Raw genomic sequence first — 461,373 nt, 5'->3', positions numbered from 1 at the left:
GTCGGCGGCCTCGCCGGGAAACTTCCCCCTGGGGAGGGAACCCCACGTTCCTGTTACCGCCGAGCCCTGACCGGCCTCACCCACTCACGCCTCACCTGTTGCGCTCCGCTGACGCCTCACCAGTCGCCGCGCGAGGAGGAGCCCGCCGTGAACTTCTTGACGACGTAGATCAGTCCGCCGACCAGCGCCACGAAGACCAGCAGCTTGAAAAGCAGGCCGACCACGATCTGGACGACGCTGACTATCAGCCCTCCGAACACCAGCAGGGCGATGACCGGCACCGCGATCCACTTCACCCACCACGGCATCCCCGCGAAGATCTCCCGCATCGCCCCTGCTCCTTGTGTCTCCACCCGTCGCCCCGCCACCGGGGCACTCGTTCCGGGCCTTCTGCTGTCCTGACGTCGATGCTAGGGCCACGCGGGGCTCGTCCGGGGGCTTCGCACCCCTTGTCCGTCCCTGATCGTCCCCCTAGGGAACACCGTCGCGGACGTCAGCCCTCCGGCGGAGAGAACACCACCATGACCCTCAGGTCCTCGGTGATGTGGTGGAACTTGTGGGCGACCCCGGCCGGCACGTACACGACACTGCCGCGCGCGACCTGGGTGGTCTCCAGGCCCACCGTGATCGACGCTCGGCCGCTCACCACGAGGTACACCTCGTCCTGGCCGTGCGGCTTCTGCGGATCGAGCGCGCCGGCATCGAGCGCGTACAGACCGACCGACATGTTCCGTTCGCGCAGGAACTGCAGATAGGCGCCGTCATTGGCGGCACGTTCCGCCTCCAGCTCGTCCAACCGGAATGCCTTCATCGAGTTAGTCGCCCCTGCCCGGTGCTCGTACCGATCGCTTCTGCCACGATCAGACACATGATGAATTTCCTAGTCAAGACGATCGCCAACGCGGGCGCCCTGGCGGTCGCCGTCTGGCTGCTCGACAAGATCACGCTGACCGGTGACAGCACGGGCAAGGAGGTCGCCACCCTGCTGCTGGTCGCGCTGGTGTTCGGCCTGGTCAACGCCGTGGTCAAGCCGCTCGTGCAGGTGCTGACCCTTCCGTTGTTCATAGTGACGCTCGGGCTCTTCACCCTGGTGGTGAACGCCCTGATGCTGCTGCTCACCTCCTGGCTGGCCGACGTCCTCGACCTGAGCTTCCACGTGGAGGGCTTCTGGACCGCCGTCCTCGGTGGGCTGATCATCTCGATCGTCTCCTGGGCACTCTCGCTCGTCCTGCCCGACGGGGACTGAGGTCGGCATGACCTATCGAGTCTGTTTCGTCTGCACCGGCAACATCTGCCGCTCCCCGATGGCCGAGTCCGTCTTCCGCGCCCGGCTGGAGGAGGCCGGGCTGGACGGCCTGGTCGAGGCCGACAGCGCGGGCACCGGAGGCTGGCACGAGGGCGACGCCGCCGATCCACGCACCGTCGCCGTCCTGGAGGCGAACGGATACGCGGGTGCCCACACGGCACGGCAGTTCCACGTCTCCTGGTTCTCCCGCCTCGACCTCGTCATCGCCCTCGACGAAGGCCATCTCAAGGCGCTGCGGCGCCTCGCGCCGACCGCGGCGGACGCGGACAAGGTCAGGCTGCTGCGTTCCTACGACCCCGCCGCCGGCGACGACCTCGACGTCCCGGATCCCTACTACGGGGGCACGGACGGCTTCGAGGAGTGCCTGGAACTGGTGGAGGCGGCGAGCCCCGGGCTGCTGGCCGCCGTACGCGATGCGATGGAGGGACGGGCCGCATGAACGCGGAGAACCCCGCCGAGGGCCCCGGAGACGGCACCCGCGCGGTGCGGGCGGGTCTGCCCGAGCCCGTCAAGCACGAACCGACCCTGCCGGGGCCGGTCTTCGCCGCCCACTACCACCTGCCGGGCGAACCCACCGGCCCATACGCCTACGGGCGCGACCAGAACCCCACCTGGACGCTCCTGGAACGGGCCGTCGGAGAACTGGAGGCACCCGGACAGGACGACGCCGAGACGCTCACCTTCTCCTCCGGCATGGCCGCCATCTCGGCGGTCCTCTTCTCCCAACTGCGCTCCGGAGACGTCCTCGTCCTGCCGAGCGACGGCTACAACGTGCTGCCGCTGGCAGGTGAGCAGCTGCGGTCGTACGGCATCGAGGTGCGCAGCGCGCCGACGGGCGGCGACGCCCAGCTCGACGCGCTAGACGGTGCCGGGCTGCTCTGGCTGGAGACGCCGTCGAACCCGGGGCTGGACGTCTGCGACGTACGGCGGCTCACCGAGGCGGCACACGCGCGTGGCTGCCTCGTGGCCGTCGACAACACCCTGGCGACCCCGCTCGGGCAGCGGCCTCTGGAGCTGGGCGCCGACTTCGCCGTGGCCAGCGGCACCAAACAGCTGACCGGGCACGGGGATGTCCTCCTCGGGTACGTCGTCGGGCGGGACGCCTCGCTGATGGCCTCGGTGCGGCGCTGGCGCAAGATCGTCGGCGCGATCCCGGGTCCGATGGAGGCATGGCTCGCGCATCGCTCGCTGGCCACGCTCCAGTTGCGTGCCGACCGGCAGAGCGCCAACGCCCTCGCCGTGGCCGAGGCGCTCGGGGAACGGCCGGAGGTGACCGGGCTGCGTTACCCCGGGCTCCCCGACGATCCCTCGCACAAGATCGCCTCGCAGCAGATGAGGCGCTACGGCTGCGTGGTGTCGTTCACCCTGCCCACACGCGCGTATGCCGATCGTTTCCTCGACGCGCTCCGCCTGGTGGACGACGCCACGAGTTTCGGAGGAGTGCGTTCCACCGCCGAACGGCGCGGCCGTTGGGGAGGTGACGCGGTTCCGGAGGGTTTCATCCGCCTGTCGGCCGGGGCGGAGGACACGGCCGATCTGGTGGCCGACGTCCTGCGCGCGCTGTCGGTGGCCGCCGGCTAGCGCGTCGCTCCGCACGACGGACGGTCCGAGCCTCCCCCCTCGTGGCTCGGACCGTCCCCGGTTCCGCGCACGAAGAACCGCGCGACCAAGGCTAGTTGACTCTGTGTCAGTGTCCAATCACAGTAGGGACAGGGGGCTATCGGCTTATTTATGGTTGGTCACTCCGGGCGGCGAGGGGACGACAAGCATGGATCTGGCCTTACTGCGCACGTTCGTGACCGTGCACCGGGCCGGTTCCTTCACCCGTGCCGCCGCGCTGCTCGGCCTCTCGCAGCCGGCCGTCACCTCGCAGATACGCACGCTGGAACGGCAGCTGGGCCGCCCTCTCTTCCTGCGCCAGGCCCGCGGTGTGACCCCGACGACCATCGGCGACGAGCTGGCCCACAAGGCGGCTCCGCATCTCGACGCGCTGGTGGAGATCGCCGAGACCGGCCTCGACGACGACTCCTCCTTACGGACCCTGCACCTCGCCGGACCACCGGAGTTCACCGCCGAGCGGGCCCTGCCCGCCCTCGCCGAGCTGACCGGGGACGACGGCCAGGGCTTCGCACTGCGCGTGTCCTTCGCCGACTCCGACAAGGCGCTGGAGGGCCTCGCCGCCGGCCACCACGACCTGGCGATCACGACGGCCCAGCCCCGCGGCGCGCTGCTCACCGCCACCCCTCTCTGCGACGAGGAGCACGTCCTGATCGCCGCCCCGCGCTGGGCGGACGAGATCGGACCCGAGAAGCTGCGCCGCGCAGGGACCCATGCGCTGCGGGGCCTTCCCGTCGTCGAGGTACACGAGTCAATGCCGTTCGTCGCCCGGTACTGGGCGACCGTCTTCGACACCCGGCCCGCCGCCTCCGGCACCGTCGTCGTCCCCGACCTGCGGGCGGTTCTCGCCTGTGCCGTCTCGGGCGCCGGTCTCGCCGTACTGCCGCGCTATCTGTGCGCCGCCGCGCTGGACCGCGGTGACCTCGTCGCGCTCCTCGACCCAGCGGTGCCCCCGCTGCGCACCTACTTCCTGGTCATCCGGACCGGAACCCTGGCCATGCCGCACATCGCGCGGGCGCACGAGTGGCTGCTGGCGGCCGCTGCGAGCTGGTCCTGAGACAGCGGCGCGGGACTGGGTCTGCACGAGCCGCCCACCCACGGCCCGCCCGTCGGCTCAGGGAGCCACTCTTCCCCGCCGGCGATGTTTCACGTGGAACATGCAGGGCCACATTTCTCCCATGACCGTACGACCCGTGGTCAAGCGCACCGCGCGCGCCGTTCTGCTCGACGGCGACGACCTGATCCTGATCAAGCGGACCAAGCCGGGCGTGGATCCCTACTGGCTCACGCCCGGTGGCGGTGTCGAGCCGGAGGACACCACCGTCGTCGACGCGCTCCACCGCGAGGTGCACGAGGAACTCGGCGCGAAGATCACCGATGTGGTGCCCTGTTTCGTGGACACCGTCGAGCACATCGGGGAGGACGGCGGCGCCACCGGTGTGAAGGTCCAGCACTTCTTCGTCTGCCGTCTGGAGTCCATGGACCCGTCCAAGCGGCACGGCCCGGAGATGGACGAGCCGCTGGGCGAGTACGAGATCGTGCGCATCCCCTTCACCCGGGTCGGCATCGCCTCCGTGCACCTCGTCCCGCTCTCCCTGCGGCACTACCTGGACGGGAACATCGAGGGCGTGCGGGCGATGCACGCGCCGGACCTGGGCTGAGGGGGCGCCCGCAGGGGCATTCGGCACGGCGCCCCGGCGGTCAGTCGCCGGCCGCCACCAGTTCCTCGACCGAGTCGTGCCGTATGCGGTCCGGGGGGATGCCCGCGTCCCTCAACGCGTCGACGCCGCTGCGGATCATGCCGGGCGGACCGGACAGATAGGCGTCGTACCCGCTCCAGGGCCCGTGGTCACGTATCGCGTCGGGCAGCTGCAGCAGCCCGTGCCGGTCGACGACCGGGCGGACCTCCAGCCACGAGTTGCTCTGCTGCAGCCGCAGCAGGGTGTCGAGATCGTAGAGGTCCTGGCCGGTGCGGGCCCCGTAGAAGACCTCCACCGGACGGTTCCGTCCATGCTCGGCGACGTCCTCCACCATGGCCTTGATGGGTGCGATTCCGGTGCCGCCGCCCAGACAGAGCAGCCCGCTGTCGGTGGTGTGGTCGACCGTCATCGCGCCGGCCGGCGGCCCCAGTCGCAGAACATCGCCGGGCCGGGCCCGGTGCACGAGCGCGTTGGAGACCCAGCCGGCGGAGATCGCCTTCACATGGAAGGTCAGCAGCCCGTCCGAGCGGGGAGCCGAGGCGAACGAGTAGTGCCGCCAGATCCGCGGCCACCAGGGAGTCTCCAGGCTCGTGTACTGCCCTGCGAGGAAGGGGTACGGCTGATGGGGACGGACGGTGATCACCGCTATGTCCGGGGTCCTCGGCTCGTGCGAGACGACCTCGGCCAGCCACCAGGGCGGGGCCCGCAGTTCGTCCGCCGCCGCCGCGTCGATCATCACCTGGGAGATGGTCGTGTACGTCCGGACCCAGGCCGCCTCGGTCTCGTCGTTCCAGCTCTCCTTGGCGTACCGGCTCAGCGCGCCGATCAGGCACTCGCCGACGGCCGGATAGTGATCGGCCTGAGTGCCGTACTTGCGGTGACCGCGACCGAGATTCTGCAGGTAGTCGACGAGGACCGGGGTGTTGTCGATGTGCTCGGCGGCGGTCAGCAGCGCCTTGAGCAGCCGGTCGCGCTGGGCGTCCATCGCCGGAGGGAACATCGAGCGCAGATCCGGGTGCTGGACGAAGAGCAGCGCGTAGAAGTACGAGGTGACCTTGTCCGCGACGGGCCCGACCTCGGCCATCGTCCGCCGGATGAGAACGGCGTCGGGGGAGGCCGTGGGGCCGCCCGGCGGGGCGGGCACCCGGGTGCCGAAGACGGAACGCTCGGCGGCCTGCTCCTCGGCGGGCCGGGCGGACGGGGAGGGTGGTGGGACAAAGGAGGGAAGGTCCGCGGAGCTCTGTATTCGCTCTCGCACCGCGCCTGCCCGGCCCTGTTCGGCGCCGCTCGGCGGCTCCGGGGAACGGCCCACGGGCCGCAGACCGGCGAGGCGGTACCCCTCGGGCTCCTGGTCCTCACCGGGGGACGGCGGAGAGGTGCGCGCTGTGAACCAGCCGCCTCCGTCGCTGCCCCCCGAAGTACCGTTGCCGGCCGACGCGGTGGTCGGAGCGTCCATGGTCTGCCTCGCCTCGAACATCTTTCGGTCGATCTACGTACGCCCCCCGCTAGGAAGTCGCACGCTTTCCCCCGCGGACGGCCTTGCTTTTCCCCGTTCGTTCCCTGTCGGCCGATGCGGCCACGTTCAATCCGGTCCCACTCCGTACAGACACGCAGGCGAGAGTGTGACGTATGCCGCAGCACTCACCGCAGCGTTCCACAGCGCGCGAACGCCCTCGGCTCGTAGCGGCAAACGCGGGTCCCCGATCTCTCTGTCCGGTTAGGCTGCATTGAGCTGCGTTCGTACCCCCGTGATGAGACGGCCGCATCTCGCTTCGGACACGAACCGGACTCGACCCTACCGGCAGGGCCGCCACACACAAGTCCCCCCATCGCGTGCCGGGAATTCCACGGGGGCGAATCAGCGATTCCTTCAATTGGCGGGCACGGCAAACCAATTGACAGATATCCCATACATCCCGCCTGCACACGAGTGGGTGTCCGGCCTCAGTCCCGGCGCTCGTGTCCCAAATGATTCGCGGACACGGCAAGCCGGTCCCCCTTGCCCGGAGACGGGATGTTTCACGTGAAACATCGGCCCGCTCGCTGTCCGGCGGCGCACCGCATGGCCAAAAGGGTGTGCGTCCGCCCGCAAACCGGTGGACGCCGAGGGCCCCTGTCGGACAGCCTGACCTGCGTGCCGACACCTTCCCCCGCCGCTCTGCCCATCCGCCGTCTGACGCCTCGTGACCGCGCCGCCTGCGCCGATCTGTCCGAGGACCGGGACTGGCCCCGGGAGGAGCACAAATGGGGGCTCCTCCTCGCAGCCGGCACCGGCTATGGCATCGACGCTCCCGAAGGCGGCCTCGTCACCGCGTGCGTGGTGACCGAGTACGGCCCGCCGGGGCGCCCTGAACTCGGGGCGATCGGCATGGTTCTGGTCGCCGAGCGATACGCCCGCCAGGGCGTCGGCCGCCGATTGATGCGCCATGTGCTCGCGGAGATGGGAACGACTCCCCTGACCCTGCACGCGACCCCGTACGGACGCCCGCTCTACGAGGAGCTGGGCTTCAAGGTCACCGGGCAGGCCGAGATGATTCGCGGGCACTTCACCCCCGCAGAAGCTGGTCCCGGGGTCCACACGCGTCCGGCCACGGCCGAGGACCTCGGCACCATCCTGGGACTCGACGGCGAAGTCTTCGGCACGGACCGCACCCATATCCTCACCCGGCTTCCCGCCTTCGCCGATCAGCTGCGTGTGGCCGAGGAGAACGACAGGATCATCGGATACGCGGCCGCCTGGCCCAACATGGACGACCACGTCGTCGGCCCCTTGATTGCCCGTGACACTCGCACGGCGAAGGCGCTCATCGCCTCCCTCGCCGCCCACACCGATCGCCGGCTGCGCACCGACATCGACGTACGCCACGAGGAACTGCTGGGGTGGGCCAAGGAACATGGCCTGGCATCGATCGCCTTCAACTCGGTGATGACCTACGGGCTCTCCGAACTGCCGGGTGACTGGACCCGGCGGTACGCCCCGCTGACCGTGGCTGCGGGCTGAGGCACGGCCCCGGCGGTCCTGCCGGCGGTCAGTGGTGGAGGGCAGCCCGCCGTGCGCTCGCTCCGGCGCCCTCGACTGCGGTGCCGGTGGCGTTTCCCCCGCGCTCCAGCATCGACGCGATGAGCGCCAGAACGAGCGCGCTTCCGGCCAGGGCCGCGCCGACCCAGTTGGGTGCCGTGTAGCCGAGCCCGGCATCGATGACGAGCCCGCCGAGCCAGGCGGCGAGGGCGTTGCCGAGGTTGAAGGCACCGATGTTCACGGCCGAGGCCAGCGTGGGGGCGCCGTGCGCCTGGTCGAGGACCCGCTTCTGCAGCGGCGGCACGGTCGCGAAGCCCAGGGCGCCGACCAGCGTGACGGTCACCGCCGCGGCGGTCTTGTCGTGGGCGGTGAACGAGAACAGGGCGAGAACGACGGCCAGGGCGCCCAGTGAGACGTACAGCATGGGCATCAGCGCGCGGTCGGCGTACTTGCCGCCCAGGAGGTTCCCGCCGACCATCCCCACGCCGAAAAGGACGAGAAGCCCGGTGACGGAGGAGTCGGCGAAGCCGGCGACGTGCGTCATCATCGGCGCGATGTAGGTGATGGCCGCGAAGACGCCTCCGAAACCCAGCACCGTCATCGCCATGGCCAGCAGAACCTGGACGTTCCTGAAGGCGGCCAGTTCGTCTCGGAGGCGGACGTCCTGCGGCCTCGGCAGGTCGGGGACCAGCCGGGCGATGCCCAGCAGGCCGACCACACCGAGCGCGGCGACCCCGGCGAACGTGACCCGCCAGCCCACGGACTGCCCGATCAGGGTGCCCAGCGGCACTCCGACGACGTTCGCGACGGTCAGTCCGCTGAACATGGTCGCGAGGGCCCCGGCCTTCCGGTCCGGGGCGACGAGTTCGGCCGCGACCACCGCGCCGATGCCGAAGAAGGCACCGTGCGCCAGTGAGGCGACGACACGGCCGAGCAGCATGACGGAGAAGGTCGGGGCGAGCGTCGAGAGCAGGTTGCCCACGATGAAGAGCCCCATCAGGAGCATGAGCATCCGTTTGCGGGACACCCTGGTCCCCAGTGCGGTCATGAGGGGCGCTCCGAACACGACGCCGAGTGCGTAGCCGGTCACGAGGAACCCTGCGGCGGGGATGGACACCCCGAACTCGCCCGCGACCTCGGGCAGCACTCCCATGATCACGAACTCTGTCGTACCGATGCCGAAGGCGCCGATCGCCAGTGCCAGGAGGGCGAGAGACATGAGGACAGGAACCTTCCAGAAGGGTGCAGGTGCGCTTATCCAGCGTACACAATACTTGCAGACGCTCTATATCTGCGTCTGCTCACTATTGCGCGAGTGACCTATCCTGAGAGTGTGCGGCTCCGAACGGAGGAACACCGATGACAGCGACTGATCCCGCGCTCACCGCCCTCGCCCAGGGCTGGTGCGCCCTCTCCCTGTTGCACGGGCGGATCGAGACCCGTATCGAGCGCGCGCTGCAGTCCGGGCACGGCCTGAGCGTGCGGGAGTACTCCCTGCTCGACGTGCTGAGCCGCCAGCACGACGGCGAGGGCGGACACCTGCAGATGAAACAGGTCGCCGACGCGGTCGTCCTCAGCCAGAGCGCCACCACCCGCCTGGTCACCCGCCTGGAGGACCGTGGTCTGCTCGCGCGCTATCTGTGCCCGACCGACCGCCGGGGCATCTACACCGACGTCTCCGAGGCGGGCCTGGTGCTCCTCGCCGAGGCACGTCCCACCAATGACGCGGCCCTGCGCGAAGCCTTGGACGAGGCGGCCGAGGATCCCGAACTGGCCCCCCTGGTCCGCGCCGTGGAGTCGGTGAGCGTGTCCGCCTAGGGTGTGCGCATGGGAGATCTCGACATCCGTCCGGCGACCGAAGACGACATCCCGGAGATCGTCGCGATGCTGGCCGACGACCCCTTGGGCGCCCAGCGTGAATCGCCGGACGACCTCACCCCGTATCTCTCGGCGCTGAAGCGCCTCAGCGGGGACCCCCATCAGCATGTGGTGGTCGCCGTCCGCGAGCAACGCGTCGTCGGCACGCTCCAGCTGACGATCATCCCCGGCCTGTCCCGGCGCGGCTCCACGCGTTCGGTCATCGAAGGAGTGCGGGTGCATGCCGACGAGCGCGGCAGCGGTCTCGGCACGCAGCTCATCGAGTGGGCCGTCGACTCCTCGCGGCGTCTGGGCTGCCAGTTGGTGCAGTTGACGTCCGACGCCACACGCGCCGACGCCCACCGCTTCTACGAACGGCTCGGCTTCGAAGCGACCCACGTGGGCTTCAAACTGCCGCTCTGAGCAGTGAGCTGAGCGAGGGCGGGCTCACGTTTCACGTGAAACATCGTGAGCGTGCCCCTGGCCCCTCGCCCGAGCATCGCCTACGAGATGCCGCGCCATCCCTCGGGATCCACTCCGCCGGGCACCGGAGCCCCTTCCTCGTACGGCTGACGCGTGAACACGAACGACCCGAGGTCCAGGTGGCTCACGGTCCCGTCCGGCCTTCGTACGGCCCGCAGGAGCTCTCCGGCGAAGTAGCCGTTGAGTCCGATCCAGCTGCCGTCGTCATGGGCGCGGAAGCGAGCACCGCGCAGCGTGGCGGAGAGAGGGTCCAGCGAGAGCCCGCCGTCGCCCGCGAGACGCAGGACGAAGCTGTAGGTCCCCCAGTACCAGGGCCCGGCCAGCTCCAGGACCGAGGCGTCCACGGCGGGCAACGGCCGCCACGGTTCGGGGATCCGCGGCTCGGCTTCCGCCACGATGCGTACGAGGTCGGCAGCCACCTCCGACACCACGGGCCCCGAGGTGCAGTTGGTCAGCACCACGGCTGCCACGTCGTCCTCGACACTGAGGGTGAGCTGCGCGAGGAAGCCGGGCACCGAACCGCCATGGCCGACGAGGAACCGGCCGCCCCGGTGCTGCAGCTGCATGCCGAGCCCGTACGCCACACCGGCCGACACATCGGCGGCCTCCCCCGGCGCGGCCGGCGTGCGCATCTCCCGGACGGATGCGGCACACAGCACCCGGTCGTCCCCCCTGGCCAGGAAGGCCGCGAAACGCGCCAGGTCGGACGTGGTGGACCAGAGCTGGCCGGCAGGCCCCATACGGCCCAGGTCCTCGACCTTCTCCGGCAGCATCACGTCCGCCCAGGGATGGACGGCCCAGCCGCCGGCGTGCGGTGCCTCCGGATGCCACGACGTACGGCGCAGCCCGAGCGGTTCGAGCACCTCTCGTCGCAGGACGTCCTCCCAGGCCGCGCCCCGCACCTGCTCGACCAGCGCGCCGAGGAGGGTGAAGCCCGGGTTGGAGTAGTGGAAGCGGCGGCCGACGGGGTGCCGGTGGGGCTGCTCTCCGAGCACGTCGGCGAGTTCCGGCCGCAGGGCGCCCGGGGTGCGTTCCCACCAGGGCGAGGGCGACTCGGCGGCCAGTCCGCCCGTGTGCGCGAGCAGTTCGGCGACGGTCGCCTCTCCCGCGCCGGTGCCCGGAAGGTGCTTCTCCAGCGGATCGCCGAGGTCCAGCAGACCCTCGTCGCGCAGCCGCAGGACCAGGACCGCGGTGAAGGTCTTGGTGATCGAGCCGATCCTGTACTGCACGTTCTCGTCCGGCGCGTGACCCTCCATCGAGGTCCGCGCCCCGTTCCACACCGTCTCCCCGCCCCTGACCACCGCCGCGACCAGCGACGGCATGCGCCCCTCGGCCTGGGCGACGGCGATGCGGTGCAGCAGGGCCCGGCGTGTGGCGGGGAGCAGCTCTTCCTGAGGTGTTGTCATGCGCCCAGTCCATCGGGCCGGAGACCGTGCGTCGAGCTCATTTCCCCGCGTCAGGTCTGTGCCATGTCCACGAAACGCGAGTAGTGGCCCTGGAAGGCGACCGTGATGGTCGCCGTCGGGCCGTTACGGTGCTTGCCCACGATGATGTCGGCCTCGCCCGCGCGCGGCGATTCCTTCTCGTAGGCGTCCTCGCGGTGCAGCAGGATCACCATGTCCGCGTCCTGCTCGATCGATCCCGACTCACGCAGGTCGGACACCATGGGCTTCTTGTCCGTACGCTGCTCAGGTCCGCGGTTGAGCTGCGAGAGCGCGATCACGGGCAGCTCCAGCTCCTTGGCCAGCAGCTTCAGGTTTCGCGACATGTCGGAGACCTCCTGCTGGCGGCTCTCGGACCGTTTACCACCGGACTGCATGAGCTGCAGATAGTCGATGATGACGAGCTTCAGGTCGTTGCGCTGCTTCAGGCGCCGGCACTTGGCTCGGATCTCCATCATCGACAGGTTCGGGGAGTCGTCGATGTAGAGCGGCGCGGCCGAGACGTCGGGCATCCGGCGGGCCAGGCGCGTCCAGTCCTCGTCCGTCATCGTGCCGGAGCGCATGTGGTGCAGGGCGACACGCGCCTCGGCCGACAGCAGGCGCATCGCGATCTCGTTGCGGCCCATTTCGAGCGAGAAGATCACGCTCGGCATGTTGTGCTTGATCGAACAGGCGCGCGCGAAGTCCAGCGCCAGGGTCGACTTACCCATGGCGGGACGGGCCGCGATGATGATCATCTGGCCGGGATGCAGACCGTTCGTGAGCTGGTCGAGGTCGGTGAAGCCGGTCGGCACGCCGGTCATCTCGCCCGACCGCGAACCGATCGCCTCGATCTCGTCGAGCGCGCCCTCCATGATGTCCCCGAGCGGCAGGTAGTCCTCGGTGGTGCGTTGCTCGGTGACCGCGAAGATCTCGGCCTGCGCCCTGTTGACGATCTCGTCGACGTCGTCGTCGGCCGCGTATCCCATCTGGGTGATGCGGGTGCCGGCCTCGACCAGGCGGCGCAGGACGGCGCGCTCGTGGACGATCTCCGCGTAGTACTCGGCGTTCGCCGCCGTCGGCACCGTCTGGACGAGGGTGTGCAGATAGGAGGCGCCTCCGACCTTGGTGATCTCGCCGCGTTTGGTCAGCTCGGCGGCGATGGTGATGGGGTCGGCCGGCTCACCCTTGGCGTAGATGTCGAGAATCGCCTGGTAGATGGTCTCGTGAGCCGGCTTGTAGAAGTCGGGGCCCTTGAGGATCTCGACCACGTCGGCGATGGCGTCCTTGGACAGCAGCATGCCGCCGAGGACGGACTGTTCGGCGTCGAGGTCCTGCGGGGGGACGCGCTCGAAGGCCGAACCCCCGCCGTCCCATTCCCCGTTGTCCCTGCCGCGGTCGTGCCGCTCCTCCCTGCCGCGGCCTCCGTCGTCCGGACGTCGTCGGGAAGGCGGCAGACGATCACCGGGCCCGCTGTCGGCCCACGGGTCGTCCAAGGGCTCGGAAATGCTCACCGAGCGACCTCCTCCCGTCCGCCGAGCGGACCTCGCCGTGCTTCTCATTTCTACGGCACGACACTGACAAATGAGAGGCCCAACTCCGGTTCTGGCGCGTCGGTTTTGCGAGGTTTTCGTGATCTGCCGAGGAGCGGGCGCCGCACCACCGTAGGCCCGTCGGCACCGTCAGCCAATCTGGTTATCCACAGGCCATGTGGACGACGGCCCAGATGCTGTGGAGAACCCCGCGAAACCTGTGCACGACTCGGTGGACAGCCCTGTGAACAAGACCTCGCTTCCCCCAAAGAGAACGCCCTGAGCTGCACCTTTACCGTCCACTGGCTGTGCAGGAGAAAAACTTTCCCGACCGGATCAAGATCGTCGCGATCTTCGAGCGAGACCGCGTCCGACCATGCGGATAGTAATAGTCACTAGCGCATTGCATCTCTTACCTGTGGAAGATTAGATTGGTGCTCATGACACAGGCTTCCGCGCCGCCCAAGGCCACCCGGCGCCGGCACGATCGCGAGATCATCACGCTGGCCGTCCCGGCCTTCGGCGCGCTCGTCGCCGAGCCGCTCTTCCTGATGGTCGACACCGCCGTCGTCGGCCATCTCGGCACCGCACAACTGGCCGGTCTCGGTGTCGCTTCGGCCCTGCTCGTCACCGCGGTGAGCGTCTTCGTCTTTCTCGCGTACGCCACCACGGCCGCCGTCGCCCGACGTGTCGGAGCCGGAGATCTCCGGGCCGCCATCCGGCAAGGCATCGACGGCATCTGGCTCTCCCTGCTGCTGGGCATCGCGGTCGTGGCCGTCGTCATGCCCACGGCGCCCACGCTCGTCGCTCTCTTCGGTTCCTCGGACACTGCGGCTCCCTATGCCACGACCTACCTGCGGATCTCGGCGCTCGGCATCCCCGCCATGCTCGTCGTGCTCGCCGCCACCGGTGTGCTGCGCGGCCTCCAGGACACGAAGACCCCTCTGTACGTCGCCGTGGCGGGCTTCGTGGCCAACGGCGCGCTGAACGCGTTCCTCGTCTACGGCGTCGATCTCGGCATCGCAGGGTCGGCCTGGGGAACCGTCATCGCCCAACTCGGTATGGCGGTCGCCTACCTCTGGGTCGTGATCCGCGGCGCCCGCAGACACGGCGCCTCCCTACGGCCGGACGCCGACGGAATACGCGCCTCGGCTCAGGCCGGGATGCCCTTGCTCGTCCGCACGCTCTCCCTCCGCGCCGTCCTCATCATCGCCACCGCCGTTGCCGCCCGGCTCGGGGACGAGGACATCGCCGCGCACCAGATCATCCTCTCGCTCTGGAGCCTGCTCGCCTTCGCCCTGGACGCGATCGCCATCGCCGGACAGGCCATCATCGGCCGCTACCTCGGTGCGGGCGACGCCCAGGGAGCCCGCGAAGCCTGCCGCCGGATGGTGCAGTGGGGGATCGCCACGGGCTTTGTGCTCGGCTTGCTGGTGCTGCTCGCCCGACCCCTGTTCATCCCTCTCTTCACGGACGACCCGGCCGTACAGAAGGCCGCGCTCCCCGCTCTGATCGTGGTGGCGCTGGCACAGCCGGTCTCCGGCATCGTCTTCGTGCTGGACGGCGTACTCATGGGCGCGGGAGACGGCCCCTACCTCGCCCGGGCCATGCTGCTGACCCTGGCGGTCTTCGTCCCAGCCGCTCTGCTCGTCCCCGCCCTCGGCGCGGGCCTGACCGCTCTCTGGGGCGCCATGACGCTGATGATGGCGACGCGCATGCTGACCCTCTGGCTCCGCTCCCGCTCCGGCCTCTGGATCGTCACAGGAGCGACCCGCTGACGGAGCAGGACGTGAGCGAGGCGATGTTTCACGTGAAACATAGGGCAACTTCGCTCCGTGCCTCGTGAAACGGCCACTCCGCCGACAGCCCTGGACCCACAGGCGGACCGACAGACCGACGGACCGACAGACCGATGGACGCCGGGCTCCGGGCGCCAGCGGCCGGGCGGGCGGGCGGGCGGGCAGCAGAACGTCCGGGCACGCGTATGGGGCCGCACCCTTCGCAGGATGCGGCCCCATACGTCGCTTGAGCGAGGACGGCCCTTAGGCCGCGATGACCTCGATGTTGACCTTGGCGGCAACCTCGGGGTGCAGACGCACGGACGTCTCGTGGGCGCCCAGCGTCTTGATCGGAGAGGTCAGCTCGATGCGGCGCTTGTCGACCTCGGGGCCACCGGAAGCCTTGATCGCGGAAGCGATGTCGGCCGGGGTGACGGAACCGAAGAGCCGACCGGCGTCGCCGGAGCGGACAGCCAGACGAACCTTGACGGCCTCGAGCTGGCCCTTGACCTGGTTGGCCTGCTCGATGGTCTGGATCTCGTGGATCTTGCGAGCACGACGGATCTGCTCGACGTCCTTCTCGCCGCCCTTGGTCCAGCGGATCGCGAACTTCCGCGGGATCAGGTAGTTGCGAGCGTAGCCGTCCTTGACGTCGACGACGTCGCCGGCAGCGCCGAGGCCGGAGACCTCGTGGGTAAGGATGATCTTCATTGGTCGGTCACCCTTTCCTTAGCGCGCGGTGGACGTGTAGGGCAGCAGCGCCATCTCACGGCTGTTCTTGACGGCCGTGGCGACGTCACGCTGGTGCTGCGTGCAGTTGCCGGTCACGCGGCGGGCACGGATCTTGCCGCGGTCGGAAATGAACTTCCGCAGCATGTTCGTGTCCTTGTAGTCCACGTACGTGACCTTGTCCTTGCAGAATGCGCAGACCTTCTTCTTAGGCTTGCGCACAGGCGGCTTCGCCATGGTGTTTCTCCTGTGTGATCAAGAAGTTTGGGGGTGCGCCCCCGTCTTCGCCCTCCGAGGCCGGTGATCCGGCCCGGGAGGTCTTAGAAGGGGGGCTCGTCCGAGTAGCCGCCACCGCCGCCGGAGCTGCCGCCCCAGCCGCCACCGCCGCCGCCCTGGTTGCCACCGGCGGGTGCGCCGCTGGCCCACGGGTCGTCGGCGGGAGCGCCGCCGCCCTGCTGACCGCCGCCGGAGCCTCCGCCCCAGCCGCCGCCACCCTGGCCGCCGCCGCCGTTACCGCCGCCACCGCCGTAACCACCCTGGCCACCGCGGCCACCGCCGGCGGTCTTGGTGACCTTGGCCGTGGCACTGCGCAGGCTGGCGCCGACTTCCTCGACGTCCAGCTCGTAGACCGTGCGCTTGACGCCCTCACGGTCCTCGTAGGACCGCTGCTTCAGCCGGCCCTGCACGATGACGCGCATGCCTCGCTGGAGCGACTCGGCGACGTTCTCCGCCGCCTGACGCCAGACCGAGCAGGTCAGGAACAGGCTCTCGCCGTCCTTCCACTCGTTGGTCTGACGGTCGAAGGTGCGGGGGGTGGACGCGACACGGAACTTCGCGACCGCCGCACCGGAAGGGGTGAAGCGCAGCTCGGGGTCATCGACAAGATTGCCGACGACCGTGATGACGGTCTCGCCTGCCATGGGGGTACCTCTCGGCGGGTTTGCTGCTGGCTGCTTGTGCTGCTACTCGAATCCCGGGATCAGCTGAGCGGAAGCTCAGTGGGTCTCGGGGCGGAGGACCTTGGTCCGGAGGACCGACTCGTTCAGGTTCATCTGGCGGTCGAGCTCCTTGACGACCGCAGGCTCGGCCTGCAGGTCGATGACCGAGTAGATGCCCTCGGGCTTCTTCTTGATCTCGTACGAGAGACGACGACGGCCCCAGGTGTCGACCTTCTCGACCTTTCCGTTGCCCTCACGGACGACGGAGAGGAAGTTCTCGATCAGGGGGGCGACAGCGCGCTCCTCCAGATCGGGGTCGAGGATGACCATCACCTCGTAGTGACGCATGTGGAACCCACCTCCTTCGGACTCAGCGGCCACGGTCGTTCCGTGGCAGGAGGGTTGTGATGCGTACGCAACGGTATCGGCCACCACTGACAATCGAGTTCCCGCGAGGGGCTCTGTCATGGCCTGGGCAGACACCGGTGCAGACGGTACAGACTACCTGCACCCCCGCTTCCGGTTGAAATTGGGGGGCGGTGACCGTCAATCTGTACACATCGGGTGTGTATGGCGCTACGATGCGCCGCCTTCCGCAGGAGGTGCCCTATGGCACAGACATTGCGACCCAACATCGCCGGCTCCCTGTTCGCCACCGACGACAAGCCCCACCCCGTGCAGGACACCCTGCTCGCCGTGACGCTCGTACTCGGGGCGGTCTCCTTCGTCACGGCGATGTTCCACCATCTGCATCTGCTCAGCTCCTGGACGGGGCTGGTGGGCATTCTGACCGGCGCGTACGGGCAGTTCATCTCGGAGACGACCCGTGAGCGCTTCGGCCTGATCGTGGGTCTCGGTGCCTCGGCTGTCGGTTTCTTCCTCGGTATGGCCCACGGAGGCCTCTTCGGTGGAGTGATCGGCTGACTTCGCGCACCCGGCCGCTCGGGCGGCGGGCCGTGTTCCTCGCTGTCCGCCGCCTTACATCGGACCAAGCGGCCGAATGACACCACCTGACGTCCCGGCCGCGTCCCGGCCGGGCCCCAGGTCCCATACGGCCATTCGAGGCGCCCGCAGGGCGCAGTAGGCTTCGGCGCGAGAGCCGGAGCCCCTGTACCCATGGGGACACACCAGCCCGAGGAGCGCCCTGAATGAGCCTGACCCTGAGGACGATCAGCCGTGAGCAGCATCTGGCATACATCCAGAGCCTGCCCTCGGCTAGCCACATGCAGGTCCCGGCCTGGGCCGACGTGAAGGCCGAGTGGCGCTCCGAGAACCTCGGGTGGTTCGACGACAGGACCGGTGAGATGGTCGGCGCCGGCCTGGTGCTGTACCGCCAGCTGCCCAAGATCAAGCGCTACCTCGCCTACCTGCCCGAGGGCCCGGTCATCAACTGGTTCGCTCCGAACCTCACCGACTGGCTGGAGCCGATGCTCGCCCATCTGAAGCAGCAGGGCGCCTTCTCGGTGAAGATGGGCCCGCCGGTGATCATCCGGCGCTGGGAGGCCACGTCCATCAAGGCCGGTATCCAGAATCCGGACGTCAAGCGCCTGCGCGACATCGAGGCCGACTTCATCGAGCCGCGGGCCTTCGAGGTCGCCGACAAACTGCGCCGTATGGGCTGGCAGCAGGGCGAGGACGGCGGGGCCGGCTTCGGTGACGTGCAGCCCCGCTACGTCTACCAGGTGCCGCTGGCCAACCGCTCCCTGGAAGAGGTCCACAAGAACTTCAACCAGCTGTGGCGCCGCAACATCAAGAAGGCCGAGAAGGCCGGGGTCGAGGTCGTCCAGGGCGGTTACCAGGACCTGGAGGAGTGGCAGCGGCTGTACGAGATCACTGCCGTGCGCGACCGTTTCCGGCCGCGCCCGCTGTCGTACTTCCAGCGCATGTGGACGGCCCTCAACACCGAGGATCCCAACCGCATGCGGCTCTACTTCGCCCGCCACAACGGCGTGAACCTGTCCGCCGCCACCATGCTGGTCGTCGGCGGGCACGTCTGGTACTCCTACGGCGCCTCGGACAACATCGGCCGTGAGGTCCGGCCCTCGAACGCGATGCAGTGGCGCATGCTGCGGGACTCCTACGCGCTCGGCGCGACCGTCTACGACCTGCGCGGCATCTCCGACTCGCTGGACGAGACGGATCACCTGTTCGGCCTGATCCAGTTCAAGGTGGGTACGGGCGGACAGGCCGCCGAGTACCTCGGGGAATGGGACTTCCCGCTGAACAAGCTGCTCCACAAGGCGCTCGACATCTACATGTCGCGCCGCTGACGCCCCCGTTTTTGTTTCCATACCTCTGATACACCGCAGCCACCAGAAAGGTTCCGGGACCGTCCATGGCGCTCACGCTGTACGTCGACACCGCGCGCTGGCGGGCACACCACAAGCATGTTCAGGAGCAGTTCCCGGGACTCGTGCCCGTCTGCAAGGGCAACGGCTACGGCTTCGGTCACGAGAAGCTGGCGGAAGAGGCCACGCGCCTCGGGTCGGACATCCTCGCCGTCGGAACCACGTACGAGGCCGCCCGGATCAAGGACTGGTTCAGCGGCGACCTGCTGGTGCTGACGCCCTACAGACGCGCTGAGGAGCCCGTCCCCCTGCCCGACCGCGTCATCCGCTCCGTGTCGTCGGTCGACGGCGTGTACGGCCTCGTGGGCGCCCGTGTCGTCATCGAGGTCATGTCCTCGATGAAGCGGCACGGAGTCAGCGAGCAGGAGCTGCCCCAGCTCCACGCGGCCATAGAGAACGTGCGCCTGGAGGGCTTCGCCATCCACCTGCCGCTGGACCGCACCGACGGCTCCGACGCCGTCGAGGAGGTCATCGGCTGGATGGACCGTCTGCGCGCTGCCCGACTGCCGCTGCACACCATGTTCGTGAGCCACCTCAAGTCCGAGGACCTCATCCGTCTGCAGCAGCAGTTCCCGCAGACCCGTTTCCGGGCCCGTATCGGCACGCGGCTGTGGCTGGGCGACCACGAGGCGACCGAGTACCGCGGAGCGGTGCTGGACGTCACCCGCGTCGCCAAGGGAGACCGCTTCGGTTACCGGCAGCAGAAGGCCGCCTCCGACGGCTTCCTGGTGGTGGTGGCCGGCGGTACCTCGCACGGGGTGGGGCTGGAGGCGCCGAAGGCGCTGCACGGCGTCATGCCGCGCGCCAAGGGAGTGGCCCGGGCAGGGCTCGCCACGGTCAACCGGAACCTTTCTCCCTTCGTCTGGGCCGGCAAGCAGCGCTGGTTCGCCGAACCGCCGCACATGCAGGTCTCGATCCTCTTCGTCCCGTCGGACGCCCCCGAACCGAAGGTCGGCGAGGAACTGGTGGCCCATCTGCGGCACACCACCACGCAGTTCGACCGGTCGGTCGACCGCTGAGGGCTCTGCCCTCGGGGACAGCCCCTCAGGGGCAGGAGCCTCAGGGCAGGGCGAACGAACCGCCGAACGGATCACCCACGGCATCAAGCGGAGGGCCGTACACGACACCTCGTGTACGGCCCTCCGCGTCACTCACCCACACTCTGTTCGCTCAGAGCGAACTGTCCTGTTGGTCGCGGTTGCCCCAGTCCACCGGTGGCCCTTCGAAGTGCATCGCGTGCCGCGGAGGCCGGGCCGCCGCGCCGTACACGTGAACGTCCTCCGCGCCGTCGAGCACTCCACCGGAGGGGTCGTCGTCACCCGCCCGGCGCACCGGGTCCCGATCGGGCATCAGGATGTCCCGGACGACGATGGCGCACAGGTACAGCGTCCCCAGCAGGTGGGCCATGATCGCGAGATGGTAGCCCTCGGCGGGCAGGCCCTTGTGGGCGTCTCCACTGGTCGTGTAGGCGAGGTACATCCAGATGCCCAGGAAATACGCCACCTCACACGCCTGCCAGATGAGGAAGTCCCGCCAGCGGGGCCGCGCCAGCGCGGCGAGGGGGACCAGCCAGAGCACGTACTGCGGTGAGTAGACCTTGTTGGTGAGAATGAAGGCCGCGACGATCAGGAAGGCGAGCTGCGCGAAGCGCGGGCGGCGCGGTGCGGTCAGCGCGAGCACGGCGATACCCGCGCAGACGAGCACCATCGAGACCATCGCGTACGCGTTCGCCGTCTCGGCCGTGATCTGAATGTTCAGCCGCTGCGAGATGACGAGGAAGAAGGACCCGAAGTCGACGCCGCGTTCCTGACTGAAGCGGTAGAACTTCGCCCATCCGTCGGGGGCCAGGAGCATCACCGGCAGGTTGACCGCGAGCCAGGCTCCGACGGCTCCGAGCAGCGCGGTCACGAACGCACGCCACTTGCCCGCCCGCCAGCACAGCACGAAGAGCGGTCCGAGCAGCAGGAACGGATAGAACTTGGCGGCCGTGGCGAGTCCGAGCAGCACACCGAAGGCGAGCGGCCGACCACGCGACCACATCAGCGTGGCGGCGGCCAGCATGGCCACGGCGAGCAGATCCCAGTTGATGGTGGCCGTCAGCGCGAAGGCCGGCGCCAGCGCCATCAGAAGGCCGTCCCAGGGACGCCGGCGGTGGATACGGGCGCAGCAGACGGCGATGACGGCCGCGCACACCATCAGCATCCCGGCATTGACCATCCAGTACCACTGTTCTTGGTGCTGGATGGTGCCGCTGCCCGGGGTGAGCCAGGCGGCGACCTCCATGAACACCCCTGTCAGCACCGGGTACTCGAGGTACTCCATGTCGCCGGGGATCTTGTCGAAGTACGGTACGAGCCCGTCGGCGAAGCCACGCCCCTGGTAGAGGTGCGGGATGTCCGAGTAGCAGGCATGGGTGTACTGGGAGCTGGCACCGAAGAACCAGGCGCCGTCGTAGCAGGGCAGCTTCTGCACCATGCCCAGCGCGAACATGCCGATCGCCACGAGCGCGACGACTCGTACCGGCGTCCACCAGGACGTGCCGAGCAGCGCCCGCCGCCCGATCGGGCCGCCGATCAGCTCACTGCCGGTCGCGGCGACCTCGTCCTCCTTGGTCGGCCGTACGGGCTCCGGCTCGTCCACGCTCACTCGCGTCGTCTCTGCACTGGGCATGCCGCACATCCTGCCGTACGCGCCTGGGAATCCGCCCAGGGCCGCCGCGTCCCGTCACGGGCCGGGGTCGATGTTTCACGTGAAACACAGCCCGTCACCGCTCTCCGGATCCCCGAAACGCTCAAGGGCCACCGCACCTGATCGGTGCGATGGCCCTTGTTTCACGTGAAACACCTTCTGCCGGTCGAGACGCTACCCGTTGGGGCCTCCGAAGAGTCCTCCCCCGTTCTGGTTGCCTCTCGTATCGTCCTGCGACTCCGTCGGTGTAGGAGTCACCCCGCCATCGGCTCCCCCGACATCCGTACCGCCCGCGTCGGTATCACCCGGGTCCTCACAGGTGGGATCGAACGGGTTGTCGCAAACGTCGCTGGGCGTCGGCGACGGCTCGGGGTCGCTCTCGGAAGGCGTCGGGCTCGGCTCGGGAGTCTCCTCCTCCGACTCGGTCGGGGTCGGGGTCGGAGTCGGGTCCGGATCGTCGTTCACGATCACACCGATCGGCTGGGGCTCCGGGAAGTCCACAGCCGGCTGGCCCTGGAGGGCGTCCTCCATGTAGTCGTGCCAGATCTCGGCCGGGAACGAGGCACCGTGGATCGTCTCCTGGCCACCCGTGCCGTACATCTCCAGGAACTTCCGGTTCTTGTTGGACTCGTCGTCGTCCATGCGGTACATGCTGATCGCGGTCGACAACTGCGGGGTGTATCCGACGAACCAGGCCGACTTGTTGCCGTCGGTGGTACCGGTCTTGCCCGCCACCTCACGGCCGGTCAGCCGGGCCGACGTACCGGTTCCCTCGTCCACGACGGTCTTGAGCACGTCGGTGACGTTGTCGGCGACCTCGGCCGTGAAGGCCCGCTTGGGCTCGGCGATGTCATCGTGGTCGAACATGGTCAGACCCTCGTGCTCCACCGTCTTCACGGAGAACGGGTCGTTCTGCTTGCCACTGGCGGCGAACGTCGCGTACGAGCCCGCCATACGGATCGCACTGGGATCGGAGATACCGATCGAGAAGGACGGGAAGCTGGTGCCGGTCAGGCTGTTCTCCTTGAGGCCTGCCGCGATGGCGGCCTCCTTCACCCGATCCAGACCGACGTCCATGCCCAGCTGCACGAAGGCCGAGTTCGCCGAGACCCGCATCGCCTCGCGGAGGTCGATCTGGTACTTCGGCGCGCGGCCGTACGACGCGTCATCGTCGTTGGCCTGCAGCCACTCCTCACCCTTCTCGTTGGCCCAGACCTGTCCGTCGTAGTCCTTGATCTTGAGGTTGTTCTTGCCGCTGTAGAGGCTCTTCGGCGAGACGATGGTGCGCTCGTCCTGCGCCTGGTCCCCGTCGAGGTCGGGATCGCGCTTGCCCCAGGTCATGGCTGCCGCGAGCACGTACGTCTTGAACGTCGAACCGACCTGCGCACCGGTGACGTCGGCGTTGTTGGTGAAGTGCTTGGTGGCGTCCTCACCGCCGTAGATCGCCTCGATGGCGCCCGACTTCGGATTCACGGACGCGCCGCCGAACTGGACATGGGTGTCGGTGTCCGGGCGCTGGCCGGGCTTGATGTTCTCCTTGCGGACCTTGACCACGGCCTTCTCGAGTTCCTTGACCTTCTTCTTGTCGAAGGTCGTGTGGATCTCGTAACCACCCTGCTCCAGCTGCTTCTGGGTGATGTCCGTGTTGTTGAGGATGTAGCCCTTGGCGGTGTCGACGAGGTAGCCGATCTGACCGCCCAGCTGGGCGTTGGACCGAGGGCTCTGGATCTTGGGGAAATCGTTGTACTGGTTCCGCTCGGCCGCGGCCAGGTGCTTGTCCTTGACCATCTCGTTGAGGATCCAGCGCCAGCGGTACGTGGCCCGCTTCCGGTTGTTCTCCGGCGAGGCCTCCGGGTCGATCGACGGCGCGCCGGCCGGGTCGTAGTACGTCGCACCCTTGAGGACCGCGGCCAGGAAGGCGCACTGGCTCGGGTTGAGCTTCTCGGCGTCCTTGCCGAAGTACGTGCGGGCGGCCGCCTGGATGCCGTACGCACCGCGTCCGTAGTACGCGGTGTTCAGGTACCCCGACATGATCTCTTCCTTCTCGACCGAGGTTCCCACCTTGACCGAGATGAAGAGCTCCTTGACCTTCCGCGACAGGGTCTGCGACTGGTCGTCCAGCATGGCGTTCTTCACGTACTGCTGGGTGATGGTCGAGCCACCCTGCGTCTGACCACCCTTGGCCATGTTGACGACGGCTCGCGCGATACCCATCGGGTCGACACCGCTGTCGGTCTCGAACGTCTTGTTCTCGGCCGACATGACGGCGTAGCGCATCGCCTTGGGGATCTTCTCGTACGCGATGATCTGGCGGTTGACCTCACCACCCGTCGCGACCATCTGCGAGCCGTCCGACCAGTAGTAAACGTTGTTCTGTGCCGTCGCGGCCTGGGCCGGGTCCGGTACCGCCACGACCGCGTATCCGATGCCGGCCGCCGCCACCAGGCTCCCGAAGAAACCGATGAGCAGGCCGGTCACCTGACGCCACGACGGCACCCAGCGCATCACCCCGTACTTGCCGGCACGCGGGTAGTCGATGAAGCGCTGCTTGCCGGGCGGAGCCGCGCGCCCGCGGCCGCGCCCCGGTCCACGCCCGGCGGGCTCGGCGGCTCTGCGACGGCTCCCGACGATGCCACTGTCGGCGCTTCTCTGCGACGCCCGACGCGTGGCGGCACGGCCCTCGTACTGGTTCTCCTCACCTCCCGGGCCATAGGTCTCGGAAAGTGACCCGGTGGCGCCCCGCGGTGCCGCGCGGCGGCCGGAGGACGCCGACTGGCCGCGTCGGGCCGCGGCACGTCCGCCTCCCTGCGGCTGCGGCGGTTTGCGACGGTGCTCGCTCATCGAACGACTACTCCTCGGGCAGGCGCACCCGTGCGCGCCTGGAAACGGCGGCTGGTTTCCGGTCCCCCCGAAGTACGGATGCGGTCGTGCTGGCATTCATCCGTACCGCACTCAGGACGGCGACGTGCTCAAACGTCACTCGGTTCCCGGTGGTGTGCATGCCGCACAGACTACGCACCGCCAAAACCCACTGAGCACCGAACTTCACCCCAAATCAGGCAACTTGCTTCCTACTAATCGGTGATGTGACCCCGTTCACCGAATCCCCACTTGTCGCATCCGTAGGGGCGTTCTATCGTCTGGATGTATCGAGTCGATACATCAGCTCGGCATAAATCGTGTCGGCGGGGCCAGCGGGAGAGAGGAGACGACGATGAGCCGGCGCTCCGGGATACTCGAGTTCGCCGTCCTCGGTCTGCTCCGCGAAGCCCCGATGCACGGCTACGAGCTGCGCAAACGACTCAACACGTCGTTGGGTGTGTTCCGTGCGTTCAGCTACGGGACCTTGTACCCCTGCCTCAAGACGCTGGTCGCGAACGGCTGGTTGATCGAGGAACCGGGTGGTACCCCGGAAGATGCTGCCGCCGTCCCGCTCACGGGCCGCCGCGCCAAGATCGTCTACCGGTTGACGGCGGAAGGTAAGGAGCACTTCGAGGAGCTGCTCTCGCAGACGGGTCCCGATGCCTACGAGGACGAGCACTTCGCTGCTCGCTTCGCGTTCTTCGGGCAGACCTCCCGTGATGTGCGTATGCGCGTCCTGGAGGGCCGTCGCAGCCGTTTGGAGGAACGGCTGGAGAAGATGCGGGCCTCGCTGGCGCGCACCCGAGAACGCCTCGACGACTACACGCTCGAGCTCCAGCGCCACGGGATGGAGTCCGTGGAGCGCGAAGTGCGCTGGCTGAACGAGCTCATCGAGAGCGAGCGGGCAGGCCGGGACCTGAAGGGCCCCGGCGACGCAGAGCCCGCTCGCGACACCACAGAGGGAGCGCCGGGCGCCCTGCCCCGGCCCGGGGAGACCCCCGGGCCGGATGCGCCCGGCGACACCACCACGTGAGGTCCCTGCCAGGACCTCACTCGTACACACAGGGAGCAGCCGGAATGGGTTCGGTTCGCGTAGCCGTCGTCGGTGTGGGCAACTGCGCCGCGTCGCTGGTGCAGGGAGTCGAGTACTACAAGGACGCCGACCCGGCGTCGAAGGTCCCGGGCCTCATGCACGTGCAGTTCGGTGACTACCACGTGCGTGACGTGGAGTTCGTCGCCGCCTTCGACGTCGACGCCAAGAAGGTCGGCCTCGACCTCGCCGACGCCATCGGCGCCTCCGAGAACAACACGATCAAGATCTGTGACGTGCCCGCCACCGGTGTGACCGTGCAGCGCGGCCACACCCTCGACGGTCTCGGTAAGTACTACCGCGAGACCATCGAGGAGTCCGCCGAGGCCCCGGTGGACGTGGTCCAGGTGCTGAAGGACAAGCAGGTCGACGTTCTCGTCTGCTACCTGCCCGTCGGTTCCGAGGCCGCGGCGAAGTTCTACGCCCAGTGCGCCATCGACGCCAAGGTCGCCTTCGTCAACGCCCTTCCGGTCTTCATCGCCGGTACCAAGGAGTGGGCGGACAAGTTCGTCGAGGCGGGCGTCCCGATCGTCGGTGACGACATCAAGTCGCAGGTGGGTGCCACCATCACGCACCGCGTCATGGCGAAGCTGTTCGAGGACCGGGGTGTCGTCCTGGACCGCACGATGCAGCTGAACGTCGGCGGCAACATGGACTTCAAGAACATGCTCGAGCGTGAGCGGCTGGAGTCCAAGAAGATCTCCAAGACCCAGGCCGTCACCTCGCAGATCCCCGACCGGGAGCTCGGCGAGAAGAACGTCCACATCGGCCCGTCGGACTACGTCGCGTGGCTCGACGACCGCAAGTGGGCGTACGTCCGCCTCGAGGGCCGTGCGTTCGGAGACGTCCCGCTGAACCTGGAGTACAAGCTCGAGGTCTGGGACTCCCCGAACTCCGCCGGCGTCATCATCGACGCCCTGCGCGCCGCGAAGATCGCCAAGGACCGCGGCATCGGCGGCCCGATCCTGTCGGCGTCCTCGTACTTCATGAAGTCCCCGCCGGTGCAGTACTTCGACGACGAGGCCCGCGAGAACGTCGAGAAGTTCATCAAGGGCGAGGTCGAGCGCTGATCCGAGCGCTCGTAGTGGGCTGTTGAGGGTCTCCGGGTCATGCGCCCGGGGGCCCTCCCCTATAGGTGAGGTTGGGCCCCATGTCCGTCGTGCGCGACCTGCGCGTCCTGCTCCGCCTCCGCGACTTCCGGCGCCTGCTGGCCGTGCGTCTGCTGTCCCAGGGAGCCGACGGGGTCTTCCAGGTCGCCCTCGCCACCTATGTCGTCTTCTCTCCCGAGAAGCAGACGTCAGCGGCCGCCATCGCCTCCGCCATGGCGGTTCTGCTCCTTCCGTACTCCCTCGTCGGCCCTTTCGCGGGCGTGCTGCTGGATCGCTGGCGCCGCCGCCAGGTCCTGCTGTACGGAAACCTGCTGCGAGCCCTGCTGGCATCCGTGACGGCCCTCCTGATCCTGAGCCATGTACCCGACTGGCTCTTCTACGTATCCGCCCTGAGCGTCACCGCGGTCAATCGCTTCGTACTGGCGGGGCTCTCCGCCGCGCTGCCCCGGGTGGTGGACGCCGACCGCCTGGTGGTCGCCAACTCGCTCTCCCCGACAGCCGGAACGCTGGCCGCGACCGCCGGCGGCGGACTCGCCTTCGTCGTCCGGCTCGTGGGCCCGGACTCCGACGCGACGGTGGTGCTGTTCGGCTCGGCCCTCTACCTGTGTGCGGCCCTCGCCTCGGTGCGTATGGCCCGCGACCTGCTGGGCCCGGAACCGGATTCGGTGCAGCTCCAGTTGCGTTCCGCGCTCGCCGGGACCGCGCGGGGCCTGGCAGCGGGGCTGCGGCATCTCACCGAGCCCGGGCGACGGACGGCGGCCTGGGCACTGGCGTCGATGACGCTGATGCGCTTCTGCTACGGCGCCCTGACGGTCATGGTCCTCATGCTCTGCCGGTACGCCTGGCCGTCCGGCAGTTCCGACGCATCCGGCTCCGAGGAGGGCCTTGCCCTGCTGGGGCTCGCCGTGGGGATCTCGGGAGCGGGATTCTTCACCGCGGCGGTGATCACGCCCTGGGCTGCCGGAAGGCTGGGACCGAGCCGCTGGATCGTCAGCTGCTCCGTCGCCGCGGCCCTGCTCGCTCCGCCCCTCAGCCTGCCGTTCGCGCAGGCGCCCCTGTTGATCGCGGCGTTCGTTCTGGGACTGGTCACCCAGGGAGCCAAGATCGCCACGGACACGATCGTGCAGTCCTCCGTCGAGGACGGCTACCGAGGGCGGATCTTCTCGCTCTACGACGTCCTGTTCAACGTCGCCTTCGTCGGTGCCGCCGCCGTGGCCGCCCTGATGCTCCCTCCGGATGGCCGCTCGGCCCCTCTGGTGATCTCCGTGGCCGTGCTCTACGCACTGATCGCTGCCGCCATGGTCCGCTTCGGCATGACCGAGCAACGGCGAGCCGAAGGCGTCGATGTTTCACGTGAAACATCGCCCCCTCAGTGACGGCGGTCCCGTCGGCGCAGAAACAGCGGCGCGGTGCGATGTTTCACGTGAAACATCGCACCGCGCCGTTGCCCGCACTCTGATCACGGACAAGCCGTCGTCAGGAAACCTCTGCTGTCCGAGCCCACCACTCCTTGAGCGCCGTCACGGCCTCGTCGTGCGGCATCGGTCCGTTCTCCAGGCGCAGCTCCAGCAGGAACTTGTAGGCCTGCCCGATCGCCGGTCCGGGCCCGACACCCAGGATCTCCATGATCTGGTTGCCGTCGAGGTCCGGGCGGATGGCGTCCAGTTCCTCCTGCTCCTGGAGCTGGGCGATCCGCTCCTCCAGACCGTCGTACGCGCGGGACAGAGCGTTCGCCTTGCGCTTGTTCCGTGTCGTGCAGTCGGAACGGGTCAGCTTGTGGAGCCGGTCCAGCAGCGGGCCGGCGTCGCGTACATAGCGACGGACGGCGGAGTCCGTCCATTCACCCATGCCGTACCCGTGGAAGCGCAGGTGGAGTTCGACCAGACGCGAGACGTCCCTGACGAGTTCGTTGGAGTACTTGAGGGCGGTCATGCGCTTCTTGGTCATCTTGGCGCCGACCACCTCGTGGTGGTGGAAGGAGACCCGGCCGTCCTGCTCGAACCGGCGGGTACGGGGTTTGCCGATGTCGTGCAGCAGGGCGGCGAGCCGCAGAGTGAGGTCCGGTCCGGCGTCCTCGAGCGCGATCGCCTGCTCCAGGACGATCAGCGTGTGGTCGTAGACGTCCTTGTGCCGATGGTGCTCGTCCCGTTCCAGTCGCAGCGCCGGCAGCTCGGGCAGCACATGCTCGGCGAGGCCCGTCTCGACCAGCAGGCTCAGGCCCTCACGGGGGTGAGCGGAGAGGATCAGTTTGTTCAGCTCGTCCCGCACCCGTTCCGTCGAGACGATCTCGAGACGCCCGGCCATGGCCGTCATGGCCGAGACGACCTCGGGGGCTACCTCGAAGCCCAGCTGGGCGGCGAAACGCGCGGCCCGCATCATGCGCAGCGGGTCGTCGGAGAAGGAGTCCTCGGGGGTGCCGGGAGTACGCAGCACGCGTGCCGAGAGGTCCTCGAGCCCGCCATGGGGGTCGATGAACTCCTTCTCGGGAAGAGCCACCGCCATCGCGTTCACGGTGAAGTCCCGGCGCACGAGGTCTTCCTCGATCGAGTCGCCGTAGGACACCTCGGGCTTGCGCGAGGTCCGGTCGTACGCCTCGGAGCGGTACGTGGTGACCTCGATCTGGTAGCCGTCCTTCTGCGCGCCCACCGTGCCGAAGGCGATCCCGACCTCCCAGAGGGCGTCCGCCCAGGGACGCACGATCTTCAGCACGTCCTCGGGGCGAGCGTCCGTGGTGAAGTCCAGGTCGTTGCCGAGGCGGCCGAGCAGCGCGTCCCTGACCGAGCCCCCGACCAGGGCGAGCGAGAATCCCGCCTGTTGGAAACGGCGTGCGAGGTCGTCGGCGACGGGGGACACCCGCAGCAGTTCACTCACCGCGCGGCGCTGCACCTGGCTCAGGGCACTGATGTCTTCGTTGGCGTTCGGCACAACAGAAAAGGGTACGTGGCGCCGGTGGCCGCGGTCGCCTCCATTGAACGTGCGCAAGGCAACGCTCAGGTGCACCGTGCACCGACCCGACCGATACGTGCACATACACGGACAGCCCGGCCTTGGGCACGATCTTGTGGAGCGGACCGCGGCACTTCCCCTCAGCGCGCATCGTTACCATGCGTGGACGCACATTCCGACGACCACTGACGACGACGAGGGACGGGCGAGCGCGTGGCCGAGGCGGCAGACTTCCAGGGGACCAGTCCCTCACCTGCCCGCCGGTGGCTGCTGCGCACCGGAGCGCTGTTCGCCGGGGCGCCCCTGCTCGCCGGCCTGTTCCAGGTGCCCGCGGCCCCGTCCGCGCAGGCGTCGCCGAAGGTCTCCCTGACGGAGGCCACGGGATCGAGAACCGTCGAGGTCTCCGTCGACTCGCTCAGCCCCAGTGTGCCCACCGACGGCGACACCGTCACCGTCTCCGGCACGGTCACCAACAAGGGCAAGCAGACGGTCACGGACGCCCACGTGGGCCTGCGGGTGGCACCGGAGGCCGTGACGGGCCGCTCGGCCATCGACGACGCGGCCAGGCGCAGTGGCTTCGACCAGTTCACCGACGGCACGGAGGTCGGCGGGAAGTACGAGGAGAAGTTCCCCGCACTCGCCTCCGGTGTGGCCCAGCCCTTCACCCTCTCGGTGCCCGTCAAGGAACTCGATCTCGGTGCGGACGGCGTCTATCAGCTGGGCGTCTCGGTCTCGGGCCGGACCGCGTCCGCTCAGTACGACCAGGTTCTCGGCATCCAGCGCACGTTCCTGCCGTGGCAGCCGGACGAGGCCGGCACCAGGACGAAGACGACGTACCTCTGGCCGCTGATCTCCACCACCCATCTGACGGCCGAGACGGGCCCCGGTGAGCAGCAGACGCCCGTCTTCCTGAACGACGACCTCGCCAAGGAGATCTCGGCGGGCGGACGCCTGGAGCAGATGCTGACGCTGGGCAAGGACCTGGACATCACCTGGGTGATCGATCCGGATCTCCTGGCGTCGGTGGTGGCGATGACGGGGAACTACCGGGTCCGGAGCGAAGGCACCACCGTCGCCGGCAGGAACCAGGCCGCCGCCAAGGCCTGGCTGGCGGAGCTGGAGACCGCGGTCCAGGGCGAGGAGGTGGTCGCTCTCCCCTTCGCCGATCCCGATCTGGCCGCGCTGGCCCACAACGGCAGGACGGTCGCCGGCTCCCTGAGCCGACTGAAGGGCGCCACCGATGTGGCCGCGGACACAGTCGAGAACATCCTCCGGGTGGTGCCGGAGACGGACTTCGCCTGGCCGGTCAACGGCGCGGTCGACCCGTCGATCGTCAAGGTCGCCATCTCCGGCGGTGCCGACAAGGTGATCGCCCGCAGCGACAGCCTCCAGGAGAGCAGCGGCCTCTCCTACACGCCCAACGCGGCCCGGCCCATCGGTGGCGGCACCACGGCGGTGGTCGCGGACGCCCGGCTGTCGACAGCCTTCCAGGGCGACATGACGAAGGCCGAGAGTTCGACGCTGGCGGTGCAGAGGTTCCTGGCCCAGAGCCTGGTGACCGACCTCCAGAACAACAAGCAGCGCAGCATCGTGATCACCCCCCAGCGGATGCCGTCGGCGAGCCAGGCCCAGACGATGGCCCAGGCTCTGACGGCACTCCAAGGGGGCAACTGGTCACAGCCCCAGGAACTGTCCGAGGCCGCCGCGGCGAAGCCCGACCCGCGCGCCAGCACCAGGATTCCGTCCGCCTCGGCCTACCCCCGGTCGCTGCGGAAGCAGGCCCTGCCCAAGTCGGCGTTCGAGGAGATCCAGGGCACTCAGGCCGACCTCGACCGCTTCAAGGTGATCCTCACCGACCAGTCCCGTGTGGTGACGCCGTTCGGCAGGACCATGGACCGGGAGATGTCCACGTCCTGGCGGGGCCGCTCCATGGACGCGGCCGTCTACCGCAACGACGTGCAGTCCTACCTCAACTCGCTCACCGGCCAGGTCCGGCTGATCGAGAAGTCGGAGACGAAGCTCTCCGGCCGCAGCGCCACGATCCCCGTGACCGTGCAGAACAACCTCGTGCAAAGCGTCGACCTGACACTGCGCCTCGAGTCGTTGGCACCGAAGCGCCTGAAGATCGGTGACAAGGCCTCCGGGGAGCAGTCGGTCGACATCTCCGGCGGCCACAGCGAGTCCGTGAAGTTCACCACCAACGCCGAGGTCAACGGCAAGGCCGACGTCGTGGCCCAGCTCTACACGGCGGACGGCGAGAAGTATGGTGACGAGGTCAGATTCACGGTGAACGTCACCGAGATCACGCCCGCGGTCATGCTGGTCATCGCCGGTGGTGTCCTGCTCCTGGTCCTCGCCGGCTTCCGGATGTACACACAGCGCAAGCGTGCGGCCGCCCGGCTGGAGGGGGAGGAAGCCCCGACGGACGACGAGGCGCCCGAAGAGGCTCCGACGGACGAGGAAGCGAACACCGAAGCGACCTCAGTCGTACACACTGCCGAGGAGGATTCCCCGGCGAAGTCCGGGACGGATGAGCCGGAGCACGCGAGTGACCCGGCACCGGACACCGCTCCGGAAAGCGCCGACCCGTCCGGCACGGGTGAGAGAGTGGACCGTTGAGCGATTGTCGTGGCCGGTTGGCCCGGGGACGATGAGGTGGGGTAAGCATGAACGCGCCGTACGACGGTGACCGCGGCCAGGGCGCGGCCGATTCGGGGTATCCCGACGGCCCGCTGCCCGGGCCGGGCCAGGTGCCGCCGCAGCCTCCCGCGGACATGTACCTCAAGGACGCCTACGACCAGGACCCCTACCGCGCGCGTGATCTCTCCGCCCAGGATCCGGTGGCCGAGGCGCTCTACGACCGTGCCGCACACCCCCCGCCCGCTCCCGGTACGTATCAGCCGCAGCAGCCTCTCTACGCGCAGCCGTCGTCACCGCAGTACGCGCCCGACCCGCGCGTGTGGGCCCAGACACCGGCTCCCGAGCCCGAAGGACCGACCCGGCATCTGCCGTACGGCGACGATGCCCGTACGACGCAGTTCGTCGGCGTGGACGACCTGGTGAGCCAGGCCGGCGAGGAGCGCCACGAGCCGGACGCGTTCGCGCATCTCTTCCGCGACCAGCAGCAGAGCGGCCCCACGCCCGTGGGCCAGCCTTCCGTGCCCGGACCGGCCCCCGCCCCCTCGCCCGGCCCGGGCCCGGGCCCCGGCCGTCCTGCGTACCAGGAGCCCGCTCCGACGCCCACGCCCGCATCTGCACCGGCGCCTGCGCCGAAGAAGGGCGGGCGGGCGTCGGGCCTGCTGAAGTCGAGCGCCGTGATGGCGGCGGGCACCATGGTGTCGCGCCTCACCGGGTTCATCCGGTCGGCGATGATCGTCTCGGCCCTCGGTCTGTCTCTTCTCGGTGAGTCGTTCCAGGTCGCCTACCAGCTGCCGACGATGATCTACATCCTGACCGTCGGCGGTGGCCTCAACTCCGTCTTCGTACCTCAGCTCGTCCGAGCCATGAAGGACGACGAGGACGGCGGTGAGGCGTACGCCAACAGGCTGCTGACCCTGGTCATGGTGATCCTGGGCCTCCTCACCGCACTCGCCATGCTCGGCGCACCCCTGCTCGTACGCGCGCTGTCGACCCCCCTCGCCACCGACCCCGCAGCCAATGACGTGGCTGTCACCTTCACCCGGTACTTCCTGCCCTCGATCTTCTTCATGGGCATCCACGTGGTGATGGGGCAGATCCTCAACGCGCGCGGCCGCTTCGGCGCGATGATGTGGACCCCGGTCCTCAACAACATCGTCATCATCGTCACCCTCGCCGCGTTCCTCTGGGTCTACGGCAGCGCGAAGAATTCCCACATGGCGGTCGAGAACATCCCGCCAGAGGGCGAGCGCCTGCTCGGTATCGGCATCCTCCTGGGCCTCGTGGTCCAAGCCCTGGCGATGATCCCGTACCTGCGGGAGACGGGGTTCCGGATGCGGCTGCGCTTCGACTGGAAGGGCCACGGCCTCGGCAAGGCCGCGATGCTCGCCAAGTGGACGATCCTGTTCGTCCTGGCGAACCAGGCGGGCGCCCTCGTGGTCACCCAGTTGGCGACCGCGGCAGTCAGCGAGACGAAGATCGCCGGAACCGGTTTCAGCGCCTACGCCAACGCCCAGCTCATCTGGGGCCTGCCCCAGGCCATCATCACCGTCTCGCTCATGGCCGCCCTCCTGCCGCGCATCTCCCGCTCGGCCGCCGAGGACGACACGGGCGCCGTCCGGGACGACATCTCGCAGGGCCTGCGAACCACCGCGGTCGCCATCGTGCCGATCGCCTTCGGCTTCCTCGCACTCGGCATCCCGATGTGCACGCTGATCTTCGGCCCCTCCGGCACCGGCGCGGCCACGAACATGGGCTTCATGCTGATGGCCTTCGGGCTCGGCCTGATCCCGTACTCCGTGCAATACGTGGTCCTGCGCGCCTTCTACGCGTACGAGGACACCCGGACCCCGTTCTACAACACGGTCATCGTGGCAGCCGTCAACGCGAGCGCCTCCGCGGTCTGCTTCTTCGTGATCCCGGCGCGTTGGGCCGTGGTCGGTATGGCGGCCTCGTACGGTCTGGCCTACATGATCGGTGTCGGAATCGCCTGGCGTCGGCTCAAGAAGCGGCTGGGTGGCGATCTGGACGGATCCAGGGTCATGCGGACGTACGCGCGGCTGTCCATCGCCTCGCTGCCCGCGGCACTGCTCAGTGGAGCCGCCTGCTACGGCATCAGCCGGACCCTGGGACAGGGCGTCGGCGGCTCGATGCTCGCGCTCGCAGGGGGAGGAATCGTCTTGCTCGGCGTCTTCTACGTGGCCGCGCGACGCATGCGCATCGAAGAGCTCAACTCGATGGTCGGCATGGTCCGCGGACGGCTGGGGCGCTGAGGTCGGGGTACGCGCACAACCATCGTCCGCCGCCGCGTGTCGCTCATAGCGGCGGACTGTGGGCACAATTGGCTTTGGCGTGTCAGAGCGCTCAACGGATGGGGAGGCAGGAACGACGGTGGCGGAACGGAGCACGGCTGCCGTCGACGTGGCAGACAACAGCGGCGACGAGCCGCTGACCGCACAAGCGGACCAGTCCACGGCCGACGGGGAGGCCCAGAACCGGGAGCGGGACACGGAGAGCTCGGCGAGCGAAGAGGCACAGGGACACGGCGATACCGGCAACCCTTCGCAGACGACACCGCCCGAACTGCACAGCGGCCACAAACTCGCCAGGCGATACCGCCTGGAGGAGTGCGTCACCCGTCTGGACGGTTTCAGCAGTTGGCGTGCCGTGGACGAGAAACTGCGTCGCGCGGTAGGCGTGCACGTACTGCCCGCCGACCACACGCGCGCCCGCTCGGTGCTGGCGGCGGCCCGGTCCTCGGCGTTGCTGGGAGACCCCCGCTTCGTCCAGGTCCTCGACGCCGTCGAGGAGAACGACCTCGTCTACGTGGTGCACGAATGGCTGCCCGACGCCACGGAGTTGACGGCGCTGCTGGCTTCCGGGCCGCTGGAGCCGCACGACGCGTACCAGATGGTCACGCAGGTCTCGCACGCCATGGCCGCCGCACACCGCGAGGGCCTCGCACACCTGCGGCTCAACCCGAGCGCCGTGCTGCGTTCCGCCTCCGGGCAGTGGCGCATCCGCGGTCTCGCGGTGAACGCCGCGCTGCGCGGCATCAGCTCGGACACCCCGCAGCGGACGGACACGGAGGCGATCGGCGCGCTGCTGTACGCCGCCCTCACCCAGCGCTGGCCGTACGAGAACGACGCGCACGGCCTCTCCGGGCTCCCCAAGGGCGTCGGGCTCATCGCGCCCGACCAGGTCCGTGCGGGCGTCCACAGGGGGCTGTCGGAGCTTTCCATGCGCGCCCTCGTCAACGACGGCGCCACCGCCTCCCGTCACGAGACTCCGTGCACGACGCCGGAGGAACTGGTGAAGGCGGTCGGGGAGATGCCGCGCATCCGCCCGCCGGAGCCCGCGTTCACCGCGCCGCCCGACTACCAGCACACGACGTACCAGCAGGGGAGCTACGGCCGGCCGGCCCCGCACCCGGGTCTCACCCAGCCGATCCAGACCCCGCCGCCGCCGTTGCAGAGCCGAACCGGCAAGGCTCTGAAGTGGGCCGTCTCGGCGCTGCTGATCGCCGCGCTCGGACTCGGCAGCTGGCAGCTGGCCGACGCCCTCATGAACAGGAGCGGCCAGTCCGGCGAACCGGACACCAGCCAGACGACCGACGGCAACGACAAGGGCACCGACAAGGCCAAGCCCGTCACCACGCTCAGCATCAAGGGCGCCGCGGAGTACTACCCGGACGGCAAGCCGCAGCACGCAAACGACGCGAGGCTGACGTACGACAACAGCTCGTCGACGTACTGGCGGACGTACTCCTACAACGACGGCCCCACGCTGGCGCCGTTCAAGCAGGGCGTCGGCATCGTCTACGACCTGGGCTCGGTCAAGGAGGTGTCAGCCGCCTCGATAGGGCTGTACTACACCGGCGACCACACGACGGCCACGCTGTACGCGGCCGACTCCCTGTCGTCGTCCGCCCCCCTCAGCTCCATGACGAAGATCGCCACGAACAGGACCAGTGGCACGGACCTGAAGATCTCCGCCAAGAAGGCGGTGAAGACCCGGTACGTTCTCGTCTGGCTCACGGATGTGCCCTACGCGAACCGTGACCAGTTCAGCGGGTCCGGTTACAAGCAGGCGATCACCGACGTGAAGTTCACGGGCTGAGAGCTCACTGAGGGAGGGGGTCCGATGGCGCACAGCGCTGATCACAGCGACGTAAGCGATCAGGATCTCCTGGCCCGGCACGTGGAGGGCGACCCCGACGCCTTCGGTGAGCTCGTGCGACGGCACCGGGACCGGTTGTGGGCGGTGGCCCTGCGGACGCTGGGCGACCGTGAGGAGGCCGCCGACGCCGTCCAGGACGCGCTGGTGTCCGCCTATCGGGCCGCCCACACCTATCGTGGCCAGGCGGCCGTCACGACCTGGCTGCACCGCATCACGGTGAACGCCTGCCTGGACCGGGCCCGCAAGGCCGCCTCGCGCAAGACGTCGCCCGTCGACGACACCGAGCGCCTGGAGCAGCTCCTGGAGCCGCACGAGTCCGCTTCCGCCCCGGCCGAGCGCAATGATCTGCACCGCCAGCTGCTGGAAGCTCTGGGCACCCTGCCGCAGGATCAGCGGGCGGCGCTCGTGCTGGTGGACATGCAGGGCTACCCGGTCGCTGAGGCCGCGCGCATCCTCGACGTGCCCACCGGCACGGTGAAGAGCCGTTGCGCCCGAGGCAGAGCCAGACTCCTGCCGCTGCTGACCCATCTGCGTGCGGATGGTGAGAGCGGCGGCAAAAAGTCGGGGCGCGGAAGGAACCGGACGCAGGGGACATCCGTCCCACCCGCAGCAGGACCACATGATGCAGGGCCAAGCGATTCAGCTGCTGTGAAGGGCGGAGGTGGGCGAGCGTGACATCCACGACCGACACGGCCGGACATCCCGATGTCGCGGAGATCTCCGACCTCAGCGAAGGTCTGCTCCCCGCGTCACGGACGACTCACCTACGGCAGCATCTGGACGAGTGCTCCCTCTGCGCCGATGTCTATGACTCGCTGGAAGAGATCCGTGGTCTCCTCGGCACCCTGCCGGGTCCTCCCCGTATGCCTGACGACGTGGCGGGGCGGATCGACGCGGCCCTGGCCGCCGAGGCTCTTCTGAACGCCGGGGCCCAGGGGGAGGAGACAGCCACGGAGCCTGCTTCCATCGAGGTCCCCCGCACGACACGGGAGGAGGACACCGCGCATGTTTCACGTGAAACATCGTCGGCGGTGGATCGGCCTGCCGGTCGTCCACGCGCGTCCACCGGCCCCGGACGCACCGGCAAGAGGCGCTCCAAGCGTCGTACGACCGTCATCGGCGCTGTCTTCGCGATCGCGGCCCTGGGCTTCGGGGCAGTCCTCGTCCAGTCGGGCGGTGAGAACGAGGGTCCCGGGCCGGAGACTGCGACAGCGGCCTCCACGACCTTCTCCGGCGTGAAGCTGGAGAAGCGGGTCCAGGCGCTCCTGGGTGAGAACAGCAACGGGACCAAGCGCTCGCCCAGCAAGGAGTCCTTCGGAACCGCGACGGCGCCCGACAGGAGCAGGAACACCGTCCTCAAGGCCGAGGTCCCCGGCTGTATCGCCCAAGGCATCGGTGACGTCACCGGTGTGATCGCCACCGAGCCCGGTACCTACCGGGGAGACGACGCCTATCTGGTGCTGCTGCCCGACCGTACCGACGACTCACGCGTCACCGCCTATGTCGTCGACGCCTCCTGTGTCGACAAGGCCACGGAATCCGCCGGTGACGTTCTCTTGAAGCAGTCCTACCCTCGCTCCTGAGGACTGCCTCGGGCGTTGTGTCTCTTCAGGCTCCCTGTGCGGTGCGCTGTCTCCGTGTGCCCGGACACAGTGGGAATGCGCGCCCCTTAGGATCCGTTGGGTGGGGTGAGAGTTCCGAGAGCAGCTCCCACCGGCAGGTACGCAGCAGTCTCCAGAGACGAGGAATCAAGCCGTGAGCGACGTCCGTAACGTGATCATCATCGGCTCCGGGCCCGCCGGCTACACGGCGGCGCTCTACACCGCGCGCGCGTCGCTGAAGCCGCTGGTGTTCGAGGGCGCCGTCACCGCAGGCGGCGCGCTGATGAACACCACCGAGGTGGAGAACTTCCCCGGCTTCCGGGACGGCATCATGGGTCCCGACCTCATGGACAACATGCGTGGCCAGGCCGAACGATTCGGTGCCGAGCTCATTCCGGACGACATCGTGGCCGTGGACCTCAGCGGCGAGATCAAGACCGTCACGGACACGGGCGGCACCGTGCACCGCGCCAAGGCCGTCATCGTCACCACGGGCTCCCAGCACCGCAAGCTCGGGCTGCCCAACGAGGACGCGCTCTCCGGCCGCGGTGTCTCCTGGTGTGCCACCTGTGACGGGTTCTTCTTCAAGGACCAGGACATCGCCGTGATCGGCGGCGGGGACACGGCGATGGAAGAGGCCACCTTCCTCTCCCGGTTCGCCAAGTCCGTGACCGTCGTGCACCGCCGGGACACGCTCCGCGCCTCCAAGGCGATGCAGGATCGCGCGATCGCCGACCCGAAGATCTCCTTCGTGTGGGACAGCGAGGTCGCCGAGATCCAGGGCGGCCAGAAGCTCGCCGGGCTGAAGCTGCGCAACCTCAAGACGGGCGAGACGTCCGAGCTGCCGGTGACGGGCCTGTTCATCGCGATCGGCCACGACCCGCGCACGGAACTCTTCAAGGGTCAGCTCGATCTGGACGACGAGGGCTATCTCAAGGTGGCCTCCCCGTCCACCCGGACGAACCTGACCGGCGTCTTCGGCGCTGGTGACGTCGTCGACCACACGTACCGCCAGGCGATCACCGCGGCCGGCACCGGCTGTGCCGCGGCCCTCGACGCCGAGCGGTACCTCGCGGCCCTCGCAGACGGCGACCAGGCCGCCGAGCCCGAGAAGACCACCGTCTGACCCCCGTCCGCCCCACCGCACCAACCAGTTAGGAGCCCTCAGTGGCCGGCACTCTGAAGAACGTGACCGACGACTCCTTCGAGCAGGATGTCCTCAAGAGCGACAAGCCCGTCCTGGTGGACTTCTGGGCCGCCTGGTGCGGCCCGTGCCGCCAGATCGCGCCCTCCCTCGAAGCGATCGCCCAGGAGTACGGCGACAAGATCGAGATCGTCAAGCTCAACATCGACGAGAACCCGGCCACGGCTGCCAAGTACGGCGTCATGTCCATCCCGACGCTGAACGTCTACCAGGCCGGCGAGGTCGCCAAGACGATCGTCGGTGCCAAGCCCAAGGCAGCGATCGTGCGCGATCTCGAGGACTTCATCGCCGAGTGATGTTTCACGTGAAACATGAAGAGGCCGACCCGAGCGGGTCGGCCTCTTCGTTTTACAGCGGTCGCAACGCCGGCTCCTTCTGCACGGCACCCAGAAGCCGGTCCAGGGCCAGCTCGACGTCCTCCTTCCAGGAGAGCGTCGTCCTCAGCTCCAGCCGCAGGCGCGGATAAGTGGGGTGCGGGCGAACCGTCTTGAAGCCGACCGCCGTCAGGTGATCAGCGGGGAGGACACACGCGGGCTCCTTCCAACGGGCGTCTCCGAAGGCCTCGATCGCCTTGAAGCCCCGCCGCAGGAGATCCTTGGCGACCGTCTGCACCATCACACGGCCGAGCCCCTGGCCCTGATAGCCCTGTGTGATGGAGGCGGTCATCAACTGAACCGCGTCCGGTGACACCGGACTTGTGGGGAACGCCAGCGCTCGGGGCACATAGGCCGGAGGCGCGTACAGCACGAACCCCACCGGTACCTCGTCCACGTAGACGACCCGGCCGCACGATCCCCAGTCCAGCAGGACGGCGGAGATCCACGCCTCTTTCTCCAGAGCGGGAGTGCCTGCTCTTACCGCGGCCTCGCCGCTGACTGGGTCGAGTTCCCAGAAGACACACGAGCGACAGCGCTTGGGAATGTCCTGAAGGTTGTCCAGCGTGAGCGGTACGAGCCGACGCCCCATGAAGGCTGTTCCTCGCTTCCTTCGCCCGCAGCGCCGCGAGCGGCTGTCAGAGCGCTCCGCTCCCGGAGCAGACTGCCGATGAATCCGCCGACCGCCCCCAGTCCCAGACCTGCCGTCACCAGCCCGGAACGGCTCACGGTTCGCATGGCTCCGCCTCTCCACAGAAGACCCGCCAGTCGATGCGCCCTACCCGAACGCATCGTATCCACGATGTGATTGCCTCGATACCGCCTCAAAGCAAAGAGCGGGCTGTGTCCGGTATACATCGGACGCAGCCCGCTCAGGCGGTCGACGGGCCGAAGGCGGGCCCATCCCTCAGGAGACTCAGGCCTCCGTCTCCTCCGTGTCGTCGTCCAGCAGGCTCTTCTGCAGTGCCAGCTTCTCGCCCGGGGCGAGCGTGCTCAGAATCCGCTCAAGGTCCTCCGTGGAGGCGAACTCCACAGTGATCTTGCCCTTCTTCTGGCCAAGGTCGATCTTCACCCGGGTCTCGAAACGATCCGAGAGGCGGGTCGCGAGTTCACCCAGCGCCGGAGAGGGCACCGAGCCGGCACGAGGGCCCTTGGACCGCGTGGATGCCTTCGGATGCGATCCCATGAGGGTGACGATCTCTTCCACGGCTCGGACCGAGAGTCCCTCGGCCACGATCCGGTGAGCCAGCTTGTCCTGCTCCTCCGAGTCCTCGACAGAGAGCAGTGCCCGGGCGTGCCCCGCGGAGAGAACACCGGCGGCCACGCGACGCTGGACCGCCGGCGAGAGCTTCAGCAGACGCAGCGTGTTGGAGACCTGCGGGCGGGACCGCCCGATACGGTCCGCCAGCTGATCGTGCGTGCAGTTGAAGTCCTTCAGCAACTGGTCGTAGGCGAACGCTTCTTCCAGCGGGTTCAGCTGGGCACGGTGGAGGTTCTCCAGAAGCGCGTCCAGAAGCAGCTTCTCGTCGTCCGTCGCCCGCACGATCGCCGGAATCGCTTCCAGCTGTGCCTCATGGCAGGCACGCCAGCGCCGTTCGCCCATGATCAGCTCGTAGCGGGCCGGACCCACCTGACGAACCACGATGGGCTGGAGAAGACCGACCTCCTTGATGGAGGTGACGAGCTCCTGAAGAAGGTCCTCGTCGAACACCTCGCGTGGCTGACGCGGGTTCGGGGTGATGGAGTCGAGAGGCAGCTCGGCGAAGTAGGCGCCGACGGGAGCGGCCGGCAGCTCCGTCGCACCGTTCGAAGACGCTTCCTCTGTTTCACGTGAAACAGGCGGGAGGGTGGCCACCTTCGAGGCCCCCACCCCACGCTCCGGGGTGAAGACAGATGGCACCGCCGATGGCGCGGGTGCGGACGCTCCCGCCGCGGGAGAATCCTTCTCTCCTGTCGCCGCCGCTGGGATCAGTGCGGCGAGACCACGGCCCAACCCCCTCCGTCGATCACTCACTGGACGCCCTCCACCACACTCGGATTGTTCTGAGCACCGATATGGACCTGCGTCGGGTCGTACCCCACGCCCACGCCCTTCAGTGCGATTTCTCGTGCCGCCTCAAGATAGGAGAGGGCACCGCTCGATCCTGGATCGTAGGTCAGCACCGTCTGCCCGTAGCTCGGCGCCTCGGAGATACGGACCGAGCGGGGAATGCTCGTCCGCAGCACCTCCTCGCCGAAGTGGGTGCGCACCTCGTCGGCGACCTGGGACGCCAGTCGCGTCCGGCCGTCGTACATGGTGAGCAGGATGGTCGACACATGAAGAATGGGGTTGAGGTGCCCCCGTACCAGGTCGACGTTGCGGAGCAGCTGGCCCAGGCCCTCCAGCGCGTAGTACTCGCACTGGATCGGGATGAGTACCTCCTGGCCGGCGACCATCGCGTTCACCGTCAGCAGGCCGAGCGAGGGCGGGCAGTCGATGAGGATGTAGTCCAAGGGCTGCTCGTACGCCTGAATCGCTCGTTGCAGCCGACTCTCTCGTGCCACGAGGGACACCAGCTCGATCTCCGCACCGGCGAGATCGATCGTGGCGGGAGCGCAGAAGAGACCCTCTACGTCGGCAACGGGCTGGACGACTTCCGCCAGGGGCTTGCTGTCGATCAGCACGTCGTAGATGGAGGGCACCTCGGCGTGATGGTCGATCCCCAGCGCGGTGGACGCGTTGCCCTGTGGGTCGAGGTCGATCACCAGGACACGGGCGCCGTGCAGAGCCAGCGAAGCGGCGAGGTTGACCGTCGTCGTGGTCTTGCCCACCCCGCCCTTCTGGTTGGCGACGACCATGACCCTGGTCTGCTCGGGCCGGGGCAGACCTTCGCCGGCCCGGCCCAGAGCCTCTACCGCCAGCTGGGCAGCACGACCGATGGGAGTGTCGTCCATCGGGGGCGGTGTTTCACGTGAAACATCGTCCCCCATCGACTCGGTACGGGGACCGGGGACCGGATCGGTCATCGGTCCCGCGATGTTGGCGTCGGACCGCAAGGATTCACTCTCCTCGACTTCAGGCTCGCAATGAACAGAGCCTCCCATGCCTTCGGGGTCGTGAACCAGTGAGGCCTGGTCTTCTGTGGAGAATTCCACCTCTGTGGAAAACTCCGTTACCTCTCCGAGTGACCCGAGAGGCTTCCGGTCGCGCGGTTCGGCCGCGGCGCGGCCACGGCTGATGATGCCGTGCAGCAATGAGCGACGTTTCACGTGAAACACGATGCCCAGCGACACAGGCCACGCTGACGCGACACTCCGGAACGCGGGGGTTTGGCAGCTTGTGTGGAGTAGGGGCGCGTCGCCAGGACGGATCAGCGACGGCCCGGGGCCAGCATCTAGCGGCGTCGGCGGGCGCGACCCGTCCGGGCCGCCTTGGCCCTCTTCGCGGCAAAGCGCACGCCACCCGGGCTCTCCCCGACCTCGACCCGGACGACCGTGGACAGGGGATCGACCACGCCCTCGCCGACGTGAAGGACCGAGGTCTCCACCGCGCCGAGCTTGCTGAGAGCCGAGGCCGCGCTCTTCAGCTCCTCCTCAGCGGTGTCTCCCTTGAGGGCGAGCATCTCTCCATAGGGGCGCAGCAGAGGAATGCCCCAGGCGGCCAGTCGGTCCAGCGGGGCCACTGCCCGGGCCGTCACCACGTGGACGGGCTGCAGGGTCCCGAGGACCTCCTCGGCCCGGCCGCGGACGACGGTCACATGGTCGAGGCCCAGGAGCTCGACGACCTCGGTCAGGAAGTTCGTGCGCCTCAGCAGCGGCTCCAGCAGCGTGATCTTCAGGTCCTGCCGGACGAGGGCCAGCGGAATACCGGGAAGACCGGCGCCGGACCCGACATCGCACACCGTGACGCCCTCGGGGACGACCTCGGAGAGCACCGCGCAGTTCAGCAGATGCCTCTCCCACAGGCGGGGCACCTCACGCGGGCCGATGAGCCCTCGCTGCACGCCCGCCTCGGCCAGCAGCTCGGCGTACCGGACCGCGTCCGCGTAGCGATCACCGAATACGTCGCGTGCCTGCTCGGGCGCAGGGGGGAGCTCCGCTGACTCCGTCACGGGGACCGTCCTTCCGTACAGCAAGAGCGCACTGGGCGCTGACATCAGAACAACAGGCTGACAAAGTTCGGCCCCGCCTGCGGGCAGACGGGGCCGGAGAAACTACGTACCGAATCAGGCGGGCAGCACGACGACGAAGCGCTGCGGCTCCTCGCCCTCGGACTCGCTGCGCAGGCCGGCCGACTTGACCGCGTCGTGCACGACCTTGCGCTCGAACGGCGTCATCGGCTTCAGCTTCACGGGCTCGCCGCTGCTCTTGGCCTCGGCGGCCGCCTTGGCGCCCAGCTCGGAGAGCTCGGCGCGCTTCTGGGCGCGGTAACCCGCGATGTCCAGCATCAGGCGGCTGCGGTCACCGGTCTCGCGGTGCACGGCCAGGCGCGTCAGCTCCTGGAGCGCCTCGAGCACCTCACCCTCGCGGCCGACGAGCTTGTTCAGGTCGCGGCCACCGGAGTCGCTGATGATCGAGACAGAGGCACGGTCGGCCTCGACGTCCATGTCGATGTCGCCGTCGAGGTCTGCGATGTCCAGCAGACCTTCCAGGTAGTCCGCCGCGATCTCACCCTCCTGCTCCAGGCGGGTCAGGGTGTCGCCACCCTCGGAGGCGGTGGAGGTGGTGCCTTCCGTCACGGGAGGAACTCCTTCTTACTTCTTGGACGGGGACTTGGGGCGCTGCTGACCCTTGCGCTGACCGGACTGGGCCTTGCTGCGCCCACCGGTGCCGGGCTTGGCCGCGGCCTTGCCGGCCGCAGCCGTCGGCTTGGCGTCCTCCGGCTGGTCGGACTTGCTCAGCGACGTGGGCTCGTTCTTCGGCTCGTCGTCGTCGACGCTCCTCGCGCCGCCGGACTGACGCTGTGCCTTGCTCTGGCGCTTGGGCTGCTGGCGCTTGGGCGTACCGGGGGTCGGCGTGCCGTCCTCGGCCGTGGCGACGGCGACCTCGCTCTTGATCACCGTGCCGTCGCTCTGGGCCGCGAGGCCCTCCTTGCCCAGGCCGGTGATGAACTTCCGCTCGTGCTCGTTGCGGTCGCGGCCCTTGACGACAATGGCCTTGACGATGGCGCGCTCGCGGCGGTTGCGGGTCTTGCCGTGCCGCGTGACGTGCTTGAAGAGACGCTCCAGGTAGGCGGCCTGCGCCTTGGAACCCGGGGTCGGGTTGTTGTGGATGACGTACATCTGCTGGCCCATGGTCCACACGTTGGTGGTCAGCCAGTAGACGAGGACACCGACCGGGAAGTTGATGCCGAAGACCGCGAACATGACGGGGAAGACGTACATCAGCATCTTCTGCTGCTGCATGAACGGCGTCTTCACCGTGGTGTCGACGTTCTTCGTCATCAGCTGACGCTGCGTGTAGAACTGCGACGCGGACATCAGGACGATCATGACCGCGGTGACGATACGGACCGTGGTCAGCGAGGCGTCGAGCGCGACGACGTCGGCGGTGCTGTCGGTGAACTTCGCCGCGAGCGGGGCTCCGAAGATGTGCGCCTTCTGCGCGCTCTCCAGCAGGCTCTGGTTGATGACACCGATGGTGTCGTTGTTCGCGATGCTGTTGAGCACGTGGTACAGGGCGAAGAAGAACGGGGACTGCGCCAGGATGGGAAGGCACGAGGAGAGCGGGTTGGTACCCGTCTCCTTGTACAGCTTCATCATCTCTTCGGACTGGCGCTGCTTGTCGTTCTTGTAGCGCTCCTGGATCTTCTTCATCTCGGGCTGCAGCGTCTGCATCGCCCGGGTCGCCTTGATCTGCTTCACGAAGAGCGGGATCAGGCAGATACGGATGAGGATCACCAGGGACACGATGGACAGGCCCCAGGCCCATCCGGTGTCCGGGCCGAAGACGGCGCCGTACACCTTGTGGAACTGGACGATGACCCAGGAGACAGGTGTCGTGATGAAGCTGAAGAGGCTGGCAATCGTGTCCACTAATCATGCTCCTTGGGCATGGGACGGGCTCTCGGCGGCCGGGCTCGAAGGAACGTGCCCTTCGGTGGCCGGTTCGGCGGCGGAGGACCCGCCCTTGCGTGCACGCCACGTGCCACGCACCATCTCGTGCCACCGTGGGCGCTTGCGCGGCGGGACATGGTCCACACCGCCGAGCGACCACGGATTGCACCGCAGGATGCGCCAGGCGGTGAGTGCCGTTCCCTTGATCGCACCGTGCCGGTCGATGGCCGTGTAGCCGTAGTGGGAGCACGACGGGTAGTACTTGCACACCGGCCCGAGCAGCGGACTGATCGTCCACTGGTACAGCTTGATCAGCGCCAGCAGCGGGTACTTCATCGTGCGCCCCCTCCCAGCAGCCGCCCCAGGGCGGCATCCAGGTCTTGGGCCAGTTGTACGTGGTCGGCGTCACCCGCTCCGGGCAGCGCTCGTACTACTACCAGGCTACCGGGGGGCAACAGGGCGACTCGATCGCGCATCAGATGGCGAAGCCTGCGCTTCACCTTGTTACGGACGACCGAGCCACCGACGGCTTTGCTCACGACGAAACCCGCACGCGTCGGGGGAGCGCTCTCCCCAGGCGCGTGCGGGTCCGTGGCACCGCTACGTAGGTGAACGACGAGGAGTGGGCGGCCTGCGCGGCGTCCTCGTCGTACCGCGGTCGCGAAGTCCTCGCGCCGCCTCAGCCGATGCTCGGTAGGCAGCACGACGTCATGACCTGATCAGGATCAGGCGGACAGGCTGGCGCGACCCTTGCTGCGACGGTTCGCGAGAATCGCGCGACCGGCACGGGTACGCATCCGCAGGCGGAAGCCGTGGGTCTTCGCGCGACGACGGTTGTTCGGCTGGAAGGTGCGCTTGCTCACTCGGGGGCTCCAGAAAGAAATCGGTGTTTGGCGGGTGCCGTCCTGGCTGTCACCGTGCGCCCACGAGTAGCTCGTATAAACGCCCGAGTGCACCGCTGTCCGATCACCTGACGCGATCTGTGCCCATCGGAGGCAGGCGGCAGCAGCCATCGACAACTCGACCTGGTTACGGTACGCGCGGCTACGCCATCCGGTCAAACCGGAGGTCACAGAGAGACACTGTCCACAGCCTGGGGACAACAACTTGAACCGTACCCGTCGCCGTGACTACCGTGACTGAACTCCGATTCGTTCCTTTTCCTTTGGCTGCCGGGGCCCGACCCGCCCACCAGCCCGCGTTCCGAGTGCCCCACCCGAGTTCCGAAACCGACCTGTCCCAGAACCACACGTTCGTGGGACCTGTGAGAGAGCGTGCCCTGTGGCTGACGTACCTGCCGATCTTGCCGCAGTGTGGCCACGCGTACTGGAGAAGCTCCTCGGTGAGGGCCACGGTCAAGGCGTCGAGGTGAAGGACGAGCGCTGGATCAAGCGCTGCCAGCCTCTGGCACTGGTCGCGGACACGGCTCTGCTCGCCGTTCCGAACGAGTTCGCCAAGGGCGTACTGGAGGGTCGTCTCGCGCCGATCGTCAGCGAGACCCTGAGCCGGGAGTGCGGCCGCCCGATCCGTATCGCGATCACCGTGGACAGCTCCGTCGGCGAGCCGCCGCCCCCGCCGGTCCAGCACCGTTTCGAGGAGCCGGAGCTGCCCTCCGTCCCGGCCCAGAGCCGGGACGGCTACGACGGCAGAGCCCCGTACGACGGGCAGGGACGCGACGCGCGCGGTGGGTACGAGAACCAGAACGCCTACGAGAACAACAACACGTACGAGCCCCAGAACGGATACGACGGCCAGGCCCGCGACCCCTACGACGGATACGGCCGTCACCGGGCCGAGGACCGCGGCCCGGGACGCGGCGAGCAGCTGGGCGGCGGGGCCGGTGAGCAGTTGCCGCCGCCTCGCTCGGAACACCCCGCCGGCCGCTCGGACCAGCTTCCGACCGCGCGCCCCGCGTATCCGTCCGAGTACCAGCGGCCCGAACCGGGCGCCTGGCCGCGGCCCTCGCAGGACGACTACGGCTGGCAGCAGCAGCGGCTCGGTTTCCCGGAGCGGGATCCCTACGCCTCGCCGTCGTCGGACTACCGCTCGCAGTCGAGGGACCGGTCGCCCTACGACCAGCAGCGTTCCGAGTACGACCAGCACCGCGGCGACTACGACCGGCCGGGTGCCGACTCCGACTATCCGCGCCAGGACCGGCGCGAGCTTCCCGAGCCGCCGCCGGGCTCCGGACACGTGCACCGGGGCGGGCCGGCGAGCAGCGCGCCCGGCCCGCTGGCGGCGCAGCCGGCGCCGGCGTCCGGCCCGGGTGAGCCGACGGCACGCCTGAACCCGAAGTACCTCTTCGACACCTTCGTCATCGGCGCCTCGAACCGTTTCGCGCACGCGGCCGCGGTGGCCGTCGCCGAGGCTCCCGCCAAGGCGTACAACCCCCTCTTCATCTACGGGGAGTCCGGACTCGGCAAGACGCACCTGCTGCACGCGATCGGGCACTACGCGCGCAGCCTCTATCCGGGCACGCGCGTGCGGTACGTCAGCTCGGAGGAGTTCACCAACGAGTTCATCAACTCCATCCGCGACGGCAAGGGCGACAGCTTCCGCAAGCGGTACCGGGAGATGGACATCCTGCTCGTGGACGACATCCAGTTCCTGGCGGACAAGGAGTCGACGCAGGAGGAGTTCTTCCACACCTTCAACACGCTCCACAACGCGAACAAGCAGATCGTGCTCTCCAGCGACCGGCCGCCGAAGCAGCTGGTGACGCTGGAGGACCGGCTGCGGAACCGTTTCGAGTGGGGCCTGATCACCGACGTCCAGCCGCCCGAGCTGGAGACGCGGATCGCGATCCTGCGCAAGAAGGCGGTGCAGGAGCAGCTCAACGCCCCGCCGGAGGTCCTGGAGTTCATCGCCTCCCGCATCTCGCGCAACATCCGCGAGCTGGAGGGCGCGCTGATCCGGGTGACGGCGTTCGCGTCGCTCAACCGGCAGCCGGTGGACCTCGGTCTGACCGAGATCGTCCTCAAGGACCTGATCCCCGGCGGCGAGAACGCGTCCCCCGAGATCACGGCCACCGCGATCATGGGTGCGACGGCCGACTACTTCGGCCTCACGGTCGAGGACCTCTGCGGCACCTCGCGCGGTCGCGCCCTGGTGACCGCCCGGCAGATCGCCATGTACCTGTGCCGGGAGCTGACCGACCTGTCGCTGCCCAAGATCGGCGCGCAGTTCGGCAACCGTGACCACACCACCGTCATGCACGCCGACCGCAAGATCCGCGCGCTCATGGCCGAGCGGCGCTCCATCTACAACCAGGTGACGGAGCTGACGAACCGCATCAAGAACGGCTGACGAAGGGCCGTCGTACGCCGCCGAAGGCGCCCCGGGACGTGTTCCCGAGGGCGCCTTCGGCGTTCTCGAGCCGGCCTTCGGGCGTCGTCGGGCCTGCTTCGGTCGCCGTCGCGCCGGCCTTCGGACGCCGTCGAGGCGGCTTCAGACGTCGTCGCGCCGGCCTTCGGACGCCGTGGAGCCGGCTTCGGGCGTCGCCAAGCCGACATCAGGTGTTCGAATACCAGCCGGGTTACGGCCTCCCTCCACAGATTCGGGGACTTTCTTCCGTCCACACCCTGGGGACCGGGAAGTTATGCAGATCGTGTCCACAGGGACGCTTGCTGAGGGATCATCAGGCCAGGTCAGTCCCCTGTGGATTCGTGGACGAAAGATCTCCACAGGCTGTGGACGAAGCGGTGATCCACAGACTGTGGACGAGGTTGTCCACCGACGGCCCACAGGTCACGCCCGGTTGTCCCCAGTGATCGACGGCTTCTCCACATGCCTGTCCACTGTTCGGCAAGCCAACGCGCCTCCTCACTGTGTCGAGTGAAAGGCGTCACACGAAGTTGCCTGGTTGGGCTGTGGGAAAGACGGGTAAACCTGGGGACGCCGCTGGGGAGAAGTAGCCCCGGGCTGTGCACGGTGTGTGCAGAACTTTCCGTTCTCCACAGAGACCCCCGGTTGTCCACCGCCTCCGCCCACAGGCCCGGTGGACAAAATTTGCCTCCTGAGCTGCGAAAACGGGGTTATCCACGGTTTCCACAGGCCCTACTACTACTCCCAACTAGAGAGAGCTGGGAATCCGTTTCGAAGTGGGTCCTGTGCACAACTCGCTCCTGGCTGCCCGACCGCGCCTCGTCACGACTTGACCCCGAGAGGCTCCGAGTGTCAGTGGTGTGCGTCAGACTGGTCCCCGGTGTCCTTCCCGTCACAGGGACCACCGACACCGAGACAGACGACGAAGCCAGGCAGGGCGAGAAGCGCCGGCAGCAGCAGGAGGCGGCAACAGTGAAGATCCGGGTGGAACGCGACGTACTCGCGGAGGCCGTGGCCTGGGCGGCGCGCAGCCTCCCGGCACGGCCGCCGGCGCCTGTCCTCGCCGGCCTCCTTCTGAAGGCCGAGGAAGGCCAGCTGAGCCTCTCCAGCTTCGACTACGAGGTCTCCGCCCGGGTCTCCGTGGAGGCGGAGGTCGACGAGGAAGGCACGGTGCTCGTCTCCGGCCGGCTGCTCGCCGACATCTGCCGCGCCCTGCCCAACCGGCCGGTGGAGATCTCCACAGACGGTGTACGGGCCACGGTGGTCTGCGGCTCCTCGCGGTTCACCCTCCACACACTGCCTGTGGAGGAGTACCCGTCCCTGCCGCAGATGCCGAACGCCACGGGCACCGTCCCCGGCGAGGTCTTCGCCTCCGCCGCCGCCCAGGTTGCCATCGCCGCCGGGCGCGACGACACGCTGCCCGTCCTCACCGGTGTGCGCATCGAGATCGAGGGCGACACGGTCACGCTGGCCTCCACCGACCGCTACCGCTTCGCGGTCCGCGAGTTCCTGTGGAAGCCGGAGAACCCCGAGGCGTCCGCGGTCGCCCTGGTGCCCGCCAAGACGCTCCTGGACACCGCCAAGGCCCTCACGAGCGGCGACAGCGTCATCCTGGCGCTCTCCGGATCGGGCTCGGGCGAAGGGCTGATCGGTTTCGAGGGCGCGGGCCGCCGTACGACCACGCGGCTGCTGGAGGGCGACCTCCCGAAGTACCGCACCCTGTTCCCGACCGAGTTCAACAGCGTGGCCGTCATCGAGACCGCGCCCTTCGTCGAGGCCGTCAAGCGCGTGGCCCTGGTCGCCGAGCGGAACACCCCGGTGCGGCTCAGCTTCGAGCAGGGCGTGCTGATCCTGGAGGCCGGCTCCAGCGACGACGCACAGGCTGTGGAAAGGGTCGACGCGCAGCTGGAGGGCGACGACATCTCGATCGCCTTCAACCCCACGTTCCTGCTGGACGGCCTGAGCGCCATCGACTCCCCGGTGGCCCAGCTGTCGTTCACCACGTCCACCAAGCCCGCGCTGCTCAGCGGCAAGCCGGCTCTGGACGCCGAGGCGGACGAGGCCTACAAGTACCTGATCATGCCGGTGCGGCTCAGCGGCTGACCGGCCGGACACCGCCGCGGCTCGGCCGCGGCGGTGTCCACAGGGTTGTGGGTTCCGGTGGATCACCGGGCCCTCGGTACGAAGCCGCAGGTCGGGGGCTACTTATGAGCGGGTATGCCCACAGGTGTGCGTGAGCGTCCGGGTCTAGGCTCGTAGGTGGGTACGTACGTGCCCGCACGCAGACGTCGCAACCTAAGGAACCACTGATGGAGCTCGGTCTCGTCGGCCTCGGCAAGATGGGCGGGAACATGCGCGAGCGCATCCGCCGCGCAGGCCACACCGTCATCGGATACGACCGGAACCCGGATCTCGCCGATGTCCACAGCCTGGAAGAGCTGGTGGGCAAGCTCCACGGCCCGCGGGTCGTGTGGGTGATGGTCCCGGCGGGTGCCGCCACCCAGTCGACCGTCGACGAGCTGGCCGAACTGCTGCAGCCCGGGGACGTCGTCGTCGACGGCGGGAACTCCCGGTGGACGGACGACGAGAAGCACGCCGAGCAGCTGGCCGCCAAGGGCATAGGCTTCGTCGACTGCGGTGTCTCCGGCGGCGTCTGGGGACTGGAGAACGGCTACGCGCTGATGTACGGCGGTGACGCGGAGAACGTCGCCAAGGTGCAGCCGGTGTTCGACGCGCTGAAGCCCGAGGGCGACCTCGGGGCGGTGCACGCCGGCAAGGTCGGTGCCGGGCACTTCGCGAAGATGGTCCACAACGGCATCGAGTACGCGATGATGCAGGCGTACGCCGAGGGCTGGGAGCTCCTGGAGAAGGCCGACTCGGTGACGGACGTCCGCGAGGTCTTCCGTTCCTGGCAGGACGGCACGGTCATCCGCTCCTGGCTGCTCGACCTGGCGGTGAACGCACTCGACGAGGACGAGCATCTGGACCGGCTGAAGGGGTACGCGCAGGACTCCGGCGAGGGCCGGTGGACCGTGGAGGCCGCCATCGACCACGCCGTGCCGCTGCCCGCGATCACGGCCTCGCTCTTCGCGCGGTTCGCGTCGCGCCAGGAGGACTCTCCACAGATGAAGATGATCGCGGCGCTGCGGAACCAGTTCGGCGGCCACGCGGTCGAGACGAAGTAGCCCGCGCGACCGGCGCGACCGACGGCGGGACGAACACGCCGAGGTCGACACACAGTCGTCCACAGGGCCGCACGGCGGTCCACAACCCTGGGGGAGGTCGGCACCCGACCATGCACGTCACGCATCTGTCGCTGGCCGACTTCCGCTCGTACGCCCGGGTCGAGGTCCCGCTCGACCCGGGCGTCACCGCGTTCGTGGGGCCCAACGGACAGGGCAAGACGAACCTGGTGGAGGCGGTCGGCTACCTCGCGACCCTCGGCAGCCACCGGGTCTCGTCGGACGCTCCCCTGGTCCGCATGGGCGCCGACCGCGCGATCGTCCGGGCGCAGGTGCGGCAGGGCGAGCGGCAGCAACTGGTCGAGCTGGAGCTGAACCCCGGCAAGGCGAACCGCGCCCGCATCAACAGGTCGTCGCAGGTCAGACCGCGTGACGTACTCGGCATCGTGCGAACGGTGCTGTTCGCGCCGGAGGACCTCGCCCTGGTCAAGGGCGACCCCGGCGAACGGCGGCGCTTCCTCGACGAGCTGATCACCGCGCGGTCCCCGCGCATGGCGGGTGTGCGCTCCGACTACGAGCGGGTCCTCAAGCAGCGCAACACGCTCCTGAAGTCGGCCGCGCTGGCCCGTCGGCACGGCGGCCGCACCATGGACCTGTCCACGCTCGACGTGTGGGACCAGCACCTCGCGCGCGTGGGCGCCGAACTGCTCGCCCAGCGCCTGGACCTGGTCGCCGCGATCCAGCCGCTCGCCGACAAGGCGTACGAGCAACTGGCACCCGGGGGCGGCCCGGTGGGCCTGGAGTACAGACCCTCGTCCCCCGGGCTGGTCGGGCACGCGCGCGAGGAGCTGTACGAGCAGCTGACGGCGGCCCTCACGGAGAGCCGCAAGCAGGAGATCGAGCGGGGCGTCACCCTGGTGGGACCCCACCGCGACGATGTGACGCTCAAGCTGGGCCAGCTGCCCGCCAAGGGCTACGCCTCCCACGGCGAGTCCTGGTCCTACGCCCTGGCCCTCAGGCTGGCCTCCTACGACCTGCTGCGGGCCGAGGGGAACGAGCCGGTGCTGATCCTCGACGACGTCTTCGCCGAACTGGACAGCCGCCGGCGGGAGCGGCTGGCGGAACTGGTCGCGCCCGGCGAGCAGGTCCTGGTGACCGCCGCGGTCGACGACGACGTACCGGACGTACTGACAGGGGCGCGCTACGTCGTGTCCGACGGGACGGTGGAGCGCGTATGAGCGGATCCGGAACGACCCCGACACCTCCCGAGCCCTCCGGCGTGGACCTCGCGCGCGTGGCGCTGCGCGCGGCGAAGGAGGCCGCACGCGCGCGTGGTGAGGCCACACAGCAGAAGAAGCAGGCCAGGCGCGGTGGCGGGCTGCGGTCCGGTGCCCGTGCCGACGGCCGCGATCCCATGCCGCTGGGCCCCGCGATCAACCGCCTGATCACCGAGCGGGGCTGGGAGACCCCGGCGGCCGTCGGCGGCGTCATGGGCCGGTGGCCGCAGATCGTCGGCGACGACCTGGCCAGACGGTGCGTGCCGGAGCGGTACGACGAGGACGAGCGGGTTCTGCACGTGCGGTGCGACTCGACGGCGTGGGCGACGAATGTACGGCTGCTGGCTCCGCAACTGGTCGCCCGGCTCAACGAGGATCTGGGGCACGGCACCGTACGGCTGCTGAAGGTGCACGGTCCCGCGGGGTCCGCCCGTCGCTACGGGCCCCTGCGGGCCCCGGGAAGCACGGGTCCCGGCGATACCTACGGGTGACCGTAGTCACATTTCCGGGTGCCGTCGCGCCCGTCACCGGGGGGTCCGCGCGGCCCCGTCCACAGGCGTGCGCTCAACCGCACGCCACGGCGTGCGGTTGCGAACACGGACGTGACCCGGGAGTAGCAAAGGGTTGACACCCGGAAGCGCTGAGTGCCGCTGTGAGCCTCTTGGAGCCCCGCTCCCCATATGGGGAGTCGGGAGAGACCGGTTCAGGGCGGCACATGCGGACTCAGGTACCGGCAAACCCCCATCACTGTCGGCGCTACCGGTAGACTGGAGAAGAATCCCGCCCCCTTCGCGGGGATCGCTTCGGAAACACCGTTCACCCCAGACAAAGGCTTCCACCGCAACGCCGCAGCCGGCCCGGCAAACCCGCCGGGAGCCTGGCTTGTGCTGTGCCAGAAAGGGCGCTTCGTGGCCGATTCCGGCAACCCCAACGAGAACATCCTGTCCACCGAGGCCCCGGCCGGAGTCGCCGAGGCCTCGGCCACGGCGTACGACGCCAGCGCCATCACCGTCCTCGAAGGCCTGGACGCGGTCCGCAAGCGGCCCGGTATGTACATCGGTTCCACCGGTGAGCGCGGACTTCACCACCTGGTGCAAGAGGTCGTCGACAACTCGGTCGACGAGGCACTGGCCGGCCACGCGGACACCATCGACGTCACGATCCTCGCCGACGGCGGTGTGCGGGTCGTCGACAACGGCCGTGGCATCCCGGTCGGCATCGTCCCCTCCGAGGGCAAGCCGGCCGTCGAGGTCGTGCTGACGGTCCTGCACGCGGGCGGCAAGTTCGGGGGCGGCGGCTACGCGGTCTCCGGCGGTCTGCACGGCGTGGGTGTCTCCGTCGTGAACGCCCTGTCGACCAGGGTGTCCGTCGAGATCAAGACCGACGGCCACCGCTGGACCCAGGACTACAAGTTGGGCGTCCCGACGGCCCCGCTCGCCCAGCACGAGGCCACGGACGAGCACGGAACCACGGTCACCTTCTGGGCCGACCCGGACATCTTCGAGACCACGGAGTACTCCTTCGAGACGCTCTCGCGGCGTTTCCAGGAGATGGCGTTCCTCAACAAGGGTCTGCGGATCAACCTCGCCGACGAGCGGGAGTCGGCGAAGGCCACGGCCGGGGCGGACGAGGCGGGCGAGGACGAGAAGCACGAGGTCAAGAGCGTCTCGTACCACTACGAGGGCGGCATCGTCGACTTCGTGAAGTACCTCAACTCCCGCAAGGGGGACGTGGTGCACCCCACCGTGATCGACCTGGAGGCCGAGGACAAGGACAGGAGCCTGTCCCTCGAACTCGCGATGCAGTGGAACAGCGGTTACAGCGAGGGTGTCTACTCCTTCGCGAACATCATCCACACGCACGAGGGCGGTACGCACGAAGAGGGCTTCCGCGCGGCGCTGACGAACCTGGTCAACAAGTACGCGCGCGAGAAGAAGCTCCTGCGGGAGAAGGACGACAACCTCACGGGCGACGACATCCGCGAGGGCCTGACGGCGATCATCTCGGTGAAGCTGAGCGAGCCGCAGTTCGAGGGCCAGACCAAGACCAAGCTGGGCAACACCGAGGTGAAGACCTTCGTCCAGAAGGTCGTCTACGAGCACCTGAACGACTGGCTGGACCGCAACCCGGTCGAGGCGGCGGACATCGTCCGCAAGGGCATCCAGGCGGCCACCGCGCGCGTGGCGGCCCGCAAGGCCCGGGACCTCACCCGCCGCAAGGGCCTCCTGGAGACGGCGTCGCTGCCGGGCAAGCTCTCCGACTGCCAGTCGAACGACCCCACCAAGTGCGAGATCTTCATCGTCGAGGGTGACTCCGCCGGTGGTTCGGCCAAGTCCGGCCGGAACCCCGAGTACCAGGCGATCCTCCCGATCCGCGGCAAGATCCTCAACGTGGAGAAGGCCAGGATCGACAAGATCCTGCAGAACCAGGAGATCCAGGCGCTGATCTCGGCCTTCGGCACCGGAGTCCACGAGGACTTCGACATCGAGAAGCTGCGCTATCACAAGATCATCCTGATGGCGGACGCCGACGTCGACGGCCAGCACATCAACACCCTGCTGCTGACCTTCCTGTTCCGCTTCATGCGGCCGCTGGTCGAGGCCGGGCACGTGTTCCTGTCCCGCCCGCCGCTCTACAAGATCAAGTGGGGACGCGAGGACATCGAGTACGCGTACTCCGACCGCGAGCGCGACGCGCTGATCGAGATGGGCCGGCAGCGCGGCAAGCGCATCCGGGAGGACTCGATCCAGCGCTTCAAGGGCCTCGGCGAGATGAACGCCGAGGAACTGCGCATCACGACGATGGACCAGGAGCACCGCGTCCTCGGCCAGGTCACGCTCGACGACGCAGCCCAGGCCGACGACCTGTTCTCGGTCCTGATGGGTGAGGACGTCGAGGCCCGTCGCGCGTTCATCCAGCGCAACGCCAAGGACGTCCGCTTCCTCGACATCTGAGTCGGTCTCAGCTGACCGCACAGGGAAGGATCTTCACCGGCCATGGCCGACCAGAACACTCCAGTGACGCCCGAAGAGGGCGGCGAGACCGTCATGCGCGTCGAGCCCGTCGGGCTCGAGACCGAGATGCAGCGCTCGTACCTCGACTACGCGATGTCCGTCATCGTGTCCCGCGCGCTGCCCGACGTACGCGACGGTCTCAAGCCCGTCCACCGCCGCGTCCTGTACGCGATGTACGACGGCGGCTACCGGCCCGAGAAGGGCTTCTACAAGTGTGCCCGTGTCGTCGGCGACGTCATGGGCAACTACCACCCGCACGGCGACTCCTCGATCTACGACGCGCTGGTCCGCCTCGCGCAGCCGTGGTCGATGCGGATGCCGCTGGTGGACTCCAACGGCAACTTCGGCTCGCCGGGCAACGACCCGGCGGCGGCCATGCGCTACACCGAGTGCAAGATGGCGCCGCTGTCGATGGAGATGGTCCGTGACATCGACGAGGACACCGTCGACTTCACGGACAACTACGACGGCCGCTCCCAGGAGCCGACCGTCCTGCCCGCCCGCTTCCCGAACCTGCTGATCAACGGCTCGGCCGGCATCGCTGTCGGCATGGCGACCAACATCCCGCCGCACAACCTCCGCGAGGTCGCGGCCGGCGCCCAGTGGTACCTGGAGAACCCCGACGCCTCCCACGAGGACCTCCTGGACGCGCTGATCGAGCGCATCAAGGGCCCCGACTTCCCGACCGGCGCCCTGGTGGTCGGCCGCAAGGGCATCGAGGAGGCGTACCGCACGGGCCGTGGCTCCATCACGATGCGCGCGGTCGTCGAGGTCGAGGAGATCCAGAACCGCCAGTGCCTGGTGGTCACGGAGCTTCCCTACCAGGTCAACCCGGACAACCTCGCGCAGAAGATCGCCGACCTCGTGAAGGACGGCAAGATCGGCGGTATCGCGGACGTCCGTGACGAGACGTCGTCCCGTACGGGCCAGCGCCTGGTCATCGTCCTGAAGCGCGACGCGGTCGCCAAGGTCGTGCTGAACAACCTGTACAAGCACACGGACCTGCAGACGAACTTCGGCGCCAACATGCTGGCGCTGGTCGACGGCGTGCCCCGCACCCTCTCGCTCGACGCGTTCATCCGCCACTGGGTGACGCACCAGATCGAGGTCATCGTCCGCCGTACGAAGTTCCGGCTGCGCAAGGCCGAGGAGCGGGCGCACATCCTGCGCGGCCTGCTGAAGGCCCTGGACGCCATCGACGAGGTCATCGCGCTGATCCGGCGCAGCGACACCGTCGACATCGCGCGTACGGGCCTGATGGAGCTCCTGGAGATCGACGAGATCCAGGCGAACGCCATCCTCGAGATGCAGCTGCGCCGCCTCGCCGCCCTGGAGCGCCAGAAGATCATCCAGGAGCACGACGAACTTCAGGCCAAGATCCGCGAGTACAACGAGATCCTCGCCTCCCCGGTCCGCCAGCGCGGCATCGTCAGCGCGGAACTCGCCGCGATCGTGGAGAAGTTCGGCGACGACCGCAAGACGATGCTGGTGCCCTACGACGGTGACATGTCCATCGAGGACCTCATCGCCGAGGAGGACATCGTCGTCACCGTCTCGCGCGGCGGTTACGTCAAGCGGACCAAGACGGTGGACTACCGCGCGCAGAAGCGCGGCGGCAAGGGCGTGCGCGGTACGAAGCTCAAGGAAGACGACATCGTCGACCACTTCTTCGTCTCCACGACCCACCACTGGCTGCTGTTCTTCACCAACAAGGGCCGTGTCTACCGGGCCAAGGCCTACGAGCTGCCGGACGCCGGACGTGACGCGCGTGGACAGCACGTCGCCAACCTGCTGGCCTTCCAGCCGGACGAGGCGATCGCCGAGATCCTCGCGATCCGCGACTACGAGGCCGCGCCCTATCTGGTGCTCGCCACCAAGGGCGGTCTTGTGAAGAAGACGCCTCTGAAGGATTACGATTCGCCCCGTTCCGGCGGTGTCATCGCGATCAACCTCCGTGAGAAGGAGGACGGTTCCGATGACGAACTGATCGGAGCCGAACTCGTATCGTCGGATAGTGACATCCTTCTGATCAGCAAGAAGGCACAATCGATCCGCTTCACCGCGACGGACGAGGCATTGCGGCCCATGGGCCGTGCCACCTCGGGTGTCAAGGGCATGAGTTTCCGTGAGGGCGACGAGCTGCTCTCGATGAATGTTGTTCGACCCGGTACGTTCGTGTTCACTGCCACAGACGGCGGGTACGCGAAGCGGACCAACGTCGACGAGTACCGCGTCCAAGGTCGCGGCGGCCTCGGTATCAAGGCCGCCAAGATCGTCGAGGACCGCGGCTCGCTCGTCGGTGCGCTGGTGGTCGAGGAGACCGACGAGATCCTCGCCATCACGCTGTCGGGCGGTGTGATTCGTACGCGAGTCAACGAGATCAGGGAAACCGGCCGTGACACCATGGGCGTCCAACTGATCAACCTGGGCAAGCGCGATGCCGTCGTCGGCATCGCTCGTAACGCCGAGGCGGGGCGGGAGGCGGAGGAGGTCGACGGCGACGAGGCCGTGGACGAGACCGCCGAGGGTGCCGCGACGACCGGTACGGACGAGGGTGAGGCGCCCTCGTCCGAGTAGCACGAGGAGTGAGTCAGCGTGAGCGGAGCCACGGGCGCGGGATCGTCCGGTACTTCGGCCGGCACTTCGACCGGGTCGGAGGCGGACGGCGGCGGCCGTGGCTCCGCCGCGCGTGCGATGGACACGCACACGACCCAACTGAAAGCGATCAAGGGCGCGACCGACTCGGCTCCGCCCGCGCCGTCGCTCGACAAGGCCGGACCCCAGGGGGGAACCGTGACGGAGCCCCGTGGTGCGCAGGCCCAGCAGCCCGCGCCGGGCGGCACGGCCGCGGCCGCGGGCGGGTCCACCCGCCCGGCTCCCCCGCAGGCCACCGCCCAGGCGCAGGCCGGTGGCTCGGCGCTGCCCGGTGAGCGGCAGTCGCAGCAGCAGGCCGGCCCGTACCACCCGCCGCAGGCGTACCCGTCGGCTCCGGACGGTTCGCGCCAGCCGCGCCCGGCAGCGCGCACGACGCCGCGGACGCGCAAGGCGCGGCTGAGAGTGGCCAAGGCCGACCCGTGGTCCGTGATGAAGGTCAGCTTCCTGCTCTCCATCGCCCTCGGTATCTGCACGGTCGTCGCGGCCGCGGTGCTGTGGATGGTCATGAACGCGATGGGCGTGTTCTCCACGGTCGGCGCCACCATCTCCGAGGCCACCGGCTCGAACGAGTCCAACGGCTTCGACCTGCAGTCGTTCCTGTCCCTGCCCAACGTGCTCGTGTTCACCACGATCATCGCGGTCATCGACGTCGTCCTCGCGACCGCCCTCGCCACGCTCGGCGCCTTCATCTACAACATCTCCGCGGCCTTCGTCGGCGGCATCGAGCTGACGCTCGCCGAGGACGAGTGAGCACGGCGACCACTTAGGAACGGCCCCGGGGACGGCGTCGAACGCCGTCCCCGTCAGGCTGCCCGACCGCCCCGCGGCTCCCCTCCGGGTATCGATTTTGGGACTCCCCACGTCGTGCGCTAATCTTCAGGAGTCAGCGCGCGGGACACACACCGCACAGCGCGGCGGGGCTATAGCTCAGTTGGTTAGAGCGCATCCCTGATAAGGATGAGGCCACAGGTTCAAATCCTGTTAGCCCCACCAGCATGAAGACCCTCAACCGATGACGGTTGGGGGTCTTCGTCGTTCCTGGGCTCGACTGGTGATCAGTGATCAGTGATCGGTGATCGGTATGTGGTGAGTGGTGACACAGGAACCCCCGGCCATTCCGGCCGGGGGTTCCTGGTGTTCCGCGTTTGTTCCGCGGGGCGTTCGTACGCAAGATCGCCACGGGGGTCGTGCGGGTCTGGTGCCTGGGGTGGATCAGCGCTGGAGGGGTGGGGCGGGCCGTTCGGCCTGCGGGAGGGAGGACCGTAGGGCGGTGGTGTTCGTGGCGTTCACGGCGTCCGTGACATTCCTGGATTCCGAATTCCTGGATTCCGATTCCAGGAGCGCGCGGTGGCGGCAGGAGGGCGAGGAGCCGTGTGCCTCGGCGCGGATGCGTTGCTTCATCGTGGGGGGCAGGGCGCGATCGTGGGGCCGGACCGGCAAGGCCGTGGCCGGCAGCGTCGTGGGGGCCGCGCAGTTGCGGGTGGTGCCGGTCTGGGGTACCGCGGCCGATGCCGTGGTCGTGATCAGTCCGAGTGCCGTGCACAGCGCCAGGACGGCGGTGACGACGGCGGTCCACAGCTTCATGACCTTGTTCTGGGCCATGGCCCCTCACTTTCGGGTTGGGCGATTTGCGTACTTTCCTCATGATGTGTATGTGGGCTCTGGAATCGTGTACCGACGCTCGTGGCGTGTGGATCGTCGGATCAACACCACTCGGATGGCCGCAAGGGGCTCGGAAAGCTCCAGGAAGCCCGTGCGGGGGCGTAGGGGCCGTGCGGGCCCGGGCCCCGGGCGCCGTGGTGGCCGCGAGAGCGGGCGGGGCCGGGGTGTGGGCGACGGGGATGCGGCGGAGGTGTGGCGGAGGCGGTTGTCCTGTGCGTTCGCGCCGCGTGTGGGAGAGGTGGGGGACCTGTGTGATGACCCTGCGATCGGAACAGTTGCATCCGGTTCTACTGCGGCCTTCCTGGCGGCAGTTGAGGGGCGGGACGCAGGTCACCGATCGGTATCGGTCGGTGTGTATAGTCGGGCGCCAGAGGTCCCCTACGTCAAGGAAAGACGAGGTCGCGCGGTGAAGAAGCTTCTCCTGGTCGCACTGGCCGCCATCGGCGGGCTCCTCGTGTACCGCCAGATCCAGGCGGATCGCGCCGAGCAGGACCTGTGGACGGAGGCTACTGACTCCGTGCCCACGGGTTCGTGAACATCGACATCAGTCTCAGAGCAGACCCCGGCCGCGCTCGCGGTCGGGGTTTTGTGTTGCCGCCCGGGCACCTCGCCCGCGTTCCCTCGGGCATCCACGAGTGTCTTGCCGACATCGGATTCGCCTTGGCGAACGATGTGATTGCCGAAGCAAAGCGAGGGGTCTGGTAGCGGCTGTTTTCGGCCGCTCCTTGCCCGGAACGAGGGCACCGGCGGGCACGGCCCGGCAGGATGGGCGCATTCACTCCGGGCTTTCTTCCACGCTTTCTGCCGGGCGGTTCTTCCGGACGGCTCTTCTGCGCGGTTCTTTCGGGCTTTCCCGCGGGCTTCGACTCCGGAGCCGCGAACTTCGGACTACGACGAGGGGTGGCGCTAGATGGGGCGGCGCACGGTCGGGTGGCGAACTGTGGCGGCCGTGGGAGCGGCCCTGTGCGCGGCGATCACGGCGGCCGGGCCCGCGACGGCCGCCGACGACCCCACGCCGTACGCCTATGCCGAAGGCGCGAGGACCATCGAGGGCGCCGCGAGCAGCACGGGTGCCGCGCGGCTGGCGGCCGGCGGGACCTACCGCAGCTCCATCGGTCCGGGCGGCAAGCTCTACTACCGCCTCGACCTGGACGCCGCCGCGAACGCGTACGTCTCGGCCACCGTCGTACCCGCCGCCGGAGCGACGGTCGCCTCGGCGGACGGCATCAGGGTCTCCCTGCAGGACGCCGACGCGCATCGCTGCGCTTACGAGACCGCCCGTTTCGGTCCCACCCGCAGCGCGCACCCCGTGACCGCCTGGGCCTCGCGCGAGATCGGCAGCGACGAGTACATGTGTCAGGAGGCGGGGACCTACTACGTCGTCGTGGAACGAGTCGGCGCCGGAGGGGGCGCGGGAGCGGTTTCCGGGACGGCTGCCGGATCGGGGTCGGGCTCGTCCTCGGAGGGCTCGTCGGAGAAGTGGGGGCTGGAGCTCGGCTTCGTGTCTGAACCCGCTGTGACGAAGGGGGGTCCGACGAGTGCTCCCGAGAGTTTTGACTCCGCACCGCCGGAGGATCTGTCCGGCGACCCCGAGCCCCGGCACGGCGGGAGCGGTTTCGCCACGGCGAGTCCTGTGGGGCAGGGCGTCTGGCGGGACGAGTCCGGGATCAGGGCCGGGGAGACGCTGTTCTACAAGGTGCCCGTGGGCTGGGGACAGCAGCTCCACGTCACGGCCGATCTGGGCAGCGCGACGGGTGGCGACGGGTACGTGGGCAACGCGTTCGCCATGTCGCTCTACAACCCCGTACGCGGCCTCGTGGACGACGGGACCGCCAACTACAGGGGTGAACAGCGGTCCACCTCCCTCGACCCGCTCCCGCCCGTCGCGTACGAGAACCGTTTCTCCCTCGACGGCGAAGTGAGCAGCATGCGGTTCGCGGGCTGGTACTACCTGGCCCTGCATCTCGGGACATCGGTCGCGGACCGGTACGGCGAGGAGCCTCTCGGACTGACCCTGAGGGTGCGGCTGGAGGGCCGGGCCGGCGCCGGGCCGGGATACCTCGGTACGTCCGAGCCGCGCGGAGTCTTCGAGGTCACCGCGTACGACCAGGAGGCCGCGGAGAAGGGGACCACGGGGGAGACGCTGGACGGAGCGGGTGCCGGTGGCGGTGGCGACGACGGGGACGCTTCCGGCGGCGGCAAGGATTCCGGCGACTCCTCCGGCGACTCCTCCGGCGGGGACCGGCGTCTTGCCATGACGGTCGTCGCGGCGAGTGGCATCGGTACGGGGAGCCTGCTGGTGTTCGGACTCGTGGTGTGGACCCTCGTGGCGCGCAGGCGGGCATCCGCCGAGGTGAGGGGGAGGGCACGGCTGACGGCGGGGGCGGACGCCCAGGCCGGGCGGCCCGAGGCGGGCGAGGCGTCTGGGGGGCGACACGGGGCATCCCGGGGGCGGTGAGGCGGGGCCTGGCTCTTCGAACGGTGCCGGTCAGGGGTGAGGTCAGAGTTGGCCCAGAGCCCAGAACCCCACAGCGAAGCAGGCCAGCGCCAGCAGCAGGACCGGGAGAGCCACCTTGAGAGAAGGGCCCGTGCGGCGTCGGGGAAGCGCTCTCGATCGCCGTGGAACCTCGGAGGGTCGAGCGGTGTATGAACCAGTAGAGGCGTAAGCGTGCTGCTGCACCGCCGCGATCGGGGCCTGAGCCAGGCCCAGAGGCGAGTGGACCTGGGGGGAGGGGACATGCGTGGGTTCGGCGTACTGCGCCGGGACGGCTTGTACGGGCGTCGCGCCGGGGGGAGTGGCCTGATGCTCGGTTTGGTGCTCCGGGTGGCCCGGGTCGTGGCCGCGCTGCTGTTCCGTCCGGAGCGCGGAGGTGCGGGCGGCGAGTACCTGGGGCGGCGGCAGATGGAAGCTGCCGGTGTCCGACATCGTGGACGGCTGCACGGGCGCGGGGTCGCGCTCGGGCCGCGGAGGTACGGGGGTGGGGGGCACCCCGGGGGCTATGTGACTGGGGTGCGGCGAAGACGCCGGCCTTGCCGCCGACGAGGAGGCTTCGTCGTGCGGCCGATGTCCGGTGCTGGTGCTGCTGCCGGCATCGGGGCCGGGAGCGGACGTGGTGGGCCCGGCCGGGGGCGGAGCGGTCGTGGGCATGGGAGGGGGCGTGGGCGGGGGCGGTATGAGGCCCATGTGCTGGGGCTGCGGTCCGGAAGCTGCGGACGGCGTGGGTGGTGCGGTGCCCGTGCCGGGCCGGGGTGGCGGGCCCTGGAAGGCCGGGTTGTGGACGGGCGGGTGGTGAGGTGGCGGAGGTGTCGCTTCCGCACCCGACGGTGAGGCACCTCCCATGACCGGTCCCGAGCGCGAGGAGGCGGAGGCGGTCGAGGGCGACGACGGAGATGAGGCCGAGAACGGCAGCGAGGACGGAGACGAAGCCGCGGAGGGAGGCCCGGAAGAAGGCCCGGACAGAGGGGGTGGTGTGGCAGCCGGGGGGAAGTGGCCCGGAACCTGCGAGGACATGCCACTGTCCGTCCCCGTGCCGCCGGTGTGGGCGCCTGTTCCGGTCTTGTCCAGACCGGACGCTCTCTGCAGGGGGCCTTGGGGGGCGAACCCCGACGGCAGCGGGCCGAGTTGGTCGAAGACCTCCACCAACTCGTCGTCGGGTCCGGGTTCGGGGAGGAGCTCCGTGGCGGCGGCGAGGGCCTTTCGGGCGCCCGTGGCGGTGCGGAAGCGGGAGTCGGGGTCTGGCTGGAGCAGCGTGGCGATGACCTGCCACAGCGGCTCGGGGATGCCTCGCGGGGCCTTCGGAGTGCCGTGGGCGGCGAAGTGCTCGATGAGGGCCTTGGAGTCGGGTTTCGCGCCTTCCAGGAGGTACAGGGCGACGAGACCCACCGCGAAGAGGTCGGCCGGGAAGTCCGGGTCGGCTCCCAGCATCTGCTCGGGAGCGAAGTAACCCGGCGTTCCCACCACGTAGTTGGTCTCGGTCAGACGTGGCTCGCCCAGGCGCATGGCGATGCCGAAGTCGGACAGGCGCAGACGGGGCCGGGCCGTGCCGGTGGCCTCCAGCAGCACGTTGGCGGGCTTGATGTCGCGGTGGATGATGCCCTCGGCGTGCACGGCGGCGAGGCCGGACAGCAGCTGATCGAGCAGGCCGCACACGTAGACGGGCGGGAGGGGGCCGTAGTCGTTGATGAGGTTGACCAGGGAGCCTCCGGCCACCAGGTCCATGGTGAACAGGACCTTGTCGTCGTCGGCGGCCCAGCTGGCGGGCGCGAGCACATGGGGATGGTCGATCCGCACGGCCTGCTCGCGGACGAAGCGCAGCAGGGCGTGCGCGTCGCGCTGCTGCAGGACCTTGGCGGCCACATAGCGGCGGCGGCGGTGGTCCCAGGTGCGCCAGACCGCGCCGACTCCCCCGCGTCCGATCGGGTCGACCAGTTCGTACCGGCCGGCGAAGACCTCACCCATGGCTGTGCGTCGTTCCCCCTTCGGCTCCCCCGCGGCTGCCCGCCGGCGGAGGACACGGCGTTCCTGCCGCCCCTTGCGGAGCCGGCTCGCACGTGCCCGGCCTCCCCGCAGCTCGATGTCCCGCCTCTGTACCCCTTGTCTCCCCGCTGCCTTCCGCTTGCTTGTGTCCACCGGCTTGCCTGGAGTGGAGCCTACGTCCACGTCTCCAGGGCTCAAGAGGGGCCTACAGAACCCTCGTTCCCATTTCGGCCTCGGCCCGGCCGCCGAACCCCCTTCCGGGGACCGGGCCTTGGGCTCAGCTCTGGTGGGACTGGTAGTGCGCCACCGCGTCCGAGGTGCGGCCCGCGCCGTACACCCGGAGGAACTCTGCCAGTTCCGGGTGGGTCGGGGCGAGGGTGTCCGCCGCCTCGATGATGTCGCCCGCGGCCGCCACCGAGCGAAGCAGTGACTGGATCTCGCGGACCACCCGCTTGACCGTGGGCGCCCCCGAACTCGTCGTCGACTGCGTGGTGTTGCTGAGCACCGATCCCCCCTGTGACTTCTTGATCTCGTCCATGCGCTCGGTCGCCTCGGCGGCGCTCACGCTGCCGTCCGCGACCTGACCCGCCAGATCCTGCAGCAGCTGCACCCGCTGGACCACTGCCGGATTGCCGATCTTGGCACGCTGACCGCTCATCAGCTGCGACAGCATCGGTGCGGACAGGCCCAGCACCCCCGCGAGACGAGCCTGGTTGAGCCCCAGGTCCTCGATGAGCCTACGGAAGAGCGCCCCCAGCGGCTCTCCGTACCAGTTCCGCTGCAGCTCCCGGGCTCTTGCGGTCGCTTCCTGCTGTGCGGCGTCCATTGCGTCTCCCCATCGCTTCCCCAAATACCGTGGTTCGCTGTAGCGAACCACGACGAGCATCTTACGGAGAGTGGTCGTCCACGGGGACCCCCAATCTTTTTGCGAGATCCCGGGGGTGACCCGGTACTCTGGTCTGCGAAGCCCCCCGGTGGTCGGTTCTTCCGGGTGGTTGCTTCGCCTCCGGGGCCTTAGCTCAGTTGGTAGAGCGCTGTCTTTGCATGGCAGATGTCAGGGGTTCGACTCCCCTAGGCTCCACAGCGGATCGGCCGGGCCGGATGTCGTAGGACATCCGGCCCGGCCTTTTTCGTGTTCCCGGCACCGATTCGCGGGCGCGGCTGCGGACGGGGTTCGTCGCGATCGCTACGTGTGCACTCCGCGGTGAAGGGGCCATTGGAACGGGGTGACGTGCCTCGGCGTCCGTCGGTGTGCGCATATGCGAAAACGGTGTTCTGCGTCACAGGCGAGGGTGGCGGAATGGGTGCCTCACTCTTCGCAACCGGACCAGTACATTCCGGCCTGCCCGTGGACCGCGCCCGAAGCCGGCCGCCGTTTCACGTGAAACAGCCCGGTGGGGCAGAAGACCAGCAAGTCCTCTGCCCCACCGGGCTGTTGGAGAATGTCCCGTCGGACGGGCTCTCGGGCACGGCCGAGCCGCTCAGCCGAGCCGCAGACGACCCTGACCGGGCCGCAGACGACATCTTCCGCCGGCCGACTGCAGCCGGGCGGAAACGGGGCCGGGCCCAGATCCTCAGCGGTGGTTGTCGCGGTCGGCGGCTTCCTCCTCCGCCTGCTTGGCCTCGACCTCCGGATCGAGGACGGACTGACCGCTGCCGTCCACGGAGGACAGCCGGCCGGAGTCGGAGACCTCGGTGGCGGCGGGCGGCTCGACCAGCCAGTCGGGATTGGCCTGCTTGTCCCACCACTTCCAGGCGGCGAACGCGCCTCCGGCCAGGACGCCGATCACGGCCAGTCCCTTGACGGCGCGCCCGAGCTTCGCGCGGCGCTGCTGCCTGCGGACCAGCCTCTGGATCTGCTGCGGTGAGACCTGTCCACGCAGTGCGGCCAGTGCCGCGACGCTGCGGGCGGTGGCCTCTTCGCGCACCGGGCCGGCGGCGGCCACGGCCTGCTCGATGCGGGGGCGGGAGTAGTCGGCGGCCTGACGGGCCGCCTTGCGGGTGCGGACGGCGGCTTCATGGGCCGCGTGGTCGACCTTGGGCGGCACATGCGTGCGGGCCTGCTCCAGGCGCGGGACGACGAGGGCGCCGTACTGGACGCGGGCCTGCTCCGCGGCCTGCGACACCTTCGGCGCGATCAGCACGCGTGCCTCGTGCGCGTAGTGCGAAGCCTTGTCCTTGGCCGTGTCGGCGTAGGGCGCCACCACTTCCGCGGCGTGCAGCACGCTGTCCTTTGCCGAGCCGGTCGCGGCGCGCACGCTCTCGATGCGGGTCACGGGATCCTCCTCCTCGGTGGCGTACGTAATTCGACTTTCCACCCTTTTGGGGATCATGCCTCTCGGAGCGATCCGGGGCATGTGCGGGCGGGCATCCGGGTCATGGGCGCCGGCTCCGGCCGATCGTCCAGCAGGAGCCGTGCCGGACCGGCCCATGCGATGGTCCGTGCGTTGGTCCGGGCGATTGGGTCCGTGCAATAGAGGATGAATACGGGACAACGGGAACTTGTCCGCGACAGTGCCGACAATGCCACGGATCGTCGCGAAGCGCGCCGCTACCGGGGGTACTAGGCCGGTTTTTGCGTGCTCTCCCGGGACGAGAGGGCGGGCGTCGCGGGACGCACGGCGTCGGCCGTGCGAGGATCGGGGGAGTCACAGAGGACAACGGAAGGCAGATCGTGGCAGAGCAGCTGTACGCCACCCTGAAGACCAACCATGGCGACATCGAGGTGCGGCTGCTGCCGAACCACGCGCCCAAGACGGTCCGTAACTTCGTCGAGCTCGCCCAGGGCGAGCGTGAGTGGACCAATCCGGCCACCGGCCAGAAGTCCACGGACAAGCTCTACGACGGCACGGTCTTCCACCGGGTGATCAGTGGATTCATGATCCAGGGCGGTGACCCGCTGGGCAACGGCACCGGCGGCCCCGGCTACCAGTTCGAGGACGAGTTCCACCCGGACCTCGCCTTCGACAAGCCCTACCTGCTGGCCATGGCCAACGCGGGTCCGGGCACCAACGGCTCGCAGTTCTTCATCACCGTCTCCCCGACGGCGTGGCTGACCCGCAAGCACACCATCTTCGGTGAGGTGGTCGACGCGTCCAGCCAGAAGATCGTGGACGCCATCGCCGGGACCCAGACGAACCCGCGCACCGACCGCCCGGTCAACGACGTCGTCATCGAGTCGGTCGTCGTGGAGACCCGCCAGGGCTGACCCTCGTCGGCATGCGCCGCCAGGGCCGAGGACGCAGGGCTCCCCGCGAGGCCGGAACCGAAAGGTCACAAGGCCCTGAAGGGAACCAATCGCCCCGCTCATCCGTAGGGATGGGCGGGGCGTCGCGCTCCACACACGACACGGAGGGGACCCGATGGACCAGGTGCCGAGCAGCCCGCAGGACGCGCAGAGCCTGCCCACCTGCTACCGGCACCCGGATCGCGAGACGGGCATCCGCTGCACCCGCTGTGAGCGCCCCATCTGCCCGGAGTGCATGGTGAGCGCGTCCGTGGGCTTCCAGTGCCCCGAATGCGTCCGCGGCGGCTCCGGCACGGGCCACGCACCCTCCGCCTCCGTCCCGCGCACCCTCGCGGGCGGCACGATCGCCGCCGATCCCCGGCTCCTCACCAAGATCCTGATCGGCGTGAACCTGCTGCTCTTCCTGGTGCAGCAGGTTCTGGGCGATGCCTTCACCGACCGGTTCGACCTCATCGGGCGGGCCTGGGTCCCGGAACTGGGCACCTCGCTCCAGGGCGTCGCCGAAGGGCAGTGGTACCGGCTGGTGACGTCGATGTTTCTGCACGGCAGCGTCACCCACATCCTGTTCAACATGCTCAGCCTGTGGTGGATCGGCGGCCCCCTGGAGGCGGCTCTCGGCCGGGCCCGCTATCTGACCCTCTACTTCGCCTCGGGCCTCGCGGGCAGCGCGCTCACCTATCTGCTCGCGGCGCCGAACCAGCCGTCGCTCGGTGCGTCCGGCGCCATCTTCGGCCTCTTCGGTGCGACAGGCGTGCTGATGCGCCGCCTCCGGTACGACATGCGGCCGTTGATCATCCTGCTGGTGATCAACCTGATCTTCACCTTCAGCCCGATGTTCAACATCGCCTGGGAGGCCCACGTGGGCGGCCTCGTGGGCGGTGTGCTGATCGGCTACGCGATGGTGCACGCACCGCGCGAGCGGCGCGCCCTGATCCAGTACGGCATGTGCGCCCTGGTCCTCGCCGCCGTGGTGATCATGACGGTGATCCGGACGGCACAGCTGACCTGAGGTGATGGCACACCGTCACCGTTTCGGGGCCTCTTCGGCACTGTCCGGCACCGTTGTCCACAGAACGTGGCGGATCTTGTGCATAGGGTGCGGACACAGGTGCGCCCCCTGCTGCTCACCTGCGTTCTCGCAGGTCAGGCAAGGTGCGAACGCGCTTGCGGATGCCGGTAGGTCAGTCATACCGGCGTCAACGTCCAGTGAGTTATCCACAGATCGTCGTTCTTTTTCCCCACTGTGGAAAACGCCTGTGGATAACTCGGTGGATAGCTCTGGGGAGAGCTACTTCCGCCGGGCGGAGACCGCTACTTCCACTGGGTGGAGACGCCGAATCCCGCGGCGATGAAGCCGAAGCCGACCACGATGTTCCAGTTGCCGAGAGCGTCGATCGGCAACGAGCCGTCGGTCACGTAGAAGACCACGATCCAGGCCAGCCCGATGAGGAACATGGCCAGCATGACCGGAGCCACCCAGCCCCGGCTGTTCAGCTTGATGTTCGTGGCCTGCTTGGACGGCGGCGGCGTGTAGTCGGCCTTCTTGCGGATACGTGACTTCGGCACGAGGGTCTCTCCTGTCGATGCGCTGCGTGGCCGCGCAGGGAACTGTGGCGGGCTCCGGGGCAGAGTACAAGGGGACGCGGAATGCTCCCCCGGGCGTCCGTTAGCGTAGTGCTTCCGTGGCGCCTAAGGAGATAAGGGTACGTTGAGCAATTCGGCCGACTCCCCCGAGGCCGGTTCCGGCACCTCCCCGGAGGCCGGTTCCGGCACCTCCCCGGAGGCCGGCTCCGGCGGCTCCACCGGGACGGGCCCCGCCCCCGCCGACCGGAGCGAGGACAGCTCGTCCCGCGGAGGCATCCGCCCCGTGCGGGTGCTCACCGTGGGCGTCTTCGCCCTCGCCGGGCTGATCTTCTTCACCAGCTTCGACACCGCCAAGGGCACCAACATCCGCACCGACGCCTCGTTGCTGAAACTCTCCGACCTGATCCAGGAGCGCAGCCACAAGAACGGGCAGCTCGACGAGACCAACGCGGTGCTCCGGGACGACGTCGAGGCCCTCGCCGAGCGGGACGACGGCAGCACCGAGGCCGAGGACGCCCGGCTCAAGGCCCTGGAGAAGAACGCCGGCACCCAGAAGCTCAGGGGCGAGGCCCTCACGGTCACCCTGAACGACGCCCCGCCGAACGCCACCGCCAAGCTCCCCGGCTATCCCGAGCCGCAGCCCGACTATCTGGTCATCCACCAGCAGGACCTGCAGGCCGTGGTGAACGCCCTGTGGCTCGGCGGCGCCGAGGGCATCAAGGTCATGGACCAGCGGCTGATCTCCACCAGCGCCGTCCGCTGCGTCGGCAACACCCTGATCCTCCAGGGCCGCGTCTACTCACCGCCGTACAAGATCCAGGCGGTCGGTGACCCGGAGAAGCTGCGGAAGGCACTCGCCGAGAGCAAGGCGATCCAGAACTACATGGTGTACGTCAACGTCTACGGGCTGGGCTGGAAAGTCACCGACAACGGGCCGGTGACTCTGCCCGGGTACTCGGGCACAGTGGATCTGAAGTACGCGAAGCCCGTGGAGTGACGGCAGCCGGGGGGCCTGTATCGGTGCGCGTGATCGTGAGGACCGTCAGCGAACTCTGCATCACCGTCGGCACCCTGATCGTGCTGTTCGTCGTCTACGTGCTCTTCTGGACGGGCGTGAAGGCCGATACCGAGATGGACCACCAGGTCGACCTGCTCCGGGACAGATGGGCCAAGCAGCCCGCGGGGCCGGCGTCCGGCCAGGGCGCCCCGACCGCTCCGCAGCGGCCCGCCCCGTACCGGGACGCCGAGCCCTTCGCCCTCATGTACATCCCCCGCCTCGGTTCCACGTGGAACAAGCCCGTCCTGGAGGGCACGAAGACGGACACTCTCAAGAAAGGGCTCGGGCACTACGCGAACACCACGCAGCTGGGACAGAAGGGGAACTTCGCGGTCGCCGGCCATCGCCGCACCTACGGTGATCCCTTCAAAGATTTTCCCAAGCTGCGCCCCGGCGACGCGGTCGTCCTGTCCGACGGCGCCGACTGGTTCACGTACGTCATCGACAAGGGGCCCTATCGGACATTGCCCACGGATGTCCAGGTCATCGACCCCCTGCCGCGGAAGTCCGGGTACACGCGCGCGGGGCGCTATCTGACACTGACGACGTGCGACCCGGAGTGGGGGCACAGCCACCGGCTCGTCGTCTGGGGCCATCTGGAATCCATCCAGCCCGTGGAGTCAGGGAAACCGGAGGCTCTCCGCCGTTAGTCTGGTGGCGGTACGGCGTGATTCCGGTGCCGTGGTGTGAAGGAAGGGACGGCATGTACGGCTGGATCTGGCGGCATCTGCCGGGCAACGCGTGGCTGAAGGCCCTGATCTCCCTCGTACTGACCCTGGCCGTCGTCTATGTCCTCTTCCAGTACGTCTTTCCCTGGGCGGAGCCCCTGCTCCCCTTCAACGATGTGACGGTGAACGACCAGTGACTGCCGCCCGACCCGCCCGGGTCCTCGTCGTCGACAACTACGACAGCTTCGTCTTCAACCTGGTCCAGTACCTCTACCAGCTCGGCGCCCAGTGCGAGGTGCTGCGCAACGACGAGGTGGCGACCGCCCACGCCCAGGACGGCTTCGACGGCGTCCTGCTGTCCCCCGGGCCGGGCACCCCCGAGGAAGCCGGCGTCTGCGTCGACATGGTCCGTCACTGCGCGGCGACCGGCGTCCCGGTCTTCGGCGTCTGCCTCGGCATGCAGTCCATGCAGGTGGCGTACGGCGGCGTCGTGAACCGTGCTCCCGAACTGCTGCACGGCAAGACCTCGCTGGTGGAGCACGAGGGCGAGGGCGTCTTCGCGGGCCTGCCCACCCCCTTCACGGCGACCCGGTACCACTCCCTGGCCGCCGAGCCGACGACCGTACCGGCCGAGCTGCGGGTCACGGCGCGCACCCACGACGGGATCATCATGGGCCTCAGGCACCGCGAGCTGCCCGTCGAGGGCGTGCAGTTCCACCCCGAATCGGTGCTCACCGAGCACGGCCACCGCATGCTCGCCAACTGGCTGGCGGAGTGCGGCGACCAAGGGGCCGTGGCGCGGTCGACGGGGCTCGCCCCCGTGGTGGGCAGGGCCACGGCGTGACGGCACTGCGCCCCGAGCGCGAGAGTGCCCCCTACGGCGGCGAGGCCGCGTACGGGGGCGCCGAGGCGTTCGAGGCGGAGACCTTCGAGCCCGGGACGCCCTTCCGCGACCCGGCCGAGCCCCAGCAGTGGGCCGCCCCGCAGGCATCTCCCTACGCCCAGGGCGACTGGCACGGACAGCAGCCCTACACCGAGCCCGCGTTCGGGTCCTACGAGACCTACGGGCAACGCCCCCAGGCCCCGTACGAGGGCCGTCCCCCGGCCTCGTACGACCTCTACGCGGCGGCGGGCGTCCAGGCGGGCCTGCCCGCGGACACGGCCCAGGAACACCCTCCGATCGACGAGGAGACCGTGGCGCTCCGGGTGGAGGAAGCGCGACGGGCGGCGGCGCTGGCCGAGTCCATACCCCCCTCCGCCGTCATGGCGGGCCGTGCGGCCCGCCGTAAGGCCGCCAGACGGCACGGGAGGCACGGAGGCTCCCCGGCGGCCCACGCGGCCTCCAGGGCCGCTCAGGGGCCCGATCAGCCCTTAGGTGCGGCCCCGCCGGCGTCGGCGCCGCTGTCCCGGATCGAGGCGCGGCGGGCGGCGCGGGCGCAGAAGCCCAGCGTGGGGGTGATCGCGAGCCGCGTGATCGGCGAGGTGTTCATCACCACCGGTGTGGTGATGCTGCTCTTCGTCACCTACCAGTTGTGGTGGTCGAACATCCGGGCCCACCAGCAGGCGGGCCGGGAGGCGACGAGCCTCCAGGAGGAGTGGAAGAGCGGGAAGCGCGCGCCGGGAGCGTTCGAGCCGGGGCAGGGCTTCGCCATCCTGCACATCCCGAAGCTGGACGTCGTCGTGCCGATCGCCGAGGGCATCAGCAAGTCGAAGGTCCTGGACCGCGGGATGGTCGGCCACTACGACGCCAACAGCATCAAGACGGCCATGCCCGAGGACAAGACGGGCAACTTCGGCGTCGCCGGCCACCGCAACACCCATGGTGAACCGTTCCGCTACATCAACCGGCTGAAGCCGGGCGACCCGATCGTCGTGGAGACGCAGGACACGTACTACGTCTACGACATGTCCTCGATCCTGCCGGTGACACCACCGTCGAACGTCAGTGTCCTCAACGCCGTGCCCCCGGGCTCCGGTTTCACGAAGCCCGGCCGCTACATCACCCTGACCACGTGCACGCCGGAGTTCACGAGCAAGTACCGCATGATCGTGTGGGGCAAGATGGTGGAGGAACGGCCGCGCAGCGAGGGGAAGCCCGACGCGCTCGTCCAGTAGGGGCTCGACCGAGGGCGGAAGAAGAACTGTGGCAGTGACCACCGACGGCACCGAAGAGAAGACGAGCGACACCGAAAAGAAGACGGGCGCGCCCGAGGTCGCTGCACGGCGCCGCCGGATGAGCCGGCTCGCCATGGCGGTCAGTGTCTTCGGTGAACTCCTCATCACGGCGGGCCTGGTGCTCGGGCTGTTCGTCGTCTACTCGCTGTGGTGGACGAACGTCCTCGCCGATCGCGAGGCGGACAAGGAAGCGGGCAAGGTCCGCGACAACTGGGCCGCCGACAGCGGTCCGGGTGCCCTGGACACCAAGGACGGCATCGGCTTCCTGCACGTGCCCGCCATGAACAACGGCGAGGTCCTGGTGAAGAAGGGCACCTCCGCCAAGATCCTCAACGGTGGCGTCGCCGGCTACTACACCGACCCGGTCAAGGCGACCCTTCCCAGCTCGGACAAGGACGGCAACTTCACCCTCGCCGCCCACCGGGACGGCCACGGCGCGAAGTTCCACAACATCGACAAGCTCGGCAAGGGCGACTCGATCGTCTTCGAGACCCGCGACAACTGGTACGTCTACAAGGTCTACGACACCCTCACCGAGACCTCGAAGTACAACGTCAAGGTGCTGTCGAACATCCCCAAGGAGTCCGGCAGGAAGAAGGCCGGCAAGTACATCACCCTCACCACCTGCACGCCCGTCTACACGTCCCGGTACCGGTACATCGTCTGGGGCGAGCTGGAGCGCGTGGAGCGGGTGAACGCGGAGCGCACGCTGCCGAAGGAACTGCGGTAGCCGTCGCGCCCCCTGGCTGGGTGCCGTCGCGTCCCTGGCTGCGGGGTGGATGTTTCACGTGAAACATCCGGTTTCACGTGAAACATCGCGACAACGACAGAGTCCCGGAACAACGACAGAGTCCCGGTCCCCTCTCGGGGGACCGGGACTCTGTCGTTGCAGGAGCCGGTGGCGCTATCCGAAGAAGCCGCCGCCGTCGCCCCCGCCATTGTTGTTGTTGCCGTTGTTCCCGCCGAAGCCGACCGACGCCAGGGTGATCGTCGTCTGCGTCGGGTCGGCGTCGTTGCCGCCGTCCGGATCCTGGTCGGTGACCAGTGCGGTGTCGCTCTGGTCGCTGCCGTTCGCGAACTGGATATTGGTGAAGCCGGCCGCCTGCAGGATCTGCTTGGCCTGGCCCACGGTCCGTCCCACGACGTTCGGGACCTTGGACTCCGGCTTCTCCTCCTCGGCCTTCTTGCCGATCTGGATGGTGACCGTGTCGCCCTTGTTCAGCTCGGAACCCGCCTCGGGGCTGGTGGCGACGACCTTGCCGACGAGACCGTCGTCGTCGGTCTCGACCTCGGTGCAGGTGCCGACGAGGTTGTTGGCCGCCATCTGGTTCTTGGCGGCTTCACAGCTCTGCCGGGCCACGTCCGGGACGGTTTCCTTGTCCGGGGCCTTGGCCACCGTCAGCGTGACCGTGGAGCCCTTCTCGATCTTCCCGTCTTCCGGGTCCTGCTTGATGACGATGCCGGCCGTGCGGTCGGACTCCTCGGTCTCCTTCTCGACCTTGAAGCCCTTGCGCTCGAGTTCGGACTTGGCCTCGTTGAACGGCACGCCCTTGACGTCGGGGACCGCGACCTTCGGGGCACCCGTCGAGATCGTCAGGGCGATGGTGTCGCCCTTCTTGACCTTGACGTCGGCCTTCGGGTTCTGGGCGCAGACGTTTCCGGTCTTCTCCGTCTCGCACTCGGCCTTGGTGGTCGTCACGTTGAGGTCGACGTTCTCGGCCGACGCTCTCGCCTCCGCCTCCGTCTGTCCGACGAAGTTCGGTGCCTTGAGGGTGTCGTTGCCCGCGTCGTTCCCGGAGAACATCCACTGCCCGATGAGGACCGCGCCGATCAGCACCAGGACACCCGCGACGACCAGGAGGATCGTCGAGGTGTTGTTCTTCTTCTGCTGGCGGCGGCGGCCCTGGCGGTCGTCGTAACCGCCGTAGCCGTCGTCCGGACCGACCGGGGGCAGCATCGTCGTGGCGCCGGCGTCGGAGCGCAGAGCGGTGGTCGGCTGGTCGTCGGGGTAGCCGCCGTAGCCGACCGAGCCCATCGCCGCCGTGGCCGCGACGGGCTGGCCGTCGAGGCAGGCCTCGATGTCGGCGCGCATCTCGTCGGCGGACTGGTAGCGGTAGTCCGGGTCCTTGACCAGGGCACGCAGAACGATGGCGTCCATCTCCGGCGTGATCTCCGGGTCGAAGACGCTCGGCGGCTGGGGCTCCTCCCGCACGTGCTGATAGGCGACCGCCACGGGGGAGTCACCGATGAACGGCGGGCGGACCGTCAGCAGCTCGTAGAGCAGACAGCCCGTCGAGTACAGGTCGGAGCGGGCGTCCACCTGCTCGCCCTTGGCCTGCTCGGGGGAGAGGTACTGGGCGGTGCCGATGACGGCGGACGTCTGCGTCATCGTCATGCCGGAGTCGCCCATGGCACGGGCGATGCCGAAGTCCATGACCTTGACCTGGCCGTTGCGCGTCAGCATGACGTTGGCCGGCTTGATGTCGCGGTGGACGATCTGGTTGCGGTGGGCGTACTCCAGGCCCTGGAGGATGCCGATGGTCATCTCCATGGCCCGCTCCGGCAGCAGCTTGCGGCCGCTGTGGAGAAGCTCACGGAGAGTGGAACCCTCGACGTACTCCATGACGATGTACGGGATCGAGACCCCGTCGATGTAGTCCTCGCCCGTGTCGTAGACCGCCACGATCGCGGGGTGGTTGAGCGAGGCGGCCGACTGGGCCTCCCGGCGGAACCTGGCCTGGAAGGTGGGGTCGCGCGCGAGGTCCGCTCGCAGCGTCTTCACCGCCACGGTGCGGCCGAGGCGGGTGTCCATCGCGAGGTAGACCTCCGCCATGCCACCACGGCCGAGCACCTGGCCCAGCTCGTACCGGCCGCCGAGGCGACGCGGCTCTTCCATAGCTTCCTACCAGCCCTCTCCGTCGGATCCCGACCGCACCGATGTGTGGTCCGGCGGCTGTGCTCCGGGCATACGGTACCCGGCTCGCCTTCTGTGACCTGGCCAACCGCGTCACCCGATACAGGACCGGTATCGCAACGTGCACCGATGTGAAGGTGACGTGAGCGGGGTCACTTCTTGCTGTTGATCACTGCCTGCATCACGCTCTTCGCGATCGGGGCGGCCAGACCGCCACCGGAGATGTCACCGCGATCGGCCGCGCCGTCCTCGACGACCACGGCCACGGCGACCGGCGAGCTGCCGTCGCTGAGCTTGGCGTAGGAGATGAACCAGGCGTACGGCTTCTCCTTGTTGTTCACGCCGTGCTGCGCGGTTCCGGTCTTGCCGCCGACGGTGACGCCGCCGCCGATCTTCGCCTTGCCGCCGGTGCCCTGCGGGTCGTTGACGACGGTCTCCATCATGTCCTGGAGCTTCTGGGCGGTCTCCGAGGAGATCGGCTGGGACAGCGTCTCGGGGTCGTGCGTCTCGATGACGTCGAGGTTGGAGGCGCGCAGCTGGTCGACCATGTACGGCTTCATCAGCTCGCCGTCGTTGGCGACGGCGGAGGCGACCATGGCCATCTGCAGCGGGGTGGCGCGGTTGGAGGCCTGTCCGATGCCGTCCATGGCGTTCTGCGGCTCGTTGTCCTCGGGGTAGACGCTCTCGGCGGCGCGCACCGGGACGTCCAGTTCGGCCTCGTTGAAGCCGAACTTGGAGGCCTGCTCCCGCATGCCCTCGTTGCCGACGTTGTCCGACATCTTCGCGAAGACGGTGTTGCAGGAGACCATCAGCGCATAGCGCAGGCTGGCGTTCTTGCACTCGCCGTGCTCGTTGGTGAGGTCGGTGCTCGTACCAGGCAGCTGGTACGGGTCGGGGGTCTTCGTCTTGTCGTCGATACCCGAGACGATGCCCTTCTCCAGCGCCGCGGCGGCCGTGACGACCTTGAACGTGGAGCCCGGCGGGTAGGTCTCGCGCAGCGCGCGGTTCAGCATCGGCTTGTCGGCGTCCTTCTCCAGCTTCGAGAAGGTCTCGCCGTCCTTGTTGCTGATGCCGGCGAAGCTCGACGGGTCGTACGACGGCGTGGAGGCCAGGGCGAGGATCGCGCCGGTCTTGGGGTCGAGTGCGACGACCGCACCCTTCTTGTCGCCGAGGCCGTTGAAAGCGGCTTTCTGCGCGGCGGCATTCAGCGTGGTGACGACGCTGCCGCCCTCCTTCTTCCTGCCGGTGATCATGTCCAGCGTGTTCCGGAAGAACAGCCGGTCGTCGTTGCCGGTGAGGATGCCGTCCTCGAGGCTCTCCAGCTGGTTCGCGCCGACGATCTGTGAGGAGTAGCCGGTGACCGGCGCCCACATCTCGCCGTTCTTCCAGGTGCGCTTGTACTTGTAGTCCGTCCCCTTGGTGGTCGCCGATCCGGTGATGGCTTTGCCGTCGACGATGATGTTGCCCCGCGGGGTGGCATAGCGTTCGATGGCCACCCGCCGGTTCTTGGTGTCCGTCTTCAAGGAGTCGGCCTTGACGTACTGGATCCAGTTGTCGCGGATGAGCAGGGCGAGCACGAGGAGCCCGCAGAAGATCGCGATCCGGCGCAGGGGTTTATTCACGGTCGGACCACCTGGGTCATCTCGGCGTCGGGGTTCGGGGCGGGGGCTGGCGCGGGGCGGCGCGCGGTGTCACTGATACGCAGCAGGATGCCGATCAGCGCCCAGTTGGCGATGACGGAGGAACCGCCGTAGGCCAGGAAGGGCAGGGTCATACCGGTCAGCGGGATCAGGCCCATGACGCCGCCTGCAACGACGAAGACCTGCAGACCGAAGGCGCCGGACAGGCCGATGGCGAGCAGCTTGCCGAAGGGGTCGCGAGCGGCGAGGGCGGTGCGGATGCCGCGTTCGATGATCAGCCCGTAGAGCAGCAGGATCGCCATGACCCCGGCCAGGCCCAGTTCCTCGCCGAAGGTGGCGAGGATGAAGTCGGAGTTGGCCGCGAAGCCGATGAGGTCTGAGTTGCCCTGGCCGAGGCCGGTACCGAGGGTGCCGCCGGAGCCGAATGCCCACAGGGCCTGCATGGCCTGCTCGGAGTGGATTCCCTCCGCACCGGATTGGCTCAGGGTGTATTCGCGCATGGGGTCGAGCCAGGCCTGCACGCGCTGCTGGACGTGTGACTCGAACGAGGCCACACCCACCGCGCCGACCGCGGACATCAGCAGACCGAAGACGATCCAGCTGGTGCGCTCGGTGGCGACGTACAGCATGATCACGAACATGCCGAAGAACAGCAGAGATGTACCGAGGTCGGTCTCGAAGACCAGGATCAGGATGGAAATGACCCACACGACGATGATCGGGCCGAGGTCGCGTCCGCGCGGGAGATAGAGGCCCATGAAGCGGCGGCTGGCGAGGGCCAGCGCGTCACGCTTCACCATGAGATAGCCGGCGAAGAAGATCGCGAGGATGATCTTCGCGAACTCGCCGGGCTGGATGGTGCCGAGGCCGGGGATCGAGATCCAGATCTTGGCGCCGAACGTCTCGGCCCCGAGACCAGGTACGAGCGGCAGCATCAGAAGCACGAGGGCCGCTGCCATGGAGATGTACGTGTAGCGCTGCAGGACGCGGTGGTCCTTGAGAAGGATCAGCACGGCGATGAACAGGGCGACACCGATCGCGGAGTTCAGCAGCTGCCGGGGCGAGGCCTCGAAGTACTCGCTGCGCAGTTGCAGTCGCGCTGACTGGTCCAGGCGCCAGATCACCACCAGCCCCAGCCCGTTCAGCAGCGTGGCCAGCGGCAGCAGCAGCGGGTCCGCGTAGGCGGCAAACTTGCGTACGACGAGATGGCCGATGCTGGCCAGCACGCCGAGACCAAGGCCGTAGCCCAGCAGGCCGGTGGGTACCTGGTCGTTGATCGCCAGACCCGCGTTGGCGTAGGCGAACACCGGGATGACGACCGCGAACGCCAGCAGGGCCAGCTCGGTGTTGCGTCGGCTGGGGGTGCCGATCGCGCCGATCGTGGACGTGTGCTGCGTCGACGGGTTGGTAGTACTGCTCATCGTGTGACTGGGCCCCTCGCGGCTTGCCTACTGCTCACCGCACCGTGAGACCAGTTCCTGCTCCTCCTCCGAGAGGCTGGGGCCGGTCGACGGTGTGGGTGCGGTCTGGGACGGGGTCGGGGACGCCGAGCCTGTCGGCGTCGGGGTCGGTGTGGCCTTGGACGTGAGAGAGGTCTTCGTGGTTCCCGTGACCCCGCCGGCCTCGCCCTCGCCGGTCTTGGCGTTGTTGTCCGCCGCCTCGCGGCGCTCGGCGTTCTTCTTGCACGCCGACGCCTGGGTGGACAGCTCCGTGATCTTCTTCTCGGCGTCTCCCAGACCACCCTCGGCGATCGTGGCCTCGACCAGCTTCTGCTGGTAGGGCGGGAGGTACTTGAGTTCGATCTCGGGGTGGTCCTTCTGCACCTTCGAGAGCGAGATCCAGGCCAGGTCCTGGCTGATGCCCCGGTACAGCGCCACGTGGTCGTCGTTGGCGCCGACGTAGTACTGCGTCTGGGTCCAGCGGTAACCGCCGTACATCCCCCCGCCGACGACGGCGAGGGCGAGGACGCCGAAGAAGGATCTCTTCAGCCACCTGCGCTTCTTGCGGGGCTTGACGAAGTCGTCGTCCGAGTAGTCGTCGAAGCTGCCCGCGGCCGGCATGTACCCGGTGGCGTCGCCGGAGCCGGGCGGGCCGAACTCGCCGCCGCCCTGTCCGTGGCCCTGGCGGCCGAGGCCGGAGGCGCGGCCGGCCGGGGTCTGCATGATGCCGTTGTCCTGCAGGTGGAGCTGGTTCTCGGCGACCGCGCCGACCACGACCGGGGTGTCGGAGAGCTGCCCGGCGAGGGTGTCCCCGGTGTCGAGGTCGAGGACGTCGGCGATGATGACCGTGATGTTGTCCGGGCCGCCGCCGCGCAGCGCGAGCTGGATCAGCTCCTGCACGGTCTCCTGCGGGCCCTGGTAGCTGGCGAGGGTGTCCTCCATCGTCTGGTGGGACACGACGCCGGACAGTCCGTCGGAGCAGATCAGGTACCGGTCCCCGGCGCGGACCTCACGGATGGAGAGGTCGGGCTCGACGTGGTCGCCGCTGCCCAGGGCGCGCATCAGCAGAGAGCGCTGCGGGTGGGTGGTGGCCTCCTCCTCGGTGATGCGGCCCTCGTCGACCAGACGCTGCACCCAGGTGTGGTCCTGGGTGATCTGGGTGAGGACGCCGTCCCTGAGGAGGTAGGCGCGGGAGTCGCCGACATGCACGAGGCCGAGTCGCTGACCGGTCCACAGCAGGGCGGTGAGCGTGGTGCCCATGCCCTCCAGCTGGGGGTCCTCCTCGACCATGGCGCGCAGCTGGTCGTTGGCGCGCTGCACGGCGGTGCCGAGCGAGGTGAGGATGTCGGAGCCCGGGATGTCGTCGTCGAGCGTGACGAGGGTGGAGATCACCTCGGAGGAGGCGACCTCACCGGCCGCCTGGCCGCCCATGCCGTCGGCGATCGCGAGCAGCCGGGGACCGGCGTAGCCCGAGTCCTCGTTGCCCTCGCGGATCATGCCTTTGTGCGATCCGGCGGCGAAGCGCAGTGACAGACTCATGCGCACCTCGCCCGTCGGCTCCGGGTACATCCGCACGGTGCCCACCCTCCGGTCGGGAGCGCGCCGGGGCCCCTGGTGGGGGACTCCGCTGCGTGCTCGCTCCGCTCGCGCCTATTCATGATGTAGCACTACTTCCGCAGCTCGATGACGGTCTTGCCGATGCGGATCGGCGCGCCGAGCGGAATCGGCGTGGGGGTCGTCAGTCGGTTCCGGTCGAGATACGTGCCGTTGGTGGACCCCAGGTCCTCGACGATCCACTGGCCGTCGCGGTCCGGGTAGATCCGGGCGTGCCGGCTGGAGGCGTAGTCGTCGTCCAGCACGATCGTGGAGTCGTGCGCGCGGCCCAGGGTGATGGTCTGGCCCTGCAGCGCCACGGTGGTGCCCGTCAGCGTGCCCTCGCTGACGACGAGTTTGGTCGGGGCGTTGCGCCCGCGGCGGCCGCCGCCGCCGGTAGCGGCCGCGGGCTGCTGGCCGCGCTGCTGCGGAGGCGCGGCCTGACGGGCGGCCGCCTGCGGCCGCTCCCGGCGCGACCCCCGCTGGGTGACGCGCGTACCGAACAGGTCGCTGCGGATGACCTGCACGGCCACGATCACGAACAGCCACAGTACGGCCAGGAAACCCAGCCGCATGACCGTGAGGGTCAGCTCTGACATTGCCCCCGCTTCACCCTTCGGCTTGCCGGTAAATGATGGTGCTGCTGCCCACGACGATCCGCGAGCCGTCGCGGAGCGTAGCGCGGGTGGTGTGCTGCCCGTCCACCACGATGCCGTTGGTGGATCCGAGATCCTGGATCGTCGAGGGCGTTCCGGTCCGGATCTCGCAGTGCCGGCGGGAGACGCCGGGGTCGTCGATCCGCACGTCGGCTTCGGTGCTGCGTCCCAGCACCAGCGTCGGGCGGGAGATCTGATGGCGGGTGCCGTTGATCTCGATCCAGTAGCGCGTGCGTCCGCCGGCCGCCGGAGCGCCGGGCGGTCGCTGGCCGAACGGGGCACCGCCGGGGCGGCCACCGCCCGGGGGCGGCGCGGCCGGCATGGGCGGGGCGCCCGCGGGAGCCGCGGCGGGCGGGTAGCCGTAGCCGCCGGGGCGGCCGGCGGCCGGGCTGGCCGGGGCGCCGGAGGGCGCCTGCTGGTCCGTGGATCCGGCGAGCGTACGGCTGCGCACCCGGTACAGACCGGTGTCGAGATCGTCGGCCTTCTCCAGATGGACCTTGATGGGGCCCATGAAGGTGTAGCGCTGCTGCTTGGCGTAGTCGCGCACCATGCCGGCGAGCTCGTCGCCGAGCTGGCCGGAGTAGGGGCTGAGGCGCTCGAAGTCGGGTGTGCTCAGCTCCACGATGAAGTCGTTGGGGACGACCGTGCGGTCGCGGTTCCAGATGGTCGCGTTGTTGTCGCACTCCCGCTGGAGCGCTCCCGCGATCTCCACGGGCTGGACCTCGGACTTGAACACCTTGGCGAAGGTGCCGTTGACCAGACCTTCGAGACGTTGCTCGAACTTCTTCAGGACTCCCATGGGGCACCTCCTCCGTCGTCACCGCTCTGCGTACCGTGTCGGTACTGCTTACTGATCGTATCCACGCGCCGGGAAATCGGCTGGTTCCCCCGGTCGGCCCGGTCGACCGGTGTCATCCGGTGCCGGTGCCCACTGAGGTCCCCCTGCCGGATTCCCGCCGGAGCTCCTCTTCGAACTACCTCGTCCGAACTCTGCCAAGGATCGTAGAGGCGGTGCGGGACCAGTGTCCCGCACCGGACTGTGCGCCCCGTCCCTCTCCTGTGGAGATGGCCGGGACCGGTACGAGGTTGATACGTGAACCAGCACTCGTTGATACGTGGCCCGAGGGCCCGTGTGTTCGGTCCGTGCTGGTGGTTCCCGTCGCGTCGCCGTGCGGCGGGGCCGGCGGTGAACAAGTGATGTGAAGCCACCCTCTCCAGCGTGCTAATCTTCTGCATGTCGGAAGGCGCCGACACCGCAAGGAACGGGGCCTGAGGACACACCCAATGCGCGGGTGGCGGAATAGGCAGACGCGCTGGATTCAGGTTCCAGTGCCCGCAAGGGCGTGGGGGTTCAACTCCCCCCTCGCGCACAGCGAAGCGGTCCCATCGTAGTCACGATGGGACCGCTTCTTTTTGTGTGCCCGCGACCTGCTCGACGGTGTCGAATGAACCGAGCCGCGGCCCTGAAGTGTGAGGAGTCTCTCAGGGGCGCTGGGTAAGGGCTTTCGTCTTTTGGGGGCGCGGAACGTCGTGGGGGCGTGCCGGGCCCTCTGTGCGCGGTGCGGGTGGCGTCCGAGTCAGCCTCATGTGAATCGTCGTACATGGGGACACGAGCGATGTTTCACGTGAAACGGCGCAACGGGGCCGGAGGGCCGCGTCGGCGGCGGCGACCTCCGGGTGGCGACTCCGGGCGGCGGTCCTGCGAAACCCGTCACCACCGTTGACGCCCGTCGGTCACCCACCTATCTTCTGGTCGGCAATTCGCACAACGTTCGTATTTTCGAACGGATTTCGCTTTCTCTGACCCCCCGCATCTGCCAGAGACGAGGCGCACATGGCACCGCCGCTCTCCCGCCGTTTCCTCCTCCAGTCCGCGTTGCTCACCGCGGCCGCACCCGCGGTCTCCTTCGCGGCGGGGAGCGGCGGTGCGGTCGCCGCCACGGTCCCGACACCTTCCGCCTGGTCGGTGCGGCCGTTCGAACTGAAGGACGTGTCGCTCGGCCCGGGCCTGTTCGCCGAGAAGCGCCGGCTGATGCTCGACCACGGCCGCGGCTATGACGTCGACCGTCTGTTGCAGGTGTTCCGGGCGAACGCGGGCCTGTCCACCAAGGGCGCGGTCGCGCCGGGCGGCTGGGAGGGACTGGACGGCGAGGCCAACGGCAACCTCCGCGGCCACTACACCGGGCACTTCCTGACGATGCTCGCCCAGGCCTATGCCGGCACCGGGGACACGGTCTACTCCGACAGGATCCGCTACATGATCGGAGCCCTGGCCGAGGTGCGCGAGGCGCTGCGCACCGGTCCGCGCATGCTCGCCGTGACCGGCAGGTTCGGCACCGCGCAGGAGAACGTCCGGGGCTCCTACCAGTACGTCGACCTGCCGAACAGCGTGCTCGGCGGTGCCTCCGCGATCACTGTGTCGGCCTGGGTGAAGCCCACGCACCACGGCGACTGGGCGCGGATCTTCGACTTCGGTGACAACACCACCCGTTATCTGTATCTGGCGGCGCGCAACGCGAGCGGTGTCCCCCGCTTCGCCGTCACGACCAACGGGCCGGGCGGGGAGCAGGGGCTCAACGGCACCGCCGCCCTGCCGCTCGACCGGTGGAGCCACCTCGCGGTGACGATCGGCGGCGGCACCGGCACGCTCTACGTCGACGGCACGGCCGTCGCGCGGAACACCTCGATGTCCCTCACCCCGGCGGCCCTCGGCGCCCTGGCGAACAACTGGCTCGGCCGGTCCAACTTCCGGACCGATCCGGTCTTCGTGGGGGCGTTCGACGAGTTCAACGTCTGGTCCCGGGTGCTGACGGCCGCCGAGATCACCTCGCTCCAGGGCAGCCGGGCCCCGGACTCGGCGGCGGGCCGGGGCGACCTGGCCTCGTACGACTTCTCCGAGACCGGCGGCGGTACCTTCGCGGACGGGTCCGGGCGTGGCCTGACCGCCACCCTGCGCCGCACCTGGGGCGCGCCCAGCCACGACGGGTTCCTGGCGGCGTACCCGGAGACGCAGTTCATCGAGCTGGAGTCGATGACCAGCGGCGACTACACGCGCGTGTGGGCGCCGTACTACACCGCGCACAAGATCCTGCGGGGTCTGCTGGACGCCTACCTCCACGTCGATGACGCGCGGGCGCTCGACCTGGCGTCGGGCCTGTGCGACTGGATGTACTCCAGGCTGTCGAAACTGCCGGACGCCACTCTGCAGCGCATGTGGGGCATCTTCTCCAGCGGGGAGTACGGGGGCCTGGTCGAGGCGATCGTCGACCTGTACGCGATCACCGGCAAGGCGGACCATCTCGCCCTGGCCAGGCTGTTCGACCTGGACAAGCTCATCGACGCCTGCGCCGCGAACACGGACACGCTCGACGGTCTGCACGCCAACCAGCACATCCCGATCTTCACCGGTCTCGTCCGGCTGTACGACGTCACGGGCGAGGCCCGCTACCTGAGCGCCGCGAAGAACTTCTGGGACATGGTGATCCCCCAGCGGATGTACGGGATCGGCGGCACCAGCACGGCGGAGTTCTGGAAGGCGCGCGGGGCCGTCGCCGGGACGATCAGCGACACCAACGCCGAGACCTGCTGCGCCTACAACCTGCTCAAGCTGAGCCGGAGCCTGTTCTTCCACGAGCAGGACCCCAAGTACATGGACTACTACGAGCGGGCGCTGCTCAACCAGGTCCTCGGGTCCAAGCAGGACAAGGCCGACGCCGAGAAGCCCCTGGTCACGTACTTCATCGGGCTGAAGCCCGGGCACGTGCGCGACTACACCCCCAAGCAGGGCACCACCTGCTGCGAGGGCACGGGCATGGAGAGCGCGACCAAGTACCAGGACTCCGTGTACTTCGCCCGGGCCGACGGCAGCGCGCTGTACGTCAATCTGTACAGCGCCGCGACGCTGGACTGGTCCGTGAAGGGGGTGACCATCGCCCAGAGCACGGACTACCCCCGGGAGCAGGGCACCACGATCACCGTCGGAGGCGGCGGCGCGGCCTTCGCGATGCGGCTGCGGGTGCCGTCCTGGGCGACCGCGGGCTTCCGGGTGACCGTCAATGGCAGTGTGGTGGACGGCACGCCGGACCCGGGGAGCTACTTCACGATCCCCTCCCGCACCTGGGACGACGGGGACGTCGTACGGGTGTCGATCCCGTTCCGCCTGCGGACGGAGAAGGCCCTCGACGACCCGTCGCTCCAGACGCTGTTCTACGGGCCGGTCAACCTGGTCGGCAGGAACAGCGCCACGAGCCATCTGCAGGTCGGGCTGTACCGCAACGCCGGGCTCTCCGGGGACCTGCTGCCCTCCCTCACCGCGGTGAGGGAGAAGCCGCTGCACTACACACTGGACGGCACCGAGTTCGCCCCCTTCCACGAAGGGAGCGAGGACCCGACCCACGCCTACGTCAGGCGGGCGGAACCCAAGGTGGTCCTCGGCGGCACGGACTCGGGCGTCGCCAACCCGGCGAAGCCCGACGGCACGACCCTGCTCGACGAGATCTGGGCCGGTGCGCCGTTCGCCGACAAGGGCGCGCTGGTGGCGCGGGTGCAGTCGACCGTCACCTCCTTGGTGTCGGCCGGGCTGCTGAGCCAGGCCGACGGGCAGCGGGTGGTGACCACCGCGCGGAACGCGACCTACGCGGCCTGACGGCACGGGCGGCCGCTCCCGGGGACGGGGGCGGCCGCCCCGCGCGTGCCGGCGCGCGTGTACTACGCGGCGAGCCGCGCGGCCAGGTTCTTGGCCTTGACGACCGCGTCGTCGAAGGCCTTCGCGCGGGACGCCTCCGCGAGGGGGATCAGCTCGCTCATCGCGGGGTTGTGCGGGGCCATCGTGAGCTCCGGGACGATGAAGTCGACCTCCAGCCCGAGGGTTTCGGACAGGACCGCCGTCAGGTAGTTCTGCACGTACTCCAGGGGTTCGCGCGGGGTGCCCGGAGCGTAGGAACCGCCACGGCTGGCGACGACCGTGACCGGGGTGCCCTTGGTCTTCGAGTCCTCGGTCATGGCGGTGCGGCCGATGAGGACGACGTTGTCCAGCCACGCCTTGAGGGTCGACGGGATCGAGAAGTTGTACATGGGGGCGCCGATCAGGACCGCGTCCGCCTGCTCCAGCTCCTCGATGAGCTTCTCCCGCTCGGCGAAGGCCGCGGCCTGCTCGGGGGTGTGTGTGGCCGGGTCGGCGAAACCGGCGGTGTGCGCGGCGGCGCCGATGTGCGGAACGGGATCGGCGTGCAGGTCGCGATAGACGACCGTGCCGTCCGGATGCTGGTCCTGCCATGCCGTGCGGAAGGCCTCCGTCACCGCACGCGATGACGAGGCGCCGACGGGAAACACGGACGAGTCCAGGTGCAGCAGCGTGGCCATGGGGAACTCCAGAAGAAGTGGCTTCGTTTTCGTCCTCAGCTATGGATAACACAGTCACTTACTTTTTTTCATCCTCGAACTCCGGACCAGTACTCTTGTTCTCATGGCGGAGCAGCAGGGCATCCATGGCGCCGGGCCGTGCCAGCAGGTCGACGAAGGCATCACCCGTGTGTTCGCCCTGCTCGGAAAACGCTGGACGGGGCTGATCGTGGCCGTCCTGATGCCGCACCCCGCGCACTTCGTCGACCTGCGCAGGGCCATTCCCGGCATCAGCGAGCGGATGCTCTCCGACCGGCTCACCGAACTCGGCGCGGCCGGGCTGGTGGTGCGCGAGGTCGACGACGGCCCGCCCCTGCGTGTCACGTACCGGCTGACCGAGGCCGGGGCGGCCCTGGATCCGGCGCTGCGGGAACTCAGGAACTGGTCCCAGAGCCATCTGTCCCCGAGCTGGCCCTGCGCGGGGGCGGAACGGACCTAGGCCGGACCGCCCGGGCAGCGGGCCAGACCTGGGCCGGACCGCCCGGCAGCGGGTGGGGCACTCGGGTTTCCGCTGGTGCGGGCGGGTGGGACGCCGAGTTTTCCACAGGCTCTGACGCGTTTCGGCCACCGGCTGTAACGTCAGCACGAGTTGATGTTCGCGTGTGGACGTGTACGGGGGAGGCGGTCGTGATGACCGAGGCCGGGACGACGGCAGGGGCAGTGCCGGGGGCCGACGCGGGGGCGGCGTCGCCGTCGGCCGCCGCACGGGTGCCGGGAGTGGCGGGGTTCGCCCGGTGGCCCTCGGTGGGGTCGCCCAAGGACGAGGGCAAGGCGCTGCGCACGCGGGTGCCCCGCAGCGCGCACGCCGACCTGACGCTCACCACCGACCGGCCGGACGCGGTGTCCGCGGTGGAGGAGTCCAACCGCGGCCGGATCGCCGGTCTCACCCCGATAAGGGTGGGCAGGATGGCGGCCACCCCCTTCGCGTTCCTGCGCGGCTCCGCGGGCCTCATGGCGTACGACCTCGCCCGCACGCCCATGACCGGCATCGGCGCCCAGCTCTGCGGCGACGCCCACGCGGCCAACTTCGGTCTGTACGGGGACGCCCGCGGCGGTCTGGTCATGGACCTCAACGACTTCGACGAGACCGTGCACGGCCCCTGGGAGTGGGACCTCAAGCGCCTCGCCGCCTCCCTGGTGCTCGCCGGCCGTGAGGCGGGCGCCGACGAGGACACCTGCCGCAAGGCGGCGTACGACGCGACGGGTGCCTACCGGCGCACGATGCGGCTGCTCGCCAAGCTCCCGGCGCTCGACGCGTGGAATGCCATCGCCGACGAGGAACTGGTCTCGCACACCGACGCGCATGACCTGCTGGGCACGCTGGAGCGGGTCTCGGAGAAGGCGCGCGCCAACACCAGCGGACGCTTCGCGGCCAAGGCGACCCGGGCGGTGGAGGGCGGCGGCCGCCACTTCGTGGACGCCCCGCCGGTGCTGCGCCGCGTGCAGGACGAGGAGGCGGTCGCCGTGGCCACGTCCTTGGAGCAGTACCTGACCACGCTGTCGGAGGACCGCCATCCGCTGCTGGCCCGGTACGCGGTGCACGACGTGGCGTTCCGGGTGGTCGGCACCGGCAGTGTGGGCACCCGCTCGTACGTCGTGCTGCTCCTGGACCACCGGGGGGAGCCGCTCGTCCTCCAGGTGAAGGAGGCCCGCCCCTCGGCGCTGGAGCCGCACCTGGCCACGGCCGGTTTCGAGGTGCCGGAGGTGGACCACGAGGGCCGTCGGGTGGTCTGCGGCCAGAAGCGCATGCAGGTCGTCAGCGACATGCTGCTGGGCTGGACGACGGTCGACGGACTGCCCTTCCAGGTGCGCCAGTTCCGCAACCGCAAGGGCAGTGTCGACCCCGCCGCCCTGGCCGCCGACCAGGTCGACGACTACGGCCGTATGACCGGCGCCCTTCTCGCCCGCGCCCACGCCCACAGCGCCGACCCCCGCCTCATCTCCGGCTACTGCGGCAAGAAGGACGAACTGGACGAGGCCGTGGCCACGTTCGCCGTGACCTACGCGGACAGAACGGAGGCGGACCACGCGGACCTGGTGACGGCGGTGCGGGCGGGACGGGTCGCGGCCGAGATGGGGGTCTGAGGGGCGGCCGACGAGGGGTCTTCGGGCACCCCGGGCCACGGAGACCGAGCGGCTGGACGGCCTGGGGCCGTCCCTCCGCCACCGGTCTCCGGCGGCTTTCGCCAGGGGTCGGAACCGTGGCCTAGGCTGGGCCGGGTGACGACCCCGGAAGCCGAGCAGACACCGTCCGAGCGCCCCACCGAGCCCGGGCGGCCCGATGAGGCCACCGAGCCCGTCGAGGGCGCGGCACCGACCGAGGGCACCGAGGCAACGGCGTCCGCCGGGAGCGTGCCCTCCGCCGGGGACGAGGCGTCCGCCGGGAGCGGTGGCTCGGGGCGGCCCGAGGAGCGGCTGGAGCGGGCCGTGCGGGCGGCCGAGCAGGCGCTGATCGAGTACGAGATCGCCGTCGAGACCTTCCGGGTCGAGGTGGAGAACTTCTCCCGGCTGCACCACCAGAAGCTCGGCCCCGTGTACGCGCGGCTCGACGAGCTGGACGCCCGGATCGCGGAGGCGAAGGCCGCGCGTACCGGCGACCCCGAGGACCTGCGCAAGGCCCAGGAGGCCCGGGCCCGGGTCATGCCCATGCCGGGTGTGGAGGAGCTGTTCCACGGCTGGATGGACTCGGAGGGCATCTTCCCCGAGGCCGCGGCCATGCTCACCGATCAGCCCGTACGCTCCCCGGAGCGGGTGCGCCCGAGCGACGAGGCTCGCCGGCTCTACCGGGAGCTGGTCCGCAAGGCCCACCCGGATCTGGCCCAGGACGACAAGGAGCGGGCGCGGCGGGACGAGTTCATCGCCCGTGTGAACGCGGCGTACGGGCGCGGTGACGAGGTGCTGTTGCGGGAGCTGTCCGAGGAGTGGGCGGCCGGGCCCGTGCCGGAGGAGCGCAGGCCGAGCCGGGCCGAGGAGCTGTACGCCCGGCTCGAATGGCTCGCCCAGCGCAAGGAGATGCTCTCCCTCGTCGCCCGGGAGCTGGAGGAGGGGGCCATCGGGTCGATGCTCCGCCTCGCGCCGCAGGACCCCGACCGGCTGCTCGACGAGATCGCCGACCAGTTGCTGGCGGAGGTCGAACAGCGGGAGAGCGAGCTGGCGGGGCTGCTCGCCCGGGACGAGTAACCCGGGGCCGGGCCTGGTCGGGTAGCGTCGTACGCATGCATCTCGGAGCTGGTGTGCCCACGGTCGAGGTCGGAGACCTCAAGGACGACGACTTCCTGCTGGACGTGCGGGAGGACGACGAATGGCAGGCGGGTCACGCCGAAGGGGCACTGCACGTCCCCATCAGTGAGTTCGTGGCGCGCTACGGCGAGGTGACCGAGGCGGCTCCGCAGGACGGCAGGGTCCATGTGATCTGCCGCTCGGGCGGTCGTTCGGCGCAGGTCACCATGTATCTCGTCCAGCAGGGCATCGACGCCGTGAACGTGGACGGCGGTATGCAGCTCTGGGCGGCCGCGGGCCGTCCGGTGGTGGACGGCAAGGGCGGGGCGGGGTTCGTTCTGTAGGGAACCCGTTCCCCCGGATGCCGGCGCCGGGGAAGGCGGCGGCGCCGTGTGCGGATGGGGCGCGCGGAGGAGTGTGCGCGCCCCGGGGCGTGGCATGAGCGGTACTCAGCCCAGCGGATGCGCCGCCAGAAGGTCGCCCAGCGCCTCTTCGTGGGCCGCCGCGGGACCGAGCGAGAGCTCCAGGTGCTTGGCCCAGGCGTGGTAGCGGTGCAGGGGGTAATCGACGTCCGCGCCGAAGCCCCCGTGCAGATGCTGCGCGGTCTGCACGACCCGTCGTACGCCCTCCGCGGCCCAGATCTTGGCCACCGCGACGTCCCCGGCGGCGGGCAGCGCGCCTGATGCTCCGGAGGTGATCCGCCAGGCGGCCTGCCACAGCGTCGCCTCCATCGCGCGCAGGTCGATGAAGCGGTCGGCTGCCTGCACGGCGACGGCTTGGAACGTGGCGATCGGGAAGCCGAACTGTTCGCGTTTTCCGGCGTATTCGCCGGTCATGCCGAGGACGGCCTCGCCCAGGCCGAGCGCCAGCGCGCACGTCCCGGTGGTCAGCAGCTCCCGCAGCCGTTCCCACGCCCCCTCCGCGTCGATGACGTCCCGCGCGGGGATCCGGACGGACTCCAGGCGCAGTTCCGCCAGCCGTTCGCCGTGGGTGGCGATCTGCTCGGCGAGCGTCACCCCCGCGTGGGCGCGGGGGACGAGGGCGAGCACGGTGCGGCCGCCGACGGCGGACGGGCCTTTGCCGGTCTCGTGGGCGGTCCTGTCGGAGACCTCGTCCGGGGTCTCGCCCGAGGTTCCGTCCGAGGTCCCGTCGGCGGAGAGGCCGATGAGCGACTCCGGCGAGGGCGTCGCCGGGACGACGACGAAGTCCGCCTGCTGCGCCCAGGGCACCGCCGTCTGCACGCCGTCCAGGATCCAGGAGCCATCGGGGTCCCGCCGTGCGGTCACGGCGAGCTCGGCGGGGTCGTGACCGGTCAGGCCGTGCGCGGCGACGGTGAGGACGGCCTCGCCGCGGCCGACGCGGGCGAGCAGATCCGCCTTCAGCTCCTCGCTCCCGTGTGCCTGCACGGTGACGGCGGCGGCACTGCTCTCCAGCAGCGGCCCCCTGGCCAGCACCTTCGCCGACTCGCGGAGCACCAGGCAGAGCGCGACGGGATCGAGACCCGACCCGCCGTACGCGGGGTCGAGCAACAGGCTGAGGAGATCGGCGTCGGCGAGCTTCGCCCACAGGGCCCGGTCGAAGTCGTCGGCCACGGCTCCCGGTACGAGCGACGGACTCGGCACGCCGTCCGGTGCGACCCCGGCGAACACCGCCCTCGCCGCCTCGGCCGCCGCCTGCTGCTCCTCGGTGAAGGTGAAGTCCACGGTTCCGCCCTTCCGTGTCGCCGATGACAGGGCGTCAAGATAGAACAGGTTCTAGAAGAGGGGAATGGCATGGGGCCGGGGGATGGTCACGCCTCGGGCGCGGTACGCACCGCGCCGTAAGGTGTCCCCCGCTGTGGATAACCTCGGGGTGCCGTGCGAGCGGTGTGACGATGTGACTGTTGTGACCATCGGGGTGTGCCGGACGGGTGCGGCTGAGTAAGTTCCGGTGGGGAAGTGGACCGGGTCGTGGAATCGGGGAGCGGGGCGCAATGGACGCGAACGACGAGGTCTCGAACGCCCGGCGGGGGCCGGACGAGCCCGAGGGCTCCGACTCCGCGAGCGACAAGGGGCCGCGTGTCCCGCGGGATACGCGGGAGGCTCCGGACCCTGAGCCGTCCAGCGCCGCGGAGCCTGCCCCGCGGCCGGCCGCGGACCCTGCCCCACCGTCGGCCGCGGACCCTGCCCCACCGTCGGCCGCGGACCCTGCCTCGACGGCGGACCACACGCCGCTCATGGCCGCGCATGACACCTCGGCCCTGACCTCGGACCCTGTCGTGCCCGAGAGCGCGGATCTTGCCCCGCCCGTGACCGCAGACCCCGGGCGGGCCTCTTCTTCGGGTTCGACCGCGTCGCCGGACGCGACGACCGACCTGGCGACCCCCCTGACCGAGGACCCGGCGCACGGCTCGGCGGCGGGCTCCTCGCCGGGCGCGTCGCCGGACCCCGCGGGGGTGTCCTCGCCCTGGCCGCGCTCCGAGCGGACGGGAGGGCCGGTGCGGCCGGCGGCCGGTATCGCCGCGCTGACCCTGCCGTACCAGATAGCCGTGGCGCTGGTGCTCGCGGTCGTGGGGGTGGTGACCTGCGTCCATCTCGGGCTGGTGTTCCTCCATATCGCGCCCTCGAACACGTTGACGAAGCAGCACGGTCGGGCGGTGGACGAGTGGGTGTATCCGGAGTTCGAGCAGAACTGGAAGCTGTTCGCGCCGAACCCGCTGCAGCAGAACATCGCCGTGCAGGCGCGCGCGGAGGTCCGTACCGCCGACGGTGAGCGGCGTCAGACCGGCTGGTACGACCTGTCCGCGCTGGACGGCGCCGCGATCGACGGGAACCCGGTGCCGAGTCACACCCAGCAGAACGAACTGCGCCGGGCCTGGGACTTCTACGTGTCCACGCACGACGCCGAGAACCGCGCCACCACCTCGCGCGGCGATCTGTCCCAGCGCTATGTACGCCGGATCGTGGTGATGCGCCTCGACCGCGAGGGGGCCGGCGAGCCCGGCGCCGTGATCGAGCGGATCCAGCTCCGGTCCCGTACCACCAACGTGCCGGCGCCCGAGTGGAGCGAGGAAAAGGTGTCCGACAAGCCAGTCGTCCGCGAGCTGCCCTGGTGGCAGGTGACCGACGACGACCGGGCGGACGCCGCCGCGAACGCGGGGGGCGCCGGCCGGGCCGCCACCGGCCGGACGGAGGCGAGCGCCGGATGAGCGGCTCCGTGCGTCCGACCACCGGCCCGGTCCGTCAGGGGAGTCCTCTGGTGCGGCTCACCGCCCCGATAGGCAACGGGATCACCCGTGTCACGGATCGCGCGCTGGGCCCGTACCAGAGCGCGATCATCCGTATCGGCTTCTCCGCGACCTGGCTGCTGTTCCTGCTGCGCGAGTTCCCGCACCGGCGCGAGCTCTACGGCCCGAACGGGCCCTGGAGCTGGGAGCTGGCCCAGCAGCTGACCGCGAGCAACGAAGCGTTCACGGTGCTGATGTGGTCCGACAGCATGGTGTGGTTCGAGATCGTCTACGCCGTCGCCCTCCTGTCCGGCCTCCTTCTGCTGCTCGGCTGGCACACCCGTGCCATGAGCGTGCTCTTCATGGTCGGCGTGCTCTCGCTGCAGAACCGCAGCGTCTTCATGGGCGACGGCGGCGACAACGTCCTCCACCTCATGGCGATCTATCTCGTCTTCGTCCGCTGCGCCCAGGTCTGGTCGCTGGACGCGCGGCGCGCCCGGCGTGGGCGTGAGCGCCTGGAGCTGGACGGCGAGGCACCGGAGGACCGGGGCGGTGTCGCGCTGTGGTGCGTGCTCGGGTTCGGGTTGCTGCTGGCGACCTTCGGCGGTCTGGTGCCCGGCGGTCTGCTGGGCGGCTGGCTGACGTTCTTCTGGGGGTTGTGGGCGGTGCAGGCCCTGTGGTGGGCCGCCGGGCGCATCGAGTCGGACACCAAGCCGCGTGCGCTGCTCGACATCGTGGGCAACCTCGCGCACAACGCCGCGCTCGTCGTGATCATGGCCGAGGCGTGTCTGATCTACGCGGCGGCCGGCTGGTACAAGATCCAGGGCGGGCGGTGGCAGGACGGCACGGCGGCCTACTACCCGTTCCACCTGGACTACTTCTCGCCCTGGGCCTCGCTCTCCGACCTGCTGTCGTCGAGCGGCACGATGGTGATGCTGGTGACGTACGGGACGGTGATCGTGCAGGTCGCCTTCCCGTTCACGCTCTTCAACCGGCGCGTCAAGAACGTGCTGCTGGCGGTCATGATGACCGAGCACGCCGTGATCGCCGTCGTGCTCGGCCTGCCGTTCTTCTCGCTCGCGATGATCGCCGCCGACGCGGTCTTCCTGCCCACGCCCTTCCTGAAGCGTCTGGGCGGGCTGGCGGGGCGCGTGCGCGACCGCGTCGTGCGCCGGCTCCTGCCGGGGCGCACCCTCAAGATCCCCGGCCCGCGCCGCCCCGGCGCCCCCGACGAGGGGGAGGGGGCCGAGCAGCCCCGCGTAGGCTTCACCGCATGAACGATCCGCTGAGCGAACCCGGGGGCGTCCCGACGGTGGGGCCCACGGAGGCTCAGGTGCCGGGACGTCCTGTCGCTTCGGTGCCGGGACCCGCGGGGTCTGCTGGTGCGGCGGCGGGATCCGTGGGCGTGGAGGCGGCCGGCTTCCCGGCCGGTTCGACGGTGGGGCCTGTCGTCGGGTCCGTAGCCGAGGCCCTCGGCCGTCCGGCGGCGGCATCCACGAGCGGACCGGCGGGAGGACCCGCGGGCGGCCCGGCGTCGGCATCCGGTCCGGCGTCGGCATCCGCAGGTGGTCCGGTGGCAGGGCCCGCGGGTGAGTCGGCAGGTTCGGCCGGAGACTGCGGTCCGGGGGTGGTCGTTTCGGGCGCGTCGGGCCGGCGGCCGGAAGGAGACCCGTTGCGTGTCTGGCGGCGTCTCGTCGACACCGCCGTCCTGCTCGACGGTTTCCACGCGCTCAAGCACGCCGTCCGCTTCGGCGCCGAGGTGTCGGTGGCCGTGACCGCCGACCGAGCGGCGGCCCTCGCCCTCGCCGACGAGCTGGCCCCGGACGTACGGGACCGGCTCGCGGACCTCCTTCAGGAGGTCCCGGAGGAGACGTACCGGGCGCTCGTGGCGCGCCCGCACCCCACCGCCGTCGCCGCGCTGGCCGTACGCCCCTCGCGCGCGGACCATCTGGCGGCGCTCGCCCGCACCCCGCGCGCCGCCCCCGTCGTCGTCCTCGACAACCCGCGCAACCTGGGCAACGCGGGCGCGGTGATCCGGCTGGCGGCCGGGTTCGGGGCGACCGGCGTGGTCACCACGGGCACCCTGGACCCCTGGCACCCCACGGTCGTGCGGGGCGGGGCGGGGCTGCACTTCGCCACCGCCGTCGAGCGTCTGGAGGTGGCCGACCTGCCTCCCGGCCCGCTCTTCGCGCTGGACCCCGAGGGCGACGACATCCGGGGGCTGAAGCTCCCGGACGACGCCGTCCTCGCGTTCGGCTCCGAGCGCAGCGGCCTGTCGGCCGGGCTGCGCGCCCGTGCCGACCACCTGCTGTCGCTCCCGATGCGCCCCCAGGTCTCCAGCTACAACCTGGCGACCAGTGTGGCGATGACGCTGTACCACTGGAGCGCGGGCTCCTTCTGAGGAGTACGCGCTCCGGCCGGACGTTGAAGATCGAGCTAGCGGAGCGTCTCGCTGCGGACCTCGACCACCCGGAACCGGTTGGCGACGAAGGCTCCGTCGCACAGGGCCGCGTTCGCCGCCGGGTTGCCGCCGGACCCGTGGAAGTCCGAGAAGGCCGCCGTCTGGTTCACGTACACCCCGCCCGTGAGGTTGAGCGACAGCTGCGCGCACTCCTCCAGGCAGACCTCCTCGACGGCCCGGGCCACCTCCTCGGAGGTCGTGTACGCGCCGACGGTCATCGCCCCCTTCTCGCCGATGGTCCGGCGCAGCAGCTCCAGCCCTTCCGCGGCCGAGTCGACGGCGACGGCGAACGACACCGGCCCGAAGCACTCGCTGAGGTAGGCGGCCTCGTCCTCCGCGCCCTCCCAGTACTTCCGCGCGCCGTCGAGCTTGACGATCACCGGAGTCCGGACGACCGCGTTCGGGAACTCGGGGTTGGTGATCTCCCGTGAGGGGAGCGCGACCTCGCCGAGCGAGGCGGCCGCTTCGAGGCGGGCCTTGACGTCGGGGTTCACGATCGCGCCGAGCAGAGCGTTCGCGCGCGCGTCGTCGCCCAGCAGACCGCCGACCGACCGGGCGAGGTCGGCCGCGACCTCGTCGTAGGACTTGGGGCCCTGGTCGGTGGTGATGCCGTCGCGCGGGATGAGCAGGTTCTGCGGGGTGGTGCACATCTGGCCGCTGTACAGGGACAAGGAGAAGGCCAGGTTGGAGAGCATGCCCTTGTAGTCGGCGGTGGAGTCGACCAGCACGGTGTTGACGCCGGCTTTCTCCGTGTAGACCTCCGCCTGGCGGGCGTTGGCCTCCAGCCAGTCGCCGAAGGACGTCGAGCCGGTGTAGTCGATGATGCGGATCTCGGGGCGGGTGGCCAGGTCCTTGGCGATGCCCTCGCCGGGACGCTCGGCGGCGAGCGCGACCAGGTTGGGGTCGAAGCCCGTCTCGGCGAGCACCTCGCGGGCGGCCTGGACGGTGAGGGCGAGCGGCAGCACCGCGCGCGGGTGGGGCTTCACCAGGACGGCGTTGCCGGTGGCGAGGGAGGCGAACAGGCCCGGGTAGCCGTTCCAGGTCGGGAAGGTGTTGCAGCCGATGACGAGGGCGGTGCCGCGCGGCACCGGCTTGAACTTCTTGGTGAGCGCGAGCGGCTCCCGCTTGCCCTGGGGCTTGCTCCACTCGGCCGTGTCGGGGGTGCGGACCTGCTCCGCGTACGCGTACGCCACCGCCTCCAGACCCCGGTCCTGGGCGTGCGGCCCGCCCGCCTGGAAGGCCATCATGAAGGCCTGGCCGCTGGTGTGCATGACGGCGTGGGCGAACTCGTGGGTGCGGTCGCTGATCCGCTTCAGGATCTCCAGGCACACCGCCGCGCGCGCCTCGGCGCCCGCGTCGCGCCACGCGCGCTGCCCGGCCCTCATGGCCGGCAGCAGCGTGTCGAGGTCGGCGTGCGGATAGGTGACGCCCAGCTCGATGCCGTACGGGGAGACCTCGCCGCCCACCCAGTCGTCGGTGCCGGGCTGGCCGAGGTCGAGCCGGGTGCCGAGGAGGGCGTCGAAGGCCGCCTTGCCCTCGGCCATGCCCAGGCTGCCGTTCTCGCCGTACGCCTTGGGATGCTCGGGGTGGGGCGACCAGTACGCGCGGGTGCGGATCGCTTCCAGCGCCTGGTCGAGGACGGGCCGGTGCTTGGCGATCAGGGCGTGCGCGGACGGTTCGGCGGCCATGCTGGACCAACTCCTCACGTCGAGGACTCTTCTCAGAGCTCTGACCTGGGCAGGAATGGATTCGAGGGGTGTGCGGGGGGTGTTTCGGGGGATGGGGCGAAGTGCCTTGTCCCACGGAGTACTGGGCGTCGGGTGGGCGGACAGAGTTAGAGTAACCGAACGATCGGTCGGGACAAGGGGGTCCGCCGTATCTGTGGACAACCCCGTGCGGGAGGATCGCGCACATGACAGGACTCGACCCCGGCAGCCCCGTGGCCGTCGTAGGGACCGGCACCATGGGCCAGGGCATCGCCCAGGTCGCACTGACCGCGGGCCACTCCGTACTGCTGTTCGATACAGCGCCCGGGCGGGCGCGGGAGGCCGCCGAGGCGATCGGCGCCCGGCTCGACCGGCTCGTCGCGAAGGACCGCATGAGCGGCGCCGACCGGGACGCCGCGCGTGCCCGGCTGCACGCCGCCGAACGGCTCGCCGACCTCGCGGACTGCGGTCTGGTCGTCGAGGCCGTCCTGGAGCGGCTGGACGTCAAGCAGGAACTGTTCCGCGCCTTGGAGGACGTCGTCGGCGAGGACTGCCTGCTCGCCACCAACACCTCGTCCCTGTCCGTCACGGCCATCGGCGGCGCGCTGCGCAACCCGGGCCGTTTCGTGGGCCTGCACTTCTTCAACCCCGCGCCGCTGCTGCCCCTCGTGGAGGTCGTCTCCGGCTTCGCCACCGACGTCACCTCGGCCACGCGCGCGTACGAGACGGCCCGCGCCTGGGGCAAGACGCCGGTGGCCTGCGCCGACACCCCCGGATTCATCGTCAACCGCATCGCACGGCCGTTCTACGCCGAAGCGTTCGCGGTGTACGAGTCGCAGGCCGCCGAACCCGTCACCATCGACGCGATCCTGCGCGAGTGCGGCGGGTTCAGGATGGGCGCCTTCGAACTGACCGACCTGATCGGGCAGGACGTCAACGAGTCGGTCACCCACTCCGTGTGGCGGGCCTTCTTCCAGGACGTGCGCTTCACGCCCTCGCTGGCCCAGCGCCGGCTCGTCGAGTCCGGCCGGCTGGGCCGCAAGACGGGCCAGGGCTGGTACGACCACGGCGAGGACGCCGAGCCTCCCGAGCCGCACACCGCGGACCCGGTCCCCGCGCCCGCGTACGTGGTCGTCGAGGGCGACCTCGGCCCCGCCGCGGACCTGCTCACGCTGATCCGGGAGGCGGGCATCTCCGTCCGCGAGGACGAGGAGGACCACGGCACCCGGCTCGTCCTGCCGAGCGGCGGCCAGCTGGCCCTCGCCGACGGCCAGACCTCCGTGGAGTTCCGGGACGTCGTCTACTTCGACCTCGCGCTCGACTACCGCAGGGCCACCCGGATCGCCCTGTCCGCCTCCCAGGACACCTCGCCGCAGACCCTCGCGGAGGCCACGGGCCTCTTCCAGGCGCTCGGCAAGGACGTCAGTGTCATCGGGGACGCCCCCGGCATGATCGTCGCGCGCACGGTGGCGCGGATCATCGACCTCGCGCACGACGCCGTCGCCAAGGGCGTGGCCACCCAGGAGGACATCGACACGGCGATGCGGCTGGGCGTCAACTACCCGCTGGGTCCCTTCGAGTGGAGCCGCAGACTGGGCCGGAACTGGGCGTACGCCCTCCTGGACGACCTGCACCTGCGCGACCCCTCCGGGCGCTACGCGCCCTCGCTGGCGCTCTACCGCCACGCCTACGCCTCGGACAAGCGGGAGGGCACCTCCTCATGACGACCGCCAAGCGCGACACGTACACCCCGGAGACGCTGCTGTCCGTCGCGGTCCGGGTCTTCAACGAACGCGGTTACGACGGGACCTCCATGGAGCATCTCTCCAAGGCGGCCGGTATCTCCAAATCGTCGATATACCACCACGTCACGGGCAAGGAGGAGCTGCTGCGCCGGGCCGTGAGCCGGGCGCTGGACGGTCTCTTCGGCATCCTCGACGAGGAGCCTGCGCGCGGGGGGCGTGCGGTGGAGCGCCTGGAGCACGTCGTGCGGCGCATGGTCGAGGTGCTCATGGCCGAGCTGCCCTATGTGACCCTGCTGCTGCGGGTGCGCGGCAACACCGGCACCGAGCGCTGGGCGCTGGAGCGGCGCCGCGACTTCGACCACCGGGTCGCCGACCTGCTGAAGGCCGCGGCCGCCGAGGGCGACGTGCGGCGCGACGTGGAGGTGCGGCTCGCGACCCGGCTGGTGTTCGGGATGATCAACTCGATCGTGGAGTGGTACCGGCCGGACGGGCGGGGCATGGGCGAGCGGGAAGTGTCCGAAGCGGTGACGCACCTGGTCTTCACGGGGTTGCGCGCCCCGGAGTGAGCGCGCGCCCGGAGTGAGCGCGTGCGGGGAGGCCGCGCGCCGTCGGCGGGCCCCACGCGCCCGCCGGGAGCCCCGGGCGCCGGGGGCGGGTCACCCCTCCGGCTCCACGTCCTCCTCCTCGAACACCAGCAGGGTCCGGGTGCTGAGCACCTCCGGGATGGCCTGGAGCTTGGTGAGGACGACCTCGCGCAGGGCTCGGTTGTCCGAGGTGTGCACCAGGAGCAGGACGTCGTAGTCGCCGCCGACGAGGGCGATGTGGGCGGCGCCCGAGAGCTGGCGCAGCTGGTCGCGGACGGTGCGCCAGGAGTTCTGCACGATCTTGAGGGTGATGTAGGCCGAGGTGCCCTTTCCGGCGCGCTCGTGGTTCACGCGCGCCCCGAAGCCACGGATCACGCCGTCCTCGATGAGGCGGTTGATGCGGGCGTAGGCGTTGGCGCGGGAGACGTGGACGCGTTCGGCGACGGACCGTATCGAGGCACGGCCGTCGGCCTGCAGCATGCGCAGGATGTCCTGGTCTATGGCGTCCAGCGGTCGAGGGGGCGGCAGGGCCGGGCCGTGCTCCGGCGGCTCGGCCATTTGTTCAGGTGCCATGTGCCCCTGCCTCCCTGCCATGGACGGACTGCGTTCATTGCAGGCTGTGCAGAACCGTTTGTCCACAGCCTGTGGGTGCATGTAGCCAAAATGCGTCAGCGACCGAACAATCGGTAGGTGAGACGCGTCACAACCGTGCCGCGTCCCTGAGCCACTCCCACGAGGAGGTGCCGTATGACGGTCATGGAGCAGCGGGGCGCGTACCGCCCGACACCGCCGCCCGCCTGGCAGCCCCGCACGGACCCCGCGCCGCTGCTGCCCGACGCCCTGCCCCACCGCGTGCTCGGCACGGACGCGGCGGCCGACGCCGACCCCGCGCTGCTGCGCCGGCTCTACGCCGAGCTGGTGCGCGGCCGCCGCTACAACACGCAGGCGACCGCCCTGACCAAGCAGGGCAGGCTCGCCGTCTACCCCTCCAGCACCGGCCAGGAGGCGTGCGAGGTCGCCGCCGCGCTCGTCCTTCAGGAGCGGGACTGGCTCTTCCCCAGCTACCGCGACACGCTCGCCGCCGTCGCCCGCGGCCTCGACCCCGTGCAGGCGCTCACCCTGCTGCGCGGCGACTGGCACACCGGCTACGACCCGCACGAGCACCGGGTCGCGCCGCTGTGCACCCCCCTCGCCACCCAGCTCCCGCACGCCGTGGGCCTCGCGCACGCCGCCCGCCTCAAGGGCGACGACGTGGTGGCGCTGGCCCTGGTCGGCGACGGCGGCACCAGCGAGGGCGACTTCCACGAGGCGCTCAACTTCGCCGCCGTCTGGCAGGCGCCGGTGGTCTTCCTCGTCCAGAACAACGGCTTCGCGATCTCCGTCCCGCTCGCCAAGCAGACCGCCGCCCCGTCGCTGGCCCACAAGGCCGTCGGCTACGGGATGCCGGGCCGCCTGGTCGACGGCAACGACGCGGCGGCCGTGCACCAGGTGCTCGCCGAAGCGGTGGCCCACGCGCGCGCGGGCGGCGGTCCCACGCTGGTCGAGGCGGTGACGTACCGCATCGACGCCCACACCAACGCCGACGACGCGACCCGCTACCGGGGCGACGCCGAGGTCGAGACCTGGCGGGCGCACGACCCGATCGCGCTCCTGGAGCACGAGCTGACCGAGCGCGGCCTCCTCGACGAGGACGGCATCCGGGCCGCCCGTGACGCCGCCGAGGCGATGGCGGCCGACCTGCGCGACCGCATGAACCAGGACCCGGTGCTCGACCCCATGGACCTCTTCGCCCACGTCTACGCCGAGCCCACCCCGCAACTGCGCGAACAGCAGGCCCTGCTCCGGGCCGAGCTGGCGGCGGAGAACGAAGGGGCGCAGCCGTGACCACCGTCGCCCTCAAGCCCGCCACCATGGCGCAGGCGCTCAACCGCGCGCTGCGCGACGCCATGACCGCCGACCCCACCGTGCACGTCATGGGCGAGGACGTCGGCGCTCTCGGCGGTGTCTTCCGTGTCACCGACGGGCTCGCCGAGGAGTTCGGCGAGGACCGGGTCACCGACACCCCGCTCGCCGAGGCGGGCATCCTCGGCACCGCCGTCGGCATGGCCATGTACGGCCTGCGACCGGTCGTCGAGATGCAGTTCGACGCGTTCGCCTACCCGGCGTTCGAGCAGCTCATCAGCCATGTCGCCCGCATGCGCAACCGCACGCGCGGAGCGATGCCCCTGCCGATCACCATCCGTGTCCCCTACGGCGGCGGCATCGGCGGCGTCGAACACCACAGCGACTCCTCCGAGGCGTACTACATGGCGACTCCGGGTCTCCATGTCGTCACCCCCGCCACCGTCGCCGACGCCTACGGCCTGCTGCGCGCCGCCATCGCCTCCGACGACCCGGTCGTCCTCCTGGAGCCCAAGCGCCTGTACTGGTCGAAGGACGCCTGGAACCCCGAGGATCCGCCGGCCGTCGAGCCGATCGGCCGCGCGGTCGTGCGCCGGGCCGGCCGCAGTGCCACCCTCATCACCTACGGCCCGTCGGTGCCCGTCTGTCTGGAGGCCGCCGAGGCGGCCACGGCCGAGGGCTGGGACCTCGAAGTCGTCGACCTGCGCTCCCTGGTCCCCTTCGACGACGAGACGGTCGCCGCCTCGGTGCGCCGCACCGGCCGCGCGGTCGTCGTGCACGAGTCCGGCTCCTACGGCGGTCCGGGCGGCGAGATCGCGGCCCGTGTCACCGAGCGCTGCTTCCACCACCTGGAGGCGCCCGTGCTGCGCGTCGCCGGGTTCGACATCCCGTACCCGCCGCCCATGCTGGAGCGGCACCACCTCCCCGGTGTCGACCGGATCCTGGACGCCGTGGGCCGTCTGCAGTGGGAGGCGGGGAACTGATGGCCCAGGTGCTGGAGTTCAAGCTGCCCGACCTCGGGGAGGGGCTGACCGAGGCCGAGATCGTGCGTTGGCTGGTCCAGGTCGGGGACGTCGTCGCGATCGACCAGCCGGTCGTCGAGGTCGAGACGGCCAAGGCCATGGTCGAGGTCCCCTGCCCCTACGGCGGTGTCGTCACCGCCCGCTTCGGCGAGGAGGGCACGGAACTGCCCGTCGGCGCGCCCCTGCTGACGGTGGCGGTGGGGGCACCCGCCGCGGACGCCACCGCCGGTGAGGGCTCCGGCAACGTGCTGGTCGGCTACGGCACCGGTGCCCCGCCGGCGCGCCGCAGGCGGGTGCGGCCCGGGGAACCGGTCCGGTCCGCCTCGCCGGCCGAGCCGGTGGCCCGGCGCACCGTCGTCGACACGGCACCCGTTCCGGTCGCCGCTCCCGCGTGCCCGGACGGACCCGTGCCGGTGATCTCCCCGCTCGTCCGCCGACTCGCCCGCGAGAACGGTCTGGACCTGCGGACCTTGCACGGCTCGGGCCCCGAGGGGCTGATCCTGCGGGCGGACGTGGAGCACGCGCTGCGGGCCGCCACGGCCCCCGCCACCGCTCCCGCTCCGGAGCCGAGTGCCGTCGTCGCGCCGCCCGCGCCCGCCGAGGCGCCCTCCGCCACCCGCGTCCCCCTGCGGGGCGTCCGGGGCGCCGTCGCCGACAAGCTCTCCCGCAGCCGGCGCGAGATCCCCGACGCCACCTGCTGGGTGGACGCCGACGCGACGGAACTGATGCGCGCCCGTACGGCGATGAACGCGGCCGGCGGTCCGAAGATCTCCGTCCTCGCGCTGCTCGCCCGGATCTGCACGGCCGCGCTGGCCCGTTTCCCGGAGCTGAACTCGACGGTCGACATGGAGGCCCGGGAGGTCGTCCGGCTCGACCGGGTGCACCTCGGGTTCGCCGCGCAGACCGAGCGAGGGCTGGTCGTGCCCGTCGTCCGGGACGCGCACACCAGGAACACGGAATCGCTCACCGCCGAGTTCGCCGGGCTGACCGAGGCGGCCCGGACCGGGACCCTGACCCCCGGCCAACTGACCGGGGGGACCTTCACCCTGAACAACTACGGCGTGTTCGGTGTCGACGGTTCCACACCGATCATCAACCACCCCGAGGCCGCCATGCTCGGCGTCGGCCGTATCGTCCCCAAGCCGTGGGTGCACGAGGGCGAGCTGGCGGTACGGCAGGTCGTGCAGCTCTCGCTCACCTTCGACCACCGGGTGTGCGACGGCGGCACGGCGGGCGGCTTCCTGCGCTTCGTGGCCGACTGCGTCGAACAGCCGGCGATGCTGCTGCGCACGCTCTGAGCAGCTGATCCACCCGGCCGGGACCGATCGCCCGTCGCATCGGACCCGGCCGGACCCTGATCACGCGCTCTCCCCCACGTTCCCTGTGATCGTCGGGGCCCGCATACTCGGAGGGTGACCGCGTACGAGCCCCCGGGCGCCCCCGGTACCGAGCCGTTCGACGCCGTCGTGCTCGCCGGAGGCGCCGCCCGGCGGCTCGGCGGCGCCGACAAGCCCGCCGTGCGCGTAGGGGGCCGGGCGCTGCTCGACCGGGTGCTGACCGCCTGCGCCGGGGCCGGGACGACCGTCGTCGTCGCCGAACCCCGGCCCACCGCGCGGCCCGTGCGGTGGGCCCGCGAGGAACCCCCGGGCGGCGGCCCGCTCGCCGCGCTGGGCGCCGGGCTCCGGCACACCACCGCGCCACGGGTCCTGCTGCTCTCCGCCGACCTGCCGTTCCTGGGGGAGGAAACGGCGGGGCGTCTGCTCCGCGCCCTCTCGGACAGCGCGGGCTCCGCCGACGGCGTGCTGGTCACCGACGCCGACGGCCGTGACCAGCCCCTCGTCGCCGTCTACCGGGCCGAGGCCCTGCGCCGGGAGCTGGCCCGGCTCGCCGCCGAGCACGACGGCCTCACCGGGCTTCCCCTGCGGCGGCTGACCGCCGCGTTGCGCCTCACCCGCATCACCGACCCGGTCGCGTCCTTCGACTGCGACACCTGGGACGACATCGCCGCCGCCCGCGCACGGATCAGGGAGCATGGCCACGTGTTGGATGAATGGATTTCCGCAGTCAAGGACGAGCTGGGGATCGACCTCGATGTCGACGTCACCGAGCTGCTCGACCTCGCCCGTGACGCCGCCCACAGCGTGGCCCGGCCCGCCGCCCCGCTGACCACCTTCCTGATCGGCTACGCCGCCGCCCGGGCCGGGGGTGGCCCTGAGGCGGTCACCGAGGCCGCCCGTAAGGCGTCCGCCCTGGCCCTGCGCTGGGCCGAGGAGGACTCACCCGGCGCCGGACCGGACGCCGGATGACCGCCCAGGACGCCGAAGAGTTCGACGTGGAGGAGGCGCTGGCCGTGGCCAACGACAGGGCCGTCCAGGGGCCGAAGGAGCCCCTCCCCTCCCGCGACACCCCCGGGCCGGGACGGTCCGACGCGCACCGGACCAAGGGTGAATCCGCCCACCGGGCCACCTCCTGGCCCGAGGCCCGGGCCGTCGCCGAACGTGCCGCCCGCACGGCCGGACGCCGGGCCCCCGTGTCGGTCCCCGTCGACCGGGCGCTCGGACTCGTGCTCGCCGCGCCCCTGACCGCCCTCACCGACCTGCCCTCCTTCGACACCTCCGCCATGGACGGCTGGGCGGTGGCGGGCCCCGGACCCTGGGCCGTGCGGGAGGAGGGCGTGCTCGCGGGGCACGCCGACCCCGGACGGCTCACGGACGGCGAGGCGGTCCGGATCGCCACCGGCGCCCGTATCCCACCCGACACCACCGCCGTCCTGCGCAGCGAGCACGGCCGCACCGACGACAAGGGACGGCTGCATCCGACCCGGGACCTCGTCCACGGGCAGGACATCCGCCCCCGGGGCCAGGAGTGCCGCCACGGCGACCAACTGCTGCCCCTCGGCACCCAGATCACCCCGGCCGCGCTCGGGCTCGCGGCCGCCGCGGGGTACGACACGGTGAGCGTGCTCCCCCGCCCGCGCGTCGAACTGCTCGTCCTGGGCGACGAACTGCTCACCGACGGGCTTCCGCGCGAGGGCCTCATCCGCGATGCCCTCGGCCCCATGCTGCCGTCCTGGCTGCGGGCGCTCGGCGCCGAGGTCACCGCCGTGCGCCGCCTGGGCGACGACGCCGACGCCCTGCACCGGGCCGTGAAGAAATCCTCCGCCGACCTCGTCGTCACCACGGGGGGCACGGCCGCCGGGCCCGTCGACCACGTCCACCCCATCCTGCGCCGTGTGGGGGCCGAACTCCTCGTCGACGGCGTGAAGGTGCGCCCCGGGCACCCCATGCTGCTGGCCCGCACCCGGCAGGACCAGCATCTCGTCGGGCTGCCCGGAAACCCGCTGGCCGCCGTCTCGGGGCTGTTCACCCTCGCCGAGCCGCTGCTGCGGACTCTCGCCGGCCGCCCGGCCCCGGAGCCGTACACGGTGCCGCTGCGCGAGGGGGTGCACGGGCATCCGTACGACACCCGGCTCGTTCCCGTCGGTCTGCGCGGGGACGACGCCGTGCCGTTGCACTACAACGGCCCCGCTATGCTCCGCGGAATCGCCACCGCCGATGCCCTTGCCGTCGTACCACCCGGCGGCGCCCGCCCGGGTCAGGAGCTGGAACTGCTCGACCTGCCCTGGGCGACAGCGGGGATCCAGGTGTGTTTCACGTGAAACGTCGGTACGGCCGACCGGCCGTAGGACCAACGGTGTTTCACGTGAAACAACGGGCTGCCGGGGGCGACGCACAGCCAGGGGACGTACGTCGAAACGGGGAGTGTTTCACGTGAAACTGCCGGGCCAGGACGCGATCGCCCGCAACGCGGACGAGCGTCACGTGACCCACCAGGTGAGACTGCCGAAACGAGAGATCGAGCGGCCGATCCGTCAGGTCGGCAAGCGGCTGGCGATGGCCCTGTTGCTGCTGGTTGCCACCGCCCTGATCGTCTACGCCGATCACGAGGGGTACAACGACAACTCCGACGGTTCGGTGGATCTGCTCGACGCGTTCTACTACGCCACGGTCACCCTCTCCACCACCGGATACGGCGACATCACCCCGGTCAGCGATGCCGCGCGGTTCACCAACATCTTCGTGATCACGCCGCTGCGTGTGCTGTTCCTGATCATCCTGGTCGGGACCACGCTGGAGGTCCTCACGGAACGCACCCGTGAGGAATGGCGACACAACCGCTGGAGGGCGGCCTTGAGGGAGCACACCGTTGTCGTCGGCTGGGGGACGAAGGGACGGTCGGCGATCCAGACCGTCTGCGCGACCGGGCTGAAGAAGGAGCAGGTCGTCGTCGTGGACCCCAGCTCCAAGGTCATCGAGGCCGCGAACGCCGAGGGGTACACGGGGGTCGTCGGTGACGCGACCCGCAGCGATGTACTGCTGCGGGCAGAGGCGCAGAAGGCCCGGCAGATCATCATCTCCACCGCGCGGGACGACACCGCCGTCCTGGTCACGCTGACGGCCCGCCAGCTCAACCGCCAGGCGAAGATCGTGGCCGCCGTGCGCGAGGAGGAGAACGCGCCGCTGCTGAAGCAGTCCGGGGCGGACGTCGTCATCACCAGTGCCAGCGCGGCCGGTCGGCTCCTCGGGCTCTCCGTGCTCAGCCCGGCGGCCGGCATGGTGATGGAGGACCTCATCCAGCAGGGCAGCGGGCTCGACATCGCCGAACGGCCGGTCATAAAAGCGGAGGTGGGACGAGGGGTTCGGGAGACGGAGGACCTGGTCGTCAGCGTGCTGCGCGGACATCGGGTGCTCGGCTACGACGATCCGTCCATCGGCCCCCTTCAGTTGACGGACCGGCTTATCACCATCGTCCGTGCCACGCCGAGCACGAAGATCACCCCCGAGACCAAGCACCTGCCGTAGCGGAGAACCAGAGGGTGGCCCCGGGGTGCGGAACCCCGGGGCCACCCTCTTGGTGTGCACGCCTACTTGCGGTTGTACAGCCGCATCGTGATCGGCCCGAAGACGAGCACGAACAGGGCGGACCAGCCCAGCGTCCAGGCGATCTCCGCGGCGGGCCACTCGCCCGCCATCAACGCGCGGACCGCCGAGGCGAGATGGGTGACCGGGCTGTTGTTGACGAACGCCTGGAGCCAGCCCGGCATCGTGCTCGGGTCGACGAAGACGTTGGACAGGAAGGTCAGCGGGAAGATCACCATCATGCTGACGCCCATCACGGACTTCTCGGTGCGCAGCAGCAGGCCGAACATCGTCCAGATCCACGAGAACGCGAACGAGAAGACGATGAGCAGTGCGACCCCGGCGACCACGCCCAGCACCCCGCCGTCCGGGCGGTAGCCGAGGATCATGCCGACGGTGAGCATCACCACGGACGCGATCGCGTAGCGCAGGGCGTCGCCCAGCAGATAGCCGACCATCGTCGACGGCCGCCAGATCGGCAGCGAGCGGAAGCGGTCGAAGACGCCCTTCTCGATGTCGGTGTTGACGGAGACCCCGGTGTACATCGTGATCATCACGACCGACATCACCAGGATGCCCGGCAGCAGGAACTGGATGTACTGCTCCGGCGAGCCGGCCAGCGCACCGCCGAAGAGGTACGTGTACATCAGCACCATCATGATCGGGAAGGCGGTGACGTCGAAGAGCTGCTCCGGCACGTGCTTGATCTTGAGCATGGCTCGCCAGCCGAAGGTCAGCGAGGCCGACAGCGCGCCGGGCCGCGGCGGCCGGTCCTTGGAGATCAGCAGCGCGGCGAGCGACTCGGCGCTGACGGGGGCGAGTTCCTTGTTCTCGGTGGTGGTCGTGGTGCTCATACCGCCGCCTCGTCCTTCGTCTCGGGGGCGTCGTCGGCCTGCGTGGCCGCCGCCTGGGTGTCGTGTCCGGTCAGGGCGAGGAAGACCTCGTCCAGGCTGGGCTGTCCCAGCGAGAAGTTGTCGACGGTGATGCCGGTGCGGGCCAGTTCGGCCAGTGCCCGGGCGGCCGCCTCGGCGGCCCCCTGTCCGTTGGCCGATCCCGCGCCGACGCGGGCGGTCAGCGCCACCGGGTCCGGTTCCCGCTGCACATCGGCGTCGAGGGCCAGCCGCAGCACCTCCTCCGCCTGCGGCCGCTGGGCTGCGTCGCGCAGCCGCAGATGGACGGAACCGGCGCCCACGGACGCCTTCAGCTCGCCCTTCGTGCCCTCCGCGATCACCTTGCCCTGGTCGATGACCGCGATCCGGGACGCCAACTGGTCCGCCTCGTCCAGATACTGCGTGGTGAGCAGCACGGTCGTGCCCTGGGCGACCACCGCGCGCACGATGTCCCACACCTGGTTGCGGCTGCGCGGGTCGAGTCCGGTGGTGGGCTCGTCGAGGAAGAGCAGGTCGGGTGTGTTCAGGATGGACGCGGCGATGTCGATACGGCGCCGCATGCCGCCCGAGTAGTGCTTGACCTGCTTCGCGGCGGCCTCGCTCAGCCCGAACGCCTCCAGCAGCTGCCCGGCGCGCAGCCGTGCGGCCGGTTTGCCGTGGCCGAGGAGCCGGGCCAGCAGCACCAGGTTCTCGGTGCCGGTCAGGTCCTCGTCCACGGAGGCGTACTGCCCGGTCAGGCTCACCCGGCCGCGGACCTCGTCGGCCTCCCGGACCACGTCGTGACCGAAGACGTGCGCCTCGCCCCCGTCGGGGCGCAGCAGGGTGGCGAGCATCTTCACCGTGGTCGTCTTGCCGGCGCCGTTCGGGCCGAGGACGCCGTAGACCGTGCCGGCCGGCACGGCCAGGTCGACGCCGTCGACGGCCCGGGTCTCGCCGAAGGTCTTCACCAGACCCGCGGTCTCGATCGCGAGGCCGGACGTCTGTGCGCTCATGTCGGAGATCCTTCCGCGTACGGGGCCCGTGTCCTGGGCTACGCAAAGGGAGACCACGGGGACCGCCGAAACTCATCGGTCGCCGCGCGAAAAGTCGGGACCGTGTTCCGCACTCGGTGTCGAAGCGGTCCTCGTGTCGCGTCCGCGCGGCACTGCACCCTTCACGGTCTCGCCGATCGGCCGGGGACGCATCCCTGTTTCCGACGGCGGGCCCCGGAGGCCGGGGCCAGGGCCAGGGCCGGAGCCGGGACCGGGACCGGGGGGCCAGGTCGACGGTACGGGCGCGGGTGCGGGCCGCGCGAGATCGGCTGGGTGGGAGGCGCGAGTCGGCGGGGCGGACGGCGTCGGCCGGGCCGGCGGTGGCCCCGGGCCGTCGGCCGACCGGCCGGCGAGGGACGGGCCGGGGCGGAGGTGTGAAGGTGTGGGTGCCGGGGGCGTGACGCGGTGGTCGGGGAGTAGCGTCCCCTCCATGCATGCGATCACGATTCCCGAACCCGGTGGACCCGAGGCCCTGGTGTGGGACGAGGTCCCCGACCCCGTACCCGGCGAGGGCGAAGTGCTCATCGAGGTGGCGGCGAGCGCGGTGAACCGTGCCGATCTGCTCCAGCGACAGGGCTTCTACGACCCCCCGCCCGGCGCCTCCCCCCACCCCGGCCTGGAGTGTTCCGGGCGGGTCGCGGAGATCGGGCCCGGGGTGGCCGGATGGAACGTCGGCGACGAGGTGTGCGCGCTGCTCTCCGGCGGCGGTTACGCGGAGAAGGTCGTCGCCCCGACCGCCCAGCTGCTGCCCGTGCCCGCCGGTGTCGGCCTGACCGCGGCGGCCGCCCTGCCCGAGGTGACCTGCACGGTCTGGTCGAACGTCTTCATGATCGCCCACCTGCGGCCGGGCGAGACCCTTCTCGTGCACGGCGGCTCCAGCGGCATCGGCACCATGGCCGTCCAGCTCGCCAAGGCCGTCGGCGCGAAGGTCGCGGTCACGGCGGGCACCGAGGAGAAGCTGGCCCGGTGCGCCGCCCTGGGGGCGGACATCCTGATCAACTACCGCGAGCAGGACTTCGTCGAGGAGGTCCGCAAGGCCACGGACGGCAAGGGCGCGGATGTGGTCCTGGACAACATGGGCGCCAAGTACCTCGACCGCAACGTCCGCGTGCTCGCCGTCAACGGCCGCCTCGCGATCATCGGCATGCAGGGCGGCGTCAAGGGCGAACTGAACATCGGCGCCCTGCTCGCCAAGCGCGCCGCGATCAGCGCGACCTCGCTGCGCGCCCGCCCCCGGGAGGAGAAGGCCGCGATCGTCGCCGCCGTGCGCGAGCACGTGTGGCCGCTGCTCGACGGAGGCCATGTGCGTCCCGTCGTCGACCGCGAGATCCCCATGGACGACGCGGCCACGGCCCACCGGGTGCTGGAGGACAGCGGCCACGTCGGCAAGGTGCTCCTGGTCGTGCCGTAACCGGCGGAAACGACCGAGCCGCCCACAGACCGGCTCGAGCCGCCTGCAGACCGGATCGACCTCGCTCGCAGACCCGATCGAGCCGCCCACAGACCCGACCGAGCCGCCCGCAGACCCGACCGAGCCGCCCGCAGACCCGACCGAGCCGCCCGCAGACCCGACCGACCCTCGCTCGCCGCCCCCGCACGCCGCCCCCTCAGTACCGCCGTATCCGCAGCCCGACGAAGGCCAGACCGAGGCCCGCGCCCATCAGGATGAGGCCGCTGCCGAGGGCCATGACCCGCAGGACGGGTTCCTCGACGGTCGCGTTGTCGGCTCCGGGCGGGGCGGCCGGCGGGGGTGGCGCGGTGTCCGGGCCCGCCGAGGTACCGGTTCCCGGGCCGTCCGGTTCGGGATCCGGATCCTCCGAGGGCGCGTACGTGTCGTCCGGGGCCAAGGGCCAGACCTCCTGCCGCCCGGGCCGCTCCCGCCCCTCGCCCGCGCGGCTGCCGGCCCGGGAGTCCGCGGGGCCGGGCTCGGCCGCGTGGACGGACGGTACGGCCCCCGCCACCAGGACCACGAGCAGTCCCGTGACGGGGACGAGTCCCGTCAGGCGCGTCGAGCGAAGCCAAGGAGCCACGCCCTCAGGCTCACACGCCCCCCGCCCCCCGGCATCTCGGCCCGGAGCGCGGGATCCACGCCCGACCCGCGCCGGACGGCTCCCGCGTGCACGGTGGATCACCCTGAGTGGGGGGCACCAGCCCGGTGGGGTGGGGGCGTGGGAGAGAATGAACGGCATGGAGATGCCGAGGAACGAACGGTCGCCCGAACAGCCCCAGATCCTGGTCGTGGGCCAGGACGGAATGGCGGTGGGCGGCGGAGGAGACGAGGACTCCCGAGAGGTCCCGGTGACGGAGATGGTGGAACAGCCGGCCAAGGTCATGCGCATCGGCAGCATGATCAAGCAGCTGCTCGAAGAGGTTCGGGTCGCCCCTCTCGACGAGGCCAGCCGGGCGCGGCTGAAGGAGATCCACGCCAGCTCGGTCAAGGAACTGGAGGACGGCCTCGCGCCCGAGCTGGTCGAGGAGCTGGAGCGGATCTCCCTGCCCTTCACGGACGAGGCGATCCCGAGCGACGCGGAGCTGCGGATCGCGCAGGCCCAGCTGGTCGGCTGGCTCGAAGGTCTCTTCCACGGGATCCAGACGACGCTGTTCGCCCAGCAGATGGCCGCCCGGGCCCAGCTGGAGCAGATGCGCCGCGCGCTGCCGCCCGGCGTCGGCGGCCACGAGGGCGACGACGACCCGCGGACGATCGGCCGCTCGGGAGGCCCGTACCTCTAGGGCCCGTCGGGCGGTACCCCGTCCGGCACTCCCGCACACACTCCCGCCCCCACGCACGCACAGGGCCCGGCACACGAGGTGCCGGGCCCTTCCACATGCCGGGGTGCACGGGGCGTCAGGACGGGTTGCCCGTGGAGACCTTGAGGATGATCGAGGGCATGTCCTTGGGGTCGACGTCCTCGTCGGCCGACGGGTACTGCTCCATCACCGTGCCCTCGCCGTACGTGTTCTCGTCGACCTTCTGCACGTCGTACTCCCAGCCCGCGGCCTGGAAGCACTTCTTCACCGAGTCGATGTTCTTGAAGGTGAAGTCCGGCAGTTCGATCTTGTCCGGGTCGTTGTACGACTCCACGGGCTCCGTGCACGCGGTCGTGTCGATGACCTTCGAGGTGTCCGGTCCCTTGTGCCCCTCGACCACGGTCGGAGAGGGGGACTTGCTCGGACCGCTGTCGCCGCCCTCGCCCTCCGTCCCCTTGCTCAGGGTCAGCGCCACGATCAGACCGCCGACCGCGAGGACCGACACGGCGACCGCCCCCAGGATCACGCCCTTGTTGCTCTTCCCGCCCCCGGAGCCCCCCGCCGACGGCGAGGACTGCTGGGGCGAGATGGTGTACGGCGGCGGGGTGGCCGACCCCTGCTGCGGCGCGTACTGGGCGGTCTGCGGCGGGGTCGGGTAACCGCCCTGCTGCGGGTAGCCGTAGGACGGGGCGGGCGCGGGCGTCGGCGGACCGTATCCGCCCGTCGGGTGCGGCTGGTACGGCGTCTGGACGCTGCCCGGCTGCGGCGCCCCCGTATGGTCGATCGGGGGGAAGACGGCGGAGGAGACGCCGGCGCCGCTGGGTGTCTGCGCGCCCGGCACGATGCTCGGTGCCACGGGCTGGAGGGACGCGGCGACCCGCATGCACTCGTCCCGCATGGCCTCCGCGCTGGGGAACCGCTCGTTCGGGTTCTTCTTCAGCGCGCGGGCGATGATCGCGTCGACGGCCGGCGGCAGGGAACGGTTGATCGAGGAGGGAGCGACCGGCTCCTCCTGGACGTGGGCGTACGCGATGGCCAGCGGGGAGTCCGCCTCGAAGGGCAGCCGCCCGGTGGTCAGCTGGAACAGCATGATGCCGACCGAGTACAGGTCGGAGCGGGCGTCCACGCCTCGGCCGAGGGCCTGCTCGGGCGACAGGTACTGCGGGGTGCCGACGACCATGCCGGTCTGCGTCATCGACGTCACACCCGACTGCATGGCGCGGGCGATGCCGAAGTCCATGACCTTGACGACGTCGCGCTTGGTCATCATCACGTTGCCCGGCTTGATGTCCCGGTGGACCAGGCCCATCTCGTGGCTGATCTCCAGCGCCGCCAGCACGTCCGCGGTGATCTTCAGTGCCTTGTCGGCGGGCATCGCGCCGAGCCGGGCGACGTCGGCGTCGAGCACCGAACCGAGCGGCTTGCCCTCGATGTACTCCATGACGATGTACGGCGTCGTCATGCCGTCCATCTCGTCCTCGCCGGTGTCGAAGACGGAGACGATGTTGGTGTGGGTGAGCTTCGCCACGGCCTGCGCCTCGCGGCGGAAACGCTCGCGGAAAGCCTGTTCGCGGCCGAGTTCGGTGTGGAGTGTCTTGATCGCGACCTGCCGGTCGAGCACCGAGTCGTACGCGAGGTGGACGGAGGCCATACCGCCCTCGCCGAGCAGGTCACGCAGCTGATAGCGGCCACCGGCTAGCGACCGCCCCGCGTACCGGCCCTGTGCGGCATCCTGGCTCATCTTCCTGCGTCCCCCATCGGCGCGCGAAAGCTGCTGGCGTTGCTCCCGCGATTCGGTGATCCCTGATGCTGCTGGTGATCCTTTGAGCTATTCCCGGCCAAGTCTGCCCCAGGGCACCGGCACGTCAAGCGCGGTGCCCGATCCGTGACCGTACGCGAAAGAAGCGTCGCGGAAGCGTTACAGGGGGCGTACGCCCGGTACACAGAACTTGCACGAGTGCGCGCGCTGCGGGTTTCATGGCCGACTCGACCTATGGATCCACCGTGAACCCGTCGTGAACCCCGTCGCGCATCCAACCCGGACCGGCCCCTTGCGTGAAGGCTGTAGCGTGGCCGACGGAGACCGTAACAAGTACCGCGCGGACCGCGGGCAGAAACGACGGCGAGGACTGATGGCACAGCAGCAGCGCTCTCAGGGCCCGTCCGACCCCGAGGCGGCTGGTGGCGGCATGTCGGACGCGCCGGAGTTGTGGGGCAACGGCGGGCTGGTCGGTGACGGTCGGTACCGGATGACCCACCGGCTCGGCCGGGGCGGCATGGCCGAGGTGTTCGCGGCGGAGGACGTGCGCCTCGGACGTACGGTGGCGGTCAAACTGCTCCGTTCCGACCTGGCCGAAGACCCCATCTCCAAGGCCAGATTCACGCGTGAGGCCCAGGCCGTGGCCGGTCTCAACCACCATTCGATCGTGGCGGTCTACGACTCCGGCGAGGACGTCGTGAACGGCACGCCCGTGCCGTACATCGTCATGGAGCTGGTCGAGGGCCGCACCATCCGCGATCTGCTGATCAACGCGGAGGCGCCCGGCCCCGAGCAGGCGCTGATCATCGTCTCCGGTGTGCTGGAGGCGCTCGCCTACTCCCACCAGCACGGCATCGTGCACCGCGACATCAAGCCGGCGAACGTCATCATCACCGACAACGGTGCCGTGAAGGTGATGGACTTCGGCATCGCGCGCGCCCTGCACGGGGCGTCGACGACGATGACGCAGACCGGCATGGTGATGGGCACGCCCCAGTACCTCTCCCCGGAGCAGGCGCTCGGCAAGGCCGTCGACCACCGCTCCGACCTGTACGCCACCGGCTGCCTGCTCTACGAACTCCTCGCACTGAGGCCGCCGTTCATCGGCGAGACCCCGCTGTCGGTGGTCTACCAGCACGTCCAGGACATCCCGGTACCGCCCTCCGAGTCCTCGGACGGGGCGGCGCCGCCGGAGCTCGACGGCCTCGTCATGCGCTCCCTCGCCAAGGAGCCGGACGACCGGTTCCAGACGGCCGAGGAGATGCGCGGCCTCGTGCAGTACGGCCTGCAGATGCTGTACGACCAGGGCGGCCACACCGGCACCTGGAACACCGGGCCCGTCGCGATGCACGACGGCCGGCACACCCCGCCGGGCGGTATGTCCGGTACGACGGTCATGCCCCACCCCGGGGACGGCACCTCGCAGATCCCGCAGCCGATCCTGCCCGGATACGGCGGCGGCCGGGACGACGGCGGCTTCGAGGGCCGGGGCAACCGGGGCAGCGGCCGCGGCAAGCTGTGGATCCTCGCCGTGCTCGCGGTGATCGCCATCTCCGCGGGTGTCGCACTGGCGCTGAACAGCAAGGACAACGCCAACGACAGCGGCGGCACCGGGACCACGAAGTCCCCGACGGCGACGTCCTCCAGCAAGGACAAGGACACCAAGGAGACCCCCACCGACGAGGTGACCGAGGAGGAGACGGAGGACAACACCGGCTCCGGGAACAACCCCGACTACACGCCGTCGTACACCCGGTCCCCGTCCTTCAGCCAGTCGCCCACGGACGAGCCGACGGACGAACCGACCTCCGAGGAGCCGACGACCTCCGAGGAGCCGACGACCTCGGAGGAGCCGGAGCCGCCGGTGAGCGAGAGCCCCGACGAGGGCAGCAGCGGCGACACCGCCGGTCTGCCCGGCGGCATCGGCGACGACGAGGGGTGACTCGAATGTGCGCGCGGTGACCCTTGTGTCACCGCGCGCACACCTCGCCCACCGTCGCGACTCCACAGGGCCCACGGAACCGAACCGTGGCCCGAAGCGCAGACATCCGGCCGCACGGATGGAGCAACTTCCACAGCCGATCTCGACGCCCGCCTCCGGTGAAGTCTTCCCGTGGCCGGGGTGGCCGGGATAACGTGCCCGTGTTCCGGCCCCCTGCCAGGCTGTTAACCAGTGCTGTGACCAGCAACTGTTCCCGACGGACACGATCCACGGGGACCCCCTCCGACCGATTTACTTGGAAATCCAAGGAAAATCGCAGGTCAGTAGGGGTTTCACAGGAATGTGGAGCACTGGGTAACGTGCCTCGTGCAGGGCGCTCGCCGGGGCACCTGTCACGTCTGTTCCCGGCCAAGGGCACCCACCCCGTGCACGGGCACCGGGATCAGGCGAGCCGCTCCCCCAGGCTCTTAAGGAGCTGGGGGGACCCCCAGTCACCCGGCAACCCCGGGGGCCGGACCGACGGAGGAGCACACGTGACCGTGGAGAGCACTGCCGCGCGCAAGCCGCGACGCAGCGCCGCAGGCAAGACCGGCACCACCGGCAGCAAGGCGGCCGGCACCACCGGCACCAGGCGCGCCGCCACTGCCAAGAAGCCGACGAACGCCCAGCCCGAACTCGTCCAGCTGCTGACGCCCGAGGGCAAGCGGGTCAGGAACGCCGAGTACGACCCGTTCGTCGCGGACATCACCGCCGACGAGCTGCGGGGCCTGTACCGCGACATGGTGCTGACCCGGCGCTTCGACGCCGAGGCCACCTCCCTGCAGCGCCAGGGCGAGCTGGGCCTGTGGGCCTCGCTGCTCGGCCAGGAGGCCGCCCAGATCGGTTCCGGGCGGGCCACCCGCGACGACGACTACGTCTTCCCGACCTATCGCGAGCACGGTGTCGCCTGGTGCCGCGGTGTCGACCCGACCAACCTGCTCGGCATGTTCCGCGGCGTGAACAACGGCGGCTGGGACCCGAACAGCAACAACTTCCACCTCTACACGATCGTCATCGGCTCCCAGACGCTGCACGCGACCGGGTACGCCATGGGCATCGCCAAGGACGGCGCCGACTCGGCGGTCGTCGCCTACTTCGGTGACGGCGCCTCCAGCCAGGGGGACGTCGCCGAGGCGTTCACCTTCTCCGCGGTCTACAACGCGCCGGTCGTGTTCTTCTGCCAGAACAACCAGTGGGCCATCTCGGAACCGACCGAGAAGCAGACCCGCGTGCCGCTGTACCAGCGCGCCCAGGGCTTCGGCTTCCCGGGCGTCCGCGTCGACGGCAACGACGTCCTCGGCTGCCTCGCCGTCACCAAGTGGGCGCTGGAGCGCGCCCGCCGGGGCGAGGGCCCCACCCTGGTGGAGGCGTACACCTACCGCATGGGCGCCCACACCACCTCCGACGACCCCACCCGCTACCGCCACGACGACGAGCGGGTGGCCTGGGAGGCCAAGGACCCGATCGCGCGCCTGCGTGCCCACCTGGAGTCCGAAACCGACACGAACGAGGGATTCTTCGCGGAACTCGAAGCGGAGAGCGAGGCGTTGGGAAGGCGAGTGCGCGAAGTGGTGCGGGCCATGCCCGACCCGGACCACTTCGCCATCTTCGAGAACGCGTACGCGGACGGACACGCGCTCGTGGACGAGGAGCGCGCCCAGTTCGCCGCGTACCAGGCGTCGTTCGCCGATGTGGACGAAGAGGAGGGCAAGTAGCGATGAGCACGCAGACAGCCGCGCAGACGGCGGGGCAGAGCGCCGGGCAATCCGCCGTGAAGAGCATGGCGATCGCCAAGGCGATCAACGAATCGCTGCGCAGGGCCCTCGAAGCCGACCCCAAGGTCCTCGTCATGGGCGAGGACGTCGGCAAGCTCGGCGGGGTGTTCCGGGTGACGGACGGCCTGCAGAAGGACTTCGGCGAGGACCGGGTGATCGACACCCCGCTCGCCGAGTCGGGCATCGTCGGCACCGCCATCGGCCTCGCCCTGCGCGGGTACCGCCCGGTGGTCGAGATCCAGTTCGACGGCTTCGTCTTCCCCGCGTACGACCAGATCGTCACCCAGCTCGCCAAGATGCACGCGCGTTCGCTGGGCAAGGTCAAGCTCCCCGTCGTCGTCCGGATCCCCTACGGCGGCGGCATCGGCGCGGTCGAGCACCATTCCGAGTCCCCGGAGGCGCTGTTCGCGCACGTGGCGGGCCTGAAGGTGGTCTCGCCGTCGAACGCCTCGGACGCCTACTGGATGATGCAGCAGGCCATCCAGAGCGACGACCCGGTGATCTTCTTCGAGCCCAAGCGGCGCTACTGGGACAAGGCCGAGGTCAACCCCGACGCCATCCCCGGTCCGCTGCACAAGGCCCGGGTCGTCCGCGAGGGCACCGACCTCACGCTCGCCGCCTACGGCCCGATGGTGAAGCTCTGCCAGGAGGTCGCCGACGCGGCGGCCGAGGAGGGCCGCGCCCTGGAGGTCCTGGACCTGCGGTCGGTGTCCCCGCTGGACTTCGACTCGGTCCAGGCGTCCGTGGAGCGGACCGGCCGCCTGATCGTGGTGCACGAGGCCCCGGTGTTCTTCGGCTCGGGCGCGGAGATCGCCGCCCGCATCACCGAGCGGTGCTTCTACCACCTGGAGGCGCCCGTCCTCCGTGTCGGCGGGTACCACTCCCCCTATCCGCCGGCCCGGCTGGAGGAGGAGTACCTGCCGAATCTGGACCGGGTGCTCGACGCCGTCGACCGCTCGCTGGCGTACTGAGGGAGAGGTCCGTGACGACGATGACAGACACGTCTCCGCGCGAGTTCAAGATGCCCGACGTGGGCGAGGGACTCACCGAGGCCGAGATCCTCAAGTGGTACGTCCAGCCCGGTGACACCGTCACCGACGGCCAGGTCGTCTGCGAGGTCGAGACGGCCAAGGCCGCCGTCGAACTGCCCATCCCGTACGACGGTGTCGTACGCGCCCTGCACTTCCCCGAGGGCACCACGGTCGACGTCGGCACGTCGATCATCGCCGTGGACGTGGCGGGCGGGACGGCCCCGGCCGAGCCGGAGCCCCCCGCGGCCAGGCCGGAGCCCGCGGCGAAGCCCGCGCCGGCGGCCCGCAAGCCCGAGGGCCGCAAGCCGGTCCTCGTCGGCTACGGCGTCGCCGAGTCGTCCACCAAGCGCCGCCCCCGCAAGGGCGTGCCGCCGGTGGCGGCGCCCTCCGAGGGCACCCTGTACGCGGCCACCGCGATCCAGGGCGTCCAGGGCGAGCTGAACGGACACGGTCACAGCGTCGGCGGTCCGCGGCCGCTGGCGAAGCCGCCGGTCCGCAAGCTGGCCAAGGACCTCGGTGTGGACCTGGCGACGATCACGCCGTCCGGTCCGGACGGCGTGATCACCCGTGAGGACGTCCACGCGGCCGTCGCCCCGCCGAAGGCTCCCGAACCGGTGACTCCGTCTCCCGCGACCCCGGCCGCCGCCTCCGTCGCGGCTCCGGCCCCCGCGCCGGTGGCGTCGTACGACGGCGCGCGCGAGACCCGGATCCCGGTCAAGGGGGTCCGCAAGGCGACCGCGGCGGCCATGGTCGGCTCGGCCTTCACCGCGCCGCACGTCACGGAGTTCGTGACGGTCGACGTGACGCGCACGATGAAGCTGGTCGAGGAGCTGAAGCAGGACAAGGACCTCGCCGGTCTCCGCGTCAACCCGCTGCTGCTGATCGCCAAGGCACTGCTCGTGGCGATCCGGCGCAACCCGGAGATCAACGCCTCCTGGGACGAGGCCGCCCAGGAGATCGTGGTCAAGCACTACGTGAACCTGGGGATCGCGGCGGCCACCCCGCGCGGTCTGATCGTGCCGAACATCAAGGACGCCCACGCCAAGACGCTGCCCCAGCTGGCGGAGTCGCTGGGCGAACTGGTCTCGACGGCGAAGGAGGGCCGCACCAGCCCCGCAGCGATGCAGGGCGGCACGCTCACCATCACCAATGTCGGGGTCTTCGGCATCGACACCGGCACGCCGATCCTCAACCCCGGCGAGTCCGCGATCCTCGCGGTCGGCTCGATCAAGCCGCAGCCTTGGGTCCACAAGGGCAAGGTGAAGCCTCGTCAGGTCACCACCCTGGCGCTCTCCTTCGACCACCGGCTGGTCGACGGGGAGCTGGGTTCCAAGGTGCTGGCGGACGTGGCGGCGATTCTGGAGCAGCCGAAGAGGCTGATCACGTGGGCGTGAGGCCCTCGACTGAGTAGGCTGATGGGTAAGGGCCGGTCGCAAGTTGCTGTTGCGACCGGCCCTTTTCCGCGTCTCGGCTCAGGAGCCGTCAGCGGCGGCTGAGCACATACACCGGCGCCCCGTCCTCCGCCGCGCCCATGGGGTGGATGCAGGCGTGCTTGCGCAGCAGCCGCAGACATTCGTTGACGCGGTGCACGGACAGCCCCGTACGGGCCGCGATCGCCTCCAACGGCTGCCGCAGCTCACCCTTCTCGACCAGCACCGGGGCGATCACGACGGCCACCGTCCACACGTCCTCCGTCACCGACAACCGCTCCCGCCAGTCGGCCAGCACGGTCTCCGTGGTGGGCTGCGCCGAGAAGGCGGCGGCATCCGGCGCCGACCGTTCGGGGACCAGGGCGTCGAGCCGGTTCGCGATGCGTTCCATGGCCTGGGCGATGACGGTGAGGGTGGTGCGCTGGGTCTCGACCATCTCCTGCTGTGTCGCCGCGATCTGCTCCTGCAGGGCGAGCGCCCTGTGCTGGGTGGCGGCGAACTGTTCGTCCAGTTGCAGGTTGCGCTCCTCCAGCCGGACGATGGCCTCGGCGACCTGCTCGGGCATGGCGTAGGCGATGGGACCGTCCGGCCCCGAGGGCTGTACCTCGGCCGGTGCGAGGGAGTACGAGCCGTTCCTCTGAACGGCCTCGATCACTTCGGCGACCCACTGCTTGAAAGGCAGACAGGCGGGTTTCGTACAGGCGTTGACCAGAAGGATCAGACCCTGGAGAGAGATCACGTTCATGTCTCGACGCCACTCCCGACCTGCGGGAACGCTGAGACTGTAACCTCCAGTTAGGATCTCGAGACTCTCTCGTTGTTCTTCCGGGACATGGTCGGAGAGCGCCTTCTGCGTGTTGGTGTGTCCCAACTCCTTGCACACGTCCACGGCCGGGAACCAATGAGCTCCGTCCGGCATCGTGAGCCGACGGACCCGGGCTCCGGTAGCTGCGTAGACGAAGTCGCTGATGTTGATCGCCTCGTGCCGGGGTCCGGGCTCGGGCTGGTGCTTGCTGGGTTCGATCATGTGAACCACCTCCGCTGCGGAACGTAGGGCGGAGGAAATCGAATATGCCAGTTGAACTAACCATATTCACCCGTGCGAGGTAGAAAGCCCGGTTCGGCTTGCGGTTCGGAGCCTCACTGGGTGGGTCGTTCACCGGGCGGCATCAACGGTCCCCGGGTGGTCGTGGGTGCTGGGACGGCCGGACGGTACGGAGGTCGACGACGGTGCCGGCACGGGTGCGTCGTCCGTCTTCTTCTCGTCCGCACCCAGCAGGAAGGCGAGAGCGAGAATGACGGCCGTGCCGGCGGTGATCGCCGCAGGGACGTCCCCCGGCCCTTGGGTGCCCGGCGGGGAGAGTGGCGGCGACGACCTGGTGTGCTTGTGGACGAAGTACGTCACCAGGCAACCAGCCGTGAAAATGCACGCGTTCAGCTCACTGATCTCCAGCGTCATGAGACGGCCTCTCGGCTCATGGGGCCAACCTGCTTTCACCCGCCGTGACTTCGGCGCGCGGCCCCCTGCATCGGGGTGGTCGGGACACGTTCCGCGTCCGTACTCCATGGTCAGCCGGACCCCACGCACTATTTGTGCCACATGTGCTCCTGTTCCGGTGGGCCGCCGTTATGGCATCGACGGTGCCGATTCATGCAACAAGTGGCACTGTGCGGAGCCGGATCGAGTGGTCGACTGGCCGACGGCCACAAGGCCGAACGACCGGACCCGCCCTGGAGAAGCTGATGAAGCCGTGGCATCTCGCGCACCGTATGTGGACGCTCCTGCACGACCCGAAACTACGCAAGCCCTCGACGTACCGCATCGCGCGGCGCAACACGACAGCCATCGGACGAGCCACCTCGGTCATCCGCCTGATGTGTTCCGTGATCGTCGCCGGGATCACCTGGAGTGTTCTGGGACCTCAGGAGTCGGCCTGGTGGCCTGCCGTCACCGCGCTGTCGTTCGTAGGCTCGGTCCTGGCCATCATCCACACCCGCGAGGACATCATCGGGGACATGACCCAGTCCCGGTTCCTCCCGGTGCGCCTGCTCGGTGTCGAACTCGACCGGGGCGGCTGGCAGCGCCTCAACCTGCCGGCCGTCCTGGAGACGCTCGGCCCGCTCGCGATGGCCTGGATGATCGGCGCCCCCTCGGGGCCCTTCACGGACGATCCCGCTGCCCAACTGCTCGCCGCGGCGGCCACCCTCCTCTACAGCGGGTCGGGCACTCTGCACTGGATCATCGAATCCGTCTTCTATCAGCCCAATCCCTCGGAAGCATGGCCGGTGGGTTTCGCGCGGTCCGCCCGGGCTGCCGTCCCCGTCGTGCTCGCCGTGACGTACGCGGTGCTGCTGTCGGGGAACAGCGGGGAGACCACCGCCACACTGCCGTGGCTGGCCGTCGGCTTTCTGCTGCTCCACCCCGTCACGGTCGTCTACGAGAAGATGCTCAGGAGCGCGGTCACGGAGATCATGCCGGCGGTGGTCGAGCAGCGGTTGAAGGACGCCACGGTCGTCCATTCCAGCATCAGCAACCCTCTGCACTACGTGCTCCGGGCCGCACGCAACCACCCGGCGGGGGACGCCGAGGACCTCATCATCTACCTGCGTGGTGAACTGGGGCGCTGCCTGGACGAACTCGACCACCAGCATCCTGCGGCCACGGTGGGCGAGATCATCGACGGCGTCCGTGGCAGCCTTCTGCCCGGGGACCGCGCCCGCCTGGTCCCGGACCCGCGGCAGGCGCCCACGCGTCTCGGCGCGATCGACGCCTCGCTCGCCCGCAGTGTGCTGGCCGACCTGTGCTGTAACGCCCTCAAGGCCGAGGGCGACGGGAATCTTCCCCATGCCACCGTCGCGACCGTGTACGACGACGGAATGCTGACCGTGCGGGTGACCGACGACGGTCCGGGGATGGAGGACGGATGGCGCCCGGGTGGGTCGTTGCGCCGTCTCGGACAGTTGCTGACACAACTTGGAGGCGGACTTGAGTTCGATACCAGCCCATCGGCGGGGACGACCGTGACCGCGAGTTGGGCCCTGGAAAGGGTGGAGGCGGCGTGATGACCGGTCCTCTCAACGTGTTGGTGCTGGACGACAGCCCGAAGCCGGTCCTGGGCACACTGAATCTCTATCTGGAGGAATCCCCTGGCGACCCCGGGCGCTTCAAGCTGGAGGCCCTGTCCGACCCCGCTCGTCTGGACGGCTTCCTGGACGCTCATCCCGGCAAGTTCGACGTGGTGCTCGTCGATGTCGACTTCGAACTCGCCCGCACCACCCACACGTGTCTGACCGCGTTCCAGACGCTGATCAGGCGCAACGGACCGCAGGCCGTCGGGCTGTCCACGTCCCACCACGGCAGGACGCTCTTTCCCTTCGCGGTCTGCCAGTTGCTCCCGCCTCCGTCCGGCCGGACCGTGGTGGGGTGGGCGTACAAGGACGACGAGGGTGACCGCGGGTATCCCGAGTTACTGCGTATCCTCGACGCGATCGCCGCGCGGCGCCCTCTGACCAAGCCCCGGACGCTCATCCCCTGCATGCCGGACGCCGACCCGGCTACCGGTCAATTCATGGACACGATCCTGCCCACGCTGGGTGACGCCCGGCTGTGGGCGCTCATGTCCTCCACCTACTACGACACGGCTCAGCTGGCGGAGGGTACGTCGTTCGTCACGTCCACGATCACCAAGCGCTTCAGGACGTACGCCACGGCGATCAAGGAGTTCGACCAGGCGTTGAGGAAGAGTTCGGTTCACCCGCGGTGGCCCGGCAGCCGTCCCCTGGACGAGGTTCACACGGGGAAGACCGACCCGAACCAGCGCATCGTGGCCGCCTTCGCCCAGACACACCGCATCTTCTTCCAGGCGCCCGAGCTGGAGGAGATCGTGAAGGCGCGAACAGCGCGTCGCAGCAAGCTGGCGGGCAGACGTGCGCGCCGGCGCACGCCGGAACCATGGTGGAAGCCGCATACCGCCTAGAAACTTCTAGCCAGGCGCGAGAAAACCGGAAGGGGGCCACCGCGGTGAGCGGTGGCCCCCTTCCCGTGCGTCCGGCGGGGCGGGCCTACAGGGCCGCGAAGCCGTAGTTCAGGAGCTTCTTCGCGTCCGCCAGACGGTTGTCGGCGGAGGAGGCGGTGAGGACCGTGCCGTAGATCGTCTTGCCGTTGCGCGTGGCGGCGAAGACGAGGCAGTACTTGGCCTCGGTGCCGGAGCCGGTCTTGATGCCGATGGTGCCGTTGTAGGTGGTCAGCAGCGGCTTGTTGGTGTTCGTCCAGGTGTAGTAGCGGTAGCCGCCGTTCTTGGTCGTCACCTTCTGCTTGGTGGTGACCGTCTTCACGATCGTCTTGAACGTGGAGTTCTTCATCACGTTGCGGGCGAGCGTGGTGAGGTCCTTCGGCGAGGACTGGTTGGTGCCGTTGCTGATGCCGTCGAACGAGTCGAACTTCGTGTTCGTCATGCCGAGGCTCTTGGCGGTGGAGTTCATCTTGCCGATGAACGACTTCACGCGCGCCGCACGCGTCGAGCCCGTGCCGAACTTGTCGGCGAGCGCGTACGCGGCGTCGCAGCCCGACGGCAGCATCAGCCCGTAGAGGAGCTGACGGACGGTGACCTTGTCGCCGACGAACAGACCGGCCGAGGAGGCGCCGTTCCTGACGATGTAGTCGCTGTACGCGCCGGCGACGGTGACCTTGGCGTCCAGGTTCAGGTTCTTCTGCGCCAGCACGACCTTGGCGGTCATGATCTTGGTGGTGGAGCCGGTGGCACGCGGCGTGGTCGCCGTCTTGCCGAAGCTCTTGCCGGTCGCCGGGTTGATCACGAAAGCGCCCTTGGCGTTGAGCGTGGGCTTGGCGACCGCGGCCTGTGCGGGCGCGGAGCCGACGACTCCGGTCGCGATCATCGCGCCGGAGGTCACGACGACTGCAGCGGCTCTGCGGACACGTACGCCCTTTATGGCGGTAATCAAGTTAAATACCCCGATTGCGTCAAATGTCTGTGGAGCGCGGCCACTTGGGCTCCGGGTTTCGGGCAAGCAGGGCCGCTTCTCGTGTGACAAGTGAGTAGCACAAAAGGTTGCGCTCCGGGTGGTGCGGAGGGTAATTCAGGCCCACCTCACACCCCTTCGACAGCCTTACGGCGGTTTTTCGTCCGGATCGTGGACCGCGACGGCGATGCGTACGTGTTGTATCTATGCTGTGGACATGGCCTCCGCCCCCGCTCCCTCCGCCACCGGCACCCTCACCACCCCTGCCCCCGTCGTGAAGCAGCCCCCCGCCGCCGACCGCGTCTACACCCACGTCAAACAAGGCGTCCTGGAGCGGCGCTACGAGGGCGGCACGCTGCTCACCGAGGGCGAGCTGGCCGAGGCGGTCGGCGTGTCCCGGACACCGGTGCGGGAGGCGCTGCTGCGGCTGGAGGTCGAGGGGCTGCTCAAGCTCTACCCGAAGAAGGGCGCCCTCGTGCTGCCCGTCTCCGCACAGGAGATCGCGGACGTCGTCGAGACCCGGCAGCTGGTCGAGGAGCACGCCGTCCGCAAGGCGGTGCCCGCCCCGCCCCGGCTCCTGGCCCGGCTGGAGGAGCTGCTCGACCAGCAGAAGGCCCAGGCCGCCGCCGGGGACCTGGCCGCGGCCGCCGTGACCGACCGCTGTTTCCACGCCGAGATCGTCCGCAGCGGAGGGAACGAGATCCTCTCCCGCCTCTACGACCAACTCCGCGACCGGCAGCTGCGGATGGGCGTCGCCGTGATGCACGCCCACCCCGACCGCATCACCAAGGCGCTCCACGAGCACGAGGAGATCCTCGGGGCCCTGCGCGCCGGTGACGCGGAGGCGGCCGTGGCGCTCGTGCACGGGCACGTCAACTGGTTCTCCAACCTGGCGCGGGGGGAACTGCGTTGAGCCGCCCCGCCATATCCTCGTCCGCCGGGTCCCTGCCCGGGGACCCGCCCGGCGGCCGCCGCGCCCTCGCCGTCTGGGGCGTGGGCGTCTCCGTCTACTTCGTCGCCGTCATCTTCCGTACCTCGCTGGGCGTGGCCGGCCTCGACGCCGCCGACCGCTTCCGGGTGGGCGCCTCCGCCCTGTCGACCTTCTCGATCCTGCAACTCCTGGTCTACGCGGGCATGCAGATCCCCGTCGGCCTGCTGGTCGACCGGCTCGGCACCAAGAAGGTGCTGACCCTGGGCGTCCTGCTGTTCACGGCCGGCCAGATCGGCTTCGCGCTGTCGCCGTCGTACGGCACGGCGCTGGCGTCGCGGGCGCTGCTGGGCTGCGGTGACGCGATGACGTTCATCAGCGTGCTGCGGCTGGGCAGCCGCTGGTTCCCGGCCCGGCGCGGACCGATGATCGCGCAGATGGCGGGCCTGGCCGGTATGGCGGGCAACCTGGTCTCGACGCTGCTGCTGGCCCGTCTGCTGCACGGGGTGGGCTGGACGGCGGCGTTCGCGGGCAGTTCGGTCGCCGGCCTCGTCGTCCTCGTCCTGACCCTGCTGTTCCTGAAGGACCACCCCGAGGGACACGAGCCGGAGCCCTTCCCGCACCACGGGGCCGCGTACGTGCGGCGGCAGATCGCGGCGTCCTGGCGGGAGCCCGGCACCCGGCTCGGGATGTGGGTGCACTTCACCACCCAGTTCCCGGCGATGGTGTTCCTGCTGCTGTGGGGGCTGCCGTTCCTGGTCCGGGCGCAGGGCCTCGACCGGGGCACCGCCGGTGAACTGCTCACCCTCGTCGTCCTGTCCAACATGGTCGTCGGACTCGTCTACGGCCAGATCGTCGCCCGGCACCACAGGGCGCGGCTGCCGCTGGCGCTCGGCACGGTCCTCGCCACGGCGACGGTGTGGGCGGCCACGATCCTGTACCCCGGTGGCCACGCCCCGATGTGGCTCCTCGTCGTCCTGTGCGCGGTGCTCGGCGCCTGTGGTCCGGCGTCGATGCTGGGCTTCGACTTCGCCCGCCCGGCGAACCCGCCGGAGCGTCAGGGCACCGCCTCCGGGATCACCAACATGGGTGGTTTCGTGGCCTCCATGACCACCCTGTTCGCGGTCGGCGCCCTGCTGGACCTGACCGGCGACGACTACCGTGTCGCGTTCTCCGCCGTGTTCGTTCTCCAGGCGCTCGGCCTCGCGCAGATCCTCCGGCTGCGCGGCCGAGCCGCCCGCCGCGAGAGGGAACGCCTGGTGGCGAGCCGGGTGGAGACGGTGCACGTCCCGGTCTGAGGGCCGGCCGACGGCGGGCCCCCGGAGCGCGGCGGCTAGACGGTCACCGCGAACGCGCGCAGGATCGCCGCGATCAGATGGGGATCGCCCTCGGCCTTGATGCGGTCGGCGACGAGGTCGGCGGTGACCCGGCCGCAGGCCAGGCGGACGTAGGTCTCCCAGTCGAGGGTGATGGCGGCGGCGGGGCCCAGGGCCGGGGAGGTCTCCAGGGTGCCGCGGCCCTGCATGTCGACGCGGACGGTGCGGATGAACTCCACCGGGCCGTGCACGTCGAAGACGACCGCCGAACTGCGGGGCGCCTGCGCGTCCTCGGCGACGACCTTCGGCAGGACGGAGAGCAGTTCGTCCCGGACGACGTACGCGCCCGGCGAGTCCAGGTTCCCCGGCTGCCCCAGCGCGGCGCGCAGGTCCTGTTCGTGGACCCAGACGTCGAACGCGCGGTTGCGCATGGCCTGTTCGAGGGTGATCTCCGTGCCGAGCGGGCCGCGGACCTTGTGGCCGGGGTCCCGTGACTCGTTGCGCAGCTGACGGTTGCGCCGGATGATCGTGTACTCCAGCTCGGAGGTCATCTCCGGCGCCGTGTGGTGGCGGCGGGCGTCGACCTGCATCTCCATGTACCGCTGGTGCTCGGTCCGTACGTGGTACAGGTCGCGCGGGAGGGTGTGGATCGGCCGCGGGTCGCCGAGCATCTCGCAGTCCAGGCCGATGACATGGGAGACCACATCGCGCACCGACCAGGCGGGGCACGGCGTCCGCCGGTTCCACTCGCCCTCCACGAGCGGTGACACCAGCTCGGATATCGCGTCCACGGAGTGGGTCCAGGCGTCGGCGTAGGGCTGAAGAGTGGGATGCAGACTCACGGAAACGGGACCCCTCGGGCGGTCGGTACCTGTCAGTACGGTCGGTGCGTGTGGGTATGTGGGTGGCGGTTTCGGTGGGGGCGTCGGCGTTGACGGCGGTGAGTGGGCGTCGGCGGCTGTCGGTGGGTGTTCTGAAACGTTAAGTTACGCTGCTGTGAGGCACCCCGGCAGTGCTTTGGTGTGACGATCGTAGGCCGGTGTGGACGGCTCGAATGCCAGGACGGTGGTAGTGTGCGCGCCTCGCTCATCCAGATCGGCGTGGAAGAGGACGAATCGACCGATTCGCGCAGGCTGCGCGTGGCCTCGCTGGTGCGGGACCAGGCCGGTGCCGATCTCGTCGTCCTGCCGGAGCTGTGGACCGTCGGCGCCTTCGCGTTCGAATCCTTCACCACGGCGGCCGAGCCGCTGGAGGGGCCGACGTACGAGGCGATGGCCAAGGCGGCGAGCGACGCGGGCGTCTGGCTGCACGCGGGCTCGATCCCGGAACGGGACCCTGACGGGCCTCTCTACAACACCTCCCTGGTCTTCTCACCGTCCGGAGATCTCGCCGCCGCCTACCGGAAGATCCACCGCTTCGGCTTCGACCAGGGCGAGGCCGTGCTGATGGGCGCGGGCTCGGACCTGGTGACGCTGCGCCTGCCCGGGACGACCCTCGGCATCGCCACCTGCTACGACCTCCGCTTCCCCGAACTGTTCCGCGGGCTCGTGGACGCGGGCGCCGAGACCTTCGTGCTGTCGGCGGGCTGGCCTGAGCGGCGGCGCGCGCACTGGACCCTGCTGGCGCGGGCGCGGGCCGTGGAGAACCAGGCGTACGTCCTCGCCTGCGGAACGGCCGGTACGCACGCGGGAGTCGTCCAGGCGGGCCACTCGATCGTGGTCGACCCCTGGGGCGAGGTGCTGGCGGAGGCGGGCCCCGACGAGGAGGTCCTCACGGTGGAGTTCGACCCGGCGAAGGTGGCCGCCACCCGCGAGCAGTTCCCGGCCCTGAAGGACAGGCTGCTGGGGCTGGAGCGACCGCGCCGCTGAGCCCCGCCGCGAGCGGCCCGATCGTGTCGCCGGCCGTCAGTCGTCCCTCTCCCGCTCCGCCAGGTTGATCACGCACACCGTGACGGCGATGAGCAGTGCCGGGTCCGCGTCGTCGCGGACGACGTCGAGGCCGTAGGTCTCGCGGACCCGCAGCCATCTGCGGGAGATGTGCGCGAGGAGTTCGCCGTCGTACTCGACCACGAACTCACGGTCGAGGATCTTGCCGCTGACGTCGAGTTCGGTGCCGTCGGCGAGGGAGACGCGGTAGTGGTTGCGCAGCAGGGAGAGGCGTTTGCGGCGGACGGTGGCCAGCGGCTCGCCGTCGCGTTCGACGACCATCGTGTCGCGCAGGGCGAACATCTTGCGGCGGATGTCGATCAGGACCCGCCCCTGGGTGTCCTTCAGCTCGAAGGTGTCCCGCAGTCGCAGGGCCTTGCCGTCGACGAGGAACCGCTTCGTGCCGTGCTCGTCCTCGATCCAGTAGTCGTCACCGATGCCGAGGAGCCGGTCGCGTACGAGGAATCTCATGCCTTCAGGCGTTCCCCGCGACCGGCTCCGAAACATCGGCGGTAGGCCGAAGGGGGTTGCCCCCGTGACCCGTGGCCCCGGTTCCGGAGCCCCTCGGCACTCGCGGGGTCAGTAGCCCTGGTACCCGCCCCGCTGCTGCCGGTCGTCCTCGATCACCGGTGTCGTGGGCGGCACCACCACCCGCCGGCGCCGGGCGATGCTGCTGAAGGTGGCGACACCGATCAGCCCGACGATCATGAAGATGACACCGACCAGGTCGAGGTTGACCCCCTGCATGTCCCAGTCGGTGGCGAACGTGAGGATGGCCCCCACGGCGATCAGGATGATGCACCCGCCCAGGCCCATGAGTGTTCCCTCCAGTGTCCGGTCGGGTCGGCCGGTCGTTCCGGTCGTTCGGTCCTACCGGTTGACATCGGGTACCCGGACAGGCCGCCGAGTAACAGCGGCGGGGGAACTGACCCGGCGTCAGCCCTCCAGGAAGGCCGCCAGCGCGTTCGCCAGCAGGTAGGGGTCCTTCGCGCCGCACAGTTCGCGGACGCTGTGCATCGAGAGGATGGCGACGCCGATGTCGACGGTGCGGATGCCGTGGCGGGCGGCCGTGATGGGGCCGATGGTGGTGCCGCAGGGCATGGAGTTGTTGGAGACGAACGTCTGGAACGGCACGCCGGCCTTCTCGCAGGCGGCGGCGAAGACGGCCCGGCCCGAACCGTCGGTGGCGTAGCGGTTGTTGACGTTGACCTTCAGGATCGGGCCCTCGTCCGCGCGGGGGTGGTGCGTCGGGTCGTGGCGCTCGGCGTAGTTGGGGTGGACGGCGTGCCCGGTGTCGGAGGAGAGACAGACCGTGCCGGCGAAGGCGCGCGCCCGGTCCTCGTAGGAGCCGCCGCGGGCGAAGACCGAGCGCTCCAGCACCCCGCCGAGCAGCGGGCCGTCCGCACCGGTGTCGGACTGGGAGCCGTTCTCCTCGTGGTCGAAGGCGGCGAGCACGGGGATGTACGGCAGCCCGTCGCCGGAACCGGCGACCGACGCGAGGGCGGCCGTACCGGCGTGCACGGAGAGGAGGTTGTCCATCCGGGGACCGGCGAGCAGGTCCTCGTCACGGCCCAGGTACGCGGGGGGCTCGACGGAGTGGGTCATCAGGTCCCAGCCGGTGACCTCGCCGGCGGGGATGCCCGACTCCTCCTCCAGGAAGGCGATCAGGTCGCCGTCGTGGACGTCGTCCCCGAGACCCCAGACGGGCTGCAGATGACGCTGCTTGTCGAGCTTCAGGCCGTCGGAGGTGACGTTGCGGTCGAGGTGGATGGCGAGCTGGGGGACGCGCAGGAGCGGTCTGTCGACGTTGACGAGGCGGGTGGTTCCGTCGCGCAGGGAGAGCCGGCCCGCGAGGCCGAGGTCGCGGTCGAGCCAGGAGTTGAGCAGCGGGCCGCCGTAGATCTCCACGGCGATCTGGCGCCAGCCGTGCGCGCCGCTGTCGGGGCGGGGCTTGACCCGCAGGTTGGGGGAGTCGGTGTGCGCGCCGATGATGCGGAACGGGGTGTGGGGGGCGGCGCCCTCCGGCACGTACCAGGCGATGATCGCGCCGCCGCGCAGCACGTACCTGCCGCCGAGCGAGCCGTCCCACGCGTCGGTCTCCGCGACCTGCCGGAAGCCGGCCTTCTCCAGCCGCTCCGCGGCGCTCGCCACCGCGTGGTACGGGGTCGGGCTGCTCGCCAGGAAGGTCATGAGGTCGTCGGTGTGGCCGCGATCGAAGCGTGGGGGTGTGCGCATGGGGTTCACCTTAACGACGTACGAGGGCCCGCTCCCGGGGGACGGGAGCGGGCCCTCGTGGTGAGCGTGCGGAGGAGGGGGCGCCGGACGGACGGGCAGGGTCCGTCCGGCGCCACGACCGGGACGCGGCCGGGGCGGGGCAGGCTGGAAAGCCGCCTTGATCGCCGGCTAGAACGCCGACTCGTCCAGCTCCATCAGGTCCAGCTCGACACCCTCGGAGATCTTGCGGGCGAGGGTGACGCCCGGCAGGACGTTGGCCGCGAAGAACTTCGCCGCGGCGATCTTGCCGGTGTAGAAGGGCTTGTCCTTGGCGGAGGCGGTCGGGAGCTTCTCGGCGGCGACCGCGGCGCCCTTGAGCAGCAGGTAGCCGACGACCACGTCACCGGAGGCCATGAGCAGGCGGGTGGTGTTGAGGCCCACCTTGTAGATGTTCTTGACGTCCTGCTCGGTGGCGGCGAGGTCGGTGAGGAGGAGGCCGACGATGGCCTCCAGCTCGACGGCGGCCTTCGCGAGGTGCTCGCGGGCGGTGTCCAGCTGCTCGCCGCCCTCGCCGAGCGCCAGGAACTTCTTGATCTCCTCGGCGAGGGTGTTCAGCGCCGCGCCCTGGTTGCGGACGATCTTCCGGAAGAAGAAGTCCTGCCCCTGGATCGCGGTGGTGCCCTCGTACAGGGTGTCGATCTTGGCGTCGCGGATGTACTGCTCGATCGGGTACTCCTGCAGGAAGCCGGAGCCGCCGAAGGTCTGCAGGGACTGGGCGAGCTGCTCGTAGCCCTTCTCGGAGCCGTAGCCCTTGACGATGGGCAGGAGCAGGTCGTTCAGGGCCTCCAGGGCGGAGACGTCCTCGCCCGCCGCCTCCTTGACCTGGATCTCGTCCTGGATGGAGGCCGTGTAGAGGACGAGGGCGCGCATGCCCTCCGCGTACGCCTTCTGCGTCATCAGCGAGCGGCGGACGTCGGGGTGGTGGGTGATCGTGACCTTGGGCGCGGTCTTGTCCATGAAGTCCGCCAGGTCGGTGCCCTGGACGCGCTCCTTGGCGTACTCCAGCGCGTTCAGGTAGCCCGTCGACAGCGTGGAGATCGCCTTCGTGCCGACCATCATGCGGGCGAACTCGATGATGCGGAACATCTGGCGGATGCCGTCGTGCTTGTCGCCGATCAGCCAGCCCTTGGCCGGGTGACGGTCGCCGAAGGTCATCTCGCAGGTGTTGGAGGCCTTCAGGCCCATCTTGTGCTCGACGTTCGTCGCGTACACGCCGTTGCGCTCGCCCAGCTCGCCGGTCTCGAAGTCGAAGAGGTACTTCGGGACGAGGAAGAGAGACAGGCCCTTGGTGCCGGGGCCGTGGCCCTCGGGGCGGGCGAGGACGTAGTGGAGGATGTTCTCCTCCATGTCGTGCTCACCGGAGGTGATGAAGCGCTTCACGCCCTCGATGTGCCAGGAGCCGTCCTCCTGCTGGACCGCCTTGGTGCGGCCGGCGCCGACGTCGGAGCCCGCGTCGGGCTCGGTGAGGACCATCGTGGAGCCCCACCGCTTCTCCACGGCGACCTGGGCGATGTGCTTCTGGACCTCGTTGCCCTCCTCGAAGAGGATGCCGGCGAAAGCGGGGCCCGAGGAGTACATCCAGACGGCCGGGTTGGCGCCCAGGATCAGCTCGGCGAAGGCCCAGATCAGGGAGCGGGGCGAGGTGGTGCCGCCGATCTCCTCGGGCAGGCCGAGCCGCCAGTACTCGGAGTCCATGAAGGCCTTGTAGCTCTTCTTGAAGGAGGCCGGTACCGGCGCGGTGTTCGTCTCCGGGTCGAAGACCGGCGGGTTGCGGTCGGCGTCCGTGAAGGACTCCGCCAGCTCGTTCTCCGAGAGCCGGGTCAGCTCCTCCAGGATGCTCTTCGCGGTGTCCGTGTCCATCTCCGCGAACGGGCCGGTGCCGTACAGCTTGTCGCGCCCGAGCACCTCGAAGAGGTTGAACTCGATGTCGCGGAGATTCGACTTGTAGTGCCCCATGGCGACGGCTCCGTAAGAGAGATCGGCGAGGCACTGGATCCTCGCGCTTGTTCACATACCGACGAGTAGCTTCTCTGTCGATGATGCTACCCATCGGTAATAAGAAGCAACCCCGAGCCGTCCATCTGTGACTCGTTACGCTTTGCCGCATGTACGGCTACGACCAGAGCGCCGGTTCCCAGCAGCAGTACGCCCCGCCGCCGCAGCAGCAGATGCCCGGGCAGCAGATGCCCGGCGGCCAGATGGGGGGCGGGTACGGGCAGCAGCCACCGCTGTACCCGGAGCCGTCCCCGCCCTCCCTCGCGGACGCGGTCCGTGCCTTCACCACCGGCCAGCTGGCCGCGGAGGACTTCCAGCAGGTCTTCGCGACCTCCAAGGTGTACTGCCCGCGCGGCGACAACCCCGGGTTCCTCGCGCTGCACAACACCCAGCAGCCGGTGATCCCGATGTTCACCTCGCTCAAGGAGCTGCGCCGGTACGCCGGCAAGGAGTCCAAGTACTTCGTGATCACCGGAGCCGAGGTGATCGACCTGCTGCCGACCGGGTACGGCTTCGTCCTCGACATGGAGGGGGAGCACCGGATGGTGTTCGACGCGAAGGCCGTGGAGCAGATGGTGGAGTTCGCGATGCGGCGGATGTATGGCTAGACGCCATTGCTTCGCAGACGGGTGACGCGGTGCGCACGGCTTCCCGCGCTCCCCGGGTGGGCCGCGGGTGCGCCGTGCCGCTCCGCTGAACCCCTTCCTCGCCGGTGACCGGGATGGTCGTCCCGCCGTTGGTCCTCCGGGACCAACGGCGTTCTGCTGTCCGGGGCCGGGCGGGAATGGGATGCGGCTCGTGCGCTGTTGGGGGTAGCAGAAAGTTCAACAGTCAACTAAACTGAGCGCACAAGGAGGTACCGACATGCCCGCAGTGACCGTCGAGAACCCGCTGACCCTGCCCCGTGTCGCCGCGCCGACCGACGCGGTGGCCCGGCCGGTGCTCACCGTGACGACCGCGCCCAGTGGTTTCGAGGGCGAGGGATTCCCGGTCCGCCGTGCGTTCGCCGGGATCAACTACCGCCACCTCGACCCGTTCATCATGATGGACCAGATGGGTGAGGTGGACTACGCGCCGGGAGAGCCGAAGGGCACCCCCTGGCACCCGCACCGCGGCTTCGAGACCGTCACCTACATCATCGACGGGATCTTCGACCACCAGGACAGCCAGGGCGGTGGCGGCACCATCACCAACGGCGACACCCAGTGGATGACGGCCGGCTCCGGCCTGCTCCACATCGAGGCGCCGCCGGAGTCGCTGGTCATGTCCGGCGGTCTCTTCCACGGCATCCAGCTGTGGGTGAACCTCCCGGCCAAGGACAAGATGATGGCCCCGAGGTACCAGGACATCCGCGGCGGCCAGGTCCAGCTGCTCACCACCCCGGACGGCGGCGCGCTCCTGCGTGTCATCGCCGGTGAGCTGGACGGTCACCAGGGGCCGGGCATCACCCACACCCCGATCACCCTGCTCCACGCGACGGTGGCGCCGGGCGCGGAGATCACCCTGCCGTGGCGGGAGGACTTCAACGCCCTCGCGTACGTCCTCGCCGGACGGGGCACGGTCGGTGCGGACCGGCGGCCGATCCGTCTCGGCCAGACGGCCGTGTTCGGCGCGGGCTCCTCGATCACCTTCCGCGCGGACGAGCAGCAGGACGCGCACACGCCCGACCTGGAGATCGTTCTCCTCGGCGGACAGCCGATCCGTGAGCCCATGGCCCACTACGGCCCGTTCGTCATGAACACCCGTGACGAGCTGCAGCAGGCGGTCGACGACTTCCAGAAGGGCCGGCTGGGGACGATCCCGGCGGTTCACGGGATGACTCCCGAAGGGCTGTAGGGCCGCAGGTCTGCCGGCTGAAGGCCGCCGACCGCCGGTCCGCTCAGGGGGAAGCCCCGTCCACACGTGGACGGGGCTTCCCCTCTTCAGGTTCACTGCGGTCCGGGTGATCATGCCCACTCGGAAAACCGCTGGATCAGCCTTCCTCCCCCTGCGTAGGTTTTGGCATGTCCACCCGGTCGGCTGACCTCCGGGACGGGTGGCACTCAGGGGGAGATCAGCACGCCTGACCGCCCCGGCCCACAGGCCGGGGCGTCGTCAGGCGTGCCCGCTGCCCTCGCCGCAAGGACAGGGGAACGGGGAGAGACCATGGACAGAGTGCTCGACGACCAGGGAGTTCGCCGCCGGGACGCATCGCGTCCGCCGGTCGCTTGAGCACTGAGGCCCCGCTGCTCCTGCGCTGCCGCGCCGCCGTCGCGGCGGTCCCGACCGTCTGCTCGGCGGCCGCGACCCCGGCCCTGGCCCTCGTGCGGCGTCTGCCGCTCTGGTCGGTCCCGGTGGTGTGGACCCTGGCCCTCGGCCTGTGGGGGCTGTCCCGGCAGCACACGGTGTGGCGGGACGAGGCCGCGACCTGGCAGGTGGCACGACGGTCGGCCCCCGAGATCTGGCACATGCTGGGGCAGGTCGACGTCGTCCACGGGCTCTACTACCTGCTGATGCACGGTCTCTTCGCGTGCTTCGGCCCCGGTACGACGACCCTGCGGCTTCCCTCGGTGCTGGCCATGGCGGTGGCGGCCGCCTGTGTGACGGTCATCGGCCGCCGGCTGGCCGGGGTCCGGGCGGGCCTGGGCGGCGGGCTGGCGTTCGCGCTGCTGCCGGCGGTGCAGTTCCACCTCCAGGAGGGCCGCCCGTACGCGATCGTCACGGCCGGCGCGGGACTCTCGACCCTGCTGCTGGTGACCCTGCTCCACCGGGAGCGGGACGGCGGCCGCGGCGCGCGCGGGGTGGCCCTCTGGGCGGCGTACGGGGGTGCGCTCCTGGTGTGCGGGCTGCTGAACTGGCTGTCGCTGCTGATCGTGCCCGCGCACGCGGCGACCCTGGTGTGGACGCGGGCGGCGCGGCCGGTCTGGGCGCGCTGGGCGGCGGCCTCGGCGGTCGCGACGGCGGGTGTCCTGCCGTTGATCCTCTTCAGCCGCGGGCAGTCCGGCCAGGTGTCCTGGATACCGCCGCTGACCTGGCACATGATGATCGGGCCCGCCGTCCTGCTGACGATCGGGGGTCTCGGGGCCCTGCTGGACCGGCCGCGGGCGGGGCGGCTGTCGGTCTCGGCCGTCGCGCTGCCGTTGCTTGCGGTGCCGCAGCTCGGCCTGCTCGGCCTCTCCCTGATCCGGCCCCTGTTCCTGGAGCGCTATGTCCTGTCCGCCATGCTGGGTCTGGCGCTCCTGATCGGGGCTGCCCTCGGCGCGGCGGTCCAGGCCGTCCCGCCGCGGTTCCCGCAGGCGGCGTCCTGGCTCGTCCCGGTGGTGGTCGCCCTCGCGATGGTGGCGCTGCTGCCGCAGTCGCTCGCCGAACGGTCCCCCGCCAGCCGCGTGGACGACGTCCTCGCGACCGCCGAGGACGTACGACGCCTGAAGCGGCCCGGCGACGCGGTGGTCTTCGCGCCGTCGGCCCGGCGCGACACCGCGGTGGTCTCCCCCGGCGACTTCGCGGGCGTACGGGACATCGCGCTGGCCCGGAGCCCCGAGCGGTCCGGGACGCTGAAGGGAGTCGAGGCGGACCCGGCCCGGATCCGGGCCGCGATGCTCGCGCAGCGACGGATCCTGCTGGTCACCGACAGCCCCGACGTGGCGAAACCCCTGACGGCGCGACGGGACAGGACCAAGGCCGCCGTACTGGAGCGCTACTTCACCGTGGTGGCGGACGAGCGGTCCCACGGGCGGCGGCTGCTGGTGTACGAGCGGGACTGAGCGGGGGCGGGCCGCCGGGCGATCGCGTCCTGGCGCCGCGATGATCCGGAGCCGGACCGTGCAGACGCATCCGGCCGTCGTGACGCTCGCGATCACGGCGGGGGCGTCGGTGGCCGGGGTGCTCGGCATGCTGCTCGCGGTGCCGTCGACCGCGGCCGTCCTGCCGTACGCGGTGGAGGGGGCCGGGCGGTGAGTCCCGACGGGGCGGGTGGTCCCCGGCCCCGCGTGCGCGGTTCCTAGGCCGCCGGTCTCCCGTTCGGGCCGTCCGGTGGTGGCGTCTCGTGCAGCTCGAACCAGGTGCTCTTGCCGTCGCCGCGGGGGTCCACGCCCCAGGCGTCCGCGAGCATGTCCATGAGGACGAGGCCGCGGCCGGAGGAGGCGAGTTCGCCGGGGTGGCGTTTGTGGGGGAGGGCGTCGCTGGCGTCGGTGACCTCGACGCGTATCCGGCGCTTGCCGCTGTCGCCGGTCACCTCGGCGACGAGGAGGGCGTCGGCGTCCGTGTGGACGAGGACGTTGGTGAGCGTCTCGGAGACGAGGAGCACGGCGGAGTCGACCTGGTCGCGGCAGTTCCAGTCGTGGAGCAGTTCGCGCACCTGCTGGCGGGCGCCGGCGATGCGTTCGGGCTCCGCCTGGGCGACGGTGAGCGCGGTGCGGCGTACGGGCGGGCGCAGGGCGTCGTCGGGGCCGTGCCCCTCGCTCTTGCGGCACAGCAGCAGCATCGCTATGTCGTCCTCCCGCCGGTCGGCGAGCGGGCCGGGCGTGTGGTGCGAGGAGGGGCCGTGCACCCCTTGCACCAGCGCGTCCGCCAGTGCCTCCAGCCGTCCCGGCGCCAGACCCGCCGGCCCCGGGTCGGCGGTGGCTAAGGCGTTGGTCCCGGGCCCCTCACCCTGCGGCTCCTCGGCGGGCCCGTCCCCGGGTGGGGCCGGGTCGAAGGATTCCAGGATGGTGCGGATGCGGCGCCAGCCGGTGTCGAGGTCGTGGCCGCCCGTCTCGATGAGGCCGTCGGTGCACAGCAGCATGGTCTCGCCGGGTTCGAGGACGAGCCGGGTGGTGGGGTAGTCGGCGTCGGGGTCGATGCCGAGGGGGAGCCCGCCCGGCGTCGGGCGGACCAGGACCGTGCCGTCGGCCATGCGGACCACCGGGTCGGGATGCCCGGCGCGGGCGATGTCGAGCACGCCGGACGCCGGGTCGACCTCGACGTACAGGCAGGTCGCGAAGCGCAGGTCGGCGAAGTGGGCGGCGGAGTCGTTGGTGACGCCGTGCAGGAAGCGGGAGGCGCGGGAGAGGACGGCGTCCGGGGGATGCCCCTCGGAGGCGTAGGCGCGCAGGGCGATGCGGAGCTGGCCCATGAGCCCGGCGGCCCGTACGTCATGGCCCTGGACGTCCCCGATCACCAGGGCGAAGCGCCCGCTCGGCAGGGCGATCATGTCGTACCAGTCGCCGCCGACCTGCAGCCCGCCGCCGGTGGGCACATAGCGCGCGGCGACGCTCATGCCCGGTATCTCCGGGCCCAGCGTGGGGAGCATCGTGCGCTGGAGGCCGTCGGTCAGCTCGCGCTCGGTCTCGGCGGCCCCCGCGCGGGAGAGCGCCTGGGCGAGCATGCGGGCGACGGTGGTCAGCACCGAGCGTTCGTCGGGGGTGAAGGTGACGGGGTGGGTGAAGCCCGCCATCCACGCGCCCATCGTGCGCCCGGCGACGGTCAGCGGCAGGAACGCCCACGACTGCCGGGCGAACTGTTCGGCGAGCGGCCAGGCGGTGGGGTAGCGGGCCTTGTAGTCCTCGGGGGAGGAGAGATAGACGGCGCGGCCGGTGCGGGCCACCTCGGCGGCCGGGTAGTCCGTCTCCAGCGGCATATGGGTGAAGGGGCCCTCGGCGCCCCGGCTGTGGCCGTGGTGGCCGATGACGGTGAGACGGTCGGCCTCCACGCCGAAGACGGCGAGCCCGTCCGGGGAGAAGCCCGGCATCGCCAGGCCCGCCGCGACCCGCAGCACCTCCTCCGTGGACCGCGCCTCGGCCAGCGCGCGCCCGGCGTCCAGCAGGAACGCCTCGCGCGAGCGGCGCCAGTCGCCGGTGACGGACGGCGCGCGGACGGCGGTCGCCGGCGAGGGTTCGGTGACCTCCTGGAGGGTGCCGATCAGCTCGAAGGACCTGCGCACCGGGTCGAACGTCGGCTTGGAACGGCTGCGGACCGTGCGGAGCACCCGGCCGTGTTCGTCCATGACCCGGATCCGCACCTCGGCGAGGGTGTCCTCGGCGACGGCGAGCTGCACGACCGACACGATCTCGTTCCAGTCGACGGGGTGCAGACGGGACCGCGCACCGGCCTGGGTGAGGGTCGTGGGCTCCGCGGCCAGCCCCAGGAGCCGGGCGGCTTCGGCGTCCACCGTGACGGTTTCGGCAGCGCTGTCCCAGGTCCACAGTCCCGTCGCGAGGGCGGACAGGACGTCCCCCACAGTGGGCGGGGGCTCACCAGTGCGCATTGACCCACTCTAAGAACAGCTGATCGGACCGTGCCACCGGCGCTGTACCGGGTACCGATCGGGACCGGAGGCACGACAAGGGAACACGACCGGTGGCGACGGAGGTGACGGCAATCGACGCTAGCGACAGTAACCGCTTGCGGTCCTGCCCATGGCTATGACCGTGTGTATCCGGTCAGGGTTGAGCCCCTCGTGCGAGAGGGCTCTCGTCCGTCGGCGGTAAATGGTGGGGAGGTGATCTCGGGGTGGCCGGTACCCTTGGGCTTGTTTCACGTGAAACATCGGCCGTGAGACACCGGCCGTGAGACACCCGCCAGATCCCCGATCAGCGAAGGCTGGATGAACGACGATGCATCGGTACAGGTCCCACACCTGCGGCGAGCTCCGCGCCTCTGACGTCGGCACCGACGTCCGGCTGAGCGGCTGGCTGCACAATCGGCGCGACCTGGGCGGCATCCTCTTCATCGATCTCCGCGATCACTACGGCATCACGCAGCTGGTGGCCCGTCCGGGCACCCCGGCCTACGAGGCGCTGGACAGGATCTCCAAGGAGTCGACCGTCCGCGTCGACGGCAAGGTCGTCTCGCGCGGCTCCGAGAACGTCAACCCGGACCTGCCCACCGGCGAGATCGAGGTCGAGGTCGGCGAGGTCGAGCTGCTCGGCGCGGCCGCCCCGCTCCCCTTCACGATCAACGCCGAGGACGGGGTCAACGAGGAGCGGCGCCTGGAGTACCGCTTCCTCGACCTGCGCCGCGAGCGCATGCACCGCAACATCATGCTGCGTACGGCCGTGATCAGCGCCATCCGGCACAAGATGACGGCCCTCGGCTTCAACGAGATGGCGACCCCGATCCTGTCCGCCACCTCCCCCGAGGGCGCCCGCGACTTCGTCGTGCCCTCGCGCCTCAACCCGGGCAGGTTCTACGCCCTCCCGCAGGCCCCGCAGCAGTTCAAGCAGCTGCTGATGATCTCGGGCTTCGACCGGTACTTCCAGATCGCGCCCTGCTTCCGTGACGAGGACGCGCGCGCGGACCGTTCGCCGGGCGAGTTCTACCAGCTCGACGTGGAGATGTCCTTCGTCGAGCAGGAGGACGTGTTCCAGCCCATCGAGAAGCTCATGACCGAGCTGTTCGAGGAGTTCGGCAACGGCCGGCACGTCACCTCCCCGTTCCCGCGCATCCCGTTCCGCGAGTCGATGCTCAAGTACGGCTCCGACAAGCCGGACCTGCGGGCCCAGCTGGAGCTGGTGGACATCACCGACGTCTTCGAGGGCTCGGAGTTCAAGGCGTTCGCCGGCAAGCACGTACGCGCGCTCGCCGTGCCGGACGTCTCCGCCCAGCCGCGCAAGTTCTTCGACCAGCTCGGCGAGTACGCGATCGAGCAGGGCGCCAAGGGTCTCGCCTGGGTGCGGGTGGCCGAGGACGGTTCGCTGTCCGGCCCGATCGCCAAGTTCCTCACCGAGGAGAACGTCGCCGAGCTGACCAAGCGGCTCTCGCTGGCCGCCGGTCACGCCGTGTTCTTCGGCGCGGGCGAGTTCGAGGAAGTCTCGAAGATCATGGGCGCGGTGCGGGTCGAGGCCGCCAAGCGTGCCGGGCACTTCGAGGAGGGCGTCTTCCGGTTCTGCTGGATCGTCGACTTCCCCATGTACGAGAAGGACGAGGAGACCGGGAAGATCGACTTCTCGCACAACCCGTTCTCGATGCCGCAGGGCGGTCTGGAGGCCCTGGAGACCCAGGACCCGCTGGACATCCTCGGCTGGCAGTACGACATCGTCTGCAACGGCGTCGAGCTGTCCTCCGGCGCGATCCGGAACCACGAGCCCGACATCATGCTCAAGGCCTTCGAGATCGCGGGCTACGACCGTGACACCGTCGAGGAGCAGTTCGCGGGCATGCTGCGCGCGTTCCGCTTCGGCGCCCCGCCGCACGGCGGCATCGCGCCCGGCGTCGACCGCATCGTCATGCTCCTCGCGGACGAGCCCAACATCCGCGAGACCATCGCCTTCCCGCTCAACGGCAACGCCCAGGACCTGATGATGGGTGCGCCGACGGAGCTGGAGGAGGCGCGGCTGCGCGAGCTGCACCTGTCGGTGCGCAAGCCCCAGCCGAAGTAGGGCCTGCCTTTTTCGCCAGGCTTTTCCGTGGAGGGACCGGAAATCGTTCGTCGATTTCCGGTCCCTTTCGCGTGCGCGCGCCGGAAAGGCCGGTGAACCGTCCGGTGTGACGCGCCGCCCGGCCGGACCGGCGGGAGTGCACCGCCGCCCCGATGCCGGTGCCTGCCTTGACCTGGGCCTCCGCGTGCGCTTCGGTGTCGTTGGCGGAGTGTCACAGGGTATGCGGCAGATCACGCCCGCCCGTATTCCTGCCGGAAAGGGACGGCGATTTCGAGCCGCCCTCTCCTTCCGGAACGGAATCCGCGCACGCATGCGAGGTGAACCACAGCTCCTTCCCATGCCTTTGACAGCCTGCCTCCCTAATTTCCTCGCCATGACGGGAAACCAGACCGGAAACGAGAAGGCCCAAGGGCCGAAGCACAAGCGGGACCTGACGCGCCGCAGGGTCGTCGTGGCGGGCGCGGGCGCCGTGGCCGCCGTGGGCGTGGGCGGAGCGGTCGTCGCGACCGCGAGCGCGAGCACCAACGGCGAGGCGGGCAAGAAGACCCTCGCCACCGCGAGCGCGAGCGCCGGCGAGGAGTGCTACCAGCTCACCTCGGAGACCACCGAAGGCCCGTACTACATCGACGCGGACAAACTCCGCCAGGACATCACCGAGGACAAGGAGGGCATCCCCCTCACCCTCCGGCTGAAGGTGATCGACGCCGAGACCTGCAAGCCGGTCCGCAACGCGGCCGTCGACATCTGGCACTGCGACGCGCTCGGTCTCTACTCGGGCTACGAGAGCTTCTCCGAGGGCGGCGGCACCCCGCCGACCGACGCCCCCACGGGCACCCCCACGGACGTGCCGACGGGTGAGCCGCCGGCCGGAGGCGGCGGGGGCGGCGGAGGCGGTCACGAGGAGCCCACCAGCGACACCCGCTATCTGCGCGGCACCTGGAAGACCGACCGGCAGGGCCTCGTCACCTTCGAGACGGTCTTCCCGGGCTGGTACCGGGGCCGCTGTGTGCACATCCACACGAAGGTGCACGTCGACGGCGAGTGGATGGACGCCGGTTACGAGGGCGGCACCACCTGCCACACCGGACAGTTCTTCTTCGCCGAGGAGGCCGTGCTCGACTCCGCCGAGGTCGAGCCGTACTCGACCTCCACGACCGAGCGCACCACCCTCGACGACGACACGATCTACGACGGCAGCGGCGTCCAGGGCGGGCTGCTCAAGCTGAAGTACCGGAAGAAGAACGACATCTCCCGAGGTGTCGTCGGCTCCATCACGGTCGGTGTCGACCCCGAGGCCACACACACCGGCACCTGACCCCGCCGGCGTACCCCCGGGCCCGGAACCCCCTGTGGTTCCGGGCCTTCGGCGTGTGCCGGAGCCGCCCCGGGTACCCGCTGGGGAGGTCATCAGGTGACGCACAGGTTTCCCGACGGAGGAACACAGCGGGAGGAGGTGGGATGGGACGTACAGGGTGAGGGAACCCGTAGGAACTGGAGGAGGCCATGGAACCGGTCGTGCTGGTGGCGGTGTTGCTGTTCGTCGGGGCGGTGGTCGCGATCGTCGCCCGGCGGCGGTCCGTGGACGACCCCGGTCCGGCGTCCGGCCTGGACGCGGAGGCCGACGCCAATCGCCGGGTCGTACGGCTGGGCGGCAGCCTGGCCGGCATCGACGTACGCGCCCAGGCCGGGGCGGGCGGGGCCGCGGCCGAGTCCCTGACCGACGCCACCGAACGCCTGCGCACCGCCCGCGCCCAGCTCGCCCGGGCCCGCACGCCCGACGACTACGCGCGGGTCTCCCGCACGGCGGTCGAGGGGCTGGACCATGTGCGGGCGGCCCGTGCGGCGCTGGGCATGGAGACGGGCCGGGCACCGGCCACCGCGAGCGGCTCGGTCACCGCCGGCCGCTGACCCTCCGGCCGGCGGTCGGGGATGCCCCGGGCGGCACGTGTCGTCCGCTCACTCGGGGTCCTCCTCCGGCGGGGATGCCAGCGCCTCCTCCTCCAGCAGGCGTTCGGCGATGTCGTCGGCCCAGGTCTGGGCCCAGCGGCGGAGTCCCAGGACCGCCTCCGCGTCCAGCCCGTGGCGGGCGAACTCCCGGTCGTCGAGCCACTCGGTGCCCTCCAGACGGGACTGCAGGTCGGTGAGGTCGAAGGTGCTGGACGTGGCGGAGGTGTGGCGCCGGGCCAGTTCCTCCAGTTCGGTGACGGTCCGCTGGGCGGTGGCCGCGTGCACGGCGATCAGGTCGCGGGCGGCGCCCCGGTCGGCCACGGCCCGGACCTTGGCGCCGAGCACGTCCTCCAGGGAGAGGGCCGGGCCCCACGCCGTGCGGACCGGCGGATGCCAGAGGGTCTCCTTCAGCAGGTCGAGGGTGCGTTCCTCCGCCGTGACGGGATCGGTGACGAGGAGACGGGCGGAGAGCGGGGACGTCTCCACCGCGTGCGCCGCCCAGCCACGTTCCGTCAGGCCCGCCCGGACCGCCGCGGCGATCTCCGCCATCGGGGCCGCGTGCTCCGTCGCCACCTCCAGCTCCCGGCCGGGCGGCCGCGCCTCGACGAGCCCGTGTGCCTGCGCCGCGAGATCGCCGGTGAGGGCGAGGGCGTACGGGGCACCGGTTTCCAGCACGTCGTCCAGGAGCCGGCGGAGCCCGTCGGGGACGCCGTTCACGGGTGCGCCCCGAGGACGGCGGGGCGCTGCGGTGCCGGGTCTCTGCGGTGCCGGGAGGGGGCCATGCGGGAATTATCACGGCCCCGCCGGCCGGACCGGTCGGTACGGCTCAGTACGGCCGGCGGCCCAGCCAGTTCCCCGGCGGGTCGAAGTTGGCCACCACGAAGGTCCAGCCGTTCCCGCACCGGGCGCCGGCCGCGCCGACCCGGGTCGAGGTGCGCCAGACCAACTGGGTGTAGTGCAGGCACTCCCGGTCGTTCACGCAGGCGTTGGAGGGGCGGTCGTAGTCGTCCCGCTCGTCCAGCCAGAGGCGGGCCGCGTCCGCGAGGGAGTAGCGCGGGTTCGACCCCTTCGCCAGGTTCTCGCCGTACCGGCTGTTCGAGTGGATCAGCTCGCAGTCGGCGACCCGCACGCGCGCCCACCGTCGGGCGTGCGCGGCGACGGACTCGTCCCAGACCAGTGGGGGTACGCCTACGTCGGCTCGCGCCTCGTTGACGACCGTCAGGAAGTCGCCGATCTGCGGGGGCCGTGCCGCGGGCGCCACCGCGCCGGGGGCGCCCGCGCCGTTCGCCGCCGTCTGCGCCGTGGCCGTCGTCGCCGTGATCGTCTCCACGGCCGTGGGCCAGGGGCCGGCCGCCCGGGCCGTCACCGGCGCGAGGGTCAGCAGGGCCGCCGCCGCGGCCGTCGTCGCGCGCAACCTGCCCCGGCCGGGCGCCGGACCTCGTCCCACCACTGCTTCCGTTCCCCTCGTCGTGCCAACTTCCCTGCCACCGCCGACACTTGTACGGCAGGTGCCGGAGCGCGCGAGGGCTCAAGGAGCGCTCTGCCACCCCATCGGGGGAAACGGGGGCGGCGGGGGTTTGGGCCGGACGTCCCGGCCGGTCCCGCCTCCGACGGTACGGTCGCCCGGGACGGTGCGCGCGTTCGGTGCGCGGCAGAGGGGTGGGGGGTGCGTTGTCGGGTGTGGGTCCGGTGGGGGTTGCTCGCGCAGTTCCCCGCGCCCATGAAAAGCAGGGGCTGCGCCCCGTGCTTTTCAGGGGCGCACACCGCCCCCCACCCCCTTCCGCGCCCCGGGAGCCGGTGGCTACGGGGTGATCGTCAGCGGGGTGCGCCCCACGGTCGCGGACCCGTCGCCGAACTCGACGACACCGACGTACCGCTCACCGCGCACCGCGTCCGGCCACGCCACCGTGACCTTCGGGTGGTCGCCCGCCGAGACGGTCTGCCCGGCCGGGGTGACGGCGGGGGTGACCGCCGGGGCGCCCTGCCCGACCTTCCAGCTCCACAGGGTGTACCGCTGGCTGGTGGTACCGGCCGGCAGGTCGTACTGCACCACGTAGACGTCGTAGTCGCCGGGCGGCAGATCGACGTGCTCGTCGGAACCGGCGTCGGCCCAAGCGCCGACGTGGTTCCCCTTGGTGTCGAAGGCGTACAGGTCGAGGTCGCTGCCGGGGACGTGGTCCGCCGAGGTGAGGGCGAACCGGGTGAAGGCGGCGCCCTCGGGGACGTGGACGCGGTGCTTCACCGCGGCGTCGCCGGTGTGCTGACTCTCCCAGAAGGCGGACTGGTCCGTTCCGGTGAGCGTGCCGGTCGTCTTCTCGCCGGTGTAGAGGGACGCCTTCGCGGTCAGCTCGCCCCGCCAGCCGACGCCGGCCGTCAGCGTCGCGGTGTCACCGCCGGTGACGGTGACCTCGTCCGGCGCCGCGAACAGCGCGGCGCGCAGCGTGATCGGGCTGGTGACCTCGTGGTGGCTGTGCGCGTCGCTCAGGGTCAGGGAGCCGAAGGCCCAGGTGTCGAGGGCGGCGCTCGTCCGCTCGAACCGGACCTGGTACGACGCCGATCCGCCCGCGGCGACCGTCAGCCGCTTCGGGGTGACCTCGGCGCGGTATCCCGCCGGGGTCCGGAGCTTCAGCCGGTAGGTGGCGGTGTGCGCCGAGACGTTGGTGACCGTACGCGTCACAGTCTGGACGCCCAGCAGGTCACCTACGGCGATGGACGGGTAGTTGAGGTCGCTGGGGTCCGTCTTCGCGGCCGCGGGGCAGGCGTCGTCACCCGTCTCCGTGACCGGCTTCTGGCCGATCGCGCAGAGGTACGCGGTCCAGTCGGCGGACGTGGAGTCGTAGACCAGGCCGGGATCGGCCGCCCGGGTGACCCGGGGCAGGCCCGCGCCGAGGTCGAAGGGCGAGGCGGAGCCGGCCGGGGCGCGGCCGACGGGGTCGCCGTTCTCGTCGGTGGCCGTGGCCGTGGTCATCAGTGCCGACTTGATCGCCATGGGCGACCAGCCGGGGTGCAGCTGCCGCAGCAGGGCGGCCAGGCCCGCGATGTGCGGGGACGCCATCGAGGTGCCGTCGGCGAAGCCGAACTGCCCGGTGAACCCGCCGCTGCCGCCGGGCACCACACCCGCCGGGACGGTCATGCCGAAGGAGGCGATGTCCGGCTTGAGCAGGTCGCCCTCGCTGAAGTGGTCCGGGCCGCCGGAGGAGAAGGAGGTGATCTCCCGGCCGGCCACGTGGCCGCTGCGCGAGGGGGTGAACTCGGCGGTCGCGCCGGCCTCGGAGGCGTACGCGTGGACCGCCTTCGCGTCCTCGGTGGCGACCTGGACGACGGGCACCGCGAAGACGTACGCGAAGAAGTCCTGGCCGCTGGTCGGGGTGTGGGTGAGCACGAGCCCCTCGCCGCCGGCCGCCGCCACCTCGTTCGCCTTGGTCTCGACGAAGACGCCGTCACCGCCCCGGTCGCAGACGACCAGCCTGCCCCTGACCCGCTCGGGGTCGAGTGTGCCCGGCGCGCACAGTGCGGCCCGGGCGTCGTCCACGCCGTCCTTCTTCACGGCGGTGGCCTCGACCAGGGGCGTGGAGCCGACGCCCGGGTTCAGGCCGGGCGCCGTGTAGCGGCGGCCGTCGCCGAGGACCAAGGAGGCGGTGTACTGGGTGTCGTGCGTCGCCGCGGCGACCGTGGTGACCCAGGGGCCGGTGTGCGCGACCGTGTCGGGGCCGCCGTTGCCGGCCGACGCGGCGACGAAGACACCCGCCTTGGCCGCGTTGAACATGGCCTCCATGTCGGGCTGGCCGGGGAGGTCCCCGCCGATGGAGTAGTTGATGACGTCGACGCCGTCCGCCACCGCCTTGTCGATCGCGGCGGTGGTGTCCACGGTCGGGCAGCCGGTGCTCCAGCACGCCTTGTAGTAGGCGAGGCGGGCCGCCGGGGCGACGCCGCTGAGCCTGCCCCCGGCGTTGCTGCCGGGGACCGACGCGGCGACGCCGTGGTTGCCGGCGGCCGTGGTGCCGGTGTGGGTGCCGTGGCTGTCGGTGTCCATCGCCGAGGGGATGTCCACGCCGTCCGGGTCGGGCCGGGCCGCGCCGAACCACTGGGCGCCGATCACCTTGTTGTTGCAGGTCACCTTGTGCGCCGGGTCGTCGCCGGGGACGCATTCGCCGTGCCACTTCGCGGCGATGGCGGCGGCGTCGGGGCGCGGCTCCGGGAGGGCGGCGAGCAGCGGGTTCGACGGGGAGACGCCGGTGTCGACGATCCCGACGATGACGCCCTCGCCGGCGTGCGCGGGGCCGCCGGCCTTCGCCCAGAGGCCCTTGGCGCCGGAGAGGCCGAGGAGGCGGGGGGTGTCGGGGAAGTCGGCGGCGGTCGTGGTCGCGGACGTGGTGGAGCCGGGTGCCTTGGAGCGCGGGGCCCGCGGGCTGCCGGTGGTCACGCCCTTGTCCCCGGTCGCCGCCGCGGGCTCGGTGATCGCCGACCGCTGGGCCTCCGGTACGAGGGGGAGAGCGGGCGCGGGCGCGGGCCCGGGAGCGGGGGCCGGGGCCGGGGCCGGGACCCTGCCCCCGCCGTCCCCGGTCCTGTCCCCGGCCTCGACGCGTACGTACGTCTCCGCCCGGCCGTCGGCGTCCGTGCCGGGCCCGTGGTCCGGGCGGGTGTCCGTGAGCCGGGCGACCGTGTTGCGGGTCACCGAGACGACTCCCGGTGTCGCGGCCAGCTTCGCGGCCTGTCTGCCGGTGAGTTCGGCGGCGAATCCGTTGAACGTGTAGGCGTAGTCGTAGAGCGACTCCACCCCGGGCACGGTGTCGAGGACCCGCTCCCGGCGGTCGTCCAGATGCGCCACGTATCTCCGGACGGTGGCGGAGTCCGCGTCGAGCCGTCCGCCCGCGGGGGGCGCCGTCCGCTTGAGCCGGGGCAGTCCGCCCTCGTACGCGGCGACGGGTGCGTCCGCGAGTTTCACGATGTAGGTACCGGCGCCGGGACTTCCGCCGTCCGGGGCGGAGCCGGCGTCGGCGGCGAAGGTGGGAGCGATGACCGCGGAGACGGTCATGGCTCCGGCGAGCAGCGGTGCCAGCAGGGTGACCGCGGCTCTCGGGCGTATGTGATGGTTCGTCAACTGTGGTCCATGTCGATCGATTTGAGAAATCTCGATCCCCCGAGGACCCCAATGTCACAGACGACTCACCGGTAATAATCTTGAAAGCTCACGTACTGGCGGGTCTCCACAGTCGTTTCACAACACGCGCCGCAAGCCGGCGCTGTGTGATCCAGCCTCGGGTGCCGCAGTCGAAGGAGGAGCCTCCCAGGAGAGGGGAGGCCGAGCACCTGGAAGGCAGGCGTGAGCGGCGAGACGTTCACGCCGTTCTGTGTGCGGCCCGGCGGGCGTCGCTACGCGGGGGTGCCGAAGTTCTGGGTCCAGTAGTTGCCGGGGCCTGCCAGGCCGATGCCTATTTCCTTGAAGCCGCAGTTGAGGATGTTGGCCTTGTGGCCGGGGCTGTTCATCCAGCCGTCCATGACGCTGTCGGCGGTGCCGTACCCGGCGGCGACGTTCTCGCCCGCCGAGCGGTACGCGTAGCCGACGCGGCCGAGGCGGTCGGTCATGGAGGAGCCGTCGGAACCGGTGTGGGACATGTTCGCGTGGTCGGCCATGTCCTGGCTGTGGTTCTGCGCGGCTTTGGTGAGCTTCGCGTCCACCGTCACCGGCGAGCAACCCGCCTTCGCGCGCTCGGCGTTGACCAGTCGCAGGACACGGTCCGTGGGGCCGGAGTCCGCGCTGGTCGGGGCGGGGGCGGGCGTGACCTTCGCCTTCGCGGGGTTCGGGGTGCTCGCGGGCCTCGTCGGCTCGTCGGCGGTGTCCGCCGGCTTCTCGGCGGGCCGGTCGGGCTTCTTCGAGGGGGACGCGCTCGGCGTGGGGCTCGACCGGCGCTTGCCCGGCGTACGGGACGGGGTGGGGGAGGCCGGGGCGTCCGCGACGGAGATCCGCTCCCGCTCGGAGGGCGTGCTCGACGGGGTGGGATCGGGCGCGGGGTCCGACTTCTGTCCGCCCCACCAGGAGGCGGCCGTGTCGCGCCAGCCGCCGGGCCCGTCACCGCTCACGACGAGGGTGGTGCCGCCCACGGCACCCACGGTCACCACGACCGCCGCGGCTATGACAGCCCTCCGGCGTCCGGCACCCCGGCGCTTCGCCTTCGCGGCGTTGCGGGCGGAGGCCCTGGGGGCGCCCTTCTTCCGGCGGTGACTGCTCATGCATGGCCTCACAGACTGGTCCGACTTCGGTCCGACGGCGTCGCGACCTCGGCGGCCGTGGCCGTGGCCCTGGCGAGCCCGGTCATTATGGGGATCGTCGAGCACCCCAGGCAACGAACACGTGTGCTACTCCAGGTGTGATGTCGGTGACGCTCCGTGCGGGCTCCGCCGGCGACGGGGCGTGCGCCCGCCGCATCCGCCCCCGCGTCAACACCCGTCCGGGACCAGGCAGAAAGCCGTTGCGCGCCGGCGGTCGGAGCCGACGCCATGGATCTCGGCCACAGGTTCGATTCGGTATCCGGTGGCTGAAATGGCCGATAGATGCAAGGAAGAGTGTGTTGTCGCCCTGGAAAAGTGGGGCGATCGACTCCATCGCGGCGCATTTCGGTCGTGACGCATGTCACCCCGATTCGAGGCGGGTGAAGGACGGCCGCAGACTGGAAGGACGTGGCGGGGCTCCCGAGAGAGCGGATCCTCGTACGGAGATTCCCGAGGCCCCGCGACGGATCGGCCGTGGAGGAATCATGACGGCAGTCACGCGGGCGCAAGCCCCGGTCGAGATCGAGGGCGACGGCCTCGAAGTGCGCATCCAGGACCTGGGCGACGGGATGAGCGTCGCGTTCCTCAAGCTGCCCCAGGGCATCGACATGACCCCGGCCCTCAAGGGCCTCCCCGACGATCTGTGCCAGTGCCCGCACTGGGGCTTCGTGGTCCGCGGCCGGCTGCGGATGCGCACCAAGGAGGGCGAGGAGTTCTACGAGGCCGGACAGGCCTACTACTGGTCTCCCGGCCACTCGCCGGAGGCCCTGGAGGACGTCGAACTGGTGGAGTTCTCCCCGACGAAGGAGTTCCGGGAGGTGCTGGACCACATCAAGTGACCCACACCTGCTGACCGGCCCCTCCGCCGGCCCGCGCCCGCGCGCACGGACCCGCGCGCACGGACCCGCGCGCACGGACCCGCGCGCACGGACCCGCGCGCACGGACCCGCGCCCACGCGCACCGACCCGCGCCCCCGCGCACCGCGTCCGCCCGCCCCCGTCGGCCCTCCTCAAGTGGCCCTCGGAAAAGTTCAGTTCGGCGGCAACCTATCCGTGAGCCGTGACCACACATGAGTCGGAACCTCCTTCACAGGGGCTCCACACGAACCACGTGTTCCCCCGCACCACGTACGTTACGTAAGGACTCATCCGTGGCCTCTGCCTCCCCGCGCCCGTCCCACCGCCGGTCCCTCCGCAAGCGCCGGACCCTCGTGGTCTCCGCCGCCGCCGTGGCCGCCGCGGTCGGCGCCGGCGTCCTCGTGATGAACGCCAGTGCCAGTCCCACCGACCTGTACCACCAGGTGCTGCCCGCCAAGGACGGCTGGGCGGCGTCCGGCTCCGGTACGACCGGCGGCGCGAAGGCCGACGCGGCGCACACCTTCACGGTGTCGACGCGGGCGCAGCTCGTGAAGGCGCTGGGCTCCGCCACCGACACCACCCCCCGGATCATCAAGATCAAGGGCACGATCGACGCCAACACGAACGACGCCGGCAAGAAGCTGACCTGCACGGACTACGCCTCCGGCACGGGGTACTCGCTCTCCGCCTACCTGAAGGCGTTCGACCCGTCGACCTACGGCAAGAAGGCGCCGAAGGGCGCGCAGGAGACCGCGCGCGAAGCCGCCGAGACCAAGCAGAAGAAGAACATCGTCTTCAAGGTGCCCGCCAACACCACCCTCGTGGGCGTCCCCGGCACCAAGGCCGGCATTCTCGGCGGCAGCCTGACGGTCCAGAACGTCAAGAACGTCATCATCCGCAACCTCACCTTCGCGGACACCCAGGACTGCTTCCCGGCCTGGGACCCGACCGACGGCTCGTCCGGCGAGTGGAACTCCAACTACGACTCGGTCACGCTGCGCGGCGCGACCAACGTCTGGGCGGACCACAACACGTTCACCGACGCGCCGACCTTCGACAAGACCGAGGCGACCCACTACGGCCGCAAGTACCAGGTCCACGACGGCGCCCTCGACATCACCAACGGCTCGGACCTGGTGACCGTCGAGCGCAACCAGTTCCTGAACCACGACAAGACGATGCTGATCGGCTCCAGCGACACCGACTCCACCGGCAAGCTGCGCGTGACGATCCACCACAACCTGTGGAAGGGGATCGTGCAGCGGGCGCCCCTGGCCCGCATCGGCCAGGTCCACCTCTACAACAACGTGTACGACACGACCACGGTCAACGGCTACGCCCCCAAGTACAGCATCGACTCCCGCGCCAAGGCCCAGGTCGTCGCGGAGCGCAACGTCTGGAGGATCCCGGCCGACGCGAAGGTCGCGAAGCTGCTGAGCGGCGACGGCACGGGCTCGCTGGCCGGCACCGGCAACATCGTGAACGGCAAGGCCACCGACCTCGTCGCCGCGTACAACGCCGCGAGCTCCAAGAAGCTGAAGACCACGGTCAACTGGACCCCGGCCCTCACCGCCGGCCTCCAGAACACGGTCACGGACCTGCTGACCGACCTGACGGGTACGGGTACGCCGGCCGCGGGCGCCGGCCTGCTGCCGTAGCCCTCCCGAACTCCTGGCCGGGGGCGCCACCTTGAGGCCGGGAAGGTGTCCCGGACCCGATCAGGAAGGGGTCCGGGACACCCGCGAAGAGGGGCCCGGGGCGCGAGCACGCTCCCCGGGCCCCGTGGGCTGCGGGGCCGTCCCGCCGATCGGGTGGTCTACGAGTGGCTCGACCGTGGAGGGGTCGAGCAGCACCACAGATCTCAGAATCCCAGACAGGTGATCTGGACGACGTAGACCCGCTCGCTGCGTACGACGACCTGATACGTGAACATGCCGCCAGGGACGATCATGTTCCCGCCCTTCGGGTCGAACCCGGCAGGGGCGCCTCCCTGTACGTGGAGTGCCTCCGCAGCCCTGACCAGTTCGTTCGCCTTCTTCTCCAGACCCGAGAGGAAGCCGGGTGGAGCAGTGCGGGCGGCCTCCTCCGCGCCGAAGGCGTACTCCCACTTCCAGCTCACCCGCGCACAGCCTTCATGGCATCGTCCAGTACGGCGCTCAGCTCTCGTAGCGCTTCCTGTGCGACGACGGGATCCTCGTGCTCCAGGTCGCTCTTCGCGCGAGCCTGGCGGGCGGACAGCTCGGGGCGGCGGGCGATCTCGATGTCCCTGGCCCAGGCGAGCACCCAGCTCTGTACGGGACTCAGGGACTGCCATTCGACGGCCTTGGCGAAGGCTTCGTCCTTCGTCCTCTGCATCTCTTCCAGACGGCCCGGGTCCACGACGGCGAGGGCTGCGCGCAGGGCGTCAGGAGTCTGTTCGGGACGGGGGATCAGCTCATGCCCGTGATCGGCCTGGGTGCTCATGGTGTCCTCCAGAGGGTGCCCCGGCCAGAGTATCCGGCGAGCCGCGAGCAGGCGCTCGCCGCTCACCGCCCCACCTCCGGGTGTCCGTGCACCAGGCCGGGATCCCCGGCGGGGCGCTCCCGGCAGTCGCGGCACCGTGCGCCGGGACCGGGCGAGTAGAAGCCACGGTCACAGCCGTCGCAGTTCCGGACCTTTGGGAAGAGCGCCTGTGGCACCGATGTTCAGGTTTCGGGGCTTCGATGGGAGGCCGGTCTACCGAGCTGCCACGGCGGCGGGCAGCGGCTCGATGAACGAACCGCATTGAATCTGCGGTGTTTGACGAGCAGCGACATCCAACCGAGCTGTGGATAAAGCAGCCCTAAAATCACATACGGTCCTCGGCACTGAAAAGTGTCGAGGACCGTACATGTGACATATGGTCATCGGTGCGAGGGGCTGAAAGGTGTAGCCATTACACCGACTTTTTCGTCCTCAGGTCGACCTCGCAGTCGAGTGTCTGAGCGTACTGCTTACCGCCCTGGACGTATTGAAACTTGCAGTATCGAACGGCTTGATCCGGCGGAGCCGTGATCTTCAGGTGGGCGAGATAGTAGATGTCGCTCTCCTGGCGCGGGGGAACCACGACCGGCTCTTCGATGTGATTCTCGAGTCGATCGAGATCCGGCATATGCGGCTCTCCCTCGAGCACCAGCAGCGCCAGCCCTTCTGTGTCATCTCTGCTGAAGGCACCATATTCAACCACCTTGATTCCCCTTGGGACATCCACCAAGGAAACTTCAGTGATCTCTATTTCTTTGGATGACTTATTGACGGGAACCGGGAGCGCGAACCACCAGTCCTGCCCTACCTCGGCCTGGTCGCTGCCCACTACGCCTTGGGACTGCAACCCTCCGTAAAGAGCATCGCCGCGTACCGGAGCTGATTTTTCACCCGTACACGCAACCAGTAGAACTGATGCAAGGGCCATGACGCCGGCGACTCTAAAACGCACCGTACTGGTGCCGCCCCGGCGCACGATCTGCTGCAGCTTCTGTCCCTCCTGGTCGGTCAGGCTGCGCATACGGACAGGCTCGGCCACCACACCCCCAGCGATCGGATCGGACGTCACCGCACATCCAACCGCCCCGATCATCGCCCCGCCGAACGTTGCATGTCAGAGGACGATACGTCGCGCTGGGCCTCGATTTCGGCGGCCAGAGCAGCCATGTCGCGCACGTGCGTGTAGTACCTGGTCGCGTACTCGTCGTCGATCACCGGAAGGACCCGCTCGACCACAGTCATCAGCCGCGTCAGGTCCGCGCGGCGCTGTTCGTTGAGCGGACCTTTGACGACGCCGAGGGCATAGCCATAGGCGTCCGCGTCGAGCATCACCATGTCCTGGCCCTTGACGTCGACGCCGCGAAAGCCGGGTGGGAACGGCATGGCCATGTGCTCGGCCATCCTCTGCGTGAGGGCGTCGACCTTCTCTTCGGACATGCGGAGATCTTGCCAGGAACTCACCCGCGTCGAGGTTCAGTTCGCGGGCCCGCCCCGGTGAACCAATGCGGTCAGAGCACTAGCGGGCCACGAACTGCGTGAGGATCGCCTGGACCTCGTAGATGTCCACGCCCTTGGTGAACGTCTTCTCGATCGGTGCATGCGTGCCCGACAGCCAGATCTTCAGCTCGGCGTCGAGGTCGAAGTGCCCGGCCGTCTCCACCGAGAAGTGCGTGATGCTGCGGTACGGGACGGAGTGGTACTCCACCTTCTTGCCGGTGAGCCCCTGCTTGTCGATCAGGATGAGCCTGCGGTCGGTGAACAGCATGGTGTCGCGGATCAGCAGGAACGCGGCCTGTACCTGCTCCCCACGCCCCAGCAGGCGCGCGTAGTCCTGCTGGGCCTTGCCGGTGTCCACGGTGTGCGCGTTTCCGAACAGTGCCATGCACGGGGAGACGCGCACCCGGGTGTACGGGTTGCTCGCCGGATACGCCGCGCGCCTTACGGCTCGAACGGCAGTGATCCCTGTTCGGCGGCCTGACCGAGGTACGTGTACTCGACGGACCGCGCGATGCCCATGGAATCCAGCTGCTGCCGGAAGCGGACCCGGAAGTGGACGTTGTCTCCGAGGCCGGGGCGCATGCGCAGCAGCTCCCCGGGCTCCTCGAAGCGTACGTCGTAGGCGGGGGCGTTCTTGGCTGTGCCCGTCTTGACCTTCACCAGGCCGCTTTCGCGTAGTTCTGTGATACGGCCCGAGATGGTGATCTCCTGGTCGCGGTCCTTGGTCTCCCGGAGTCGCTTCACATAGCGCCTGCCCCGCTCCGTCAGCCGGGCGCGGCGCATCCGTCCGTCGGCGTCGTACCAGGTCACACCCAGGTCCAGCTCATAACGGCTCAGCGCACGCGATACCGCTTCGACCGCGTCGAAGATCCGGGCCCATTCGCGGATGTCACGCTCGGCCTCCAGGGCGTCGAGCAGTGTGGTGAGGGTGCCGAGCCCCGTTGAGGCGGCGGATGTGGCGGGTGCGGCCATGGCAAGCGGATCCGCGGACTCGGTGCGGGTGGTGACGGGCCGGGCGTGCACGATGGTGCTGCCGGTCGAGATCCCGGTGAGTTCCAGCTGCACAGGGGTACCCGCCGCGGCGGAGACCAAGTGCTCCACGGGTTCGAGCAACGCGTCCCCCCATTGGAAGCGGAGCGCACCACCGTCGGCCTCCGGCCCGGTCAGCCGGAGTTGGAGTTCCTCGTCCAACCGGGCGTCGGGCGCGTACTCGCGTGCTGCGGCCAGATGGCTCGCCCGGTGTTCCGCCTCGATCTCCTCGTCGTCCCGGTCGTCGGTGCCGAGCGCGTCGAGGAGCCGTGCGGTGCGCTCGGCCTCTGCCGGGCCGTCCCCCAGGAGCGCGCGCCTGCGCTCGCGCCAGCTGTCGCCGGTCACAGTCGCACCTCCAGGTAGCCGCGTGCCGGGGCGGCACTCTCTTCGGAGGGTGAGCGGTCGTCATGGTCAGGCAGTCTGCAGCGTTGCCACCAGTCGTCCCACACACCCCGTTGCGTGAAGTATGTCCGTTCCTCGAGGGTGAAGCGTTCCGGCTCGAAGATATGGGCAACGGGCTGGTACCCGATGCGGAGGGGTGAGACGCCGTACTTCTCCCTCATCCTGGCGCGACTCTGAAAAGCAGTGGTCAGCCACTTGGCCCCCCGTTTCCCGCGTACGGCACGCTCGGCGCGCGTGTCGATCAGAAGCGTGGCGTCGATGTTCTCGGGATCGAGCTTGGTGCTCACGAAGCTGCCGCCCAGCCACAACCTGTGGATGAGCGGAAGCCCGCCGAGCATCCCCGCGTAGGTGTCCTCCAGGGTGAGGAAGGGATCGAGATAGGTGTGGAGGCCGTCCCACAGCTCCGTGCGGGTTGAGGAGTCCGCGAACTTCGGTGCGCTGACCAGTATCTTCTCCGCCTCGTCGAGGGAGACGGAGTACCGGCCCAGCGGAAGGAATCCGTTCGCGGCGAGGGAGGGCAGCACATGAGGTCCTGTCGGGTGAAAGCGGGATTCACCGTGCCGGATCGGCTTCGGGGCTGTCGGTGATGTCGGGTAGGGGGCCCGTCACCGGGTCCGCTCTGCCGTCGGCCGAGCATGCGTCGCAGCGGAGGGGATCGGGGCCGCGGTAGCCGCGGTCGCAGCCGCGGCAGTTCCTGACCGGGTACAGCACCTCCGGTGGTGACGGCGGGGCGTGGAACGGTGGCGGGGGCGGGAGCCGGTCGGTGAGGCGGTGGGCCAGGAGGGCGGCCGGGCGGTGCAGGGGCTCGGCGGGCAGGTCGCTGGTCAGGGCGTCGCGTACGGCGGTGGGGGTGAGGTCGCGCTCCAGCCAGGCGGCGACGCCGGGAGCGAGGTGCTGGGCGTCGGTCTCGGAGAGGAGGAGGCGGGGGTCGTGGCGGCGGAGGCCGGAGAGGAGGTCGGTGGCCGTGCGCAGGAGGGTGGGTGAGGTGGAGGAGGGCTGGGGGACGGCGGGCAGGAGTCTGCGGGCCGGGCGCTCCTCCGGGGCGGTGCGGTGACCCGGCCTCCGGGGTGTGTCGGACGCCGTCGTGTCGTGGTGTCCGGGCTTGTTGCAGGAGACGGTGCGGGTGACGATCCGGCCGCCGGGGACGCGTTCGCGGGTGCGGCGGAGGTAGCCGTGGGCTTCGAGTTCGCGCAGGGCGGCGGCGATACGGTCCGGCCCCTCGGGGAAGCGTGCGGCGAGGCTCTTGATGTCGGCGGGCGCCCCGGTGGGGAGCGACTGGATGTGTGTGGCGAGCCCGATGGCCAGCAGCGACAGGTCCGGGTGCTGGGCCAGGTGGTTGCCGATCACCGTGAAGCGGGCGGTGTGGCGGGCGTTGTCGTGGATGACACCGCCGGGGCGGGGCTTCCCGTCGGTGGCGGGGTCCCGGTCCCGGCGCGGGTGGTTTTTGCCCGCTGTACGGGACTGGGCGTGCGGGGGCGCGCTAGGGTCGTACGTGTCCATCGGGAAGCTCTCTTCTTCCTCGGTGGTCAGGCCCTCGCCCTTGGGATTGCCGTCCCGGCGGGGGCCGTCGCATGTCTGCGGTTGTGGGTTCGGATGTCCGCCGCGGATACGTGCTCCCGGCACTCGCTGCGGATGTCCGTGGCTGTGTGTGTCGCGCTGAGCGTAGGCCAGACAACCCGTTCCGAATCCAGCTGAGTTGGCGATGTTCACTCGCGGGAGTGAGTTTCCGCTGCGGACGGGAGGGAGGGGTGGGGCTTGGTGGGGTTCTTTCTCTCCCGTGGTCCTTGGGAAAGACCGCCGACGGCACCGAAGCATGGAGCGCCGGGTCGCGGTGCCACCTGCGGATGGGCCGGGAGGGGGTGGTCTCGGCTCGCACGGGCGTGCGGGGGTCGGGAGTGAGTTCGAATCCGGCGGTGGGCATGCGTCTTTACGAGCCGACGCCCCTCACCACGACACAAAGGGACCGGTGACGCCGAACTGCGTCACCGGTCCCTGTGCTGCGAAGTCGGGAGCTACGCCGGCGTGCCGCCGAAGCGCTCCTTGTACGTCTCCAGGTCCTCGTCGGTGAGCTTCGCGAAGAGGACCGGGGGGACGGTGAAGGGGGTGCCGGCTGGGACGAAGGTGAGGGTCTTGGCCTCCTCCGCCGTCACCCAGGCCGCCGTGTCGTCCTTCAGGGCGAAGGCGGCGCGCATGGCGGCCGAGGACGCCGGGATGAAGGGCTCGGAGACCACCGAGTAGAGGTGGATGAGGTTCATGGCGGTGCGCAGGGTGAGGGCCGCGGCGTCCTGGTCGGTCTTGATCTCCAGCCAGGGGGCCTTCTCCTCCAGGTAGGAGTTGCCCGCCGACCACAGGGCGCGCAGCGCGGCCGCCGCCTTGCGGAACTGCAGGGCCTCCATCTGCGCCTCGTACTCGGCGAGCAGACGGGCGATCTCCTCGCCGAGACGGGTCTCCGCCTCGCCCGCCGCCGCGCCCGCCGGGACCTCGTCGCCGAAGCGCTTCCTGGAGAAGGACAGCACGCGGTTGACGAAGTTGCCGAGCGTGTCGGCGAGGTCCTTGTTGACCGTGGCGGTGAAGTGCTCCCAGGTGAAGGAGGAGTCGTCCGACTCGGGGGCGTTGGCGATGAGGAAGTAGCGCCAGTAGTCCGCCGGGAGGATCTCCAGGGCCTGGTCGGTGAAGACGCCGCGCTTCTGCGAGGTGGAGAACTTGCCGCCGTAGTACGTCAGCCAGTTGAAGGACTTGACGTAGTCGACCTTCTTCCACGGCTCGCGGATGCCCAGCTCGGTGGCCGGGAACATCACCGTGTGGAACGGGACGTTGTCCTTCGCCATGAACTGCGTGTACCGGACGGGGTGTTCGCCGCCGTCGGCCTCGTACCACCAGGACTTCCAGTCGCGCTTCTCGCCGTCCGGGGCGGCGTCCGACCACTCCTTCGTCGCGCCGATGTACTCGATCGGGGCGTCGAACCAGACGTAGAAGACCTTGCCCTCCGCCGCCAGCTCCGGCCAGGTGTCGGCCGGCACCGGGACGCCCCAGTCCAGGTCACGGGTGATGGCGCGGTCGTGCAGGCCCTCGTTCAGCCACTTGCGGGCGATGGAGGACGACAGGTGCGGCCACTCCTCCTCGTGGGCCGCGACCCACGCCTCGACCTCGTGCTGCAGCTTGGACTGCAGGAGGAAGAGGTGTTTGGTCTCGCGGACCTCCAGGTCGGTGGAGCCGGAGATGGCGCTGCGCGGGTCGATCAGGTCGGTCGGGTCGAGGACGCGGGTGCAGTTCTCGCACTGGTCGCCGCGGGCCTTGTCGTAGCCGCAGTGCGGGCAGGTGCCCTCCACGTAGCGGTCCGGGAGGAAGCGGCCGTCGGCGGGCGAGTACACCTGGCGGATGGCCCGCTCCTCGATGAATCCGTTCTCCTTGAGGCGGCGAGCGAAGTGCTGGGTGATCTCGACGTTCTGCGCGGAGGAGCTCCGGCCGAAGTAGTCGAAGGCCAGCGCGAAGCCGTCGTAGACCGCCTTCTGCGCGTCGTGCGCCTGGGCGCAGAACTCGTCGACCGGCAGGCCCCGCTCCTTGGCGGCCAGCTCGGCGGGGGTGCCGTGTTCGTCCGTCGCGCAGATGTACAGGACGTCGTGGCCGCGCTGGCGGAGGTACCGGGAGTACACGTCCGCCGGGAGCATGGACCCCACCATGTTGCCCAGGTGCTTGATCCCGTTGATGTACGGAAGGGCGCTGGTGATGAGGTGTCGAGCCATCGGGGGATGCTCCCAGGTCGGTCGTTTTCGTGAGTCTTGAAATCCTAGCCGACATGGGTGTGCCGCCCGCCTCCCGTTTTGACGGGTGGGAAGCGGGCGGCACGGGGTGGTGCGGGGGTGTCGTGCGGGTTGTGGTGCGGGGTGCGGTGCTACGGGCGCCAGGTGGCCAGGATGCCCTCGTAGACCTCGGCGTCCGTCAGTTCGCGCGGGGTCTCGCCGGCCAGGAAGTGGGACGTCGTGGCCGTCTTCAGCTTGCGGAGGTAGTCGAAGGCCTTGTTCTCCGGGTCGCCGAACGCGACGAACGCGAAGTGGACGCCGGGGTGGTTCTCGGCCGCGTCCGCGAGGGCCTGGTTGGCCGGGGTCTTGGCGTCCGGGGCGCCGTCCGTCTGGAAGACGACGAGGGCGGGGGTGCCGGCCGCCGCCTTGCGGTGCTGGGCGAGGACCTCCTCGACGGCCACGTGGTAGCTGGTACGGCCCATGCGGCCGAGGCCGGCGTGCAGGTCGTCGACCTTGTTGTCGTACGCGTCGAGGGTCAGCTCGCCGGTGCCGTCCAGTTCCGTGGAGAAGAAGACGACCGGGACCGTGGTCTTCTCGGGGTCGAGGTGGGCGGCGAGGGCGAGGGTCTGCTCGCCGAGGGCCTGGGCGGAGCCGTCCTTGTAGTAGCCGCGCATCGACGCGGAGCGGTCCAGGACGAGGTACACCTTGGCGCGTACGTCGGTGAGGTCCCGCTTGGCGAGTACGGCGCCGGCGGCGTCGTACGCGGTGCGCAGGCCGGCCGGCAGGGGGGTGGCTCCGCCTTCGGTGTCTGCAACGGCCTCGGCCTCGGCTTCGCCCTCGGCCCGATCGGCGCCCCCACCCGCACCACCCGTGCGGGTTTCGTCGTCGGCCTCGGGTGCCACCTGTGGGGCTGCCCCGCCGTCGGCGTCCGCGGCTTCGGGGGTGGCCGCATCGGCCACGACGACGAGGTCGGCGGCTTCGGACGGTTCGGCGGCCTCCGGTTCGGGGGTGGTGGCCTCCGGTTCGGCGGCGACGGCCGGTTCGGGGGTGGCGGCTTCGGGTTCCGGGGTGGCTTCCGGTTCGGCGGCAGCCGCCGGTTCCGGAGTGACCTCGGGCTCAGGAGCGCTCTCGGGCTCCGGTGCGGCCTCGGCGACGGCCTTCGGTTCTTCGGCGGCTCCCGTGGCGTCTCCGGCGTCTTCGGCCTCAGCGGCCGACGGCTCCGGCTCGGCCGACGCCTCGGCCTCGGTGACGGACGCGGGGGCCGCCTCCGCCGCGGGCTCATCGGCAGTCACCTCGGCGGCGGGCTCCGGCTCGGCTTCCCGCACCGCCACCGGCTCGGCATCCGCGGCGGCCTCCGGCTCCACCTCGGTGGCCGGGGCCACGGGCTCGGCGTCCTCCTCCGGCTCCGTGGCGGTGTCCGCCGCCGCGGGCTCGGCCACGGCGACCTGCTCGGCGGGCGCCTCGTCAGCGGCACCCTTCACATCAGCCTCGGCCGACACCTCGGGCTCGGCCTTCTCGGCAACCTCCTCCACGTCCGCCTCGGCGGCAGCGGTGACCTCCGGCTCGGCGGGCTCGGCGACGGGCTCCGGCTCGGCGGCGGCAACGGGCTCCGGCTCGGTGTCGACGGCCGGCTTCGGCTCGGCCTTCTCGGCGGGCTCCACCTCGGGCTCAACGGCAGCGGCGGGTTCGGCGACGATCTCCGGCTCGGCGGCGGCAACGGGCTTCGGCTCGGTGTCGACGGCCGGCTTCGGCTCGGCCTTCTCGGCGGGCTCCACCTCGGGCTCAACGGCAGCGGCGGGTTCGGCGACGATCTCCGGCTCGGCGGCAGCGGCGGGCTCGGCCTCGGTGACCGGCTCCGCCTCGGCCTTCGGCCTGGCCTCAACCACGGCGTTCGTCTCCGGGGCCGCCGCGTCCGCCTTCGGGGCCGCCGCGTTCGCCTTCGGAGCCTCCGGCTCCGGCTCCGGCGCCGTCGCGTCCGGCTCCGGTGTTCTCTCGGTCGGCTCGCCGCCCCGCGGCTTCGGGACCGTCACGTTGTCGAAGGCCGCCGAGACGAGGTCGTCGGCCACGGACGAGGTCGCGGGCTCGGTCGCCGGGGCCGGGACCCTCGGCTCGGCGGCCGGCGGTGTCGCGGCCCCCTCGGCCGCCGCCGCGGAGGTGTCCTCCGGGGCGGAATCCCGCTCCGCCTCCTGCGAAGGAACCGTGTCGCGCCCCTTGCGTGAGCGGCTGAACGCATTCCGCAGGAGAGAGAGAATGCCCATGTGCGCAACCCTTCGGGTGAGTTGAAGCCGTCAATCCCTGGCCAGGACGGACACGTAAGGTTAGCGGCCAGGCGTGGTGATCTTGGGGTGGGGCGGGGGCTTTCACTATCTCCGCCACCCCGCGCTGTCAACACCGCCTGAAGCGCCGCAGGTTCACCCCTTGTTCACCTCGCGTCCCCGCGCTCGCACGCGCGTCCCCCTAGCGTCGCGCTCACACCAAGAATGTACAAAGAGCATCGAGGAGCGCGCTGTGCGCAAGCTGCTGCCCATGATCGGCTCGCATCCCGGCGGCCGTTCCGCCCTGACCTGCCGGTTCCGCTGTGGTGACGCCTGCTTCCACGAGGTACCGAACACCAGTCCCAACGCCTACGTCGGCGATGTCATCGCGAGCGCGCTCAGCCGCCGCTCGGTGATGAGGGCCGCCGCCGTCGTCACCGTGGCCGGCGCGGCCGGCTCGGCCGTCACGCTGGGTTCCGCCGCCCCCGCCGCCGCGGCCACCACGGCGGAGTCCGCCGAGGCCGCCAGGACCGCCGCGGCCAAGGGTGGCAGGAACAAGGCCGCCCGCGGTCTGCGGTTCACGGCCGTCGCGCCGAACACCGCCGACACCGTGACCGTCCCCGAGGGCTACCGGCAGAACGTGGTCATCCGCTGGGGTGAGCCCATCCTGCGCGGCGCCCCGGCCTTCGACCCCGAGAACCAGACGGCCAAGGCCCAGGCCGGGCAGTTCGGCTACAACAACGACTTCCTCGCGCTGCTCCCGCTCCAGGGCGAGCGCGACCGCAAGCTGCTCGTCGCGAACCACGAGTACACCGACGAGATCCTGATGTTCCGCGGCTACGACGCCGCCAACCCGACCCGTAACCAGGTCGAGGTCGCCTGGGCGGCCCACGGCCTGTCCGCCGTCGTGGTCGAGGAGGACCGGCGCACCGGCAGGCTCACCGCCGTGCCCCGGCACCAGCTCAACCGGCGCGTCACCGCCACCACCGAGTTCCGGCTGACCGGCCCCGCCGCCGGGTCGGCGCTGCTGAAGACCTCCGCCGACCCGACCGGCACCAAGGTCCTCGGCACGCTCAACAACTGCTCCGGCGGCACCACCCCCTGGGGCACCACGCTGCACGGCGAGGAGAACTTCAACCAGTACTTCGCCAACAGCAGCCGTACCACCGACAAGCGATACGGCATCGGCACCGGCGCCAGCGAGCGCAAGTGGGAGCGGTTCGACAAGCGGTTCGACGTCGCCCAGGAGCCGAACGAGGTGCACCGCTTCGGGTACGTCGTCGAGTTCGACCCGTACGACCCGTCCTCCACCCCGCGCAAGCACACCGCGCTCGGGCGGTTCAAGCACGAGGCCGCCACCATCCGGCTGACCTCGGACGGGCGTCCGGTCGTCTACTCCGGCGACGACGAGCGCTTCGACTACTTCTACAAGTTCGTCAGCAGCAAGACGATGAAGAAGGGGTCGGGCCGTTCCGTCCGCGAGCACAACCTCTCGCTGCTGGACGAGGGCACGCTCTACGTCGCCAGGCTGACCGGCGACTCCCCGGCGATCGAGATCGACGGCACGGGCAAGCTGCCGGCGGACGGGGAGTTCGACGGCGCCGGCGAGTGGATCCCGCTGGCGACCGCCACGGCCGGGGGTGCCGTCTCGCACGTGGACGGGATGACCGCCGAGGAGGTCTTCGTCTTCACGCGGCTCGCCGGCGACAAGGTCGGCGCCACGAAGATGGACCGCCCCGAGGACATCGAGCCCAACCCGGTCACCGGCAAGGTCTACGTCGCCCTCACCAACAACTCCAACCGCGGTGTCGGCGCCAACCCCAAGGCGGACGAGGCCAACCCGCGCAACGCCAACAAGCACGGCCAGGTCCTCGAACTCACCGAGCACCGCAACCGGCCCGAGAGCACGACGTTCGGCTGGCTGCTGTTCCTCGTCGCGGGCGACCCCGAGGACCCGGCGACCTACTTCGCCGGCTTCCCGAAGGACCACGTCAGCCCGATCTCCTGCCCGGACAACGTGGCCTTCGACCCGCACGGCAACCTGTGGATCTCCACCGACGGCTCGCAGCTCGGCTCGCACGACGGTCTGTTCGGTGTCGCCACGCGCGGGAAGCGGCGCGGTGAGCTGAAGCAGTTCCTCACGGTCCCGAGCGGCGCCGAGACCTGCGGCCCGATCATCCAGGACCGCCGCGTCCTGGTCGCCGTCCAGCACCCGGGAGAGATCGACGGAGCCACCGTGGAGAAGCCCAAGAGCACCTGGCCCGACGGTCCGGGCAGCTACGTCCGCCCGGCGGTCGTCGCGGTGTGGCGCGCGGACGGCGACGACATCGGCGTCTGATCCCGTCCGCACACGCGCGTGCGGGCCGTCCTCCTGTCGGGGAGGACGGCCCGCACGTCGTCGGGTTGCCGCGCGGTTCAGGGGGCCAGGCAGCTGACGCCCGGGAGGCCTGCCGGGTCCACGAGGGCGGCCGGGTCGGCGAGCGCGGCCGGGCTGACCAGTTCGGTCACGCCGGCCGGGGTCTCGGCGACACAGGTGACGGTGGTGACCGGGTCCGGGATCGCCACGGCGGCGGGGGCCGCGGTGGCGGCGAGGGCGAGGGTTCCGAGCAGGACGGTCGCGGTGCGACGCATGAAAAATCCCCTTATAGGTAGGGCGGTTGAACAGGATTGATCATGACTGCTCCTCGGCCGCGTATTCGCCCCCCGTCACCCGCGCGGGGCTGACGTAACGATTCGGCGCCTGCGTCGGGTTGACCCGGGGAACCTGGAAGGTCACTTGGGCGTGGTGATCGCCCGTGCCGCCGCCACCTCCTGGCGCAGCGGCTCCAGCACGCTCCCGGGCGGCCCGCTGAGGTCGGAGCGCACCTCGTAGAGGTTCTCCGTCCTGCGCAGCCCGTCCGACAGCTCCCGCAGCTGCAGCGCGACCTGGTCGACCTCGGCCGTGGACGGCGGCTCCGCGCCCTGCTTGACCCTGACCCGCGCGGCCGTCGTCGCGTCGACGATCCGTTCGACCGCCACGACCAGCGGCCACCAGGCGGCGGCCCGCCGGCCGATCGGCGGCGGTTCGGTCAGGGCCCGCTGGAACTCCGTACGGATGGCGGACAGGTCCCGGTAGAGGCGGCGGCGCATCCGGACCCGGTCGGCGGGGGCGGCCGCACCCCTGCCGAAGGTCTGTTCGACGTAGGCGGCCGTGTCGGCGACGGCGTCCGCGAGCCGGGCGCCGACCCGGGCGTGCCAGCTCTCCGGCCAGAGCAGATATCCGGCGACCAGGGCGATCGCGCAGCCCATGAGGGAGTCGACGAGACGCGGTACCAGCAGGCCGGTGCCCTGGTGGTTGAGGATGTCGGACAGCAACAGGATCACGGGGGTGATGGCGGCCGTCTGATACCCGTAGCCCCGGGGGGTGAACACCGGGATGAGCGGCGCGAGCAGCAGCATCACGGGTACGTCCCACCAGCCGCGCGGCACCTCCGCGAGGATGCCGGCCGCGACCACGAGCCCCACGACCGTGCCGAGCGCCCGCAGCAGGGCCCGCGAGAACACCGACCCGAAGTCCGGCTTCAGGACGAACGTGATGGTCAGCGCCACCCAGTACGAGCGCGGCACGGGCACGAGCGACACCAGGGCCTGCGCGATGCCGATGCACAGGGCGAGGCGCAGGCCGTAGCGCCAGGAGGCGCCGGAGAGGGCGACGTTGCGCGCGACCCGGGCGGCGCGCACCCCCAGCGGGGCGGGACCCCCGGACCGGTCGCCGGCCTTCCGCAGCGCGTCCGGCGACTTCTCGGTGGCGACGTCGGCGGCGTGCCGCAGCGCCTGGTCGACCGCCCGCCCGATCCCGCTCCGGGGCTCCGGCAGCCGCAGGCCGAGCGGCCCCGAATACCCCGTCTCGACGGCCTCCGCGAGATGCCGTACGGCCACCGGGATCTCGGCGGGCAGCGGTCTGCCCGACAGCCGGACCGCGGGGGCGGCCTCCACCAGCGGGGTGATGGCGTTCAACTGGGCCAGCAGCCGCACCAGTTCGGGGCTGCGGCCGTGATGGCGGGCGCGGCGGGCGAGCACCAGGTCGTAGGACTGGTTGAGGGACTGGGTGACGATGTGCCGGGCCGCGTCGTAGGCGTCCGCCTGGCCTGCGGGGTCGTCGCCGGTCGTGGTCGCGAGCAGGTCGGCGACCTTGCGGTAGGTGTCCGCGACGGAGTCCCGTTCCGGGACGCCCGCCCTGAGGGGCCAGGCGAGCAGGGCCAGGACGAGGACCAGGAGGCCGCCGCCGGTCATCAGGACCGGGGCGAGCCACCACGGCCCCGGCATCGGCAGGCCCGCGCCCACCACCGAGTTGAGGAGCAGGAGCAGCCCCGACACGGAGGCCACCGCGCCGATCGACGAGATCATCCCGGAGACCAGGGCGGCCAGGGTGAGCGCTCCGACGGTGACCCAGCCCTGCCCGTACACCAGCGAGCCGAGCGTGATGCCGACGGCGGCGAACATCTGCGGGATCGCGATGTTGATCAGCCGCATCCGGTACGCCGCCGCCGTGTCGCTGATGACCCCCGACAGGGCGCCCATGGAGGCGAGCGCGCCGTACTCGGGCCGGCCGGCGGCGAGGCCGAGCGCCAGCGGCAGCGTCAGCGCGATCGCCGCGCGGGCGACGGCCGGCCGGTTGACCGGGGTCGGCTGCGGCTGGAGGTTCCGCACGAGCCAGTCGGGCGGGGCGAGGCCGATGGGGAACGGGCGGGACATGCGCCCATTATGACGGGGGGATTCCGGGGGTTCCGGGGGGTGTTTGTGACCTTTTGGTTCACCCGCGCCGGTGCAGGGCGAGGTCCACGGTGACGGCTTCGTGGTCGGTGCCGGACAGCTTGAGGAAGCGGATCGCGCGTGCGGAGAAGTCCTCGTGGGAGACCAGGACGTGATCGATCTGGGCGCCGAACCTCGGGGTCGTCCGGGACGGCCAGGTGGGCCTGCGGTCCTGTCCGGTCAGCCGGGCCGCGTCGCTCAGGCCGGTGTCGAGGACGGCACGGAAGGCGGCGTGGTCCTGGGTGGCGTTGAAGTCGCCGGCCAGGATGGCCGGCGTCTTGGTGTCCTTCGCCGCCCAGGCCCGCAGCGCGTCGAGTTCCCGGCGCCAGGTGTCCAGTTCTCCCGGCAGCGGGGGCATGGGGTGGGCCAGCTGCAGCCGTACGGGCCGGCCCTCGATGTCGGCGATCGCGCCGGGCATGCCCATCGAGCCGGGGACCGGGGCGGCGGACGTCAGGGGGTAGCGGCTGAGGATGACGGAGCCGGTGGAGCCGTAGCCCTCGATGGACTGGCGGTGCGGGTAGGCCGGGGTCTTCCCGCTCAGGTCGCCGAGCGTGTCACGGAGCTTGGCCGAGCAGGTGACCTCGCACTCCTCGACGAAGACGATGTCGGGGCGGTCGCGGAGTACGGCCCTGACGAGGGCGTCGGTGGCCTGGCCGAACTGCACGTTCGACGTCATGACCCGTACCTCGGCGAGCACCGGGCCGGTCGGTTCGGTCGCCTTCCCGTAGGGCTCGATGTACCAGGCGAGCGCGGCGAGGACGATGACGCCCCAGGCCAGGCCGGTCCACCAGCGGGCGACGAGGGAGAGGAGCAGGGCGAGGGCGGTGGGGGCGAGGAGCCACGGCAGGAACGCGAGGAGTTGGGGGACCGGGGTGAAGGCGTCCGCGTCGACGGTGCGGGAGAGGACCACGAGGGTGACGCCGAGGAGGAGCAGGGCGGCGAGGGTGGCCTTGCCGCGGTGGCGCTTGCGCTTGCTCGGGGGTGGGGTGGCTTCCGGTGCCGGGTCGGGTGTCGGGTCCGGCCGCTCTATGGTCGCGCTCTCCACGGGCCGGGGCCTCTCGTTCTCGGTGCGGGGTCTTTGTTAGGACGGGTGGGGTGGGGAGAAGGTTGCGTGGTGGGTGGGGCGTGTTGTGGGTGCGGGTGCGGGTGCGGGTGCGGGTGCGGGTGCGGGTTGGGGTGAGGGGTGCGTTGTCGGGTGCGGGTTGGGGGGTGTGAGGGGTGCGTTGTCGGGTGCGGGTTCGGTGGGGCTTCTCGCGCAGTTCCCCGCGCCCCTAAAAGCAACAGGCCCTGCGGGCCTGAAAGCCGGGGCCCCGCCCCTGGAAGCTTGGGCGTGGCATGCCTGAAAAGCACGGGTGGGCCGTGCTTTTCAGGGTGGGGGTGTTGGCCGGGCCGGTTCGGTCGGGGGTGTCACATGCGGGTGCGGGACTCCGGGGCCGTTGCCAGGGACCAGATCACGAAGACCGCCACGCCGATGCAGATCACGGACCAGACCGGGGCGTACGGCAGGAACATGAAGTACTCGATGGCGAACAGGGACGTCAGGGCGATGCCCACCGCACGGGCCCAGTCGCGGCCCTGTATGACGCCGTAGCCGGCGGCCAGGACGGCGACTCCGAGCACCAGGTGGATCCAGCCCCACGCGGTGAGGCTGAACTCGAACACGTAGTTCCCGATGTTCGCGTACACGTCGTCCGTGGCGATCGCCGCGATGCCGTTGAGGATGCTCATGACGCCGATGACCATCATCAGGACACCGGCGAAGACCATCCCGCCGTGGGCCCACTCCGAGCGGGCCTCCCGGTGGCGCGAGGGCGTCTCCTGCGACGTGGGGTTCGAGCGCGGTGCGGTGCTGTGCTGGGCCATGAGGGCCTCCTCCGACGGATGGACAGCTCACCCGCATGCTCACGCGCGGCGCGGGGCGCCGCATGCGGTGTAGGCCGAACGGGTGAATCGCCTCCGTCACGCGGCCGGGGGCCGCGCCCCGTCCACCCGTGCCAGGAAGCCCTCCAGCGCCTTGTTGAACTCGTCCGGGCGCTCCAGGTTCGGCAGGTGGGCGGCCCTGTCGACGACGTGGAGGACGGAGTCGGGGAGGGCGGCGTGCATGGCCTCGGCGTCGGAGACGGGGGTGTACGTGTCGTCGGCGCCCACGACGACCAGGGCCGGGACGGTGACCCGGGTGAGCAGCTCGCGGTAGTCGGGGCGCTCGGCGCGGCCGCGCAGGGCCGCCGCCGCGCCCACCGGGTCGGTCGCCGTCATCATGCGGCGCACCTGGGCCACGGCCTCCGCGTCCGCGTACGGCGCGACCATGTGGAACAGCACCTCCTCGGCGTACCCCGCCATGCCCTCGCGCAGCAGCCGGTCGGCCATGGCGTTGCGGTGGTGCCGGCCCTCGGGGGTCTCGGCGGCGGGGAAGGTGTCGGCGAGGAGGAGTCCGCGGACGCGGTGCGGGAAGAGGCGGTAGCACTCCATCGCGATCTGGCCGCCCATGGACAGGCCCCCGAGGACGAAGTCGCCGATCCCGAGGCGGTCGAGCAGGGCTTCGATGTCGCCGGCGAAGGCGGACAGCGGGGTGACGCCCGGGACCACGGGGGAGGCGCCGTAGCCGCGCAGATCGGGGGCGACGACGCGACGGGAGGCGGCGAACGCGGTGATCTGGGGGTGCCACATCGTGCGGTCGAAGGGATGGCCGTGGACGAGGACCAGAGGGAGGGGGCGGGACGGGCCCGCATCCCCTTCGTCCTCGTATGCGAGGAAGGCGGCGGTCATGATCCGACCCTAGGGTCGCCCCGTCGGTCGGTGCAATAAGATCTTTGCTCTCGGTGCAATGTGGTGAGGGCCGGGAGAAGGCGGGGAACGGTCGTGGCCGACTACCGGCGTATCGCCGATCGCATCGCGGACGACATCGCCGCCGGGCGGCTGCGGCCCGGCGACCGGCTGCCGCCGCAGCGGATGTTCGCGCGCCGGCGGGGGATCGCCGGCTCGACCGCCGGGCGGGTCTACGCGGAGCTGGTGCGGCGCGGTCTGGTGGTGGGGGAGGTCGGCCGGGGGACGTTCGTCCGGGCGGCGCCGCCCGGTCCTGCCGGGAGGGCGCTCGCGGAGCCGGCCGGCGCCGCGCCCGTGAACCTGGAGCTCAACTACCCCTCCGCGCCGGGCCAGTCGGAGCTGCTGGCCGCCGGGCTCGCGCCGCTGCTGCGGCCCGACGTGCTGGCGGACGCGCTGCGCACGGCCCCGGCGGCCGGAACGCCCGCCGCGCGGGAGGCCGCCGCCGGACTGCTCGCCACGGAGGGCTGGCGCCCGGCCCCGGACCGGTTCCTCTTCACCGGCAACGCCCGCCAGGCCATCGCCGCCGCCCTCGCCCACCTCGTACGGCCCGGGGGCCGCGTCGGCGTCGAGGCGCTCACGTATCCGCTGGTCAAGGAGATCGCCGCGCGGCTGGGCGTGACGCTCGTGCCGCTCGCCACGGACGGGGAGGGGGTGCGGCCGGAGGCGGTGGCCGCCGCGCACCGGGCGGCGCCGCTGTCCGCGGTGTACGCGCAGCCGACCCTGCACAACCCGACGTCCGTCACGACGGGCGACGGGCGCCGGAGCCAACTCGCTCGTGTGGTACGGGAGTTGGACTTGCCGGTGATCGAGGACCGGATCTGGTCGTTCCTGGGGGACAGGGGCTCCGGGGCGGAGGCTCCGCCGCCGCTGGCCGCGTACGCGCCGGAGCGGGTGTTCGTCGTCGACGGGCTGTCCAAGCGGGTGGCGCCGGGGCTGACGGTCGGGTTCCTGGTGGTGCCGCGGGGGCGGGCCGAGCCGGCGGCGGACGCGGTGCGTTCGGGCGGCTGGGCGGCGGGGCGGTTCGCGCTGGAGGCGGGGGTGCGGTGGATCGGCGACGGGACCGTCGGACGGCTGGTCGCGGCGAAGCGGGCGGACGCGGCGGCGCGGCAGCGGCTGGTCGCCGAGGAGCTGGCGGGGTTCGCCGTACGGGGGGATCCGCGGGCGTACTACGCCTGGTGGGAGCTGCCGGAACCGTGGCGGGCCGACACGTTCTGCGCGGCGGCGGCGGAGCGAGGGGTGGCGGTGACCCCCGGGTCCGCGTTCGCCGTTCCCGCGGTGGGGACGGGGGCCGGCCGGGCGGAGCGGGAGGCGGGGGCCCCGGCCGCCGCTTCCGCGTCGGACTGCGTCAGGCTCGGACTCGCGTCGGTTCCTCCGCCGGTACTGGCGGGGGCGTTGCGGACGCTCGCCGACGTCGCACGAGGCGGTCCGTGAGCCAGGCGATCGCGGCCACGGTGATGCCGAGGCCCAGCAGACCCCAGGTCACACTGCGCAGGGTGGCGGTGAGCGCGTCGTAGACGGCGCCTGCGGCGGCCGGCGAGACGTCGGGCGGCAGGTCGGCCAGCGTGAGGTGGCGGCCGAGGGCCACGGCGACGCCGAGCAGCGCACCGCCCAGAGCCGTGCCGAGGCCCGTCGCGCAGACGGCCCGACGGCGTTGTGTCGCGACGAGAATGCCACCGGCGGCCAGCGCGAGGGCGCCGACCGGGAGCCAGAACGCGGCGATTTCGAGCACGCGGTAACCCTTTCGAAGCTGGACCAGTTCCGTGGCCGACAGCACCTCGACCTCGGTGTGCGCGACCGGGATGCGATGGGCGAACGGCACGTGGTCGCGGACGAGTTGACGTTTGACGAGTTCGCCGATCGGCGCGAGGTCGAGCGTCACCGGGCGGACCGCACCGGCGTACGCGCCCCCACCGTGCGCGCCTCCACGGCCTGCGCCCGCGCCCCCGCCATCCGCGCCCCCGCCCTCCGCGCCCCCGTCGCCCGCGCCGCTCCCGTCGTACGCGCCCTCCTCCCGCACCGCCGTCAGCACCGCGTCGTGCGCCGCCCGGTTCGTCAGGTGCCAGGCCGTGCGGAACGCCTCGGTGCGGGTGAAGGAGTGGGCCGCGTCGTACGTGAACTCCTCGACCGGCCGCCGCAGTCGCGGCCCCACCCGCACCTCGCGCAGGATCCCGGCGGCGACCGCGTCCGCGAGCGCCTCCCGGACGGCGGGGTCGGTGGCCAGCGGTGCCATGACGGCCTCGTAGCGCGTGCGGTCCGCGATCTCGTACGTCGCCCACGCGGCCAGCGCGCCCACCGGTAGGAGCAGGCAGGCGAGCACGGTCAGCGCGGCCGACAGGGTGCCGCGGGCACGGGAGGACACCCCTCCAGGCAAGACCCCGGCCCGGCACCGCGCGAGCGCTCCGGCCCCGGGTGACTGCGAATGGCCCCCCAGGACAAGCCGAACGGGGAGGACCGGGCGGGACGGCCGGCCTCGCCGTCCGCCCGGGGGCAGGGGCCGTATGGGGCAGGGGCCGTGCGGGGCGCCTCCGGTGGAGCACTCACCCGAACGGGTGTTACCTGGAGGGGAGGTGACAGGGAGTGGCGAGGGGGTGGTGAGGAGGCCGAACATGCGTGGTCATTCAGGTGCCCCGGTCCTGCGGGGCCTCGTCGCGGCCGGGATCATGGGCGGTGTGCTGACGGTGACGGCGCTCGGGACGGCGTCCGCGGCGGTGGACCGCCCGGCGGTCCGCTCCCACGCCGGCCACGAGGGGTCCGTGCGCGGCACGGTCGTCGCCCGCGGTGATCTGAACCTCCGTGAGCAGCCGACCACGCACTCCCGCGTCGTCGGCCGCCTCGCCCCCGGCAGCCATGCGCGCGTCGACTGCGTGGTGCGTGGCCAGAAGGTCTTCGGCGACCGGCACTGGTACTGGCTCGCGGACGTCCGCGGCTGGGCGAGCGCCGTGTACGTCGACACCCACGGCCGGTCCGTCCCCGCGTGCACGGACCCGTGCCCGCGCTGGAAGGACTGTGATCCCTGCCAGGACGGGCACGGGCACGGCGACGGGAACGGGACCGTCTCGTTCACCTGGACCTTCACGGCCTCCGGTACCTGGGAGCGGACGGAGGACTGAGGCGGGAACGGAGGACTGAGGACTGAGGACTGAGGACCGAGGCGGGAGGAGAGCGGCCGCCGGCTCACCGCAGCCGGTGGCCCTCCGCGTCCTCGTGCGTGTAGTAGCGGTAGAAGTTGACCACGAGGAACCCCGCCGCGACGGCGAGGGACATGGCCACGGAACGCAGCACGGAGTGCTGGGACGCCTGGCTGTAGAGGAACCCGAACGCGCAGCCCGCGAAGGCGGCCCAGAGCGCCGCGTGCAGTTCGCGGCGCAGGCGCGGGGCCACGGTCAGCACGGCGATGTGCAGCGCCGCGAACACGAACGCGGTCACGAGGCCGAACAGGACGTTCCAGCCGGTGATCGGGCCGGCGTCGCGGTTCATGGCCGCCGCCCAGTAGCCGTAGACGAGGCCGAGGGCCACGGGCACGATCCGGTTCGCGAGCGCGTGGGTGCGCTCGCTGAAGACGTCGGGTGTGGCCGGCACCACCGGCCTGCCCGGAGTGGGTGCCATCTGCGCCATGGGAGCACTCCTCTCTTCCCGCCCCCGCGACTTGCCGCCCCGACTACCAGAGCACACCTGGGAGGACCCCCTGGCAAGTCGGACGACGAACCCCGTGACGAAAGTGCCGGGGTCGGGGCCGGGACTGGGGCCGGGGGCCGGGGGCCGGGGGCCGGGAGTGCGGATGCGCGGGGCGTGGCGGCGTGCTTCGCTGAGGGACATGCGGATTCCGATGCCGGGGCCGCGTGCGCGTCGGGAGCCCGACCCCGTCGAGCGGCACCCGCCGCTGCGGGTCCGGGGGCATGACATCACCTGGCTCCCGCCGCTGGTGGTGCTGCTCGCGGTGCCCGTGATCGACTGGTACACGGGCGGCGACTTCCGGATCATCTCCTGGCTGGTGCTCGTGCCGGGTCTGGCCGCCGCCGTGTGCGGGGTGTGGACGACGGCGCTGTTCGCGGTGCTCTCGATGCTCATGTACTTCGTGGGCGACAACTCCTGGCCGCACGAGTACCGCACCGGTCTGCCCGACTTCGTGCTCGTCGCCCTCGGCGGAATCCTCTCCGTGCTCGCGTGCGCGGTCCGGCTGCGCGGGCAGGAGCGGATGCTGCACATGCGGGCCGTCGTCGACACCACCCGCCGCATCCTGCTGCGCCAGCTCCCGCCGGACGTCGGCGGCCTGGACCACGCCGAGATCTACCTCGCCGCCGACAGCCAGGCCCGGGTGGGCGGCGACTTCTACGACATCCAGCCCAGCCCGCACGGCACGCGCGTCGTCGTCGGTGACGTCCAGGGCAAGGGGCTCGCGGCGGTGGAGGCGGCGTCCGTGCTGCTCGGCACGTTCCGTGAGGCCGCCTACTGCGAGGCCGACCCGGTGACCGTGGCCGAGCGGCTGGAGACCCGGATGGTGCGGCACGTGCGGTACTGCGCGCACGTCGGCCGCGACGACTCCGAACGCTTCGCCACCGCCGTCCTCCTCGACTTCCCCGAACTCCGCAGCGAACGGACGGACTGGGGACCGGACCTCACCGGCCTCGACGTCCTGACCGTCGACATCGTCAACTTCGGCCACGAGCCCCCGCTCCTGGTCCGTCCCGACGGCGTGCGCTTCCTGCCGATGCGTGACGGCCTCCCGCTGGGCCTCGGTGAGCTGGACCCGCGAACCCGCCGGACGGCCACGGTCCGGCTCGCCCCCGACGAGACGCTGCTGCTGGTCACGGACGGGGTGACGGAGGCCCGCGACGGCGAGGGCGTCTTCTTCCCCCTGCGCGAGTACCTCACCCGCGCCCTGGCCGCCGGGCCGCCCGCCCTCGACCCCGCCTCCCTGGTGCGTCTCGTCCGCGACGGCGTCCTCGCCCACACCGGCGGCGGCCTCGACGACGACACGACGATCTTCGCGGTGCGCCGGGCGTCGGAGCCGATGCGCAGGGCGCCCGGGACCCCTCGGTGAGCCGCCCCCGCCGCGCTCCCTCCCCGCCTCTTTCCCCGTTCGCACGTGCAGCGGTTACCGTGCTGGCAGGCGTACGTGATCGGCGGGGAGCCGACGGGGAGTCGACGAGGAACGGCGGGGAGACAACGATGCCCGGAACAGTGCTGCTGCTCGCGGCCTCGCCCATGGGCAGGGGCTGCCTGGTGGACGCGGCCTCCGTGCTCCCCGTGCTGGCGGCCGTCACCCCCGAGGTGCTGTCCGGCACGGGCACGGCGAACGTCGTCGAGCTGGCCGATCCGCTGGAGCCGCAGGCCGTCCTCACCCGGCTGCGCGCGGCGGCCACCGCGCCGGGGCCGCTCACCGTCTACCTCACCGGACAGCTCCAACTCGACCGCAGACAACGGCTCGTGCATCTGGCGCTGGCGCGGACGACGCCGGCGACCGTGCGGTACACGGCGTTCCCGTGGCACTGGATCGTGGAGGAACTGCGGCTGCGCGCCCCCGGATCCACGACCCTCTTCGTCGACCTGCACGCCGACGCGGAGGTGTGGCGGCAGTTGGCGGAGCAGCCGCTCTCGGCCGGGCCCGGGGTGAGCCTGTACGGGCGGGTCGCGCCGACGGCGGGCGGGGTGCGCCGGGCGGTGGCCCTGCCCGGGTACATGAAGGCGCTGGCGACCATACTGCGCAGCGGGCAGCGGCCGTCGGCCGCGATCCTCCACGAGCAGGTGGTCGCGCGGGCCGGGGGCCACGGTGACCTGGTGCTGGCCCGGGACGCCACCGCGCCCCCGGCCACGCCCCCGCACGGTACGGCCGTTCCCGTGGCCGCCGCCCCCGTGGCCGCCGCCCCCGCGAACCCGGGCCCTGCGGACCCCGCCCCCGCGGACCCGGCCCCCGCGGACCCGGCCCCCCTGCCCGCCGACCCCCACAGCGCCATCGCGGGGGCCGTCGAGGCCGGGCGGCACGCCGAGGCCGCCGGGCTCGCCGCCCGCTGGGAGCAGGGGGCGCTGCGGGAGTTCGGGGACGGGTCGGAGGAGGTGCTGCACTGGCGGGAGGTGCGGGCGGACCTGGCGATGTTCGCGGGGGACGCGGCCGGGAGCTGCGAGACCTGGCTGGGGGTCGCGGCGGCGCGGCTCGCGGCGGGGCGGCCCGCCCGGGACCCTGCGGTCGAGGCGGCGGTCGACCGGGCGCACCACCAGTGGGGGCTGGTCACGGACACGGGACGCGCCCTCGAACTCGGTTCCGTGCTGGTGGAGTTGCGCGGCCGGGTACCGGGCCGCCGGGCCGGGGCCCTGGCGCACGCCCGGCAGCGTCTGGCCGAACTCGGGATCCAGGAAGGTGAGGTGAGGTCGGCCCAGCACGTACCCGGTCAGCCGAGCCGGTCGATGAGCCGTCGTCCGTTCGTCGTAGATCGATGAGCCGTCGATCAGGGCGAATGCGGGGCCGACCTCGGAGGGGAGTCGTACGGGGCCGCACCGGGACTGCACAAGGTGGACACCGTACGTTGATCACTTAAGCGGTCACCCCTCCGGAACGGATCGGAGCCGGATCAGAGAATGATCAGAAACTCCTCTGCCGTTCGCAAAGTCCACCCCCGGTCACAACCCGTGGGCTACGGGCGGGTCGCTCAGGACGAGGCCGGGATCAGCACCCTGAACCACGCCCCCCGGTGCGACGCGTGGGACGGTTCCAGCGTGATCGTCCCGCCGTGGGCCGTCGCGATCGCCGCGACGATGCTGAGGCCGAGCCCGCTTCCGGCGGCCCGCGTCTCCTCACCGCGCACGAAGGGGTCGAACAGCCGGGCGCGCAGTTCGTCCGGGATGCCGGGGCCGTCGTCCAGGATCTCGATCACCCGGTGGCCGTCCTCCGTGCCGAGCCCCAGGGTCGTCGTCGTCCCCGGCGGGGTGTGGACCCGCGCGTTGGCCAGCAGGTTGGCGACCAGCTGGTGCAGCCGCAACGGGTCGCCGGTGACCGTGTGGTCCCCGGGGGCGAGCAGCAGCCGCACGGGGTGGCCGGGGTGGCAGTCGCGGGCGGCGGAGACCGCGTCGCGGCAGAGCTGGGCCAGGTCCACGCAGGTCAGTTGCAGGGGCTGACCGAGGTCGAGGCGGGTCAGCAGCACGAGTTCGTCGATGAGGGTGCTCATCCGGCCGACCTCGGTGGCGATCCGGCCGAGCGCCTCCTGCCGCATGGGCTCGTACGCGGGGTCGCCGACCCGGGCGAGTTCGGCGTAACCGGAGATCGTGGTCAGCGGGTTGCGCAGTTCGTGCCCGGCGGCCGCCATGAACTCCCGCAGCCGACGCTCGGTGTCCTCCCGCTCCCTGACCTCACGGCGGCCGAGCCGGCGTGCGCCGAACAGGACGGTGGCGAGGAGGGGGAGTGCGGCGGCCGTCTCGACCTGGAGGAGGCGTTCGACCGCCCGCCGGTCCTCCGCCGTCGACCGCGCGGTGACGACGTAGCCGCCCGCGTGGTTCCGGTCCGTCCGCGGCACCCGTACCACCAGGGCCCGGTAACTCCCCCCGAACGCCGAGGGGTTGGTCCGCGCCGCGTACGTCCTCAGTCGGGCGGGGGTGAGCGCCGGGAAGGCGGGGAGCCCCCGGGACCCCGAGTGGCGTTCCACGACCCTGCCCTCGGCGTCGAGGACGAGGACCAGGTCGTTCCGGCCGAGGGACGGGGCCGGACCGCCGAAACCGCCGAACGCGCTCGCCCGCGCTATCTCCTGGTCGGTGCGGGCGGTGAGCTGCTGGGCGAGGGTGTGGGCCGAGAGGGCGGCGACCGCGCCCAGCGTGGCGAGGGTGGCGACCAGCCAGAAACCGACGGTGCGCCGGCCCGCGCGATGGGGGCGGATCGGCTGTTCCACGGGCGACAGGGGGCGGCCGGGCTGCGGCCGGAGGCACGTGTCACTCGGCGCGAGCAGCCCGGCCGCCCTGATGTTCTCGCCCAGTCCGGCGAACCCGCTCATCCGACCAGCCCGTTCACGCCGTCCAGTCCTCCGTGGCCCTCGCCGTCGTCGCCCGCCCCTCCCCCGGCGGCTCCCTCTCTCAGTTCGTGCACAGTTGGTAGCCCACGCCCCGGACCGTCCGTATCAGCGACTGGCCCGGCTCGCCCAGTTTGCGGCGCAGGTAGTAGATGTACGTGTCGACGACGCCCGACCCCTCGTCGCGGTGGTTCCACACGCGTTCCTGGATCTGGCCGCGGGACAGGACGCGGCCGGGGTTCTCCATGAGGTAGCGCAGCAGGGCGAATTCGGTGGTGGTGAGGTCGACCGGCCGGTCGGCGGCCCAGACCTGGTGGGCGTCGGCGTCGAGCTGGATCGCCCCGGCGCGCAGCCGGTTGCGGTCGGGGGCCGGCCGTCCGCCGCCGGACCGGCGCAGCAGGGCGCGGACGCGGGCGGCGACCTCCTTCAGCTCGAACGGCTTGGTGACGAAATCGTCGCCGCCCATGTCCAGGCCGCGCACCCGGTCGTCGACACCGCCGAGCCCGGTGAGGAACAGCACCGGCACCGCGTTGCCCCGGTCGCGCAGGGTCCGGCACACCTCGAAGCCGCCCAGGTCGGGGAGGTTGACGTCGAGGAGGATCAGGTCGGGGTCGTGGCGTGTGACGGCCTGCAGTGCCTGACGCCCGGTCGCCGCCGCGCTCACCTGGTATCCGAGGAACTCCAGCGCCATCGTCAGCATGGACCTGATCCCCTCCTCGTCGTCGACGACGAGGAGGCGCCCGGTGGGTCCGGCGGTGCCAGCCGACGGGGGCTGCGCGGCGGAAGTGGCTGGTGGGACTGCTGATGGGGCGGAGGGCACAGGGGTGGTCATGTCCTGTTCCTTTGCGGCCGTGATCTCAAATTGAGATCTCAAGTTTCGGCAGAGTCCGTATCGTCACACGTACCGGCAGGTAACGGAGAGCGGTTCCGGATTCATCCGGAACAACCGGTTCCCCGCCTTCGTCCCCCTCCGCCCGCCCCGGCCGGGACAGCGGCGAGCGCCGCCGGGGGACCCGTGGATCCGCCCGTCGGCGCTCGCCGTGCTGCCGCGACCTGCGTCTAGTCGGTGAAGATGAAGTACTTCCAGGCCCCGTACGTCGTGGTGTTGACGTTGTCGCCCGAGGCCGTGTCGTGGTACTCGGAGCGGAAACGGAGGCGGACGTTCGTGGTCGGGGTGCCGGTGAGGGTGATGTTCGACCCGCCGGAGGTGCCCAGCTCGAAGTACTGGGTGCCCCAGTCCCGCCACGCGCCGTCGTAGTAGTACTCCAGCTGGAGGCGCTGCTGACGGTTCGGGTAGTACGTCATCACCGTCTTCAGGACGGGGTCCTTGGACTTGCGGATGAAGTGGTACTTGTGGCCCCAGGCCGTCTGCGTCTTGTAGTAACCCGAGATCGACGACGAGATCTTGACCTTGGTGTAGACGGTGTTGGTGACCGTCCTCGCCTTGTAGCGCGAGTCGCCCGCGAACTTCACCGAGACCTTGGTGTCACGCTTCAGGTCGACGGTGGCCGACAGGTTCCCCTGCGAGTTCACCGTCCCCGACTTCACCAGCTTGTTCGGCCGGTCGGAGCCGTACGGGTCGGCCCAGATCTCGACCTTGCGGTTCTTGTACGTCGTGCCGAGGTGCGCGGTGAACTTCACGTCCGCGCCGTAGGAGTAGGTCCTGCGGTTCTTGTCCAGGGTCAGCGTGGGCGTCGCCCGCGAGACCTCGACCGTGTCGGAGGCGGACGCGGCGGTGTGGTCCGCGTCCCCCGCGTACTTCACGGTGTACTTGACCTTGCCGCCGGCCGGCGGGGTGTCGGAGAAGCTGTAGCTGCCGTCGGCGGCCACGGTCACCGCGGCGAGGGCCTTGCCGGACGTGGACTCCAGGTCGGTGCGGGTCACCGTCAGCTTCACCCCGGCCGGGAACGCCGCCTTCGAGGTGATCTTGCCCTTGACCGTGAGCTTCTTGGCGCGGGTGGCCGTGGCGGGGGCGTTGACGGTGAGTGTGGTGAGCGCCCTGGTGGGGGCGTCCAGCGTGCGCAGCGAGTACACGCCCTCGTCGTTGTACGTCACCGCGAACAGGCGGGAGCCGTCCGGCGCCCAGGCCAGGCCGGAGTCGGGCAGCTCGTCGCCGCCGCTGCTGCCGCCGGTGTTGGGGAAGTCGTACTCCCGGATCGAGGTGGTGGAGCCCGGCTCGTAGATGTAGATGTCGGGCTCGTAGATGCCGTCGATGCCCGCCGCGACCGTGCCGTCGGGCGCGATGGCGACCGAGTTGGGGTAGGTGTCGCTGGCGTAGGTGCCGTCCGCCGTCAGGTCGGAGGTCTTGAAGACCTGGTGGTGGTACGGGGAACCGCTGGCCACCACGACGCGCTGCCCGTCCGGGGTGACCGCGAGGTCGCCCATGTTCCCGCCGCCGGTGTCCACGGCGGCCGTACGGGAGGCGGCGCCCGAGGAGACGTCGTACACGGCCAGCTTGCTGCCGCCGGGCTCGCCCGCCACCACGGTGCCGGAGCCGGGGACCACGTCCAGGATGGGCGCGGAGTACCAGAGGCGGGTGGTGTCCTGGTCGAGGGCGACCACGGGCTCCGCGCCGGACAGGTCCAGCGAGCCGATGTTGCCCTCGGCCGCCGCGCCGTAGCCGAACCAGACCTTGCCGCCGGCCACGGCGACACCCACCGGGGCGTCGCCCACCGGGTAGCGGGCGGACTCGGTCTCCGTCGCCGTGTCGACGGCCACGATCGTGTCGGCGTCGCGCACGGCCCCGTACAGGGTGCCGGAGTCGGCGGACAGCTCCAGGCCCTGGACGCCCGGCAGGTTGGTGAACTGCTTGCGGACGATGCCGTAGTAGTCGGTGACGACGATCTTGCCGTTCGTCGGGTCGCTGATGAAGACCCGCTGGTGGACGCCGTCCACCACGATGTCGGCGCTCGACGCGACCGGCAGGACCTTCGTGCTGTCGGCGGACGCCGCCGGCGCGACCGTGAGCGCGGCGGAGCTGAAGAGGACTGCCAGTGCGGTGGCAGCCGGAAGAGTGCGCATACGCACGGTGTCGAACCCCCCGGTACGAAGAAGTGGGTGCGTCGTCGCGCGGGGCCGGTGTGTTCGACCTGTGCGGCGCGTGTGACGCATGTGAAGCGTGTGCGAAGACTAAGTCATGCCACTGACAAGAGGGTCACAGGGGGTGGTGGGGAACTCAAAGCATTTACGGGACGGACGTCCACTCCGGCGCACGCGCCGTCCGCGCACCCCGCGCGCGGTCACCCGAACGGCCCTGAACTGCGCCGTCACCCGGTCGGCCCACTGCTATCCACAAGGGGAGGGGACGTACCCGACGTACCCGCGAAGGGAAGAACCACCCATGGTCAGCCTGTCCGTCGACCTGTCCGTCGACTTCGCCCGGGGCCTGAACGACGCCTGGTCCAAGGTCGCGCAGTTCGTTCCGCAACTCGCCGCCTTCCTCGTCGTCCTGGCCGTCGGCTGGTTCGTCTCGAAACTGATCGCCCGCGTCCTCGACCGCCTCCTGCGCAAGGCCGGCTCGGAGCGCCTCTCGGAGCGTGCCGGAACGTCCCGTCTGCTCCAGGACTCCTCCTACGACCTGACCGGCATCCTGCGCCGGATCGTGTACTACGCGCTGATGCTGCTCACCCTGCAGCTCGCGCTCGGGGCGTTCGGCACCAACCCCGTCAGCGCGATGATCAACGACATCGTGGCCTGGCTGCCGCGCGCGGCCGTCGCCGTCGTGCTCGTCGTGGTGGCGATGGCCATCGCCAACGCGGTGCGCGGCATCGTCGGGGGCGCGCTCGCCTCCGTCTCCTATGGCCGGAGCCTGGCGACCATGGTCTGGGCCTGCGTCGTCGGCCTCGGCGTCATCGCCGCGCTCGGCCAGGCCGGCATCGCCCAGGATGTCACCCGCCCGGTCCTCTACGCCGCGCTCGCCACGGTCGCCGGGATCCTGGTCGTCGGGGTGGGCGGCGGCCTGATCGGGCCGATGCGGCAGCGGTGGGAGCGGGCGCTGACGACGGTGGAGCGGGAGACCGTGCACGCGCGGGGGAGCGTGGCGGCGTACCGGGAGGCGCGCACGAGCGTCCCGGCCAGCCGGCCGACCGCCGACGCCTGTCGGTCGACGGCCGATGTCTGACGGCTGACGCTTGTCGGTCGTCGGCCGATGTCTGACGGCTGACGCCTGTCGGTCGTCGGCCGATGTCTGACGGCTGACGCTTGCCGGTCGTCGGTCGATGTCTGACGGCTGACGCTTGCCGGTCGACGGCCGACGCCTGACCGCCGATGCCTGACCGCCGACGCCTGCCGGTCGACGGCCGATGTCTGACGGCTGACGCCTGTCGGTCGACGGCCGATGCCTGACCGCCGATGCCTGACCGCTGACGCCTGCCGGTCGACGGCCGACGTCCGACCGCTGACGCTTGCCGGTCGACGGCCGACGCCTGCCGGCCGACCTCCGACGCCTGACCGCCGACCGCCGACGCCTGACCGCCGACCGCCTACCGCCGACGCCTGCCGGTCGACCGCCCACCCCTGTCGGCCGACCTCCGACGTCTGATGGCTGCGACGGCCGGTATCCGGCCCCCCTGCGCGTCGTCCGCTTCCGTACCCGGGTCCCCGTATCCCCTCGTCAGGGGTGCGGGGGCCCGTGCGTTCGGCGGTCGCCTCCCCCTCTTCCCGGGGCGGACGGACAATCTCCCTCCGAGAGGGATAGCCGTGCGCGGCCCGGCACGTCGTGAGGGGTGCCGAGAAGGGGGAGGGCCGATGAAGGCATCGGGTCACGACGAGTTCCGTGAATTCGTGGCGATGCGCTCCACCGCGCTGCTGCGGCTCGCGGTGCTGCTCACGGGCGGGGACCGGCACGGAGCCGAGGATCTGCTGCAGATCGCGTTGATGAAGGTCTACGGGCGCTGGTCGAGCATCGAGCAGCCCGAGGCGTACGTGCGCCAGGTCATGTACCGCCAGCAGGTCAACCGCTGGCGGCTGCGCGGACACCGCGCGGAGACGACGGTGCCCGTCCTGCCCGAGTCGGCCACCGACGCCGACGCCGGGGCCGAGTCGGAGCTGCGGATCGCGCTGTGGGCGGCGCTCGGCCGGCTCTCGAAGCGCCAGCGGGCCGTGGTCGTGCTGCGCTACTTCGAGGACCTGCCGGAGGCCGAGGTCGCGGCGCTGCTGAGGTGCCCGGTCGGCACCGTGCGCAGCACGGCCCACAGATCGCTCGCCAAGCTCCGGGCCCTCGTACCGGAACTGGGACCCGCCGGGCCCGCGGAGGACCAGGCACAGCAGCTCACGTTCAGGCCGAAGGGGGTCCAGGGATGACGACGGAGCAGGTGGAACGGAAGATCCGGGAGACGCTGCACGCCGTCGACCTGGACCGTGTACGGGCGCCCGGCGACCTGGTGGACAAGGTGGTACGCCGGCGCGCCCGGCGCCGCTTCTCGCAGGTGGCGGGGACGGTGGCGGCCGTGGCCGGGATCACCGTGGGAGCGGTGTTCGGGTTCGGGGGCGGCGGGGGCGGCGAGCAGGACCGGCCGGCGCGGCCGGCGGCGCAGACGCCGGAGGGCTGGCATCCCTGGCGGATCGACGCCCGGGGCGCCCTGGACCGGGGCTGCCTGGTGGACGGCGCCGCGCTGTACTGCTCCGGCTACAAGTTCGACGCCGCGAAGTTCGACGCGAACACCGGCGAACGGCTGTGGACGCGCAAGGCGATCGGCGACGGCTCCGGGACCTCGTCCGGCCGGCCGGTCGCCGTGCGCGACGGCGTGCTCTACACCTACGGCGCCCACACCGCGGAGAAGGACCCGAACGGGAACTACGCCCCCGGCACCGACCTCATGGCGGTGGACACCGGCAGCGGCAAGGTGCTGTGGAGGGTGGAGCTGGCGAGCGACAACCGCGACGACCAGGCCGTCCTGCTCATCGACGGCGCGGTGCTGGCCAACACCCCGAGGGACCGGACGCTGTCGGCCGTCGACCCGCGCACCGGCAAGGTGAAGTGGCGCCACAGCTGGGGCAAGGGCATCTGGTGCGACCGGGTGGTGCTGAGCGGCGTCCCCTACCTGCTGTGCGCGCCGGAGACCAAGAAGCCCGGCCCGACCGAAGTCCTCCGTCTCGACCCGGCCACCGGACGGACCACCAAGGTCACGACCCTCTCCGGCAGGCAGCAGATCGTCGGGACCTGGGGGGACCGGATCGTCCTGACCGGAATGCCGGCACGGTCGAGCGTGGTCTTCGAGACGGAGGAACAGAAGGCGAGGACCGAGAGGCTGACCGTCGTCGACAGGACGGGCCGGAAGACCTCGCTGTCCTACCCGGTCCGGGGGACGCACGTCGCCAGGGCCCTCGTCGGGGACCGGTTGATCTCCGTGTCCCGTACGGGCCAGGCGTCTTCCTACTCGCTCAGCACGGGGAAGACCCTGTGGACCGCCCCGGTCGGCATCAAGGTGCCCGGCAGCGAGGCGAACTGGCCCGATCTGGCGGAACCGGTGGTGTCGTCGCACCGGAACGTCGTGTACTTCCTCGGCCCGGACGGTGATCTGTCCGGCCTCGACGCGGACACGGGCGAGCGGATCTGGCGCGGGCACGTCGACGCCGGCAAGTACGGGGGCATGCCCCAGACCCTGCTCCACGGGGACGTCCTGATCGCCCGGACCGGCAGCCGCATGGTCTCCCTCCTGCCCGGTCTGGACGGCTGACCCCACAGCCCCGGCCGGGACGGCTGACCCCGGCTCCCGGCCGGGACGGCACTCTCCGTCCCGGCCGGGAGCGCGAGTTGCGGTAAAGCGGCCGGTGTAAGCGGGGTTACTGGCATGCTTACGTCATGGCAGGTACGGCCGAGCGTGACGATCCCGAGGTCATCGGGCGCAGGGTGCAGCAACTGCGGACGGAACAGGGCCTCACACAGCGTCAGTTGGCCGAACCGGCGTACACCCCGGCGTACATCTCGACCCTGGAGGCGGGCCGTGTCCGCGCCTCCGAACCGGCCCTGCGGCACATCGCCGAACGGCTCGGCGTGGACTACGAGGAGCTGGCCACCGGCCGCCCCGTCGGCTTCGCCACCGAGCTGCGGCTGCGGCTGACCGGCGCCCAGCGCACCCTCGCCGGTGGCGCCACGGAGGCCGCGGCCGAGGAGTTCGCGGCCGTCCTCGCCGAGGCGGAGGAGCACGCACTGGTCGCCGAGCACGCCGACGCGCTGCTCGGGCTCGGTGAATGCGCCCTGGAGACGGGGGACCTGGAAAGCGCCCGGCTGCGGTTCGAGCAGGTCGAGCAGTGTCTCGGCGACGCCCCGCTGCCGGCCCGTGTCCCCGCCCTGCGCGGTCGCGCCACCGCCCACTACCTCGCCGGTGAACTCCGCTACTCCTGCTACCTCTACGAGTCCACCCTCGACGAGCTGAACCGCAACGGTCTGCACGACCCGGACGCTTTACTGCTCCTCTACACCGGCGTCATCGCCCCCTACATGGACATGGGCGCCCACGCCCGCGCCGCCCAGGCCGCCGAACTGGCCCTCGCCCTCGCGCCGCGGTCCGGCGATCCCGCCCTGGTCGCCCGGATGCACCGCTCGGTCGCCCGCACGATGATCGCCGAGGGCCGGATCGCCGAGGCCGACGCCTCGCTCGCCAAGGCGTCCGAGCTGTACCGGCAGCTCCAGATCCGCACCGAGCTGGCCAACTGCCACTGGATGCGCGGCTATCTGCACGCCCAGAACGGCGAATACGCCCGCGCCGAGGAGGAGCTGCGCGAGGCCCGCCGCATGCTCTCCGCCAAGCGCGCCGCCCTCTACACCAGCCAGGTCGCCGTCGAACTCGCCGACGTCCTGCACCGCCGCGGCAAGTCCGAGGAGGCCGGCGAGCTGCTCCGCGAGGTCCTCAGCGACCTCAGCTCCGAACGCGGCGCCCTGCACTCGGCCGCGGCCCACCGCCTCCTCGGCATCATCGCCGAGGACGCCCGGGACGCGGACACCGCCGAGGAACACTACGTACGGGCGCTGAGCCTGCTGGAACGCGCGGGCGCCGCGGGTGACCTGGCCGACCTGTGCCGTCTGCTCGGGGACCTGTACCGCCGTTCCGGCCGTGTCGAGGCCGCCCTCGACGCCTATCGCACCGGCCTCGGCCACCGCACCGCCCCGGGCACCACCACCCTCGGCCCGGCCCCCGCGCAGCCCCCTCTGTGACGGGGGCTCAGTCGTCGAAGGTCCGGGACACGAGGACGGTGCCCTCCTTGTCGTACACCGTGACCCTCTCGGTCAGGCTCCGCAGGCGCTCGGCGTGCGGGGTCCCCGCCTCGCGGTGCGTGAGCACGTACCAGGCCCCCCAGTCCTTCTTCCCGGACAGCCGCAGGACCGTGCCGTCGAGGGTGCGGCCGTCGCGGAGTTCGAGCCGTACGCCGGCCGCCGGGGTCCGGGTGCCGAAGTAGAGGCCGGACAGGAGGGCGTAGTCGGTGCCCGACACCGCCTCCTGCATCGCCGCTCCCGGGCGGCTCCTGTCGATGTCCTCGTCGAGCAGGTTCTGGAACTCGACCAGCTCGGACATCAACGGCTCGTACGCGTGCTTGCCCTTGTCGGTGAGCCAGACCTGGGTGCCCTTGCCGACGTCCACGCGCTCGCCCGGCTCGACCACGCGCGTCTGCCCGGCGTACGGTCCGGCGATCCGGGCGGGCGTGGGCGAGGCGCTCGCGGTCGGCGCCGGTGGCGCCATGGGCCGGACGGTGGGGGGCGGGCCGCCGGGCCGGAGCGTCAGCACCAGGGCGAACGGGAGCAGCAGCAGGGCGCAGCCCGTGCCCAGCGCGGCGGCCCGGCGCCGCCGCCGGACGGCCCGGCCGTCGTGCTCGATGGCCCGCAACGGCACGGCCTGCGGGGTGATGTCGTACGCGGCGTCGGCGAGGGCCTCGCGCAGCAGCCGCCCGGTGCCGGAGTCGTGTGCGCCGTCCTCGGCCGTACCCACGTCGGTTCCGCCTCCTTTCCCTGTCCCTCGTGCTGCGGTGGTGTCCGGGCCGGTCCCGGGGGTGGGCTGGTTCATGGGCGGGCTCCGGAGACGGGCGACGGGGCGGCGTGGGCGGCGCCGGCGAACTCGGGGTGCGCGCGCAGGGCCTGCAGGCCCCGGCGGAGGTGGGTCTTGACGGTGCCGAGGGAGCAGCCGAGCAGCTGGGCGATCTCCGTCTCGCCGAGGTCCTCCCAGAAACGGAGCACCAGCACGGACCGCTGCCGGGCCGACAGCGCGGCCAGCGCCTGGAGGACGGCGGCGCGCTGGGCGATCGACTCGGCGTGCCCGGCGTGCCGCTCGTGCACCCGCTCGGGCAGGAACGGCGTCAGCAGATGGGCCACGCGTCTCTTGCGTACGCGGCTGATGTTGTTGTTGACCAGCGAGCGCCGTACGTAGAAGTCGACGTCGTCGCGCGGTATGCGCCGCCAGCGGGCGTACACCTTCGCCAGGGTGGTCTGCACGAGATCCTCGGCCTCGTGGAAGTCTCCGGTCAGCATGTGCGCGGTGCGCACCAGACGGGGCCAGGCGGCGGTGGCGTACGCGGCGAAGTCGGCGGCCTCCGGTGATCCGGGTTTCTCCTGCGGCACGGGCTGCGGTCCTCGGGGCTCGGGAACGGGGGAGCATGCCGCGCGGGAGCGGGGTGGTCAAGTCCCGCTCCCGCACGGCCGTTTCGGCGCGGCCGTCGCGGCAGGGCGACCGCCGCGCCGAACAGGGCGGTCAGCGCAGCCGCAGCCGGGAGTAGACGCCGCCCTCGGTGTCGTGGACGGTCACCGCGCGCAGGAACTCCTGTCCGTCGTCCACCGTGGGCAGCTCCGCGACGGCGTACCAGACGCCCCAGCCCGGCTTCCCGGGCAGCTCGATCAGCTTGCCGTGGACCGGGCCCGTGCTCGTGCGGACCGTCACGCGGGAGGCGGTTCCCTTGCCTCCGTAGTAGAGGCCGGAGAGGTAGTAGCGCCCCTCGAAGGCGGACGCGTGGAGGGACACCCCCGGCCGGGACAGGTCGACGTTGCCGTCGACGGCACTGCGGAACTGCGGGAAGTCCGGCAGGTCGGGCTCCAGCCAGTGCTTGCCCTCGGCCGTCATCCAGAACTCGAATCCCGGCGCGGCGACGACGTGCTCACCGGGCTGGAGGATGCGCGGAGTCGGCGCCTTCCGGGCCGCCGTCGCGGCCTGCGCGACGGCCACCGCCGTGCGGGCGCCGTGCGCCGCCTCCCCCCGCGAGGCGGCGTACGACGCCGTCGACGCCCCCGCCAGCAGCGTGGTCAGCGCTGCGACGGCGACGAGTGTGTGCATCCGTGTCATGGTCATGAACGGACGACCCCCAAAGGTGTGTTGTTTCAGGTGCGTTGGTCTGACACTCCTGAAACCCGGGAGGCGTACGGCACGGATGACACGGCCGGGACGATTTTTTCCGCGGCTTCCCCGCCGCCCCGTCCCCCTGCGCGTCACCTCACCGCAGAGCGCTGCCCCCCTTCCACTCCGCCCAGCCCAGGTTCCAGTCGCCGTAGCCGTTCCCGACGGCCACGGTCTCCTTCGAGCCGGTCACCTTCACCACGTCCCCGGGGATGACCTGGTCGTAGAACCGCTTCGCCGTGCCGTCGTCCGCGAGACCCACACAGCCGTGGGTGACGTTCTGGCGGCCGGCGTACGTATTCGCCTTCGGGTTCTCGTGCAGATACGTTCCGGAGGTGGTGAGGTGGACCGCGTTGGCGTACCAGCCCGCGTACGAGTCGCCGTAGCCGACCGTGCGGGAGTCCATGAACACCCGGCTCTGCTTGTCGGAGACGACCATCGTGCCGTTCCAGGTGTCCATGCCGGGCGCGCCCGCGGTGACGGGGATGTGCTCGGTCGAGCCGTCCTTCTCGACGGTCATGACGTGGCGGCGCACGTCCACCGTGGCGACGAGCGAGCGGCCGATCGTGAAGTGCCGGGCCGGACCTGCCCCCACCTCGACGGTGACCTTCGTGCCGGGCTTCCAGTAGACGCGGGGCCGGTAGTCGACGCGCTGCCCGTCCGCGAGGTCGTGGTCCTTGACCCAGCTCCAGGACCCCTCCGTGCCGTTGTCCGTGCCGACCTTCAACTCCTTCTCCACCCGCGCGCGTTCGTCCGGCGCGACGGGCCGGCCGAAGGTGACGGATATCGGCATGCCGACCCCCACGGTCTGCCCGTCGGCGATGTTCACGCGCGCCCCCTCCAGGGCCTTCGGCGGGGCGGGGACCGGCGTCGCCCGCCCGGCCCCGGTCTTCCCCTCGCCCGCCGAGTCCGCCCGGGCGTGCGCCTTCGGTATCGCGCTCGGCCCCTCGACCCGTACTCCCTCGCCGACCCCCGCACAGCCCGTGAGCGTCAGCGCGAGCGCGCACGCGGCCGTCGCCGCGAGCGCGTGGACGAGACGCCTGGCCCGCCCCGCCCCCGTCGTCCCGCCTTCCGCGGCTCTCTTCCCCGAGCCGCCGTTCCCCGTGGTCATGGTCCCCCCAGTGGTCTTACGACCGGATGTCCGACGCGGTGTGACACCGCGATGTGTTTCGATGTGTGGCGTACGTACGGGACCTGTACGCACGGCGGGGTCGGCCGGGTTGCACGGCGATGCGAGGAACTTCGGGAAAACCGGCGGGGGGCATGACCGAGGAAGAGTTCGACACGTTCTACGCGACCGCGTTCCCCCGGCTGACCGGCCAGCTCTTCGCCTTCACCGGGGACCACGGGGAGGCGCAGGACGTGGTGCAGGAGGCTTTCGTACGGGCCTGGGACCGGCGGCGGGACTTCCTCGCCGACGGGGCGCCCGAGGCATGGATCCGGACCGTGGCCATGCGGCTCGCGGTGAGCCGGTGGCGCCGGGCCCGCCGCTGGCTGGACCTGGTGCGCCGCACTCCTCCCCCGGACCACGTGCCGGGGCCCGATCCCGAGCGGGCGGTACTGGTCGACGCGTTGCGCAGGATTCCGGAGGCACAGCGGATGGCGGTGGTTCTGCACCATCTGTGCGACTTGAGTGTGGAACAGGTAGCCTCCGAGACCGGCGCCCCCGTGGGCACGGTCAAGGCCCGGCTGTCCCGGGGCCGGGCGGCGCTGGCACGCGAACTGGCCCCCGGCGAGGGCGAGAAGGAGGACGGCCGTGTCCGATGACCTCACCGTCCGGCTGCGCGAACTGGCCGAGACCGCCGAGGCCCCGCCGCCCGGCTCCGGTGCCGAGGTCCGCGCAGTCGCGGGCCGTCGGCGCCGCCGGCGCCGTACGTCCGTCGCCGTCGCGGGCGGCTGCGCGGCGGCCGGCCTCGCCGCCGTGCTCACCCTGAACGCCGCCTCCCACGGCACGGAGCAGCGGCCGGCCACGGCCGCCAGCGGTTCGGCCAGCGCCGTGGCCGCTCCCCAGGTCACGGTGGACCTCTCCCGCCGCGTCCTCGTCTACGACGGCCGTGAACTGCCCATCACTGCCGGGAAGGACGACACACCGACGCCGACCGGCCTGATGCACGTCACGCGCAAGGAAGACGCCGTGCGGTTCTCCGGCGTGACAGCCGGCTTCGGTGACGAGTACGTGATGAACCTGCAGTGGGTCATGGAGCTGACGCCCGTCGCGAAGGGGGCCACGCCCGGGGGCGAGGAACCCGGCGCGGTCGACGCGCGCGGCACGACGGGAGCGGGGGACACCGGCGACTCCGGCGGCGACACCGGAACGGGCGGGAGGACGAGCGCGACGCCGACGCCGACGCCGACGCCGACCGGGCGCCCGTGGACGCTCTGGATCGCCGCCATCGCCCACAACGAGAAGGCCCCCGGCACCCTCGACGTCACCAGCGGCTGGATCGGCCTGCGCACGGCCGACGCCCGATGGCTTTTCGAACGCCTGCCCGAGGATGCGGTCGTGGACATCCGGAACCCGCGCTCGACCCCGACCCCGACCCCGTCCACCGGCCCTTCCTCGGGCTAGGGCCTGTCTGACGCCACTGGTCCGGGTGGCGGGGAGCCGTACGGGGGAGTGGCTCACCCGTACGCCCTCGTGCGCTGGTGGGAGGGCCCGGGTGGTGTTGGCGTGGGAGCGGAAACATCGTGCTCCCGGGAGGCTCCGCCATGCGTCGTCCGTACCGTGTTCTCGCCCGGGTCGTGGTCCTCGGGATGCTCGCGGGCGCGGCGGGCTGCTTCGTGGACGATCCGGGGCACCCGCGCGGCTTCCCCGAGGCGGCCGTCGACGACACGGCCTCCCCCTCGCCCTCCGCGCCGTCCGCCTCCGCCCTCACCGACGCCCGGGCCCGCAGCGCCCTGCTCCGCCAGGGCGACCTCGGCGACACCTGGGCCGGCACCCAGGGCGCGGCGACCTGGCGGGACGGCCTCCTCAAGGGCCGCACCGACCGCCCCGAGTGCCAGGAACTCCTCGACGCGGTCTACGCCGAGGACGTCCTCGGCAAGCCCCGGGGCGGGACGGCCGTCGCGGGGTTCGACGACTTCGAGTACGGCGCCCAGCTGCGCTACCAGGTGGGCGCGTACGACCGGGCCGACGTGGATGCCCGGCTCGGACACCTCCGTCAACTCATCGACGACTGCGGGGAGTTCACCATCACCGGCTCCCAGGGCCGGGAACACGGCGCCCAGGTCACCCCCGTGGACCTGCCCGGCGACCTGGGCGATGCCCGGCAGGGCCTGCGGCTGGTCGTCAGCGGTGACGTCGAGGGCGAGGACAGCGCCCTCACCTTCGACCTCGCGACCGTCCGCGTGGGCGACACCGCCGCCCTCGTCACCCACGGCGGCCTCTACGGCATCGACGACACCGCCACCCGCGACGCCGCCCGCGCGGGGGCGAAGCGGCTCCGGGACGTCCTGGAGAAGGAACGGCAGGGCGCGACGAAGGGCGGGAAGACTCCGAAGGAGGACCCGAAGAAGGACCCGAAGAAGACCGGTGAGGCGAGCCCGGGGACGAGCCCCGAGGACGACCGGACGCCGACCGGGCCGTCCGAGGAGGACCCCACCGATCAGGACACCTCCGAGGAGCAGTCCCCGGACGAGACGTCCGCCGACGAGGACGACTCCTCCGACGTGGCCGGGCGGCCCGCCCGTGTCACCGGCCCGCCCCCTTCCCCTCCTTCAGCAACGGCGTGACAATCGCCGCCAACTCCTTCTCGTCCAGGCGGGCTTGGACGGCTCCCGCGATCCTGCCCGCCCGGTCGACGAACAGGGTGAAGGGCAGGAGCTGCGGGTTCACCATGCCGCGCGGCAGTTCCAGGAACTGCCGGCCGCCCGGGTCGTGCAGGCTCGGGTAGGAGAGGCCGAACTCCTTCTGGAAGGCCCGCGCGTTCCGTCGTTCGACGTCGGTGCTGATCCCCAGGACCCGCACGCCCCGGTCCTCGAACGTCCGGTACGTGCGCTCCAGGGCGGGCGCCTCGGCCCGGCAGGGACCGCACGAGGTGGCCCAGGCGTTCACCACGACGACCTCGCCCCGGTAGTCGGAGAGGCGGACCGGCTTCCCGTCGACCGTACGGCCGGAGAACGCGGGAGCGTCCGCGCGCTCGGCCACCGGAACGCGCTCGAACGGCTGGGACATGCCCGACTGCGCCGAGTCCGTGTCGAGCACCAGCGGTTCGCTCGTCGAGCAGCCGGCCAGCACGACCACGAGCGCGCACAGGGCCGCCGGCCGGGCCGTCCTCCTCGTGGCCATCGGGTACTCCAGCTCCGTCAGTGGGTGTGGTGCGGCGGTGTCGTGGGAGCCGTGACATCGGAGGGAGCGAGGCACTCGTTGTCCTGCTCCAGATGTCTCACGACGGGGGTGAGGCCCACGAGGACGGCGTCGGGGGCCGCCTCGCCGACGGTGAGCTGCACCTCGACGGACGGCTCCCGGCCGTAGGTCACCAGCACCTCCCGGCCGTCGTCGTCCGTGCTCGTACGCCAGGCCCAGTCCACCCCGTCGACCTGGGTGCACGCGTCGTCGGTGGCCCCGAGCCGGGGGAAGCCGCAGCGCGCGACGACGGCCCCGTCGCCCCAGACCGCGGCCCCCTCCGTCGTGGTGGCCGACCTCTCCAGCCCGGCCAGCCGGTCGGGGTAGCGCTCGCCGACCCGGGCGCAGGCGGGATCGCCGGCCAGGGGAGCGGCGGCGAAGCTGTAGGTGGGTGCGCTCAGCAGGTGCACCGTCACCGCGGCGGCGAGGGCGAGGGCGCCGACGGTCGACACGGCGATCCAGGTGCGGCGGGACATGCCGAGATCGTACGGGGTGCGCGTCGGCGTCCGCCGCTCAACCCCGTTCGGAGGAGGGCCGCAGCGACCGTCCCGTGCCCGGCTTCACGCCCCACACGTACACCGCGTCGTCCTCGTGCATGATGTTCCAGAGCCGTTCGGCGTCCGCGTAGCGCAGGTTCACACAGCCGTGGGAGCCGCCCCGGAACAGGTCGTCGAGGACGCCGTGGAAGGCCTGCCCGTTGTCGAAGAACTGGGCGAACGGCATGGGGGCGTCGTCGTACAGGTCGGAGTGGTGGTCGCGGTTCTTCCAGTAGACCGTGTGCCAGCCGGTACGGGTCTCCTGGCCGTCCCTGCCGGTGCGCACGGGCACCGGCGCGTAGATCACCCGCTCGTCCTCCTGCACCCACATCAGCTGACGGTCGAGGTCCACGCACGTCACCTGGTACGTCCGCACCGGGCACTTGCCGGCCGCGTTCGGGTCGGGGCGGGCCTGCACGACCAGCATGGTGCGGTAGGTGGCGAGGCCCGCGTAACCGTCGGCCGGCCGCACCCCCGTGCGCTGCTGGAACGCGCGGATCGCCACGCAGTCGGCGGGGGACTGACGGCCGTCGGCGGGAAGCCGGAGATGGCGTTCCAGGTCCCACTGGTAGGGGCCGGTGCGCGTGACGCACTCCGGCGCGGGCGCCGCGGTGGCCGCGGGGACCACCGTCCAGCCCAGCAGGGCGGAGGTCACCGCCGCGACCGTACGTATCCGGGTCTTGCGTGTCCTTCGTCGGGTCGTCAACGCGGCCTCCGGTACTCACACACTCGCTCGCCGAACCCCCTCCCAGAGATACGGCATTCCGCGCGCCGCGGAGACGTCCTGCTGGGCCGAACGGGAACCGGCCTCGGGCCGCCCACCGGGGTCTGTGCCGGGGGACGGCCCGTCCGGAGCCGCGCGGGGGTCAACCGTCGGCCGTCAGCACTTCTTGCCCTTGCACGCCTCTCCCCGCTGGTTGCGCAGCTTCACCGGCAGCCCGCTCCCGGACGAGGCGTTCGCCGGGGTGAGCACGTACGGCCCGGTGACCGGCTGCTTCGGCCTGAGGTAGCCCTCGGGGACGTCGGTCTCCACCAGGTGGTACGTGCCGGGCAGCAGCGAGCCGAACGAGCAGGTGCCGGTGCGGGAGGTGGCGCAGTCGTTGACGAAGCGGTCCTTGCGCATACCGCCGCGCTGCAGGCCGGGGACGCCGTTGGTGTCCTGCCACAGCTCGAACACCGCCCCGCTCAGCGGCTTGTCGGTCTTCCTGTCCAGCTTCAGGAGCGTCAGCCGCACCGACTTGGTGAGGCCGGCGTCGACCGTGTGGTTCACATGACCGGGGTCGCCGACGCGGACGACGGTCCGGCCGTGCAGGTCGGCGTCCGAGTCGATCGCGCGGTTCGAACCGGCGTCCTTCACCGTCCACTTGAGGGAGGCGAGACTCGGCCGCCCCGGCAGCGCGGTGGTGTCGACGCCGCGGTGGTCGAAGGAGACCCGGTAGGTGGTGTTGGGCCGCAGGCCCTGGGCGCCGCCGATGTAGTACTCGCCGTTGGCGTCCGTGCGGGCCGTGAGGTCGGGGCCGGGCGACAGCGGGTCGAGCGTCACCTTCACGTTCCTGACCGGCGGCTCGGAGGGGTCCTGGATCCCGTTGCCGTTGACGTCGTACCAGACCCGGTTGCCGATCTGGACGGGCGCGCGGTCGCAGACCATCTCCAGGTCGGCGAGGCCGTTGCCCTTGCCGAAGAGCAGCGCACGCCGCGCGGCGTCGGCGCTCCAGGTGTTCTGGACCGTCAGGTTGCCCTCGGTCCGGCCCTTGCCGGTGTTCCAGCGGCGGACGCCCTGCTCCCAGGGGTGGTTGTCGAAGGGGTCGAAGACCGTGCTCCACAGCCTGTTCCGGAACGGCTGGAGCGCCGTGCCGCCCTGGGTGACCTGGTCCTCGTGGGCGTCGGTGAGGGCGGTCGAGTCGTCGTAGAACTCGCCGTGGCCCGGCCCCTCGTCGTTGTTGGGCCGCGCGCCGTAGAGCGCGTCGCACCGTGCGTTGTTCTCCAGCGTGTACGTGGTCCCGGTGGCGCACACGCGCAGCACGTCACCGGCGGCGACGGCCCGGACCAGGCCCCTGTTCCGGGCGTTGAAGGGGTACGTCGCCGTCCCCTGCATGTCGGCGAAGCGGTCGCGGAAGCCCAGCACCAGGTCACCGTTGTCGGCGATCTCGATGTTGGACAGGATCGGCTGCGGCGCGGAGACGAAGGAGAGGTGCCCGGGCACGGGGACGCGCTGGTTCCACGCCTCCCACATGGCGCTCAGCGGCTGGCCGACGGTGGCGGGCTTGGTGCAGCGGGCGATGCTCGCGGGCAGTCCGGTGAACCGGTAGGCGCAGCCGCGCGGGTAGTTCATCGCCGTGTGGAACAGATGACGGAACGAGCCCTGCCGGAACTCGTAGACGTGCGCGGTGACCTCGGACGGGTCGCCCCACGGGGTGCCGCGCGTGACCGTGTTCTCCGCGCCGCACACCCCGCCGACGAGCACCCGGCCGCCGCGCACCCCGATGCCGTACGGGTGCCAGCGGCCGGCGCAGTCCTCCGGCTCGGGGATGACGTGCGAGCGGTACCTGCCCGGGTACACCCCGTCGCCGCTGCCGCGGATCGGCACGGTGTACAGCCGGGAGTCGTTGAGGCTGACCGCGTACAGGGTCCGGCCGTCGCCGGAGACGTCGACGTCGCCGATGCCCTCCCGGCCGACCCGGCTGTAGACGGGGTAGTCCCGGAGCCAGTCGTCGGACTCGTCGTGCTCGGTCAGCAGGCCCGGGAGGGTGACGAAGGTGCTCACCCCGGAGGCGCTGTTGCGGCGGTAGACCGTGTTGGTCGCGCCCGCCGGCCCGTACGCCGCGTGCCGCTTGACCAGTGTGCCCATGTAGGTGTTGCCGGTGCGGTCGTTGCCGATGCCGAACACCGCGCCCTGCTGGGTGTTGTTGGTCAGCCGCTCGACCGTGCCGCCGGGGTGGGTGTCGGAGAAGTTCCCGGTGAACCGCACCAGCCCCTGGTGGGTGTCGGGGGCGTCGCCCTTGGTCAGGTTGCAGGTCACCAGGTCGGGGTTCTCCTGGCAGTAGACCCCGGGCTCCCAGAAGCCGGTCGTGTACGTCACGCTGCGGTTCCGGGAGACGTCCACGAAGCCGACGCCGCTGCGCATGACGTTCGGACCGTCACCGAGTCCCGCGATCGCCGGCTGCAGGGTGCGCGGGTCGGGGTTGTGGACCTGCACCCGGTACCGGCCGCCCAGCAGAGGGGTGGCCGACGGCTGGAACCAGGCGACGCCATAGGTGTTGGTGGTCTTGGTCACCACCGTCCCCCGGTCGTCGGTGAGGGTGACCCGCACGCCCTCGCGGCCCTTCTCCAGACCGCTGTCGTACGTCCCGTCGGCGTCCACCTCGTTGAAGACGCGGACGGTCACGTTGCCGTCGCCGGGTGCCCGGCCGGCGACCGGGCCGGCGGAGCCGGGGCCGGCCGGGACCGCCTCGCCGGCCGGACCGAGCACCAGCGCCGCCGAGACGGCCAGGACCAGACCCACGCCCCCCGGAGTTCTTCGCTTCACGCCACGTCCTCTTCTCCTGATGTCCTGCCGAGGCGACGGAACCCGGTGCCCGAAGCCGACGCCTGCATTCATATGAAGTGCCAACCGCGACTAATCAGGCCGAACGGGGCACGGGAGGGGAGGGAGGCGGCGGCGCGATGCCGGGAATGTGGAGATTCGGGGGAGGCGGAGGGGGCGAGGGGTGCGGGGACGCGGACGGCGGCCGGGTGATGTTCACCCGGCCGGGCCAGTGACGGCGTCCCCGCATGGCGTACCGCGGGGAATGGGGGTAGGCCCGGGCGGACGGGTCAGGCCGGGAAACCCGCCCACGGGTTCGCCGTGGGTTCCGCCAGGGACTGTTCCGCCCAGATCACCTTGCCCTCGGGCAGGAAGCGGGTGCCCCAGCGCTGGGTGAACTGGGAGATGAGGAAGAGGCCGCGGCCGCCCTCGTCGGTGGTGCGCGGGTGGCGCAGATGGGGCGCGGTGGCGCCGCCGTCGAACACCTCGCAGATCAGGGTGCGTTCGAGGACGAGCCGGAGCCGGATGGGTCCGGCCGCGTGCCGGATCGCGTTGGTGACCAGCTCGCTGACGACCAGTTCGGTGGTGAACGCCAGCTCGTCCAGCCCCCACACCCCGAGCTGCCGCGCGGTCGTCTTGCGGGCCTCCGCGACGAGCGCCGGGTCGGCCGGCAGCTCCCAGGAGGCGACCCGGTGCGCGGGCAGCCGCCGGGTGCGGGCCAGCAGGAGGGCGACGTCGTCGGTGGGGCGGGCCGGGGCGAGGGCGTCGAGGACACGCTGGGCGTGCCGTTCGAGGGAGGGCTCGGGCCGGGCCAGCGCCCGGCACAGCGCCTCGCGGGAGGACCCGGCGAGCAGGCCGTCGGTGTGCAGGGCGATGACGGTGCCCTCGGGGAGGTCCAGCTCCAGCGCCTCGAAGGGCTGCTGGTCGACGCCGAGCGCCGGCCCCTGGGGCAGTGCGGGGAAGGTGACCGTGCCGTCGGGGGCGACCAGGGCCGGGGCCGCGTGTCCGGCGGCGGCCATGGCGCAGGTGCCCGACACCGGGTCGTGGACCACGTACAGACAGCGGGCCCCGACCGTCGGGCCGCTGCCCCCGCCCGGCTCGGCGCCCTCCTGCCGCGCCGACTTGGCCACCATGTCGTCGAGGTGGGCGAGCACCTCGTCCGGCGGCAGATCGAGGTCGGCGAGGGTGCGGACGGCCGTACGGAGGCGGCCCATGGCGGCGGCGCCGTCGATGCCGTGGCCCGCGACCTCGCCGATGACCAGGGCGACGCGGGCGCCGGAGAGCGGGATGACGTCGTACCAGTCGCCGCCGAGGCCGGTGAGTTCGTCGGCGGGCCGGTAGCGGGCCGCGACCTCGGCCGCGTCCTGCTCGGGCAGCCGGCGCGGCAGCAGGCTGCGCTGGAGGACGAGGGCGGCGTCGCGCTCGCGCGTGTACCGGCGGGCGTTGTCGACGCAGACGGCGGCCCGGCCGACCAGCTCCTCGGCGAGGCCCAGGTCGACCGCGTCGAAGGGATCCAGCCGGTCGCGCCGGAAGAACGTGGTGATGCCGAGCGTGATGCCGCGCGCCCGCACCGGCACGATCATCACACTGTGCAGCCGGAGCGCCTCCACGGGCAGCGCCCGGCCCCCCGGCACGGCCTTGGCCCACTCCGCCGACAGCGGGTCCAGCCGCGGCTCCGACCACGACCGGCCCTCGACGAGCACCCGCACCGGCGGCGAACCGGCCGCGTACGAGGCGAACGCGCCGACCTCCAGGACGGCCTCCGGCACCCCGTCGTGCACGGACTGCTGGGCGACCCGCCGCAGCGGGACGGAATCGTCGTCCAGGGGGCCCGGCTCGGCGCCCCGCAGCACCGAGTCGAGCAGGTCCACGGTCACGAAGTCGGCGAGCGTCGGCACGACCACGTCCGCCAGCTCCTGCGCGGTGCGGCCCACGTCGAGGGTCCGGCCGATCTGCTCACCGGCCCGGTCGAGCAGGGCCAGCCGGATACGGGCGCGGTGCTGCTCCGAGACGTCGACCACCGTGTAGTACACGCCGATCGGGCGCCCGTGGTCGTCCTCCAGCCGGGTGAACGACATGGCGTGCGCGGTCTCGCGGTGCGGTGCCGACCGCAGCCGGCCCACGTGCTCGTAGTCGAGCACCGGGACGCCCGTCTCCAGCACCTTGCGCATCTGCGCCTCGATGCGCTCGGCGTCGAGGCCCGGCTGCACCTCGGCGAGCCGCAGCCCCACGCGCTCGTGCGCACGGCCGCCGCCGAACCGCTCCAGCGCCGCGTTCGACCACACGAACCGCAGCTCCGTGTCCACCATCGCTATGCCCACGGGCGACCACGCGGTCATCCGCTCCAGCACCGTCCGGCTCATGTCCCAGCCGGGAGCGTCCGAGGCATCGGAGACGAGGGCCATCCAGTGGGCCGCCCTGAGCGGATCGGGGCCGGAGGGCGCCGGGGACGGGGAGAAGGGCAGGCGGGCGGACGGGGAGCCGGGTCCGGACACGGTCTGCCGGACCGCGGACCTGCCCTGGGCGGCCGCCCGGGCGCCGGGCCCCGGAGCCGGGCGCGCGCCGCCTCCGGCTGCCGTCTGTGGCGCGCCCGAAGCGGCGGAGTGTGACGACTCGGGCCGTGGTGGGGCGGGCTTGGGCGAGGGCGCCGGTGCCCCCTGGGCCGGAGACGGCGGGGCGGGCCGGTCCGTGTAGGGACGGCCGGGACGGGGGGCGGGCCGGCCGCCGAGGGTGGTGGCACCGGGCGGTGAGGCGGGCCCCCCGGAGCCGGCGGATCCGGCCCCCGACACCCCACCGGCGGGGGAGACCGCACCCCCGGTGGCGCCGGGGGCGCCGGGGGCGCCGGTGGCGCCGGTGGCGCCAGTGGCCCCGGTGGCCCCGGTGGAGCCGGTCGATGTGGCGGATCCGGCGGGCCCGGCAGACGTGGCGGGGCCGGCAGACGTGGCGGGGCCGGTACGGCCGAGCGTCCCGCCCGCGCCGGTTCGACCGGCGGTGGGCCGGACGGTCGGATCCCCCGAGCCGGGTCCGGCCGCCCCACCGGGCCGCCGGCCCGGACCGGACGCCCCGGCGGAGCCGGCCGGGCCCGAGCCGTACGCCGGGCGGGCCGCGCCGCTCGCCGGGTGCGAGCCGGGGGCCGGGGCCGCCGGGTCACCCGTCGTGCCTGAGCTGGGCGGCGGGCCGTCGGCTGTGCCCGAGCTGTTGCCCGGGGCCGCGGCCCTGCCTGCCGGGCCCGAGCCGTACGCCGGGCGGGCCGCGCCGCTCGCCGGGTGCGAGCCGGGGGCCGGGGCCGCCGGGTCACCCGTCGTGCCTGAGCTGGGCGGCGGGCCGTCGGCCGTGCCCGAGCTGTTGCCCGGGGCCGCGGCCGCCCTGCCCGCCGGGCCCTGTTCGTACGCCGGGCGTGCCGAGCCGCCCACCGGCTCCGTGTGGGCCGACGCGCCGCTCGCCGGGTGCGAGCCGGGGGCCGGGGCCGCCGGGCCACCCGTCGTGCCTGAGCCGGGCGGCGAGCCGCCGGCCGTGCCCGAGCTGTTGCCCGGGGCCGCGGCCCTGCCCGCCGGGCCCTGTTCGTACGCCGGGCGTGCCGAGCCGCCCACCGGCTCCGTGTGAGCCGACGCGCCGCCCGTAGGGCGGGTGACCGCCGCCGAGGCCGGACGGCTCGTCGCTCCCGGGCCACCCGTCGGCGCTGAGCCACCCGTGTGACCCGCCGAGGCCGCCTCGTGCGTGGGGACGACGCGGACCATGACCTTGAGGGGGTGGCCGTCGCGGTGGCGTGCGGTGAGGATGCCGGACCAGCCGCCGAGGGCCCGATGCGTTTCGGCCAGGAGGCCGATGCGTTCGTCGTCCTCGTCGAGCAGGAGCGTGCGGACGCTGCGGCCGAGGATCTCGGCCGCCGGATACCCGAAGAGCAGCTCCGCGTCCCGGGTCCAGCTCGTCACGAACCCGTCCGCGTCGATCAACAACGGCGCGGCATCGGCCACGTCGAAGCGCTGACGGGAAACGGCACTGTCCCTGTCGGTCCCCACGGCGACCCTCTCTGTCGCTGAGACGCCCTCAGGCCCCATTATTCACCTTGTGTGATCGCAGGTGGGCCAACTCGTGACGGCGCAAATCGCACGGTCGCACGCCGTGGCGCACGGACCGGGCGCGCCGCGAGCGTTCACCGGCCACCCGGCCACCGCGCACGAGCCCCACAAGCGCGGGCGGGATCGTGCCGGATCGGTCGCCATCGGGACGAAGTCGCCCGCCCCCACACCCCCGCTCCGCGCACGCGGACGCCCCCGCCCTCTGTCAACCATGCAGCTGTACGCCGGTAGTGCGCCCCCGTACGCCCCCCACGCTCCCACGTGCAGAAACAACCGCCCCGGCTGACGGAGTGCAGTCGTTGCGCCGGGTGAGCGAGTTTCGAGACGCCGTTCGAAGACGCGCTCCGGCGCAGCGATAGATCAGGGGAGAGCCCTCACGACGTGAGGGCTCTCCCCTGAAACTCGAGCGAAATGGGCATCCCTTGTTGAAGAAGTGTCTCGTAGGCGCCGCGGCCGTGGCGATGGTCCTGGGTTCGGCCCCGCTGGCGCAGGCCGACGACATCGTGCGTGTCGTGGAGAACGAGGTGACCATCCCCGTGGCATCCGGCGAGTACCCCGGCACCGCCGCGGTCGTCGCCCAGTGCCCGCCCGGAGAAACCCGGACCGGCGGTGGGGCCACCGTGGTCGCGGGCAACTCGCACGCCGACCGGTACCAGCTGTCCGCGTCCCAGCCGCTCAGCGGAGAGCGCTGGTGGGCCTTCGCGACGAACATGGACAAGACCAACTCGGGCAAGCTGCGGGTCTACGCCATCTGCGCGAAGGTGGTCAACACCCCGACCCTGACCACTCCCATCAACGGCTGACCCGGGTAGTCACCCCGTGGTCACCCTGACGTCGAGCTGAGAAGCCCGCGCAGGAGCTCGGCCGGGCCTTCCCGGCCGAGCGTCGCGGGGGCGGTCCGTGTTCCGCTCAGAGCGAGACGGCGGAGAGGGCGTCGGCCCCGGCGGCGGCCGGTGCCTGCGGCCCGTGCCGGAACTCGGGGTCCACCTGGGCGGCCAGATCGTGCCCGGTGGCGGCATCGGCCCACGCGGCGGCGTTGCGGAGGTGGAACTCGACGGCCTGGCGCTGGAACGTGACCCAGTCCTTCGTACGGGCGTCGACGGCGGCCCTCAGCTGCGTCAGCGTGTGCAGGTTGTGCGCCTCCAGCTCACCCTGGGGCCGCCCCTGTTCCTGCGCGCGGACGTACGACGACTGCACGCAGTACGCCAGCAGGTCGTCACCGACGTGCTCCTTGAGGAAGAGCAGGTCGTCCTCGCCGGTGACCTTGTTGCCGACGACGGCGACCGGGATGCCGAACTCGGCGGCGTGCTCCCGGTACTGCCGGTACACGGACACGCTCTTCCGGGTCGGCTCGGCGACCAGGAAGGTCATGTCGAACCGGGTGAAGAGGCCGGAGGCGAAGGCGTCCGCGCCGGCGGTCATGTCGACGACGACGTACTCGCCGGGCCCGTCGACGAGATGGTTGAGGTACAGCTCCACCGCGCCCAGCTTGGAGTGGTAGCAGGCCACGCCGAGATCGCTCTCGTCGAAGGCGCCGGTGACCATCAGCGGCACACCGTCCACACGGGCGACGTGCCGGCCGTGCACCTCGTCGTCCCCGAGCAGCCGCAGCAGCCGCGAACCCCGCCCCGGCGGGGTCGTCTTCACCATGGCCTCGCGCGAGACGATCCGCGGGTTCGTGCCGCGCAGATGGTCCTTGATCTCACCGGTGCGCGAACTGAGCGCCGGCGCACCGAAGTTCTCGTTCTCGTCGAGGCCGAGCGCGTGCGCGAGATGCTGGTTGATGTCCCCGTCGATCGCCACGAGCGGTGCTCCCGAGCGGGCGAGATGCCGGGCGAAGAGGGCGGAGAGCGTCGTCTTGCCGCTGCCGCCCTTGCCTACGAAGGCCACGCGCATGGACCGTCACCCCGCTCGCCGTCGGCGGCACCGTTGACGCCGATAATGAAAATGGATGTCATGAACGTAGCGTCCGGAGCGGGGGACGGGGTTGTCAAATCCGCCCGTATCAACTCACCCGCGCGGCCCGGTGGGTTGGCGAGCCCTTTACGGTTCCCCGACTCGCCGTTGGGGCACTCGTGAGGTCGCCGTGAGAACTCGGAGGGGTTGCTTCCCCTTGTGCCCCAAATGTGCGGCACCGAGGGCGTGGTCGTCCCCGCGGGGGAGCCGGAGCCGGGTGCCGAGGCGTCGTTTCCCGAGGTTGACAGCCCCTACCCAGTGGTAAACGATGTGCAGACTCTGTGGCTCAAGTGACCCTTGGGCCCAGTGTTTTCTTCGACCACTCACACCCTGGCGCGGCCCCGGACGGGCATGGCCTCGTGCTGCCGTCCTGCCGCCACGCCCCGGGTCGGGTCTCGTACATTCGAGTTCGAGAATGGGATCTGCATGTCCAAAGTGAGACGTGTCATCGTGAGCCGCCTGGTGGGAACGGGCATCGCGGCTCTCGCGCTGAGCGCGGCCGTGTCGGGTCCGGCCTTCGCCACCGACACGCCCGGCGGCGACGGCTGGGGCAAGAAGAGCTACGCCCCCGGCCAGGGTGCGGGCACCCCCACCGAGACCGACCGCTGCGAGTTCTCGCTGGACGGCGTGAAGTTCGCCGACTGGGTCAAGCTCGACGAGCAGAACCTCAAGCCCACCGAGGACGGCAAGGTCCACATCAAGGTCCGCGCCGCCTCCGACGCCACGACCTGCACGGTCTCCCTCGCGTCCTACCTCGCCCACGGCCCGACCTTCGCCACCTCCGGCGAGCAGGTCCTCGTCGACTTCGACACGGTGACGGTCAAGCAGGGCGGCACGGACTCCCTCGACATCGCGGTCCCCGACGCGGGCTGCTTCGGCCAGGTGGACCTGTACCGGGGCAAGGTGAAGTTCGACGGCAAGTTCGACGCGAACGACGGCTTCGAGCACGGTGACGCCCCCAAGGGTCCCGACCGTCCGGTCATCAAGGACAAGCTGATCGCGGCCTGGAACGGCGGCACGAAGGACTGCACGACCGAGCAGCCTCCGGGCGAGGAGAACCCCCCGGCCGAGGAGCAGCCGCCGGCCGACGAGCAGCCGCCCGCCGAGGAGCAGCCGCCGGCGGACGAGCAGCCGCCCGCCGACGAGCAGCCCCCGGCGGACGAGCAGCCCCCGGCCGACGAGAAGCCTCCGGCCGACGACACCCCGAAGACCGAGCCCTCTCCCTCCGACTCCGCCCCGGCGGCCCCCACCCCCAACGGCGGTGAGCCCGGCGACCTCGCCGAGACGGGCGGCGGCAACGCCATCCCGATCGCCATCGGCGCGGCGGGCCTCGTGGCCGCGGGCGGCGCCATCTTCGTGGTCACCCGCCGCAAGAGCGCGAACCGCACGGCTTCGTGACGCGACGCGTGAGTGCGTGAACCTCCGTGGCGCCCGGACCTCTCAAGAGGTCCGGGCGCCGCGTCGTACGGCGGTGTGACGGTGGCTCAGCGCACGTCGACGTAGTCCCCCTTGGCCTTGGCCGCCGAGGTGGTGCTGTTGCCGGCGAAAGTCCAGCGCCAGTAGCCGTCGGCGGTGGCCCTGACCGTGGCCTTGAGCGCGCCGCCGCTGCCGCTGGTGACCGTCTTCACGGTGCGGTACGCGGAGGTGCCGCTCCCGCGGAACTGCAGCTTCACCGACCGTCCCGCGTAGCCCGCGTTCTTGTGGGTCTTCCAGTCGGCCCGGGTCAGCCTGCCGGTCACGGTGAGCCGGGCGCCCTTGGCCACCGGCTCCGGGGCGGCGTTCACGGTCAGCCCGGCGAGCCGCCGTACGGTGAAGGTGCCGGCCCGGTCCGTGTCGATGCGGTCGCCGTCCTCGGCTTTCACCGAGGCCACGACGTACCAGGGGTCGTCGGCGGGACCGTTGCCGTAGAAGCTCCTCGTGTCGATCGTCCAGGACCCGGTGCAGGTCGAGGTCGTGGCGCTCTTCACGGTGCAGGTGAGCCCACGGTCCGAGGCCAGGTAGAGGTAACCGGGCAGTGTCACCTGCAGGTTCATGGCATCGACACCCGAGTCGTCCCGCGCCGTGACGCTCACCTTGAACGTCCTGGGCGCCGAGGGGCCCAGCGCGACCTCGGCCCCGCCGTTCACGGTGACGTCGGTGATCGTCGTGTCACCGTCGGCCCGGGCGGCCGGGACGGAGAACGCCGAGAGGGCGAGGGCCCCGCTCAGCACGCCGGCCAGGGAACGCACACGCACGCGACCACCTCCACGACAACACGGATCACCGCTCACCATCGGTCCTGCGAACCGGACCCATCCTCCCGGCCGCCGCCCGCGCACGTGATCGGTGAGATTACGGAATCGGCTACGTAGCCGCGCTGCGAAAGCGGGCCAGGAGAGCACGGGCCTGCTCGGCGCCGGCGTCGAAGAACTGCGTGGCCAGGCCGGGCGGCACGGCGGCCCCTCGCATCCGGACCTCATCGCAGGTGAAGCAGAACGCCGCCTCGAACAGCGGCAGGTCGAGGGTGGAGTCGTACGCCCGGACACCCCATCCAGGCGAGAACCCACAGCGGTGCTGCACGCTGCCGGGCAGGCTCCCCATCAGCGCCAGAACCTCGGCGGCCTCCTCCCCGGCCCAGTGGGCGACCACCTCACCGGGGTACGGGACGTCCCGCGTGCCGGGCAGCCTGGAGATCCTGACGACCTCGATCAGCGCGGTGGCCGCGACGGCCGGCACGGGAAGCTGCATGGCTACAGTCTGCCCGCCCCGCGACCCGGCCACGGTTACGCGGCTAACGGCTGTCCCGTGAAAGTGCCAGTGAATGTCCGTCCCCGCGCGGCGAAGTCCGACGTGCCGCAGTCGCCCGCTCACGCCAGGGCGTACTCCGCCGCGCACGCGGTCCTCAACCCGTGACCGACCCGGCGCCGTCGCCCGAGCCTCGTCGCAGCCGTTGCCCCCGACTCTCGGCCACCCGAAGCGCGTCCGCGAGCGCCTCACTCAACCGCGCGGCCAGAAACCGGAATTCACCACCGGACGGATCGCCCGCCCACACATCCTCCGCCAACATCTCCCCCGCGTGAGCGAGCAGCTCCCGTCCCATCCCGAGCTGAACCCCCTCGGCGACATCAGCCAGCCGGGACACGGCCCCGCCCTCCCTGTCGGTGACCAGATAACAGGCCTTGCCTCCCTCCCCGCCCCACGGCAACAACCGCACCTCACCAGCCGATTCGCCCCTCATCAGGCGACCTCCACCCCATGGATCCAGCACGGCCCGGGCATGTCCATCCCCATCGCCGCCATGGCCAACTCCCGCCGCCGGAGCCGTTGCTCGTGGGCGGCGAGGTAGGGGCGTACGGCGACGGTGGCGGCACCGTCGAACCGCTCGTCGAGGCCGTACGGGGAGCGGTGCGCCGGGAGGGGGGTCGAGGGTGCCGCGGTCCACCGGGCGAGGGGTGACCCGACGACGAGCCGATCTCCCGCTCGCCGCCTGCCGGTGCCGGAAATGAACAGAAGCCGCAGCCGCCGGGCGGCACGGCGGATAAGGTCGAGCATGTCGATGCTCCTCACACAGCATTGGCCATGCCCCGGGAGGTCTTGCCACCTCGCCGGGGTCTTGCATGGCATCAGACAGTAGCGACTCTCTGTGCACCTGTCTACACCTAGGTGCACCGGCAGTCCTCTATGTTCGAATCTCCGTCGCTGTGTACGGTTCTGCTGTGATCGACTTCGACCCCACCCGGCCCAAGTGGGTCCAGATCGCCGATGTGCTCCGGACGCGGATCGCCAGCGGCCAGTACCCGCCCCGCACGATGATCTCCGAGGTGCGGCTTGAGCAGGAGTTCGGTGTGGCGCGAACGACTGTCCGCAAGGTGACCGCGGCCCTGCGCGCGGAGGGCCTGATCACGACGACCCCGGGCATGGGCTCCTTCGTCGCTGAGCCCCCTCCTGCCACGGATGAGGTCGGTTGAGGACCGACTCGCTGCACGGACGTCAGATGAGTGCCGCGCGGACCTCGTCGAGGGTGGGCCGGTCTTCGGGGGCGTGGTTGAGCATGGCGTCGATCAGTTCGCCCAGCTCACCGGGCGCCTTTACGGGGCGGCGACGACCGTCCGCCACGGCTTGTCTCTGCACGGGTCGAGGAGCGTCGTCCGGGTATTCGACCGCTCGCCAGCCGGTGGCGGAGATGAGCAGGGACGCGCCGAGGGCGTAGATATCGGCTTCCGGTGTCGGCTCGGCTTCGCCGGTGGCGAGCACGCTGCGGGAGATCTCGGGGGCTTCGTAGTGGACGAGGCAGCCGCGGAACGGGAAGTCGTATCCCTCGGGCACGCTTCCGCCACGGGCGAGGGCGAGGTCGATCAGGTGTGTCCGCTCGGGCCCGATGATGAAGTGGGCGGGCTGCACATCACCGTGCGCCCAGCCCTTCGCGTGCAGTTCGGCCAGTGCCTCGACGCAGCCCAGGGCAACCTCGTTGTGGGGCGCGATGGCCGAGTCCGGTCGGCGGCAGGGTTCCCATTGCCGGTACAGGTCGGGTCCTTCGTGCCACGGCTGGAAGTTCCAGGTGCCGCGTTCCCACTCGCCGTAGGCGATCTCGTTGAGGCCGAGACGATGCAGTACGGCGCCCTCGCGTGCCGGCGCGAGTGCGGTCCAGGGCTGGGCGGCCCAGTCGGCCGTGGCCTCGATGGGGTGGCCGAGCTTCACGGCGTAGTGACCCCGTGGGCTCTCCACCTCCCAGACCGTGGAGCCCCGGCGGTTGATGACCAGGTGGTGAGCCGTGGGCATGAGCGCGTCGAGCACCACGATCGGCAGTTCAGGGGTTGGGCCGGACAACGTCTCTTCTCCTTCCGGGCGGACGCGACCGGCCACGGGTTGTGGCCGGTCGCGTCGCTGTGGGGTGGGTCAGTCCTGACCGTAGGGTCGGCCGCAGTCCGAGTCGCACTGCGCGAGGTTCGTGCCGTCCACGGTCCACAGGTCGTCGAAGACCATGAACCCGGCCGCCTTCATGGCGCGAGCCGAGGCAGCGACCCGCTCAGGGTCACGCGCCCCGCCGCCCGGCTTCGGGTTGTGGTGCAAGAAGCGCCCCGCGTACCGCTCGCACAGCTGGGCGTACTCCTTCGTGTGCAGGATGAGCGCGTGGAGGCCGAGGTCCACGTCGTCCGACGGGACCATGGGGACCGTGGCGGTGGCCGCCGTGACGACGAAGGCGAGCGCCTGGTCCGCGATCCGCTCGGCCCGCTCGGGCGACCGGTCGTTGTGGGTGATCACGAAGTGGGCGAGGCTCTGGAACAGTTCCTCACCCGCCACCGCGCGGCCGGTCCTCTGATCGTTCGCTGTTGCCGTCATCTGCCATCTCCTGGTGTGAGGTGGTGCAGGGCACTTACCTGCCGCCCTGATCGCCGAGCACGGCTCGAAGACGATCGGGAGCGGGCTTGGAGGCCAGCCCCGAACGGGGGCGGGGAGCCGTAACGGCACCCGTCCGGGGCGGCCGGTCTACTGGCCGGGGCCGAGGGCCACACCGATCACCAAGCCGCACGAACCGCTGACGCAGATGATGAACAGAACCCCGGTGTACCGACCGACGGCGCGCATCACAGCCCAGCCCGACTGTTGCCGTTCTTCATGGCCAGACGTGCGCTCAGTTCTTCCCGAGCGCTGAGCGCCACGACGTTGCCCGGCATGGCATCCCACTCCCGGCCACCACAGACCGGCCGTATCTGCACGCGACCGCCGATCTGACCCATGACGACGCCGATGCGTCCGTTGGCACGGTCCTTCGCCAGTTCGCCGATGCCTGGCCTGGTCTGCTGATTGCTCGCCATGCCGACGAGCTTCCCGCCGCCCGGCAGGACGTAGGAACCACCGACAAACCCCATTTTGGGACGTCCCTCGTGCGGTAGAACGTCCCTGGTGCCGTCCCCGGATGTTGGGAGAGATTGAGATGCCGAACGAGAGATTACGTGCTGCCATGGCGGCCGGCGGCTGGACGTACAACGCCCTCGCGGACAAGGTCGAAGTCGATCCCAAGTCCGTCGAACGTTGGGTCAATCTGGGGCGTACGCCGCGTCGAGCCACGGCCATGGTGGCAGCAGAAACGCTAGGAGAAGATGTGCATGCTCTATGGCCATCGCTCAGGCAGGCACGCCCCGCCCGCGCCATCAGCCCGGAACTTGTGGCTCTCTACGACAAGCGGGCGGACGTACCCGTTTCCACCTTTGTGGACTTGCTGAGCCAGGCGCGCGAGCAGATCGACGTGTTGGTCTATGCCGCCGTCTTCCTGCACGAGGCGTATCCGAGACTCAACGAGCTCTTGGAGGAGCGAGCGGCCGAAGGGTGCACGATCCGTATCGCACTTGGCGATGCGGACAGCTCCAACGTTTTGGAACGTGGTGAGGAAGAGAAGTTCGGCCACGGGATTCAGTCCCGCTGCCGCCTCGCGCTGATGCACTATCGCCCCCTCGTGGGGGTACCTGGCATCGAGGTGCGGACCCATGCCACGACGCTCTACAACTCGATCTACCGGGCCGACGATCAGACCCTGGTCAACGCCCACGTCTGGGGCGTGAACGCCTACGCTGCGCCGGTCTGGCACCTGCGCCGAATTGGTGCAGGCGGCACGTTCGACACCTACGCGGACAGCTTCGAAGCTGTGTGGGTGACTGCGACGCCAGTCCGAGAAGGGTGACCATGGCACGGACCGAGTACTACGACGACGCAGACGCCCCCAAGCCCAACAGTTTGGTCGTCGCGGCGTCCGCGGTGGTTACCGACGACGAAGGGCGCATTCTTCTCCAGCGCCGACTGGACAACGATCTTTGGGCGCTGCCGGGCGGTGCCATGGAGATGGCCGACTCGCTCCCGGGAACCGCCATCCGCGAGGTGAAAGAGGAAACCGGCCTGGACGTGGAGATCACCGGCCTCGTCGGGACCTACACCGACCCGCGCCATGTCATCGCGTACACGGACGGTGAAGTGCGTCGACAGTTCAATGTCTGCTTCACCGCCCGAGCGGTCGGCGGGCAACTTGCGATCTCCGACGAGTCCACGGAACTGCGATTCATCCCGGCAGAGGCGCTTGACGAGTTGCCCATGCACCACACTCAGCGGCTACGCCTTCGTCACTTTCTGGAACATCGTGAGCAGCCGTACCTCGGCTGACCTCCATCCTTCTTTCTCGACCCAGTGGGGGTCGACATCATTGCTCAGACACAAGTGGCTGCTCTGCACTGTGACCGATGGGGTGTTGTCCAAGACGTCCTGGGTCTTCCGGTTCACCGCCACGGACTGAGATCAACCCGTGGCATTCACCAAGTCCGTCAACGCGGCTTCCGTCGTCCCGGCCCGCAGACGGACGGCGAAGGTGTAACCCTCATCGCAGAACACCAGGTCGAGACCCAGAGGTGTCAGCCTGCGGAAGACGATCGCCAACCAGATGGCGTCTTCCTGCCAGACGTCCATGTACAGGCAGTTACCGTGCTCGTGCAGATACGCCTCACCGGCACCGTTCTCGGTCTCGAACTGCCATATGAGACTGCGTACTTCGCTGCGTTGCGTCGAGTCGATCTCGACCCCGGACCACCGGGCACGGATCGCGTCTGTCAGCGCATCCCGGTCGATGCGCCATCCGCCCGCATCACCCTCTATCACCGCCAGGAACGTCATAGCCAGGATCTACCAGACGTCCGTGGGAGAGCAATGTTGTCTTCGGGATTGGTTGCGGCTCGGGGAACGGGTGCTCAGGCCCAGCCCTCCCGAGCCACCCGAGATTGAGCAATCCCCCCGTCCCCGCACGTACCCGTACCCGAGTGCACTCGGGTTTCGGAACGCGGACGGAGATCAGGGCATGGTGAGGAAGCTGTCGCGTGGTGGGGTCGCGTTGGCCGCGGGCCTGGTGGCCCTGCCCCTGGTGGCGGCTTGCGGGGGTGGTGGGGACGAGGCGACGGGGAAGGCCAGTGCCGTTGCCGCGGTGGTCGCGCCGGCCAAGGTCGAGGTGATCGCCGAGCTGACGGGGTGCGAGGTGAAGATCCGGACCGAGGCGGAGGAGCTGCGTGAGGGCGTCTGCCAGACCTCGGTGGGGGACTACCTCATCACCACTTTCCCCAAGGAGAAGCTGAAGGAGGTCTGGCTGGAGTCGGCCTCCATCTACGGCGGGAAGTACCTGGTCGGTCCGCAGTGGGCCATCTCCGCCAAGCCTCCCGTGCTCAAGAAGCTGAAGGCCAAGGTGGGCGGCACGATCCGGGACCTGAGTCAGCCGAGCGCCTCGTAGCCGCTGAGGGTGTACGCCTCCTCGTCGTCGATCGCGTCCTCGTCCCAGTCGATGGAGAGGGCGGTCGGACGGCCGTTCCGGGCGTGCTCGACGTCGACCGCGTCGGCGCCGTCACGCCGGGCCGCCTCCGCCTGCCGCAACAGTTCCGCGATCGTGGGCACCAGGGACAGGTCGTGGTCCACCACCCGGCGGGCGCTGTCGTCGAGGCCGGTGGCCTTGACGACCTTTCCGTCCCGGACCGTCACCTCGAACGTGCCGATCAGTGCCCGTTCGCCCTCGGTCGAGGTGAGGGTGTACCGGTACGCGGACGGTTCCGTCCATGCGGGCGCCGGTGTCGCCACCTCCTTCGGCTCCTCCCCGCACGCGGAGAGCGTCGACAGCAGCGTGCCGGCCAACGCGGCGGCGGCCAGGGCGCGGTGGCGTACTCGTACGGTGGCGGGTGTCGGCATGGTGATGGCCTCCTAGACCTCCTGGTGGGACGGGCGCCACTGAGACGCGGGACGCGCCGAGAACGTTCGGCGGGGACGCCTTCGGCACCACTTTCCGCCGCGGCCGGGGTGGAGGGCTCTGTTCCGGGGAGTGAGGGGGCAGCATGGCCTCATGACGAAGCTGTCCGCACCTTCGGCCCCTTCCGCCTCCCCGTCCACCTCGTCCCCGTGCGCATCGTCCCGGCCCTGTTCCTCGCTGCTGTCGCTGTGGTCCCAGGACTCCGTGCTGTCGATCGGATCGGTCGGATCCGTGCTCTCCGTGGGATCCGTGGGCTCGGTGCTGTCCATCGGCTCGATCGGGAGCGCCCTCTCGGTCGGCTCGATCGGTTCCTCCTTGTCGCTGATCTCGACCGGGTCATGGCTGAGCACGGGGTCCCTGTTCTCCGCCCAGTCACGGTGGTCGGTGCTGTCGTGGCGTTCCCGCGGAGGCTTTATGGCCGTAGGGGCAGTGGGAGCGGTGGGAGCGGTGGGCGTGGCGGCCGGGGGCGCTCTGCTGCTGAGCCGGCTGCTGAACAGGGCGGACAGCGCCGGCCGGTGACGTCACCTCTTCACGGCACCGCCCGCCGGCCGGCCCTCGCTCACGTCCTGCGCCAGGCGCCGAACAGCTCGTCCGGACCGTAGGCCGCACGGAGGCCGGCACAGCCGACCCCGCTGCGGGAGACCGCCACCAGGGGGACGGGCCGATCGGTGAGCGAAGCCCGGTGCTTCTGCAGCGCGGCCAGATCATGGTCGTCGAACGCGGAGTTCTCCAGCCACTTGACCGAGCCGAGGAAGAACAGCTCCCTGGCCACGGGCTGCCGGCGGGCGCGATCGGCGGCCTCGCGCAAACGCGAGAGCCCCGCTTCGCTTGCGCGAAACGGGGCTCTCGGAGTGGAGCGCCGGGCAGGCCTTGCACCTGCATTTCCCCGCAGGAAGCGGGGCGTCTTTCCTTGGACCACCAACGCATCGAGTGCTACCGGGCGTTTCCATTTCCGGTGAGCGGCTCGTGATCAACTATAGCGGATCTTCGGGGGTGTTGCATCCTCGAAGATCCGCCGGTCAGAGCAAGTGCGCCTGGGGGGCGTACTCGACGACCAGGTACTTGGCGTTGTGCTCGCCGAAGGCCGCCCGGAGGATCGGTTCGGCCGTGGCGGGGTCGTCGACGCCGATGACGATGCGGCCGGTGCCGTCGAGGCCGACCTCGCGCAGGTCGAAGGTGCCGTCCCAGCGGGTCATGTCCTCGCTGATCCGGTCGAGGAGGACGGTGAGGTCCCGTTCGTTGATGTCGTGGTCGTGGATGCGGAGGGTCACGCCCCGCTCGGCCGCGTCGCAGGCGGCCTCGTCGAACGCGGCGGAGGGGATGCGGTAGAGGTCCGCGCTCGCCGTGTCCTCGTCGACGACCAGACCGGCGTAGACGTCGGCGTGGCTGCCGGTCGTCAGCTTGTCCAGGCGGGTGAGGGTCCGCTGCAGTGGGGTGTCGTCCACGGTGTCGGCCCCGGCCGGCTCGGTGAAGCCGCCCTCCGGGCGGGTGCCGTGGCAGGTCGTCGTGGCGGCCGGTACGGCTGCCACGGTCTGCGCGCCGGCCGTCGAGCCCTGGAGCCCGCCGAGGGCCAGGACGGCGATGGCCACGGCCGCGATCGTGCCGGGCCTGACGGGTGTGCGCTCGGCCATGTGTCCCTCCGGTGTCCGCCGATGTGCGGCCGCCCGGGTGGGCGCGGCCGCGGTCGTTCCTGAGACGCCGGAGGGGGGCGCGGCGTTCGGCCCCTGGCCCGGAGATGTCACGCCCTCGTTGTTCTCACCCCCTCGCCGTTCTCTCTCCCCCCGCCGTTCTCACCCCTTCCGTCGCGTCCTCAGCGTCGCGCGGGGGTTGCGCTTCCTGAGCTTCGCCCGTCGCTGTGGGCCGCGGGCGGCCGGGGTCAGGCGCCAGTAGCCGTACGGGTTGTGGAAGAAGTCGTCGTCCTCGAACCGTTCGCACTCCAGGCGGTTCATGATCCAGCGCGGGGCGTCCTCGGCGATGCGGAAGCCCTCGCCGTCCTGGACGCCGTGCTCCGGCTGGTCCGTCAGCAGGTAGTACGACGCGATCTCCATGGTGGCGATCCAGTCGAGCATCAGCGTCGGCTCGGGCACCCCGGTGGTGCCGGGGGCCAGCTCCACGTCGGCCTCGCCCAGGAGGTGCATGCCGCAGCTGTAGTAGACCTCCCCGTCGTAGATCACCGGCGCGACCCAGGCCCGGACGAGGGCGCGCGCCAGGTCGTCCACGGTCTCGGCGGCCGCCGCCTCGCTCGCCAGGGCCAGCCACCGCTCGCGCCCGCAGGCCACCCCGCTGGACTCGTTCTTCACCGCGGTGACCCCGTGGGCCAGCAGGGCCGCGGTGACGGCCAGCGTGCGGCGGGACACGTCGAGGCCGGTGGCCTGGGAGATCGGCGGCGACAGGACGTAGACGACCGAGTCGTGTGCGTCCACCGCGGCCCAGTCGCTCTCGCCGAACCCGTCCTCGTCGGTGACCTGGCGGGATTCGAGCGCGGCGTCGAAGCACTCCCGCATCCGGGGGTCCGGCTCCCGCTGGAACTCGTCGAGTTCGAAGTCCCCGCCGCCGGCCTCCTCGACCACGCGGCCGAGGGCGTCGAGATCCAGGCCCACGCCGATCGCACACAGCACGTGCCGGGGCGTCACACCGGACGCCGGGACCACGAAACGCGTGCCCTCGATGACGTGTCCTTGCCATGCTTTGCTCATCCGCACAGCATCGCAGATGCCCGCACGAGATCCGGACCGCCTGGGCGCCAACACCCTTGCCGGACAAGCCCGTTCGCGCGCCTCCCCGCGCCCCGGGGAACGGGGCGCGGGGAGACGGGGCACGGGGAAACGGGACGCGGGGAGACGGCCGGTCACACCGAGCGGGCGGGTCGGCTCAGTAACCGACCCGGAACGTCGCGTCCGCCCTCTCCGTCGCCGTGGAGACCGGGTCGATGCGGAGCACGTAGTTGCTGTGGCGGAGGTAGCGGGTCGGGAAGTTGTACGAGCGGAAGGACGACCACGTGGAGTCCGCGAGGCCCGCGACCCGGGTGAAGGTGGCGTCGGCGGCGAAGGCCGGCGTGCCGTCGTTCACGTCCAGGCGGAGGGCGTAGTCGTAGTGCCGGAGGTAGCGGGTGGGGTGGCTGACCGACTGGAAGGAGACCCCGGAGGAGTCCGCCAGGCCCGGGACCAGCTTCCACTGGGAGTCGGTGAACGGGTCGAAGGGGTACTCGTCGATGCGGCCCACGTAGTTGCTGTGGCGGACGTAGCGGGACGGGAAGTTGTACGACTTGAGGCGGTTCCAGGCCGGCGCGCCCCACTTGGCCAGCAGGTTGGTGTACTCGGTCGAGGTGATCGGGTGGATGCCGCAGTGCTTGGAGTTGAGCGGCTGGGTGTAGAGCCTCTGGTCGAGGGCGGTCCAGGTGCCGGCGGCGAGGTCGCTCGACTGCCAGGCGTAGAACACGCCGTTGGGGGTGTACGTGTCTCCCCAGAGGTACCAGGTGGTGGAGGTCAGGGACTTGACCACCGTGGGGGCCTCGGTGCCGCCGTGGGAGGCCGCCGTGCTGAACGGGGTGAAGCTGCCGGGGTTCAGGGTCGTCGAGCGGGCACCCACGAGGGTCTGGTTGACCTTGTAGTAGAGGTAGTTGACGCCGTTCACGCCGACCGTGAGGTTGCCGTCGATGATGTCGTAGCCGGGGTCGAAGAAGACCTGGGGGCTGGACGTCGTGACGAAGTCGGTGGTGTAGCTGACCATGATGACGTTGTGGCCGCTGCTGTTCACCGAGGAGTAGAGGATGCCGTACCGGCCGCGCGCCGCGTCCCAGTAGGCCTCCGGGGCCCAGCTGTGGGTGGTGGTCATGTCGTGCAGCTTCACGCGCCGGTAGCCGGTGAAGGTGCGCAGGTCGGCCGAGTCCCAGACGTGGATGTAGGTGCTGTTGTAGTTCCAGTCGGTGCCCTTGAGGTCCGTCGCCAGGACGACGAACGTGCCGTCCTGCTTGCGCAGCAGGAACGGGTCGCGCAGCCCGCCGGCGCCCTGGGTGGGGGTGACCAGGGGCGCGTTCTGGTTCAGCGGCGTCCAGTTGAGCCCGTCCTGGCTGACGGCCAGGTGGAGGCCGTAGTCGGCCTCCAGCATGGTGGTGGACTCGGTGAAGTAGACCATCGCGTACGCCGAGTCGGCGGCGTGGGCGGTGCCGGCGCCGAGGGTGAGCACCCCGGTCGCGGCCAGCGGCACGGTCGCCGCCGTGCCGAGGAACATGCGGCGGGAGAGGCCGCGCCCGCTGGTCATGTCGCTCATGTCCGGCTCCACTTCTGGTTGTTCTGGCCGTTGCAGGACCACAGGACGAGCTTGGTGCCGTTGGTCGTCGCGGCGTTGTAGGCGTCCAGGCAGAGGCCGGAGTTGACGTTGACGATCGTGCCGTCGGCGTTCACGTTCCACTGCTGGTTGGTGCCGCCGTGGCAGTCCCAGATCACCACGCGGGTGCCGTTGGAGGTGCCGCGGTCCCAGGCGTCCAGGCACTTGTCGCCGTACACCACGAGTTCCTTGCGGGAGGTGTACTGCCAGACCTGGTTCTGCCCGCCGGAGCAGTCCCACAGCTGGGCGTCGGTGCCGTTGGTGATCGTGTTGTTGTCGATGTCCGCGCAGCGGCCGGAGCCCGTGCCGGTGATCAGCGTGCCGTTGGTGCCGGGCAGCGGCCGTACGACGATGCCTTCGAGGGTGGGGGCGCCGGAGAACGTGATCGTGTTGGCGCTGCCCTTCGTCAGTGACATGGCCACGGAGACGGTGCCGGGGGAGGAGCCGGTCGGCGGGAAGGAGACCTTCGTGGAGGTCTGGCCGTTGACGGTCAGCGTGCCGACGCGGGCCGCGGACCCGGTGTTGGTGTAGGAGACGTCGACGGTCTTCAGGCCGGTGTTCCCGGCGACCACGCCCGAGAAGCCCGCGGTGCCGGTGTACGTGCTCGACGGCTGCTCGGTGCCGCCCTTGACCGTGAGCATCACGGAGGAGCCCGCCGGGACGCTGGTGGTGTGGCTCGTGCCGGGTGTGCCGACGTCGCTGCGGCTCCACAGGTCACGGACGGTCGCGGGGGCGTTCGTCAGGCCCAGGTCGGACCAGCGGACGGTCATGTTCTGCGGGGTGGAGGTGCGGTTGAGCAGGACGACCGCGCGGTTGCCGGTGCCGGAGAGGACCTTGCCGTAGACCTGGAGACCGGTGGTGTCCTCGGCGACCTTGACGCCCTGCTGCCCGCGGGGGTCCTGGTCGACGGCGATGACCTCGGGGTTCTTGAGAATGTTCGCCGTGGCGGTGGTCATGGTGGAGAGGTCGTTGCCCGCGAGCAGCGGGGCGCCGGAGATCGCCCACAGGTTCATGTGGGTGCGGTCCTGGGCGGCGGTGAGGCCCATGCCGATCATCAGCATGTCGGGGTCGTTGTAGTACCCGGTGTGCTGGGCGGTGGGGTGCACGTTCCGGTCGTAGTTGGTCAGCATGCCCGCGTACGTCAGGCCCTGGCCGTGGTAGAAGATGTCCGTGTTCGTCCGCCACATGGGGCCCATGCCCGGTGCCCAGTTCCAGGGGTTGGAGTAGCCCCAGTTGCACAGGGAGAGGGTGAGGGGGCGGCCGGTGGTGGCGGTCGCGGTGGCCACGGCGTCGCTGATCGCCTGGTAGGTCGTCTTCGGGTCGAGGCGCTCGGCGTCGCCGCCGCACCAGTCGACCTTCACGAAGTCGAAGCCCCACTTCGAGAACTGCGTCATGTCCTGGACGTAGTGGCCCTCGCTGCCGCTGCCGGGCGCGGCGGGGCGGCCGGTGGGGAAGTAGTAGCCGCAGCCGTCCTTGCCGGCGTCGGTGTAGATGCCCGCCTTCAGGCCCTTGCCGTGGATGTAGTCGGCGATGGCCTTCATGCCGCCGGGCCACTCGGCCTCGTCGACGGTGATGTTGCCCGCGCTGTCGCGGGTGCCCTGCCACCAGCCCTCGTCGATGTTGATGTACTCGTAGCCGGCCTCGGGCAGCCCGGCCGCGACGAACGCGTCGACCTGCCGCTTGATGACGTTGTAGTCGACCTTCGCGGCGAAGGCGTTCCAGGAGGCCCAGCCCATCGGGGCTTCTGGGACGGCGATCTGACGGTCGGTCACTGCCACCGGCTCGGCGTGCAGTTCGGCTGCGGGGGCGGCCGTCGAGGCCGCTCCGGTGGGCGGCTGGGCGAAGAGGAGTGCGGCCGCCGCGGTGGTGGCCAGGGCGAGGGACCGTATGAGCGTGGATCTGCAACGGCGCCTGAAAGCAGGGGAGTTGGTGCGGTGAGGGGGGCGCATTCGGCTCCTTCGATGGATATCCGGGGGTCGATATCTCGAACAAGGATCGGCTCGCCGAACATTTCGGCTGGCCGAAAGTAGGGCCGGGAGAGACGGAAGTCAACGGGTGTGGCACAGGCGATTTTTGAACCGGTCACAAAATTCCGGCGCCCCTGGCCCCGGAAGGTCCGCGGGGGGTACGCGAAGGTCCCGCCTCGCGGAGAGACGGGACCTTCGGGGTGTCCGGGTCGGCGGTGCCGGACGGGCCGGCGGGTTCGATCACCGGCCTGTGCGGGTCACTTGGTCGCCGTCGGCCTCCTCGATGCCGCCGTCGCCCCCGCCACGTCCGTCAGCGGGCGCAGCCGGTACGTGTACGTGTAGTCGCGGTTGGCGAAGAGCTTGTACTCGTCGTGGGTGTGGGCGCCCCAGCTGTTGTCGCCGCCGACTCCCATCTGACGGTGGTTGACGCGCAGGACCGGGGTGTCGCGGGGGGTGAGGTGGTAGTCGTGGCGCAGGCCCGTCGACAGGTCCTCCGGGGTGAAGTACGAGGCGTTGATCTCGATCAGGCCGTCGCCCGAGACCAGCAGGCCCTCACCGTTGCGGTCCGTGACGGCGGCCCAGCGGACGTCGGTCTTGTTGCCGTTCTCCTGGGGGCGGATGTAGCCGGACCACTGGTCGGCGATGTCACCGGAGTAGAGACCCACGTCGGTGCCGTTGTTGCGGTCCCAGTGGTTCTCCTCGGGGCCGCGGCCGTAGTAGTGCAGGCGCTCCAGGCGGCGGTTGAGCAGGAACAGCGTGCCCACCTCGGGGATGTACGGGAGGGAGGAGGCACCCGGGTGCAGGGTGTTGTCGACCTTGATCTCGGCGTTGCCGAACACCGTGTAGGTGGTCGTGTAGGTGGACTCGGTGGTCGTCGGGAGTGTGCCGCTGACCTTGATCTCCACGGCCCGCTCCCCGAGCGCGCGCACGGTCACACCCGTGACCTTGCGGTTCGTGCCCGCGTCCCGCCAGGTCTGGTTCCGGGTGTGCTGTCCGTTGCCGTGGTCGTTGTCGGTGGGGGCCCGCCAGAAGTTGGGCACCGGTCCGTCGGAGATCAGCCGGTTGCCGCCCGCCTTGTACGAGGTGATCGTGCCGCTCGCCTTGTCGACGGTGACGGAGAAGCGGCCCGGGTAGCCCTTGCCGGTCACCGTGACGGCCTCGTCGCTCTCCTCGTACGTCAGCTCCGGGACGTCCGCCAGCGGGACGGGTGTCACCGCCGGGCTGCCCGCGTCCACGGGCAGCTGCTCCCGGGCCACCTCGAAGCCGGCCTCGGCCCACGGGGCGGCGTCCTTGGTGGTGAAGGAGAGTTCGAGGAAGTACTCGGTGCCGGGGGCCGGGGAGGCGGGGAGGTCGAAGGGGACGGTGATGTCCTTGGTGGACAGGGGACCGACGTCCAGCTGGTCGCGGGTGAGGCGGCCCTCCTGGATCTTCCTGCCGTCGGCCACCAGGGTCCAACCGCCGTCCAGCTCGCGGAGGTTGGTGAAGAGGTACTCGTTGGTGAGCGTGACCTTCTTCGAGGTCAGGGTGGTGCCGGTGGCCGGCTTCGCGTGCACGGCCTGGTAGATGCGCTTGACCTCGGCCGCCTTGCCGGTGTGGCCCCGGTCGGCCTTGATGATGCCGTCCGCGACGAAGGCGCCGTCGTTGGGGTTGTCGCCCCAGTCACCGCCGTACGCGAGGAACGAACGGTCCTTCGCCCGGCTCTCCTTCACCTCGACCGTCGCCGCGTCGAACCAGAAACGCACCCCCTCGTCCCCGGCGCCACGCCCCGTGGAGGCCAGCTCGGAGGCGCTCAGGGCGCGGGCGTACACGCGCGCCCGCCGGATCGTGCCGCTGAGTTCGCGCGTCGGATTGTCCGTGTCGGTGCCGAGCGCGAGCGGGGCCACGTTCACGCCGGGCCGCCGGGTCGTGGTGCGGGTGGCCTTCACCTCGCCGTCGACGTAGAGGGTGAGGGACCCGGAACCGGCGTCGAAGACACCGGCGACATGGTGCTCGCGGCCGGTCCAGCCCTCGGCCGGGAGCCCCCAGCTGACGCTGACCCACTGGCCGCCGCCGTAGATGAAGAACTCGATGCTCCTGTCGCTCTGCTTCAGCGCGTACTGGGTGTCGCCCTTGGCGATGATCGGCTGGTGGCCGCCGGTGACGTGCGGGGTGAACCACGCCTCCAGCGTCAGGGAGCCGGTGAGGTCCAGGGCCGGGTCGCGGGTGAAGCCGGTGGCGCCGGACAGGCCCTTGTCGCGGCTGAACGTTCCTGCGGCGGTGAGCAGTTGGCCCTGCAGCTTGTTCGGGCCGGCGTCGGTGAAGACCTTCAGCCGAGGGATCGGCCAGGTCAGCGACTGGTCGACGAAGTCCCAGATCCAGCCGCCCTGGAGGACGGGGTAGCGCCGGACGAGGTCCCAGTACTTCTTGAAGTTGCCGGTCGAGTTCCCCATGGAGTGCGAGTACTCGATCATCACGTACGGCCGGGTGTCGGAGGTGTCCTTCGCCCGCTGCTCGACGCGCTGCGGGCTGTCGTACATCTCCGACCGTATCTGGCTGATGGCCGGCCGGTCGTCGCCCTCGTACTGGATGACACGGGTCTTGTCGTACGACTCGATCCAGTCGCGCATGGCGACGAAGGTGGAGCCGCCGCCGGCCTCGTTGCCGAGGGACCAGATGACGACGGAGGCGTGGTTCTTGTCGCGGTGGACCATGTTCCGGGCGCGGGCCACGCACGCCTTGGTCCAGTCGGGGTCGTTGCCGGGGAAGCGGTCCCGGATGCCGTGCGTCTCCAGGTTCGTCTCGTCGACGAGGTAGAGGCCGTACTCGTCCGCCAGCTCGTACCAGAGCGGGTTGTTGGGGTAGTGCGAGGTGCGGACGGAGTTGATGTTGAGCCGCTTGATGATGCCCATGTCCTGGACCAGGTCGGCGCGGGTGAGCGCCATCCCTCGGTCGGGGTGCATCTCGTGGCGGTTGGTGCCCCGCAGGGAGACCGGCTTGCCGTTGATCCGCATCAGCCCGTTCCTGAGCGCGAACTCGCGCAGGCCGACGCGGTGGGAGAGGGTCTCGACGACCTTGCCGGCCGGGTCGCGCAACTGCAGGACGGCCGTGTAGAGGGTCGGGTGCTCGGCGGACCACAGCTCGGGGGACGGCACGGCCCGGGCGGCCTGGACGGTCACGTCCTCAACCGTGGCGGAGGCGCCGACGGTGACGGACTGGACGAGGGGGCGGGACCAGACGGCGTGTCCGCCGGCGTCGTAGAGCTGCGTCTCCACGGAGTACGCGCCCTCGTGCCCGGCCTCGTAGGCGCGCACGCTCGCCGTGACGGACAGCTCGGCGGTGGTGTAGTCGTCGGCGAGCGGGGTGTCCAGCTTGAAGTCGCGCAGGTGCACGGCCGGGCTGGACCAGAGGTAGACCGAGCGGAAGATGCCGCTCAGCCGGATCATGTCCTGGTCCTCCAGCCAGTCGCCGTCCGAGTACCGGTAGACCTCGACGGCGATCTGGTTCGACCCCGGCTTCAGGTGCGGGGTGATGTCGTACTCGGCCGGGTCGTAGGAGTCCTCGTGGTAGCCGACGAGTTCGCCGTTGATCCACACGTAGTGGGCCGACTTGACGCCCTCGAAGTGCAGGAAGGTGCGGCGGTCGCCGGCCGTCCAGTCCTTGGGCAGCTGGAAGGAACGGCGGTACTGGCCCACGGGGTTGTAGCGGGTCGGCGCGTTCGGCGGCTGCGCCTCCTCGCCGCGGCCGTTGGGGCCCCACCAGGGGTAGGTGATGTTGATGTAGATGGGGAAGTCGTAGCCGTGCAGCTGCCAGTTGGACGGCACCGGGATGGTGTCCCAGTCGCTGTCGTCGACGTCGGTCCGGTAGAAGTCCTCGTCCCGGTCGCCGGGCCGTTCGACGTACGCGAACCGCCACTTGCCGTCGAGGCTGAGCCGGTACGGGGAGCGGGTGCGGTCGGCGGCCAGTGCCTGTCTGACGTCCGCGTACGGCATGAGGGTGGTGTGCGGCGGTTCGGCGCCGACCTGGAAGAGGGCCATGTTGCCGGACCACTCGGGGGTGCCGTCGGCCTTCGACGCGAGGAGCGGGGCCGCGTGGGCGGCGCCACCGGAGAGGGCCACGGCGCCGAGGACGGCGGCGCCGCCCTCCAGCAGGCGGCGGCGGCTCATGACGGGGCGGGCGGCGGGGGTGCCTGTGTGCGGGTGCGGGTGGGGCATGTACCGGGGCCTTCCTCGACGACATTGGGGAGTGCACGTGCGGAGGAGCGTCGGATGGTGTCCGAAGTTGTTGAAAAACCGGGCCCACCCTAGGACTTCGACCAGAACGGGAGCAATGAATCTGTCGCACTTTGTGCGATCGTGAGGGCGTGGGAGCCGGTGCGGCCGGGAGAGCGCGAGGGTGACGGCCACGTGGGTGCGTGCGCGGGTGTTGCCCGCCGCGGGCCCGTCCCGCCGCTTACGGTGCCCCCATGGTGGTGGGTGTGGTGTTCGCGCTGTGCGCGGCGGTGTGCATGGGGACGGCGACCGTGCTGCAGGCGCTGGGCGCGCGGCGGGCGACGCCGAGGGACCCCGGCCGCGGCCGGGGCCGGACCGTGGTGGAGGTGCTGCGCGGCTGGCCCTTCCTCGCTGGGGCGGGCCTCGACACGGCGGGTTTCGCGGCCCAGGTGGTGGCCTTGCGGCTGGTGCCGTTGTTCCTGGTGGAGGCGGCGGTGGCCGCGTCGCTGGCGGTCACGGCGGTGGGCGGCACGGCCGTGCTGGGGCTGCGGCTGCGGCGGGCCGAGTGGGGGGCCGTGGCCCTGGTGTGTCTGGGCCTCGCCACGCTCGCGGTGTCCGCCGGGCGCACGGGCGACGGGCACGGTGACACCGCGCTGCGGGTCGCGGTGCTGGTGGCGTCGGTGCTGGTGGTGGCGGGCGGGTGGGCGCTGGGCGGCCGGCTGCGGCGGGGCCGGGCGGTCGTGCTGGGAGCGGCGGCGGGGCTGAGCTTCGGCCTCACCGCGATCGCCGTACGTCTGCTGCCGGACGCGACCGTCCCCGCGATTCTGGCGCAGCCGGCCGCGTACGCCGTCGTCGTCTCCGGTCTCGGCGGCTACCTCCTCCTCGTCCAGGCCCTCCAGTCGGGCTCGGTCACGGCGGCCACGGCGGCGATGGTCATCTGCGAGACCGTCTGGCCGGGCGTCTTCGGGGTGGTCTGCCTCGGCGACTCGACGCGGGCCGGGTACGGGTGGCTCGCCGTGACCGGGTTCGTGGCGTGTGTGGGGGGCGGGGTGGCACTGGCGCGGTTCGGGGAGGCGGGGGAGTCGGGAGGGTCGGGAGAGGCCGGGGAGGCGGGCGAGGCAGCGGGGTCGGGGGAAACGGCGTGCGGGCGGTGACCCGTGCCCGGCGGTGACCCGTGCCCGGCGGTGACCCGTGCCCGGCGGTGACCCGTGCCCGGTGGTGACCCGTGCCCGGTGTGACTCGTGCCCGGTGTGACTCGTGCCCGGTGGGCGGCAACCTTCGCGGGGGCCGCGGCGACCACCTCGTGCAGTGAAGGCACGTGAAATCCCGCCCCCCACCGAGGGAGTTCACCATGCGCACCCCCCACACCCGCGTCGCGAGACTGCTCACCGTGCTCGCCGCCGTCCTGGCCGTGCTGCTCGCGCCCGGTCTGACGACGCCGTCCGTCGCGCAGGCGGCCAACGACCGGGCCGCCGTCCAGGACCGGGCCGAGGCGGCGGCCGTCTGGAACCCGCCCTCGAACCTGGTCCAGCCCCTCGGCGAGGTCTGGAACCACGTCGAGTCGACCTACGGGAATCTGTACGGCTTCCGCAACTACGGCTGGGACCAGATCATGGCCAACCGCGGGAGCGTCAACTACTGCGTCCGCTGGGAGTCGGACCAGCCGGTCAGCGCCGCCCTGCGCGACCAGATCCACGCCGCGCTGAAGAAGCAGTTCGGCAAGTGGATGGCGGCCATGGTCGACAACGGCCAGGGACACAACGCCTGGCCGTACACCACCGTCCCCGTCAACATCGTCGGCTGGGCGGTGAAGAACCGCTCCACCCTCCAGTGGACCGACAACTCCGTCGACGTCTACACCAACATCCTGGACGGCGCCGGAGCCCCGCAGTGCGCTCCCGACTGCGGCCGCTTCTTCCACCAGGACGGCAACTACTCGCGCTGTCCCGGCGGCGCCGCCCGCCACTACGACCAGTCCCTCTGGCTCACCGAGGGCTTCGGCGGCGGCGCCGGCGGTGACTGGGGGCAGCGCATGGGCCGCTCCTACTTCACCGGTGCCCTCGGCCAGGAGAACATCCACATCTATCTGCACGAGGTCGGCCACACCTTCGGCCTCGACGACTTCTACGACTGGTCCCCGACCGGCCAGTGCTGCTTCCTGATGAAGGCCGGCAGCGCCACCCGGATCACCGAGTTCGACACGTGGATGTTCCGCGACTTCTGGCGTCATATGAAGTCCCGTTACGGCCTCTGACCCCCTCCCGTCACCGACGTGCGCGGGGCCGTGACAGATGTCATGGCCCCGCTGTGAAGGCGCTCGTCCGCGGGAACGATGCGGCGCGGACCGGCTGTTCGTGACAATCGCTGTACAGGGCAAGGGAGTTGACCACCCGGGCCCTGAGAAAGCCGGACGTGCCCGGGGCGGGCACGTCGGCGTCGTCACGAACGCCGGAAACGAGGGACCAGCCGTGCGCATCACCCATCTCGCCGGGACAGCTCTGGGCACCACACTCCTGCTTCTCACGGCGGTACCGGCCGCCTCGGCCGTACCCGCGGCGGGCAGCACCGCCGGGAGCAAGGCTCCCGGGTCGGGCAGACTGGACCGGGCCGAACTGCGCGGCACGCTCGCCGCGATCCACGAGGCCGGGATGTACGGCACGTACTCCTCGGTGCGCGACGGCCGCGAGCGCTGGACCGGCGCGGCGGGGCTGGCCGACGTGGACACCGGCCGCAAGGTCACCCCGAACATGCGGCACCGCGTCGGCAGCATCAGCAAGACGTTCACGGCCGTGGCGGTCATGCAGCAGGTGGAGCGGGGCCGGATCCGCCTCGACGCCCCCGTCACGCGTTACGTCCCCGAGCTGTTCCGGGGGACCGGCACCGACGCGAACGCCCGGGAGCGCGGCGACGCCATCACCGTACGCATGCTGCTCAACCACACCAGCCACATCGGCGACTACGTCCTCGGCGCGTTCCCCTCCCTCAGGCAGAACTCCACCTCCAGCCTCGACGAGAACCGTTTCCGCTCGATCAGCCCCCGAGAACTGGTCCGGCTGGGCCTCGCCGCCGACGCCACCGGCACGCCCGGCGCGCGGCCCGGCTCGTACTCCAACACCAACTACGTCCTCGCCGGCCTGATCCTGGAGAAGGTCACCGGCCAGAAGGCGTCGACGTACATCACCCGGCAGGTCATCGACCGGGCCGGGCTGCACCACACCTCGTTCCCGCGCACCCCGTACATCAAGGGTCCGCACGCCCGGATGTACGAGTCGTTCTACGGGCTGATCGACCCGCCCCGCGACTACAGCGTCTACGACATGTCCTGGGCCTCCACCGCGGGCGCGATCATCTCCACGACCGACGACCTCAACCGTTTCTACCGTGAGCTGCTGACGGGCGGCCTCGTCGGCCGGGCGTCCCTCGCGGAGATGCGGCGCACGGTCCCGGTCCTGGTCGGCCCGGACGCCACCATCGACTACGGCCTCGGCATCTACGCCCTCGACCTCCCCGGCTGCGGGCGTTTCTGGGGCCACGACGGCGGTGTCTTCGGCGCCGGCACCATCAGCTTCACCGGCGCGGACGGCAAGCGGCAGCTCTCCATGGGCTACAACCTGATGAAGTACCAGCGCCTCAACGAGGAGGGTACGGAGCTGGAGCCGAGCCCGATCGACGACGCGGTCATCATCCACCTGGTGAAGGGACTGTGCCCGTCCCTGGACACGGGCCCGGGCTCCGGGGCGGCGCTGAAGTCCGGGATCGCGGCGGCGGACGCCCGGCGGCTCCTGCCGAGCGGCCTGCCGGACGTGGGCCTGTCCACCGGCACCGGCCCGCTGGCCCCGAACCGTCCGGTGGCCCCGAAGCCCTGATCGTCGGCCGCGGTGGGCAGGACGCTTCCGTCACCGCCCGCACGGCCTGGGGAGAGCAGCGACCTTGTCCACCTTCGTCATCTTCGACCTGGAGTTCACCACCTGGCCGGGGGCCATGGAACAGCACTGGTCGGCCCCCGGCCAGCTGCGGGAGATCGTGCAGATCGGCGCGCTGCGGCTGAACGCGGAGTACGCGGTCGTCGACACGTACGACACGCTGGTCCGGCCGGTGGTGAACCCGGTCCTCTCCCCGTACTTCACGACCCTCACCGGTATCGGGCAGCAGGCGGTCGACCGGGACGGTCTCGCGCCGGCCCGGGCCCTGAGTGACTTCCTCGCCTTCTGCCAGGGACAGTCCGTCCTCTCCTACGGCAATGACATGGTCGTCGTCGGCGAGAACATCGGCTGGGCGCGGGCCCGGGGCGAGGAGATCGGGCCCAGCGTGCTCACCCCCGGCTTCGTCAATCTCCGCCCCTGGCTGAACGCCGTCGCCCCGGCGACGGCGGGCATCAACTCGGGCCGCCTGTGGAAGGCCCTGGGCCTCCCCCGGCCCAGCGTCCCGGGCGACGAACACGCGGCCCTCTTCGACTGCCACTCCATCGCGCTGGCACTGCGGCACCTGGCGGGGCAGGGGGTCGTGCTGCCGGACGGTCTCCTCGCAGGGCGCTGATCAGCTTCGGGCGCGGCCGGCGAGGCGGTCCAGCTCCTCGCCGATCGCCTCGCGCAGCCCGTCGTGGCGCGGCCCGAGCGCGTACCGCGCGTGGCTCCACCGCTCCCGCGGGTACAGCCACACCGGCCTGCCGACCAGCTCCGGCGGCTCCCACGCGTAGCGCGGCCACACATGCGCGTGCAGGAACGGGTCCGTGTTCCCGAGGATCTCCAGGTTGACCCGCCGGAACGCCGGATCCAGCCGGGCGCAGGCCCGCTCGACGGCCTCGCCCAGCCGGTCCATGTCGGCCAGGAACGCGGTCCGCCGGTGCGCCGGCAGCTCCGACAGCCGCCCTACCGCCGGGTCGTCCACGAGCAGTACGCAGTACCCGGGCAGGAACTGCGTGTCCCCGATCACCGCGAACCCGGCCGTGAGCCTGCGCAGCACGGTCGGGTTGGCACCCCGGAGCGCACTGCCGATCCGCTCGTCGCGCCACTCCTCGGTCATGGTCCGTGACTCTACAATCACCGCCTCGCCGTCCAACCCTTGAGCATCCGGGAGCTGTTGTGTCCGACGAACCCACCGTCCGTGAACTGCGTCTGGTCGTCACGGCCGCCGACTACGACGCCGCGCTGCACTTCTACCGGGATGTGCTGGGGCTTCCCGAGCGGGCCGCGTTCTCGTCGGACGGGGGGCGGGTGTCGATCCTCGAAGCGGGACGGGCGACGCTGGAGATCACCGATCCGCGGCACGCGGAGTTCATCGACGAGGTGGAGGTCGGCCGTCGCGTGGCCGGGCACGTGCGGGTGGCCTTCCAAGTGGACGACTCGACCGTGGTGACCGCGAGGCTGGCGGCGGCCGGCGCCGAGGTGCTCGCCGAGCCGACCCGCACGCCGTGGAACTCCCTGAACGCCCGCCTCGAAGCGCCGGGCGCCCTGCAGCTGACGCTGTTCACCGAACTCGGCGACGGTGAGGGCGGAGAGGGGGACGGCGGAGAGGGGGACGGCGGGGAGGGAGACGGCGGCGGCGATGGGAGCTGAATCACCATGACCAACTTTGCATGATCATGCGTTAGCGTGCATAATCTTCCTATGTCCAAGGTCCTCACCTCTCTTCCGGCCGGCGAGCGCGTCGGCATCGCCTTCTCGGGCGGGCTCGACACCTCGGTCGCCGTCGCGTGGATGCGCGACAAGGGTGCTGTCCCCTGCACCTACACGGCTGACATCGGCCAGTACGACGAGCCCGACATCGCCTCGGTGCCCGGCCGCGCGAAGACCTACGGTGCCGAGATCGCGCGCCTGGTCGACTGCCGCGCCGCGCTGGTCGAGGAGGGCCTGGCCGCGCTGACCTGCGGCGCGTTCCACATCCGTTCCGGCGGGCGGGCGTACTTCAACACCACCCCGCTCGGCCGTGCCGTCACCGGCACGCTGCTGGTCCGGGCGATGCTGGAGGACGACGTCCAGATCTGGGGCGACGGCTCGACCTTCAAGGGCAACGACATCGAGCGGTTCTACCGCTACGGTCTGCTGGCCAACCCGCACCTGCGGATCTACAAGCCCTGGCTGGACGCCGACTTCGTCACCGAGCTGGGCGGCCGCAAGGAGATGTCCGAGTGGCTGGTCGCGCACCAGCTGCCGTACCGGGACTCCACGGAGAAGGCGTACTCCACCGACGCCAACATCTGGGGCGCCACCCACGAGGCCAAGACCCTGGAGCACCTGGACACCGGCGTCGAGACCGTCGAGCCGATCATGGGCGTCCGGTTCTGGGACCCGTCGGTCGAGATCGCCACCGAGGACGTGACGATCGGCTTCGACCAGGGCCGCCCGGTCACGATCAACGGCAAGGAGTTCGCCTCCGCCGTCGACCTGGTGATGGAGGCCAACGCCATCGGCGGCCGCCACGGCCTCGGCATGTCCGACCAGATCGAGAACCGCATCATCGAGGCCAAGAGCCGCGGCATCTACGAGGCCCCCGGCATGGCCCTGCTGCACGCCGCGTACGAGCGCCTCGTCAACGCCATCCACAACGAGGACACCCTCGCGCAGTACCACTCCGAGGGCCGTCGCCTCGGCCGGCTGATGTACGAGGGCCGGTGGCTGGACCCGCAGGCCCTGATGATCCGGGAGTCCCTGCAGCGCTGGGTCGGCGCGGCCGTCACCGGTGAGGTCACCCTGCGGCTGCGGCGCGGCGAGGACTACTCGATCCTCGACACCACCGGCCCGGCGTTCAGCTACCACCCGGACAAGCTGTCCATGGAACGCACCGAGGACTCGGCCTTCGGCCCGGTCGACCGGATCGGCCAGCTCACCATGCGCAACCTCGACATCGCCGACTCGCGCGCCAAGCTGGAGCAGTACGCCGGTCTCGGCCTGATCGGCACCGGCAGCCCCACCGTCGGCGCCTCCCAGGCCGCCGCCACCGGCCTGATCGGCACCATGCCGGAGCTGCCCCAGGGCGGCGCGGAGGCCATCGCCTCGCGCGGCGAGGTCTCCGAGGAGGACGCGCTGCTCGACCGCGCGGCGATGGAGTCCGGCACGGACTGACCGCCGGGCGGTACCGGTTCACACCACGGCCGAGGCCGGTTCGACGCCCACCCGCGTCGGGCCGGCCTCGCGTCGTCTCCCGGAGGGATCGGGCCGCCTCCCGGAGGGATCAGGCGCTGCCGTGCTTCCGCAGCGCGTCGAGGATGCGGCCCGCCGTCAGCCGGATGTTGAACGCGGTGACGGAGGAGCGGGGAGAACGGGGGGAACGGGGGGTGTGCGCGAGCGCCGTGATCTCGCCGAGCAGGCCGTGTGCGTCGCGCGGCAGCTCGCCGTGCCCGTTCACGTACCGGCTGATTCCCCACAGGGCCTCGTACCGCACGAGTTCCGACGGATCGTGGAGGTGGCCGAGCAGGAGGCGCACGTCGCCGTCCTCGTCCTCGTCGAGCAGGGAGACGACGGCCGCCCTGACCTTGTCGGACGGGTGGCCGATCAGCCGCCGTACGGCGGGAAGTGCCTCGGGGTACTCGCCGAGCGCGTTCCGGGTGTGGCGCAGGACCGTCTCGTCGGCCGTCAGGAGGGCGAGCAGCGCCTCGACCGCCGCGCGCCGCTCCCGGCGGGGCCGCCCGTGCCGCCCCAGCCCCGCCAGCCCCCGCAGTGCTCCCACCCGAATCCGCTCGTCGGGATCGCGCAGGAGCGGCAGCAGCAGCGCGGTGGTCCGCGGGTCGCCCCGCTCGCCCAGCGCCACGGCGGCGGCCGCCCGGACCTCGGGACGGCCACGACCGGGCACCGGCTCGCTCCCGGTCCCGGGCCCGGAGACGGCCACCGTTCTGATCCACTCCCAGGACTCCGACGTGTCGAGGCGGGCCAGCGTCCAGACCGCGGTGGACCCCGCGTCCGGGTGGTCCAGCCAGCGCACGGCGAGCGGCAGGGCCCGCTCCTCGCCCCGCCACCCGAGGGTGTGGAGCATCTGCCGGGCGGCCTCCGGGTGGGTCTCGGCCGCCAGCGCGGAGAGGATCGCGTCGACCGCGCGGGTCCCGTTCTCGTCGGACAGCTTGGACGCGGAGATGCCCCGGACCTCCGGGCACTCGTCGCGCAGGCCCGCGAGGAGTGAGTCGCGCAGCCCGGCCAGGTCCTTCGACGGCAGCATGTCCAGGGCCCGCACCCGCGACAGCCCCCGGCCCTGCCGGGCGGTGCGCAGCAGCAGCTCCCGTACGGGCCGGTCCCGAAGCAACGGGTACAGGGCCGTGCGCGCGTGCCCCCACACCAGGGGCTCGGGGTCGCCCAACAGCCGTACGAGCAGCTCCGGTTCGGGCGTCTCGTCCCGGACGCGCAGGCCCAGCAGCGCGTTGATCCGCAGGTGCCGGTCCGTGTCCTGCGACAGCCGCCGCAGCGCCGCCACGACCTCCGGCCCGGTCAGCGCCAGCCGCTCGGCGGCGAGCGAGGCCCGGCGCCGTACGGCCGGATCCGCGTCCCCCATCAGCGCGACGACCACCGCGCCCGCGTCGTCGCCGTCGCCGTCAGTCGGCCCCAGTCGGCCGAGCGCGTCCGCCGCCGCGGCCCGCACCACGGCCGCGGGGTCCTGCGCGGCCCGTACGACGGCGTCCCGCACCTCGGCGGCCACTTCCCCGGACGGGGCGGCCCGCCGTCCCACCCGCCCGAGCCCTTGGGCGGCGGCGGCCCTCCGCCCGGGTTCCTCGGCCGCCGACTCCCGCAGGAAGAAGGCGATCTGATGCGCCGCGCCGTCGGCCCCGCCACCCCTGACACCCTTCACGCGTCCCCTCCGATCCCCCTGCGCCGCCCTAGTCGTCCCCGTTGTTGCGGGAGGTGGAGCCCTTGTTCGCCTTGAGGACGATCTCGCTCAGCACGTCGGTCGCCATGGCCACGCCGCGGGCCCAGCGGGGGGCGTCGCCCCGGGCCGTCCAGTAGACGCAGACGACGCCGCCGACGGCGAACAGCACGATGACGGACAGGACGAGTACGAGCACGGTGGCCATCGCTCTCTGTGGTGAGGGGTGGGGTCGTGGTGGCGGCGATCCCGTAGGTCTCGGCCAGTTGTACGACAGGGAGACGCGCGGGGGCGGGGGGCAGGTTCCGCCCGGGCCGCCCCCGGGCGGGGTTGGTCGCGCCCGGGGTGTCAGTGGGGCGCGGTACGTTCCGGGCATGGGCATCTACGTGGTCAGCGTCGGCAGGCAGGAGTGGTTCGAGGAGGGGGAGGAGCCCGAGGACGGCCTGGGGCGGGTCGCTCGCGCGCTCGACGACGAGCTGCGGCGCCGAGGGCTGCCGGCCTTCGAGTCGATGCCCGAGGCGACGGACCTGGTCCGGGGCTCGGGGCTGACGTTCGAGGAGAAACTGGTCCCGCCGATGGACGGGTTCGTGCGGCTGTGCGAGGCGCTTCTCACGCGTGCGGAGACCGAGACGCTCTGCGGCTGGACGGTGCTGGTGCCGATGCCGCTGGAGGAGGACATCCGGCTGGACGGCGTCGAGTCCGCCTACACGGACTCGACCGTGGTCGCCGGGGCTCCCCGGGTGCTGGCGCTCGCCGAGCGATTGGCGGCGGCCGTCGAACTGCCGCCCGAGACACCGGCGATGTGCGACAACCTCGACCTGACGATGTGGTTCCTCGACGGCCCGGCGAAGGAACTGGCCGCGCGCCGGCCGGGCCCGTGGGCCGACGATCTCGACACCGCCTTCTACGTGGCCCTGTACCTGCGCGCGGCCCAGCACGTGCTGCGACGCGGCTGCCCCCTCGTCTACACCTGAGTCACCCTCCCCAGGAACGCGGCCAGCGTGTGCGTGGCCGTGTTGTGGGCCGTGGCCGCGAACAGCGGGTCGAGGTGGTTCATGCCCTCGTCGGACTCGTAGACGGCGTACGGGATGCGGGACCCGGCGACGACGCGGCGGGCGCTCTCCACGGCGGTGCCCCGGTAGGCGCTGGTCTGGAAGGCGTAGAGGGGTATGCCGAGGCCGGAGGCGTGGCGCAGGCGCAGGCCGAGCGAGCGGGCGAGGTCGGTGTCGGCGTAGGCGTCGCTCACGTCCAGGTCGACGGAGAGCCGCGCCGGCCAGTACCACTCCCACACACCGGGCACGGGGCCCGCGTACGCCTCGGCGACCCGCCCGATCGGTGTGATCCCCGTGTCGACCCACCCCCGTACGCCGTCGGCGTCGGCCTCCGCGGCCAGGTGGCCGGAGTGGACGCTGATGTCGTTCGGCCAGCCGAAGCCGGCGTCCACGAACGTGCCGAGCAGCGCGGCGTTGGTCACCGGGAACGGCACCCGCAGCGCCTCGGGCACGCGGTCCTGGAGGACGGAGCGTCCCTCGGGGTCGTGCCGGGCGTACCAGCCGGCGAGCTGGTACCAGATCTGGGTGCTCTCCGCCCGGTCGCCGACGCCGACCGCGCTGAGCGTCATGTCGAAGACCTGCCCGCCGGCGATCTTCGCGAGCCGCTCGCGCACCTCCTCCGGCGAGTCGTGCACGGGCGCCCCGCCCCCCTCGAACGCGCCGCGCACGCCCCCGTCGAGGACCGCGAGCGCGGTCAGATCCCGGTGGCCGGGCCGCCCGCCGAAGTCCCAGGCCGCGTACGCCATCGCGGTGGTCGCGCCCCAGGAGTGGCCGCCGAGCACGACCCGGCGCCGCCCGCCCGCGCGCGCGGCGCGCACGACGCACCGCAGGTCGTCGAGGGTGCGCGCCAGCCCCCACCGGCCGACGTACCCGGCGGCGGAGGGCTCCAGCGTCCGGTACCGTCCGCCGAGGTAGTAGCCGGCCGGGTCCGCGCCGCCCGTGAAGCCGGTCCGGTCGGCGAGGCTCTCCTCGCGCCGGTCGACGGCCCACACCTGGATCCCGGGCACCGCGGCCACCAGATCCCGGGCCATCAGCCGGAAGTCGTTCGCCGCACCGAACATCCCCGGCACCAGCACCACCACGGTCCCCGCGTCCCGCGGCCCCACCCTCAGCACATGCACCCGGTCGCTCCCGGCGGGCCCGCCCCCGGCCCCGACCGCGATCGGCACGTACACCTCACCGCCCCGGCCCCCGGCGGCCGAGGCGGCCCCGCCCCCGGCCCCGACCCCGGCGAGCACCAGCCCACCGCCCAGCCCACCACGCAACACCGCTCTACGCGCCAGACGCTTCGTCATCTCCGGTCGTCTCCTTGAAAGTTGGGGGGCAACGACACCGGTCCCAGCTTCCTCCTGGGTGCGCGGAGGTTGATCACCGGGTCACCGGATCGGACGGTTTCCGGCGGATCGGCGTATGTCGGCGCGTGGCGCACTAGAGTTTCGCCTGCGTCGAATGTGCGGCATGTCACACGGGAAGTGGGTGGCGGGCGCAGGGGGTCCGGCATGCCCGTGTGCGGGGATTGGGGGCTTTCATGCACGAGATGACCAAGGGTGCCAACGTGGGGTTGGCGGGGCTGAGCGACAACGTCGACTCGGTGAGCGTGACGCTGGGGTGGGCCAGTTCGACCGGCGAGGGCGACGCGGACGTCTCGGTCATGCTGCTCGGCGAGCACGGGAAGGTGCGCGGCGACGGCGACTTCTACTTCTACAACAACCCGGTGGCCGCCGACGGCAGTGTGCAGCTCCTGGGCAAGAAGCCCGCCGGGGAGGGCAGCGAGGACCAGATCGTCTTCGACCTGACGGCGATCCCGGACGACGTCGAGCGCATCGTCGTCGCCGCGAGCCGCTACGAGGACGCGCGCTTCGGCGAACTCGACGACCTGCGGGTGACGTTGGCGGACGGTTCCGGCGAGGGGCTGCTGCGGTTCGCGATCGACGACGCCGGGTCGGTGAGCGCGTTCATCTTCGGCGAGCTGTACCGCCGGGCGGGCGAGTGGAAGTTCCGGGCCGTCGGCCAGGGCTACGACACCGGACTGGCGGGACTCGCGACCGACTTCGGCGTCGACATCGACGACGACGCCGGAGACGACGACGCGGGTGAGGCCGACGCGGGTGAGGCCGAGGCAGGCGCCGCGGCCCCGGCGGACGACCGGGCCGACGCCCGGGCCGACGGGACGGACGTGCGCGCGGAGGCGGGCGGCGCGGTGCCCCTCGCCGCCGCCGTGAACGAGGCCGTGGCGGCCGGAGCCGCAGCCCCTGCCGTCGAGCAGGCGTCCCCCGTGGCGGCGGGCCTTCCCGCGGTGCCCGCGCCCCGGCAGCCCCGGCAGCCCGACGAGGATCCGGAGCCGGGCGGGCCCAGGAAGGCGGCCGCGCGTCCCCGTACCGCCAAGAAGAAGGTCACGCTGCCCAAGGCGGTGAGGAAGTCCCTGGCGGAGAACGACTCCTGGCGGGAGGCCCGGCTCTTCCCGGTCTCCGCGCTGAAGAGCGACCGTGACCGTGAGATGCGGGCCACCTCGGTGCTGCTGTCGGTGATGGCGCAGGTGCCGGAGTTCGGCAGGAGGCTCACCGCCGCGTTCGGGGCGCCGGCGGGCCGGACGGAGACGTTCACCGAGGTGTCCCTGCCGCACGGCGAGACGCCGAGGCGCCCGGACGGGGTGATCCGGGTCGAGCGGGCCGGCAAGCTGTGGACGGCGCTGGTGGAGACCAAGACCAACGGCAACCCCCTCAAGGCCGAACAGGTGCAGGCGTACATGGACATCGCCGCGCGCCGCGGCTACGAGGCCGTGATCACGCTGTCCAACGACGTCGCACTGGAAGGCAGCCCACTTGTCGAGGTCAAGATCGACGGCCGTCGCAAGCACAAGGTGGCCCTCTGGCACCTGTCCTGGGCCGAGGTCACCCACCAGGCCCAGATGCTCATCCGGCACGAGGGCGTCGGCAACAGCGCGCACGCCTGGCTGCTCCAGGAGCTCCTGCACTACCTCCAGCACGAGAACTCCGGCTGCCACGGCTTCCAGAACATGGGCGCGGCCTGGGTACCCGTCCGCAACGGCATCGACGACGAGACCCTCTGCCAGGGCGACCCGCGCACGCTGGAGGTCGTCGAGAGCTGGGAGCGGCTCATCCGCCAGGTCTGTCTGGGGCTCGGCGGCGAACTGGGCCAGAAGGTGCTCCCGGTCCGCCGTGCCCGGCGCGGCACCGATCCCGGAGCCCGGCGCGCACGGATGGCCGACGAGCTGTGCCTGCGGGGGACACTGCAGTCGGAGGTGCGCATCGAGGGCACCCCGGGGGTCCTCGCGCTCAGCGCCGATCTGCGGACCGGCAAGCTGCGGACGTCCATCGAGGTTCCGGCGCCCGAGCAGGGCTATCCGCTCAACTGGGCCAAGCGCCTGGTGAAACGGCTGGCCGAGGCGCCTGCGGACCTGCATGTCGAGACCCTCGTCGAGGGGGAGACCGGTGGGCCCCGGGGCACCCTGGAACGGCTGCGCCCCGAACCGGCGGACCTGCTCCCGGCGAACGGGGCGCAGATCACCGGCTTCCGGCTCTCCCTGTTCAAGGGCATGGGCAGTACCCGGGGCAACGCCGAGTCCGGTTTCATCCGCAGTGTCGACGACGCCGTGCACCGGTTCTACGCCTCGGTCGTCACCCACCTCGACCGTCCGTCCGGCCGCCGGTCCGTCGCCGAGGAGCGAGCCGCCACCGCCGGCGGCTGACCCGGGCACGGGCCGTGTCCGGAAGGGCCCTACGTCCCCTCGTCGAGGGTGATCGCCGCCGTCGGGCAGACGGTTGCCGCCTCGCGGACGGACGGGTGGTGCGGTGGGGGTGGGGGCGGGGGTGAGGAGGACGCCGATGCCGTCCTCGTTCGCGGACCTTCGTCACCGGCCTCACCGGTGTCATCGCCGACTGGCCCGCCGAACGTCTCCGGCGCTTCGTCGCCGATCTGGAGCGGTTCAACACCGACATCGAACGCGTCAGCGGACGTTCCTGGCCCCGTCCGGTCCCGATGGCCGACGAGCACTGAGGGGCACGGACCGGCGCCGACCGGCCGACGGGCACCGGCAGGCAGGTTCCGGGGCCGCCCGACACCGCCGGACGGCGACCGACCCCGGCGCGCCGGACATGGCCCCGCGCGCGCCGGACATGGCCCCGCGCGCGCCGGACCAGGTCCTATCGCCGCGCGCCGTACGTCAGTTCACGCACACGATCCCGAGCAGGCACAGCCCCGAGGGTGATGTCGTCGCCGTGTCGGAGCCCGAACCGTCGGCCGCGCCGGTGCCGTTGCCGCCGCCCGTGCCCGAGCCGTTGCCGTTCGCCGAGCCGGTGTCGCCGCCGCTTCCGGTGTCCGCGCCGGTTCCCGTGTCCGCGCCCGAACCCGAACTCGTACCGGTGTCCGCCGAGGAGCCGGGGGCGTCGGTGGGCGGGGGCGTGGTCGCCCCGTCCGCGGGGGTGTCGGTCGCCGTCCCGCCCGTGCCGGAGTCACCGGTCCGGGCGCGCTCGGCGGACGGCGTGGCGGGCGCGGTCCGCGGGGCGTCGGGCCGGCTCGCGCGGGAGGCGGAGCGGTTCGCGGCGGAGCGGTCGCGCGAGGTGTCGCCCGACGGGGTCCATCGGGTGGGGGCGTCCGCGGTGCGCCGGGCTTCGTCGGTCTCCGTGCCCGTTCCCGTCCCCGTGTCCGGTGTACGGCCGCGCTGCGAGCCCTGTTCCTCCAGGGCGCCCAGGCTGTCGGCGTCCGGCGCCGTGGCCGCCTGGGTGCGGTCGGTGGACTGCCGGTCCATCCCCAGCACGGTCAGACCGCCGCCGACCAGCGCGACCGTGGTCGCGACCACGGCCCGGCGCTGGTTCTTCTTCCACCGCGCCAGCTGACGCCGCCGCGCGGCCCGCCCGCGCGGCGGCTCGGGGACGCCTTCCAGGTCGACGTCGACATCGGCATCGGCGCCCGCGGGGACGTCACCCGTGCCGGGCGCGGCCGTGTCCGCCGGGAACCCCTCCACGGGGCCGCCGTGCGCGCCGCCGTCCACCGCTCCGTAGTCCCAGGTGACCGCCGGGACTCTCGACGCCCCGGTCGACGGGCCGGCCGGGGCGACACGGCTGTCGATCGCGGCCGGCGCGATGTCGGGCGCGTAGGCGCCGCAGCCGGGGCACACGAGGGCACCGTTGAGATGCCGGCGACATGAGGAGCAGTAGTCCATCGAGGTCTTCCTGTGTTGACACGCCGTCGACCCGCCGGGCCGCGGCCCGGCCACGTCACGTTCGCACGTGGGATCGAGCGGATCGAGCGGTCAGCAACGCTAACGAGGCATTCTCAGAGCTGTGTGCAGGCTGTGTGACGCTCCTGAGGGGATTCGCCACGGACTTGGAGCCGGTTCCGCAGGGACGCACCGGCATGTGTGCGACGCGTGCTCACCGCGCTTTTCGTCGAAATCCGCGACAACAGGCAACCCGCACACCGCATTTACCGGTCTCACAGGTTGCTCACAGGGCGGAGGGTTCGAGTCCGGTCGGCCGGGACGTGTTGGGGTGCGTCCGGGCGGTTCCGGCCGTCGTCCGTGGGTTGTCCAGTCCGATGCCACCGACCATGGCACTCGCAGACGAGGAACCGATGACCAGCCAGATGACCAGTCCGACGAACAGCCCGAACAGCCCGAACAGCCCGGGGAGCGACGGCGCCGCCCAGGACCGTCGCGGCCGCCTGAAGCGCCCCGGCCTCGCGGCCCTCGCGTCCCTCACCGTGGTGGCGGCCGTGGCCGGTGCCGCGCCCGGCGCCGGGGCCGCGCCCGCCGCGAAGCCCGGGACGCCGCAGATCAAGCTGATCGCCGCGTCGAAGTCCGTGACCCTCACCCGCTACGAGTGGTCCAACGGCGTCAACCTCCAGCTCGGCACGTACCTGTCGGTCGACAACGCGCCCCTGGAGTTCCAGGTGACGCGGAAGTCGTACAAGGACCCGATCGTCGCCAAGCAGATCCTCCGCGACGGCAAGACCGTGAAGACGCGCACCCTGCCCGCCGGCACGGTCGACGACTTCTCCGGGCTGACCGGCTTCCTGGAGATCTCCGTCAAGGACGCGACCGGCAAGCAGGTCGTGAAGACCAAGGGGAACTTCTGCCCGAACAACGCCTCGGGCCGCATCCGCCCGGACGCCCCCTCGACCAACCACTATCCGCAGAGCTGCTCCACCAACCCGTGGACGCTGGGCTCGGTGTGGGGTGTGGAGAAGGGCTGGGCCACCAACACCACCGGCTACGACTACGACAAGTCGGTGGACCTGCCCGTCGGTGAGTACACCGCCCAGGTGCGGGTCGCGAAGAAGTACCGCGACCTGTTCGGCATCCCCGACAGCAAGCCGACCGTCAAGGTGACGGTCCGCGAGGACGAGGAGGAGGGAGGCGAGGGACTCACCGCGTCGAAGTCCTCGTCGTCCCACCACGGCGGTCACGGCGGTCACGGCGGCCACTCCGCGCAGTCGGCCCCGGCCGGAGCACCGGCCCTGGACGGCCACCACTACGGCCCGCGCGGCGCCGACGCCCCCACCCCGCCCCAGCTTCCGTTCGCCCTCGTCGACCGGGGTATCGCCAAGCACCTGGGCGACGGAGCCGGCCACACGGACGGCTCCCGCATCGCGCCCGCGCTGAAGGCCAACGCCAAGCGGCCCACCGGCAAGGCGGGCGTCGCCAAGAGCGTTCCCAAGCCGGACCTGCGGTCGCTGCCCGCCTGGGACATCGCCATCACCGACGGCGAGGACGGCGACGTGGCGGGCAAGGACTACCTCGCCTTCAGCGCCAACGTCTGGAACGCGGGCCCCGCGCCCCTCGTCGTCGACGGCTTCCGCAAGCCCGGCGCCGACAAGATGGACGCCTACCAGTACTTCTACGACGCCAAGGGCAAGCAGATCGGCTACACGCCCACCGGCACCATGGAGTGGGACCCGCGCGAGGGCCACGAGCACTGGCACTTCACGGACTTCGCCAGCTACCGCCTGCTCAGCGCGGACCAGTCCAAGCAGGTGCGCTCCGGCAAGGAGGCGTTCTGCCTGGCCAACACCGACGCCATCAACTACACGGTGAAGAACGCCAACTGGCACCCGGAGAACACCGACCTGTCCACCGCGTGCGGCTCGGAGGACGCCATCTCCGTGCGTGAGGTGCTCGACGTCGGCTCCGGCGACACGTACACCCAGTACCGTCCCGGCCAGTCCTTCGACATCACCGACCTGCCGAACGGCACGTACTACATCCAGGTCATCGCCAACCCGGAGAACCGTCTCCAGGAGACCAACCACAAGAACAACATCGCCCTGCGCAAGGTGATCCTGGGTGGCACCCCGGGCGCCCGCACGGTGAAGGTCCCGCCGCACCACCTGATCAACGCCCGCTGACCCGCGTGTCGTAGCGACACGGGTTCCGCCGCGCACAGTGACGCCCCCCGGCCCTCGGGCCCGGGGGGCGTCGTCGTGGGGAGGAGCGGGCCGGGTCAGGCCCGGCCCGCTCCGGCGGCCCGCGCGCGCTCCTCGGCGGGGTCCGCGCCGGCCGGGGCGGGGGCGGCCGGGCGGCGTCCGGGGATGAAGGACGCGAGGACGAAGGCGAGGAGGGCGGCGCCCGCGCCGATGGCCATGACGACCTTGAAGCCGCTCTCGGAGGGCAGGGCGTGGCCGCCGAAGTCGGTGGTCATCTGGGCGAGGATGACGCCGGCGAGGGCACCGGCGAACGAGGTGCCGAGCGAACGCATCAGCGAGTTCAGGCTGTTGGCGGCGGCCGTCTCGGACGCCGGCACCGCGCCCATGATGAGGGCGGGCATCGCGCCGTAGGTGAAGCCGACCCCGCCGCCGATGACGCAGGAGACCAGGACGAGGTGCCAGACCTCGCTCATCAGGACGATGTTGAGGCCGTACCCGGCGGCGACGATCAGCGCGCCGAACATCAGGGTCACCTTCGGGCCCTTGGCCCTGGTGAGCCCGGCGGACACGGCGGACATCGCCATCATCACCAGGCCCTGCGGGGCCAGCACCAGACCGACGGTCATCATCGACCTGCCGAGGCCGTACCCGGTCTGCTCCGGCAGCTGGAGCAGCTGCGGCAGGACCAGCGACATCGCGAACATCGAGAAGCCGAGCGCCACCGAGGCCAGGTTGGTGAACAGCACCTGGGGGCGGGCGGTGGTCCGCAGGTCGACCAGCGGCTGCTTCGCCCGCAGCTCGTAGAGGCCCCAGGAGGTGAGGACCACGACGGCCGCGGCGAACAGCCCGAGCGTCGCCGCGCCGGTCCAGCCCCAGTCGGCGCCCTTGGAGACGGCCAGCAGCAGGCAGACCAGTCCGGCGGAGAGTCCGAGCGACCCGATCAGGTCGAACCGGCCGCCGGTGCGCACCTCCGACTCCGGTACGACGGCCAGGACCAGCAGGAAGGACAGGGCGCCGAGGGCGGCGGAGGTCCAGAAGAGCAGGTGCCAGTCCCAGTTGTCCGCGATGAACGCGGCGGCGGGCAGCCCGAGCGCGCCGCCGACGCCCAGCGAGGCGCTCATCAGCGCCGTCGACCCGGCGAGGCGCTCGGCGGGCAGCACGTCCCGCATGACGCTGATGCCGAGCGGGATCACGGCCGCCGCCAGCCCCTGAAGGCCCCGGCCGACGATCATCGGGACGAGGGAGTCGGCCAGGGCGCAGACGACCGAGCCGGAGACCAGCAGCACGATGCTGAGCAGCAGCATCCGCCGCTTCCCGAACATGTCGCCGAGCCGGCCCACGACCGGTGTCGCCACCGCCGCCGCCAGCAGGGTCGCGGTCACCGCCCACGCGGTGTCGGACGCCGGCGCGTCCAGCAGTCTCGGCAGCTCCGGCACGATCGGGATGACCAGCGTCTGCATCAGCGCGACGACGATCCCGGCCAGCGCCAGCACCGCCACCACGGCGTCGGGCCGTGCCGGGGCGGCGGCCCCCGCGTCGGCGGGTCGGGCAGGGGAGTGGGACATGGCGGGGCCTCCGTGCGGAGCGAGGGGCGGGGGGCGAGGGGTGAGGGGCGGGGGCGGGGGGAGCCGGGGAAGAGGTCGTCGGGGCGCGCTCTTTGATTGACTCAGTCAACCGTAAGTCCATTGCTTGACTTACGCAAGTTAAATCCCTGCGGCCCTGTCCCTGTGGTTCCCCCTACGGTCCTCTCCCTGCGGCCCTCTCCCTGCGGCTCCCTCCCCTGCGGCCTCCTCCTTGCCGCCCCACCCCTGGGCTCCCCGGGGTTCAGCCGATCGGGACCGCCTGGCCCGTCACCCGCGAGCGGGGGTCCCCGGGGGAGACGTCGAGGCGCAGGTCGCTGGGGCGGCCCATGTCCTCCCCCTGCCGGATCGTGACCGTGGCCGGGGCGTTGACCAGGCCGAGGGTGCGGAGGTAGCCGCCGAAGGCCGCCGCCGCCGCGCCCGTGGCCGGGTCCTCCACGACCCCGCCCACGGGGAACGGGTCCCGGGCGTGGAAGCGGTCCGGCGACTCGCGCCACACCAGGTGCACGGTCGTCCAGTCGTGCCGCCGCATGACGTCCGCGAGGGCGTCGAAGTCGTAGGCGAGGTCCGCGAGGCGGGCGCGGGAGCCGGCGGCCAGGACCAGGTGCCGGACGCCGCCGAAGGCCACGTGCGGCGGCAGCGCCGGGTCGAGGTCGCCGTCGGACCAGCCGAGGGCCTCCAGGGCCGCGTCCCGTTCGGCGGCCGTGGCGGGGCGGGAGTCGGCCGGCACGCTGGTGAGGGTGGCGCGGGCCGTGCCGTCGGAGGCGTCGACCGAGGTGGCGACCGGGATCTCGCCCGCGAGGGTGTCGAACAGGACCTCGCCGGGGCCCAGCCGCTCGGCGAGGGCCACGGCCAGGGCGACGGTCGCGTGCCCGCAGAACGCCACCTCGGCGAGCGGACTGAAGTACCGCACCCGGAACCTCCGCGCGGCCTCGTCGGCGGCGGTGACGAAGGCCGTCTCCGAGTACCCCACCTCGGCGGCGATCGCGAGCATCGCCGCGTCGTCCAGTCCGGAGGCGTCGAGCACCACCCCGGCCGGGTTGCCGCCCGCCGGGTCGTCGGTGAAGGCCGCGTAGCGCAGGACCGTGGGCAGCGGATTCCCGGGCGGCCGGTTTCCGGGCAGCGGGTCCCCGGAGCGCGGCGCACCGGCCGACGGCTCGGGGCGGGACAGCGGGCTCGTCACGTTCGTGTCGTGGGTCATGGCTCCACGCTGTCACCGGACCGGGATCGCGTCCAACGATCGATTTCGATCCATCTCATCGGGAATGCCGATGGGCGGCCTAGGCTGGCCGCGTGGACACCAGACTGCTGCACACCTTCACCACCCTCGCCCGGACCGGCGGCTTCACCTCGGCCGCCGCCGAACTGCACCTCGCCCAGTCCACCGTCACCGTGCACATCCGCACCCTGGAACGGGAACTGGGCACCCGGCTCTTCGACCGCCTGCCCACCGGCACGCTGCTCACCGAGTCGGGCCGGCGTCTGCTGGAAGGGGCGGAGGAGGTCCTCGACGCCGTGGCACGGCTGCGGGCCGGCGGCCGGGAGGGCGACGGCGCCGTACGGGGGCGGGTGCGGGTCGGCACCCCGGAGTCCCTGTGCGCGACCCGGCTGCCGGGGGTGATCGCGGCCCTGCGCACCCGCCACCCCGAGGTGGACGTCGACCTGCACGCGGCCGGAACGGCGGAGTGCGTCGCGGGGCTGCGGGGCGGACGGCTGGATCTGGCGCTGCTGCTGGAGGACGAGGCCGACTTCCCGGAGATCACCGCCGAGCCGGTCGCGCACGAACCGCTCGCCCTCGTGTGCGCGCCCGGTCACCCGCTCGCGGCGCGCAAGCGCCCGGCCGGCTGGGCGCGGCTGGCGAGGGAGAGCTTCTTCCTGCTGGAGCAGGGCTGTTCGTACAGCGACGCGCTGGAGCGGCGGCTGCTCGCGCTGCCCGGGACCGGCCCCCGGCTCACCCGGTTCGGCAGCGTGGACGCGGCACGGTCCTGCGCCGCCGCCGGACTGGGGCTGACCCTGCTGCCGCTGACGACCGTCGCGGAGTATCTGGAACAGGGGCGGCTGACCAGGGTGCCGGGCCCCGGCTTCGCCGATGTCCCCGTACGGCTGGCCCGGCACCGCAGACGCTGGACGGCACCGGCGACGGAGGCGTTCGCCACCGAACTGGTACGGCAGTTGGGCACCTGACCGGGCGCCCCGGGGCGGCGGCGCGCGGGGTGCGCCGCGTGCGCCTCACCGCGTCCGCCGGGGCGGGGCCGAGGGCGGGGGCAGGGCGCTCAGGGCCTCCGGCGGGACGGTGTGGCCGAGGAGGTGGAGGGGGGCCGCGCGGACGCCGGCGGCCTCGGCGGCGTCCCAGTGGGCGAGGGCGCGGGGCAGGTCGACCAGGCCGTGCACCAGGGGCAGCCGCGTACCGGAGGACGGGTCGGCGAGGTGGGCGTGGAGCAGGGACTCCAGGCGGCAGGACGCGAGGGTGCCGGGAAGGTGGAGTGCGAGGTGCTGCCCCGTCCGGCCGGTGGCCCCGGTGAGGGCGGTGAGGACGGCGGCCGGGAGGTCCGGTGCCGGGTGGGTCTCGGTGGAGTCCAGGGCGAGCAGGCCGCCCCCGACGACCAGGACGTCCCGCTCGTCACGCATGCGTCGCAGGGCCCGCGCGGTGTCGAAGCAGTGCGGGAAGGAGTCGTCCACGACGATCGTGCCGGGGCGCAGCCGGTCGATGTCCAGCAGGGTCGTCGGGCCGCCGCCGACGGCCGTGACGACGACGTCGGCCGTCCCGTAGACCTCGGCGGGGAGGGCGGTCCGGTCGGCCGGCTCGACGACCTGGACGGACAGGGCGGGGTGGTCGGCGAGGAGTTCGGCGGCGAGCCGCCGCAGGCGGGGGGCGCTGCCCGGCACGTCGCAGAGCAGGAGCCGGGCCGGCGGACGGGGGCTCAGGGTGAGGAGCAGCCGCAGGGACGAGGTGCCGATGGAGCCGCAGCCGACGACGGCGAGGGTGAGCCCGGCCAGGTCACGTCCGGTCGCGGCGAGCGCGGCCCGCACGGTCCTGACGACGGCGACGGTCGTGGTGGCGTGGCCTGTGGTGAGGACGGTCCCGGCGGCCGGGGAGGTCTCGCGCAGGACGTCGTAGCCGTAGCCGGTGAGGGCCGGGATCATGCCGGCCAGGGAGACACCGCGGGCGCCGAGGGAGACGGCGTGGTCCACCGCGCGCGCGGTCAGGGCGGCGAGGGTGGCCGGGCCGCCGACGGGCGGCGGGCCCGTCAGTTCGTCGGCGAAGAGGGGGAGCGCGACGAAGCCGGACCTGCCGAGGGGCGTGGTGACGCTCTCCAGCAGCCTGGCCCGGCCGTCCGGGAAGAGCAGGGCGCGGATCGCCTCACGGCCGGGCGCGGTGTCCGGGGAGAGCCCGGCGTAGGCGGCGAGCTGCCGCGGGGCGGGGAGGTAGCCGACGAGGGCCGCGTCGAGGGGCGGGGCGGCGACGGTGGTTCCGGTGGCCGTGGTGGTCTTCGTACGCGCTGCCTGCTCCAGCCGACGGCGCAACTCCTCCATGAACGCGGTCAGTTGCTCGGGCGAGAGGGCGGTCGCCGGCACCCGAGCCGTGATCCGCAGGCCGTTGCCGTCGCTGTCACCGCCGCCGCCGGCGGGGTCGCCGGTGGGTGCGGGGCGGACGGCGAGGAAGACGTCGGTGCCCACGGGCGGCGGCGCGAGTGCGGTGTCGGTGTCGTCGGCCCGGAGCGTCAGGGCGGTGTCGGGCGGCGCGCCGAGGGCGGTGAAGTCGAGGAAGGTGAAGAAGAACTGGGCAGTACGGGGCAGCCCTTGGGGCGTACGGAGATCCAGCGGGCCCGCGGTACGGGCCGCGACCGACTCCGCGGCGACCCGGCGGAGGTCCTCGTCGAAGCCGTCGAAGCCGTCGGCGGCGGAGCAGCCGTCGGGCGAGCGGCCGTCGGACGGGGGCGCCGGGCGCACGGCCACCGCCTCGGCGAACGGGCCGAAGACGCGGTGCGCGTCCCGAGTGCCCTCGTCCCGGCCGGTGACGGCCAGGCCGAGGACCAGGTCGCGGCGGCCGGTGAGGGCGGCGAGGGCGCGGTAATACCCGGTGAGGACCGGGGCGTGGAGGGTCGTGCCCGCGGCCCCGGCGAGGCGGCGCAGGGCGTGGGTGCGGGCGGCGTCGAGAGTGAAGGCGGCGGTGTGGACGGCGGGGGCGGTGCCGTCCCGGTGGGGCGCGCGCAGGACCGGCGGGGTGTAGGGGGCGAGATGGCGGGCGCGGTACGCCTCCCCTTCCGGGGTCAGCGGCGGCCGTGCGGCCGTGCGGTGCAGCACGTGGTCGCGGAAGGTGGACTCCAGGGGCTCCAGGCCGTGGGGGAGGCCGCGCGCGAAACGGTCGTACACGGTGAGGAGTTCGCGGGTCAGGAGGGCCGCGCTGTAGCCGTCGCCGATGAGGTGGTGGGCGTGGACGAGGAGTACGTGGTCGTCCGGGGCGACGGTGAGCAGGCGCAGCCGCAGCAGGGGCCAGGCCCAGGGCTCGAACCGGCGGCGGGCCTCCTCGGCGGCGCGTTCCTCCAGGAGGCCCGGGTGGGCCAGGGTCTCCGTCTGGACGGGGAGCCGTAGCGAGGACGGGAGTTCCTGCTGCACGGGCGGGCGGGCGCCGGCCGGGAAGACCGTGCGGAGCATGGGGTGGCGGGCCACGAGCACGTCGACGCACCGCTGGAGGAGATCGGGGTCCAGGGGCCCGCGGACCCGGAAGCGGGCCAGCCAGGCGGGGTCGGCGTCCGGTGTCCCGGACGTGAGGGTGTCGGCGAGGAGGAAGCCCTGTTGGGAGGGGGTGAGCGGGTAGGGGGTGAGGTCGTGCGCGGGCCGCCGGTCCTGCGGGGTGTCGGGGGTGCGGGCGTCTTGGGCCGTGGCGTCGACGGCCGCCGCCAGGGCCGTCAGGGTGCGATGGGTGTAGACGGCGGTCGGGCGGGGCAGTTCGGGACGTTCCCGGCGCAGGCGGGAGAACAGTTCCAGCACGGTGAGGGAGTCACCGCCGAGCGCGAAGAAGTCGTCCTGCCGGGATATCAGGGACTCCGGCACGTCCAGCAGCGCGGACCAGGTGCGCGCCAGCAGGCGTTCGGTGGGGGTCCACAGGGCTGTGGGCGCCGTGGGCGTCAACTCGGCCGCCGTGCGCGGGAGTTCGGTGGCTGCCGCGTCGCGTGGAGCGAGGCGGTGGCGGTCGATCTTGCCCGTGCCGGTCAGGGGGAGGGCGGGGAGGGAGTGGACGCGGGCGGGGAGCATGTACGGGGGCAGGGTGCGGGCGAGGAAGGCACGCACCTCGCGGGGGTCGAGCGGGGAGGTGCCGGTCCTCGGCTCGACGTACGCCTCCAGCCGTCCCTCCCGCAGCAGCACGGCCGCGCGGGCCGTGCCCGGGTGGGTGAGCAGGGCGGCCTCGATCTCGCCGAGTTCGACCCGGTGGCCGCGTACCTTGACCTGGTCGTCGAGCCGGCCCAGGAACTCCAGCACCCCGTCGGTCCGGCGGCGCACCCGGTCGCCGCTGCGGTACCAGCGGCGGCCGTCCCGTTCGGTGAAGGCGGCGGCCGTCAGGTCGGGGTCGCCCAGGTAGCCGGGGGTGAGGCCGACGCCGGCGATGAGCAGTTCGCCGGGCTCGCCGGGGGCGCATGCGTGTCCGTCCTCGCCGATCACCGCGAGTTCGGTGCCGGCGACCGGGCGGCCGATGGGGAGGTGGCGTACGTCGTCGCCGGGGCGGGTGTCGATGAGGTGGCAGGTGGCGTTGACGGTGGCCTCGGTGGGCCCGTACAGGTTGGCGATCCGGTGGGCGTGCGCGGGACGCGGGGCGTCGCCGACGGGGGCGCCGAGGAGGTCGAACCAGCGGCGCACATGGGCCGCGGGCAGTGCCTCCCCGCCCACGTGGACCCAGCGCAGGGCGGAGAGGTCGGGGGCCGTGCCGTCCCGCCGGAGGCGGTCCTCGGCGGCGGTCAGCAGGCGTTCCCACAGGGTGGGGACCGAACTCCACACCGTGATCCGGTCCGCGACGACGCGGTCGAGGAGGGCCTCGGGGTCGCGCAGCAGGTCGTGGGAGAGGGTGTGCACGGTGGCGCCGGCCAGCAACGGGGCCAGCAACTGCCGTACGGAGGCGTCGAAACAGACCGACGCCGTCTGCGCGAGCCGGTCGCCGGGGCCGTAGCCGAACGTGGCCAGGGACCAGTCGAGGTAGTTCGTCATCGACCGGTGGGTGATGGGGACGGCCTTGGGGCGGCCCGTCGAACCGGAGGTGAAGATGACGTACGCGATGGCATCGGGGGAGGGGGAGGGGAAGGGCGAGGGGCAGGGGGCGAGCGCGGGGGCGTCCGCCGCCGGGGCGGTGGCGCCGGGCGGCGACGGCTCGGGTGCGTCGGGTGCGTCGGGCACCACCGGCACCGCCGTGACGCCGTCCAGGGCGGCGGCGGTCTCCCGGGCCGCCCGGTCGTGGACCAGGACGCGCACGCCGGTACGGGACAGCTGGTCCCGGTGCCGGGCGCTCGGGTGGGTCGCGTCCAGCGGTACCCAGCCGGCGCCCGCGCGCAGGATGCCGACGACCGCGGTGACCGTGTCCGTGCCGCCCGGTTCGGTGAGGAGTCCGACCAGGTCGCCGGGGCGCACGCCGTGGGCGCGCAGCCGGGCGGCGAGGGCGGCGGAGGCGGTGTCGAGGGCCGCGTAGGTGAGCGTGGTGCCGTCGCCGGCGTCCACGGCGACCGACAGGGGGGTGGCGCGGAACCGGGCACGCAGGCGCTCCACGAGGCCGTCGCCCGCCACCGCGGCCGGGGCGATGGCCGGGCCCGTGAGGGTGGCCGGCGCGGTGGCCGGGCCCGTGACGGCGGCGCGCAGTTCGGCGACGTACTCGTCGGCGAGGCGGCGTACGGTCTCGGGGCGGAAGAGGCGGGCCGGGTGGTTCCACGACAGACGCAGGGCCGCGTCGGCCTCCCAGCACAGCAGGCCGAGCCGGGTGGCGGCGGAGGCGGTGGCCGCGGCCGTCGGGGTGACGGTGACGGGCCAGTCGGCGCCGTGGACCACCGGGAAGCGGGCGAAGCTGAAGCCCGCCTCGGCCGCCGTGCGCGGTGCCGGGCCCGTGGCGGGCCGCAGCCCGGACAGCAGCCGGGCCAGGTCGGTGCTGCCGGGGGTCGCGTGCGCCTCGGCCTCGGCCCAGATCCGCCGCAGCCGGTCGGCGAGCGCGGTGACCGGCTCGTCGGGGTCGACGTCCACGAACACCGGCAGGGTGTCGGCCAGCGGCCCCACCAGCGTGTCGATGCCGGTGACCGGCAGCTCCCGCCGGGCCCGCGCCACGTTCACCGCGACGGCCCGTCGCCCGCTCCACCGCGCCAGACAGCGCCCGTACACGGCCAGCAGCAGATGGAACAACGAGACCCCGTGCCGTGCCGCGGTCTCGCGGAGCGCGGCGGTCAATTCCTCGTCGATGCCGGTGCGGTGATGGGTGAGGGGCGGTGCGGGGGGCGCCTCGGGGTCGCCGTCGTACGGGAGGGCGGGGGAGGGGACGGTGTGCGCGGCCAGGCGGTCGCGCCAGTACCGCTGGTCCTCCGCGTACGCCGGCGACCGGCGCTCGGCGTCCACGGCGGCCGCGTAGTCGGCGAACCGGCCCTGCGGCGAAGGGAGTCGGGAGGGGTCGTCCCCGCGCTCCAGGGCCGCGTGGAGCGACCAGAGCTCCTCGGCCAGCAGCTTGAGGCTGTAGCCGTCGGCGGCGGCGTGGTGGACGACCAGCAGCAGATGGGCGAGGTGCGCGTCGGCGCGGTCGGGCACGAGGACGGCCCGGACCGGGTCCTGTGCGGTCAGGTCGAACGGGCGGTTGCACAGGTCGTGTTCCAGCCGCCGCAGGTCGGGCGTTTCCCGTACCTCGAACCAGCCGGGGGCCGTGTCCACCGGCCCGGCGGGGGCGGCGTACTGGCGGGGGACCGGGCCGTCGTCTCCGGTGAACCGCAGCCGCAGCATGGGATGGCGGGCGGCGAGGTGGGCGAACGCCCGGCCGAGGAGCGCGGGGTCGAGCGGGCCGCGGACGCTCTGGCGGAGGTAGCCGTAGGCGGTGAGGCCCTCGTGCAGGGTCTCGGTGGTGTGGAAGGCGAGTTGGAGCGGTGTGAGGGAGTGGGGGGCGTACGGACCGGGGCTCGGCGCCGGGTCGTGAGGTGGCGCGGACACCGGGGTCGGTGTGTGCGGCGGTGGCGTGGCGGCCAGATGGGCGGCCAGTTCGCCGAGGGTGCGGTGCTCGAAGAGGAGGGTGGCCGGGAGGGGGCGACCGAGTTCGCGTTCCAGGCGGCGGGCGAGGTCGACGGCGCTGAGGGAGTCCAGGCCGAGGGTGAGGAACTGGGCGTCGTCGCCGATCTCCTGCGGGGGGCGGTGCAGGGCCTCCGCGAGGAGACGGCGGACGAGGGCGGCGACCTCGGGGGTCGCGGGCGTGCCGGTGCCATTGCCGGTGCTTGTGGGCGCGTGGGGGCTCGGCAGGGGCCGTTCGCCGGCGGCCGCGGGTGCCGCCACCAGGACGTGGGCCGCGTCCAGGGCGACCGCCGAGCGGAGACCGGCCAGGGCGGCCCGCACGGTCATCGGCGCGGGTCCGTGGTGCGGGAGCCCGGCGTGCGAGGGCGGGCCGCTCGCCAGGCCCGTGTCGGCGACGGGGCCGAGGGCGACGCTCCGCCAGGGGCGGCCCGCGGCGCGTTCGGCGCCGGCGAAGGCGTCGAGGAAGGCGTTGGCGGCGGCGTAGTCGCCGAGGGCGCCCGCGAGTCCGGGCAGCACGGCGGAGACGGACGAGAGGACCACGCACACGGCGTCCTCCCGGCCGTGCCGGCGCAGTGCCCCGGCGAGGAGGACCGTACCGCGGACCTTCGCGGCGAGGACGGCCTCGATCTCGTCGTCGGGTTTGCCGCGCAGGCTGCCGGGACGGGCCGTGCCCGCCGCGTGGAACACCGCGTCCAGGGACGGCAGTCCGGCGACGAGCGCGTCGACGGCGGCCGCGTCGGTGATGTCGGCGGCCCGGTAGCGGGCGTCGGCGCCGAGGGCGCGCAGGTCGGCGAGCAGGGCGTGCGGCGGGGTGGTCGTGCGGCCGGTGAGGACCAGGGTGGGCGTGCCGCGTTCCGCCAGGTCACGGGCGAGCGCGGAGCCGAGACCGCCCGCGCCGCCGGTGATCAGGTAGGTGCCGTCCGGGGGAAGCGGTGCCGGGGACGCCGGGACGGCCGGGGCGACGGCCGTACGGGCGAGTCGGCGGCCCGCGCGCCGGGCGACGGTACCGCCCGCGCCGGGGGTGGCGGTGGCGCTCAACTCCTCCTCCAGCGCGGAGAGTCGGGAGTCGAGAGAGTCCCCGGCGCAGAGGTCGACGCCCAGGGAGGAGAGCCCGCGATGTTCCTCGGGCAGGGCCAGGGCGAAGCCGTGCAGCAGGGCCTGTGCGGGGCGGGTGCCGGGGCGGCGGTGGGTGCCGGAAGCGGTGTCGGCGTCGGCGTCGGCGTCGGCGCCGGTTTCGGTTTCGGTGTCGGTGTCGTCGGTCGGGTACGCGTTCTCCGTGATCAGCAGCAGGCGGGCCGGGCCCGTGCCGAGCGAGGACAGTGTCTCGCGCAGGGCGGGCACGGCGGTGCCCGCCTCGTCCGCCGCCCCCTCGGCGGCGGCGAACCACAGCACGGTCTCCGGGACGGCGGCCGTCTCCGGGGCGACGGCCGTCCCCGCGCCCTCCGGCGACCCCGGCACGAGCGCTCCGCGCGCGGCGAGCCGGGCGGTGAGGGCCCGGCGGAGCGGGGTGTCGGCGCCGGTCAGGCGGACCCGGGGGGCGGGGCCGGGTCCGGTGCCGAGCGGGGCGTCCCGCCACAGCAGGGGCCGGACCAGGGGCTCCGTCACGGGGGTGGCCGTACCGGAGGTGGCCGTACCGGAGGTGGCCGTACCGGGCCCGGCGGGCGGTGTGGCGAGGCGCTGCGGCCAGTACCGGTCGCGCTGGAAGGGGTACGTGGGCACGGGCACCCGGCGTGCCGTGCGCCGGGCCGGGGACGCCGGCGCCGCCGGGTCCAGCGGAGCCCCACGGGTCCAGAGCCGGCCGGCCGTCTCCAGCAGGGCGCTCGCCCCCGCCCCCGCCGTAGCGGGCAGCGCGGTCAGGACCGTCACGTCGGAGGGTGTGACACCGGGCCGCCCGGCGGCGGTCGCGCGGACCGGCGCGCCGAGGGTCGCACCGGCGCCGAGTTCGACGAACGTGTCGTAGCCCTCGTCGAGGAGCCGGCCGATCGCGTCGCCGAAGCGGACGGGGCGGATCGCGTGCTCGCGCCAGTAGCCGGAACCCGTGGCGGAGTCGGTGCCGGTGCCGGTGCCGGAGCCGGAGCCGGAGCCGTGGGTGAGGTCGGGGTTCCAGTGGCCGGTGACCGTGCTCAGCAGCGGGACGCCGGTCCGGTGGACGGTCAGGGCCTTCGCCGCGCTGTGGAGCGGGTCGAGCACGGGCGTCAGCAGCGGCGAGTGGAAGGCGTGCGAGACGCGCAGCCGGCGGGCGGCCACGCCACGGGCCGTGAGGGCCGCCACCGCCCGGTCGACGGCGTCGGCGGCGCCCGACAGCACCACCTGCGTCGGTGAGTTGACGGCGGCCACGCAGAGCGCGCCGTCCGACTCGGCGAGCACGGCGGCGACGGTCTCCTCGTCCCCCCGTACGGCCGCCATGGCGCCCGGTGCGGACAGCAGGCCCATCAGACGCCCGCGTTCGGCGGCGAAGCCCACGGCCTCGGCCGGGGACAGGGCCCCGGCGACGCACGCGGCGGTGATCTCGCCGACGCTGTGCCCCACGACCGCGTCCGGCGTCACCCCCCACGCGGCCAGCTGCCCGGCCAGCGCCACCCCGAACGCGACCAGCAGCGGCTGCGCCACCTCGGTGCGGGCCAGGTCGGCGGGGTCGGCGTCCTCGTCCAGGCACCAGGCGGCCGGCGAGCGGCCGAGCACCGGCCCGGTGAGCGAGGAGACCTCGTCCAGGATGTCCCGGAACACGGGTGCCGTGCGGTACAACTCCCTTCCGAGTCCGGCCTGTTGGGCGCCCTGACCCGGAAGGACGAACACCGTGCGGGGCCGGGCCGCGCCCGCCGTGCCCGTCATGCCGGCCGTGTCCGCCGTGCCCGGCTCCCCGGCCGCCGCCAGCCGCTCGGCGAGGTCACCGCCCTCCGTCACCACGGCCAGCCGGTACGGTCCCTCGTCCCGGGCCGTGTTGACGCTGCGGCACACCTCGCCCTCGTCGGCCTCGGGGTGGGCCCGCAGATACGCCGCCAACTCGGCGGCGGCGGCGCGCAGTCCGGCGGCGGAGCGGGCGGAGAGGGTCAGCAGACGCGGGCCCTCGTCGGCCCCGGCGGACACCGCGTCGGCGACCTGCCCCGGCGCCTCCTCCAGCACCGCGTGCGCGTTGGTGCCGCCGAAGCCGAAGGAGTTCACGCCGGCGAGCAGCGGGCGGCCCTCCGCGCTGCCGGGGCCGGTCCATTCCTCGGCACCCCCGGCGTCCCCGGTGACCAGCCGGAAGCCGGGAGCGGCGTCGGCGAGGAAGGGGGCCGGCGGGGTGGCGTGGGGAGAGGGCGGGAGGCGGCGGTGGGAGAGGGCGAGGACGACCTTGACGAGCGCGGGCATCCCGGCCGCGTTGAGGAGGTGCCCGAGGTTCGCCTTGACCGAGCCGAGCCCGCGCGGGACGCCGTCGGCGCGGGGCGGGAACGCCTGGCCGAGCGACCGCGCCTCGACGGGGTCGCCGATCGGCGTCCCCGTACCGTGCGCCTCCACGTACGACACGTCGGCCGGATCGGCGCCGCACCCCTCGTACGCGCGGCCGATCACCTCGCGCTGGCCGCGCGGGGCGGGGGCGAGCAGGCCGAGCGAGCGGCCGTCGTTGTTGACCGCCGTACCGCGTACGAGGGCGAGCACCGTGTCGCCGGCGGCGCGGGCGTCGGCCGGGCGGGCGAGGACGAGCGTGGCGCCGCCCTCGCCGGGGACGAAGCCGTCCGCGTCGGCGGCGAACGCGCGGCACCGGCCGCTCGGCGACAGCGCGCCCGTCGCTTCGAGGAGGCGGTGGCCGGTCGGGGTCAGGCCCAGGTTGACGCCGCCGACGACGGCGAGGTCGCACTCGCCGGCCAGCAGGCTGCGCCGGGCGAGGTGCAGGGCGACCAGCGCGGAGGAGCAGGCCGTGTCCACGGCGAGGGCGGGGCCGTTCAGGTCCAGCACCTGCGAGACGCGGGCGGCGACCAGGTTGGGGAGGTTGCCGGTGAGGGCGGCCGGGTGGCGGGCGAGGTCCCCGTCGGCGGCCTCGGCCAGGATCTCGCGGTACCCGCTGTCACCGGCCGCCGCGAACACCCCGATCCGGCGGCCCGCCCGGCGGGGGCCCGCGTACCCGGCGCGTTCCAGTGCCTCGTGGGCCAGTTCCAGGAAGATCCGTGCCTGGGGGTCGGTGGCCCGGGCCTCCGCGTCGTCCATGCCGAAGAAACCGGCGTCGAAGGCGGCGGGGTCGGTGAGGAAGGAGCCCGTGCGGGGCCCGTCCTCCGGCCTGCCCTCGGGCAGGCCGCCGACCGAGTCGCCGCCGCGCGCGAGCAGGTCCCAGAAGGCTTCCGGCGTCCCGGCCCCGGGAAAGCGGCAGGCGACGGAGAGAACAGCAACCGCACCGACGGGTCCGGCACCGGGGGTCCCGGAAGCGCTGGGAGTGCCGGGAGTGCCGGAAGCGCCGGAGGCGCCGGGAGTGCCGGGAGTGCCGGGTGCGCCGGGTGCGCCGGGTGCGCCGGGTGCGCCGGAAGCCCTGGAAGCGCCGGAAGCGTCGGGAGCGTCGTGGGTGCCGGAAGCGTCGGAAGCGTCGGGAGCCCCGGAAGGCCCGAGGATGCCGGGAGTGCCGGGAGCCCTGGAAGCGCCGGAAGCCTCGGGAGTGCCGGAAGCCTCGGGAGTACCGGAAGCCTCGGGAGTACCGGAAGCCCTGGGAGCGCCGGAAGCGCCAGAAGCCCCGGGAGTGCCGAGAGCCCCGGGAGCGCCGAGAGCCCCGGAAGCCCCGGAAGCCCCGGGTGCGCCAGGAGCCCCGGAAGCCCCGGGAGTGCCGGAAGCCCTGGGAGCGCCGGAAGCGCCGGAAGCGCCGGAAGCGCCGGAAGCGCCGGAAGCGCCGGAAGCGCCGGAAGCGCCGGAAGCGCCAGAAGCCCCGGGTGCGCCGAGAGCCCCGAGAGCCCCGGAAGCGCCCAGAGCGCCGGGGCCCGCCTCGCCCGACGGCTTCCGTCCGGCCGTCGGGAGCCCCTTCGCGTGCTCCTCCTCCAGCAGGCACAGCACATGGCCGGAGAGCCCCGCCACCGTGTCGTGCTCGCGCAGCGCGCCGGGTTCCACCGTCACCCCGAACACGTCCTCCAGCCCGGCCAGTACGGTCATCGCGCGCAGCGAGGACCCCCCGAGGTCGAAGAACCGCTCGCGCGGCCCCACGGCGGACACGGGCACCTCCAGCGCCCGTGCCCACACCTCCCGTACCGCCTCCCGGACCTCCCGCGGCGACCGGGGAGCGCCCCCTGCGGGCCCGTCCGTCCGGCTCGTCGCCCCGGTCCTCCCGCGCTCCGCCGGGGTCGGCCCCGCCGCCGGGTGCGCGGTGTCCCCCGCCGCCTCCGCCCAGCGCGCCTCCACCTCCGCGTAGGCGCCGGCCTCGTAGCGCGTCCTCAGCACCCCGCGGCGCAGTTTCCCGCTGGTGGTCCGGGCGAACGCCCCCGGCGGCAGCGGCAGTACCCGGACGTCGTCGTGGCCGAGGGTCTCCCGCAGCCGGGCGGCCGCGGCGCGGAGCACCGGTGCGGCGGCCGAGGAGGCGGGCCGGGCCCACTGCACGAAGGCGACGGCCCGCTCGCCGCCGCCGGCCGGGTCGGTGGACCCCACGACGGCCACGGCACCCGGCGGCAGCCCCGGCGTCGCGGCGACCTTCTCCTCCAGGTCGGAGGCGTGGAACGTACGGCCGTTGACGAACACCACGTCCTTGTGGCGCCCGGTGACGCACAGCCGCCCGTCCCGCAGGAAGCCGAGGTCCCCGGTGCGCAGCCAGCCGTCGTCCCCGAACGCCTCCGCGCTCGCCTCGGGCGCCCGGTGGTATCCGCGCCCCAGCTGCGGCCCCCGCACCTCCACCTGCCCGACCCGCAGTTCGCCCAGCGGGCTCCCGGAAGCACCGGTGATCCGCAGCTCGCAGCCCTCCACCGGCCGCCCCAGGTCCATCAACTCCACCGCGTGCGGCCCGGGTTCGGTCTGCGTCACCCGGCCCCGGGCGAGCGCGGCCCGGTCCAGCACCAGCGGCTCCGCGCTCTCGCCGAGCGGCGGTACGGTCACCGCGAGGGTCGCCTCGGCCAGGCCGTACACCGGCAGCGGGGCGCGCTGGTCCAGTCCCGCCGGGGCGGTGAGGGCGGTGAACTCCCGCCAGACGCGGGGCGCGATGGGTTCGGCGCCGACGAGCAGCAGCCGTACGCAGCCGAGGTCGAGGCCGTCGAGCGCGGTGGCGGGGACCCGGCGCACCGCGAGCGCCAGGGCGAAGTTCGCGGCCGACAGCAGGGTCGCGCGGTGGCGGTCGGCGGCCTCGAACCACAGGGCGGGCCGCTTCGCGAAGGACAGCGGCTCGATGCGTATCTGCTTCAGGCGCGCGGCCATGGGCACGAGGTGGGTGCCGATGAGACCCATGTCGTGGAAGTACGGCATCCAGGTCGCGAGCACGTCGTCCGGGCCGATCGCCATCGCGGCGCGGATCTGGCGGATGTTGGCGAGGACGCCGGCGTGCGTCAGCTCCACGCCCTTGGGGGCGCCGGTGCTGCCGGAGGAGAACTGGAGAAAGGCGACATCGCCGGGGGCCGGCCGGTGCAGGTGCCGCGGCGGACGGCCGCGCCGGAGCGTGTCGAGCCGCAACATCCTGATGGGGGACGGGACCTGGGCCCCGGGAGCCTCGCTCTCGTCGCCCGTCGCCGCCACGACGGCGGCCGTGGTCTCGTCCACCAGGACGGGCGGCCTGCCGAGGAGGTCCCACACCGGGCCGATCCGGCGCGGCTCCGGGGCGAGCGGCACGGGCACGGCCCCCGCCGCCAGCGCGCCCCAGAACAGCGGCTGGAAGGTGTCGCCCCGGTCGGCGACCAGCGGCAGCGGGGTGCCGGGCGTGACGCCCGCCGCCCTGAGCCCGCCCGCCACGCGCAGGGCGTCGTCGCGGAGGCCGGCGAAGGTGACCGTGTGCTCGCGGCCGTCCCCCCGGACGTGAACGACGGTCTGTCCGGGGGTCTCCCGAGCGGCCCCGAGCAGCACGTCCAGCAGCGTCGACGCGGCTCCGTCGTTCACATGCTCGTTCGATCTCTCCACGTCCGGACCCTACAAGTCGTCCCGTCAGGAGCGATGCCGCCGCCGGGCCGCGCGTGTCCCGGCGGAACTCCTCGCGTGCCCAGGGGCCCTAGGTCCAGCTGTGGGCCACGTCCACCACCAGGCGGCCCGGGAGCCGCAGCACCCGGAACGGCAGGCGGGCGCGGACGCCGAGGCCGATCTGGGTCTCGCCCTCGAAGCTGCCGGCGAAGCGGGTGTCGCGGAAGGTGCGGTAGCCGGAGAGGTCCACGCCGGGCAGGGGCTCGGCGACCTCACCGGGGTAGACCACCGCGCCGGTCCCGGGGTCGTGACTGGGGGCGGCGACCCGGATCTCCAGGATGGCACCCCCGTCCACGGGGATGACGTCGCCGGAGGCGGTCTGGTGGAGCCGGTCGACGTACTGGACCCAGTGGCCGAGGCGGTCGCCGCCCTCGGGGACGTCGAAGACGATGCGGTCGTAGCAGTCGTGGCGGCCGGTCCTGATGTCCGCCAGCGGCACCGTGCCGCTGTCCGGGACGCCCTTGAGGCCGCTGCCCCAGCCCGTCGGGCAGGCGGCGGAGCCCCGCCCGGCGCCCCCCGGCGCGGCACTGGCGGTGACCGCGGCCGTCGCGATCGCGGCCCCCGCGAGCGCGAGTGCCATGACCATGGTTCCGATGCGTCGCATGCCGCCCCCTGTCTGCCCTGCCGTGGCGCGGCGCCGGGACGGCGCCGTCGTCGGAGGGGACGACCGGATGCGGCGGAAGGTTGTACTCCGGGACCGCGGAAGTGTCCCAGGAACGTAACAGGAACGCGCGCGCCGCTGCGGGCGTCGGCGCCGGTGCCCGGATTTCCCTGGTTCGGGTGTCCGGTTGTGCCGCTTTGTTTCCCGTTCCTCCTGGGCGTTTGACAGGTGAAGCGCCGGAAATCGATAGTGTACTTACTCGCGGGTAAGAAGTAATTCGACAATCCCGCCCCGAACCCCGAGAAGAGTGAACACCTCAGTGACGGAAAAATCGACGCTGTCCCGTTCCGGATTCCTTTCCCGTTTTCGGGTGCGGAGGGCCGCGGCCGCCGGCGCGGCACTGCTCGGCGCCATGGCGGGCCTGCTCGCGACCCAGCCCGCGCACGCGGCCGGTCCGAACGGCGCCGTGAACATCCGGGGCCAGGAGCCCTGGAACACCGACGAGATGCTGGCGCGCGTCTGCGGCGCCGACGGCGGGACCGGCTACGAGGACTGGTACGTCAACATCGCGACCGGCGAGCTGCGCGACAGCTCCGCCTGGCGCGAGGCCCCCGTGTGGCACAAGGACGACGGCAAGTGGACACTCCAGCCCGGCTGGGAACGCTTCGAGGGGCACTGCGAATACCCCGTCGCCTCCAGCTGGACCTACCGCGCCGCCTGGCGCCCCATCAGCGAGACGCGCACCAACTGCACGGACAGTGGCTACAACCTGGAACTGGCCCGTGAGTACGCCACCTCCCGGTCGTACTCCCACACCGTCGGCGGCTCCACCGGCGTCGAGGCGTCCATCGGCAGCTGGTTCGGCGTCTCGGCCGAGGCCTCCTACAGCTACTCCTGGGCCATCGAGAACTCCGTCTCCGTGACCAACAACGACGTCATCGACATCGGCCCCCAGAAAACCGCCTGGATCGAGGCGAGCCCCACCAAACGGGTCGTCCGCGTGAATCCGGTATTCGCAGTGGAGTCGTACACCTGGAATCTGACCGGAAAGCGTGACGATGTCGTCGTCGTCGATTCCTGGCGTGGCCGCGGATACGACCGAATTTACTCGTACGGCAATTACATCGACGGTGTCGCCGACGAACTCAAGAGCGACGGAACTCCGCGGATGACGTTCCGCAAGAAGGACCGCCCGGCCGGAGACGAGTGCGCCTGACCCCCGCCTGACCCCCGCCTGACCCCCGCCCGGCCCCCTCCCGCTCCCGACGCCTACGTCCGCGCCACGGGGGAGCCGTCGCGCTCCGGACGGCGGCGGGCCGCCGGGGCGGGGGAGGGGACCTTGTGGAGGAGGGGCGCGGCGGTGGGGCGCCCGGTGCCGGGCGGACGGCTCACGTACTGGCCGTGCAGACTGTCGTCGATCCGCCAGAGGATGCCCGTGGTGCGGCCCGTGGGCGCCGCCGGGTCGAGTTTGGCGGTGAACGAGGCCAGCCGGTCGTAGAGCGTCCTGGCGCGGGCCCCGGTGGCGGTGAGGTCCGAGGCCGTGGCCGCGCGCAGGGCGTCGAGGACCAGCACCAGGTTGTGGCCGGAGAGCTGGACGTCCTGCATCCCGCCCTCCGCCTTGGTGATCCGGCCCGGCGGCAGGTTGGGGTCGGTGCTGAGACGGGCCGCCCCGGTCGCGGTCGGCCCGACGCGGTCGTACGGGTCGCGCGTGCTCTGCGTCCAGCCGGGCTCCCAGGCGCCGAACGCCGTCCGCGCCAGGAAGGTCCAGGTGTCCTCGTGGCAGCGCAGGGTGAGGTACGAGACGCCGGCCGCCTGCCGGAGCGTGGCGTTGTGCTGTTCCAGGGCGACCCGGTTCGCGGCGAGGGCGGCCCGCAGGACCACCCGGTCCTCCTCCCGCCAGCGCCGCTCCTGCTCACCGCGCTGCGCCCGCAGCTCCCGTTCGAGCTGCTGGTTCCGCGCGTACTGCTCGACGAACGTCGTGACCAACGTCTTCAATGCCTTGAACATGCCGCCTGCTGAGGTCGGGCCGGAGATCCGGGTGACGCCACATCCTGTGTCGCAGCGGCCAACGACCGTCGGCGGATCATGGTCACGCCCGGCGGCCTGCCGACCCGTCAACTCGCCCCGCCACACGCCCTGTTGGCGCGCGGCCCGGACCGGGGGGGGTCGTTGTGGAATTCCTGTGGCGGGCTGCCCTACGTGCGGGTAGAGCACTAGGGTCTGCCGTATGAACGCACGGCTGGCCCTGCTCAGCACGGTGGACCCCGGCGTCGCGGAGAGCGAGGTCTTCCGGCTGGCGCTCCAGCACGCGATCGGGGAACTCGACGCGCTCGGGGGCATGGTCCATCTGCGGGGGCCGATGTCGGCCCTGCGTCTGGTGTCGGCCTCCGGCCTGCCGCCCGCGCTCACCCGCCCCTGGGAGATCATCGACCAGGAGGGCCCGCTGCCCCCGGCCCGCGCGCTGCACCAGGGCGGCGGAGTGTGGTCGCCGCTGGGTTCCACGGCCCCCGCCTGGCCCGGCACCGGCCTCGCCGCGTTACCCGTCTCGAGCTGTGACCGCACCATAGGCGCGCTCACCGTCCTGACCGGAGACCGGGGCGAACCCACCGGTCTGGAATGGGACTTCCTGCGGGCGGTCGTCGACTGGACCGAGGACCGCATGGCGCAGGCGCCCCCGCCGACGGGCCCCGCGCAGCCCGAGCCGGGCGCCGACCGGCTGCGGCAGGCGCTCAGGGAGGTCAGCCTCGGCTCCTGGGACTGGGACATCCGCACCGGCGACCTGATCTGGGACGAGGCGGCCCTGGAGCTCTACGGCACCAGGCCGGCCGAGTTCACCGGCCAGATAGAGAACTGGATGCGGATCGTCCACCCGGACGACCTCGCCCCGACCCTCGCCGCGGCGGAACGGGCGATCCGCGAACACGGCGTCTACGAGGCGGAGTACCGCGTACGGCGCCTCGACGGCACCTGGGGCTGGACACGGGCCCGCGGCCGGGCGACCTACGACGAGCACGGGCGGCCGCACCGGATGATCGGCGTCGGCTGGGAGAGCGACGAGTCGCGGTCCGCGCGGGACGCCCTCGGCCGGGCCCTGCGGCACATGAGCGACGGCTTCCTCGCCGTCGACGACGGCTGGCGGATCACCTTCGCCAACCTGGAGGCGGAACGCACCCTCGGCCTCTCCGCGGAGGAACTGTGCGGACGGCTGCTGTGGGACCTGCCCTCCGTGCGGGAGACCCCCTGCCTGGAGAGCCGCTGCCGGGAGGCCGCCGCCGAGGAGAAGCCCGCCGGGTTCGACGTCCACGTACCGGACACCGGCCTCGTCCACCATGTGCGGCTGGTTCCCGGCCCCGACGGCCGCACCATCTACTTCAGCGACGTCACCGAGAAGCGACGGCACGAGCAGGAGCGCCGCGAGACCGAGCGCGCCGCCGCCGAACGGGCCCACCGCATCGCCGCGTTGACCACCGCCCTCGCCAAGGCGACCACCTCGCAGGACGTCGTCGACGCGGTCGCGCTCCGGGTCCTGCCGCCGTTCGCCGCGGCCGGCCTGCTCGTCCAGACCGTGGAGAACGGCCGCCTGCACAACGTGGGTGCCGTCGGCTACACGGACGACTTCATCCACCTCGTCAACCGCCGCCCCAGAACGCCGTACGGCCCGGTCTGGGACGCCATCGACACCGGCACCCCGGTCTTCATCTCCTCAGCGCGGGAGTTCGCCGAGTACGTCCCCCAGCACGCCGACCTGCCCGCCCGCTCGGGCAAACAGGCGTGGGCCTTCCTGCCGTTGACCGCCTCCGACCACACCTTCGGCATCTGCGTCGTCTCCTTCGACCGGCCGCGCCGCCTCACCGACGAGGAACGCACCCTGCTGACCGCGATCAGCGCGCTCCTCGCCCAGGCCCTGGAACGCGCCCGCCTCTACGACCTCGAACACACCCGGTCCCGCGAACTCCAGCGCGCCCTGCTCCCCCAGGACCTGCCGGCCCTCGCCGCCTGCGAGTCGGCCGCCCGCTACCTGCCGGCCGGACAGGGCATGGACGTGGGCGGCGACTGGTACGACGTCATCCCGCTCTCCAGCGGCCAGGTCGCCCTCGTCGTCGGCGACGTCATGGGCCACGGCCTGTCCGAGGCAGCCACCATGGGCCGCCTGCGCACGGCCGTGCACACGCTCGCCGACCTCGAACTGCCCCCCGACGAGATCATGAGCCACCTCAACGACATCGTCGGCACCATGGGCGAGGAGTCGTACGTCACCTGTCTGTACGCCCTCTACGACTCCACCACCCAGGTCTGCTCGATGGTCCGCGCCGGGCATCCGCCGCCGGCGCTGGTGTGTCCCGACGGGACCGTGCGCTTCCCGGAGTGGACCGCCGATCCGCCGCTCGGCGCGGCCGAACCGCCCTTCGAGACGGTGGAGTTGAGCGTGCCCGAGGGCAGCCTGCTCGTGCTCTACACCGACGGCCTGGTCGAGTCGGCGAAACGCGGCATCGACGAGGGCATGGCCGACCTGGCCGGTCTTCTGCGCACCGCCCACGAGGACGGCACCGCCGCCGACCTGGAACGCCTCTGCGACACCCTCACGCACGGCCTGCTGCCCGCCGAGCACGCGGCGGCGGACGACGCGGCCCTCCTCGTCGCCCGCCTGCACGCCCTGACCGGTGACCGGATGGCCTCCTGGTCCCTGCTGGACGACCCCAAGGCCGCAGGACAGGCCCGCCGCCACGTCCGCGACCAGCTCGCGGCCTGGGGCCTGGACGACCTGGCCCCGACCACCGAACTCCTCGCCAGCGAACTCGTCGGCAACGTCGTACGCCACGCCAAGGGCCCCGTCCGGCTGCGCCTGCTGCACGGCTCCGCGCTGGTCTGCGAGGTCTTCGACGGCAGTCTCACCATGCCCCGCATCCGCAGGGCCGGCGACACCGACGAGGGCGGCCGGGGCCTGCAGCTGATCACCGCGCTCTCCCAGCGCTGGGGCACCCGCTACACGCCCACCGGCAAGTGCATCTGGACCGAACAGTCCCTCACCGGCCCCGACCGCACCTCACCGCCCGCCTCGCCGGACCTGCCGCCGCTGGTCCCGGAGGACTTCGACGGCGACCTGGACGCGCTGTCCTTCGGGAACCTGGACCCAGGGCCCTTCTGACGGATCTCCGCGGCGCCGCCCGACGGCTCAGGGGCAGGACGGGGAGGCGTCCGGCAGCGGGTCGGTCTCGCTGTAGATGTCCGTGTCCTTCATCCAGCCCCAGGCGCCGTTGTCGGCCTTGGTCCAGACCCAGCGGTTGGGGTGCGGGCCGCCCACGGTGGCGCCGAAGTCGTAACTGCACTTGAACCAGCTGGGGTTGCTGTACATGTATCCCACCACCTGGAACGTGTACGGGTCCCGGTAGACGGGCGCCCCGGACACGTTGTTGCACCACCAGTTGCCGCCGCTCTGCCAGCAGGGGTTCGCGGCGGACGCGGTGGGCGCGGTGAGGAGGGCGGCGCCGGTGGCGAGCACCGTGCCGGCCAGCACGACGCCGAGTCGATTCGCGATGCGCATGATGTCCTGTCCCTGGTTCGGCGGTCGAGGACCTGACGGCCCCGTCTCCCCATGCTCAGCGTCGGCTCCCGGCCCGCACCACGGCTTTCGAGCCTGGTCGAATGCCGCAGGTCGGGCCGCCTTCGAGGAGGTCGGCGCCCAGGGCGGTGAGGGTGTGCAGGACGATACCGCCGAGCCGCCTGCTGGTGAGGAGCCCGGACTCGCGGAGCACGGCCACATGGTGGCTGACGGTCGCCGGGCTGAGCCCGACGCGGGCCGCCACCTCGCTCGTGGTGCGGCCGTCGGCCAGCTCCTCCAGGACGGCCGCGCGGGCCCGGCCGAGCAGCGCGGCGAGGGCCTGGTGCGTGCCGGCGGTGGCGGGCGGCGGGGGCGCCAGCCAGCGGGGGTCGTGCGTCACGGGGTGGACGAGCACCGGGGGCAGGGAGCCGTCCTTCAGCACGATCGGGCCGGGCCAGCAGAAGAAGGACGGGATGATCCGCAGGCCCCGCCCGTCGAGGTGGAGATCGCCCCGCAGATGGGCGCCGGCGATGTGCAGGACCGGCGCGGACCAGCGCACGCTGGGGTGCAGCCCCTGCGCCAGCCCCGCGAAGCCGGACCGCAGCAGGGCCCTGGCCGCGGCGGAACGGGCCTCGTCGAAGCAGGCGCGGACCTGGGTCCAGTACGGGGCGACGAACCGTTCGTGATGACGGCGGACCAGACCGCCGAGCCCGCGCAGTGCCTGGGGGTCGCCGTCGGCGAGCGGCCGCGACCAGCCCGGCAGCGACCGGGGGAGGGACAGTTCCGTGAGGTCGGTCCGCAGCCGGGCCCGGGGCGTGGCGAGCAGTGCGTCCAGGCCCGCCTCGAAGCCGTCGGCGGCCCCGGCCGGGGTCAGGAAGTCCGCCGAGTAGCCGCGTGGCGGGGCGAGCTGGCGCAGCCGGGACAGCTCGGGGTCGAAGGGGCCGCGGGAGGCCCGGCGCCAGCGGCCGAACACCAGGGGGCCGTCCCGGTTCTGCAGCAGATGCAGGCTGAGCAGCCCCTCCCACAGCGGGTCGGGCTCCTCCGCGAGGACCACCCGGGCCAGGTCGTCGTACGTGAAATGGATGCGCAGGGCCATCGGGCCCGCTCCCCCCAGATCTGGTTGTGCCGCGGACGTGCGAGACCCCGGGGCGCTCGCCGTGGAGGGGCGGGCGCCCCGGGGTCGGGGCCGGCCGGTCGGATCACCGGCCGGCCGGGTCAGCGAACGGGCCGGCCGGTCAGCCGACCTTGCCGAGGCTGTCGACGCGCTCGTTGACGCCGTTGCGGAGTTCGCCGAGCGTCGTGCCGGGCGGGGCCGTCTTCGGGGTGGAGGACGGCGGCTGGGTCTCGTCCGCGCAGGTGGTGCCGGCGGCGGGGACCGTCAGGTCGACGAGGTAGTCGATCACCGCGGTGGTCGCGCAGGCGCTGCGGCCGAACGCGGTGTGGCCCTCGGCCTCGAACGTGACCAGCGCCGCGTTGTCGAGCTGGTGCGACAGCGCGACCGCGTGCTCGTAGGGGGTGTCGGGGTCACCGGTGGTGCCGAGGACCAGGATCGGTGCCGAGCCCTTGGCGCGGAAGGAGCCGTCGTAGCGGCTGGGCGTCTCGGCGGGCCACTGGACGCACGCGGTGGCGTGCTGGTGGTCGTAGGTCGGCGGACCGAACGCCATGGCCGGGCCCAGCAGCGGCGCCGCCGCCGCGTTGGACTCGACGTTCCACTCCAGCTTGTGCAGGCTCTTGGGGTAGTCCTTGTCGACGCACTCGACGACCACGTTCGGGCCGAGGAAGTCGAAGCTGGCCGGGGACGGCGGGCGCAGCAGGAACGAGGTGTTGTCCCGCGCCTGCGCCTTCTTCAGCGCCGCGCCGAGCGAGGGCCAGATGACCTTGCCCTCGTTGATGTTGAACATCAGCCGGTAGACCAGGGTGTAGCCGTTGGCCTTGCCGCCGCTCGCGGTGGTCACCGGGTTGGCGTCGAGGTCCTTCTTCAGCTGCTCGAACGCGCCGCGCGGGTCGCCGTCGCCGAAGCCGCAGATGGCCTGGTCGGAGGCGCACCAGTCGAGGAAGCGGCTCATCGAGCCGTCCAGCGCCAGGTACTGGTCGCGGTCGTAGGCGTAGGGCCGATAGGCGTACTTGTACGGGTCGTACGCGCCGTCGAGCGTCAGCGCCCGCACCCGCTTCGGGAACATGGCGGCGTAGACGGTGCCGATGTACGAGCCGAACGACCGCCCGTAGTACGTCAGTTGCTCCTCGCCGAGCGCCTGGCGCAGCAGGTCGATGTCACGGGCGACGTACTCGGTGCCGACATACGGCAGCAGCGAGCCCGAGTTGGTCTGGCAGGCGGCGTCGAACTCGGCGGCCTCGGTCAGCGCGGGACCGAAGGCGTCCGGGCCGGGGACGCCCTTGGCGTCGGTGACGGCCTTGGTGTAGCGGGCGTCGTCGAAGCAGGTGAGCGCCGAACTGCGGCCGACACCGCGGACGTCGTAGCCGAAGACGTCGAACGACTCGCGGAGCTTGGCCGGCAGGCCCGCGTAGTTGTTGCGGACGTAGTCCACACCGGAGTTGCCCGGACCGCCGGGCTGCATGAACAGCGTGCCCTTGCGCTTGGTCTGGTCGGCCGCCTTCTTGCGGACCACCGCGAGGGTGATCTTGGTGCCCTGCGGCTGCCGGTAGTCCAGCGGCACGTCCGCGTTGGCGCACTCGAAGCCGCCCTGGCAGTCGGACCAGGCCAGCGTGGGGACGGGCGGCGGGGTGTAGGCCGACCGCGGCTTCTGCGCGGTGTCCTGCGCGGCCATCGCCTGGGTCGCCGTCCCCGTGCCGGCGAGGACGAGGGCGGTCAGCGCGGCGCCGACGATTCTGAGACGTGAGAAACGTCTGGGTGCATGGTGATACGTGGTCATGGGTGTGTTCCCCCTGAGCGGTAGAGACCCCTGAGAACCCACTGGTCAATGTGAGTTCGGAGAATGTCTAGCCGAAGAGACGGTAAAAAGGCCAGAGCGGTGCCGTCATGGCCGACTTTCCACTCAAACTCTCCACTACCCCACGGTAGTTACCGTTCGCGGCCATCCCTTCGTAACCTGGGCCCGACCCCGGCCGGCTTCCCGTACGGGCCTTGCCGGCACCCCCCACCAGCACGAAGGATCCACGCACGTGTCATCCAGCACCAGCCGTCTCAGGATCGCCCTCCTCGCCGTGGCCGTGGCCACCGCCGGTCTCGCCCTCGCGGGCCCCGCCGCGGCGGCCGCGCCGCGGGCCGGCTCCACCGTGGCCACGTCCCCGCAGGCGCCCGCCATACCCGTCGGCTTCGCCGACCTCGCCACCGTCCCGCTCACCGCGGACGGGCGCGGCCACGAGGTCACCCTGGCCTACCGCAACGACTCGGGCGCGGCCCGGACCGTCGCCCCGCAGCTCCTGCTGGAGTCCCCGGACTCCGGCCCGTTCCTCGACCCGGCGGACGTCAAGGTCGAGCACCGCACCGCCGGAGGCTGCTGGGAGACCGTCGCCCTCGGCAGCCAGACCGGCACCCTCTTCACCGACCTGAGCACGGCGCAGCGCACCCTGCGGGCCGGCGCGACCCTCGCGGAGCTGTACCGCGTCACCGTCACCGACCCGGCGGCCGTGGGCACGGTCCATCCGAGGATCGCCCTCTACTGACCGCCGCGCAGCTGCGAGAAGGCGCGTGACGGGGGTCACATCCCGTCATGTCACATCGCACCCGGTCCGGCCCGTCCTCGTGTTGTCACCGCATACGACGACACGAGGAGCCCGCCATGGAAGCACGTCTGAACCTGCTCGCCAGCCCCGTCGCCGGAAAGCTCGTCAAGCACCTCGTCGCGGCGAGCAAGGCCGTCGACGAGACGGGGCTGCCGGTCACCACCCAGGAGCTGGTGAGGATCCGCGCCAGCCAGATCAACGGCTGCGGGTACTGCCTCGACATGCACACCAAGGAGGCCGCGCACGCCGGGGAGACCGCCCAGCGGCTGCACCTGGTCGCCACCTGGCGGGAGGCCACGGTCTTCACCGAGGCCGAGCGTGCCGCGCTGGAGCTGGCCGAGCAGGGCACCCGCATCGCCGACGCGGCCGGCGGCGTCCCCGACGAGGTCTGGGAGAACGCGGCCAAGCACTTCGAGGAGGACCAGCTCATCGCCCTGGTGGCGCTCATCGCCCTCATCAACACCTTCAACCGGCTGAACGTCATGCTGCGCCAGCCGGCGGGCGACTACCAGGTCGGCATGTTCGGCTGACCCGGCGGGGGCGGCCGCGTCACGCCCCGTCGCGGTGGGCGAACTGCAGGGAGAGGGCCTGCAGGACGTCCGCGGCCGTGGTGTCGGTCCGCCCCTGGTCGTGCACCTCGGCGAGGTGCACGAAGGCGTAGGAGAAGCAGTTGACGAGGCCCACGATCGCGGGCCCCAGGGCGTCGGTGATGATGCCGGTCGCCTCCTGGGCGCTCGCGTCGGCGGGCAGCCTGATCACGGGCAGCGTCTCCGTGAGCAACGCGGAGACGGCGCCCGTCAGCGCCACCTCGTCCCCGGGATGCTCACGGACCTGCCGCCGCATCTCGATCGCCTCGGTGAGGATGCCCACGACTCGCCGCATGATCTCGGATTGCTCCACGGGGGGAGCCTTGCCCAACTCGCCCCTGTGTAACCGACCTGGGGCGGGATGGGCTGACGCCGAAGGGGCAGCGCGGGACGCGCGGCCCCTTCAGACGTTCGGTTCACCTTCTTCGGGCGCTTCGCCGACCGGCTGCTCGACGACGAAGGAGCCTTTGCCTCGCACGGTGACGATCAGGGCGCGCTCGCGGAGTTCCTGTGCGGTGCGCCGCGCGGTGAGACGCGCAACGCCGTACTCCTCGGCGAGGTGGTTCTCGGAGGGGATGGGCCGGTCTGGCGCCAGCTCCCCCGACGCGATCTTCCCCGCGAAATCGCCAGAGAAGGTGACCGCTGAACTGCTGAGCGAGGGCGTGAAGAACCTCGTGAAGATCGCGGTCGAAGACGAACAGGGTGTCCAGCGCACGGTCACCGCTACGGACAACCACCCCTTCTGGGTCCCCGACCTGCGCATGTGGGTTCCTGCCGGGGAGCTCGCGACAGGTCAGTGGCTGCACACCTCCGCCGGCGCCCTGGTCCAGATCAAGGAAATCAAGCGCTGGACCCAGACCGCCCGAGTGCACAACCTAAGCGTGTCTGATCTGCACACGTACTATTGGCTGCAGGCAGCACGCCGATTCTCGTGCATAACGCATGCGGCGATGCTGCGCATGCGGATGATTGTTATTGCAATTGGGGGCAGTCAGTCATTCCGCGTCCCAATGCTGCCGCTAAGGCTGATGAATTAACGATTCACGCTACGCAGCGCCTGGAGCGGCGCGGAGTTTCGGCAGAGGATGCTCAGGCCGTTCTCAAGAAGGAGCCCTTCTCTTATAACCACGATGATCAGTGGAAGCTCGGCTACTATGATCCCCGGTCCAAGGTATTTGTCGCCAAGACCGTCGACGGGAACGTAAATACTGTTATGACCAATGTGGAGCAGGCGTACATCAACCGCCTCCAGGGAGGGCGCTAACCGTGGCAGACATTAGAGTTACATATGATCGGAAGGCGAATTCGGCGTATGTCTACTTCGTCGACCCGCAAGCGCGCACGCAGGTGGCTCGCATGTATCCCTGTGACCCTGTCGAGGTAGGAGGCATGATCAATCTCGACTTCGACGAAAGTGGGTGCCTTGTTGGTGTCGAGGTGCTAGGGGCCAAGTCAAAACTCCCGCAGTACTTGCTCGATATGGCGGAGCGGCTCGATATGGACGGATCTTAAAGGCCGTCAACGAGCTTCCGGATCGAGTTTCTCGAATTTGTGACAACTTCCTGATTTGGCTCGCTAGTTTTTCCGGGCGCCGTGCCTATCATTGCGAGATGATGGTGCGTTTTTCAGGAAAGTAATGCATTTCCGGTTCGTGAGTCGACGCCATTGAATTAGTCGAGTATTGGCGTGTTGTGGCTCGCGCAACAGTGTCAATCGGCTCTATGGGGTGGGTCGGGCGAATTGTTCGGACTTCGGACGAGGATTTCTTTGGGCCCTGCCTGGCGTCTTCGGGAGTGAGTAAGCCAGCCCCATCGGAGATCGATCCGGTAGGGTCGGCTGCTGCGCTCTTGGGTGTCTGACGGCAGTAGTTGAGGGCAATAGCAGCGGACGGGCGCGGCGCGAAGGGGCGGTTCGGCGCTGTTGCCGGGTCCGTCGGTGATTTCGGCAGGGTTGCGGGGGCGTTACCAGGAATTTCGATGACGTCGCGCTTGAGGCGGATTCGGACATGCGCGTAGACCCCGATTTGGGCGTGGCCGAGCAGCTCCTTGATGACGACGAGTTCGACGCCATAGTTCCAGGAGGTGGATCGCCGCCGAGTGGCGGAGGTAGTGGAACCGGATGCGGCGGAGCCCGGCCCGGTCAGGGAAGCGGCGGGTGAGGTTGGCCGGGGCGAGAGGCCGTCCGGTCGACGTGGTGAGGACGAGCCCGCTGTCGCTGCAGTCCGATCCTGCTGTTTCTCGCCCTCTGTCCCGCCGAGCCGCCGCTTCTTGACCAGCATCGGCTCGAACGTGCCCGCCCGGTCCTGTGGAACCTCCAAGATCCCGCCAGCACCTACGAGGACCGGTGCACGCACGTTCGGTGCTCGGCTCCGGAGGGTGAAGCCCGGTGATGGCGCGGGGCAGCCCCCGTATGCTGGCCTCGGTAGCCTTACCCCGTCCCGTGGAGGTCCCGATGAGCACACCCGACGCGGAGTACTCCGGCTACCCACTGCTCCGGCCCCGTGTTTCGGCCGAGGAGCTGCTGGCCGCGAAGAACACCCAGCCGATCCGGTCCCTGGACGACCTGGCCGCCGACACCTTCGAGTCGGACGAGGAACTGGAGGAGTTCCTGGCCTTCACGTACGCCGAGCGTCACCGCGACGTCGCCTGAGCCGCCGCCGTGCAACCCGTCATCCTCGACACCGACGTCGCCTCGCTGTCCCACAAGCGCAAGCTCACCGGCCCGGTCGCACCAGGCTGATCGGGACCGAGATCCGCCACTGGGGCACCCGCAGCCGCCAGGAACTCGCCGACTGGCTCTCCGGTATCCCGATCCTGCCCGGCGACGAAGCCGTCGCCGCAACCTGGGGCCGCCTGTCAGCCGCGGGCATTCAGCGCGGACGCCCACGTCCGATCAACGACATGTGGATCGCGGCCTGTGCCCTCACCTACGACCTGCCGTTGGCCACGCTCAACCTCAAGGACTACGAGGACTTCCGAGCCCACCACGGTCTGCGCATCCTCGGCGCGGAGTAGCCGCTCGCCGGGCAGCGTCTCCGTGAGCAACGCGGAGACGGCGCCCGTCAGCGCCACCTCGTCCCCGGGATGCTCACGGACCTGCCGCCGCATCTCGATCGCCTCGGTGAGGATGCCCACGACTCGCCGCATGATCTCGGATTGCTCCACGGGGGGAGCCTTGCCCAACTCGCCCCTGTGTAACCGACCTGGGGCGGACCCGCATGGGGGCCACTCCCCACCATGCGAAGGAAAAGCCCCGGGTGCGGTTCGAAGAACTCACCGTGCGGTACCCACAGGGGTGACCGGGCGGCGGGGAATGCCTACTCCCTGGCCTGCTTCGGGTCGATCGGAATCTCGCGTGCCGTGTTCTCGGCGCGTTCCTCTGCGCCCAGCTTCAGAGTCGCGGTCCCGCAGCAGCGGTCGTACTGGTTCTGCCAGTCCGTCATGAACGCGTCGTAGCTGGACTGGCCGACCAGCTTCAGGTCCGACTCGTCGTTGTGCCAGACGCCGTTGCTCGTCCAGTTCGCGGAGCCGACGAACACGATCCTGGAGTTGACCGTACCCGCGTAGCCGCCGCTGACCATCATGTACTTGTCGTGCGTGTAGTGCAGGGCGTGGCCGTTCGCGTCGGTTCCGCGGCTGGTGTCGTACACGGAGATGTTCGGCCGGTCCTTCAGGTGGTTCTGCACGCTGCCGTCGACCTGACCGGCGGTGAGGAGTATGCGGATCTTGACGCCGGTCCGGGCCAGGCTCACCAGCTTCTTCGGCAGTTCGAGATAGTTCCGGTCGCCCGGCTGCCCGTGAGAGGTCCACTGGAACATGGCTATGTTGATCGTGGCCGGCGCCTTGACGTTGTTCAGGAAGTCGACCCAGGTGTCGCTCTTGGAGCGTGCCTTGGGCCACTGGTAGGAGGGCGGGGACAGTGTCCTGGCGGCCTGGCCGTCGCTGGAGCTGTAGTAGTCGGGCATCAGCGGGCCCGGACCGTTGAGCGCCCCCCTGGCCATGGCGGTGAAGTAGCGGACGTAGAGGTTGTACAGGTCGACGTTGCCCTTGACGGTGGCGCTGCTGTTCCACGCGGTATTGGCCTGGGCGGACGTGGGGTTGGCGCTGCTGACGGTCACCGTCCTGTTCGCGCCGCTCCCGCCGCTGAACATGTAGTACTTCGCGTGCAGGGAGGAGCCGGAATAGTGGGTCAGGCAGCCGCCCGGGCACAGCGCGGCGAAGCTGGAGGCTCGCGGATCGTTGCCGAGCTCGGTGACCAACGACTGCCAGACCGCGTTGTCGCTGTGCACGTCCATCAGCGCCTTGACGATGACGCCGCGCTGGTGCGCGGCGATCAGGGCGTTGGCGAAGTCCGGGCCCGGCTGCGTGCTGCCGATCGAGTACATGGCGACGCGTATGGTCTGCCCGCAACCGGCGCTGTTGATCGATTCGATGATCGGGGCCATGACGTTCATCCGGGCGCCGGGGTCCTCCGGGTCGTTGAAGCGAGGACCCGGTGTCGAGGTGAACGTCCGGGACTCGCAACTGAGGGGAGGCTTGGCCTTCTTGACCGCAGCGTGCGCCGTGGTCGGCGACAGCGCGGTGACGGCCAGCGCACTGATCAAGGTGAACGTTCGCTTCATGTACGGCCCTTTCGCTGGTCTGTTGCCGATGACGAGTCGGGTGTTGCCGTGCTGATCGCCCCAGGGTGGCCACCGAGGCGAGCCCGGCAGCCGGCATTCACCCAAAACGTCGCACAGTCCTCACAATCGACCTCCGCCGTGCGGTCGTGGCGGAATGGGCCGCGTCGGCCGAGCCGCCGACGCGGCGAGGAGGCCGCCGATCAGGGGCGCTGCCGCGATGTTCGCCGTAAGGACGTGGAGGCGTGTCGGGAGCGGGGCCGGGCATGCGCCTGTGCTCGGCCCCGCGTTGAGATCCTGTGAGGGAGCGGGACATCCGGCGGACATCCCGGTCGACGAAGTGCTGGTCCGTTAGTTTCTGCCCGAAGTTGTTCCATGTATGACTAATTGATCCACTGTTCGGCAATCAGGAGACTTGCGAAGGCGGCGAAGGGTTGCACGAGGAGGCAGGAAAGCCCCGCTCGTGCGGTGGTGGCCCACTGGGTGACGAGGCTTGCCCGGCGACGAAGCCGTCGCCGGGCAAGCCTGGGGTCGCCTGTCAGTCGCGGTATCCAGCGCGGACGCCCACGTCCGATCGAGCTTCCCCCAAGACTCCCCTTGAACCCCGGGAACCCTCGCCTCCCACCTGTCCCCAGGGGGCCGGACGCCAAGGGCGGCAGGAGTCGAGTCAGCGGTCGACCAGCCGTGGACGCGGGGTCCGACCCGTGGACTCCGCGTCGGTGTCGTCGGTGTCGCCGGTGCCGACCGGGCCCCGGGGAAGCATCCGGTCCAGCCACTTCGGCAGCCACCAGTTGGCCCGGCCGAGGAGGGTCATGGTCGCCGGTACCAGCACCATGCGGACGACCGTGGCGTCGATGAGGATCGCGGTGGCCAGGCCGAGTCCGAACATCTTGGTGGAGGGGTCGTCGGCGACGGCGAAGGACAGGAAGACCGCCACCATGATGAGGGCGGCCGAGGTGATGATCCGGGCGGTGCGCGAGACGCCCTCGACGATCGCCGTGCCGTTGTCGCCGGTGCGCAGGTACTCCTCGCGTACGCGGGACAGGAGGAACACCTCGTAGTCCATCGACAGGCCGAACAGGATGGCGAAGAGGAACATGGGGATGAACGACACGATCGGAACCGTCGCCTCCAGCCCGATGAGTGCGCCTCCCCAGCCCCACTGGAAGACCGCGACCATGATGCCGTAGGCCGCGCCGATGCTCAGCAGGTTCAGCAGGACCGCCTTGAGCGGTACGAGCACCGAGCGGAAGACCAGCATCAGCAGCAGGAACGACATCGCCAGCACGGCGGCGACGAACAGCGGCAGGCGGTCGCTGGTGCGTCGGCCCACGTCGGACAGGCTCGCGGCGGCGCCGCCGACGTGGGCCCTGGCCGGGCCGTCCCCGATCGCCGTGGGCAGCACGTCGCTGCGCAGCCGGGCGACGGTGTCGGCCGTGGCCCTGTCCTGAGGGCCGGTGGTCGGGAACACCACGAGGGTCGCGATGCCGGTGGCCCGGTCGATGTGCGTCGGCGCGACGGACGCGATCCCCGGGTCCGCCGAGACCGCCCCGACGAGTCGGTCCAGCACTGCCGGATCACCGGCGGGGTCCGCGGCGACGACGAGGGGACCGTTGGTGCCCGGGCCGAACCCCTCGGCGACGAGGTCGTAGGCCCGGCGCTCGGTACGGCCGGGGGGAAGTGAGCCGTCGTCGGGCAGGCCGACGCGCAGGCCGAGCACGGGCAGGGTCGCGGTCAGCAGCAACCCCGCCGCGCCGACCGCGTACGGCACCGGGTGCCGGCCGACGTGCCCGATCCAGCGACGCCAGCCGGTGGCGGGAGCGGCGCCCGCCACCATGTCCCGCCGCCACCCGGCCCGCAGTGCCCGGCCGATCCGGCCGATCCGGCCGATCCGGGCCAGGCGCGGGCCCGCCGCGCCGAGGAAGGCCGGCAGCAGCGTCACCGACGCGACCACCATGATCAGGACGACGATCGAGACGGCGACCCCGCCCACCGTCATGAACGGCACGTTCGCGACCGCCAGGCCGAGGATCGACACGACGACGGTGCCGCCGGCGAAGACCACCGGCCGCCCCGCCGTCGCCACCGCCCGTCCGGCGGCCGTCTGCGGATCGAGCCCGCCCGCGAGGTACTCCCGGTGCCTGGCGAGCACGAACAGCGCGTAGTCGATGCCCACTCCGAGCCCGACCATGCTGCCCAGGACCGGTGCGAAGGTGGGAACGTCCGTGACCCCCGCCAGGAGCGTCATCGTGGCGACCCCGACGGTCAGTCCGAAGACCGCCATGCCGATCGGCAGCGCGGCGGCGACGAGCGAACCGAACGCCAGGAACAGGATCGCGGCCGCGGCGAGGAGGCCGATCAGCTCGCTCGCGCCGCCGTCGGGGTCGGAGAAGGCGTAGAAGAGGTTCCCGCCCATCTCGATGCGCAGGGGCAGTTCGGCGCGCAGCCGGTCGCCCAGGCCGACGAGGGCGTCGAGGTCCTCGGCCGACAGCCGGCTCTGGTCGGGGTACTGCACCCGCACGACCGCGATCCGTCCGTCGGCCGAGACGAGGCCGCCGCGCACGGCGGTGTCCGCGCGTGCGTCGAGCGCCCCCGCCGGGTCGCTCGTGCCGAGCACGTGCGGCAGCCGCCCCACCTCGGCCTGCAGCCGCGTGAGAGCGGTGCGCGCGCTGCCGCGGTCGAAGAACGTCGCAGAGCCGTCGAGGGGGGTGACGACCACTTGGGCGGTCATCCCCTCCTGGCCGGTGCGGGCCCGCTCGATCAGTTCCGCGGCCCTTTGCGAGTCCAGTCCCGGAGCGGTCATCGAGTCCGCGGTCCGCCCGCCGAAGGCGACGGCGGCGAGGACGGCGAGCGTGGTGGCGACCAGCCATGCCGCGATCACCCGCCAGGGATGGCGGGCGGCGCCTGCGCCCAGGCGCAACAGGGCTTTCGAGAGCATCGGGTCCTCCAACCACCTCGTCGGCCGTCCTTGTACGGCCGCCGATGCCGAGGCTCGCCGCCAGGGCGCTGCGCGGCATCGGCCCGCGGGCCGCGGATCCGTCGGCCCCGGGGCGGAGTGACAACCCGTCCTTTCGGCCGATGCGCGGCACGCCGCGGTCCCTAGGCTGGGAAGCGTGCTCCGAGACGACCTGCGAACCCTGTGGACCGAACCCCGGCCGCCCGACGCGCCCGCCCGGGTGCGGCGGGACTGGGCGCTGCTCGCCGCGGGCCTTGCCGGTGCGGTGCTGGAGGCCACCCTGCGCGAGGACGTCGTGTGGCGGCCGGTGGCGGTGGTGTTCACCGTCTGGCTGTGGCTGCTGCCCCTGTGGCGCCGGACCCGCCCGCTGGCGATGGTGACGCTGGCGTTCGGCTCGGTGGCCCTGCTCCAGGTGGCCTCGCTCGTCGCCGCACCGCGCGAACCCGTCGGCCTGTACACCGGCATCGTCGTGCTCGTGCTGGTGTACGCGCTGCCCCGGTGGGGATCGGGACGCGAGACCGTGCTGGGCGGCGCGGTGATCCTCGCGGTCGGCACGCTGTGTGTTCTCGCGGACGACACCCCGGTCGTCGAGAAGGTCGTGGGCCTCGTCTTCCTGATGCTGCCCGGCGTGGTCGGCGCCGCCGTGCGGTTCCGGGTGACCGCTCGCGAGCGGCAGGTCGAACAGGTGCGCTCCCGCGAGCGCGAGCAGCTCGCCCGGGAACTGCACGACACGGTGGCCCACCACGTGTCGGCCATGGTGATCATCGCTCAGGCGGGCCGGGTGCTCGCGGGCACCGACCCGTCCGCCGCCGTCGAGGCGCTGGAGGGGGTCGAGGAGGAAGGCGCGCGCACGCTGGAGGAGATGCGCGCCATGGTCGCCGCGCTGCGCGACCGCGAGGTCGGCGCCGAGCTGGCGCCGCCTGCCGGAGTCGCGGATCTGGAGCGCCTGGTGCGCACCCCGGGCGGCCGCCTCAGGGTCGACCTGGGGCTCGACGGCGAACTGGACGCGCTGTCCCCCACCGTGGACGCGGCCGTCTACCGGATCGTGCAGGAGTCGGTGACCAACGCGCTGCGCCATGCGGTCGACGCGACGGATCTCGTCGTCCGGGTCGCCGCGGAACGGCACACGGTACGGGTGAGCGTGCGCGACAACGGCCGGCGCACCGGCCGGGGTCGCGACGGATACGGACTCACCGGACTGCGCGAGCGTGCGACCCTGCTCGGCGGCACCCTGCGAGCCGGCCCGGGTACCGACCGAGGCTGGCACGTCGAAGCCGAACTGCCGAGAGCGAGGAGCGAGAGCGGTGTCCATTCGCGTCCTCGTCGCTGACGACCAGGCGATCATCCGCTACGGGTTGCGGATCATGCTGAACGCCCAGCCCGGCATCGAGGTGGTCGGAGAGGCCGCCGACGGCCGGGAGGCGGTGCGCCTCGCCCGCGAACTGCGCCCCGACGTCTGCCTGTTCGACATCCGCATGCCCGAACTCGACGGCCTGGAGGCCACCCGGCTGGTCGCCGGCCCGGGCGTCGCCGACCCGCTGGCCGTGGTCGTCATCACCACGTTCGACCTCGACGAGTACGTCTACGGCGCACTGCGTGCCGGCGCCCGCGGATTCCTCCTCAAGGACACGGGACCGGACCTTCTGGCACAGGCCGTACGGTCGGCGTCCGACGGTGAGGCGCTCATCGCGCCCAGCGTCACCGTCCGCCTGCTCCAGGCATTCGCGGACGTGCCCGCCGGCCGGCCCGTGGCCCAGCCCGTCTCCCCCGTCACCGCCCGCGAGGAGCAGGTGCTCCTCGCCGTCGCCCGCGGGCTGACCAACACCGAGATCGCCGACGCGCTGCACATCAGCCTCAGCACGGTGAAGACCCATCTGGCCAGCCTGATGGCCAAACTCGGCGCCCGCAACCGGGTCGAGATCGCGATGTGGGCCTACGAGACGCGCCGTATCCTCCCGGCAACCTGAGCCGGGGCGCGGGGCCATGTCCCGGACCGGCCCCAAGTGTGTCGACCTGCGGCGTTGTTGTGATCGATACACCTAGGCCGCTTCCCGCGACGCGCCTTCCGCCGGGCCCTCGGCGCTGCCCCCGGCCGGGTGGTCGACCGGACTCCCGCCCGTGCCGTCCGCCGGTCCGACCGTCGTGCCCCTGGGTGACCCGGCGGGCGTGTCACCGTCCGTTCCGCCCGTCGCGTGCTCGGCCGAGCCCTCGGCCGAACCCTGCCCCGGACCCCCGATCGCACCCTCCCCGGAGCCTGTGACCGCCCCTTCCCCCTGCCCCGGATAGAACTGCGCGTACCACCGCCGCAGCGCCCTGATCCCCTTCTCGTGCGGCAGCAGGACCGGGCGGGGCTGGTGGATCTTGTGGTCCCAGATCCGGACCTCCTCCCGTACCTCGCCCAGCGCCTCGGCCCGGAAGACCAGCTTGAACAGCGGGGTGAGGAAGGGGAGCCAGGCCGGTTTGCGCAGGTAGTACAGCATCCGCAGCTCGCTCGTGCGGTCGTCGACGGGTGTGGTGAGCGCGACCGCCGTCACCGACAGCACCGGCCCGTGGACCCGCACGACCATCACCCCCGGCCCGTACATGGACGAGTCGAACGTGTTGTTGATGTCCCAGCCGAACACCCGCCTGCTGATCGTGCCCCGCGCCTCGGCGAACGGCCCGTCCTCCCGCCACTGCTGGACCGGCGGCTCGCTCTGCCCGTGGATGAAGTGGAAGTGGGACTCGTCGACGATGTTCTCGCGCATCTCCTGGATGTGGATCCGCGCCCGGCAGACGTCGTCGATCGGCGAGGCGAAGTCCCGTGCCCCCGTCTCCGCGATCTCCGGCACCTCCCACGCCGGCTCGCCCGGCCCGGCGTACACGAACACGAGCCCGCTGTGCTCCCGCACCGGGAAGCCGCCGATCGACACCTTGGGCGTCCGCGTGGCGAACGGCGCCTGCACGCACCGCCCGTCCGTCCCGAACCGCCACCCGTGGAACGGGCACTGCACCGTCCCGTCCACGACCTTCCCGCCGACGCCCAGATGGGCGCCGTAGTGCGGACAGTGGGCGTCGCGCACGGCCGCCCGCCCGTCCGACCCGCGGAACGCGATCAGCGCCCGCCCGAAGTAGTGCAGGCTGACGACCCTCCCCGCCCGCAACTCCCCACTGCGCAGCACCGCGTACCACCCGTGGGGCACGCTCGGCATCGGATACTCGTCGGCCCGCGGATCACGGGGCAGGGCGGCCGGATCGAGGATGCTTTTGTCATGGCTCCGACGAAGTCGCATGACGGCGATGCTAGTGGCGGTCGTGATCTCCGGCCCAGAACTGGTCCTGTATTCAAGGAAGTTGGCGCATACGGATCGGGGCGGCGGGTGCGGCGGGGGCGGTGGGTCGATGGGTCGGTGGGTCGGTCACGACGGCGGCCCGTAGGCCGCGACCATCACACCGAGGGCCACCCGGCTCACGTCCTGGCCCTTGGCATCCGTGGAGTTGACGCTGTAGACGAGGGTGCGGGAGCCGTCCCGGGTGGAGGCGATGGCCGCGTTGTAGCCCCAGCGCCCGCCCGTCTTGCCCCACACCTCCCGCCCGCCGAGCACCTTCCTGGCGAGCCCGACGGCGTACTCGGCCGGCTTCCCGCTCGGGAACGCCGTCACCCGCGGCACCGTGAACATAGCCTCCAGCAGCGGCCCGCGCGGCACGACCCGCCCCCCGAACAGCGCGTCGGTGAACCGCTCCAGGTCCGCCGCGGTCGAGACGAGGTCCCCGGCCGCCCATCCGTCGGTCACCCCCCACACGGACACGTCCCGCAGCCCGGTCGTCCCGTCGTCCAGCGTCATCCGCTGGTATCCGTGGTTGTGCGGGCCGGTGATCCGCGGATCGGCCCCGGGGGCGTACGTGTCCCGCAGCCCGAGCGGCTTCAGCACCCGCCGCGCCAGCTGCCGCTCGTAGGAGTCCCCGGTCACCCGCTCCACCAGCAGCCCGGCGATCGTGTAGCCGATGTTGAGGTAGTGCTGCCGCTCGCCCGGCGCGAACTCCCGCTCCTTCGACGTGGCCGAGCGCACCATCGCCTCGGGGTCGTGGACCAGGAAACGGTTCGCGTACCACTCCTCGACCGTCGACCCCGGGAAGTCGGCCGCCGGGATCCCGTGCGTGTGATCGAGCAACTGCCGGACGGTGACACCGCCGTACGAGGCCGGGATCAGGTCCGGCAGATAGGCGCGGACGCTCCGGTCGAGGTCGACCTTCCCCTCCGCCGCCAGCCCCAGCACCACGGCCGCCGTGAACACCTTGGTCACCGACCCCACCCGGAAGCGGGCGCGCGGATCGGCCGCCCGCCCGCTCGTCAGGTCGTGCACCCCCGAACTGCCCCGCCACACCCCGTCGGTGCCCCCGACCCGGACTAGCGCGGCGGTGGCGTCGGCGGCGGGCAGTCCGGCGACGGCGGCCTCCAGGGCGGCGGCCGTCGCGGGGTCCGTCCGCGCCGTGCCGGGGTTCCCGTGCGGCCGTGCGGTCGTGTTCACCGTGGCGCCCGGTGAGGGCGACGCGGCGGCCGGCAGGGCCGCCGGACCCGTCACCGTCCCCAGGACGCAGGCGGCGGCGAGCAGGGTGCGGGTGGCGCGCTTCATGAGCAACTCCGTTGAGATGAGCCGGTGTTCGCGACCGCTCGGTCGCTCTCGACGGCTCCATCCTGCTGACCCGCGACCCTGCGCGGATCGCCCGCGCAGGGGGTCTTCGACGGGCGGCCGCGGTCACTCCCTCGCCGACGCGGGGGAGGACCCGGGCCGGGAGACTCCCCCGGCCGGGGGAGCCGCGGCCCCGCGCGGCGGGTCCCCCGCCGCGATCAGACCCGTCTCGTACGCGCAGATCACCGCCTGGACGCGGTCCCGCAGCCCGAGCTTGGCGAGCACGTTGCCGACATGCGTCTTGACCGTGTGGTCGCTGACGACGAGTTCGGCGGCGATCTCCGCGTTGGACAGCCCCCGGGCCAGCAGCAACAGCGTCTCGCGCTCCCGCCCGGTCAGCACTTCGAGCCGGGGGTCGGGCCGCGCGGTCCTGGCGGCGGCGGGCGTCCGGGTGTACTGCTCCACCAGCCGCCGAGCCACGGACGGCGCGAGCAGCGAGTCGCCCCGCGCCACGACCCGTACGGCGTGCACGAGATCGTCCCGCCGGACGTCCTTCAGCAGGAACCCGCTCGCCCCCGCGTGCAGCGCCTCGTACACGTACTCGTCGGAGTCGAAGGTCGTGAGCATCACGACCCGGCAGACACCGCGGCCCCCGCCTCCGTCACCGCCCTGTCCGACGGCCCCGGCGCCGATCGCCCGGCATGCCTCGATCCCGTCCATCCGGGGCATCCGGACGTCGAGCAGCGCCACGTCGGCGCGGTGCCGCCGTACCGCCTCCACCGCCGCCGCCCCGTCACCCACCTCGGCGACCACATCGATGTCCGGCTGGACGTCGAGGATCAGCGCGAAGCCGCTGCGCACCAGTTCCTGGTCGTCGGCCACGACCACCCGGATCGTCATCTCCCCGCCTCCGCCGCCGCGCCCGCGAGGGGCGCCACCGGTATCCGCACGCGCACCACGAACCCCCGTCCGCCGGGTCCCGCCCCGGTCTCCGCCGTCCCCCCGTGCGCGGCCGCCCGCTCCCGCACACCGACGAGCCCGTGCCCGCCGACCTGCCCGGCGCGGGGCCCGCGCCCGTCGTCCGTCACCTCCACGCGCACCTCGTCCTCCCCGTACACCAGCCGCACGCGGACGGTACGGGCGTCCGCGTGCCGGACCGTGTTCGTCAGCGCCTCCTGCACGATCCGGAACACCGACGCCCCGGCGGCGGCCGGCAGCGGCCGCTCCCGCCCCACCACCTCGTGCACGACGTCCAGCCCACTGCCCCGCACCCGGTCGAGCAGCCCGGCCAGGTCCCCGGCCCCCGGCTGCGGTTCGCGGGGCACGCGCTCCTCCTCGGCCCCCTCGCGCAGCACGCCCAGCATCCGCCGCAGCTGGACCATGGCGTCCCGGCCGGCCTCGGAGATCGCGTCGAAGGCCGCCTCGGCCCGTTCCGGAGCCGTCCGCACCGCCACCGGCCCGGCCTCCGCCTGCACGATCATCAGGCTCACGGCATGGGACAGGATGTCGTGCATCTCGCGGGCGATCCGGGCCCGCTCCCGCGCGGCGGCGCGCTCGGCCTCGACGCGGTGCGCCCGCTGACGGGCGTCGGTCAGCCGTCCGAAGACGTAGGCCGCCGCGAAGACGAAGGCGGAGAAGGTCAGTTCACGTGCCGAGCGGCTGTTGAGACCCACCCCCACCGGCACCGCGACCAGCAGCAGCACTCCGGTGACCAGCCGCTTCCAGGGCGGCGAGAGCACGGCGACCGTGTAGACGATCACCAGCCCGCTGTACGGCAGCGGCTGTCCGGGCCCGTCCGGCGCCAGCCGGTAGACCAGGCTGGTCACCATGATCGCCAGCAGTACGGCGAGCGGGGCCCGGCGCCGCCACACCAGCGGCACCACGGTCAGCGTCGTCAGCCCGTACGCCGACCAGGTCGGCGCCGGCAGCCCGCCGGCCCGCGGCACCACGAACGGCATCGTCACCGCCGCCTGCACCAGCAGCGCGACCCCGCCGTCGACCACCCACGGATGGGCCTCCCCGAGCGCCCGCCCCCGCTCCCACCACCCGCGCGCCCCGCGCACACCCCGTAACCCCGTCACGACCCCACACCGTAACGGCGATCCCGGCGCACGACCCACCGTCGCCCCTTCGGGCCCTTCGGGCCCTTCGGGCCCTTCGGGCCCTTCGGGCCCTTCGGGCCCTTCGGGCGCGGGCGTGAGCTGTGTGAAGAAACCTGTACAACCGCGCACTGGCCCTTCCACGACGGCGAACGCGAGGATGGTCACCGGAGCCCGGGGAGCCCGAGGGGGCCTCATGAGGCCCGAGGGGGTAGCTGATGAGGTCGCGCTTACGCTGGGTCCCCGTCCGGGGAGAGCACGCCATGGTCGAACGCGACCAGCCCTACGCGGCCGTCCTGCTCAGGTTCGTCGTCCTGGTGGGCCTGCTGACCATGCCGGTGCTCGTCTTCCACTGGGGCGCCTGGTTCCCGTTCGCCGGCGCCGCCGGCTACCTGCTCTGGGAACTGGCCCGCACACACCGCGCCCTCGACGAACTCGCCCGCCACTGGAACGAGCGGCACGCGCGGGGACAGGAGCGGGAACCCCTGCGGCAGCCGTGACGGGCGGGAGCTGAACGGGGTCGGCCGGACGGATCAGGCGAACGGATCAGGCGAACGGATCAGGCGAACGCGTTCAGGAGGCGGGCGTCGGTGCCGGCGCCGTACTGCGCCGCCGTACGAGCCGTGTGGGCACCAGCGTCGTCCCGTGCCCGGCCGCCCCTTCCTCCGCGCCCTCCCGCATCTTGCTGAGCACACCCCGCACGCACAGCCGTCCCACCTCGGCGAAGTCCTGGTGGACGGTGGTGAGGGGCGGCAGGAAGGACGCGGCCTCCGGGATGTCGTCGAAGCCGACGACGCTGACGTCCTCGGGGACCCGGCGCCCGCGCTCGTCCAGGGCGCGCAGCAGCCCGAGGGCCATCTGGTCGTTGGCGACGAACACGGCCGTGCAGTCCGCCTGTTCGGCGATCCGCAGCCCGGCCCGGTACCCCGACTCCGCCGACCAGTCGCCCCGCACCAGTGGCGGCGCCGGGCGCCCGGCCTCCTCCAGCGTGGCGCGCCAGGCGTTGGCCCGCCGCTGCGCCGCGAAGGAGTCCTCGGGCCCGGCCAGATGCCACACCGTCCCGTGCCCCAGCTCCAGCAGATGCCGTACGGCGTCCCGCGCGCCGCCCGCCTGGTCGGTGTCGACGACGGTGTACCGGTCCCCGGCGTCCGAGTCCGCCACCACGACCTGCACGCCGGGCGGCACCGACACGGTCGCCGCGTCGAGCAGATGGACCTCCATGATGACGATGACGGCGTCCACGGCCAGCTCCCCGAGCCGGGAGAACGCCCCGTTCACCTCGTCCTGCGTCGGCACGGCGACGGGCAGCAGCGTGACCGCGTACCCCTCGCGCGCGGCGGAGGTGGCGATCGCGTCGAGGGTGCGGATGTTGCCCAGGGTGGAGAGGGAGAAGGTGATCACGCCGAGCGTCCGGAACTCCCCGCGCCGCAGCGCCCGCGCGGCGCTGTTGGGCCGGTACCCCAGCTCCCGCATCGCGGCGAGGACCTGGCGCCGGGTGTCCTCGTTGACCCCGGCGAACCCGTTGGACACCCGGGAGACGGTCTGCGACGAGACACCGGCGAGCCGTGCGACGTCCCCCATCGAGGGCCCCTGCCGGGGCCGGGCGGAGCGTCTCCTCGTGCTACGACCGTCGGTCGCGTCCACCTGATCTCCCCCGACTCTTCCGTGGTTCTCTGCCCGGTTCCGTACCCGAATGTCTGCCCGCTGTTCCGGCCCTCGCGCCCCATCCGGCACACCTGGAACGCCGTGTCGATCTCTTACGCATCCTTGACCGCCGCGATTCGGACAGTGTAGACATCCGCCTCAGTGGATGTTTACGTAAACATCCACTGACGGAAACCCACAGGCAAACCCTGCGAGAGCGCGCCGAACCGCTCCGTATCCGCTGGAACAGCTACAGAACGCACGCCTCGCACGCACCGCACCACGCTGAACGCCGGCCCCTTTCTCCGTGTCTCGCCGGGACGTGACACACGGAAGAGTTGGAGTACTCGAATGGCACACCGCACCCGTACGAGACGGCTCTTCGGGGCCATCGGCGTCACGGCCCTGGCCACCGGAACGGTCATGGCCACGACCTCCCTGCCGATGGCGCACGCCGACACGGCCGCCGTCGCCTCGGTCACGGTCCGCCCCGACCCCTCCTACAAGGCCGACGGCTTCGAGGGCTGGGGCACCAGCCTGGTGTGGTTCGCCAACGCCACCGGCGACTACCCCCCGGCGATCCGCGAGAAGCTCGCCGACCTGCTCTTCGGCAAGGACGGCCTCGACCTCAACATCGCCCGCTACAACATCGGCGGCGGCAACGCCCCCGACGTCAAGGACTACCTGCGGGCCGGCGGCGCCGTCGAGGGCTGGTGGAAGGCCCCGGCGGGCACCACCCGCACGGACGTCGACTGGTGGGACGCCGACGACAAGAACGACTGGAACAAGGACGCGGACGCCACCCAGCGCTGGTGGGTCGACCGCATCAAGAACGACATCGACCACTGGGAGACGTTCAGCAACTCCCCGCCGTGGTTCATGACGGAGAGCGGCTACGTCTCCGGCGGCTTCGACTCCACCAAGGACCAGCTGAAGGCCGACTCGGTCGACGACTTCGCCAAGTACCTGGTCGGTGCCACCGAGCGCCTGGAGAAGGCGCACCACATCAAGGTCGACACCCTCGACCCCTTCAACGAGCCCAACACCAACTACTGGGGAACCAAGCTCGGCGCGGACGGCCGGCCGACCGGCGGCCGCCAGGAGGGCGCCCACATCGGCCCGGAGCTGCAGCAGAAGGTCATCAAGGCGCTCGCCCCGGTGCTGAAGAAGTCCCGTTCGGACGCGGAGATCTCCGCGATGGACGAGACCAACCCGTCCATCTTCGCCACGAACTGGAACTCCTACCCCAAGGAGGTCCGCGACCTCGTCGGCCAGATGAACGTCCACACCTACGGCACCGGCCAGCGCACCATGGTCCGTGACCTCGCCAAGGCCGCCGACAAGCCGCTGTGGATGAGCGAGGTCGAGGGCGACTGGGGCGACGGCCAGAGCTTCACCGACATGCGCCCGGGGCTGGGCCTCGCCCAGCAGATCGTCAACGACCTGCGCGAACTGGAGCCCCAGGCCTGGGTGTTCTGGCAGCCGGTCGAGGACTACGACAACATGAAGCCGGGCGGCGAGTCCGCGAAGGGCGGCAACTGGGGCTCCATCCAGCTGTCGTTCTCCTGCAAGTCGTCGGACACGCTGAAGTCGTGCCCCATCTACACGAACACCAAGTTCGACACGGCCCGCAACTTCACGCACTACATCAAGCCGGGCGACCGCCTCATCAAGACCGACGACACGTCGAGCACGGCCGCGGTCGCGAAGAAGGGCAAGAAGGCGACGGTCGTCCACGTCAACAGCACGACGGCCCCGCGCGCGGTGACGCTGGACCTCTCGCGCTTCGGTGACGTCGGCAAGCACGCGCGGGTCACCCCGGTGGTGACGGACGCCTCCGGCAAGCTGGTCCGCCAGAAGGCCGTGGACGTCCGCGACAAGAAGGCCACGATCACGGTCCCGGCCCAGTCGGTGACGTCGTTCCTGATCAGCCACGTCTCGGGTGTGGCCGCCTCCGCCGCCGAGCTGCAGGACGACCACACCTACACCCTGACCGGTGTGCAGAGCAGCAAGAACCTCGCCCTCGCCGCCGACGGCAAAAGCCTGGTCATCAAGAACCCGAACGCCGCCACGGCCGCCCAGCGGTGGACCCTGGACCGCGTCGGCACCGGCCCGACGGGCAACCGCACCCGCTACGTCCTGACCGAGGCGGCCTCCCACAAGCGCCTGGCGGTCCGGGGCGGCTCCCTGGTCGCCGAACCGGACACGGGCGCCCGTGACACCGCCACCCAGTGGATCCTCTCCACCACGGGCGACTCCACCTGGACCCTGGTCAACACGGCCACCGGCCAGCTCGCCGACGTCGGCGGCCAGGCCACGAACGACGGCGCGGGCGTGGGCCTGTGGATCCCCAACTCGGGCACCAACCAGCGCTGGAAGCTGACGGACGTGACGCCGGCGTCGTAGCCCCCGACAGCAGCGACCGGGACCCGCGTCCACGGCCCGAGAGGAAGCCCCAGGCATCGCCCTGGGGCTTCTTCGCGCGCCCGTGCCCTGGGCGGCGTGGCGCGTTCGCGCCGGGCGGGCTCTGCTTGAATCGCCCCATGCTTCCCACCGACGCACCGGACGAGCCCCGGCCGACCGGGGAGTTCGCCGTCTTCCTCGGCGGGGCGTCGGTGGCGTGCTGGTTCTGCTGTCCGTTCTGGATCCTCGTCTCCGTGGCCGCCCTGCCCCTGGCCCTCACCGGCCTCGCACGGGCCGGAATCGAGTACCGGGCGTCGGCACAGGGCCGGACGAACAGGTCACGAGCCGTCGCGGGCGGCGCACTGTCCCTGCTGGGAGCAGCCGCGGCGGCCACCTACCTGATCTTCACGGCCACCCACCCGGACCTTCTGATCCAGGAGTAGCGGCTCTGCCTGGCAGTGGTTCCGCCATGGCATCTTCAATGCCATGGCGAGAGGCAGGGGAGACGGCGCGGAGTTTCCGTCCGGTGACGGGCCGAGCAGCGGCATCCCGGTCACGTTGACGGCCGGCACGTTGCGGGCGATCCGTGAGCGGGTCGGCAGGCGGGGAGTATCGGCGTACCGGGAGAAGGCGGCGCAGCGACAGATCGAGCGAGACGGTCTCGACGAGCTGATCGCAGGCTTCGAAGAGGTGCACGGGCCCGCCGGGCCCGAGGCGGTTGTGGCGAAGAGGGCGCGACTCACCGGGGATGGCGCCGAGCTGGAAGCCGCCGAGTGAGTGGTGCGCTGGTGCCGGTCGTGGCGTCGAAACGAGGCCGCGCCGGGTTCACCGGCCATGCCCGAGTACTACCCATGCGCTGGGGCATGGTGAGTGGGGAACCTGGAATCGTCACGGCGGCCAACGGTTGCGGCGGTTGCCGCGAACGATGACTGAGTCCGGGGAGGACTACGGTCGGCGGTAGGCGGCGGGGTCGGTTCCGGGCAGCGGGGTCCGGGACATGGCCACGTAACACGGGTACTCGGGGTCGCCGGCTTCCACTAGCGCGAACAGATCGACGTCGTGCCGGGCGAAGCGGTGGAGGTACTGGACGAACAGTTCCAGCTCCGCGTCGGTGAGCGGCTCGTCATGTCGGTCGTTTCGCACATCCTTACCCTATGGCTGGGCCACCCTGCCGGGTTGAGGCCCGGCTGCCCGCGGATACCCGCTGCCCGGACCCTCCGCGCGCAAACCCTGTCGGCACCCACCTTGTTCTTCACTCTCCGAAGGCGCGGATGCCCTACCGTCGTGTCCCTGAAGCGCATGCCGGGGGGACCATGGCGTACAGGATGACCGACGACTACGCGTCCACCATGGTGACCGTCATCCCCGTCATCCTGGTCGTCGCCACCGTCGAGTTCCAGGCACTCTGGAACCGCGAACCGAGGCCGCCAGCAGGAGAGGGCGCCACGGGACGCGTGGCATGGGACACCGTTCTCCTGGTGATGTGGAACGGCCTCATCGTCAGCCACGCTGTCGTCGAGGTGAAGCTGATCATGTGGCTCGCCACCACGGAGCGGCCGGAGTCACCCGAACTTGCCTGGGCGGTCGCGTTCGTCGCGTGGCTCGGTCTCGCGTGCGTGGCGGTACTGACCGCCCTGCTCACGCTCGGCGCCGTCCTCCGTGTGCACGTCGCGATGTTCAAGGACTTGGTGCGAGACAGGAAGCGGCATCCCAGGACAGGCAGCCGACCGACCCCGGGCCCGCCGCAGCGGCGCATGCGACCGAGCAACCCCGCTCACCGCTCGGTTCGCGGTCCTCGTCGTGTGTCGCGCACGAGGCGCGATGCGACACCGCCGTTGTAGACCCCGTCGTGCTCGCCCACCACGCCCTGTTCACCTGCGGCGCCGCGACCGGCCCGGCAGGCCGAGGGAGGGGCGTGCCGGGCCGGTTGATGAGTCGCCCGCGCTGTACGACCTCTACGCGGACCCCAGGGAACGCGACACCCGGGGCGAGATCTGAACCGGCCGGCGGCAGTCCGGCCCGGTCGGAGGTGCGGGTTCCCCGTCGAGGGCGCGGCAGAGTGAGGCGTGGAGATGTTCGGCTTCGGAGAGGGTGAGGGTCAGGTCGGTGTCCGTGGTGCGGCCGTCGGCCAGGGACAGGCGGAGGGGTACGGCGAGGCGGTCGTCGTCCGTGCGGCGTACGGGACGGCCCGGTGTGCGCTTGACGGTCCAGCTCATGCTGATGTCGTCCTTCCGATGCGCGCGAGGCGGTACGTCCCCCACAACTCCCGTCCGTCCTCGCAGCCGTCCTGAGCCCTGGGAACGCCCCTGCATCCGTCGGCGCACCTGCGGGTGTGCTCGAACCACAGTCGGTAGGCGCGCAGCATGGGGACCTCGGTGCACGGTTCTGCGGGCTGACGGCTCCGTACGTCGGTCATCGACACGCCTCCTCTGCCAACCGCGCCGCCGCCCGAGCGCGTTGACGTACCTCGGGCCGGAGAAGGTAGATGCCCACGAGAGTGCTGGTGATGTCGTCGGCGGAGATGGGCGGGGGTGCGCCGGGCGTCCAGGGGCGTGGGGCTCTGCGGCGCCGGGCGCTCGCGAGGAACGCCGCCCACATTTCGGGTGACGGGTGAGGTGTGGCCGAGCCCGGGACAGGTTGCGAGGGAGCCGTGCCGCAGGCTGTGCGACCGGCTTCGGGTCGGCCGAAGAGCATCGCCCTCACCCATGTGAGTGCGCGTGATACAAGGTGCATTGTCGGTCTCCTGGTCAGATCGGCCATGCCCCGGGGCCGTGTCAGCGGTCGCCGGGGCCTACTTGTTCGGCTTGTCGATGACGAGCGCCCACAGACGGTCCCCCTCGCCGGTGCGCCCATGCCCGTACGCATCCGCGTCGGCGATGGCGGCCAGAACCGCCGTACGCGTGGTCTCGCTCAGCTCGCGGGGCAGGTCCACTTCCAGTCGGACACCGTCCGGAACCTCCTCGCGACGCACATCAACTCCCGTGGCTTCGGCCAGTCGTGCGGCAATGCTTTCGACCTGGGGGCGCACGAGGCTCCTGAGTAAGTGTACGGTCACTGAGCGTGCTTCTACTTCAGTAGCTTCCACCTGATGCAGTAGCTTGTCAATGTCGCCGTCAACCGCACCACCAGCCCTGCGCACGCGGGGCAGCAGGAGAGCCGTATGCCGCGAGAGGCCCCGTACCTCGAAGTCGCGGACGACCTGCGCCGCCGGGTACGGGCGGGCGAGTGGGCCGTCGGCGAACGCCTGCCCTCACGAGCGCAACTCGCCGAGGCGTACGGCGTAGGCCGCAACGTCACCCAACGCGCCATGGAGCGCCTGATCATCGAGGGCGTCCTGGAAGGGCGGGCGGGGTCCGGGACGTACGTCCGCGCTCCGCGTGAGCGGCTGCGCATGATCCGGTCCCGGCACCGCGAACACCGCGGCGGGTCACCGTTCCGCGCCGACATGAAGGAGCAGGGGCGGCGCGGTACTTGGGAGTCCCACAGCCAGGCTCGCGTGCCTGCTCCGGAACACATCGCCGAGCGCCTCGCCATCGATCCGGGCGACCCCTGTGTCGTAAGCCGTTACGAGTTCCTGGCCGACGGCAATTCTGTTCAGCTGTCCGAGTCGTGGGAGCCGATGGCCGTCACCGACGGCACACCGATCGTCCTCCCCGAGATGGGTCCGCTCGCCGGCGCGGGTGTCGTGGAGCGCATGCGTTCGATCGGGGTGGCCGTCGAGACCGCCGTGGAGGTTCCGCGTCCTGGCCGGGCCACCCAGGAAGAGGCCAACCTGCTGGGGATCAGCGTCGGTGAGCTGCTGACCCGCATCGAGCGCACGTACTACGACAGCGGCGGACGCCCCGTCGAGACGGCCGACATCACGGTGCCGGACGTGCGCTGGGAGATCGCCTACGAGATCCCGATCGACTGAGACGGGCGCGGGACAGGGGATGCGCCACCCGAGCCACCATCCGCGCCCCTATGTAGATCGATGAAGGCGCGGTGCTCAGAAAGGCGCTCCCCGCCTCCCTCCGACTGTCGTCCGCGGCGCTGCGATCGCACCGGCCGGGCGTGGTCGAAGTGTGGAGTAACGTGAACGGCGCTCGGCGATGCCGGCATTCGTGCCGGATGTCTTCGCGCCGGCACCGCGCAAGGACCGGCGGGCGACACACACGAGCCCGGCTTCTGTCGCGCACCCCCTGCTCAGAATTCCCAGTCCAGCCGTCCCTCGTCGCTGACGATGCGTGTATAGCGGTCCAGAGGTTCGCCGGTCTCCAACGCGGTGGCGGTCATGTCCAACAGGGCGGGCAAGGACGCCCACATCGCGTGCGGCGGGAAGTGACAACCCTCCTCGTGGAAGGCATCGCCTACTCGGCCGCTGTACCGCGTCGGGCGCTGGTCGATCACCAGCTCGTCACCGCCGCCGTTCTCCGCGAAGGGAATCCACTGCCTATGCCACCATGGCCCGTACTCGGCCTCGGCGTCGCCGTCTTGGGTGTCGCCGAAGATCGAGGCGTGGATCTCGGTCCGCATCGTCCAGGTCTCCAGGATGTCGTGCGTGCTCAGAGGCATCCAGAACGGTGGCAGGAGAACGGCATGGTTCGTTCCGTCATGCCGTAGAAGCGATTCTGTCAGTGGGTCAGGAAAGGTCAGTCCGATCGCCTTCTCAGCCGCCGTGATCGCGGCGGGCTCGGCCGGAGGCGCCAACTTTGCGTAGGTGTACGGCGCGTTCGCCGCGAGCCATGTCTCCATGCGGTACCAGGAGTCGTCCATGGATAAAGTCATGTGGCGGATCCTGTCAGTCAGCACTGACAACACCGGCGCATACCCGACGTTGCTGCGGCAGCGTCGCTCCGACGCTGATATGGGCGCGGCGAACCCTGGCGTGTGGCGCCGAAAGAGACGTGTAACCCCCTGCCTCTGCACGACAACTGAGGCTTCCCCGTGCACGCGACACAAGCGCACTCTGCTCGAAGAGGGTGGCGAGGATGGGTGGTAACGCCTGGAGTCACACGGGGCCGTACCAGTCTGATCTCGCGGCCGCTTTCCGGCGGGCGCAGGAAGAGACATTGGCGCGGGACGATCACGGTTTCGCGGGCCGGACCATCGAAGAACTGTGGCGGGACGAGAAGTGGCAGGAGTATGTGTTCACCGGCGGCACAGCCACTGTTCTGGACTTCCCGGCCTTGATCGATGCCACCGACACGGACGACGGTCCGTTCATGCGGCCGCTGACCGTTGAGGAGGTGTGTGCGTGGGCCCCTCACGGCCGCCCCATCTACGCCGAGTGGGACGACGCGCTCGACGCGGGGCGGCTGTCCTACCCCGACCGCGCCCAGGGACTTTGCACGGTGCTCCATGTCGACGGCCGGCCCTCACAGATCGGCTACTGGGGGGTCACGGCCGATTAGATCCGCAGTCAGGGCGAGGAGTCGTTGCGCGGTGCGGAGAAGTCGGCTCGAACCGTCGAGAGGCTTGCGTCGTGGCGAGGCTTCCCCGTACCCGGTGAACGTTCCACCTACCTCGGCCGTCCCCGTGGCATGAACACACAGCGAACGACTCTCATCTCCCTGATCCTGCTTCCGCTCGTGGCGGCGTGCGGCAGCGAGACGAACAGCGGATCAGTCGGCTCGGTCTCCTCGAAGCAATCCACCATTTCGAACTCCACGGCCTCCGTCACCGGTGTCCGCTGGTCCGTCGACAGTCTCACCGTCGCCGGCAGGCGCACGGTGGCGCCCGACGAAGCGCTGCTGGAGATCGGCGAGGACGGCGCGGTCGACGGCACCCTTGGCTGCAACGACTTCCACGCCACCGCGGAAACGACCGCGGGCGCCCTCGTGTTCACCGACGCGGGCTTGACCGAGATGGCCTGCGAGAAGGAGGTCATGGCCTTCGAGGACTCGCTGTGGGGCACCCTCACCGGGGGCCGGCTGAAGACCCGGGTGGACGGCCGCAAGTTGAGCCTGACCACCGACGGCGGCGACATGGTCAGGCTCAGCAAGGCGGAGGAAGCGCAACCGTACGGCACCACATGGACGGTCGACGCCCTCGTCGACGACAACGCGGCAAGTGCTCTCCCGTCCGGAGCCGAGGGCAAGGTGTGGTTCACGATCGACAGGAAGACCGGCAGGTTCACCGGCAGCCTCGGCTGCAACCGCGTCACCGCCCAGGCGACGGTACGGGACGGGCACCTCACACTCGCCCGTCTCGGCACCACCCAACGGATGTGCTCCGGCGAGGTCATGAAGACCGAACGGGCCTTGCAGAAACTGCTGCGGACGAAGCTCGCGTACGAAGTCAGCAGCGACAGCATCACGCTGACGGACACAGACGGCCGGGGACTCAGCGCAACGGCCGCGGACCCCAAGTTACTTCCCAGTGATCCTCCGGGCGAGGACGAGACGGTACGCCCGGCCCTGTCTCAGACCTTGATGACAGTGAGGCGGGAGCCGCACAGGGCGGTCAGGTCCTCGGGGTCCGAGGTGAGGACCGTCGTAGGGCCGGGGGCGGCGAGGGCGGTGGCGCCGAGTATGGCGTCGATGGCGTACTTGTGACCGTGCAGGCCCGCGTCGGCGAGGAGTACGGCGGCGTGATGGGCGATGGGCTCGGTGACCGGTTCGATGACGAGACGGGAGAGGGTCCATTCGAGGGCCGGGCGGTTGATCCGGGGGTGGATCACTTCCACGAGGGTGGCCGCGGAAGTGACCACCCGCAGATCATCGGCGCGGGCGAGAGCGAGCCAACCGGTGACGGTGCGGTCGCGGAGAACGGCCTTCGCCAGCCCTTCGCTGTCCAGGACCAGGGTGCCGCCGGGGGCGGCCGAGGAGCGGGTCATGCGGCGCTCGCACCTCCATGCGCCTGCCGCCGTCGGGCCTCGTGGAGCTGGTCGCGCAGGGCCTGGATCTCTCCGTCGGTGACGGGCCCGTGCTCGGCCTCGGCGACCTGGATGAGCTCGTTGAGATTGTCCCGCTCGATTTGGCGTGCGACGGCGGCGGCGACATAGGCGGACAGGCCGGAGGGGCCGCTGCGGGCTTTGGCCGCCTCGGCGATGTCGCGCGGCATGGTGATCGAGTACTTGCCGGTAGGGTCGCTCATGCTACCTATCCTACCTCCGATCCTCTTCGTCCTGTATCGAAGCCCTACATGTCCCGCCATATGCGCCGCGCAGAGCACCGGCCCATCGGATCTCGAACCACTCTGACCTGCACGAACCTTGTGACAGGGGCGCGGCTGCTGCTTCACTGTGGCGATCTACGGGCCGTGCGGCAGGTCCGGCGTCTCCGCTGCTGTCGTGCCGTCATCCAGGAAGCGGGGGCATGAACGATTCAGCGCTGATCACGACCGGCCTGCCGGTCGCGCTCGCCATCATCATGTTCGGGCTCGGGCTCTCGCTCACGACGGCCGACTTCCGGCGTGTGGCCCGTTCGCCGAAGGCGGTCGCGTTCGCGCTGACCGTGCAGATCGCCGTGCTGCCGCTGCTCGCCTTCGGGCTGGTCGTCGCCTTCGACGTGGACCCGCTGCTCGCCGTGGGCGTGATGCTGCTGGCCGCGTCCCCGGGCGGCACCACCGCCAACCTCTTCAGCCATCTGTTCCGCGGCGACGTGGCGTTCAACATCACCCTCACGGCCATCAACTCCGTGCTGGCGGCCGTCACCATCCCCCTCATCACCAACCTGGCCATCACCTACTTCGACGTCGAGGGCGATCTGGGGCTGCAGTTCGGCAAGGTGCTGCAGGTGATCGCCCTCGTGCTCGTCCCGGTCGCCCTCGGCATGCTCGTCCGCACGCGTTCCCCGGAGTTCGCCGCCCGCGCGGACCGTCCGGTCCGGGTGTTCTCGATCGCCGTCCTGGTCGCGGTGTCCCTGGGGGCGCTGCTGGGAGAGCGGGAGAACCTCGCGGACTACCTCCGCCAAGTCGGCCTGGTCACCGGCCTGTTCTGTCTGGCGAGCCTCGGTATCGGCTACGGCGGCGCCAAGCTCCTTCGCCTGAACGAGCCCCAGGCCGTGGCCAGCGCCATGGAGGTGGGGATCCACAACACCACGGTCGCCCTCACCATCGCCCTGAGCATTCTCGACAGCACCGAGGTGGCGGTTCCCAGCGCTGTCTACTCGGTCCTCATGTACATACTGGCGACGGCCTTCGGCTACGCCATCACCCGGACGCGCGCGAAGCATCCCTCGACGGCGAGCTGAGCCCGTGAGCACGGACGGAGAGGGAGGGGCGGCCGTGACGACCATCGCGGTGACCGGACACCTGGACCTGACCGACGGCACCGTCCCCCTCGTGCGGGCGGCCCTGGACACGCTGCTCAGGCCGTACGCCGTCGACGGTCGGCTCGTCGGGGTGTCCTGCGTCGCCAAGGGGGCCGACACCCTGTTCGCCGAGGCCGTGCTCGCGCTCGGGGGACGGCTGGTCGTCGTCACACCGTCGCGGGACTACCGCCGCAACACCGTCGAGGCCGAGCACGGCGCGTCCTACGACCGGCTCGTCGGGGCCGCCGCGGAGGTCGTCGCGCTTCCCTACGAGACGGCCGGACGGCAGGCGTACGAGGCCGCCAACGCGGTACTCGTCGCCCGGGCGGACCGTCTCGTCGCCGTGTGGGACGGCGCACCGCCCACCGGCAACGGCGGCGGCACCGCCGACGCCGTCCTCGACGCGCGGGCGGCCGGCGTCCCCGTGGACGTGGTGTGGCCGGACGGGGCCGCCCGACGCGGGTGAGGCGTGCTGCGGATCGCACGGCTGTGCGAGACCGTGGAGTGAGGCGGGGTCCGCGAGCGCACGGATCCCGGACGGAAGGAGACCCCCATGGAGTCGACGCGGCCTTCGGACACGCGGGCCACCGACACGCGGGACGACGGCGGTTTCGGTCCGTTCCTCACCGCGTGGGACCGGGCGCACCCCGCACCCGTCACCGACCCCGACTGGCGGCATCTGCTGGACGAGATGGTGCACCCCGGTACCACCCGGGCGTTCCACCGGCTGGCCGAGGCCAGGACGGTGGCCTGAGGCCACCGCCCCGGCGTACGGCCCCTTCAACCAACGACGGCTCAGCCGCTCGTCGTCAGCACCACCAGCCGCTGGGTCGCCCGCGTCATCGCGACATAGTGGTCCACCGCCCCCTCGATGCCCTCGCCGAAGTCCTCCGGGTCGATGAGGACGACCAGGTCGAATTCGAGGCCCTTCGACAGTTCCGGGGTCAGGGACCGGACCCGGGGCGTCGCCGGGACTCTGCGCGGCGAGCCCGGGGCCGCGATGACGCAGGCGATGCCGTCGTCGTGGGCGGCCAGCCACGTCGCCAGGGTCTCCTCCAGGGCCGAGACGGGGCCGTGGACGACCGGGACGCCGCCGCTGCGGATCGAGGTCGGCACGTTCGCGTCCGGAAGCACGGCCCGGATCACCGGCTCCGCCTCCGCCATGATCTCCTCCGGCGTCCGGTAGTTGACCGTCAGGGACGCCTGCTCGACGCGGTCGAGGCCCACCCGCTTCAGACGCTCCTGCCAGGACTCCGTGAACCCGTGCCGGGCCTGGGCGCGGTCGCCGACGATCGTGAAGCTCCGGGACGGGCAGCGCCGCAGCAGCATCTGCCACTCCGCGTCCGTCAGCTCCTGCGCCTCGTCCACGACGACATGGGCGAACGGCCCCGCGAGCAGGTCGGGGTCCGCGGTGGACAGCTCGGAGTCGTCCACCAGGCTGACCTGCGCGTCCTCGCCCCGGAGCATGTTCACCAGGCCGATGCCCTCGTCCCCGTCGGCGCCGGAGTTGGCCACGGCCTCGATCAGGTTGTCGACGACCTGGCTCATGCGCTCACGCTGCGCGGCCAGGGTCGCCGCCTGCCGCCGCTTGCGGCGGGCCGTCTCCGGGTCGCCGAGGCGCTGCCGGGCCGCGTCGAGGAAGGGCAGGTCGGACGTCGTCCAGGCCCGGGGCTCGTCCCGCTGGAGGCACCGCACCTCCTCGCGGGTCAGCCAGGGCGCGCACAACCGGAGGTACGCCGGCACCGTCCACAGGTCCCCGACCAGGTCCGCCGCCTCCAGCAGGGGCCAGGCACGGTTGAAGGCCGCGACCAGGTCCCGGTTCTGCAGCAGGGCCCGGCGCAGCAGGGCGGGGGAGGGGGCGGCGGTGGTCTCCGGGTCGGGACCGGGGTCGGCCTCGGCCTCGTGCCGGTCCGTCAGGATCGTCAGCAGTTCCTCCCAGACCTGGTGCCGGGCCTCGTTGTGCGGGGTGCCGGGCTCCGCCGCGTCGAAGGCTGCGGCCCAGTCCTCGGGGCCCAGCCGGATGTCGGACCAAGGGGTGGTGACCGTCATGCCCTCGGTGGGGGGTTCCTCGTAGAAGCGGACGGCCTTCTCGATGCCGCCCACCAGCGCCGCCGACGCCTTCAGCCGCGCCACCTCCGGGTCGCTCTCCGTACCGGCCGCCGCCCCCTCGGCGACCAGGTCGCGCAGGATGCACGTCTGTACGCCCTCCTCGCCGAGGCTCGGGAGCACGTCGGCGACGTAGGAGAGGTACGGGCGGTGCGGGCCGACGAAGAGGACGCCGCCCCGGCGGTGGCCCAGCCGGGGGTCGGAGTGCAGGAGGTACGCCGAGCGGTGCAGGGCGACGACGGTCTTGCCGGTGCCGGGGCCGCCGTCCACGACCAGCGCGCCCCGGGAACCGGCGCGGATGATGGCGTCCTGGTCGGCCTGGATGGTGCCGAGGACGTCCCGCATGCGCTCGGACCGGTTGGTGCCGAGGCTGGCGATGAAGGCGGACTGGTCGTCGAGGGCGGCGGCGTGGTGGCCGGTGCGTCCGTCCAGCTCCTCGCGGGAGAAGACCTCGTCCCAGTAATCGCTGATCCGGCCGTTCGTCCACCGGTAGCGGCGGCGGCTCGTGAGGCCCATCGGGTTGGCGTGGGTCGCGCCGAAGAACGGCTCGGCGGCCGGGGAGCGCCAGTCGATCAGCAGTCGGCGCCCGGTCGCGCCGTCCGTGAGACCGAGACGGCCGATGTAGACGGGTTCGGGGTCGTCCGGGTTCACCATGTGGCCGAGGCACAGGTCCAGGCCGAAGCGGCGCAGGGTGCGCAGCCGGGCGGTGAGACGGTGGACCTCCGTGTCCCGGTCCATCGCGTGCCGGCCCATGCCGCCGGGAGCCCTGCGCGCGGCGTCCAGCTGGGCGGACACCTCGGCGATCGACCGGTCGAGACAGTCGGCCAGCGCCTCGAAGTACCGCTCGTCGGCCGCGATCAGCTCCGGGTCGGCCTTGGCGGAGAGACGGGCGGGAAGGTCGAACGCGCTGGGGCCGGTGGTCGGGGGGTTCATGTCAATCGCTCCGAACGCTTCGAATGCGGGGTCGCTTACGGCCATGGGTGCCGCCGGGTGCCGGCCGTGGGTTCTGCCGGGTGTCCTGCCTGCGGTGCTGCTGATTCTGCTGGTGACTGGTCCTCCTGGGGCCGTCTGTGGGGCCGTCTGTGGGGCGGGCCTGCCGGCCGGGCCTTCGCACGGGCCCGGCCGACGAGACTGCCGGCCGGGTCCGCGTGGTCGGTGGTGCGCGCTCGGTGTGCGCGCTCGGTCGTGGGTGAGGGGTGGCTCGCCGCGATGCCGTCGACACCGGCTCGGCCCGGAGATTCTGCGCCACCACGGGGGCCTTGCCGCAAGCCCCCCGGTGCGCTATAGGTTGAGAGTGGCAAGGAGAGCGTGACGTCCTTGCCTTTGCTTGTGTCCGGGCGCCATGGGCGCGCTGGCGCGTGGCGGACCTCGGAGTGCGACGGGCCGGCCGTGCACGGCCGGCGCTCCGGTGGGCTTCCCGCGCAGTTCCCCGCGCCCCTGGAAGTTCAGGCCATGCACGCCCCTGGGAACCGCGTCCGCGGGCCCCGGAGAGCCACGGTTCCGCGGGCCGAACAGTACGGGCCGCAAAAGGTACGGCGAGCCACAGCCCCCGCACCACCAGGGCCCTCGACCACGGCCACGGGTCCTGGACGACGGCCACGGGTCCTGGATCACGGTCACGGGTCCTGGACCACGGTCACGGGTCCTGGACGACGGTCACGTCCTGGATCACCGCCACGGGTCCTGGATCACGGTCACGGGTCCTGGATCACGGTCACGGGTCCTGGATCACGGCCACGGGTCCCGGACGACGGTCACGGGTCCCGGACTACCACCACGGGTCCCGGACCACCACCACGGGTCCCGACCACGCGGGACACCACGCCCCACGCCCCACCGCCGCATCCGGGCAACGCATCCAGCGACGCCGAGGGAGGACGCGAGGCATGCCGGACACCATCCCCGACCCGGTTCTCCGTGAAGTCGTCGCCGAGATCCGCGCATGGTCGGCGACGCGATGCCATGAGCCCAGCCCGCACGACATCAGGATCGTGGCGACCACGCGCCACGCCGCTCACGCCCTGCTGTACCCGGGCACCGGATCCAGCGAGGACCCGGTGTTCTTCGCGGTCGCCCGGGGCGACTTCCACCTGATCGGCTCGGGGCCCACCCGCATCGGGGTGTGGGCCGGCCTGTTCGTGAAGTACCCGCCGGCGCGCGTCACGACCTTCACGCTTCGCCCGGAGGCGTACATCCCCGTACTGGATCTCGCCGGCCTGGGCCGGGTGTACCCCGCCCCCGGACCCCCCGAGACCCCCTGAGCCGAGACCCCACCGGCAGGGCTCGGGGGCTCGCTCGTTCACAAGCTCGGATGGCCGGCGCTTCACGACGCCACCCCGGCGGCCTCGAACCCGCCCGCACCGGCCCTCCCGTAGACATCGAAGTGTCACTGAACAGCGACTTCCCGCTCTCCGGGGCGACACTTCACCGCTCTCCTAGTTCATCCATGTGAACACTACCCACGTACACATCTATTGACGTGTCCAGAACACCCCCTGACACTCATCTGGAGAAAGCGCTTTCTGACTCTGTTCGGCCAACCCGCCCAGGAGATCGACGATGCATACGACGCACATGAGACCCGTCACAGCGACGGCGAGCGCAGCTCTGATGGCGGCCCTGCTGGTCGCGGCGTCCGGTACGGCGGCACGGGCCGCGACCGCGCGGTACGAGGCCGAGGTGTCACCGGCCGTCTGCACCGGCACCATCGACTCCGACTGGGCCGGGTACACGGGCAGCGGATTCTGCAACGGCACCAACGCCGCCGGCGCGTACGTCCAGTTCACCGTGACCGCACCCGCATCGGGCACGGCGACCCTGGCCGTACGCTTCGCCAACGGCACCACCGGCACCCGGGCCGCGAGCGTCACGGTGAACGGCGCCGCCGCCGCGACCACGTCCTTCGAGAGCACCGGCACCTGGGCGGGGTGGACCACCAAGACGCTGACCGTGCCCGTGACATCGGGCAGCAATGTCGTCCGCATCAACCCCACCGGCTCCACCGGCCTGCCCAACATCGACCGCCTCGACGCCACCGTGCCCGACGGCGGCACCACGCCCCCGCCGACCGGCTCCACGCTCTACGTCTCGCCGGGCGGGACGGACTCCGCGGCCGGAACGATCTCCGCCCCCACCACCCTGACCTCGGCGATCAGCCGCATCACCGCGGGCGGCACCATCTACCTGCGCGGCGGGACGTACGCCCAGGCGTCGACCGTCACCATCCCCGCCGGCAGCTCCGGGACCGCCGCCGCCCGCACCCGGCTGTCCGCCTACCCGGGCGAGACGCCCGTCCTCAACTTCTCGGCCCAGAGCGAGAGTTCGTCGAACCGCGGGCTCCAGCTCAACGCCTCCTACTGGCACGTCTACGGACTGGTCGTCGAGCGCGCCGGGGACAACGGCATCTACGTCGGCGGCAGCGACAACGTCATCGAGCGGACCGTGACCCGCTTCAACCGCGACACCGGGCTGCAGCTGGGCCGTGCGGCGTCCACCACCCCCGCCGCCGACTGGCCCTCGGACAACCTCATCCTGAGCGCCGAGTCGCACGACAACGCCGACTCCGACGGGGAGGACGCGGACGGCTTCGCGGCGAAGCTCACCACCGGCACCGGCAACGTCTTCCGCCACGCGGTGGCCCACAACAACATCGACGACGGCTGGGACCTCTACACCAAGACGGACACCGGCCCCATCGGACCGGTGACCGTCGAGGACTCGCTCGCCTACGCCAACGGCACGCTCAGCGACGGCTCGCAGGCCGGCAACGGCGACCGCAACGGCTACAAGCTCGGCGGCGACGACATCGCCGTGAACCACGTCGTCCGGCGCAGCATCGCCTACGGCAACGGCAAGCACGGTTTCACGTGGAACAGCAACCCGGGCTCCATGGCGGTCTCCGGGAACGCGAGCATCGACAACACCGAGCGGAACTTCAACTTCGACGGCGGTACGTCGGTGTTCCGCGACAACACCTCCTGCCGCAGCCGCAGCGGTACGAACGACCGGATCATCGGCAGCTCCGACAGCTCCAACCAGTTCTGGTCCGGGACGAACGGCTCCCGCTGCTCCTCCTACTCCGGTGGCCTGCACTGGTCCTTCGGCGGCGACGGCACCCTGAAGGTCACCTTCGGATAGTCCCGTCCGCGAAGGCCGTCACCGCCCGCGCGTACTCCTCCGGGCGGGTCACGTGCGGGATGTGGCCCGCGCCCTCGAAGGTGAGGGTGCGGGCCCGGGGGAGGGCCTCGGCGAGGCGGCCGGTGATCGCGGCGAACCACGGCGGGCTGTCCGCGCCCCGGGTCAGCAGGACCGGCCCGGTGCGGGCGGACAGCCCGGCGAGGTCCAGGTCGGCCCCGTGCGGGTCGCCGTGTTCGTCGAGGAACGTGGGGGCGTTGGCGAGGAAGGTCTGCCGGACCGGGGCGGGCAACCGGTCCCAGGTGCCGGGGCCGACGGCGATCTCGTCGGTGAACCGGCGGGCCGCGACCAGGGGTTCGTGTGCGCGGAGACGGTCGAGGACCGAGGCGTACCTCTGCTCGACGGCCGTCACCGGCGGCCGCAGGCGGGGGTCGTCGGGGACGGTGCCCGTGAGCGGGGGTTCGTGCGCGACGAGGCCCCGGAACAGGTCGGGGCGGCGGGCCGCCAGGCCGAGGACGGTCGAGGCGCCGAAGGAGGTGCCGGCGACGTAGGCCGGGGCGAAGCCCAGGGTCTCCATCAGGGCCGCCAGATCCTCCTCGTCCTCGTGCCGTGTGCCCTGTCCCGGTGGACGTTCGCTGCGGCTGTGGCCGCGGCGGTCGTAGAACAGGACACGGAAGCGTGCGGTGAGGGCGGGGAGGGCCGGCAGCCAGGTGTGGTGGTCGCCCCAGGAGCCGTGGACCAGGACCAGCGGGTCGCCGGCCCCGGCCACCTCGTAGAAGAGTTCGACTCCGTTCGCCTCGGCCCTCGGCACGCCCGGTCTCCTCGTTCGTCGGTCCACTGGGGGTGGTGCTGTGGACTTCAACGACAGGGCGCCGCCTGCGGCACTGTGACGCCGGTGGTCAGCCGCGCGGCTCGCCGATGTTCACCATCCACGGCACGCCGAAGCGGTCCGTGCACATGCCGAAGACGTCGCCCCACATCTGCTTGTCGAGGGGGACGGAGACGGTCGCGCCGGCGGAGAGCTTCTCCCAGTAGCCGCGCAGTTCGGCTTCGTCGTCGCCGCTGAGGCTGACGGAGAAGCTGGACCCGGGGGTGTACTCCATGCCGGGCGGGGTGTCGGCGCCCATGAGGGTGAAACCGCTCGGCGTCTCCAGCATGCCGTGCATGATCTTGTCGGCCCCGGGCGCGTCCGGCGAACCGAACGCGCCGAAGGTGTTCAGCACCAGCTCGCCGCCGAACACCTCGCGGTAGAACTCCAGCGCCTGCCGGGCGTCGCCGTCGAAGCTGAGATACGGGTTGAGTCGAGAGACCACGAGAACCTCCTGAAGGGGCCCGGAACTCCTGAAACGGAGCAAACGGTCAGATGTCCGGAGACTAGCCCCGGCCACTGACAACGGCATGCCGTGGCCTCTGTCACACACACCTGTCACCGCGTCAAGTCTTCACAAAGTACCCATCGGTACCGGGAGTCCCGGCTGTTACTTTCCCTTTCAAGATTCGCCACCTTGCACGACTCCCGCACCCCCACGAGGCCCCCCATGCCCCTCCCCTCCTCCGGCGTCCGCGCGACCGGCCGGCACCGCAAGGCCAAGGCCCCGAACCCGGCGCTGCGACGGGCGGCCGTCCTCGCCGTGATCGCGCCCGTGGCCGGGACGATCATGGCCGGAACATCCGCCTTCGCCGCCGACAAGGCGACCGCCAAGCCGGCCGCCAAGCCCGGCGCGACCGAACTCGACCCCGCCGAGCAGAAGATCGCGGACAACCTGAACACGCGCAGCCAGGACACCCGCCTCGGCACCAGGCTCGGCGGTGTCGTCATCGACGCCGAGTCCGACAAGGTGGTGTGGGGCCACAACGCGGACACCGCGCTGATGGCCGCGTCGAACACGAAGCTGGCGACCGCCACGGCCGCGCTGACGGTCCTCGGCCCGGAGCACCGGTTCACCACGAAGGTCGTGTACGGGGACGGCACGCTCACCCTCGTCGGCGGCGGCGACCGTACGCTGACGACCGCCGACCTCGACGCGCTCGCCGGGACCGCCGTCGCCGGGCTGAAGAACGCCGGGCTCACCTCGGTGAAGGTCCGGATCGACGACAGCCTCTTCCCCGAACCGACCCTGGCCAACGGCTGGAACACCGGCTACTACCCCGACTCCGTCGCCCCCGTGCGCGCGCTGGTCGTCGACTCCCACAACGTCGACGACACCTCCCTCGACGCGGGCGGCGTCTTCGCCAAGCAGCTCGCCGCGCACGGCGTCACCGTCGACGGCGGCGTCACCCGCGGCGTCGTCGGCAAGGGTGACGTGCCGGTCGCCGCGCACACGTCCGACAAGCTGTCCGCGGTCGTGAAGCAGATGCTCAAGGTCAGCGACAACGACATCGCCGAGTCGCTCCTGAGGTCGACCGCGCTCGGCGCGGGCCGCTCCGCCACCTTCGAGGACGGCACGGCCGTCGTCCGCGAGGTCCTCACCCGCTACGGCATCTCGCTCGCGAACTTCGAGATGTACGACGGCAGCGGGCTGTCCCGCGCGACCCGCATCCCGGCGCGGACCATCGCCGACATCGTCGACCTGGCCGCCGACCCCCGGCACGCCCGGACGCTGAAGTACGTCATCGACGGGCTGCCCGTCTCGGGCGAGGCGGGGGCCACGCTGGGCCCGGAGTTCGGCCGTTTCGACACCGCCGACTCCAAGTGCGCCGTCGGCCAGGTCAAGGCCAAGACCGGCACCCTCACCGGTGCCGTGGCCCTGAGCGGTCTGACCAAGGCCCAGGACGGCGAGTGGAAGGTCTTCTCCTTCATCGAGAACGACTCCACCGCCGGCCCGTCCGACATCAAGGACGCCCTGGACGGCCTCGCGGCCACGGTCAACGGCTGCTGGGCGTAGGGTCTTCCGACCCAGCGCTCGCCCCTCCAGAACTCCACGGACGCCGGGTGTGGGGACGGCCGGCGTCCGTGGGGCACGACGACGCCGTCGGGCACCGCCGTACGCCCCCGGACGGTGTGTCGGCCCCCGGACGATGTGTCAGCCCCCGGACGGTGTGTCAGGGCCTCAGAGGCCGAACTCCTGCGGGGAGAGGCCGAGCGCCGCGCACGCCTCGCGCAGGACCTGCTCCTCGGACTGGGCGATGTACCCGTCCGCGCCCGCCACCACGAAGCCGGTCTGGACGACCGCCCGCGCCTCCGTCGGCTTCTTCGCCGCCTTGGCGATCTCCTGCATGGCCTCGGCCTTGCCGTGCTGGAAGTTGGCCGACAGCTGACCGACGTGCTTGTTGAAGCGCTGCCGCAGCTGGTCCGCCGGGAAGTTCTGCAGGACGTCGTTGTTCAGGATGAGCGACTCCACGTGCTGCCGCTCGTGCTCGTCCACGTTCCCGTCGGCGGCGGCGACCAGGGCGCACATGGCCATGCTGGCGTCCCGGTAGGCCCCGCTCTTCAGCTCCGTCTTCAGGGAGGTGAGCTGGGACTTGAGCGCGCTCACCAGCTGGGCCTTCGACCCGCCGCCGGACCGCCCGGAGCCGGAGGACCCGGGCGCGCCCAGCGGCCCCGCGCCGGGCCGCCCGTGTCCGGTGCCGCCCCGCGCTCCCTGCGCCTGCTGCTGCAGGCCCTTGGCCTGGTCCTTGATCCGATCCCACATCGCCATGCGTTGCCACCTCGGCTTCAGCCCGTGTCGTGCCGGTCGTTCCGGTCGTCCGCGTGCGTACCGCACGTCACCCGGTGAACGGCCGTCACCCCCTCCGGAGTTCCGGGGCCGGGGCGGCCGAGGGTCAGCGGCCGGTGCCCTTCGCGGGGGCGCGCCGACGGCTCTGGGAGGGGCGGCCGCGACGGCCGCGCGACGCCGGGCGGGCGGCCGGCTGCTCGGTGACCGGCGGGGCGAGGACCACCGGGACGCCCGAGGGGGCCTGGGCGCCGGTGATGCGGTTCAGGTCGGCGCCGCCGGAGCGGACCCTGGTGGTCGTCGGCGTGATCCCGGCGACGGCCATCAGCCGGGTGACGTCCCGGCGCTGGTGCGGCAGGACGAGGGTGACGACCGTGCCGGACTCGCCCGCGCGTGCCGTACGGCCGCCCCGGTGCAGATAGTCCTTGTGGTCGCCCGGCGGGTCGACGTTGACGACGAGGTCGAGGTCGTCGACGTGGATGCCGCGCGCGGCGACGTTCGTGGCGACCAGCGCCGTCACGTCGCCGTCCTTGAACTGGCTCAGGGCCCGGTTGCGCTGCGACTGCGACTTGCCGCCGTGCAGGGCGGCGGCGCGTACGCCGACCGCCAGCAGCTTCTTGACCAGCCGGTCCGTCGCGTGCTTGCTGTCCAGGAACATGATCACCCGGCCCTCGCGGGCGGCGATCTCGGTCGTGGTCGCGTGCTTGTCGTCGTCCTCGATGTGCAGCACGTGGTGGTCCATCGTGGTGACGGCGCCCGCGGACGGGTCGACCGAGTGGACGACGGGGTCGTGCAGGTAGTCGCGGACCAGCCGGTCGACGTTGCGGTCGAGGGTGGCCGAGAACAGCAGCCGCTGGCCGCCCGGACGCACCTGGTCGAGCAGCGCGGTCACCTGCGGCATGAAGCCCATGTCGGCCATCTGGTCGGCCTCGTCCAGGACGGTGATCGCGACCTGGTCCAGCCGGCAGTCGGCACGGTCTATGAGGTCCTTGAGCCGTCCGGGTGTCGCGACGACCACCTCGGCGCCGCCGCGCAGCGCGCTGGCCTGCCGCCCGATGGACATCCCGCCGACCACCGTGGCGAGCCGCAGCCGCAGCGCGCGGGCGTACGGGGTGAGGGCGTCGGTGACCTGCTGCGCCAGTTCCCGGGTGGGGACGAGGACGAGGGCGAGCGGCTGCCGGGGCTCGGCGCGCTGGCCTGCCGTGCGGGCCAGCAGCGCGAGGCCGAAGGCGAGCGTCTTGCCCGACCCGGTGCGCCCGCGGCCCAGGACGTCCCGGCCGGCGAGCGAGTTCGGCAGCGTCGCGGCCTGGATGGGGAACGGGGTGGTCACCCCTTCGGCGCGGAGGGTCTCCAGCAGCCGCCCGGGAAGTCCGAGTGCGTCGAAGGCGTCGACGGCGGGCAGCGCGGGCGTGACGGTCACCGGCAGCGCGAACTCACCGGCGGCGGGCACGGCGGCGGGCCTGCCGCCTCCACTACGACGGCTCCGGCCGCTCTTGGGCGCGCCGTTCTTCGCGGCGCCGCTCTGGCCCGCACCGTTCTTGGGCGTGCCGTTCCTGCCCCCGCCGTTCCTGGCCGCACGGGAGGAAGCGCCCGGGTTGCCCGACCCCGACCCCGCTCCGGCTCCCGTTCCCTGGGCGCGGGTGCGGTTGCCCCGGGAGGAGCCCGCACCGGTGGAGCCCTTGTCCGAGCGGGTGGCAGAGCCCTGCTCCGTACGGGGGCGGGAGGAGCTGCTGCTGTTGGTACGAGCCGTGCGGTTCATGGGGACCTTCCTCGATGCGGCGACGCCGGTCACACACGAGCCGGGGCCCGCACCTTTCGGGCGCGGGCCCCGGCTCATGCGTACGCGTCAGAGTCAGGCGGGAACGATGTTCTCGGCCTGGGGGCCCTTCTGGCCCTGCGTGACGTCGAAGGTGACCTTCTGGCCTTCCTGAAGCTCACGGAAGCCGGAGGTGGCGATGTTCGAGTAGTGGGCGAAGACGTCGGGGCCGCCACCCTCCTGCTCGATGAAGCCGAAGCCCTTTTCCGAGTTGAACCACTTCACGGTGCCGGATGCCATGCTGTAACTCCCTTGATGCAGTGCCCGGAGCCCACACTTTGCGGACCCGGTGTCGCAGCACGGTTCGACCCGACGGGAAGATTCGAAAAGTCCCGGAAAGCCCCGGAAACAACAAAGAGTGCTCGTCGACGGAAGGTCGAAGAGCACTCAGAAGCCTCTGGTAACCAAAACTGCCACTTCATGTCAAGGTAGCACAGGCTGGGGGTGACCGCTGTGAGACACGGGACACGACACCCCCAGCGGGACGTCCGACGTCCGCCCGGCGTCAGCCGCCGGCCGGTGGCGGCGGCGGTGGCTGGTGCGGCTGCGCCTGCGGCTGCGACGGCGGTGCCGGCGGGTACGGCTGGGTGCCAGGGGTGCCAGGGGTGCCAGGGGTGCCAGGGGTGCCAGGGGTGCCAGGGGTGCCGGGGGTGCCGGGGGCAGCGGCGGGGAGGGCCTGCCAGTGCTGCGGGGCCGGAGGGGCCTGTGCGGGCGGTGCGGCCTGCGGGGCCGCGAACGGGTGAGGGGCAGGGCCGGGGAGGGCTCCGGCGGGGCCGCGCAGGGCGAGGACGCTGGTCACGGCCCCGCCGAGGGCGAGCAGCAGGGCGACGGTCAGCAGATAGAAGCCGGCGCCGAAGGTCGTGGTCCGGCCGTCCTCGTCCCACTGGGTGTCGTTGAAGGCGTCCGTCAGCACGGTGAGCGTCGTGCCGAACAGCAGCATCCCGCCGGCGATGCCGAGCGCGGGTCCCAGCGGGAACGAGCGGGCGCGGCCGCTCAGGAGGAGGACGGCGGCGGCGACGGCCAGCAGGCCGCCGAGGAGGAGGGGGACGCCGGAGAACTGCGTGACCGAGGTCGGTCCGTCGGTCGCTCCCGAGCTGGAGTAGGACCAGGCCTTCGCGACGCTCTCGTAGACCGGTTGTCCCCTTCCGTCGCCGAGGTACTGGACCGTCTTGTCCAGCGTGGCGAACGAGCCGCCGACGGCGAGGGCGGCGCCGAGTATCAGCAGCGCGCCGGCCGCGCGGTCCGTCGTCCCCGCCGGGCTTCCCGGCGGGGCGGGCGGTCTGCCGGGACCGGCGGGCGGTGTGGCCGCGTAGGGATAGGGGGCCCCTTGCTGCGGGGGCGGGGCGGCCGGCCAGCCGGGCGCGGGTGCGGCCGGCTGGGGCTCAGGGGCGGGCGGGCCCGTGTACGGGCCGGACTGGGTCGGTTCCGTCATCATCCGATGATAGGGAGCGGAGATCGTGTGCATAAGGTGAAGTGGGCCCGAAAACAAGGGAGTTGAAGATAGAGTCCTCTGCCCTGTTGTCCGGTCGTGATATCGGATCTGCATACGTCCATCTCAAAGCATCACTGTGCGACCAAAATTCGTTACTCTCCGGGCATGGCTCTTCTCGGTCGCCGGCGAAGCACGACCAGACTCGCACCCGAACTCGACGACTCCGACCTCGGGAAGGTGCGCAAGCGTCTGGTCGAGAGGGGGAGTTCGGGCGGCCGCAGCCTCGCGGTCGCCATGATCGAGCAGTTGCTGCGCGACAGCGGGCGGGACTGGGACCGCCGGGCCCACCGGCTGAGCGTCCTCGCGGAGTCGGCGTCACCGCCGCTGCAGCGCTCCTGGGCCGAGGAACAGCCGCAGGACCCGGACGCGCAACTGCTGTTCGCCTGGGGCGTCCTGCTGCGCGCGCGGTACGAGGAACAGCCGGTGCCGGGAGAGACCCGGGAGGCGCTCGACGCCTGCGAACGCGCCGTCTCGCTGCGGCCCGAGGACCCCACCCCGTGGGTGGTGCGGCTCGGACTGCTGCGGCTGTGGCGGCGGCCGGCCCCGGAGGTGTTCCCGCTCTGGGACGAGATCGTCCGGCGCGATCCCTGGAACCGCGAGGCCCACTTCCAGATGCTGGGTTATCTGTCGCCGTGGGAGTGCGGTTCGCACGCGCAGACCGTCGACTTCCTGGACCGGGTGCGGGCGGGTGCGGCGCCGACGGCGCCGACGGCGGGCCTGGAGATAGCGGCCCTCATCGATCTCTACCAGGGCACCCTCGACCAGGGCGGCCTCGAAGCGCTCACCGCCGTGCATCTGTGGAGCCGGCCCAACGCGGTGGCGGCCCTGGGCCGGGCGCTGGCCGACTGGCCCCGCCCCGGGTATCTGACCCACGCGGCGGCCGTCGCCGATCTCAACCTGCTGGCGTACGCGCTGGTGCAGGCGAAGCGGGCCGGGGAGGCGGGGGAGGTCTTCCGGGCGATCGGGGGGCTGGCGACGCCGTATCCGTGGGCGCTGGAGAGTGACGACCCCGTGGCGACGTTCGGTGCGTGGCAGCAGCGGGCGATGAGCTGACGTTCGCGGCGGGTGGTGCGGGCGGGTGGGGGTGCGTTGTCGGGTGCGGGTCCGGTGGGGGCTGGTCGCGCAGTTCCCCGCGCCCCTGAAAACCCAGGCCCTGCGGGCCTGAAAGACCAGCCCCCACGCACCCGCACTCGAACACGCACCCCCGGAGGGCTACCGCCTGTTCGGCGATCCCGCGAGCAGGGGCATCGCCATGCCCGCCAGCAGCGCCCCCGGCACGGCCAGGCCGAGCCAGACGGCGGTGGTGGTGTCGCCGCCGATGAGGGTGGGGAAGTTGGACACGATCAGCCAGATCGCACCGGCGATGCCGCCCGCGCCCAGGGCCGGGGCGATCAGCGTGTTCCACAGCCGGGTGTCACCGGACTGCTCGTGGCGGAAGTACACGATGACCGACACGGAGGTCAGCAAGTACAGCAGCATGATCGCCAGCACGGCGAGACCGCTGAGCCAGGAGAAGAGGGTGAGCACGGGGTCCTTGCCCGCGAGGGCGAAGGGGAAGACCAGCAGCGCGGCGACCCCGGTCTGCGCGACACCCGCGAGCCACGGCGACTGGCGGCCGTTGAGCGTGCTCAGCGCACGCGGCAGCAGGCCCTCCCGGCCCAGGGAGAACAGATAGCGGTTGGCCGAGTTGTGGAAGGCCAGGATGCTGGCGAAGAGCGAGGTGGCCAGCAGGATCGGCAGCGCGTCCCCCGCCCACGCGCCCAGCTCCGAGGCGACCGGCGCGGCGACGAAGGCCGCCCCGTCCCCGCCCTCCAGGGCCTTGCCCGCGGCGGCGGCGCTGGAGGACGGGCCGTGCGCCGAGATCAGCATCCAGGACGTGAACGCGAAGAACGCGGTGACGAGGACGACGGCGAGATAGGTGGCCCGGGGGACCGTCTTGTGCGGCTCGCGCGCCTCCTCGCCGTAGATCGCGGTCGCCTCGAAGCCGAACATCGACGCCACCGCGAACATCAGCGCCACGCCGGGCGCGCCGTCCAGCGCCGCCGACAGGGAGAAGGAGGAGCCCGGGGCCAGCCCTTCGGGGCCGCCGCCCTTGAGGAGCATCACCACGCCGAAGACCAGCAGCAGACTGATCTCGGCCAGCACGAACACCGCGAGGACCTTGGCGCCCACGTCGACGCCGGTCGCGCCGAGCCCCTGCACGATCGCCATCGTGCCGAGCGCGAACAGCCACCACGGGACGTCCGTGTCCAGGTACTGCAGGGCCAGCCCGTTCATCACCGAGCCGAACAGGCCGTACACCGCCGCCTGGATGGCGTGGTAGGCGAGCAGGGCCACACCCGCGCTGCCCGCGGCGGCCGTACCGCCGAGTCCCTTGCCGACGTAGGAGTAGAAGGCGCCCGCGTCCACCACATGGCGGCCCATCGCGACGTACCCGACGGAGAACAGCAGGACGACCACACCGGCCACGACGTACATCGCGGGGACGCCCGGGCCGTTGCCGATGGCTATCGCCACCGGTGCCGCTCCGGCCACACCGGTCAGCGGCGCCTGCGCGGAGAGGACGAAGAAGAGGATGCCCAGGACGCCGAGCGCGTTCTGTTTGAGGGAGCCGGTGGCCGCGTAACCGTCGCCGGCCGCGTGCCGCATTCTGGACGCACTTGTAGACATGTTCTACCTGTCGGGCGAAAGAGAGGGATGTGGTTTCGGCTCAAACGAGCTGCCCCATGTTTGCCCCAACGGGCCTGCCTGGCAAGGGAGTGACACGTGTAGGGCCACAGATTGTTCGGGTACTTACGACGTTCCGTGTGCGCCCTTGTCCCCGGGCGGCTCCGGCCCTCCGCTGCCCGGTTTGCGGTCTCGAACGAGAGTGAAAAGGTGGCAATCGGACATACCAAAGGTAGTGGCGCGAGCCTCGGCGCGGGGTGGTCTCGGGCGAGAGTGAGATGAGCGGTCATGGAGCGGCACGCCGTCGGCGGACCGGGGGCGGACCCCGGCCCGGACACGGTCGGGGAGGCGCCCACCGCGCGGGCCACCGTCGACGAACACGGCACGGTGACCGGCTGGAGCGCGGGCGCCGAACAGCTGCTCGGCTACACACCGGCGCAGATCCTGGACCGGCCGGCACTCGCCCTGCTCGCCGAGGCGCCCGCGCCGGGCGCCCTGCCGCGCTTCTCCGAGCTGTCGAGGTGGCACGGCGCGCTCGTCCTGCGGCACCGGGACGGGCGGCGCGTGGAGGTCAGGGTCCTGGCGCACCACCGCACGTCGTACTGCGGGACCCGCGACTGGTCCCTCGTCTGCGCCCTCACCGGCACCTGGCCGCGCCCCGGCGACGAGGCTCTCGCACTGCGCGCCTTCCTCGACTCCCCGTGCTGCTCGACCTCGGTGCACGACACGGACCTGCGCTTCCGCCGGTCCAACCGGGCCTCGGGCGCCGCCCTGGGGCTGGACGACGACGACCTGCGCGGGCTGCGGATGACGGAGGCGGTGGACGACCCGGCCGTCGGCGAGGTCGAGCGGCTGATGCGGCGGGCGCTGGAGACCGGCGAGCCGCAGTACGTGGAGAACCACGCGCGCGCCCCCGACGAGGCCCGTGAGCACGCCTGGTCGGTCCACTGCTACCGGCTGGAGGACGACGACGGCCGGGTCCTCGGCGTGGCCGTCACCGGGCACGACATGACGGAGCAGTACTGGGCCCGCACCCGCCTCCAGCTGATCGCGGAGGCCGGCCGGCGCATCGGCAGCACCCTGGACGTGACGCGGACGGCACAGGAGCTGGCGGACGTCGCGGTCCCGGACCTCGCCGACTTCGTCAGCGTCGATCTGCTGGCCTCCCTCGACGAGCGGCACGAACCGCCCGAGCGGGTGCCGGGGGCGGGCCGTGCGCTCGGCCTGCGGCGCGTCGCCCACCAGTCCGTGCTGCCCGGGAGCCCGGAGGCGGTCGTCGCGCCGGGCGAGGTGGACGAGTACCCGGACGGCTCGCCGCCGGTGGAGAGTCTGCGCTCGGGGCAGGCCGTGCTGTACCGGGTGACCGAGCCCGCGATCGCCGACTGGGTGGCGCGCGACCCGGTGCGGACCGCCCGCATCCGCGACTTCGGGTTCCACTCGGCGATGACCGTGCCGCTGTCGGCCCGCGGGACCACCCTGGGCGTCGTCGTCTTCGCCCGCCACCGGCACCCCGACTCCTTCCAGGACGACGACCTCGTCCTGGCCGAGGAACTGGCGGCGCGCGCGGGGGTCAGCATCGACAACGCGCTGCGCTACACCCGCGAGCGCGGCACGGCCGTCACGCTGCAGCGCAGTCTGCTGCCGCAGAGCCTGCCCGAGCAGGACGCGGTCGAGGTCGCCTCCCGCTACCTCCCGGCCGGCGCCCGCGCCGGGGTCGGCGGTGACTGGTTCGACGTCATCCCGCTCTCCGGGGCCAGGGTGGCGCTGGTCGTCGGGGACGTCGTGGGCCACGGCATCCACGCCTCCGCGACCATGGGCCGGCTGCGGACCGCCGTCCGTACGCTCGCCGACATCGACCTGCCCCCCGACGAACTGCTCACCCATCTCGACGACCTCGTGGCCCGGCTGGCCACCGAGGCGGAGGCCGGTGCGGAGCGGGCGGCCGAGGGCGGGGCGGCGGTGGGCGACGCGACCGCGGGCGTCGTCGGGGCGACCTGCCTGTACGCCGTGTACGACCCCGTCTCGCGCCGGTGCACGCTCGCCCGGGCGGGGCATCCGCTGCCGGTCGTGGTGGGCCCGGACGGCACCGCCGGACTGCTCGACCTGCCGGCGGGGCCCCCGCTGGGCCTGGGCGGACTGCCCTTCGAGTCGCGGGAGACCGAACTGCCGGAGGGCGGCCTGCTCGCCCTCTACACCGACGGCCTGATCGCGTCCCGGGGTGGCGGCGACGGTGGCGGCAACGGTGGAGGAGACGGTGGAGGCGTGGACGGCGGGGGCAGCGGTGGCGGGATCAGCGGCACCGGCACCGGCACCGACGTCGACGACGGCATCGCCCGGCTGCGGCAGGCGCTCGGCGCCCCCGACACCTCGCTGGACGCGCTGTGCGACCGGGTCCTCGGCGCCGTACTGCCGCGGCGGCCCACCGACGACGTGGCCCTCCTCCTCGCCCGGCCCCGCGCGCTCGATCCCGCACGGGTCGCCACCTGGGAGGTGTCCCCGGATCCGTCCGCCGTCGCGGAGGCCCGCAAGAACGCCCTGTGCCGGCTGGAGAGCTGGGGACTGAACGACGCGGCCTTCGTCACGGAGCTGGTCGTCAGCGAACTGGTCACCAACGCCATCCGGCACGCCGAACCGCCCGTGCGGCTGCGTCTGATCCACGACCGGAGTCTCATCTGCGAGGTCTCCGACGCCAGCAGCACGGCACCCCACATGCGCCGCGCCCGCACCTACGACGAAGGGGGTCGGGGCCTGCTCCTGGTCGCCCAGCTGACCCGGCGCTGGGGCACCCGTCCCACCCCGACGGGCAAGACGATCTGGACGGAGCAGGCCCTCGACTGACCCTCGGACGGTGCGCGCCGCCCGTGCGGCCTACGTCCTGTTCTGCTTGGGGGCGTTCAGGGGGTCGGCGGCGTGCCGGGGGCCCTGCCCGGCGGAGAACTGGCCGACGAGTTCACGGAAGCAGACGAGGGCGGTGATCGGCGGGATGCCGACGATCACCATGGCCAGCACCGAACTCGTCGACTGGCCGATGCACAGGGCCACCGCCGTGGCGGAGCACAGCAGCATCACCGCCCAGGACTTCCGGGCGGTCCGCTGCTGGACGGAGGCCCGCAGGATGGACAGGCCCGCGAGCAGCCACGGCCCGTAGACGGTCAGGGGCCACCAGCGCGCCAGATGCTCCGCCACGACCAGCAGCGCGATGCCGCGAAGCTGACCGTACGAATAAGAGACGGACCAATAAAGCATCGTCAGTGCGCAGATGGCGATTGTCGTAATTAAGAAAAAGACTGGGACGATCCTAGGGTTTTTCGAAAGGAAGTGGGCCCCCGGGCGTGGCCGCCGCCGGCTGACCGGGCGGCGCGGGCGGTCGCGCAGGTCCGGCAACGGGGGGACCGGGACGTCCATGGTGTGGGCCATGTACGGCATGTGGATCAGGTCGTCGTTCGGGTCCCACACACCCGACGCGGCCCTCGGGCCGGGGAGCCAGATGGGCTGCGTCTCGAACGGCTGGGGCCCGTCGAAGTGATGATCCACCGCGTCGTAATCGGTTCTCATTTTGTATCCAGTCCATTCGGGATCCGCTTTTCCGACCGGTACGAGAGGAGTCGATACCTGATTTTGGGCATTCGGGAGAATAGCGATCGCCGGGGGTTTTCGCGAGTTTCGAATCGTGATCGATGGCCTGTGAAATGGTGCGGACGCGCGTGGCTCCGAACGAGTGGACTCGACTCGACGCGTCCTGGAGGGGGCTCTCGGCCCGGGGCCCGGATGGTGACGTGGGCGCCTCTGTTCCCCGCTCCGGAAGAGGCGCCCCTCCATGCGACGCTCCCCCTCCCGCCGTCTGCTGGCCGCCGCCGCGCTGGTGGTGTCCGTACTGACCCCTGTGGCGGCGGCACCCGCCGTGACCGTCCACGCCGCGGTCGACCGCCCTGCCGCGGTCGACCGCCACGGCACCGCCGACCGTCACGGGAAGGACGAGTGCCGGCAGGGCGGTCTCGGCCGGGCGCTGACCGCCCGGCTGGACAAGGCCGTCGCGAAGGTCCGCCGCGAGGCCGGTATCCCCGGTGTCGCCGTCGGGCTGTGGATGCCCGGCCGGGGGTGCTACGTCCGCGCGACCGGCGTCGCCGACACCGCCACCGGCAGGCCGATGACCACCGACCAGTACGTCCGGATCGGCAGCGAGACCAAGACCTTCACGGTCACCGCGCTGCTCGACCTCGTCGACGACCGCCGGATCCGGCTCGACGCCCCCATCTCGCGCTATGTGCGCGGGGTGCCGAACGGTGACCGGATCACGCTGCGCCATCTCGCGCAGATGCGCAGCGGCCTGTTCCCGTACAGCGCCGACTCGGACTTCGTGCGCGCCCTGTTGAGCGACCCGGCCCGTCACTTCACCCCGCGCGAGGTCCTCGCGTACGGCTTCCGGCACCGGAACACCTTCGAGCCCGGTGCGCGGTTCCAGTACTCCAACACCAACCTCGTCCTGCTCGGCCTGGTGGTGGAGAAGGTCGGTGGGCGGCCGCTCGCCGAGTTCATCCACGAGCGCGTGCTCGGCCCGGCCCGGCTGCGGCACACGCTGTTCCCCGACGGGCGCGAGTTCCCCGAGCCGCACGCGCACGGCTACACGAACCAGACGCTGAGCGGTGGGGTCGAGGACGCCACGGACTGGAACCCCAGCTGGGCCTGGGCGGCCGGGGCGATGATCTCCGACCTGCACGACCTGCGCCGCTGGGCCAGGATCGTCGCCACCGGGACCCTGCTCACCCCGCAGACCCAGCGCGAGCGGCTGACGATGCTGCCGACCGGTTTCCCCGGCACGAGCTACGGCCTCGGCATCTTCGAGTCCGGCGGCTGGATCGGGCACAACGGCTCCATCCCCGGCTACCAGAGCGTCACCGTCCACCTGCCGTCGCGGAAGGCCACCCTGGTGCTGCTGCTCAACACCGACATCACCCACGACGGACAGGAGCCGTCCTCGCTCCTCGCCCGCGCCCTCACCGAGATCGTGACCCCGGACCACGTCTACGACCGTCCCGCGCCCCCGCGCTGACCGTTTTGTGGCATATGCACGCATAGGCCGGTGCGGGTCGGATACCCGGCCGCCATGATGCGGACGCTGAAACGACATGACAAGCGGCCCGACGTCGACCAGGGCGCCGAGCGGGACGTCGAACGGGACGCCGAACGTGACGTCGAACGGGACGTCGGGCCGGACGAGCGGGTGGAACAGCGGGCGCCGGACAGCCCCACGCAGCTGTCCGGGCGCTCTTGGCGGTCGGTGCTGAAGGGCACCCTGAAGGAGTTCAAGAAGGACGAGCTGACCGACCGGGCGGCGGCCCTGACGTACTACGGCATCCTGGCCCTGTTCCCGGCGCTGCTGGCCCTCGTGTCCCTGCTGGGGATCGTCGGGGAGTCGGCGACGCGGGAGGTGCTGGACAACATCCAGAAGCTGGCGCCGGGCGCGGCCCGTGACGTCCTGACCAACGCCGTCCAGCAGATGCAGAACAACGCCGGGCTCGGCTCGGTCATGGCGATCGTGGGCCTGGTGCTCGCGGTGTGGTCGGCCTCCGGCTATGTCGCGGCGTTCATCAGGAGCGCGAACGCGGTGTACGACGTCCCCGAGGGGCGTCCGGTGTGGAAGGTGCTGCCCGTCCGGGTCGGCGTGACCATGGTGCTGATGGTCATGGCCGTGATCAGCGCGCTGATCGTGGTGTTCACCGGCGGCCTCGCGCGCGAGGTGGGCACGGCGCTCGGGGTCGGCGACACGGCGCTCACCGTGTGGTCGATCGCGAAGTGGCCGGTGCTGGTCCTCCTGGTCACGATCATGATCGCGGTCCTCTACTGGGCCACCCCCAACGCGAAGGTCCGCGGCTTCCGCTGGATCACCCCGGGCAGTCTGCTCGCCCTGCTGATCTGGATGGCCGCGTCGGCCGGGTTCGCGTTCTACGTGGCGAACTTCGGCTCGTACAACAAGACGTACGGCGCCGTCGCGGGTGTGATCATCTTCCTGGTCTGGCTGTGGATCACGAACCTGGCGATCCTGCTGGGCCTGGAGTTCGACGCGGAGCTGGCCCGTCGGCGTGCCGTCGAGGGCGGCCATCCCCCGCACGAGGAGCCGTACGTCCAGCCGCGTGACACCCGTGCGTGGGACGAGGAGGACCGCCGCCGCCTCGGGCCCGACTCCGGCTCCGACTCCGACTCCGGCTCCCGGCCCGGGGCGCGGGGCTGACCGGGCCCGCACCCGTACCCGTCCTCGTGCGCCGGGGCGCGGGACACGCCGTCGGATGGGTTATCGGGGGTCTTGGAGCAAACCTGGTCATATCTTGCGGAATATGACGAAATGGCATATTGCCTTTGTGGCGAGTATCGCGGCGGTCATCGGGGCGGGGCTCGGGGCCGCCCCGTCGGCCGTCGCCGACCAACACCGGACCCATGTGGTCTTTCCCGGGGAGTCGATCCAGGAGGCCGTGGACACCGCGGCGGCGGGCGACACCGTCCTCGTGGCCTCCGGCACGTACCGGGAGAGCGTCAGGATCACGACGGACGGGCTCACGCTGCGCGGCATGGGCCGCGGCACCGTCGTCGTACCGGCCACGACCAAGGCCGCCGAGAGCTGCGCGGACGGCAACGGCATCTGCGTGGCCGGGACCAAGGACCGCAAGGTCGAGGACGTGACCGTCGCCGGGCTCACCGTGGCCGGCTTCACCGGGTCCGGGGTGTTCGCCCAGGACACCGACCGGCTGACCGTACGGCACGTGACCGCCGAGAAGAACGGCGTGTGGGGCATCGCCCAGGAGCGTTCGGTGCGCGGGGTGTTCCGCAAGAACACCGCGCGGGACAACGGCGACGCGGGACTGTTCCTCGCGAACACCGTCAAGGCCGAGCAGGGCGCCACGGACAGCGGCGGCGCCGTCGTCGCCCACAACCGCCTGGAGGGCAACAGGATCGGACTCACCGTCCGGCGCCTGCGCAACCTCACCGTCGCGGACAACCACCTCACCGGCAACTGCGCGGGCGTCTTCGTCGTGGGCGACGAGAACATGCCGCGGGCCGGCGCGCTCACCGTGCGCGACAACCTCATCGAGCGGAACAACAAGTCCTGCCCGAAGACCGCGCGGCTGGACGCGCTGCAGGGCACCGGCATCGTGCTGACCGGCGCCGAGGACACCCTGGTGACCCGCAACCGCATCACGGAGAACGCCGGCGCCTCCCCGCTGTCGGGCGGCATCGTCGTCTGGAAGAGCTTCGTGGGCACCACCAGCGAGCGGAACCGGATCACCGACAACGTGCTGGAGGGCAACGCCCCGGCGGACATCGTCAACACGGACACCGCCGGCAAGGGCAACACCTTCACGGGCAACACCTGCCGGGCGTCCAAGCCGACGGGCCTGTGCTGACCGGCCCCGGTCGTCCCACGAACGCGAAGAAGGAGGGCGTCGTATGACGACCGCTCAGACCCGACAGACCACCACCGCGCCGGTCACCCCGGCCAAGACCCCGCACCCGGCGCAGGACACCCCGGCGCCCCCGCCCCCCATGCGGTTCAGGGAGCTGGTGTTCGGCGCCGCCTGCGCCGCGGCCCTGCGTGCCGCCGCCCGGCTGGGGGTCGCCGACGCCCTCGGTGACACCCCGCTGTCCGCGGAGGATCTCGCCGCCGCGGTGAAGGCCGAACCGAAGCCGCTGCGGCGGCTGTTGCGGGCCCTGTCCTGCTACGGCGTGTTCACCGAACGGCCGGACGGGACGTTCGCGCACACCGACATGTCCCGGCTGCTGCGCGAGGACGACCCGCACAGCCTGCGCGCCATCGCCCTGTGGTGCACCGAGCCGTGGACCTGGGACGCCTGGCCGAAGCTCGACGAGGCGGTGCGCTCCGGCCACAACGTCGTCGAGGAGCTGTACGGCAAGGAGTTCTTCGTCTACCTCAACGAGGACGCCCCGGAGTCGGCGGACGTCTTCAACCGCGCCATGACGACCTCCAGCGTGCAGTCCGCGCGGGACGTCGCCGACTTCCTCGACCTGTCGGGGAGTTCGTCCGTCGCCGACATCGGCGGGGGACAGGGGCACGTGGTGGCGAGCCTGCTGGAGAAGCACCCGGAGCTGCACGGCACCCTGCTCGACCTGCCGCGCGTGGTGGAGAACGCCGACCCCCGGCTGCGTCCGGGCGGCGCGCTCGCGGACCGCACGCGCGTCGTGCCCGGCGACTGCCGCGAGGCCGTCCCGGTCCGGGCCGACGTGTACGTCATCAAGAACATCCTGGAGTGGGACGACGACAGCACGGCCCGGCTGCTGCGCAACGTCGTCGCCACCGGCGGCCCGGGGACCCGGGTCGTGGTCATCGAGAACATGGTCGACGACTCGCCCTCGATGCGCTTCAGCACCGCCATGGACCTGCTGCTGCTCCTCAACGTCGGCGGGGCCAAGCACACCACCGAGAGCATGACCCGCAGACTCACGGACGCGGGACTGGTGATCGACGACGTGCGCCCGGTCAACGCCTATCTGCACGCGTTCGACTGCCACGTGCCCGGATGACCGTACGGGCCGCCGGCCACGCGTCCCGCGCGTGCCCGGCGGCCCGACGGCGGCTTCAGGAGCGGCCGTCCCGCTCCCACCGGTAGAAACGGTTCGCCATCGCGTCCTTCGGCGAACGCCAGGTCGCCGGGTCGTACGCCGTGACGTACGACGACAGCCTTTCGCTGATGGCACGGAACTCGGGGTGCCCGGCCATCTTCGTGATGACGGGCGTGGGGTCCCGCTCGGACTCGACGAGGTGGATGTAGACGTCGTCGAACTGGAAGAGGCTGCGCCGGGAGACCCCGATGAGGTGCGGCAGCTCGCCGCGGTCGGACTCCTCGAAGATCTTGGCGATGTCCGGGGCCGACCCCGGGGCCATCCGGGCGACGATCAGGGACTGGTGCATGGGGGTGTTCTCCGTCCGGCTCAGTCGGTCAGGCCCGGCGCGGCGCCCTGTTCGGCGGCGGCCTTCTCGATGCGGTCCCGGATCAGGGCCATCTGCACCTTGGAGTTGCGGTTGATGTTGTCCGTCATCCAGTCGTCGTCGACCGGCGCGTCGGGCTTCATCGCGAAGTCCTGCGTCCAGGTCATCCGGGTGCCGGTGGGGACCTTCTCGTACTCCCACAGGATGTTCATGTAGGCGAAGGGCCCGGTCTCGACGCGGCGGGCCTCCACGCTGAGGGTGTCCCGGTCCGCCTCGCGCTCCGAGACCCAGCTCCACACCTTGCCGTTCTCGTCCGGGTGCATGGTCAGCCGGAACGTCACCCGGTCCCCCTCCCGGGAGAGGATCTCGGCGGTGGCGTACTCGCTGAACAGGCGGGGCCAGTTCGCGACGTCGTTGGTCATGTCCCAGACCAGGTCGACCGGGGCGGCGATGGTGATCTCGTTCTGCGTGTGTCCGGCCATGTCAGGCACCCGCCATCAGCGCGGTGTTGACCTGGTCGAGGAACTGCTTGGGGCTGCGGCTCTTCTCAGCGTCCGGTGGCATCGGTGTGCCGTACCGGTTCTCCAGTTCGCCCACGATGCCGAGCAGACCGAGCGAGTCGATGCCGATGACGTCGAAGCCGGACTCCATGCGCCGCTGGAGCTCCTCCGGGGTGACGGTGACCCCGGCGGCCTTCTTCATCAGCTCGGACAGCTCTTCCACGGTGATGCGGTCACTCATGCGGTTCTCCTTGGTGGTGCGTCGGTGGTGCGTCGGTGGTGCGTGGGGAGGGGTGGTCAGGAGGCGTCGCCGGGGCCGAGCCGCAGCACCAGCGCCGCGTTCGAGCCCATGAGGCCCCGGCTGAGGACCAGCGCCGTGCGCGGCTCGGCGGCGCGGGCGGTGCCGGTGACGAGGTCGAGGTCGTGGCAGACGTCGAAGACGTTCGGGGTGGGCGGGATCACCCGGTGCTCCATCGCGAGCACGGCCGCCGCGACGTCCAGGACGGCCGCCGCCCCGTTGCCCCGGCCGATGGCGGTCTTCGGCGCCGTGACGGGGACCCGGGTGCCGTGCGCGCCGAGGGCGTCCGCGATCGCCAGCGCCTCCGCCCGGTCCGCCTCCGGTACGCCGAGGGCGTCGGCGAAGACCACGTCGATCTCCTCCGGGGCGCAGCCGGCCTCGTCCAGGGCGGCCCGGATCGCCTCGGCGAGCCCCGCCCGCGACTCCTCCCAGCGGGAGGCGCCGGTGAAGGTGGCGGCGTGGCCCGCGACGAGGGCCCGTACGGGCGCGCCCCGCTCCCGGGCTGTGCCCTCCGCCTCCACGACGAGCATCGCGCCGCCCTCGGCGGGCACGAACCCGCAGGCCGCGGCGGTGAACGGCCGGTAGGCGCGGTCCGGGTCGGCCACGGTGCTCAGCTCCGGATAACCGAGCTGGCAGACCATCGAGTAGGGGGCGAGCGGCGCCTCGGTCGCGCCGGTCACCATCACGTCGGTGCCGCGCCGCACGGCCCGTGCCGCGTGCGCCACGGCGTCCAGACCGCCCGCCTCGTCGGAGGCGATGACCCCACAGGGGCCCTTGAAGCCGCGGCGGATGGAGATCTGGCCGGTGCTCGCCGCGTAGAACCAGGCGATGGACTGGTACGGACCGACGAAGCGGCTGCCCTTGGACCACAGCTGCTGCAGCTCCCGCTGCCCGAACTCGCCGCCGCCGGAGCCGGCCGCGGTGACCACGCCCACCGAGAACGGGGCCGCGTCGGTCTCGGGCCGGTCCAGGCGGGCGTCGTCGAGCGCCTGGTCGGCGGAGGCCATCGCGAAGTGCGTGAACCGGTCGGTCTGGACGAGGTAGCGCTCCTCGACCGCCGACGGCGGATCGAAGTTGCGGACCTCGCCCGCCACCTTGAGCGGCAGGTGCTCGCAGCCTTCGCGGGTGACCCGGTCCAGGACGCTGATGCCCTCCCGGGTCGACTTCCAGAACGTCTCGGTGCTCGTTCCGTTGGGCGCGACCACGCCGATTCCGGTGACGGCCGCGCGCCGAGGACGCCGTTCGCTCATCGTGTCTTCTCCCTCGGCAGGCTCATGACCACCGCGGACTGGAACCCGCCGAACCCGCTGCCCACGGAGAGCACGTTGGTCAGCTTCCGTTCGCGGGCGACGCGCGGGACGTAGTCCAGGTCGCACTCGGGGTCCGGGGTCTGGTAGTTCGCGGTGGGCGGGACGACCTGGTGGGCCAGGGCCAGCGCACAGGCGACGACCTCGATCGCCCCGATCGCGCCCAGCGAGTGGCCCACCATGGACTTGATGGAACTCATGGGCGTGTCGTAGGCGTGCGCGCCGAGCGTCCGTTTGACGGCGGCCGTCTCGTGCCGGTCGTTCTGCTTGGTGCCCGAGCCGTGCGCGTTGACGTAGTCGACGGCCGTACGGTCGAGCCGGGCGTGGTCGAGGGCGTCCTCGATGGCCCGCGCCATCTCCAGGCCCTCGCTGGTCAGACCGGTCATGTGGTAGGCGTTGCCGAAGGTGGCGTAGCCCCCGATCTCGCAGTAGATCCGCGCGCCCCTGGCCTTCGCGTGCTCCAGCTCCTCCAGGACGAGCACGGCGCCGCCCTCGCCCATGACGAAGCCGTTGCGGTCGGCGTCGAAGGGGCGCGAGGCGTGGGCCGGGTCGTCGTTGTCGGGGGAGGTGGCCTTGATCGCGTCGAAGCAGGCCATGGTGATCGGGGAGATCGGCGAGTCCGAGGCGCCGGCTATGCAGATGTCGGCCCGGCCCTCCTCGATGGTGTGGAAGGCGTACCCGACGGCGTCGAGTCCCGAGGTGCAGCCGGTGGAGACGGTCTGCACCGGCCCGCGTGCCTCGAAGCGCTCGGCGACCGTCGAGGCGAGAGTGCTCGGCGCGAACGCCCGGTGCAGATGCGCTCCGGCCTCCCGGTGGTCCACGTCCCAGCGCTGCCCGCCATGGCTGACCAGCACGTAGTCGTGCTCCAGCCGGGTGGTGCCGCCGACCGCGGTGCCCAGGGACACCCCGACCCGCCAGGGGTTCTCCGTGGCGAGGTCGAGGCCGGAGTCCTGTATCGCCTCCTCACCGGCCACCAGGGCGAACTGGATGTACCGGTCGCACCGGGCGATCTGCCCGGCGTCCAGTCCGTGGGCCGCCGGGTCGAAGTCGCACTCGGCGGCGATCCGCGAACGCAGCCCGGACGGGTCGAAGAAGGTGATGCCGCGTGTCGCCGTACGACCGTCGGCCAGCAGGTCCCAGAACGCCGGGACACCGATGCCGCCCGGAGCGACGATGCCTATGCCGGTGACCGCCACGCGCCTGGTCATGAGCGGACCTGGGGCCGCTCGGCCCGTCCGGCGTGGGCCGCCTCCACCGGGATCGGTACGCCGTTCGCGTCCTCGGTGTCGACGTGGCCGAGCGGCGGGCTCGGGGCCAGCGGGCCGAGGTGGAAGACCATGCGGGCCTCCACGTTGCCGACGTTGCGGAAGCGGTGCCGCATGTGGGCGGGGATCAACAGGCCCTGCTCCGGCTGGAGCGGGTGGGCCTCGCCGTCGAGGTCCACCTCCAGCTGTCCGCAGATGACGTAGATGAACTCCTCGGAGTACGGGTGGTAGTGCTCGGCGATGCGGTCGCCGGGCGCCACGATGGCCACACCCATGAAACCGCTGGTGGAGCCGACCGTGGAGGGGGTCAGCATGGCGCGCAGATCGCCGCCGCGCCGGGTGTTGGGCTCGACCTCGCTGACATCCACGATGCCGGGATGGCGATTGATCACGACGTTCCTCCGAACATGAGCTGCGTCGGGCGGGTGCGGGGGTCGGGGGCGCGTGCCGTGGACGGGCACGGCCCCCGGTGGCGGGGATCAGGCGTCGGGGGCCCGGCGGTCGGTGACGAGGTCCATGCGGGCGACCGTGAGCAGGCGGGCGGGGGCGCCCTCCCTGGGCGAGCCGTCCGCGCCGAGGGCGCCGCCGTCCAGGAGCGCCGTCAGCTCGGCCGCGCGGGCGCGGTCGGTGAGGCCGAGGACGGGGCCGGGGTCGTTGTCGATGCCGCCGCGCACGTCGACCAGCCGCACCACGATGTCGTCGCGCTGGAAGATCGTGCTGCGCAGCACCGGGCCCTGCGGGTCGTCCGCCGCCGCCTCGTCCTGCCGGGCGAGCAGTTCGGCCAGCTGCAGACCGCAGCCCTCACGGGCCGGGTAGTACAGCGCGTGCCGTACGGCGTCCGGGCTCTCCTGGCCTGCCGTCACATGGTGGACGGCGGGCAGTGCCGCGCGGGTGAAGAAGACCCGGGCGGAGTCGGGGTCGTCCAGGTCCCGGTCCTGCTCCAGATAGGGGTTGATGGCCTCCTCGACGGCCCGCACCTCGGGCTGCCGGGCCACGTGCCGCAGCGCGGCGAGCAGGTCGCCCCGCACCTCGACGGCGCGGACCACCCGGTTGCCGTGCATGAACAGGGAGGTGCGGCACAGGCGGGTGGTGTCGTCGACCTTCGGGTCCGGCGCGGCGTAGTCGGCGAGGATGCGGGCGACCTTCTCCTCGCTGCCCGGCTTGACCGTGAAGGTGAGCGCGTGCCGGATCAGGCCGTCGCCGATGCGGGGCGAGGTCTGCAGCCGGCGCTCGCCGGTCTCGGCCGCCACGGCCGGGCCGCCGGTCTCGCGGACGATGTGGAAGCGCAGGGAGCGGGTGTCGCGGACGCAGTTGTGCAGCGGCTTCACCATGTCCACGTGTTCCTCGCTGTTCACCCAGGTGAGGAACGGCGGGGCGGACTCCCACTCACTGGTGATCAGCCACTGGGAGGGGTTCTCGATGGACTGGCACAGCTGGTCGCTGACGTGCCCGGGGACCGACGCGACCTGGTTGCACAGCTGCTCGTACGCCTCCAGGAACTGCTGCTGGGCGCCGTCGTAGACGTCCACGAGGAGGACGACACGGAGCCGGGAGCCGTCGAAGACGGACTGGGAGACCCGCTGCGACACCTGTCGCTTCAGCGTCTCCGTAAGACGTTCGGACGTGGTGGTCATCCTGCGCACATCTCCTCGGTGGGGGGGCGGGGACGGACGAACGTCGGCCGGTTCGGCGAGACGTCGGCGTGCCTCGATCCTGGGCCCGCCCCTTCCGGCGCGCGACTCGTATGCACTGCGCGGGTGACCGGTCCGCCGCCCGGGTGACGGCGTCGCCGGGCGGCCGTACGGGGCGCCTACGGCGGTGGCGGTGGCGATGGCGGGGTCGGCGAGGGCCGGACGGCGCTTCGGGCGGGGCTGCGGCTGCTCCGCCCTGGCGAACGACGGGCGGGCCGGATACGGCCGGTCGGGCGGGCGGTCTTCGGTGGGCGGTCTGTGGCCTGCGGTTTTCCGCCGGCGACCGGCGACCGGCGGCTGGCGGCTGGCGGCCTGGGACCGACGGCCAGCGACCGGCGGCCGGTGGCCTGCGCCTGCGCCTGCGTCTGCGTCGGCGGTCGTTCGTCCCGGCGGCGGCGGCGGCGGTGGTGGGTGGGTTCGGTTTGCCCGAACTCCGGGGCCTACCCGTCGCCCTGGCTCTCCGGCACGCGACCTCCGCAGGGAGTCGACGTCTCGTCAGATGAGCGGTGAGGCAGTGAGGATGACGTGCAGTCAGTTCCCTATGCCGCCGCGCGCACGAAGAGGCCGGCCGGTCCCGAGTGTCCCCGGAGCCGGCCGGCCGTGTGAGGTGGCGTCAGTCCGTCGCCAGCAAGGTGGTCAGGGCCTCGCGCAGGGCGGACTCGGCGTCCGGGACGGCTCCCGGGGACCGCCACGCCACGAACCCGTCGGGGCGTACGAGGACGGCGCCGGAGGGAGTCGTCCCGTGGGCGGCCGCCCAGTCCCTCTCGCCCTCCGCGGTCAGCTCGGCGTCCGGTCCCGTGCCGAACCGGTACGAGGTCAGGGGGACGGACAGGGTCTCGGCGAGCCGGAGCGCGGCCGCGTGCCAGCCGTCGGCCCCGCCGGCGGTCGCGTCGCTGAGCAGGACGAGGGAGCGTTCGTACAGGTCCAGGGTGGAGATGCTGGCGCCCCGGTGGCGTACCGCCAGATGGGGGGCCCGGCTGCCGGGTTCGCCGGTCAGGTCGAGGCCCTCGGGGACGACCGGCGCGGTGGGGTCGGTGCCGAGGACGGCTCCCCGGGGGTAGCGGTAGCCGAGGGCCACGTTGAGGATCCCGCGCTGCGGGCCCCCGCCCCCGCCGACGCCCGGGGCCGGGGCGAAACCGGGGTGGCTGTGCTCGACCGAGCGGGCGGCGGCACGGGCGCTGGTGGCCTCCGCGACCGGGCGGCGCTCGGCGTCGTAGGAGTCCAGCAGAGCCTCACCGGCCCAGCCGCCGAGCACCGCCGCCAGCTTCCAGGCGAGGTTGTGCGCGTCCTGGATGCCGGTGTTGGAGCCGAAGGCCCCGGTGGGGGACATCTCGTGGGCGGAGTCGCCGGCCAGGAAGACGCGTCCCGACCGGTAGCCGCGGGCGACGCGCTGGGCCGCGTGCCAGGGGGCCTTGCCGGTGATCCGGACGTCGAGACCGGGGACCCCGACCGCGCGGCGGATGTGCTCGACGCACCGCTCCTCGGTGAACTCCTCCAGGGTTTCGCCGTGTTCGGGGTGCCAGGGCAGGTGGAAGACCCAGTTCTCCCGGTTGTCCACGGGCAGCAGCGCCCCGTCGGCGTCCGGGTTCGTCAGGTAGCAGACGATGAAGCGGCGCTCGCCCACGACCTCGGCGAGGTCGCGGGAGCGGAAGGTGACGCTGACGTTGTGGAACAGGTCGCCGGGGCCGCTCTGGCCGATGCCGAGCTGTTCGCGGACGGGGCTGCGGGGCCCGTCGGCGGCGATGAGGTACTGCGCGCGGACGGTGGTGTGCTCGCCCGTCTCCCGGCTCTTGACGACCGCGGTGACACCGGAGGCGTCGCTGTCGAACGACATCATCTCGGTGGAGTACCGCAGATCGCCGCCGAGCCGCCCGGCGTGCTCGAACAGCACCGGCTCCAGGTCGTTCTGGCTGCACAGACACCAGGAACTGGGGCTGAACCGGGCGAGGCCGCCGCCCGCGTCGATCTCCTTGAACAGCCACTCACCCGCGTCGCCGACCAGGGTGGGCGTCTGCAGGATGCCGTGGTTGCCGGCGAGCGTGGCGGCGGCCCGGCGGATGCCCTCCTCGACGCCGGCCGTCCGGAACACCTCCATCGTGCGGACGTTGTTGCCCCGGCCGCGCGGGTGGATGGAGGTGCCGGAGTGCCGCTCCACCAGCAGGTGGGGCACCCCGAGCCGGCCCAGGAACACCGAGGCCGACAGACCGACGAGGGACCCCCCGACGATCAGGACCGGGACCTCGTGGGTCGCGGTGCCGGTGGGACCGTTCCGGTCCGGGCTCTGTCTCATCGCGTTCATCGCTCCACTCCAGCGCGTCGTGTCCGCCGACTCGGCCGGATACGGCCGGGGGCTTCATCCATGCCCCGCGCCACGGGCCGGGGCCCAGGCTTCACCCGCTTAGGGGGCAGGCCCCGCCCGCCTCCGGTACGGTCCTCGCTCGGCCCCCGTCCGCTCAGGTACTCGGGTGCGGATGAGTACCTGTGCTCTGTCCGGCCGAGGGGCGCGCCGGGAGGCTGGGGGCATGAACCAGCGACTCCTGAGATCCGTCTCCTCCCTGCTGCCCGCCCTGGTGACGGCCGTGGCCTCCCTGACGTTGTGGGCCGCCTGGCTGGGCTGGGACCAGCAGTACGATCTGCACCCCGACGGCACGTCCACCGGCCCGTACGAGCCGTGGCAGGTGATCGGCCTGGTGCTGACCCTGCTGGTGCCGGTGGTCTGGGCGGCGTCCCGGCGGCACATCGCGGGCGCCGTCGTCGGCACCACGGCCGGTCTGGCCGTGGCCTCCTTCTACGACTGGTCGGACGACGCCAGCGGCCTCTTCGTCATCGGCGTCATGACGGTGACGGTGGGGACCGCCGCCGTGACCACCGGCCTGTCCTTCGTGGTCGCGGCCCTGTGGCCGCAGGCTCAGCCGCCGGCGCCGGCGCCGGTCACGACGTAGGCCTCGGGGTCGAACCGTGCCAGCCGCCGCCGCATCCGGCCCGTGGACCAGGGCCAGCTGAAGCTGTTGACGCCGTTGTCGTCGAGGTAGTAGCTGGAGCAGCCGCCCGCGTTGTAGACGGTGGACGGCAGCGCCTGCCGCACCTCGGCGTTGAACGCGGCCTGGACCTCGGGCCGTACGTCCATGCTGGTCAGGCCCGCCGACCGGGCGTGGCGCACCGCGCCCGCCACATAGGCGAGCTGGGCTTCGAGGACGGCGTAGGCGGAGGAGTGGCCGGTGCCGAGGTGCGGGCCGAGGAGGACGAACGCGTTGGGGAAGCCGGTGACGGTGGTGCCGAGATAGGCGTCCGGGCTGCCCTTCCAGTGGTCGTCCAGGGCGGCCCCGTCCGCGTCGAACACGCGGTGGGCGATGGGCATGTCGAGGATGTGGAAGCCGGTGCCGAGGATGATCGTGTCGACCTCCGCACGGCTGCCGTCCGAGCCGAGGACCCAGCTGCCCTCGACGGCCCGGACCGCCGTCGGGTGCACGGTGACGCCGGGCCTGGTCAGCGCCCGATAGTAGGTGTTGGAGAACAGCAGCCGCTTGCAGCCCGGGGTGTGGTCGGGGGTCAGCGCCCGGCGCAGCGCCGGGTCCTTGACGGCGGCCCGGAGGTGGAGCGTGCCGGCCTGCCGCACGGCCCGCAGGAGGGCCGGGTGGCGGAAGCCCACGCCGAGGGCCTCCAGTGCCGCGTACTCGGCCCGGCGCAGGGCCCGCCCGGCCGCGGGGAGGTTGCGCAGCAGCCATCGTTCGGCGCGCGGCACCGGGTGGTCGGGCTTGGGCAGCACCCACTGGGCGGTGCGCTGGAACAGGTGCAGCCGCTCGACCCGGGGCTGGATCTCGGGCACGAACTGCACGGCGGAGGCGCCGCTGCCGACGACGGCCACCCGGGCGCCGGTGAGGTCGTGGTCGTGGCGCCAGCGCGAGGAGTGGAAGACCTCGCCGGGGAAGCCGTCGAGGCCGGGCAGGTCGGGGAGCCGGGGTTCGTGCCAGGGCCCGGCCGCGGCTATCAGGAACCGGGCGGTGTAGCGGTCGCGGCTTGTCTCGACGTGCCAGCGGGCGTCGGCCCGGTTCCACTGGGCCCGGGTGACCTCGGTGCCGTAGCGGATGAGCGGGGTGACGCCGTACGCGTCCGCCGTGTCGCGGAGGTAGGCCCGGATCTCGGGCTGGCCCGCGAAGGCCCGCGTCCACTCGGGGTTGGGCGCGAAGGAGTACGAGTACAGGGCGGAGGGGACGTCGCAGGCGCAGCCCGGGTACGTGTTGTCGCGCCAGGTGCCGCCGAGGTCGTCCGCCTTCTCCAGGATCACCAGGTCGCGGACGCCCGCCTCGCGCAGTCTGATCGCCGCGCCGATGCCGGAGAGTCCGCTGCCGATGACCAGCGCCTCGACGTGCCGGGTCTCGCGGGTGACGGCAGCGGCGGCCGGGCTGCCGGTGGCGTCGGGGGTGCCGGGGCTGTCGGGGCTGTCGGGGGTTTCGGGCCGGGGCATCTCAGGCTCCTGTCCGGGCGGGGGCGGGGGCGGGGAGGGCGTCGGTGGCGTCGGTCGCGTCGGCATGGCCCACGGCGGCACGGACGAGGGCGCGGGTGGTGCGCAGGGCGGTCTCCAGGACCGCCGGGCGGCGGCGGGGGTCCATGAAGTTGCCGCCCATCACCTCCAGGTCGGCGGCGCCGGGTTCGATGCGGACGACCCGGGTCCCCGCCGCCCGCAGCGCGGCGCACTCCGCGTCGAGCGTGCGGGTCATGACCCGGCGCAGCAGCGCCTCCGCCCGGCCGAGGCCCCGGCGCGGTCCGGGGGAGCGCGAACTCATCGGCGCGACGACGTACACCTCGTCGAGCCCGCTCGGGACCAGCAGGTCGGCGGAGGCGGTGGAGAGGATGCCGCCGTCGGCGTACCGCCGGCCCCCGACGGTGACGGGCCGGTACCAGCCCGGCACCGCCCAGGACGCCCGGAGCGCGTCCCGCAGGGCGGTCGGCGGGGTGTCCGGGTGACCGAAGACGGTACGGCGGCCGGTGTCGAAGTCGGTGGCCACCAGCCAGGTCGCCGGATGCCGCACCCACCGGCCGGGTGGCGTCAGCGCGTCCGCGAGGGTCACCAGCCGGCGGTCGTCGCCGCGGCCCTGGGGCAGCAGGCCGGACAGCCCGGCCAGGACGGGAGCGGTGCGGCCCAGCGCGCGGCGGGCCAGGCGGGGCGATCCGAGGAAGGCCGCGGGCCGGGGCGGCAGCGCGCCGGGCGGGGCGGCGACGTGCTGGAGGAGTTCCGGGCGGGCGCCTTCCAGGCCCAGCTGCGCGGCCAGCAGCTCCGCCACGCCGACACCGGCACCGAGCAGCGCGGCGACCTCGGCCCCGGCGGAGGTCCCCACCAGGACGTCGGCGTCACGCGGGTCCCAGCCCGTGGCCCGCTGGAGCGAGTGCAGGGCGGCCGTCGTCCAGGCCGCGCCGAGTGTTCCTCCGCAGCCCAGCACCAGGCCCCGGGAGGGGGTCGTCCGGGCCGGGGTCGTTCGTGTGCTCGTCGCGGTCACTGAGGTCTCTCCGCCCATTCGGGATACCGACGAGATCCGGATACTAGCGGTATCCGAAAGCGGTGGACAGTCCGTGCCGGAGATAGGATCCGAGGGCCGGGAAGGTGCGCGACCGCGCCGGGTCCCCGAGAACCGCGCAGGACGGGAGAGGGAGCGAGACATGGCCCGCCTCAGCCGCGTCGAGAGCCAGGAACGCACGCGGGAGCGGCTGGTCGCCACCGCGCGGCAGCTGTTCCTCTCCCACGGCTACGCCGCCACCTCGCTCAGCGACGTCGCGGAGACGGCCGGCTTCTCCAAGGGAGCCGTCTACTCCAACTTCCGCGGCAAGGGCCATCTGTGCCTCGCCGCCCTCGACGACATCCGGGCCGAGCAGCTGGCGCTGCTCACGGACGCCGTCCTGGGCGGGGCCGGGATCGACGAGCGCCTGGCGGCCTTCGCCGGGTGGGCCGAGGCGCACATCGGCGACGAGGCGTGGACGACGCTGGAGGTCGAGTTCCTCACCAGCGCCCGGCACGACGCCGAGCTGCGGGACGAGATCACCGCGCGGGTCGGTGTGGTCCGCGAGGCGCTCGCCGAGCTGCTCGACGCGCTCGCCGCGGAACTGGGCGTCACTCCGGCGATGCCCGCGGACCGGGCCGCGGCGGCCCTGCTCAGCCTGGGCATCGGCCTCGGCGTCCAGCGCGTCGCCGACCCGACCGTCCCCACGGCCGTCCTGACCGAGACCCTGCGCCTGGTCCTGCGGATGGACGGGTCGGCCAGGGCCGGCTGATCACCCGGCCATCCGGCCATCCGGCCATCCGGCCACCCGGTCACCCGGCCACCCGGTCACCCGGCCACCTGATCTCCGGTCCCGGCGGGGCTGCTTCCGTTCCGGCGCTGGCCGCGGCGGCCCTGCTCGGTCTGGGTATCGGCCTCGGTGTCCAGCGGGTCGCCGACCCGACCGTCCCCATGGCAGTCCTGACCGAGACCCTGCGCCTGGTCCTGCGGATGGACGGCACGGCCACGGCCGGCTGATCACCCGGCCACCCGGCCACCCGGTCACCCGCCACCTGATCACCCGGCCACCCGACCATCCGGTCACCTGATCGCCGGTCCTGGCGGGGCCGCTTCCGTGGCTGGCCCCGGCTCGCCTCGTGGCCGACCGTCCCGGGTGCCGTCAGGCCCGCCCCCGTGACTCCGCCGCGCGGCGGGCCAGGGAGTCGAAGACCACCGCGATGAGCAGCACCCCGCCGGTGATCATGAACTGGACCGCCGGCTGGACCCCCAGCAGGGCCATGCCCGAGGCGATCGACTGGATGATGAGCACTCCCAGCAGCGCCGACCAGGTCGAGCCGCGCCCCCCGAACAGACTGGTGCCGCCGATGACGGCGGCGGCGATCGCGTTGATCAGCAGCATGCCGGAGCCCGGGACCTGGGTCGCCGAGGTGAGCCGGGAGGCGACGAACAGACCGCCGACCGCGGCCAGGGTCCCCGAGATCAGGAACACCGAGATCCGTACCCGCGAGACGTCGACGCCGGACCGCCGTGCCGCCTCCACACCGCTGCCCAGCGCGAGGACCTGCCTGCCGTACACCGTGCGGCGCAGCAGGAGGTCCGAGGCGACGATGACGGCGAGGAAGATCAGCAGCGCGAGCGGCAGCCCCTCGAACCGGTCCAGGACGAGGACCGTGGCGAACGCGACCGCCGCGAACAGCGCCGTACGCAACCAGATCTCGCCCTTCGCCCGGCAGGGCATCCCGGCGGCGGCGCGGCGCCGCCGGTCGCGTCGGCACAGCAGGAGGTACACGGCCGGGCCGAGCGCCGCCAGTGCGTAGGTGACCGCCGGGGAGCCGAACGACCGGGTGGTCAGCTCGGCGACCAGCCCGTCGTCGCTGAAGCTGATGGAGCTCTCCGGTCCCAGCAGGTAGAGCATCAGGCCGTTCCAGGCCAGCAGCCCCGCCAGGGTGACCACGAACGCCGGCACGCCGATCCGGGTGAAGACGAACCCGTGGAGGGCCCCGGCCGCGGCCCCGCAGCCCACCGCGACGAGCACGGCGAGCCCTTCCGGCATGCCCTGGTTCACGTTCAGCGCCGCGAACATGGCACCGGAGAGCCCGGCCAACGATCCCACCGAGAGATCGAGTTCGCCGATCAGCAGCACGAACACGACGCCGACGGCGACCATGCCGGTGCCGACGATCTCCACGCTGAGGACGGACAGGTTGCGCGGCGAGAGGAAGTTCTCGTTGAGGCTCTGGAAGACGGTCCAGGTCACGGCGAGCGCGAGCAGCGCCGGCACCGGACCCAGCCCGCCCGCGTGCACCCGGTGGCGCACGGCACGGGCGTACGCGCGGGGGCGGTCGCCGTACCACCGGCGCCCGCTCTCCCGCCGGTCCTCCGTCTCCCCGCCGTCCTCCCGGCCGCTCCCCCTCACGGCCATGTCTCCTCCGGGTCGGTGCTCCGATGGTCGGCGGTGTTGTCCACCGCGCCGGTGATGGAGGAGATGATCTGCTCCTGAGAGGTCGTGCTCACGTTGAACAGCCCGTTGTTGCGGCCGAGGCGCAGGACGGCGATCCGGTCGGCGACGGCCTTGATGTCCCCCATGTTGTGGCTGATGAGGAGCACTCCGGTGCCCCGGTCGCGCAGCTCCTCGATGAGGTCGAGGAGCTGGTTGGTCTGTTCCAGACCCAGCGAGGCGGTGGGTTCGTCGAGCAGCAGCAGGCGGGGCGCGCTGACGAAGGAGCGGGTGATCGCGACGACCTGGCGCTGTCCCCCGGACAGCGTGGCGAGCGGCACCCGCACGTCGGGGATGCGGATGGAGAGGGTGCGCAGCAGCTCACGGGTCCGGCGCTCCATCTCCACCTCGTCGAGGACGCCGTACCGGTGGATCTCCCGGCCGAGGAAGAGGTTGCCGACGACGTCGAGGTTTCCGCACATCGCCAGGTCCTGGTAGACGGCCGCGATGCCGAGGAGCTGGGCGTCCTGGGGGCGCCGGATCTGGACGGCCGCGCCCTCCCACTCGATCACCCCCTTGTCGGCGGGCCCGACCCCGGAGATCACCTTGACCAGGGTGGACTTCCCGGCCGCGTTGTCGCCCACGAGGGCGACCACCTCCCCGGCCCTGATCTCCAGCTCGACGTCCACCAGCGCCTGGACGGCGGCGAAGCGCTTGGACACGCCACGCAGGGCCAGCAAGGGCTGAACCACCGGACCACCTCCTGGATGCGGCTCACGGGCTGAGTCCGGCCTTGTCGCAGGCGGGCCGGAGCTTCGGGGTGCAGATCTGGGCGATGGTGTACATACCGTCCTTGACCAGAGTGTCCTCGATGTTCCCGGCCGTCACCGGGACCGACGGGAGCAGGACCGCGGGGATGTCCTGGTCGGTGGGGCTGTCCACGGTGCCGGTGGCGATGCGGTCGACGCTCTCGCCGCGCCCCAGCGCGACCGCCATCTCGGCGGCCGCGTCGGCCGCCGGCTCGAACGGCTTGTAGACGGTCATGTACTGGTCGCCCGCGACGATGCGCCGTACGGCCGCGAGGTCGGCGTCCTGTCCGGTGACGGGCGGTGGCGGCCGGACGCCGCTGGCGCCGAAGGCGGAGACCACGGCGCCGGCGAGGCTGTCGTTGGCGGCCAGGACGCCGTCGATGGCGTCCGCGCCGAGGGCGGAGATGGCGCCGCTCATGTTCACGTAGGCGTTCTCCGGACGCCATCCGACGGTGTCGTACGACTTGCCGATCTTCACCTTGCCCTCCAGGACGGAGAGCGCGCCGCGCTTGTACCAGCCGGCGTTGGGGTCGGTGGTGGCGCCGTTCATCATGACGATCTGCCCGCCGTCTGCCGCGGGGCCCATGGCCTTGAGGAGGGCCTCGCCCTGGAGCCTGCCGACGATCTCCCCGTCGAAGGTGACGTAGCCGGAGATGGGGCCCTGGGCGAGCCGGTCGTAGGCGACGACCGGGATGCCGGCCCGGTCCGCTGCCTCGACCGAGGAGCGCAGGGCCTTGGGGTCGACGGCGGCGACGATCAGCACGTCGACCCCCCGGGTGATCATGGCGTCGAGCTGCTGCCGCTGGACCGCCGGTTCCGCCGTGGCGGCGACGGTGGCCGCCGGGCAGCCCGGGCACAGCTCCTTCAGCCTCTTCTCGATCAGGGGTCTGTCGAACTGTCCGAAGCGGGAGGCTCCGCCGCCCGGGAGCAGGACACCGACGGTGAGGTCGTCCCCCTTGCTCCCGCCCGCACCGCCCTCGTCCCCGCCGCACGCCCCGGTCAGGACCAGGCCGACGGCGACCACGGCCGCCGCTGCCGCCCGGCTGAGGGACCTTCGCTTCACGGCCGACCGGCCGACACCGAGACCCATGTTCGGTTCCTTAGGAAGATTTGCCCGATCTTAACCCGCTATGGATGCCTTCCATCCAGCGTAGTCACGCGGCGGTCGGGGTCCAGTGCGGTGGGGTGCGGGGTGCGGGGTGCGGGGTGCGTCCCGGGGGGTGTGCGTCTCTGGGGGCTCGCCTCCGGCCACGGGGCGGGGGTGGCCGCGCGCGCCGACCGGGGGTGAGGTCGGGCGATGGGTTCTGCGAGGGGGCGGTCTCCCGTCGGGTGCGGCGGGCGGTTCGTCGGCACGCGGCACTCACGGCTGGGCGCACTCGGCGGGATCGGTGCACGCGGCGGGCGCGGCGGGCTGGGTGTGACTGGCTCGGCGGTCCGGGTGTGGCGGGTCCGGCGCGGGCCCGGCGTGACAACTCCCGTGCCTCGAAAGTCACTTCCGCTCCGGGCGGTTTCGCTCCGGTATGCCCCCTTCCGCTTCCCGTGTACATCCAAGGCCGCAGTACGTGCGTCTTACGAGGCAAGTCCCCTGCTCACAAGGGAAGTTCACCGCCACCGGAGGACCCGATGCAACGACGCCTCGTCATCTCGGCCATCACCACAGCCCTGTGCGGCACCACACTGGTCGGTACCGCCACATCCGCCTCGGCCGCACCCCAGGCCGTGGACTGCCGCAAGGTCAAGTGCGTCGCCCTCACCTTCGACGACGGCCCGGTGGCCGACACCCAGCGGCTCCTGCGCCTGCTGAAGGAGCGGGACGTCAAGGCGACCTTCTACGCCGTCGGCGTGAACGTCCAGAGAAACCCCTCGACGATGAAGACCGCGGCCCTCGCCGGTCACCAGATAGGCAACCACAGCTGGGACCACGCCGATCTGACCAGGCTCAGCGCCACCAAGATCAAGTCACAGCTGTCCCGTACGGACGCGGCGATCAAGCAGGCGACCGGCACGAAGCCCACCACGTTCCGCGCCCCCTACGGCGCTCACAACGCGGCGGTCCGCTCGGCCGCCGGGCGGCCGCTGGTGCACTGGAGCGTCGACACCCTCGACTGGAAGTACCGCGACTCCGCCCGGCTCATCAAGTACGTCAACGCGCAGACCAGACCCGGTGACATCGTCCTCATGCACGACATCCACCGGACGACGGTCGACGCCGTGCCCGGCATCATCAGAGCCCTCGCGGACCGCGGCTTCCACTTCGTGACCGTCGATCAGCTCTTCGCCCCGGCCAAGCTCCCCAACGGAAAGGTCACGTACCACAACCGCGCGGCCTATCGGCCGTGAACGTCAGCCGGCACCGGGCAGCGCACCGGAGACCGAGCCGTCGGGCGCCTCGTGCCCGGCGCGGCGGCGGTACTCGGCGTTGAGCCGCTGCGCCTCCTCCAGCTGGTCCTCCAGGATGACGATGCGGCACGCGGCCTCGATCGGGGTGCCGCGGTCGACGAGTTCGCGCGCTCGCGCGGCGATGCGCAGCTGGTAGCGGGAGTAGCGGCGGTGTCCGCCCTCCGAGCGCAGCGGCGTGATCAGCCGGGCCTCACCGAGGGCGCGCAGAAAGGCCGGGGTGGTGCCGAGCATCGCGGCCGCCCGCCCCATCGTGTACGCGGGGTAGTCGTCGTCGTCCAGGCGGTCGTGCAGGGGGCTGTCTGCCGTCATGTCACCTCGTAGTGCAACGCGTCGAGGGGCCCTGGCGCCGTACGGCACCAGGGCCCCGAAGGAAATTCAACACCATCTGTCGGCTCTCGTGCTGTGCCGACCTTCTGTTTCCGCTACCGGCCCTGTCGAAGGGGGGTGCGGGGATCGCGGCTGCTTGACCGGAGACCACCTTCCCATCCGGGGTCTTGCGGTACCCGGGCCGAGTGCTCCTCGGGCCGGGCGATCCTGATGGCGTCTCCTCCGTTCTTGCTCGTGTGCGGCGACCCTGCCGTTCCGTGTCCGGCAGGCCGCCAGTCCGTCTTGATGCGTCAGAGATTAGTCGCGCCGAAGGGCAATGTCTACAGTGACAAAGACAGATTTCAGCCGTCTGGAGGCACAGATTGTCTGTGACTCGTGGTGATGGGCGACCTGCGCTCCGTGGCTGGTTCGCCGGCTAGGTCATGGGCTGGTTCGTGGGCTGGTCCGTCCGCCGGTCCGCCCGCTCGGCGGTCCAGGTGATGAGGGGCGGCTCGACCCGGGCGCACAGGGGCCCGCCCCGGGAGTCGGTCAGACCGAGGCGTCCGACCAGCAGTCCGTCGCGCGCGGCGGCGGCGAGGACGTCGGCGGGGATCACGTCGAGCATCAGCTTGGCGCGGCGGAACATGGTGAAGGTGCCCGACTCGTCGACCGTGCCCCAGGACAGGTAGACGAACCGCCGTCCCAGCCGGTTCTGCACATGGGGCCCGCTGATCCCGGCGCCGGCCGGTGACGTGCCCGTGGTGCACTCCAGGGTCCAGGTGGCGGACGGGGCGTCGCCGGGCTGCGGGTCGAGGAGTTCGGCCGGACGGTCGCGGCGCTGCACCGCGACATGGAGGTTGTCGTACGCGGGGACCCTGCCGTCGGCGGAGGCGGGGCGGGTGCGGCCGGGGAGGTCGACGGCGTCGATGCGGATGCGCATGACGGCCATCATCCCGCCCGTCCTTCCTTCAGGACACCGCCATGGTCCCGTCCCGGCACCGCCGTAACGCGCCGACACACCACACGCCGGCCCGCCGCACGGCAGCGCACCGCACGCCCACCCGCCGCACGCCGGCCCGCCGCACGGCAGCGCGCCGCACGCCGGCCCGCCGCACGGCAGCGCACCGCACGCCCACCCGCCGCACGCCAGCCCGCCACACGGCAGCGCACCGCACGCCCACCCGCCGCACGCCAGCCCGCCACACGGCAGCGCACCGCACGCCAACCCGCCACACGCCAACGCACCAACACGGCGACTAAGAAGGCGAGTTGGCCGACGCGCCACCCGTGATGGGGAAATCGGCCAGATCGCGTCGTCCTGACGCGGACGCCGTGACCCATGCTGGACGTCACCGAGAACCGCACCCCGGTTCTCCACGGCGGACAGCGGGGGAAAGCGTTTGTGTGCTTTCCGTTGACACCCGGCACATCCGCTCCTAATGTCACGCCAATCTCGCCAAACTTCTGACCATGTGACGAGATTTCGAACGACGGGAAAGGCAAGTGCCCTGCGCAGCACCGGAGTCAGCACAGACGTGGCCGGGACGCCGTGGCACAGCCCCACCCCTGTCCAGGTGCACGCGGGCGGCGGGACCGCGACGGCCGAAGGGTCCCGGAGAGCCGACGCGTCCGGGCACCGGCCCGACCGAGGTGGCGGACGACGCGATCCGCGATGACCCGGCGCGTCCCGTACCCCCGCCCACCGGTGCCGAGGCGGAACCGCGAGGCCGCAGGGCGGACCCTCCGCGACCGGCGCCGCTCCGCCTGACGTTCGGTCCGTCTCGACGACGACAAGAAACAGGGAACGATCACCATGCCCAACCGAAGAGCCGCGCTCGCCACCCTCGCCGGAGCGGTCTCGCTCGCGCTCACCCTGTCCGCCTGCGGCGGCGAGACCAGCCAGAGCAGCTCCGAGCGCGGCACCATCGGTATCGCCATGCCGACGCGGGCCTCCGAGCGCTGGCTCACCGACGGCAAGAGCGTCGTCGAGGACCTCAAGGACAAGGGGTACAAGACCGAGCTGCTCTACGGTGAGGACAACCCGCAGACCCAGGTCGCGCAGATCGAGAAGCTGATCAAGCAGGGCGTCGACGCGCTGATCATCGCGGCGATCGACAACAAGTCGCTCAACGGCGCGCTCGAACAGGCCGCCGCCGCGAAGATCCCCGTGATCTCCTACGACCGCCTCATCCTCGGCACCAGGAACGTCGACTACTACGTCTCGTTCGACAACGAGCAGGTCGGCCGGCTGCAGGCCCGGCACATCATCGAGAAGCTCGGCCTGGAGGACGGCAAGGGCCCGTTCAACATCGAGCTGTTCGCCGGCTCGCCCGACGACAACAACACCAAGTTCTTCTTCGACGGCGCGATGCACCTGCTCCAGCCGTATCTGGACAACAAGCAGCTGGTGGTCAGGTCCGGCCTGACCGACATGGACAAGATCACCACCCTGCGCTGGGACGGCCCCACCGCCCAGAAGCGCATGACCCAGGTCCTCTCCCAGTCGTACAGGGACCGGCGGGTCGACGCGGTGCTGTCGCCGTACGACGGCATCTCGATCGGCGTCATCACCGCGCTGAAGGCCGCCGGTTACGGCACCGCCGCCAAGCCCCTGCCGGTCATCACCGGGCAGGACGCCGAACTGGCCTCGGTGAAGTCGATCATCGCGGACGAGCAGTCGCAGACCGTCTTCAAGGATCTCCGCCAACTCGCCGGCAGGGCCGCGAACATGGCCGACGACATCCTCAACGGGGAGACGCCGGAGCTGAACAACAGGAGGGCGTACAAGAACGGCGTCAAGGCCGTGCCCGCCTACCTGCTCCAGCCGATCAGCGTCGACAAGTCCAACTACGAGTACGTCCTGGCCGCGAGCGACCTCTACACGGAGGAGGAGCTCAAGTAGACCGGGGCCGAGTGACCCGGATCACGCCGGATCACGCCGGGAGTCCGCTCACTTCCGGCGCCTGCGCCGGTCATGACCGACGACACGTGCCGACACGTGCCGCCGGGCGCCGCGGGCGTGGCGCCCGGCGGGCCGACGGAAAGGACGCGACCGACATGACCGCACCCGTGAAGGGCCCCGCCGCCTACTTCCCCTCGATCGAGAAGAAGTACGGCCGCCCCGTCGCCGAGTGGAAGGACATGATCCGGGCCTCGCCGCTCACCAGGCACATGGAACTCGTCGCCTGGCTCAAGAGCGAGCACGGACTGGGCCACGGTCACGCCAACGCCCTCGTCGCCCACACGCTCGCCGAAGGGTGAGCGGGAGGCTCCGCCGCGCCGCCGTTCGCGTGGACCCGCGGGTGTGATGTCCTGGTATGCGGTCTTGGTGTGCCCGAGTGCGGGTACTCGTCACTCCGGACCGCCGACCGGATCACCGGGATCACCCGGACCGCGGTGGTCGGCGCACGCGGAGAGGGGCCACGGCATGCAGACCTTCCTGCCCTATCCCGATTTCCGGGCCTCGGCACAGGCCCTGGACCGCCGCCGGCTCGGCAAACAACGGGTCGAGGCGCTGCAGGTGCTGCGCGGGCTCGTCCGGCCCGGGTACGGGTGGCGGCGGCATCCGGCGGTGCGTATGTGGGCGGGCTACGAGGAGGCACTGGTCCGCTACGGGCTGGAGATCTGCGCGGTGTGGTGCGAGCAGGGCCACCGGGACACCTGCGCGGCCACCCTGGTCACCGATTTCACGGCCTTCCGGCCGGGCGCCACGACCCGTGACCAGGCGGGGCTGGCGGCCGCCGGGGAGCTGCCGCCCTGGCTCGGCGACGACGCCTTCCACCGCAGCCACCGTTCCGCGCTGCTGCGCAAGGACCCGGAGCTGTACGCGGGCTCCTTTCCCGATGTGCCGGACGACCTGCCGTACGTATGGCCGGCGTCCGACCGGGAAGCGGTCCCCCGCTGACCACCCGGTGCGGAAGTCACCCTTCGCGCGTCATGCCTTCTTCCTGCGGTGGAGCGCCTGCGGCCGGTGGACGGCCGTACGCCCGGACTTGTCGCTGCGGACCAGGTACTGAGGGTCCTCGGCGGAGGCGTCGACGGTGCGTCCGGCCGCCTCGGTCCTCTCGGTGATCTTCTTCTCGACCTCGCCCGCGGCCTCGGACCCGTGACTCTTCCACGCCACCCGGTCGCCCTTGCGCGGCTGTCGTTTCCCGGCCATACGGCACCTCCTGTCGGTCAGCTCGCGAGTGCCCCGGCGGAAGTGTCCGGAAACGACCCGCAGGATCCGTTTCGAACACATGGCTGGCGTACCGCAACCGCCATGGCCGAATATGTGTCTCACTCTCCACGCGACCCGGTCCCACGGGAGCGGGTGGAACGGCGGCGCACGGCGGCCTTGGGGGTGGAATGAACACATGGGCGGTGCCCGGATACACCGAGTCGCTCGAACTCGGGTCCGGGGCGAGCGGGCGGGTCGTCCTCGCCGTGCACGAGGAGACCGGTGTCCCGGTCGCGGTGAAGTACCTCAGCGAGCCCCTGCGCACCCGCCCGGGCTTCGTACGTGACTTCCGCGCCGAGGCGCGGCTGCTCGGCGGGCTCGACAGCCCGCACGTGACCGGCCTGTACGAGTACGTGGAGAGCCCGCACGGCGCCGCGATCGTGATGGAGCTGGTGGACGGCGTCTCCCTGCGGACGCTGCTCTCCCGGCAGGGCCCGCTCGACCCCGAGGCCGCGCTCGTCATCCTCAAGGGCTCGCTGCTCGGCCTCGCCGACGCGCACCGCGTCGGGGTCGTCCACCGCGACTACAAGCCGGAGAACGTCCTGGTCGTCCCCGACGGGGAGTCCAAGCTCGTCGACTTCGGGATCGCGGTGGACGCGGGCACCAGCGCCGGAGTGGCCGGAACGCCGTCCTACATGGCCCCGGAGCAGTGGACGGGCGCGCCCGCCTCGCCCGCCGCCGACGTGTACGCGGCCACGGCCACGTTCTTCGAGTGCCTGACGGGCCACAAGCCGTACGCGGGGGACAACCTCGCCGAACTCGCCCTGCAGCACATCGACGCGCCCGTTCCCGCGGGCGAGGTTCCCGAACCCCTGCGGGACCTGGTGCGGCGGGGGCTGGCCAAGGACCCGGAGGAGCGGCCCGCGGAGGTCGCGGCGTTCGTCACGGATCTGGAGGCGGCCGCCGGCGGCGCCTACGGGCCGTACTGGGAGGAGCGGGGCCGGAGCCGCCTCGCCGCGCTGGTGGCGCTGCTGCCCCTGCTGCTGCCCTCGGCCCGCGGCGGGCCGCGGAGCAGCACGGACACCGCCCGTACGGTGCTGAGCCAGGGGTCGGGCCGGGGCTGGGCACGGTCCTGGCGGCCCGGCCGGCCCGGGATGGTCGTGTCCGGTGCCGCCGCGCTCCTGGGCGTCCTCCTGACCTACGGCATCCAGTACGCCCCGGGAGCCGCCCCGCAGGAGGCGGCCCAGGCCCTGGCCACCACCAGCGCCGGACCCGGTGCGGACACGGCGGGGCCCACCGCCGAGCCCTCCTCCGGCTCCCCGTCCCCGTCGGCGTCCCCGACCGGGTCGGCGGACGCGTCGGCGTCACCGAGTCCGTCGCCCTCGGCGCCGACGGCCACCGACACGGGGGAGCCGTCGGCCACCGCCACCACGACCGGGGACCCGGTGACGACCCCGCCCGTGGACACGGAGAGCACGTCGGCGCCGACGACGCCGGCGCCTTCCACGCCCGCCGCCACGGCCGTCAAGGACGTCACGGTGTCGGCCTTCCGGCAGACGGGTCTCTCGACGGCCACGTCGACCGTGGAGATCACCGCGGACGGCACCGGGCCGGTCTCCGTCACCGTCTCGTTCTTCAAGGGCGACACCTTCGGACAGCTGGGTGCCGCGGACGGCGCGGCCCAGACCTTCCAGCGCACGGGAGCGACGCGGTACACGATCACCGTCGAGCACACCTTCGGACGCGGTGGCTGCTACTGGGCGGTCCAGGGCACGACCAGCCCCACCTCCGCCGACGGCGGCGCGTCGCAGCAGCTGCTGACCCGACAGTGCGAGATCCGGTGACCGCCCCGCCGAACGGCCCGTACCGGCCGCAGGACTGGCCCCCGGCGGCCACCGACGACCCGGAGCCGACCGAGGCACCGGACCCGGCAGGGGAGCAGGGGACCCCGGTCCGTCTCGGCCCGACCGGGGAGCAGGCGACGACCGTCCACCTCGATCCGGCCGACGACCACGGCGGCACTGTGGGTCTCGGTGGGGCGGGGGAGCAGGGCACCGTCCGTTTCGGTCCGGCCGATGAGCAGGGCACCGTTCGTCTCGGTGCGGCCGGGGAGCAGGGCACTGTCCGTCTCGATCCGGCTGGCGAGCACGGCGGCACTGTGGGTCTCGGTGGGGCCGGGGAGCAGGGCACCGTCCGTTTCGATCCGGCCGACGACCACGGCGGTACCGTGCGTCTCGGTCTCGCCGACGGGCGCGGAGCCACGGTCCGGCTCGGTGCGGGTGGGGAGCAGGGCACCCGTGTGCGTCTCGGCCCCGGCGACGAGCCGGGCGCGACCGTTCGTCTCGATCTGGCCGATGAGCAGGGCACCGAGCGTCTCGATCCGGCTGACCAGCAGGGCACCGTTCGTCTCGGTCCGGCCGATGAGCAGGGCACCGTTCGTCTCGATCCGGCCGGGGAGCGCGGCACCGTCCGTCTCGGTCCGGCCGATGAGCAGGGCACCGTCCGTTTCGATCCGGCCGGCGAGCACGGCGGTGCCGTGCGGCCAGGTGCAGCCGGGGAGCAAGGCGCCGTGCGTCTCGGTCCCGGTGACGGGCCGGGTGCGGTCGTCGATGGCGGTCCCGTCGACGAGCACGGCGCCACCGTTCGTCTCGACGGTCCCGTCGACGGCCGTCCCCCGGGCGGTGCATCCGCCTCCGACGACGCCGGATACAGCGCCACCGTGCTGGCCAGCCACTGGATCCAGCGGCCCGAGTCCGGTGACACGCTCGTCGAGGAGTTCCCGACGCGGCCCGCGGCCGGGCCCGGGACGATGCTCGTCACGGCGCCGGAGCCGGGGCCCACGCCGCCCGATCGTGTCGAGGGCACCCTGCTGCGCTTCGGCCCGGGGGTGACCCCCGAGGTCGCGCACCGCACCCACCGGACGCTGCCCGTGGTGCCACCGGTCCCCGTACCCCGGCGAAGACGGCTGCGCCGGCACGCCCTGCCCGCCCTGGTGCTGCTCTGCGTCCTCGCCCTCCTCGCCTGGCAGCGCCTCGGCCCCTCCGTCCAGGTGAGGACGGTGGCGGCCACGGTCGCGCCGAAGGTCCTGGGGTGCGACGGCACCGCGGACATCGTCGGGCTCGTCCGCACGAACGGGCGTCCGGGCACCCTCACCTACCGCTGGACCCGCAGCGACGGCACCTCCTCGGGCGTCCTGCGCGAAGTACTGGTCCGGGACCAGCGACAGGCACGCCTGCATCTGCTGTGGACGTTCCAGGGCAAGGGGCGCCAGGAAGCCCGCGCCCAGCTCCGCATCCTCTCCCCGTCCCGGCGGACGGTCTCCGTCCCGGTCACGTACGCCTGCTCCTGACGGGCCGAACCGGACCGCCCGAGGGCCCGCCGACCGGCGGGGTGACGACAGCCGACCGGCGGGTCAACTCCCGTGGGCTGACGGGTGGTTGGCCGGACACCTGCCTCGGCAACGTAGCCCCGGTGAGCGAGACCGAAAGCACCGAGAAACCGCCTCCGTCCTCCTTGCCCGCGCCCGCGTCGGCACCCGGGTCCGCGTCCGGCACGTTCGCGGAACGCGCCGCGCCGACGGCGCGGCTGGTCGCCGTGGACCTGGCCCGCGCACTGGCCGTGTTCGGAATGTTCGCCGTGCACGTGGGCCCCTTCCCGACGCCGGGGGGCGGCGTCGGCGACTGGTTCCTGAGCCTGGCGAGCGGCCGCGCCTCGGCGCTGTTCGCCACCCTCGCCGGGTTCTCCCTGACACTGATCGCGGGCCGCCCGGAACCGAGGACCGGCCTGGCCGGCCGGCAGGCGAGGGCCCGGATCGTGATCAGGGCCGGGGTCCTGCTGGTCCTGGGCGTCGCGCTGGCGACGACGAACTTCGGCGGGGCCGGCATCCTCAACTTCTACGCCGTGTACTTCCTGCTGGCCCTGCCCCTGCTGCGGTTGCGGGCCGGCACGCTCGCGGTCGTCGCCGTCGCGCTCGCGGTCGTCACGCCACAGCTGGCGTTCGCCCTGCGCGCGCTGCTCTCCGAGTCGCTCGTGCGCACCATCGACTCCTACGACCCGATCGCCCGCCTCTCCGGCGTCGGCGTGCTCGACCTGCTGCTCACCGGCCTCTACCCGGCGATCACCTGGATGACCTTCGTCGTCACCGGCATGGCGCTGGGGCGGCTGGACCTGGCCTCCGGCGCGGTACGGCGACGGCTGGCCGTGGTCGGTCCGGCGATGATCGCGTTCGGGTACGGCGTGTCCTGGCTGGTGCTGCGGGTGTCCGGCGGCGATCGGAAGATCATGTCCGGGATGCCCACCCCGGAGGAGTTCGAGGCCATGAAGGACGCCGGCGGAGCGTCGGCGTCCTTCGACATGCCGGTCGGCGGGGGACTGTGGGGCCCGGACGCGTGGGGGCTGCTGGCGGCCGAGCCGCACACCGGCTCCACGTTCGACCTGATCGGCAGCCTGGGCATCGCCATCACCGTGCTCCTGTGCCTGATGGTGGCCGTGGACCGGCTGCCGTGGCTGGGCCGGGCGGCGGCCCCGGTCATCGCCGTCGGCACCATGTCGCTGACCCTCTACGTGGGCCACATCCTGGTGATCCTCGCCCTCCCCGGCGAAGCGGCCGCCCCACCGGAGTCCGCCTCCACCCCGCTGCTGCTCTCGTTCATCGCCGGGGCCGTCCTGTTCGCGTCGGTCTGGTCCCGCTTCTTCCGCCGGGGCCCGCTGGAACACCTCCTCCACCGCGCCACCACCCTGGCGAAGTCCGTCCGCTGAGCCCGGCCCGGCCCGGCGCGAACGGGGCCGCGGACCGTGGTGGCCGCGGCCCCGCCCGGGCGTCGGGGACGGGGTGGGATCAGACGAGGTGGGATCAGGACGGGGTGGGATCAGGACGGGGTGGGATCAGGACGGGTCGCCGTACTGCAGACCGCGTCCGTTGGTGCCGACGTAGACCCGGCCGAAGGTGTCGGGGTCACCGGTGACGACTCCGACGCCGCCGATCGCGCCCCACTGGTGGGCGTCGTCGTTGACGCGGAGCCACGTGGCGCCCTTGTCGGTGGAGCGGAAGACCCCGGCGACGTCCTTGACCGTGCCGATCAGATATAGCGCCTGGTAGTCGGTGCCCGACGCGGCCTTGCCGAAGCCGAGGGCGGACGCGGACCGCACCGACGTGAGCGTGGTGAAGGTGCGGCCGCCGTCGGTGGAGTGCAGCAGCCCCTTGCCGCCGCCGGCGATCCAGAGGTCCCCCGCGACGCCGGGAACGGCCGTGAGCCGGCCCGAGGGCAGGTCGCCCGCGCGGGCGGTGAAGGTGGCACCGCCGTCGGTGCTGGCGTGCAGCGTGCCGCCGGACAGCGAGTAGAACGTCCTGGCCGAGGAGCGGTCGGCGACGACCACGGCGCCGTTGCCCAGGCCGCCGACCCGCGACCAGCTCGCCCCGTTGTCGGTCGAGCGGTAGGGGGCCTCACCGGCCTCGGTCCAGACGATGGCGGAGCCGTCCGCCGAGAGCGCGATGTGACCGTCCTGGGCGGAGGGCACCGGCTCCGCCTCGAAGCCCTTCCAGCTGGCGCCGCCGTCGGTGGAGTACGCGCCGTCCTGCGCGCCCCCACGGCCGACGCGGACCATCGTCAAGGGCTTCGACTGCGCGAAGTCGATGTCGGTGCTGTTGGACATCATCGGGTTGTCCAGCCGGCCGGAGGGCACCTCGGTCAGGGAGTCGTGCCGGAAGCCGCCCTGGTCGCCCATGGCGGTGACGACGGCGGCGCCGCCCGGAGGGGCGATCGCGTCCATCAGCGCGGTCTCCTCCAGCCCCCGGGCGCCCATGACCCAGTGGCTGGTGCCGCCGCTGTCGGAGGCGTCGGCGTCCTCGCTGCGCAGGATGCCGTTGCCGGTGCCGTAGAGCACGTGCCCGGAGTCGAAGGGGTCGATGGCCAGGGCGGTCATCCAGTGCCCGGTGTGGGTGCCGACGTAAGGGGCGGCGGAGGCGCTGCGCGTCGACCTGTCGGCCAGGGCCTTCCAGTTCGCGCCGCCGTCGGTGCTCCGGTAGATCTCGTCCTCGGGCCACCAGCGGCCGAGGGTGGTGACCATCACCGTGGACGGCTTGCGCGGGTCGACGGCCAGACCGGAGAACCCGTAGTTGCCCTGGGAGGGGGAGACGTCCTTCCACGCCCCGGTGGCCGGCGTGTACTTCCACACCGAGCCGCCGGTCACGCCGTTGGGTCCGAGGGCGTCGGTGTAGGTCAGGTACAGCGAGCCGTCACCGGAGAGCACGCCGTGCTGCGGCAGCTGGCCCGTGGGCCGCCCGGACACCGCCTGCCAGGTGGTCCCGCCGTCGGTGGAGCGGTAGAGGGAGGTGGACTTGTCGTGGACGCCGACGTAGATCGTCCCGCTGCCGGCCTTGCCGTACGTCACGAAGGAGATGCCGGCGCCGCTGCCCGCCCCGTCCTTGACCGGGAACGAGGAGACCTGCTTCCAGGTCGCGCCGTGGTCCGTGCTGCGCCACAGGCCGTTCTTCCGGGTGCCCAGCAGCAGGGTGCCGTTGTCCGCGGGGTCGACCACCAGCCGTTCGCCCGCGCCGCGGCCGTCCTCGTTGCCGCCCAGCTTGAAGGGCAGTTCGGTGCGCTCGAAGGTGCGGCCCCGGTCGGTGGAGCGCAGGATCGCGCCGTTGCCCGCCCAGTCGTTGGTGTAGGTGCCCGCCCCGAGGTACAGCCGGTCGGGGTCGACGGGGTCGGTGGCCAGCGAGTCGATGCCCAGCAGGTTCCAGTCCTTCTCGCCGACCCAGTCGGTCAGCGGGATCCACTGCTCGGCCCCGGTGTCCCAGCGGTAGGCGCCCCCCATGTCGGTGCGCGCGTACAGCAGGCCCTTCTCCTTCTGGTTGAACACCAGACCGGTGACGTAACCGCCGCCCACCACCTGGGCGTTCTTCCACACGTACGGCCCGGTCCTGGCCGGGACCTGCGTGCCACCGGTCCCGGACGCCCCGGTCCCGCCCACCTTCACCAGCTTCCACTGCTGGTGGGTGCCGCCCTTGCCGGGATACTGGATGACCGCCGCGCCCCGGGCCGTGGAGGCCCCGGAGACGTCCAGGACCTGGCCGCTCCTGCGAGAGGTGAGGGTGACGGCGCCGGACGACCCGCTCACGTCGTCGATCCGCCACTCCTGGGAGGTCGCGGAGCTGTCGGTCTGCTGCTCGGTGGCGGCGGACTTCGCGGTCGAGTTGCCGGCGACCCCCAGCACCTTGCCGCTGTTGCGGTTCACCAGCTCGTAGTAGCCGCCCCCGGCGGGCTTCAGCCGCCACTGCTGGTTGGCGGTGTTCTGGTCGGTCCACTGCTGGACGCGGGTGCCGTCGGCGGTGGAGAAGCCGTTGACGTCGAGCACCTTGCCGCTGCGCACGGACACGAGCTTGTAGAAGGCGGCGCCGTCGATCGTCGCGGCCTGCGAGTCCTCCTGCGTGAACAGGAGATACGGGACGACGGCGAGGGGCGCGCCGAGCAGCACGGCGGTGGCGGTCCAGCGACGACGATGACGCCCGCGGCGCCCGCCGTTCGTGGGGTTGTTCATGGGGAGCTGGTTCTCCTTGCGAGCCGTTCACGAGAGAAGGCGGATCCGGACGCGTGAACCGGCCGAATCCGATTCCTTGTGGTCACAGCCCCCGCAAAGGGTTGCCTCGGGACGACGGACTTCTTCAGGTCATCTCGTCCTCGGGTCCCTGCGCCCGCGCTCCCCGCCCGCTTGCGCTGCCCCGGTCCGCGATCCCCGCCCGCGCCGCCGCTCCTGACGCGGCGTCCGACCGGGCCGGGCCGGGAAACGACCGCGGACGGCCGTCCGTGACCGGACGAAGCGCCGTCAGCTCTGTGTCATCAGACCGGACTCCCACACCCATGCGGCGATCCCCACACGGTTCCGGACCCCCAACTTCTTCTGCAGCCGGGCCAGGTGGGTCTTGACCGTGCCCGCGGAGATGAAGAGTTCGGCGCCGATCTCGGAGTTGGTCAGCCCTTCCGCGACGAGCCGGGCCACCTCCTGTTCGCGTGACGTCAGTGGTTCGCCGGTCCGCCGGACCGCACGGCGTTCCTGCCTGAACCGGCTGAGCAACCGGGTGGTGATCTCCGGGCTGATCATGGAATCGCCGTCGGCCGCGGCCCGTACGGCTTCGACGAGCACGGCCGAGCGGGATCGTTTGAGCAGGAAGCCGCAGGCCCCCTCGCGCAGCGCCGCGTGCACGTACTCGTCGAGGTCGAACGTCGTGACCACCACGACACGCACGGACGGCATGGAGCGGGTGACCTCACGCGTCAGCTCCAGCCCGTCCATCGCCGGCATCCGGATGTCCGCGAGGAGCACGTCCGGCCGCAGGGCGCGCGTCGCCTCCAGCGCCGCCACCCCGTTGTCCGCCTCCCCGACGATCCGCAGATCGGGCTGCGCTTCGAGAATGCTCCTGAATCCCATTCTGATATTGGCCTGGTCGTCGGCCAGTAATACGCGCGTGGTCATACGGCTCATGATGACACGTCGGAAAGAGGCCACCGCGGGATGAATTCAGCCACGTAACGCTTCCTTTTGGCGTAAGCGCGCCCGGAATTGCCGATCGAACGGTAGGGCCCCGGCCACCGGCCCGACCGGCCGCACGGTTCACGCCGTCCGGGGCGCGCGAGGCGATGCTTCCGGCGTGCGGCGTGACCCCGGCGGCTAGCCTTTTCCCACGTGACGACGGAGAGGCACGCGGAAAGCCGGAAGCGGGCATGGTTACGCAGGTCTCTCTGCGTACTCCTCGTGGCCGCGACCGTGGCGATCGCCGTGAGCACCACCGATTCCGTCGGGCCGCTCATCAGCGGGTCCGGCGCGTTCGCGGTCACGGCCGCCGTGGCACTCACCGTCTGGGGCCCGCGGCGGCCGAAGGCCCTGTTCGCCGCCGTTCCCGGCGCCGCCGTGCTGTCGCTGATGGTCACCTTCACGTACCAGGGGCCGGCGCGGTCCGCGGCGGAGAACTGGTGGACCGCCGAGACACTGGCGCTGATGATTCTCGTGGTCGTCGGGATCCGACGGTCGAAGGCATGGACCGCTGTGGCCCTGACCGTGCTCCTCGCGGCGACGATCACCCTGTCGCCCCTGCGTATCGCGCTGACGGTGGTGCCGCCGGCCAGCAGTGACGAGACCCTGCAACTCTGTCTGATCTGGGCGATCCTGGCCATCGTGGCGACAGGCGTCGGCAGCTATCTGCGAGGGCTCGACGCCCGCGCCCGTGCCGCCCTCGTGGCCGAGCGGCGTGCCGAACGCATGAAACTCGCGAGGGACCTGCACGACTACGCGGCACACGACGTCACCGCTGTCGTGGTGCTGGTGGAGGCGGCCCAGGTGCTGGCCGAGGAGGATCCCCGGCGCGCCCTGGAACTGCTGTCCGAGATCGGTACCGCCGGCGCGCAGGCCCTCAAGGCGATGGACCACACGGTGCAGTTGCTCGCCGACCCCGGCGAGGCCACGAAGGGGAACCGTGTCCGCGATGCCGTGGGGCGACCGGGAGCGACCGCCGGCCGGCCCGCCCGGCAGCCCGGTGTGCCGCGCCGTGACCTGGGCGAACTCCCCTCGCTGCTGGAGCGGTTCAACCGCACGGGTTCCCCGAGGGCCGTACTGGAGACCGACGGGGTGGCGACGGACCGGATCCCCGACGATGCCAGCAAGATGGGGTACCGGGTGATCGTGGAGGCACTCACCAACGTACGCCGCCATGCGGCCACCGCCTCCCGGGTGCTGATCACGCTGCGCCGGGAGACCGCCGACGGCGCGCCGGTGCTGCGTCTCACGGTCGCCGACGACGCGACCCGCCCCCGGTCCGGGCTCGCCGTGGAGCGGCCGTCCGGGGCCGGCGGGACCGGTATCCGCAGCCTCTCCGAACGGGCCCGGGAACTGGGGGGCGAACTCACCGCGGGGCCGGGGACGGGCGGCGGCTGGCAGGTCGTCCTGGTGCTGCCCGTCGGCGGCGAGCGCGACGAGCGCGAGGACCCGTGCGCCGGCGCAGACCGCGACGGACACCGCGACGGGCACGGGGTGCCGGGTCCGCGACATCTGCCGAACGGCTGATACCGCCGGGAGCGTCCGCCTGGAAGCGTGATCGGCATGTCTGGGCGGGCGGGGGGACACATTGTCGCGGCCTTGCTGGTGACGGGACAGGGAAACGTTCGGTGTCGCCCCCGACGAAGGAATTCGGATCGGGCGCGCAAAGTGTGTACCGGCGCCACAGAAAAGAATTGCTTTCGATTCTCCGGGCGGCGCTGTTCCGAGTCGGATGGTTGTGGTCCGAGGCATAGGCGTGGGTCGCAAAGAAAGGCGAGGGCGTATGGATCCCAGGTACGAAGCGTTCTTCCTCCTGGCCGACGGTGCCGTCCGTCCCGGCCGTCCCGGCCGTCCCGGCCGTCCCGGCCGTCCGGGAGGTGTGCCGGCGGCTCGTCCGGCGCACCACCCGCTCGAAGATGTGCGTCCGGGGAGGCCCCGATGCGGGTGCTCTCCCCGGCCCCTTTCAGCCCCTTGCTCCCGTGGAGGACAGCAACCGTGTCCGCGCCTTCCCGTCCCCTCGCCGACTCGACGAGCATGCGCCGACTGTTCGTCGCCGAGGTCAGGACCTACCCCGGCAGAGTGGCCGGCGCGGCGCTGGCCTGCGCGGCGACCTCCGCCGGACTGGGGGCCGCCGTGCTGCTGTTCGTCGGGGCGAGCCTTCCGGACCACCCGGAGAACTCGGTGGCGGAGGCCGCCGCGCAGGACGCGCGGAACCTGCTGTCGCTCCTGATGTCCCTGCTGCTGATGTGCGCGGTGATGGTGATCGGCTCCACCGTCTCGCTCTGGACCGGTCAGCGACTCTCCCAGTTCGCGGTGCTGCGTGCCCTCGGCGTCACCGCGGGCCGGCTGCGCGGCCTCGTCGCCTTCGACGTGGCGCGGCTCGGTCTGGTCTCGGCGGCTCTCGGCGCGGCCGTGGGGATGGTTCCGCTGGCACGGCTGGGGCACCGCGTGCTCCTGGACCGGCAGTTGTTCCCCGCCGGAACCCCGCTGCCCTCCCCGGGACAGACCTGGGCGACGGCGGCTGCCGTCTGCCTCACCACGGCGGGGGTCGGTGTGCTCGCCGCCCTGGCGAGCGTGCTGGCGGCGGGCCGGGTCGGCCCCGGAGCCCTGCTCCGGGACGCGGAGCTGTCCGTGGCCTCCACCCGGAGCGTGGGGCGCCTGGTGACCGGCCTGGTGCTGCTGGTGACGCTGTGCGCTCCGCTGGTGTTCGTCATGGCGTTCATGGACCTGCCCGCGACCATGCGTGCCGCGATGGCCCCCGGGGTCGCCCTGATGGTGATCCCGTCGCTGGCCGTCCTCGCCCCCTGGATCGTGCCCCCTCTCCTCCGCCCGACGGCCGCCGTGATCCGTCTCCTCGACCGCCGCGTCGGGCGGGTCGCGGCGGCGGGGCTGCGGGCGACGCCCGCCCGTGCCACGGCCATGGCGGTGCCGGTGCTCCTCTCCGTCGGCATCGCCGTCTCCCTGCTGGGCGCCGGGGCCACCATGGGGAAAGCGGTGCAGCGGCAGGCCGAACAGGGGCTGCGCGCCGACGCGGTCGTCACCGCGGAGCCCGGCACCCGCCTCCCCCCGACGGCACCCGCCTGGTCCTCCGGGAGCGCGACGGCGCTGGTGGCGACGGAGGTCACCGCCCCGCCCACGTGGTACGACGACCGGCCGGTGGCCGCCCGCGCCTGGGGTGCCGACGGACCTCCCCTGTCCGAGGTGCTGGACCTTGATGTGCGGGAAGGCCGGATGTCCGCCGTGGGCCCGGGGACCTTCGCGGCGGGCGCCATGCAGGCCGACGGACACCACTGGCGCCTGGGCCAGAAGGTGAGGCTGGCCCTGGCGGACGGCTCCCGGCAGACGCTGACCCTGGTCGCCGTCTACGAACACGACCTCGCCTTCCCCGAGTTCGTCATCCCGCGGTCCATCGCCCTGCGGCACACCCCGTCCGCGTACGCCGACCGCATCCTGTTCACCGGGCCGGCGGCCGACTGGCCCCGCGCGCGCGGCCAGAAGGTCGCCTCCCGCACCGCCCACCTGGACGACCTCGCCCCGCGCAACGCCGCCGACGACCTGGCCGCACGGCTGATCGTGGCCGTCGTCGCGGGCTACGCGCTGCTGGCCGCCGCCAACACCAGCTCCCTCGCCCAGCGCGACCGGCGGGCACAGCGGGCGTACCTGCGGGCCATCGGCCTCGGCCGTTTCCAACTGCTGCGCTGCGTGCTGTACGAGGCCGCGGGCGCGACGGTCGTCGGCGTGGCGCTGGCCGCCGTCACCGCCGCCGCGTGTCTCGTCCCCCTGGCGGTGGTGCTGGGCACCGGCACCCTCCCGGCCGTCGACGTCCCCTGGACGGCCGGCGTACTGGCCGCCGCGGTCCTGGCGGTCGCCCTGCCCTCCGCCTGCACGGCGCACCCCCTGTCCGACGCCCGGAAACAGTTCGCGAGGAGAGCGGCATGAAAGCGCGGCGAGCGGCACCGCACACAGACGGGAACCGGAGTCTCGGCCGGCGGTTCTGGCTGCTGTTCCTCGGCGAGTCGGCCTCCGCCGTGGGCACCGCGGCCTCGGTCGTCGCGCTCCCGCTGGTCTCCTTCCAGACGGGGGCGGGGGACGACGCATGAGCCGGTCCGGACTTGCGGCCCGCCGCCGGTCGCCGCGGCTCAGACGGTCGCGAGGGAGACCTCCGTCGACTTGAACAGGGCGGTGACGGGGGAGCCCTCCGCCAGGCCGAGGTCGGTGACCGCTTCCCTGGTGATTGCGGCGGTGAGTTCGCCGCCCTCGACCGAGATCCGCACCGAGGCCATGGCGGAACCGGTGGCGACCTCGCGCACGGTGCCGGGGAGCCGGTTGCGCAGGGACAGGCCCTCCACCGCGCCGGTGGCCAGCGCGACCTCGGTGGCCTTGACCAGGGCGCGTACGGCGGTGCCTTCGGCGAGGCCGAGGTCCTCGACGGCGTCGAGGGTGATGGCCGCGGTCACCTCCTGACCGCCGTCGAGACGGACCTTGACCGTCGCCATGGCCTCGCCCGGAGTGAGGGCGGTGACGGTGCCGGGGAGCTGGTTGCGGATGCTCAGGCTCATGATGGGGTGCCTCGCGGGAGGGGGATTTGACCGGATTCGGGCTGCTGCGGTCCACCGTAGTCCGGGAAGGGCGTCTCCCGCATGAGCCCCGTCGCGACCGCGAGGCGACGGCAGCCCCTCGCCTCGTGGACCTCGCTCGACGACTCCGGTCGGGCGGGGTACGCGGATGCCGGTCGGGCGGGGTACGCGGATGTCGGTCAGGCGGGGTACGCGTGGGTCTGCGCGGCCTTGACCGTGGCCCAGACCTCGGCGCCGGGGTGGAGGTCGAGTTCCGCGGCGGCGACCGTCGTCAGATCGGCGGCCAGGGGCAGTTCGCCGGTGAGGGCGGTGCGGATCTGGTCACCGTGGGTTTCGAGGCCGGTCACCTCGCAGCGCCAGAGGTTGCGGGCGCTGGAGCCGGCGGGCCGGTCGCGGTGGAGGGTGACCGCGCCGGGCGGGAACGCGACGAAGACGGGCCCGGTCATGTCCTCGGTGGTGGTGATCGCGGGACCGTCGGCGACCTGCACCGTGTGCCCCTGCGCCTCGCCCCGGTAGAGGTTGAGGCCGACCAGATGGGCGATGTAGTCCGTGCGCGGGCGGCGGGCGATGTCGGCGGGGGTGCCCTCCTGCACGACCTGCCCGTCCTCGATGACGACGAGCCGGTCGGCCAGCACCATCGCGTCCAGGGGATCGTGCGTGACGAGTACGGCGACGGCCTCGAAGTCGTCCAGGTGGCGCCGGAGTTGGGCGCGGACGTCGAGACGGGTGCGGGCGTCGAGGGCGGCGAGCGGTTCGTCGAGGAGGAGCAGCCGGGGGTGGGTGGCCAGGGCACGGGCGAGGGCGACGCGCTGCGCCTGCCCGCCGGAGAGCTGCCGGGGTTTGCTTCCGGCGTGGTCGGTGAGCCCCATCCGCTCCAGCCATGCGGCGGCCTCCGTCCGCGCCTCGGCCTTGCTCGCGCCGTGGCAGCGGGGCCCGAAGGCCACGTTGTCGAGCGCGGAGAGGTGCGGGAAGAGGAGATAGTCCTGGAAGACGACCCCGACCGGCCGCGCCTCCGGGGGCGTACGGTCCAGTTCCACGCCGTCCAGACGCAGCCGGCCCCCGTCCGCCAGGGGGACCAGACCGGCGAGCGCACGCAACGCCGTCGTCTTGCCCGCCCCGTTGGGGCCGAGCAGGGCGACCACGTCACCGGGCGCGGCGGTGAGGGCCACGTCGAGCCGGAACGCGGGGCCTCGTTCGACGACCAGCCGGGCGTCGAGCCCGTCACCGTTCGGGGCGGGGGCGGGGGCGGGGGCGGGGGCGAGGGCGGGCTTCTCGGCGCGGGTCATGAGGCGGTCATCCAACGGTCGCGCAGCCCCGCCAGCACCGCGATCGACACGGCGAGCAGGACCAGACTGAGGGCGATCGCCGCCTCCGGGTCGTTCTGGAGGGCGAGGTAGACGGCGAGGGGCATGGTCTGGGTACGGCCGGGGAAGTTGCCGGCGAAGGTGATGGTCGCGCCGAACTCGCCGAGCGCGCGGGCCCACGCCAGCACGGCACCCGCCGCGACCCCGGGCGCGATCAGCGGCAGCGTCACCCGGCGGAACGCCGTGAACCGGGACGCCCCCAGCGTCGTCGCGGCCTCCTCGTAGCGCGGGTCGGCGGCCCGCAACGTGCCCTCCACACTGATCACCAGGAACGGCATGGCCACGAACGCCTCCGCGACCACCACCCCGGCCGTCGTGAACGGCAGCGTCACCCCGAACCACTCGTCCAGCCACCGGCCCACCACCCCGTTGCGGCCGAGCGCCATCAGCAGCGCCACACCGCCGACCACCGGCGGCAGCACGAGGGGCAGGGTGACGAGGGCCCGGACGAGACCGCGTCCGGGGAACTCGACCCTGGCCAGCAGCCACGCCAGGGGCACCCCGATCACCAGGCTGACCGCGGTGGCCGCCGTCGCGCAGAGCAGCGACAGCTGGAGCGCCTGCCAGACCTCGGTGCTGGTGAGCAGGTCGGGCATGCTCCGCCAGGGTGCCCGGACGAGCAGGGCGACGAGGGGGAGGACGAGGAAGGCGAGGCCGAGCAGCGCGGGCAGCAGGAGGGGCAGCGGGGCACCCCCGTGACGCCCGCGGAGGCGGCCGTGACCCCGGACGCGGCGGCGCCGCGGGCCCCCGTGCGGGGTGTCCGCGGCACCGGCCCCGTCCGGGGACGAGGAGGACGAGGAGGACGAGGAGGAAGGGGAGGTCACGGCTGGAGGAATCCGGCTTCGGTGAGCACCTTCTGGCCGTCGGCGGACCGCACCAGCTCGATGAACGCCTTGGCGGTCGCGGTGTTCTTCGACTCCTTGAGGAGAGTGATGGGGTAGTCGTTGACGGCGTCGGCGGACTCGGGGAACTCCACGCCCTCCACCTTGTCACCCGCGGCCTTCACGTCGGTCTTGTAGACGACGGCCGCGTCGGCCTCCTTCAGCACCACCTTGTTGAGCGCGGACTTCACGTCCTCCTCGTACGAGACGGGCGTGAGCTTCAGCTTGCTCGCGTCGAGGGCCTTCTCGGCGGCGGCGCCGCACGGTACGGCCTCGTCGCACAGCACGACCTTCAGGTCGGAGTCCGTGAGGTCCTTCAGGGACGCGATCTTGTCGGGGTTGCCGGGGAGGGTGGCGATCTCCAGCTGGTTGCGGACGAAGGTCTCCGGGGTGCCCGAGGCGTCGCCGGCATCGGTCACGATCGCCATCGTCTTGGGGCTGGCGGAGGCGAAGACGTCCGCCGGGGCGCCGCCGGTGATGCTCGCCGCGAGCGCGTCGCTGCCGCCGAAGCTGAACGTCACCTTCGTACCCGGGTGCTCCTTCTCGAACTGCTCGCCCAGCGCCGTGAAGCTCTCCTTGAGCGAGGCGGCGGCGAAGACGGTCACCTCACCGGACAGCTTGTCGGAGCCCGAGCCCGAGCCCGAGCCCGAGCCCGAGCCCGAGGCGTCCGCCTTGGCATCGGCGTCGTCGGACGAACCGCCGCAGGCGCCGAGGGCCAGCACAGCGACGGTGCTCACCCCGACCACCTGCAGGGTCCGGCTGATCCGGCTGGTCCGGCTGATCCGGCGTACGGAACGGGTCATCACGGGTCCACTCCCTCTGGTCCTGAACGGACTCAGCCACGGTCTTGCGACCTGATCCACGGTCTCTCGACGACCACGTTGTGCGACTCGCCCACGGCGCCGGCCGGGCCGACGCCTGCCCCGGGATCGACAGACGCCTCACGGGCGTCGGCGCCGACACCGTGAGGCAAGGCAGCCGAGTCATCGATCCGGTAGATGCGCACGCGCCGATGATACGTCCGCAGATGCCAGGCAAGAATCCCCTGTCTCATCGCATGAGCGGCACGTGCTACCAGCTGGCATGGTATGTGCGTTTGTGCGGGAGGCGTGTACGGGTACGGTCATGCGGGAGGTGGTAGCCCGTGAGCCAGTCCCTCGCAGCTGCCCGTACGACCGCCGGACCGTGGTCGGAACTCGTCCTCACCGGCGATCTGGCCCGCCCGGCCCGGCTGACGGTGCCCGATCTGCTCGCGTGGCCCCAGCACCGGGCCCAGGTGGCGTTCGAGTGCGCCACGAGCGGCGTCCGGCACCACACCTTCACCGGTCCGCTCCTGCACGACGTGCTCAGGGACGCGGGCCCCGCCTTCGACGCCACCCGCCGCAAGGACCGCCTGCGCTTCCTGATCGCCGTACGCGGCACCGACGGCCATCAAGCCCTGCTGTCGTGGGCGGAGATCGACCCGGACTTCGGCCGCGCTCCCGTCCTCCTCGCCACGACCCTCGACGGCACCCCGCTCGACCGCACCGGCGCCCAACTGGTCCTGCCCCAGGACCGGTGCGGGGCCCGGTACATCAGCGGGATCGAGGCGATCCGGATCGACGGCGGCTACGGGGCGTGGGGCTGACGGGGCGTGGGGCTGACGGGGCGCGGGGCTGACGGGGCCGCAGCGCCGGGGGTGCGGGTGCGGTGGTGGGGCCACGGACCGGCCGGTGAAGCCTGCCTACGTCCGCGCACCGCCGCACGGTTTCCGGGCCCACACGCACCAGCGGCAGGGGCGTGTGCGGATCCGCGGCGTCCCGTACGGTCGGCCCATGTTGATCGATTCGGGCGAGCCCCGCAGGCTCGGCGCTCCGGCCTCCGAGGCGCGGGTGCGCTTCGAGACGGAGCAGCAGGAGACCGGGGGCGGGCCGGGGCGCAGGTTGCTCGTGGTCGACGGGGAGCCCGCCTTCGAACTCAGCTTCTGGTGCGGAACGTGCCCGCTGCTGTTCCGCCGACTGGAGGCCGCCCGGCAGACCCTGTCGCTGGAGAGCGTGCGACAGACGCTCACCGGCGCCCTGGCCGATCCGGACGACGGTGGCGTGATCGATGCGTTCGGTTCGTTGCTGCCCGAGGGCGAATACCTCCCGGTGCTGCTCCGTGTGGAGCCCCGTCTGGTCGTCCCCGGCCAGGAATGCGACTACTTCAGCGGCGAGCAGGTGGCCACGTGGGGACTCGACCAGTTCTGGGGGCTCCCGGAGTACCCGCACACGCCGTACTACCGGACCTTCGAGACCGCCGTCGACAGCTCCGCGCACCTCTATGAATTCGTCGTGCCCATGGTTCCTCCGACATGGAACACGAGGGAACGCGTCGAGGCGTATGCCGCACTCATGGGCCGGGCAACGGTCCCGACGGCCGTGGCCGTCTCGACGCTGGACGTGTGCGAACCCGCCTCCGGCCGGCCGACCGACCACTACCAACACTGGGGCCTGACGCACTTCCTCCTTGACGGCCACCACAAGGTGGAGGCGGCGGCCACGATCGGCCGCCCTGTGCGGCTCCTCTCGCTCCTCGCTCTGGGCGAGGGCCTGGCCGGACCTGAAGCCTGCGCCCGGCTGCCTGCCCTGCGCGCACAACCCCGCTCGGTCCGATCCACCGGCGCCTGAACCGAGCGCTGCCTGGTGGAGTGGCAAGCCGCCCCGATCCTCGACGCCGACGCGGCGATGACCGCTCCCCGGCCCGTCCGAGACGAGCAGCGGGCTGAATCCGGCCTTCTGTCCGTCCGGGATCTCCACGAACTCGTCGATGCGAGTGGTGGTTGTGTCAGGGGTGACGGCCACCAGAAGCCCGGAGTAATGCGACTTCAGCTTCATGCCCAGGACGTCGAGGAACTCGATCTCCACGGTCCCGCCCAGCCCACCTCCCGGGTGACGCCACAGCACGAGACGGCGATGGGACACCTGGTAGGACCGGAGCGACCGGAGCTGGAAGGGCCGTCGGAAGCGGAGAGGCAGCTCCCGCTCTTCGTCGTACCACCGCGGCGGAGCGACTCGATGGCCGTCAGCAGACCGGTCGGATGCGCCGACGGACCGGCGCTTCGCTGCCCGGAGGGCCGGCCCCGTACCGGGTCGGGCCCGGGGCTCGGCGCGCGATGGCGTCGCCCGCCTTGGCGGGCGCACGGGCAACCCAGCGTTCGCGAGCGCACCGGGCTCCGGCGCATCACGCCCCTGCGCCGCGGGTTCGCCTGTCGCGCCTCCCTCGGAACCGCCCGCCCGGCCCCGCGCCGTCGCCGTCGCCGTCAACCGACTGTGCGCCGCGGAACGGGGAGGCTCAGGCCGCGACGGGAAGCGGAGCGAAGGTACAGGGGTGGCGGAGTCTGGTCTATTTCAACAACTCCTGCCCCGGTAGCCTCCCCTGTGCCAGGAGCGCACCATCCCCCCACCCCCCAGGTACGCGTGCCGGCGTGGACGACACCCATCTGTCTCTTCCCCTGGCAGCCGGGTGCTCTCGCTCGTTCGCCGCCTCTAGGAGGATCACGGTGAAAGTTCGCACCAGAAGCTCGGCGGTCATCGGCACCCTCTGCCTCGTCGCTTCCCTCGCTCTGACCACGGCGTCCGCCGACTCGCTCAGCACCCCACGTCAGGCAGCGCAGGCCGTGCTCAAGAAAGTGGCCACGGCCCAGAATCCGTCCGCCGGGGCCGCGGGCCCCGGTGGCACGGTCTGGATAGCCGAACGCGCGGGCAGAGTACGGGTCTTGGGTGACGAAGGGCTCGGCGCGCCCGTCCTCGACATATCCAGCGAGACCACCACCAACGGCGAACGCGGCCTGCTGGGCATCACGTTCGACAAGCAGTTCGCGCACTTCTACATCTCGTTCACGAACCTCCAAGGCACCAGCACCGTGGACGAGTTCGCGGTGCGGAACGGCAAGATCCAGCCGGACACCCGGCGCACCGTCCTCACCCAGACACAGCCCTACGCGAACCACAACGGCGGCGACATCGCGTTCGGCCCCGACGGCTACCTCTACATCGCGCTCGGCGACGGCGGCTCGGCCGGCGACCCGCACGGCAACGGGCAGAACCTCAACACGCTGCTCGGCAAGCTGCTGCGGATCGACCCGAGCGGCGGCAAGCCGTACGCGATCCCGCCGGGCAACCCGTTCGTGGACGACCCGAACGCGAAGGACGAGATCTGGGCGTACGGGTTGCGCAATCCGTGGCGGTTCTCCTTCGACGCGGGCACGGGCGACCTGCTGATCGGGGACGTCGGCCAGAGCGCCTGGGAGGAGATCGACTGGGCCCCGGCGACCAGCAAGGGCGGCGAGAACTACGGCTGGTCCCAGATGGAGGGCAACCATCCCTTCCGGGGTGGCACGGAGCCCGCGAACCACGTACCGCCGATCCACGAGTACGACCGCAGCGGGCCCGGCTGCTCGGTGACCGGCGGATACGTCTACCGGGGCGAGGCGATCCCGGACCTCAAGGGCCAGTACGTCTTCAGCGACTACTGCGACGGCACCATCCGCACGCTGCAGTTGAAGAACGGCAAGGTGACCGGAGTGAGCGACCTCGGAGTCGACGGCGGCCGGGTCGTCGGGTTCGTGCAGGGAGGCAAGGGCGAACTGTACGTACTCGACCTGCGGGGCAGCGTCTCCCGCATCGACCCGACGTAACCGGACAGCCACTCTCGACCGTTCCGGCGCGCCCCTCCAGGACACGATGGTCCGCGCCGGACGGTCCTCCGAGAAGAGCACGCTGGTCCATCAGCAGCCCGACGAGGAGCGGCAGCAACGGGGTGCACCAGAACGAGGAGGCCGCAGGAAGCTAGCGGCGATCCTACGGCGCGGCTGTGGTGCGTGCCCTGTGCACCGGTCTGGAGAACAAGGAACCCCCGGGCCGCCGGCCTGGGGGTTTCGTAGTCAGCACCAGGCGGTGCCGTCATGGCTGGCTGTGACCTCCAGGCCGAAGTCGTCTGCGCCGTCCCCGAGATCGCTGGGGAACCACACGGCGAGATGGGCGGTAGTACCTGCGATGGGCTTCTCGAAACAGAGCGCCGAGGTGCCGACCGCGAGGCTGCCGGGGGCCGGGGAGGGCGAAGAGTCGGCACTCGCGAGTCGCCAGCCGTCCTCCGCGGCGGCTTTGCGATAGAAGGTCAGCACGCTGGCCCGGGAGGTCGTGAGTCGGTAGTACTGCCCGGCGTAGGCGAACCCGTCATCCTCGTCGCATCCGGAGTACCGCTCGTCGTCGGGCTGCGTCCGGTTCGGCTGCGCGTCGAGGATGGACAGAGACGCCAAGACGGGGGCGAGTTCCTCGTCAGCCTCGGTACAGCCGTAGAGCCCACCCGACAGCGCCCACACTCCCGTTGCCGCGATGACGGCCATGCCGCTCGCCCCGACGAGAATCAGTGTGGCCGCCGCCTTCAGCTTCATGGCGCGGAGGGTAGCGCAGCCGACGCATGGGAGCGGGGCCCCTTGGCAGTTCGGGGATGCGTCCAACCGAGTACCAGGAGGCCCCTGTTGCCGCAGTCTTCTCGCCTCCGCGTGCGTGAGTCCAACTCGCCGCCACCGTCGTCGTGCGACTGCCTCGCGCACAGGTTCGGCAACGCGCGGACGGGCCGGGCTGCAAGAAACAACTGCTAGCTGATGCGCTTTGCGATGACCGAGTTGTCAGGGAACGCAGAGTTCAGAGCGGCGTTCCATCTGAGGGTGAGGGTCCACGAGTTGGCCGTGGCGTTGACCGCCGGCGTGGTGTGGGAGGGCGCCGGGGTGCCCACGGGGCGTCGCCATCCATCGAAGCTGAGGCCGCCGTCGGAGGACGTGCTCTCCCAGACGTAACCGTCGGTCCCGACACAGGCGATCAGTACGCGTTGCTGGTTTGCGTAGCCCGCCTGCCCGGGACCGACCACGGCGGTCTGGGTGCCCAGTCGCGCCGCTGCCACGCCGCTCTCGCAGACAGCTCCGCCGTTGACCTGGGTCACGCTGCTGACAGCGCCGCTCGTGGTCGTCGTCACGCGCCAGACGTGATTGTCGGTTCCTGTGACGAAGCTGCGGTACACCCTTTCGTAGCGCTCCGTCCCGTAGACGGCGATCTGACTGTTGCCTTCGATGTCCGGGTGGTCCGAGGAGAGGATCGCGTGGTTGTCCACCGTCCAGCCCCGAGGCGGCTGTACGACGCCGTTGTTGTGGTACATGAAGGCGTAGCTGATGACCCGGTACTCGTTGGGCACCTGGATGAAGAGACCGCCCGTGCCCGAGACCGTCGAGGAGACCAAGGGGCTGCCGATCGCCCTGGCACCGGTCGGGAGCCGGGTCCACGGTTCCCAGAAATTGGCGGATCCGCTGTTCACCTGGCTGTACCAGATCTCACCGTCCAGGCCCCTCACGAAGACCGTCGCCCGCCCGGGCGGCCATTCGACGATGCGCGGCGGGGACGTGGTACGGGTCGAGTTGTCCCCGCCGAGAGGCCGCCAGCTTCCGCCGTTGTAGCGGAACCAGACGTTGTTGTCGACGCCCCGACCGACGTCGTAGGTGGCTCCGCCGATCGTCACGGAATACACGGCGGAATAGGTTCTGGCATCACCGCCGAAATTGATCCAGTCCGTCTCGGCGGCATGCGCGGGCCCTGGCAGGCCGACCAGCATGAGGAGACTTCCCATGAGTACGGTACTGAGCACCCGCCAGACCCGGGCGGGTCGTCCATACGTCAACGCCACGGCGAATCCTTCTCTGTTTCCGTTGATGCTTCTTCGGGCCGTCCGTCGGCACCGGCTCGAGGCGGAGGCGTGAAGGCGGGGACACGCACGACTCTGTGTGAGGGGCGGTGCGTGGGTGTCCGCATCCGTGAGCCGGGCACGGCCGCCTCCCCCCGGGGCGGCCTCTTCGCGACGGTTCTTCCTGCGCGACAGTAGTCACCTCATGCCGGGCAACTTGCTTGTGCGCGCACGTATGCTGACACCACCGTGCACTCCGGACGCTCGGAGAGGTGTGGTCGGTGAGGGAGGCTCTCAAGCGAGCGGCTCTGTCACGTGAGCGGTGGTAGCGCTGTGTTCCGCCGACGATGGTAGGGCGGCGAGCGGAAGGCTGAGAGCCAGCGCCGTCGCGAGGACGGCCGCTCTACGTGCCACCGGCGGGCCGAGCCGTGGTGGGCGTGAGCCAAGAGCCGGTCTGTGTCGGCGTCGGCGTCGGCGTCGGCGTCGGCCGAGTCGGGCAACCGTCCCACCTGAAGGCAAGAAGGCATGGCGGGGGCGTACGGCAACGCCCTGACGGCATGTCCATGAACGGAGCTGACGGTGGAAGACACTGAGGGTTCCGCCCCGACTGTCGGCTGCCAGGATGCGATCCCTCAGTGCCAAGTCCTCCACGGCGAGGTCGACTTGAACGGCCGTCGCCTTCGGGTGACGAGTATCGAATTCGGTGAGATCGCGGACGCTGTGGTCAGGGGCTCAGCACTCCCTAGGACGCGAGACCTGTCCCGAGCGGTCAGTACAGGGCCTTGTAGCCCTGCCACCCACCGCCGATCCCGGTGCGAGGACCGAAGGATCCCCTGCCGTCGCCATTGTTGCGCCACAGCTTGCCGGAGGTGTCGCGGGAGACGAGGTCCGCCTTCCCGTCCCCGGTGATGTCGCCGGCGCCCACGACGACGTTGTAGGAGGCACCCCAGTTGTCGGCCACCTCGACCCGTGCCCTGAAGCCACCGGTCGCCGTGCCCGCGTACCGCCACAGCTTGTTCGACCTGTCCTGTGCCAGCAGGTCTCCGTACCCGTCACCGTTGAGATCGCCGACGCCGACGATCTTCTTGTAACCCGACCACTTGGAGAAGATCTTCACCTGGGCCGAGAGCTTTCCGCCGCTGGTGGCCTTGTACAGGTGGACGTCACCGGTGGACGCCCGGCGGGCGATCAGATCCGCCCGGCCGTCACCGGTGATGTCGCCCGGTGAGGTCAGCACGTCGTACTGGTTCCAGCCCGACGCTCCCAGCGTGGTGTACGGCGTGGATGTCGTCAGGGCTTTGCCGCACCCCGGCCGGTACGCCCGCAGCGCACCGCCGGCGAACCGCACGAGCACGTCGTTGCAGCGGTCACCGTTCAGGTCTCCGAACGGCACCGCCGTGATCGAGGCCGGCCAGCCCGAGGCCGAGGTCTTCGTCGAGAACTTCCCGGCGCCGTCACCCCGATGGAAGGACAGCGCACCCTTCGAGGTGAGCGTGACCAGGTCACCGATGCCGTCGGACCCGACATGGTCGCGTCGCACCGCGGCACCACCGGTCAGCTTCAGCGAGCCGGACACGGTCGCCGCCGCACCGTGCTTGTCGGCCGGGGCTACCGTCAGCGTCCAGCCGTACGTGCCGTTCGGCGCGTACGCACCCGTCGACGTCCTGCCGTTCCAGGACGTACGGACCGCGTCGTGCGCGGCGCCACCGGACAGTGTGCGCACGGTGACCCCGGTCGCCTTGTTCCTGAGCACCAGCGTCCACGACGCGGCCGGCTTCGACAGCCACCACGTGCCGTCCCACGAGGCCGACGAGTTCCCCAGGCCGATCGACGGTTCCGTATTCGTCCCCAGGACCGCGATGTCCGTGGCGGGGACGCCACTCCGCAGGACGTGGATGTCCTGGGAGGCCGGGTCGACGTAGGCCACCAGGCCGGTGTAGGGATCGACGTCCCACGTTCCGGCCTTGGCCGCCAGGGACCTGCTCACCGGGGAGCCGCTGGTGACGTCCGTGAGAGTCAGCGACTTGGAGTCACCCGTGACCAGGAAGCCGTCGCCCAGGCGGGTCCTTCCGTCGACGGGCACGGCGATGAGTGTCCTCCCGCGGGTGTCGTACACGAAGGCCTTCGACACCCTGCCCTCAGGAGAGGAGCACGAGCCGGACCAGTACACCCAGCGTCCCACCGCCTGGAAGCCGCTCAGACCGCAGCCGCTGCCACTGGCGAACACCCGGAACGACGTGATCGTGTTGCCCGAACGCACATCCTTGGCTGTGACCATGCCGTCGTCGGCCACCGTCCACAGCGTTTCCCCCCACAGGCGGGTGGGGACCGCACCGGCCGCGCCCGTCCGCGCGAGTACGACCTTCCGTGTGTCGAGATCCGCCACCATCAGGCCGTCTCCCGCGGGCGAGGGTCCATGCCAGGCCGCATATCGGCCCGCGACGTCCACCAGGCCATGGTTGTCCTGGAGGCCCGAACCCATCACGGTTCCGGGAAGGGACTGACCCCGGTCCAGGACGGAGACCTTCCCGGCCGTGCTCCGGATGACCGCCCGCCCGTCACCCGTACCCATCAGGTCGGGACAGTCCCCATGGTCCCCGGCCGTGATCCCGCACCTCGGGGTCGCTCCCCGGTCCGTGCGGGTGCCCGCCGTCAGAGCGTCCGCCGTGGTCAGTGAGCGGCTGTACAGGCGCGTCGCCCCGTCGCCGGACTCGTAGGTCATCAGCTCACCGCCGCTCAGATCGAGCGATTCGATCTCCAAGGGCACGGGCGGAAGGTCCACGATCCGGCGGGCCCGGGGCAGACCGTCGGCGCCCGCCTCGACCTTGGCGATGCCGTAGTCCGGAGAAGACTCTCCGCCGGCGATGACCAGGCCGCCGTCGGGGCTCACGACGGCGGTGGGAGCGGCGCGCTTGAGCAGGGGCAGCTCCGCGGAGCCGTCGAAGGGCAGCGCCGACACACTCCAGACGGAGGACGCGTCGCGCCGCGCGACGACGACCGCGTCACCGACTACGCCGAGGATCATGTTCTCCGAAGTGCGGGGGAACGCGACCTCGTGAGCGGGGGCATCGTAGGCACCCTCGGCGTACACCCGCACCCGGGACGTGCCGTACCAGCTGACCAGGTAGTCGGGTCCCACCACGGTGGCCGTGCTCGCCACCAGTGGCGGCAGGATCGTGGTGGCACCGGTCTCCGCGTCCACCCAGGCGTACCGGAGGACCCGGTTCGGGCCGTCGTAGTCGAAGTAGTTGACGAGGATGCCGGATGCCGAACCCCTGGGGAAGAAGGGGAAGACCGTCCCGTCCGGGAGCCCGGTCACCTGCCTCTGCACCGTGCCGCCGTTCTCGTTGCGCAGCAGGAACAGCCCGGTCCGTTCCCCATCTGTCGACGTGCTGGTCAGGACAGTGCGGCCGTACGTCTGCATGTACCTCTGGCCCGTCGGGATGGTCACCGTTTCCGTCTTACCGGTTCCCATGTCCCGGAGCAGGACGTCTCCACCACTGGTCTGGGACGGGCGCAAAGCGACGACGTCCGAAGCCGTGCCGTATGACCCCGCGGTGCGCGGTTCGAGTCGCTCGCCACCTTCCACCGGCTTTCGGCTGCCGTCGTAGCTGGTCCACCACAGGCCGTACCCCTCGGCGGTGGAGCGGTACTCAAGGAAACCGGTCGACCCCGCACTCTGCAGATACGCCGAGCGCGGAGTCGTGCGCATGGTGGCCGGAATGATGATCTCCGACGCGTTGTCCGCGTACGCGGGTGCGACCAACGGCGGCACGGCGGACACAGAGAGCGTCAATCCTATGAGCGCGGTGAGCGAACCACGCACGAAGGCATGACGAGTCATTTGCTTCCCCTCACCGGCGGAGGGCCCCATCCCCCCGAACAAGCGGGCGGATATTAGCATCGGTTGACGACAGATGACCTTGCTGAGCCGGTTGGCCGCCCCGTGGTGCAGCGCCACTGGCGCACTCGCTCCGGACGTGGCCGCTCCGAGTCCGGGAGTGGCGGGTGGGCCGAGACTGCGACAGACAACCCCGGGTGCACGCACCGCACCCGTGATGCCAACTTCAGACCTGCGGGGAACAGCAGGTTGAGGTCACCAGACGCGGAGAAGTGTCGCACCGCCCCACGAATCCGCAGCTCAAGCCGGTCTTCCGAGGCTGGAGGCGTTGTGCGTACGGCTACCGTCCGGAACCCGTGTCCTCCGCGTGCTTCATCTTCGTGCGCCTGACGGCTCGGGACCTGCCGGACAGCATTCGGGAAAACACAAACCCCAGGCCGCGGCGGGGCGGTTGTGAAGTCCTGGTTGGGCCCGGGGCGAGTTCCCGCTGTTCCCCGTGGTTCCCCGCAGGATCTGGCACGCGAATGGCACGGGTTCTTCGCCTCGTACGTCCCTTCGCGTAGCTGTGCTGGGAGTGCTGTCTGATCCTCAGCCGACGACAGTCAGCCATGTCGGCGGGTGCGTCGACCGCCTCCAGCGGTCGGATCGGATGTCACCGCACATCCAACCGCTACGCCCGCCACCTCGGCGAACCTGTGCGGTCACAGCACTGGAGATGAACGAAGCCCCTGGCAGCTGGCCGGAGCGGGTTCGCGGACCCATTCTGCTGTTACTCACTTTCGGGTGACGGCCCGGAACCCCAGCAGGGTGGCGCACCATGGCGGAGAGAGGCCCTGCCCCAATCCCTGCAAGACCTCCCCCGACCTGTGGGTACGTCAACGCGACCATATGCGACATAAATGGGCGTTGCATCTGAGGGTCATGGAAATATGGGCAGCAGGTAACAGAGGCCATGTTCTGCCCGTGAGTGCCCGGTGGTGTGGACAAGGTGTGTGTGCGGCCAGCCGGTCGCCGACGCACATCACACCAGATCCCGCCGCCTGTTCAGGCTGTCGGGGATGGTGTCCGCACCCTGAGGGGGACTCATGTCCGCTTCCGCTTCTGTCACCGCTCGCAGTCTCGTCGCCGCCGCGCTCGCCGCAGGCGCCGTGGTCTCCATGGTCACGCTGCCGGCGTCGGCCGCCGACCACCGTCCGGAGCGGTCGCGGGTGACGATCTCGGACGTCCAGTACAACTCCCCCGGCCACGACGACGGCTCCAACCGCTCCCTGAACCGGGAGTGGGTGGAGATCACCAACAACGCCCGCCGCAGCGTCAACCTCGACGGCTGGACCCTGAAGAACAAGGACGGCAAGACCTACACCTTCGAGGACTACCGCCTGGAGGGCCGTACCACGGTCCGCATCCACACCGGACGCGGACGCGACACCGACACCGACCTGTACCAGGACAGCCGCCGCTACATCTGGGACAACCGCGACACCGCCACCCTCCGCAACGACCGCGGACGCTACATCGACAGCGACTCCTGGGGCCACCACCACGGTGGCGGCCACCACAACAACGGCGGCGGGCACCACAACAACGGTGGCGGGCACCACAACAACGGCGGCGGCCGCCACCACTGACCCCACACCACACGCACACCCCGACAACAACACGGGCGCGCCCGGCCACCCACGGCCGGGCGCGCCCCTGTCAGTGCAACCGATGACCACACTCTGACCTTTGAGCCGTCAGCCGCACGGCCTATGACACAGCTCGCGCTACTCCTCAGACCCTGGGTAGTCGGGCGGACCTGGGTGTGTCAATTTAACGGCTGATCTTGGTTGTTGATGGTCAGTTGTTGCTCGGGGTGAGGCGGCCTTCGAAGGCGATCTGGAACGCGTTGAGTGGTGCTTTCCAGCGCATGGTCCACCTCTTGCGGCCCTTCCCGGTCGGGTCGAGGCTCATCAGCGCCATGTAGATGCACTTCAGAGCGGCGGCTTCGTTGGGGAAGTGTCCGCGGGCGCGGACGGCCCTGCGGATGCGGGCGTTGACGCTCTCGATCGCGTTCGTGCTGCAGATGACCTTGCGGATCTCGACGTCGAAGGCGAGGAAGGGCACGAACTCGGCCCAGGCGTCCGACCACAGCTTCACGATCGCCGGATACTTCTTCCCCCACGCCTCCTGGAACTCCAGGAACCGCTCCGTCGCCGCGTCCTCGCTGGGCGCGGTGTAGACGGGCTTGAGTGACTTGGCGACCTTGTCCCAGTCCTGACGGGCGGCGTAACGGAACGAATTCCGCAGCAGGTGAACCACACACGTTTGAACAATCGTGCGAGGCCAGGCGGCCTCCACGGCCTCGGGAAGGCCCTTGAGCCCGTCGCAGACCAGCATCAGCACGTCGTCCAGGCCGCGGTTCTTCAGCTCGGTGAACACGTGCAGCCAGTACTTGGCGCCCTCGCCGCCATCGCCGGCCCAGATGCCGAGGATGTCGCGGGTGCCGTCCACGGTCACCGCCATCACCACGTAGACCGGACGGTTCGCGACCTGCCCGTCCCTGATCTTGACGTTGATGGCGTCCACGAACAGGACGGGATAGACGCGGTCGAGGGGACGGTTCTGCCACTCGGCCATGCCCTCCATCACCTTGTCGGTGATGGTGGAGATGGTCTGCTTGGACACCTCGGCGCCGTAGACCTCGGCCAGGTGAGCGGCGATCTCGCCGTGCGTGAGCCCCTTCGCGGACAGCGACAGCACCATCTCGTCGACCCCGGTCAGCCGCCGCTGCCGCTTCTTGACGATCTGCGGCTCGAACGTGCCCGAGGTGTCACGCGGGACTTTGACCTCGACCGGCCCGACGTCGGTCAGCACGGTCTTGGCCCGGCCTCCGTTACGGGAGTTGCCACTGCCCCGGCCGCCGGCATCGTGCTTCTCATAGCCGAGGTGATCGGTGATCTCGCCTTCCAGGGCAGATTCCAAGACCCGCTTCGTCAGCTGCTGCAGCAGCCCACCCTGCCCGGTCAGCTGCAGCCCCTCCGACCGGGCCCGCTCCACCAGCATCGCGACCAGTTGCTCGTCGGACACGGGCGCAGGCTGCCCGGACTGGGCACTCTCGACAGGCTCCACGGTCTCCAACTCCACGACGGTATCAGTCACTTGACGTCACTCCCATGATCGTCAGATCCGCCGTTAGATTTACACTCCCGCGGACCTCCGGGCATGGGTCAGGCGAAGAGGGCAACGGGTCCGGTTGGTTATCGGCTCTGCCGGCCGTCTGGCGGGATCGACGGCCGGACCGGAGCCGCCACCGACTACTCGTAGGTGGTAGCAGTTTGTAGAGCTCGTGCGAAGAAGCTCCAGTCACCGCTGGCGGGCAGATTGCGGCCAGCGTTGCTGTACCAGCCGTCCGCGTCGTCGATCCAGGCCGCCAGCGCCTCCAAGAAACTCGCGAGGTCCGCGTTCTCCCATGAGTGGCCCTCCTCGATGTGGCTCCGGTGGAGGGCACGGACGAAGGCAGCCAGGTCTTCTCTGCTGTCGACGTGATCAGGAGAAGCGGTCATGCGAGGCACCCTACTTGGCATGCCTGCGGTAAGGCCGAGCCTGGTGAGCACCGCCTTAGGAGTTCGATACGACGCCCTCAGCGGCCGGTTGCTGCGAGGTAGAGGCTGACGTCTACGACCGCCCGTAATTGCTGGCGTCCGTCGCTGTTGATGTCAGCCATGGATGTCAGGTGCCCCGCCGGTGTGGCTACGGGCGACGGTGGGCGGCAGGGTCCGTTCCGGGTGCCGGAGTCCGGGACAGGTCCAGGCGGCAGATGTCCGAGCCCAGGACGGCGGCACCCTCGACGAAGCAGCGGGCATGCTAGACGATGATGTGGATGGCGTGGGACTGGGTGGGGACGACAGTTGCGGGTCTGTCCGGTGTGGTGGGGACTGTGTTCACCTGGCTGGCGGGAGCGCAAGGGCGTCAGCATGCGGCGCAGATGCTGGCCCGTACGCAACAGGCTGAACGTCGAGCCAGGCTGTGGCATGAACGTCGGGAAGCCTATTTTGGCGCGCTTCGTGTGATCGACCTCGATCTACGGCGCGAGCGGTACAAGGAGCTTGGGATGCTTGACAAGCTCCGTGAGGTTGAAGGGCATTGGACGAAGGCCAAACGGGTGGAGCTCACGACTGAGGCTGCAACGGCCCTGTGGGCGTTCGGTAGCGACCGGGTCAGGGACTTGGCTACACGGTGGATCACTGCAAGTGATGCCGACAACGTGACAGAGATGCGCCGAATCGCGCTCGAGTTCCGGGCAACCGTCCGTGAAGAATTGCAGGATGGCAGCCAGGGCTGACCCACGCGCCCTACAACCACGGCTCCGGAGGCCGCTTGGTCCCCAGGCGACGTAGCAGGTCCCGGCCCTGCACGTGGCAGATTGGGCGTGGGTGAGTCCACGGATGGACCACGGCTGGCTGAGAGGACGCAGGGGAGTCTGCAATCTTCCCGTAGAGCCTGAGTTTGGAGTGACCGCCCCGTCTCGGTCGGTGGGAAGTCTGTCTGTGCCCATGTCGAGACGCATCGCAGCACACTGAAGCAACTCCGCAACTTAGTAGCAGAGTTGAGGCGGGCGAATGAGATCCTCAAAGCCGTGAGCGCCCTTTTTTGCGGCCGAACTCGACCGTCCCCGGACGAGGCCGACCAGGTGATCGAGCATCTCAAGGACAAGGGCCTCGGGGTCGGGTTCACCTGCCGGGTGCTGGAGCTCTCGGAGTCGGCGTACTACGCACGAAGAAGCGGCCGAAGTCGGCCCGCCAGCTGCGCGACGATCAGCTGATGCCGCTGATCGAACAGGTCCATGCTGAGTCCGGCGGCACCTTTGGTGTCCGCCGGATCACCCACGCGCTGAGACGCAAGGGTGTCTTCGTGGCACGCTGCACCGTCGAGCGGTTGATGTGTGCGGTTGGCCTGGAGGGTGTGATCCGCGGGCAGCGTCGCCGCACCACGGTGCCGGAGCCGGCGGCACCCAGACCGCCGGACCTGGTCGACCGCGTCTTCACGGCCCCGCGGCCGGATCAGCTGTTGGTGGCGGACATGACGTATGTGCGCACCTGGTTCGGCTGGGCGTACGTGGCGTTCGTCCTAGACGTGCACTCGCGGATGATTGTCGGCTGGCAGGTCGCGAACCACATGCGGACCGAACTGCCGTTGGACGCACTGGAGATGGCGTTGTGGAGACGGAGGATCAAGGAGGACTCAGATCTCATTCATCACAGCGACTGCGGGTCGCAGTACATATTCATTCGGTATGCCGAGAGGCTGTCCGAGATCAGGGCTTCAGCCTCGGTCGGCTCGGTCGCGGACAGCTACGACAACGCGATGGCCGAGGCGCTGAACGGCACCTTCAAGGCGGAGCTGATCGAGATGAAAGGACCGTGGCGGGACGTTGACCAGGTCGAGCGGGCGATCTTCCAATGGGCCACCTGGTACAACGAGGAACGGCTCCACTCCGCCCTCGACTGCGTACCGCCCGCCCGAGTGCGAACGCGAGTGATGGCGACGACAGGAAGCCATCCCTGAGTCCGCCTGAAACAGGATCACCGGACTCTACGAAAACTCGGGGCAGCTCAGCGTGTTGCCAAGAGGCAACCTGTTACGGCTTGAAGCGACGCGATGGTGACTGGCGCCATCCAGTAAGGCATGCTGGGGCCCGAGGTTGATTTGTCGGGGGGCGACGTGCTCACAGCAGTCACAGCAGTTGGTGGTCTTCTAGGGTTGATCCTTTCTTTGCTGCTCCTGGCGAAGCAGACCAAGCATGTCTCGGAGCAGGTGCTGGCTTCCAATACTTTGAATGCCGCTCACGGGCTGGACCACACGATACAGAGCCTGCGTGAGATTTATTTCAAGATGATGGATCACCCTGGCATGAGGGCATATTTCTACGACAACAAGCCCTGTCCGGATTCAGGGGAAGAGCGCGAAAAAGTCCTTCTGTTTGCAGAACTGTTTGCCGACATGCTTACGGATGGCCTAAATGTCACCAGTCGGATTCCGGGAACGGTATCGCATGAGGGTTGGAGTGACTACAGTAGATTCATCTTGGATAACAGTCCTGCCGTGCGGTCCCTGATTGGCGAACATCCTAATTGGTGGCCGGCTCTAGCAGATCTTCATTAGGTCTTTCCTCGGCGACGCTTCACTCAGCCTGCTCTCACCTACCGCACCGTCCGTTGCCTCCGGACCAGGGAGCGCACTTACCTTGTCGGGATTGCCGAGGGCGCGGCTGGAAGCGTGTCGGTTCACGCACGTCCCTGGCGCTCTCCGCCGTCGCCGACGCACGCGTGCCACATCGAAGCGGCGCTGCCTCGACTGCGACGGCAGCGGCAAGGAGTGAGCGCGGATGGCTTACAGGATCGTCCGTTACCCCTCTGGGGACTCACCGCGACTCGGAGCGATGACGCTGCATCCGTCCCTGGAGTCCGTTCCCCGGGCTCGACGCTGGTTCCGGAAGTTCATCGCCCCGTACAACTCGGCCTGCTCGGTCGAGGACTGCGTGCTGATGATCTCGGAACTGGTCACCGACGCCATCCGCTACGGGCGGGCCGAAGACCCGTGGGTCGTGCGGGTGGAGTGGTTCAGGGCGGAAACCTCACTCGGCGTCGAGGTGCACAACCCTGGCTTTCCGGCGAACGTACGGCTTCGGCGTCCCGATGCCAACGACGCGCACGGTCGCGGCCTGCTGCCGTCGATTCGATCGCGGAGTCATGGCACTCAGGAGCCAGTGGCTTCGGTGCACAGATTCGTCGCTGTTCTGGTTGACCAGTTGACTTGGCCAATCTCGACAGGCGGCGGCGTTCACGGCGGTGGTGCTGGCCGCTGATCGTCAGGGACTCGAAGACACTTACCGGTTTCCCTGAGCCGCGGGTCGCCTGCTGCCGACTGTGATGGCTTGTCTCAAGTGCGTCGACTGGCGAGTCGGTAGACCACATATGAGAAGCCGAGGATGACGTCGACGGCTGCCCAGAGGCCGATGATGAGTCCCACGCCGATGGTGGTCCCTACATCGCTCGCGTCCTCGCACAGCTGCAAGGCGTCACCGGTCTGGCCTTGGCACTCTTCGGGAGTGCCACTGCCGCTTGCGGCGCCCGTGATCACCCAGATCAGGAACAGGATCTGGATGGCCAGGAAGAGCCACAGAAAGACACGGCGTTGCTTCTTGGGCCGGGGTGCCGGCTGACCTTGATAGGGGCTGTTGGGTAGGGGGCTTTGTGGTGGCGCTGACCGCACGTTCGGTGATGGGGCGGGCCCCTGTGAGTTGCGGGGGCCCCATGACTGCGGCTCTTGAGCGCGGTGTGGGTCATCCATGGCGCGCCCTCCTCTGCTGCCTGGGTTCATGGTGCGCTTGCGTCGTCGATCGCGCTCGTTGGTCGCCACTGTGATTCTTCCCGCGTTCCTCTGCCGGGAGCTCCCCTGGCGCCTGGAGAGCTATGCCGAGCCGGGCCCACGGGCTGATCTTCGTAGGGGAGAAAGGCGCTCCCTTCCGGCGCAGCGCCTTCGGGCGGAAGTGGCGGAAGTGGCGGAAGGCACGTGAGGCCGTCGGGATGGCGGAGGGATTCCGGTTCTGCGATCTCCGGCACACGGGGCACATGCTCTCCACGCGCTCCGGGGCCACGCTCAAAGACACCATGGTTCGCGCCGGGCAGTCCTCGCAGAAGGCGGCGCTGATCTACCAGCACTCCGACGACGAGCGGCAAGAAGAGGTCGCTGCCGGGCTGGACGCCACCGTGCGGAAGGCGCGGGGCGCTGCCAGGGAGAAGGAGCCCGACGGGCGTTCTGGCACGAATCTGGCACGCGACGAGTGATCGCAGCGGACAGCAAAACGGCCCAGGTCTTTGACCTGGGCCTTCTTCATGGAGCGGGTGACGAGAATCGAACTCGCGCTCTCAGCTTGGGAAGCGACGGCGCTTGAGTGGGCGTTACGGCTCTGACCTGCACAGATGTCGTTCCTTGGAGCGGTCGCCTCGGGCGGATTGGACCGCTGTTGACCGTGGTTGCCCGCCCGTACGGGCACGCTATGGGCACGACATCGTGGAGCAGCGGGATATCGCGGCAGCAAGCTGGTAGTCGCCTCTGGTGTGGAGCGGCCCGCTATCCGCTCAAGCAGTCTCATCGCGAGTGCACACGGCTGCGGAGGAGGGGTTCAGACCGTTGGCCGGCGTGGCCTTGATGCCGTCCTTCGCCCGTACTCCTCGACCGCGCGCACCGGATCGTCCTCGCGCAGGAGGCGTACGAGTTTCCCCGGGGGTGAACTCCCACTACCGGCGCCGACGCGAACACGGTGACTGGCACAACGCCGCCCTGCGCCACCTGCTCAACCGCTTACTCGGCCAGCTCCATCACTGTCTGAAGGCCCGGTAGCCGTTCGACGAGCAGCGCGCCTGGTCACCGCTGGTCCTGCCCCAGGACGCATCAGGCGCTCAGACGTTAACCGGGGTGCTCGCGATATCGGAGTCGATCCCCTTCTCGCTGGTGCGCCCCTTGGCGCCTCGCAGATCAACCGCTCGTCGTCTCGCACCGCTTCGACATCCGTCCAGCGGTCGGCGGGGTCGACCAGGGTCCAGCCCTCCGTCAGCAACCAGGAACGGAACACCTCGCAGACCCTGTCCTCGTTGCTGTCCCGGGCCAGGATTCTCCGCAGGGCCGCGAGATCGGTGTCCTGGTTGCGGCGCAGTCGTCCTCGGCCGTCCGCGTCGAGGTCGGCCGGGCGGATCACGACCAGCCGAAGACCCTGTGCGGGGATCTCGGTGTCACGGCGCGTGTCGTACAGCGTCCGTTGTGCGCCCCGATGCATGCCGCTGACGGTGAGCTTGTCCGGCTTGTCGAAGTGAGGCATCGGCTGGTCGTGCTGCAGCTCCCGGTATTCGACGACGAGCCGGTGCCCGGGCCAGTACGCGTCGACCGGCAGTTTGGCTCGCCGCCCGCTCGCGCCGGGGTCCCCAACAGCCAGTCGAACCGGTGCTGGGTCAGCGCCGGCTCACCGAGGATCCGCTCGCACAGGCCGACCACTTACGCCTCGTCGCTGTCGTCTCTCGCTCCCATGGCCGCGCATCATGCCAAGCCTCCACCGACAAGACACCCGGTCAGACGGCGCGGACTCCGGCCCGGACTGTGTAAACACGGACCCTTCAAGCCGGTTGCGGGCAGCCTCACTTGGAGGGCCTGCAGGCGAGGTGGCCGATGTTCACCGCGGTGACCGCGGGGCTGTCGAGTCCGCTCTCGGCTTCTCCTCAGAAAAGCCTCAGAGTTCCACCAAGCCGCGATGCGGAGTCGGGCGCGACCATCGAGCGGTCCCGGTCCGTCCGGCCCTGGGGCCGAGTTGGAGCGACACGCGTCGGCAGGCCCGGTGCCGACATCAGAGCGTTGTCGCTCCGCTCAGTGCCACCGGCCGTTCCCATCGGCGTAACAAACAGAGACACCGAGATACGGAGATACGGAGTCGTCATGATCTTCAGGAGCAAGTACCCGGATGTCGCCGTCACCGATCGCCCCCTCCACGAGTGGGTGCTCGGTGAAGCCTCGGGGCGTGGAACCCGGCCGGCCTTGGTGGACGTGTCCAGTGGACGAACGGTGACGTACGCCGAACTGGTCGCGCTGGTCCGTGGGCTCGCGGCGGGCCTCGCCGCCGAGGGCATCGGCAAGGGGGACGTGGTCGCGCTGCACTCGCCGAACACCGTCCTGTTCCCCGTGGTCCTCTACGCGGTCACCGCCGCGGGCGGAACGGTGACCACACTGTCGCCGCTGGCCACGCCCGCCGAGATCGCCAAGCAGCTGATCGATGCCGAAGCGCGGCTGATGGTGAGCGTGTCGCCGCTGGTCGAGACGGCGCGGGCCGCGGTCGAGCTGGTCCGGCGGCAGACGGGCCGGGACATGGAGATCCTGGTCTGTGACAAGGCGGACGGGTATCGATCGGTGCTCGGGTTGCTGAACGACGGCACCGTGCCCGCGTTCTCGACCGATCCGGCCGTGGACGTCGCCGTGCTGCCCTATTCGAGTGGAACGACGGGCGTACCCAAGGGCGTGATGCTGACCCACCGTAACCTGTGCACCAATCTCGAACAGTTGAACGGGCTGCATCGGGTCGACGAGAACGACCGTGTCATTGCGATTCTGCCCTTCTTCCACATCTTCGGGCTGACCGCGCTGGTCAACAACGCGCTGCGCCGTGGCGCGACCGTGTACGTCCACGCCCGGTTCGATCTCGACGCGTTCCTGACCAGCCTGGAGCGCGACCGCATCACCCACGCCTACGTCGCCCCGCCGGTGATGCTCGCGCTGGCCAAGCACCCCGCGGTCGGGAAACTGGACCTGTCGCACCTGCGGCGCGTCATCTGCGCGGCGGCGCCGCTCGACGCGGGACTGCAGGCGGCGGTGGCCGACCGGCTGAGGGTGGAGGTCGGGCAGGCGTACGGCATGACCGAGCTGTCCCCCGCCTCGCACATCCATGCCGACGGCAACCGGGACGAGCCCGTCGCCTGCGTGGGGCATCTGCTCCCGTCGACGCAGGCACGTCTGGTCGATCCCGAGACCGGTCAGGACGTGGCGGAGGGCGAGCCGGGCGAGGTGTGGATCCGCGGGCCGCAGGTCATGAAGGGCTACTTCGGGCGGCCGGAGGACACCGACGCGACCGTCGACGCCGATGGCTGGCTGCACACCGGTGACATCGGCCGGGTCGACGAGGACGGGAACTGGTTCATCGTCGACCGGGTCAAGGAACTCATCAAGTACAAGGGGTACCAGGTGGCGCCGGCCGAGCTCGAAGCCATCCTGGTGCAGCATCCCGGTATCGCCGACGCGGCCGTGATCGGAGTCGACGACGAGGAGGGCAACGAGATACCGAAGGCGTTCGTGGTGCCCATGACCGGGGTGCCGATATCCGCTGCCGAGGTGATGGCCCACGTCGAGGGCCAGGTCGCCCCGTACAAGAGGATCCGCCGGGTCGAGTTCATCGAGGCCGTACCGAAGGCGGCCTCGGGGAAGATCCTGCGGCGCCGACTGCGGGAACGGGAGCCGGCGGGTTCCTGAACGGAGCCCCTGCACGCGGACCCGGCGTTCGGGTCGGACTTGGGGCGCGCGCCCAACTCCCATGAGATAAAAAGACGTTGTAAAGTTTTCGTGTGGACAGCGCGGTTTACCGATTCGGGCAGTACGCGCTGGACGCGGGCCGCCGTCGACTCAGCCATGACGGACGACGGGTCGAGGTCGAGCCCCAAGCCCTGGAACTGCTGTGCTACTTGGTCGAGCACCGTGGCCGCGTCGTGCCGGAAGAAGAACTGCGCGACAGGATGGGGCGCGGACAGAAGGCCGGCGAGGTCAGCGGCGCCGCACTCGCCGCATCGCTGCGCTCGGCCCGTCTCGCGATCGGTGACAGCGACACACGACAGCAGTTGATCCGCACCATGCTCCCGCGCGGCCATCGGTTCGTCGCGCGGACGACGGTGGCTTCCGCCGCTCCGGCCGCCACGTCCCCGGCCCCCGGCGTTCCGGCGGTGGTGGAGGCGGATCACGAGGTCATCCGGTTCTGCCGGTCCGCCGACGGCACCCGTATCGCCTACGCGCTCACCGGAGAGGGGCCGCCGCTGGTGAAGACCGCCAACTGGCTGACCCACCTCGACCTTGACCGGACCAATCCGATGTGGGCGCACTGGTTCGACGGCCTCACCCGCGGTCGGCAACTCGTCCGCTACGACGAGCGGGGTTGCGGCCTCTCCTCATGGGACATGGGCAGCTTCACGCTCGACGACCTGGTCGCCGACCTCGACTCCGTGGCCGATGCCGCCGGCCTCGACCGCTTCCCCCTGCTCGGGGTGTCCCAGGGCGGCGCGGTGGCGGTCGCCTACGCCGCGCTTCGCCCCGAGCGGGTCAGCCACCTGATCCTCACCTCCGCCTATGCCCGGGGGCAGCAGATCCGTGCGGGCAGTGCCGCCGAGCGCGACGCCGCCGAGGTCGACCTCGACATCGCCCGCGCCGGATGGCGTTCGCAGGACAGCAGCAGCTTCGTGCGCTACTTCGCCTCCCAGTTCCTCGCCGACGCCACTCCCGCGGAGTGGGACGCGTTCGCCGCCTACCAGCGGCAGACGACCTCGGTCGCCAACGGCCTGCGCTTCCTGGAGGAGTTCACCCGCATCGACGTCTCCGGCATCGCTCACGACGTGACCTGCCCGACGCTGATCATCCACTCACGTGACGACCCGCGCGTTCCTGTCGCACAGGCACTGGAACTGGCCACGCTCATCCCCGACAGCCGACTGGTCCTGCTCGACAGCCGCAACCACCTGTTCACCGCGGACGACCCGGTCTGGCCGACCTTCCTCACCCATCTCTACAACTTTCTCTCCGAGTAGTCCGGCTCATGGGACGCCCACGACGACGGGAGGGCCCCGCAGGGCGCGGCGCTCGGTTGTATCGGCTGTTTCGGCGACTGAGTGCGGATCTCGGTCCGCACTCCGGTAAGCGTGGCGGTCGCTCAGGCCGTCGCCGTCCGGGGCAAGCACCCGAGGCTCTCGGGTATGTCGGCCAAGGGCCCCCAAAGCCGCCACGAGATGATCTTGATGAACCAGCAGGGCAGCTCGATGGGGGTCGCGCTCGTCTTCCTGAACGTCAAGGAGCCGCGGCCGGCATCGACGCGTGGTCCCTGGGCGGTACAGGGTGACCGGGCTCAGTCGATGGTGGTGTCCGCCTCCGGCGTCCTTCGCGCGTTGTTCCGGAGGTTGGCGAAGGGCAGAGCTCCTCCGTGGAGCTCTTTGAACTCGTCGATCAGATCCTGCTCGGCCTCACCCGCGTCGTCCTCGGTCATCGGCCGCCAGGCGACGAGCAGTGCGTCCGAGTCGGCCAGCTGCCAGATGTAGCGTCCGCCCCAGTGGCCGGCCAGCAGGCCGGTGCCGTGGCGGCGGTAGTCGGCAAGCCTCTGACTCAGTCCGTCCTGGCCTGCGGCCTTGCCGATGTACACGACCGTTGCTCCGTCCACCCAGGCATCGCCGAGCTTGTCAGCCGTCACGGATGGGTCGCGGCCTTTGAGATGTCCGGCAGGGCTCGCGGGTAGGAACGACGGGGGTGAGGTGTCCGTGCGGATCACCACGTAGATTCCGTGCCCGGTGGGAACGTTGCTGCTGGGCAGCTCCCGGAACGGCACGAAGCCGCGGAAGCCGCGTACGGTCAGGGTTCTCTGCGTCAGCTCTGGTGTCGGGCTCATGCCGGCCATCGTGCCAGGGGCGACTGACAGTCCCAGCCCTGTTCTCGTACCGCTACGGCCAGCTGGCGTGTGGCTCTCTGCGAACTCGGGACTTCCTGCCGACAGCAGAGCCGCCCACCCCTCTGTCGCGAGCTTGCGCTACTCGTCCTCCGGCATGTGCGGGCAGGGTCGATCGAGCAGTCCGCAGTGTCAGACGTGACCGGTAGGGTCCCCGCGACGGTGTGAGCCGGCGGTGGAGGAGATATGGCGAGACGAATGCGGGACGAGGCGTTCCGGACAGAGCAGGAGCAGGGGCGCTATGCCCCTCACGTGCGTCCGATCAACGAGATGGTCGACGCCTTGCGCGACCAGGACGGGCGTGGCTGGATGCCGCACGTCGCCCCCTGGCACGGGGGAGTGGAGGCGCGCGCCCTGTCGGTCCTGCGGGACCCGGGCCCCAAGACGCAGGACGGGGTCGGCTCCGGATTTCTGTGCGTGGAGAACGACGATCCGACAGCGGAGCTTCAGGTCCAGCTCTTCGAGGGGGCGGGCATCGCGCCGGGAGACGTCACTCCCTGGAACGCCTACCCCTGGTACATCAACCGCTCGCCGAAGGCGGCCGAGCTTCAGGCCGGCGTCGAGGTGCTGAAGCAGCTGCTGGGGTTGATGACGAAGGTCGAGGTCGTGCTTCTCCAGGGAGGCGAAGCACAGGACGCGTGGCGCCGCCTGCTCAAGACACACCCAGGAGTCGTCCGTGAACGGAGTCCGAAGGTGGTCAGCACCTATCACCCGGGACGGCAGGCCCTCTTCGTGCGAGACCCGGATGAACGCACCCGCCGCGCACGACACAGAGTCGACTCCTGCCAGACCGTCGGCGACGTGCTCCGCGAGAAGGACGGACAGAGATGAGGTCGCCCGGCAGGCCCGGACCGGGCCGTGGATCGGCTGACCCATGGGCGAGGGGTGGCGCCGGGGGAGGTGGCAAAGCCGCCAATTGTAGAGCTCCGTTCCTCCCTGAGACCACCACCCGCCGGACCCGCAGCCGCGTCTCGGTCGGCGGCACACCTGCGCCTCCCCGCGGGCGGCCGGCCCTCCCCATCCACAGACGGCGAACTGATCACTGCGATCGCCGCAACCATGGTGAGCGCGCTCATCACGGGTTACGTTGGGTTCCCCATGGCGTTTCTGACATGACGTCCGTGAAGTCGCGGACGACTTCACGGACGCCGGTGTGCTTGTCGGGCCGACCTGCGCGAACGGTGTGCGACTAGCCGATGACGATGTCGCAGTCGGCCGTCCCGCGGGCGGCGATGGTGGCGAAGTCCGCCTGGACGAAGGGGTCGTACGCCGCCGCGGTCAGGGAGCGCGTCGACTTGCGGGGCACCCACTTCGTGCCGGTCGAGTGCCGGACGTCCGCCGCGTCCCACGACAGGTCACAGACCCAGTGGACGTTGCGGCCCGCGGGCCGCGGGTTGGTCGCGTCGGCGTCGATCCTCCAGTTGCCGTCCGCGTTCACGGTGAACGTGATGTCGCCCCGCACGTCCTTGCTGCTGTCGCTCGTCTTGAACTGGACCGACATGCCGTCCGCGGCGACGTGCTTGGTGGTGGCGTTGGCGTGCGCGGGAACCGTTCCCAGCAGCAGGGAGCCCAGCCCGGCACCCGTCGCGATCAGCAGCGCCAGCCCCCGGTGACTCCGGGCCTTGCCGGACGTCCTGGTGGTGTCGAGTCGCATCTTCTGTCCTTCTCTCTCGTGTGTGCCCCGTGTCGGAGGTGAGTGCCGGGCTGGGGGAGATGTCCTTACGACCGCTCCTCGGCCCGGCACCGCTCAAGCATCCGGCCCGTCGGCGGGCCAAGGCTTGGTGGAGGTCTGAGGCTCGTCTGAGGGCATGTCTGAGGACGGGCTGAGGGCGCTTCCCTCAGTCGGCGAGCCGGGTTGATGAGGCGTGCGTGAGCACCAGGTCCGGCGAATTGGAGGCGAACGGAGTGTGCGAGGCCACGGGAAATGTCCCCTGTGCGCGCTGCGGGCCGCGACACCGAACCCCGGCGAGCAGACAACCGGAGATCGCCGCAATCTGCCCACGGCGCGGGTTGATCACTCACCCTCACCGTCGACCAGCCCGTCACAGCTCACAGCACGTGCTGCACGGGCGGGTCGACGCTTGGCGTCGAGCCCGTCCGCAGGTCGGCGTGGGCCTGCCCGGCTGCCGAGGCTGAGTGACCTCCGGCAGCCCGGGCACGGCGCGGGGAGACTCGGATGCCATCGTCACCAGGGAAGATCGCGGCCGCTGACTTCTGCGACTTCCGCGCCCCGGTGCGCCAGGCCGCCAGACGGACCGCGTCGGCCCGAGTCTCTGATGACGCGGTCTCTGGCGTCGGGGTCCTGGCGGCTGTCCGTCGCCCCATCCGCCCGTGGAAGGAGCGCGTGCCCAGCCTGGCGACTCCACGGCCGCCGGATGCTCAGGCCACGCGGCTCACTCGGCCAGGAAGGCGTCGATGTGCGACAGGAACTCGTCCCAGGCCGGTTCGAACGCGGTGAGCAGGTGGCTGCGGCTCTTGAGCAGGACCAGCCGACTGTCGGGAACGAGAGCGGCCAGCTCATTGGCCTGGGACACCGGCACGCGCTCGTCGTCGCGGGAGTGGAGGATCAGCGTCGGACAGGCCACTTGGTGGGCGATGTCGGACACGTCGATCCTGGCGAACTCCTCAAGGAAACGGACCCCGTTGGCGGGCGAGGTCGTCCGCCGCTGGAAGGCGGTGAACTCGTCCCAGTCCTCCGGTGTGCCGTCGGGCAGGAACTGGGAGGCGAAGACCCGCAGGAATCTGGGGTCCTGGTGGATCCATCCCACCCGGGCGACATCCAGGTCGAGGGCCGCCTCGGCGCTCTCGGTCTCGGTTCGGGACCGGACCTGCCGTCCTCGGGCGTAGGCCCCGGCGAGGATCAGCCGGCTGACCCGCTCCGGATGGCGTACGGCATAGGCGACCGCCACCGCACCGCCCTGCGACACCCCGAGCAGCGGGAACCTGTCGAGCCCCGCGGCCTCGACCACGGTCTCCAGGTCGTCGACCCAGTCCTCGAACGTGAAGCCCGGCACCACCCAGTCGGAGAGGCCGCACCCGCGCTCGTCGTAGCGGATCAGCCGGTGGTTGCGGGCGAGCCCCTTCAGCCAGTGCGACCACACCGGGGTCGTCCACTCCAGATCGAGATGGGACATCCAGTTGGCCGCCTTGAGCAGGGGTGGGCCCGAGCCGACGGCGGCATAGGCGATGCGTGTGCCGTCACCGGCCCGGCAGAACCGGATGGTCTGGCGGTCGGCGCCGCTCGGTCGGTCGGCCGGTGCCGGCCGTTCGTCGGCCTCCTGGCCGGAGCCCCTGGACGGGCCACCGTCGACGACCGTCGTCGCGGCCACGAACTGGTAGCCCCGCCGGTGCACTGTGCGGATCACCTGTTGTCGGCTGCCCGTGTCCTCCACGGCCAGCCGAGCGGTCCGTAGCGCCGTGGTGAGGGCGGCCTCGCTGACGAAGCGGTCACCCCACACCTCGTCGAGCAACTCGGTCTTCGGGACCACACGGTCCCGGTGGACGACGAGGTGACACAGCAGATCCAGGGCCCGAGGCTCGACATGGACCGGTTCACCGGCCCGATGGAGCTGGTGCAGAGCTGTGTCCAGCTCGTATTCCCCGAAGCGATGCTTGTCCCCCTGCACCTTTGCAGCGTACAACTCCCCTGTGTCGGCGTACATATGAGCGAACCCCGGGTGTGTCGTCGTGGCGGCGGTGGCATGCGTCGCGCCGGCAGGAGGCCGGATCGGGAACACCCTGGCAGACGCGAACCGTAAGCGTTCTGTCATCTGCACAAGGGCCCGAGACCGTCGGCCGTTGCGTTGAATGGCGTGGTGGGGCGAGAGACTCTCCGAAGGAGGAACGCGATGGGGCGGGTACGGGCCGTGTTGGCCAGGCCATGGGCGGTCGGGGTCTTGGTTGTAGCGGTCGTGGCCGTCGGCTTGGGGTCGTACTGGTTCCAGCCGTGGAAGCTGTGGCAGGACCGGACGGTCACGGAGGCTCTGCCGGGTGCCGTGGAACCCTCTGCGGCGCCTGAGAAGGGTGGGCCCGGAGCGACCTCGCCGACCGGTTCACCGGCACCGTCCGCGTCGGCGCCCGCCGGGCCGGAGACGTTGGCCGGTGGTGAGCTGATCAGCCATGAGCACACCACTTCCGGCGCGGTGAAACTCGTGCGGCTCGCCGACGGCTCTCATGTCGTACGGCTGGAGAACCTCGACACCAGCAACGGGCCGGACCTCCGTGTCTGGCTGACCGGCGCGCCGGTGAAGGAGGGCCGTGCGGGGTGGCATGTCTTCGACGACGGGGAGTACGTCAGCCTCGGCAGGCTGAAGGGCAACAAAGGCAGTCAGAACTACCCCCTTCCTGCGGATGTCGACCCGGCCCGGTTCAGCAGCGTCAGCATCTGGTGCGACCGGTTCGACGTCTCGTTCGGCGCCGCGGAGCTCGCCCGGGTGTGACGGACCGCGCGCCGGAGGCGATGAGCACCATGTGCCGTGAGCCGGCCTCCACCGTGCGCGACTGCGTCTGACGGATCGGATGCATCTGACGGATCGGACGCGTCGTGGCCGGCACGTCGACGCCGGTCACCTCGTCCATGGCGGCTTCGGCACGGTGGTGGGGAGGGAGCTGTCCGCCCGGCCGTATCGAACAGGTGGCCTATAGGTGCCGGACGGCCGCTTGGCGACCCGCCAGGAGTCCACGGTTCTTCTCCGTGCCGCACCGAATGCCACCACCGTTCTGGTCGACGTCGTCGGCCTGGCAATGGCGTGAGAGCTGTCGGGGGCCGAGAGGAAGAAGGCCGTGCTCGTGGCGAGAGGAAGGCCGGTCGCCTGTCGCAAGGGGTCCGATCGACGGTTCACAGATCGGTCGGTGGGGGACCCGTGTCCCGAGAGGTGGACGGCGGAGTCGGGGAGTGATCACGCAGTGCTACGACTGCCTCGTTGGCGATCACGCGACGACCGCGGTGGCGGTGTGCGCTTCATGGCGGGCACCGGCCTGGCCCTCGACGAACCAGTGTCACCCTGACGAGCCGAAGTCAGTAACTCTCCTCAGAGAAGCCTCAGACTTCCACCAAGTGCCGGTCTGGCGATCGGTGGATGATCGGTACCCATGTGACCGAGCCCTGCGGAAAGGCCCATGGGGGAGTGCGATCAAATGATCACTCAACGTCGCGGCGGCGCGTGGATCGGTCGCCCTGTTCGATCGTGTGACTCGTTTCGGAGCGGAAACCGGGGCCATCCGGTCGGCTCGCGAGGGAAGCTCGATGCGCTGGTCGAGACCAACGCGAACGGTCCGTCGACTGCCCGCGGGCGGGACGCTCTTCCCGCAGCGGACGTCTGTCCGTCGATGGCCTTGGCCACCCAGGTGGAGGGCCAGGAGGCCAGGGCGGTGCGCTGGTTCGAGAGGACGTGCTCGGCGTGCGGCCCGGCCGGTCTGTTCGCCGAGGAGCGCGACGTCACACAGCGCCCCAGCTGTGTGGGAACCTCCCGCAGGCGCTCGTGCACGTCCCACTGCTGGAGTGCTCGGCCCGCCTCGCGTCCTCGGCCGGAGCCGCGGTCACCCGGTGGTGAACTGGCCGCCGCGGTGCTCGGTGTCCCCGCCCGCCGGCAGTAGCTCCTCGTCACCGTCCCGCAGACGGGTCGAGCCGCTGACCGGCGTCGTCCTGGGGAGCGCGATGGCCCCGTGGGAGACGGACGCCGACGGCGCCGATCATTGCCCTCCACGTCATGCGCCTTCCGGAACAGCTCGCTGGACGGGCTGCCGCCTTTCCCGTGTGCCCCGGCCCGACCGGACCTGCACCGCAGCGTTCACAGGGCTCCCGCCGCATCTGCGCGCCCAGGTGGCGCCTGACGCCGCCATGCTATTTTGCATCATGCAAAGCTCTTGACGTGAGAGGGAGTAGGGGTGCCGGGAGCCAAAGGGGGCCGACCATGCACACGTTTCGCCAGTCCCTGAATGGGTGGCGGGATCGAGCATCGACTCCAAGCCCCCGCCGGACCCTCCCTCTCGAAATGCCCGTTTCCGCCTCCCTCTCCGAGGGAGCTGGGCCGGCTGCCGGCCGTCTACTCGCCGACAACGGCGGCGGGATCATCGGTTCTCTCGGCCTGAGTGTCCGGACGGTGCCCGCATCCGGCCTCGGCAAGGGTCGCGCGTGTGACACGGGTCGCGTTTCCACCGGGGGTCTCGATGAGCCTCAGGGAGACCCAGAGATTTTCGACGCTCTGATGTCCATGACGCCCGCCAGTGGGCACCGAATAGCCGGAGGCTTCACCTCATGCTGATTGCCCAGCGTCCCTCGTTGACCGAAGAGGTCGTCGAGGAGTTCCGCTCCCGGTTCGTGATCGAGCCGCTGGAACCGGGCTTCGGTCACGCCCTCGGCAATTCCCTCCGCCGTACCCTCTTGTCGTCCGTCCCGGGTGCGGCGGTCACGTCCATCCGCATCGACGGCGTTCTGCATGAGTTCACCACCGTGCCCGGCGTCAGGGAGGACGTCACCGACCTGATCCTCAACATCAAGCAGGTGGTCTTCTCCTCGGAGGACGACGAGCCGGTCGTGATGTACCTGCGCAAACAGGGTCCGGGTCTGGTCACCGCCGCCGACGTCGCTCTGCGGGGCAGCGTCGAGGTGCACAACCCCGACCTGGTCCTCGCCACGCTCAACGGCAAGGGCAAGCTGGAGATGGAGCTGACGGTCGAGCGCGGTCGCGGTTACGTCTCCGCCGTGCAGAACAAGCAGGTGGGCCAGGAGATCGGCCGTATCCCGGTCGACTCGATCTACTCGCCGGTTCTGAAGGTCACATACAAGGTCGAGGCCACGCGTGTCGAGCAGCGCACCGACTTCGACAAGCTGATCGTCGACGTCGAGACCAAGCAGGCCATGCGTCCCCGTGACGCCATGGCCTCCGCAGGCAAGACCCTGGTCGAGCTGTTCGGTCTGGCCCGTGAGCTGAACATCGACGCCGAGGGCATCGACATGGGTCCGTCCCCCACGGACGCCGCCCTCGACGCCGACCCGGTGCTGCCGATCGAGGAGCTGGGGCTCACCGTTCGGTCGTACAACTGTCTCAAGCGCGAGGGCATCCACCTCGTGGAAGAGCTTGTCGCCCTGTCCGAGGCCGACCTCCACGACATCCGCAACTTCGGTGCGAAGTCCATCGACGAGGTCAAGGCGAAGGTGGCCGGCCTGGGCCTGGCCTTCAAAGGCAGCCCCGAAGGTGAACCTCACGCCACCTACGGAAGCGCGGGTGTGTCAACTTGACGGCTTTGTCTCACATGCGGCGATGACGGAGAGCAGAGATGGTTGCACGCCTGGGGGAAGGACGCCGACGTCAGCGGCACCGCTCTGCCACCGTGGTGATCGGCGAGCCCGGATCCGGCACCCTCCACCAGTGCCCCGACCCGTGGAGTGTCCCGGGGACCGGCAGCCGGACGGCCGGCAGCTCGGCCCCGGCCACCGGCGGACGCGGCAGAAGCCGGGCGTGCCGTTCGGGCGCCGGCCGCAGTTCCCGGGCCGAACCGAGCACCGGCAGGGCAAGAGGAACGAGCCACCGCTCAACGGCGCCGCCCGCAGCGGCCTGCGGCAGCGGGCGGCCTGGCAGGCGCTCGCACGGCCAGGGCCGGCACGCCACAGCGGTCACCGTCGGCCAGACCGCGCCCGGCAGTCGGCCCGCGCTCCCGGCTGGATCGAGGAAGCGGCACGACAGGCACCGGACGGCCGCTCGGTGATGGTGCCAGGACCCCACGGTTTCCCCTGCATCGCGCCGGAATCCACCACCGCTCTGGTCCTCCGGGCGGGGCACCTCTGACGTCCGGAGAACCAGTGCACCGACCGAGGAGAGCGCGTGACGTGAGCGTCACTCCCGGCGGCTGATGAAAAATCCGTGAGCGCGGGAGAAGGCCGCTCGACTGAAGCCAGGGGGCCGATCGGCGGGTTCACCAACAGTTCGGTGGGGGACCCGTCCCTCGACGGGGAGGGACGGCACAATCAGGGAGTGATCATGCGGTGCTACGACTGCCTCGCTGACGATCAGGCGACGACCGCGGTGGCGGTGTGCGCTTCCTGCGGTGCTGCCCTGTGCAGGGAGCATGTACGCGCGGAACACAGGGAGATCCGGCAGTTGGTCGGCGTGGGGAAGGCCACCCATGAGCCCTCGGCGCGCAGGCTCGTGTGCGGTATCTGCTACGGCGCTGAGAGCCCGCCCTCCGCGTCGGAGACCTGACACCCGCCCCCGCATCACGGCGCGAACGGTCCGCATACCCGCTGCTGCTGCGGCGGCGGTTCGGCGCGCTCTGCCGCGCGGATCAGTAGGCGCGCGGTCGAACCCGGGCCCAGGAGCCGCTCAGGGGCCGGTGTCGTCGGTGGCTCGGTGCTCTGTTCCGGCCGGCGGGCGTACGTATCGCTCGCAGAGCGGGTTGCGACAAGGGCCCTCCGCCCATACGGGGACGTAGATGCCCATGGTCTTGTGTCGCTTCACCTCGGAGTGCACGGGGTGTTCGCACGCGTGGCAGAGCCGCTTCGGCGGTCCGGGTGCCGGCGTGGATTCACGCTGCCTTTCGCTTCCCATAGTCATATTTTACGTCACATTTAGTTCTCTTTGGGATTTTCTTGGTGTTCAGGCTTCGCGGAGGGTGTCGACGGAGGCCGCAGCACACTGAGCGCCACGGAAGTGGCCAGGACGGTGGCGATCACGGCCAGACTGAGCAAGGAGGGGACCTCGGGGACGGCGGTGCTGATCGTCTCGTGGGACGCCTGGAGGACCAGCTTGACGCCGATGAACGCGAGGATGAGCGCGAGGCCCTTGCTGAGGTAGTGGAACCGGTCGAGCAGGCCAGCGAGCATGAAGTAGAGGGCGCGCAGACCGAGGATGGCGAAGGCGTTGCTGGTGTAGACGATGAAGACGTCGCTGCTGACGGCCAGCACGGCGGGGACGCTGTCGACGGCGAAGACGAGGTCGGCCGCCTCGATCGCGGCGACGACGGCGAGCAGCGGGGTGGCTACTCGTCGTCCTGCCTCCCTGACGAAGAACCGGTTGCCCGCGTAGTCGTCCCGGACGGGGACGACCTTGCGCAGGAGACGGACGGCGAGGCTTCGGCCGGGGTCGAAGCTGTCCTCCTCCTCTCTGAGGATCTTGTACGTGCTGTAGAAGAGGACGGCGGCGAACACGAACAGGACGGCGGTGAAGCGGCTGACCACAGCGACACCGGCCGCGAGAAAGATCCCCCGGAAGACCAGCGCGCCGAGAACTCCGAGGAACAGCACTCGGTGCTGGTAGGCGCGCGGCACTTTGAAGTAGCCGAAGATCAGCGCGAAGACGAAGAGGTTGTCGACCGACAGGCTCTTCTCCAGCAGCCACGCGGTCGTGTACTCGACACCGGCGGTCGTGCCCACCACGAGGAAGACGACAGCGCCGAACAGGATCGCCAGGCCCACCCAGACCCCGCTCCACGCGGTGGCCTCACGGAAGCCGATGACGTGCGCCTCCCGGTGCGCGAGCAGGTCCACCGCCAACGACACCAGCACGGTGACGGCGAACACGATCCACAGCCAGAACGGCACGTCATGCACGGATCCGCCCCCTCTGCGCGATCGACCGGAAGACCACTTTCGAGTGTGGGTCACCTGAGGGTGTTTGTCGCTCCGGCCTGGCCCACGCGACTGCCTCGGCGGGCCGGGAGGGCGCTCCCGGATCCGGTCCGTCGCTCAGGGGCGTCTCCGCCCGGTGATCGCCGCCTGCCCTTCCCGACAGTGGCCCGCTCTGTCTCGTCGAGTCCTGTCCGGCGTGCCGTTCGACTTCAGTCGGCGGGCTGCAGCGGCTGCGCGACCGAGAGCTGCCGTGCGCCTGCCCCGCGCTGCGGGTGTCGACAAGGCTGTGCGGGACGAGCCCGCGGTCGTCACGGTCGTCATGGCGAAGCCCTCGGCCACTGGTGCGGTGGTCGCGGGCTTCAGAGCGGGATGGTCACGGCCCAGCGGTCGGCGATGCTGGGAGGGGAGCCGTGCCCGGAGCGTCGGCGGAGGGCTGCGACGTCGAGCCTCCGGTGCTCGGAACAGGTGTGACATGCTTCTCATCCACTGTGGGGTGGTTTGTCGACCACAGCACGGCCACCAGACCGACGGCGCAGGCACCGCCGACGAGCACTGCGGGCAGACGTCGCGGGGAGCGCACCAGGCGCAGCCCCCACCAACCGGCGCACGCCGCAGTGAAGACCGCGATCGTCGGGGTGAGGTCGCCGTTCTTGTAGGTGATCAGCAAGGCGTCGTGGTTGGTGGCCACCACCAAGAGCGTCGCGTAGAGCACCGCGATGACCGCGCACACTGCTTCCAGCAGGCGTAACGCGCGTCGGTTTCCCCTCATGCCGTACTTCCCTCCAGGTCGTCGACCAGTCCTCCAGCAAACCCGGCATCTCACATGGCTCTGTCGCGCGAGGGCTGCCGCACCCGCGCCGTGGAGCAGCGGTTCATGGGTGCTCGTAGGCGCATACGCCACTCCAGTCGACGGTTCCGTCACCGACCTGGCTGTACGCCTGCTCGCACTCCTCGCGGTCCGTCGGCGTGTCGGAACCCGTTTCGTCGGAGGTGTAACCGATGGAGCCGAGCACGGCGATGGTGACCACCGATGCCCACAGCGCCAAGGCTCGTTTGGGATTCTTCTCCGCCCATTGCTGAAGTGCTGTTTTACGCCGCACAATCCCCCCTCGGAATCGGATGGCCCGTATAGACCGTCGAGCGCACCTTGTCACCGACGGCAGGAAGATCCGGGCAGTGACGGGAGATCCGCCACCATCCGCGTCGGAGTCGCTGTGCCGGCACCGGGGCAGGGCAGCCGTCAGCCGCCGTCGGTGGGTCGGCCGTCGATGTCGAGCAGGTCTGCCGCTCGGCGTAGGACGTCCAGGATCTCCTGGCGGGCCGCGGGACGGGAAGCGAACACCCGGGGGCTCGGGTGCCAGGTCGTCAGCGTGTGGACCGTCGGCGCGTATCGCTCCTGGTAAGCCGCCCAGCCGGCCTGCGCCTTGCGGCCCATCGGCACGACCACCTCCAGCTTGGGCAGCATGGAGATCACCTCGTGCAGGAAGGGTGCCGCGCGTTGTATCTCCGTCCGTCCGGGGGCGGCGATGCGGTCCGCGGTGCCCAGATACCAGGGCACGATGTTCCAGTGCAGGGACTCCTGGTACGGCAGACCCGCTTCGGTGCGCAGCGTCCAGCAGTTCTGCGCCGTCGGGTCGTCGTTGTCGACGGAGATGATGCCGCTGCCGGTGCGTCTCAGGGGCGCTTCGGCCCCCATGGACTTCTGGCCCGGTGCCTCAAGGAGAAAGAGGCTCCGGGCCTCGGTGCCGCCGGAAGCGGGGTCGAACCACGGCACGGACTCGCCGTCGCCGAGCCGCTCGCGCAGTCTCTCCACCCAGTCGTTCAGGGGGCGTACCGCGGGCTCCGTCCTGACGGCGAGCACCCGGGCACTCAGTGCGTCGGGATCCCGCAGGGTTCGGGGGGCCGTGGTGCGAAAACGATCGTGCGAGGTCATGGTTCCGCAGTGTGCCAGGCACGTGTGACAGCACGGCCACGGTCGGCAGCCGCTCCGCTGTCCTTCCCCCAGCCGCACAACCCGCCTGTCGTTGTCCTGCGTGCTCCGGCACGCTGAGCGCTCCACATGCCACTGGCACACCGTAAGTCACATCTTCATCACGGGAGTTTCCGAAGCGTGGCACTAGGCAAAGGTTGATCCATCGAATAGTCAACTTCGAGCGGCGGAAGCCGGGGCGGGATGTGGCTGTGAGACGGGGGATACATGTCAGAGGCGTGCCTGGAAGACGGGGAAGACGGACACGGGGGCTGGTTCCGGGTGTGACCGGGGCGGTGATGCTCGCGCTGCTCGCAACGATGGGTCCGTTGCCGGGAACGGCGGCGGCCGATGCGGCGGCGGAACCCGCCTTGTCGGAGGGACAGAAGGCCCTCGTCGAGGCCAAGAAGTCGGGCGAGCGTGTCGAGGTCGTCGGCGAGCGGACGGAACGTACGACCGTCTATGCCAACCCCGATGGTTTCAGCTTCACGTTGGAGGAGTCGGCGGTTCCGGTGCGGGTGTCCGCGCCTGGTGGGGGTTGGATCGCGCCCGACGCGACGCTGGAGGTCCGCGGCGACGGGACTGTGGCGCCGAAAGCAGCCGCGGTGGAGATGGAGTTCTCCGGAGGCGGGACCTCCGACCCACTGGTGAAGATCTCCGACCGAGGCCGGTCTCTGGGGCTCAGCTGGCCTGGCAAGCTTCCCGAACCCGAGTTGGACGGTGCCGACGCGCTGTACCCGGAGGTGCTGCCGGGCGTCGACTTGCGAGTCACCGCGACGGCGGAGGGCTTCCGGCACGTCCTGGTGGTCAAGTCGCCCGAGGCCGCCACTTCGGACGACCTCAAGCGGATCGACTACGCGCTGAAGACGACCGGTCTGGACGTCGTGAAGGGCAAGACCGGCAACCTCACCGCGGTCGACGACGACGGCAACCGGGTGTTCCGCGCGCCACGCGCGCAGATGTGGGACTCGGCCGGGGCGGATTCCGCCGACGCCGTATCGGGAAGTCGGCCGATGTCCGTGCGGACGGTGGCCCTGGACACCGAGGAGAGCGACAAGGCCGCGCGCTTCACGGACATCGCGGGCTCCGAGGCATCGCAGGAATCGGATCAGGCCGAGCCCGGTGCCTCGCCCACCGAAGACTCCGAACCCCGGGCCGGCGACAAGGTCGCCACGATGGATGTGAAGCTCACCGACGACACGCTGTCGGTGATCCCGGACAGCGGCATGCTCACCGGCACCAAGGAGTCGGCCTTCCCGCTGTTCATCGACCCCACGGTGACCTGGGGCGAGTCGGAGCGCACGCTGCTGCGCAGCGACGGCTACGAGTCGTACGGCTGGGGCAACGGTGACGACGGCCTCGGCAAGGGGGTCGGCGAGTGCGAATCGTGGGGTGGCTACTACTGCGGCCCCGGGTATGTGCAGCGGCTGTACTTCGAGTTCTCACCGGCCAGTCTGAAGGGCAAGCACGTCCTCGACGCCACGTTCCGGGTGACCGAGCCGTGGGCGTTCCAGTGCGACCCGCGCTGGGTGGACCTGGTCCGCACGAACAACATCTCCTCGTCGACCACCTGGTCCTCGCGGCCCAAGCACCTGGACCTGATGGGCGACCGGCACGTGTCGGCCGGCCGGGGATCGCTGTGCGACCCCGACTCGCCGGACGCGCCGATCGAGTTCAACGACAACCCCGAGGAGACGGACGAGAACCTCACCTCGACGGTACGGAGCTTCGCGGCGGGCAAGTTCTCGCGGCTCACGCTGATGCTCAAGGCCAAGGACGAGACGGACACGGCGGCCTGGAAGCGGTTCAAGAACGACGCCGTGCTGGCGGTCGACTTCGTCGGTCTGCCCGCCAAGCCCACTGGTATCGGTCTGGTGACCGGATCGGGCACGGTGTGCGAGACGGCCGAGTCGGACCCGGCGGTCGTCTCCGATCCCACCCCGGCCCTGACGGCGACGGCGCAGACCGCGTCCGGCGGTGAGAAGGACGCCCAGTTGCGTGTCGCCCTCGACATGGATCACAAGAACAGCGACGGCACCTGGTCGGACACCACGGCGGGCAACGGCGACCTCGCCCCGTCGAGCGGGTACGTCGGCGACGGTGTGAAACTGACCAAGTCCTGGTCCACGCTGAGCGAGGGGAAGCTCTACCGGTACCGGGCCTGGGTGCGCTCGTACTACAACAGCGGTGGCAGCTATCTCGCGGGGCCGTCGAACGCCTCGACGAGCGGCTGGTGCTACTTCAAGGTCGACCCGACGGCGCCCAAGGCCCCGAAGATCACCGTCGGCAGCCCCTATTCCGTCTGCACCGACACGGCATGCCCGGCCGGTGGTGGTCCCGGCCAGAAGGCCACCTTCACCTTCGGTCCGGCCACCGGTGACTCCAACGTCGCCTACCAGTACAAGCTGTCCACCGCGGACGCCTGGTCGACGCCCGTCAACGGATCGACGGTGTCGAAGGACATCACGCCCAACAGCTCGGGCACGTACAGCGTGTATGTGCGGGCGAAGGACAGCGTGGGCCGCTGGGGCGCGCAGAACGTGGTGGACTTCCTCGTGGCCGCCGGTGAAGGGCCGGTGGGCCGCTGGCACTTCGACGAGCCGGACGGCACCGCGGTGGACTCCGCCACCGCCGACGGCGCCGACAACGCGACGCTGGCCGGGGGCGCGGTGCGTGACGACCGCGGTCGGCGCGGGCTGGTCACGCACGACAGCGAGGGGCAGCCGCTGGAGGAGGCCGTCACGGACAGGGGACTGTCGCTGAACGGGACCACCGCCTACGCCGAGACCAGCGCGCCGGTGCTGGAGACCCGCTCTGCCTACACGGTCTCGGCCTGGGCGCGACTGGACGAGGGCGGCAAGAACGCCTCCGTGCTCGCACAGCCGGGGGGACAGGGCAACACGTTCGTCCTGTGGTACCTCGCTGATGTGAAGCAGTGGTTCTTCGGTGTGCTCGACCAGGACGGCTCCACCCTTCGCGGGAAGTACTCCGTCTACGCCGCCCAGACGGGCGTGTGGACCCATCTGGCCGGCAGCTACGACCCGGCCACGGAGGAGCTGATCTTCTACGTCGACGGCCGTCGGCAGAGTCAGCCCCTGGCGACCGGCGCGGGTTCCTGGGAGTCCACCGGAGGGCTGCAGTTCGGCCGTTACAAGTTCCCCAGCGGCAACTCCACGTACCACTTCCCCGGCTCGATCGACGAAGTCGCCGTCTGGCAGCGGGTCCTGACCCACGAGGAGGTCGCGGACGAGACGAAGCTGTTGATCTCGGAGAACTTCGCCGGCGTCGAGTTGGTGGCCGACTGGAACGCGGCGAGGGGGAGCGGAACGACGGTGGCGGACACCACGTCCGGCTACGGCAGGAGCCTGACTCTGGCCGGTGGCGCTGCCATCAGCGATGAGGCCGTCGTCCTGGACGGAGTCGACGACGCGGCCACGGCCCCGGGCCCGCTGGTCTATGACCACGCACCCTTCACCGTGTCCACGCTCGTCGAACTGGACTCAGCGAAACTGGTGAGCAGGGACGTCGGATACACCGGCCAGGTCCTGGGCCAGCGGACGGCGGACGGCTCGGCCTGGGGCCTCTGGTACGAGCTGACCGGCAAGGACACCGTGCTCGACGAGGAGACACTGGAGGAGGTCACGAAGCCGGTCGGCGTCTGGCACTTCGGTCGCCTGAACGCGGACGGCACCTTCTCTTCAGTGGTCTCCGACGAAGTGGCCGCCCTGGACAGTCCGGTACGGCTGACCGGCATCTACGACTCGGTGTTCGGCACGATCAGCCTCTATCTGGGCTATGGACAGAACGGTGACGCGAAGGCGTTCACCGTCCAGCTGGGCAGCGGGGACTTCGCCATAGGCAAGGGCTTCACCAGCGGAGCCTGGAAGCACTACCTACCCGCTCGCATCTCCGAAGTCCGCCTGTGGGCGGGGGCGATGGCGAGCCCGGAGCAGGTCCAAGTCCGCGTGGGCGACTGATCTGATCCGCGTGATCCGGTCGGCGTGAACCGATCCACGCGGACCGACCGATACGTGCGGACCGATCCGCGCGCAAGGAGTGGTGCGGCGCTGCAACGGCGGCGTCGCACCACCCGGCCAGCTCATGACCTGTCACCGGTGCAGCACCGGTCACCGGCATGCCACTTGTCAGCTATCACGGCTCGGAACAACGGGGTGGTCCAACAACCATGACTTTTGGCATAGGCACATCAGAAAGAGTGCGCGGCGGGAGAAGACGTCGCGTCGGAGCGATCGTCGCGACCCTGGCCCTCTCGCTCGTCGTTCCGACCGGCCTCACCCCGGTAGCGCAGGCCGCCGGCAAGGGACTCGGCCGGCCGGATGTCCCCGAACAACGGGTGAGCAAGGTCAGGCAGGTCGACGGGCCCGGCGCCAAGAAGGCCCGTGCGAAGGTTGCCAAGGAGAAGAAGGCCGACGCCGAACGCGCCCGGCAGGCCCGCGCCGAACAGCAGTCGGCCTGGCCGCGGCAGGGTGACGCGGTCCTCGACCTGGACACCGGCAAGACCGCACAGGCGAAGCCGGGGGGCCTTCCCGTCACCATCGCACCGGCTGACGGAAAACAGGGTGTCGAGGACGGCACCACGGCCCGGATCACCGTGCTCGGCCAGAAGGCAGCCCAGCAGGCAGGGATCACCGGCGTCCTGCTGACCGCCGAGGCCGACCACGCCGGACGGGCCGAGATCGCCGTCGACTACAGCGGCTTCGCCTCGGCCGTCGGCGGCGGCTGGTCCTCCAGACTGCGCCTCGTACGCCTGCCCGCCTGTGTGCTCGACACACCCGAGAAGGCGGCGTGCCGCACCGCCACCCCCCTCGCGTCCGACAACGACGTCGCGGACCGCACCGTCACCGCCTCCGTCCCGCTGACCGCCACCGACGAGGGCCTCTCGACGCAATTGGCCACTGCCGCGACGGCCGACGCCACCGTGTTCGCGGTGACCGCGGCCGACCCCGGTGCGGGCGAGTCCCCCTCGGGCGCCGGTGACTACTCGGCCACGGAACTCTCGGAGTCCTCCTCCTGGACGGCGGGCGACAACTCCGGTTCTTTCAGCTGGAATTACGACTTCAACATGCCGTCCGCAGCGGCCGGCCCGGAGCCGGAGCTGTCCCTGTCGTACGACTCGGGCAGCGTCGACGGCCGTATCGCCACCACCAACAACCAGGGCAGCGCGGTCGGTGAGGGCTTCGGTCTGACCGAGTCCTACATCGAGCGCGGCTACGGCTCCTGCGACGACGACGGCCACGAGGACGTCTTCGACCACTGCTGGAAGTACGACAACGCCCAACTGGTCCTCAACGGCAGGTCCACACGGCTGGTGAAGGTCTCCGGCACCTGGGAGAGCACCTGGCGCCTGGAGAACGACGACGCCTCGATCGTGACCCGGTCCATCGACGCCGACAACGGCGACGACAACGGCGAGCACTGGACCGTCATCACCGGCGACGGCACCAAGTACGTCTTCGGCATGAACAAGCTCGCCGGCGCCGCCGATCAGCGCACCAACTCCACTTGGACTGTGCCCGTCTTCGGCGACGACTCCGGCGACCCCGGCTACGGCCACGGCGACGCCTTCGCCGACCGCGCCGTCACCCAGGCGTGGCGCTGGAACCTGGACTACGTCGAGGACACCCACGGCAACGCCTCCACGTACTGGTATGCCAAGGAGACCAACCACTACAAGAAGAACAAGGCCACCACCGCCAATGCCTCCTACACGCGCGGCGGTTACCTCAAGGAGATCAAGTACGGCCTGCGCAAGGGCGCGCTGTTCACCGACGACGCCGACGCCAAGGTCACCTTCTCCCACGCCGAGCGGTGCACCGCCTCGGACTGCTCCTCGTTGACCAAGGACACCGCCAAGAACTGGCCCGACGTCCCCTTCGACGCCCTCTGCACCGACGGCGACGACGACTGTCTGGCCAACGGGCCCTCGTTCTTCTCTCGCAAGCGTCTCACCGGCGTCGACACCTTCTCGTGGAACGCCGCGACCAGCGCCTACGACCCGGTGGACTCCTGGGACTTCACGCAGGAGTACCTCGACGGCGGCGACATCGGCGACACATCCGACCACGTCCTGACCCTGAAGTCCATCAAGCGGACCGGCAAGGCCGGCGACACGGCCATCGCCCTCAACCCGATCTCGTTCACCTACCAGTGGCGGGAGAACCGGGTCGACGGCACCGACGACATCCTGCCCCTGACCCGGCCCCGGATCTCCACCGTCACCTCGGAGACCGGCTCGATCACCACCGTCACGCTGTCCTCACCGGAGTGCGTGCGCAGTGAGGTCCTGGGCGCGGCCGAGGACACCAACACCCGCTCCTGCTACCCGAAGTACTGGAACATCAACGGCGCCAGTGAGCCGTCGGTGGACTGGTTCCACAAGTACCGGGTCGAGGCCGTCGTCGTATCGGACCCGGCGGGCCACAACGACGCCGTCGAGTACGCGTACGACTACAGCGGCGCCGCCTGGCACCACACCGACGACCCCTTCACCCCCAAGGCCGAGCGCACCTGGTCCGGCTGGCGCGGCTACCGCCAGGTCACCGTCCACACAGGCGCCGTGGAGACGACCCGCTCCAAGACGGTCTCGCTCTACTTCCAGGGCATGCACGGCGACAAGAAGAAGGACGGCACCACACGCTCCGTCTCCCTCGCCCCGCTGTCCTCCCCGTCGATCGGCGTGGCGAGCGTCACCGACAGCGACCAGTACTCCGGCATGCGGCGCGAACACGTCACCTACGACGGCTCGACCCCCATCACCGTCGAGGTCAACGACCCCTGGTCGAAGGAGACCGCGCGCCAGAGCGCCCCCTCCGACGCCGCCGACCACGTGGCCCGCTTCGTCCGTACGGAGAAGTCCACCACCCACGCGTATCTGACCGCGGCGAAGACCTGGCGCGCCCGCGCGCTCACCACCACCTACGACGACCACGGCATGCCGGTGACCGTCGACGACTCCGGTGAGGTCGGCAAGGGCGGCGACCAGACCTGCACCCGCACCTGGTACGCCCGCAACGCCGAAGCCGGCATCAGCGAGCTGGTCTCCCGCAGCCGTACCATCGGCCAGTCCTGCTCGGTGGCGGACACGAGCCTGAACCTGCCCGCGAACTCCAGGACGCGCGGCGACGTGCTGTCCGACACCGCCACCGTCTACGACAACCCCTCGGCCACCGCATGGTCTGCCACCCAGACTCCCACCAAGGGGGCGGCGACCTGGACCGGCCGCGCCACGGGATACGGAACCACGGCGAGTACGGACGGGCTGCGCGCGGCCTCGGGCTGGCAGAGGATCACGGCCACCACGTACGACACTCTCGGCCGCCCCGTCGGCGTCACCGACGCCGCCGGCGAGACCACCAACACCGCCTACACCCCGGTCTCCGCGGGCCCTCTGACGAAGACGATCGTCACCAATCCCATGACCCACAAGGTCACCAGCTTCCTGGACCACCGGCACGGCCAGCCCCTGCGGGTCTACGACGCCAACCTGAAGAAGACCGAGACCACCTACGACGCCCTCGGCCGACTCACCGCTGTCTGGGAACCCAACCGCAACAAGGCCGCCGGCTACAGCGCGAACACCACCTTCACGTACCGGATCAGCAGCAGCGAACCGTCCTGGGTGTCCACGTCGAAGCTGAAGAAGGACGGCGAGACGTACAACACGGGTTACGAGCTGTACGACTCGATGATGCGCCCGCTGCAGACCCAGACCCCCACCCCGCTCGGCGGGCAGGTGCTCACCGACACCCGTTACGACAGCCGGGGCCTGGCCTACGAGACGTACGAGGACATCTTCGACAGCACCTCGACTCCCAAGGGCACCTACACGCGCGAGGAGTACGGCGAGGCACCCAGGCAGATCGAGACGGTCTACGACGGCGCGGAACGGATCACGACCAACACCCTCTACTCGTACGGGGTGAAGAGGTGGTCCACGACCACCAGCCACACCGGTGACTCCACCGCCACCACCGCTGTCCAGGGCGGCTCGGCGACCCGCACCTTCGTCGACGCCCGCGAACAGACCGTCGAGACCCGCGAGTACGCGGGCAGCAGCCCGGCCGACCCGCAGTTCGGCGGCGGCTCGGGCACCGCCTCGTACAAGTCCACCACGTTCCAGTACACACTCGACGGCCAGCAGTCCCAGGTCACCGGCCCCGACGGGGCCACATGGGCTTACGGCTACGACCTGTTCGGCCGCAAGACCAGCGCCGACGACCCGGACAAGGGTCTGACCGAGCTGGAGTACGACAGTCTCGACCGGCTCGTCAGCACCACCGACTCCTTCGGCCGCGCAGTCCTCTCCGGATACGACGCGATCGGCCGGGTCACCGGCACCTGGACCGGTTCGAAGACCGACGCGAACCAACTGACCGCCCTTACCTACGACTCCTTGCTCAAGGGCCTGCCCGACGCGAGCACCCGCTACGTCGGCGGCAAGACCGGCAAGGCGTACACGAGGACCGTCACCGCCTACGACAGCCTGTCCCGGCCCACCGCCACCGAGCTGTCCCTGCCGGGCACCGACCCGCTCATCGCGGCGGGCGCACCGGCCACCCTCGAATTCGAGAACAACTACAACATCGACGGCACGCTGCAGAACAGCAAGGAGCCCGCGCTCGGCGGACTGCCCTCCGAGATCGTCGACTACAGCTACACCGGCACCGGCCAGGTCAGCTCCATCGGAGGCAGCACCGGCTACCTCCTCGACGCCGACTACTCAGCCCTCGGCCAGGCCCGGCAGCTCGTGCTCGGCACCGCGAACACCGAGGAACACAAGAAGGCGTACGTCACCAACACCTGGGAGGAGGGGACCGGGCGGCTCCTGGGCAGCCATGTCACGGACCAGACCCACCCGTACAAGCTGCAGAACCTCGCCTACACCTATGACCAGGCGGGGAACGTCACCTCCGTCGCCGACACCAGCACGCTGGGCGGCACCACACCGGCGGAGACCCAGTGCTTCGCCCACGACGGGCACCGGCGCCTGACCGAGGCGTGGACACCCGCCTCGCAGAAGTGCTCCGACGCCCGCAGCGCGAGCAGCCTGGGCGGCCGGTCCGCGTACTGGACCAGCTACGGCTACAACGACGCCGGTCAGCGCACCAAGGAGACCGAACACACCTCCACCGGCGACACCACCACGACCTACTGCTACGAAAAGGTGGACCAGCCCCACGCCCTGACAGGCACCAGCACGAAGGCCGACTGCACCGCCCCGGACCGGTCCTACGAGTTCGACAGCACCGGCAACACCACCAGCCGACCGGACGGTATCGCGACCCAGGACCTCGACTGGTCCGACGAGGGCAGGCTGGCGACCCTGACCGAGAGCGGCAAGACGACCGACTATCTGTACGGGGCCGACGGCACGCTCCTGATCCGTTCCACGGAGGGCGGCGAGCGCGTCCTGTACGTGGGGGCCACCGAGCTGCACCTGCGGGCGGACGGCAGCACCTGGGCCCAGCGCCACTACGGCTCGGGCAGCCTGACCGTCGCCGTCCGCTCCAACGAGAGCGGCGCCAACGAGCTCAGCTACCTCGTCACCGACCAGCACGGCACGGCCACCCTCGCCATCGACGCCACGAGCCAGGAGTTCTCCCGGCGCTACACGACGCCCTTCGGGGCGCCGAGAGGCGACATCACCGGAGCCGCCTGGCCCGACGACAAGGGCTTCCTCGGCAAGACCACCGATACCGGCACCGGTCTCACCCATGTCGACGCCCGTCAGTACGACCCCGAGCTCGGCCAGTTCATCAGCGTCGACCCGCTCCTGCAGACCGGCGTGGGGCAGACCCTCAACGGCTACAGCTACGCCGTCCAGAACCCGTCGACGCTCGCCGACCCGTCGGGCCTCGGCGTCCCCGAGTGCAGAGAGCCGCAGAAGTACGGCATCACGTGCCGCGGTGGCATCCCGGTCAGCAGCGGCAAGAAGAAGACCAGCAGTGGCAGCGGTGAGGGTCCCGTGCGGGCTTGCCGCTGTGGAGGGCGGCCCACGCTGGTGAAGGGCATGAAGCCCACCGGCCTCGGCGGCATCCCGGGCCGTCGGGGCATCACCCTGCCGTCGACACCGCCTCCCACGGGCTGGCTCAAGGTCGTGCCTCCGCCCAACCCCGGCCCCAAGCCGAAGGCCGAGGCCAACAAGAACTGGTTCGAAAAAGCCACCGGCTGGGTGCCCTCCTGGGAGGACGTCAAGGACGGTTACGACTACGTCATGTCGTACAGCAGTACATCCGGCCTGTGCGTGAGCGGCAGCGCGATGTTCGGCGCGGGCGTGGAATACTCCGGGTGCTTCATGCGGGTGGGTGACGAATACGCTTTCGCCTGGGTGGAGGAGGACCAGTCGGGTGGGGAAGCCTCCATCGGTGTCACCGCCGGTCTGGTCTGGAGCAATGCGGACTCGATCGATCAGGTCAGAGGTGAGTCGGCAGGTATCGGCGGAAGCGCCGGCCCCTTCTCGCTGAGCCACCGCGGAACTTTCGGAACCAGGAACAGTCGCGGTGACATCGTCCACAGTGTGACGACATCCGCCGGCGCTTTCGGTGGCCTCGGCGGCAATTTCGGTGCCGGAAACACGAGGATCGCCAGCGCGGGAACGGTATTCGGGGAAGTGGGGGATTTCCTGAAGTTCTGGTAGGAACTCGCTGCCGCGCCGCTGTTGTAGACTACGGCGCGGCAGTCTCAGCACATTTACTCACTTCGCACCGCTGGAGAGGCAATGCCGGGAAGCATGATATTCGCAGCTGGCCCCGAGGGGGCTTTGGGCTTCCTTTATCTGGCGTGGAAGGGAATTCTGGGCGTTCTCGGCTTCTGTCTCGCCCTCAACATTCGCGACGCCGCCTATAGAATCTACTATTTCTTCACCAATCGCGGGCCCTTCGCCCCCGGTCCAGGCTTCAGCCCGCTCGTCATCAGGGTCGTCGGGGCACTCATAGGTGTCGTTTCGACTTGGTCATTCGTGAGCGGTCTGGCGTCCTAGCGGTGCCGCGCATGGTGCAATCCTGCGGTCGCCGGTTTCTTCATGGAAACCTTCACCTTTCTTTCATTCGGGACGGCGGTGGGATTCCTCGTCACCGCGGGCTGCGTCATCCTCTTCAACCGTCCGAACTCAGAGGTCCGCCCGAAATCGGCATCCTGAGGATGCAGGATGCAGGATGCAGGGTGCGCACGCGCACGAGAAAGCGACGGTAGATGTGATGCCGACCTGACGGCCATGCCTGGTCGGGTTGCCGCCCACGGGAGTCGAGGCGGTTCGGATGACCTTCGGCTGGGCCGACGTGAGCAGGGCGTGGAGTGGAGTGGCGCATGGGTCGACCGGTGACATCGAGGGAGGTACGGAGCTGCTCGGGCTGATCTTCGGAAGCCTTTTGATCGTCCTCGGTGTATGCCTCATCGGGGACTTCGGGCGTGCTGCCGGTCGCCTCCATGCCTTCTTCGCCGATTTCATGAGTCCTGGACGCGCCACTGTCGGGACCTTCCGGCTGGTGGGGATCTTCGCGGTCCTGGTGGGAGTTGGCTGGGGCGCGACGTCGTTCCCGCTCGGATCGATGCTCGGATCGATGCTCGGATCGATGCTCGGGTAGGGGCTTGGATGGCGGGCGAGACGTGCCGCGACAGTCTGCGGCACGCCTCGCATTCGGTCCGGTCCCTACGTCTGTCCTGGCCCTGTCCGGTGGTTGTGGTTCACGTTCCGCGCCGTGTGCGCACGACCAGGAAGCCCGCGCCCGCGATCACGACGACCGCCCCCGCGAGGAGGGCCAGGGCCGTGGTGCGGCCGAGTCCGAGGAACGCTTCGTCCTCGACGGTGTCCGTACCCGTGCCCGTGTCCGAACCCGTGTCGGGTGGCTGAAGGCTCAGCTGTTGGCAGGCTGTCGCGGCCTTGGCTGTCGCGGCGCCCTTCGCGACCTCGAACTGGAAGGCGCTGCTCTGGGTGTCTCCGTCGGCGGAGGTGATGGTGTACGTGAGGGTGTTGACGCCGGTGGGCAGGCCCGTGACCGCTGCGCAGGTGACGGAGCCGTCGGCCACGACCGGCTTGCCGACGGGCACGGTGGTGCCGTCGGGGCCGACCAGTCCGATCTTCGGTGTGGTGCCGGACTTCAGCCGGCCGAAGGTCAGCGAGACGACCTCGGCACCAGGGCCGACCGTGTCCCCCGGCCCAGGTGACGCCTCCTCCAGCGCGGTGTGGGCGCGGGCGGGCGTGCCGCCGAGGAACAGCAGCACGCCCAGGCAGCCCGACAGGACCGTCGTCGCCCTCAGAACTCGAAGTCCGCGCATGCGATCCGGTTGTCCTGTGCCTCGGAGGGGTGGACGACGATCGCCTTGGCGTCCTCGCCCGTCTTCCTGTCGTTGTTCACCGTCGTCATTCCCATGCCCGACTTGTCGGCGGTGAACATCAGGTGCACCTCGTTCGGTGGCGTCGTCGCACCGCCCTTCTCGAACTGGAAGTGGTCGCCGCCGTTCTTCGCCGAGCACGACTGAGCGTGCAGGTGCGACATGTAGGTGCCCCCCGGCTTCAGACCGCTCAGGGACACCGTGACCGTGGTGCCCTTCGGGCCCTGCGCCAGCCACGCGGAGCCCTTGACGTCGTCCATGCCCGGCGGGCGGGTGTCGAGCAGTTCGAAGGCGCCCTTCACCACGTCGGCGTCGGGGATCTTGTCGGCGAGGGTGGCCGACGGGTCACCCATCGCCATGTCCTTCATGTCCTTCATGCCATCCATGCCGGACATCTCGTCCGTGCTCTTGGACGGGGACGCGGACGTCGTCGCGCCGGCTGCGGTGTTCGTTGTCCTCTCGGAGGATTCGCCCCCGCAACCCGACAGCAGGGCGGCAGTGGAGGTGACGGTGAGGCAGGCGACGGCGAGACGGGTGCGTGGACGGCGGCGTGTAGCGGCTGAGGGCGTTGTGCGGTGGCTCATGGGGTGAACTCCCGGTTGCGGTGCGTGGACAGGACGGGCCGACGCGCGTAGGGGCACGCCGACCGCTCGCCTGTCTCCGGCCACGACCGAATGTCACCGGATCGGGCGTTTCAGGGCCCTGCGGCGAGTGGTGGGGCGGGAGACGGGCGGCTCAATGGCATGCGTTCCCGCGGTGGTCCCCTGCGGACGACGGCGTGTCTCAGCGCGGCGGTGACGGGCCGACGGCTCTCCTCGTCGCCGACGAGGGCCCCGCGAGACGGAACCTCGTGCCGGGCCGCCGTACGGAGGAGCACCCGGCAGATCCGGCGCAGCGGCGCGAACACGACGGCGGCCAGAGCCCGGGCGATCCGATGGACGGCGGCCTCACCCCGCCACAGCCATACTCCGCACGCGACGGCGGCCACCAGATGCGCCAGCAGCATCCCGAGGGAGCCGCCATGCGTCGCGGCGGACCACAGCGACTCGTCCGCGGGCGTCCCCATCGCCTCGGAATGGGCTCCGGTGTGGTGCATGGCCATGCCGGAGTGGGAGATGTCCACTCCGTGGCTCGTGCCGGAGCGGACGCCCACCTTTCCCGGTCCACCCACCGCCGCGTTCGACGTCGGTGTGAGCTTGGGGGAAAGGCTGAACAGCAGGTGCAGCAGGCCCTGCGCCACGACCGTGGCGCCCACGACCGTCGTGGCACCGCGTTCCCGGCCGGTCAGCCACCACGCGCCCGAGGCGGTTCCGGTGAACGCGACACCCATCGCCCACCAGGGCAGAGTGTCGCCGGAGATCAGCGCATGCCCGAGTGCGGTGGCCACGACGCACACGGCCGCGAACACGGCTGCCTTTACCGGGCGCAGGACGCCGACGGTTCCTTCGACGTCGCGCGTCACGCGGCACTCCCGACCCGCTCCACCGCCGAGGTGGTGCATCCGGGGCATCGGGCAACTCCTTGGTGCTGGCTGGCTTCCCGTCTCTTACGGGCCGCCGGACGCGAGCGTTCAGGTGGGGGTGCGTTTCGGGGACCGCGCTCCGGTCCGGTGGCCCCCGCCCGGTCTCACGGGGCGATGGTCACCTTCTTCTCGACGGTGACCTGGTCGATGTCGGAGACACGGACGGTGGCTCGCATCGTCCAGGTGCCGGGGAACGGGAGCGCGAGGGTGTCGCTGCCCCAGTAGCCGCTCTGGTCGACGAGTTCGGCGTCGAGCGGGCCGACGTGCCGCGCGGACCGGGTGAAGGTGAGGCGCAGTTCGGGGATGGCGATCAGACCGCCGTCGGCACCGAAGACCACGGCCTCGACGACGTTCCGGCCGACCCGGCCCGGCTCCAGGGTGATCTGCACCCGGCCGCGTCCGGCGGGAGCCCCGGTGTCGAACGGGACCACGCTCAGGTTCACCACCGGCTGCCCGGAGGCAGCGGCGGCCTCGGTGGCGGCCCGCCCCGGCCGGCTGCCCGTCAGCACGGTCGTGAGAGCGAGTACGACGACGCCGATCACCACCTCCGCGAGCACGGACCTGCGCAGGCCGCGCCGCCGGGACTCAGGGTCGGCGCCGGTCCCGTCGGTTCCGGTGGCGTCGTCCGGTCCGGGACCGACGCCGGGTCCGGGGTCCACCCCGGTCGCCGGCACCGACAGCGGGGCCCGGTCGTCGCCACCCACCGCGACCGGCACCGGTTCCCCGCGGGGCACGCGCGACAGCCGCTCGGCCCAGCTCCGGGAGTACGACGCCGCCAGCACCATGAGGATCACCGCCCCGGTCTTCAGGGCGAGCGTCCTGCCGTAGGGCGTGGTGAACGCCTCCCACGAGCCGAGCCCGCGCCAGGACTGGTAGACGCCGGTGGCCGCCAGCACGGCCACCGCACCGAGTGCGAGCCGCGAGAACCGGCCTACGGCGGCGGACGGGAGCGAGTCGCGGGCGGGCGTGCGGTAGAGAGTGAGCAGCAGCGCGGCCAGCCCGCCGAGCCATACGCTCATGGCGAGCAGGTGCAGCACGGAGGAGGTCATCGCCACCGGCACCTGGATCCCCGTGGAGGCGTGCTCCGCCGCCGCCCAGGTCGCGGCCAGAGCGACGGAGAGGGTGGTGCCCACGACGGCCGTACGGCGGTCGGCCCGCCACTCGGACCGGCCGCGTGTCAGGAGCAGGGCCACCAGGAGCAGCAAGGCCAGGCGGACCAGCAGCGCGACGCCGGGGCGGCTGCCCGCAGTGCTCCACAGCAGCCGGGGGTCGAACACAGCGGCCGGCCCGTCCCCGCTCCCGTACGGTCCGCGCAGGAGCAGCAGCGCGGCCGTCGACAGCGCCAGCGCCCACCATCCAGCCAGAAACGGCCCACGCACGACCCGCGCGGCCGTGGCTCCGGGCCGGCAGACGAGGACGAACACGGCGGTGCCGATCAGCAGGGCCAGGCCGCCGTAGGCGACGTACCGGCCGATGCCGTACAGCACCTCGACGGACGGGTCGACAGCCGTCTCCGCAGAGGTCTCGGCGCGTGTCTGCGAGGGTGCGCCGACGGCGAAGGTGAAGGCACCGGAGATGGCGTGGCCGTCCTCGGAGAGCACCCGCCAGGAGACCGTGTACGTGCCCTCCTCCAGCCCGTCGGTCAGTGGCACACGCGCGGTGTTCGCTCCGCCGTCCGCGTGCTCGGGATCGCCCGCGGTCACCGGGCGGCTCTCGGGGTCGAGGACGCGGACGGAGTCCTCTCTGAGGGCGACGGATTCGTTGAAGGAGACCGTGACGTGTTCGGGCGCCGTCTTCAGCACCGCGCCCTCGCGCGGATCGCTGTCGGTCAGCACCGCGTGCGCCGAGGCGGGCGCGGCGCTGCCCAGCAGGACACCGGCGAGTACGGCGACCACCAGCAGCAGCGCCCTGCCCCCACGCCCGCCCTGCTGCGTCAGCCGTCGTTCCCGCAGTCGTCGTTCCACGTCACGCCTCCTGGACGGCTCGGCCCGCGTCGCGGGGCCTCCGGCGTGTGACCAACCACCATGCGCCACCACCCAGGGCGAGCAGGACGGCGACAGCGGAGCCGACGAACAGGCCGACGGGCCCCGAGTCTTCCTGTTCAGCGGCCGTCTCCTCCGTCCCGGCGGACGCGGCGCCGGTCGAGGCCGAGGCCGTGGACGTCGGCTCGGGCACGGCGCCGGCGGACGGGCCGGAGGCGGAGGATGACGTGTCCGAGGAGGCCGGCCGCAAGTCCAGTGCGGGGGCGGGTTGTTCCGGCTCCACGTCGCCGCCCGGGAGTTCGACCCAGCGGGAGATCCTGCCGTCGTCGTAGGTCTCGACGGTCTTGAACACGAGCTGTTCGGCATCGGGCAGCCGACGGACCCTGACGCTGTGTTCGGCGTCGACTCCGGTGTCCAGGGCGGGCCCCGCGACGGTGTAGCCGTCGGCGACCCGCTTGAGCTTCCACCCCTCGGGCGCGTCGGCGAGCGTGATGTCACCGGGTGCGATGCCGGCCGGGAGGACGACACGCAGGTGGGTGAAACCCGAGGTGTCGGACTCGGCCTCGGAGGTGAAGGCGAGGGTGACGTTCTCGGCCAGGGCCCGAGCGGGTTACGACTCGACCTCCGCGTGGGCGGACGCGGGAGTGGGCGATATGAGGGCGGTGGTCAGCGCGGCGGCAACGGCCAGGGCGGGGCGGTGTGCCGTACGGACGGGTCGGTGCGGGGACAGGGGAGGCTCCTTGCGGGTGGGGCCGGGCAGGCCGAAGCCTCGGCCCGGGAGAGGGACGAACCGGGACAGCCGTGTGTCCCGGCGGTCCTCTGCGCACCAGCGGGTGTTCCAGAGTCCGTGTCCGTGGAGCCTCGACAAGGGCGAGGTGCTCGATCGGTTCGAGGTGGGGGAGAGGGCGCGGCCCGATGCCGGTCAGGCCGGCCGACAGCCGGGAGCCGAGGGAGCCCGCGACGCCACGCACAGCTCGCGCGAACCGTACGGCGATCGCGAGAGTGGCGTCGGCCCGGTGCAGCAGCCAGGCCACCGTCAGCGCGGCGAGCACATGGGCGGCCGTCATGGTGGCGGACACCTGATGCCAGCCGGATGCGCTCGACGGGGCGACCATGGCGTGCGGACGGGAGCCCAGGGCGAGTTGACCCGGTCCGGCCGGGCCCGCCGCCAGGGCGGGGGACACATGCAGCAGCCCCTGGACACCGAGCGTGCAGCCGAGCGTCGCCACAGGAGCGAAACGACGCCGGGCGGCGGGCCAGGCGACGGCGAACTGCGCGAGGACGAGCAGTGCGGTCGGCCGCCATGGAGTGACTCCGTCGGCCACGGCGTAGTGGCCCGACACCGCCAGCACGCTGCCGACCACGGCGAACACCGCGGCTCGCACGCAGGTACCCGCCCGATCCGCCCGATCCGCCCGATCCGTCAGATCCATCCGATCCGCCCGATACGGAGAAGGGCGATGCCCACGGGGCGGCGGCACGGCCTCGCCTGCCACACCCATGCCTCCTTCCCCGGCGATCGGCCTGGGCCGTATGTGACCAGTACGGTGCTGTGGGGCCCTCCTGTTCACCCCGAGGCCGGACGGGCGGCGGAGAGTCGAGGTGTCATCCGGGCGGCGTGATCGTGGCGTTGGGAGTCGCGGCGGTGGTGGGCCACCTGGTGGGGGCCTGCTCGGACTGCTGGGAGATGGAGTCGCCCTGCTCGTCGTACGAGCTGCCTGGGGCCGTCAGGACGGCGAAGAGGCCGAGGACCACGGTGATCGCGGCGGCCGCGCCGAGCACGCGACCCGCACGGTGGCGCCTCGCCCGGCCGTCCAGGTCGCGCCAGGGCGGGCCGGGCCACGGGTCTGCCGCCTGCCAGAGTTCCCCCACTGCCTCGGCCTCGTACGGCGAGACCGAGGCGCCGTGGACGGGGGATGGTTCCGCCTTGTGCCCCGGCCACTCGCGCGGATCGAGGAGGTGCCGGGGCCGCGCTGGAGCCGTGCGCTCCCGCGCGGAGAGCTCCCTGGGCGCTGTCCGCCGTATCGCGGGTTCGCTGTCGGTGAGGAACAGCTGCCACACCTCGTCGGGCACGGGCGGCGTGCGGTCTTCCCCGTCCGGTGTCCCGCCGCCGTAAGGCGGTTGAGCGGCCACTGTCCCACTTCCCGTTCTTCGGCTGTGCCGGCACGGCGGCGGATCCGCTGGCGGGGGCGTCCGGCTGCCGACGCGCTGACCCCCCACCGGGTATCTGCCGTCGTCACTCCTGGGTGCCGGGTGGCAGCCGGCTGCCGGACGGCCCCCGCTCGATCATTGCACAGTACAAAATGAGATCGCCACCGGTGGTTCTTACAAGACCCTGACGTGGAAGTCGAAACCCTCAAGCCACCCCTGTCCCATCGGTAACTCTGGCTTCGCCCGCCACCGTTCCGGGGTGGCGGATGGGCAGGAGGAGCACAGAGATGAGCAGGCACACCAGGCGCAGGTCCTCGTTACAGGTTCGACTGACGGTCGCCGGAGCCGGTGTCCTCGCCACCGTCGCGGCCGTGGCCACCGTGACCGTCGCGGCGGCGGGGGAGACCGGGCGCCGGTACACGGGTTCACCGGCGTCGGCCGGGGCAGACCACGCGGTGTTCGTTCAGGGCAACGAACTCGCCGGCAACACCATCCACGCCTTCAAGCGCGGCGACGACGGCCAATTGACCGCCGCCGGCCGTTACGCCACCGGCGGCAAGGGCGGCGACCAGGTCGACGCGCCCACCGACTCGCTCGCCTCCCAGGGCTCCCTCGTCTACGACGACGCCTCCGGGCTGCTGCTGGCGGTCAACGCGGGCAGCGGCACGGTGACCTCGTTCCGCGTCCGGGGGCAGAAGCTGACGGACCGCCGCGTGGTCGACTCGGGCGGCGACTTCCCGGCCTCCATCGCGGTGCACGGATCGGTGGCCTACGTCATGAACGCCGGCGGTGAGGGCGGCGTCCAGGGCTTCCGGATCACCGCTGGGGGACTCAAGCCCCTGCGCGGCTCGCAGCGTTCGCTGGGGCTGGACAACGACACGGTGCCGTTGTTCAGCAGCTCGCCGGGGCAGGTCGCGTTCACTCCCGGCGGCCGTGAACTCGTCGTCACCACCAAGTCCGCGAACACCATCGAGGTGTTCCCGATGCGGCGTGACGGGCGCCCGGCCGAGCGGGCTGTCGTCAACCGGTCTGCCGGGGAGGTGCCGTTCGCAGTCACCTTCGACAGGGCCGGGCGGATGCTGGTGGCCGAGGCCGCGAAGTCGACCATCAGCGCGTACAGGGTGCGCTCCGACGCCCGCCTCGAACTGGTGCAGAAGCCGCTGCCGAACGGCCAGGACACGCTGTGCTGGCTGGAGCGTGCGGGCGACTTCTTCTACGGGGGCAACACCGGCAACTCCACCGTCACCGGCTACCGCTTGGACCGACAGGGCCGCCTCGCGCTGACCAACGACGTAGGCATCGCCACGCCGCCCTCGCCCAGGTCCCAGGGGGTGATCGATCTGGCGGTGACCGAGGACGAGAGGTTCCTGTACGTCCAGAACGCCGTCTCCGGCACGGTCGACGGCTTCCGTATCGGCCGGAACGGTTCGCTCACCAAGGTCACCACCGCCACCGGACTGCCCGCCTTCGCCGAGTCCGGCATGGAGGGCATCACCGCGGTGTAGGGAAAGCGGCCACCGCGGTGGGCGGCGCTCCCGGAACGGCTCCGGGCGCGCCGGCCGGCCGGACCGCGCGGTGGTCGACGGCCGGTCCGCCCCGCCGTCACCGGCGTGCGGTGGCTTCTCGCCTCAGGGGACAGGAACTTGGCGGTAGCCGTCCGAGGCATCGAGACGTACGAACGGGATGGTGCTGCCGGCCGTCAGGAAGGCGGTCTCGCTTCCGTCGGAGGGCAGGCCCATGAACGCGCACAGCCGGCGGGCCGTCCGTGGATGCCGGCGGGAGTAGTCCGCCATGATCTCCGCCCCGGTCTCCGCCGGGAGGAAGTGCGCGGTGACGGTGTGGTGGCGGTTGCCGAACTGGACGACGGTGTGCGGCCGTCGGCGGAGGTTCTGGTACCAGTCCGACGCGGGGCCGAACCCGGCCGCGACGGTCCAGCTGCCGCATTCGCTGTCGTATGCCACCACCTCCAGGACCGTGCGGCGATCGAGCCCGCTGACCCGGCCGGTGTGGTGCAGCAGGAGCAGCCTCTTGCCGAAGAGGGGCGCGAGCCCCGCCTTGAAGAGAAGGACGGGCAGGCGCAGCGGCACCCGCCGCCATCCTGCAGGCCGGCGGGGGCGGCGCGGGGCGGAGCCTTGGTGTGTCGTCATCAGCGTTCTCCGTCGGTCCCGGTCGATCCCGGTCGGTTCCGGTGTCGCCTCCGGGCCTCGATTGGGTAAAGGCTCGTGGTGAGGGCCGGTCCACGACCAGACTCTTGCATAGTCTAAAGGTGAGGGGGGTGCCGGATCGAGCGGCTCTCCGGGGTTCGCCACACCGCTGGAGTACGTCATGACCGGGAAGAAGCCGCCACAGAGCGCCACGTTGCTGTCGTGGATGCCGGGCGGGGTCATGGCGGTGGTGACCGTCGTGGACGTCGTGGTCGGACCGGGGGTCGGACTGTTGCCGTTGGTGTCGCTGGGGCCCGCTTTCGCCGGACTGGTCGGCGGCTGGCGCCGCACCGCGCTGACGGGTGTGGCGGCGCTCGTACTGTGCGTCGGGCTCGGAATCTACGACGGGCTGTTCGAGGAACGCCGGGGATTCGCCGCGCTGGGGTCCGTCGTGGGTGTCACCGGCGCGGGGATCGCGGCGGCCGTGATGCGCTCCCGGCGGGAAGCGGAACTGGCCGGTGTGCGCTCGATCGCGGAGGTGGCGCAGCACGTACTGCTGCGGCCGGTGCCGCTGACGGCCGGACCGCTGCAGGCGGCGGTGTCGTACACCTCCGCCGTGGCGGAGGCACGGATCGGGGGCGATCTGTACGAGGTGGTCGCCTCGCCGCACGGGATCCGGGTGATCGTGGGGGACGTGCAGGGCAAGGGGCTCGCCGCCGTGGAGACGGCCGCGGTGGTGCTCGGCGCGTTCCGTGAGGCGGCGCACGACGAACCGGACCTGGTGGGGCTGGGGGAACGGCTGGAGCGGAGCGTGGAACGGGAGTTGGAGGGTGAGAAGTTCGTCACCGCGATCCTCGCCGAGATCGGCTCCGACCACGAGGCGGTCCTGCTCAATTACGGCCATCCGGCCCCGATGCTGATACGGGACGACGGCACCGCGGACTTCCCTGAGCCATCCTCCCCCGCGCTGCCCCTGGGGCTGGGTGCGCACGGCCATGCCGGGCCGCGGCCCTACCGCGTGGGGTTCGCCCCGGGCGAGCAGTTACTGCTGTACACCGACGGTGTCACCGAGGCGCGGGACGGGGACGGGCACTTCTATCCGCTTGCCGAACGAGCTGCTCTGCTCAAGGACTCCGACGCGCATGCCGCGCTCGACGCGCTGCGTCGCGATGTACAAGACCACTCCGCGGGACCGCCCCACGACGACGCCGCCATGCTGCTGCTCCGCTATCACGGTCATGGGAGCGTCCGGGGAACGCGGGTACTTTAGGCGAACCATGGAAGGGTCATGGGAAGGGAAAATCTGTTCCTGCGGGCTGAGCGGGCGGTGGGTGCGGCACGGTAGAAAGGTCGCATGGTGCAAAGTGAGGCCCCGACCGGGGGCATGGACGATGTCGACGTGGTGACCCGTGCGGTGCTCACCGCGTCGAGACTCTTGGTCGCCGTCTCCGCCCGGTCGCTCGCCGAGGTGGAGGAGCGGTTGACGCTGCCCCAGTTCCGCATGCTCGTGGTGCTCTCCACGCACGGGGCCACCAAGCTGGTCACCCTCGCCGACCTCCTTCAGGTCGCGCCGTCCACCGCCATGCGCATGGTCGACCGGCTCATCGCCGCCGGGCTCGCCGACCGGCAGACCAATCCCGGCAACCGCCGGGAGACCGTGCTCCAGCTCACGGAGGAGGGGCGACGCACCGTCGAGGACGTCACCGGCCGCCGCAGGACGGAGATCGCCGGGATCGTCGAGCGCCTGTCACCGGGCCAGCGGTCCGCCCTCGTGGACGCGCTCACCGCCTTCAACGAGGCCGGCGGTGAGCCGCTCGCCCCGGCTGCGGGGGGCGACACGGAGCCGTTTCCCCTGGGTTGGGTGGACTCCGTTGTGCCCAGGGGTGCCTGACCGCACCCACGGCCACGGCTCGGGGCGTTCGGTCGGTTCCGACCCTCGGGCGGCGTGATCGGCCTGTTCTTCCCCCTGATTCTTTTGCATAATGCAAGCGAGCTGTGGGGGTGCCGTGACGGCCTGGATCGTCACACCGGCGGTGCGGCTCCGGACATCGGGCGACGACCGGGGAGGAGCGGCGGGTGCGTCGACCACCTCGACCGCGGGCGGACAGCCGTACGGGTTTGGTGGCCCATGCGACGGCCTTTGTGTGGGGACCCGCGGACTTCGTCGGTCTGCCGCCGAGGTGGCTGTTCGCCGAAGGGATCCTCGTCGGGGTCCTGTCGGCGACCGCCATCAGCGGAGTCGGGATCGCGGGGGTCTGGACCGGCCATCCGGCGTTGGCGGCAGGAGAGGGCGGACTGGTGATCGCCGCCGCGCTCACCCTCTACCTTCTGATCACCGGCGCGGGCCGCGCGCTTGTCGGCACGGCCGCCGTGCTCGGGCTGTGCCTGGCGCTGCTCATGCCCCAGGTGGCCGGCTGGGTGGTGCTGACCCAGCGGGGTGAGGTGCGGCCCGCGGTGGTGACCCTTGTCGAGGGCGGGCCCGGAACCGGCATCGAGGGGGGACGGTACCTGTGCTCCGTGGCCGGCCGGGCCGGGGCGCCCCTCTCGACACGGATCTGGCGAGGATGTGAAGGCTCGACCAGGCCGGGGGATGCCCTGACAGTCGTGTTCGACCCGAGGGGGGCGGTGCCGCCACGAGGTGTGGCACCGGGTACCGACCGTGGCCCGCTGCTGGGGGTGGCGGCGGTGGCGCTCGCGCTCGTCGCCGGGTGCGCGCTTGCCGTCGTACGGTCCTTCCGGCTTGATCCGCCTTCTTGAGGCTCCTGAGGCTTGAGGGGCCCTTCGTCGAACGCGAGCCTCCTGGCCGGGTGTCGCTCGGCCTCGGTCGCCCGCCTGTTCGTGCCGGGCGCGGGGCCGAGGCGACCCGGCACGGTGGGCTCCGGTGTCATTCCGCGTCGGCGGAAGTCGACGGTGAGGGACTCGGGGGAGCCGTCGGCGCGGCGGTGTTGACGTCCAGGTCCGGTCGCGGGGTCAGGACGACCATGGGGGCGCCGGGCTGGGGCACGGGCGGGGTGGCCTGGTCCTTGGGCAGTTTCGGGGGGTTGGTCTGCTGGTAGTTGACGTTCTCGTGGTTGACCAGGCCGGTCTTCTCCAGCACGGTGATGTGGTCGAGCACGGTGTCGTTGGCGAGGTCGGCCAGCTGACGCACCAAGGTGTTCCGGGTGCTGGCGCGGATCTTGGCGATGGCCGGGAAGATCTGGCCGTGCGTGACGCGCATGATCTGCACCGCGGTCGAGTCGAACTCCTTGCCCTTGGCCGCGTCCACGGTGGCCACGAACTGCTGCTGTTGCGGACTCGCCTGGTTGTTGAGCGTGATGCCCAGCTCCGGGGCGATCTTGCGGCACAAATCGTCGAGACCGGCGTGCCCGACGACCAGATGCTCGCCTGCCTCCTTCATCTCCGGGGTCGTACCGCGTTCCATGGCCATCTCGCCCAGCGGGTACTCCCACAGTCCCGCCGAGCGCACCTTGATCACGAAGTCCCGGTCGGCCTCCGTCAGCGGACCGAACTGCGTGTTGGCGATGATGCGCTCCGGCGACGAGGCCGTGTTCTCGATGCCCAGCATGGCGGGATAGGCGAGTGCAGCGACGGTCATCAGCAGGCCGCCGCTCATGAAGATGGCTCCTGCGGTACGGGGGATGCGCATGGTTCCTCCTGGCGTGCGGATGCGGGGCCCCGGCTGGCGCGAGCACGCGGGATCCGCAGGGGAGCGGACATCGGTCGCCAGGGGGTACGGAGGGCAGCCGTCGAAGAATCATTGCGCAGGGTAAAAATTGCATTGGATGGTGTGATGTGCGTCACGTACGCTCCCGCTCGCCCACTGCCCCGCGCCAAGAATGAGCCAGCGAGAACCGGGTCGGCAGGCCACGGCCGGATCGCCTCCCGGGGCATCGAGGGCGGTGATCACCACGCCATGTCGTGCGGTGGGGCATCCGGTCCGTGCGCGTACGGGTGAGGCGCGAGGGGACGACGGGGTGTCCGCCTGGCGTTGCATTGCCCCCTCTCGGAAGTCGGGAGATCAGCAGCGCGGCGGCTACCGCCCTGGCCCGCCTCGATGGCTACCGGAACCGCGAGAGCCACAGTCGCCGCGTCTGTCTGCCCGGTGTTCCGGGAGGTAGCTTGGGGGTGAAGGCCCCCTGAAGGAGGGCGATGCCATGCCGTGGTTCTTGTGGCTGCTCGCTGCCACGGCGCTGGGTGCCGCGGAGTTCTTCGCTCTGACACTTGCATTCGGATTGTTGGCGGGCGCCGCGTTGGTGGCCGCCGTGGTCGCCGGCGTGGGCATCGGCCTTCTCGGCCAGCTCGTGGCCTTTGCGCTGGCGGCGGCAGCGGGCGTCGTCCTTGTCCGGCCCGTCGCGCTGCGGCACATGGAACAGCAGCCACTGACCCGAGACGGCAGTGACGCCCTGATCGGCAAGCGTGCCGAGGTCATGCAGGAGGTCACCGCGACCCGCGGCCTGATCAAGCTCTCCGGCGAGGCATGGTCGGCCCGCGCCCTCGACGAGAGTCTCGTGATCCCGGTGGGTGCGTGGGTGGACGTCATGGAGATCGAAGGCGCCACGGCCATCGTCTACCCCCGCGAACTCCTTCCCTGAGTCGAATCCCCGCGAACTCCTTCCGTGTACGGCTGAGCACACAGCAACGGAGGCACTGTGGATCCCGTCGTCATCCCCCTCCTCGTCGCGGCCATCGTCGTCGTCTTCCTCGTGGCCTCCACCGTGCGAATCGTCCCGCAGGCGCGCCGCTACAACATCGAGCGGTTCGGCCGGTACCGGCGGACGCTCCAACCCGGACTGAACCTGGTCCTACCGGTGGCGGACCGCATCAACACCAAGCTCGACGTGCGCGAGCAGGTCTATTCGTCCGACCCCAGGCCGGTGATCACCGAGGACAACCTCGTGGTGAACATCGACACCGTGCTCTACTACCAGATCACCGATCCGCGGGCGGCGGCCTACGAGGTCGCCGACTACCTCCAGGCGATCGATCAGCTCACCGTGACCACGCTCCGTAACGTCATCGGCAGCATGGACCTGGAGGAGACGCTCACCTCGCGCGAGGAGATCAACTCCCGGCTCCGTGCCGTCCTCGACGACGCCACCGGCAAGTGGGGCATCCGGGTCAACCGCGTCGAGATCAAGGCCATCGATCCGCCGGCCACCATCAAGGAGGCGATGGAGAAGCAGATGCGGGCCGAGCGTGACAAGCGGGCGGCCATCCTGCATGCCGAGGGGGAGCGTCAGGCCAAGATCCTCACTGCGGAAGGCACCAAGCAGAAGGACATCCTGGAGGCACAGGGCGCGCAGCAGGCCATGATCCTCCGGGCGGACGGCGAGGCCAAGGCCGTCGAGCTCGTCTTCCAGGCCGTCCATCGCAACAACGCCGACCCGAAGGTCCTCGCCTACAAGTACCTGGAGACGCTCCCGCACCTGGCGAGCAGCGGCAACAACACCTTCTGGGTGATCCCGGGAGAGCTGACCGAGGCAGTCCGGACCGTCCCCGAGCCTTCGGTGATCAGGCGTCGGAGAGCCCTCCCACGCCCGGACAACCCGAGGAAGCAGCCACTGCCGACGATCACGACACGTCGGACGGAAGCCGGGTTCCGCAGCTGGAGGCGGGCTCGACGGTTTCCCTCGACGCCGCCGCGGCTGCGGACGAGGCAGGAAAGCAGGCCGCCGCAGCGGTGAGCGACGCCAAGGCGGAGGCCGAGGCCGCGAAGTCGCCCCAGATGCCGCGCCGCACGCGGACGTCCGACGATTGAACCCACTTCTCGACGAGCGCCGCCTTCTGAGCCCCTTTCCCGAGTGGTTGTGCGAGTCGGTTCGCGCCGCCGCGTCCGCAACGTCGGGCACGAGTGGCCCGAGATTTTGAGGAGGCGGCCTGACGCCGCTGACGCTCTCCTGACGTCCCTCCTGGCCCGGACACAGGTATGGGCGAGCTGGTGAAGGCTGCCCGATCCGGCAGGGCGGTGAGGCCGGGACGCAGGCAACAAAGGAGTCAAGGTGGAGGAGGACTCGAGGGAGGTCTGGATGCCGGGCACCGGCAGGTGTCCGGCAGCTGGCCGCCGGGCGGTTGGTGTCGTGCCGGTGCCGGCTTGCGCCGCTTGGTGAGCCGGTCGGCCCTTCGGCGTCGCCGCAGCCAGTCGCCGGTTTCCCCGATCGCGGCGAGGAACGCGGCCGAGGCGATGCACTGGGCGAGCGTGGCGGGCTGGTCGAGCGCCTTGCCCACCAGCCAGAGCACGAGAGCGATCAGCGCCCACCAGACGGTGAGGGAAACCGCGAGGCGCCATACGCGCCGTCGACTGGTCACGGGGTGGCCTTTCCGACGCTGCGTGGCGCAAGGGCGGCGTACACGCAGCCCACTGCGGCCACGATGACCGAGGTGGCCGTAGCCGCCAGGGTGATCACGGGCGGCGCCTCGGCCAGGCGCGACACTGTGTTGAGGGGCGCGACGGCGTAGAGAGCGAGCAGGGCCAGGCCCCGGGGGCGCATGGGCGCCAGCCGGTGCCTCAGTTGGCGCGGTATCCGGCCGCTGACCAGGGCCAGCCCGGCCGGGAGCAGGGTGAGGGAGAAGAAGATGAGGCCGATCCAGTGCCAGATCATGCGTGCGAGGACTCCTGGGTGGTGAGAGACGGGCCGACGGAGGCACAGGGCTACTGCCGCCACGACGGCTCGGCGGTCGGCTGCTTCCGCCTGGGTGCGTTGGGCAAGGGTGGAGCGGGCCCGACAGGCGTAGGCCGACGGAGCGCGTGGCCGCCAGGTCGATCCGGATGTGCCTGATGACGACCGATCACGGCCGGTCCTCGTCCCGGTGGACGAGGTGGGCGGTGAGCGCACCGATGAGCAGGGCCCAGGCCACAGCTGCGGGGCCTGCCTGGTGCCAGCCCAGGAGGATGGTCGCCCCTGCTGTTGTCGCTCCGGCGGCTATAGCCCGACGGTCGGTGGCAAACGCCCATTGTTCACGGGCGGTTCCTTGCTGCCGGAGCTCACCGAGTGCCGTTCTGACCACCAAAGCGGCGAGGATGATTGCTGGGGCCAGCAGCGAGGCGTCCGCAGCCATCAGCTGGCCGCCCCGTCAGGTCGGCCCGTCATCACGGCACCCACCGGGCCGTCGACCGCTTCTGCCCGCGGAGCGTGAGCGACGGCCTGCCACGCAGGAGAGGGAACACCCTGGTGAATGGCGAGCGGAATCGTGGGCATGCGGCCATGACGGCGCACCTCCGGGCAGTGTCGACGGGCACAAGGCCCCTTCACGCCGACCAGACTTCCCGGCACACCCCACGTCCCTTGACGTGTACTTTGCACTCTATCTGCTGCCGGCGCTCCCAAACAGCCCTGCACGGAACGGTGTGGGCCGTGGCCCCGCATACCCGCTCACCCCCGGCCTGGTCCGCCTGGCGATCATGCGCGACAGCCCGCCGACGCAGTGGCGATCACGTCAAAAGCCGCTACCCGCAGCGACTCCCTCCCGCCCAGGCGCTTCTGCGGCCATGACTCCCTCCTCCACGAGGCGAGAGGTACACCGGTTGCGTGTCGGCGGCGCGGCAGCGGACTGCACAGCGGTCGGCCCGGTACGCGTCCGATGCTCGCTTGCCGACCCCCGGCCGCGCTCCAGCTGGGTCGATACGGCCGACTCTGGCCGAAGCACGCCATGGAGCGGCTGTGCCGACGAGTGCGTCAATGGCTGGCTGACAGCTCGCCGCTGAGCTTGCCGTGCAGGTGGGCGCTGGGTTCGTTCAGGCCGGTGATCTCGACCTGCTTGCCGCGCTGGGCGTACTTGACCTCGATGGCGTCCAGGGCGGCGACCGAGGAGGCGTCCCAGACGTGGGCCGAGGACAGGTCGATGACGACCCTCTTCGGGTCTGTGGCGTAGTCGAACTGGCCGACGAGGTCGTTGGAGGAGGCGAAGAACAGCTCGCCGGTGACCCGGTAGACGACCGTGCTGCCGTCCGGGTCGATGACGGAGGTGACCTCGGCGAGGTGCGCGACGCGCTTGGCGAAGACGACCATGGCGGTGACCGAGCCGACCACGACGCCGATGGCGAGGTTGTGGGTGGCGACCACGCACGCGACGGTGGTCACCATGACGGTGATCTCCCCGGCCGGCATCCGGCGAAGCGTCTTCGGGGCGATGGAGTGCCAGTCGAACGTCGCGAACGACACCATGACCATGACCGCGACCAGGGCGGCCATGGGGATGTCCGAGACGACCGGGCCGAAGAGGACGCACAGCACCATCAGGAACGCCCCGGCCAGGAACGTGGACAGGCGGGTGCGGGCGCCGGACACCTTCACGTTGATCATCGTCTGGCCGATCATCGCGCAGCCGCCCATGCCACCGAAGAAGCCGGTGACGATGTTGGCGATGCCCTGGCCGATCGACTCGCGCGTCTTGCTGGAGTGGGTGTCGGTGATGTCGTCGACCAGTTTGGCCGTCATCAGCGACTCCATCAGGCCGACCAGTGCCATCGCGAAGGCGTACGGGGCGATGGTGGTCAGCGTGTCCAGGGTGAAGGGCACGTCGGGCAGGCCAGGGACCGGCAGGGAGGACGGCAGGGCGCCCTTGTCGCCGACGGTCGGCACCGCGATGGCCGCGCCGACGGTGATCACGGTCAGGATGACGATGGAGACCAGCGGTGCCGGGATGACCGTGGTGACCTTCGGAAAGAACACCATCAGTGCCAGGCCGGCCGCGATCAGCGGGTAGACCGGCCACGGCACGCTCGTCATCTCCGGGACCTGGGCCATGAAGATCAGGATGGCGAGGGAGTTGACGAACCCGACCATCACGCTGCGGGGGATGAACCGCATCAGTTTGGCCACCCCGAGTGCCCCGAGGATCACCTGGAAGACCCCGGCGAGGATGACCGCGGCGACGAGGTGGCCCAGGCCGTGCTCGCGGTTCAGAGGTGCGATCACGAGGGCGACGGCGCCGGTGGCGGCAGAGATCATGGCCCGGCGCCCGCCGACGACGGCGATGGTGACGGCCATGGTGAAGGAGGCGAACAGGCCGATGGCCGGATCGACACCGGCGATGATGGAAAAGGAGATCGCCTCGGGGATCAGCGCGAGAGCGACCACCAGGCCGGCCAGTACCTCGGTACGCCAGACCTTCGGATCACGCAGCCAGTCCGGCTTGAGACCGCTCAGCCGCGCGGCGGGAGACAGTACGGGAGAAGACAACGAAGCAGCCACCTGTCGTGCTCGGGCACACCCCTGGGGCAGGAAGGGGCGCGAAAAGGACGGCGAGGAAGGCCGGGGCCGGCATTCCGCGGCGGCCCGCTTTCGGGCCGGAAGTCGGGGAGAGCCGACGGCGCGATCGCGTGTACGTCAGGCTCTGGTCAGGGGCGAAGGGTCACGGCGGACAGGCGGCGGCGCCAGGCACCACGGACTCGCGCACGCTTTTCTCCTGCAAGACTCGGATTCTTCGCCGGGGGCGGCATCGGCCCCGACACGGAGACGGCCGGGCTGGGGACCCACGCCGCAGACGAGGAAGTGACGGCGCTCAGGCCGACCCTCCGACGGAGACTCTACCCTAACGTTAGGGTAGAGATCGGCGGCTGGATGGGACGCAGCGCCGTCGACAACGGGAAAGGCAAGGTCGGGGACGTGGACGGCAAGCACATGCAGATCGGTGAGGTCGCCGCGCGAACCGAGCTGTCCCTGCGCACCATCCGGCACTACGAGGAGACCGGCCTCGTCGCCCCCTCGGCCCGCTCCCAGGGCGGCTTCCGTCTCTACACCGAGGCCGACGTCGCGCGTCTGATGGTCATCCGCCGCATGAAGCCCCTCGGCTTCACCCTCGACGAGATGCGCGCCTTGCTGGAGGCCACCGACCGCCTCGACTCCGGCAAGGAACTGCCGCCCAAAGAGCGCGAAGAGCTCCTGGACCGGCTGCGGGGCTTCGAAGAGGCCGCGCAGCAGCGCGTGGCCGATCTGCGCACCCAGCTGGCCCGGGCGGAGGAGTTCGCGGCCACGCTGCGCCGGCGCCTCCCGCGGACCGCCGCGCCGGTCCGGACCTCATAGCCGATCGGAATCAAGCAGGGCTGGGCTTTCATCGCTGCCACTCGTCAGCCTCGTCATCAGCTCGCGGGCCCGCCCTCACGGAACGTGGTCGAGAAGCTGGAGGTGGCTCACAGGATGGAGATGGCCCGTCGGCGGACCGCCAACCCACCAGGACACCGGTGCCCAGACCCGTGGCTGAGGACCGGGCAGCCGGGCCGCCACCGGATCCCGCCACGTTCAGCGCGCCGCCGTCTCGCCGAACGTGAGAACACACGGAACGGCAAAGGAGCCAGGTCCGCTGCGGCCATCGCTGATGGCTCAGCAGCTGCGGCAGCTCCAGCCGCTCCGGGGCGCCGTCCGTCTGCGGATCATAAGATGAGCCTCACAATCCGGATCTGATCTGATCTGAGCGCTCGTCAGGGCGGCCCCCGCACGCGAGCCACAGCAGCCAACGCTCACGCCGACAGAGGAGGGGGACAGCCATGGGCGCGCCCCGCCTGAGCAGCACACCGTTGCCGGGAATCGGTGTCCGCTACAACCTGACAACACGGGAGCACCGCCGTCTCTCCGTGATCGCCCATCGGGACGGGCCGCGCACGATCAGCGCGTACCGGGAGGACGACCCCGACGCGTGCGCCATGTCCGTACGGCTGACCGCCGAGGAGGCGGCCACCCTCATCGACGCGTTGATGCCCGCCCACCACAACCCCAACCTGCTGTCCACCACCGGCCTGGGGCTCGTGGCCGAACGCATCGAACTGACCGCCGCATCGCGCTGGAACGGGCGCCTGCTGGGCGAGACCCGGATGCGCACGGAGACGGGCGCCTCGATCGTGGCCGTGCTGCGCCGGGCCGAGGCCATTCCCTCCCCCACCCCCGACTTCCGGCTCGCCGGCGGTGACACCCTCATCGTCATCGGCACCCGCGAGGGCGTGGAGACCGCCGCCGCGATACTCGGGCGGGAGTAACCCGTCATGCACTCCTCCGCAGTCTTCCTGATCGAGTTCGGCTGCATCATCCTGGTTCTCGGGCTGCTCGGCCGGTTCGCCGGGCGCTTCCGGTTCTCCCCGATTCCGCTGTACCTGCTGGCCGGACTCGCCTTCGGCAACGGTGGGCTGCTGCCGCTGGGTTCCAGCGAGGAGTTCGTGGCCATCGGCGCCGAGATCGGCGTCATCCTGCTGCTGCTCATGCTGGGCCTGGAGTACACCGCCAGCGACCTGGTCACCAACCTCAAGACCCACTATCCCGCCGGTCTCGTCGACGCCCTGCTCAACGCCCTGCCCGGCGCGGCACTCGCGCTGCTGCTGGGGTGGGGCCCGGTCGCCGCCGTCGTCCTGGCCGGCGTCACCTGGGTCTCCTCCTCCGGCGTCATCGCCAAGGTTCTCGGCGACCTGGGCCGCCTGGGCAACCGCGAAACCCCGACCGTCCTGAGCATCCTCGTCCTCGAAGACCTTTCCATGGCGGTCTACCTGCCGATCCTCACGGCCCTGCTGGCCGGGACCGGCCTGGCGTCAGGCAGCGTCACCCTCGCCATCGCCCTCGGCGCAGCCGCCCTCGTCCTGGTCCTCGCGGTCCGCTACGGCCGCCACATCTCCCGCTTGGTCTCCAGCGACGACCCCGAGAAACTCCTCCTCGTGGTCCTGGGCCTGACCCTGCTGATCGCCGGGCTCGCCCAGCAGCTGCATGTGTCCGCCGCCGTGGGTGCCTTCCTCGTCGGTATCGCGCTGTCCGGCGAGGTCGCCGACGGCGCGCACAGCCTTCTTGCCCCGCTGCGGGACCTGTTCGCCGCCGTGTTCTTCGTCTTCTTCGGCCTGAACACCGACCCCGCCAGCATCCCTCCCGTCCTCCTGTCCGCCCTCGCCCTGGCCGCCGTCACCGCCTGCACGAAGATCGCCACCGGCTACTGGGCCGCCAAGCGGGCCGGCATCGCCGCCAAGGGCCGCTGGCGAGCCGGCGGCGCCCTCGTCGCGCGCGGCGAGTTCTCCATCGTGATCGCCGGACTCGCCGTCGCAGCCGGCGTCGAACCCTCTCTCGGCCCGCTGGCCACGGCCTACGTCCTGATCCTCGTCCTCCTCGGACCCCTCACCGCCCGCTACACCGAACCACTGGCCACACGCCTGCTCAGGCATCGCCGCGCACAGCTCGCCGCGAAACCCGACGACACCACACCACTGACAGCGAGCGCGCACGAGACCATCAGCGATCAGGATGCCGTCGGACACACGTGATCCGGTCGGGGCGGTGCGGTCGACAGCGCGATGGGATGGCTCGGTGGTGTCGGCGAGTGAGAGGTAGGCACCGTTCAACTCGGGCCCTCGACACCGTCGCGGCCGGAGGCGGTGCGCTGGTAGATGTCGGGGATACTGTCGGCGTCCTCGTCCCGGGTTTCGGCCTCCCACAGGCGGCGGTAGATGCCGTTGCGGCGTTTGATCAGCAGTGCCGCGACGGCTGCGGCGAGCAGCGAGCCGAACAGGACGGCGGCCTTGATGTGCTCGACGTCGGCCGGGTCGGTGAAGGCGAGTTCACCGATCAGCAGGGCGACGGTGAAGCCGATCCCGGCCAGGACCGCCAGAGCGAACACGTCCGCCCACGCCAGGTCCGGGTTGAGGCGGGCCCGGGTGAAGCGGGCCGCCAGATAGGTGCCTGCGAAGATTCCCACCGTCTTGCCCACGACCAGACCCAGCACCACTCCCAGGGGCTCCGGGCGCGTGAACACCTCTCCCAGCCCTCCGACCGACACGCTCACCCCGGCGGCGAACAGCGCGAACAGCGGTACCGCCACACCGGCCGACACCGGCCTGAGCAGATGCTCGGTCCGATCCCCCGGGGAGGTGTCCTCGCCCTCGTCGCGGACGGTCCGCAGGATCAGGCCCATCGCCACACCGGCGACCGTGGCGTGCACGCCGCCGTTGTACATCAGCGCCCAGATCACCACGCCGAGCGGCACGTACCACCACCAGCCGCGCACCCGGAACCGCTGCAACAGGTAGAACACGACCAGTCCGGCCACGGCTCCGGCGAGGGCGGCGGGGTTCAGGTCGCTGGTGAAGAAGACGGCGATCACCAGGATCGCGCCGAGGTCGTCGACCACCGCCAGGGTCAGCAGGAAGGCCCGCAGCGCGGAGGGCAGGTGCGTCGAGAGGACCGCGAGGACGGCGAGCGCGAAGGCGATGTCGGTGGCCATGGGTACCGCCCACCCCTGTGCGCTGCCACCGCCGAGTCCGACGGTGGCCAGGTAGACGGCGGCGGGGACCGCCATGCCGCACAGGGCGGCGACCACGGGCAGGGCTGCCGTGGCAGGGGTCCGCAGCTCGCCGACGACCAGTTCGCGTTTCAGCTCGATTCCGGCGACCAGGAAGAAGATGGCCAGCAGCCCGTCCGCCGTCCAGTGCCCGACGGACAGATCCAGGCCGAGCGCGGGTATCCCGAAATGGAAGTCGCGTACGTGCTCATACGTGCCGCTCCACGGGGTGTTCGCCCAGACCAGCGCCACCATGGCCGCCACCAGCAGCACCAGCCCGCCGACCGTCTCCGTACGCAGGGCGCGGGCCACCCGCACCCGCTCCGGCCAGGGCAGCAAGCCGAGAAACACAGAACGCTCACGCCGGCCGTCACGCATCCGGGAGAACCTCCACAGCATCGGAGTGTGGGCACACGTGCCCTGCGACGCCGACCAGACTTCCCGGCACACCGTGCGTCGATTGACGCGTTCTTTACACACTAACCGGGGCCGCCACGTGTATGCGCCCTGGGCGCGACGGCCTACAGAGACCTGCTGTGATGGTCGTCACGGCAGCGGAACGGAGATCGCTGCCCCGCAGCGTGCGGCGAGCAGAGCCATGGCCTATTTGCGAACCTGAGACGGCTTCGACGGCCAGTCCAACAAGCGGGCGCCGATCACGGCGGTCTGGAGCGTGTAGCGGTGCACCGGTTCGGACGGGTCGGCACCGGTGAGCTTGTGGATGCGTTCCAGGCGGTAGGTGAAGGCGCGCACACTCAGTGACAGCCGCCGGGCCGCCTCCGCGGACACACAGCCGGAGTCGAAGTAGGCGGTGAGGGTGTCGAGGAGCGGCTGAGGGCCGCCCCGGGCTCCGCGCAGCGGGCCGAGCGCACTTTCGACCAGGTCGGCCATGGCCTGCCGGTCGCGGGTGAGGACGGGGTAGACAAGGAGGTCGGCGGCGTGCAGCACGGGTTCGTCGAGTTCGAGGCGCTCGCCCAGGTCGAGGGCGTTGAGGGCCTCCTCGTAGGACTGGACGACGCCGGCCGCGCCCGGCTGCGGGCGGCCGATTCCCACCTGGCCGCCGCCGGTGGCGGCGAACGCCTGCTTGGCGAAGTGGGCGAGTACCTCGCTCTGGTCACCCGGGGCGATGCACACCAGCCGGCCGTCCTTGGTGGTGAGCAGGATGCTGCGGTCGCCGAACCGGCCGATCAGTGCGTGCTCCACCTCCCGGAGCACGGCGTCTCCCTCTTCGTACGCGACCGTGCCGCGTGCCACCGCGACCGCGTGCTCGTACGACAGCCGCAGCCCGTAGCGTTCGGCGCGCTGGGCCAGCCGGCCCAGGTCGCTGCGGCCGTACAGCAGGTCGTCGATGAACTCGCGACGAGCGGCTTCCTCCTGGCGTACGGCGAGCCGCTGCGCCCTCTCATAGCCTTCGGCGAACGCGTCCACGGCCTGCGCCGCAGCCCCCAACGCGTCGTCCACGGACATGCTCTCGCCGGTCGGCCAGTGCGCCCGGGTGGCTGCCATGTGGGCGCCGACCAGGGCGCGCAGTCCGATGCCGGCCTCTGCCGCCTGCTCGCCCAGCGCACGGCGGGACTCGAGTTCGTCCCGGGTCAGTCGGCGACCGGTCGCCGAGGCGCCCGCGAGGATGCGGGCGTACCCCTCCAGGTACTCCTCGTAGTCCTCGGACACGTCCCGCCCCGCCATGTGGGTCCCCCCGACGTTTGATGCGTTGTTGACGTCTTTCTAGCGCATGGCCGCGAACATCACCCGGTACGAGTCAGGTCATTGCCCGTCTCCGGCACTTTTTGCAGGCGGGGGACATGCCGACTACGGGCAAGGTGTCACTGCCGTACGGACGGGCAGGGACGCCGTCTGGTCAGCGCATGGAGGCAACGTAACGGGCGGGCGATGGTCATCCCCCGTACGCTGCTCCTAGGTGTGCCGGGAAGTCTGGTCGGCGGACACGTCCCCCTGCCCGGAGGCTCTGATGCCCCTCTTCCGCCACCGCCGCCGCCCCGGTCCGGTCCCACCATCGGGCCGTGAGCTGGTCCGACTGCGCGGCGACCTCGACGCCCGCAGTGCTGCGCGGACGGGCCGGCGCCTCCTGCGGGTGATCGAAACAGGACCGGGTGTCCTGGAGGTGGACCTCACCGAGTTGCGCCACCTCAGCCCGGCCGGCTGTGCGGCGCTCTTCACCGCACTGCGAGCCGCGCGGGCACGCGGCACACGGCTGATCATCACGCATCCCAGCGACCAGGCGCGGACAGCCATGCGGCAGATCGGCCTGACCTACGCTCTGACGCACTGGGAAACGGGAACCCGCTGAAGCGTGTCCCGTACAGCGCACCATGCCGGACCGCGGCAATGTCGGACGGCCGTCAGTGCACGGAAAGAGCCTGTCAGCACGACGTAAGGAACGTGTAGGGTTCCCCGCGGTGTGCCGGGAAGCCTGGTCGGCGGTTGTGGGAGAACTCTCTTCGCCGATCGGGGGTCGTGGTCATGCTGCTCGTCGTGGTCTTCGGGGTGGCGCTGCTCATCGCGGTGCTGCTGTCAGGTCTCGCGGCCCGGACCGTGCTGTCGACCTCGCTTCTCTTCCTGGTCGGCGGCGCGCTCGTCAGCGACGGTTTCCTGGGCTGGATCCACATCACTCCGGACAGCGAGATCGTGTCCGTGACGGCCGATCTGGCGCTGTTCGCGGTGCTGTTCACCGACGGCATGCACGTCTCCTTCCCCAAGCTGCGCGAGAACTGGCGCAACCCGGCCCGCGCTCTCGGCCTCGGCATGCCCCTGGCGTTCGTCGGCATGGCGCTGATCACGCACTACCTGGTGGGCCTGGACTGGACGACGTCCTTCCTCGTCGGTGCCGTGCTGGCGCCCACGGACCCGGTGTTCGCCTCCGCGATCGTCGGCCGCAAGGAAGTCCCCTCCAAGCTGCGGCAGTTGCTGAACGTCGAGAGCGGCATCAACGACGGGCTCGCGCTGCCCGTCGTGCTCATCCTGATCGCCGCGGCCGGGCCGACCTCCGGGCAGGCTGAAGCGTCCTTGGGGACGATCGCTCTGGAGCTTGTCCTGGGACTGGTCTTCGGCGTCGTCCTGCCGTTCGTGGTGATCGAGCTCGTACGCTTCCGACTGCTGGGCGCCGAGCCGAAGCTTCAGCCACTGCTCCCGCTGGCGATCGGCGTGATCCTGTACGCGCTCTGCCACCTCACGCACGCCAACCCCTATCTCGCCGCGTTCGCCGCGGGTGCCGTGCTCACCGCCCGGTCGCTGGAGGCGAAGGAGGCGTTCGAGCCGCTCGGGGAGGCGCTGGCGGAGCTGGCCAAGTTCGCAGCCCTGCTGGTGTTCGGCGCACTGCTGACGCCGTCGCTCTTCGGTGACCTGTCCTTCGGCGGGTACGTCGCCGTGGTCCTCGCCATCGTGCTGATCCGGCCGGCCTCCCTGCTGCTCTCCCTGCTCGGTACCCGTTTCACCCGCCAGGAGAAGCTGGTCGCGGCCTGGTTCGGGCCGAAGGGCTTCGCGTCCGTGGTGTACGGGCTGCTCGTACTGCAGGCCGGTATCCCGCAGGGCGAGGAGGCGTTCACCCTCATCGCCGTGTGCATCGCCTTCTCGATCGTCGCGCACAGCTCCACCGACGTGCCGATCGCCCGTCTCTTCCACGTTGACGACCTCGCCGGAATCCCGGCCGGACGCAAGGACGCCGACACGCCGTCCAAGGAGACCACCGCAGATGCGCGCGCGTGAACGCGGTCGTGTCGGCCACCCGTGGAAACGCCGTACCGGGAGTTGGGGCGCGGACCGGCGCTGAAGGAGCCGGGAGACCCGGCACGGAGGCGTCACAGGTGTGACGCCGGAGCCTGACCAGACCTGCTCACCCGACGGAGACAGCAGGAGGTCCACTTTCGATGACCGGATTCTGGAACGCCGACGCCCCTGACGGTCAGCCGGTACGACTGACCTACGTCTCCGCCGCTGCTCCGGGTGGTACGGCCGAGTTCATCCTGCGCGATCCGTGCGGCCGTGTCATCGGCCGACTTCGTTTCCGTGCCTGCCATGAGTGCCGTACTGGGCGCATCCTGGACCTCTGGGTCTGCGATACGTGGCAACGGCAGGGACTGGGGCGCGGACTCGTGCGTTCCCTGTTCGCCCACCGTCGCGGCTACCGGTGGAACACCACCCTGCAGAGCCGCCCGGGGCGGGCCTTCTTCGCGGCGATGACACGGGAAACCACACTGAGCCTGCCCCACGGCGGCCCGCTCTGTCCCCACCTCATGGGGTGGCTCCGGCGTACCTGGCGCCGCCTGCTGCACGCCTACTGAAAGGGCGTCTCAGCGCGGCCGGGGGCACGTCATCACGCCTCGTGGCCGAGATGTCGGCCAATTCCTGACAGCAACCGGCAGGCGGACCGTAGACCGGCAGCGGGCGGAGCGCCGCACGGTGTCGGCTGTACTCGTCGAGGACGCCAAGGGCAAGGTGCCCGCCAGGGCAGCGGGCGATCCGCGGGTGTGGGCGACGGTCCGCTGGACCGCGCCGGACGGTTCGACACGCACCGGCGAGGCCCGGGTGTCGGCCACGAGCCCCGTCGGCAACCGGGTCACGATCTGGATCGACAAGGACGGTCACCTCACTGCGGAGCCCCTGACCGAAGGGCAGGCACGATCCCATGCGGCTGCCGCAGGATTGCTGGTCGCGGCAGGTGCGGGCGGCATCGCCCTGGCCGCGGTCTCCGTTATACGCATGTACCTGAGCCAGCGGCGTTTGGAGCAGTGGGCCGTGGAGTGGGAGCGGATCGACACGCGGTGGGGGAGGAAGGCCGGCTGGCCGGCCCAGTTGATCAGCGAGACCCAGGGGCGACGAAGGCCGACTCCCATCCGGTCGGAAAGGATCAAGGGCCAGGGCCCCATCACGGCCGACCGCTGATGCCCTGTGCCTGATCGACAGTCTGTGCTCGCATTGCTCGCCGGTAGAACCACTCGCCCAGCTGCGATCCGGCCACGAGCCCTCCAGCGAACATCAGCAGCCCACCCTGCACCACGGAAGCGAAAAAACTGGCGTCCTCGGTGTCCAGATCGCTCCACCGCAGGAGCGGGCCGGTCAGCCCGCCGAGCCAGATCACCAGCAGGGCGACGCCCCGGACGCGGATGGCCCACGGGGTCGTACGGCTGCGGGTGCGTTTCGGCGCCCACCCTCGCAGCGAGGCGATGGCCACGGGCAGCGCGAAGGCCGACCAGCCGACCAGCCAGAACCACAGCAACACCCCTCGTACCTCCTCGCGTACGAGCCCGGGCGGTTCCAGGACCGCCCGGGCTCGCTTCTCCGGTCGATGCCGGCGTCAGCCGGTGATCTCGACCTTCCCGTTGGCCCCGGCGGGTGACGGCGCCGCGGGCTGCGCGCCGCCGACCCGGCCGGTGATGCCCTTCAGCAGCTCGGCGAGGTCGACTCCGGTGGTGGAACCGAGCAGTTCCAGGCCCTGTGCGACGTTGTCGGCGACCGTGCGCGAGAGCTGACTGGCGCCGTCGGTGGAGATGACCGTCATCTTGTCGATCGCGCTGAGCGGCTCGGACGCCTTGGCGACGACCTGCGGCAGCACCTCCACCAGCATCTGCAGGACAGCTGCGTCGCCGTACTGGGCGAAGGCGTCGGCCTTCTTCTGCATGGCGTCAGCCTCGGCGGCACCCTTGGCGCCGATGGCGGCGGCCTCCGCCTCGCCCTCGAGGCGGACGGCGTCGGCGAGTGCGGCGCGCTGCGCCTTCTCGCCCTCACCGGTCAGCCTGGCCCGTTCGGCAGTTGCCTCGGCCTCCTTGACCAGCGCGATACGGCGGGCCTCGGCCTCCTGCTCGGCCTGGTAGCGGGCGGCGTCGGCGGGTTTGCGGACCTTGGTGTCCAGCTCCCGGTCGGTCAGCGCGGCCTGGCGTTCGGCGACCTTCTCCTGCTCGCTGAGCACTTCCTGCTGCCGGGCTGCCTCGGCGAGCGGTCCGGCCGCGGCGGCGCGGGCTGCGGCCTCGTCGGTCTCGGCCTTGATCTCGGCCTGCTTCAGCGCGAAGGTCCGCTGGGCGATGGCGATTTCCTCCTCGGCCTTCAGCCGGGCCTGCTCTGCGGCGCGCCGGGCGACGGCCTCGGCGATGTCGGCCTCCTGCTTGGCGCGCGCGGCTTCCGGCCGGCCGAGGTCCTCCAGGTAGGAGCCCTCGGTGGTGATGTCCTGGATCTGGAAGGCGTCCAGCACCAGGCCCTGCCCGGAGAGACTGGCCTCCGCCTCCTCGGCGACCTGACTGGCGAAGGCGGCCCGGTCACGAATGATGTCCTCCACGGACATCCGGCCGACGATGGCCCGCAGCGCGCCGGAGAGAACTTCCTGGGTGAAGCCGACGATGCCGTCCTGCTGCATCAGGAACCGCTGGGCCGCGGCGCGGATCGAGTCCTCGGTGCCGCCGACCTTGACGATGGCGACGCCTTCGAGGTTCGCCTTGACACCGCGCAAGGTGACCGCGCCGCGTACCGCGATGGGGATGTGCCGCGAGGACAGGTCCAGGGTGAACTTCTGCTGCACGAACGGCACGACGAACACCCCGCCGCCGACCACGACCTTCTGACCGCTGTTGTCGGTGAACACCCGCCCGGTCTCCGGGTCGGTGGCCTGCTTGCCGCGCCGGCCGGTGACGATGAACGCCTCACTCGGACCCGCCACCTTGTAGCGGGTGACCACGACGAGACCGAGCAGGACAAGGAGTACGACGACTCCTATCACGGCGAAGACGACTGGACTCATGATGTCTTTCCCCTCAGCCCTCCCAGGGGACGGCAGATCGATACGGCTCAAGTGGATGAAAGTGCGGCGCCGGTGTAACGGCGCCCGATGTGAAGAACGGCGCCGCGGGTCAGCGTTCCACCGGGCGTACGGAGACCGCTGTCTGCGACAGCGCCTCCTCCACCCAGATCTCGGCGCCTCGCGACACCGGGCTCGGACTCTTCGCCGCGAGCTTGACCGGTTGCCCGGCCAAGTGGACCAGCACCTCGCCGTAGCCGCCGACCGGAATGGCCGTCACCACGGAACCCGCGGCGCCGATCAGATCGTCGCCGCGCGGGGCAGCGCTTGACCGGTCGTTCAACAGGGCCCGGCTGAGGTGGTAGGCGAGCCAGCCCGTGGCAGCTCCTGCGGGCACGCCGACCGCGGTGGCGCCCACCGCGCCGAGCCCGGTGGTGCCCAGGACGATCGCTCCGGAGAAGCCGAGCATGGACACGAACCCGGCGATGACCGGAAGCGACAGCCACCCGTCGAAAAGGCCGTCGAGCGCGTCGACGCCGCCGAAGAGGCCCTCAAGGACACCGTCGAAGACGAGGGACAGAGCGAGGAGTACGACTCCTGCGATGCCGAGACCCAGAAACCAGGTCATCCGCGTTCACCGCCTCTCTCCCACAGTCACCCCGCTGGTGACCGCCATACTCACACGTAGGTACCGCCGAAAACACTGCCTGGTTCCGGCAATCTTTACGCTCTCTTGATGGCGTCCTCCCCGCAGCCTGGCCGGAGTGCGGTGGGGACCTGGCCGACGGTGGCTCCGAAGGACAGCCGTGTCCAGACCAGTTGCTCGCGTACCACAGCCCTGTTCAGCCGAGCAGCCGCGCCGATCGGGTCGGGAAGCGCCACGGAGCCAGGTCTACGGCATGGCGGGGTCGGCCGAGGATTGCGGGTGACCTGCGACGACGAGGGGCCGCGACGAGGAGGACCTTGCGTTCGATCGACCGGACAGTACGCGTCACCTCACTCCTTCTCCGGCCCCCGGCCCCGGCCCCCGGCCCCCGGCCCCGGCCCCCGGCCCCCGGCCCCGGCCCCCGGCCCCCGGCCCCGGCCCCGGCCCCGGTCCCGGTCCCGGTCCCGGTCCCGGCCCCGGCCCCGGCCCCGGTCCCGGTCCCGGGACCGGGCGGGCCGCGTGGTGGGCAGTGGGGTTTGGAGCTGCTGTCGCTGAAGTGCGTTCAAGAGCGTTTTGGTGAGCGGGAGTGTGTGCTGCTGATCAGTGTCATGTGCCGCACCTCGGCCGTGGGGTCGGTTCTCGGTGATGAACTGGCGTTCTTTCATCGAATGCGTGACCTTCCCGGGTGGTGTTCGTTTGTCATGGCGGACGGGATCTTCGGGTGGCGTCGGGCGGGGGTGACGGGGTGGGTGAGCTGCGGAGTGTGGCGGAGTCGTTCGTCGCGTCCGGTCCGTCCGGTGTGGCTGTGCGGACCCGTCTCAAGGAGCTGACGCCCGGCGATGAGCAGGTGCTGCGTCTGGTGGGCGCGCAGTTGGGGTCGCTGGCCTCGAAGGACCTCAAGACACGGTGCCGGGACGGCCTGAAGCACTCCACCGAGACGTGGGCGGTGCGTAAGCGGGAGCTGACGCCGCTGTCGTCGTCGCGGTGGGCGGGGTCGATCACCAAAGCCTCGCATGACCAGTGGGCGCTGGCGCGGCGCTGCCAGTTGGCGTACATCCAGAACCTGGAAGCCGGTGTCCGTACCATCGAGGACCGGCTGTCGCTGCCGGTCGGCCAGAAGGGGATGAAGAAGGCGCCCGGGGGTTACCGGTCCTCGCGGGAGTGGCATGCGAAGTCGCGGCGGCTGCGGCTGCTTCAGGACCGGCTGGCTGCCGCGCGGGCCGACCGCGAGGCCGGCCTCGTGCACGTCGTGCGCGGCGGCAAACCTCTGGCGCGCACCCGGCATCACCTTGAGGCGGCCGGGCTGACGGAGTCCGGCTGGCGTTGGCGGTGGGAGGCGGAGCGCTGGTTCTGCCAGGCGGACGGGGAGTCCGGCAAGCGCTACGGCAACGAGACGATCCGTATCAGCCCGGACGGCGAGGCGAGCATCAAACTCCCAGCACCGCTGGCGCATTTGGCGAACGCCCCGCACGGCCGCTACGTCCTCGCGGGCCGGGTCGCGTTCGCGCATCGGGGCGGCGAGTGGGCAGACCGTGTCGCGGCCGACCGGGCGATCGCCTACCGCATCCACTACGACATGAGCCGGGACCGCTGGTATGTGACCGCGTCCTGGCAGATCCCGCCCAGCCCCGCCCTCCCCATCGAAGCCGCGCTACATCCACGGCAACCCCACCGGCAGCCCCCGCCGCTTCCCCTACAACCTCACCGGCACCGCCCAGCACCGCGACGCCCAGGTTCGCCACGCCCTCACCCGCCTCCTGCACTGGGCCCAGACCTGTGGGATCCAGGCGATCGCGGTGGAGGACCTGGACTTTGATGCGGAGAAGACCCGGGAGAAACACGGCCGCAGGAAACGCTTCCGGCAGCTGATCTCCGGCATGCCCACCGGCAGACTCCGCGCCCGGCTGGCCTCGATGGCCGACGCCACGGGCATCGCGGTCATCGCCGTCGACCCCGCCTACACCAGCCGCTGGGGCGCCCAGCACTGGCAGAAACCCCTCACCACCACGACCCGCAAGACCACTCGCCACGAGGCTGCCGCCGTGGCGATCGGAAGGCGCGCCCAGGGACACCCGATCCGGCGACGGACGACACCGCCCCCACAGCACCGGAGTGATGCGGTGGGGCATCGGACCGTCCAGGCCAGGCCAGGCGTCCCTGGGCGTGAGGGAACCCGCCCCCGCATCCCCGGACCACGGACACGATCCGTGCCACCGGACGCGGAGCGAACGCGGGCAACCAGGACATCCAAAACCGTTCGGGGTGTCCGCAGTGACCAGGTATGGGTCCAAGACTCACTCCTGCTCACTGATTAGGAACGGTTGGCGATGAGGTGGCGTGGGTCGGCGGCTCGGTTGATCGCCGACTCGACGGCGGCGATCCGGTCGGCGAGCAGGCCCAGGGCGCCGACCGCGCGGGCGAGCGTAGCGAGATGGGGGTCCCGCTGGCCGAAGGCTGGGGGATGGTCGTCCTCAGGGCCACCGAGCGCCTGCGTACGGACGTATGCGGTCTTCAACTCGGTCCAGCGGGCGTCCTGTTCGGGCGTGAGTGTGCCGCGCAGCTCGGCGAGTCGGAGCAGGTTGGCCTCGGCGCCGGTGGTGAGGGTCTGGGCCTCGGCGGTGTAGTGGTCGTCGATCAGCGCCGCCAGTTCGGTGTCGTTCATGACGGGCTGGACGCGCTGGGCGATCTTGTTCATGTTGCGGTAGGAGCCCTGGAGTTGGAAGGGCGGCTCGACGCGGGTGGCGTCGGCCTGCGCGGCGGAGGCGATGTACGCGGCGTTCACCGCGAGGACCGTCGCGCGGGCCGTGAGCAGGTGGCGCAGGACGGCCAGGACGCGCTCCAGTTCGGCGGGTTGGTACGTGTGGGTGAGGCGGTCGGCGTGGGCCGTTGAGTCGCCCTGGGCGAGGCGGACGAGCAGGTCGAGGTCGGCGCGGTCGCGTGCGGCGAGCGGGGCGAGGACCGGGTTGGCGGTGAGGGCGTTCTCGATGAAGCTGAGTGCGAAGGTGTCCTCCTTGCCGGTCAGGACGTCGCCGAGGTTCCAGACGTCGGCGCGGTTGGTGAGCATGTCGGGGATGCGGAAGCGGCTGCCGGACTCGGTGTAGGGGTTGCCTGCCATGCAGACCGCGAAGCGCTTGCCGCGCAGGTCGTAGGTGCGCGGTTCGCCGTCCTTCACGCCCTCGATGCGGCGGGTGGTATCGCAGAGCGGAATGAACTTCTGCAGCAGTTCGGGCGAGGTGTGCTGGATGTCGTCCAGGTACAGGAGGGTGTTGGTGCCCGCCTCCAGTGCGAAATTGATCTTCTCGACTTCCTGGCGGGCGGTGGCGTTCGGGGCCTCGGCCGGGTCGAGGGACGTCACGGCGTGGCCGAGGGCGGGGCCGTTGACCTTGACGAGGATCATCCCGAGCCGGTCGGCGACGTACTCCATGAGGGTCGTCTTGCCGTAGCCGGGCGGGGAGATGAGCAGCAGCAGGCCGCCTGTGTCGGTGCGCTTGGACTCGCCGGTGGTGCCGAGTTGCTTGGCGAGGCTGTCGCCGATGAGCGGGAGGTAGACCTCGTCGATGAGCCGGTTGCGGACGAACGCGGACATGATCCGCGGGCGGTACTCGTCGAGGCGGAGGCGGGTGCGCTCGGCGGCCACCAGCGCCGTACGCAGGCGCTGGTAAGCGCGGTGCGCGGGCACTTCATGGGCGCGGAAGTCACTGGTGCGGGTCAGGAATTCGTCGACGTGGAGGGTGAGCGTGCGTCCGGTGATACGCGGGTGGGTGCCGAGCAGGCCCTCGACGGTCTCGGTCACGGGTGCGTCGGACTCGTGGCGCGGCAGGTCCGGGCAGAGCTCCGCGGCCACTGCCTCGGCCAGATCGCCGGGGGCGGTGTCCGTTCCGGTGGCGGTGGTGTACGACGTCAGCCATGCCTCGACGAGTTGCCGGCGGGCGGCCGGGTCGGCGAGGGCGGCGAGGTCGTCGTCGTAGGCCGACGTGCCCACCGTGCGGCGGAACTTGTCGAGCAGGGTGCGGCTGCCGGCGCTGATGACGAAGCCGTCGGGGCCGGTCGTCAGCTCTTCGAAGAGGTAGGCGGCCGCCGCTCGTGTGCCGATCACCTGCGCGAGTTCGGCCACGAGGTCGTCGATGGCGGGCGCGAGACCGAACGTGTCACGGGCGCGGGCCAGGGACACCGCACGCCGGGTCCAGGTGTCGCGCTCGTCGGCCGTCGTGTCGTGCGCCCAGAAGAGGTGTGCGGCGGCGCGGGCGGCGGGCTCGTGACGCAGGAGTCCGGCGCTCTCGTGCAGGCGCAGGAGTGCGGTGAGGATCAGGGCCGCGTCGTGGTCGTGGACACCGCGCTCGTAGCCCTCGTCGTAGGCCACCTCGGCCGTCTGCCGGACCAGCGCGGGCAGGCCGTCGGCCTCCGCGAGGGCGGCCAGGCCGTGTTCGTCGAGGAGGCGGGCGGCCAGGTGTTCGGCCCGGTAGACCTCGGGTGACTCCGAGGGCAGCGGGCGGTCCCAGAACGGACGGGTGGCCGCGAAGTCGGGGTCCGTGACCGGGGAGCGGTAGTCGGTGCCGGTCAGCGCGAAGGCCAGGCCCTCGCCGTGCGGGACGAGGGTGAGGTCGAGGGGTTGGGTGTTGACGGCGAAGCGGTGGGTGCCCAAGCGGAGGGTTCGGCCGTCGTCGGCGTAGAGGTCGGTGCGGTCGCGCAGGGCTCGCAGCGCCTCCTGGCGGGCGGAATTCAGGCGGCCGTCCAGCTCCTCCGCCCTGCCCTGGTCGCCGAGGCCGCGCAGTTCGGCGGCGATGCGGCGGACCTTGGCGGGCATCGGGTCGGAGGTGAAGTACGTGGCGACGGCGTCCGCGTCGGCGAGCGTGGCGGCGCGGCGGGTGATCGTCTTCAGAACGCGGTGCGCCGAGTCGGTGAGGCGTTCGGCGCGGCGGGCCCGGGTGTCGGCGAGGGTCTGCTTGCGGGCGGAGAACGTCTCGTGGATCTCGTCACGTCTGTCCGCCAGTTCGCCGAGGAAGTCGTCGAACTCGGCAAACTCCGAGAACCGCGCCTCCAGGTTCTCCACCTGCACGAGCAGGCGGGCCAGCTGCTCGTCGCACGCCTCGGGGCTGTCGGCGGCGGCGAAGGCACCGTTGACGGCCTGCCCGAGCAACGTGGACTCGGCCGCGAACTCGGCCCGCCCCTCGTGCTCCTGGAGTTCGCGGCGGCGGCCGTCGAGGCGGGCGCGGGCGCGGTTGACGCCGCCCAGCACCTCCGCGATCCGCGTCAGGACGGACGTACGGACGGTGGCGTCGCCGATGTCGAGGCCGGTGACGACCTCGGTCACCGTGCTCAGTTGGTCGGTGAGGACCTCTAGGCGGGCGGCGAGGGGTGCGGCCTCGGCGACGGTGGCGATGGCCTCCGTAGCAGTGGCGAGTCGCTCGATATCGGCCCGGTGGTCGGCGAAGGCGTCCTCGCGGGCGAGGTGGGCGACGGCCCGCTGCCCGAAGGCGACGAGGTCGGCCTGAGCGGCGGCGGCGAGTTCGTCGATGCGCGCGGCATCGGCGTACCGCATGTCCTTGAGCGTGAGCAGGTGACCTTGCGCCTGCCGGAGTTCGGTCAGGCCCGCCACCCAGGCGGCGGCGCCCTGGGGGACCTCGCCGCGCAGACGGCGTACCACCGTGGCGATGCGGGCCGCCGCCTCGTCGAGCGCGTCGGCGGCCTGTCGCGTGAGTGCCTGGAGGGTCTCGAACTCGGCCAGTACCTGCTGGGCGGTGGCCCGCACCTGTGTGAGCGGCTCGTGCAGATCGCCGAGTTCGGGATCGCGCAACCAGTGGTAGGAGTCGGCGGCACGGACGCAGGCCCCGGCCAGGGCCTCGTACACCGCGCTCGTCGGGGTCGTCTCGGCGACGGCGCCCGCGATGGACAGGCAGTCGGAGATGCCGCGGACGAGATCGGCGTTGCCCACGCGGGCCAGCGGGCCGGTGCCGACGGGCCGGGCGGCGGCGTGGTCGTCGGAGACGTACGGGGAGTTCCAGAGCTGGAGCGGGTGAACGCGTTGCGGCTCGGCGTCGGTTCCCGCAGCGTCCGCGCGCAGCACCATCAGCGTGCCGTCGTCGAACAGGGCCCAGCCGTGACAGGACAGCGGGGTCGCGACCTCCTTGCGGATCACGTTGTACGGCAGCAGCAGGCTGCGGCCCTCCACGCGCGCGTGGAACGCGAAGAGGACGTCCTCGCCGTTGGGCGAGCGGACCGCCCGCTCGAATTCCAGCCCGCCGGTGTCGACGCCGTCGAACGTCTTGTACGCCCCCGTCGCCAGGCAGTACCCGCCGGGGAAGACGACCCCCTGGTCCTCGGGCAGACGGCGGCACGCCTGCCCGATGCCGTCGAGGCGGACGACGGTCCTGGTGAGCGTGTTGAAGACCAGGTAGCGGTGGACGTCCTCCTTGTAAGGGAGGACATCCAGCAGGATGAGGGCGCCCACGCGCGCGTACGCGATGTCGGCGTCGGCGAGGGACTGCAGAGGCTCGGCGACGGGCTCGCTGTGAATGCCCTCGCCCGTCTCGGTGTCGTCCTCGACCTTGACCGTCAGCGTCCCGCCGACCGTCTCGACGAAGACCTCGCCCTCGATGGAGACGTGCGGGTGGCGGCCCAGGACGTGGTCCTCGCGGGTCGACTCCGTCCATGCGAAGTCGTGGGAGGGCGGGAAGACGTGGTCGCGTTCGCCGCGTGCGTCCAGGAAGGCCGCCTGGCCGTGGTCGGTCACCGCCCAGCGCAGGACGCGGATGTCGCCGGCCTTCTCACCGGTCTGGAAGACGGCGAGCACCTTGCCGTCGACGCGGCGGAGCCGGAGGAGGTGCGCCTGGCGGTAGTAGCGGTGCAGAGCCGCGAACTCCCGTACGAAGGCGGGGTCGTCGAGCAGACCGGGCACGGCGTGGTCGGGCAGCCGGTTCAGGCCCCTGTCGTACAGGGCGAAGACGTCGCCGACAGTCGTCTCCGGTTTCAGATCGAGGAAGACGTTGTGGCCGAACAGCAGCACGTCACCGACCGAGACGATGTCGCGAGGCACGCAGGTGTGCTCGGTGCGCAGCCGCTCGGTGCCGCTCAGCTCCAGCCGGGTGGAGCCGAACTCCTCGGTGCGGCGGACGTCGAGTGCCTCGGCGCGCCGGGCGAGTTCGGCGGCCTGGGCGGCCAGCCGGTCGCGCAGCACCTCGTACGTGCCCGCGTCGAACGCGGTGGCCGGCGCGTCCTGCGTACCGGTGTCCGGGCCGGTGGTCATGGAATCCCTCTCAGGAAGTCGGTGGAGCACGGTCCGGAGCCGCCGTCCCCTGTGCGGCAGCTCCGGACCGCGGATCATGGGCCGCCGGTCAGACCTTGGCGACGCTGCCGTTCAGAGCGGTGAGCGAGGCGTCCGCGAGACCCAGCTCGCCGGCCTTGTCGAGCAGCTGCCGCAGCGCGGCCGAGTCGGCCCCGCCCGTCTTCATGAGCTTCATCAGCAGCGCGGAGACGGTCAGTTCCCGCACATCAGCCGTCGATACGGAGCCGAGGACGCGGCCGAGGTCGTCGGTGAAGCTGGAGGTGCCGTCCAGCCAGGGCTTCGTCAGCGCCTGGGCGGTCTCGGAGTGCTGGACGAAGCCGTCGACGCCCTTGCCGAGCGCGATCGAGGACACCAGCCGGTCGAGGAAGACCGACTCCCCGCCGACGATGTTGATGTCGGCGTTCTCCAGCCCGGTGGCCAGCACCGTGGCCTGCGCCTCGGCGACCTGCCGCTGCACGTCCAGCCCGGCCAGCCGGATGTCCTTCTCGGCCTCCAGTCGCAGCCGGTACTCCTCGTGGCCGCGGGAGGCGTCGTCCAGGGCGGCCATGGCGGCGGCCTTGTCGGTGAGACCGGCGGCCTCGGCCTTCAGCTTCCCGCTGATGCCCTCGGCCTCGGCCAGCGCCTTGGCCCGCGCACCGTCGGCCTCGGCGCGCAGCCGGGCCTGGGTCGCCTCGGCCTCCGCGCGGCCGGCCTTCTCGATGACCTCCGCCTCCTTGTCGCGGACCTGGACGGCCGCGAGGCCCTCGGCGGCGGATTCGGCCTGGACTCCCTCGGCGAGGCGCAGCTTGGCCCGCGCGTCGAGGTCGGCGGTCTTCAACCGGGCCTCGGCCAGGGTCAGTTCCTCGGCGGCCCGGTGCGTGGCGGCCTGCTCGGCGGCCTCGGCGGCCTTGATGTCCTTGACCAGCTTCTCCTGCGCCTGAGCCTCGGCGGCGATGATCACGGTCTGCCGCTCCCGCTCCGCCTCCTCCACGGCCCGCAGCTTCTTGATGGACTCCTCCTGCTCGGCGACCGTACGGTCCACGGCGACGCGCTCGCGGATGACCTCGGCGATCTCCCGCTTCTCCGCCTCGACCTCCTTCGACGCGGCGATCCGCGTCAGCTCCGTCTCCCGCTCCCGCGCGATGACTTCGAGGAGACGGTCCTTCTCGATCCGCTCGGTCTCGATGGCGATGACCCGCTCACGGTTCTTCGCGGCGACCGCGACCTCACGGGCCTGGTTCTCCCGCTGCACACCCAACTGCTCCTCGGTCCGCAGGAACGCGCCCTGCGACCGGAGCCGCTCCTCCTCCATCACCCGCGCCGTCTCGGCCTCCTCACGGGCCCGTACCGTCTCGATCTCCCTGCGCTGCTTGATCTCCGCGTCCGCCTGGCGGCGCTCCAGCTCCAGGATCGCCTCGCGGGCGTCGACGTTCTGCCGGGTGATCTCCTTCTCCTCATGGCGCTGCGCCTCGTTGGTGCGCACATGCTCCACGGCCGTCAGCTCGGTGATCTTCCGGATGCCCTGCGCGTCGAGGACGTTGGCGGGGTCGAGCTGGGTCAGCGGCGTCTGCTCCAGGTAGTCGATCGCCGCGTCCTCCAGGTGGTAGCCGTTGAGATCGACGCCGATGACCTCGATGATCCGGTACCGCAGCTCCTCGCGCTTGGTGTAGAGGTCGGTGAAGTCCAGCTGCTTGCCGACGGTCTTCAGCGCCTCGGAGAACTTCGCATGGAACAGCTCCTGCAACGTGTCCCGGTCACTCGCCCGCGCCGTGCCGACGGCCTGGGCCACCTTGACGACGTCCTCGACGGTCTTGTTGACCTTCACGAAGAACGAGATCCGGATGTCCGCGCGGATGTTGTCCCGGCAGATCAGTCCCTCACGGCCGGCCCGCGTGATCTCGATGGTCTTCACCGAGATGTCCATCACCTCGGCCTTGTGCAGCACGGGCAGCACGACCTGCCCGGTGAAGGTCACATCGACCTTGCGCATCTTGGAGACGATCAGCGCCTTGCCTTGCTCCACCTTGCGGAACAGCCGGGCGACGACGAGTACGGCGAGCAGGCAGACGGCGACGAGCGCGCCGATGCCCACGATCATGGTGACCATGGCATACGTCCTTGAGGCGTAAGGGAGTTGCAGCGTGAAGAAGAAGAGCCGGGGCGAGATCCGGCGGCGTTGCGGGTCAGGTGGTGTTGCGGGTGAGGTGGTGTTGCGGGTCAGGCGGCGCGGTCCCGCGGTTGAAGCGCGACGTCGTGTGACGTCCGCCGGCGGGGGTCTTGGCTGTCGGCGTCTCGCAGTCCGATTGCGTCACCCGTGCGGGCCTCGCCCGGCACGGACGGCCCGGGTTCATCGGGGAAGAGGCGGTGCAACGGCCGTACGAGCACGCGTGCCACCCGCCAGGCGAACAGCGGTGCGGCGATCAGTACGGCGATCCCGGTCAGCGCGCGCACCGGACCCGAGAGGACAAGCGGATCCAGGAGAACGGTCGCGCAGAGGCTGCCGAGCCAGGCCGCACCCGTCACCAGGGAGAACCCGACGGATACCGGCACCCCGCCCAGTCCCCAGACTTCGGCGTCCGCGTCGTTGTCGAAGCTGCCGGAGTGGGCAGCGCCCACCGCGACCAGCAGCCAGAAGCACACGACCACGATCAGGGCGACGGTGAAGGGGAAAACCGGGTAAGTAGTGGCGGCCTCGAAGAACGTCCGCATCCCGATCCCCCCGATCGTCCCCGTCTGTGACGGCCTCAGCGCACACTCCAGGCCCTGGTGCCGGTCACCTGCCGGTGCCCGGCACCGAGGCCGATCCGTGCGCTTCCCTCCGGACCAATCCTGCCTGGGGAACACTCGAAGCGCATTGCTTGCTTCCGGCAATCTTCACTCGGTCCTCCATGCCGGTTCCCGCTAAGAGTGCGTCAAGATGTTCGCCGGACGAGTGCCCGATGAGCAGGGCCGGTCAGAGGCACCGCCTGCTCCGGTGCCTCGGTCAGCCATCGACCGCACCACGCGAACCGACCCGGACGCGGGCGGCCGTCAGCGCTCAGACAGGGCTGTCCGGGCACGTCGAGCACGACGGTCGGCCGACGGGTCGCGAATGCTCCTGCCAGGTGGCGGCAGACGGCACTGTTGGTGCTGGTGCCCGGCACCAGCACGACAGTCGGCAACGTGGCCACCGGCTGCGGGCCGACGAGGAGCGCGCTTGTGGCCCTGGCCTCCGTTCCGATTTCGCTACGCCGATGCGGTCACGTCCCACTCGTGGAGCCGTTCGAGACACCGATCCCGTACACGTCGTCGATACGCCGGGCCCCGGTAGGCGGAAGGCGTTGCCGAGCAGTGAACCAACGCGCCCCGGCCGTCTGCCGTCTCGTGGGCGCCTGCAGCATGGGCCCCCTTAGGCACTTGAGGTACGCGCCGCCAACGCGTCCATTTACTTTATTCTCGCGCAGTTTTTGGAGCCTTCTGGTATCGTCGCGGCGTGGAAATCACTCTGCAGCAGGCTGTGAGTGATCTCCGGCGGGTGCTGGAGATCATCCGGGACGTCGCGCGCGATGTGTACGCGACCAACGCCGACCGTCATGACCCGTCTCACGGGGACGACAACGGCACTTTTGCTCAGTTGGTCTGGCGGAATATCGCCAACCTCTCCTTCCAGAAGATTCACCAGGCAGGGATTCCGGTCCGAAAGGTCGCGGGCGGGGCGATCGAGGTCATCTCCCAGCCGTGGGTCGTGAGGGTCTACAAATTCCCGCTCACCGCCCCTGAAAAGGTGCGGGACAAGCTCGAACAGCTGAGCTGGGACGGCAGCGCCGCTCGACTTCGGGGAGCAGTGCAGAACAGCGTGGCTCAGGACCAGATGGCGTTCGACCAGGACCCCGACTGGGCCGACAGCTTCGCGGAAGCTGTTCGTCAGGGGCATGTTCGGATCGTGCACACGGGTGATCCGGAGACGGGTAACTGCGTCATCGAGGTGGGTCTTCCGCGGGACAACCGAGAGGGCGGTTCGCCCTGGCTTGATGGGACGGTCGAGATCCACAATGATCTCCAGCCGGGCCTTCCGGCTCCGCGATCGACCGTGGACGAACTTGTCGTGCACGGCGAGCTGCCCGACGAGAGCCTCGCAGATCAAGACCACCCGGCGTCTGAAACGGATTCCGACGAGGACCGTACCGTTGAAGAGGAGGCCCCCAAGGCGCCTGATCACACTGACCTCAAGGAGAACGATCTGCCGCTTCGCCGGCGCACCGAAGACACGCGCGAAGAGCGCGAGAACACAGACTGAGAAATCAATGCCGACACCGCCGCGAGGATCGAGAGGCGCTGAGCTCGCCTCCCGTTCCTTCGAACCCGAAGCTCTGACCACGGCTCGTCAGCTTCGAGGGCTCCGCAAGAACGAGCTTGCCAAGCAGGTCGGGCTCACGCCGGCAGCGGTCAGTCAGTACGAGCTGGGCCAGAGTCGGCCTTCAAGCACGGTAGTTGCGCAGTTGGCCATGGCGCTGGGAGTGCCCGCCACCTTCTTCGCCACAGGGCACCCGCATCCAACGGTGCCCAGCGCCGCCCACTTCCGAAGCCTCCGGGCGACGACGCAACTTCAACGGGATCAGGCGGTCGCGTTCGGCAAGATCGTCTGGCGGCTGGTGACGACGGTCGAGCACTACGTGGAACTCCCCCCCGCGGCACTGCCGCGCCTGGCTCTGCCGGCTGAGCCGAGCAGGGCGGACATCGCGGCTGTGGCCCGCGACGCTCGCGAGGCCATGGGGGTACCCAGCGGCCCGATCCCGCATGTGACACGACTACTCGAAGCCCATGGCGCCGTGGTCCTGGAGCTTCCTGCGATGTCCAAGCGGGTAGACGCCTTCTCGCATTGGTACGGGAGCAGGCCGCTGGTCTTCCGGAACCCCGCCAAGAACGACAAGGCTCGATCTCGCTTCGACGCCGCGCACGAGGCCGGGCACCTGGTCATGCACCTCGACGCTGAGCCCGGCAGCAGGATCGTCGAGAACCAGGCGCACGACTTCGCGGCTGAATTTCTGATGCCGAGCGCCGAGATCCTTGCGGAGCTTCCGAAGAGGCTGGACTGGGAGGCGCTTTACGCACTGAAGCGACGCTGGGGCGCATCGCTCAAGGCCCTCGTCTACCGTGCCCACGCCCTCGGCGCCTTCCGGGAGACGACGTACAAGCGCGCCATGATGATGCTCTCTCAGCACGGCGACCCCGAGCCTTGCGACCTCGGCCCCCGCGAAGCACCCCTGCTGCTCGAAAAGGCGGTCCGCCTTTGTGAAGAGACGGGTGTGTCGTTCGACGACCTTGTCGCCCGCTCGGGCCTGCCCTTCGAGCTTGCGAACGAGGTCTACGCCACGGCGACGATGACGAGGCCGCGCCTTTCCCTGGACGCATCCGAGGAAGGCACAAAGCCAGCCGCTCCTGAGGTGCTCACGCTTTTCCCGAGTTGATCATCACCCGGCGTCAGGAGAAGCCGCAAGGCTTTAGGACCCAGCTGCCCCCGTGCGGCCCGTGGCGTCTTTTCAGCTGAGAGGGCGCTACGGGGACCCGCTTGTTGTCCTGTGGCGCCTCAGCACTTTGGAGGCGATGGGCGCGGCACTCTCAGGATCGGGTTCCAGGCGAACCAGCCGTGACTTTCGGCGCCCAGTTCCCAGGGGGCGTTGAGCAGAGCCTTCTCCGTCGTCTCCAAGTCAGAGGCGACCGAGTCCGGCGCCGGCCCGATACGCTGCATCAGCTCGCCGCGCTCACGGAAGAACTCCGCGTCATCTCCACGCAGGCGACGGATCGCCGCCTTCACGCAGGTCGGCCATCTCGGCATACCGAAGTGGTCGTCGTGGGTCCCGAGTTGAGGGGCGGCCACGAAGATCAGGAAGTCGTCGTGAGACAGCTGCTCCTCGAAGTGCATCAGTGTGTCGATACGCCTCTTGACGTGCTTCGTGATCTCTCCCAAGAACCCCCAGCCGAAGTCCGTCAACGTCCCATCGCACCCAGGCCAGATTGCCTCGCGGTCCAAGATCACATCTTCGAGCTCCAGCAGGCGGAAGGGTTCAGTGCTCCCCAAGGCGTCGAAAGATTGTCGGGTCAGCCATGTGTTGCGGGCGAACATCGCACCGTCGTGCAGGTTCTTACGTCGCTTGCCCGGCGGAGAAGCGTGCGCGTCCTCGATCGGGCCGTTGCGCCACACGAACAGCACGATCCCGTGGGCAGCTGCCCAGCGGAGCCCCTCCGTGGACTGGAAGACGCCCATCTCTTCGAGCTTCTGGCGTCCCCATGTCAGTCTCTCCCGCAGTTCTTCGTCCGTCACCCCGCGATGTCCTTCCCCGTCCGCGCCAGACATGCTTACCGGCTGACGACGTCCGTCCCGCCGGTATGCGGTGCGGCGTACCCGAGAGGGTACTTCGGCGGGCTCACGTGAAGTCGTTGTGTGCGTGGTCAGTTACCGAGAATCGTTTCGCGTGCCGCTCGTGCCCAGATGGCCTGTTGGCGGGTGGTGAAGCCCATTCGGTTCCAGTGGAAGAGGATGTGCCGGGCCAGGATGCCGCGTAGGCCGAGTTGCAGTTTGCCCGCGCGTGCTGCGTCTGCGAGGGCTCGGCCGCAGTGCTCCAACCCGGTCACCCAGTTCCCGAGCGGCGTGAGTGGGCCGTCGGTGAGTGCGGGGCCGGCGTCGAGCGTCAAGAGTCGCCGTACCAGGGCCACCATGCTGCTGACCTGGTCAGGGTGCACGTCTGTGGGCAGTGGGCGTCGTGTTTCGACCTGCCCCCATACGTCTCCCTGTTCTCCCCACTCCAGCCCGGCGGCACGCAACAGCAGAGTGGTGACGAGGAGAGAGGTCTCTTTGGGGCCGAGGAGCCCGCTGGTGCTGTCGGCCATGTGCTGGTGGTAGTCGAGGACTCCGACGCTGTCGGTGTGGAACAGGGTGTGGGCGATCGTCATGCCGTGGGTGCCGCCGAAGGCGATGGTTTCCGGCTCGTACAGGGAGGACCACCACCGCTTGGCGACGCCCCGGGACAGGGTGCTGTCGAGTACTTCGGTGAGGTGCGCGACGGCGTCCTCCATCCGTGTCCCTGGGCCGGGCTGGACGCGTAGACGCCAGCAGGGGTGCTTGCGCACGAACCACCATGTTCCGATTGGCCCGGTGCGTAAGGCGGGCAGGAGGTAGGTGCGGAAGGGTTGTTCCGCCGTGGGGTAGTCGGTGAACTCGATGTTCACCTGGTGCCAGCTGCCGAGTTGGGGGTCGAGTGCCGACCGGCCGGTGCCACGGTAGTGCTCGGTGGTCTCGGCGAGATGCTCGGGCGACGTCTGCGCCTGGCTGGCGGCCTCCGCGAGCGCGGTGCCGGTGAGAGCCGCCAGGACGGCCTGCTCGATCGTGCTGCTGGCGGGCAGGTCCATCCCGATCTCCTTCTGTGGCACGGTCAGGTGAGGAGAAGGCAGGCGTCCCAGTCGCTGGCTGGGAGGGTGCCTTCTTGGATGTTCTGGAAGGCGAGGGTCGCGCCGACCGAGCCGTTGAGGAAGTCGGTCTCGGCTGGGGGTTCGGTGGTCAGGAAGCGTTCGCTGAGCTGTGGCAGGTGGCGGGCGAAGGCTCGGGGTTCGTCGGCGTCCTGGGTGACGCGTTGGAGGACCCGGAGAAGGCCGCCGAGGCCGTGGCACAGGCCGCGGCTGGTGAGTTGGTTGAGCTGGGTGGGGTCAGCCAGGCAGTAGAGGAGTGCTCGTTCGGCCATGCGCTTGCGGTCAGGGTCGTTCAGGGCGAGGGCGGCGAGTTGTTGGGCGCGGGCCAGGCCGGGAGTGCCGTAGCACCAGGAGGGGGCGGCCAGGTGTGGGGGCACGGTGGTGGTGCTGGTGATCCAGCGTGGCCAGCGGGTGCCGTGGTGGTCGCTTACGCGTATCTGGTCCAGCCAGCGGCAGATCCGCAGCATCGCCTTCTCGTGGCCGGGCACGGTGCTGCCGCGGAGTTTGGCGAGTGCGAGGAGGGCGAGCGGGCCGGTGATGCCGTGGGCGAGGCCAGCGTTGGCGTGGCCGTCGGGGGTGGGAGCAGTGAGGCTGACGGGGCTGTGGCTCACCCACCAGCCCAGGCGGGTTCGCCCGCCGGCGGTGTGGAGGGGCTCGGTCAGGCGTACCAGGTACTCCAGTACGCCCTTGAAGTCATCGCACTTGGGGGCGCGGCGTAGGAGGAGGGCGCCGAGGCCGGTCAGGCCGCGCAGGAGGTCGTACTCGGCGAAGGTGGTCGGCTCGCCGCGGTCGATGCGGGCGTGTGCTGCTGCCAGCCGGCGTCGGATGTGGGCGGCGACGATTCGGTCGAGGGTCTGCAGGGCGCTGGTGTACCGGTTGCTGTCGACGGTGGTCCAGTGCAGCACGTACGTCATCGCGGGCGCGCCGAGGAACAGGCCGGTCTCGTTGCCGTCCAGGAGCGGGCCGATGTCGGCAAGTTGCTGATGGGCGGTCTGCCAGGATCCAGTGCCCTGGCGGGCGCGTTCGACGTGGAGCAGTGCGATGCCGAGGGAGCCTCGGGCGAGGGACTGCCGGAGGGTGGCGTCCGTGTCCGGGGTGGGTGGAGCGGTGGTCACCGCAGGGCTCCTTCTTCTCTTGCGGTCCAGGAAAGGGCGGCGGCGCGGGCCAGGCGGCGGCAGATGGCTTCGCTGTCGGGGGCGATGCCGGCGGCCCGGTTGTGGTGCATGTGCAGGAGGGACGGCAGAACCGCGGAGGGGTCGGCACCGTGCGCTTCGAGAGCCTGGCGGTAGGCGATCAGGGCGGCGCGTCGCAGGGCCCACGTTGCGACGAGGTGCTCACCGTTGGGCAAGGCTCGCAGGGCCGCGTGGTCCGGGCCTGGGGCGGAGAGGTGGATGGCTACGGAGAGTACGTCGCGGGTGGTGGCTTCGCCGTCGTTCTTCAGGAGGTTCGTCGTGAGCCATGCCCGTCCGTCCGCTGGGGAGCCGAGGAAGGCGTCGGCGATGTCGACGAAGCTGGCGGCGGTGACGGCGGGCCGGAGGCTGTCGGGGATGGGGAGGGCCATCTGTGCGAGGGCGGCGGCGGAGTCTGCGGCGAAGACTTGTTCGGCGGCGTCCAGGGTGGGGCCGGTGCCGTAGCGTCCGGTTTCCGGCTCGTCGGTGTCCCACTGGATACGTTGGAGCAGGCCCTCCGCGCGCAGTTCACCTGCCCAGGCGGCGACGTGCTGCGCCACCTCACCGAAGGCGTTCGGGTTCGGGAGGCGGAGTCGCAGCCGGAGGTGGCTGTCGGGGTCGTTGTAGCGGGTGAACCACCACGTCGGTGCGTCGGCGTCCCCGTCGTGGAGGAGGCGCGGGAGGTCCGTGGTCAGCAGTTCGCGTGCGCGGTCGGCGTTGCCGTACAGCTTCAGGTAGGCCCACTCGCCGGCGCCGGGCAGGCGGCTGGAGTCGTGGTTGACGACGGTCGCCGTGCGGTTGATGGGCGCGGGGGAAGGCGGTTGGTCGGAAGCGAAGGACACGGTGAATTCGTGGGCGCGGCCGACCCAGCCGAACGCCATCTCGTCGGGCGCTTCGTGCACGGTCACCGTTCCGTGGCGGTCCAGTTCCGCGCGCAGTAGTTGCCGGTGTGCGCTGATGTCGAGGTCGAGGCGGAGCCGTTGGTCGTTGCCCCCGACGTACACGGTGCGGGGTACGCCGTAGCGGATGCGCCAGTCGGTGAGACGGAACGTCCAGTCGCGACTGTCGTCGGAGAGATCGCGTGCGTTCAGCCGCCAGCAGGCGGCGGACAGGATGGTGCGGCCGACGCGGACTTCGGGCAGGAACGGCATCCGGGCCGCCGCGCCCCAGGCGAAGGGGGTGAGGATGGCGGTGTGGGAGCGGTGCAGTTCAGTGACGAAGCGGACGAGGGGGTGCGTGGCGCTGCTGAGTTCCACGGCGTTCATCACCGAGGGCTCGATGAGCTGTCGGGTGGAGAGGGAGAGCAGGTAGAGGCGGCGGGAGTCGGCGACGACGCCGAGGTCGTCCAGGCCGAGGGTGGCGTCCGGGTAGTGCTCGCCGACCGAGAGGACGCGCGGGACGACGGCGGGGGCGCGGCCGACGTTGCGGGTCGGGATACGCAGAGGCGAGCTGGACACCTGCCCGCGTACGGCTCCGGCGGCCAGCGTTGGCAGGGCGGCGTACTCGGCGGCCATCCGGTCGCGGTCCGACTGGTCCAGCATCGTTAGGAAACGGCCCGTGGTGGTGCCGGCCGCGAGGGATAGACCGCCGGTGACCAGGTCGAACCGGCCGTGCTCCAGGTCCTCCAGTGAGGGGGAGAGCACGGTGAAGCACAGTTCGACGTGAGCGGGCACCTGCGTGGGTTCCCCGAGTGACATGGCCTCGATGTCCTCCTCGGTGAGGACGACTTCGCGCCGATCGTTCAGGGCCGCAGACTGGGCGAGAGCGAGAAGGTGTTCGTCGCGGTGGGTCGTGGCCAGCACCGGCCGCTTCAGGACCGTGCCGCGGTAGCCGACGGGGAACCCGAGGCCGGTGTCCGGGTCGGTGAGGTCGCGCAGGGGGACGATCGCGCCCATGCTGTAGCGCTCCAGGAACCGCGCACGGTAGTCCTGCCACGCCGGAGAGCCGTTCGGGTACGGCGAGATGCGGGAGATGACCTCCAGGGCACGCTCCGCCTCCCGCGTGACCGCTGTCGGCAGGACGATGTCGCAGTCGGGGCGCACGTTCACAACCAGGGCGCGGGCGGTGCCTCCGGTGAGGGTGTTCATCCGCGCAGCCGCCTGGACGCGCAGGGCCTGCTGCTCACCCTGGACAGCGATGTCGTGCAGAACGAGGAGCTGGTGGATCTTTCGCAGCTCCTCGGCTGTCTCCGCCCCACCTGATGTAGCGGCGGTACCCGTGGCGTCCAGTTGCGCGATGAGATGTCCGAGCGCGTCGTCGCACGTCATGGGGGCGTGGAGGCTCGTCAGCAGGACACGGTGGGCGACGAGGCTGGACACCATGTCCTCGATCACCGCAGTCGGCGTGTTCGGGTAGTCGCCGTGGAGTTTGGCCACGAGGTCGCCGACCGTGATCGGCGTACGGGCTAAGGTGAGCACCGCTTCCACGGCTCGGGTCCGTCGCAGTGTGGTGTCGGTGGGGCCGTTCGTGCCGGACTGGTGCGGTACTGCCGCCCGAGTGCCTCGTATCGTGCAGGTCGGATCTGCCACCACGGGCAGGCGCCGCAGCACCTCCCGGTTGCCTTCCAGGGCGGTGATGGCGGCGTTCAACCACTCGGCATCGGCCCGGGCGAAAGCACGGTGCTCCTTCCCCCATGTCACCCGAGCGGTGCCGCCGATGTTCACGGGGGCGGGGCCGGCGAACAGCCCGAACGGTGTGGCGCGGTGCTGCATGCGCAGCAGGTAGCGGGCGAGCGAGGCCACGATGCGCCGGACGGTGCGCGGCCGTTGCCGCTCTCCGTCGAGCACGTAGCGGATGGCAGAGGCGAGGAGCGGCGCGGCGAACTCGATGGCGGCAGCCCGGGTGTCGTCCGCCCAGACCTGGGCGATCCAGTCGCGCCGGCGTTCGACATCGGCGGGGGCGTTGCCGTCCAGGTCGGGCCAAGGAGGAAGCGTCGCCGCCAGCGGGAAAACTGATGCGCGGATCATGCTCGCGTCGATTGCGTGGTACATCGCTGTGCCTCCTTCTTCGTCACGGTGGTGCGCGGGGCCGGGCGCGTCGGATGTCGCCCGGCCCCTGGTGGGTCAGCCGCCGATGCAGGTGCTGTTGGTGCAGGCGGACTGGCAGGTGGAGGTGCAGTTGTCGCTGGTGTCGTTCAGCAGCGAGCCGATGACCGGGGCGGAGGCGAGGGTCTCGATGTTGAGGTCGAAGTCCGACCCGGCGCTGGTGTTGCTGTAGTCGGTCGCGGCCTTCAGCGTTGTGGTGGGGTTCTGCGGTGCCATCACGTTCTCCTCACGGGAAGAGTTGGGTGGGATGTGCTGTGCCGGCCTGGCCGTGGCGCCGCCGACGGCGTCACGGCCAGGTGATCGTGACCCGCGTGTGGGGCCGGTCGACGAGCCGACCAGCGGGGAGCCGGTCGTCCGGCGTACCCGCCGGGTGGACCTCGATGTGCGCACGCTGGGCCCGGTGGTCGCTGTGCCAGACCTGGATCTCCTCCACCAGGCGGTCCGCGACCTTCTGTCCCTGCGCCCCGTGGCCGATCACCCCGAGCTCGTACCGGTCCGGGTAGTCGGTGGGGCGCGCGGTGCGGTAGGCGAAGCTGTCACCGTCCACCAGCGTGGGGACGCCGATCGGCGACGCGGAGGCAACCAGACCACGCTGTCGCGCGCCGATCTTGGCCGCCATCAGGGGAAGGTTGTCGAGGGCGGTCGTCAGCCACAGGTCCAGATGCTCGGTGGACTCGTCACCGGCCACGGTGACGCCTGACCACGCCTCGACGCGGGGCATACCCAGAGCCACCCGCAGGGCCGCGGCGTCGGGCTCGGGATGTCCGTCGAGGCGGAGGGCGATCTCCTCCTCCTCCACGTCGTGGAGCAATGCCAGGCGCACGCGGTTCTCCCCGACGCCTTGCATCGGTACGAACCCGCACAGCTCGAACCCGTCACTGACGAGCCGCTCCCTGTCGCGGACGAACGCCACCGTGCGGGTCATGCCACGCATCCGCAGCGGCACCACGAGCCGACCACCCTCCTTCAGCTGGTGGACCCAGGCGGGCGGGATGTCGGCGGCCTGCACGGTGACGACGATGCGGTCGTACGGCGCGTGGCCGGGCACGCCGTGCTCACCGTCGGCTGTGATCACCGTGACGACCCGGTCGTAGCCGGTCGCCTTGAGGAAGTCCTCCGCCCGCCGGGTGACGTCGCGGTCGATGTCCATCGTGACGATGTGGCCCTGCTCGCCCACCATCTCGGCGAGGTAGGCCGCATTCACCCCGCCGGAGCCGATCTCCAGGACGCTCATCCCCGGCTGGATGTCCGCCTGCTCGATCTGCATGGCCTGGATGCGCGGGGCGGACACCGAGCTGATGTTCACGCCCGTCGGGTCCGTCTTCGTGACGGCCGCGAACTCAGCCTCGTAGGTCTTAGCCATGTCCACTTCGGGGGTGGCCAGGTGCCGGGGTACCGAACGGAACGCGGCCACGACGCGGCCACTGCGCGCGGCCCCCAGTTCGATCAGCCGCTCCACCATGGCATCACGCAACTGCTGTTCGGATGCGGGAGCGTTGTCCGTCTCGGACATCGGGGCGGGAGTGTCATTCACAAGCATTCTCCTTCTCGGCACTACGTCGTCTTCTTGAGCTGGGCCAGCCTGTCTGCGGTGTTGTCGGCCAGGTCAGCGGCGAGTGCGCGCACGTCAAGGGGAAGGCCCTCGTCCTTACTGGCATTGATTCCGGCGCCGTCGGCGCCGATCAGGTCGAACAACGTGTCGTCGTCTGGTTCCTCGGCTGCCAAGGCAGCTCCCTCTTCTTGCGGCGGTGCGGCCCGCTCCCGCTGTGACCTGTCCTTCTGAGGTCTGGGATACCTCCAGCTCGAACAGCGGGAGCGGGGTTGAAGGCCCGTCCAGGACGCGGCCGCTCTCCTACGCGACGTGGGCGGGCGGTCTGTTGAGTGGCGCTTTGGTGGGCCACTGGCCGAGGGGACTGGGCTGTCCGGGAGCCAGGGCATTCCGCAGACGGGCGGCGCGCTCGCTCATCGTCCAATGGAGCTGTTCGAGCCTGAAGACGCATCGCTGGCAGGCGCAGAGGGGGAACGCCGTGCCCGCCATCGCGATCTCGCCGACCTCGGCCACGGGGACGTTCGTCTGCTCGCACCTGAAGCAGCTGCCGGTCGCCCAGTCGAAACGGCTCCACAACTCTCCTGGCCTCACCCCCATGGCGGGCCTCCTCCCCGGAGATGGAGATGGGGCAGCGGGTTACCGCCGACAAGGGGCAGAAAGGTTACCGGGCGCACATGCCACACGAAGGAGCACGGCCCCGCTGCGAACGGCAGCGTGAAATCCACACCCTGTTGAAGAGCTGAGACGGCGTCCCGCCAGCTCTGGGCACGTCGGTCCACGAGGAGGTCGATGGAGGCCGGCTCAGCGGCCGAGGCTATGACGCGGACTTGAATGCGTGCCCATCGGACAGCCGAGGCGGCGGTCGGCTGTGCGGCACAGCTGATGCGCCGCCCGTCCGCGTGACGCCATTCGCACCAGAACCCGGACTCAGGCCCGCGGACGGCGTGTGCCGGCGTGGGAGAGACGTGAAGGAGCACGGGGTGATCAGGGCGCATGGCCGCCTGCCTCCGGGCAGACCCACAGCAGCCGGCGGGTAAGACTGGCGACGTCGCGCATATAGAAGAAGGCGCTGAAGGCCGGGGTCTCCTTCGTAGGACGCGCTGACAGCTCCAGCAGCTTGTTCGCCCGGCTGACCAGATTCCTGATGTCGGGGTCCTCGTCCGCGCCCAGGTCCATGCTGAGAAGCCGGTTCAGCTGCTCGATGACGGCCGTGGTCCTGATGTCGATGCTCTCGCGGGTGGAGGTGCCCAGCTTCATCCTCAGGGCGGCGTCGGTGCTGTCCGCGATCAGCTCCGTGTCGATGGGCTGTTTGTCGACGGCTGGAGCCTTGCGTCTGTCCGTCACGGTGCTCACCACGCATCTCCCCTCGGTACCGCAACCTGCGGCGACTGCCTCGGTTGCTCGGGTTCGGAGACGAACGTAGAGCGGCCGCCACCCAAGTCCCAAGGAGATTGCGCGAGTTTGCAGCAAGCCGATTGACGGCCCACAACCGCCCATCGACCATCGTCATGTCGCGCAAACCCAAGCAAGGCAGCAGACAGGAGAACGGCCATGAAGCTACGGTTCCTTGGTAAGAACTCCACGGTCGGCGACTGCCCGACCCTGTACGCCACGGACCGGGACACCTACCTCGTCCAGGGCTGGAAGATCTTCGCGAACGACCTGCTGATGCAGCTTGAGATCCCGGAGGGGGAGACGGCGGTGGAGGTGCCCACAGAGCTGTTCGAGCACCTCACCAACGACGGCCTGGCGGCTGGGGAGATCAGGCGCATCGAGGATCCGATCATGATCCTCACGCCGAACGGTACGTTCATCGTCCAGGGCCGCGAGGTGACCGACCCCGAGGCGCTGGCCCAGATGGAGATTCCGGACTACGAGACCGTGGTCGAGGTCCCCAAGGCCGCGATCACCGCCCTACTGGAGGAACCGCGTGGAGCTGATCTCCAGCGCCGAGCGCAACCGGCTCTTTGAGAGCTTCGCGCAGGACGCATTCCATCTGGAGCTGAGGGACGACTACTCCGTCCCCGACGAGGACAGCCCTTTCACGAGCTGGCTCAGCGGCGAGAGCGTCGACTACTCCTACATGGCCCCCTGGACGCACCTCATCAGGCGCGTCACCGGAGAAGGGAAAACCGTCCGACGCGTCCGAGTCGTCACCGAGCCGCACACCCCCTACATCCAGTGGGAACACGCCACCACCACCCTCAACGAGGAGGCCGGCGAGGAGATCCGCTGGCTGCCCCGGCACCGCCTGCCGGAGGGCGTCACCTTCCCCGTGGGAGGCAACGACTGGTGGTTGTACGACGACCGCCTGCTCGCCGTGGGCCACTTCGACCCCGACGGCAGGGTGCTCGGGTCGGAACTGATCGAGGACCCGGACACCGTGGCCGAGTGCGTACGCCTACGGGACCTGCTGTGGTCCGCCGCCACCCCGCACCCCGAGTACAAGCCCTGACCGACCCGTGAGCACCCAAGTACAAGAGGCACTGCAAGCGCTCGGTGCCCGGCTGCGCGGCTTCCGCAAGGACGCCGGATTCGCCAGCGGCCGGGCATTCGCGCGCGCCACCGCGTGGCAGGAGTCGAAGGTCTCCCGCATCGAGAACGGCAAGCAACGCCCCAGCGAGGACGACATCCGAGTCTGGTGCGAGACGACAGGGCAGGGCGACCAACTGGGCGACCTGGTCGCGATCGTCCGCCACGTCGACGAGCTGTGGCTCGAATGGCGCCGACAGCTCCAGACCGGCGTCGAGAAACGACAACGCCAAGCCATCCCGGTCTACGCCAAGACCAAGGTCTTCCGCATCTGGCACCCCACGCTCATCTGGGGAACCCTCCAGACCGCGGACTACGCCGCCGAGGTCTTCCAACAGGGCGTCAGCTACTACGAGATACCCAACGACACCGAAGCGGCCGTGGCCAAGCGACTCGAACGCCAGCAGTACCTGTACCAGGGCGAGCGCATCTTCAACGTCCTCCTCGGCGAACAGGCCCTCTACACCAACTTCGGCGGCCCAGAAGTGATGAAGGGCCAGCTCGACCGCCTCCTGGCGGTGATGCGCCTTCCCCGCCTCAGCCTGGGCATTGTCCCCAAGTCCGCCCCGACCCTCATCTGGCCGGGCAACGCGTTCTCGATGTTCGACAGCCGGCTCGTCCTCGTCGAGACCTACTCGGCGGAGTTCTCCGTCTCCCAGCCCCGCGAAATCGAGCTGTACACCAAGGCGTTCGCCCTCCTTAAGCAGTCAGCGGTCTACGGCACCGCCGTCCGAGACCTCATCTCCACGGCGATCCAGCACTACGACCAGATCCCGAACGACTAGGAGAGCGCACCGTGCAGCCGATGACCCCGAACTGGCGAACCAGCTCGTACACGGAAACGCAGAACTGCGTCGAAGTAGCAGACAACGACCCGACCACGGTGATGATTCGGGACACCAAGGCACGTGGCCGGGGAACCATCGAAGTCCAACCGACCGCCTGGACGGCTTTCGTGGAGCACACCAGACAGAGACAGCGCTGATGGCGTTCGCGTAGCCCCTTATGAACGGTGCCGATCACCCTTTGGTTGTCAGATCGGCGAGAGTCACTCGACGCAAGTTGCCATCCGAGGAGGTCAGTTCGCCCCAGGCAGACAGAAAGGACCCCGCAAGGACTGGTGCCTGGCGGCAGCAGCATGGCAACCTGCAACATCTCGCCAGTGGATAGCGGTCAGTTGGTCGACGTTCATGACCCCACACGAAGTCTGGCTATGGCCGATAGCTGCTACTCATCCCCTCTCGACGGTGGCTGATCCATCTCCGAGCCTATGGAGGCGCCCCTGCACCCGCACCACCCCAGCCATCCCTCCCATCCCGACTCACCAGACCCGGTGTACTGGGTCTCGCCACGTCACTTGGCCGGTGACGACGGCGCGCTTGCCGAGCGAATCGGCGACACCCTGGCCAGCCTCGACTGGCATATGTGGCCAACCTCCCGCAGCACCCTGCTGTACGTGAGCCCCAACGGGCTATACGGCGCTGAGTGGGTCCTTGCTGCTTACCCGTTCGAGCTGGGTGGGCTGCCGGTCGCCTGGCAGTTGAGCGCCCGCTCACGTGCCACGTCCGTGATGGCGGAGTGGAACGCGTACTTCACTGTCGGCACCCCATACGAGGCGCTCGCCGATCTACTCGTGGAGATCGGCGCCTGTACGCCCGACGTCGGCTTCGAGGGGCCCGAGACCGTCCTCGACGCACTCTGTGCCCGCGGCTGGATGCGTGACGTGGATCGGCCGCGCACCACCGCGGTGGAACCCGGTTTCTGCTCCAGTGTGTCCCTGGAGATGCTGCCGCCCCTCATCGAGGACGCCGACCCGCGTCCTGACCTTGTGGGCTGGCAGGCGTGGGCGGAGCCCGTTCTTGGCGCCCCGTATCTGTGGTGTGCCAGCTTCAGCGCCAGCGTCCCCCACGGCGTGGTTGCCGCGTTCGCTTCCTCGCTCGCCTCGCCGGTTCCGGTGCCCCGCCGCACTGTGCCCGAGAGCGCCGCGGGTCGGCTCACCGTCGTCCGCCGCAGCTGACGACCAGGCCCTCGGCGGCGGTACCACCGTCACGGTCACGGCGCGGAAGGTGCTCGTCGCCCGGCTGGGCAACGAGTGGTGGAGCCAGCTTCTGGCCATCGCCGCCGGCGGGCGCAGCCGCATCGTCATGCAGACGGCCGTCCGTACCGGGACGGTGATCGTCACGGGATGAATCGGTAGCCACGTCAGTCCTGTCGCAACGGCGGCCCACCGGGTGGGCCGCCGCCGGTGTGTGTCAGGTCAGTTGTCTTCGTGCTCGGTGCGGAATTCGAGGCCGGTTCGCGCGGCGATGATCTTGGCCAGGCGCTCGTATTCTGCGTAGTCCTCGTCGGTCATGATGGCGTGGATGTTGCTGCACAGGGAGCCGTCGGGGAGCTGGTCGACGTACTTCGTGAACAGGTCGACGAGGGCCTTCTGCGTCTCGTGGGTTTCACGCACCCACTCGCTCTCCAGCCGTCGCTGCGACTTCGCGGCGGTCATCTCTGCCGGGGTAGCGTTGCAGATCAGGTCGTGCTCGGCCGTGGTGAACGCGGTCCCGTTGCGGCGATACAGGAGCGACGGGTCGTCGCCGCTGGTGCTGTCCACTTCGGCGAGGAGGACGACGATGTCGGCGCGGACAGAGGGCTGGGGCATGGGCGGTTCCTTGTGTGGTGTCGTTGTGATCGGCGTCGGTGATGGCGGCGGCCAGGGAGTAGGGGCGTTTAGGGCCGCCGGGTCCGGGGTTCCTGCGGGCGCGGAGCGGTGGGGTGTGCTGCGGCGTGGCCGGCGTTGGCTGCCTGGGCTCGTGGGCCGGGCGAGTGGCGTTCGCCGAGGCGGCGGATGCGCCAGGTCAGTGCGCGTGCGGGGCTGTGGGCGTCGTCGAGCGTGCGGCGCTGGTCGAGGGCCCGGTCGAGGAGCACGATCGGGTTGTGTCCGGCGGCTTCCGCCTCGGCGAGCACGGTGGCCAGGGCGTCCCAGGCCGGGTCGGCCAGGATGCGTTCGGCGTGCTTGGGGACCGCTTCTCGGAGGTGGTGGGCGTAGCGGCGTTTGGTCTGAGGGCTGGGTGCCCGGCTGGCGAGGCCGGCCAGGACCGGTCCGGTGACCTGCGCGTACGCGGCCCGCAGGTGGATGAGGGTCTGCTCGGCTGCCGCCTGCTGTTGGGCGTGCTGGCGGGTGCGGTGCCAGTGCATCGCGTAGACGACGGCGGTGAGCGCGACGTCCAGCAGCATCGCCAGCCCGGCACCGTCGCCATGCGGTGCGGGGTCCTTCCAGATCGCTTGGACGCTGCGGCGCAGGACACGGGCGCTGGCGTGGTCGGCGGCGACGCGGGAGCGGGTGGCGCGTTCGAAGGCGACGGCGGCGCGTTCGAGTTCTGCCCGCGCTGCGGCGGGGGCGGTGAGCGGGAGCAGGTCGAGTGCTCCGCCGAGCGCGGCCAGCTGGCCCTGGGCCACCGCGTCGTCGCTGAGGGCCAGGTGGTGGGGGATGCGTTCGGTGGCGTCGGTGGCCTGGTGCCAAGGGTTGCCCGGCCGGACGGCCACCGGTTCGGGGCCGGTGGTGGCGAGGCGTTGGCGGATCTTGGGCAGGGAGAGGTCGCCGGCGAGGGTGGACCCTGCATAGAACACGGGCTCGCCCTTGTCGTTGGTGTCACCGGGGAGAGCGAAGGTGCAGCCGAGCGCGTCGCCGGACGGGCCGAGTTTGAGGCGCACGGTCACCCCGGTCGCCTCCAGCAGGGCGAAGAACTCGGCCTCGGTAGAGGCGGCGCCCATCGCGCGGCGGACCCGCAGGCGCAGGATCTCGCGGGAGGTGGCGTCCTGGCCCAGGCGCTTGGCTTTGAAGACTTCCTTGCTGGTGGGGGGCTTGGCTGCGGTGCCGTCGCCCGGCTTCAACCGCCGGAGCCCGTAGTCGACTTCGATCTGGCGGGCTTCCCTCTGCACGGCGCGGATGTCGTGGTTTCGCCGGGGGCGGCGACCATCCTGGCGGACGAGGGTGGCGGCGATGTGAATGTGGTCGTCGGCGTGGCGCACGACCACCCAGCGGCAGGCTTCCGTGTCTCCGGTGGGGGCGATGCCGGCGGCGGCCACGATCCGGCGGGCGATGTCCGCCCACTGGGCGTCGGAGAGGATCGGGTCCTCAGGCGCGGCACGGACAGGGCAGTGCCACACCGTGTACTTGGGTGCCTTGTCGCCCAGCATCTGCACGGGCTGGTCGAGCTGCGCGGCGAGCTGGGCCTCCACCTCCTTGGGATCGCGGTGCGGGCTGCGGCCGGGGTCGGGGGCGAAGTCGTTCCACGAGGCCACCAGGTGCGGGTCGATGTGCTCGTTGGCCCGGCCCTTGCCGAAGAGGTAGCCGATCGTGCGGCGCGTGGCCTGTGGCCCCTTGCCGAGAATGATCTTCGGGATCAACGACTCACCGCCCGTCTGTGATGCGGGCGACGGCGGTGTCCAACTCGGCGATGGACGCCTCGACGCGGTCCAGGAGCCGTTGGACGGTGTCGGGGTGAGGCAGCGCGCCGTCCATGTTGAGGTGCCGGGTGAGCTGGTTGAGATTGTTGCCGACCATGCCGAGCTGCCCGTTGGCGGCCATCAGCGCCTTCACCAGAGCGCGGTAGTCGGCGACGGCTGCGGTGGGATCGTCGGCGCGGGCGGCGGCGAGCGCGCATTCGGCCACGTAACCGCCGGGGGTCATGCGGCTAAGGGCAGCGGCGTACTTCACGAGGGCGATCTCGTCGTCGTTGTAGCGGGGATGGATGCGGCGCTTGCGCAGTTGCTTGTCACGCAGGCGGCGACGCGGCGCGGAGTGCTGCGGCATGTTCGACGACGACTCGCTACCCCCTGTCCCGGTCGGCTCCCCAGGGCCGACCGGCTCCGGCGCCCCTGCGCCGGATGCCTCCGCCTCCCCCGGGGCGGGGGCCGGGTAAGGACTCCTTACCGGACAACTTGCTGCGCGGTTGTCCGGGGTGTTGGGCGTCTCCTGCCGGTTGGTGTCGTCGTGGTGTCGGTCGTGCACGTGTGGTTCTCCGAGGGTGTGGTCGGTAGGGGAGCTGAGCCGCCGAAGCGTCGAGCGCTGGCAGATGAGGCCAGTGGCCGAAGCAGTGCGACGGTTGTGGGAGCTGCGGTAGACGCCGTCAGGGGCAGGGCTGTGTGGTTTGCGAGGAGTGCAACGGGGACTGGTCCCCAAGCGCTGCGGCACACGGTCCCCATACAACGGGGGACGGGACGCGCCGATCATCGGGGACGGTCCCCCTGACACGTCGTCACGGGGACCGTCCCGTTCCGCTGCACGGTCCCGGTCCCCGCGGGGACCGAAGAGGCTGCCGTGGGGGACGGTCCCGGTTACCGGGGACGCTTCAGGTGACCGACATAAGGGCCCTCTGAGCTGCATGTTCTGCGGGACCGGTCCCCGACAGCCGTCACACGGTCCCCGGGACGCGGTCCCCCAAGCGCTCGTCGGGACCGTGTACGACCGGTTGGGGACCGGGCCGTTCCCAGCCCACGCAACTGCCGAGAGGAGCGAAACGGGACGGCGTCACGCTGCTCGGTGTCGGTCCATCCGGGCAGCGGCGAGGTCGACGCGCGACGGATGGGGAGTGGCACGTACGGCATTGCCCCGGGCGGTTCCGTCAGGGCTCGCCCTGCGTTGACGGCACGGGGAGCCCACGGCCGCGTGGCACCAGTCGCACCGCACGCCGAGCGCGTCCGGGACGCCTGCGGCGACGGCGGTCTCGCGTGCGGCGCGGGCCGGACGGTAGCGGGCGAGCTCGGCGCGTACGGCCGGCGGGATGCACGACCCGACCTCGCGCAGGCGCTCATCGACGTCGCGAGGCCGACCACCGCTGTTGATGTGCCGGTACGTCGCAGGGGCGGTCACCCCGGTGGCGACAGCGTTCCGGGACCGGAGCAGCTCGGCACGCCAGGCGACCGGGTCGTCCGGGTCTGCGGCGGGAGTGGGGTCGGTGTGCCGGTCGAGGCGGTCGCGTCGGTGGGCACGCCACCTGCGGACGACGTCCAAGGGCAGGATCGGGTACGGCGAGTCGAGCACGTGCGACCGTATCGCCTCGCGGACGTCCCAGCCGTGGTCGGTGGCGAAAGGCACGTCGTCGAGCAGCTCCTGCCACTGGGCGATCTGGTCACGGGCCTCGCCCGTGCCGGTGCGGATGGTGCGGGGGTCGAGGCGCCCGACGTAGGCGAGGACGGCGGCGACTTCACGTCGGTCCAAGGGCGGGTTACTCCGTTCCGGTCGGTTCGTCGAGGGCTGCGAGCAGGGCGGCCATGTGCGCTTCGGAGCGCGTCATGCCGGTGGCTGAGGTGTGGGTGCCGTGGGTGCCGCCGGGTAGGGCGTAGAGGGTGGGGCGTCCAGGGGCGGGGGTGTGTTCCCTGGCGATCCACGCGCGCCAGTCGGTGGCCCACGCGGTGGCGGTGCGGGGCGGCCACGGAGCCCGGTAGGCGCGCCACTTCTCGTCGGCGGCGTGCAGGGCGTGCTCGCCGAGTCGGTCGAGGTGGCCGTCGCGCTGGAGCCAGGCACGGGCGTCGTCGTCGATCTGCCATTCGAGCACGGAGATGAGCGGGGTAGAGCTGCTGCTGCTCTTACCGTTCACCTTCGGTTCTCTTCTGTTCTGGGGGTCGGAATCCGCACCCCCACCGGGTCGGTTTCCGTACCCCCTGGGGGCCGGATTCCGTACCCCTGGGTCGGAATCCGCTTCCCCCTCGACATGCTCGGCAGGGCCGGATTCAGGCCCCCCGAGGGTCGGAATCCGATCCCCCCGCGGAGCCGTATTCCGGTCCCCCTCCTCGTCCTGATCGGCGAGGAACCGGGCGGCGACCGGGAGGAGGTAGTACGTCTCTCCCCGCGGCCCCTTGCGGTCAGGGAGCTGCACCAGCTCGCCGCTGGCGATCAACTTCGCCAGGGCGTCACGTACGGCGGTGCGGGAGGCGTTGGCGCGTTTCATGAGGGTGGGCACGGACGCGTACGCGACGCAGTGCCGGTCGCGGCACCGGTCGGCGATCAAGGCGAGGACCATGCGGGCGGTGCCCTTGCTGCGGCTGTGGTCCCACACCCACTCGCGGGCGTCGTAGCTCATCGGGCGGCGGCTCCTAGGTCAGGACGGGGAGGTGCGATCGGCCCTCGTCGGGCGGTGCACAGGGAGGGGGTTGCACACTGCCCCGGTCCGAAGAGGGAGGGCTGGTGGCGTCGTATAGCCAAGACAGCCACACCCCTGCCGCACAAGTCCAGCATTCCGCCGGGAAATCAGACAGCTGACGGCGAACGTGTGCTGCGAGGCAGGAACTAAACCATAAACCCGGATCGCCGGTTGCCGAAATAATGCACCGTCAGGTGAAGCCAGAAGCATCACATCGGGAACCCGTTGACTCCCGGTGAGAGTGCAAGCTACAACACAACACCCCACGTCAGAGCATGCCCTCGGGCTGGCGAAGACACCGCCAACCGGATACTCGGAGCCCAGTGCGGAGGTAAGCCCCGCCCGTTCGCCGGGCGCAACATAGCCGACGATCGCCGGTTAACCAAACCGGCGAATGCAAGCTACAAATGGAGTCATGGCAGCACGATCCCTGGAAATCGGACCGGCCGGAATACGGACCGCTCGCACCATCGAAATTCTCCGCACCGAACGCGG

The 461,373-nt window shown here is 70.9% G+C and carries 386 protein-coding genes, 3 tRNA genes and 13 pseudogenes (1 of these 402 running past the window's edge); 194 read left to right on the top strand and 208 right to left on the bottom strand.

The window, feature by feature from the left end; translation table 11 throughout:
* Nucleotides 1-116: 116 nt before the first annotated feature.
* Together PYR72_RS24965 and PYR72_RS24960 are read right to left on the bottom strand one after the other, a co-directional pair.
* A complete protein-coding gene (locus PYR72_RS24965) occupies nt 117-329 on the bottom strand; it encodes a DUF5326 family protein (protein ID WP_275457390.1) in 213 nt (70 codons plus the stop codon).
* A 164-nt stretch (nt 330-493) separates the two neighbouring features.
* Nucleotides 494-811, bottom strand: a complete 318-nt coding sequence (locus PYR72_RS24960) for a cupin domain-containing protein (RefSeq protein ID WP_275457389.1) — start codon at nt 809-811, stop codon at nt 494-496.
* Between the two features lie 57 nt (nt 812-868).
* On the opposite strand from PYR72_RS24960, the gene PYR72_RS24955 reads away from it, so the two are divergent.
* The 5 genes from PYR72_RS24955 to PYR72_RS24935 all read left to right on the top strand — a co-directional run bounded on the left by PYR72_RS24955 (nt 869) and on the right by PYR72_RS24935 (nt 4,584).
* Nucleotides 869-1,246: a phage holin family protein gene (locus PYR72_RS24955; protein ID WP_275457388.1), complete on the top strand. Its 378-nt coding sequence runs from the start codon at nt 869-871 to the stop codon at nt 1,244-1,246.
* Between the two features lie 7 nt (nt 1,247-1,253).
* Nucleotides 1,254-1,745, top strand: coding sequence for a low molecular weight protein-tyrosine-phosphatase (locus PYR72_RS24950; protein ID WP_275457387.1), 492 nt, complete (start codon nt 1,254-1,256; stop codon nt 1,743-1,745).
* Nucleotides 1,742-2,887: a cystathionine gamma-lyase gene (locus tag PYR72_RS24945; protein ID WP_275457386.1), complete on the top strand. Its 1,146-nt coding sequence runs from the start codon at nt 1,742-1,744 to the stop codon at nt 2,885-2,887. The genes PYR72_RS24950 and PYR72_RS24945 overlap by 4 nt, the downstream gene beginning before the upstream one ends.
* 187 nt (nt 2,888-3,074) lie before the next feature.
* On the top strand, nt 3,075-3,980 hold the full coding sequence (locus PYR72_RS24940; protein WP_275457385.1) for a LysR family transcriptional regulator: 906 nt from the start codon (nt 3,075-3,077) through the stop codon (nt 3,978-3,980).
* Between the two features lie 121 nt (nt 3,981-4,101).
* Entirely contained in the window at nt 4,102-4,584 is a 483-nt protein-coding gene (locus tag PYR72_RS24935) for an NUDIX hydrolase (protein ID WP_059079598.1), read from the top strand.
* Nucleotides 4,585-4,624: 40 nt separating this feature from the next.
* On the opposite strand, the gene PYR72_RS24930 is transcribed toward PYR72_RS24935, so the two are convergent.
* A complete protein-coding gene (locus PYR72_RS24930; protein WP_275457384.1) occupies nt 4,625-6,100 on the bottom strand; it encodes a globin domain-containing protein in 1,476 nt (491 codons plus the stop codon).
* A gap of 657 nt (nt 6,101-6,757) precedes the next feature.
* Between PYR72_RS24930 and PYR72_RS24925 the strand changes: the two genes are divergently transcribed.
* Nucleotides 6,758-7,624 (top strand): GNAT family N-acetyltransferase, encoded by an 867-nt coding sequence (locus PYR72_RS24925; protein WP_275457383.1) that lies wholly within the window; start codon nt 6,758-6,760, stop codon nt 7,622-7,624.
* A gap of 28 nt (nt 7,625-7,652) precedes the next feature.
* Here the strand turns inward: PYR72_RS24925 and PYR72_RS24920 are convergent, their stop codons facing one another.
* Nucleotides 7,653-8,861 carry an MFS transporter gene (locus PYR72_RS24920; protein ID WP_275457382.1) on the bottom strand — a complete coding sequence of 403 codons (1,209 nt, stop codon included), beginning with the start codon at nt 8,859-8,861 and terminating at the stop codon, nt 7,653-7,655.
* 140 nt (nt 8,862-9,001) lie between these two features.
* On the opposite strand from PYR72_RS24920, the gene PYR72_RS24915 reads away from it, so the two are divergent.
* Both PYR72_RS24915 and PYR72_RS24910 read left to right on the top strand, forming a co-directional pair.
* Entirely contained in the window at nt 9,002-9,460 is a 459-nt protein-coding gene (locus PYR72_RS24915; RefSeq protein ID WP_275457381.1) for a MarR family transcriptional regulator, read from the top strand.
* Nucleotides 9,461-9,469: 9 nt separating this feature from the next.
* Complete coding sequence (locus PYR72_RS24910; protein WP_275457380.1) at nt 9,470-9,922, top strand: GNAT family N-acetyltransferase; 453 nt, start codon at nt 9,470-9,472, stop codon at nt 9,920-9,922.
* An 80-nt stretch (nt 9,923-10,002) separates the two neighbouring features.
* On the opposite strand, the gene PYR72_RS24905 is transcribed toward PYR72_RS24910, so the two are convergent.
* Both PYR72_RS24905 and dnaB read right to left on the bottom strand, forming a co-directional pair.
* Nucleotides 10,003-11,388 (bottom strand): serine hydrolase domain-containing protein, encoded by a 1,386-nt coding sequence (locus PYR72_RS24905; protein ID WP_275457379.1) that lies wholly within the window; start codon nt 11,386-11,388, stop codon nt 10,003-10,005.
* Nucleotides 11,389-11,438: 50 nt separating this feature from the next.
* Nucleotides 11,439-12,917, bottom strand: coding sequence for a replicative DNA helicase (dnaB, locus tag PYR72_RS24900; protein ID WP_037726035.1), 1,479 nt, complete (start codon nt 12,915-12,917; stop codon nt 11,439-11,441).
* Nucleotides 12,918-13,375: 458 nt separating this feature from the next.
* Between dnaB and PYR72_RS24895 the strand changes: the two genes are divergently transcribed.
* The gene (locus PYR72_RS24895; RefSeq protein ID WP_275457378.1) at nt 13,376-14,713 is read left to right on the top strand and encodes an MATE family efflux transporter; all 1,338 of its coding nucleotides are present in this window, start codon (nt 13,376-13,378) and stop codon (nt 14,711-14,713) included.
* A gap of 264 nt (nt 14,714-14,977) precedes the next feature.
* Here the strand turns inward: PYR72_RS24895 and rplI are convergent, their stop codons facing one another.
* The 4 genes from rplI to rpsF form a co-directional block, all read right to left on the bottom strand.
* Complete coding sequence (gene rplI, locus PYR72_RS24890) at nt 14,978-15,424, bottom strand: 50S ribosomal protein L9 (RefSeq protein ID WP_005482940.1); 447 nt, start codon at nt 15,422-15,424, stop codon at nt 14,978-14,980.
* A gap of 18 nt (nt 15,425-15,442) precedes the next feature.
* Complete coding sequence (gene rpsR, locus PYR72_RS24885; protein ID WP_003949403.1) at nt 15,443-15,679, bottom strand: 30S ribosomal protein S18; 237 nt, start codon at nt 15,677-15,679, stop codon at nt 15,443-15,445.
* A gap of 83 nt (nt 15,680-15,762) precedes the next feature.
* The gene (locus PYR72_RS24880; protein WP_275457377.1) at nt 15,763-16,362 is read right to left on the bottom strand and encodes a single-stranded DNA-binding protein; all 600 of its coding nucleotides are present in this window, start codon (nt 16,360-16,362) and stop codon (nt 15,763-15,765) included.
* A gap of 75 nt (nt 16,363-16,437) precedes the next feature.
* A complete protein-coding gene (gene rpsF / locus PYR72_RS24875) occupies nt 16,438-16,728 on the bottom strand; it encodes a 30S ribosomal protein S6 (protein ID WP_005482942.1) in 291 nt (96 codons plus the stop codon).
* Nucleotides 16,729-16,989: 261 nt separating this feature from the next.
* Between rpsF and PYR72_RS24870 the strand changes: the two genes are divergently transcribed.
* The 3 genes from PYR72_RS24870 to PYR72_RS24860 all read left to right on the top strand — a co-directional run bounded on the left by PYR72_RS24870 (nt 16,990) and on the right by PYR72_RS24860 (nt 19,747).
* On the top strand, nt 16,990-17,304 hold the full coding sequence (locus PYR72_RS24870; protein WP_275457376.1) for a hypothetical protein: 315 nt from the start codon (nt 16,990-16,992) through the stop codon (nt 17,302-17,304).
* Nucleotides 17,305-17,528: 224 nt separating this feature from the next.
* On the top strand, nt 17,529-18,650 hold the full coding sequence (gene femX, locus PYR72_RS24865; RefSeq protein ID WP_013002266.1) for a peptidoglycan bridge formation glycyltransferase FemX: 1,122 nt from the start codon (nt 17,529-17,531) through the stop codon (nt 18,648-18,650).
* Nucleotides 18,651-18,715: 65 nt separating this feature from the next.
* Complete coding sequence (locus PYR72_RS24860) at nt 18,716-19,747, top strand: alanine racemase (protein WP_013002265.1); 1,032 nt, start codon at nt 18,716-18,718, stop codon at nt 19,745-19,747.
* Between the two features lie 151 nt (nt 19,748-19,898).
* Here PYR72_RS24860 and PYR72_RS24855 read toward each other — a convergent pair whose 3' ends face one another.
* Together PYR72_RS24855 and PYR72_RS24850 are read right to left on the bottom strand one after the other, a co-directional pair.
* Nucleotides 19,899-21,407, bottom strand: a complete 1,509-nt coding sequence (locus tag PYR72_RS24855) for a glycosyltransferase 87 family protein (protein ID WP_275457375.1) — start codon at nt 21,405-21,407, stop codon at nt 19,899-19,901.
* 183 nt (nt 21,408-21,590) lie between these two features.
* Entirely contained in the window at nt 21,591-24,257 is a 2,667-nt protein-coding gene (locus PYR72_RS24850; protein WP_275457374.1) for a transglycosylase domain-containing protein, read from the bottom strand.
* Nucleotides 24,258-24,630: 373 nt separating this feature from the next.
* Between PYR72_RS24850 and PYR72_RS24845 the strand changes: the two genes are divergently transcribed.
* From PYR72_RS24845 to PYR72_RS24835, 3 genes are all read left to right on the top strand, one after another.
* The gene (locus PYR72_RS24845) at nt 24,631-25,311 is read left to right on the top strand and encodes a PadR family transcriptional regulator (RefSeq protein ID WP_275457373.1); all 681 of its coding nucleotides are present in this window, start codon (nt 24,631-24,633) and stop codon (nt 25,309-25,311) included.
* 44 nt (nt 25,312-25,355) lie between these two features.
* Nucleotides 25,356-26,438 (top strand): inositol-3-phosphate synthase, encoded by a 1,083-nt coding sequence (locus tag PYR72_RS24840; RefSeq protein ID WP_275457372.1) that lies wholly within the window; start codon nt 25,356-25,358, stop codon nt 26,436-26,438.
* A gap of 80 nt (nt 26,439-26,518) precedes the next feature.
* The gene (locus PYR72_RS24835; RefSeq protein ID WP_275457371.1) at nt 26,519-27,853 is read left to right on the top strand and encodes an MFS transporter; all 1,335 of its coding nucleotides are present in this window, start codon (nt 26,519-26,521) and stop codon (nt 27,851-27,853) included.
* A gap of 100 nt (nt 27,854-27,953) precedes the next feature.
* Here PYR72_RS24835 and PYR72_RS24830 read toward each other — a convergent pair whose 3' ends face one another.
* A complete protein-coding gene (locus PYR72_RS24830) occupies nt 27,954-29,402 on the bottom strand; it encodes a CCA tRNA nucleotidyltransferase (RefSeq protein ID WP_275457370.1) in 1,449 nt (482 codons plus the stop codon).
* Nucleotides 29,403-29,636: 234 nt separating this feature from the next.
* On the opposite strand from PYR72_RS24830, the gene PYR72_RS24825 reads away from it, so the two are divergent.
* From PYR72_RS24825 to trxA, 7 genes are all read left to right on the top strand, one after another.
* Nucleotides 29,637-32,042 (top strand): DUF6049 family protein, encoded by a 2,406-nt coding sequence (locus PYR72_RS24825; RefSeq protein WP_275457369.1) that lies wholly within the window; start codon nt 29,637-29,639, stop codon nt 32,040-32,042.
* A gap of 47 nt (nt 32,043-32,089) precedes the next feature.
* On the top strand, nt 32,090-34,333 hold the full coding sequence (gene murJ, locus PYR72_RS24820; protein ID WP_275457368.1) for a murein biosynthesis integral membrane protein MurJ: 2,244 nt from the start codon (nt 32,090-32,092) through the stop codon (nt 34,331-34,333).
* A 118-nt stretch (nt 34,334-34,451) separates the two neighbouring features.
* Nucleotides 34,452-36,179 (top strand): protein kinase family protein, encoded by a 1,728-nt coding sequence (locus PYR72_RS24815; protein WP_275457367.1) that lies wholly within the window; start codon nt 34,452-34,454, stop codon nt 36,177-36,179.
* A gap of 24 nt (nt 36,180-36,203) precedes the next feature.
* Entirely contained in the window at nt 36,204-36,914 is a 711-nt protein-coding gene (gene sigM / locus PYR72_RS24810; protein WP_275457366.1) for an RNA polymerase sigma factor SigM, read from the top strand.
* Nucleotides 36,911-37,822 (top strand): hypothetical protein, encoded by a 912-nt coding sequence (locus tag PYR72_RS24805; RefSeq protein ID WP_275457365.1) that lies wholly within the window; start codon nt 36,911-36,913, stop codon nt 37,820-37,822. Before sigM ends, PYR72_RS24805 begins: the two co-directional genes overlap by 4 nt.
* A 172-nt stretch (nt 37,823-37,994) precedes the next feature.
* On the top strand, nt 37,995-38,966 hold the full coding sequence (gene trxB / locus PYR72_RS24800; protein ID WP_275457364.1) for a thioredoxin-disulfide reductase: 972 nt from the start codon (nt 37,995-37,997) through the stop codon (nt 38,964-38,966).
* Between the two features lie 41 nt (nt 38,967-39,007).
* A complete protein-coding gene (gene trxA, locus PYR72_RS24795) occupies nt 39,008-39,340 on the top strand; it encodes a thioredoxin (protein ID WP_275457363.1) in 333 nt (110 codons plus the stop codon).
* Between the two features lie 52 nt (nt 39,341-39,392).
* Here the strand turns inward: trxA and PYR72_RS24790 are convergent, their stop codons facing one another.
* The 9 genes from PYR72_RS24790 to rpmH form a co-directional block, all read right to left on the bottom strand.
* The gene (locus PYR72_RS24790) at nt 39,393-40,010 is read right to left on the bottom strand and encodes a GNAT family N-acetyltransferase (protein WP_275457362.1); all 618 of its coding nucleotides are present in this window, start codon (nt 40,008-40,010) and stop codon (nt 39,393-39,395) included.
* 324 nt (nt 40,011-40,334) lie between these two features.
* Nucleotides 40,335-41,432: a ParB/RepB/Spo0J family partition protein gene (locus PYR72_RS24785; RefSeq protein ID WP_275457361.1), complete on the bottom strand. Its 1,098-nt coding sequence runs from the start codon at nt 41,430-41,432 to the stop codon at nt 40,335-40,337.
* Nucleotides 41,429-42,502, bottom strand: coding sequence for a ParA family protein (locus PYR72_RS24780; protein ID WP_275460506.1), 1,074 nt, complete (start codon nt 42,500-42,502; stop codon nt 41,429-41,431). The genes PYR72_RS24785 and PYR72_RS24780 overlap by 4 nt, the downstream gene beginning before the upstream one ends.
* A 290-nt stretch (nt 42,503-42,792) precedes the next feature.
* On the bottom strand, nt 42,793-43,509 hold the full coding sequence (rsmG, locus tag PYR72_RS24775; protein ID WP_059079577.1) for a 16S rRNA (guanine(527)-N(7))-methyltransferase RsmG: 717 nt from the start codon (nt 43,507-43,509) through the stop codon (nt 42,793-42,795).
* A gap of 114 nt (nt 43,510-43,623) precedes the next feature.
* Nucleotides 43,624-44,136, bottom strand: coding sequence for a R3H domain-containing nucleic acid-binding protein (locus tag PYR72_RS24770; protein WP_275457360.1), 513 nt, complete (start codon nt 44,134-44,136; stop codon nt 43,624-43,626).
* 15 nt (nt 44,137-44,151) lie between these two features.
* A complete protein-coding gene (gene yidC, locus PYR72_RS24765) occupies nt 44,152-45,432 on the bottom strand; it encodes a membrane protein insertase YidC (RefSeq protein ID WP_275457359.1) in 1,281 nt (426 codons plus the stop codon).
* Nucleotides 45,433-45,435: 3 nt separating this feature from the next.
* Nucleotides 45,436-45,789, bottom strand: coding sequence for a membrane protein insertion efficiency factor YidD (gene yidD, locus PYR72_RS24760; protein WP_005482973.1), 354 nt, complete (start codon nt 45,787-45,789; stop codon nt 45,436-45,438).
* On the bottom strand, nt 45,786-46,157 hold the full coding sequence (gene rnpA / locus PYR72_RS24755; RefSeq protein WP_078531538.1) for a ribonuclease P protein component: 372 nt from the start codon (nt 46,155-46,157) through the stop codon (nt 45,786-45,788). Before rnpA ends, yidD begins: the two co-directional genes overlap by 4 nt.
* Nucleotides 46,158-46,178: 21 nt before the next feature.
* On the bottom strand, nt 46,179-46,316 hold the full coding sequence (rpmH, locus tag PYR72_RS24750) for a 50S ribosomal protein L34 (RefSeq protein WP_005482975.1): 138 nt from the start codon (nt 46,314-46,316) through the stop codon (nt 46,179-46,181).
* 418 nt (nt 46,317-46,734) lie between these two features.
* Between rpmH and dnaA the strand changes: the two genes are divergently transcribed.
* From dnaA to PYR72_RS24705, 9 genes are all read left to right on the top strand, one after another.
* Nucleotides 46,735-48,759, top strand: coding sequence for a chromosomal replication initiator protein DnaA (gene dnaA / locus PYR72_RS24745; RefSeq protein WP_275457358.1), 2,025 nt, complete (start codon nt 46,735-46,737; stop codon nt 48,757-48,759).
* 990 nt (nt 48,760-49,749) lie between these two features.
* The gene (dnaN, locus tag PYR72_RS24740) at nt 49,750-50,880 is read left to right on the top strand and encodes a DNA polymerase III subunit beta (protein WP_013002244.1); all 1,131 of its coding nucleotides are present in this window, start codon (nt 49,750-49,752) and stop codon (nt 50,878-50,880) included.
* A 206-nt stretch (nt 50,881-51,086) separates the two neighbouring features.
* Nucleotides 51,087-51,962, top strand: coding sequence for a phosphogluconate dehydrogenase (NAD(+)-dependent, decarboxylating) (gene gnd, locus PYR72_RS24735; RefSeq protein ID WP_275457357.1), 876 nt, complete (start codon nt 51,087-51,089; stop codon nt 51,960-51,962).
* 110 nt (nt 51,963-52,072) lie between these two features.
* Nucleotides 52,073-53,197 carry a DNA replication/repair protein RecF gene (gene recF / locus PYR72_RS24730; RefSeq protein ID WP_275457356.1) on the top strand — a complete coding sequence of 375 codons (1,125 nt, stop codon included), beginning with the start codon at nt 52,073-52,075 and terminating at the stop codon, nt 53,195-53,197.
* Nucleotides 53,194-53,727, top strand: coding sequence for a DciA family protein (locus tag PYR72_RS24725; RefSeq protein WP_275457355.1), 534 nt, complete (start codon nt 53,194-53,196; stop codon nt 53,725-53,727). Before recF ends, PYR72_RS24725 begins: the two co-directional genes overlap by 4 nt.
* A gap of 417 nt (nt 53,728-54,144) precedes the next feature.
* A complete protein-coding gene (gene gyrB / locus PYR72_RS24720; RefSeq protein WP_275457354.1) occupies nt 54,145-56,190 on the top strand; it encodes a DNA topoisomerase (ATP-hydrolyzing) subunit B in 2,046 nt (681 codons plus the stop codon).
* Nucleotides 56,191-56,232: 42 nt separating this feature from the next.
* Nucleotides 56,233-58,827, top strand: a complete 2,595-nt coding sequence (gene gyrA, locus PYR72_RS24715; protein WP_275457353.1) for a DNA gyrase subunit A — start codon at nt 56,233-56,235, stop codon at nt 58,825-58,827.
* A gap of 18 nt (nt 58,828-58,845) precedes the next feature.
* A complete protein-coding gene (locus tag PYR72_RS24710) occupies nt 58,846-59,655 on the top strand; it encodes a DUF3566 domain-containing protein (RefSeq protein WP_275457352.1) in 810 nt (269 codons plus the stop codon).
* A gap of 166 nt (nt 59,656-59,821) precedes the next feature.
* Nucleotides 59,822-59,898: transfer RNA gene (locus tag PYR72_RS24705), tRNA-Ile, on the top strand.
* A gap of 219 nt (nt 59,899-60,117) precedes the next feature.
* On the opposite strand, the gene PYR72_RS24700 is transcribed toward PYR72_RS24705, so the two are convergent.
* Complete coding sequence (locus tag PYR72_RS24700; RefSeq protein ID WP_275457351.1) at nt 60,118-60,507, bottom strand: DUF6344 domain-containing protein; 390 nt, start codon at nt 60,505-60,507, stop codon at nt 60,118-60,120.
* 466 nt (nt 60,508-60,973) lie between these two features.
* Between PYR72_RS24700 and PYR72_RS24695 the strand changes: the two genes are divergently transcribed.
* On the top strand, nt 60,974-61,102 hold the full coding sequence (locus tag PYR72_RS24695; RefSeq protein WP_003999697.1) for a DLW-39 family protein: 129 nt from the start codon (nt 60,974-60,976) through the stop codon (nt 61,100-61,102).
* Between the two features lie 414 nt (nt 61,103-61,516).
* Nucleotides 61,517-63,025 carry a hypothetical protein gene (locus PYR72_RS24690; RefSeq protein WP_275457350.1) on the top strand — a complete coding sequence of 503 codons (1,509 nt, stop codon included), beginning with the start codon at nt 61,517-61,519 and terminating at the stop codon, nt 63,023-63,025.
* Nucleotides 63,026-63,067: 42 nt separating this feature from the next.
* Here the strand turns inward: PYR72_RS24690 and PYR72_RS24685 are convergent, their stop codons facing one another.
* The gene (locus PYR72_RS24685; protein WP_275457349.1) at nt 63,068-65,026 is read right to left on the bottom strand and encodes a protein kinase; all 1,959 of its coding nucleotides are present in this window, start codon (nt 65,024-65,026) and stop codon (nt 63,068-63,070) included.
* 295 nt (nt 65,027-65,321) lie between these two features.
* Nucleotides 65,322-65,870 carry a transcriptional regulator gene (locus PYR72_RS24680; protein WP_005482990.1) on the bottom strand — a complete coding sequence of 183 codons (549 nt, stop codon included), beginning with the start codon at nt 65,868-65,870 and terminating at the stop codon, nt 65,322-65,324.
* Nucleotides 65,871-66,052: 182 nt separating this feature from the next.
* Between PYR72_RS24680 and PYR72_RS24675 the strand changes: the two genes are divergently transcribed.
* Nucleotides 66,053-66,125: transfer RNA gene (locus PYR72_RS24675), tRNA-Ala, on the top strand.
* Nucleotides 66,126-66,618: 493 nt separating this feature from the next.
* On the opposite strand, the gene PYR72_RS24670 is transcribed toward PYR72_RS24675, so the two are convergent.
* Nucleotides 66,619-67,320, bottom strand: coding sequence for a DUF5324 family protein (locus PYR72_RS24670; protein WP_059079568.1), 702 nt, complete (start codon nt 67,318-67,320; stop codon nt 66,619-66,621).
* A gap of 398 nt (nt 67,321-67,718) precedes the next feature.
* Here PYR72_RS24670 and PYR72_RS24665 point away from each other — a divergent pair, with 398 nt between their 5' ends.
* Both PYR72_RS24665 and PYR72_RS24660 read left to right on the top strand, forming a co-directional pair.
* Nucleotides 67,719-68,252: a peptidylprolyl isomerase gene (locus PYR72_RS24665; protein ID WP_059079567.1), complete on the top strand. Its 534-nt coding sequence runs from the start codon at nt 67,719-67,721 to the stop codon at nt 68,250-68,252.
* A gap of 154 nt (nt 68,253-68,406) precedes the next feature.
* Nucleotides 68,407-69,300, top strand: a complete 894-nt coding sequence (locus PYR72_RS24660) for a rhomboid family intramembrane serine protease (protein ID WP_275457348.1) — start codon at nt 68,407-68,409, stop codon at nt 69,298-69,300.
* 302 nt (nt 69,301-69,602) lie between these two features.
* Here PYR72_RS24660 and crgA read toward each other — a convergent pair whose 3' ends face one another.
* Complete coding sequence (gene crgA, locus PYR72_RS24655; RefSeq protein ID WP_013002230.1) at nt 69,603-69,857, bottom strand: cell division protein CrgA; 255 nt, start codon at nt 69,855-69,857, stop codon at nt 69,603-69,605.
* Between the two features lie 142 nt (nt 69,858-69,999).
* On the opposite strand from crgA, the gene PYR72_RS24650 reads away from it, so the two are divergent.
* Genes PYR72_RS24650 through PYR72_RS24625 form a run of 6 tightly spaced genes read left to right on the top strand, consistent with a single transcriptional unit; the run spans nt 70,000 to nt 74,505 of the window.
* A complete protein-coding gene (locus PYR72_RS24650) occupies nt 70,000-70,872 on the top strand; it encodes a DUF881 domain-containing protein (RefSeq protein ID WP_275457347.1) in 873 nt (290 codons plus the stop codon).
* Nucleotides 70,873-70,895: 23 nt separating this feature from the next.
* On the top strand, nt 70,896-71,582 hold the full coding sequence (locus tag PYR72_RS24645) for a class E sortase (RefSeq protein ID WP_275457346.1): 687 nt from the start codon (nt 70,896-70,898) through the stop codon (nt 71,580-71,582).
* Between the two features lie 53 nt (nt 71,583-71,635).
* Nucleotides 71,636-71,797 (top strand): hypothetical protein, encoded by a 162-nt coding sequence (locus tag PYR72_RS24640; protein WP_020113582.1) that lies wholly within the window; start codon nt 71,636-71,638, stop codon nt 71,795-71,797.
* Complete coding sequence (locus PYR72_RS24635) at nt 71,794-72,444, top strand: aminodeoxychorismate/anthranilate synthase component II (RefSeq protein ID WP_013002226.1); 651 nt, start codon at nt 71,794-71,796, stop codon at nt 72,442-72,444. The genes PYR72_RS24640 and PYR72_RS24635 overlap by 4 nt, the downstream gene beginning before the upstream one ends.
* The gene (locus PYR72_RS24630) at nt 72,441-73,715 is read left to right on the top strand and encodes a class E sortase (protein WP_275457345.1); all 1,275 of its coding nucleotides are present in this window, start codon (nt 72,441-72,443) and stop codon (nt 73,713-73,715) included. The genes PYR72_RS24635 and PYR72_RS24630 overlap by 4 nt, the downstream gene beginning before the upstream one ends.
* A gap of 34 nt (nt 73,716-73,749) precedes the next feature.
* Nucleotides 73,750-74,505, top strand: a complete 756-nt coding sequence (locus PYR72_RS24625; RefSeq protein WP_275460505.1) for a class E sortase — start codon at nt 73,750-73,752, stop codon at nt 74,503-74,505.
* A 174-nt stretch (nt 74,506-74,679) separates the two neighbouring features.
* On the opposite strand, the gene pknB is transcribed toward PYR72_RS24625, so the two are convergent.
* The 6 genes from pknB to PYR72_RS24595 form a co-directional block, all read right to left on the bottom strand.
* Nucleotides 74,680-76,671 (bottom strand): Stk1 family PASTA domain-containing Ser/Thr kinase, encoded by a 1,992-nt coding sequence (pknB, locus tag PYR72_RS24620; protein WP_275457344.1) that lies wholly within the window; start codon nt 76,669-76,671, stop codon nt 74,680-74,682.
* Between the two features lie 170 nt (nt 76,672-76,841).
* Nucleotides 76,842-78,311 (bottom strand): penicillin-binding transpeptidase domain-containing protein, encoded by a 1,470-nt coding sequence (locus PYR72_RS24615; RefSeq protein WP_275457343.1) that lies wholly within the window; start codon nt 78,309-78,311, stop codon nt 76,842-76,844.
* On the bottom strand, nt 78,308-79,750 hold the full coding sequence (locus PYR72_RS24610) for an FtsW/RodA/SpoVE family cell cycle protein (protein ID WP_275457342.1): 1,443 nt from the start codon (nt 79,748-79,750) through the stop codon (nt 78,308-78,310). The genes PYR72_RS24615 and PYR72_RS24610 overlap by 4 nt, the downstream gene beginning before the upstream one ends.
* 27 nt (nt 79,751-79,777) lie before the next feature.
* Nucleotides 79,778-81,307, bottom strand: coding sequence for a Stp1/IreP family PP2C-type Ser/Thr phosphatase (locus PYR72_RS24605; RefSeq protein WP_275457341.1), 1,530 nt, complete (start codon nt 81,305-81,307; stop codon nt 79,778-79,780).
* 128 nt (nt 81,308-81,435) lie between these two features.
* Entirely contained in the window at nt 81,436-81,960 is a 525-nt protein-coding gene (locus PYR72_RS24600; RefSeq protein ID WP_013002216.1) for an FHA domain-containing protein, read from the bottom strand.
* A 10-nt stretch (nt 81,961-81,970) separates the two neighbouring features.
* A complete protein-coding gene (locus tag PYR72_RS24595; RefSeq protein WP_275457340.1) occupies nt 81,971-82,816 on the bottom strand; it encodes a DUF3662 and FHA domain-containing protein in 846 nt (281 codons plus the stop codon).
* A 487-nt stretch (nt 82,817-83,303) separates the two neighbouring features.
* On the opposite strand from PYR72_RS24595, the gene PYR72_RS24590 reads away from it, so the two are divergent.
* Nucleotides 83,304-83,387 (top strand) — tRNA-Leu (locus PYR72_RS24590).
* A gap of 464 nt (nt 83,388-83,851) precedes the next feature.
* Entirely contained in the window at nt 83,852-86,662 is a 2,811-nt protein-coding gene (locus PYR72_RS24585; RefSeq protein WP_275457339.1) for a beta-L-arabinofuranosidase domain-containing protein, read from the top strand.
* A 62-nt stretch (nt 86,663-86,724) separates the two neighbouring features.
* On the opposite strand, the gene PYR72_RS24580 is transcribed toward PYR72_RS24585, so the two are convergent.
* Nucleotides 86,725-87,378 (bottom strand): NAD(P)H-dependent oxidoreductase, encoded by a 654-nt coding sequence (locus PYR72_RS24580; RefSeq protein ID WP_275457338.1) that lies wholly within the window; start codon nt 87,376-87,378, stop codon nt 86,725-86,727.
* Nucleotides 87,379-87,481: 103 nt separating this feature from the next.
* On the opposite strand from PYR72_RS24580, the gene PYR72_RS24575 reads away from it, so the two are divergent.
* The 4 genes from PYR72_RS24575 to PYR72_RS24560 all read left to right on the top strand — a co-directional run bounded on the left by PYR72_RS24575 (nt 87,482) and on the right by PYR72_RS24560 (nt 90,980).
* Nucleotides 87,482-87,856 carry a helix-turn-helix domain-containing protein gene (locus tag PYR72_RS24575; RefSeq protein WP_275457337.1) on the top strand — a complete coding sequence of 125 codons (375 nt, stop codon included), beginning with the start codon at nt 87,482-87,484 and terminating at the stop codon, nt 87,854-87,856.
* Nucleotides 87,857-88,047: 191 nt separating this feature from the next.
* Nucleotides 88,048-89,502 carry a DUF2252 domain-containing protein gene (locus PYR72_RS24570; protein ID WP_275457336.1) on the top strand — a complete coding sequence of 485 codons (1,455 nt, stop codon included), beginning with the start codon at nt 88,048-88,050 and terminating at the stop codon, nt 89,500-89,502.
* A gap of 135 nt (nt 89,503-89,637) precedes the next feature.
* On the top strand, nt 89,638-90,597 hold the full coding sequence (locus tag PYR72_RS24565; protein WP_275457335.1) for a J domain-containing protein: 960 nt from the start codon (nt 89,638-89,640) through the stop codon (nt 90,595-90,597).
* 53 nt (nt 90,598-90,650) lie between these two features.
* Nucleotides 90,651-90,980 carry a rhodanese-like domain-containing protein gene (locus PYR72_RS24560; RefSeq protein ID WP_013002209.1) on the top strand — a complete coding sequence of 110 codons (330 nt, stop codon included), beginning with the start codon at nt 90,651-90,653 and terminating at the stop codon, nt 90,978-90,980.
* Nucleotides 90,981-91,085: 105 nt separating this feature from the next.
* Here the strand turns inward: PYR72_RS24560 and PYR72_RS24555 are convergent, their stop codons facing one another.
* Nucleotides 91,086-92,339, bottom strand: a complete 1,254-nt coding sequence (locus PYR72_RS24555; protein ID WP_275457334.1) for an acyl-CoA dehydrogenase family protein — start codon at nt 92,337-92,339, stop codon at nt 91,086-91,088.
* Between the two features lie 512 nt (nt 92,340-92,851).
* Here PYR72_RS24555 and PYR72_RS24550 point away from each other — a divergent pair.
* The 3 genes from PYR72_RS24550 (at nt 92,852) to PYR72_RS24540 (ending at nt 96,242) form a co-directional block, all read left to right on the top strand.
* Nucleotides 92,852-93,823 (top strand): DUF5819 family protein, encoded by a 972-nt coding sequence (locus PYR72_RS24550; RefSeq protein ID WP_275457333.1) that lies wholly within the window; start codon nt 92,852-92,854, stop codon nt 93,821-93,823.
* A gap of 50 nt (nt 93,824-93,873) precedes the next feature.
* On the top strand, nt 93,874-95,118 hold the full coding sequence (locus tag PYR72_RS24545) for an HTTM domain-containing protein (protein WP_275460504.1): 1,245 nt from the start codon (nt 93,874-93,876) through the stop codon (nt 95,116-95,118).
* A 395-nt stretch (nt 95,119-95,513) separates the two neighbouring features.
* Entirely contained in the window at nt 95,514-96,242 is a 729-nt protein-coding gene (locus PYR72_RS24540) for a TrmH family RNA methyltransferase (protein ID WP_275457332.1), read from the top strand.
* 35 nt (nt 96,243-96,277) lie between these two features.
* On the opposite strand, the gene paaN is transcribed toward PYR72_RS24540, so the two are convergent.
* Nucleotides 96,278-97,990: a phenylacetic acid degradation protein PaaN gene (paaN, locus tag PYR72_RS24535; protein WP_275457331.1), complete on the bottom strand. Its 1,713-nt coding sequence runs from the start codon at nt 97,988-97,990 to the stop codon at nt 96,278-96,280.
* Between the two features lie 224 nt (nt 97,991-98,214).
* Here paaN and PYR72_RS24530 point away from each other — a divergent pair, with 224 nt between their 5' ends.
* Nucleotides 98,215-99,732 carry a 3-hydroxyacyl-CoA dehydrogenase gene (locus PYR72_RS24530; RefSeq protein ID WP_275457330.1) on the top strand — a complete coding sequence of 506 codons (1,518 nt, stop codon included), beginning with the start codon at nt 98,215-98,217 and terminating at the stop codon, nt 99,730-99,732.
* Nucleotides 99,729-100,319 carry a TetR/AcrR family transcriptional regulator gene (locus tag PYR72_RS24525; protein ID WP_275457329.1) on the top strand — a complete coding sequence of 197 codons (591 nt, stop codon included), beginning with the start codon at nt 99,729-99,731 and terminating at the stop codon, nt 100,317-100,319. The genes PYR72_RS24530 and PYR72_RS24525 overlap by 4 nt, the downstream gene beginning before the upstream one ends.
* Nucleotides 100,320-100,409: 90 nt before the next feature.
* Here the strand turns inward: PYR72_RS24525 and PYR72_RS24520 are convergent, their stop codons facing one another.
* Nucleotides 100,410-100,895 (bottom strand): Lrp/AsnC family transcriptional regulator, encoded by a 486-nt coding sequence (locus PYR72_RS24520; RefSeq protein WP_013002201.1) that lies wholly within the window; start codon nt 100,893-100,895, stop codon nt 100,410-100,412.
* A gap of 189 nt (nt 100,896-101,084) precedes the next feature.
* Between PYR72_RS24520 and pdhA (PYR72_RS24515) the strand changes: the two genes are divergently transcribed.
* The 6 genes from pdhA (PYR72_RS24515) (at nt 101,085) to PYR72_RS24490 (ending at nt 108,123) form a co-directional block, all read left to right on the top strand.
* The gene (gene pdhA / locus PYR72_RS24515) at nt 101,085-102,221 is read left to right on the top strand and encodes a pyruvate dehydrogenase (acetyl-transferring) E1 component subunit alpha (RefSeq protein ID WP_275457328.1); all 1,137 of its coding nucleotides are present in this window, start codon (nt 101,085-101,087) and stop codon (nt 102,219-102,221) included.
* Nucleotides 102,218-103,222, top strand: a complete 1,005-nt coding sequence (locus PYR72_RS24510) for an alpha-ketoacid dehydrogenase subunit beta (RefSeq protein WP_275457327.1) — start codon at nt 102,218-102,220, stop codon at nt 103,220-103,222. Before pdhA (PYR72_RS24515) ends, PYR72_RS24510 begins: the two co-directional genes overlap by 4 nt.
* Nucleotides 103,222-104,559 carry a dihydrolipoamide acetyltransferase family protein gene (locus tag PYR72_RS24505; protein WP_275457326.1) on the top strand — a complete coding sequence of 446 codons (1,338 nt, stop codon included), beginning with the start codon at nt 103,222-103,224 and terminating at the stop codon, nt 104,557-104,559. Before PYR72_RS24510 ends, PYR72_RS24505 begins: the two co-directional genes overlap by 1 nt.
* A gap of 114 nt (nt 104,560-104,673) precedes the next feature.
* Nucleotides 104,674-105,567 carry an NTP transferase domain-containing protein gene (locus tag PYR72_RS24500; RefSeq protein ID WP_275457325.1) on the top strand — a complete coding sequence of 298 codons (894 nt, stop codon included), beginning with the start codon at nt 104,674-104,676 and terminating at the stop codon, nt 105,565-105,567.
* On the top strand, nt 105,564-106,919 hold the full coding sequence (locus PYR72_RS24495) for a molybdopterin molybdotransferase MoeA (RefSeq protein WP_275457324.1): 1,356 nt from the start codon (nt 105,564-105,566) through the stop codon (nt 106,917-106,919). The genes PYR72_RS24500 and PYR72_RS24495 overlap by 4 nt, the downstream gene beginning before the upstream one ends.
* Nucleotides 106,920-107,031: 112 nt before the next feature.
* On the top strand, nt 107,032-108,123 hold the full coding sequence (locus PYR72_RS24490) for a potassium channel family protein (protein WP_275457323.1): 1,092 nt from the start codon (nt 107,032-107,034) through the stop codon (nt 108,121-108,123).
* Nucleotides 108,124-108,185: 62 nt separating this feature from the next.
* Here the strand turns inward: PYR72_RS24490 and PYR72_RS24485 are convergent, their stop codons facing one another.
* Together PYR72_RS24485 and PYR72_RS24480 are read right to left on the bottom strand one after the other, a co-directional pair.
* Nucleotides 108,186-109,034 carry an ABC transporter permease gene (locus PYR72_RS24485; protein WP_275457322.1) on the bottom strand — a complete coding sequence of 283 codons (849 nt, stop codon included), beginning with the start codon at nt 109,032-109,034 and terminating at the stop codon, nt 108,186-108,188.
* Nucleotides 109,031-110,062 (bottom strand): ATP-binding cassette domain-containing protein, encoded by a 1,032-nt coding sequence (locus tag PYR72_RS24480; protein ID WP_275457321.1) that lies wholly within the window; start codon nt 110,060-110,062, stop codon nt 109,031-109,033. The genes PYR72_RS24485 and PYR72_RS24480 overlap by 4 nt, the downstream gene beginning before the upstream one ends.
* Nucleotides 110,063-110,531: 469 nt before the next feature.
* Between PYR72_RS24480 and PYR72_RS24475 the strand changes: the two genes are divergently transcribed.
* On the top strand, nt 110,532-111,512 hold the full coding sequence (locus tag PYR72_RS24475; protein ID WP_275457320.1) for an NAD(P)H-quinone oxidoreductase: 981 nt from the start codon (nt 110,532-110,534) through the stop codon (nt 111,510-111,512).
* A gap of 196 nt (nt 111,513-111,708) precedes the next feature.
* On the opposite strand, the gene PYR72_RS24470 is transcribed toward PYR72_RS24475, so the two are convergent.
* Entirely contained in the window at nt 111,709-112,131 is a 423-nt protein-coding gene (locus tag PYR72_RS24470) for a hypothetical protein (protein ID WP_275457319.1), read from the bottom strand.
* 157 nt (nt 112,132-112,288) lie between these two features.
* On the opposite strand from PYR72_RS24470, the gene PYR72_RS24465 reads away from it, so the two are divergent.
* Entirely contained in the window at nt 112,289-112,831 is a 543-nt protein-coding gene (locus tag PYR72_RS24465) for a bacterial proteasome activator family protein (RefSeq protein WP_037726102.1), read from the top strand.
* Between the two features lie 115 nt (nt 112,832-112,946).
* Here PYR72_RS24465 and PYR72_RS24460 read toward each other — a convergent pair whose 3' ends face one another.
* On the bottom strand, nt 112,947-114,590 hold the full coding sequence (locus PYR72_RS24460) for a protein kinase (RefSeq protein ID WP_275457318.1): 1,644 nt from the start codon (nt 114,588-114,590) through the stop codon (nt 112,947-112,949).
* 391 nt (nt 114,591-114,981) lie between these two features.
* Between PYR72_RS24460 and PYR72_RS24455 the strand changes: the two genes are divergently transcribed.
* The 4 genes from PYR72_RS24455 (at nt 114,982) to PYR72_RS24440 (ending at nt 120,789) form a co-directional block, all read left to right on the top strand.
* Nucleotides 114,982-116,550: a protein kinase gene (locus tag PYR72_RS24455; RefSeq protein WP_275457317.1), complete on the top strand. Its 1,569-nt coding sequence runs from the start codon at nt 114,982-114,984 to the stop codon at nt 116,548-116,550.
* Nucleotides 116,551-117,083: 533 nt separating this feature from the next.
* On the top strand, nt 117,084-118,304 hold the full coding sequence (gene pdhA / locus PYR72_RS24450) for a pyruvate dehydrogenase (acetyl-transferring) E1 component subunit alpha (RefSeq protein ID WP_275457316.1): 1,221 nt from the start codon (nt 117,084-117,086) through the stop codon (nt 118,302-118,304).
* A 65-nt stretch (nt 118,305-118,369) separates the two neighbouring features.
* Nucleotides 118,370-119,335 (top strand): alpha-ketoacid dehydrogenase subunit beta, encoded by a 966-nt coding sequence (locus PYR72_RS24445; protein ID WP_275460503.1) that lies wholly within the window; start codon nt 118,370-118,372, stop codon nt 119,333-119,335.
* Nucleotides 119,336-119,346: 11 nt separating this feature from the next.
* Nucleotides 119,347-120,789 (top strand): dihydrolipoamide acetyltransferase family protein, encoded by a 1,443-nt coding sequence (locus PYR72_RS24440; RefSeq protein WP_275457315.1) that lies wholly within the window; start codon nt 119,347-119,349, stop codon nt 120,787-120,789.
* 88 nt (nt 120,790-120,877) lie between these two features.
* On the opposite strand, the gene PYR72_RS24435 is transcribed toward PYR72_RS24440, so the two are convergent.
* Together PYR72_RS24435 and PYR72_RS24430 are read right to left on the bottom strand one after the other, a co-directional pair.
* Nucleotides 120,878-121,852 (bottom strand): BRO family protein, encoded by a 975-nt coding sequence (locus PYR72_RS24435; RefSeq protein WP_275457314.1) that lies wholly within the window; start codon nt 121,850-121,852, stop codon nt 120,878-120,880.
* A gap of 129 nt (nt 121,853-121,981) precedes the next feature.
* Nucleotides 121,982-122,284 carry a hypothetical protein gene (locus PYR72_RS24430; protein WP_275457313.1) on the bottom strand — a complete coding sequence of 101 codons (303 nt, stop codon included), beginning with the start codon at nt 122,282-122,284 and terminating at the stop codon, nt 121,982-121,984.
* A 284-nt stretch (nt 122,285-122,568) separates the two neighbouring features.
* Here PYR72_RS24430 and PYR72_RS24425 point away from each other — a divergent pair, with 284 nt between their 5' ends.
* Nucleotides 122,569-123,888, top strand: a complete 1,320-nt coding sequence (locus PYR72_RS24425; RefSeq protein ID WP_275457312.1) for a hypothetical protein — start codon at nt 122,569-122,571, stop codon at nt 123,886-123,888.
* Nucleotides 123,888-124,802, top strand: a complete 915-nt coding sequence (locus PYR72_RS24420) for a hypothetical protein (protein WP_275457311.1) — start codon at nt 123,888-123,890, stop codon at nt 124,800-124,802. The genes PYR72_RS24425 and PYR72_RS24420 overlap by 1 nt, the downstream gene beginning before the upstream one ends.
* 85 nt (nt 124,803-124,887) lie before the next feature.
* Here PYR72_RS24420 and PYR72_RS24415 read toward each other — a convergent pair whose 3' ends face one another.
* Nucleotides 124,888-125,787, bottom strand: a complete 900-nt coding sequence (locus tag PYR72_RS24415; protein WP_275457310.1) for a serine hydrolase — start codon at nt 125,785-125,787, stop codon at nt 124,888-124,890.
* Between the two features lie 235 nt (nt 125,788-126,022).
* Here PYR72_RS24415 and PYR72_RS24410 point away from each other — a divergent pair, with 235 nt between their 5' ends.
* On the top strand, nt 126,023-126,718 hold the full coding sequence (locus tag PYR72_RS24410; protein WP_275457309.1) for a GntR family transcriptional regulator: 696 nt from the start codon (nt 126,023-126,025) through the stop codon (nt 126,716-126,718).
* Nucleotides 126,715-128,031: an MFS transporter gene (locus tag PYR72_RS24405; protein WP_275457308.1), complete on the top strand. Its 1,317-nt coding sequence runs from the start codon at nt 126,715-126,717 to the stop codon at nt 128,029-128,031. Before PYR72_RS24410 ends, PYR72_RS24405 begins: the two co-directional genes overlap by 4 nt.
* Nucleotides 128,032-128,066: 35 nt before the next feature.
* Here PYR72_RS24405 and PYR72_RS24400 read toward each other — a convergent pair whose 3' ends face one another.
* On the bottom strand, nt 128,067-128,891 hold the full coding sequence (locus PYR72_RS24400; RefSeq protein ID WP_275457307.1) for a maleylpyruvate isomerase family mycothiol-dependent enzyme: 825 nt from the start codon (nt 128,889-128,891) through the stop codon (nt 128,067-128,069).
* A gap of 231 nt (nt 128,892-129,122) precedes the next feature.
* Here PYR72_RS24400 and PYR72_RS24395 point away from each other — a divergent pair, with 231 nt between their 5' ends.
* Nucleotides 129,123-129,917 (top strand): carbon-nitrogen family hydrolase, encoded by a 795-nt coding sequence (locus PYR72_RS24395; RefSeq protein WP_275457306.1) that lies wholly within the window; start codon nt 129,123-129,125, stop codon nt 129,915-129,917.
* 36 nt (nt 129,918-129,953) lie between these two features.
* On the opposite strand, the gene PYR72_RS24390 is transcribed toward PYR72_RS24395, so the two are convergent.
* The 4 genes from PYR72_RS24390 to PYR72_RS24375 form a co-directional block, all read right to left on the bottom strand.
* Nucleotides 129,954-130,445: an LURP-one-related family protein gene (locus tag PYR72_RS24390; protein WP_275457305.1), complete on the bottom strand. Its 492-nt coding sequence runs from the start codon at nt 130,443-130,445 to the stop codon at nt 129,954-129,956.
* A gap of 108 nt (nt 130,446-130,553) precedes the next feature.
* A complete protein-coding gene (locus PYR72_RS24385) occupies nt 130,554-130,790 on the bottom strand; it encodes a DUF6458 family protein (protein ID WP_275457304.1) in 237 nt (78 codons plus the stop codon).
* Between the two features lie 120 nt (nt 130,791-130,910).
* A complete protein-coding gene (locus tag PYR72_RS24380; RefSeq protein ID WP_275457303.1) occupies nt 130,911-132,209 on the bottom strand; it encodes a M18 family aminopeptidase in 1,299 nt (432 codons plus the stop codon).
* Nucleotides 132,210-132,377: 168 nt separating this feature from the next.
* On the bottom strand, nt 132,378-134,204 hold the full coding sequence (locus PYR72_RS24375) for an acyl-CoA dehydrogenase (RefSeq protein WP_275457302.1): 1,827 nt from the start codon (nt 134,202-134,204) through the stop codon (nt 132,378-132,380).
* A 149-nt stretch (nt 134,205-134,353) separates the two neighbouring features.
* Between PYR72_RS24375 and PYR72_RS24370 the strand changes: the two genes are divergently transcribed.
* The 4 genes and pseudogenes from PYR72_RS24370 to PYR72_RS24355 all read left to right on the top strand — a co-directional run.
* Nucleotides 134,354-134,851, top strand: a complete 498-nt coding sequence (locus tag PYR72_RS24370; RefSeq protein WP_059079527.1) for an SseB family protein — start codon at nt 134,354-134,356, stop codon at nt 134,849-134,851.
* A gap of 256 nt (nt 134,852-135,107) precedes the next feature.
* Nucleotides 135,108-136,079: a pirin family protein gene (locus PYR72_RS24365; protein WP_275457301.1), complete on the top strand. Its 972-nt coding sequence runs from the start codon at nt 135,108-135,110 to the stop codon at nt 136,077-136,079.
* A 467-nt stretch (nt 136,080-136,546) separates the two neighbouring features.
* Nucleotides 136,547-137,986 carry a hypothetical protein gene (locus tag PYR72_RS24360; RefSeq protein WP_275460502.1) on the top strand — a complete coding sequence of 480 codons (1,440 nt, stop codon included), beginning with the start codon at nt 136,547-136,549 and terminating at the stop codon, nt 137,984-137,986.
* A gap of 40 nt (nt 137,987-138,026) precedes the next feature.
* Nucleotides 138,027-138,179: pseudogene (locus tag PYR72_RS24355) on the top strand (AI-2E family transporter); the annotation flags it as partial.
* Between the two features lie 43 nt (nt 138,180-138,222).
* Here the strand turns inward: PYR72_RS24355 and PYR72_RS24350 are convergent.
* Nucleotides 138,223-140,466 (bottom strand): SpoIIE family protein phosphatase, encoded by a 2,244-nt coding sequence (locus PYR72_RS24350; RefSeq protein ID WP_275457300.1) that lies wholly within the window; start codon nt 140,464-140,466, stop codon nt 138,223-138,225.
* A 349-nt stretch (nt 140,467-140,815) separates the two neighbouring features.
* Here PYR72_RS24350 and aspS point away from each other — a divergent pair, with 349 nt between their 5' ends.
* The 3 genes from aspS (at nt 140,816) to PYR72_RS24335 (ending at nt 144,487) form a co-directional block, all read left to right on the top strand.
* Nucleotides 140,816-142,579, top strand: coding sequence for an aspartate--tRNA ligase (gene aspS / locus PYR72_RS24345; protein WP_275457299.1), 1,764 nt, complete (start codon nt 140,816-140,818; stop codon nt 142,577-142,579).
* Between the two features lie 373 nt (nt 142,580-142,952).
* On the top strand, nt 142,953-143,894 hold the full coding sequence (locus PYR72_RS24340; RefSeq protein WP_275457298.1) for an intradiol ring-cleavage dioxygenase: 942 nt from the start codon (nt 142,953-142,955) through the stop codon (nt 143,892-143,894).
* Nucleotides 143,895-144,082: 188 nt separating this feature from the next.
* A complete protein-coding gene (locus tag PYR72_RS24335; protein WP_275457297.1) occupies nt 144,083-144,487 on the top strand; it encodes a hypothetical protein in 405 nt (134 codons plus the stop codon).
* A gap of 48 nt (nt 144,488-144,535) precedes the next feature.
* Here PYR72_RS24335 and PYR72_RS24330 read toward each other — a convergent pair whose 3' ends face one another.
* The 4 genes from PYR72_RS24330 to PYR72_RS24315 all read right to left on the bottom strand — a co-directional run bounded on the left by PYR72_RS24330 (nt 144,536) and on the right by PYR72_RS24315 (nt 150,757).
* Nucleotides 144,536-145,243 (bottom strand): hypothetical protein, encoded by a 708-nt coding sequence (locus PYR72_RS24330; protein WP_275457296.1) that lies wholly within the window; start codon nt 145,241-145,243, stop codon nt 144,536-144,538.
* A 109-nt stretch (nt 145,244-145,352) separates the two neighbouring features.
* Nucleotides 145,353-145,973, bottom strand: a complete 621-nt coding sequence (locus PYR72_RS24325) for a pathogenesis-related family 1 protein (protein WP_275457295.1) — start codon at nt 145,971-145,973, stop codon at nt 145,353-145,355.
* 354 nt (nt 145,974-146,327) lie between these two features.
* Nucleotides 146,328-149,627 carry a S8 family serine peptidase gene (locus tag PYR72_RS24320; RefSeq protein WP_275457294.1) on the bottom strand — a complete coding sequence of 1,100 codons (3,300 nt, stop codon included), beginning with the start codon at nt 149,625-149,627 and terminating at the stop codon, nt 146,328-146,330.
* Nucleotides 149,628-149,899: 272 nt separating this feature from the next.
* Entirely contained in the window at nt 149,900-150,757 is an 858-nt protein-coding gene (locus PYR72_RS24315) for a CAP domain-containing protein (protein WP_275457293.1), read from the bottom strand.
* 524 nt (nt 150,758-151,281) lie between these two features.
* On the opposite strand from PYR72_RS24315, the gene PYR72_RS24310 reads away from it, so the two are divergent.
* Together PYR72_RS24310 and PYR72_RS24305 are read left to right on the top strand one after the other, a co-directional pair.
* Nucleotides 151,282-151,635, top strand: a complete 354-nt coding sequence (locus PYR72_RS24310; protein WP_275457292.1) for a hypothetical protein — start codon at nt 151,282-151,284, stop codon at nt 151,633-151,635.
* 312 nt (nt 151,636-151,947) lie between these two features.
* Nucleotides 151,948-153,312 (top strand): polysaccharide lyase family 1 protein, encoded by a 1,365-nt coding sequence (locus PYR72_RS24305; RefSeq protein ID WP_275457291.1) that lies wholly within the window; start codon nt 151,948-151,950, stop codon nt 153,310-153,312.
* A 203-nt stretch (nt 153,313-153,515) separates the two neighbouring features.
* Here the strand turns inward: PYR72_RS24305 and PYR72_RS24300 are convergent, their stop codons facing one another.
* From PYR72_RS24300 to PYR72_RS24255, 10 genes are all read right to left on the bottom strand, one after another.
* Nucleotides 153,516-153,773: a hypothetical protein gene (locus PYR72_RS24300; protein ID WP_275457290.1), complete on the bottom strand. Its 258-nt coding sequence runs from the start codon at nt 153,771-153,773 to the stop codon at nt 153,516-153,518.
* Nucleotides 153,770-154,117, bottom strand: a complete 348-nt coding sequence (locus tag PYR72_RS24295; RefSeq protein ID WP_275457289.1) for a hypothetical protein — start codon at nt 154,115-154,117, stop codon at nt 153,770-153,772. Before PYR72_RS24295 ends, PYR72_RS24300 begins: the two co-directional genes overlap by 4 nt.
* A gap of 451 nt (nt 154,118-154,568) precedes the next feature.
* The gene (locus PYR72_RS24290; RefSeq protein WP_275457288.1) at nt 154,569-155,177 is read right to left on the bottom strand and encodes a hypothetical protein; all 609 of its coding nucleotides are present in this window, start codon (nt 155,175-155,177) and stop codon (nt 154,569-154,571) included.
* A 68-nt stretch (nt 155,178-155,245) separates the two neighbouring features.
* Nucleotides 155,246-155,593 (bottom strand): hypothetical protein, encoded by a 348-nt coding sequence (locus PYR72_RS24285; protein ID WP_275457287.1) that lies wholly within the window; start codon nt 155,591-155,593, stop codon nt 155,246-155,248.
* A 79-nt stretch (nt 155,594-155,672) separates the two neighbouring features.
* Complete coding sequence (locus PYR72_RS24280; protein ID WP_275457286.1) at nt 155,673-156,038, bottom strand: PH domain-containing protein; 366 nt, start codon at nt 156,036-156,038, stop codon at nt 155,673-155,675.
* 56 nt (nt 156,039-156,094) lie between these two features.
* Entirely contained in the window at nt 156,095-157,027 is a 933-nt protein-coding gene (locus PYR72_RS24275) for a hypothetical protein (protein WP_275457285.1), read from the bottom strand.
* Entirely contained in the window at nt 157,024-157,608 is a 585-nt protein-coding gene (locus PYR72_RS24270; protein WP_275457284.1) for a hypothetical protein, read from the bottom strand. Before PYR72_RS24270 ends, PYR72_RS24275 begins: the two co-directional genes overlap by 4 nt.
* A 28-nt stretch (nt 157,609-157,636) precedes the next feature.
* Entirely contained in the window at nt 157,637-158,584 is a 948-nt protein-coding gene (locus tag PYR72_RS24265) for a helix-turn-helix domain-containing protein (protein WP_275457283.1), read from the bottom strand.
* A 512-nt stretch (nt 158,585-159,096) separates the two neighbouring features.
* Nucleotides 159,097-160,827 (bottom strand): methionine--tRNA ligase, encoded by a 1,731-nt coding sequence (metG, locus tag PYR72_RS24260; protein WP_275457282.1) that lies wholly within the window; start codon nt 160,825-160,827, stop codon nt 159,097-159,099.
* 149 nt (nt 160,828-160,976) lie between these two features.
* Nucleotides 160,977-163,082 carry a VWA domain-containing protein gene (locus tag PYR72_RS24255; protein ID WP_275457281.1) on the bottom strand — a complete coding sequence of 702 codons (2,106 nt, stop codon included), beginning with the start codon at nt 163,080-163,082 and terminating at the stop codon, nt 160,977-160,979.
* A gap of 250 nt (nt 163,083-163,332) precedes the next feature.
* Here PYR72_RS24255 and PYR72_RS24250 point away from each other — a divergent pair, with 250 nt between their 5' ends.
* Entirely contained in the window at nt 163,333-165,417 is a 2,085-nt protein-coding gene (locus PYR72_RS24250; RefSeq protein WP_275457280.1) for a PhoX family protein, read from the top strand.
* A gap of 77 nt (nt 165,418-165,494) precedes the next feature.
* On the opposite strand, the gene PYR72_RS24245 is transcribed toward PYR72_RS24250, so the two are convergent.
* The 5 genes from PYR72_RS24245 to PYR72_RS24225 all read right to left on the bottom strand — a co-directional run bounded on the left by PYR72_RS24245 (nt 165,495) and on the right by PYR72_RS24225 (nt 170,636).
* Complete coding sequence (locus tag PYR72_RS24245; protein ID WP_275457279.1) at nt 165,495-165,710, bottom strand: hypothetical protein; 216 nt, start codon at nt 165,708-165,710, stop codon at nt 165,495-165,497.
* Between the two features lie 141 nt (nt 165,711-165,851).
* Entirely contained in the window at nt 165,852-167,813 is a 1,962-nt protein-coding gene (locus PYR72_RS24240) for an FUSC family protein (protein ID WP_275457278.1), read from the bottom strand.
* Nucleotides 167,814-167,871: 58 nt separating this feature from the next.
* On the bottom strand, nt 167,872-168,915 hold the full coding sequence (locus PYR72_RS24235) for an endonuclease/exonuclease/phosphatase family protein (RefSeq protein ID WP_275457277.1): 1,044 nt from the start codon (nt 168,913-168,915) through the stop codon (nt 167,872-167,874).
* A 362-nt stretch (nt 168,916-169,277) separates the two neighbouring features.
* Complete coding sequence (locus PYR72_RS24230) at nt 169,278-169,733, bottom strand: hypothetical protein (RefSeq protein WP_275457276.1); 456 nt, start codon at nt 169,731-169,733, stop codon at nt 169,278-169,280.
* Nucleotides 169,734-169,829: 96 nt separating this feature from the next.
* A complete protein-coding gene (locus PYR72_RS24225; RefSeq protein WP_275457275.1) occupies nt 169,830-170,636 on the bottom strand; it encodes an alpha/beta hydrolase in 807 nt (268 codons plus the stop codon).
* Between the two features lie 93 nt (nt 170,637-170,729).
* On the opposite strand from PYR72_RS24225, the gene PYR72_RS24220 reads away from it, so the two are divergent.
* On the top strand, nt 170,730-172,124 hold the full coding sequence (locus tag PYR72_RS24220) for a PLP-dependent aminotransferase family protein (protein ID WP_275457274.1): 1,395 nt from the start codon (nt 170,730-170,732) through the stop codon (nt 172,122-172,124).
* On the opposite strand, the gene PYR72_RS24215 is transcribed toward PYR72_RS24220, so the two are convergent.
* Nucleotides 172,039-173,052: a hypothetical protein gene (locus PYR72_RS24215; RefSeq protein WP_275457273.1), complete on the bottom strand. Its 1,014-nt coding sequence runs from the start codon at nt 173,050-173,052 to the stop codon at nt 172,039-172,041. The genes PYR72_RS24220 and PYR72_RS24215 overlap by 86 nt on opposite strands.
* Before the next feature lie 247 nt (nt 173,053-173,299).
* Between PYR72_RS24215 and PYR72_RS24210 the strand changes: the two genes are divergently transcribed.
* Nucleotides 173,300-173,803, top strand: coding sequence for an SH3 domain-containing protein (locus PYR72_RS24210; protein WP_275457272.1), 504 nt, complete (start codon nt 173,300-173,302; stop codon nt 173,801-173,803).
* A 64-nt stretch (nt 173,804-173,867) separates the two neighbouring features.
* On the opposite strand, the gene PYR72_RS24205 is transcribed toward PYR72_RS24210, so the two are convergent.
* Nucleotides 173,868-174,308, bottom strand: a complete 441-nt coding sequence (locus PYR72_RS24205; RefSeq protein ID WP_275457271.1) for a hypothetical protein — start codon at nt 174,306-174,308, stop codon at nt 173,868-173,870.
* 199 nt (nt 174,309-174,507) lie between these two features.
* Here PYR72_RS24205 and PYR72_RS24200 point away from each other — a divergent pair, with 199 nt between their 5' ends.
* Nucleotides 174,508-175,734 (top strand): PP2C family protein-serine/threonine phosphatase, encoded by a 1,227-nt coding sequence (locus PYR72_RS24200; RefSeq protein ID WP_275457270.1) that lies wholly within the window; start codon nt 174,508-174,510, stop codon nt 175,732-175,734.
* A gap of 128 nt (nt 175,735-175,862) precedes the next feature.
* Nucleotides 175,863-177,128, top strand: coding sequence for a hypothetical protein (locus PYR72_RS24195; protein ID WP_275457269.1), 1,266 nt, complete (start codon nt 175,863-175,865; stop codon nt 177,126-177,128).
* 209 nt (nt 177,129-177,337) lie between these two features.
* Here PYR72_RS24195 and PYR72_RS24190 read toward each other — a convergent pair whose 3' ends face one another.
* The 3 genes from PYR72_RS24190 to PYR72_RS24180 all read right to left on the bottom strand — a co-directional run bounded on the left by PYR72_RS24190 (nt 177,338) and on the right by PYR72_RS24180 (nt 181,705).
* Nucleotides 177,338-178,669, bottom strand: a complete 1,332-nt coding sequence (locus tag PYR72_RS24190) for a HAMP domain-containing sensor histidine kinase (protein WP_275457268.1) — start codon at nt 178,667-178,669, stop codon at nt 177,338-177,340.
* Between the two features lie 79 nt (nt 178,670-178,748).
* On the bottom strand, nt 178,749-179,516 hold the full coding sequence (locus tag PYR72_RS24185) for a response regulator transcription factor (protein WP_275457267.1): 768 nt from the start codon (nt 179,514-179,516) through the stop codon (nt 178,749-178,751).
* A gap of 227 nt (nt 179,517-179,743) precedes the next feature.
* Complete coding sequence (locus PYR72_RS24180; protein WP_275457266.1) at nt 179,744-181,705, bottom strand: Ig-like domain repeat protein; 1,962 nt, start codon at nt 181,703-181,705, stop codon at nt 179,744-179,746.
* Nucleotides 181,706-182,024: 319 nt separating this feature from the next.
* On the opposite strand from PYR72_RS24180, the gene PYR72_RS24175 reads away from it, so the two are divergent.
* The 4 genes from PYR72_RS24175 (at nt 182,025) to PYR72_RS24160 (ending at nt 186,839) form a co-directional block, all read left to right on the top strand.
* Nucleotides 182,025-182,804 (top strand): hypothetical protein, encoded by a 780-nt coding sequence (locus tag PYR72_RS24175; RefSeq protein WP_275457265.1) that lies wholly within the window; start codon nt 182,025-182,027, stop codon nt 182,802-182,804.
* 626 nt (nt 182,805-183,430) lie between these two features.
* The gene (locus PYR72_RS24170) at nt 183,431-183,985 is read left to right on the top strand and encodes a SigE family RNA polymerase sigma factor (RefSeq protein ID WP_275457264.1); all 555 of its coding nucleotides are present in this window, start codon (nt 183,431-183,433) and stop codon (nt 183,983-183,985) included.
* Nucleotides 183,982-185,361 carry a PQQ-binding-like beta-propeller repeat protein gene (locus PYR72_RS24165; protein ID WP_275457263.1) on the top strand — a complete coding sequence of 460 codons (1,380 nt, stop codon included), beginning with the start codon at nt 183,982-183,984 and terminating at the stop codon, nt 185,359-185,361. Before PYR72_RS24170 ends, PYR72_RS24165 begins: the two co-directional genes overlap by 4 nt.
* 125 nt (nt 185,362-185,486) lie before the next feature.
* Nucleotides 185,487-186,839, top strand: coding sequence for a helix-turn-helix transcriptional regulator (locus PYR72_RS24160; RefSeq protein WP_275457262.1), 1,353 nt, complete (start codon nt 185,487-185,489; stop codon nt 186,837-186,839).
* A gap of 7 nt (nt 186,840-186,846) precedes the next feature.
* Here PYR72_RS24160 and PYR72_RS24155 read toward each other — a convergent pair whose 3' ends face one another.
* The 4 genes from PYR72_RS24155 to PYR72_RS24140 all read right to left on the bottom strand — a co-directional run bounded on the left by PYR72_RS24155 (nt 186,847) and on the right by PYR72_RS24140 (nt 190,111).
* Nucleotides 186,847-187,608, bottom strand: coding sequence for a hypothetical protein (locus PYR72_RS24155; protein WP_275457261.1), 762 nt, complete (start codon nt 187,606-187,608; stop codon nt 186,847-186,849).
* A 71-nt stretch (nt 187,609-187,679) separates the two neighbouring features.
* The gene (locus PYR72_RS24150; RefSeq protein ID WP_013002132.1) at nt 187,680-188,234 is read right to left on the bottom strand and encodes a SigE family RNA polymerase sigma factor; all 555 of its coding nucleotides are present in this window, start codon (nt 188,232-188,234) and stop codon (nt 187,680-187,682) included.
* A gap of 130 nt (nt 188,235-188,364) precedes the next feature.
* Complete coding sequence (locus PYR72_RS24145) at nt 188,365-188,940, bottom strand: hypothetical protein (RefSeq protein WP_275457260.1); 576 nt, start codon at nt 188,938-188,940, stop codon at nt 188,365-188,367.
* A 157-nt stretch (nt 188,941-189,097) separates the two neighbouring features.
* Nucleotides 189,098-190,111, bottom strand: coding sequence for a L,D-transpeptidase (locus PYR72_RS24140; protein ID WP_275457259.1), 1,014 nt, complete (start codon nt 190,109-190,111; stop codon nt 189,098-189,100).
* Nucleotides 190,112-190,263: 152 nt separating this feature from the next.
* Between PYR72_RS24140 and PYR72_RS24135 the strand changes: the two genes are divergently transcribed.
* The 3 genes from PYR72_RS24135 (at nt 190,264) to PYR72_RS24125 (ending at nt 192,732) form a co-directional block, all read left to right on the top strand.
* Nucleotides 190,264-190,767 (top strand): SigE family RNA polymerase sigma factor, encoded by a 504-nt coding sequence (locus PYR72_RS24135; protein WP_037723288.1) that lies wholly within the window; start codon nt 190,264-190,266, stop codon nt 190,765-190,767.
* A complete protein-coding gene (locus tag PYR72_RS24130) occupies nt 190,757-191,569 on the top strand; it encodes a L,D-transpeptidase (protein ID WP_275457258.1) in 813 nt (270 codons plus the stop codon). Before PYR72_RS24135 ends, PYR72_RS24130 begins: the two co-directional genes overlap by 11 nt.
* Nucleotides 191,570-191,709: 140 nt before the next feature.
* Entirely contained in the window at nt 191,710-192,732 is a 1,023-nt protein-coding gene (locus PYR72_RS24125; RefSeq protein ID WP_275457257.1) for a hypothetical protein, read from the top strand.
* Here PYR72_RS24125 and PYR72_RS24120 read toward each other — a convergent pair.
* The 6 genes and pseudogenes from PYR72_RS24120 to PYR72_RS24095 all read right to left on the bottom strand — a co-directional run.
* Complete coding sequence (locus PYR72_RS24120; protein ID WP_275457256.1) at nt 192,692-193,288, bottom strand: TlpA disulfide reductase family protein; 597 nt, start codon at nt 193,286-193,288, stop codon at nt 192,692-192,694. The genes PYR72_RS24125 and PYR72_RS24120 overlap by 41 nt on opposite strands.
* 17 nt (nt 193,289-193,305) lie before the next feature.
* On the bottom strand, nt 193,306-193,821 hold the full coding sequence (locus PYR72_RS24115) for a DUF3515 family protein (protein WP_275457255.1): 516 nt from the start codon (nt 193,819-193,821) through the stop codon (nt 193,306-193,308).
* A 37-nt stretch (nt 193,822-193,858) separates the two neighbouring features.
* Entirely contained in the window at nt 193,859-194,536 is a 678-nt protein-coding gene (locus tag PYR72_RS24110; protein WP_275457254.1) for a L,D-transpeptidase family protein, read from the bottom strand.
* A 225-nt stretch (nt 194,537-194,761) separates the two neighbouring features.
* Nucleotides 194,762-197,407 carry an SdrD B-like domain-containing protein gene (locus PYR72_RS24105; RefSeq protein ID WP_275457253.1) on the bottom strand — a complete coding sequence of 882 codons (2,646 nt, stop codon included), beginning with the start codon at nt 197,405-197,407 and terminating at the stop codon, nt 194,762-194,764.
* 287 nt (nt 197,408-197,694) lie between these two features.
* Nucleotides 197,695-200,193 (bottom strand): SpoIIE family protein phosphatase, encoded by a 2,499-nt coding sequence (locus PYR72_RS24100; RefSeq protein ID WP_275460501.1) that lies wholly within the window; start codon nt 200,191-200,193, stop codon nt 197,695-197,697.
* A 924-nt stretch (nt 200,194-201,117) separates the two neighbouring features.
* A pseudogene (locus PYR72_RS24095) lies at nt 201,118-201,462 on the bottom strand (PAS domain S-box protein); the annotation flags it as partial.
* Nucleotides 201,463-201,938: 476 nt separating this feature from the next.
* On the opposite strand from PYR72_RS24095, the gene PYR72_RS24090 reads away from it, so the two are divergent.
* Complete coding sequence (locus PYR72_RS24090) at nt 201,939-202,286, top strand: hypothetical protein (RefSeq protein WP_275457252.1); 348 nt, start codon at nt 201,939-201,941, stop codon at nt 202,284-202,286.
* A 106-nt stretch (nt 202,287-202,392) separates the two neighbouring features.
* Here PYR72_RS24090 and PYR72_RS24085 read toward each other — a convergent pair whose 3' ends face one another.
* Nucleotides 202,393-203,379: an ATP-binding protein gene (locus PYR72_RS24085; protein ID WP_275457251.1), complete on the bottom strand. Its 987-nt coding sequence runs from the start codon at nt 203,377-203,379 to the stop codon at nt 202,393-202,395.
* 486 nt (nt 203,380-203,865) lie between these two features.
* Between PYR72_RS24085 and PYR72_RS24080 the strand changes: the two genes are divergently transcribed.
* Nucleotides 203,866-204,837, top strand: a complete 972-nt coding sequence (locus tag PYR72_RS24080) for an LAETG motif-containing sortase-dependent surface protein (RefSeq protein WP_275457250.1) — start codon at nt 203,866-203,868, stop codon at nt 204,835-204,837.
* Nucleotides 204,838-204,923: 86 nt separating this feature from the next.
* Here the strand turns inward: PYR72_RS24080 and PYR72_RS24075 are convergent, their stop codons facing one another.
* The 4 genes from PYR72_RS24075 to PYR72_RS24060 all read right to left on the bottom strand — a co-directional run bounded on the left by PYR72_RS24075 (nt 204,924) and on the right by PYR72_RS24060 (nt 206,970).
* Complete coding sequence (locus PYR72_RS24075; RefSeq protein ID WP_275457249.1) at nt 204,924-205,673, bottom strand: calcium-binding protein; 750 nt, start codon at nt 205,671-205,673, stop codon at nt 204,924-204,926.
* A gap of 109 nt (nt 205,674-205,782) precedes the next feature.
* Nucleotides 205,783-206,166, bottom strand: a complete 384-nt coding sequence (locus PYR72_RS24070) for a hypothetical protein (protein WP_275457248.1) — start codon at nt 206,164-206,166, stop codon at nt 205,783-205,785.
* A gap of 154 nt (nt 206,167-206,320) precedes the next feature.
* On the bottom strand, nt 206,321-206,656 hold the full coding sequence (locus PYR72_RS24065) for a hypothetical protein (protein ID WP_275457247.1): 336 nt from the start codon (nt 206,654-206,656) through the stop codon (nt 206,321-206,323).
* Nucleotides 206,656-206,970 carry a hypothetical protein gene (locus PYR72_RS24060; protein ID WP_275457246.1) on the bottom strand — a complete coding sequence of 105 codons (315 nt, stop codon included), beginning with the start codon at nt 206,968-206,970 and terminating at the stop codon, nt 206,656-206,658. Before PYR72_RS24060 ends, PYR72_RS24065 begins: the two co-directional genes overlap by 1 nt.
* A gap of 164 nt (nt 206,971-207,134) precedes the next feature.
* On the opposite strand from PYR72_RS24060, the gene PYR72_RS24055 reads away from it, so the two are divergent.
* On the top strand, nt 207,135-207,386 hold the full coding sequence (locus tag PYR72_RS24055) for a GntR family transcriptional regulator (protein WP_275457245.1): 252 nt from the start codon (nt 207,135-207,137) through the stop codon (nt 207,384-207,386).
* Nucleotides 207,387-207,408: 22 nt separating this feature from the next.
* On the opposite strand, the gene PYR72_RS24050 is transcribed toward PYR72_RS24055, so the two are convergent.
* The 3 genes from PYR72_RS24050 to PYR72_RS24040 all read right to left on the bottom strand — a co-directional run bounded on the left by PYR72_RS24050 (nt 207,409) and on the right by PYR72_RS24040 (nt 209,288).
* Nucleotides 207,409-208,245, bottom strand: a complete 837-nt coding sequence (locus PYR72_RS24050; protein ID WP_275457244.1) for a protein kinase — start codon at nt 208,243-208,245, stop codon at nt 207,409-207,411.
* 69 nt (nt 208,246-208,314) lie between these two features.
* Nucleotides 208,315-208,758: a hypothetical protein gene (locus PYR72_RS24045; protein WP_275457243.1), complete on the bottom strand. Its 444-nt coding sequence runs from the start codon at nt 208,756-208,758 to the stop codon at nt 208,315-208,317.
* A gap of 245 nt (nt 208,759-209,003) precedes the next feature.
* Entirely contained in the window at nt 209,004-209,288 is a 285-nt protein-coding gene (locus PYR72_RS24040; protein ID WP_275457242.1) for a hypothetical protein, read from the bottom strand.
* A 65-nt stretch (nt 209,289-209,353) separates the two neighbouring features.
* On the opposite strand from PYR72_RS24040, the gene PYR72_RS24035 reads away from it, so the two are divergent.
* Both PYR72_RS24035 and PYR72_RS24030 read left to right on the top strand, forming a co-directional pair.
* Nucleotides 209,354-210,097: a helix-turn-helix transcriptional regulator gene (locus PYR72_RS24035; RefSeq protein WP_275457241.1), complete on the top strand. Its 744-nt coding sequence runs from the start codon at nt 209,354-209,356 to the stop codon at nt 210,095-210,097.
* A 2-nt stretch (nt 210,098-210,099) separates the two neighbouring features.
* Nucleotides 210,100-210,570 (top strand): NUDIX domain-containing protein, encoded by a 471-nt coding sequence (locus PYR72_RS24030; RefSeq protein WP_275457240.1) that lies wholly within the window; start codon nt 210,100-210,102, stop codon nt 210,568-210,570.
* A 132-nt stretch (nt 210,571-210,702) separates the two neighbouring features.
* Here PYR72_RS24030 and PYR72_RS24025 read toward each other — a convergent pair whose 3' ends face one another.
* On the bottom strand, nt 210,703-211,074 hold the full coding sequence (locus tag PYR72_RS24025) for a hypothetical protein (protein WP_275457239.1): 372 nt from the start codon (nt 211,072-211,074) through the stop codon (nt 210,703-210,705).
* Between the two features lie 181 nt (nt 211,075-211,255).
* Here PYR72_RS24025 and PYR72_RS24020 point away from each other — a divergent pair, with 181 nt between their 5' ends.
* Nucleotides 211,256-211,678 carry a hypothetical protein gene (locus PYR72_RS24020; RefSeq protein ID WP_275457238.1) on the top strand — a complete coding sequence of 141 codons (423 nt, stop codon included), beginning with the start codon at nt 211,256-211,258 and terminating at the stop codon, nt 211,676-211,678.
* Here PYR72_RS24020 and PYR72_RS24015 read toward each other — a convergent pair.
* Entirely contained in the window at nt 211,660-212,127 is a 468-nt protein-coding gene (locus PYR72_RS24015) for a DUF6174 domain-containing protein (RefSeq protein ID WP_275457237.1), read from the bottom strand. The two genes, PYR72_RS24020 and PYR72_RS24015, sit on opposite strands and share 19 nt — an antisense overlap.
* A 151-nt stretch (nt 212,128-212,278) precedes the next feature.
* Here PYR72_RS24015 and PYR72_RS24010 point away from each other — a divergent pair, with 151 nt between their 5' ends.
* On the top strand, nt 212,279-212,704 hold the full coding sequence (locus PYR72_RS24010) for a hypothetical protein (protein ID WP_275457236.1): 426 nt from the start codon (nt 212,279-212,281) through the stop codon (nt 212,702-212,704).
* Nucleotides 212,705-212,744: 40 nt separating this feature from the next.
* Here PYR72_RS24010 and PYR72_RS24005 read toward each other — a convergent pair.
* From PYR72_RS24005 to PYR72_RS23980, 6 genes and pseudogenes are all read right to left on the bottom strand, one after another.
* Nucleotides 212,745-212,966, bottom strand: a pseudogene (locus PYR72_RS24005) (ATP-binding protein); the annotation flags it as partial.
* Nucleotides 212,967-213,204: 238 nt separating this feature from the next.
* Entirely contained in the window at nt 213,205-213,816 is a 612-nt protein-coding gene (locus PYR72_RS24000) for a hypothetical protein (RefSeq protein WP_275457235.1), read from the bottom strand.
* A gap of 159 nt (nt 213,817-213,975) precedes the next feature.
* Nucleotides 213,976-214,881 carry a hypothetical protein gene (locus PYR72_RS23995; protein WP_275457234.1) on the bottom strand — a complete coding sequence of 302 codons (906 nt, stop codon included), beginning with the start codon at nt 214,879-214,881 and terminating at the stop codon, nt 213,976-213,978.
* Between the two features lie 175 nt (nt 214,882-215,056).
* A complete protein-coding gene (locus PYR72_RS23990) occupies nt 215,057-216,454 on the bottom strand; it encodes an AbfB domain-containing protein (protein WP_275457233.1) in 1,398 nt (465 codons plus the stop codon).
* A complete protein-coding gene (locus PYR72_RS23985; RefSeq protein ID WP_275457232.1) occupies nt 216,451-218,460 on the bottom strand; it encodes a ricin-type beta-trefoil lectin domain protein in 2,010 nt (669 codons plus the stop codon). Before PYR72_RS23985 ends, PYR72_RS23990 begins: the two co-directional genes overlap by 4 nt.
* A 275-nt stretch (nt 218,461-218,735) precedes the next feature.
* A complete protein-coding gene (locus PYR72_RS23980; RefSeq protein ID WP_275457231.1) occupies nt 218,736-222,668 on the bottom strand; it encodes a glycoside hydrolase family 2 TIM barrel-domain containing protein in 3,933 nt (1,310 codons plus the stop codon).
* Between the two features lie 251 nt (nt 222,669-222,919).
* Here PYR72_RS23980 and PYR72_RS23975 point away from each other — a divergent pair, with 251 nt between their 5' ends.
* The 4 genes from PYR72_RS23975 (at nt 222,920) to PYR72_RS23960 (ending at nt 227,201) form a co-directional block, all read left to right on the top strand.
* Entirely contained in the window at nt 222,920-223,819 is a 900-nt protein-coding gene (locus tag PYR72_RS23975) for a DMT family transporter (RefSeq protein WP_275457230.1), read from the top strand.
* A 197-nt stretch (nt 223,820-224,016) separates the two neighbouring features.
* Nucleotides 224,017-224,919: a hypothetical protein gene (locus PYR72_RS23970; RefSeq protein WP_275457229.1), complete on the top strand. Its 903-nt coding sequence runs from the start codon at nt 224,017-224,019 to the stop codon at nt 224,917-224,919.
* A 214-nt stretch (nt 224,920-225,133) separates the two neighbouring features.
* The gene (locus PYR72_RS23965) at nt 225,134-226,531 is read left to right on the top strand and encodes a serine hydrolase domain-containing protein (RefSeq protein WP_275457228.1); all 1,398 of its coding nucleotides are present in this window, start codon (nt 225,134-225,136) and stop codon (nt 226,529-226,531) included.
* A 64-nt stretch (nt 226,532-226,595) separates the two neighbouring features.
* Nucleotides 226,596-227,201 (top strand): 3'-5' exonuclease, encoded by a 606-nt coding sequence (locus PYR72_RS23960; protein WP_275457227.1) that lies wholly within the window; start codon nt 226,596-226,598, stop codon nt 227,199-227,201.
* Here PYR72_RS23960 and PYR72_RS23955 read toward each other — a convergent pair whose 3' ends face one another.
* On the bottom strand, nt 227,202-227,687 hold the full coding sequence (locus PYR72_RS23955) for a diadenosine tetraphosphate hydrolase (RefSeq protein ID WP_275457226.1): 486 nt from the start codon (nt 227,685-227,687) through the stop codon (nt 227,202-227,204). It abuts the gene before it with no gap.
* Nucleotides 227,688-227,746: 59 nt separating this feature from the next.
* Between PYR72_RS23955 and PYR72_RS23950 the strand changes: the two genes are divergently transcribed.
* Nucleotides 227,747-228,220 carry a VOC family protein gene (locus tag PYR72_RS23950; protein WP_275457225.1) on the top strand — a complete coding sequence of 158 codons (474 nt, stop codon included), beginning with the start codon at nt 227,747-227,749 and terminating at the stop codon, nt 228,218-228,220.
* A 51-nt stretch (nt 228,221-228,271) separates the two neighbouring features.
* Entirely contained in the window at nt 228,272-229,726 is a 1,455-nt protein-coding gene (gene argG, locus PYR72_RS23945; protein ID WP_239755987.1) for an argininosuccinate synthase, read from the top strand.
* Nucleotides 229,727-229,835: 109 nt separating this feature from the next.
* Here the strand turns inward: argG and PYR72_RS23940 are convergent, their stop codons facing one another.
* Nucleotides 229,836-231,437: a HEAT repeat domain-containing protein gene (locus tag PYR72_RS23940; RefSeq protein ID WP_275457224.1), complete on the bottom strand. Its 1,602-nt coding sequence runs from the start codon at nt 231,435-231,437 to the stop codon at nt 229,836-229,838.
* Nucleotides 231,438-231,465: 28 nt separating this feature from the next.
* On the bottom strand, nt 231,466-231,660 hold the full coding sequence (locus tag PYR72_RS23935; RefSeq protein ID WP_275457223.1) for a hypothetical protein: 195 nt from the start codon (nt 231,658-231,660) through the stop codon (nt 231,466-231,468).
* 166 nt (nt 231,661-231,826) lie between these two features.
* On the opposite strand from PYR72_RS23935, the gene PYR72_RS23930 reads away from it, so the two are divergent.
* Nucleotides 231,827-232,426 carry a hypothetical protein gene (locus tag PYR72_RS23930; RefSeq protein WP_275457222.1) on the top strand — a complete coding sequence of 200 codons (600 nt, stop codon included), beginning with the start codon at nt 231,827-231,829 and terminating at the stop codon, nt 232,424-232,426.
* On the opposite strand, the gene PYR72_RS23925 is transcribed toward PYR72_RS23930, so the two are convergent.
* Complete coding sequence (locus PYR72_RS23925) at nt 232,417-233,799, bottom strand: alpha/beta fold hydrolase (protein ID WP_275457221.1); 1,383 nt, start codon at nt 233,797-233,799, stop codon at nt 232,417-232,419. The two genes, PYR72_RS23930 and PYR72_RS23925, sit on opposite strands and share 10 nt — an antisense overlap.
* 233 nt (nt 233,800-234,032) lie before the next feature.
* Here PYR72_RS23925 and PYR72_RS23920 point away from each other — a divergent pair, with 233 nt between their 5' ends.
* Both PYR72_RS23920 and PYR72_RS42985 read left to right on the top strand, forming a co-directional pair.
* Complete coding sequence (locus PYR72_RS23920; RefSeq protein ID WP_275457220.1) at nt 234,033-236,213, top strand: TerD family protein; 2,181 nt, start codon at nt 234,033-234,035, stop codon at nt 236,211-236,213.
* 161 nt (nt 236,214-236,374) lie between these two features.
* Nucleotides 236,375-236,521: pseudogene (locus PYR72_RS42985) on the top strand (MarR family transcriptional regulator); the annotation flags it as partial.
* 166 nt (nt 236,522-236,687) lie between these two features.
* On the opposite strand, the gene PYR72_RS23915 reads toward PYR72_RS42985, so the two are convergent.
* Nucleotides 236,688-237,686, bottom strand: a complete 999-nt coding sequence (locus tag PYR72_RS23915; RefSeq protein WP_275457219.1) for a hypothetical protein — start codon at nt 237,684-237,686, stop codon at nt 236,688-236,690.
* 386 nt (nt 237,687-238,072) lie between these two features.
* On the opposite strand from PYR72_RS23915, the gene PYR72_RS23910 reads away from it, so the two are divergent.
* Nucleotides 238,073-239,869, top strand: a complete 1,797-nt coding sequence (locus tag PYR72_RS23910) for a lysyl oxidase family protein (protein WP_275457218.1) — start codon at nt 238,073-238,075, stop codon at nt 239,867-239,869.
* Between the two features lie 95 nt (nt 239,870-239,964).
* On the opposite strand, the gene PYR72_RS23905 is transcribed toward PYR72_RS23910, so the two are convergent.
* Together PYR72_RS23905 and PYR72_RS23900 are read right to left on the bottom strand one after the other, a co-directional pair.
* A complete protein-coding gene (locus tag PYR72_RS23905) occupies nt 239,965-241,452 on the bottom strand; it encodes an MFS transporter (protein ID WP_275457217.1) in 1,488 nt (495 codons plus the stop codon).
* 259 nt (nt 241,453-241,711) lie between these two features.
* Nucleotides 241,712-242,668 carry a PhzF family phenazine biosynthesis isomerase gene (locus PYR72_RS23900; protein ID WP_275457216.1) on the bottom strand — a complete coding sequence of 319 codons (957 nt, stop codon included), beginning with the start codon at nt 242,666-242,668 and terminating at the stop codon, nt 241,712-241,714.
* Between the two features lie 92 nt (nt 242,669-242,760).
* On the opposite strand from PYR72_RS23900, the gene PYR72_RS23895 reads away from it, so the two are divergent.
* Nucleotides 242,761-243,651 carry a LysR family transcriptional regulator gene (locus tag PYR72_RS23895; RefSeq protein WP_275457215.1) on the top strand — a complete coding sequence of 297 codons (891 nt, stop codon included), beginning with the start codon at nt 242,761-242,763 and terminating at the stop codon, nt 243,649-243,651.
* Nucleotides 243,652-243,696: 45 nt separating this feature from the next.
* On the opposite strand, the gene PYR72_RS23890 is transcribed toward PYR72_RS23895, so the two are convergent.
* Together PYR72_RS23890 and PYR72_RS23885 are read right to left on the bottom strand one after the other, a co-directional pair.
* Nucleotides 243,697-256,752: a non-ribosomal peptide synthetase/type I polyketide synthase gene (locus PYR72_RS23890; RefSeq protein ID WP_275457214.1), complete on the bottom strand. Its 13,056-nt coding sequence runs from the start codon at nt 256,750-256,752 to the stop codon at nt 243,697-243,699.
* Nucleotides 256,753-256,840: 88 nt separating this feature from the next.
* A complete protein-coding gene (locus PYR72_RS23885) occupies nt 256,841-257,413 on the bottom strand; it encodes a hypothetical protein (protein ID WP_275457213.1) in 573 nt (190 codons plus the stop codon).
* Nucleotides 257,414-257,780: 367 nt separating this feature from the next.
* Here PYR72_RS23885 and PYR72_RS23880 point away from each other — a divergent pair, with 367 nt between their 5' ends.
* On the top strand, nt 257,781-258,626 hold the full coding sequence (locus tag PYR72_RS23880; RefSeq protein ID WP_275457212.1) for a hypothetical protein: 846 nt from the start codon (nt 257,781-257,783) through the stop codon (nt 258,624-258,626).
* Nucleotides 258,627-258,679: 53 nt separating this feature from the next.
* On the opposite strand, the gene PYR72_RS23875 is transcribed toward PYR72_RS23880, so the two are convergent.
* Nucleotides 258,680-259,417 carry a hypothetical protein gene (locus PYR72_RS23875; RefSeq protein ID WP_275457211.1) on the bottom strand — a complete coding sequence of 246 codons (738 nt, stop codon included), beginning with the start codon at nt 259,415-259,417 and terminating at the stop codon, nt 258,680-258,682.
* A 220-nt stretch (nt 259,418-259,637) separates the two neighbouring features.
* Here PYR72_RS23875 and PYR72_RS23870 point away from each other — a divergent pair, with 220 nt between their 5' ends.
* Nucleotides 259,638-262,556, top strand: coding sequence for a SpoIIE family protein phosphatase (locus tag PYR72_RS23870; protein WP_275457210.1), 2,919 nt, complete (start codon nt 259,638-259,640; stop codon nt 262,554-262,556).
* Between the two features lie 27 nt (nt 262,557-262,583).
* On the opposite strand, the gene PYR72_RS23865 is transcribed toward PYR72_RS23870, so the two are convergent.
* From PYR72_RS23865 to PYR72_RS23855, 3 genes are all read right to left on the bottom strand, one after another.
* Nucleotides 262,584-262,952: a hypothetical protein gene (locus PYR72_RS23865; RefSeq protein WP_275457209.1), complete on the bottom strand. Its 369-nt coding sequence runs from the start codon at nt 262,950-262,952 to the stop codon at nt 262,584-262,586.
* Nucleotides 262,953-263,007: 55 nt separating this feature from the next.
* Nucleotides 263,008-264,045, bottom strand: coding sequence for a helix-turn-helix domain-containing protein (locus PYR72_RS23860; RefSeq protein WP_275457208.1), 1,038 nt, complete (start codon nt 264,043-264,045; stop codon nt 263,008-263,010).
* Nucleotides 264,046-264,184: 139 nt separating this feature from the next.
* Nucleotides 264,185-265,840, bottom strand: a complete 1,656-nt coding sequence (locus tag PYR72_RS23855) for an alpha/beta hydrolase (RefSeq protein ID WP_275457207.1) — start codon at nt 265,838-265,840, stop codon at nt 264,185-264,187.
* A 250-nt stretch (nt 265,841-266,090) separates the two neighbouring features.
* On the opposite strand from PYR72_RS23855, the gene PYR72_RS23850 reads away from it, so the two are divergent.
* Nucleotides 266,091-266,594 (top strand): hypothetical protein, encoded by a 504-nt coding sequence (locus tag PYR72_RS23850; protein ID WP_275457206.1) that lies wholly within the window; start codon nt 266,091-266,093, stop codon nt 266,592-266,594.
* Between the two features lie 116 nt (nt 266,595-266,710).
* Nucleotides 266,711-267,184 (top strand): carboxymuconolactone decarboxylase family protein, encoded by a 474-nt coding sequence (locus tag PYR72_RS23845; protein ID WP_275457205.1) that lies wholly within the window; start codon nt 266,711-266,713, stop codon nt 267,182-267,184.
* Between the two features lie 19 nt (nt 267,185-267,203).
* Here PYR72_RS23845 and PYR72_RS23840 read toward each other — a convergent pair whose 3' ends face one another.
* Together PYR72_RS23840 and PYR72_RS42980 are read right to left on the bottom strand one after the other, a co-directional pair.
* Nucleotides 267,204-267,554, bottom strand: a complete 351-nt coding sequence (locus PYR72_RS23840; RefSeq protein WP_275457204.1) for a hypothetical protein — start codon at nt 267,552-267,554, stop codon at nt 267,204-267,206.
* Between the two features lie 90 nt (nt 267,555-267,644).
* A complete protein-coding gene (locus tag PYR72_RS42980; RefSeq protein WP_343245536.1) occupies nt 267,645-267,974 on the bottom strand; it encodes a GntR family transcriptional regulator in 330 nt (109 codons plus the stop codon).
* A 171-nt stretch (nt 267,975-268,145) separates the two neighbouring features.
* On the opposite strand from PYR72_RS42980, the gene PYR72_RS23830 reads away from it, so the two are divergent.
* Complete coding sequence (locus tag PYR72_RS23830; protein ID WP_275457203.1) at nt 268,146-268,505, top strand: hypothetical protein; 360 nt, start codon at nt 268,146-268,148, stop codon at nt 268,503-268,505.
* Between the two features lie 2 nt (nt 268,506-268,507).
* Entirely contained in the window at nt 268,508-268,753 is a 246-nt protein-coding gene (locus tag PYR72_RS23825) for a DUF2283 domain-containing protein (protein WP_275457202.1), read from the top strand.
* 460 nt (nt 268,754-269,213) lie between these two features.
* On the opposite strand, the pseudogene PYR72_RS23820 reads toward PYR72_RS23825, so the two are convergent.
* A pseudogene (locus PYR72_RS23820) lies at nt 269,214-269,481 on the bottom strand (tyrosine-type recombinase/integrase); the annotation flags it as partial.
* Nucleotides 269,482-269,692: 211 nt separating this feature from the next.
* On the opposite strand from PYR72_RS23820, the gene PYR72_RS23815 reads away from it, so the two are divergent.
* Entirely contained in the window at nt 269,693-269,890 is a 198-nt protein-coding gene (locus PYR72_RS23815) for a hypothetical protein (protein ID WP_275457201.1), read from the top strand.
* A 667-nt stretch (nt 269,891-270,557) separates the two neighbouring features.
* On the opposite strand, the gene PYR72_RS23810 is transcribed toward PYR72_RS23815, so the two are convergent.
* Both PYR72_RS23810 and PYR72_RS23805 read right to left on the bottom strand, forming a co-directional pair.
* Nucleotides 270,558-271,862: a phospholipase D-like domain-containing protein gene (locus PYR72_RS23810; protein WP_275457200.1), complete on the bottom strand. Its 1,305-nt coding sequence runs from the start codon at nt 271,860-271,862 to the stop codon at nt 270,558-270,560.
* Nucleotides 271,863-272,526: 664 nt separating this feature from the next.
* On the bottom strand, nt 272,527-274,797 hold the full coding sequence (locus PYR72_RS23805) for an MMPL family transporter (RefSeq protein ID WP_275457199.1): 2,271 nt from the start codon (nt 274,795-274,797) through the stop codon (nt 272,527-272,529).
* Nucleotides 274,798-274,972: 175 nt separating this feature from the next.
* Between PYR72_RS23805 and PYR72_RS23800 the strand changes: the two genes are divergently transcribed.
* The gene (locus tag PYR72_RS23800; protein WP_275457198.1) at nt 274,973-276,145 is read left to right on the top strand and encodes a histidine kinase; all 1,173 of its coding nucleotides are present in this window, start codon (nt 274,973-274,975) and stop codon (nt 276,143-276,145) included.
* Nucleotides 276,120-276,782 carry a response regulator transcription factor gene (locus PYR72_RS23795; protein WP_275457197.1) on the top strand — a complete coding sequence of 221 codons (663 nt, stop codon included), beginning with the start codon at nt 276,120-276,122 and terminating at the stop codon, nt 276,780-276,782. Before PYR72_RS23800 ends, PYR72_RS23795 begins: the two co-directional genes overlap by 26 nt.
* 72 nt (nt 276,783-276,854) lie before the next feature.
* On the opposite strand, the gene PYR72_RS23790 is transcribed toward PYR72_RS23795, so the two are convergent.
* The 4 genes from PYR72_RS23790 to PYR72_RS23775 all read right to left on the bottom strand — a co-directional run bounded on the left by PYR72_RS23790 (nt 276,855) and on the right by PYR72_RS23775 (nt 281,506).
* Nucleotides 276,855-278,087 (bottom strand): Rieske 2Fe-2S domain-containing protein, encoded by a 1,233-nt coding sequence (locus PYR72_RS23790; RefSeq protein WP_275457196.1) that lies wholly within the window; start codon nt 278,085-278,087, stop codon nt 276,855-276,857.
* A gap of 126 nt (nt 278,088-278,213) precedes the next feature.
* Complete coding sequence (locus PYR72_RS23785) at nt 278,214-279,428, bottom strand: serine hydrolase domain-containing protein (RefSeq protein WP_275457195.1); 1,215 nt, start codon at nt 279,426-279,428, stop codon at nt 278,214-278,216.
* A gap of 123 nt (nt 279,429-279,551) precedes the next feature.
* On the bottom strand, nt 279,552-280,325 hold the full coding sequence (locus PYR72_RS23780) for a response regulator transcription factor (protein WP_275457194.1): 774 nt from the start codon (nt 280,323-280,325) through the stop codon (nt 279,552-279,554).
* Nucleotides 280,322-281,506: a histidine kinase gene (locus PYR72_RS23775; protein WP_275457193.1), complete on the bottom strand. Its 1,185-nt coding sequence runs from the start codon at nt 281,504-281,506 to the stop codon at nt 280,322-280,324. The genes PYR72_RS23780 and PYR72_RS23775 overlap by 4 nt, the downstream gene beginning before the upstream one ends.
* A gap of 281 nt (nt 281,507-281,787) precedes the next feature.
* Here PYR72_RS23775 and PYR72_RS23770 point away from each other — a divergent pair, with 281 nt between their 5' ends.
* Nucleotides 281,788-282,024 (top strand): hypothetical protein, encoded by a 237-nt coding sequence (locus PYR72_RS23770; RefSeq protein ID WP_275457192.1) that lies wholly within the window; start codon nt 281,788-281,790, stop codon nt 282,022-282,024.
* A 73-nt stretch (nt 282,025-282,097) separates the two neighbouring features.
* Here PYR72_RS23770 and PYR72_RS23765 read toward each other — a convergent pair whose 3' ends face one another.
* Nucleotides 282,098-283,105 carry a LacI family DNA-binding transcriptional regulator gene (locus PYR72_RS23765; RefSeq protein ID WP_275457191.1) on the bottom strand — a complete coding sequence of 336 codons (1,008 nt, stop codon included), beginning with the start codon at nt 283,103-283,105 and terminating at the stop codon, nt 282,098-282,100.
* Between the two features lie 414 nt (nt 283,106-283,519).
* Between PYR72_RS23765 and PYR72_RS23760 the strand changes: the two genes are divergently transcribed.
* The 3 genes from PYR72_RS23760 (at nt 283,520) to PYR72_RS23750 (ending at nt 286,348) form a co-directional block, all read left to right on the top strand.
* Complete coding sequence (locus PYR72_RS23760) at nt 283,520-285,574, top strand: RICIN domain-containing protein (RefSeq protein WP_275457190.1); 2,055 nt, start codon at nt 283,520-283,522, stop codon at nt 285,572-285,574.
* Between the two features lie 137 nt (nt 285,575-285,711).
* Nucleotides 285,712-286,014 (top strand): hypothetical protein, encoded by a 303-nt coding sequence (locus PYR72_RS23755; RefSeq protein ID WP_275457189.1) that lies wholly within the window; start codon nt 285,712-285,714, stop codon nt 286,012-286,014.
* Between the two features lie 43 nt (nt 286,015-286,057).
* Nucleotides 286,058-286,348 carry a hypothetical protein gene (locus tag PYR72_RS23750; RefSeq protein ID WP_275457188.1) on the top strand — a complete coding sequence of 97 codons (291 nt, stop codon included), beginning with the start codon at nt 286,058-286,060 and terminating at the stop codon, nt 286,346-286,348.
* A gap of 168 nt (nt 286,349-286,516) precedes the next feature.
* On the opposite strand, the gene PYR72_RS23745 is transcribed toward PYR72_RS23750, so the two are convergent.
* Nucleotides 286,517-286,714, bottom strand: coding sequence for a hypothetical protein (locus tag PYR72_RS23745; RefSeq protein ID WP_275457187.1), 198 nt, complete (start codon nt 286,712-286,714; stop codon nt 286,517-286,519).
* Between the two features lie 182 nt (nt 286,715-286,896).
* On the opposite strand from PYR72_RS23745, the gene PYR72_RS23740 reads away from it, so the two are divergent.
* Entirely contained in the window at nt 286,897-287,412 is a 516-nt protein-coding gene (locus PYR72_RS23740; protein WP_275457186.1) for a hypothetical protein, read from the top strand.
* Nucleotides 287,413-287,526: 114 nt separating this feature from the next.
* On the opposite strand, the gene PYR72_RS23735 is transcribed toward PYR72_RS23740, so the two are convergent.
* The 3 genes from PYR72_RS23735 to PYR72_RS23725 all read right to left on the bottom strand — a co-directional run bounded on the left by PYR72_RS23735 (nt 287,527) and on the right by PYR72_RS23725 (nt 288,599).
* On the bottom strand, nt 287,527-287,787 hold the full coding sequence (locus tag PYR72_RS23735; RefSeq protein WP_275457185.1) for a hypothetical protein: 261 nt from the start codon (nt 287,785-287,787) through the stop codon (nt 287,527-287,529).
* Nucleotides 287,784-287,987, bottom strand: a complete 204-nt coding sequence (locus tag PYR72_RS23730) for a hypothetical protein (protein ID WP_275457184.1) — start codon at nt 287,985-287,987, stop codon at nt 287,784-287,786. Before PYR72_RS23730 ends, PYR72_RS23735 begins: the two co-directional genes overlap by 4 nt.
* 375 nt (nt 287,988-288,362) lie before the next feature.
* On the bottom strand, nt 288,363-288,599 hold the full coding sequence (locus PYR72_RS23725; protein WP_275457183.1) for a hypothetical protein: 237 nt from the start codon (nt 288,597-288,599) through the stop codon (nt 288,363-288,365).
* A 132-nt stretch (nt 288,600-288,731) separates the two neighbouring features.
* Here PYR72_RS23725 and PYR72_RS23720 point away from each other — a divergent pair, with 132 nt between their 5' ends.
* The gene (locus PYR72_RS23720) at nt 288,732-289,484 is read left to right on the top strand and encodes a GntR family transcriptional regulator (RefSeq protein ID WP_275457182.1); all 753 of its coding nucleotides are present in this window, start codon (nt 288,732-288,734) and stop codon (nt 289,482-289,484) included.
* A 272-nt stretch (nt 289,485-289,756) separates the two neighbouring features.
* Here the strand turns inward: PYR72_RS23720 and PYR72_RS23715 are convergent, their stop codons facing one another.
* Complete coding sequence (locus PYR72_RS23715) at nt 289,757-290,326, bottom strand: SMI1/KNR4 family protein (RefSeq protein ID WP_275457181.1); 570 nt, start codon at nt 290,324-290,326, stop codon at nt 289,757-289,759.
* Between the two features lie 215 nt (nt 290,327-290,541).
* On the opposite strand from PYR72_RS23715, the gene PYR72_RS23710 reads away from it, so the two are divergent.
* Together PYR72_RS23710 and PYR72_RS23705 are read left to right on the top strand one after the other, a co-directional pair.
* Entirely contained in the window at nt 290,542-290,964 is a 423-nt protein-coding gene (locus PYR72_RS23710; protein WP_275457180.1) for a hypothetical protein, read from the top strand.
* A gap of 129 nt (nt 290,965-291,093) precedes the next feature.
* Nucleotides 291,094-291,885 (top strand): annotated as a pseudogene (locus PYR72_RS23705) (META domain-containing protein); the annotation flags it as partial.
* 89 nt (nt 291,886-291,974) lie between these two features.
* Here PYR72_RS23705 and PYR72_RS23700 read toward each other — a convergent pair.
* Both PYR72_RS23700 and PYR72_RS23695 read right to left on the bottom strand, forming a co-directional pair.
* Complete coding sequence (locus PYR72_RS23700; protein WP_275457179.1) at nt 291,975-292,388, bottom strand: DNA-binding protein; 414 nt, start codon at nt 292,386-292,388, stop codon at nt 291,975-291,977.
* Nucleotides 292,385-292,648 carry a CopG family transcriptional regulator gene (locus PYR72_RS23695; RefSeq protein ID WP_275457178.1) on the bottom strand — a complete coding sequence of 88 codons (264 nt, stop codon included), beginning with the start codon at nt 292,646-292,648 and terminating at the stop codon, nt 292,385-292,387. Before PYR72_RS23695 ends, PYR72_RS23700 begins: the two co-directional genes overlap by 4 nt.
* A 191-nt stretch (nt 292,649-292,839) precedes the next feature.
* Here PYR72_RS23695 and PYR72_RS23690 point away from each other — a divergent pair, with 191 nt between their 5' ends.
* From PYR72_RS23690 to PYR72_RS23680, 3 genes are all read left to right on the top strand, one after another.
* A complete protein-coding gene (locus PYR72_RS23690; RefSeq protein WP_275460499.1) occupies nt 292,840-293,745 on the top strand; it encodes a bile acid:sodium symporter family protein in 906 nt (301 codons plus the stop codon).
* A gap of 34 nt (nt 293,746-293,779) precedes the next feature.
* Entirely contained in the window at nt 293,780-294,271 is a 492-nt protein-coding gene (locus PYR72_RS23685) for a hypothetical protein (RefSeq protein ID WP_275457177.1), read from the top strand.
* Nucleotides 294,272-294,358: 87 nt separating this feature from the next.
* Nucleotides 294,359-294,559, top strand: a complete 201-nt coding sequence (locus tag PYR72_RS23680; protein ID WP_275457176.1) for a hypothetical protein — start codon at nt 294,359-294,361, stop codon at nt 294,557-294,559.
* Nucleotides 294,560-294,600: 41 nt separating this feature from the next.
* On the opposite strand, the gene helR is transcribed toward PYR72_RS23680, so the two are convergent.
* Nucleotides 294,601-296,844 carry an RNA polymerase recycling motor ATPase HelR gene (gene helR / locus PYR72_RS23675; RefSeq protein WP_275457175.1) on the bottom strand — a complete coding sequence of 748 codons (2,244 nt, stop codon included), beginning with the start codon at nt 296,842-296,844 and terminating at the stop codon, nt 294,601-294,603.
* A 953-nt stretch (nt 296,845-297,797) separates the two neighbouring features.
* Between helR and PYR72_RS23670 the strand changes: the two genes are divergently transcribed.
* Together PYR72_RS23670 and PYR72_RS23665 are read left to right on the top strand one after the other, a co-directional pair.
* Nucleotides 297,798-298,172 (top strand): hypothetical protein, encoded by a 375-nt coding sequence (locus PYR72_RS23670; protein WP_275457174.1) that lies wholly within the window; start codon nt 297,798-297,800, stop codon nt 298,170-298,172.
* A gap of 313 nt (nt 298,173-298,485) precedes the next feature.
* On the top strand, nt 298,486-300,048 hold the full coding sequence (locus tag PYR72_RS23665) for a carbohydrate-binding protein (protein ID WP_275457173.1): 1,563 nt from the start codon (nt 298,486-298,488) through the stop codon (nt 300,046-300,048).
* On the opposite strand, the gene PYR72_RS23660 is transcribed toward PYR72_RS23665, so the two are convergent.
* Together PYR72_RS23660 and PYR72_RS23655 are read right to left on the bottom strand one after the other, a co-directional pair.
* Nucleotides 300,035-300,856: an alpha/beta hydrolase gene (locus tag PYR72_RS23660; RefSeq protein WP_275457172.1), complete on the bottom strand. Its 822-nt coding sequence runs from the start codon at nt 300,854-300,856 to the stop codon at nt 300,035-300,037. The two genes, PYR72_RS23665 and PYR72_RS23660, sit on opposite strands and share 14 nt — an antisense overlap.
* A gap of 88 nt (nt 300,857-300,944) precedes the next feature.
* Entirely contained in the window at nt 300,945-301,358 is a 414-nt protein-coding gene (locus tag PYR72_RS23655; RefSeq protein WP_275457171.1) for a VOC family protein, read from the bottom strand.
* Between the two features lie 225 nt (nt 301,359-301,583).
* On the opposite strand from PYR72_RS23655, the gene dacB reads away from it, so the two are divergent.
* Nucleotides 301,584-302,930, top strand: coding sequence for a D-alanyl-D-alanine carboxypeptidase/D-alanyl-D-alanine-endopeptidase (gene dacB, locus PYR72_RS23650; protein ID WP_275457170.1), 1,347 nt, complete (start codon nt 301,584-301,586; stop codon nt 302,928-302,930).
* A 165-nt stretch (nt 302,931-303,095) separates the two neighbouring features.
* Here the strand turns inward: dacB and PYR72_RS23645 are convergent, their stop codons facing one another.
* From PYR72_RS23645 to PYR72_RS23630, 4 genes are all read right to left on the bottom strand, one after another.
* Nucleotides 303,096-303,683: a TerB family tellurite resistance protein gene (locus PYR72_RS23645; RefSeq protein WP_275457169.1), complete on the bottom strand. Its 588-nt coding sequence runs from the start codon at nt 303,681-303,683 to the stop codon at nt 303,096-303,098.
* A 124-nt stretch (nt 303,684-303,807) separates the two neighbouring features.
* Nucleotides 303,808-305,457, bottom strand: a complete 1,650-nt coding sequence (locus PYR72_RS23640; protein WP_275457168.1) for a DEAD/DEAH box helicase — start codon at nt 305,455-305,457, stop codon at nt 303,808-303,810.
* A 93-nt stretch (nt 305,458-305,550) separates the two neighbouring features.
* Nucleotides 305,551-305,754: a cold-shock protein gene (locus tag PYR72_RS23635; protein WP_005483357.1), complete on the bottom strand. Its 204-nt coding sequence runs from the start codon at nt 305,752-305,754 to the stop codon at nt 305,551-305,553.
* Between the two features lie 265 nt (nt 305,755-306,019).
* Nucleotides 306,020-306,946 (bottom strand): hypothetical protein, encoded by a 927-nt coding sequence (locus tag PYR72_RS23630; protein ID WP_275457167.1) that lies wholly within the window; start codon nt 306,944-306,946, stop codon nt 306,020-306,022.
* Between the two features lie 165 nt (nt 306,947-307,111).
* Between PYR72_RS23630 and PYR72_RS23625 the strand changes: the two genes are divergently transcribed.
* Nucleotides 307,112-308,059: a hypothetical protein gene (locus PYR72_RS23625; protein WP_275457166.1), complete on the top strand. Its 948-nt coding sequence runs from the start codon at nt 307,112-307,114 to the stop codon at nt 308,057-308,059.
* Nucleotides 308,060-308,218: 159 nt separating this feature from the next.
* Here PYR72_RS23625 and PYR72_RS23620 read toward each other — a convergent pair whose 3' ends face one another.
* A complete protein-coding gene (locus PYR72_RS23620) occupies nt 308,219-309,655 on the bottom strand; it encodes an APC family permease (RefSeq protein ID WP_275457165.1) in 1,437 nt (478 codons plus the stop codon).
* A gap of 306 nt (nt 309,656-309,961) precedes the next feature.
* Here PYR72_RS23620 and PYR72_RS23615 point away from each other — a divergent pair, with 306 nt between their 5' ends.
* Entirely contained in the window at nt 309,962-312,511 is a 2,550-nt protein-coding gene (locus tag PYR72_RS23615; RefSeq protein WP_275457164.1) for a SpoIIE family protein phosphatase, read from the top strand.
* Between the two features lie 30 nt (nt 312,512-312,541).
* Here PYR72_RS23615 and PYR72_RS23610 read toward each other — a convergent pair whose 3' ends face one another.
* The gene (locus tag PYR72_RS23610) at nt 312,542-312,919 is read right to left on the bottom strand and encodes a DUF2637 domain-containing protein (protein WP_275457163.1); all 378 of its coding nucleotides are present in this window, start codon (nt 312,917-312,919) and stop codon (nt 312,542-312,544) included.
* A gap of 571 nt (nt 312,920-313,490) precedes the next feature.
* Between PYR72_RS23610 and PYR72_RS23605 the strand changes: the two genes are divergently transcribed.
* The 4 genes from PYR72_RS23605 to PYR72_RS23590 all read left to right on the top strand — a co-directional run bounded on the left by PYR72_RS23605 (nt 313,491) and on the right by PYR72_RS23590 (nt 318,205).
* Complete coding sequence (locus PYR72_RS23605) at nt 313,491-314,723, top strand: serine hydrolase domain-containing protein (protein WP_275457162.1); 1,233 nt, start codon at nt 313,491-313,493, stop codon at nt 314,721-314,723.
* Nucleotides 314,724-314,777: 54 nt separating this feature from the next.
* Nucleotides 314,778-315,902: a YihY/virulence factor BrkB family protein gene (locus PYR72_RS23600; protein WP_275457161.1), complete on the top strand. Its 1,125-nt coding sequence runs from the start codon at nt 314,778-314,780 to the stop codon at nt 315,900-315,902.
* 103 nt (nt 315,903-316,005) lie between these two features.
* Nucleotides 316,006-317,070, top strand: a complete 1,065-nt coding sequence (locus PYR72_RS23595) for a right-handed parallel beta-helix repeat-containing protein (protein ID WP_275457160.1) — start codon at nt 316,006-316,008, stop codon at nt 317,068-317,070.
* A 139-nt stretch (nt 317,071-317,209) separates the two neighbouring features.
* Nucleotides 317,210-318,205, top strand: coding sequence for a methyltransferase (locus PYR72_RS23590; RefSeq protein WP_107118336.1), 996 nt, complete (start codon nt 317,210-317,212; stop codon nt 318,203-318,205).
* A 55-nt stretch (nt 318,206-318,260) separates the two neighbouring features.
* Here PYR72_RS23590 and PYR72_RS23585 read toward each other — a convergent pair whose 3' ends face one another.
* From PYR72_RS23585 to PYR72_RS23550, 8 genes are all read right to left on the bottom strand, one after another.
* The gene (locus tag PYR72_RS23585; protein WP_013002014.1) at nt 318,261-318,593 is read right to left on the bottom strand and encodes a TcmI family type II polyketide cyclase; all 333 of its coding nucleotides are present in this window, start codon (nt 318,591-318,593) and stop codon (nt 318,261-318,263) included.
* Between the two features lie 20 nt (nt 318,594-318,613).
* Nucleotides 318,614-319,093, bottom strand: a complete 480-nt coding sequence (locus PYR72_RS23580; RefSeq protein ID WP_013002013.1) for an SRPBCC family protein — start codon at nt 319,091-319,093, stop codon at nt 318,614-318,616.
* Nucleotide 319,094: 1 nt separating this feature from the next.
* Nucleotides 319,095-319,352 (bottom strand): acyl carrier protein, encoded by a 258-nt coding sequence (locus PYR72_RS23575; RefSeq protein ID WP_005483381.1) that lies wholly within the window; start codon nt 319,350-319,352, stop codon nt 319,095-319,097.
* 56 nt (nt 319,353-319,408) lie between these two features.
* Nucleotides 319,409-320,659, bottom strand: coding sequence for a beta-ketoacyl synthase N-terminal-like domain-containing protein (locus PYR72_RS23570; RefSeq protein WP_275457159.1), 1,251 nt, complete (start codon nt 320,657-320,659; stop codon nt 319,409-319,411).
* A complete protein-coding gene (locus tag PYR72_RS23565; RefSeq protein WP_275457158.1) occupies nt 320,656-321,924 on the bottom strand; it encodes a beta-ketoacyl-[acyl-carrier-protein] synthase family protein in 1,269 nt (422 codons plus the stop codon). The genes PYR72_RS23570 and PYR72_RS23565 overlap by 4 nt, the downstream gene beginning before the upstream one ends.
* The gene (locus tag PYR72_RS23560; RefSeq protein ID WP_037723184.1) at nt 321,921-322,373 is read right to left on the bottom strand and encodes a cupin domain-containing protein; all 453 of its coding nucleotides are present in this window, start codon (nt 322,371-322,373) and stop codon (nt 321,921-321,923) included. Before PYR72_RS23560 ends, PYR72_RS23565 begins: the two co-directional genes overlap by 4 nt.
* Before the next feature lie 87 nt (nt 322,374-322,460).
* The gene (locus PYR72_RS23555) at nt 322,461-323,615 is read right to left on the bottom strand and encodes a SchA/CurD-like domain-containing protein (RefSeq protein WP_013002008.1); all 1,155 of its coding nucleotides are present in this window, start codon (nt 323,613-323,615) and stop codon (nt 322,461-322,463) included.
* A 670-nt stretch (nt 323,616-324,285) separates the two neighbouring features.
* Nucleotides 324,286-325,962 carry an FAD-dependent monooxygenase gene (locus PYR72_RS23550; RefSeq protein ID WP_275460498.1) on the bottom strand — a complete coding sequence of 559 codons (1,677 nt, stop codon included), beginning with the start codon at nt 325,960-325,962 and terminating at the stop codon, nt 324,286-324,288.
* Nucleotides 325,963-326,194: 232 nt separating this feature from the next.
* Between PYR72_RS23550 and PYR72_RS23545 the strand changes: the two genes are divergently transcribed.
* Nucleotides 326,195-326,614, top strand: coding sequence for a hypothetical protein (locus PYR72_RS23545; protein ID WP_275457157.1), 420 nt, complete (start codon nt 326,195-326,197; stop codon nt 326,612-326,614).
* Here PYR72_RS23545 and PYR72_RS23540 read toward each other — a convergent pair.
* Nucleotides 326,581-328,137 carry an NAD(P)/FAD-dependent oxidoreductase gene (locus tag PYR72_RS23540; RefSeq protein ID WP_275457156.1) on the bottom strand — a complete coding sequence of 519 codons (1,557 nt, stop codon included), beginning with the start codon at nt 328,135-328,137 and terminating at the stop codon, nt 326,581-326,583. The genes PYR72_RS23545 and PYR72_RS23540 overlap by 34 nt on opposite strands.
* 1 nt (nt 328,138) lies before the next feature.
* Nucleotides 328,139-329,167 carry a patatin-like phospholipase family protein gene (locus PYR72_RS23535; protein WP_275457155.1) on the bottom strand — a complete coding sequence of 343 codons (1,029 nt, stop codon included), beginning with the start codon at nt 329,165-329,167 and terminating at the stop codon, nt 328,139-328,141.
* Nucleotides 329,168-329,327: 160 nt separating this feature from the next.
* Here PYR72_RS23535 and PYR72_RS23530 point away from each other — a divergent pair, with 160 nt between their 5' ends.
* Entirely contained in the window at nt 329,328-329,936 is a 609-nt protein-coding gene (locus PYR72_RS23530) for a TetR/AcrR family transcriptional regulator (RefSeq protein ID WP_275457154.1), read from the top strand.
* 387 nt (nt 329,937-330,323) lie between these two features.
* On the opposite strand, the gene PYR72_RS23525 is transcribed toward PYR72_RS23530, so the two are convergent.
* The 3 genes from PYR72_RS23525 to PYR72_RS23515 are packed head-to-tail and all read right to left on the bottom strand — an operon-like array spanning nt 330,324 to nt 333,500.
* Nucleotides 330,324-331,586 (bottom strand): sugar ABC transporter permease, encoded by a 1,263-nt coding sequence (locus PYR72_RS23525; RefSeq protein ID WP_275457153.1) that lies wholly within the window; start codon nt 331,584-331,586, stop codon nt 330,324-330,326.
* Nucleotides 331,577-332,353: an ATP-binding cassette domain-containing protein gene (locus tag PYR72_RS23520; protein ID WP_275457152.1), complete on the bottom strand. Its 777-nt coding sequence runs from the start codon at nt 332,351-332,353 to the stop codon at nt 331,577-331,579. Before PYR72_RS23520 ends, PYR72_RS23525 begins: the two co-directional genes overlap by 10 nt.
* 22 nt (nt 332,354-332,375) lie before the next feature.
* Entirely contained in the window at nt 332,376-333,500 is a 1,125-nt protein-coding gene (locus tag PYR72_RS23515; protein ID WP_275457151.1) for a substrate-binding domain-containing protein, read from the bottom strand.
* A gap of 533 nt (nt 333,501-334,033) precedes the next feature.
* Here PYR72_RS23515 and PYR72_RS23510 point away from each other — a divergent pair.
* Nucleotides 334,034-334,750 carry a polysaccharide deacetylase family protein gene (locus PYR72_RS23510; RefSeq protein ID WP_275457150.1) on the top strand — a complete coding sequence of 239 codons (717 nt, stop codon included), beginning with the start codon at nt 334,034-334,036 and terminating at the stop codon, nt 334,748-334,750.
* 3 nt (nt 334,751-334,753) lie between these two features.
* Here the strand turns inward: PYR72_RS23510 and PYR72_RS23505 are convergent, their stop codons facing one another.
* Entirely contained in the window at nt 334,754-335,119 is a 366-nt protein-coding gene (locus PYR72_RS23505; protein ID WP_275457149.1) for a helix-turn-helix domain-containing protein, read from the bottom strand.
* A 433-nt stretch (nt 335,120-335,552) separates the two neighbouring features.
* Nucleotides 335,553-336,056, bottom strand: coding sequence for a DUF5990 family protein (locus PYR72_RS23500; RefSeq protein ID WP_275457148.1), 504 nt, complete (start codon nt 336,054-336,056; stop codon nt 335,553-335,555).
* Between the two features lie 873 nt (nt 336,057-336,929).
* Between PYR72_RS23500 and chvE the strand changes: the two genes are divergently transcribed.
* The 3 genes from chvE (at nt 336,930) to PYR72_RS23485 (ending at nt 339,020) form a co-directional block, all read left to right on the top strand.
* Nucleotides 336,930-338,018, top strand: a complete 1,089-nt coding sequence (gene chvE, locus PYR72_RS23495; protein ID WP_275457147.1) for a multiple monosaccharide ABC transporter substrate-binding protein — start codon at nt 336,930-336,932, stop codon at nt 338,016-338,018.
* 155 nt (nt 338,019-338,173) lie between these two features.
* Nucleotides 338,174-338,377, top strand: coding sequence for a DUF4287 domain-containing protein (locus PYR72_RS23490; protein WP_275457146.1), 204 nt, complete (start codon nt 338,174-338,176; stop codon nt 338,375-338,377).
* Between the two features lie 166 nt (nt 338,378-338,543).
* Nucleotides 338,544-339,020: an MSMEG_6728 family protein gene (locus PYR72_RS23485; RefSeq protein WP_275457145.1), complete on the top strand. Its 477-nt coding sequence runs from the start codon at nt 338,544-338,546 to the stop codon at nt 339,018-339,020.
* 30 nt (nt 339,021-339,050) lie between these two features.
* Here PYR72_RS23485 and PYR72_RS23480 read toward each other — a convergent pair whose 3' ends face one another.
* Complete coding sequence (locus tag PYR72_RS23480; RefSeq protein ID WP_275457144.1) at nt 339,051-339,275, bottom strand: DUF2945 domain-containing protein; 225 nt, start codon at nt 339,273-339,275, stop codon at nt 339,051-339,053.
* A 188-nt stretch (nt 339,276-339,463) separates the two neighbouring features.
* On the opposite strand from PYR72_RS23480, the gene PYR72_RS23475 reads away from it, so the two are divergent.
* Complete coding sequence (locus tag PYR72_RS23475; protein WP_275457143.1) at nt 339,464-341,119, top strand: serine/threonine-protein kinase; 1,656 nt, start codon at nt 339,464-339,466, stop codon at nt 341,117-341,119.
* Here the strand turns inward: PYR72_RS23475 and PYR72_RS23470 are convergent.
* Entirely contained in the window at nt 341,029-341,907 is an 879-nt protein-coding gene (locus PYR72_RS23470) for a hypothetical protein (RefSeq protein ID WP_275457142.1), read from the bottom strand. The two genes, PYR72_RS23475 and PYR72_RS23470, sit on opposite strands and share 91 nt — an antisense overlap.
* 87 nt (nt 341,908-341,994) lie before the next feature.
* Between PYR72_RS23470 and PYR72_RS23465 the strand changes: the two genes are divergently transcribed.
* Together PYR72_RS23465 and PYR72_RS23460 are read left to right on the top strand one after the other, a co-directional pair.
* A complete protein-coding gene (locus PYR72_RS23465) occupies nt 341,995-342,624 on the top strand; it encodes a hypothetical protein (RefSeq protein WP_275457141.1) in 630 nt (209 codons plus the stop codon).
* Nucleotides 342,625-342,746: 122 nt separating this feature from the next.
* Nucleotides 342,747-344,033, top strand: coding sequence for a DUF418 domain-containing protein (locus PYR72_RS23460; RefSeq protein WP_275457140.1), 1,287 nt, complete (start codon nt 342,747-342,749; stop codon nt 344,031-344,033).
* Nucleotides 344,034-344,159: 126 nt separating this feature from the next.
* Here the strand turns inward: PYR72_RS23460 and PYR72_RS23455 are convergent, their stop codons facing one another.
* Complete coding sequence (locus PYR72_RS23455; protein ID WP_275457139.1) at nt 344,160-346,814, bottom strand: RICIN domain-containing protein; 2,655 nt, start codon at nt 346,812-346,814, stop codon at nt 344,160-344,162.
* A gap of 285 nt (nt 346,815-347,099) precedes the next feature.
* Nucleotides 347,100-347,747: a response regulator transcription factor gene (locus PYR72_RS23450; RefSeq protein ID WP_275457138.1), complete on the bottom strand. Its 648-nt coding sequence runs from the start codon at nt 347,745-347,747 to the stop codon at nt 347,100-347,102.
* A gap of 303 nt (nt 347,748-348,050) precedes the next feature.
* Here PYR72_RS23450 and PYR72_RS23445 point away from each other — a divergent pair, with 303 nt between their 5' ends.
* The 3 genes from PYR72_RS23445 (at nt 348,051) to PYR72_RS23435 (ending at nt 351,904) form a co-directional block, all read left to right on the top strand.
* Entirely contained in the window at nt 348,051-349,331 is a 1,281-nt protein-coding gene (locus PYR72_RS23445; protein ID WP_275457137.1) for a histidine kinase, read from the top strand.
* A 468-nt stretch (nt 349,332-349,799) separates the two neighbouring features.
* Entirely contained in the window at nt 349,800-351,743 is a 1,944-nt protein-coding gene (locus tag PYR72_RS23440; protein ID WP_275457136.1) for an FtsX-like permease family protein, read from the top strand.
* Nucleotides 351,740-351,904 (top strand): hypothetical protein, encoded by a 165-nt coding sequence (locus PYR72_RS23435; protein WP_275457135.1) that lies wholly within the window; start codon nt 351,740-351,742, stop codon nt 351,902-351,904. The genes PYR72_RS23440 and PYR72_RS23435 overlap by 4 nt, the downstream gene beginning before the upstream one ends.
* 39 nt (nt 351,905-351,943) lie before the next feature.
* Here PYR72_RS23435 and PYR72_RS23430 read toward each other — a convergent pair whose 3' ends face one another.
* From PYR72_RS23430 to modA, 4 genes are all read right to left on the bottom strand, one after another.
* On the bottom strand, nt 351,944-352,363 hold the full coding sequence (locus PYR72_RS23430) for a TOBE domain-containing protein (RefSeq protein ID WP_275457134.1): 420 nt from the start codon (nt 352,361-352,363) through the stop codon (nt 351,944-351,946).
* Nucleotides 352,364-352,560: 197 nt separating this feature from the next.
* Entirely contained in the window at nt 352,561-353,667 is a 1,107-nt protein-coding gene (locus tag PYR72_RS23425) for an ABC transporter ATP-binding protein (protein ID WP_275457133.1), read from the bottom strand.
* Nucleotides 353,664-354,569, bottom strand: coding sequence for a molybdate ABC transporter permease subunit (modB, locus tag PYR72_RS23420; protein ID WP_275457132.1), 906 nt, complete (start codon nt 354,567-354,569; stop codon nt 353,664-353,666). Before modB ends, PYR72_RS23425 begins: the two co-directional genes overlap by 4 nt.
* Complete coding sequence (modA, locus tag PYR72_RS23415; RefSeq protein ID WP_275457131.1) at nt 354,566-355,429, bottom strand: molybdate ABC transporter substrate-binding protein; 864 nt, start codon at nt 355,427-355,429, stop codon at nt 354,566-354,568. Before modA ends, modB begins: the two co-directional genes overlap by 4 nt.
* A 341-nt stretch (nt 355,430-355,770) precedes the next feature.
* Between modA and PYR72_RS23410 the strand changes: the two genes are divergently transcribed.
* The 3 genes from PYR72_RS23410 (at nt 355,771) to PYR72_RS23400 (ending at nt 359,283) form a co-directional block, all read left to right on the top strand.
* Nucleotides 355,771-356,253 carry a molybdopterin-dependent oxidoreductase gene (locus PYR72_RS23410; RefSeq protein WP_275457130.1) on the top strand — a complete coding sequence of 161 codons (483 nt, stop codon included), beginning with the start codon at nt 355,771-355,773 and terminating at the stop codon, nt 356,251-356,253.
* 187 nt (nt 356,254-356,440) lie between these two features.
* Nucleotides 356,441-357,274, top strand: coding sequence for a hypothetical protein (locus PYR72_RS23405; protein ID WP_275457129.1), 834 nt, complete (start codon nt 356,441-356,443; stop codon nt 357,272-357,274).
* 872 nt (nt 357,275-358,146) lie between these two features.
* A complete protein-coding gene (locus tag PYR72_RS23400; protein WP_275457128.1) occupies nt 358,147-359,283 on the top strand; it encodes a PQQ-dependent sugar dehydrogenase in 1,137 nt (378 codons plus the stop codon).
* A 246-nt stretch (nt 359,284-359,529) separates the two neighbouring features.
* Here the strand turns inward: PYR72_RS23400 and PYR72_RS23395 are convergent, their stop codons facing one another.
* The 3 genes from PYR72_RS23395 to PYR72_RS23385 form a co-directional block, all read right to left on the bottom strand.
* Entirely contained in the window at nt 359,530-360,039 is a 510-nt protein-coding gene (locus PYR72_RS23395; protein ID WP_275457127.1) for a hypothetical protein, read from the bottom strand.
* 206 nt (nt 360,040-360,245) lie between these two features.
* Complete coding sequence (locus PYR72_RS23390; RefSeq protein WP_275457126.1) at nt 360,246-361,265, bottom strand: hypothetical protein; 1,020 nt, start codon at nt 361,263-361,265, stop codon at nt 360,246-360,248.
* 823 nt (nt 361,266-362,088) lie between these two features.
* The gene (locus PYR72_RS23385) at nt 362,089-365,163 is read right to left on the bottom strand and encodes a VCBS repeat-containing protein (RefSeq protein ID WP_275457125.1); all 3,075 of its coding nucleotides are present in this window, start codon (nt 365,161-365,163) and stop codon (nt 362,089-362,091) included.
* Nucleotides 365,164-366,245: 1,082 nt separating this feature from the next.
* Between PYR72_RS23385 and PYR72_RS23380 the strand changes: the two genes are divergently transcribed.
* Nucleotides 366,246-366,788 carry a lamin tail domain-containing protein gene (locus PYR72_RS23380; protein ID WP_275457124.1) on the top strand — a complete coding sequence of 181 codons (543 nt, stop codon included), beginning with the start codon at nt 366,246-366,248 and terminating at the stop codon, nt 366,786-366,788.
* 211 nt (nt 366,789-366,999) lie between these two features.
* Here the strand turns inward: PYR72_RS23380 and PYR72_RS23375 are convergent, their stop codons facing one another.
* Both PYR72_RS23375 and PYR72_RS23370 read right to left on the bottom strand, forming a co-directional pair.
* Entirely contained in the window at nt 367,000-368,205 is a 1,206-nt protein-coding gene (locus tag PYR72_RS23375; protein WP_275460304.1) for an IS256 family transposase, read from the bottom strand.
* 251 nt (nt 368,206-368,456) lie between these two features.
* The gene (locus tag PYR72_RS23370; protein ID WP_275457123.1) at nt 368,457-368,705 is read right to left on the bottom strand and encodes a hypothetical protein; all 249 of its coding nucleotides are present in this window, start codon (nt 368,703-368,705) and stop codon (nt 368,457-368,459) included.
* A gap of 317 nt (nt 368,706-369,022) precedes the next feature.
* On the opposite strand from PYR72_RS23370, the gene PYR72_RS23365 reads away from it, so the two are divergent.
* The 5 genes and pseudogenes from PYR72_RS23365 to PYR72_RS23345 all read left to right on the top strand — a co-directional run bounded on the left by PYR72_RS23365 (nt 369,023) and on the right by PYR72_RS23345 (nt 371,946).
* The gene (locus PYR72_RS23365; protein ID WP_275457122.1) at nt 369,023-369,484 is read left to right on the top strand and encodes a hypothetical protein; all 462 of its coding nucleotides are present in this window, start codon (nt 369,023-369,025) and stop codon (nt 369,482-369,484) included.
* A 294-nt stretch (nt 369,485-369,778) separates the two neighbouring features.
* Complete coding sequence (locus PYR72_RS23360) at nt 369,779-369,964, top strand: hypothetical protein (protein ID WP_275457121.1); 186 nt, start codon at nt 369,779-369,781, stop codon at nt 369,962-369,964.
* Nucleotides 369,964-370,707 carry an IS3 family transposase gene (locus tag PYR72_RS23355; protein ID WP_275457120.1) on the top strand — a complete coding sequence of 248 codons (744 nt, stop codon included), beginning with the start codon at nt 369,964-369,966 and terminating at the stop codon, nt 370,705-370,707. Before PYR72_RS23360 ends, PYR72_RS23355 begins: the two co-directional genes overlap by 1 nt.
* A gap of 120 nt (nt 370,708-370,827) precedes the next feature.
* On the top strand, nt 370,828-371,304 hold the full coding sequence (locus tag PYR72_RS23350; RefSeq protein ID WP_275457119.1) for a hypothetical protein: 477 nt from the start codon (nt 370,828-370,830) through the stop codon (nt 371,302-371,304).
* Nucleotides 371,305-371,527: 223 nt separating this feature from the next.
* Nucleotides 371,528-371,946: pseudogene (locus PYR72_RS23345) on the top strand (ATP-binding protein).
* A 135-nt stretch (nt 371,947-372,081) separates the two neighbouring features.
* On the opposite strand, the gene PYR72_RS23340 reads toward PYR72_RS23345, so the two are convergent.
* A complete protein-coding gene (locus PYR72_RS23340) occupies nt 372,082-372,492 on the bottom strand; it encodes a hypothetical protein (RefSeq protein ID WP_275457118.1) in 411 nt (136 codons plus the stop codon).
* 70 nt (nt 372,493-372,562) lie between these two features.
* Between PYR72_RS23340 and PYR72_RS23335 the strand changes: the two are divergent.
* From PYR72_RS23335 to PYR72_RS23320, 4 genes and pseudogenes are all read left to right on the top strand, one after another.
* Nucleotides 372,563-372,989 (top strand): annotated as a pseudogene (locus PYR72_RS23335) (site-specific integrase); the annotation flags it as partial.
* A 424-nt stretch (nt 372,990-373,413) separates the two neighbouring features.
* Nucleotides 373,414-373,545, top strand: a pseudogene (locus PYR72_RS23330) (IS110 family transposase); the annotation flags it as partial.
* A gap of 1,083 nt (nt 373,546-374,628) precedes the next feature.
* A complete protein-coding gene (locus PYR72_RS23325) occupies nt 374,629-376,209 on the top strand; it encodes an AMP-binding protein (protein ID WP_275457117.1) in 1,581 nt (526 codons plus the stop codon).
* Nucleotides 376,210-376,301: 92 nt separating this feature from the next.
* Complete coding sequence (locus tag PYR72_RS23320; RefSeq protein WP_275457116.1) at nt 376,302-377,528, top strand: alpha/beta fold hydrolase; 1,227 nt, start codon at nt 376,302-376,304, stop codon at nt 377,526-377,528.
* A gap of 314 nt (nt 377,529-377,842) precedes the next feature.
* On the opposite strand, the gene PYR72_RS23315 is transcribed toward PYR72_RS23320, so the two are convergent.
* On the bottom strand, nt 377,843-378,376 hold the full coding sequence (locus PYR72_RS23315; protein ID WP_275457115.1) for a hypothetical protein: 534 nt from the start codon (nt 378,374-378,376) through the stop codon (nt 377,843-377,845).
* A gap of 309 nt (nt 378,377-378,685) precedes the next feature.
* On the opposite strand from PYR72_RS23315, the gene PYR72_RS23310 reads away from it, so the two are divergent.
* Entirely contained in the window at nt 378,686-379,264 is a 579-nt protein-coding gene (locus tag PYR72_RS23310) for a uracil-DNA glycosylase (protein WP_275457114.1), read from the top strand.
* A gap of 358 nt (nt 379,265-379,622) precedes the next feature.
* Here the strand turns inward: PYR72_RS23310 and PYR72_RS23305 are convergent, their stop codons facing one another.
* Together PYR72_RS23305 and PYR72_RS23300 are read right to left on the bottom strand one after the other, a co-directional pair.
* A complete protein-coding gene (locus PYR72_RS23305; protein WP_275457113.1) occupies nt 379,623-380,087 on the bottom strand; it encodes a hypothetical protein in 465 nt (154 codons plus the stop codon).
* A 739-nt stretch (nt 380,088-380,826) separates the two neighbouring features.
* Nucleotides 380,827-382,059: an alpha/beta fold hydrolase gene (locus PYR72_RS23300; RefSeq protein ID WP_275457112.1), complete on the bottom strand. Its 1,233-nt coding sequence runs from the start codon at nt 382,057-382,059 to the stop codon at nt 380,827-380,829.
* A 222-nt stretch (nt 382,060-382,281) separates the two neighbouring features.
* On the opposite strand from PYR72_RS23300, the gene PYR72_RS23295 reads away from it, so the two are divergent.
* From PYR72_RS23295 to PYR72_RS23280, 4 genes and pseudogenes are all read left to right on the top strand, one after another.
* Nucleotides 382,282-382,872: a DM13 domain-containing protein gene (locus tag PYR72_RS23295; RefSeq protein ID WP_275457111.1), complete on the top strand. Its 591-nt coding sequence runs from the start codon at nt 382,282-382,284 to the stop codon at nt 382,870-382,872.
* Nucleotides 382,873-383,749: 877 nt separating this feature from the next.
* Nucleotides 383,750-383,985: pseudogene (locus tag PYR72_RS23290) on the top strand (hypothetical protein); the annotation flags it as partial.
* 704 nt (nt 383,986-384,689) lie between these two features.
* Nucleotides 384,690-385,673, top strand: a complete 984-nt coding sequence (locus tag PYR72_RS23285) for a DNA-directed RNA polymerase subunit alpha (RefSeq protein ID WP_275457110.1) — start codon at nt 384,690-384,692, stop codon at nt 385,671-385,673.
* 130 nt (nt 385,674-385,803) lie between these two features.
* Nucleotides 385,804-386,220, top strand: a complete 417-nt coding sequence (locus PYR72_RS23280) for a hypothetical protein (RefSeq protein WP_275457109.1) — start codon at nt 385,804-385,806, stop codon at nt 386,218-386,220.
* A 779-nt stretch (nt 386,221-386,999) separates the two neighbouring features.
* Here the strand turns inward: PYR72_RS23280 and PYR72_RS23275 are convergent.
* The 4 genes from PYR72_RS23275 to PYR72_RS23260 all read right to left on the bottom strand — a co-directional run bounded on the left by PYR72_RS23275 (nt 387,000) and on the right by PYR72_RS23260 (nt 389,931).
* Entirely contained in the window at nt 387,000-387,980 is a 981-nt protein-coding gene (locus PYR72_RS23275) for a TerC family protein (RefSeq protein ID WP_152170451.1), read from the bottom strand.
* 391 nt (nt 387,981-388,371) lie between these two features.
* Nucleotides 388,372-388,767 (bottom strand): hypothetical protein, encoded by a 396-nt coding sequence (locus PYR72_RS23270; RefSeq protein WP_275457108.1) that lies wholly within the window; start codon nt 388,765-388,767, stop codon nt 388,372-388,374.
* Nucleotides 388,768-388,870: 103 nt separating this feature from the next.
* The gene (locus tag PYR72_RS23265) at nt 388,871-389,044 is read right to left on the bottom strand and encodes a hypothetical protein (RefSeq protein ID WP_275457107.1); all 174 of its coding nucleotides are present in this window, start codon (nt 389,042-389,044) and stop codon (nt 388,871-388,873) included.
* A 194-nt stretch (nt 389,045-389,238) separates the two neighbouring features.
* Entirely contained in the window at nt 389,239-389,931 is a 693-nt protein-coding gene (locus tag PYR72_RS23260) for a uracil-DNA glycosylase (RefSeq protein WP_275457106.1), read from the bottom strand.
* 356 nt (nt 389,932-390,287) lie between these two features.
* Here PYR72_RS23260 and PYR72_RS23255 point away from each other — a divergent pair, with 356 nt between their 5' ends.
* The 3 genes from PYR72_RS23255 to PYR72_RS23245 all read left to right on the top strand — a co-directional run bounded on the left by PYR72_RS23255 (nt 390,288) and on the right by PYR72_RS23245 (nt 401,570).
* A complete protein-coding gene (locus tag PYR72_RS23255) occupies nt 390,288-393,944 on the top strand; it encodes a LamG-like jellyroll fold domain-containing protein (protein ID WP_275460497.1) in 3,657 nt (1,218 codons plus the stop codon).
* Nucleotides 393,945-394,153: 209 nt separating this feature from the next.
* Nucleotides 394,154-400,624: an RHS repeat-associated core domain-containing protein gene (locus PYR72_RS23250; RefSeq protein ID WP_275457105.1), complete on the top strand. Its 6,471-nt coding sequence runs from the start codon at nt 394,154-394,156 to the stop codon at nt 400,622-400,624.
* Between the two features lie 619 nt (nt 400,625-401,243).
* Nucleotides 401,244-401,570, top strand: a complete 327-nt coding sequence (locus PYR72_RS23245) for a hypothetical protein (protein ID WP_275457104.1) — start codon at nt 401,244-401,246, stop codon at nt 401,568-401,570.
* 100 nt (nt 401,571-401,670) lie between these two features.
* Here the strand turns inward: PYR72_RS23245 and PYR72_RS23240 are convergent, their stop codons facing one another.
* From PYR72_RS23240 to PYR72_RS23215, 6 genes are all read right to left on the bottom strand, one after another.
* A complete protein-coding gene (locus PYR72_RS23240) occupies nt 401,671-402,261 on the bottom strand; it encodes a copper resistance protein CopC (RefSeq protein ID WP_275457103.1) in 591 nt (196 codons plus the stop codon).
* Nucleotides 402,240-402,704 carry a superoxide dismutase family protein gene (locus tag PYR72_RS23235; protein ID WP_275457102.1) on the bottom strand — a complete coding sequence of 155 codons (465 nt, stop codon included), beginning with the start codon at nt 402,702-402,704 and terminating at the stop codon, nt 402,240-402,242. Before PYR72_RS23235 ends, PYR72_RS23240 begins: the two co-directional genes overlap by 22 nt.
* A 308-nt stretch (nt 402,705-403,012) precedes the next feature.
* The gene (locus PYR72_RS23230; protein ID WP_275457101.1) at nt 403,013-403,780 is read right to left on the bottom strand and encodes a hypothetical protein; all 768 of its coding nucleotides are present in this window, start codon (nt 403,778-403,780) and stop codon (nt 403,013-403,015) included.
* 164 nt (nt 403,781-403,944) lie between these two features.
* Nucleotides 403,945-405,804 (bottom strand): copper resistance protein CopC, encoded by a 1,860-nt coding sequence (locus PYR72_RS23225; RefSeq protein WP_275457100.1) that lies wholly within the window; start codon nt 405,802-405,804, stop codon nt 403,945-403,947.
* Between the two features lies 1 nt (nt 405,805).
* Complete coding sequence (locus PYR72_RS23220; RefSeq protein WP_275460496.1) at nt 405,806-406,195, bottom strand: DUF1775 domain-containing protein; 390 nt, start codon at nt 406,193-406,195, stop codon at nt 405,806-405,808.
* Nucleotides 406,196-407,427: 1,232 nt separating this feature from the next.
* Nucleotides 407,428-407,895 (bottom strand): hypothetical protein, encoded by a 468-nt coding sequence (locus PYR72_RS23215; protein ID WP_275457099.1) that lies wholly within the window; start codon nt 407,893-407,895, stop codon nt 407,428-407,430.
* Nucleotides 407,896-408,260: 365 nt separating this feature from the next.
* On the opposite strand from PYR72_RS23215, the gene PYR72_RS23210 reads away from it, so the two are divergent.
* Nucleotides 408,261-409,478, top strand: a complete 1,218-nt coding sequence (locus PYR72_RS23210; RefSeq protein ID WP_275457098.1) for a beta-propeller fold lactonase family protein — start codon at nt 408,261-408,263, stop codon at nt 409,476-409,478.
* A 123-nt stretch (nt 409,479-409,601) separates the two neighbouring features.
* Here the strand turns inward: PYR72_RS23210 and PYR72_RS23205 are convergent, their stop codons facing one another.
* Nucleotides 409,602-410,120 (bottom strand): nitroreductase family deazaflavin-dependent oxidoreductase, encoded by a 519-nt coding sequence (locus tag PYR72_RS23205; protein ID WP_152170462.1) that lies wholly within the window; start codon nt 410,118-410,120, stop codon nt 409,602-409,604.
* Between the two features lie 178 nt (nt 410,121-410,298).
* Here PYR72_RS23205 and PYR72_RS23200 point away from each other — a divergent pair, with 178 nt between their 5' ends.
* The 3 genes from PYR72_RS23200 to PYR72_RS23190 all read left to right on the top strand — a co-directional run bounded on the left by PYR72_RS23200 (nt 410,299) and on the right by PYR72_RS23190 (nt 412,874).
* A complete protein-coding gene (locus PYR72_RS23200; protein ID WP_275457097.1) occupies nt 410,299-411,387 on the top strand; it encodes a PP2C family protein-serine/threonine phosphatase in 1,089 nt (362 codons plus the stop codon).
* 84 nt (nt 411,388-411,471) lie between these two features.
* Complete coding sequence (locus PYR72_RS23195; protein ID WP_275457096.1) at nt 411,472-412,008, top strand: MarR family transcriptional regulator; 537 nt, start codon at nt 411,472-411,474, stop codon at nt 412,006-412,008.
* A 251-nt stretch (nt 412,009-412,259) separates the two neighbouring features.
* Nucleotides 412,260-412,874, top strand: coding sequence for a hypothetical protein (locus tag PYR72_RS23190; protein ID WP_275457095.1), 615 nt, complete (start codon nt 412,260-412,262; stop codon nt 412,872-412,874).
* 127 nt (nt 412,875-413,001) lie between these two features.
* Here PYR72_RS23190 and PYR72_RS23185 read toward each other — a convergent pair whose 3' ends face one another.
* A complete protein-coding gene (locus tag PYR72_RS23185) occupies nt 413,002-413,763 on the bottom strand; it encodes a DUF4142 domain-containing protein (protein ID WP_275457094.1) in 762 nt (253 codons plus the stop codon).
* Nucleotides 413,764-414,271: 508 nt separating this feature from the next.
* On the opposite strand from PYR72_RS23185, the gene PYR72_RS23180 reads away from it, so the two are divergent.
* Together PYR72_RS23180 and PYR72_RS23175 are read left to right on the top strand one after the other, a co-directional pair.
* Entirely contained in the window at nt 414,272-414,709 is a 438-nt protein-coding gene (locus tag PYR72_RS23180) for an NfeD family protein (protein WP_275457093.1), read from the top strand.
* Between the two features lie 57 nt (nt 414,710-414,766).
* Nucleotides 414,767-415,875, top strand: a pseudogene (locus PYR72_RS23175) (SPFH domain-containing protein).
* A gap of 236 nt (nt 415,876-416,111) precedes the next feature.
* Here PYR72_RS23175 and PYR72_RS23170 read toward each other — a convergent pair.
* The 3 genes from PYR72_RS23170 to PYR72_RS23160 form a co-directional block, all read right to left on the bottom strand.
* Nucleotides 416,112-416,423, bottom strand: coding sequence for a hypothetical protein (locus tag PYR72_RS23170; RefSeq protein WP_275457092.1), 312 nt, complete (start codon nt 416,421-416,423; stop codon nt 416,112-416,114).
* Complete coding sequence (locus tag PYR72_RS23165) at nt 416,420-416,716, bottom strand: hypothetical protein (RefSeq protein WP_275457091.1); 297 nt, start codon at nt 416,714-416,716, stop codon at nt 416,420-416,422. Before PYR72_RS23165 ends, PYR72_RS23170 begins: the two co-directional genes overlap by 4 nt.
* A gap of 1,074 nt (nt 416,717-417,790) precedes the next feature.
* Nucleotides 417,791-419,281 (bottom strand): SulP family inorganic anion transporter, encoded by a 1,491-nt coding sequence (locus tag PYR72_RS23160; protein ID WP_275460495.1) that lies wholly within the window; start codon nt 419,279-419,281, stop codon nt 417,791-417,793.
* A 456-nt stretch (nt 419,282-419,737) separates the two neighbouring features.
* Between PYR72_RS23160 and PYR72_RS23155 the strand changes: the two genes are divergently transcribed.
* The 3 genes from PYR72_RS23155 to PYR72_RS23145 all read left to right on the top strand — a co-directional run bounded on the left by PYR72_RS23155 (nt 419,738) and on the right by PYR72_RS23145 (nt 422,346).
* Nucleotides 419,738-420,139 carry a MerR family transcriptional regulator gene (locus tag PYR72_RS23155; protein ID WP_275460494.1) on the top strand — a complete coding sequence of 134 codons (402 nt, stop codon included), beginning with the start codon at nt 419,738-419,740 and terminating at the stop codon, nt 420,137-420,139.
* Between the two features lie 461 nt (nt 420,140-420,600).
* Complete coding sequence (locus PYR72_RS23150) at nt 420,601-421,086, top strand: TrkA C-terminal domain-containing protein (RefSeq protein WP_275457090.1); 486 nt, start codon at nt 420,601-420,603, stop codon at nt 421,084-421,086.
* Nucleotides 421,087-421,092: 6 nt separating this feature from the next.
* A complete protein-coding gene (locus tag PYR72_RS23145) occupies nt 421,093-422,346 on the top strand; it encodes a cation:proton antiporter (RefSeq protein ID WP_275457089.1) in 1,254 nt (417 codons plus the stop codon).
* Between the two features lie 74 nt (nt 422,347-422,420).
* Here PYR72_RS23145 and nhaA read toward each other — a convergent pair whose 3' ends face one another.
* Both nhaA and PYR72_RS23135 read right to left on the bottom strand, forming a co-directional pair.
* Nucleotides 422,421-423,737, bottom strand: a complete 1,317-nt coding sequence (nhaA, locus tag PYR72_RS23140; RefSeq protein WP_275457088.1) for a Na+/H+ antiporter NhaA — start codon at nt 423,735-423,737, stop codon at nt 422,421-422,423.
* Nucleotides 423,738-423,962: 225 nt separating this feature from the next.
* Nucleotides 423,963-425,045: a helix-turn-helix domain-containing protein gene (locus PYR72_RS23135; RefSeq protein ID WP_275457087.1), complete on the bottom strand. Its 1,083-nt coding sequence runs from the start codon at nt 425,043-425,045 to the stop codon at nt 423,963-423,965.
* Nucleotides 425,046-425,328: 283 nt separating this feature from the next.
* Between PYR72_RS23135 and PYR72_RS23130 the strand changes: the two genes are divergently transcribed.
* The 4 genes from PYR72_RS23130 (at nt 425,329) to PYR72_RS23115 (ending at nt 428,258) form a co-directional block, all read left to right on the top strand.
* Nucleotides 425,329-425,667: an STAS domain-containing protein gene (locus tag PYR72_RS23130; RefSeq protein ID WP_275457086.1), complete on the top strand. Its 339-nt coding sequence runs from the start codon at nt 425,329-425,331 to the stop codon at nt 425,665-425,667.
* Nucleotides 425,668-425,840: 173 nt separating this feature from the next.
* Nucleotides 425,841-427,082, top strand: coding sequence for a cation:proton antiporter (locus tag PYR72_RS23125; RefSeq protein WP_275457085.1), 1,242 nt, complete (start codon nt 425,841-425,843; stop codon nt 427,080-427,082).
* A gap of 161 nt (nt 427,083-427,243) precedes the next feature.
* The gene (locus PYR72_RS23120; RefSeq protein WP_275457084.1) at nt 427,244-427,657 is read left to right on the top strand and encodes a GNAT family N-acetyltransferase; all 414 of its coding nucleotides are present in this window, start codon (nt 427,244-427,246) and stop codon (nt 427,655-427,657) included.
* A gap of 118 nt (nt 427,658-427,775) precedes the next feature.
* Nucleotides 427,776-428,258, top strand: coding sequence for a hypothetical protein (locus PYR72_RS23115; protein WP_275457083.1), 483 nt, complete (start codon nt 427,776-427,778; stop codon nt 428,256-428,258).
* Here the strand turns inward: PYR72_RS23115 and PYR72_RS23110 are convergent.
* From PYR72_RS23110 to PYR72_RS23100, 3 genes are all read right to left on the bottom strand, one after another.
* Nucleotides 428,242-428,595, bottom strand: a complete 354-nt coding sequence (locus PYR72_RS23110) for a hypothetical protein (protein WP_275457082.1) — start codon at nt 428,593-428,595, stop codon at nt 428,242-428,244. The two genes, PYR72_RS23115 and PYR72_RS23110, sit on opposite strands and share 17 nt — an antisense overlap.
* A gap of 75 nt (nt 428,596-428,670) precedes the next feature.
* Complete coding sequence (locus PYR72_RS23105; protein WP_275457081.1) at nt 428,671-430,104, bottom strand: flotillin family protein; 1,434 nt, start codon at nt 430,102-430,104, stop codon at nt 428,671-428,673.
* A gap of 109 nt (nt 430,105-430,213) precedes the next feature.
* On the bottom strand, nt 430,214-430,729 hold the full coding sequence (locus PYR72_RS23100) for a hypothetical protein (protein ID WP_275457080.1): 516 nt from the start codon (nt 430,727-430,729) through the stop codon (nt 430,214-430,216).
* 763 nt (nt 430,730-431,492) lie between these two features.
* On the opposite strand from PYR72_RS23100, the pseudogene PYR72_RS23095 reads away from it, so the two are divergent.
* A pseudogene (locus tag PYR72_RS23095) lies at nt 431,493-433,062 on the top strand (IS200/IS605 family accessory protein TnpB-related protein).
* On the opposite strand, the gene PYR72_RS23090 reads toward PYR72_RS23095, so the two are convergent.
* The 3 genes from PYR72_RS23090 to PYR72_RS23080 form a co-directional block, all read right to left on the bottom strand.
* Nucleotides 433,059-437,990: a DNA repair ATPase gene (locus PYR72_RS23090; protein ID WP_275457079.1), complete on the bottom strand. Its 4,932-nt coding sequence runs from the start codon at nt 437,988-437,990 to the stop codon at nt 433,059-433,061. The pseudogene PYR72_RS23095 and the gene PYR72_RS23090 sit on opposite strands and share 4 nt — an antisense overlap.
* 88 nt (nt 437,991-438,078) lie before the next feature.
* A complete protein-coding gene (locus tag PYR72_RS23085) occupies nt 438,079-440,115 on the bottom strand; it encodes a flotillin family protein (RefSeq protein WP_275457078.1) in 2,037 nt (678 codons plus the stop codon).
* A 110-nt stretch (nt 440,116-440,225) separates the two neighbouring features.
* Nucleotides 440,226-440,717, bottom strand: coding sequence for a hypothetical protein (locus PYR72_RS23080; RefSeq protein ID WP_275457077.1), 492 nt, complete (start codon nt 440,715-440,717; stop codon nt 440,226-440,228).
* A 763-nt stretch (nt 440,718-441,480) separates the two neighbouring features.
* On the opposite strand from PYR72_RS23080, the gene PYR72_RS23075 reads away from it, so the two are divergent.
* Together PYR72_RS23075 and PYR72_RS23070 are read left to right on the top strand one after the other, a co-directional pair.
* Nucleotides 441,481-442,284: a hypothetical protein gene (locus PYR72_RS23075; protein WP_275457076.1), complete on the top strand. Its 804-nt coding sequence runs from the start codon at nt 441,481-441,483 to the stop codon at nt 442,282-442,284.
* A gap of 7 nt (nt 442,285-442,291) precedes the next feature.
* Nucleotides 442,292-443,455, top strand: a complete 1,164-nt coding sequence (locus PYR72_RS23070) for an XRE family transcriptional regulator (RefSeq protein ID WP_275457075.1) — start codon at nt 442,292-442,294, stop codon at nt 443,453-443,455.
* Between the two features lie 119 nt (nt 443,456-443,574).
* Here the strand turns inward: PYR72_RS23070 and PYR72_RS23065 are convergent, their stop codons facing one another.
* The 9 genes from PYR72_RS23065 to PYR72_RS23025 all read right to left on the bottom strand — a co-directional run bounded on the left by PYR72_RS23065 (nt 443,575) and on the right by PYR72_RS23025 (nt 452,566).
* The gene (locus PYR72_RS23065; RefSeq protein ID WP_275457074.1) at nt 443,575-444,309 is read right to left on the bottom strand and encodes a hypothetical protein; all 735 of its coding nucleotides are present in this window, start codon (nt 444,307-444,309) and stop codon (nt 443,575-443,577) included.
* 128 nt (nt 444,310-444,437) lie between these two features.
* Nucleotides 444,438-445,394, bottom strand: coding sequence for a thiopeptide-type bacteriocin biosynthesis protein (locus tag PYR72_RS23060; protein WP_275457073.1), 957 nt, complete (start codon nt 445,392-445,394; stop codon nt 444,438-444,440).
* 23 nt (nt 445,395-445,417) lie between these two features.
* Entirely contained in the window at nt 445,418-446,566 is a 1,149-nt protein-coding gene (locus PYR72_RS23055) for a lanthionine synthetase LanC family protein (RefSeq protein WP_275457072.1), read from the bottom strand.
* Nucleotides 446,563-449,610 (bottom strand): lantibiotic dehydratase, encoded by a 3,048-nt coding sequence (locus tag PYR72_RS23050; protein WP_275457071.1) that lies wholly within the window; start codon nt 449,608-449,610, stop codon nt 446,563-446,565. The genes PYR72_RS23055 and PYR72_RS23050 overlap by 4 nt, the downstream gene beginning before the upstream one ends.
* A gap of 72 nt (nt 449,611-449,682) precedes the next feature.
* Nucleotides 449,683-449,880: an FxLD family lanthipeptide gene (locus PYR72_RS23045; protein ID WP_275457070.1), complete on the bottom strand. Its 198-nt coding sequence runs from the start codon at nt 449,878-449,880 to the stop codon at nt 449,683-449,685.
* 70 nt (nt 449,881-449,950) lie between these two features.
* Nucleotides 449,951-451,198, bottom strand: a complete 1,248-nt coding sequence (fxlM, locus tag PYR72_RS23040; protein ID WP_275457069.1) for a methyltransferase, FxLD system — start codon at nt 451,196-451,198, stop codon at nt 449,951-449,953.
* A gap of 20 nt (nt 451,199-451,218) precedes the next feature.
* Complete coding sequence (locus PYR72_RS23035; RefSeq protein WP_275457068.1) at nt 451,219-451,389, bottom strand: hypothetical protein; 171 nt, start codon at nt 451,387-451,389, stop codon at nt 451,219-451,221.
* Between the two features lie 127 nt (nt 451,390-451,516).
* Nucleotides 451,517-451,810: a hypothetical protein gene (locus tag PYR72_RS23030; RefSeq protein ID WP_275457067.1), complete on the bottom strand. Its 294-nt coding sequence runs from the start codon at nt 451,808-451,810 to the stop codon at nt 451,517-451,519.
* A gap of 387 nt (nt 451,811-452,197) precedes the next feature.
* On the bottom strand, nt 452,198-452,566 hold the full coding sequence (locus tag PYR72_RS23025) for a hypothetical protein (RefSeq protein ID WP_275457066.1): 369 nt from the start codon (nt 452,564-452,566) through the stop codon (nt 452,198-452,200).
* A 198-nt stretch (nt 452,567-452,764) separates the two neighbouring features.
* Here PYR72_RS23025 and PYR72_RS23020 point away from each other — a divergent pair, with 198 nt between their 5' ends.
* The 6 genes from PYR72_RS23020 (at nt 452,765) to PYR72_RS22995 (ending at nt 455,934) form a co-directional block, all read left to right on the top strand.
* Nucleotides 452,765-453,184 carry a hypothetical protein gene (locus PYR72_RS23020; protein WP_275457065.1) on the top strand — a complete coding sequence of 140 codons (420 nt, stop codon included), beginning with the start codon at nt 452,765-452,767 and terminating at the stop codon, nt 453,182-453,184.
* A complete protein-coding gene (locus PYR72_RS23015; protein WP_275457064.1) occupies nt 453,144-453,668 on the top strand; it encodes a DUF6879 family protein in 525 nt (174 codons plus the stop codon). Before PYR72_RS23020 ends, PYR72_RS23015 begins: the two co-directional genes overlap by 41 nt.
* Before the next feature lie 7 nt (nt 453,669-453,675).
* The gene (locus tag PYR72_RS23010) at nt 453,676-454,530 is read left to right on the top strand and encodes a helix-turn-helix transcriptional regulator (RefSeq protein WP_275457063.1); all 855 of its coding nucleotides are present in this window, start codon (nt 453,676-453,678) and stop codon (nt 454,528-454,530) included.
* Nucleotides 454,531-454,550: 20 nt separating this feature from the next.
* Entirely contained in the window at nt 454,551-454,730 is a 180-nt protein-coding gene (locus PYR72_RS23005; protein ID WP_275460493.1) for a DUF397 domain-containing protein, read from the top strand.
* 285 nt (nt 454,731-455,015) lie between these two features.
* On the top strand, nt 455,016-455,762 hold the full coding sequence (locus tag PYR72_RS23000) for a DUF317 domain-containing protein (RefSeq protein WP_275457062.1): 747 nt from the start codon (nt 455,016-455,018) through the stop codon (nt 455,760-455,762).
* Nucleotides 455,763-455,811: 49 nt separating this feature from the next.
* Complete coding sequence (locus PYR72_RS22995) at nt 455,812-455,934, top strand: hypothetical protein (protein WP_275457061.1); 123 nt, start codon at nt 455,812-455,814, stop codon at nt 455,932-455,934.
* A gap of 68 nt (nt 455,935-456,002) precedes the next feature.
* Here the strand turns inward: PYR72_RS22995 and PYR72_RS22990 are convergent, their stop codons facing one another.
* The 5 genes from PYR72_RS22990 to PYR72_RS22970 all read right to left on the bottom strand — a co-directional run bounded on the left by PYR72_RS22990 (nt 456,003) and on the right by PYR72_RS22970 (nt 460,818).
* Nucleotides 456,003-456,395, bottom strand: a complete 393-nt coding sequence (locus PYR72_RS22990) for a hypothetical protein (protein WP_275457060.1) — start codon at nt 456,393-456,395, stop codon at nt 456,003-456,005.
* A 68-nt stretch (nt 456,396-456,463) separates the two neighbouring features.
* Complete coding sequence (locus PYR72_RS22985) at nt 456,464-458,143, bottom strand: mobilization protein (RefSeq protein ID WP_275457059.1); 1,680 nt, start codon at nt 458,141-458,143, stop codon at nt 456,464-456,466.
* A 4-nt stretch (nt 458,144-458,147) separates the two neighbouring features.
* Nucleotides 458,148-458,549 carry a plasmid mobilization relaxosome protein MobC gene (gene mobC, locus PYR72_RS22980; RefSeq protein ID WP_275457058.1) on the bottom strand — a complete coding sequence of 134 codons (402 nt, stop codon included), beginning with the start codon at nt 458,547-458,549 and terminating at the stop codon, nt 458,148-458,150.
* Between the two features lie 717 nt (nt 458,550-459,266).
* Nucleotides 459,267-459,956, bottom strand: a complete 690-nt coding sequence (locus tag PYR72_RS22975; RefSeq protein ID WP_275457057.1) for a hypothetical protein — start codon at nt 459,954-459,956, stop codon at nt 459,267-459,269.
* A gap of 7 nt (nt 459,957-459,963) precedes the next feature.
* Nucleotides 459,964-460,818: a helix-turn-helix domain-containing protein gene (locus PYR72_RS22970; RefSeq protein WP_275457056.1), complete on the bottom strand. Its 855-nt coding sequence runs from the start codon at nt 460,816-460,818 to the stop codon at nt 459,964-459,966.
* A gap of 475 nt (nt 460,819-461,293) precedes the next feature.
* Between PYR72_RS22970 and PYR72_RS22965 the strand changes: the two are divergent.
* Nucleotides 461,294-461,373, top strand: a pseudogene (locus tag PYR72_RS22965) (helix-turn-helix transcriptional regulator) (it continues 178 nt past the right edge of the window).

This window comes from Streptomyces sp. VNUA24 (assembly GCF_029167005.1).
Classification (GTDB): domain Bacteria; phylum Actinomycetota; class Actinomycetes; order Streptomycetales; family Streptomycetaceae; genus Streptomyces; species Streptomyces scabiei.
This window is presented reverse-complemented; position numbering and strand designations above follow the sequence as displayed.

Bases quoted from the DNA above. Each gene is read 5' to 3' on its own strand.
- PYR72_RS23235 (WP_275457102.1), bottom strand. From the start codon at position 402,704: ATGGATGGCATGAAGGACATGAAGGACATGGCGATGGGTGACCCGTCG.
- PYR72_RS23995 (WP_275457234.1), bottom strand. From the start codon at position 214,881: ATGAGCAAAGCATGGCAAGGACACGTCATCGAGGGCACGCGTTTCGTG.
- PYR72_RS23305 (WP_275457113.1), bottom strand. From the start codon at position 380,087: ATGCGACTCGACACCACCAGGACGTCCGGCAAGGCCCGGAGTCACCGG.
- PYR72_RS24065 (WP_275457247.1), bottom strand. From the start codon at position 206,656: ATGAGGGGCGAATCGGCTGGTGAGGTGCGGTTGTTGCCGTGGGGCGGG.
- PYR72_RS23925 (WP_275457221.1), bottom strand. From the start codon at position 233,799: ATGACGAAGCGTCTGGCGCGTAGAGCGGTGTTGCGTGGTGGGCTGGGC.
- PYR72_RS24120 (WP_275457256.1), bottom strand. From the start codon at position 193,288: ATGGCCACGAGGAGGACGGCCCGGCCGGCGGCCCTGTGCGCGCTCGTG.
- PYR72_RS24570 (WP_275457336.1), top strand. From the start codon at position 88,048: ATGACCGAGGCCGGGACGACGGCAGGGGCAGTGCCGGGGGCCGACGCG.
- PYR72_RS23125 (WP_275457085.1), top strand. From the start codon at position 425,841: ATGCTGCTCGTCGTGGTCTTCGGGGTGGCGCTGCTCATCGCGGTGCTG.
- PYR72_RS23980 (WP_275457231.1), bottom strand. From the start codon at position 222,668: ATGCCCCACCCGCACCCGCACACAGGCACCCCCGCCGCCCGCCCCGTC.
- PYR72_RS23100 (WP_275457080.1), bottom strand. From the start codon at position 430,729: ATGACCTGGTTTCTGGGTCTCGGCATCGCAGGAGTCGTACTCCTCGCT.
- argG (WP_239755987.1), top strand. From the start codon at position 228,272: ATGTCCAAGGTCCTCACCTCTCTTCCGGCCGGCGAGCGCGTCGGCATC.
- PYR72_RS23080 (WP_275457077.1), bottom strand. From the start codon at position 440,717: ATGCGGACGTTCTTCGAGGCCGCCACTACTTACCCGGTTTTCCCCTTC.
- PYR72_RS24310 (WP_275457292.1), top strand. From the start codon at position 151,282: ATGACGGCAGTCACGCGGGCGCAAGCCCCGGTCGAGATCGAGGGCGAC.
- modA (WP_275457131.1), bottom strand. From the start codon at position 355,429: ATGACCCGTTCCGTACGCCGGATCAGCCGGACCAGCCGGATCAGCCGG.
- PYR72_RS24190 (WP_275457268.1), bottom strand. From the start codon at position 178,669: ATGAGCGGGTTCGCCGGACTGGGCGAGAACATCAGGGCGGCCGGGCTG.
- PYR72_RS24495 (WP_275457324.1), top strand. From the start codon at position 105,564: ATGACCGCCCAGGACGCCGAAGAGTTCGACGTGGAGGAGGCGCTGGCC.
- PYR72_RS24225 (WP_275457275.1), bottom strand. From the start codon at position 170,636: ATGACCGCCGCCTTCCTCGCATACGAGGACGAAGGGGATGCGGGCCCG.
- PYR72_RS23500 (WP_275457148.1), bottom strand. From the start codon at position 336,056: ATGCGCATCCGCATCGACGCCGTCGACCTCCCCGGCCGCACCCGCCCC.
- PYR72_RS23060 (WP_275457073.1), bottom strand. From the start codon at position 445,394: ATGGACCTGCCCGCCAGCAGCACGATCGAGCAGGCCGTCCTGGCGGCT.
- PYR72_RS24505 (WP_275457326.1), top strand. From the start codon at position 103,222: ATGGCCCAGGTGCTGGAGTTCAAGCTGCCCGACCTCGGGGAGGGGCTG.
- PYR72_RS23920 (WP_275457220.1), top strand. From the start codon at position 234,033: ATGCACGAGATGACCAAGGGTGCCAACGTGGGGTTGGCGGGGCTGAGC.
- PYR72_RS24850 (WP_275457374.1), bottom strand. From the start codon at position 24,257: ATGAGCGAGCACCGTCGCAAACCGCCGCAGCCGCAGGGAGGCGGACGT.
- PYR72_RS23405 (WP_275457129.1), top strand. From the start codon at position 356,441: ATGTTGATCGATTCGGGCGAGCCCCGCAGGCTCGGCGCTCCGGCCTCC.
- PYR72_RS23455 (WP_275457139.1), bottom strand. From the start codon at position 346,814: ATGAACAACCCCACGAACGGCGGGCGCCGCGGGCGTCATCGTCGTCGC.
- PYR72_RS23555 (WP_013002008.1), bottom strand. From the start codon at position 323,615: ATGACCACCACGTCCGAACGTCTTACGGAGACGCTGAAGCGACAGGTG.
- PYR72_RS24430 (WP_275457313.1), bottom strand. From the start codon at position 122,284: ATGACGCTGGAGATCAGTGAGCTGAACGCGTGCATTTTCACGGCTGGT.
- PYR72_RS24410 (WP_275457309.1), top strand. From the start codon at position 126,023: ATGGCCTCCGCCCCCGCTCCCTCCGCCACCGGCACCCTCACCACCCCT.
- PYR72_RS23610 (WP_275457163.1), bottom strand. From the start codon at position 312,919: ATGCTTTATTGGTCCGTCTCTTATTCGTACGGTCAGCTTCGCGGCATC.
- PYR72_RS23090 (WP_275457079.1), bottom strand. From the start codon at position 437,990: ATGACCACCGGCCCGGACACCGGTACGCAGGACGCGCCGGCCACCGCG.
- PYR72_RS23045 (WP_275457070.1), bottom strand. From the start codon at position 449,880: ATGGCACCGCAGAACCCCACCACAACGCTGAAGGCCGCGACCGACTAC.
- PYR72_RS24460 (WP_275457318.1), bottom strand. From the start codon at position 114,590: ATGAGCCAGGATGCCGCACAGGGCCGGTACGCGGGGCGGTCGCTAGCC.
- PYR72_RS23900 (WP_275457216.1), bottom strand. From the start codon at position 242,668: ATGACCCACGACACGAACGTGACGAGCCCGCTGTCCCGCCCCGAGCCG.
- PYR72_RS23975 (WP_275457230.1), top strand. From the start codon at position 222,920: ATGGTGGTGGGTGTGGTGTTCGCGCTGTGCGCGGCGGTGTGCATGGGG.
- PYR72_RS24595 (WP_275457340.1), bottom strand. From the start codon at position 82,816: ATGGGAGTCCTGAAGAAGTTCGAGCAACGTCTCGAAGGTCTGGTCAAC.
- PYR72_RS23545 (WP_275457157.1), top strand. From the start codon at position 326,195: ATGAACCAGCGACTCCTGAGATCCGTCTCCTCCCTGCTGCCCGCCCTG.
- PYR72_RS23430 (WP_275457134.1), bottom strand. From the start codon at position 352,363: ATGAGCCTGAGCATCCGCAACCAGCTCCCCGGCACCGTCACCGCCCTC.
- PYR72_RS23765 (WP_275457191.1), bottom strand. From the start codon at position 283,105: ATGGGGGACGTCGCACGGCTCGCCGGTGTCTCGTCGCAGACCGTCTCC.
- sigM (WP_275457366.1), top strand. From the start codon at position 36,204: ATGGCGCACAGCGCTGATCACAGCGACGTAAGCGATCAGGATCTCCTG.
- PYR72_RS24200 (WP_275457270.1), top strand. From the start codon at position 174,508: ATGCGGATTCCGATGCCGGGGCCGCGTGCGCGTCGGGAGCCCGACCCC.
- PYR72_RS24265 (WP_275457283.1), bottom strand. From the start codon at position 158,584: ATGGACACGTACGACCCTAGCGCGCCCCCGCACGCCCAGTCCCGTACA.
- PYR72_RS24940 (WP_275457385.1), top strand. From the start codon at position 3,075: ATGGATCTGGCCTTACTGCGCACGTTCGTGACCGTGCACCGGGCCGGT.
- PYR72_RS24950 (WP_275457387.1), top strand. From the start codon at position 1,254: ATGACCTATCGAGTCTGTTTCGTCTGCACCGGCAACATCTGCCGCTCC.
- PYR72_RS24115 (WP_275457255.1), bottom strand. From the start codon at position 193,821: ATGTCCCGCCGCACCTGGATCGCCGTGTCGACCGTCGGCGCCCTCGCC.
- PYR72_RS23955 (WP_275457226.1), bottom strand. From the start codon at position 227,687: ATGACCGAGGAGTGGCGCGACGAGCGGATCGGCAGTGCGCTCCGGGGT.
- PYR72_RS24125 (WP_275457257.1), top strand. From the start codon at position 191,710: ATGCGTCGTCCGTACCGTGTTCTCGCCCGGGTCGTGGTCCTCGGGATG.
- PYR72_RS23395 (WP_275457127.1), bottom strand. From the start codon at position 360,039: ATGAAGCTGAAGGCGGCGGCCACACTGATTCTCGTCGGGGCGAGCGGC.
- PYR72_RS23425 (WP_275457133.1), bottom strand. From the start codon at position 353,667: ATGACCCGCGCCGAGAAGCCCGCCCTCGCCCCCGCCCCCGCCCCCGCC.
- PYR72_RS23070 (WP_275457075.1), top strand. From the start codon at position 442,292: ATGCCGACACCGCCGCGAGGATCGAGAGGCGCTGAGCTCGCCTCCCGT.
- PYR72_RS24335 (WP_275457297.1), top strand. From the start codon at position 144,083: ATGGAACCGGTCGTGCTGGTGGCGGTGTTGCTGTTCGTCGGGGCGGTG.
- PYR72_RS23285 (WP_275457110.1), top strand. From the start codon at position 384,690: ATGCTGATTGCCCAGCGTCCCTCGTTGACCGAAGAGGTCGTCGAGGAG.
- PYR72_RS23260 (WP_275457106.1), bottom strand. From the start codon at position 389,931: ATGACCTCGCACGATCGTTTTCGCACCACGGCCCCCCGAACCCTGCGG.
- PYR72_RS24170 (WP_275457264.1), top strand. From the start codon at position 183,431: ATGAAGGCATCGGGTCACGACGAGTTCCGTGAATTCGTGGCGATGCGC.
- PYR72_RS23700 (WP_275457179.1), bottom strand. From the start codon at position 292,388: ATGACCCGCTCCTCGGCCGCCCCCGGCGGCACCCTGGTCCTGGACAGC.
- PYR72_RS24895 (WP_275457378.1), top strand. From the start codon at position 13,376: ATGACACAGGCTTCCGCGCCGCCCAAGGCCACCCGGCGCCGGCACGAT.
- PYR72_RS24910 (WP_275457380.1), top strand. From the start codon at position 9,470: ATGGGAGATCTCGACATCCGTCCGGCGACCGAAGACGACATCCCGGAG.
- PYR72_RS24945 (WP_275457386.1), top strand. From the start codon at position 1,742: ATGAACGCGGAGAACCCCGCCGAGGGCCCCGGAGACGGCACCCGCGCG.
- PYR72_RS24370 (WP_059079527.1), top strand. From the start codon at position 134,354: ATGTACGGCTACGACCAGAGCGCCGGTTCCCAGCAGCAGTACGCCCCG.
- recF (WP_275457356.1), top strand. From the start codon at position 52,073: ATGCACGTCACGCATCTGTCGCTGGCCGACTTCCGCTCGTACGCCCGG.
- PYR72_RS23540 (WP_275457156.1), bottom strand. From the start codon at position 328,137: ATGCCCCGGCCCGAAACCCCCGACAGCCCCGACAGCCCCGGCACCCCC.
- PYR72_RS24295 (WP_275457289.1), bottom strand. From the start codon at position 154,117: ATGAGCACCCAGGCCGATCACGGGCATGAGCTGATCCCCCGTCCCGAA.
- PYR72_RS23505 (WP_275457149.1), bottom strand. From the start codon at position 335,119: ATGACGGCAGACAGCCCCCTGCACGACCGCCTGGACGACGACGACTAC.
- PYR72_RS23855 (WP_275457207.1), bottom strand. From the start codon at position 265,840: ATGACCACGTATCACCATGCACCCAGACGTTTCTCACGTCTCAGAATC.
- PYR72_RS23210 (WP_275457098.1), top strand. From the start codon at position 408,261: ATGAGCAGGCACACCAGGCGCAGGTCCTCGTTACAGGTTCGACTGACG.
- PYR72_RS23735 (WP_275457185.1), bottom strand. From the start codon at position 287,787: ATGAGCTGGACCGTCAAGCGCACACCGGGCCGTCCCGTACGCCGCACG.
- PYR72_RS24965 (WP_275457390.1), bottom strand. From the start codon at position 329: ATGCGGGAGATCTTCGCGGGGATGCCGTGGTGGGTGAAGTGGATCGCG.
- PYR72_RS24280 (WP_275457286.1), bottom strand. From the start codon at position 156,038: ATGGCACTGTTCGGAAACGCGCACACCGTGGACACCGGCAAGGCCCAG.
- PYR72_RS23050 (WP_275457071.1), bottom strand. From the start codon at position 449,610: ATGTACCACGCAATCGACGCGAGCATGATCCGCGCATCAGTTTTCCCG.
- PYR72_RS24025 (WP_275457239.1), bottom strand. From the start codon at position 211,074: ATGACGTTCCTGGCGGTGATAGAGGGTGATGCGGGCGGATGGCGCATC.
- PYR72_RS24030 (WP_275457240.1), top strand. From the start codon at position 210,100: ATGGCACGGACCGAGTACTACGACGACGCAGACGCCCCCAAGCCCAAC.
- PYR72_RS24375 (WP_275457302.1), bottom strand. From the start codon at position 134,204: ATGGGGCACTACAAGTCGAATCTCCGCGACATCGAGTTCAACCTCTTC.
- aspS (WP_275457299.1), top strand. From the start codon at position 140,816: ATGCATCGGTACAGGTCCCACACCTGCGGCGAGCTCCGCGCCTCTGAC.
- PYR72_RS23180 (WP_275457093.1), top strand. From the start codon at position 414,272: ATGCCGTGGTTCTTGTGGCTGCTCGCTGCCACGGCGCTGGGTGCCGCG.
- PYR72_RS24915 (WP_275457381.1), top strand. From the start codon at position 9,002: ATGACAGCGACTGATCCCGCGCTCACCGCCCTCGCCCAGGGCTGGTGC.
- PYR72_RS24530 (WP_275457330.1), top strand. From the start codon at position 98,215: ATGACAGGACTCGACCCCGGCAGCCCCGTGGCCGTCGTAGGGACCGGC.
- PYR72_RS24685 (WP_275457349.1), bottom strand. From the start codon at position 65,026: ATGGGTGAGGTCTTCGCCGGCCGGTACGAACTGGTCGACCCGATCGGA.
- chvE (WP_275457147.1), top strand. From the start codon at position 336,930: ATGCCCAACCGAAGAGCCGCGCTCGCCACCCTCGCCGGAGCGGTCTCG.
- PYR72_RS24020 (WP_275457238.1), top strand. From the start codon at position 211,256: ATGGTGAGGAAGCTGTCGCGTGGTGGGGTCGCGTTGGCCGCGGGCCTG.
- PYR72_RS23380 (WP_275457124.1), top strand. From the start codon at position 366,246: ATGTCCGCTTCCGCTTCTGTCACCGCTCGCAGTCTCGTCGCCGCCGCG.
- PYR72_RS23490 (WP_275457146.1), top strand. From the start codon at position 338,174: ATGACCGCACCCGTGAAGGGCCCCGCCGCCTACTTCCCCTCGATCGAG.
- PYR72_RS24575 (WP_275457337.1), top strand. From the start codon at position 87,482: ATGGCGGAGCAGCAGGGCATCCATGGCGCCGGGCCGTGCCAGCAGGTC.
- PYR72_RS23680 (WP_275457176.1), top strand. From the start codon at position 294,359: ATGGAGTCGACGCGGCCTTCGGACACGCGGGCCACCGACACGCGGGAC.
- PYR72_RS23005 (WP_275460493.1), top strand. From the start codon at position 454,551: ATGACCCCGAACTGGCGAACCAGCTCGTACACGGAAACGCAGAACTGC.
- PYR72_RS23000 (WP_275457062.1), top strand. From the start codon at position 455,016: ATGGAGGCGCCCCTGCACCCGCACCACCCCAGCCATCCCTCCCATCCC.
- PYR72_RS23130 (WP_275457086.1), top strand. From the start codon at position 425,329: ATGCCCCTCTTCCGCCACCGCCGCCGCCCCGGTCCGGTCCCACCATCG.
- mobC (WP_275457058.1), bottom strand. From the start codon at position 458,549: ATGCCGCAGCACTCCGCGCCGCGTCGCCGCCTGCGTGACAAGCAACTG.
- PYR72_RS23785 (WP_275457195.1), bottom strand. From the start codon at position 279,428: ATGAAGCGCGCCACCCGCACCCTGCTCGCCGCCGCCTGCGTCCTGGGG.
- PYR72_RS24860 (WP_013002265.1), top strand. From the start codon at position 18,716: ATGGCGCTCACGCTGTACGTCGACACCGCGCGCTGGCGGGCACACCAC.
- PYR72_RS23200 (WP_275457097.1), top strand. From the start codon at position 410,299: ATGACCGGGAAGAAGCCGCCACAGAGCGCCACGTTGCTGTCGTGGATG.
- PYR72_RS23375 (WP_275460304.1), bottom strand. From the start codon at position 368,205: ATGCTGGTGGAGCGGGCCCGGTCGGAGGGGCTGCAGCTGACCGGGCAG.
- PYR72_RS24165 (WP_275457263.1), top strand. From the start codon at position 183,982: ATGACGACGGAGCAGGTGGAACGGAAGATCCGGGAGACGCTGCACGCC.
- PYR72_RS23270 (WP_275457108.1), bottom strand. From the start codon at position 388,767: ATGAGGGGAAACCGACGCGCGTTACGCCTGCTGGAAGCAGTGTGCGCG.
- PYR72_RS24855 (WP_275457375.1), bottom strand. From the start codon at position 21,407: ATGTGCGGCATGCCCAGTGCAGAGACGACGCGAGTGAGCGTGGACGAG.
- dacB (WP_275457170.1), top strand. From the start codon at position 301,584: ATGCCCCTCCCCTCCTCCGGCGTCCGCGCGACCGGCCGGCACCGCAAG.
- PYR72_RS23575 (WP_005483381.1), bottom strand. From the start codon at position 319,352: ATGAGTGACCGCATCACCGTGGAAGAGCTGTCCGAGCTGATGAAGAAG.
- PYR72_RS24160 (WP_275457262.1), top strand. From the start codon at position 185,487: ATGGCAGGTACGGCCGAGCGTGACGATCCCGAGGTCATCGGGCGCAGG.
- PYR72_RS23245 (WP_275457104.1), top strand. From the start codon at position 401,244: ATGACCTTCGGCTGGGCCGACGTGAGCAGGGCGTGGAGTGGAGTGGCG.
- PYR72_RS24035 (WP_275457241.1), top strand. From the start codon at position 209,354: ATGCCGAACGAGAGATTACGTGCTGCCATGGCGGCCGGCGGCTGGACG.
- nhaA (WP_275457088.1), bottom strand. From the start codon at position 423,737: ATGCGTGACGGCCGGCGTGAGCGTTCTGTGTTTCTCGGCTTGCTGCCC.
- PYR72_RS22970 (WP_275457056.1), bottom strand. From the start codon at position 460,818: ATGAGCTACGACGCCCGCGAGTGGGTGTGGGACCACAGCCGCAGCAAG.
- PYR72_RS23165 (WP_275457091.1), bottom strand. From the start codon at position 416,716: ATGATCTGGCACTGGATCGGCCTCATCTTCTTCTCCCTCACCCTGCTC.
- PYR72_RS23435 (WP_275457135.1), top strand. From the start codon at position 351,740: ATGAAAGCGCGGCGAGCGGCACCGCACACAGACGGGAACCGGAGTCTC.
- PYR72_RS23485 (WP_275457145.1), top strand. From the start codon at position 338,544: ATGCAGACCTTCCTGCCCTATCCCGATTTCCGGGCCTCGGCACAGGCC.
- PYR72_RS24780 (WP_275460506.1), bottom strand. From the start codon at position 42,502: ATGGGAGGCTCTGTTCATTGCGAGCCTGAAGTCGAGGAGAGTGAATCC.
- PYR72_RS23355 (WP_275457120.1), top strand. From the start codon at position 369,964: ATGCCGCTGATCGAACAGGTCCATGCTGAGTCCGGCGGCACCTTTGGT.
- PYR72_RS23755 (WP_275457189.1), top strand. From the start codon at position 285,712: ATGCTTCCCACCGACGCACCGGACGAGCCCCGGCCGACCGGGGAGTTC.
- PYR72_RS24960 (WP_275457389.1), bottom strand. From the start codon at position 811: ATGAAGGCATTCCGGTTGGACGAGCTGGAGGCGGAACGTGCCGCCAAT.
- PYR72_RS24185 (WP_275457267.1), bottom strand. From the start codon at position 179,516: ATGACCACCCCTGTGCCCTCCGCCCCATCAGCAGTCCCACCAGCCACT.
- PYR72_RS24210 (WP_275457272.1), top strand. From the start codon at position 173,300: ATGCGTGGTCATTCAGGTGCCCCGGTCCTGCGGGGCCTCGTCGCGGCC.
- PYR72_RS23930 (WP_275457222.1), top strand. From the start codon at position 231,827: ATGGGCATCTACGTGGTCAGCGTCGGCAGGCAGGAGTGGTTCGAGGAG.
- PYR72_RS24365 (WP_275457301.1), top strand. From the start codon at position 135,108: ATGCCCGCAGTGACCGTCGAGAACCCGCTGACCCTGCCCCGTGTCGCC.
- PYR72_RS24290 (WP_275457288.1), bottom strand. From the start codon at position 155,177: ATGCGCAGCCTGACCGACCAGGAGGGACAGAAGCTGCAGCAGATCGTG.
- PYR72_RS23790 (WP_275457196.1), bottom strand. From the start codon at position 278,087: ATGCGACTTCGTCGGAGCCATGACAAAAGCATCCTCGATCCGGCCGCC.
- PYR72_RS23450 (WP_275457138.1), bottom strand. From the start codon at position 347,747: ATGACCACGCGCGTATTACTGGCCGACGACCAGGCCAATATCAGAATG.
- PYR72_RS23570 (WP_275457159.1), bottom strand. From the start codon at position 320,659: ATGAGCGAACGGCGTCCTCGGCGCGCGGCCGTCACCGGAATCGGCGTG.
- PYR72_RS24140 (WP_275457259.1), bottom strand. From the start codon at position 190,111: ATGACCACGGGGAACGGCGGCTCGGGGAAGAGAGCCGCGGAAGGCGGG.
- PYR72_RS24350 (WP_275457300.1), bottom strand. From the start codon at position 140,466: ATGCGCACTGGTGAGCCCCCGCCCACTGTGGGGGACGTCCTGTCCGCC.
- PYR72_RS23695 (WP_275457178.1), bottom strand. From the start codon at position 292,648: ATGAGCGACCCTACCGGCAAGTACTCGATCACCATGCCGCGCGACATC.
- PYR72_RS23860 (WP_275457208.1), bottom strand. From the start codon at position 264,045: ATGGCCCTGCGCATCCATTTCACGTACGACGACCTGGCCCGGGTGGTC.
- PYR72_RS23510 (WP_275457150.1), top strand. From the start codon at position 334,034: ATGCAACGACGCCTCGTCATCTCGGCCATCACCACAGCCCTGTGCGGC.
- PYR72_RS23120 (WP_275457084.1), top strand. From the start codon at position 427,244: ATGACCGGATTCTGGAACGCCGACGCCCCTGACGGTCAGCCGGTACGA.
- PYR72_RS23630 (WP_275457167.1), bottom strand. From the start codon at position 306,946: ATGACGGAACCGACCCAGTCCGGCCCGTACACGGGCCCGCCCGCCCCT.
- PYR72_RS23875 (WP_275457211.1), bottom strand. From the start codon at position 259,417: ATGTTCAAGGCATTGAAGACGTTGGTCACGACGTTCGTCGAGCAGTAC.
- PYR72_RS24465 (WP_037726102.1), top strand. From the start codon at position 112,289: ATGGAGATGCCGAGGAACGAACGGTCGCCCGAACAGCCCCAGATCCTG.
- murJ (WP_275457368.1), top strand. From the start codon at position 32,090: ATGAACGCGCCGTACGACGGTGACCGCGGCCAGGGCGCGGCCGATTCG.
- PYR72_RS23990 (WP_275457233.1), bottom strand. From the start codon at position 216,454: ATGAGCGACATGACCAGCGGGCGCGGCCTCTCCCGCCGCATGTTCCTC.
- PYR72_RS24480 (WP_275457321.1), bottom strand. From the start codon at position 110,062: ATGAGCGCACAGACGTCCGGCCTCGCGATCGAGACCGCGGGTCTGGTG.
- PYR72_RS24725 (WP_275457355.1), top strand. From the start codon at position 53,194: ATGAGCGGATCCGGAACGACCCCGACACCTCCCGAGCCCTCCGGCGTG.
- PYR72_RS24525 (WP_275457329.1), top strand. From the start codon at position 99,729: ATGACGACCGCCAAGCGCGACACGTACACCCCGGAGACGCTGCTGTCC.
- femX (WP_013002266.1), top strand. From the start codon at position 17,529: ATGAGCCTGACCCTGAGGACGATCAGCCGTGAGCAGCATCTGGCATAC.
- PYR72_RS24880 (WP_275457377.1), bottom strand. From the start codon at position 16,362: ATGGCAGGCGAGACCGTCATCACGGTCGTCGGCAATCTTGTCGATGAC.
- PYR72_RS23385 (WP_275457125.1), bottom strand. From the start codon at position 365,163: ATGACTCGTCATGCCTTCGTGCGTGGTTCGCTCACCGCGCTCATAGGA.
- PYR72_RS23935 (WP_275457223.1), bottom strand. From the start codon at position 231,660: ATGGCCACCGTGCTCGTACTCGTCCTGTCCGTCATCGTGCTGTTCGCC.
- PYR72_RS23315 (WP_275457115.1), bottom strand. From the start codon at position 378,376: ATGAGCCCGACACCAGAGCTGACGCAGAGAACCCTGACCGTACGCGGC.
- gyrA (WP_275457353.1), top strand. From the start codon at position 56,233: ATGGCCGACCAGAACACTCCAGTGACGCCCGAAGAGGGCGGCGAGACC.
- PYR72_RS23145 (WP_275457089.1), top strand. From the start codon at position 421,093: ATGCACTCCTCCGCAGTCTTCCTGATCGAGTTCGGCTGCATCATCCTG.
- PYR72_RS24605 (WP_275457341.1), bottom strand. From the start codon at position 81,307: ATGAGTCTGTCACTGCGCTTCGCCGCCGGATCGCACAAAGGCATGATC.
- PYR72_RS23155 (WP_275460494.1), top strand. From the start codon at position 419,738: ATGCAGATCGGTGAGGTCGCCGCGCGAACCGAGCTGTCCCTGCGCACC.
- PYR72_RS24060 (WP_275457246.1), bottom strand. From the start codon at position 206,970: ATGCTCGACCTTATCCGCCGTGCCGCCCGGCGGCTGCGGCTTCTGTTC.
- yidD (WP_005482973.1), bottom strand. From the start codon at position 45,789: ATGAAGTACCCGCTGCTGGCGCTGATCAAGCTGTACCAGTGGACGATC.
- PYR72_RS24195 (WP_275457269.1), top strand. From the start codon at position 175,863: ATGCCCGGAACAGTGCTGCTGCTCGCGGCCTCGCCCATGGGCAGGGGC.
- PYR72_RS24040 (WP_275457242.1), bottom strand. From the start codon at position 209,288: ATGGGGTTTGTCGGTGGTTCCTACGTCCTGCCGGGCGGCGGGAAGCTC.
- PYR72_RS23585 (WP_013002014.1), bottom strand. From the start codon at position 318,593: ATGCACCAGTCCCTGATCGTCGCCCGGATGGCCCCGGGGTCGGCCCCG.
- PYR72_RS23030 (WP_275457067.1), bottom strand. From the start codon at position 451,810: ATGGGGGTGAGGCCAGGAGAGTTGTGGAGCCGTTTCGACTGGGCGACC.
- PYR72_RS24145 (WP_275457260.1), bottom strand. From the start codon at position 188,940: ATGCACACACTCGTCGCCGTCGCAGCGCTGACCACGCTGCTGGCGGGG.
- PYR72_RS24835 (WP_275457371.1), top strand. From the start codon at position 26,519: ATGTCCGTCGTGCGCGACCTGCGCGTCCTGCTCCGCCTCCGCGACTTC.
- PYR72_RS24240 (WP_275457278.1), bottom strand. From the start codon at position 167,813: ATGTCCCGCCCGTTCCCCATCGGCCTCGCCCCGCCCGACTGGCTCGTG.
- PYR72_RS23670 (WP_275457174.1), top strand. From the start codon at position 297,798: ATGCCGGACACCATCCCCGACCCGGTTCTCCGTGAAGTCGTCGCCGAG.
- PYR72_RS23905 (WP_275457217.1), bottom strand. From the start codon at position 241,452: ATGTCCCACTCCCCTGCCCGACCCGCCGACGCGGGGGCCGCCGCCCCG.
- PYR72_RS23105 (WP_275457081.1), bottom strand. From the start codon at position 430,104: ATGAGTCCAGTCGTCTTCGCCGTGATAGGAGTCGTCGTACTCCTTGTC.
- PYR72_RS24245 (WP_275457279.1), bottom strand. From the start codon at position 165,710: ATGCGTCGCACCGCGACCGTCCTGCTCGGAACCCTCGCCCTCGCCGCC.
- PYR72_RS24790 (WP_275457362.1), bottom strand. From the start codon at position 40,010: ATGGGGCGTCGGCTCGTACCGCTCACGCTGGACAACCTTCAGGACATT.
- PYR72_RS24700 (WP_275457351.1), bottom strand. From the start codon at position 60,507: ATGGCCCAGAACAAGGTCATGAAGCTGTGGACCGCCGTCGTCACCGCC.
- PYR72_RS24425 (WP_275457312.1), top strand. From the start codon at position 122,569: ATGAAGCCGTGGCATCTCGCGCACCGTATGTGGACGCTCCTGCACGAC.
- PYR72_RS24550 (WP_275457333.1), top strand. From the start codon at position 92,852: ATGGCCGCGCATGACACCTCGGCCCTGACCTCGGACCCTGTCGTGCCC.
- PYR72_RS24935 (WP_059079598.1), top strand. From the start codon at position 4,102: ATGACCGTACGACCCGTGGTCAAGCGCACCGCGCGCGCCGTTCTGCTC.
- PYR72_RS23020 (WP_275457065.1), top strand. From the start codon at position 452,765: ATGAAGCTACGGTTCCTTGGTAAGAACTCCACGGTCGGCGACTGCCCG.
- PYR72_RS24255 (WP_275457281.1), bottom strand. From the start codon at position 163,082: ATGGGCATTCTCTCTCTCCTGCGGAATGCGTTCAGCCGCTCACGCAAG.
- PYR72_RS23770 (WP_275457192.1), top strand. From the start codon at position 281,788: ATGGTCGAACGCGACCAGCCCTACGCGGCCGTCCTGCTCAGGTTCGTC.
- PYR72_RS24390 (WP_275457305.1), bottom strand. From the start codon at position 130,445: ATGAGATTCCTCGTACGCGACCGGCTCCTCGGCATCGGTGACGACTAC.
- PYR72_RS23605 (WP_275457162.1), top strand. From the start codon at position 313,491: ATGCGACGCTCCCCCTCCCGCCGTCTGCTGGCCGCCGCCGCGCTGGTG.
- PYR72_RS24070 (WP_275457248.1), bottom strand. From the start codon at position 206,166: ATGCAGCTTCCCGTGCCGGCCGTCGCGGCCACCGCGCTGATCGAGGTC.
- pknB (WP_275457344.1), bottom strand. From the start codon at position 76,671: ATGGAAGAGCCGCGTCGCCTCGGCGGCCGGTACGAGCTGGGCCAGGTG.
- PYR72_RS24955 (WP_275457388.1), top strand. From the start codon at position 869: ATGATGAATTTCCTAGTCAAGACGATCGCCAACGCGGGCGCCCTGGCG.
- PYR72_RS23250 (WP_275457105.1), top strand. From the start codon at position 394,154: ATGACTTTTGGCATAGGCACATCAGAAAGAGTGCGCGGCGGGAGAAGA.
- PYR72_RS24230 (WP_275457276.1), bottom strand. From the start codon at position 169,733: ATGGCCCAGCACAGCACCGCACCGCGCTCGAACCCCACGTCGCAGGAG.
- PYR72_RS23615 (WP_275457164.1), top strand. From the start codon at position 309,962: ATGGAGCGGCACGCCGTCGGCGGACCGGGGGCGGACCCCGGCCCGGAC.
- PYR72_RS23370 (WP_275457123.1), bottom strand. From the start codon at position 368,705: ATGACCGCTTCTCCTGATCACGTCGACAGCAGAGAAGACCTGGCTGCC.
- PYR72_RS24585 (WP_275457339.1), top strand. From the start codon at position 83,852: ATGGCACCGCCGCTCTCCCGCCGTTTCCTCCTCCAGTCCGCGTTGCTC.
- PYR72_RS23985 (WP_275457232.1), bottom strand. From the start codon at position 218,460: ATGCGCCCCCCTCACCGCACCAACTCCCCTGCTTTCAGGCGCCGTTGC.
- PYR72_RS24380 (WP_275457303.1), bottom strand. From the start codon at position 132,209: ATGCGCACACCCCCACGCTTCGATCGCGGCCACACCGACGACCTCATG.
- PYR72_RS24000 (WP_275457235.1), bottom strand. From the start codon at position 213,816: ATGGCCGAGCGCACACCCGTCAGGCCCGGCACGATCGCGGCCGTGGCC.
- PYR72_RS24015 (WP_275457237.1), bottom strand. From the start codon at position 212,127: ATGCCGACACCCGCCACCGTACGAGTACGCCACCGCGCCCTGGCCGCC.
- PYR72_RS24315 (WP_275457293.1), bottom strand. From the start codon at position 150,757: ATGAGCAGTCACCGCCGGAAGAAGGGCGCCCCCAGGGCCTCCGCCCGC.
- PYR72_RS23565 (WP_275457158.1), bottom strand. From the start codon at position 321,924: ATGACCAGGCGCGTGGCGGTCACCGGCATAGGCATCGTCGCTCCGGGC.
- PYR72_RS23350 (WP_275457119.1), top strand. From the start codon at position 370,828: ATGCTGGGGCCCGAGGTTGATTTGTCGGGGGGCGACGTGCTCACAGCA.
- PYR72_RS24445 (WP_275460503.1), top strand. From the start codon at position 118,370: ATGGCGATCGCCAAGGCGATCAACGAATCGCTGCGCAGGGCCCTCGAA.
- PYR72_RS23635 (WP_005483357.1), bottom strand. From the start codon at position 305,754: ATGGCATCCGGCACCGTGAAGTGGTTCAACTCGGAAAAGGGCTTCGGC.
- PYR72_RS23915 (WP_275457219.1), bottom strand. From the start codon at position 237,686: ATGGACTACTGCTCCTCATGTCGCCGGCATCTCAACGGTGCCCTCGTG.
- PYR72_RS24180 (WP_275457266.1), bottom strand. From the start codon at position 181,705: ATGCGCACTCTTCCGGCTGCCACCGCACTGGCAGTCCTCTTCAGCTCC.
- PYR72_RS24870 (WP_275457376.1), top strand. From the start codon at position 16,990: ATGGCACAGACATTGCGACCCAACATCGCCGGCTCCCTGTTCGCCACC.
- PYR72_RS24640 (WP_020113582.1), top strand. From the start codon at position 71,636: ATGTACGGCTGGATCTGGCGGCATCTGCCGGGCAACGCGTGGCTGAAG.
- PYR72_RS23865 (WP_275457209.1), bottom strand. From the start codon at position 262,952: ATGCGCATCGCGAATCGACTCGGCGTCGTGCTGGCCGGCACGGTGCTC.
- PYR72_RS23195 (WP_275457096.1), top strand. From the start codon at position 411,472: ATGGTGCAAAGTGAGGCCCCGACCGGGGGCATGGACGATGTCGACGTG.
- PYR72_RS23185 (WP_275457094.1), bottom strand. From the start codon at position 413,763: ATGCGCATCCCCCGTACCGCAGGAGCCATCTTCATGAGCGGCGGCCTG.
- PYR72_RS24435 (WP_275457314.1), bottom strand. From the start codon at position 121,852: ATGATCGAACCCAGCAAGCACCAGCCCGAGCCCGGACCCCGGCACGAG.
- PYR72_RS23645 (WP_275457169.1), bottom strand. From the start codon at position 303,683: ATGGCGATGTGGGATCGGATCAAGGACCAGGCCAAGGGCCTGCAGCAG.
- PYR72_RS24660 (WP_275457348.1), top strand. From the start codon at position 68,407: ATGGACCAGGTGCCGAGCAGCCCGCAGGACGCGCAGAGCCTGCCCACC.
- PYR72_RS24905 (WP_275457379.1), bottom strand. From the start codon at position 11,388: ATGACAACACCTCAGGAAGAGCTGCTCCCCGCCACACGCCGGGCCCTG.
- PYR72_RS24845 (WP_275457373.1), top strand. From the start codon at position 24,631: ATGAGCCGGCGCTCCGGGATACTCGAGTTCGCCGTCCTCGGTCTGCTC.
- PYR72_RS23530 (WP_275457154.1), top strand. From the start codon at position 329,328: ATGGCCCGCCTCAGCCGCGTCGAGAGCCAGGAACGCACGCGGGAGCGG.
- PYR72_RS24580 (WP_275457338.1), bottom strand. From the start codon at position 87,378: ATGGCCACGCTGCTGCACCTGGACTCGTCCGTGTTTCCCGTCGGCGCC.
- rpsR (WP_003949403.1), bottom strand. From the start codon at position 15,679: ATGGCGAAGCCGCCTGTGCGCAAGCCTAAGAAGAAGGTCTGCGCATTC.
- PYR72_RS23640 (WP_275457168.1), bottom strand. From the start codon at position 305,457: ATGAACCGCACGGCTCGTACCAACAGCAGCAGCTCCTCCCGCCCCCGT.
- PYR72_RS24205 (WP_275457271.1), bottom strand. From the start codon at position 174,308: ATGGCGCAGATGGCACCCACTCCGGGCAGGCCGGTGGTGCCGGCCACA.
- PYR72_RS23135 (WP_275457087.1), bottom strand. From the start codon at position 425,045: ATGGCGGGGCGGGACGTGTCCGAGGACTACGAGGAGTACCTGGAGGGG.
- PYR72_RS23365 (WP_275457122.1), top strand. From the start codon at position 369,023: ATGGCGTGGGACTGGGTGGGGACGACAGTTGCGGGTCTGTCCGGTGTG.
- PYR72_RS23475 (WP_275457143.1), top strand. From the start codon at position 339,464: ATGAACACATGGGCGGTGCCCGGATACACCGAGTCGCTCGAACTCGGG.
- PYR72_RS24420 (WP_275457311.1), top strand. From the start codon at position 123,888: ATGACCGGTCCTCTCAACGTGTTGGTGCTGGACGACAGCCCGAAGCCG.
- PYR72_RS23970 (WP_275457229.1), top strand. From the start codon at position 224,017: ATGCGCACCCCCCACACCCGCGTCGCGAGACTGCTCACCGTGCTCGCC.
- PYR72_RS23590 (WP_107118336.1), top strand. From the start codon at position 317,210: ATGCGGTTCAGGGAGCTGGTGTTCGGCGCCGCCTGCGCCGCGGCCCTG.
- PYR72_RS23750 (WP_275457188.1), top strand. From the start codon at position 286,058: ATGGCGAGAGGCAGGGGAGACGGCGCGGAGTTTCCGTCCGGTGACGGG.
- PYR72_RS24085 (WP_275457251.1), bottom strand. From the start codon at position 203,379: ATGCGCGTGGCCTTCGTAGGCAAGGGCGGCAGCGGCAAGACGACGCTC.
- PYR72_RS23240 (WP_275457103.1), bottom strand. From the start codon at position 402,261: ATGCGCGGACTTCGAGTTCTGAGGGCGACGACGGTCCTGTCGGGCTGC.
- PYR72_RS24385 (WP_275457304.1), bottom strand. From the start codon at position 130,790: ATGGGCCTGGGCGGGTGCATCATCCTGATCGCCGTGGGGGCCATCCTC.
- rplI (WP_005482940.1), bottom strand. From the start codon at position 15,424: ATGAAGATCATCCTTACCCACGAGGTCTCCGGCCTCGGCGCTGCCGGC.
- PYR72_RS24045 (WP_275457243.1), bottom strand. From the start codon at position 208,758: ATGACGGCAACAGCGAACGATCAGAGGACCGGCCGCGCGGTGGCGGGT.
- PYR72_RS24930 (WP_275457384.1), bottom strand. From the start codon at position 6,100: ATGTTCGAGGCGAGGCAGACCATGGACGCTCCGACCACCGCGTCGGCC.
- PYR72_RS23550 (WP_275460498.1), bottom strand. From the start codon at position 325,962: ATGAGACAGAGCCCGGACCGGAACGGTCCCACCGGCACCGCGACCCAC.
- PYR72_RS23805 (WP_275457199.1), bottom strand. From the start codon at position 274,797: ATGCTCTCGAAAGCCCTGTTGCGCCTGGGCGCAGGCGCCGCCCGCCAT.
- PYR72_RS23730 (WP_275457184.1), bottom strand. From the start codon at position 287,987: ATGACCGACGTACGGAGCCGTCAGCCCGCAGAACCGTGCACCGAGGTC.
- PYR72_RS23600 (WP_275457161.1), top strand. From the start codon at position 314,778: ATGATGCGGACGCTGAAACGACATGACAAGCGGCCCGACGTCGACCAG.
- PYR72_RS23810 (WP_275457200.1), bottom strand. From the start codon at position 271,862: ATGAAGCGAACGTTCACCTTGATCAGTGCGCTGGCCGTCACCGCGCTG.
- PYR72_RS23885 (WP_275457213.1), bottom strand. From the start codon at position 257,413: ATGCGACGCATCGGAACCATGGTCATGGCACTCGCGCTCGCGGGGGCC.
- PYR72_RS23255 (WP_275460497.1), top strand. From the start codon at position 390,288: ATGGGTCCGTTGCCGGGAACGGCGGCGGCCGATGCGGCGGCGGAACCC.
- PYR72_RS23325 (WP_275457117.1), top strand. From the start codon at position 374,629: ATGATCTTCAGGAGCAAGTACCCGGATGTCGCCGTCACCGATCGCCCC.
- PYR72_RS23720 (WP_275457182.1), top strand. From the start codon at position 288,732: ATGCCGCGAGAGGCCCCGTACCTCGAAGTCGCGGACGACCTGCGCCGC.
- PYR72_RS24010 (WP_275457236.1), top strand. From the start codon at position 212,279: ATGACGAAGCTGTCCGCACCTTCGGCCCCTTCCGCCTCCCCGTCCACC.
- PYR72_RS23480 (WP_275457144.1), bottom strand. From the start codon at position 339,275: ATGGCCGGGAAACGACAGCCGCGCAAGGGCGACCGGGTGGCGTGGAAG.
- PYR72_RS23390 (WP_275457126.1), bottom strand. From the start codon at position 361,265: ATGGGAAGTCTCCTCATGCTGGTCGGCCTGCCAGGGCCCGCGCATGCC.
- PYR72_RS23845 (WP_275457205.1), top strand. From the start codon at position 266,711: ATGGAAGCACGTCTGAACCTGCTCGCCAGCCCCGTCGCCGGAAAGCTC.
- PYR72_RS24475 (WP_275457320.1), top strand. From the start codon at position 110,532: ATGCATGCGATCACGATTCCCGAACCCGGTGGACCCGAGGCCCTGGTG.
- pdhA (WP_275457328.1), top strand. From the start codon at position 101,085: ATGACGGTCATGGAGCAGCGGGGCGCGTACCGCCCGACACCGCCGCCC.
- PYR72_RS23150 (WP_275457090.1), top strand. From the start codon at position 420,601: ATGGGCGCGCCCCGCCTGAGCAGCACACCGTTGCCGGGAATCGGTGTC.
- PYR72_RS24485 (WP_275457322.1), bottom strand. From the start codon at position 109,034: ATGAGCACCACGACCACCACCGAGAACAAGGAACTCGCCCCCGTCAGC.
- PYR72_RS24285 (WP_275457287.1), bottom strand. From the start codon at position 155,593: ATGTCCGAAGAGAAGGTCGACGCCCTCACGCAGAGGATGGCCGAGCAC.
- PYR72_RS24455 (WP_275457317.1), top strand. From the start codon at position 114,982: ATGGCACAGCAGCAGCGCTCTCAGGGCCCGTCCGACCCCGAGGCGGCT.
- PYR72_RS24600 (WP_013002216.1), bottom strand. From the start codon at position 81,960: ATGTCAGAGCTGACCCTCACGGTCATGCGGCTGGGTTTCCTGGCCGTA.
- PYR72_RS24175 (WP_275457265.1), top strand. From the start codon at position 182,025: ATGGTCAGCCTGTCCGTCGACCTGTCCGTCGACTTCGCCCGGGGCCTG.
- PYR72_RS23815 (WP_275457201.1), top strand. From the start codon at position 269,693: ATGAGCACACCCGACGCGGAGTACTCCGGCTACCCACTGCTCCGGCCC.
- PYR72_RS23595 (WP_275457160.1), top strand. From the start codon at position 316,006: ATGACGAAATGGCATATTGCCTTTGTGGCGAGTATCGCGGCGGTCATC.
- PYR72_RS23760 (WP_275457190.1), top strand. From the start codon at position 283,520: ATGGCACACCGCACCCGTACGAGACGGCTCTTCGGGGCCATCGGCGTC.
- PYR72_RS23870 (WP_275457210.1), top strand. From the start codon at position 259,638: ATGAACGCACGGCTGGCCCTGCTCAGCACGGTGGACCCCGGCGTCGCG.
- PYR72_RS23340 (WP_275457118.1), bottom strand. From the start codon at position 372,492: ATGGATGACCCACACCGCGCTCAAGAGCCGCAGTCATGGGGCCCCCGC.
- PYR72_RS24840 (WP_275457372.1), top strand. From the start codon at position 25,356: ATGGGTTCGGTTCGCGTAGCCGTCGTCGGTGTGGGCAACTGCGCCGCG.
- PYR72_RS23205 (WP_152170462.1), bottom strand. From the start codon at position 410,120: ATGACGACACACCAAGGCTCCGCCCCGCGCCGCCCCCGCCGGCCTGCA.
- PYR72_RS24920 (WP_275457382.1), bottom strand. From the start codon at position 8,861: ATGTCTCTCGCCCTCCTGGCACTGGCGATCGGCGCCTTCGGCATCGGT.
- paaN (WP_275457331.1), bottom strand. From the start codon at position 97,990: ATGGCCGCCGAACCGTCCGCGCACGCCCTGATCGCCAAGCACCGGCCC.
- PYR72_RS24080 (WP_275457250.1), top strand. From the start codon at position 203,866: ATGTCCAAAGTGAGACGTGTCATCGTGAGCCGCCTGGTGGGAACGGGC.
- PYR72_RS23295 (WP_275457111.1), top strand. From the start codon at position 382,282: ATGGGGCGGGTACGGGCCGTGTTGGCCAGGCCATGGGCGGTCGGGGTC.
- PYR72_RS24135 (WP_037723288.1), top strand. From the start codon at position 190,264: ATGACCGAGGAAGAGTTCGACACGTTCTACGCGACCGCGTTCCCCCGG.
- PYR72_RS23525 (WP_275457153.1), bottom strand. From the start codon at position 331,586: ATGGCCGTGAGGGGGAGCGGCCGGGAGGACGGCGGGGAGACGGAGGAC.
- PYR72_RS24340 (WP_275457298.1), top strand. From the start codon at position 142,953: ATGACGGGAAACCAGACCGGAAACGAGAAGGCCCAAGGGCCGAAGCAC.
- PYR72_RS23910 (WP_275457218.1), top strand. From the start codon at position 238,073: ATGGCACTCGCAGACGAGGAACCGATGACCAGCCAGATGACCAGTCCG.
- PYR72_RS23715 (WP_275457181.1), bottom strand. From the start codon at position 290,326: ATGGACGACTCCTGGTACCGCATGGAGACATGGCTCGCGGCGAACGCG.
- PYR72_RS23740 (WP_275457186.1), top strand. From the start codon at position 286,897: ATGACCGACGACTACGCGTCCACCATGGTGACCGTCATCCCCGTCATC.
- PYR72_RS24680 (WP_005482990.1), bottom strand. From the start codon at position 65,870: ATGGACGCCGCACAGCAGGAAGCGACCGCAAGAGCCCGGGAGCTGCAG.
- PYR72_RS24610 (WP_275457342.1), bottom strand. From the start codon at position 79,750: ATGAGCAGTACTACCAACCCGTCGACGCAGCACACGTCCACGATCGGC.
- PYR72_RS23085 (WP_275457078.1), bottom strand. From the start codon at position 440,115: ATGGTCACCATGATCGTGGGCATCGGCGCGCTCGTCGCCGTCTGCCTG.
- PYR72_RS24520 (WP_013002201.1), bottom strand. From the start codon at position 100,895: ATGGCCGAGCCGCCGGAGCACGGCCCGGCCCTGCCGCCCCCTCGACCG.
- PYR72_RS22990 (WP_275457060.1), bottom strand. From the start codon at position 456,395: ATGCCCCAGCCCTCTGTCCGCGCCGACATCGTCGTCCTCCTCGCCGAA.
- PYR72_RS23625 (WP_275457166.1), top strand. From the start codon at position 307,112: ATGGCTCTTCTCGGTCGCCGGCGAAGCACGACCAGACTCGCACCCGAA.
- rpsF (WP_005482942.1), bottom strand. From the start codon at position 16,728: ATGCGTCACTACGAGGTGATGGTCATCCTCGACCCCGATCTGGAGGAG.
- gnd (WP_275457357.1), top strand. From the start codon at position 51,087: ATGGAGCTCGGTCTCGTCGGCCTCGGCAAGATGGGCGGGAACATGCGC.
- helR (WP_275457175.1), bottom strand. From the start codon at position 296,844: ATGAACCCCCCGACCACCGGCCCCAGCGCGTTCGACCTTCCCGCCCGT.
- PYR72_RS23665 (WP_275457173.1), top strand. From the start codon at position 298,486: ATGAGACCCGTCACAGCGACGGCGAGCGCAGCTCTGATGGCGGCCCTG.
- PYR72_RS23580 (WP_013002013.1), bottom strand. From the start codon at position 319,093: ATGGCCGGACACACGCAGAACGAGATCACCATCGCCGCCCCGGTCGAC.
- PYR72_RS23620 (WP_275457165.1), bottom strand. From the start codon at position 309,655: ATGCGGCACGCGGCCGGCGACGGTTACGCGGCCACCGGCTCCCTCAAA.
- metG (WP_275457282.1), bottom strand. From the start codon at position 160,827: ATGGCTCGACACCTCATCACCAGCGCCCTTCCGTACATCAACGGGATC.
- PYR72_RS23515 (WP_275457151.1), bottom strand. From the start codon at position 333,500: ATGGGTCTCGGTGTCGGCCGGTCGGCCGTGAAGCGAAGGTCCCTCAGC.
- PYR72_RS23710 (WP_275457180.1), top strand. From the start codon at position 290,542: ATGGGTGGTAACGCCTGGAGTCACACGGGGCCGTACCAGTCTGATCTC.
- PYR72_RS23780 (WP_275457194.1), bottom strand. From the start codon at position 280,325: ATGACGATCCGGGTGGTCGTGGCCGACGACCAGGAACTGGTGCGCAGC.